The sequence below is a fragment of the Paraburkholderia phymatum genome (assembly GCF_040965635.1).
Lineage (GTDB): Bacteria > Pseudomonadota > Gammaproteobacteria > Burkholderiales > Burkholderiaceae > Paraburkholderia > Paraburkholderia phymatum_B.
The window spans coordinates 56407-517779 of the sequence record NZ_JBFRCH010000002.1; the positions used below are offsets into that span (position 1 = coordinate 56407).

The following is a 461373-nucleotide window of genomic DNA, read 5'->3' on the forward strand; positions in this document are numbered from 1 at the left end:
TGCCGAACAGCAGCGCGCGCAGATTTTCGATGTCGGTGGTCGCGTTGCTGCCGCTGTAGATCGAATACACGGCCGTATCCTGCCCTGCGACGAGCCGCGCGACGCCCATCACGCCGACCATCGCCGCGAGCGTCACGATGAACGGCTGCATGCGTCCACGCGTGATCATGAAGCCGTTGAGCGCGCCGATAGCGAGTCCCGCGAGCGGCACCATCCACAGCACGGTAAGCAGCGACACCTTCTGCGGCAACTGATGCCACGCGTAGCCGCACGCGAGCAGCGCGACGAGCGCAGCGACGCCCGCGCGAACGGCGCGATGCCGCTCGCCACGCGATCCGCCAGCATGAGCGCCTGCATGAGCACCGACACGCGCGCCGCCCGCATGCAATCCCGCACGCATGCGCCGCACGAACATGCCGCCCGCCATATAGACGACGGCGAATACGCTGGCGGCATCGAGTGCGAGCGACGTCCACGAAGCCGCGTTGCTGCCGGGCGTCGTGAGCAGGATCGCGGTGAGCACGCTGCCGAAGCCCATCACCGAGCCGACGGACAGATCGATACCCGCCGTGATGATCACGAGCGTCATGCCGACCGACATCACGCCGACGTTCGCCACCTGGCGAAACACATCGGAGAAATTCGCCGACGACAAAAAGATATTGCTGCCGTCCGCGGCATGCGGCGACGTCAGCGCGCCGAGCGCAAGCAGCACGATAAGCCCGAGGTAGTACTTCACGTTCGTCAGCCACGCGCGCAGACGCTGCTGCCGCGTGTCGGACACTGCGTTCATCGGATGTTCATTGGTCTTCAGCATGTTCGGGGCTCCATCGGCATCAGGGCGATGCCAGCTTCACGAGTTCATCGGCGGAAAACGCTTCGCGTTCGAGCACGCCTCGCGCGCGTCCTTCGCACAGCACGAGGATGCGGTCGCACATCAGCATCAGTTCGTCGATCTCCGAACTCGCGACCACCACCGTCAGTCCGCTGCGCGCCGCCTGCAGGATCTGGCTATAGATTTCGGCCTTCGCGGCCACGTCGACGCCGCGCGTCGGCTCGTCGAGCAGCAGAATCGCGGGCTGCGTCATCAGCCACTTGCCGATGATGAGCTTCTGCTGATTGCCGCCCGAGAGCGTCGCGACGGGCTCCGCCGCGCCGCCGTGCTTCACGTTCGACGCTTTCGCCTGCGCGGCCACGCGTCGCGCGACCGCGCGAGGCCGGTAGAACGGAAAGCCTTCGATATGCGCGAGACTCGGCAGCATGAAGTTCGCCTCGACGGACTGATCGACGATCAGCCCGTCCTTCTTGCGGTCTTCGGTGACGAACGCAACGCCCGCGTCGACGGCCTCCGCCGGCGTTCTGAACACACGCTTGCCGGGACCGATCTCGATTGCGCCCGACACGCGATACGGCGAAACGCCGTACAGCGTTTCGAGAATTTCCGTCTTGCCCGCGCCGAGCAGGCCCGACAAGCCGAACACCTCGCCGCGCCGCACTTCGAACGACACGCCGTCGACGACGGGCCGATGCTCGCCAGAGAGCGTGAGATCGCGCACGGCGACCATCGTGTCGGCGGCCGCGCGCACTTCGCCGGACTCGCGATGCGGCGCGACGAAGTTCTTGCCGATCATCATCGACACCAGTTGTTCCGCCGATTCGACGCGACTCATCGGCAGCGTCGCGATATGGCGGCCGTCGCGCAGCACGGTCACGCGATCGGCGAGATCGAACACTTCGTGCAACCGATGGCTGATCAGCACGATGCCCATACCGCGCTCCCGCAATGCGCGCACGAGTACCGCGAGCGCATGCGTTTCGGTGTCGGAGAGCGCGGAGGTCGGCTCGTCCATGATGAGCACGCGCGCGTCGGCGAGCAGTGCCTTCGCGATCTCGATCAACTGCTTTTCGCCGATCCGCAACGCGCCGACGAGCGCATCCGGCGACGGCCTGAATTGCAGTTGCGCGAGCACGTCGCGCGCTTTGGCCCTCATCGCGCGATGATCGGGAAAGCCGAAGCGCGTCGTGATTTCCTTGCCGAGAAAGAGGTTGTCGACGACGGAAAGGCTGTCCACCAGATTCAGTTCCTGGTGGATGATCGCGATCCCGGCATCCATCGCATCGGCGGTGGTTCTAAAATCGGTGCGCGTGCCGGCTACATCGATGGAACCAGCATCGGGCAGATACAGGCCGCCCAGTATCTTCATCAGGCTCGACTTGCCCGCGCCGTTCTCGCCGACGAGCGCATGCACTTCGCCCGGCATGATGTCGAAATCGACATCGGTGAGCGCGGGACTGCCGTTGAACGCGATCGAGATGCGCGTCGCGGCGACGAGCGGCGTCGCGCTCGCTGGAGCGCGCTGCTGCGCGACAGGTGGATCGAGACTGGTTGCCGTCGGCGTCATGAATTGCATCCGCTGCTTCTTCGTGGGTGGTGTGAAGTGGTATGAAGCACGCGCAACGTTCGTGGCAACCGTTGCGCGCGCTTCACGTCGACTCGTGTGCGCCGACTCAGCTCGCGACGAACTGCTTGGCGTTGTCGGCGAAGATGCCTTGGGTCGGCATGATCACCTTCTTCGGAATCTTTTCACCGCCGAGCATCTTCAGTGCCTGGCGGAGCGCTTCGCCGCCCGGCGTCGGATAGACGAACGTCGCCGTGAGAATGCCCTTTTCGACCCATACGGCGCCTTCGTTCGGCAGCCCGTCCGCGCCGACGAACTTGATCTTCTTTTCGACCCCCGCGTCCTTCGCGGCGAGATACGCGCCATACGCCATCGGATCGTTGTGCGCGAACACGAGATCGACCTGCGGATTCACGCGCAGCACCGTCTTCATGTAATCGTAGGCCTTGTCCTGCTTCCAGTCGCAGTCGACGCGCTGCCCGACGATCTTCAGCCCCGACTCCTTGCCGACGAACGACATCATGCCGTCGTGCCGGTCATGCGAAGCCTGCGTGCCGAAGCCGCCCCACACTTCGACGATGTTGCCTTTCGCCTTGCCCGCGCCACCCTGCGTCTTGACGATGAACTCGCCCACGCCCTTGCCGATCAGCACGTTGTCGCCGCCGACGAACTGCGTGTACTGGTCGCCGTTCACCTCGCGGTCGAGCACGAACACGGGAATGCCCGCCTTGAACGCCTTCTCGACGACGCCCGTGAGCCCCGCCGACTCCTTCGGCGAGATGAAGATCACGTCCATCTTCTGCGCGATGAAGTTCTCCATGTCGGCGTTCTGCTTGTCGGTGCGATCGTTCGCATCGGCAATGACGAGTTCGACGTTCGGATGCTTGGCGGCCTCGGCCTTCATGTCCTTGTTGAACTGGACGCGCCACGGCTCGACGGTCGTCACCTGCGAAAAGCCGAAGCGGTACTTCTTGCCCTGCGCGTGCACGTAGCCGGCTTTGATCATAAGCCCGGCGAAAGGCGCCGATACGAGCGCGCCAGTAATCAGGCGGCGATTGCGGTTCATCTTTGTGTCTCCTGTCGATCCAGAGTCGGCGCTTTCGCGCCTTGCTCCGGTCTCATGCAAGGTAGTTGCTGTCATTGCGCATTACGTGATGCGCGGTTTGTGCGTCTCCTTCTCCTGCTCCGCTGCTCTGCTGCTGTTACTGCTGCTGTTATTGTTCTGGTCTTCTCTACCGCGATTGAAACGTTTTAATTACTTCGGGTCTCCTCGAATTCCGACTGCTCGACGGGCACGGGCGCCGTGCTTTCGCGCACCAGCAACTCGGCCTTGAAGCTCAGATGCACGGGCGCATTGCGCTCGCCGTTCAGCAGCTTGAGCATCAGCTGCCAGATCGCGTGGCCGATCGCCTCCACCGGCTGACGGATCGAGCTCAGGTACGGACGCAGCACCGACATCCACGGCGCGTCGTCGAACGACAGCAGCGAGATGTCCTCGGGCAGGCGCAGATCGGCGTCGCGGATCGCGCGCAACGCGCCGAGCGTCGTCACGTTGCCGCCCGCGAAGAGCGCCGTCGGGCGCACGGCATTCGACAGCACTTCGAGCGTGGATGCGTGGATCTCCGCCGCCGTCATTCCGCATTCGACGACGCGTATATGAGCGTCGAGTCCGGCGCGCTTCATCGCGTCGATATAGCCGTCCGCGCGCTCGCGCGAGTTCACGAGCTCGAGCGTGTTGAGGAGAAACGCAATGCGCTTGTGGCCGAGCGCGATCAGATGCTCGGTGCCGTCGAACGACGCCGCGTGGCTGTCCGTCGTCACGGTATCGGCGGGAAAGGAGTCGTCGACACGGTCGGCCATCACGAGCGGCACGTTGCACTCGCGCACTTCTTCGATTGCGTGTTCGTAGCCGCGGCACGGAATGATGATCATGCCCGCCACCTGGCGCGACATCACGAAGCGGATGCGCTCCATTTCGCGCTCGGGGTCTTCGTCGGCGTGCGCCATGATCAGGCGGTAGCCGTGCTCGAGCGCGCGGTTTTCCAGCGCGCGCGCAATGTCGACGAAGAACTGATTGGTGAGGTCGGGCAGCACGAAGCCGATCGAACTGGGCCTGCCGCGCCGCAAGTCGGCGGCGATGCCGTTGCGGCGATAGCCGAGCCGGCGCGCCGCGTCCCACACGCGCTGCGCGCGCGCTTCGCTCACGCCCGGCGCGCCCGACAACACCTTCGACGCCGTGCCCACCGAGACCTCGGCGGCATTGGCCACGTCGCGCAGTGTCGGCAAAAGCCGCTCGGATACGCCCATGTTTCGTCAGCCCCTTTATCGATGTCCGGTTCGTCGAACGGTTTGGTCTTGTGTTCTCGTCATGCGCAGAGATTGAAACGTTTCAGAGGATATGCAATCGCATACATCAGCACAAGGCACTCACGGCCAGGGCTTTCCCGAAGCCCGATCGCACCCGCAACATTCGCGCATGGCTTGCTGCGTTGCATCGAGCCGACACATCGCGATACGTAATAAGAACTTCTCGTGAATGTCACGGGTTCGTCATGCGGCGATGGCGGAATGCGGGTACTGCAACTCGACGCGTGAGCCATGGACAACAACACGTCCGCGACTTCCCTCTTCCGCCAGACTGGCCCGAGCGTCGATCCCGTCGCTTTCGGCCCCCGCTCTCCCTCAGCCACGCTGCCGCCGATTCCGCATCTGCCGACGCCGCCGTCGCCCTCCGAAAGCCATCACGATGACGATCACGAAAACTCGCATCGCTATCGCACGATCTGGCTCTCCGACATTCACCTCGGTTCGGGCGGATGCCAGGCGACATATCTGCTCGATTTCTTGCGGCACAACGAATCGGAGTATCTGTACCTGGTCGGCGACATCATCGACGGCTGGCAACTGAAGAAAGGCTGGTACTGGCCGCAGGCGCACAACGACGTCGTGCAGAAGGTGCTGCGCAAGGCGCGCAAGGGCACGCAGGTGGTCTACATCCCCGGCAATCACGACGAAGGGGCGCGCCAGTTCTGCGATCTCGCGTTCGGCGACATCCACGTGCGCGGCGAAGCGTTTCACACGACGCTCACGGGCAAGCGGCTGTGGATCGTGCACGGCGACCTGTTCGACGGCGTGATCCAGCACGCGAAGTGGCTCGCGTATCTCGGCGACACGCTCTATACGCTGATCCTCGTGCTGAACCGCTGGTTCAACCGCATTCGCAGCAAGCTCGGCTTCCAGTACTGGTCGCTGTCGCAATACCTGAAGCATCAGGTGAAGAACGCCGTCAACTTCATCTCGTCGTTCGAGCGCGTGATGACGGACGAAGCGCGCCGCCGCGGCTGCGACGGCGTCGTCTGCGGACACATCCACAAGGCCGAGATCCGCGAGATCGACGGCGTGCTGTACTGCAACGACGGCGACTGGGTCGAGAGCCTGTCGGCGCTCGTCGAGACATACGAGGGCGAGCTGAAGGTTATCTACTGGACCGTGATCCGCTCGCCCCAAGCGAGCGCGTCGAAGGCCCGCGCGACGGCATGACCGCACACGAACACCACTACGAGAGGGCCAACTGCATGAAGATCATGATCGTCACCGATGCGTGGGAGCCGCAGGTCAACGGCGTCGTCCGCACGCTGAAGAACACGACGCGCGAGTTGACGGAGATCGGCCACAAGGTCGATCTGCTGACGCCGCTCGAGTTCAAGACGATTCCGTGCCCGACCTACCCCGAGATCCGCTTGTCGCTGCTGCCGAAGCTTCATCTGCGCAAGCGCATCGACGCATTCCAGCCGGACGCGTTGCACATCGCGACGGAAGGCCCGCTCGGACTCGCCGCGCGCGCCTATGCGATCGAGCACAAGCTGCCGTTCACGACCGCGTATCACACGCGCTTTCCCGAGTACGTGCAGGCGCGTTTCGGCATTCCGCTTGCGTGGACGTATCGCTTCCTGCACTGGTTCCATAAGCCGTCGCTGTCCGTGATGGCGCCGACGCCTGTCGTGAAGGCGGACCTCGAAAAATATGGCTTCACGAACGTGGTGCTGTGGACGCGCGGCGTCGATCTCGACATCTTCCACATGATGGACTCGAAGGTGCTGAACACCGCGCGGCCGATCTTTCTGTACGTGGGACGCGTCGCCGTCGAGAAGAACGTCGAAGCGTTCCTCAAGCTTGATCTGCCCGGCTCGAAATGGGTTGCGGGCGAAGGTCCGGCGCTCGCCGAACTGAAGTCGCGCTATCCGGCCGTCAACTATCTCGGCGTGCTGACGCAAGCCGAGCTTGCGAAGGTCTACGCGGCCGCCGATGTATTCGTGTTCCCGAGCCGCACCGACACGTTCGGCCTCGTGCTGCTCGAAGCGCTCGCGTGCGGCACGCCCGTCGCCGCTTATCCCGTGACGGGCCCCATCGACGTGCTCGGCGACGGCGGCGCAGGCGCGATGCACGAAGACTTGCGCGAAGCGTGTCTCGAAGCACTGAAGATCGACCGCAGCCGCGCGCGCGAATGGGCCGAGCGCTTCTCGTGGACGGCCGCCTCCGAGCAGTTCGCCGCGCATCTGAAGCCCTTGCCGCGCGCCGCCTATAGCGAGGAAAACGCCGCCGCATAACGCGTATCCGAAGCGCGTATCCGAAGCGCACTGTCCGACGCGCGAGCGCCCTCACTTCCCGCCACGCCCATGCAAACGAGACAATCGAACGCATTGCGCGCCCCGCAGGGATCGCTGCGCGACGCCGAAACCATCGCGTCTGAAGCCGGTCCGGCCGTCGAGCCGGACGGCGGACCTTTCGGCGATGTGCACGAACGGCATGACGACGGCGCGCCGCAGTCGCGCTATGCTGGACGCACTCAACCTGCTCCAGCACGCAAGCCATCTCCCATGCCATCCACGACGCACAAGCCGATACCGCGCAATTCGGCGCCATCCGAAGAGGACACGCTGATCGAGACTGACATCGATGCCGAAGCCGGTGCAGACGTCCACGCCGACGCCCGCGCCGAGCCGCATCACCCGCACGAGCCGCTCGGCCCCGACGATCCCCTCGCGCCGCTGCCGTTCAATCCGTACAAGGGCAATCGCGGCATCACGCGCGCATGGCACGCGATGAAGAACTCGTTCGCGGGCTTTCGTGTCGCGATCCGCGAGGAAAGCGCGTTTCGCCAGGAACTGACGCTCGCGGCCATTCTTGTGCCGTGCGGCATCGTCGTGCCCGTCGAGCCCGTGTCGCGCGTGCTGCTGCTCGGCTCCGTGTTCCTCGTGCTGATCGTCGAGCTGCTCAATTCGAGCCTCGAAGCGGCCATCGACCGCATCTCGCTCGAGCGCCACGAACTGTCGCGACGCGCGAAGGATCTCGGCAGCGCGGCCGTGATGGTCGCGCTCTTCATGTGCGTGATGACCTGGGCGCTGATCGTCGGGCCTCTCGTCATTCATTGGGTCGGCGGGTGGGTCGGCGCGTGGTTCGGCGGGTGATTCGGATTCGGACGCTAGCCGCCGCGCGCGAGCACCGAGCCCACGTGCCGAGTCTTCATGAGCCCATCATTGGCGCGGCATCCGCGCGATACAGAAGTGCGCGTTCTGGGTATAGAACGGTCGGTTTATAATCGTTCGACAGTCTCAAAAACAGCCAACCAGACCGGGCGGAGGAGCATGCCGTAGCAGGAGGCATCGCGGACGCCCGTAAACCAGGGCCGGACGATATGGAAGCCAAACCTCCCCGCCGCACGCGCGAACGGATTCTCGAACTATCGTTGAAGCTCTTCAACGAGATCGGCGAGCCGAACGTCACGACGACGACCATCGCCGAGGAAATGGAGATCAGTCCAGGCAACCTGTACTACCACTTCCGCAACAAGGACGACATCATCAACAGCATCTTCAGCCAGTTCGAGCAGGAGATCGAAAAGCGTCTGCGTTTTCCGGAAGACCATCGCGCGACGATCGACGAGATGTGGTCGTATCTTCGGTACATGGTCGACTTCACGTGGCGCTACCGCTTCCTGTATCGCGACCTGAACGATCTGCTCGCGCGCAACCGCACGCTGGAGACGCACTTCAAGCAGATCATCAGCCACAAGGTGCGCTTCGCGAGCCAGTTCTGCGAGCAGCTCGTCGCCGACGGCGAAATGGTCGCGACGCCCGACGAGATCAAGGTGATCGCGACCAACATCGGTGTGATCGCGACGTACTGGCTGTCGTATCAGTTCGTGATGAACCCGCGCAAGTACAACGAGCAGGAGGCGATCCGCGCCGAGCTGCATCAGGTGAGCGTGCAGATCGTGTCATTGATGGCGCCGTATCTGCGCGGCCGCTCGCGCGAGCTGTTCGACGATCTGGTGTCGGGCAAGCATCCGCAGCGCGAGTTCTACGACTATCTGCCGCCGCGAGAACGCAACGAATCGAAGGAAAGTTGAAGATGATGAAGGCAGTCTGTGTGTATTGCGGCTCGTCGGACGGAGCCAAACCGCTGTATCGCGACGCCGCGAAGGCGTTCGGCCGCGCACTCGTCGACGCGAACCTGTCGCTCGTCTACGGCGGCGGCAAGGTCGGCCTGATGGGCGTGATCGCCGATGAAGTGATGGCCGCGGGCGGCCGCGCAATCGGCGTGATCCCCGAACTGCTGGTCAACAAGGAAGTCGGCCACGACGGCCTGTCGGAACTGCACGTCGTGCACGACATGCATCAGCGCAAGAAGATGATGGCCGACCTGTCGGATGCGTTCGTCGCGCTGCCGGGCGGCGCGGGAACCCTCGAAGAGCTGTTCGAGGTCTACACGTGGGCGCAGCTCGGCTATCACCAGAAGGCCGTCGCCGTGCTGAACATCGACGGCTTCTACGATCCGCTGATCTCGCTGCTGGAGCACACGGTGCAGGAAGGCTTCATGCGTCAGACCTACTTCGACATCCTGCAAATCGACAACGACCCCGCCGCGCTGATCGCCAAGCTGCAGCGCTATCAGCCGCCCGCGCGCGACAAGTGGGCGGACCGGCGCGAGCGCGTGTGACGCGCGGCGTGCTCGCTCTGGTGAGCGGCAGTTTCGTCGCCGGCGGCACATATCAGACGCACATAAGGCACAGATGAGGCACACACGATGAAAGTGGTTCTGGTCACGGGTGCGAGCCGCGGCATCGGCCGCGCGACGGCGCGCCTGCTCGGCGCGCGCGGCTGGTCGGTCGGCATCAACTACGCGGCCAACGAAGCCGCCGCGAAAGAAGCGGCCGCCGAAGTCGGACGCGCGGGCGGCCACGCGCGCGTGATCGCGGGCGATGTCGCCGACGAAGCGCAGGTTGTCGCGATGTTCGATGCGCTCGAAAGCGCGTACGGCCGCGTCGACGCGCTCGTGAACAACGCGGGCATCGTCGCGCCTTCGATGCCGCTCGCCGACATGGATGCCGCGCGCCTGAAGCGCATGTTCGACGTCAACGTGTACGGCGCGTATCTGTGCGCGCGCGAAGCGGCGCGGCGCATGGCGAAGGATCGCGGCGGACATGGCGGCGCGATCGTCAACGTGTCGTCGGCGGCATCGCGGCTCGGGTCGCCGAACGAATACGTCGATTACGCGGGCTCGAAAGGCGCCGTCGATACGATGACGATCGGCCTCGCGAAGGAGCTCGGCCCGCAAGGCGTGCGCGTGAACGCCGTGCGCCCGGGCCTGATCGACACCGACATTCACGCAAGCGGCGGGCGCCCCGACCGCGCCGCCGTGCTCGGCACGCAAACGCCGCTGGGCCGTCCGGGCACGGCCGAAGAAGTCGCCGAGGCGATCGTCTGGCTGCTGAGCGATGCCGCATCGTATGTGAACGGCGCGCTGCTCGATGTGAGCGCGGGCCGCTGATTTCTGCTCTCTGAACCGCCGCCGCGGCGGCTTTCGCTTGCCCGGTGCGCAGACCGTCAGCCCGGCCCGAATGCGCCAGCGCCCGTGCGTTCGCGCGATGTCACAGCCGCCCCTTCCGTCGCGCCGGATGACGGCACGCATTGCGGCCCCGGCAACGACCATTCGGCAGCAAAAACACCTTTCCCTGCCGTCCCGGCTGTTCGGCATGCCGCAACGCCTCGCCGATCGCATCGAGCGCGAAAGTCGCCGACACCGGCGTCTGCAACACGCCGCGTTCAAGCAGATCGACGGCCTCGCCGATCAGTGCGTCGCGTTGAGCGAGCGACATGCGCGATAGCCGCTGCGTCAGCCAGAAGCCCTTGACCGTGATGCCGCCGAAAATCGCGTGCTCGCAGTCGATGCGCATCGGCTGCCCGGACAGCATCCCGTAATTGACGAGCGTGCCGCCGCGCGCAAGCAGCGCGGCGAGCCGCGCCACGCCGTCGCCGCCCACGGCATCGAGCGCGATCGAAAGCGGGGCGCCGTCCGTCGCGCGGCGCACGGCGTCGGCGAGCAGCGGGCCGTCTTCGACGGCAGCATCCCCGCCTGCCGCGAGCACCTCGGCAACGGCCTCGGGACGCCGCACGACGTTGAGCGTGCGCAAGCCGTCGTGCCGCGCAATCTGCATAACCGCGCGTCCGACGCTCGACAGCGGCGCCGTCTGCACGATCCAGTCGCCGCGTGCAAGGGACGCCGCGCGCCGCACCAGTTCGAGCGCCGTGCACCCGCTCACTTTCAGCGCCGCGAGCTGCAGCACGTCGAGATGCGCGGGCACCTTGTGGAGCATCGCGGCGGGCAAACGTCTGCGCTGACACCAGTTGTCGTTGCCGACGACGATCACGCGATCGCCGACGGCCAGCGTCTTCACCGACGCGCCGCACGCCGTCACGTGTCCCACGCCTTCGAGGCCGGGCGTCGCGGGCAGCGTCGGCAGTTCGCCGTAGCGCCCCGCAAGCCGCGCGAGGTCAGCGGGCGTAATCGTGCACGCGTCGATGTCGACAAGCACTTCCCACGCCGACGGCGGACCGGGATCGGCCATCTCATGGCAGCGCGCGACCAGCGCGGGCGGACCGAACGTATCGAAACGGATCTGCTTCAAAAAAGCCCCTTCGCGGGTGGCGCGCTTGCCTTGAGTTGCGCGAGCAACGCGATCGTCCCGTCGACGTGCTCGCGCGTGTGCGCCGTGTTGAGGAAGAATCGCAGCCGCGCGGCGTTGCGCGGCACCACGGGGAAGATCATCGGAAACGCGAACACACCGTTGTCGAAAAGGCGCGCCGCGAGCCACAACGCCGTCTCCGACTCCGCGATCATCACGGGCACGACGGCTGAAGCATGGCTCGTTCCGATATCGAGGCCCGCCGCCTGGGCGCGCTCGCGGAAGTAGTCGGCGATCGCGACCACGTTGCGCGCGCGCTCGGGCTCGGCGCGCATGATGCGCAACGCCTCGAGCGCAGCCGCCGCGTTGGCCGGGTTTGGCGAGGCGATGTAGAGACCGATGCCCGGCGCGTAGTGCTTGAGCATCGTCACCAGCTCGCTGCGCCCCGCCACATAGCCGCCGATCGTCGCGAACGACTTCGACAGCGTCGAGAAGTGAATGTCGATATCCGCGCCGTTCAGGCCGAAATGGTCGACGACGCCGAGGCCTCGCGGACCGATCACGCCCATCGAATGCGCCTCGTCGACCATCAGCAGCGCCTTGTGGCGCCGCTTGATGTCGATGAGCCGCGGCACGTCGGGGATGTCGCCGTCCATGCTGAACACACCTTCCGTGAGAATCAGCACGCGCTCGTACTGGCCGCGATGCTCGCTCAGCAAACGATCGAGCGCGTCGCAGTCGTTGTGGGCAAACGCAAAGCGCCGCGCGCCGCTGATCTTCGCGCCCGTCAGCATGCTGTTGTGCACCAGCTCGTCATACAGAATCAGGTCCTGCTTGCGCGCGAGATAACCGATCGCGCCCGCATTCGTGCCCCAGCCGCTCACGCCCATCACCGCGGCTTCGACGCCGAGCACATCGGCAAGCTCACGCTCGAACTCGCCGAAAAGCGGTATCTCGCCGACGATGATGCGCCCCGACCCTGTCGACGTGCCGTAGTCGTCTATGGCTCTTTTCGCGGCCTCTTTCACGCGCGGATCGCCTGCAAGATCCAGATAGTTGTACGACGAAAAATTGATCATGCGCCGCCCGTCGATCTCGACTTCGGCGCTCGTCACGCCCACGTGCTCGCGGAACATGTTCCATTCGAAGCCCTGGTTGTCGTAGTACCAGCGCGTGTTCGCGTACTCGCGCATCTCGGGAAAGTACGCGAAGTCGTAATGTTCCGGCTTGATGGTTACGCGCCTGTCCACGGCGGGCGGCGCGTGCGCATCGGCGTCCGCGCGCGGTGCTCCCGTCTTGCCGAGCAGCCGCGCGCGCAGCCGCTCGATATGCGATCCCGTCGTCATCGCTGTGTCTCCCCAATGTGTGGCGTGTTGCCGATCGTGTTGCGAAGCCGCCCGCTCATGCCGACTTCTCCGTCAGCGCGGGCGCGGCTTCCTCCGCATCGCCCCAGCCGAGCGACACAAGCGTCTTGTCGACGATCGCGCGGATCGTCAGGTCGTCGAGAATCTCGAGCACCGATACGCTGATGCCCAGATCGCGGTCGAGCACCAGCTGGATCTCGGTGGCCATCAGCGAATCGACGCCGAGGTCGAGAATCGGCCGGTCGATCGGAATGCCTTCCACGGACGTTTCCAGTTCGTCGGCGATCAGCGACGCGACCAGTCCCGCGAGCACCGTGAAGCGCTCGGAGCCGGGCAGCGCGGCAAGCTCCGCCTTCAGCACATCGCGCGCGCCGGCATCGCGGTTCGTGTCGGCAGCGATCAGGTCCGCGAAGCGCGGCGACTGGCTACCCAGCGTTTCATAGCGGCCCCAGTCGGCCCAGTTCGTGATCAGCGTCACGCCGAGTTGCTGCACGCCGCGCCGCATCGCGCGCTCGAGCCAGCCGAGCGCCTCTGCCGATTCCATCCCGCGCAGCCCCATGTAGCGCATGAACGCTTCGAGCTTTTCGTCGCGCGTGATGACGCCCACGTCGGCGATCGCCCCCCAGTTGATGCTGGTCGCGGGCAGGCCGAGCGCATGTCGATGCCATGCAAGCCCGTCGAGGTAGCCGTTCGCGCTCGCATAGCTAGCCTGGCGGCTGTTGCCGACCAGATTCGCAATCGACGAGAACAGCACGAAGTGATCGAGCTGCATGCCGCGCGTGTGCTCGTGAAGCAGGCGCGCGCTTGCGGCCTTGTTGCGCATCACGGCGACGAGGTTCTGCGGATTCAGTTCGACGATGGGCTCGTCGACGATGACGGCGGCCGAGTGGAACACGCCGCGCAGCGGCTTCCCGGCGCGCGCAATGACGCCGAACAGATCGCGCATCTGCGCTGCGTCGGACACGTCGCACGGCACGCAGAGCACCTGCACGCCGCGCGCCGCGAGGCCGTCGACGAAGGCGCGGCGCTCCGCCGTATCCGCGCCGCTGCGCGACGCGAGCACGAGATGACGCGTGCCATGATCGACGAGCCAACGCGCTGTTTTCTGGCCGAAGCCGCCGAGTCCGCCCGTCACCAGATACGTCGCGTCGGGATCGAACGCGACGGTTTCGTGTACCTGCGCGGGCAATGGCGTCACCGCATCGTCGAAGCGCACGATCAGCGAAACCTCGCTGTCGGGCATCGCGAGCTTGCGGGTCGCGAGATCGGCGAGCGACACCGACAGGCTGTCGGCTCTCGCAAGCTCGCCGCGTTCGGCGCGCGCGACGGCACGTTGCAATGCCGATGCAAATCGCCCGGCGCGCTGTGTCAGGACGGTCAGATCCGCGCGCACGACCGACGACGAAGCGCGCGGCATCGTCACGGGACGGGCGCGTGCGGCCGTGTCGATCAGCACGCCGCCCGCCGCGAGCGCGCGCCAGCCAATGCGCTCGGCCCAGTCGCACAGCGGCGCGGCGATCGCATCGAAGCCACGGCCTTGCGTGCGTTCGACGCACGCGCGCTCGATCGCGTCGTGCGTCGCGGCGAGCACGCCTTCCTGCGCAGCCGCCGGGTCAGCCGCGACCAGCGTCACGTCGACGCCCTGTGCGCGCAGCGCCGCCGCCACTGCGAGACCCGTATCGTCGGCGAGCACGAGCGCACACGAATGCGCGCCGAGATCGGCCTGTTCGACGACACGCATCGCCACGGCTGCACGGCTGGCGGCAACCAGCACCGATGCGGGCGTCGCATGATCCGGCAACGGCGTCAGATGGAACGCGGCGCGCGGACCGCGGATGTGCGTCGCGAAATCGGCGGGCGCGAGTCCGTACACGCGTTGCCCCTCGCGCAGATCCGTCACGTTCGAACCGATGCCGCTCACTGTCGCCACCACGTCGACGAAATCGTCGTCGAAGCGCTCGCCCGTCGACGCGCGCAGCGCGCGGCTCGTCAGGGCCACCGCTTCGATCTTCAACTCCAGGCCGTCATCCGCAAGCGGCTCGTGCGCCACTTCGATCAGCTTCACGCTGCCCGCGCCCCCGTCGTCCTCCTGGCGCTCGCCCAGCGCGCGCACGAGCAGCTTGCGGCCGCCCTCGGGCGCGACGGTCTCGACGAGCGGCTGCGTGAGCCACGGATTCGCCGTCAGCCGGCTGAACAGGCGCCGCCCGCGGCGGATCGCGACTTCGTCTTCGGGCGCATCGCACAGCAATTCGAGGATCGCGGCATCGATATCGTCGGCGCTCGCTGCCGGCGGCAGATCGATGCTCGAAAAACGCATGCCTTCGATCTCATTGAACGCAACGCGCGCAAAGCCGTTGAGCGCTGTCTGCGCCGGTTCGACGTGCGCCCCCTGTTGCGTCGTATCGAAGGCCGCGCGCGTGACCACGTAAGCGCGCGGACGCTGCGGCGCCGGCGACGCGGCCAGATGCTTCGTGACGGCATGCATCAGCAGCAGCGCGGCCGTCGCCGTTGGATCGTCGCTCTCGCTGCGCGCTTGCAGACCGTGCAGGAAAACGGCGCCGTCGAACGGGCCCGCTTCGTCGAGCGCGGCGCCGATCGCGGCGCTCGCGTCGGCACGCAGCGCGCGCTGGCCGTTGCGCACCTCGACGTACGCCGCAACGTTCAGACGCGCGCACATCGGCACGCCGAACGCTTCGAAGCCGGCCGCGATCGTGTCAGCGGTTTGCCTCGCGGCATCGTCCTCGACGATCAGCCAGTGGCCGAGCCGCTTCGGCTCCGGCAGGCGCGCGCCGTCCGACCACTCGTAGCGCAGCATCTGCAGCTTCACGGGGTCACCCCATGCATCCGTGCGTTCGAGCTTCGCCGACGACGCCGTCACGCGCATCCCTCGAATCACGGCCAGCACGCGGCCACTGTCGTCGGCGATCGTGAGATCGGCGTCGACGTGCCGCGGCGTCGCGTTCACGCGTACCGCTTCGCACCAGTACGCCATCGGCAGCGACGGCGCGAGCACGCGCATCTCGCTGAAGCCTGTCGGCAGCCAGGTGGAGTCGCTGTCGTCCAGGATACCGACTAGCGCCTGGAAGCACGCATCGAGCATCGACGGATGCGCGCGGTAGCCGTCGCGCGGCAGGTGCGCCGGACATTCGATGCGCACGAGCACATGGCCGCCGGACGCCGCCTTGTGCAGCGAGCGGATCGACTGGAACGCGGGACCGTATTGCAGCCCCATGCGCGCGAGTTCGCGATAGAACGCTTGCGCATCGACAGGACGGTCGAGCGAAGCCTTTAGCGCCTCGATATCGACACGCATGGCATCGGCGGCCTTCAATGCCCCGGCCGTGCCCGTCAGATGCAGCGTGCCCTCGCCGATCCTGCCCCCTTCGATGCTGCGGATCGCGACGCCACGCGTGCCGCGCTCGTATGCGCACACATAATCGATCGCGCGATCGCCCGCCATGACGAGCGGCGCGTGAATCGCGACGTCGGAGACCGTCCAGCCCGGCGCGTCGGGATGCAGCGTGGCAGCCGCTTCGAGCAGCGTCTCGATGTAGCCGGCAGCCGGCATGATGGGCGCGCCCGATACGACGTGGTCCTTCAGCCACGCAAGGTTGTGATGCTCGAGATCGTTGGTCCAGACGTCGTGCGCGGGATAGTGCTCGTTGCCGAGCAGCGGCCGGTCGGTCGGGCCGATGCGCTGATACGCGGCGCGGTCGGATTCGAGCCACAGGCGCTCGCGCTGCCACGGATAATTCGGCAGCGCGGCGAAACGACCGTTGCCGTTGAGCGGTGTCCAGTCGATCGTGGCTCCGCTCGCGAAGATCTGCGCGACGGCGCGGTGCACGCGCGCGCATTCGGGCTCGTGGCTGGTTTCTTTACGGCGCAGCGTTTCGACGAGGCGGATTTCGTTCGCGCGCACCTTCGCGCAATCCCGCAGCGCCGACGACAGCACCGGGTGTGGTCCCACTTCGACGAACGTGACGAAGCCTTCGTCGAGCAAGGTCTGCACAGCCTGCATGAACGAGACGGGCTCGCGCACGTTCCTCGCCCAATAGTCGGCGCCGAACGCCGGGCCTTCGAAGCGCTTGCCGGTGACGGTCGACACGACGGGAATCGACGGCTCGCGCGCGACGATCGACTGAAGCCGCTGCGTCAGCTCGCCGAGAATCGGCTCCATCAGATAGCTGTGATACGGCACCTCGACGTTGAGCACGCGATTGAAGATTTCGCGCTGCGAAAGGTCGGCCGCGAACTGCCTGATCGCGGCCGTTTCGCCCGCCAGCGTGATCGTGTTCGGTCCATTGACGGCGGCGATTTCGATGCGGCCTTCGTATTGCTTCAGCGCGTCCGTCAGTGCCTGCGGCCCGACGCCCACGGCGAGCATGCCGCCCGTGCCCGCCGTGCGCGCCTGCAGGCGGCTGCGCTCGTAAGCGACGCGCAGCGCGTCTTCGAGACTGAGCGCGCCACTCACGGCGGCCGCCGTCACTTCGCCGACGCTGTGGCCCACCACTGCGCCCGGCGTCACGCCCGCCGCGCGCAGCATCGCGACGATGCCCCACTGCACGAGGAAGTTGGCGGGCTGCGCATACACGGTGCGCGTGATTTGCGATTCGCGCTCGTCCTTCAGCATTTCGGCGAGAACCGAGAAGCCGGCGATACGCTGGAAGATGCCGTCCGCCTCGTCGACGGCCGCGCGATACACGGCGTCTTCGCGATAGAGCTGCTGGCCCATCGCCCACCATTGCGGGCCCATGCCCGTGAACACCCACACGGGCAGCGCCTTCCCTTGAGGCGCCTGCTGGCCCGTCACGACGCACTCGCTCTTTTCGCCCTGCGCGAGCGCGTCGAGCGCGGCGACGAGCGTCGCGCGGTCGGCGCCCAGCACGACGGCGCGTTCGCTGAGATGCGCGCGGCGCAGCGCGGCGGAGTACAGCAGGTCGTCGAGCTTCGCCTCCGGCTGCGCGAGCAGCGCGCGATAGCGCCGAGCCAGCGCCTTGAGCGCTTCCGGGTCACGCGCAGAGAGCGGCAGCATCGACGGAAAGCCCGCAGGCCGATGAGTCGCGTCAGCGCGCTCGTGCGCGTTGCGCGCTCCGTCGAAGTTCGACGCCGAGCGCAGCACCACATGCGCATTCGTGCCGCCATAGCCGAACGAATTGACCGCGACGAGGAACGGCTCGCCGTCCAGCTCATCGTCCTGTGTGAGCCTGATCGGCGCATCGGCGAGGCGCACGCCGAGCTTCTCGAAGTCGATGCCCGGATGCGGCGTCTGCAGATTGCCGAGCGGGAACGCCTCGCGATACATCAGCGTCAGCACGGCCTTGATGATGCCCGCGATGCCCGCGCCCGCTTCCAGGTGCCCGATGTTGCTCTTGATCGACCCGAGCACGACGCGCGCATCGCCCTCGCGGCCCGTGCCGTACACGGAGCCGATCGACTCGGCCTCGATCGGGTCGCCCACCGCCGTCCCCGTGCCGTGACATTCGACATAGCGAACCTTCGACACGTCGATCGCAAAGCGCTCGCACACGTCGCGAATCAGCGCGCTCTGCGCGTCGGCGCTCGGCATCGAGATGCCCGGCGTGCGGCCATCGGAATTGACGCCCGCGCCCGCGACGGTCGCGAGTATCGTGTCGCCGTCGGCAAGCGCGCGCTCCAGTGTCTTCAGCACGACGATACCGCCGCCTTCGCCGCGACCATAACCGTCGCCGCGCGCATCGAACGACTTGCACTGACCGTCGCGCGACAGGAACTGCCCCTTGCACATGCCGATCGGGTACTCGGGACGCGTCATCACGTTGGCGCCGCCGACCACGGCCATCTCGCAGTCGCCGTTCCAGATATCGCGGCACGCGTAGCTGAACGCAACCAGCGACGACGAGCACGCCGTGTCGATCGACAGGCTCGGCCCGCGCAGATCGAATGCATGCGAAAGCCGGTTGGACAGCATCGTCATCATCATGCCCGCCGCCGTATTCGCGTTGTGGCGCGCGCGGTTGGCCGGCTGCATCAGCGTGATCATGTGGTCCAGCATGAAGCCGCCGACATACACGCCGACCTTCTTGCCCGCATGCGCGGTCAGATCGAGGCCCGCGTTCTCGAACGCCTCCCAGATCAGTTCGAGCAACAGGCGTTGCATCGGATCGAGATTTTCGACGACGCGCGGCGGCAGATCGAAGAAGCCCGCGTCGATTGCGCGAATGTCCTGCTTCAGGAAGTTGGCCTTGTCGACATAGGCCTTGCCCTTTGCGCTTTCGTCGGCGGCGTAATAGCGTGCCGCGTCCCAGCGGTCGGCGGGCACCGGGCCGGCCGTCACCGTGCGCTGGCGGAGCGCCGCCAGCAACGCGTCAAGGTCGTCGAGCCCTGCCGGGAAACGGCATGCCATGCCTACTATCGCGATATCGCGCATGATCGTTTTTCCTGTCTTGTAGTCAAGTTCTGTTCGTTATGTCGGGATGCCGCACGCACCGGCCGCGCGCGGCGCGTGATGCGGCGCGTTCTTTTCCCTACCCCGGGTTGCGTGTGTTCACCTGCGCTTTCGCTTGCAACTTTGGCTTGCAACTTCGATTGCGCGTCCCGTTCATGGCGTATCGGGAACGCGCATCGCCACCGCGCACGCGTTCATTCGTAGAACGTCGCGACCATCTGCACGCTGCGCGATTCGGGCATCGCGCCGTAGCGGTTCCACGATGGCCCGCCCTGACGCTGCAACTGCAACGCGACGTCGAAGCGGTCGTAGTGGCGCCGCAGTTCCAGCCAGGCCTGACGGCCGCCGCCCTGGTCGGCCTGCACGAACGCGGACAGATCGAGCCGGCGAACGCCGACGTTGCGCCAGATCGCCATCACGAATGCGCCGTGACGCGTCGGCAGATCCTGCGAGGCGACGCCCGTTTGCACGGCGCCGCCCCAGGCGCGCGGATCGCTCGACTGCAATAAGCGCCATTGCGAAGGCGTCGCGCCCGCGCCGTTGCTCTGCAACTCGGCCGTTATCGACAGATCGAGCGGCGTAGTCCACGTCGCGCCGATAGCCGAGCTTGTGCGAAACGCGCGATCGTCGACGCCCGTCGAACGTCCGATCAGCGACGCGCGGCGCCCGCCCGTCCATTCCGCGTATGCGACGACGGAACTCGCCGGTACGACGCTCAGGTTCAGGCCCACCTGCGGCGATTGCCCCTGCTCGCCGTACATGAGCAGTTGCGGCTGCACCGACGCCGACACGCGCTGGCTGCCGACGAAGAGCCATCGGTTCACGCCGTTCGTGCGCTTCAGATCGGACGAGGCAAACGGGTTGCCGGGCGCGCTGTAGCTCGCGAGCCGCGGAGAAAACAGGAACTGCGCCGAGCCGCCGTCCCACAGATGCTGCGCGCGCACGCCGACCGTGCCGAGGCGGTTCGTGCGGCGGCTTTCCGGGTCCGGCGATACGTCGAGGTTGACGGCGCCCGCCTTGAAGAAATCGGTCGGGTTGTAGCCGACGGCCGCGCCGAGGCGCTCGTTGATGCGTCCCGCGTCGACGCCCGTGAGCGGCGTCACGCTCCATGACGCGAATGCTTCGCGGATCGTGCTTTCGCTCCTGTGCGGCGCCGCCGACGACGACAGCGGATCGAAGCGATCGAAACGCGCCGAAAAGTTCACGCTCACCGAAGGCACGATGGCCTGCTGATACAGCAGATCGACCGAAAGCTGATTGCGCAGCGACGACGGCGCATCGCGATAGCCGCTCTCGCGCACGGCGTCCTGCACGAAGAACTTCCACGGATGCGCGGCAGGCGACGGCGCAGAGGCAGCCGGCACGGCGTCGGCGAGATTCAGCGCGGCGTCGTCGGCGGCCGCCGATGCCTTCGCTGCGTCTGCCGCATCTACCGTGTCGGAGGGCGTGGCCGGCAAGGCCGGTGCCTCGTCCGCCGAGTCATTCGGCACCGCCGCCTCGCCGTCTTCTCCCGCCGCTGCCGCCGAGGCCGCATCGGGCAACCACGAGACGGATGCGACGAGCGACGCGAGCGCAATCGACGTCAGCGCGCGTGAGCCGGTCCGGCTCATTGCGGCTTGAAGCGCGGCAGATAATCGCGCTGCAACCACGCATCGGGAATCTCATGCCATGCGTAGTTCGAGAAACGCAGCACCGTCACCCAGCCGGAATCGAGCCCGTCGATGATGACGATCTCGGTCGGTCGCTCGGCGCCAAGCTGCGGCGCGTAGCTGCGGTAGAACGCCGTCTTCAGCAGCCGGCCGCTTTCCGAATAGAACTTCGCCTTCACGGGCCGGCTGGATTGCGCATCGAGCCACATGTCGATGCGCCTGTACGTCAGCCCCAGAACGTTGCCCGTCAGCGAAAGCCAGTTGCAGCGGCGCGTCTGCCGGTCGCCGTCCATCACGTCTTCCGTGCCCTTGAGCGTCGCCGTGTAGTCGTGCGCGAAATTGGTCGTGACGACGTCGCCGTTCGATTCCTGGCCGAGCAGCCGCTGATCGGGCGAAATGCGCACGCTTGCCTGGCTCGCGGGATCGTAGAACCACAGGTCATTGCCGTTCTTCAGCATCAGCTTGCCGGCGTCGCGCGCGGGCGCCTCGAAGCGGACCAGCGTGCGGTACGTGCCGCCGCCGTCGTCGGGTTTCGACCAGATCGACAGCACGTTTGAGTCCACCTGCTTGCCGGCGCGATATTCGGTCAGCGCGGCATTCAGCACGAAGGGGCTGGACGGCGAACGGATCGCGTCGCTTGCCGCGAGCATCCGCTGCGCATCCGGCGCGGCCTGGGCAAATGCCCCCGAAATCAGGACACCGGACAACAATCCGGCAAAAAACAGACGACGCACGAACCGACTCCCGACAGAAGAGAACAAGGACAACTCAGACATGGCGCAGCGCATCGACGATCGACAGCCGCGCCGCGCGCCGCGCGGGCCACCATGCGGACAGCACCGCCACGCACGCGAGGGTCGCGAACGTCAGCGCGATCGGCCGCCATTCGCCCCAGACGCGCACGGTCAGCGCGATCGAGTCGACGCGCGCGGGCGGTGTCCACGTGAGGCCACTGCGATTGATCAGGGCAGCGAGCAGCAGCGCGACGGCGACGCCCGCTGCCGTGCCGAACACGCCGAGCAGCAGCCCTTCGCAGACGAAGAGTCGCTGAATGTCGCTGCGGCGACTGCCCATTGCGCGCAGCGTGCCGATTTCGACGGTGCGCTCGACGACCACCGTGCTCATCGTGTTCGTGATGACGAACAGGACGATTGCGCTGATCAGCATGAACACGAAGCCGAAGATCACGTCGAACATCGAGTTCGTCTGCCCGTAGAACGGATTGAGCGTGGCGAAGTCGAGCACTTCCATCGGCTGATCGGGAAACTGCGCGGCCAGCAACTGTTCGATGCGGCGCTGCGCGGCGGGCAACTGGCCGGTGTGCTTCAGCTGCACTTCGATTGCCGTCACGCGCGGCTCGTCCGCGCCGTAGACGAGGCGCTGCGCGCCCGCCAGATGCAGCGCGAGATAGATGTCGTCCAGTTCCTTCACGCCCTGCTGCTCAGCCTTGACGACCGTAAAGCCGCCGACGTTCGGCGCGCCGTGCACGCTCGTCGCGAGCATGTCGATGCGGGCGGCTGACGGTGCCCTGGTAGCGCTCGACGCTTCTGCCGCCGCGAGCGCGAGCACGTCGGCGGGCGCGGCGTCCGTCTCGCGCTGCTTGCGATCGTCGCGCAGCGCCTGCGGCATCGCGCAATCCTTCACGTGCAGCGGCGTGCAGAGTTGCAGCACGCGCGCGAGCCCTTCGCCGATGACGGCGGCATCGTCCGCCGTGCCTTGCAGCGGCGACGCTTCACGATCGAGCGGGAACCCGTAGTCGTTCCACGCCTCCAAGCGCGTCTGATCGGCGGGAACCGTGCCTTCCGCGTACACGGTGCGCGACACGCCCGCGTCGAAGTTGCCCGCGACGCCGCCCAGCTGCAGCGTCGGCGTGACGACGACCGTCATCGGGTGCAGCAGCGGGTCGTTGCGCAACACCTCGATCACCTTCGCGTAGTCGCGTATGCCGTAGGCCGTCGGGTTGCCGACGCCGTACGCGAAATAGCCGCGCCGCTGCACCTGCAAATGGCCGCTGTGCCGGACGATGTCGGTCTGCATGCCAAGCGTGATGTCCTTGCTGAAGCCGCCGAACAGCAGAATCGCGCACACGCCGACGACGATCGCGAGCAACGTCGTCACCGAGCGGCGGCGGTTGCGCTGCAGATTGCGCAGCGCGAGGGTCAGTGCCTGCTTCATACGGCGACGCCCCCCATTGCACGCAGCCCGCGTTCGTGATGCACGATGCGGCCATCGCGGATCTGCACGAGTTCGTCGGCGGCCGCCTGGACCTGCGGATCGTGCGACGACACCACGAACGACACGCGGCGTTGCCGCTGCATCTGGCGCATCAGATCGACGATCGCCGCGCCTGTGTGGCTGTCGAGATTCGCGGTCGGTTCGTCGGCGAGCACGAGCGTCGGCTCGACGGCGAGCGCGCGCGCAATCGCGACACGCTGACGCTCGCCGCCCGACAACTGCCCTGGCCGCCGCCGCGCCTTGTCCGCGAGCCCGACGGCGTCCAGCAGCGCCGCGACGCGCCGCGTCCGCTCGCGCGCCGGCAAACGCGCCATCAGCAATGGATATTCGACGTTTTCATGCGCGGACAGCACGGGCAGCAGATTGAAGTTCTGGAACACATAGCCGATCTGGCGTGCGCGGAAGTCGGACAGCGCATCGTCGGAGAGTGCGCTCGTGTCCAGCCCGTCGATCACGACGCGGCCGCTGTCGGGCCGGTCGATGCAACCCATCATATTGAGCAGCGTGGTCTTGCCGCTGCCCGACGGACCGCTCAGCACGGTGAGCGCATTCGATGCGATCCGGACGGAGACATCGACAAGCCCGACGACTTGTACGCTGTCGAGTCGATAGGACTTGCAGAGCCGTTCAATCTGTATCGCGGTGGTCTTTATTGCGGACAATTTTGGAATCCAAATTCTTTAGGCGGCGAACGATACAAATCTTCGTTGCCACCTCATATACGAATAGTCCTAAATCTTAGTTTTTCATTTGTAATCCGAAATAATCCTACAACGTCTTATTCGAAGATCGGCGAGACTAGCGGCTTTGCAAACAGTCGCAACGGCGCGAAGCGAGTCGTCATGGAGAAATTCATCGTGCAAAACACTGGGTCTGGCCAACGGATTCGCGGCGCGGACGGACGCCGCCGGCAGCACGTGAAGCGATGGCTGGCGAATGCCGCGCTCGCCGCGATTGCGTCGTGCGCTGTCCATCCCGCGCTGGCGCAAGCCGCCGATACCCGAACGGCCGACTCTGCGCCCGCGCTCGTGGGCAAGCTCGCCGTCGATCAGCAGGTGCGCTGGCTGCGTCAAACTGCGCAAACGGGGGCGCTCGCAAAGCTCGACGACGCGCAACTGGTTACGCTCTTCGAAGCGCTCGATCCGCAGACGGTGCCGCGCTATGTGAAGGAAGGACCGAACGGCTATCCATCGTATGAGTTCACGATGCGTCGTCAGGAGCGCATCAAGGGCGAACGGACGACGCGGCCCGATCACATGCTAGTGAGGATGACGCGCGAACCGCTGCGCATCTACATGACGTGGCTGCCCGATGGCCCGCACGCGGGACAGGAAGCGATCTACGACGAGACGAAGCGCGGCGACGCGATGTATGGGCATCTCGGCGGAATGTTGAACATCATGCCCATCTGGACGTCGCTCGACGGCTCGCTTGCGCGAGCGCAGTCGAATCATTCCGTGCGAGATCTCGGCACTGAGTTCGTCGCGACGCAGTTCGTCAGTGAAGCGGCAAGATACGCGGATGCTGGCGCCCTGCGGCCGCGGCGCGTCGAGGTGCGAACGATTGACAGTGTGCGCGTGATCGCGCTCACCTATGAGGTCAAAAACGGCATGTCAGGGTTCTACGCGAAGAAGAAGACGCTCGGGCTCGATCTGCGCTGGCCTTACTTTCGCACGGTCGAGGCGTATGACGACGACGGGCAGTTGTTCGAGAAGATCGTGCTGGAAAGCGTGACGCCGAAGACGTTCGATGCGTCCACTTTCGATCCGAAGAATCCCGCATACCGGTTCTGAGCGGCGTTACCGGCCGCTGGCCGGCCGTCTGCCCGTAACGCTCAGAACGACGACCCCGGCTCGCGCAGGAACGCGATTTCTTCATCGGTGGAAGGACGGCCGAGCAACGCATTGCGATGCGGAAATCGCCCGAAGCGCTCGACGATCTTCGCATGCCGCATGGCCGAGCGCGAATACGATGGGTCCAGCCCTTGCGTTTCGAGCAGCGCGTACAGGCGCATGCCTTCGCGCTGGCCTTCCAGCGTTTCATCGTGCTCGAACGGGATATACGCGAACGCGCGGTGATAGACGGTCGGCAGCAACAGGTCGCTGCCCTCTTCGACCATCCGGCGCGCGATGCCGACCGCCTGCGCATCGCCGTCATACATGCGCGCCGTATGCCGATGACAGTTGCGCGTGAACTGATCGAGCACGATCACGAGTGCAAGCGCACCGAGCGGCGTAGCGAGCCACGCGTCGAGTTCATGCGCGAGCACCGCTTCGATCAACGCGCCGAAGCGCTCGCGCAGCATCGCATCGAATGCGTCGCTGCGCTTGAACCAGCACTTGCGGTCGGTACCGTATTCGTCCGAGCCGGGCGCGCCGAACCAGCAGTCGAGCACATCGCGCGCACGCGCATCGAGCGACGCGTAGTCGCCTTGCGTCGAATAAACGGCTGCGTCGAATCGTGTGCTCATGCGAGCTCCAGCACCAGCCGCCGCGTGCGCGCGCTCTTCTTTTCCAGCTTCGCGACGCGCAGCGCGCCGATTTCCTGCGTATTGCGCACATGCGTGCCGCCGCACGGCTGCAGATCGACACCTTCGATGCGCAACAGCCGCACGCGTCCCAACCCCATTGGCGGCTTCACGCTCATCGTGCGCACGAGTTCGGGGCGCGCGGCCATTTCGTCGTCGGTGATCCATTGCGTCGCGACGGCATGTGCGCCGCCCACCAGCTCGGCGAGCCGCGCTTCGACCTGCTCGCGCCCGATCGGCTCGACGGTCGCGAAGTCGAGGCGCGCGTAGGCGGACGTGATGCTGCAACCGTCGACGGGATACGGCAGGACCGCGCACATCAGATGACTCGCCGTGTGCAGGCGCATGTGCCGATAGCGGCGCTCCCAGTCGATCTGCGCCGTCACCCGCTGCCCGACGGCAAGCTGCGCGAGCAGCGCGTCCTGGCCGGGTGCGGGAACGTGGACGGCATCGTCGGGCGTCGCGTCTTCGAATGCCGCCTTGCGCGTATCGGCGATCTCGATGCGCGTGCCGTCGGCGAGCGTCAGTACGCCCGCATCGCCCGCCTGGCCGCCGCCGAGCGGATAGAACACGGTCTGGTCGAGATGGATGCCCTGTTCGTCGATCGCGGTAATGGACGCGTCGCAGTGAGTCAGATAGGCGTCGTCGCGAAAGAGTGCGCGAGTCGTCATCGAGTGTCTCCTGATTCCTTGTTCGTGTCGGACATTATGCCGGGATCGCAAATGTCCGCCGCGTTCACATCGAGGCGCGCGCGGCGGAACTGTACCGGGCGTTTCGACGCGACGCTTTCACGAAGCGCGACACGTCAGCCGGGATGATTGCGCATCCAGTCGGCCGTATCGAAGAACGAATGCAGAAGACGCTCGCGCAGCGGCTCGGGCAGGCCGACGTCTTCCATCGCCCACGCCATGCAGCGCAGCCACTGGTCGCGCTCGCTCGATGCGATCTGGAACGGCAGATGCCGCGCGCGCAGACGCGGATGGCCGAAGCGGCTGATGTAGTGATCGGGTCCGCCGAGCCAGCCGCACAGAAACCAGAAGAGCTTGTCGCGCGAGCCTTCGAGCGTCGGCGGATGCAGCTTGCGAATGCCCGCGAAACCGGCTTCGAGGTCCATCAGGTCGTAAAAGCGGTCGACGAGTTCGCGCACGCGCGCTTCGCCGCCCACGAGTTCGAAGGCCGTCGGCTGCGACGGTGCTTCGTCAATCGAATCAGTCATACGAGCAACTACACATTCAAGAGGAACATAAAGGCATCGCGCATTCGCGTCGATGCATCAAGGGACGCGCGATCTCACGCGTCGCGCAGCGATTGCAGCGCGGGCCGCATCAGCACATGACGCAAGCTGATCCAGCCGCCGATGGCCGCGCACGCGACGCCCGCCGCGATGCCCGTCGGCAGCAGCCACGGATTGAATTCGATCGTGAAATCGAACACGCGCGTCGCGAGAATGAAACCGATCAGCTGCGAGCCGAGCGCGGCCATCAGGCCCGACAGCGCGCCGACCACGACGAACTCCGCGATCTGCACCGCTCGCACCTGCCGGTGCGACGCGCCGAGCGCGCGCAGGAGCGCCGATTCTCGCATACGCTCGTCGCGCGTGCCCGCCAGCGCCGCGTACAACACCAGCACGCCGGCGATCAGCGTGAACGCGAACAGAAACTGCACTGCGCCGATCACCTGGCCGATCACGCGCTGCACCTGCGCGAGGATCGGCGCCGTGTCGATCGCGGTGAGATTCGGATATTGACCGATCAGCCCGTCGATCACCCTGTGCTGCTCGGGCGGAACATGGAAGCTCGTGATGAACGTCGCGGGATAGTCCTTCAACGCGGCGGGCGGCATCACGACGAAAAAGTTGACCTTGAACGAACCCCAGTCGAGCTTGCGAACGCTCGTCACGGGCGCCTCGATTTGCAGGCCCGTCACGTCGAAGCGCATCGTGTCGCCGACCTTCACGTTGAGCAGCTTCGCGAGTCCCTGCTCGATCGAGATCTGCGGCTTCGACGCATTGCCGTACCACTCGCCCGACACGATCCGGTTGTCGTCGGGCAGTTGCGTCGTGTACGACAGATTGAACTCGCGATCGACGAGACGCCGCGCGTCCTCGCTCTTGTAGTCGTTCGGGTTGACGGGCTTGTCGTCGATCGCGACCAGCCGGCCGCGTACCATCGGCGCCAGCTCGATGCCCGCAAAGCCGTGCGCGCCCAGATACTGCGTGACGGCATTGCGCTGGTCGGGCTGGATATCGATGATGAACTCGTTCGGCGCGTCGGGCGGCGTCGAGCGGTGCCAGCCTTCGATCAGGTCGTTGCGCGTCATCGCGATCAGCAGCAGGCACATCAGGCCGATCGCGAGCGCCGTGATCTGCAGCGCGCTCGCGTTCGCGCGCCGCTCCAGCGACGCGAGCGCATAGCGCCAGCCGATGCCGATATGAAAGCGCTCACTGCGCACGATTCGCGACAGGCTCCACAACGCGACGCGCGCGATCAACGCGAACACCAGGAGCCCGCCCGCGAAGCCGCCCGCGACGATGCCGCCGAGCTTCAGCTCCCCCGCCGCGAGAATCAGCAAGCCCGCGAACAGCGCAATGCCGAGCGCGTACGCGGCCCACGCGGTGCGCCCTTCTTCGCCCCACTCGCGGCGCAGCACGCGCACGGGCGGCACATGCGTGAGCGGCAGAAGCGGCGGCAGCGCAAAGCCGATCAGCAGCACGAGACCGGCCGCGATGCCTTCGAGCGCGGGCCAGATGGTCGGATACGGCAGCGTCACGTCGATCAGGCTGCCGAGCCACCAGAAAAGCGCGAGATGCCCGCCAAAGCCGAGCACGACGCCCGCCATGCCGCCGAGCAAGCCGAGCCCGGCGAATTCGAACACGAACAGCGCGCGCAAGGTCCGCTGGCTCGCGCCGAGGCAGCGCATCGCCGCGCAGCTGTCGAGATGCCGGCGCATGTAGCGATGCGCGGCCATCGCAATCGCGACGGCGGCGAGCAGCGCCGTCAGCAGCGACACGAGCGTGAGAAAGTGGCTCGCGCGATCGAGCGTCTCGCGCACCTGCGGCTGGCCGTCCTGCAGCGACTCCAGCGCGACGCCGCGCATCTTGCCGTTGTCGACGCGCTCATGCGCCCACGTCGCAAACGACGCAACGGGCTTGTCGCCGCCCGCCACCAGCAGCCGGTACGTGACGCGGCTGCCGTAGCCGAGCAGTCCCGTCGACGCGAGATCGTCGGCGCGCATCATCAGGCGCGGCGAAAAATTGACGAACGCGAAGCCGCGGTCCAGTTCGCGCGTGATCAGCGCGCCGATCGTGAAGTCGCGCCCGCCTACTTTGACCTTGTCGCCGATATGTGCCTTCAGCGCGTCCAGCAGTTGCTGATCGACCCATACGTCGCCGGGCGGCGGAATGCCGCGCACTTCGCGATCGGGCGCGCCGGGCGCGAGCGCGATCCGCAACGCGCCGCGCAGCGGATAGCCCGGCGACACGGCCTTCACCGCCGCGAGCCGCGAGACGGGCTGCGCGGCCGTCGAGTTGACCATGCTGGGGAAGATCGCCGTCGTCGCCGTTTCGAGACCGAGCGTTTTGGCCTGCTGCGCGAATTGCGCATCGACGGGATGATCGGCTCGCACGACGAAATCGGCGGCGATCATGCGCCGCGCGTCGCGCTCGAGACCTTGATGCAGACGGTCCGCGAGAAAGCCGACGCTCGACAGCGCCGCGACGGCCAGCACCAGCGCGAACAGCAGCATCGTCAGCTCGCCCGCGCGCCAGTCGCGCGCCGTCATGCGCACCGACTGATGCAGCAGATGACCCAGCGACAGCCGGTGCGCGGATGCGGGCCGCTTGGGGTGTTCAGGCGGAAGCTCGGGGGGAGCCTGGGTGGTGACGCGTTCGGCTTCGCTCAATCGTGTCGGCTCCTCGCGAGTCGCGACACCATGTGCGTCGCCATGCCGCGAAAGCCGCCCTGCACGCCGCGCCACAGACGCGGCAGCGCCCAGCTCGCGAGCACCAGAAAGCCCACGAGCAGCACGAGGAACAGCACGGGAACGAACAGCGCGAGCAACAGGCCGCCGAACACGAGCCCGTCCTCGGCCGCCGACGTGACGACGTTGGACACCGGCTCCGGCGACAGATTGATCAGCGCGCGCGTGCCCGCCTTCGTCAGATGCGACGCGCCCGCGAGCGTGCCGCCCGCCAGCGCGGCGATCGTCATCAGCAACGGATCGGCGTGGCCGAGCGCGCCGACGGCCAGCACGGCGCCCGCCGGAATGCGGATGAACGTGTGGATCGCGTCCCACAGCGAGTCGAACGCGGGAATCTTGTCGGCGAGAAATTCAGCGAGGGTCAATATAGCGGCGGCGCCGATTACCCACGGCGACTGGAGCACGGACAGCGTATCGGGAAGATGGATGATGCCGGCGCGTCCGAAGACGCCCGCGATCAGCACGGTCAGGTACAGGCGCAAGCCGCTGCCCCACGACAGGCCCGCCGCAAGCGAAAGAGGTTCAAGCATGGCCGCCTCCGAGGCGCGCGTCGCGTGCCGTCAGTTCCGACAGCCTGCGCTCGGGATCGGGAAGCCAGGAGGCTCCGCCGTGCCGAAGCCGCCGGATCCGCGCATCAAGGCCGCGCGGAGCAATTTCAGGATGATTTCCGTCTCATTATAGCCACGTCAATTCGCCGGCCGCTTGGGCTACGCAGACGTTTGTGGCATGTTTGCGGCATTTTTTTGAACGGGTGCCGAGGCCGGGCGGACGACAGTCGGGCGACAGGCCGATGATCGGCCGCCGCGCCGAACGACGGGCGCGCTCAGTGGCCCGACGACAGCTTGAGTCCGATCAGCCCGACGACGATCAACACCGCGCTGCCGATGCGCGCGGCCGTGACGGCCTCGCCCATCATCACGATGCCGAAAATGAACGCGCCCACGGCGCCGATGCCCGTCCAGACGGCGTATGCGGTGCCGAGCGGCAACTGGCGCATGGCCATCGCGAGCAGCGCGAAGCTGCCGAGCGCGGTCACGACAGTGAACACCGACGGCCAGAGACGGGTGAAACCTTCGGATGACTTGAGACCGGCCGCCCACGCGACTTCCAGCAGACCGGCGATAAAGAGAAGAATCCAGGACATGAGACGAACTCCCAGTGTGAGTGGGGCCGTCCCCGTTGAGAGCGGATGCAGCAAGGTCGTCCTTGCCGGGCGCAATTATATCAAGACAGCCGCCATTTCGCCGTTTGCCATACGCCGGCGGATATAACGACAAAGCCGCCTCAGACGACGCCGACGAGCCGGTAGCCGACGCCCGTCTCCGTCACGATGTGCTCGGGCTGCGCGGGATCGCGTTCGAGTTTCCGCCGCAGATGCGCCATGTAGATGCGCAGATAGTGATGGCTTTCGACATGCGACGGCCCCCACACGTCGCGCAGCAGTTGCCGGTGCGTGAGCACGCGACCCGCGTGGCGCACGAGCGTCGCGAGCAGCCGGTATTCGAGCGGGGTCAGGTGCACGGGCTCGCCGTCGCGCGAGACCCGGCGGAGCGCGAGATCGACGATCACGCTGCCGAAATGCACTTGCGGCGTTTCGTTCGCGCCCTGGTTGCGCCGGCGCAGATGGGCGCGAATCCGCGCGAGCAGTTCGGAGACGCCGAACGGCTTGGTCAGATAGTCGTCGGCGCCCGCGTCGAGCGCGGCCACCTTCTCGCTTTCCTGGGCGCGCGCCGACAGCACGATCACGGGCAATTCGCTCCAGCCGCGCAGTTCGCGGATCACGTCGAGGCCGTCAGTGTCGGGCAGGCCGAGGTCGACGATCACGAGATCGGGCTTGCGCGTGGCCGCCTCGATCAGCCCCTGCTTGCCCGTCGGCGCGTCGTGCACGACGATGCCCTCGCCTTCCAGCGACGCGCGCACGAATCGGCGAATCTGCTGCTCGTCCTCGATCAGTACGACGGTGATGCTCAGGTCACTCATGAATGGGTATGCGGATGCGTGTCGGCTTATTGTCGATTAGGAGGTTCCGGCGCTTTTTTGCGTGTCGGGCGCTGGCGTTGCACCGGGCGTTGCATCGAGCATCGAATCGGCGGCATCGTCCGGCTCTGGAAGCGCGGATGCGGCATCGTCGGGCCCGGGCGGCGGCGTCTCGACGGGCAGCGTGAACCAGAAGCGCGCGCCCTCGATGTGTCCATCGGCGGCGACGCGATTGGCCGCGCCGATTCTACCCCCATGCGCCTCGGCGATCGCGCGGCAGATCGCGAGCCCGAGGCCGATGCCTGGCTTCGCCGATTCCTTCTCGCCGCGCGTGAATTTCTCGAAGATACGCGTTTCCATGCCGTGAGGCAGACCGGGGCCCATATCGTCGACGCTCACGCGCACGAACGGCTCGCCGTTCTCGTCGATGCGCTGCGCGCCGATCACGAGCGGCGTATCGGGCGGCACATACTTCGCCGCGTTCTCGAACAGGTTCGCGAAGAGGCGCTCCATCAGCACGGCGTCGAGTTGCAGCAGCGGCAGATCGGCGGGCAGCGCGACCTGCACGGGATGCCGCGCGAGCGTGCGCTTGCAGTCGCGCAGCGCCGAGCCGACCGTCTCTTCGAGCAGCGACCATTGCCGGTTCAGCTTCAGGCTGCCCGCCTGCAGACGCGCCATGTCGAGCAGGTTCGTGACGATGCCCGTCATGCGCAGCGCTTCTTCGTGGATCGCGTCGACAAGCTCGCCTTGCGCCGCATTCGCGCCATCGGCGTGCGCGTCGCGCTGCGCGGCGAGCATCGACGAAAAGCCGACGATGGCCGTGAGCGGCGTGCGCAGATCGTGCGAAATCGCCGAGAGCAGCGAGTTGCGCAGCCGCTCGGACTCCATGCTGACGAGCGCATCGCGCGCGATATCGACGTAATGCACGCGCTCCAGCGCGAGCGCGATCTGCGCGGCGAACGCGTCGAGCATGCGCTGCTGCTCGGGCACGTCGAGTTCGCGCTCGTCCTGCGTCGCGACGGCGAGCACGCCGCGCGTGCGCATCGGCGCGCGCAGCGGCAGATAGAGCGCCTTTGCGGCAGGCAGCGTATCGGTGCCGTGGCCCGCCGGCTTCTGCTGGTCGTAGACCCACTGGCCCACGTCGACATCGAGCGACGCGGCATCGAGCATGATGTTCACGTCGGGATCGTCGATCTTCTGCTTCACCTGATCGGCGCTATCGGGCAAGAGCACTGCGACGCGCGCGCGGAACACCTCGCTCACGTGCCGGCTGCCGATGCCGACGATCTGCTCCGTCGTCAGCGCGGCCGCCAGTTCGCGCGCCATCGCGTACATCGCGCTCGTGCGCTGCTCGCGTCGGCGCGCGACGCTCGCTTCGCGCCGCAACGTCGACGTCAGATGGCCGATCACGAGCGAGGTCAGCAGCATGCCGAAGAACGTCAGCAGGTATTGCGTGTCGCTGACGGAGAACGACATGCGCGGCGGCACGAAGAAGAAATCGAACGCCGCGACGGAGAGAAACGACAGCATCACGCCCGGTCCGCGGCCGAGCTTCACTGCCGCGAAGATCACGCCGAGCAGATACAGCATCACGAGGTTCGCGAGATCGATGCGATCGATCAGCTGGCTCGCGACCAGCGTCACGCCCGCGCAGATCGCGAGCGCCCATGCGTAGCTGCGCGGCGGCGAATGGCGGTCGCGCGCGACGCTCAACGCTTCGCGCCATGCGCGCACTTCTTCGTCGGCGCGGCGGTCGCGCCTTGGTCCCTGAATTGCTCCCTGTGCCGGTCCAGTTTCATCACTGCTCGCGCGGATCAGCGTGAGGTCGAGATCGCTTGCGCGTTCCGCGAGGCGCTCGCCGAACGGCCGGCGCAGCCAGCGCGCGAAGCCCGTCGCCGCCGAGCCGCCCGCGACCAGCTTCGACACGTTGCGCACGCGCGCATAGCCGATCAGCGTCGAGACGGCGTCCGCGCCCGCAAGCGTCGCCGTTTCCGCGCCGAGTTCGGCGGCGAGCTTGAGCGCGTCGAGCGTGCGCTTGCGGTGCGCATCCGGGAGACGTTGAAGCTTCGGCGTCTCCACATAGACGGCGATCCAGTCGGCCTTGAGACTCGCCGCGAGACGCGCCGCCGCGCGCACCAGCAGCGGCGCTTCGGGGCCGGGCCCGACGCACACCAGCAGACGTTCGCGCGCCTGCCAGATGCGCTGGATCGAACGGTCCGCGCGATACTCGCGCATCTGCGCATCGACGCGATCCGCCGTGCGCCGCAGCGCCAGTTCACGCAGCGCGATCAGATTGCCCTTGCGAAAGAAATTGCGCACGGCGCGCTCGGCCTGCTGCGGCATGTAGACCTTGCCGTCGCGCATGCGGTCGAGCAGTTCTTCGGCGGGCAAGTCGACGAGCGTCACTTCGTCCGCGCGATCGAACACGCGGTCGGGCACCGTCTCCCACACGCGGATGCCTGTGATCTGACCGACCACGTCGTTGAGGCTTTCGAGGTGCTGGACGTTGACCGTCGTATAGACGTCGATGCCCGCGTCGAGCAGTTCGTACACGTCCTGCCAGCGCTTCGCGTGGCGCGCGCCCTGCACGCCTGGCGTGGCCCGATTCGAATGCGCGAGCTCGTCGACGAGGATCAGTTGCGGCTTGCGTTCGAGCGCGGCATCGAGATCGAACTCGGCTAGCAGCGTGTTGCGATATTCGATGCGGGCGAGCGGCAGGACTTCGAGGCCTTCGAGCAGCGCCGCTGTTTCGCTGCGGCCATGCGTCTCCGCGATGCCGACGACGACATCGACGCCCTCTTCCTTGCGGCGGCGCGCGGCGAGCAGCATTGCATAGGTCTTGCCGACGCCCGCCGACGCGCCGAAGAAAATCTTCAGCTTGCCGCGTTGGCGTTTTTCTTCTTCGCGCTGGAGTTTGTCGAGGAGTTCGTCGGGGTCGGGGCGGGGCATGGTGTATCGGTTTGCACTTGCGTGCGGGTATGGTGGCATGTTTTTTTGTCTGCGACGCGGTGGTTTTTTTAGCGTGCCGCTGGCATCCGCGATTGCGCCTCGCGGCGCGGGCGTTGCCCCTGTGCGGGGCGGCACTTACTTTCTTTGCCGCCGCAAAGAAAGTAAGCAAAGAAAGCGGGCTCACACCGCCAGTCCTTGACGTTTACCCACGGGCTCTCAAGTCCCTATCCTTCAGCCGGCAGCGTATTGGCCTATGTTCGTTGCCAACGTACTACTAAGCGCATCACCGGCATCTACACCCGAATTCCGGCCCGCGACATCGAATATCCCCGGCCCCTTTTGCGAAACTGTGTGTAGGCATTAGCACCACACAGGACACCCTCGCCACGCGAGGCGGCGACAAGTGCGAGCGGCGCCCTGTACGATACAGCAACCTCATTCACTACCGACATGCGGCGCTGAAACATTCGATGCCTTTGGCTGTGCCGCACGTGCATGAAGCGGGTGAGGCGTTTAACCAGAGCGTTGGCGACGAACATAAGTTAGTACACTGCTGTGTGAAGGATGGGGACGTTGAGAGCCCGTGGGTAAAGGTCAAGCACTGGCGGTGTGAGCGGCTTTCTTTTGCCTACTTTTCTTTGCCGCTGCAAAGAAAAGTAGGTGCCGCCCCGCACAGGGGCAACGCCCGCGCCGCGAGGCGCAATCGCGGATGCCAGCGAAGGGCAAGGCAAACCAACGCATACGCGGATGCCAGCGACAAAGGCAAAAACACCACAGCAAAAGCCGTCGCAAACACAAACCGCATCGCGGATGCCGGCGGCAAGCCAAAAAACCCAGTCAGCCGTGCTGCGCCTCATCAAGCGCAAGGTTCAACTCCAGCACATTCACCCGCGCCTCACCGAACAAACCAAACTGCCGACCGCGCGTATAGCGGTCAACAAGCGCCGCAACATCGTTCGCGTTCATCCTGCGCGCCGCCGCCACGCGCTCGACCTGGTATGCGGCCGCCGCAGGCGAAATCTCGGGATCAAGACCGCTGCCCGACGACGTCACCAGATCGACGGGAACCGCCGTGTTCGTGGGCATGTGGCCCGCCGCCTTCAATGCATCGAGACGCCCTTTGACTTCATCGGCGAGCGCCGGGTTGATCGGGCCGAAGTTCGAGCCGCTCGAACCTTGCGCGTTGTACGGCATCGGCGTCGTCGCCGACAGGCGGCCCCAGAAGTACTGCCGCGCATCGAACTGCTGGCCGATCAGCCGCGAGCCGACCATCTTGCCGTCGTGCTCGATCAGGCTGCCGTTGGCCTTGTCGTGAAAGACGGCCTGGCCGAACGCCGTTATCACGGCGGGATACGCGAGACCCGTGAGCGCCGTCAGTACGGCGAAGATCACGAGCAGCGGGCGGAAAAGCGATTTCATGATTCAGATTCCTTTTATCTCTCTGTCGTCGCGCGCATCAGACCCAGCCGAACGCGGCCAGCACCATGTCGATCAGCTTGATTCCGAAGAACGGCACGACGATGCCGCCCAGGCCGTAGATCAGCAGATTGCGGCGCAACAGGATCGCCGCGCCGAGCGGCCGGTACTTCACGCCTTTGAGCGCGAGCGGAATCAGCAACACGATGATCAGCGCGTTGAAGATCACGGCCGACATGATCGCCGACGTCGGCGTCGCCAGATGCATCACGTTCAGTGCGTTGAGCGCCGGGTACGTCGTCGCGAATGCCGCGGGAATGATCGCGAAGTACTTCGCGACGTCGTTCGCAATCGAGAACGTCGTCAGCGAGCCACGCGTCATCAGCATCTGCTTGCCGATCTCGACGATCTCGATCAGCTTCGTCGGATTCGAATCGAGGTCGACCATGTTGCCCGCTTCCTTCGCGGCCTGCGTGCCCGTGTTCATCGCCACGGCCACATCGGCCTGCGCGAGCGCGGGGGCATCGTTGGTGCCGTCGCCCGTCATCGCGACGAGCCGGCCTTCGCCCTGATGCGCGCGGATCGTCGCGAGCTTGGCCTCCGGCGTCGCTTCCGCGAGGAAATCGTCGACACCCGCTTCCGCTGCGATCGCAGCAGCCGTCAGCCGGTTGTCGCCCGTCACCATCACGGTCTTGATGCCCATCTTGCGCAACTCGGCGAAGCGCTCCTTGATGCCGCCCTTCACGACGTCCTTCAGCTCGATCACACCGAGCACGCACGCCGCCCCTTCGCCCTTCTCTGCCACCACGAGCGGTGTGCTGCCGCGACGCGCGACCTCAGACACCGCGTTCGACACATCGGCGGGGAAATGGCCGCCGTGCGCTTCGACGTAATGCTTCACGGCGTCCGCTGCGCCCTTGCGGATTTCGCGGCCAGGCAGATCGACGCCGCTCATGCGCGTCTGCGCGCTGAACGCGAGAAAGATGGGATGCAGCATCGCCATGTCGCGCTGGCGAATATTGAAGCCCTGCTTCGCAAGCACGACGATGCTGCGGCCTTCCGGCGTTTCGTCGGAGAGCGACGACAGTTGCGCGGCATCGGCGAGCACCTCTTCCGCCACGGCCGATGCGGGAATGAAGGCCGACGCCTGGCGGTTGCCGAGCGTGATCGTACCCGTCTTGTCGAGCAGCAGCACGTCGACGTCACCTGCGGCTTCGACGGCGCGGCCCGACGTCGCGATCACGTTCGCCTGCATCATGCGGCTCATGCCCGCCACGCCGATCGCGGACAACAGGCCGCCGATCGTCGTCGGAATCAGGCACACGAGCAGCGCGACGAGCGCCGTGATCGTTACGACATGCCCTGCCGAATTCGCCAAATGAGCCGCTTCGACGGAGAACATCGAGAACGGCAAGAGCGTTGCGGTCGCGAGCAAGAGAACGATGGTCAGCGCGACGAGCAGAATGGTCAGCGCGATTTCATTCGGCGTCTTTTGACGCTTCGCGCCTTCGACCATCGCGATCATGCGATCGAGAAACGCTTCGCCCGGATTGGCCGTCACGCGCACGACGATCCAGTCCGACAGCACGCGCGTGCCGCCCGTCACCGACGAAAAGTCGCCGCCCGACTCGCGGATCACGGGCGCGGATTCGCCCGTGATCGCCGATTCGTCGACGGACGCGACGCCTTCGATCACTTCGCCGTCAGCGGGAATCGTGTCGCCCGTCTCGACGAGCACGACATCGCCGCGGCGCAGATCGGAGGCCGTCATGATGCGGATCGGCGACTTCGGATGCGGCTCGTTGAGCTTCTTCGCCATCACGTCTTTCTTCGCGCTGCGCAGCGATGCCGCCTGCGCTTTCGAGCGCCCTTCGGCGAGCGCTTCGGCGAAGTTCGCGAACAGCACCGTGAACCACAGCCACAGCGACACCGCGAGAATGAAGCCCGCGGGCGCTTCGGCCTGGCCCACCAGCGCGGCGATCCAGAGGATCGTCGTCAGGATGCTGCCGACGTACACGCAGAACATCACCGGATTGCGGAACTGCGTGTGCGGTTTGAGTTTCTTGAATGAGTCCACGATCGCCGGGCGCACGAGCGCTGGATCGAACATGGACCGCGTGGCGGAATGGTCAGTCATTTGTTCCTCTAATTGCTTCGCCTGTTTTGTGCGGCATTCGTGTGGCACATGCAGTCCTCAATGGCCCGCGATCATCATCAGATGTTCGACGCCGGGGCCGAGCGCGAGCGCGGGCACGTACGTCAGCGCGCCGACCAGCAGCACCGTGCCGAGCAGCAGCACGACGAAGAGCGGACCGTGCGTCGGCAGCGTGCCGCCCGTCACCGCGATGCGCTTCTTCGCGGCGAGCGAGCCTGCGATCGCAAGCACCGGAATGATCGTGCCGAATCGGCCGAACCACATCGCAATCGCGGTGAGCCAGTTGTAGAACGGCGTACTCACAGTGAGGCCCGCGAATGCGCTGCCGTTGTTGTTGGCTGCCGAGCTGAACGCATAGAGGATTTCGGAGAAGCCATGCGCGCCAGGATTCGCGATGCCTGCCTTGCCCGCATCGGTGAGCACGGCAATCGACGTCGCGACGAGCACCAGCAGCGGCGTCAGCAGCACGACGATCGACACCATCTTCATCTCGTACGCTTCGATCTTCTTGCCGACGTATTCAGGCGTGCGGCCGATCATCAATCCCGCGACGAACACCGCGAGCATCGCGAACACGAGCATCCCGTACAGACCCGAGCCCACGCCGCCGAAGATCACTTCGCCGAGCTGCATCAGGAGCATCGGCACGAGGCCGCCGAGCGGCGTCAGCGAATCGTGCGTGTTGGCCACGGCGCCGCACGAAGCCGCCGTCGTCGCGACCGTGAAGATGCCCGATTGCGCGATGCCGAAACGCGTTTCCTTGCCTTCCATGTTGCCGCCCGGTTGCAGCGCGCTCGCGGACTGATCGACGTGCAGCGTCGTGAAGAGGGGATTGCCGCTCTGCTCCGCGCCGATCTCGCCCGCGATGCACACGGCGAACGCGATCGTCATCACGGCGAGCACGGCGACGCCCTGCTTGCCGTCGCCGATCATGCGGCCGAACGCGAGACACAGCGCAGCAGGAATGATCAGGATCGAGAAGATCTCGACGAAGTTCGAGAACGGCGTAGGGTTCTCGTACGGATGCGCGGAGTTGCCGTTGAAGAAGCCGCCGCCGTTCGTGCCGAGCATCTTGATCGCTTCCTGTGTGGCGACGGGGCCCATCGCAATGGTCTGCGACTTGACGGGCGTATCGACCATCACCGGGTTGCCCTTCGCGTCCTTCACCACGTTGCCTTGCGCGTCCGTCTTCGGCGCCTGATACGTGGTCGTTTGCAGCGTCGGCACTTCCTGATAGGACTCGAAGTTCTGGATCACGCCCTGGCTCATCAGCAGCGTCGCGACGATGGCCGCCATCGGCAGCAGCACGTAGAGCGTCACGCGCGTGATGTCGACCCAGAAGTTGCCGATGGTCTGAGCGGTGTGTCGCGCGAAGCCGCGCACCAGCGCGATCACGACGACGATGCCCGTCGCCGCCGACAGGAAGTTCTGCACGGTGAGACCGAGCATCTGCGTCAGATAGCCGACCGTCTGCTCCGGCGAATAGTCCTGCCAGTTCGTGTTGGTGACGAAGCTGACGGCCGTATTGAACGCGCCGTCGACGGTCATCGCGCCGAACTGCTGCGGGTTGCCGGGCAGCCAGCCCTGCACGCGCAGCAGCACGTACAGGAACACGAGACCGAATACGTTGAACGCGATCGTGGCGATCGCGTACTGCTTCCAGCCCATTTCATGCGCGGGATCGACGCCCGCGATGCGATACAGCAGACGCTCGAGCGGTCCGCCCAGTTTGACGACGCGCGACGTGCCGTCCATCACGCGCGTCAGATAGCGCGAGACAGGCACGACCGCCGCAAGCAGCACGATGATGAAGATCGCCGGTTGCAGGACATCGTTGAAGTTCATTCGATGTCCTCCGCGCGCAGCAGCGCATAGACGAGATAAACGAAGAGCAGCGCGCTCGCCGCTCCCGATAGCCAGAGGACCCAGATCATGAGCGCGCTCCCTGACCGCGGCTATAGCGTGTGAGCCGCTCGCATCCGGCGATCAATCCAAAGGTCAGCGCAGCAAATAGCGCGATGCCCCCGACGTACAGCACATCCATTTCATGTTCTCCAAATGTTGGACGATGGATGCACGCAACGTTATGCCGATCGGCATAAAGGGCTGGTCAAAGGTTTGTTGGTGGATATAAAAAAGGCGTAAACGAAAATCGCGCGGCAGATTGCGGACGCGGGGGCCGACTTTGGTCAGCGGCGTCGATCTTTACAAAAGACGACGACAGTCGGACGCGTGCCATGTGCGTACGATGTTTTGCTCCTCTAGCGATGCCCGTGAGCACAGTGCGTCTTATGTGCGGCTGTGCCGGAATGTCGCGAGTGCGGAGCGCCTTGCCGTTGCCGGAAAAGGGCAAATGGAAAATCGGATCAAACTGGCTAATTGCCCGTTGACGCCGTATGTCTGACGCGCTTTCTTCCTTCTCGTCGCTATGAAGGAGCGACAACGGAAACCACACGCTGTATTGCCATACAAGGACGCCGAAGCGCGGGCATTGCTCATGTGCCCGGCGAACGTGTCATCACCCGGATAAACGAAAAAAGGCCGCTTCACGGATGGTGAAGCGGCCTTCTTTTCGAGCGCGCAGCGGTTATGGCAGCAAAACCGTCGACCCCGTCGTCCTGCGCGCTTCCAGATCCGCATGCGCCTTGCCCACATCGGCGAGCGCGCAGCGCTGGTTGATGCTCGTCTTGACCTTGCCCGACGCAATCACGTCGAACAGCTCGCCTGCCATCGTGTCGTAATCGCTGCGCTTGCCGATGTACGTGAAGAGCGTGGGCCGCGTGAAGAACAGCGAGCCGCGCCCCGCGAATTCCGACGAATCGATCGGCGGCAGCGGGCCCGACGCATTGCCGAAGCTCACGAACATGCCGAGCGGCGCGAGGCAATCGAGCGAGGCCGTAAACGTATCCTTGCCGATCGAGTCGTACACGACAGGCACGCCCGCGCCGTTCGTGATCTCGCGCACGCGCTTCGTGAAGTTCTCGCGCGTATAGACGATGGGATGATCGCAGCCGTGGGCCTTCGCGATGTCAGCCTTCTCGTCGGAACCAACCGTGCCGATCACCGTCGCGCCCAGCGCCTTCGCCCACTGGCACACGAGCAGGCCGACGCCGCCCGCAGCGGCCTGGATCAGGATCGTGTCGCCTGCCTTCACCGGGTACGTGCGGCGCAACAGGTATTGCGCCGTCAGCCCTTGCAGCATCACCGATGCCGCGTCTTCGTAACCGATTGCATCCGGCAGCATCACGACCTGCGCGGCGGACAGCACGCGCTCCTGCGCATACGCGCCCGGCGGCCGCGCGACATACGCGACGCGATCGCCCGCCTTCAGGTCCGTCACGCCCGCGCCGACGGCGACCACCTCGCCCGCCGCCTCCATGCCGAGCCCGCCCGGCAACGGCAACGGATACAGGCCCGTGCGGAAATACACGTCGATATAGTTGAGGCCGACCGCATGCTGCCTGATGCGGATTTCGCCGTTGCCCGGCTCGCCCACCTCGACGTCGACCCACTTCATCACTTCGGGGCCGCCCGTCTTGTCGAATCGAATTGCCTTGACCATCTTCTCTCCAGATTCGTTCGTGATGCCTGCCTTGAATGAACGCGGACGACGCCGTCAGACCTGCTGCGAAAAACGCAGAGTCAGATCGTCGAGGATCATCCGCGCGGTCGAGATGTTCGTCGCGCACGGCACGTTGTGCACGTCGCACGCGCGCACGAGCGCGTTGATGTCCGGTTCGTGCGGCTGCGGCGTCATCGGGTCGCGCAGAAAGATCACCACGTCGACCCGTCCTTCGGCGAGTTGTGCGCCGATCTGCAGATCGCCGCCGTTCGGCCCGGAGAGCATCCGCTCCACCTTCAGACCATGCGCATCGGCGATGCGCGAGCCCGTCGTGCCCGTAGCGATCAGCTCGCAGCGCGCGAGCGTGTCGACGTATTCGCCCGCCAGCCTGACGATGTCGTCCTTCTTGTGATCGTGCGCGATCAGCGCGACGCGTGTTGTCATGTCGTTGCTCCTCTTGCGTTGTCGTTATGGTCGTTATCGTGGTTGTTGTCGTTGCGTTTGCGATCGCTCGCGCGGCTCGCTCAGAACGTGCCGGGATAAGCGCCGCCATCGAGCAGCCAGTTCTGTCCCGTGATGTAGCCCGCGTGAACGCTGCACAGGAACGCGCACGCGCGGCCGAATTCGTCGGGCGTGCCGAAGCGGCGCGCGGGAATCGTCGCCATGCGCTGCTCGCGTGCTTCGTCGACGGAAATGTTCTGTGATTTCGCCGACGCCTCGAACGTCACGGCGATGCGGTCCGTATCGAACAGGCCCGGCAGCAGGTTGTTGATCGTCACGCCGTGCGGCGCGACCTTGCGCGCGACGCCTGCGACGAAACCCGTCAGGCCCGAACGCGCGCCGTTCGACAGGCCGAGCACGTCGATGGGCGCCTTCACCGACGAGCTCGTGATGTTGACGACGCGGCCAAAGCCGCGCGAGATCATGCCGTCTATGGTCGCGCGGATCAACTCGATCGGCGTGAGCATGTTGCCTTCGAGTGCGCGAATCCAGTCGTCGTGAGTGAAGTTGCGGAAGTCGCCGGGCGGCGGACCGCCCGCGTTGTTGACGAGGATGTCCGGCTGCGGGCACGCGGCAAGCGCCGCGGCGCGGCCTTCGGGCGTGGTGATGTCGCACGCCACGGCCTTCACGTCGACGCCCGTCTTCGCGCGGATATCGGCCGCCGTCGCTTCGAGCGTTTGCGCAGTGCGCGCGACGATCGTCACGTTCACACCCTCCGCCGCCAGCGCCTCGGCGCAGCCGCGTCCCAGTCCCTTGCTCGCTGCGCAAACCAGCGCGCTCTTTCCTGCGATTCCCAGATCCATGTGCTTTTTCCTTTTGTCATGCGCGCGACGCGTGTGGACGCGTCGCGCTCGCGGTCGGTCAACTGTCCCCCGATTCTAGAAGAATCGACGCAGCGCTGCCGGGCGTCGCTTCCGTCCTGCTTCCATCCTGCTTCGATTCCTTTCCACAATCTCCAGTCTCTTTGCGCCACCCTTCCGGTAAACTCGCAGCCATGGCGCGCGTCCGCCGCCCCCGTCGCCCTCCATCGTCCTCCGTCGGTCGATACGGGGCCGCGAAATCGGGGCCGCGAAACGCCGCGCCGCTCCAACGACCGCACAGCCCATTTACCGCCGCGAGGCGCCACGTCATGACTCAGGACAGCCGTTTTCCCAATCTCTTCATCCTCGATCACCCGCTGATCCAGCACAAGCTGTCGCACATGCGCGACCGCGACACGTCCACACGGACGTTCCGCGAACTGCTGCGCGAGATCACGCTGCTGATGGGTTATGAAATCACCCGCAACCTGCCGATGACGACCCGCCGCGTGAGCACGCCGCTCGTCGACATCGACGCGCCCGTGATCGCCGGCAAGAAGCTCGCGATCGTGCCCGTGCTGCGCGCGGGCGTCGGCATGTCGGACGGGCTGCTCGAGCTGATTCCGTCGGCGCGCGTCGGCCATATCGGCGTGTATCGCGACGAAGCTCACCGTCCCGTCGAGTATCTGGTGCGCTTGCCCGATCTCGAAGACCGCATCTTCATCCTGTGCGATCCGATGGTCGCGACGGGCTACTCGGCCGTGCACGCAATCGACGTGCTGAAGCGCCGCGGCGTCGCGGGCGAGAGCATCTCGTTCCTCGCGCTCGTCGCCGCGCCGGAAGGCGTCGAGGTGTTCCAGAACGCGCACCCGGACGTGAAGCTGTACGTCGCGTCGCTCGATTCGCACCTGAACGAGCATGCGTACATCATTCCCGGTCTCGGCGACGCGGGCGACCGGCTGTTCGGCACAAAGAACTGACGAAAGACACTGACATAGCGGCTGAGAACGGCCACTGACGAAAGTGGCTGAAGAAATCGGCTGAAAGCGCGCCGACAGACAGCGCCTCCCGGGGTGGCACGGCAACGACAGTCTCGTGCCGCCCCGCGCGAATCCGCTTACCGCCCCTTCAGAGGCGGGCCCCCGGCATGATAAAATCGCACTCTGTCCACTGAACGGGCAGCTCACCCTGCTGGCATCGCTTTGCGGCATTCCCACCCCGGTTTGCGCCTTCACCGGCTACTGTACTGACGACGCCAACTGCGGCGCTTTGGCCGCTTCCGTCGATCCCGCGACGCTTTCACGGCGCCATTCCGGCGCGTTCCAGGGTGCGACGGGACTGACATCGAGGCGCGAGCGCGAATCCGCACCGCCGCCCGAAATCGCAACGACTATTGCACTATGCGTGCGCCCCGCTGGCGCGCGCGACGGAGAAACGTATGGCGGGTCATTCGAAATGGGCCAACATCAAGCATAAGAAAGCAGCGGCCGATGCCAAGAAAGGCAAGATCTGGACGCGGCTCATCAAGGAAATCCAGGTCGCGGCCCGCATGGGCGGCGGCGACATCGACTCGAACCCGCGTCTGCGGCTCGCCGTCGACAAGGCATACGACGCCAACATGCCGAAGGACAACGTCAACCGCGCGATCCAGCGCGGCGTGGGCGGCGTCGATGGCGCGAGCTACGAGGAAATCCGCTACGAAGGCTACGGCATCGGCGGCGCGGCCATCATCGTCGACACGATGACGGACAACCGCACCCGCACCGTCGCGGAAGTGCGCCACGCGTTCTCGAAGTTCGGCGGCAACATGGGCACGGACGGCTCGGTATCGTTCATGTTCGATCACGTCGGCCAGTTCCTGTTCGCGCCCGGCACGCCCGAAGACAAGCTGATGGAAGCCGCGCTTGAAGCGGGCGCCGACGACGTCGTCACGAACGACGACGGCAGCATCGAAGTGATCTGCCCGCCGAACGATTTCCCGAAGGTCAAGACCGCGCTCGAAGCCGCCGGCTTCAAGGCGGAACTCGCGGAAGTGACGATGAAGGCGCAGACGGAAGTCGAGTTCACGGGCGACGACGCCGTCAAGATGCAAAAACTGCTCGACGCGCTGGAAAATCTGGACGACGTGCAGGAAGTCTATACAAACGCGGCAATCGCCGACGAGTGAGGCCGACGGTGAGCGCGCCGCCCCCATCCGGGCCGTTGCGGCGCTCCCCGCTCCACTCGCGTTGCACGGGTGCGACACGGCGCGCGCACCGGCCGCACGGCATCCAGGCGATTTCCGCCACATTGCCCCGCTCCGTTGCCTGCATCACAGGCGTGGCGTTCGCGTTGTGCGAAGGTAGAGGCAGATATCCACGGCTCGCGCCGCCGCGCGGGCCGTTCATGGTTTTAAGTATTCGGGGAATCACATGAAGTTACTCGTCGTCGGTTCCGGCGGTCGCGAACATGCGCTCGCATGGAAGCTCGCGCAGTCGCCGCGCGTCCAGCTCGTCTACGTCGCGCCCGGCAACGGCGGCACCGCGCAGGACGACCGTCTGCGCAATGTCGGCATCACCGACCCGAACGCGCTCGCCGACTTCGTCGAGCAAGAGCAGATCGCGTTCACGCTGGTCGGTCCGGAGCAGCCGCTCGCGGCGGGCATCGTCAACATCTTCCGCGCGCGCGGCCTGAAGATCTTCGGCCCGACGCGCGAGGCCGCGCAGCTCGAAAGCTCGAAGGACTTCGCGAAGGCGTTCATGAAGCGCCATGCGATTCCGACGGCCGAATACGAAACCTTCTCGGACGTCGCAGCCGCGCACGCATACATCGACGCCAAGGGCGCGCCCATCGTCATCAAGGCCGACGGCCTCGCGGCCGGCAAGGGCGTGGTCGTCGCGCAGACGCTGGAAGAAGCGCACGCTGCCGTCGACATGATGCTGTCGGACAACAAGCTCGGCGATGCGGGCGCGCGCGTCGTGATCGAAGAGTTCCTCGCCGGCGAGGAAGCGAGCTTCATCGTGATGGTCGACGGCAAGCACGTGCTGCCGCTCGCGTCGAGCCAGGATCACAAGCGCCTGCTCGACGGCGATCAGGGCCCGAACACGGGCGGCATGGGCGCCTACTCGCCCGCCCCCATCGTCACGCCGCAAATGCACGCACGCGTGATGCGAGAGATCATCCTGCCGACCGTGCGCGGCATGGAGCAGGAAGGCATCCGCTTCACGGGCTTCCTGTACGCCGGCCTGATGATCGACGCGCAAGGCAACCCGAAGACGCTCGAATTCAACTGCCGGATGGGCGACCCGGAAACGCAGCCGATCATGGCGCGCCTGAAGGGCGACTTCTCGAAGGTCGTCGAAGCCGCGATCGCGGGCACGCTCGATACGGTGGAACTCGAATGGGATCGCCGCACCGCGCTGGGCGTCGTGCTGGCCGCGCACAACTATCCGGACGCGCCGCGCAAGGGCGATTTCATCAGCGGCATTCCGCCCGAAACCGCCGACGCCGTCACGTTCCACGCTGGCACGACGCTCGCGGACGGCAAGCTGACGACGTCGGGCGGGCGCGTGCTGTGCGTCGTGGGTCTCGCGGATTCGGTGCGCAGCGCGCAGTCGGTCACGTACGAAGCGATCAACCACATCTCGTTCGACGGTATGCAATATCGCCGCGATATCGGTTATCGCGCGGCCAGCCGCAAGCACAGCTGAGCATGCCTGTCCGGCGGGCACGCGCTTCAACCGGCGCGGCAGTCCGCCCTGCACGGCTCTGCGGGGCCGTTCGATCCTGATTGGCTTCGGGCCGGTTCTGGCCGGTTCTAGCCGGTCTGGCCGCTTCTGGCCCTTTCCGGGTCGTCCGTCCGCGCCGGCGCTACACTTGAAGATGGCAGCGGCATCTGTAAGCGACAACGGGCTGTGCCCGACCCGCCCCGGCGACTGCCGGGGCGCCCGCCGCTGACGGCCTCTGAAGGCCTGATGAAGGCCCAATGCAGTCCTGGTGCAGTCCCCTTGAATCTCGACCGCGCCAACGTTTCGACGTGCCGCGCCCCAACCATATGACCGATTCGATTCACGACGCCAACGATGCCCACGCCGTTCGGGCCTGGATGCAAGGTTTGCAGACGAAGATCGCCGACACGCTCGGCGCATTCGACGGCACGCCGCTCGCCACCGACAGCTGGCAGCGCGCGCCCGGCGACAAGCTGCGCGGCGGCGGATGCACGCGAATCCTCGAAGGCGGCCAGTTCTTCGAGCGGGCGGGCATCGGCTTTTCGGACGTGCAAGGCGACGCGCTGCCGGGCTCGGCCAGCGCGCTGCGTCCGCAGCTGACGGGACGCGGCTTCGAAGCGATGGGCGTCTCGATGGTGCTTCATCCGCGCAACCCGTACTGCCCGACGGTGCACATGAACGTTCGGCTGCTGGTTGCGACCAAGGCCGGCGAAGCGCCCGTGTTCTGGTTCGGCGGCGGCATGGACCTCACGCCCTATTACGGCTTCGAGGAAGACGCACGGCATTTTCACCGCGTGTGCCGCGACGCGCTGCAGCCGTACGGCGACGACCTGTACCCGCGCTTCAAGCGCTGGTGCGACGACTACTTCTTCCTGAAGCATCGCAACGAGCCGCGCGGCATCGGCGGGATTTTCTTCGACGACTACGCGGAGCCCGGCTTCGAGCAGTCGTTCGCAATGGTGAAGAGCGTCGGCGACGCGTTTCTGAACGCGTATATGCCCATCATCGAAAAACGCCGCGACATCGCATATGGCGAAGCCGAGCGCGATTTTCAGGCCTACCGGCGCGGCCGCTACGTCGAATTCAACCTCGTGTTCGATCGTGGCACGCTGTTCGGGCTGCAAAGCGGCGGCCGCACCGAGTCGATCCTGATGTCGATGCCGCCCGTCGTGAACTGGCGCTACAACTGGCAGCCCGAGCCGGGCACGCCGGAAGCGCGCCTGTACAGCGACTTTCTCGTGGCCCGCGAGTGGGTCTGACGGGCGCCGCCTCGTTACCCGTACGTCACCCGCTCCAACCGACAGGCAAAGGAACCGCAACTGAATCCGACCGCTCAACACGCCACCTCGCGAGGGGCGCTGCGCCGCCGCATCGGGATACTCGGCGGCACGTTCGATCCGATCCACGACGCCCATCTCGCGCTCGCGCGACGTTTCGCCGATGTGCTGAAGCTGACCGACCTCGTGCTGATGCCCGCTGGGCAGCCTTGGCAGAAAGCGGACGTGTCGGCGGCCGAACATCGGCTCGCGATGACGCGCGCCGCGGCTTCGTCGCTGACGCTGCCGGGCGTCTCCATCAGCGTCGCAACGGATGAAATCCAGCACGACGGCCCCACGTATACGGTCGATACGCTGCAGCGCTGGCGGGAACGCGAAGGCGCCGGTGCGTCGATCGCGCTGCTGGTCGGCGCGGATCAACTGGTGCGGCTCGATACGTGGCACGACTGGCAGCGCCTGTTCGACTATGCGCATATCGCAGCCGCGACGCGCCCCGGCTTCGACGTGACGGCCGTGCCGCCCGCCGTCGCCGCGACGATCGCGCAGCGCGCCGCCAGCGCGGACGTTCTGCAGACGACGCCGTCCGGTCATCTGCTGATCGACACGTCGCTGGCCTTCGATGTGTCGGCGACCGACATCCGCGAGCACCTGCGCGCATCGCTCGAAAACCACGCGGACGGCGCCGCAGGCGCCACGAACGGCACCGCACTGTCCGCGCAGAGTCATGTCCCCGCCGCGGTGTGGGACTATATTGTTCAACATCATCTGTACCACCGGTAAACCATGGATATACGCAAGCTGCAACGCGCGATCGTCGACGGACTCGAAGACGTGAAGGCGCAAGACATTCGGGTGTTCAACACCAGCCACCTGACAGAACTGTTCGACCGCGTGATCGTCGCGAGCGGCACGTCGAACCGGCAAACCAAGGCCCTCGCCTCCAGCGTGCGCGAGAAAGTGAAGGAAGCGGGCGGAGACATCGTCAGCACCGAAGGCGAAGACATCGGCGAATGGGTGCTGGTCGATTGCGGCGATGCCGTCGTGCACATCCTGCAACCGGCGCTGCGCCAGTACTACAACCTCGAAGAGATCTGGGGCGACAAGCCGGTGCGCGTGAAGCTGTCCGCGCCGAATCCGTTCGGCGGCGCCCGTCCGTCCGAACCGATCGACGATGAAGACGAAGAAGAAGCACCCGTCGCGCGCCCCGCACGCAAGGCGTCCGCACGCCGCCGCTCGTGAGCGCGGCGCCGGTGCCGTTCGAGCCGTGGACCACGCTCCCGTCCACGCACTCATCTGATCGGGCGCAATCCCGACGATGAAACTGCATATCCTCGCTGTCGGCCACAAGATGCCCGACTGGATCGCGACGGGCTTCGACGAGTACGCGAAGCGCATGCCGCCTGAGCTGCGCATCGAACTGCGTGAGATCAAGCCCGAGCAACGCTCGTCGGGACGCTCCGCCGAGAGCGTGATGGCTGCCGAGCGGCAGAAGATCGAAGCCGCGCTGCCGAAGAACGCGCGCATCGTCGCGCTCGACGAACGCGGCAAGGACTGGACCACGATGCAGCTCGCGAACGCGCTGCCCGCATGGCAGCAGGACGGACGCGACGTCGCGTTTCTGATCGGCGGCGCCGACGGGCTCGACCCGGAACTGAAGGCGCGCGCCGACATGATGCTGCGCGTGTCGAGCCTCACGCTGCCGCACGCGATGGTCCGCGTGCTGCTTGCCGAACAGTTGTATCGCGCGTGGACCATCACGCAGAATCATCCGTATCATCGGGCCTGAACCTCGGGTCTGAACATGTCGGCCATCTTCCGGCCGCGCATCATCGGGCGCAACCTGGCCGAACGGCCAGGTGCGCGGCGCCCGCGTCGTCTGTTACGCTCACCACCTGTCGTCCGCTCGGCATTGCCGTAGCCGCCCCCTTCTCTTTCCGTTGAATACCGATCCATGTCCACTCCGTCCGCTGCTGCCTGGCCGTTCGTCTACCTCGCGTCGCAAAGCCCGCGCCGTCACGAATTGCTGACCCAACTCGGCGTGCGCTTCGAACTGCTGCTGCCGCGTCCCGATGAAGATGCAGAAGCGCTCGAAGTCGAACTGCCCGACGAGCGCGCGCACGACTATGTGATGCGCGTGTGCATCGCGAAGGCGCAGGCGGCGCGCGCGCGGCTGGTGGCAGGAGGCCATGCGAATGCGCCCGTCCTCGTTGCCGATACAACCGTCACGATCGACGATGCGATTCTCGGCAAGCCCGTCGATGCCGACGACGCCGTCGCGATGCTCACGCGTCTTGCCGGCCGCGATCATGAGGTGCTGACATCCGTTGCCGTCGTCGACGCGCAGGGCGAATTGCTGACGCCCGCGCTGTCGGTTTCGCGCGTGCGATTTGCTGCGGTGCAAAGCGATGCGCTGCGGCGCTATGCGGCCAGCGGCGAGCCGCTCGGCAAAGCAGGCGCGTATGGCATTCAGGGACGCGCGGCGGAGTTCATCGAGCATATCGACGGGTCCTATTCAGGTATCATGGGTTTGCCATTGTTTGAAACCGCTGCCCTTCTGCGCGCGGCCCGCATCAACTTCTAACAACACCATGAACGAAGAAATCCTGATTAACGTCACGCCACAGGAGACGCGCGTCGCGTTGGTCCAGCAGGGTGCAGTGCAGGAGCTTCATGTCGAACGCACGCTGTCGCGCGGGCGGGTCGGCAACGTCTATCTCGGCAAGGTCGTGCGCGTGCTGCCGGGCATGCAGTCGGCGTTTATCGATATCGGTCTGGAGCGTGCTGCCTTCCTGCACGTCGCCGATATCTGGCATCCGCGGCTCGCGGGCGAAACGCAGCAACCGGTGCCGCATCAGCCGATCGAGAAGATCGTCTTCGAAGGGCAGACGCTGATGGTCCAGGTCGTCAAGGACCCGATCGGCACGAAGGGCGCGCGGCTTTCCACGCAGGTGAGCATCGCGGGGCGCACGCTCGTCTATCTGCCGCAGGAGCCGCATATCGGCATCTCGCAGAAGATCGAGAGCGAAGCCGAGCGCGAGGCCGTGCGTGCGCGGCTCACGTCGGTGCTGCCCGTCGACGAGAAAGGCGGCTACATCGTGCGCACCATCGCCGAAGACGCGACGAGCGAAGAGCTGGCCGCCGACGTCGCGTATCTGCGCAAGACGTGGGCGACGATACTCTCGCAAGCGCAGCGCATGCCGGCCACGAGCCTGCTCTATCAGGACCTGAATCTCGCGCAGCGCGTGCTGCGCGACTTCGTCAACGACGAGACCACGCGCATTCAGGTGGACTCGCGCGAGACGTATCAGATGCTCGCGGAGTTCGCGGCCGAGTTCACGCCGGCCGTGTCGTCGAAGCTGCACCACTACACGGGCGAGCGCCCGCTTTTCGATCTCTACAACATCGAGACGGAAATCCAGCGCGCGCTGTCGCGACGCGTCGATCTGAAGTCGGGCGGCTATCTCGTGATCGACCAGACGGAAGCGATGACAACCATCGACGTCAACACGGGCGGCTACGTCGGCGCGCGCAATTTCGACGACACCATCTTCAAGACCAACCTCGAAGCGGCGCATACGATCGCGCGTCAACTACGGCTGCGCAACCTGGGCGGCGTGATCATCATCGACTTCATCGATATGGAAAACGTCGAGCATCGCGACCAGGTGCTCAACGAACTGAAGAAGGCGCTCGCGCGCGACCGCACGCGTGTGACGGTCAACGGGTTCTCGCAGCTCGGGCTCGTCGAGATGACGAGAAAGCGCACGCGCGAATCGCTCGCGCACGTTCTGTGCGAACCTTGTCCTGTCTGCCAGGGCAAGGGCCAGGTGAAGACCGCGCGCACCGTCTGTTACGACGTGCTGCGCGAAATCCTGCGCGAGTCGCGACAGTTCAATCCGCGGGAGTTTCGCGTGGTGGCGTCGCAGCAGGTCATCGATCTGTTCCTCGAGGAAGAATCCCAGCATCTGGCGATGCTGATCGATTTCATCGGCAAGCCGGTGTCGTTGCAGGTCGAGTCGAATTTGAGCCAGGAGCAATACGACATCGTGCTGATGTAATCGCATCGCCCTTCCGTGGCACAGCAATTGCGGTGACGCACTACACACCACGCGCGGGAGGCGATACGCACACAGAACGACTCGAATACACCGACGACCCGGAGCCCTTGCCAGAAGTCCGCTACGACAGGCTTTGCGGGGCACCGCCCGGCAACACCCCGACGCTGCCGAAACGCTCGGCAGCCGGCAATTTCGCGTTCGGCATCGCCTGGCTGTTCGGCCTCGAAGCGCTCTTCTCCGACGATGAAACCCGCTCCGCCGATCGGCGTCGCATCGACGGACGATATTGAATTTCAATGGATTCCGTGCAGGCGTTACAAAGATTGATCGGGGACGGCGTCGAGGGAAGCGTGAACAGGGATCGGCCGCTCTGTTCTAACAAATCAACTAGACTTCCCGTATGCAGTTGCAATAGACGGAGGCTTCCATGGCTGAATCAATGGTAAGCATCGTGGTCGGCATCGTCGTGCTGGCCGTCATCGCGACGCTGCTATCGCATCAGTGGCGGCGCGATCACCCTCCGCGCGACAGGATGTTGGGCCGCTTCGACGGACATCGCTGGTGGGAACGCATGCGGCATCGGCACTGATCCCGCTGTCGCTGAACATCATGCCGCGCCATTCGCGCTGAACCATTCGACATCACCGCGCCGCGCACCGCGGCGCATGACACGCGGCGCAGCGTCAGTCTCGCCCGTTACCCACAGGCCGATCGACGCGCCCGCCCTGCACGGAGGCAATCATGTCCGACGACGCCGTAATCCTGCGTTGGCAGACGGTCGAATACGAAGGCTTTGAGATTCACGCCGCGCCGTCCCCGAAGGATGGCAGCGAACGCTACACGTACATCGGCTACGTGTGCCACCCCGGCGCGGACCCAAAATTGCCCGGCCACACGGTGCCGTTTCACGCGGATGGCGAAGAGTCGTTCAAGACGCTCGACGATGCGATGTATGAGGCTGTGCACGTCGGCAAGAGCATCGTCGAAGGGACGCATCCGGATCTTTCGGTGTTGTCGCTGGTGACGAGCGGCGTGTGAGCGCCTTGCCAACGAGGCACACGTAACCGGAGGGAGCGCGATGACTGCGTGCTACGCATAGGCGCATACGCGCATGTGTGCATTCGCTCAGCGCGACGCGATCGCAGCGTCAGCTGATCATCGCGTCGACTTTCACTTCATCCCGCGAAGCCGCCGCACGAGTTGCAGCATGCGTCGGCTTGCGTTTTCCGGCGCGAACGAAGCCACTTTCCTGTTGGCGTTTTCGATCTGCACCCGGCGCGCGGCGCCGTCAGTCAGCAGGCGTTCGATCGCCGACGCCATCGCTCCGACATCGCCTGGCGGCACGAGCAGGCCCGCGTTGCCGCCGTCTAAAAGATCGCGCGGCCCCGTCGGACAATCGGCGGAAATGACGGGCGTGCCGATCGCCATCGCTTCGCCCAGCACCATCGGGCACCCTTCGTAGCGGCTGCTCAGGACCAGCATCTCCGCGTGTCGTATGTACGGGAACGGATTCGCGCGAAACCCAAGGAACTGCACGCGAGCGCCAATGCCCAGTTCGGCCGCGAGCTGCTCCAGCTTCGCGCGGTCGCGGCCTTCGCCGATCAGCACGAGATCGATCGGCGTCGTAGCGCGGCGGCAGACTTCGGCGAACGCGCGCAGCAGCGTCGAGTTATCCTTTTGCCCTTCATCGAGCCTCGCCACCGACACGATGTACGGATTCGCCGGATAGTCGACGCTCGCTGTCGCGTCGCGCCGGATTCGCGCGATGTCGATCACGTTGGGCAGCTCGACGAGGTTCAGCCGGTCGCTGCCGAAGAGCGACTCGGCTTCACGCGCCATGGCCGGCGTGATCATGGCGACGGCGGCATAGCGCCGGTACTGGTTCATCCGTCGCGCGAGAAAGCGCGCGCCGCGGTTGCCGATGCGAGTCGCGAGACTGAAGTGGCTCACGCCGACCACGGGCACTTCGCAGCGGCCGGCCAGATGGCGCAGCGAAAAGTCGTAGTCGCAGACGATGTCGAAGCTTCGCGCGATACGCGTGAAGCGGCGTGCGGCCAGCGGCCTGACGACGCCATACGTCAGCAGCTTGTGATAGAGCTTCTTCGCGCCCTTCAGCTTGCGCTTGCGCGCGATCAGATGCGTGCCGTGCATCCAGCCCGGCTCCGCGAGCACATAGACGGGGACATCGGCGGGAATCGAATGAGATTGCCAGAACGCGAGATCGTCGGTCGGATACGCAACCGAGACGGCCGGCGCGAAATGCCGTCGGTCCAACGCATTGAGCCACGCGAGCAACGACGTTTCCGTACCGCCTTTGCCGAAGTCGTTGATGTGGAACAGGATGCGCAACGGCGCGCCGTCGGCTTCCCGCCCTTGCGCGTGGAGGGCCGCAACGGGTTGGTGGGATTCACGGCGCAGCGTCATGGCATCACCTTGCGTGTCTCGCGGCTGTGCTCGCCGATTCCCAGCAGCAGACCGGAGAAAGACCAGAAAGCGAGAATCGTCGTTTGCCACATGAAGTCATCCGTCACGTTCTTCGCGAGCATGCCTGCGACGAGCGCAATGCCCGCTGCGCTGACGAGCGGCTCGACATGGCGCAGGCTCCAGAAGCGCGCGACGAGCGCGAGCAGCAGCACGGACTGCAGCGCGACGCCGATGAACCCCGTCTGGAGCCACGTGTTGATGAACAGATTGTGCGCATGCGTGAGCGCCAGGGGCTCGACCGCGAGCAGGCTCGCGGGCATCTGCTCCTTATAGGCGATGCCAGGCAGCGGCTTGCCGAAGCCGATACCCGTCCACGTGTGCTCCGCGCCCACGCGCTCGTAGAACGCCCACAGCTTGGGACGCGTATCGTTCGACACCGTGTCGCCGATGCCCACCAGCGCGGGCGGCAGGTAGATCTGATGTCCGCCGATGTGGAAGTCGCCTTGCGCCGGACGCGGCGCCGCGTCGCCGTAGCGCAGCCGCGCGCTGAGTTCGAGGCTTCCGAGCGCCGCGGCGGCCACGAGGAGGCACACCACGCCCGCGATCAACATCCGCTTGCGGTAGAACGGATACAGCGCGATCAGCAGGGTGATCGCCGCGGCCGGCCAGAAGAAGCGGTTGAGCGTGGCGAGCCCGACGAACAGGCAGAGGATGAGCCCTGTCATCCCGACTGTCCGCCAGCGCGCGCGCAGCATCACGCCGGAGAAGAGCGGCATCGCGAAGACGGCCAGCGTGCTCGTATGGCCGACGCGGTTGTAGTAGTGGAGCAGGAACGTATCGGCCGTGGGCGGTTGCAGGTGACCCCAGTTGACGATGCTCGTGAAAGCCAGCAACGCGGCGGCAATCCACGTGACGGCGACGAAGGACGTCGGCCGCTGTGTGCGGCTGCCGACGACCCAGAAGCCGAAAAAGGCGACGAACGGATAGAGAATCTCGTCGAACCACTGATGCAGGCTGACGGGCTGCGCGCGCGACCACGCGACGGCGGCCAGCGCCCATGCGGCCCACGCGCAGATCGGCAGGACGAGTGGCCAGCGGCGCAGCGCCGTCGCATCCGATGCGCACGCGGCGCACAGCGTACCGATGGCCAGCAGCGCGAGCCCGTTATAGACGATCGCGGTCATGTGTCCGAACATGACCGCAAACAGGATGATCGGGCAGGCAACCCAAAGCACGCGCTCTCCGCGCGCCGCCAAGTTTTTCATGAGACTCCCAGTGCATCGCTCAACGCCCGGCAGACGGAATCGACCGTCAGGCGGCCCATGCACGCAGCGTGATCGCCGCGCCAGTCGACGCAAGTCTCGGCGTTGCGGTCGCAACGGCGGACCCACGGCACCTCGCGGCGAAAAATAAACGGCTCGTTACGGCACGGCATATCGGCGATCGTGACGGGCACGAACCGCACGTCGCTCCAGTATTGGCCGGCGCCGTGAATCAGTGCATTGCCGGGACCGAAGAGCGCAATCGTCGGCACGCCGACGAGGCGCCCGAGATGCGCGACGCCCGTGTCGGGACACACCACCGCACGCGCGCCGGCAAACAGATGCCATAGCTCGCCGAGCCCGAGGCGCCCCGCCAGATTCGGATGCCCGGGATCGGGATCGATGCGACGAATCAGATCGGTTTCGCCGGGGCCGCCACTCCATACGGGCAAGTATCCGAGGCGGGCAACGTATTGCGCGACTTCGCGCCAACGCGCGTCCGGCCAGCGCTTGACGGCCGTGCTCGCGCCCGGATGCAGCACGACGTACGGCCGTTGCGTCAGCCGTTCGTCCAACGCGGCTGAAGCGGCGGGCGCGGGCCAATCCTGCGTCCGGTAGTGACGCGGCGGCTCGCCTTCTATCAGCTCCGTCGCGAGATCGGCCCAGGCGGCCGGCTTCGACGGATACGGAATGTGCTCGTCGACGGGCCAGTTCTTCCATGCGGGCACATCGGCTGCATGCGCAACGATCCAGCGGCAGCCCGCGCCGAGCGCAAGCCAGCTGTGCCGGTTGTCGCCGGCGACGATGCCCAGATCGTACGGGCCCGAGCGCAACACGCCCCGCACCGTCGACAGATCGCGCGGATCGAACGGCAACGCCGTGACGTCGAACGGCCGCGCGGCATACAGCGGCACGATCGGCTTAGGGCACGCGAGCACGATGTCAGCCTGCGGATACTGCGTGCGCAGCTTCGCCAGCAACGGTGTGAGCAGCAGCGTATCGCCGAGCAGCAGATGGTGGGCAATCAGAATGCGCGCGGGTGCGGCGGGCCTGCGGCGCAATGGCTTGAGCGCGAGTCGCGGAATAGCGCGCGCAAAGATTCGGATACGTCCGGACAGTCGACTCATTGGGTGATCGCCGCGTTGGCCCTCTCCAGCGATTCCCGTCCGCTGCTCACCTTGGTGGCAGCAGGCCGCTCTTTTCTCATACAAAACATTTTCCGACGGTGTCATCTCTGATGCCCGCTGATACGTGAGCGCAACGCCTATCGCAAAAAAAGCGCGCAATGACTTCCGTTGCCCGTCACCCGAAATACGCGATCGTTCGACGAATAATCTGCATCAGAAGCGCCTGATTTTACCATGTGGCCCCCCAATGACAGTCCCGCAAACGGCTAACGGGTGCGGCTCACGCGCTGCGCCAGCTTCAAAAGCGTCGCGACGTGGGCCGCCACGCTCGTGTCGTAGAGCACGGAGCCGGCGGGAACGCGCGGGCCAGCAGCAGCATGCGCTTGCGCCGACGACGTCTTCACCGCGCGCTCGATCGCCGCCCGCAATGCGGCCACGTCGCCGTGCGCGAAAACGAACCTGGCCTGCTCGGCAATCGCCGAACAGCAGCCGATCGTCGACGGGAAGATCACGGGCGTGCCGCACATCACCGACTCGACGCCCACCAGTCCGAAAGGCTCGTATTCCGATGCGAGGATCGTGAAGTCCGCGGCACGGTAGCAGTCTTCGATTTCACGCACGTAGCCGATATGGCGGATGCGCTCTGCCGGCTTGTCGAGCGGCCGGCCCGCGACGGCGACGACCACACGCGGATCGATGTCGCGCAGCGCGGCTGCGATCAGCGGCAAGCCCTTGCGCCGATGGCTGCTCGACGGAAACAGCAGCACGATTTCATCGTCGGCGAAGCCGTAACGCTTGCGCAGCGCGGAGCGCGTCGCGGCGTCGACAGGCGTGAAGCGCGCTCCGTCGACGGGCGGATAGAGGACTTCAATCTTCGCTTCGTCGACGCCGTACAGTTCGATCAGCTCATCGCGCATCAGATCGGAATGCGCGACGATCACCGCCGAGCGTTCGTACTGGCGCTTTTCGAGTTCGATCTGCCGCCCGTCGGAACGCTTCGCCGGGCGGCGCGTCGCACGCAGAAAGCCGATGTGCGTGCCGCCGCAGATCGCGATATCCGACGAATCGACGCGGTTGCAGCCGATCAGCACGTCGACGCGCGCGGCGCGGCGCGCCCTGCGCAGACGGGCCGAAAACCACACATCGCGCCATTTGCCCGGCAGGAGCGACACGGCGATTCGATGGCGCTCGACGAGGCCGCTCTCCGGCACCGTCATGTCGAAGCGCCGCGCGAAGAACGCAGGCTCGATGCCGACGCCGGCGAATCCACGCACGAGGTCCATCGCATAGCGCTCGAGGCCGCCGCTGTACTTGAGCGCGTTGGCGGAGATTCCGATTTTTAGCATTGAAGGGGCTTTGCCGGAGCGTCGATCGAACGGGCATGAACGCCGCGCGTGCGGTGTGAAGTCGGCACGGCGGCAGCGGGCGCGGGCGGGACGATCCGCGCCGCGCGATCAGCGATGCGCGTGCGCATCCGCTCACGCCGCATGCTGCTGAAACTGGATCCGATGCAGATGCGCGTAGAGCCCGTTTTGCGCGAGCAGTTCGCGATGACTGCCGCGCTCGACGATGCGCCCCGCGTCGAGCACGAGAATGCGGTCCGCGCGTTCGATGGTCGACAGGCGGTGCGCGATCACGAGCGTCGTGCGGCCCTTCATCAGCGTTTCGAGCGCGGCCTGCACATGGCGCTCGGATTCGGAATCGAGCGCCGAGGTGGCTTCGTCGAGAATCAGGATGGGCGCGTCCTTGTACACGGCGCGCGCGATCGCAAGCCGCTGGCGCTGGCCGCCCGACAGCATCATGCCGTTGTCGCCGATCAGCGTGTCGATGCCGTTCGGCATCGCGGCCACCGTGTCCCACAGATTGGCCGCGTGCAACGCCGCTTTCACGCGCTCGGCGTCGGCCGTCTGGCCATACGCGACGTTGTTCGCGATCGTGTCGTTGAAGAGCACGACGTCCTGGCTCACCATCGCGATCTGGCCGCGCAGTTCGTGAAGGCCGTACTCGGGCAGCGCGACGCCGTCGACGAGAATCGCGCCGCCGCTCGGATCGAAGAAGCGCGGCAGCAGGTTCACGAGCGTCGTCTTGCCGCTGCCCGACGGACCGGCCAGCGCGACCATCTCGCCCGGCGCGACCTTGAACGACACGCTGTCGAGCGTCTGCCGCTGCATCGGGCCGCTCGCGCCGTACATGAACGACACGTCGCGGAATTCGACCTCGCCGTTCGAGCGCTCCAGCTTGCGCCCGCCGCCCGCCGGCTCCGACGGCTCGTCGATCAGCCCGAAGATCAGCTCGGCCGCCGTCATGCCGCGTTGCAGCGGCTGGTTCACGTCCATCAGGTGCTTGAGGGGCGAAATGATCAGCAGCATCGACGTGACGAACGCGACGAAGCCGCCAACCGTCGTCTGATCGTGCGACGACTGCACGACGGCAATCGTGATCACGACCGCGAGCGCGATCGATGCGAGAAACTGCGTGAGCGGCTGCGCGAGACCTCCCGACACCGTCATGCGCATCGAGTAGCCGCGCAGGCGCTTGCTCATCTGCGTGAAGCGGTCGATTTCGTACTGCTCGCCGTTGTGGACCTTGACGACCTTGTAGCCGCCCACCGTCTCCTCGACGATGTATGACAGCTCGTTCGTGAGCGTCTGATGCTCGCGGTTGAGCCGTCGCAGACGCCGGTTGATCTTGCCCACGAGCCAGCCGATGCCCGGCAGCAGCACGGCGACGATCAGCGTCAGACGCCAGTTCAGATAGAACAGATAGCCGAGCAGGAACACGACCGTCAGCGAATCGCGCACGAGCGTGACCATCACGCCCGTCAGCACGTTCAGGATCTGGTTGACTTCGAAGACGATCGCGTTGATCACCGTGCTCGCCGTCTCGCGCTGGAAGAACGCGACGCTGCCGTGGATCATGCGGTTGAACATCGTGAGCCGCAGATCGAGCAGAATCCGGTTCGACACATACGACAGCAGATAGCCCGACGCGTACTGCGCGACCCCGCGCACGAGCGCGAGGCCGATCACGGCGAGCGGCACGTACCATTTCGCGCTGTCGCTGCTGTGCGTGCCGAAGCCATGGTCGAGCAACGGCTTGAGCAGCGCGGGAATGCCGGCCTCTGTGGCGGCAACGGCGCCCATCGTCACGATTGCAGCGATGACGGTCCAGATGAGCGGCTTCACATACGGCCACAGACGGCGCAGCACGACGACTGTCGACGACACTTCACCCGAGCCGATGGGCTTGCTTAACGTTGGCTTGGCGCTCAAGAGATCCTCTGGAAATGCGGACGCGCTTCGCGGCGTCCCGCAGCGTCCATCAACCGCCCCTCGGGCGGATTTGCAAATGCGACATTGTAAACCGTCCGGGTTGCTATCCCGGGTCGGCCGAATGTCCGGTAAAAGTCCGCATTGGCGGATTGGCCCGGCGGACGGTTTCGCGACTCGTCGTGCTTGAGGCGGGTCTTTTCGGGCACGCGGCCGGTGCCGTGCGCCGTGCTGTGTATACTTGCGCAACTTTCGCCGGGCTCCGGCGGCGCTTACCAGCAGACCGCGTGCGCCGTGCGCCCTCCCTCCCGCTTTCGACTCGCATGACACAACCCACGCTCGGCGTCGCCATCATCACGAAGAATGCCGCGCGCAGGCTCGACGAATGCCTGCGGGCCGTCGCGTTCGCCGACGAGATCGTCGTCGTCGACAGCGGCAGCACCGACGGCACCGTCGAGATCGCCCGCGCGCATCGCGCCCGCGTGCTCACGCACGCCGACTGGCCGGGTTTCGGCCCGCAGAAGAACCGCGCCGTCGACGCGCTCGACACGACGTGGGTCCTGTCGATCGACGCCGACGAAATCGTGACACCCGAACTGGCCGTCTCTATCGCAAGCGCACTCGCCGCGCCCGCCGCCGATGTCTACACGGTCGACCGGCTGTCGGCGTTTTGCGGCCACTGGGTGCGCCACAGCGGCTGGTATCCGGACTGGATTCCGCGCCTCTTCAAACGCGGCGCCGCGCGCTTCTCCGATGATCTCGTGCACGAGCGGCTCGTCTTCGAGACGCCCGCGAAGCGCCTCGAAGGCAAGCTGATGCATCACTCGTACGAAGACTTCGAGACGGTGTTGCGCAAGCTCGACGCGTATTCGACGCTGGGCGCGCAACAGCGTCATGCAGACGGCCAGCGCGGCAGCTTCGGCAAGGCCGTCGCGAGAGGCGCGTGGGCGTTCGTGCGCACATACCTGCTGCGGCGCGGGTTTCTCGATGGGCGCGCGGGCTTCATGATCGCAATGTTCAATGCGGAAACCGTGTACTACCGGTTCGTGAAGCTCGCGCAGTTGGGGCGCAAGGACGCTTCGGGCACGTGAACGAAACCGAGGCCCGCTCGCGCGAGCCTCTCTCTTGCTCGATCACCCGACCGATCTGTCAATCAGTCAGTACACGATCTCGATCGCACTGCCCGAAAACTCGTTGCGCAACGCGGCCAGCAATTCGTCCGTCGGCTTCACGCGCCACGCATCGCCGAGCCGCACCTCGCCTTCGGCGTTGTCGCTGCGATAGACGATCTGCACGGCAAGACCGTTAGGCATCGGCGCGGTCGGGCGCTGCCCACGGCCCATGTCAGCGCCTTGACCATTCTGCCCATATTGACCGCCACGGCCGCTGCGGCTGGGCGCGGCAGCGGGCGCCGCGCTTTCGGCATCTTCCGGCTTCGCGCAATGCGCTTCGAGCACACGCCGCAGCGCGTGGGCGTCCGCGTTGCCGTTCATCCGCACCTTCACCGCCTGCGCATAGCGCGTGCGCGCGCGGCCCAGATCCATCGGCGTATCGACGGTGAAGCGGATGCCGCCCGTGAACGCGTCGTTGCGCGCCTGGCCCTGCACGACGAGCAGTTCGTCTTCCTTGAAGAGTTGCTTGTGCGCCTCGAACTGCTCGTTGAAGACGGTCACTTCGCACTGGCCCGTGCCGTCGTCGAGCAGCGCGATCAGCATCTTGCCGCGCTGGGTCATCTGCGTGCGCAGCGAAACAATCACGCCTGCTACCAGCTTGTCGCGCCCTTCCTTCAGCTCGCCGATCTTCTGCCGCACGAAGCGGCGCACTTCGTCCTTGTACGCGTCGAACAGATGGCCCGACAGATAGAAGCCGAGCGCCGTCTTTTCTTCCTGCAGGCGGCGCTTGTCCGGCCACACCGGCTCGTCGACGAGTTCATGGCCTTGCGACGGCGCATCGCCCATGTCGAACAGACCTGCCTGCATCGCGTTGGCGCTCGCCTGATCAGCGGCTTCCATCGCGAGCGACACCGACGCGAGCAGTTGCGCGCGGTTCGCGTGCAGCGAATCGAACGCGCCCGCGCGAATCAGCGCTTCGATCGTGCGGCGGTTGACGATGCGGCGATCGATGCGGTTGCAGAAATCGAAGAGATCGACGAACGGCCCGTCTTCCCGCGCGCGCAGGATTTCTTCGATTGCGTTCTGGCCGCTGCCCTTGATCGCGCCCAGGCCATAGCGGATCGTGCGCGAGCGCTTGCCGTCGCTTTCAGCGACCGGCTCGAAGCGATACGCGGACAGATTGATGTCCGGCGGCAACACAGCCATCTTGTTCGCGAGGCAGTCTTCGAACAGGATCTTGACCTTGTCCGTGTCGTCCATCGCGAGCGACATGTTGGCCGCCATGAATTCGGCGGGATGGTGCGCCTTGAGCCACGCGGTGTAGTACGCGAGCAGCGCATAGGCGGCCGCGTGCGACTTGTTGAAGCCGTAGCCCGCGAACTTCTCCATCAGGTCGAAGATCTCGTCGGACTTCTCGCGCGTGAGGCCGTTCTTCGCGGCGCCCTCGGCGAAGATCTCGCGATGCTTCGCCATTTCCTCGGGCTTCTTCTTGCCCATCGCGCGGCGCAGCAGGTCGGCGCCGCCCAGCGAATAGCCGCCGATGATCTGCGCCATCTGCATCACCTGCTCCTGATAGACCATGATGCCGTAGGTCTCTTTCAGAACAGGCTCGACGCGCGGGTCCGGATACTCGACCGTTTCGCGACCGTGCTTGCGCGCGCAAAAGCTCGGGATCAGGTCCATCGGACCCGGACGGTACAACGCGACCAGCGCGATGATGTCCTCGAAGCGGTCGGGCTGCGCGTCCTTCAACATGCCCTGCATGCCGCGGCTTTCCAGCTGGAACACGGCGACGGTGTTCGCTTTCTTGAGGATCGAGAACGAGGCCGGGTCGTCGAGCGGCACTTGCGAGAGCGACCAGTTCTCCTTCGACGGATCGAGGCGGCGGATATAGCGCTCGGCCCAGTCGAGAATGGTCAGCGTGGTCAGGCCCAGAAAGTCGAACTTCACGAGGCCGACGGCTTCGACATCGTCCTTGTCGTACTGGCTCACGACGCCGCTTTCGTCGCCCTGCGTATAGAGCGGGCAGAAGTCGGTCAGCTTGCCGGGCGCGATCAGCACGCCGCCCGCGTGCATGCCGACGTTACGCGTCAGGCCTTCCACGCGCTGCGCGAGCTCGAGCAGCTGGTGCACTTCGTCTTCGTTGTCGAAGCGCTCCTGCAGCAGCGGCTCTTCCTTCATCGCGTCGGCGATGGTCACATGCTTGCCAGGCTTGAACGGAATCAGCTTCGCGACGCCGTCCGTGAACATGTAGCCGAGATCGAGCACCCGGCCGATGTCGCGCACGGCCGCCTTCGCGGCCATCGTGCCGAACGTCGCAATCTGCGATACGGCATCGGCGCCGTACTTCTCCTTCACGTACTGGATCACGCGGTCGCGGCCGTGCTGGCAGAAGTCGATGTCGAAGTCGGGCATCGACACCCGCTCCGGATTCAGAAAACGTTCAAACAGCAGGTTATAGCGCAGCGGATCGAGGTCGGTGATGCCGAGCGCGTACGCGACGAGCGAGCCCGCGCCCGAGCCCCGGCCCGGCCCGACGGGCACGCCATTATTCTTCGCCCAGTTGATGAAGTCCGCGACGATCAGGAAGTAGCCCGGGAAGCCCATCTTGATGATCGTGCCGCATTCGAAATCGAGACGCGCGTAGTACGTTTCGCGCTGCGCGTCGCGTTCGGCCTGATCGGGGTACAGCTGCTCGAGGCGCTTCTCCAGCCCCTCCTTCGACAGCTGCACGAGGTAGTCGTCGAGCGACATGCCGTCGGGCGTCGGAAAGAGCGGCAGCTTCGGCTTGCCAAGCTCGAGCGTGAGGTTGCAGCGCTTCGCGATTTCGACGGCGTTCGCGAGCGCGGACGGGATGTCCGCGAACATTGCGGCCATCTCGTCTTGCGTGCGGAAATACTGGTCCGTCGTAAAGCGCTTCTGGCGACGCGGATTCGCGAGAATGTCGCCCTCGGAAATGCACACGCGCGCTTCGTGCGCGGTGAAGTCGTCGGCCGTCATGTACTGCAGCGGATGCGTCGCGACGACAGGCAGCTTCAGCGAAGCGGCCAGAGCGACCGCCTGCTGCACATATGTCTCGACGCCGGGCTGCCCGCTGCGTTGCAGTTCGATATAGAACGCGTTCGGAAAGACTTTCGCCCAACGCGTGGCATTGCGCTTTGCGGCTTCCTCGTTCCCCGCCGCGAGCGCAATGCCCACGTCGCCGTGCTGCGCGCCCGACAGCGCAAGCAGTCCCTCGGCGAGGCCGCTTTCGAGCCACGCTGCGTCGACTTCCGCTCGTCCGCGACACTGGTTCGTGAGCCACGCCTTCGACAGCAGTTCGCACAGGTTCAGATAGCCGGTCTTGTTCTTGACCAGCAGCAGAAGACGCGAAGGCTTGTCGCGGTCGTCGGAATTCGTGATCCAGACATCGCAGCCCGCAATGGGTTTGACCCCTTTGTCGCGGGCTTCCTTGTAAAAGCGGACGAGACCGAATGCGTTGCCGAGATCGGTCAGCGCGAGCGCGCCCTGACCGTCTTTGGCAGCGGCGGCGACGACATCGTCGAGGCGCACGATGCCATCGGCAATCGAGAATTCGGAGTGAACGCGGAGATGGACGAAGCGGGGATCTGACATGGGCGACATTGTAACCCCCCCTCCCGAAAATTTTCGGCAAAACGGCCCTGAACCAGCCCATTGGCCATCCGGCCAGGCGCGCTCGCGCGTGGGGCTTTTACGGCGGCGATCCGCGCGCATAGGGGTCGGCCATTCGGCCTGTTCGTGCGCAAGTCAATATGCCGTCCGGCAGATTGCGAAGCGATCCGCAGGATGAGGGATAATACGGGCTCGCACCCATTCCCTGCCGTACACGTGCTGCGCCCGCCATCGATGCGCGCCGGGGCACGGCGCTTTATCGCTGGACCAGCATGAATATTCTGAATCTCTCGGCCTACCAGTTCTCGACGCTCGACAAGACAGTCGAATGGCGGCCGCTCGTCACCGCTCGCTGCAACGAACTCGGCTTGCGCGGCACGATCCTGCTCGCGCCGGAAGGCATCAACCTGTTTATCGCCGGTGAAATCCCGCAAGTGCGCGAATTCATCGACTATATCCGTCGCGATCCTCTCTTCGAAGGCAAATTCGCCGAACTTCAGTTCAAGGAAAGCCTGTCGGAAAAACAGCCGTTCCGCCGGATGCTCGTCAAGCTCAAGCGCGAAATCATCACGATGAAGAAGCCGGCCATCAAGCCGGAACTGAGTCGCGCGCCCGCCGTCGATGCACGCACGCTCAAGATGTGGCTCGACCGCGGTCACGACGACGCCGGCCGCCCCGTCGTGATGCTCGACACGCGCAACGCGTTCGAAGTCGACGTCGGCACGTTCGACCATGCGCTCGATTACCGCATCACGAAGTTCAGCCAGTTTCCCGACGTGATCGAGCAGAACCGCGCGGACCTCGAAGGCAAGACGGTCGTGTCGTTCTGCACGGGCGGCATTCGCTGCGAGAAGGCAGCGATCCACATGAAGGATGTCGGCATCGAAAACGTCTACCAGCTGGAAGGCGGCATTCTGAAGTACTTCGAGGAAGTAGGCGGCGCGCACTACAACGGCGAGTGCTTCGTGTTCGACTATCGCACTTCCCTCGATCCGAATCTGCAGCCGACGGCCACCGTGCAGTGCTTCGGCTGCCGCGCCGTCGTCGCGCCGGAAGACCAGAAGTCGCCGTTCTACGTGCCGGGCAAGACCTGCGCTGCCTGTCATCCGCAAGCGCAACACGCCAGCGCGGCGCGCGCCGCGTAACCCGCACGCGCACGCGCACGCTGTGATGGTTCGATGCTGACGTTCGCGGCATGACAGCCTATCGCGGACGTTTCGCCCCCTCGCCGACCGGCCCGCTGCATTTCGGTTCGCTGGTCAGCGCGCTCGCAAGCTGGCTCGATGCGCGCGCGCATCGCGGTACGTGGCTCGTGCGGATCGAAGACATCGACGGTCCGCGCACCGTCCCCGGCGCGGCAGAAGATATTCTCGAAACCCTTGCGCGCTTCGGCATGGTGGCCGACGAGCCGCCCGTCAGGCAAAGCCGGCGCATGCCGCTTTATCAGCGGGAATTCGAACGCGTGCAATCGACAGGGCTCGTTTATCCGTGCGGCTGCACGCGCAAGGAGATCGCCGATTCGCTCGTGCATGCGCATGCGCGCCATACGACGCTCGCCTATCCCGGCACTTGCCGCAACGGCCTGAACGGCAAGCCCGCCCGCGCATGGCGATTGCGCGTTCCCGACGGCGATGCCGCCATCGTGTCATTCGACGACCGCTGGCAAGGCCCGCAGACGCAAAATCTCGCGACGGAAGTCGGCGATTTCGTCTTGCGCCGGGCCGACGATCAGTGGGCGTATCAACTGGCTGTCGTCGTCGACGATGCGGATCAGCGCATCACGCATGTCGTGCGTGGCGCGGATCTGCTCGACTCGACGGCTCGTCAGATTTATCTGCAACAGTGCTTGGGCGTGCCGACGCCCTCTTATCTTCACGTGCCCGTCGTCACGAATACCGACGGTGAAAAGCTCAGCAAGCAGACGGGCGCGCTCGCGCTCGACGCAAGCCGGCCGCTCGTCGCGCTCAACGACGCGGCGTTGCATCTGGGGCTGGCGCTGAGCGGGACGGCTGCGTTGTCGCGACAAGCGTTTTACGCTGAAGCGATCGAGGCGTGGTCGAAGCGAGTGAAACGCTGAAGCATCCAGCGCGGCGCGATGAAAAGAAATAAAAACGGCGCCAGCAATGGCGCCGTTTTCAGCTAGTCTCGCCACTCAGCATGCCGCCGCCGGCGTTCAAGCGATATCAAGTTGAGGAAGTGGTCTTGCGCGGCATCCCGAAGCCACCGAGCAGCGCAGCGAGCGGCTGCTTCGAAGCGGGCTTCTGCGGCGCGGCGGGCGCCTCTTCGCGCTTGGCGGAAGCCGACACGGCCGAAGGCGACGGCTCGTACGGCTTCAAGAAGAAATCGTCGATGGGCTGCTGACGATGATGCGCCCCATGCGACGGACGCTCGTGCGCGCCCGTCGTGCGACGACGGCTGCCGCGGTCGTCGCGGTCGCGCCGCGAGCCGCGCTCGTCGTGATGGTGACGCACGGGAGTGTCGACGGCGAGACGCTGCACTTCCAGCGGACGCTTGATCAGCTTCTCGATGTCGGCGAGCTGCTTGCGCTCGTTCGGGCTGAACAGCGACAGCGCATCGCCCGATGCGCCCGCGCGGCCCGTCCGGCCGATCCGGTGCACGTAGTCTTCGGCGTTGAACGGCAGATCGAAGTTGATCACGGCAGGCAGTTCCGCGATGTCGAGACCGCGCGCCGCCACATCCGTCGCCACCAGCGCTTCGATTTCGCCGCGCTTGAACGCGTCGAGCGCCTGCATCCGTTCGCTTTGCGTGCGGTCGCCGTGAATCGCCGTCGCCACCACGCCGTCGCGCTCCAGCTGGCGCGCGAGGCGGCTCGCGCCGATCTTGCTGTTGCAGAACACGATCACCTGCTTGAGGCTGCGCTCACGGATCAACTGCACGACGGCGCCCGTCTTGTCGCCCTCGGCCACTTCGAAGACGATCTGCGTGACGTTGGTCGCCGTCGAGTTGCTGCGCGCGACTTCGATCGTCTGCGGGTTGCGCAGATAAGTGGACGCGAGCTTCTTGATTTCGGGCGAAAAAGTCGCCGAGAAGAGCAGCGTCTGACGCTCGCTCGGCAGCAGGTTCAGGATGCGCTGCAGGTCGGGCAGGAAGCCCATGTCGAGCATGCGGTCGGCCTCGTCGAGCACGAGCATCTGCACCTGGCCGAGGTTGGCCGTCTTCTGCTGCACGTGGTCGAGCAGGCGTCCCGGCGTCGCGATCAGGATTTCGACGCCGCGCCGCAGTTCCGCCGATTGCGGGTTCATGTCGACGCCGCCGAACACGACGGCACTGCGCAGCGCCGTGTGCTTCGCGTACGACTGCACGTTCGCGGCGACCTGGTCGGCGAGTTCGCGCGTCGGCGTGAGGATCAGCGCGCGGACCGGGTGGCGCGCGGGCGACGCGCTCGTGTTCGCGAGCGGCAGCAGGCGCTGGATGATCGGCAGCGAGAAGCCCGCCGTCTTGCCCGTGCCCGTCTGCGCGGCGCCCATCACGTCCCGGCCGCCCAGCACGACGGGGATTGCCTTGGCCTGGATCGGCGTCGGCGTCGTGTATCCCTGTTCCGCGATGGCTTTGAGGATGTCGGCGTGGAGACCGAACTGGTCGAAGGTCACGGTGCTGGGCGTGGTTGCTGTGTCGGACATGGTGGCTTTCGCTAAAAATGCGCTTGGGCGGAACCGCTTGCGCGTTGCCAAAGGCGGGCGCCCGGGCGTCCGCTCAAACTCTCTTGCAGCTACTTCTGCAGCGGCCGGGGCCGCGGAGGGCATCAGGATGAAGGCGGAGCCACGGCGTCCCGCACAAGCTCCGCTCTGGTATCACCAGGTATCGGCAGGCATGCGGCCGGCTCCGGCCGGCGGAAACATCCGCCGGAAAGGGCGGTATTGTAGCACTTCGGCTTCCGGCCTGTTCTTCTACGACACCGGCCTGCAGCGCCCGGGGACGGCCGCGCTGCCGTCCGGCGCGGACACACCCGTCGCAAGCGAAGCGGCGCGGACCGTGTCCGACGCGGGCAGCGTAGACGGCGAACGAGTCAACCCGGTGACAGCCGCCTGACATGCGCATGACGCGGCGCGCGCCGCCCACATCGGCCAGCGCCCGCCCCTGCTCACCCAATCTCACCACGTCTCGCGCATCACCATCAGGCGCGGCTCCGTCATGTCCTCGATCGCGTAGCGGATGCCCTCGCGTCCGAGCCCCGAGTCCTTGACGCCGCCATACGGCATGTTGTCGACGCGAAACGACGGCACATCGTTGATGACCACGCCGCCTACTTCCAGTTCGTCCCACGCCTGATGCGCGTGCGCGAGCGAATCGGTGAAGACGCCCGCCTGCAATCCGAAGTCGCTGTCGTTGACGGTCGCGAGCGCGCTTTTGAAATCCTCGAACTTTTCGAGGATCGCGACAGGCCCGAACGCCTCCTTCCGGTACAGATCGGTATCGCGTCCGACGTTTTCGAGCAGCGTCGCCTCGAACATCGCGCCGTCCACTTTGCCGCCCGCGACGATATTCGCGCCCGCCTTCACCGCGCCGTCCATCCAGCCCGCTAGCCGGCGCGATTCCGATTCGGAAATCATCGGTCCGACGAAGGTCTTTTCGTCCTTCGGATCGCCCATCTTCAGCGACTTCGTCTTCGCGATCAGCTTCTCGCGCAGCGCGTCGTAGAGCGACGCGTGCGCGAGGATCCGCTGCACGCCGATGCAGCTTTGCCCCGACTGATAGAACGCACCGAACGCGAGCCGGTCGACGACGTAATCGAGCTTGTCGCGCTGATCGCCATCGACGATCGCGGCCGCATTGCCGCCCAGTTCCAGGATCACGTTCTTCTTGCCTGCCTTCGCTTTCAGATCCCAGCCGACGACGGGCGAGCCCGTGAACGACAGCAGCTTGAAGCGCTCGTCGGTGGTAAAGAGATCGGCGCCGTCGCGATGCGCGGGCAGGATCGAGAACGCGCCCTTCGGCAGATCGGTTTCCGCGAGCACTTCGCCGATGATCAGTGCGCCGATCGGCGTGCGGCTCGCCGGCTTCAGCACGAACGGCACGCCGGCGGCCAGAGCGGGCGCGACCTTGTGCGCGGCCAGGTTCAGCGGAAAGTTGAACGGCGAGATGAACGAGCACGGCCCGATGGGCACGCGCTTCACATAGGCGTGATAACCCTTCGCGCGCTGCGAGATTTCGAGGTTGACGATCTCGCCGTCGATGCGCACCGATTCTTCCGCCGCGACCTTGAACGTATCGATCAGGCGCGTGACCTCGCCGCGCGAATCGTTGATCGGCTTGCCTGCTTCGATGCACAGCGCCATCGCCAGTTCGTCGAAGCGCTCGCGAAAGCGCTTCACGCAATGTTCGAGCACGGCCTGGCGCTTGAACGGCGCAAACGCGCGCAGCTCGGGCATTGCGGCGACGGCGAGGCCGATGGCCCTGTCGATCGCGGCCGCATCGGCGAGCGCGACGCGCGTCGCGACTTCGCCGCTGAACTTGTCGGTGACTTCGAGATCGGTGTTCGCGGCTACCGCTACATTCGCGAGGTAATACGGATAACTCTTCTGCAACATGACACGTTCTCCTTGATCCGATCAAAGGAGCGCAGCAACGGCCGTTCCACATGCGCCGCGCCGCGCGCCGGGGAAATGCGGCGACGTGTCAAAGCTGCGCCGACAGCCGCTTGATCTCGCGATTGAGCACGCGCTCGTTGTCCGAGTAATCGATGGGAACGTCGATCACATGCACGCCGGGCGTCGCGAAGCACTGCCGCACGAGCGGCGCGAATTCGGCCGCCGACGCGATCCGGTGACCTTGCGCGCCATAGCTCTTCGCGTAATCGACGAAATCCGGGTTCTTGAGCGTCATCCCGTAGTCGGGGAAATTCATGTTCTCCTGCTTCCAGCGAATCATGCCGAACGCGTCGTCGCGCAGGATCAGCACGACGAGGTCGAGCTTCAGGCGCACGGCCGTCTCGAGTTCCTGCGAGTTCATCATGAAGCCGCCGTCGCCGCACACGGCCATCACCTTGCGCTCGGGCAGCACGATCTTCGTCGCGATCGCCGAGGGCAGCCCCGCGCCCATCGACGCGAGCGCGTTGTCGAGCAGCAGCGAGTTCGGCTCGTGCGCGCGGTAGTAGCGCGCGAACCAGATCTTGTACATGCCGTTGTCGAGACAGATGACGCCGTCGACGGGCATTGTCTCGTACACGTCGTTGACGATGCGCACCGGGTACATCGGGAAGCGGTCGTCGTGCTGGCCCTTCACGAGATGCGCTTCGAAATGCTCCTTGATCTCCTTGAAGCGCGCGAAGTCCCAATGCTCGCCCTTGCCCTGCAACGCCTCCTTCATTTGCCACACGGCATTGGCGATATCACCGACCACTTCGATCTGCGGAAAATACACGGGGTCCACTTCCGCGCCGAGGAAGTTGACGTGAATCACCGTCTTCTCGCCCGCATCGGCGCCGCGCATGAAGAACGGCGGCTTTTCGATCACGTCGTGGCCGACGTTGATGATGCAGTCCGCGTGATCGATCGCCCGGTGCACGAAGTCGCCGTCCGACAGCGTCGCGTTGCCGAGCCACAGCGGATGCGATTCGTCGATCACGCCCTTGCCCATCTGTGTCGTGAAGAACGGGATGCCGATCTGGTCGACGAATTCGCGCAGCATCTTGCGCGTGGTCTTGCGGTTGCCGCCCGCGCCGATCATCAGGATCGGATGCTTCGCGTCCGCGATGGCCTTCACCGCACGCTCGACGGCCTTCTCTTCGGCGACGGGCCGGCGGCTGTAGCTCTTCGGAATCGGCTTGCCGTCGCCCTCTTCGTGCGCGACGTCCTCGGGCAGTTCGAGATGCGCGGCGCCCGGGCGCTCTTCCTCGGCCTGGCGGAACGCCTCGCGCACCGACGCGGGAATATTGCCGATCGACACGATCTGCCGCGTGTACTTGGTGAGCGGCTCCATCATCCGCACGACATCGACGATCTGGAAGTGGCCCTGCTTGCTCGACTTGATCGGCTTCTGGCCCGTGACCATCAGCATCGGCATGCCGCCGAGCTGCGCGTACGCCGCCGCCGTCACGAAGTTGGTTGCGCCCGGGCCGAGCGTCGCCAGGCAGACGCCCGTGCGGCCCGTCAGGCGGCCATAGGTCGCGGCCATGAAGCCCGCCGCCTGTTCGTGGCGGGTGAGGACGAGCTTGATCCGGGAGCGGCGCAGCGATTCGAGGAGATCGAGATTTTCTTCGCCGGGAATGCCGAACACGTACTCGACGCCTTCCGCTTCCAGCGATTTGACGAACAGATCCGATGCTTTCATGGGGGTCTCGCTTGACGAACGAACGCAGACCACGCCACCTTCGCGGCGCGCGGACAAGGATGATCGAAAACGATGACAGCCGCGCAACGGCATCAGAAAGAGGCGCGGCTTGTGCGTGGCAGACAGCTTACTCCCGGTGGGGAAATCGTGTCGGCGTGCGTGCACGATGCGTGAGCGATGCCGGGACCATGGCCGCGAGCGACGTGCAAGCGCACGCGGAACGCGAGAGAAAATGGAACGAGGTCGGGCCCGGCCGGGCGCAACCGCGCCGAGCGGCGTCAGTGGGGCATCAGCGAGACATCAGCAGAACATCAGCGCACGATCGTCACGCAATCGGACAGCATCGGCGGCGCATTCTCTCCGAGCATCGCGTCGTACAGCGTGGCCTGCGGGCCTTTCGTCCACCACGTATAGCTCGCCGCCTGATACTTCGCGCCCGATCCCGACAGCACGTTGACGAACAACATCTGCTTGCCCTTGACGGGCAGGATCGCGAAGCTCTGTCCGTTGCTCGTGTTCAGATAGGTGACATGCAGAATGCGGCCCGTCGCACAGGTGTATTTCTGTGTCACGCGATGCGTGCTCCTGATGTCCGGCAGCGGCATCAAGTCCGCAGCGCGGGCCGCGCCCGACACGGCGGCGACCGTCAGCACGCCCGTCAACGCATACTGCCTCATGCTCATCGAAAGCCTCGTTTCTGGATGACATACCGACGCCGCTGTTCCCGCTGTTGCGGCCATCATTGCGCGGCCGGCCGCCGGCGAGCGCGTCTCAAGGATCGATCACATCGGCGCATGCGTCCGCCGGCGCGGCGGCCGCGTGGCCGACCACGGGCACGATCTTCAGCCCCGCCGACGCAATCCTGCATGGCGCGGCAGCAAGACCGCAGCCGCTCAACGACGCCATCAACGCGACTGCCGATGCGAGCGGCGCGGCACGCCGCATGAGTCCGCCGCGTTGCACACCACCTGCCCGTTTCGCTTTCACGTGCTGCTCCTCACCCTGCGCCGCATCTACGTACCGACTACTTGACCGACACCGGCTTCACGGCCGCCGCGGCCTGCTTCGCGCGCTGACGCGCTTCGCCGACGTCGCGCCCCGTCGCGAGCGCCACGCCCATGCGGCGCTTGACGAAGCTCTCCGGCTTGCCGAACAGGCGCAGATCCGCATCCGGCACGGCGAGCGCCTGCGCGATGCCTTCGAACGCGATGCCCGCTTCGTCGAGCCCGCCGTAGATCACGGCCGATGCGCCCGGCGCGCGCAGCGACGTATCGACGGGCAAGCCGAGGATCGCGCGTGCGTGCAGTTCGAACTCTGACAGACGCTGCGACGCGAGCGTCACGAGCCCCGTATCGTGCGGGCGCGGACTCACTTCCGAAAACCATACGTCATCGCCGCGTACGAAAAGTTCCACGCCGAACAGGCCTCTGCCGCCGAGCGCCGCCGTCACCTTGTGGGCGACTTCGCGCGAGCGCTCGAGCGCGAGCGGGCTCATCGGCTGCGGCTGCCACGATTCGACGTAATCGCCCGCCACCTGCACGTGGCCGATGGGATCGCAGTAGTACGTCGAGGTCTGCTGCGTGGCGGGGTCGATTGCGCGCACGGTCAGTTGCGTGATCTCGTACTCGAAGTCGATAAAGCCCTCAACGATTACGCGCCCATAATTCACGCGCCCGCCTGCCATTGCGTACTGCCATGCCGCTTCGACATCGGCGTCGCTCCTGAGCACCGACTGCCCCTTGCCCGACGACGACATCACCGGCTTCACGACGCACGGATAGCCGACCTTCGCGATGCCCGCCTTCAGTTCTTCCAGCGAATCGGCGAACGCATAGGGCGAAGTCGGCAGGCCGAGTTCCTCGGCGGCGAGGCGGCGGATGCCTTCGCGATTCATTGTCAGCTGCGTCGCGCGCGCCGTCGGGATGACTTCGGCGATACCGTCGGTTTCGATCGCGGCGAGCGCGTCGGTGGCGATGGCCTCGATTTCCGGCACGATCAGATGCGGGCGCTCCTGTTCGACGAGCGCGCGCAAAGCCTTCGCGTCAGTCATGTCGATCACGTGCGCGCGGTGCGCGACCTGATGGCCCGGCGCGTTCGGGTAACGATCGACCGCGATCACTTCGACGCCGAGCCGTTGCAGCGCGATGATCACTTCCTTGCCCAGTTCACCCGCGCCGAGCAGCATGACACGCGTGGCGGAGGTCGAAAGCGGTGTGCCGATGCGTTGGCCGATCTGCATGGAAACTCCAGAGAATTTTTACGAACTGCGAGTGGAATGAACGACTGCGGCGATGTTAACATGCGCGGCCCCTGCGCCTGCGCGCCGCGCATGCCGATAAACCGTCCGCAGGCCGCGCTTCGAGCCGGCGTTTTGCAACGGTTGTACGCCGATACATCGTGCATGGGTGCCGCATCCGCGCCGCCGGGCATTTCGCCTTGGCGCGCCTATGCATTTCGCCTTTGCGCGCCTATGCATTTCGCCGCGCGTTTGCGCTCGCATGCGGCAAGCGTAGTGCGATACCCTTACGCCTTCGCCAGTTTAGAGAGGAACGACGACATGCTGCCCACGTCCGCCACGCCACGCGACGCAAGCTCGAACGCAACATCCGGCGCATCGTCGAATGCACCGGGCGCTGCATCGTGGGCATCGTTCCGACGCCGCGCGGGCAACGCGACGACCGCGCGGGCCCTGCTTGCCGCCGTGTCGATGGCCGCGCTGCTCGCCGCCTGCGCGATGCCGAGGCATCCCGACGCGGAAGCCGCTCCGCCCGATCCGTTCAATCCCGCGGCGACGCAACTGCTCGACAACACCGACTGGCAATTGAGCGGCTGGAAGGTATCCGGCGGCAGCACGCGCGAGGTGCCGGGCAGCGCGGGCGGCGAACCGGTCACGCTCGTGCTGTCGACGGAAAGCGGCCAGCGCCGCGCGAGCGGCTTCTCGGGCTGCAACCGCTATACGGGCACCTACATGCTGAAGGACGGCAAGCTCAGCTTCGGCCCGCTCGCAGGCACGCGTATGGCGTGCGCGACGCCGGGCGGCAAGATCGAAGCCGCGTATCTCGATGCGCTCATGCATGTCGAACACTCGGGCGTCGACATGCGCAAGCCGCAGCAACTGCAACTGATCCTCGACAACGGCGACACGCTCGTGTTCGCGCGGCGCGGCCAATGACGGCGCGGCCGGCGAGCGTCCGCTGCGCGCGATGCGCGTCGAGGCGCCCGCTCGCGCGTCGCTGCGGCATCACGCGCCGATGCCCGCGCGCCGCACGCGACACCGGCCTTCGAAGCACAATGCTTCGTCCGATAAACTCGATGGGTTGCGCGAACGCGCGCCCGTCATTCGTTGATGTCTAGCATGCAAACGGTAGTTTTCGGCTGGTTCGGCGCTTCCGCCGTCTGGTTTCTTCCCCTGATATGGCGCCTCGTGAAGTCCGCGTTGCCGGGCGGCGCGGGGCTGCGCGGTCCGGGCACGATCAGGCTGTGGCTCGGATTTGTTTGCGTGCTGGTCGCGAGCTGCACGCTGGAGGCATCGCTGATCGACGCGCAGGGGCTCGATGCGTTCGGTCACGCGCTGGCGGCAGGGCTCACGCGCCCGATGGGACGCGTCGCGACGCCCGCAGTGATGCTCGGTTTGCTCGGGCTCGCGCTGCCGTGGCTGATCGGATTCAGATGGTCGTCGTTCGTCGCGTGGGCGAACGACGCGTTCGGGCTCGGCCTGTCGAAGCGCGCGCGCGACGACGAGCCGCGCAGCCATCACCGCGCCGCCGCCGATACGGCTCCTACGCATAGCAGCGCGCCGATCAACACGATGGCGCCGAGGAACAACGGACGCTATGCGCGGCCGACCGTATGGCGGCCGCCCTCGACGACGCGAGGCGCGGGTGCTGCAAGCGCGGGTACGTCGCAAGAGGCGATGGGGATGCCTTCTTCGGGCGCGTCGGCGGGATTGTCGTATGGCGCGGCGGCCGCGGGCATTGCGCGCGGGACGAGCGCGGCCGCGAGCGGGATGGTGAGCGGGACTGCGAGCGGGACGGTGAGCGGAATGACGGGCGGCGTTGCGGGAAGCCGCGCGGCCGGCCGTCAGCCGAGCCGCCCGACGCCGTGGACGCCTGCCGAGCCCACGGCACCCGCCGGCTGGCTCGGCCCCGACGCGCAGCGCCCGCATTCGCGCGAGAGCATCCCGACCTCGATGGAAAGCGCGCGCGTCGCGGCCACGCCGCCGACCGTGTTCGGCAGCACGGCGGCGCTGCAATCGTCGAAAGCGGCGGCGGCCCAGGCGGCCGCGCGCGGCGTGTCGGTGAATCCCGCCGTGTCGCCGGCACGCGCGGCGTCTTTGCGCGCGGCCACGCTCGCGCAGAACAGCCGGCTGCAGAGCCGTCAATCGATTTCGACCGGGCCCTCTTCATCGTCCCAGACGACGCGTCCTGCAAGCCCTCCGGGTCTGCCGGCCGCGCGCCGTGACATGTCGCAGTTCCGCGCGCCCGGCTATACGCGGGCGAATCCGGCGGCTCAGCCTGCCGCGCCCACGACGAGCGTGCAGGAAACGTTGCGCAGCATCGAGGAAAACGCCGCGCGCTGGACGACGCTCGCAGGCGCGAGTCTGGCGAGGCGCTCGACAGGCGACGCAACGCGGATCGCCGAGATGCGGCCTTCGGCAACCGCCGCCGATCAGGCTGACGGCGTGCAGACGCCGCCCGTTGCCGCCCCAGTGGCGTTCGTGGCTCCCGTTCCACAGACGGGCACGAGTGCGGCGGCTAGTGCCACGGGCAGCGGCGTGGCCGCTAACGCCGCTGCCGTCACCGTCGTCGATCAGGCCGTGTCGGCACTCGAAGCGGCCGTCGGCGCCCGTCATGCCGGCGATGCGTCAACGGTCGCACCACAGACCGACGCCGCCGATGCGATTGCGCCCGTGCAGCCGTCTGCTGCCGCGAATGCCGCGAGAGCTACGGCCATCGTGCAAGGTTCCGCTTCCGAAGATGAGCCGCGAGCGAGCGCAGCGAATGCCGCAGCCGAAGCGGCAAGTTTGACCGCTCACAAAGCCGGGACGCTGGACGCGTCCCCTTCCCTATCGGCTGACGCAAGCGATTCGACGGCTGGACAAAGCCCGGACGCCGCGCGCGCTGCTGAGCCTGTCGCGCATCCGGCAGTGGCTGCGGCGCCTTTGGAAGAAACGAACGAAGACGCCGCGACGCGCATCGAGGCGCCGCGCGCGCCGACGACTTCAAACGTCGTCGCCGACACCCAACAGCCGCACATTGCGACGCACGAATCGGCGCCACCCAGCGATGACGCGATTTCGAGTGTCGAGCCCCAACCGCACGTCAGCGCCGCGCACGTCACGGCGCAAAGTCAAACGGCAGAGCCAGCCATCGAACAGGCTTGCACGACACCACCATCGTCGACGGCGAACGAAATCCCGCCAGCCCACGTCGATCACGAGCCAGCGGATACGGCACGTGCAGCCGTATCATCGACAGCAATGGCGACGCCCTCCGCCGAATCGACGCCGACGACCGGCGACGAAGCGGAACCGAACCAACCCCACCCGCAAAGCGATCATCCGGCTGCGGTTCATGCACACACGGCCGACGAAGAAACAGAATCCGCGGAAATAGCCCGGCAGCAACCCGATCACGCGCAGGCGCACGAAGCCGCCGTCTCCAGGCTCGCGCCATGGGACGCGATCACGCAATCCGTGACGCTGCTGCGGGCCGCTTCCAGTCATGACCGCGCGCCCGTATCGAATGCGTCGGCGTACGACGACCCTATCGCGCCGCTGCATCCGACCGGTCCGCTTACCATCGCCGGCACCCCGCCCGACGTCGAACCGGCTGATTTTGCGAACGAGGAGCCCCAAGCGCACGCGGCATCGAATATCGTCCGCTTCCCCGTCGCGGCACCCGTCGCGCCGACGCAAGCGCCTGACCAGCACGCAGCCGGCAGCCTCGCACACCCGGCGCCCCTGCACGACGCAGAGCCGGCACCAACCCGCGCGCCCGAAGCCGAAGACGCACCACAAGCTCCCGCGCCCCGCCCTGCCGTGCGCGGCCACGGCGGTCCCGCGTTCGAATTCCACGCGCCCTCGGCCTCGCACATCGAACTGCCGAGCCTCGATCTGCTTGCGCCGGCGTCGGCCGACGCAGAGCCCGTCAGCGAAGAAAAGCTCGCCGAAACGAGCGCGCTGATCGAGCAGCGCCTGCAGGAATTCAAGGTGCCCGTGACCGTCGTCGGCGCATCGGCGGGCCCCGTCATCACGCGCTTCGAAGTCGACCCGGCGCTCGGCGTGCGCGGCAGCCAGATCGTCGGGCTGATGAAGGACCTGTCGCGTGGCCTCGGCCTGACGTCGATTCGCGTCGTCGAGACGATTCCCGGCAAGACCTGCATGGGTCTCGAACTGCCGAACGCAAAGCGGCAGACGATCCGTCTCTCCGAAATCCTGCAAGCCGACGTCTATCAGAAGTCCGCGTCGAATCTGACGCTCGCGATGGGCAAGGACATCACGGGGCACCCCGTCGTCACCGATCTCGCGAAGGCCCCGCACATGCTGGTCGCGGGCACGACGGGCTCGGGCAAGTCGGTCGCGATCAACGCGATGATCGTCTCGCTGCTGTACAAGGCGACGCCCGAGGATGTGCGCCTCATCATGATCGACCCGAAGATGCTGGAGCTTTCCGTGTACGAAGGCATCCCGCATCTGCTCGCGCCCGTCGTCACCGACATGAAGCTCGCGGCGAACGCGCTCAACTGGTGTGTCGGCGAAATGGAGAAGCGCTACCGGCTAATGTCGGCCGTCGGCGTGCGCAATCTGCAGGGCTTCAACCAGAAGATCCGCGACGCCGAGGCGAAAGAGAAGAAGATCGGCAACCCGTTCTCGCTGACGCCCGACGCGCCCGAGCCGCTGTCGCCGTTGCCGCTGATCGTCGTCGTGATCGACGAGCTGGCCGACCTGATGATGGTTGCGGGCAAGAAGATCGAGGAGCTGATCGCGCGTCTCGCGCAGAAGGCGCGCGCGGCGGGCATCCATCTGATTCTCGCGACGCAGCGCCCTTCCGTCGACGTGATCACGGGCCTCATCAAGGCCAACATTCCGACGCGCGTTGCGTTCCAGGTATCGTCGAAGATCGACTCGCGTACGATTCTCGACCAGATGGGCGCCGAATCGCTGCTGGGCCAGGGCGACATGCTGTTCCTGCCGCCCGGCACCGGCTACCCGCAGCGCGTGCATGGCGCGTTCGTCGCCGACGAGGAAGTGCATCGCATCGTCGAGCATCTGAAGCAGTTCGGCGAACCGGAATACGTCGAGGGCATTCTCGACGGCCCCGCGACGGAAGGCGGCGGCGCGGGTCAGGACCTGTTCGGCGAGACGCCGGATGCGGAAGCCGATCCGCTCTACGACGAAGCCGTCGCGTTCGTCGTGCGCACGCGCCGCGCGTCGATTTCGGCGGTGCAGCGGCAGTTGCGCATCGGCTATAACCGCGCGGCGCGTCTCGTCGAGCAGATGGAGACGGCGGGCCTCGTGTCGACGATGGGCATCAACGGCAGCCGCGAAGTGCTCGCGCCGGGGCCCGCCGAGTAAGCGGCCCGCAGGCGACGGCTGCTTCGCGAGCCACGGCTGCGTCAGAACTCGTAGCGGCTCCAGAAGAACGCGACATCGCCCTTGCTGACGCCTGGAATGCGCGGGATGAACGTGCCCATCACCGATGCCTTCCGATAGCGGATCGAGCCCACGGGCAACACCAGCGGCACGGGCAGGTAATTCGCGACGTCTTCACGCGCCGTGAAGCCCGCGAAGTAGCCGCCGCCCAGCGACAGCCCGCCCGCCACAGGCTTCGTGTACCACTGTCTCGCCCAGCCGCCGATCGGCTGCGGGTTCTCGTGCGAATCGAGAAACACGAACGCGAACAGGATGTCTTCGTTGCCGTTTTCGTCGGTGAAGTGCTTGCCCGCGCCGCCGCCCCACGACTGCGAATTGAGCGACTTGCGCTCCTCTTCCGTATAGCCGTTGATGTGCCAGCCGTATCCCGTCACGTAGAGATCCCACGTGCCCTGTTGCGCGACGCGCTCGATGCGTCGGCAGGCGCCCGCGAGCCATTGCGTCGAATAGCTGCAGCTCGCGTCCGCGAACGCGCTGAAGAAACCGCTGCACGCGCCGCACATCGCGCCCGCTGCGACGAGCGCGGCGCTTGTCCCCTTCCTCGTCCTCGTCTTTGTCCTCGGCCTCGGTCTTGTGCTGGTTGACGTCGTTCGCATCGCGCGTTCCGTTCTTGTTCGCGTCCGCCGGCAGCACGACCGATGACAACCGGCGACATGCCGGCGGACTCGTCCGGATCGCTCAGGTCACGGCAGTCAGGACGGCAACACCCACTTGAAGTCGACGGGCGATCCGAGATCGATCCGCTTCGGATTCGCGTCCAGCAAGCCGCTTTGCTGATCGCGGCGGAACACGTAGGCCGTGTCGCTGTTCTGGTTACCCACGATCAGCCACTGCCCGGTCGGGTCGATCGAGAACTCGCGCGGCGCCTTGCCGAGAGTCGACTGACGGCCTGCCTCGCGGATATGGCCATTAGCAGGATCGACGGCATAGATGACGATTTCGTTCGCGTCGCCCCGGTTGCTGGCGTAAAGAAAGCGCCCGTCCGGCGAAAGATGGATCGCAGCCGCCGCCACCTGCCCGTTGAAGCCGGGTCTGGTCATCGGCACGGCTTGCAGCTGCGTGAGCTTGCCATCGTCGTAACGGAACACAGTGACGGTTGCGCTCAGCTCGCTCGTCAGATACGCGTATTTGCCGTCCGCGCCGAACACCAGATGCCGCGGACCGGAGCCGGCCTTCACGTCGGTATAGCGCTTCTCGGTGGGGCCGAACAGGCCGCGGCTGCCGTCGGGCGTGTAGCGGTACGAATAGAGCTTGTCGGTGCCGAGATCCTGCGCGAACAGATACTTGCCGTCGGGCGAGAACACGGTCGAATGCACATGCGCGTTGTCCTGGCGCCCCTTCACGGGACCGCCGCCCTCGTGATGCACGGTCAGCACGGATGCGCCGACCTGGCCGTCCGCCTGCAGCGGAAAGACGGCGAAGCTGCCGCCGGGGTTCGCGGCGACGGAGTAATTGGCCGTCGTCAGATATTTGCCGTCGGGCGAGATGCTCAGATAGCACGGATCGTTGCCATCCGACGATACGCGGTTCAGAAAGGTCAGCTGTCCGCTCTTCGCATCGAAGGCGAACGCGCTGATGCCGCCGCGCTGCGTCGCGGGACCGTTGTCGCCCGGCTGCTCATTGACGGAATAGACATGGCGGCCATCGCGCGTCGCGACCACATACGACGGATTGTCTGCCTTGATCGACGATACCTGGGTTGCGTCGCCCGACTTCGTATCGAAGCGGTAGACGTAGATGCCTTCGCTTTTCGGCCCGGTGTAGGTGCCGACGATCAGATCGTAGACGCCGTCGGCGGGCGCGGCGGCCGTGCCTTGCGCGAAGGCCCGCGTACCAGCAAGCGAGGAAAACGAGGCAAGCGAGGCAATCGATACCATGAGTGTCAATCCTCTTATCATCGAACGTAGTGCGGGACGGGAGCGAGAGCCGGCCGAACGAGGGCAAACCCGGCAATTGAAAGACTGTGGCACGGCACACGCTACTCCTCGTGTACGACGCTGCATGACGACCTCCTGGCGAGACGGGTTATTCGGATTGTGCGTGTCGCTGGTCTGCCGCGCGGCTCGATCGAAGCGTGCCGTTATCGTGACGGTTGCATGGCGACGGCGGCCGTCGCGCTGCGCGCCCTCGTGGCGGGGGCTGGTCGTCGATGTCGTGGTTGGGGCAAGTATAGAAGCGCTGCTCGCGATCGCACAGTCACGCGGGCCCGCGCAGGTTGTCGCTCACAGCAGTCAAGTCCAACAAAGGAGTCGCCATGAATATCCATGTCACCCTTGGCCCGCTCGTCGCGCTGATCGCCGGCATTCTGATCCTGATCGTGCCGCGTCTGCTCAACTACATCGTTGCGCTGTATCTGATCATCATCGGCTTGATCGGGCTGTTCGGCGTCGGCGGCACCATGCACTTCTGACGCGCGCGTGCAGACGCCCATGCGCAGCGATTCGCTCCGATGGCGAGCATGCGTGAAGCCGAACGCAAGCGGCGCTGCAAGCGCGCGGCGTGGAAAGGATCGCAGCGCACATGCAGATACAGCGCGCATCGACATGGCGTGTCGACGCACGGACCGCCTGTTGCACGGTCCGGATGCCCGTCGCATGTCATTCGCCGCAGCGCAGCGGCGCGATCACCGAACGGTGAGCGCCAGCGTGCTTCAACCGTTCGAAAGTTGGTCGAGACGCCAGCGTCCCTGCAATGACAGCCCACCGACGGCATAATGACCGTCGGCTTCGCTATGGCGCTTGAAGCAGGCGCGTTCGATCAGAAATGCCGCGGCCGTTTCCATGCCGTTGCGCGTAAGGCCGAGCGTGCGGAAGTCGAGTGGCAGAAGCGAATCGTCAGGCAGTTGACTCGCGGCGGAGAGAATCGTGATGCAGTCGGATTTCGACGGGTTCAGCATGGCTTTGTTTCCTCGAAATCGGCACTGTGCTGCATGGTGCAACACCAGGCGCCGGTGGGCTGCGATTCATCAGAACTCACGTTCGAATCGATTGTAAGCACCGAGAACGCGGATTGCCAATACTCGAAATGCTCGCTGGTGTACGAACCAAAACGCATCGCGCGAGTCAGGTAACAACGACGCTCGCGCACCGTCTCAGGCTGTGCGCGGGCGTATTTATTACACGCTGACCGACCGCTATAGACCGTTTTATCATGCCCGCACGTATCGAAGACTATGCACTCATCGGCGACGGCCACACGGCCGCGCTCGTTTCCCGCGATGGCTCCGTCGACTGGCTTTGCTGGCCGCGTTTCGATTCCGGCGCCTGCTTCGCCGCCCTGCTCGGCACCGAGGACAACGGCCGCTGGCTGATCGCGCCGGCGGCGGACACGGATGCCGCCGATGCCGCCCACGACCACACGCATGTTGCCGCGCAACGGCATGAAGAAAAATCGGACTGCGCGAAACGGGACGCGAACGCAGAGCAGACGCCGAACGAAAAGCCCGTCCCGAGACAAGCCGGAAAGCCTTCCGCGCAAGCAGCGGGAAGCGAAAGCGGCAAAGCTCGCGCGAAGGCAGCGGCAGCTCGCACGAACGCAGCGGCGCGGAGCACACACGACGAGCAGAAGGGCGACGACAGCACGCCGCGCCAGCCCGGCTACGTGCGCTCGACGCGCCGCCGCTATCGCGGCGAAACGCTGATTCTCGAAACCGACTTCGAGACGCCGGAAGGCGCCGTCACGCTGATCGACTTCATGCCGCCCGGCAACGGCTGGTCGGAGATGATCCGCATCGTCGTCGGCAAGCGCGGCACCGTGAAGATGCGCATGGAGCTGGTGCTGCGCTTCGACTACGGCTTTTCGATTCCATGGGTCAGCCGCCTCACGCACGACAACGGCATCAAGGCGATCGCCGGCCCTGACACCGTCGCGCTGCGCACGCCCGTCGATCTGCGCGGCGAGAACATGAAGACGGTCGCCGAGTTCACGGTCTCCGAAGGCGAGCGCGTGCCGTTCTCGCTCACGTATTCGGCGTCGCATCTGCGCGTTCCGCCCGCGCGCGATCCGCACACGGCGCTCGCCCGCACCGAGAACTACTGGCTCGAATGGTCCGCGCGCGGCACCGTCGAAGGCAAATACGCGTCCGCGATCCGCCGCTCGCTGCTTACGCTGAAGGCGCTCGCGTACGAGCCGACGGGCGGCATCGTCGCCGCGCCCACGACGTCGCTGCCCGAGCGGATGGGCGGCTCGCGCAACTGGGACTACCGCTACTGCTGGCTGCGCGACGCGACCATCACGCTGCTCGCGATGATGCGCGGCGGCTACTACGACGAAGCGCGCGCATGGCGCTCGTGGCTCGGCCGCGTGATGGCGGGCTCGCCGGAGCAGTTGCAGATCATGTACGGCCTTGGAGGCGAACGCCGCCTGCCGGAGTTCGAACTCGACTGGCTGCCGGGATATGAGGGCTCGAAGCCCGTGCGCGTCGGCAACAACGCCGTCGGCCAGTTGCAGCTCGACGTGTATGGCGAAGTGATGAACGCGCTGCATCTGGCGCGTGTCGGCGGCTTGCAGGCCGACGAGACGGCGTGGAACGTGCAGTGCGCGATGCTCAAGCACCTCGAAACGATCTGGGAAGAGCCCGACGAGGGCATCTGGGAAACGCGCGGCGGCCGTCGGCAATTCACGTTCTCGAAGGTGATGGCGTGGGTCGCGTTCGACCGCGCGGTCAAATCGGCGGAAGCGTTCGACCTGCCCGCGCCGCTCGAGCACTGGCGCGAGATGCGCGCGCACATTCACGCGGATGTCTGCGCGAAAAGCTGGAACCCGAAGCTCAACGCGTTCACGCAGACCTACGGCGGCGACGAACTCGACGCGAGCGTGCTGCTGATGCCGCTGCTCGGCTTTCTGCCGCCGTCGGACCCGCGCGTCGCGCGCACTGTCGACGCGATCGAAAAGCATCTGCTGCACGACGGCTTCGTGCTGCGCTACCGCACGACGGAAGTCGACGACGGCCTGCCGCCCGGCGAGGGGACGTTTCTCGCGTGCAGCTTCTGGATGGTCGACAACCTGGCGCTGCAGGGGCGCGTCGAGCAAGCGCGCGAGATGTACGAGCGGCTGCTCGCGCTGGCCAACGATGTCGGGCTGCTCGCGGAGGAATACGATCCCGTATCCGCGCGGCTTGTCGGTAATTTTCCACAGGGGTTTTCCCATGTGGCCCTCGTTCATACCGGGCTGAACCTGATGAAGCACGAGCAAGGCATGGCAAGCGCGGCGGGCCAGCCGCCCCACGACGGACAAGGCCGGGAACCGCCGGCTGGCATGCCAGATGCTGGTACTGAATCGTCACCAGTCGTCTAAAGAAAACACACGCTTTGACGATGACGTGGATATGACATCAGGTTCGTGCGCCAACGAACTGTTGTTGCATTGCACAAATCGTATGCCTTCTATATCATCGAGCGAAGTAGACGGCCGATAATCGTCGCCATTCACCACTAACAAATTCCACACGTAACCAAAAACGGCCCGCCTCGTCGCCGCGCTTCAAAACACGCTGCCGTGCGCGAACCGCTTAATGCCGGAGCCCCCATGCTCTATCAATTTCACGAATTCCAGCGGGCGCTCCTGAGCCCGCTTACCGCCTGGGCTCAGGCTGCTTCGAAATCGTTTGCGAATCCGGCCAGTCCGTTCGCCTATGTGCCAGGCGCGACCCGCCTGTCCGCTGGCTACGAGTTGCTGTACCGTCTCGGCAAGGATTACGAAAAGCCCGAGTTCAACCTGCATCAGATCGTCAAGGACGGCCGCAACATTCCCATCGTCGAACAGACGATCGTCGAAAAGCCCTTCTGCCGCCTGCTGCGCTTCAAGCGCTATTCCGACGACAGCGACGCCGTCACGCAACTGAAGGAAGAGCCCGTCGTGCTGGTGTGCGCGCCGCTGTCGGGCCACCATTCGACGCTGCTGCGCGACACCGTGCGCACGTTGCTGCAGGACCACAAGGTGTACATCACGGACTGGATCGACGCGCGCATGGTGCCGCTCGAAGACGGCTCGTTCAATCTGGACGATTACATCGCGTATATCCAGGAATTCATCCGCTACATCGGCGCGAAGAACCTGCATGTGATCTCCGTGTGCCAGCCGACGGTGCCCGTGCTTGCCGCCATCTCGCTGATGGCGAGCCGCGGCGAAGACACGCCGCGCACGATGACAATGATGGGTGGCCCGATTGATGCTCGCAAGAGCCCCACGTCCGTCAATTCGCTCGCGACCCAACATTCGTACGAATGGTTCGAGAACAACGTGATCTATAACGTGCCTTCGAACTATCCGGGCTTCGGCCGCAAGGTGTACCCTGGCTTTTTGCAGCACACCGGCTTTGTCGCGATGAATCCGGAACGTCATGCGGCGTCGCATTGGGACTTCTATCAGAGCCTTCTGCGCGGCGACGAAGAAGATGCCGAAGCACACCGCACTTTTTATGACGAATACAACGCGGTGCTCGATATGGCCGCCGAGTACTATCTGCAGACGATCAGGGTCGTGTTCCAGGAATTCCGTCTTGCCGAGGGCACATGGGTCGTGGACGGGGAACCCGTGCGTCCGCAGGACATCAGGAAGACGGCTCTCTTCACGATCGAAGGAGAGCTCGACGACATCTCCGGCGACGGCCAGACGCGCGCCGCGCACGATCTGTGCACAGGCATTCCCGAGAAGAACCGCCGCCACTTCACGGCGGAAAAGTGCGGACACTATGGCATTTTCTCGGGTCGCCGCTGGCGCACGATCATCTATCCGCAGCTGCGCGACTTCATCCTCGAGCACAGCGCGAGGAGCATGCGCAAGACGGAAGAGCGCATCGAAGCCTGACACGCGACGGTTCGCCTGCATTCTGCCGACTGGCAGGATGCAGGCAGATAGCAAAACGGCCTCTCGCGAGGCCGTTTTTTCGTTGAGAAGGAGCTTTAACGCCGCATCAGATACGCGAGCAGGATCTCGGTATTCATCTGCATGACTTCGCTGCGCTCGCCGGCGGCACTGAAGTCGCGGCCGAGCGTCGCTTCGAGCGTGAAGCGGTTCGACACGATGTAATAGCCCATGCCCGATAGCGTCACGTAAAAGCGCAGCGGATCGACGTTGGTGCGAAAGAGCCCCGCGCGCTGTCCGCGTTCAAGAATCGAGCCTAGCGTGGCGACGATCGGCGAGATCATTTCACGGATGCGCGTGGACTTCTGCATATAACGCGCCTCGTGCAGATTCTCGTTGTTCACGAGTCGCAGCAGTTCGGGATGATCGCGATAGTAGTCCCACACGAAATGCGCGAGACGCGTCACGGCTTCGACAGGCGCAATGCCTGCGAGGTCCAATGTGCGCTCTGCTTCCGTGAGCGCGCTGAATGCGTGCTCGAGGACTGCCGTGAATAGCTGCTCCTTGCTACCGAAGTAGTAATAGAGCATGCGTTCATTGGTCTCCGCGCGGCGGGCAATCTGATCGACGCGCGCGCCGAACAACCCACCATTCGCAAACTCTTCGGCCGCCGCGAGCAGAATGCGGCGACGGGTGCCTTCAGGATCTCTTTTGATTTTCGGCTGATTCATGGTGGCATGTGCTTTGTGAGCCGCGTTATCCGGATCGCCCGCCGTCCTCTCGCATGGCCTTGCAACGGCGGCACTGCGCGGGCTGGTTGGTGGAAACACCCTCCTGCGGTCATACTAAAAAGCGTTTTGATTATGGCACATGCTTCAGTAATAACAACTGGGGAAATCGGCGATAATGTGCTTTTGACCGATTGCCGATTGCACTCGCCTCGACGCTCTCATTATTGAGAACACCATTGAGAACATTGACGCGGTTTGCGCACGATATATGCTCACGCATTGTCTGAATTCGAGCGCGCGTTTCTGAGCTGGATGCGTCTGCACCGTTGAAGTCGCACCCATCGGCGCATGTGCGTGAGAGCAATGCGAGCAATCGGCGACAGCAAGCCCCACGAAGTCCCCACGTCTTGATCGTGACACATTCCCAAACACTCGCAGATCGAATCGAAGATCTGCTGCCGCAGACGCAGTGCACGAAGTGCAGCTATCCGGACTGCCGCGCTTACGCCGAAGCGATCGCGGACGGCAAAGCGAACTACAATCAGTGCCCGCCAGGCGGCGCCGAAGGCGTCGCGCGGCTTGCCGCATTGCTCGGCAAGCCGGTGATCCCCATCAATCCCGAGAACGGGGTCGAGCGAGCGCGCCCTGTCGCGTTCATCGACGAGAACCTGTGCATCGGCTGCACGCTGTGCATGCAGGCGTGTCCCGTCGATGCCATCGTCGGCGCGCCGAAGCAGATGCACACGATAGTCGCCGAACTGTGCACGGGCTGCGACCTGTGCGTGCTGCCCTGCCCCGTCGATTGCATCGCGATGATCCCCGTCACGGGCGACAAGACGGGCTGGGACGCATGGACGCAGCACCAGGCCGACGCTGCCCGCGCGCGCCACGACCGTCGCCAGGCGCGCCTCGCCGCCGAACGCGACGCGGCTGAAGCGCGCGCTGCGGCACGGCGCGCGTCGAGTGCAGCGGCTACTGCCGAATCGCCAGCGCCGACCGTTGGCTCGCGCCCAACAGAAGCGCCAGCGGCAACGACGGAAGACGCCGCCGCGCCAACACCCGCACGCGCCCCCGCGGACGACGCCGAAGCGAAAAAACGCGCGATCATCCAGGCCGCGCTCGAACGCGCGCGAAAGAAAAAGGAAGAAAACGCAGCGCAAGGCCTGGGGCCGCAGAACACGACGAATGTGAGCGCTGAAACACAGGCGCAGATCGATGAGGCTGAAGCGCGTCGTCGTCGGCTTGGCATTGCGCAGGACAACTCCAAATCAGTATCCAAGCCAGACAGCGATCAACCTAAAAAGCCCTGACCTCGCCGAATGAATGCGAACAAACGACGCGCGATCTACGAGACGCTTCAGAGCCTGAATCCTCATCCGACGACGGAACTCGAATACTCGACGCCATTCGAGTTGCTGATTGCCGTGATGTTGTCCGCGCAAGCAACGGACGTATCGGTGAACAAGGCGATGCGCCGGATGTTTCCCGTCGCGAATACGCCGCAGAAGGTGCTCGACCTCGGCGAGGAAGGTGTCGCCGATTACATCAAGACGATCGGCCTGTACCGCACGAAAGCGAAGAACGTGATCGCGACGTGCCGCATGCTGCTCGATCAGTACGGCGGCGAAGTGCCGGAGGACCGCGGAGCGCTGGAGAGTCTGCCGGGCGTCGGCCGCAAGACGGCGAACGTCATTCTGAACACGGCCTTCGGCCATGCGACGATCGCCGTCGATACGCACATCTTTCGGGTTGCCAATCGAACGGGGCTTGCGCCCGGCAAGGACGTGCGCGCCGTCGAACTGGCGCTGGAAAAGTTCACGCCCGCCGAGTTCAGGCACGACGCGCATCATTGGCTGATTCTGCACGGGCGCTATGTGTGCAAGGCACGCCGGCCGGAATGCTGGCACTGCGTGATCGAGCCGCTGTGCGAGTTCAAGCAGAAGACGCCGCCGCCCGATCTTTGAGCTTTCGCATTTCGGCGCGAGCGTATTTCGCTGCAACCGCCTCGCCCCGCCTCCCCGAGCCGCCCGCCAGCGTGCAGCACGGTCGCGGCGTAAAATATGGGTTCGCGTGCGCGGTCCGTCGTCTACGGCCTGCAACGTGCCGCGCCACATCCGGCTCCACTCGCTCTTACCGCCCGAAGTCCCATCGATGTTCAATCCCAGCCGCGACGAAGTCCGCCGTTTTTTCACCGACACCTGGCGCAAGCAGCGCGCGGGTGAAATCCTGACGCCGCTCGAAGCAATCGCCGCCGACTGGATCGTCGAACACCCCGAATATCACGCCGATCTCGCCGACCCCGACGCCGCATCGGCACAGGACTATTCGCCCGAGCGCGGACAGACCAATCCGTTCCTGCATCTGTCGATGCATCTCGCCATCAGCGAGCAGTTGTCGATCGATCAGCCGCCCGGCATCCGCGCCGCGCACGACCGCCTTGCCGCGCGCCTCGGCTCGACGCACGACGCGCAGCACGCGATCATGGAATGCCTCGGCGAAACGATCTGGGAAGCGCAGCGCACCAGCACGCCGCCCGATACGGACGCCTATCTGCAGCGTATCGAGCGTCGCGCGTCGCGCGATTGAACGACTGACGCGCACACGTCGCATCCGTCGCGCGCGACGTCCGTCGCACCAAAACAAACACCCCGCGCATGCGGGGTGTTTGTCTTGAACCGTCAGCAGATGGCGTGCCGATTACTTCTTCTGCACGAGATCGCCATTCAGCGATTCGATGTAGGCCGCGAGATCCTTCATGTCGTTCTGCGACAGGCTTTGCACCTGCGCCTGCATGATCGCGTTGTTGCGGCCGAGATGCGGATTGCCGTTGCCCATCTGATACTGGCGCAGCGCCCAGTAGATGTAGTCGGCATGCTGGCCCGCGAGCTTCGGATATTCGGGGCTCACCGGCTTGTTCAGGTTCGGGCCGTGGCAGGCTGCGCAGTTGTGGCTCTCCGCGAGCACCTTGCCGTTGCCGGCATCCGCCGCGTGCGCAGCATTCGAAGCGACGACGAAACCGGCCAGCGCGAGCGTCGCGCATGCCGCCTTGACCACCGTATGAAGTGCGTGGGGGTGCTTCTTCATGAATTCTCCTGTGTCGACGGGGCGCTTTGGCGCTTGCTTCCGTCCCTTGCAATCTGATTGCGATCCGCGAATTTGACGAGCCGATGAGCCGCCTTGATCGGGACGACGATCACTTGTCGGGATTGTTCTTCGAAGAGGAAGTCTGCGACGCGTAGTACGCGGCGATGTCGGCGATGTCCTGATCCGACAGCGACGTCGCGACTGCGTGCATCGTTTCGAAATGGCGATCGCCCTTCTTGTACGCGTGCAGCGCGTTTTCGAGGTAGGTCTGATTCTGGCCGCCCAGCATCGGCACCCGGTACACCTCGGGGTACGCCGTACGATAGTCAGGAATACCGTGACAGCCGATACACATTGCGACCTTGCCCTGACCCGCCTTGGCATTGCCGACGATATCCGCTGCCTGCACAGTTGACGCTAAGCCCGCGAGCACCGACATCGCTGCGATCACGACATGTTTGCCGACGAATTTGTTCATAGCTCTTCTAACCTGGCTTGAGGGGAAACGGGCGCCCGAAAAGGCAACGGCCTGCGCCGTTTTACTTGTCGGGTTGCCACGCAGGCCAAAAAAATCGGCCCAATTGTACCGCGACGCCGCGCCGGGCGTCCACCGGACGGGAGCCCGCGCCCTTTGCCGCGAAAGCACCGCAGCGAACGGCGCGCAACGCACGCCTCAGGCGCTTTACCGCATTTGAAGCAGGCCCGGGCGCGGCACATTGCCGCAGGCCGAATGGGCGGCCCGCGTAGGCTGCGCGGACAGGTTCAAGCGCGAATCCGCCTGCGCCCTCGATCACAGATCTGCCGCTTTTTCGGGCATTGCGCCGAACTACATGACACCGCACACGACACCCTACGCCACATCGCCCGAGCGTCCGGGCACGCGTTCCGCGCGCCGTGCGACGCGGCTGACACCATACGGGAGCGCGATTCAGCTCAACAGGGCTTCTGACTTATACTGGAATTTTTCCCGAACGGGCGTCCAGTCATGCGTTTCGAAGGCTCATCGCAATACGTCGCCACCGACGATCTCAAGCTCGCGGTCAATGCCGCGATGACGCTCAAGCGCCCGCTGCTCATCAAGGGCGAGCCGGGCACGGGCAAGACCATGCTCGCGGAGGAAGTCGCGGCGGCCCTCGACATGCCGCTTCTGCAGTGGCACATCAAGTCCACGACGAAGGCGCAACAGGGCCTGTACGAATACGACGCGGTCTCGCGTCTGCGCGATTCGCAGCTCGGCGACGAGCGCGTGAAGGACATCGGCAACTACATCGTCAAGGGCGTGCTGTGGCAAGCGTTCGAGTCGGAGCAGCAGGCGGTGTTGCTGATCGACGAAATCGACAAGGCCGACATCGAGTTTCCGAACGACCTGTTGCGCGAGCTCGACCGCATGGAGTTCTACGTGTACGAGACGCGCGAGCTCGTGAAGGCGAAGCACCGTCCGCTCGTCATCATCACGTCGAACAACGAGAAGGAGCTGCCCGACGCATTTCTGCGCCGCTGCTTCTTCCACTACATCAAATTCCCTGATCCCGCGACGATGCAGCAGATCGTCGAAGTCCACTATCCCGGCATCAAGCAGGACCTGCTGCGCGCCGCGATGGAAAGCTTCTTCGAGCTGCGCAACGTATCGGGCCTTAAGAAGAAACCGTCCACCTCCGAACTGCTCGACTGGCTGAAGCTGCTGCTCGCAGAAGACATTCCGCCCGAAGCGCTGCGCTCGCAGGACCAGAAGCAGATCGTGCCGCCGCTGCACGGCGCACTGCTGAAGAACGAGCAGGATGTGAGCCTCTTCGAGCGGCTCGTGTTCATGAACCGCAACAACCGCTGATAGCAGGCATCCACGCGGAAAGCCCCGGAGACGACGGCATGCTGATCGACTTTTTCTACACGCTGCGCGCCGCGAAGCTGCCCGTCTCCGTGAAGGAGTACCTGACGCTGCTCGAAGCGCTGAAGGAAAGCGTGATCCAGCCGTCGCTGGACGAGTTCTACTACCTCGCGCGCATGACGCTCGTGAAGGACGAGCAGTACTTCGACAAGTTCGATCAGGCGTTCGGCGCGTACTTCAACGGCGTCGCGCAGAAGTCCGATCTGGCGTTAGACGTTCCTCTCGACTGGCTGAAGAAGAAGCTGCAACGCGAACTGAGCGCCGAAGAAAAGACGCAGATCGAAAAGATGGGCGGCCTCGACAAGCTGATGGAGCGCCTGAAGGAACTGTTCGACGAACAGAAAGGCCGTCACGAAGGCGGCAGCAAATGGATCGGCACGGGCGGCACGTCGCCGTTCGGCAACGGCGGCTACAACCCGGAAGGCATTCGGATCGGCGGCGAGTCGTCGGGCAACCGGACGGCCGTCAAGGTGTGGGACCAGCGCGCGTACCGCGATTACGACGATCAGGTCGAGATCGGCACGCGTAACATCAAGGTCGCGCTGCGCCGCCTGCGGCGCTTCGCGCGCGAAGGCGCCGCCGAAGAGCTCGACTTGCCCGACACGATCCGCAGCACGGCCGCGAACGCCGGCTGGCTCGACCTGAAGATGGTCCCCGAGCGGCACAACAACGTGAAGGTGTTGATGCTGCTCGACGTCGGCGGGTCGATGGACGATCACATCAAGCGCACGGAAGAACTGTTCTCGGCCGCGAAGGCCGAGTTCAAGCACCTCGAGTTCTACTACTTCCACAACTGCGTCTACGACTTCCTGTGGAAGAACAACCGCCGCCGGCACGTTGAGCGGCTCGCGACGTGGGACATGCTGCACAAGTTCACACCCGACTACAAGCTGATCTTCGTCGGCGACGCGACGATGAGCCCGTACGAAGTGCTGCAGCCGGGCGGCTCGGTCGAGTACAACAACGCAGAAGCGGGCGCCGTGTGGCTGCGCCGGATCGCCGATCATTTCCCCCATCACGCGTGGCTCAATCCCGAGCCCGAAGGCTTGTGGGAATATCGGCAATCGGTTTCGGTGATCCGCGAAGTGCTCGGCCACCGGATGTACCCGCTCACGCTCGCCGGGCTCGAAACCGCAATGCGTGTGCTGAGCAAGTAAGCTCCACCGATCTTCGACGCCCGGGCGCGGGGCCATGCCGGCGGACGCACCGCGCCCGTTCGCTCGTCGTTGCCACGCCGCGCGGCGGCGGCGCCGCAACAACGCCCCCATCAATGCACCACTTATAACGCACCACCATAACGCACGATAAGAGACACGCAGGATGACCACCCCTTCTTCCCCCGATTTCTCCGCGCGCGCACCGCTCAAGCCGTTCACCGACACGTCGCTGTCGGCGCTGGTCGCCGGCTTCGTCGCGATGATGACGGGCTACACGAGTTCGCTCGTGCTGATGTTCCAGGCAGGCCGCGCCGCGCATCTGACGGATGCGCAGATTTCGTCGTGGATCTGGGCGCTGTCGATGGGCATGGCGCTGTGCACGATCGGACTGTCGCTGCGCTTTCGCGCGCCCATCGTGATCGCGTGGTCGACGCCGGGTGCGGCGCTGCTCGTGTCGTCGCTGCCGCACGTCGCGTATCCCGAAGCGATCGGCGCATTCATTGTCTGCGCACTGCTGCTGACGCTCGTGAGCCTCACGGGCTGGTTCGATACGTTGATGAAAAAGATTCCGGCGGGCATCGCGGCGGCACTGCTGGCGGGCATCCTGTTCGAGATCGGCATCGAGATTTTTCGCGCCGCGCAATTCCAGACCGCGCTCGTGCTCGCGATGTTCTTCACCTACCTCGCGGTCAAGCGTTTTGCGCCGCGCTATGCGATCCCCGCGACGCTCGTGGTCGGCACGGCCGTTGCAGGCGCGCTCGGTCTGCTCGACTTCAGCGCTTTCCGCGTGGCGTTCGCCGTGCCCGTGCTGACCGTGCCCGCGTTCTCGCTGTCGGCCGTCGTCAGCATCGGTATTCCGCTCTTCGTCCTGGCGATGGCTTCGCAGAACGTGCCCGGCATCGCCGTGCTGCGCGCCGATGGCTACCAGACGCCGTCCGCGCCGCTGATCGCGACGACGGGCGTCGCGTCGCTGCTGCTCGCGCCGTTCGGCTCGCACGGCGTGAATCTCGCCGCGATCACGGCCGCGATCTGCACGGGCAGCGAAGCGCACGAAGATCGCTCGAAGCGCTATATGGCCGCCGTCTGGTGCGGCCTGTTCTATCTGATCGCGGGGATCTTCGGTGCGACGATTGCAGCCCTCTTCGGCTCGCTGCCGAAGGCGCTCGTGGTGTCGGTCGCGGCGCTTGCGCTGTTCGGCTCGATCATGAGCGGGCTCACGAACGCGATGCACGACGCAAGGCAACGTGAAGCCGCGCTCGTCACGTTCATGGTGACGGCCTCGGGGCTCACGCTGCTGTCGATCGGTTCGGCGTTCTGGGGGCTCGTCGCGGGCCTGCTCACGCAATTCGTGCTGAACGCGCGGCGCGCATGACAGCGCACGTCCGATGCGCGGGCACGAAAGGCCGCGTAGTCAGGCACAGGCACTCCAAAGGCGGAAAGGGCCTGGTGGCATGGCGCGAACGGACGGAGGAGCGTACCTGTCAAACCAGCATCACTCAATCCGCCATAGAATAGAAGTATCAGGCGGCGTTCCACGGTAACATTTCCGGCTTGCAACGTGGACACTGCCGATGACGCGCTCATGCGTGGCCGTTTGCGTGCTGACGGCGGCCTCGCGCGGCGTCATCATTTCCCTGGACCATGGCGCGCGTGCGCCGCGAAGCGAAGGCTCGACATGACTACTGCACTCGATCAACTCAAGCAATACACCAAGGTCGTCGCGGATACCGGCGACTTCCAGCAACTCGCGCAATACAAGCCGCAGGACGCGACGACGAATCCGTCGCTGGTCCTGAAGGCCGTGCAGAAGGACGAATACAAGCCGCTGCTCGAAAAGACGGTACGCGACCACGCGTCGAAGCCCGTCAGCGCAATCATCGACCACCTGTTGATCGCCTTCGGCACCGAAATCCTGAAGATCGTCCCGGGCCGCGTATCGACGGAAGTCGACGCACGCCTGTCGTTCGACACGAAAGCATCGATCGACAAGGCGCACGAACTCATCAAGCTGTACGAGGCGCAAGGCATCGGCCGCGAGCGCGTGCTGATCAAGCTCGCGTCCACGTGGGAAGGCATCCGCGCGGCCGAGGTGCTACAGAAGGAAGGCGTCAAGTGCAACATGACGCTGCTCTTCTCGCTGCCGCAAGCCGTCGCGTGCGCGGAAGCGGGCGCGCAGCTGATCTCACCGTTCGTCGGCCGCATCTACGACTGGTACAAGAAGAGCGCCGGCAGCAACTGGGACGAAGCGCGCGACGGCGGCGCGAACGATCCGGGCGTGCAGTCGGTGCGCCGCATCTATGCGTACTACAAGAAGTTCGGCTACCCGACGGAAGTGATGGGCGCGAGCTTCCGCACGACGAGCCAGATCACCGAACTGGCGGGCTGCGATCTGCTGACGATCAGCCCCGATCTGCTGCAAAAGCTGCACGACAGCACCGACAAGCTCGAGCGCAAGCTGTCGCCGGAAGCCAGCAAGAACGCCGAGATCGCGCGCGTGCCGACGGACGAGCCGTCGTTCCGCTTCCTCGTCAACGAAGATGCGATGGCGACCGAAAAGCTCTCGGAAGGCATCCGCGTGTTCGCAGCGGACGCGATCAAGCTCGAAAAGGCGATCGACGCGCTGCGCTGATCGGCTCCGTATTTCTTCCCTGCGCAAAAGCGCGCGGCCCGGAAGGCTGCGCGCTTTGCTTTCTGCGCCGGCTTTCTTGCGAGTTGCTCTCACGCCGTCAGCGCGCTACGCGCGTTGCTTGCGTCGACACAGTTTCACATCCGACGCTCCCACGACGACTACAATCGTTGACACGAATGCGCCGCTGCGCGTTCGCATGGAACGACATGTCAACTGAGTGGAGACATCGATGCAAGTCCAACCCTATCTGTTTTTCAATGGCCGCTGTGAAGAAGCGCTGAAGTTCTACGGCGAGAAGCTCGGCGCGCAGGTGCTGTTCCAGATGCGTTTCAAGGATGCGCCGCCCAGCCCCGAGCAGCCGATCCGCCCGGGCACGGAAGAAAAGATCATGCACTCGACGATCAAGATCGGTTCGACGGAACTGATGGCATCGGATGGCAATTGCGACGAAACGCCCGTTACGCACTCGGGCTACAGCCTGTCAATCACCGTCGACGATCCGTCGCAAGGCGAAAAGACGTTCAAGGCGATTTCGGAAGGCGGCAACGTCGTGATGCCGTGGCAGGCGACGTTCTGGAGCAGCGGCTTCGGGATGGCCATCGACAAGTTCGGCGTAATGTGGATGGTCACGAACCCGCACGAAGGCGACAAGCACCCGAGCTAACCCCAACGCCGAATATCGAGCCGGTAAGCGGATCAACGCGCGGCGTGCTCGCGATCTTCGCCTTCGATATTCCAGTTCGGCTCGGCAGCAGCCAGCAACGCGCGCATGCGCTCGACCTGTTCCGCGAAGCGCTGCGCAAGCCAATATGGCCCCTGCAATTCAGGGGCCATTTCTTTGTGCGAAGCCTGCACGCTCGTCATCGTTTCGGCGCTTTGTAGCGTCGCATCGGCAGGCGGGCAAGCCAGCGTCTCCGCCGAAACCTCCTCGGGCATCCCGAACTGCGTCGCGCCCGCGAAGCGCAACGCACGCGCGCTCGCAAGCAGCGTCATGCGCACCGCGTTCGTCTCCTCGCCGCACTCGTGCGCAAACGCTTCGCGTATTTCCGCCTGCGCGAGCGTGCCCGTCGACAGCATCTCCAGCGCGCTCAGCATCGAGCGATGCAGACGCTGGATATCGTCGAGCCGCGCGATCGGCAAATCGATTTCCTTTGCAACCGACGGCATCAGCGAGCGCAGTTGCACGAGCCGCTTGCCCATGCGGATGAACGCGGCCACCTGATCGTCGCCGCCGATGGGCACGCCCGTCATCAGCCGCGTGTAGAGGCGCGCACACTCGCGCAGATTGTCGGCGAGCAGGTAGCGCCACGAATAAGTCGCGTGCAGCGGCAGCGCGAACGAAAACGCGAGCGCGATCACGATGCCGATCAGCACGTTCAGCGTGCGCCACAGGCCCGTGTCGATCATGTTGTCGCCGTGGCCCGCGACGATGCACATCGTGATCGCCGTCAGCAGCGCGACGTAACCGGCCGTGCCGATCGCGAACCACGCGCAGACGGCAGCAATCACGGACATCAGCACATAGGTGAGCGGTAGCGAATCGAACAGGTTCTGCTGAAGGATCAGCGCAAGCCCGAGCGCCGCGCCGAGCAGCGTGCCCGCCGCGCGCTCCGCCGCCTTCTTGCGGATATTGCCGTGATGCTGCAGTCCGCCGATCACCACCAGCAGCGTCACCGACGCCCAGATGCCATGCGGAATGTCGATGCCCGTCGTCGCGAGAATCGACACGATCATCGCAAGTCCGACGCGCAGGCTATGAAAGAACTTCGCGTGCCGATAACGATAGTACGGAGACGTGATCGCGTGCGCGATCCGTCCGATGCGCGTGCGGCGCGGCGCGAGGCGCGCGGTGACGGCGTCGTTCGAGACGGGCGGCTTGTCGCTGCGCTTGCGTGACGGATTCGAATGCGGGTCGGCGAAAGCCATCGGTTATCTCACGTTGGGTCGAAGCCACCGGATGAGCATAAACGATGTGAGCGGCGTCGGCAGGAGACCGCCAGGCCGCGCCGCGCCAACGAAAAAGCCCGCAGCATCGGCTGCGGGCTTCGTGTGATGCGGACCGCGAAAACGGCGCGATCAGCTTTCGACCGGGTGGTCCAGATAATCTTCCGGACGCGTGCGGTCTTCAGCGTGCTTCATGCCCGCTGCGCGCACGGCAATGCTGACGACGATCGACACCACGAGGTTGACGACCAGCGACCAGACAGCCGCGTAACCCGGAATCGCCAGACCGCCGATGTGAATCGTGTAGATCGAGCCCGCGAGCTTCAGCGAGATCGCCATCCACGTGCCGACGGCAATGCCCGCCGCCCAGCCGAGCAGCAGGCCGCGATAGTCGAGTACACGCGTATAGAGGCCGAGCACGATCGCGGGCAGCGTCTGGATGATCCAGATGCCGCCGAGCAGTTGCAACTGGATCGCGTACGTCAGCGGCAGGCCGAGAATGAACGCGACGGCGCCCACCTTCACGATCAGCGACACCAGCTTCGCGATGTTCGTTTCCTGCTCGTGCGTCATGTTGCGGTTGACGAACTCCTTGTGGATGTTGCGCGTGTACAGGTTCGCCGCCGCAATCGACATGATCGCGGCGGGCACCAGCGCGCCGATGCCGATCGCCGCGAACGCGACGCCGACGAACCACGACGGGAAGAAGTGCAGGAACAGCGCCGGCACCGCGAAGTTCGGACCGAAGGCCTTGAAGTATGGCGCGAACTCCGGCATGTCCTTCACGCCCGCTGCGAGCGCCATGAAGCCGAGCAGCGCGAGCAGGCCGAGCACGAGCGAGTACGCAGGCAGCATCGCCATGTTGCGGCGGATCGTATTGCCCGACGACGACGACAGAATCGCCGTCACCGAATGCGGATACAGGAACAGCGCGAGCGCCGATCCCACGGCCAGTGTCGCGTATGCGCTATAGCCGTTGAGGCTCGCCACGTCCGGCGCCTTCAGCAGCAGCTTGGCGGGCGGCACCGCGCCGAAGATGTGGCCGAAGCCGCCGAGTTGCGGCGGAATCACGATGATCGCGGCGCCGATCGTGATGTAGATCAGCACGTCCTTGACGACGGCGATCATCGCCGGCGCGCGCAGGCCCGACGTGTACGTGTAGGCCGCGAGGATCGCGAAGGCGATGATCAGCGGCAGATCGCCGACGAAGCCCGTCGTGTCGAAGCCGAGCGCGCCGATCACCACTTCGATGCCGACCAGTTGCAGCGCGATGTACGGCATCGTCGCGACGATGCCCGTCACGGCGACGACGAGCGCGAGCATGCGGCTGCCGTAGCGTGCGTTGACGAAGTCGGCCGACGTGACATAGCCATGACGCTTCGCGATGCTCCACAGCTTCGGGAACACGACGAACGCGAACGGATAGATCAGGATCGTATAGGGCAGCGCGAAGAAACCCGTCGCGCCCGCGCCGAACACGAGCGCCGGCACGGCGATGAACGTGTAGGCGGTGTAAAGGTCGCCGCCCAGCAGGAACCACGTGACGATCGTGCCGAAGCGCCGGCCGCCGAGGCCCCACTCTTCCAGATGCGCGAGATCGCCGCGCCGCCAGTGGGCCGCAACGAAGCCGAGAATCGTCACGCCAATGAAGAACAGAACGAAGACGAAGGTTGCGATTGCATTCATCGTGCATCTCCCTTCGAGCGGGTCTTCGTCTTGAAGTACACCAGCGCGGTGATCACGGCGCTGATCAGCACCCACAGCAGCTGATACCAGTAGAAGAACGGGAAGTCGAACAGTTGCGGTTCGACCTTGTTGTATGACGGCACCCAGATCATCGCGATCCAGGGCAGCAGCAACAGCCAGAGCCAGTGCTTGCTGGCCTTGTTGGCGGCGGCGTCGTGAGCCATGACGTCTCCTCTTTCCTTTTATTGAATTGTGGCCCGTGTTTGACGGGCAGATGGACCCGGCTGCGGATAACAGCCCAGGCTCCCCGAAAGCATCGAAAGAGTATCGGAGTGGCGAACGACCGGTCAAGCAGGGCTGACCCTAAACGCAACGGTGTTGTCAATAGGAGAATCGTCGGGAGTGTGGGACGGGAGACTAAAGCGGAGACTTTTGCCCCTTCGTTGGACGGGCTGCATCATGCCCCGAGGATTCGAGCGGGTTTGGGCCAAAGCCGCATTGCATAGCCGCTTTGATTTCGCCGTGCCGTCGATGGCACGGCGGTTGCGCGCGCTGGCGTTGCACCAGCGCGGGGCCTACGCCGTTCGTTATGGCGTCGCTTCTTGCGTTCCTTGTTGCGTTCCCTTTCGCGTTCGAATGCCGGAGCGCGTCAGACCGCGAACGTGCCGTTCTGCCCCGTCGACTCCTGCAAGCCCTTGACCCACTTGCGCGCCGGCAACGCGAGCTGCGCTTCGAGCAGCTTCGCGCGCGCCTGCAACTGCGTGTACGGCACGTCGATAGCGGGCCCCGAGAACGCGATCGCGATGCGATTGCCGTCGTGCACTTCCGGCAACGCGACGACGCGTCCGTCGAAGGCTTCGTTCAGCCGCTTCATGTTGCGCACGAAGCTCGGATGGTCGCCGAACAGGTTGATGGTGGCCACACCCGCTTGCGCGAGGCACGCGCGCGCGGCGCGATAGAACGCGACGCTGTCGAGCACGGGACCGCGCGCCGTCGCATCGTACAGATCGATCTGCAATGCGCCGACCGTGCCGTGATTCGCGCGGTCGTTGACGAACTCCCATGCGTCCGTCTCGCGCACGCTGAGACGCGCGTCGTCGGCGGGCAGGCCGAACATCGTGCGCGCCGCGATCACGACAGCGGGATTCAGTTCGACGGCTTCGACCTGCGCGCGCTTCAGGAAGCGGTGCGCGAACTTCGTCAGCGAGCCGGTGCCGAGGCCGAGCTGCACGATGCGCTTCGGCGTTTCGAGGAACAGCAGCCAGGCCATCATCTGCTGTGCGTATTCGAGTTCGATGTGATCCGGCTTCGACAGACGCATCGCACCCTGCACCCATTCCGTGCCGAAGTGCAGATAGCGCACGCCGCCCTCTTCCGAGAACGTGACGGGCGCAAAACGCGGCTTGCGCGGCGCTTCGATCATCGATGCCTTCGCGACATCGGCGAAGTCGTCTTCGTCACGCGCGGCACGCGTTTTCGCGCGCGAGATTCTTTGCTTCGAGACTGCGGATTCTTTGTTGCGGAAAGCACGCGCCTCGGCCGAAGCGCGCTTGATCAGTTTCGTCATGTAAGGATGTCGCGCCACAGGCGCAATTTTTGGTCGAACGAGAGCATAGCATTCGCGGGACTCGACGACGGCAGCACGAGGGTTTCGTAGCCGACCGCGGCGATCACGGTCGCAAAGCGGCCCGCCGTCTTGCCGTTGAAGCAGACTTTCGCGAGCTTCGGCGCGTACTCGCGCAGCGATGCGAAGTCGTTCGGCGTCGCGTTGCGGATCGCCGCATCGAGACTGCCCTCGCGCGTGCACGCGGCAAGCACGTCCCACACGCCGACGCCATGCTTCAACACGTGCTCGAGACGCGTGGGGTAATCGAGCCCGGTCAGCGGTTCGCCGATCACCGCGCCAAGCAAGCGCCAGAACTGATTGCGCGGATTCGCGTAGTACTGCGTCGCCGCGAGCGACGCCTCACCGGGAAAGCTGCCGAGTATCAGCGTATGCGTGCTCTCGGCGACGACGGGAGGAAAGCCGCGCAGCATCAGCGTGCCTCTTCGCGCTTGTCGAAGCCCTTGTCGATGCGCTTGTCGACGCGTTTTGCGTTGGCGTCGGCGCGCGACGCCGTGTGATCCAGCGCCTGGCCATGATCGCGCGGCACGGGCTGTGCGATCTGCCCGAGCGCGCGCCCGTCGACACGCATCAGAAGATTCGCCCACAGCGCAGGAAGCATGCATTCGGTGACCATCAGCGGCGCGCCATAGCGCTCGAACACCGAGCGCCGCGCGACGAGCGCATGCGCACGCGCGTCGCCCGTTTCTTTCGACGCGAGTCGATGCAGCGGATGCCTCGCCGTCACGCGCCGGCTCACCAGTGATGAGCGCGATACGCTGCTGTCGCTATACAGCAGCTCCGCGAGCGGCCGCGTGCGCAGACGCCGCATCGCCTGCCAGACCCCCATGCTCGCCGTGAGCGGCACGATGCTGTGCGCGGCGACAAACGGCGTGCCGTCCACCGATAACGCCACTTCGCGCACCCACACGGGCGTGCGCGGCGCGATGCCGAGCGCGGCGTACTCGTCTTCATAGGGCAGATCGACGGCTTCGCGCGTCACGCGCACGGCCACCGCGCCGAGCGTGCGCAAATGCGCGGTCAGCGAACCACCGCGCGTGAGCCAGTCTTTTTGATCGGTCGAAAAACCTGGAAGGGGCGCGACGCGCCAATGGGCGTCGGCAGCATCGAAACGAATAGACATGGGCCGCATTATAGGGTGGCCAGAAAAAGCGGGCCTTCAAGACGCCATGTCCGCATGAATTCACCGACCGTTCCGCGACGCGGTTCGGACCGTTCACCACTTCAAGCACCCGCCGAACGCCGAAGATAAACGCCGAGCGCCGCGCACTTGCCCGGCCCTTTATCCACAACCCAGGGAGCTTCAATTGACCGCTCAGGACAAAACCACGTCGGACCGCGTCGCGCATCTCGCCGCGATCGTTCTCAAGCGTTCCGCCGCATCGAAGATCGAAAAGGAACTCGCCGCCTCCGCCCTCGCGCAGCATCACACGGCAAAACACACGAGCGCGGCCATCGGCAAGGTCGCCGCGCATGTGCTCGGCGACGCGCATGCCTGCGCCGAATCGAAAGAACTCGCGGGGTCGGTGCTCGCTCAGGTGCGCAAGCTCAATGGCGGATCGCCACAGCGCTAACAGTCCATCGCCACACGAACGCGGTACAAAAAAATGCGCTGCCGAAGCAGCGCATTTCCCCTTTTCGCCCTTTATCGAGCCGCGCGCATCAGCGCGCCAGCAACAGCGCATTCGTGCGCTTCACGAAGCTCGCCGGGTCTTCGAGCGAACCGCCTTCGGCCAGCAACGCCTGATCGAACAGCAGATGGCACCAGTCGTCGAAATTCGCGTTGTCGGCGGTGAGGTTCTTCACGAGCGCATGTTCCGGATTCACTTCGAGAATCGGATGGAACTCCGGCGCGTTCTGACCCGCGGCCTTCAGCATGCGCTGCAGGTAGCCGCTCATCTCGCCTTCGTCGGCGACGAGGCACGACGGCGAATCGGTCAGGCGGAACGTCAGACGCACGTCCTTCGCCTTGTCCTTGAGCGTCTCTTTCATGCGCTCGACGAGCGGCTTCAGCTCTTCGCCGACCTTCTCCTGCGCCTGCTTTTCTTCGTCGTTCAGCTGGCCGAGATCGAGGTCGCCGCGCGCGACGCTTTGCAGCGGCTTGCCGTCGAACTCCTGGAGGAACGACAGCATCCATTCGTCGACGCGCTCCGTCAGCAGCAGCACTTCGACACCCTTCTTGCGGAACACTTCGAGATGCGGGCTGTTCTTCGCGGCCTGATAGGTATCCGCCGTCACGTAGTAGATCTTCGTCTGCTCGGGCTTCATGCGCGCGACGTAGTCCGTCAGCGACACGTTCTGCTCGGACGAGTCGTTATGCGTCGACGCAAAGCGCGCGAGCTTCGCGATGCGCTCCTTGTTCGAGAAGTCCTCGCCGATGCCTTCCTTCAGCACCTGGCCGAATTCCTTCCAGAACGTCGCGTACTGTTCCTTGCCGGCGGCTTCTTCCGAATTGGCCAGCTCTTCGAGCATCGACAACGCGCGCTTGGTCACGCCTTCGCGAATCGCCTTCACGTCGCGGCTTTCCTGCAGCAGTTCGCGCGACACGTTCAGCGGCAAATCGCTCGAATCGACGACGCCCTTCACGAAGCGCAGATACGAGGGCAGCAGTTGCTCGGCGTCGTCCATGATGAAGACGCGCTTCACGTACAGCTTCAGGCCGCCGCGATGATCGCGGTTCCACAGATCGAACGGCGCATGCGCTGGCACATACAGCAGCTGCGTGTACTCGCTGCGGCCTTCGACGCGGTTATGCGTCCACGTCAGCGGGTCCTGGTGATCGTGCGACAGGTGTTGATAGAACTGCTTGTACTGCTCGTCGCTGATGTCGTTCTTCGCGCGCGTCCACAGCGCGCTCGCCTGGTTGACGGTCTCGTCCTCGTCTTTCGCGACCATCTCGCTCTTCTCGGCGTCCCACTCCTCCTTCTGCATCAGGATGGGCAGCGCGACATGATCCGAGTACTTCTGGATGATCGACTTCAGCTTCCACGTGGACAGCAGTTCGTCTTCGTCGGCGCGCAGATGCAGCGTGATCGTCGTGCCGCGTTGCGCGCGCTCGACCGCTTCGACCGAGAAATCGCCCTCGCCCGAGCTCACCCAGCGCACGCCTTCCGAGGCCGGCAGGCCGGCGCGGCGCGTCTCCACCGTGATCTTGTCCGCAACGATGAAGCCGGAGTAGAAACCCACGCCGAACTGGCCGATCAGCGCCGCATCCTTCTGCTGGTCGCCCGACAGCTTGCCGAAGAACTCCTTCGTGCCCGAGCGCGCGATCGTGCCGAGGTGCGAGATCGTTTCGTCGCGGCTCATGCCGATGCCGTTGTCGTCGATGCTGACGGTGCGCGCCGCCTTGTCGAACGACACGCGGATGCGCAGGTTCGGATCGCTCTCATACAGCGCGTTGTTCGCGATCGCTTCGAAGCGCAGCTTGTCCGCCGCGTCCGATGCGTTCGAGATCAATTCGCGCAGGAAGATTTCCTTGTTGCTGTACAGCGAGTGAATCATCAAGTGCAGAAGCTGTTTCACTTCTGCCTGGAAGCTCATGGTTTCTTGTGCCATGGTCGTTTTCCCTTTCTGTTGCAGGTTGATTCGAAGCAGACGTTGCCCGTGCCGGCGTCGCGCGACACGGACGTTGCGCACTCAGATGGGGTCGCGCGCCGCCGATTCAAGAGGCTTCATGAAGCGCGGCGTGCGACGCTGTCCAGATAGCGGCACAAAAACGCCGGCAGCGCCGGATCGCCGCAATTCGCGACGTTGAAGCGCATCCACGTGGTCGGCGACTGCTGCGGCGAGAAGAGGCTTCCCGGTGTCAGCAAGAAGCCTTCCTCGTGGCCGGCGGCCGCAAGCGCATCGGCGTCGACGCCCGTATCCGCCCACACGAACATGCCCGCCGCCGGTGTCTGAAACATGCGCAGCCCCGTTTTTTCGAGCATCCGCACGGACTTGTCGCGCACGCCGTCGAGCCGCGCGCGCAGCCGCTCGACGTGCCTTCGATAGTGCCCTTCCGTCAGGATCTTGTACAAAACGCGCTCGTTCAATTCGGGCGTCGTCATGCCGACCAGCATTTTCTGATCCGTGACGGCCTTTGCCACATCCAGCGACGACGCCATGAAGCCAACCCGCAGATTCGCCGCGAGCGTCTTCGAAAAGCTGCCGAGATAGATCACGCGCCGCAGCTGGTCGAGGCTCGCTAGACGCGTCGCCGCAAAGCCCGGCGGGCACAGGTCGCCGTAGATGTCGTCCTCGACGACGATGAAGTCGTACTGCTCCGCGAGCCGCAAAATGCGGAAGGCCTGCGCCGCCGTCAGCGACGTGCCCGTCGGATTTTGCAGCACCGAGTTGATCACGAGCATTTTCGGGCGCCAGGTCTGCACGAGCGCCTCCAGCGCGTCGAGATCGGGGCCGTCCGGCGTGTACGGCATGCCGACGAGGCGCGCGCCCTGCGACGCGAAGCGCCCGAACATCTGGAACCAAGCCGGATCGCCGACGATCACGCTATCGCCCGGCTGCACGTAGAGCCGCGCGATCAGGTCGATCGCCTGCGTGATGCCGGACACGAGCACGATCTGTTCCGGCGACGCACCGATCTCCAGCTCTTCGAGCCGCGTCTGCAATTGCTGGCGCAGCGGCAGGAAGCCTTGCGGCGTACCGAAACCGAGCATCTGCGCGCCGCTTTGCCGGCCGAGCGTGCGCAGCGCGCCCGTGATCAGCTCGCCGTCGAGCCAGCGCGACGGCAGATAGCCGAGGCCAGGCCCGCGCTCGGGACGCGTCGACGTGTGCAGCATGTTGCGCAGCAGCCAGACGACGTCGATCGTGCTGGGTGCGGGCGCCGCATCGGGCGCGGCATTGGACGAAAGACGGCGCTCGACGGGCGCGGGCCCCGCAAGACGCTCGCGCACGTAGAAGCCGGAGCCGCGGCGCGAATCCAGATAGCCCTGCGCGACGAGCCGCTCGTACGCCTCGACGACCGTGAAGCGCGACACGCCCTTGTCGAGCGCGAGCTTGCGGATCGACGGCATGCGCATGCCGGGACGGAACACGCGCTCTTCGATGCGTCGGCGCGCCCACTGGACGAGCTGATCGACGAGCGTGAGCGCCGACGCGTCGTGAGGTGCGGGAATCAGATCGAGCGGGACGGACATGGCGGACTCCAGCTATGCGCTGCAACGGCAACGTCGGAAAGGGCATAGGAAACGGGCACGATGGCCGGCGTGGCGGCACGAACGAAGCTGCCGCCGCTGAACGGCATGCACGGTCGTACGGATGGCGATGTGACCCGGCAACTGTACCGAACAGTATCGAGCCGATTGTACCGTTACTGTGCCGGTCACTGCCGGTACATTTGATTCGACGCTGCTGCTGTTTTCCCATTGCCCGATTCACCCGACGGCGGCGCAAAGCCCGCCGATACTGGCCTTGCCGCACTGCGCATGGTCCGGCCGCGCCGAACGGTTATTCTTACGGATTAACCCTGGTGGCCCGGCACCTGGCAGACAGTTGGCTGCCGTAGCGGCTTCCAGCCGACCGACCGTCCCCTTGCAGCCATGACCGAACACACGCTACGACTCGATCATCTCGTTGTTTCCGCCCGCACGCTCGACGAAGGCACGGAATACGTCGCCGATACGCTCGGCATCGCGCCATCGGGCGGCGGCGCGCATCCGTCGATGCGTACGCACAACCGGCTGCTCAATCTGTGGGGCGGCGCGTATCTGGAAGTCATCGCGATCGATCCCGACGCGCAGGAAACCGCGAATGCGCGGCCACGCCTGTTCGCACTCGACGATCCCGCGACGCACGCGCGGCTCGCGAACGGTCCGTATCTGTCGCACTGGGCCGCGCGCGTCGAGCGGCCAAAGAATCTCGCGCTGTGGCAACAGCAGTATCCGCAGCGCATTCCGACCGTCGTGCCGATGACACGCGGCGATTTCACGTGGAGCCTCACCGTCGCCGACGACGGCGCATTTCCCGCATGGCAAGGCGCGGGCGATGGCATCGTGCCGTCGCTGATTCAATGGGACACGCCGCGCCATCCGTCGACGGTGCTGCCGGAAACGGGCTTGCTGCTCAAGTCGCTGAAGGGCTGGCATCCGCGAGCGGATCTCGTCGCGCAGCAACTGCAGTGGCTCGGCGCGGAGAATCTGATCGCGCTCGAAAGCACGGACGGCGCGCCCTCGCTCGCCGCCGAAATCGAAACCCCGAGCAGCCTGCGCACGCTCAAATAACCACACGCATGGAGAGACGGAAACAATGAAGCGCGAAACTCAAGGCATGCTGCTCGGCCTGATCGGCGTGGTGATCTTCAGCCTGACGCTGCCGATGACCCGCATCGTCGTCGCCGAATTCAGCCCGCTGCTGAACGGCCTGGGGCGCGCGCTCGCCGCTTCCGTTCCCGCCGCCGTGCTGCTCGCGATCCGCCGCGAAAAGCTGCCGACCTGGCCGCAGCTCAAGGCCCTTGCCGTCGTGTCGCTCGGCGTGATCATCGCGTTTCCCGTGTTCTCGGCGTGGGCGATGAAGAGCGTGCCCGCGTCGCATGGCGCCGTCGTCAACGGGTTGCAGCCGCTGTGCGTCGCGATCTACGCGGCGTGGCTGTCGCACGAGCGGCCGTCGAAGGCGTTCTGGGCGAGCGCCGTCGCGGGCAGCGCGATCGTCGTCGCGTTCGCGTTGCAGGCGGGCGGCGGCGCATTCCAGGCGGGCGACCTGCTGATGCTCGTCGCCGTCGGCATCGGCGCGCTCGGCTACGCGGAAGGCGCGCGGCTCGCGCGGCAGATGGGCGGCTGGCAGGTCATCTGCTGGGCGCTCGTCGTGTCCGCGCCGTTCCTGCTGATTCCCGTTGCGTGGCTCGGCTGGGAGCAGCACGTCACGCATCCCGGCCCCGTCGCGCTGAAGACGTGGCTCGCATTCGGCTACGTGACGCTGTTCTCGCAGTTCATCGGTTTCTTCGCGTGGTACGCGGGCCTCGCGATGGGCGGCATCGCGCGAGTGGGCCAGGTTCAGCTGATGCAGATCTTCTTCACGATGGCCTTTTCGGCGCTCTTCTTCGGCGAGGATGTTGCGCCCATCACGTGGATCTTCGCCGCCGCCGTGATCGCCACCGTGATGCTCGGCCGCAAGACTGCCGTGCACACGGCCGCGCGGCCCGTTCGCGCCGCCTGACGAGTTCGCGCGATAATCCTTTTTTTGACCGACCACCTGTTCAAGCCATACCGACGAGGAGACCCATGAATCAAAGCGACCTCAATGCCCCGACCTGGCAATTGTCCGAACGCGCTCGCAAGCTGACCAGCTCGGCGATCCGCGAAATCCTGAAGGTCACCGAGCGGCCCGAGGTCATTTCGTTCGCGGGCGGTCTGCCCTCGCCGGCCACCTTCCCGGCCGAGGAAATGCGCGCGGCCTCCGACCGCATCCTGCGCGACTCGCCCGCCGCCGCGCTTCAGTACAGCGCGACGGAAGGCTACATGCCGCTGCGCGAATGGGTCGCGCAACGCTACTCGGTGAACGGCGCGCAAATCCGTCCGACGCAGGTGCTGATCACGACAGGCTCACAACAGGCGCTCGATCTGCTCGGCAAGGTGCTGGTGTGCCCGGAGAGCCCCGTGCTCGTCGAAACGCCGACGTACCTCGGCGCGCTGCAATCGTTCTCGATGTACGAGCCGCGCTACGTTCAGGTGCCGACCGACGCTAACGGCCTGATCCCCGAAGGCCTCACGCCCGAACTGACGAAGGGCGCGCGCCTTCTGTACGCGCAGCCGAACTTCCAGAATCCGACAGGACGCCGCCTGCCCGTCGAGCGACGCCGCGCGCTCGCGGAGTTTGCGAAGTCGGCGCCCTTCCCCGTCATCGAAGACGATCCGTACGGCGCGCTCGACTACAAGGGCGAGCCGCTGCCGACGATGCTGTCGATGGCGCCCGATCACGTCGTGCATCTCGGTTCGTTCTCGAAAGTGCTCGCGCCGGGCCTGCGCATCGGCTACATCATTGCGCCCGAAGAACTGCACTTCAAGCTCGTGCAGGCCAAGCAGGCCACCGACCTGCACACGCCCAGCTTTACGCAGCGCATCGTGCATGAAGTCGTGAAGGACGGCTTCCTCGATACGCACGTGCCGAAGATCCGCGCGCTGTATCGCGACCAGTGCGAGGCGATGCTCGGTTCGCTCGAACGCTACATGCCGGAAGGCGTTGCGTGGAACCGTCCGGAAGGCGGCATGTTCGTCTGGGTGTCGCTGCCCAGGCATATCGACACGATGAAGCTGCTCGAAGAAGCCGTCGCGCAAAACGTCGCGTTCGTGCCGGGCGGTCCGTTCTTCGCGAACGAGGCGCAGCACAACACGTTGCGCCTGTCGTTCGTGACCGTGCCGCCCGCGAAGATCGACGAAGGCATTGCGCGTCTCGCTGAACTGATTCGCGCGCGCGTGTAAGCGCATCGCGAACCACTCTTTCCATTCACCGACGAGGACACGTCATGGCTCAATCGAATGTGTATGACAAGCTGAAGGAACTGGGCATCGAACTGCCCGTAGCAGGCGCGCCCGCCGCCGCTTACGTGATGAGCGCGCAAAGCGGCAACACCGTGTATCTGTCCGGACACATCGCGAAGAAGGACGGCAAGGTCTGGGCGGGCAAGCTCGGCGACACGCTGAAGACCGAAGAAGGCAAGGCCGCTGCGCGCTCGATCGCGATCGATCTGCTCGCGACGCTGCACGCGCATGTCGGCGACCTGAACCGCGTAACGCGCATCGTCAAGCTGATGAGCCTCGTCAACTCGACGCTTGATTTCACCGAGCAGCACATCGTGACGAATGGCGCATCGGAACTGATCGCCGATGTGTTCGGCGAGCGCGGCAAGCATGCACGCTCGGCATTCGGCGTCGCGCAGATTCCGCTCGGCGCGTGTGTCGAGATCGAGCTGATCGCCGAGGTGCAATAAGCGGCGCGTACTGCATGTATAGGCGCTCGTTGCGAGCGCCTTCATCGCCCGTTCGACGCCGACACGCCGTCGATGACGTGAACGCGTCATCGGCGGCGTGTTCTTTTGTGCCTTCACCGTCGCGCGGGCTGGATGCAGTTGACGTTGTGCCCTCACAACATGGAACGGTGCACGTGGCTGCACAAGCAATCAGGCAAAGCACCGAACAGGAAACAGACAATGCAAGAGAAAACCGTTCGCTTCAAGCAGGTCGATGTGTTCACGTCGGTGCCGTTCAAAGGCAATCCGCTCGCCGTGGTTTTCGATGCGGACGGACTCGACGCCGAACAGATGCAGGCAATCGCGCGCTGGACGAATCTGTCGGAAACGACCTTCCTGTTAAAGCCGACCGACCCGTCGGCCGATTATCGCGTGCGCATCTTCACGACCCGCGGCGAGTTGCCGTTCGCCGGCCATCCGACGCTCGGCACCGCGCATGCGTGGCGCGAGGCCGGCAATCAACCGAAGCAGCCGGGACGTATCGTCCAGCAATGCGCAGCGGGCCTGATCGAATTGACGGAAGAGGATAGCCGACGCAACGTGTGGGCTTTCGCCGCCCCGCCCGCACGCGTGACGCCGCTCGCTGAAAGCGAATACGCGGCGCTCGCTCGAGCACTGCGCAGCGATGCAATCGATTACACGGCGCAGCCCTGCGGCATCGACAACGGCCCGCAATGGCTCGTCGTCCGTATGAATTCTGCCCGTGCGTGTCTCGCGCTCGAGCCGGATGCCGCGCTGTTCGAGCATGTCGCGAAGACGGTCGGTGCGCATGGCATCGCGGCCTACGGCCCGCACGATCCGAACGGTCCCGCGACCTTCGAGCTGCGCTGCCTGATGATGGGCGGCGGCCTCGGCATCGGGGAAGACCCCGTGACGGGTAGCGCAAACGCTGCGCTGGCAGGATTGCTCACGCAGCAGAACCGCCGGCCCGGCGCGCAATACACGGTGCGCCAAGGCACGGTGCTCGGCCGTGCAGGCAACGTCTACGTCCGCTACGACGATGCCGCTGGCAAGACGTGGATTGGCGGCGCATCCGTGACGATCGTCGACGGCACCTTCAGGCTGCCATAAACGCCGCAAGCGTTCGCGTTGTTGGCGGAACCGACATTCGCGCGTCACCTGGATGTTCTAAGCGTTGCCCGAACCCGCCGGTACAAAAGACCCATTCCACGCATTCGAGGCCATTCATGCAGGCTGCATGAATGGCCTCGTTGCCATAATGGCTGTTGCCGATCCATTCACGCGATTCCTGACACCCCGGACATTTTCGACTCAATCTTTCAAACGCCCGCCTGGCGCGCCTGTCAGACCAGCGGTGGCTACGCGCGCATGATTCGTTCGCATGCCCGCAGAGCCCAGCGTATACCCGATGCGCGAAACCTTTCTTAATTATTGGTCATTCAGTAATATCAAAATCGTAACCGATGACCAACGGGTGGTCTGGCTCGCCACCACGCCCCTGCTTCCCGCAGCAGTTGCGGCATATCAACCATTCGATGCAGCCGGTTTTAACATTCGCGCAGTCGTTCGCAACGCAAGCACCGAAACGCAAGCACAGCCGCAACGCACAGGGTCACGGTCTATCCGATGAATCAGTTCCGCCCATCTTCCGCGCGCGACGTCAGGCACCGTCTCGATCCGGCCGGTACGCGCCGACGCGCGCTGCTCGCGATTCCCGCGCTCGGCGTGCTGGTGCTCGTGCTGCTGTGGACGGTGATCTTCGCGCGTCTGTCGGTTGAGAGGGAAACGACTTATCGCGAGGCGATGGCGTCGGCCGCTATTTTGTCGGCTGCGCTCGAACAGCACACGGTGAAGGCCATTCACCAGATCGATCAGATTACGCGCTTCGTCAAATACGAATTCGAAAAATCGCCGGGCCGTTTCGATCTCACGAGCACGGTCGAAAAAGGCGTCGTTCAAAGCGAAACGCTCGTGCAGGTGTCGCTGATCGACGAGCGCGGCAAGCTCATCGCGAACACATCGGAAACCAATCCGAAGCCGATCGATCTGTCCGACCGCGAGCACTTCAAGGTTCACGAGCACGAGAACGACGATCAGCTCTTCATCAGCAAGCCCGTGCTCGGCCGCGTATCGGGCCACTGGACCTTGCAGATGACGCGCCGCCTGAATCATCCCGACGGCACGTTCGCGGGTGTCGTGGTCGTATCGGAAGACCCGAGCTATTTCACGACCGACTTCTACAACAACGCGGCCATCGGTCGAGAAGGCGTGATCGCCGTGATCTCCGACAGCGGTGCCGTGCTCGCGCGCCGCACGGGCAACACCGAAAGCTCGCCGGGCGTGTTCACGGCGACGGGCGTCTATCCGACTTCGGAACACGTGTCGGGCACCTATGTCGATTCGATCGACAACGTTACGCGCATCGTGTCGTACCGGCATATCGACGGCTATCCGCTCGGCGTGCTTGTCGGTCTGTCGCAGGCCGAAGAGTTCGCCGACTACAACCACACGCGCAACGTCTACCTGCTAATGGCGAGCTTCATCTCGCTCGCGATGCTCGGCTTCTTCGCGGTTGCCACGGGTCTGATCGGCAAGCTGCTCGGACGCGAGCGCGAGATGACGCATCTCGTCGAGTTCGATCTGCTCACGGGCCTGCGCAACCGCTACTCGACGCTGCAAAGCCTGCGTCACGACGTAGCGCAGACGATGAACGTCGGGCGCCTGGCGATCCTCTTCATCGACCTCGACAACTTCAAGACCGTGAACGACACGCTCGGCCACAACGCCGGCGACATCGTGCTGCAAATGACAGCCGCGCGTCTCGCCGATGCCGTCGCCGATGCGGGCGCCCTCTCACGCATCGGCGGCGACGAGTTCGTCGTCGTGCTCAAGGGCGACGATGTCGAGAAGCGCTCGGTGATGCTCGCGGAAGTGATCTCAGACGTGTTCGCGAAACCGTTCGAAGTGCGCGGCAGTTCGTTCGTACTGCATGCGAGCATCGGCATCGCGCTCTACTCGGTGGCGAACGAAAGCGAAATCGATCTGCTGAAGAAGGCCGACCTCGCGATGTACAGCGCGAAGGACGCGGGCAAGAACTGCTACCAGTTCTACTCGCCGCATCTGTCGCATCGCGCGGACCATCTGATGAAGTGGGAACAGCAGTTGCGCGTCGCGCTCGCCGACCAGCAGCTGTTCCTCGCGTATCAGCCGAAGATCGATCTGTCGCGCCGCTGCATCACCGGCTTCGAGGCACTCGTGCGCTGGAACCATCCGCAGCACGGCCTGATTCCCGCGAACGAGTTCATCCCTGTCGCGGAATCGACGGGCCTCATCGTGCCCATCGGCGATTTCGTGATCCGCACCGCGTGCGCGCAGCTCGCGCAGTGGCAGCAGCAAGGCTATGACACGCTGTCGCTGGCCGTGAACATTTCGGCCGTGCAGTTCTGGCGCGGCGACCTGTACGAAACGATTTCGCAGGCCATCGAGGAATCAGGCATCAGCGCGCGCCGCCTCGAACTCGAAATCACCGAGACGGCGATGATGGAGTATCCCGATCTCGTCTCCGAAAAGATCTTCGCGTTGAAGCGGCTCGGTGTACGCATCGCGCTCGACGACTTCGGCACCGGCTATTCGTCGCTGTCGTATTTGAACCGCTTCTCAGTCGACACGCTGAAGGTCGACCGCTCGTTCGTGCAGGCCATACCCGGCGACCGCAGTGTCTGCGTGATGGTGTCGGCGATCGTCAATCTCGCGCGTTCGCTCGGGCTGACGGTGGTGGTCGAAGGCACGGAGACGGAAGAGCAGATCGCGTGGCTCGCGGCACTCGGACATATCGAGGCGCAGGGCTTTCTGTTTTCGCGGCCCGTGCCCGTCGAGGGCATCCCAGCGCTGCTCGAACGCTTCGGCGTGTGCGGCACGCACGGCGTGCGGGTCGCGCACAGCAACGACGCGGACAGCACCAGCGACGCTTCGAGCACCAGCGACGAGTCGGCCTGAGGAACGGCGCCGCATCGATGCGGCTTCGTTCCCGTCAGTCCATCCGGCGTCATACAGGCAGGACATACAGGCGGGACATCAACGGTATCGGCGCGTATCGACGGTTTCGCTCGAACGCGCATCAGGTCGGCGCGCCGTCGCGGCCATCGACGACGCGCGCCGCACAAGAAACCCAACCCGACAGGTGTTCGCATGCGGCCAGCCCGGCACATGTCGGCGCTACACGCGCCAGCCACAGACGAAGCTGCACGATGCGACGAGCGCGAGCCGCTCTGGACGCTCTTTCGCGTCGTGTTCGGATTGTCCGCGCTATCTTGGGGCGGACTCGCGCTGATGGCGCAGTTGGAGAATCACTACGTCGAGCGCGAAGAACGCCTCACGCACCTCGCGTTCTCCGACATCGTTGCACTCGCGTGGATGGTGCCGGGGCCCGTCGGCTGCAATGTCGCGGTCCAGCTCGGTCATGTGCTGCGCGGACGCGCGGGCGCATGGGTCGCGGGCGTCGCGAGTGTTCTGCCCTTCTTCATGCTGATGACGGCATTCGCGATCTTCTACCGCACGCCGATCGTGCGCGAAGTCGCCTCGCAAACGTTGCTCGATCACTTTAGCGTCGTGCTTGCGACGTTGATCGCCGTGACATGGTACAAGCAGACGCGCGCGCTCGTGCGCGGACGGCTCGAATGGACGGCGGCCGTGCTCGGGTGCATCGCGCTCGTCGGCGCGCATACGCCCGCCGCGTACATCTGCCTGCTGGGCGTGGCGTTCATGTCGGGGTGGCTGCACAGCGACGCGCGCGGCGAGCGCCTCGCGACGACGCTCAGCACGGGCGACTGGCGTCTTCTGATCGGCCTGGCTGTGCTGCTGCTGACGTTCGCGCTGCCCTTGCCGCATCGCTACGAAGTCGCGCTGTTATGGCCGCGTCTCGCGGGCGCGGGACTGACGCTGTTCGGCGGCGGCTTCTCCGCGCTGCCCGTGCTGAAGACGCTGCTGGTCACACCCGCCGTCGGCATTACCGACAACGACTTCACGCTGGCGTTCTCGCTGTCGCCGCTGTCGCCGGGACCGCTCCTGAACGTGGTGCCGTTCTTCGGCTATCTGGTCGAAGGATGGCATGGCGCGCTGATCGCGACGATTGCGCTGTTCGTGCCGTCGGGTTGTCTCGTCGTGCTCGCGCAGCGCCATCTGCATCGACTGAAGACGAACGCGCGCTTCGAGCATGGGATGCGCGTGCTGCGCGCGGTGACGACGGCATTTCTCGCCGTCGCCGTGCTGCGCATCGTGCGCCATGTGCCGCCCGAGCCGTCTTATCTCGTGACGGCGCTGTTCTCGGGCCTGTGCTTCGCGAAACTGAAACTGCCCGTGTATGCGGTGTATGGGACGGTCGCCGTCGCATGCGGCGTGTGGCTGTATATCGGGCACGTGGCCTGACGCGGCGCCTCATCGATGCCGATGCCGATGCCGATGCCGATGCCGACGCCGATGCAAGAAGCGCCGCCCATGTGCCGTTGCATAGGCGGCGCTTTGGCCGGAAAGGTCGAGCGCTACGACCGCACGGAAGCGATCATCAGAACCCGCGCGACAGCACCGCCACGCCGATCGTCACGATGCCGAGCACCAGATTCACGATGACGAGACGCCGCACGGTTGCCACCGCGCGCGCGCCGTCGGGCCACTTCTGCGCCTGCACGGCGCGACGGATGCGCGGAAACACAGCGAAGCGGATATGCCCGAAGATCAGCATCATGATGATGCCGAGGCCGGCCATCGCGTGCAGTTGCCAGGTGGCGTGACCGCCGCCGAACTGCATCAGCAGAAAACCGCCCGACAGCAGAATGACCAGCACGGACACGCCCACCCAGTTGAAGAAGCGGCCGAACACCGACTCCCACAGCGGCAGACGCAATTGCGGCGAGAGATCTTCGAGCGCCGGACGCAAGCAGAAATGCGCGAACACCATGCCGCCGATCCACACGGCGACGCCCAGCAGATGCAGAAAGAGCGCGACTTCGATCGCCTTGTTCATATTTGTTTTCCTTTCCCGATGATGGCGCGCTGCCGTTATGTCCCGGTCGATAACGTGTCGGCTCCGACATGAGCCAACGACCGCGTTCGACCCGCGACGTCATGCGCAGTTCATTCTCTGCGCTGATTTCTTTTGTATTGCGCCGTGAGAGACCCCGCTCACGGATTTCGTCGCGGCGCGTTCGCAAAGCACACTACTTGCGATGACGCGCGCCGCAGCGAAAAGTACTACGGCCAGGGGAACATGCCGTGCGCGGCGAATGAAGGCTACCCATTCCGCGCGCTCACGCTAACACGGTTTATTCGCCCAGCACCGGACGCAGCGACGTCACCTTCAGCTTCGTATCCGGCGCGCGTCCCTTGCGGGAGCGCTTGCCGACATGCGGCGCGAGCGCCTTGCCCGACAGTTGCTCCTCGGAAGGCTTGTTGCGGTACGTGCCTTGCAGCACGAGGCCCGCATCGTTGATCGCGAGCGCCTGCGTCAGCGCTTCGTTCGGATCGAGCGCCATCAGCGTCACGCCGCGTCCGCCGCCCGACAGCGTCTTCATCTCGTCGAGACCGAACACGAGCAGACGCCCGCCGCCCGACAGACACGCGACCCGCGTCGCGCCGGGCAGCATCGGCATCGGCACGAGCGGCGTCGCGCCCGCGTCGATCGTCATGAACGCCTTGCCCGCCTTCACGCGGCTCACCATGTCGCCGACCTTCGCGATAAAGCCGAAGCCGTTCGACGACGCCAGCAGCAGCGCCTGGTCCGCCGATGCCGCGAAGTAATGCATCAGGTGCGTGCCCGATTCGAGCTCGATCAGCGACGTGACGGGAACGCCGTCGCCGCGTCCGCCCGGCAGCTGCGACACGGCCACCGAGTACACGCGGCCCTTGCTGCCCCATGCGATCAGCGTATCGGGCGTGCGGCACTGGAACGCGGCATAGAGACCGTCGCCCGCCTTGAACGTGAAGCCGGCGGGATCGAGCCCATGGCCCTTCAATGCGCGCACCCAGCCCTTCTGCGACACGACGACCGTCACCGGCTCGTCGACGACGCGCGCTTCGAACGTCGCGCGTTTTTCCTGCTGGATCAGCGTGCGCCGGTCGTCGCCGTATTGCTTCGCGTCCGCTTCGATTTCCTTGATGAGCAGGCGCTTCATCGCCGGCTCGCTGCCGAGCAGTTCTTCGAGCTTCGCCTTTTCGTCACGCAACTCTGACAGTTCCTTCTCGATCTTGATCTTCTCCAGGCGCGCCAACTGACGCAGCCGGATTTCAAGGATGTCTTCGGCCTGGCGATCGGACAGACCGAACGCTTCGATCAGCGCCGCCTTCGGTTCTTCGGATTCACGAATGATGCGGATGACTTCGTCGATGTTCAAAAAGACGATCATCCGGCCTTCGAGGATGTGAATCCGGTCGTTGACCTTGCCCAGACGATGCTGCGAACGGCGCGTGACCGTCGTGAAGCGGAAGCCGATCCACTCGTGCAGCATCTCGCCAATGCCCTTCTGACGCGGACGGCCATCCGCGCCGACCATCACGAGATTCAGCGTCGCGTTCGATTCGAGGCTCGTATGCGCAAGCAGCGTGTTGACGAACTCCGTCTGATCGATCGTGCGCGACTTCGGCTCGAACACTAGACGCACGGGCGCATCCTTACCCGACTCGTCGCGTACGGCATCGAGCAGGCCAAGAAGCGTCTGTTTCGTCTGCAACTGTTCGGGTGTCAGCGACTTCTTGCCGAGCTTGATCTTCGGATTGGTCTGCTCCTCGATCTCTTCGAGCACCTTCTGGCCAGACGTGTTCGGCGGCAGTTCGGTGATGACGAGTTGCCATTGGCCGCGCGCAAGATCTTCGATCTTCCAGCGCGCGCGGACCTTAAGACTGCCGCGACCCGTCTCATACGCCTGAGAGATTTCAGCTTCGCTCGAAATGATCTGGCCGCCGCCCGGGAAGTCCGGCCCCGGCACGTGCTGCATCAGCTCGGCGTGCGTGATCTTCGGATGGCGGATCATCGCGACGGCAGCCGCCGCGACCTCGCGCAGATTGTGCGACGGAATTTCCGTTGCGAGACCGACGGCGATGCCCGACGCGCCGTTCAGCAACACGAACGGCAAACGCGCGGGCAACAGCTTCGGCTCTTCGAACGAGCCGTCGTAGTTCGGCATGAAATCGACGGTGCCCTGGTCGATTTCATCGAGCAGCAGCTTTGCGATCGGCGTCAGACGCGCTTCCGTGTAACGCATCGCCGCCGCGCCGTCGCCGTCGCGCGAGCCGAAGTTGCCCTGGCCGTCGATCAGCGGATAGCGCATCGAGAAGTCCTGCGCGAGACGCACGAGCGCGTCGTACGCCGACTGGTCGCCGTGCGGATGATACTTGCCCAGTACGTCGCCGACCACGCGCGCCGACTTGACGGGCTTCGCGTTGTCGCCGAGACCCATCTCGTTCATCGCATACAGGATGCGGCGCTGAACGGGCTTCTGGCCATCGCTGACGTCGGGCAGCGCGCGGCCCTTCACCACGCTCACCGCGTAGTCGAGATACGCGCGTTCCGCGTAGTTGCCAAGCGTCAGGACATCGCCCTCGGGCGCTGCCGGCTCGGCAAAAAGATCGGGAGTGTTGTCGTCCATCTAGATTCCGTGTCCTTGTTCGGCGCGTGAGCTTCGTGATTCGGGTTCCGATTTCGTGTTCAGAACGCACGAAGCGCAGCGCTCAGATATCCGCTTCGACCTGGTTGCCCTTCTCTTCGAGCCAGCTGCGGCGCGACGCCGCTTCGCCCTTGCCCATCAGCATCGTCATGCGCGCGACGGTCGCGTCGAAGTCGAGTTCGCCGAGCGCGACGGGCGACAGGCGCCGCGTGTCCGGGTTCATCGTCGTGTCCCACAACTGCTCGGCGCTCATTTCGCCGAGGCCCTTGAAGCGGCTGATCGTCCATTGCGACTCGCGCAGGCCGTCCTTGCGCAGCTTGTCGAGAATCGCTTCGAGTTCGCCTTCGTCGAGCGCATACAGCTTCTGCGCCGGCTTCTTGCCGCGCGCGGGCGCGTCGACGCGAAACAGCGGCGGACGCGCGACATGCACGTGCCCGCGCTCGATCAGCTGAGGGAAATGCTTGAAGAACAATGTGAGCAGCAGCACCTGAATGTGCGAACCGTCGACGTCCGCATCGGACAAGATGCAGATCTTGCCGTAGCGCAGATTGGACAGATCGACGGTGTCGTCCGGGTTGTGCGGATCGACACCGATCGCCACGGAAATGTCGTGCACTTCGTTGTTGGCGAACAGACGATCGCGCTCGGTTTCCCAGGTATTCAGCACCTTGCCGCGCAACGGCAGAATGGCCTGATATTCCTTGTCTCGGCCCATCTTCGCGGAGCCGCCTGCCGAATCTCCCTCGACGAGGAACAGCTCGTTGCGTCCGATTTCCGTCGATTCGCAATCCGTCAGCTTGCCAGGCAGCACGGCGACGCCCGAACTCTTGCGCTTCTCGACCTTCTGGCCCGCGCGCGTGCGCGCCTGCGCCTGCTTGATGACGAGATCGGCGAGCTTCTTGCCGTGTTCGACGTGCTGGTTCAGCCACAGTTCGAGCGCGGGACGCGCGAACGACGACACCAGCTTGACGGCGTCGCGGCTATTCAGGCGCTCCTTGATTTGCCCCTGGAACTGCGGGTCGAGCACCTTGGCAGAGAGCACGAACGAGACGCGCGCGAACACGTCTTCCGCGAGCAGCTTCACGCCCTTCGGCTGCAGGTTGTGCAACTCGACAAAGCTCTTCACGGCCTGGAAGAGGCCGTCGCGCAGACCCGCTTCGTGCGTGCCGCCCGCCGGCGTCGGAATCAGATTGACGTAGGACTCGCGCGTGAGCGCGCCCTCTTCGCTCCACGCGACGACCCACGCCGCGCCCTCGCCTTCCGCGAACGTCTCTTCGTTCGAGCGCGAGCTTTCCGCGTAGCGCTCGCCTTCGAAGAGGGGGATCAGCAGGTCGCTGCCCGCCATGCCTTCCATCAGATAGCCGCGCAGGCCGTCTTCGTATTTCCAGCTTTGGCGCTCGCCCGTTTTCTCGTTGACGAGGATGACCTCGACGCCCGGCAGCAGCACGGCTTTCGAGCGCAGCAGGCGTTGCAGTTCGCCGAGCGGCAAGTTAGGCGAATCGAAGTATTTCGGATCGGCCCACGCGGTCACGCGCGTGCCGGACTTCTTGTCGGTCTTGGCCGCGGCGCGCACTTGCAGCGGCTTGACAACATCGCCGTGCGAGAAAGTGAGCTCGGCGATCTTGCCGTCGCGCCACACGGTGACGTCGAGGCGCGTGGACAGCGCGTTCGTCACCGAGACGCCGACGCCGTGCAGACCGCCCGAGAACGTATAGGCGCCGCCTGCGGCCTTGTCGAACTTGCCGCCGGCGTGCAGGCGCGTGAAAACGATCTCGACGACGGGGACGCCTTCTTCCGGATGCAGGCCGAACGGAATGCCGCGGCCGTCGTCCTCGACGGACACGGAATGGTCGGCATGCAGCGTGACGGTGATCTGACGGCCGTAGCCGCCGAGTGCTTCGTCGGACGCGTTGTCGATGACTTCCTGAATGATGTGCAGCGGGTTTTCGGTGCGCGTGTACATGCCGGGCCGCTGCTTGACCGGCTCCAGGCCCTTGAGCACCTTGATCGATGCTTCGCTATACGCGGCGTTAGGCTTTTTCGTTGACATGGCTCGTTCGGGTCCGTCGGTTCATCGTTGTCCACATGTCTTGTGGACATGTGCGTGGACAATGCGTTGAGTTTTCAAAAAAAGCGAAACGAAACAACGGAGTGTGTGTGCTGCGCGACTTGCGTGCAGCAGCACGGTTGGTGTGCCTTTCTGCTTGCCGCGATTTTCCATCGTGCCCGATTGCGGACGATATGCTGGAACGACCGTGGGAAGCAGGTTCGCGGGTATTTTACTGATTTCGATGCGCGGGGCAATTTAGACGGAAGGTGTAGGACGGTTGGCGGGAATCTGTAGCCAGCGATTCGCAATCTCGAGGTGATCGGCGAAGCCGCGCATAACATCGAACTCAATCATCCGGATTTTTCTCACGGGTATTTCCCGGTTGATCCGGAAGTAGTCTGGCAAACGATCACTCGTAGTCTTCCCGCTTTAAAAGAGACGATCGCGGAAATTCGCGAGCAGACGCCGTAACGTCTGCTCCACGCGCACGCCTCTACTTCCCCTTGCTCTCCAGCTCATCCCATCTTTCGATCGCAACCAGCAACTCGTCTTCGATCGCGGCATAGCGCTCCGTCAGCCGCGCGCCTTCCTGCGCATCCTTCACGAAGATCGAGCCATCCTCGATCTGCGCGGCGATCGTCTTCTGTTCCGCTTCGAGTGCGGCGATCCGGTCGGGCAGCGCTTCCAGCTCGCGTTGCTCCTTGAACGAAAGCTTCACCGTGCGCTGCGCGTTGCGGCCCGCCGCGCTTTCCTTCGGCGCGGCTTCTTTCGGCGGCTCTTTGGGCGTGCCCTGCTGCGCGATCTGCTCGGAACGCTCGCTCTGGATCTGCCAGTCGGTGAAGCCGCCGACGTATTCGCGCCACTTGCCCTCGCCTTCCGACGCGATCACCGACGTCACGACGTTGTCCAGAAACGCGCGATCGTGACTGACCAGCAGTACCGTGCCTTCATAGTCGGTCAGCAGTTCTTCGAGCAGTTCCAGCGTAGGAATGTCGAGGTCGTTGGTCGGCTCGTCCAGCACCAGCACGTTCGCGGGACGCGCGAAAAGACGCGCGAGCAGCAACCGGTTGCGCTCGCCGCCCGACAGCGACTTCACGGGCGAACGCGCGCGCTCCGGTGCGAACAGGAAGTCGCCGAGATAGCTCATCACGTGCTTTTTCTGGCCGTTGATCTCGACCCAGTCGCTACCCGGGCTGATCGTATCGGCGAGACTCTTTTCGGGGTCGAGTTGCGCGCGCATCTGGTCGAAGTACGCCACCTGAAGGTTCGTGCCGACGCGCACCTTCCCTTCTTCCGGCTGCAGCTCGCCGAGAATAAGCTTGAGCAGCGTCGTCTTGCCCGCACCGTTCGGACCGACAAAGCCGATCTTGTCGCCGCGCATGACCGTCGTCGAGAAGCGCTCGACCACCGTGCGCGCGCCGTAGCGCTTCGTCACGTCCGTGAGTTCGGCGACGATCTTGCCGGACTTCTCGCCTTGCCCGACGTCGAGCTTCACGTTGCCCTGCACATTGCGGCGTTCCGCCTGATCCTTGCGCATCTGCACGAGCCGTGCGATGCGGCCGACGCTGCGCGTGCGCCGCGCTTCGACGCCCTTGCGAATCCACACTTCTTCCTGGGCAAGCAGCTTGTCGAACTTCTCGTTCTCGACCCGCTCGACTTCGAGCTGCTGCGCCTTGCGCGTCTGATACGCGGAGAAATTGCCCGGATACGACAGCAGACGCCCACGATCCAGTTCGACGATGCGCGTCGCGACGCGATCGAGAAATGCGCGATCGTGCGTGATGAACAGCAGGCCCGCGCGCTGCGCGATCAGCAGTTCTTCGAGCCAGCGAATGCCGTCGAAGTCCAGGTGATTGGTGGGCTCGTCGAGCAGCAGCACGTCCGGCTGCACGACGAGCGCGCGGGCCAGCGCGACGCGCTTTTGCATGCCGCCCGACAGCGCGCCCACGCGCGCGTCGCCGTCGAGCCCGATCTGCGCAAGCGTCGTCGCGACACGCGTGCGCCAGTTCCATGCATCCGTCGCATCCAGCGACGATTGCAATGCGTTCATCCGCGCGAGCAGCGCGTCGTGCCGCGCACCTTCCGGCGTTTCCGCCAGTTCGTGCGCGACCGTGTTGTATTCGTCGAGCAGCGTACTCGCGTGCGTGAGGCCCGCCGCGACCGTGTCGAACACCGACACATCGGCGTCGAACTCCGGTTCCTGCGGCACGTAGACGGTCACGAGATCTTGCTGGCGCGTGATCAGGCCGTCGTCCGGCTTGGCAAGTTCGGCGACGATCTTCAGCAGCGACGACTTGCCCGCGCCGTTACGGCCGATCAGCCCGACGCGCTCGCCGGCTTCGAGTGAGAAATCCGCGTGATCGAGCAGCGCGACGTGGCCGAACGCCAGTTGCGCGCCCGTAATGGTGTAAAGCGACATGGAAAATGAAGAAACCAGCGATGAGTCGGAAGCGCTCATTGTACCGGTCGATGGCGCGGACACTGGCGCGATACGGCCCGGCACGATGGCATAGGACGAATCGCATGGGCGTCGGCTGCGGCGATGCAAGGACCACGAAGCCCGCGTCTCGCCGAAAGGCGCGGAAAGGCGCGAAAGCAGCGGCCGATGGCAAGCGTCAGCCCCAGGCGCGTCGCAAATGCGAGCGCTGCATTCGCGCCGACGCTTACTTCACGTGAATCGTGATCGTCTTGCTCATGTCCGGACCGTACGAACGATGCGCGCCGTCGCCGAAATCGAGCGTCAGCGTATGCTCGCCCGGCGGCAGCGTGATTTCCGTTTCCGTCTGACCCTTGCCGAAATGGAGCGACTTGTCGTTGGCGGGAATGACCTCGCCCTTCGGCAGCGGCTGGCCGTCGACGATCAGATGGTGGTGCCCCGTGCCCTCCGTCGTCGTGCCGGCGGGCGCGACCTTCATGCCGTCGACGGCAAACTTCACGTGGACGGGATTGCTCACGGTCGCGCCGTCCTTCGGCTCGACGAAGGAGACGCTTGCGGCATGCGCCACGCCCGACACGACCAGCATGCCCGCGCACGCTGCGCCGGCCAGGCATCTGTTGTTCAGCATCGTTTTCCCTCCTTGTTGAAAGTGACCCGAGAGGCGCAAGGCACACCGACGGGCGTCCGCCGCGCAAAGCGCCACCGCAATCGAAGCATAGTCATTCGCACCGCGCCGCACGCGGGCCGGATAGTCGGCCGCTCGCGCCTTCGCATTGATTTAGAACGATAAACGGAGCGGGAAGCTCAAGCCTTCCAGGGAATTCCGGTAATATTGCGGGTCGCCGCCGGCTGCCCAATAAAGGGGCAGAGCTATGCGGATATTGCGTTGAATCGATGAAGAGTGTGTGTCGTGAGTGAAGTGATCGAATACAAGAGCTGGGTCTGCCTGATTTGCGGCTGGATCTACAACGAGGAAGAAGGTTTGCCCGAAGAAGGCATCGCCGCCGGTACGCGCTTTGCCGACATCCCGGATGACTGGCGCTGCCCGCTGTGCGACGTCGGCAAGGCGGAATTCGCCGTCGTCGAGTTCTGAGCAGATCGACGGGCGCTGGCGTGGCGGCGAGGTGGCGCTGATCGGCTGATGCCCCCGCCAGTCTCCGAACCGTTCCGCCGTGCGTTATACTCTGCGCTCGTCGGCGGCTCCTCCCCGTAGTTCAATGGATAGAACGAGTGCCTCCTAAGCGCTAGATACAGGTTCGATTCCTGTCGGGGGGACCAGACACCAGTTCGGTGACGGAAGGCGCCCAATAAAAAACCCGCAACGGCTCACGCCGTGCGGGTTTTTTATTGGCTGCAATGCCGGCGTCGCATCGGACGCCGAGACTTCCACAGCGATGCTTCGTCTAGCGTCGGCGCGAGATCCGAACCGGCGCCAGTTGCCGTTGGTCCCGACGATCGAAGAATCGGCTGAGCGCGAACAGCGACGCAGCCGCAAGCGGCCAGAGCACAAAAAAGGTAACGAGCATGATCGGCTCCAAAGCGAAATATCCGGCTTGAGTCTACCGGCTCGCCGCGCAGAGAGAATTACCGGAATTGCCAAAACACCGTTGCCTTTTTGATAGCAAAAGGGGCGCTACGCCGCAGACGACGGCGTGGCGCGGATCGTGCGGCGGTTTCGCGGACTGCACGCGTCGGGTCGGCGTCGACCGTCCGTGACAAAATCACGCACTTTGCGCAACGCGCGAGGACTACGAAGGACACTATCCATGGACATCAACAAGCAAGTCGCCGCCCTCACCGCTTCCGAACTGCAAACGGCGGGAGCAAGCCAGGCGACGGCCATCGCCGTCAGCGTGCTGCTGCGCCATCTGAGTTCGCCCGAGCTGTCGAAGCTGCTGAACTCGGCGTTCGAGAATCATCAGGCGGTGATGCTGCAAACGCCGTGGCCGGAACAGATGCTGCAATCGTTCGAAGCGACACGACGATTCCTCGAAGGCGCCGCCGCCAAGCCGCCCGCCAATCCGACGAATCCGGCCAATCCCGACGAGCCGGCCTGACACACCGTCCAGCGGCGCGCTGCCCGTTCGCGCCGCTGAGACGCGCCGCGGCCGTCCTCAAGAGCACCGAACCCGCCACGCAGCCACCCGAGCCCCCGGGCACGAGGCGGTAAGAAAATGCCACGCACGCCAGCCAGCACCTAAGTCCCGCCAGCCCAGCCCCGAATCCCCCGCGCCGCCAACCAGTGTGCGCTCTCCCACCTAACCCGCTGTTTGTCCGAGGACGAGCGGGCGGCATCCTCTTATCATTTCGTCACTCCTCCGAGACGTCAGGTTGACGAGATGCCCTACCCATACAACCTCGCTGTCGCCGCTGGCCTGATGATCGTCGTGCTCACGTGCAGCCTCGCGCTGATGCTGACATAAGTCGGCCAGGCGGGACAGGCGAACGCCGTCCACATCGGCGCGCCGGCTGGACCGAAAAAAATACTTTCACGGAACCCTAAAGTTTTCCCGGCCCCTGCCGTAGTGCGGGCATGGACAACTTCCTCACTTCGTCGGCGGGATCGTTCAAATCGACTCTGATCGATCAGGACATCGCGCACATAGCCCGCGTCATGCGGCCTTCAATGCACGGCGACCTGGGTGGGGCAATTCTCCCAGCCGCCTACTGGCGCAAGCGGCTCTTCGAGCTGCTCGAAGCCGAGCATCTGACCAACTCACAACTTTGCGCGATCGACGACTTGCTGTTGCAACTCGACGACCTCTGCGCAAAGGAGCTGGCGCCGCTGCCGGCGGCGACCGCGCGGCCCGCGGCGTCGCGCGACTCGAACCGGCATCGCGTGCGCCGCCGGCGCTGAGCGCGCGAGTACGACGACGAGTGTGACCACAAGCGGCTGGCAGCCCAGCCGCAGGGCGAACGCGCTTCGCGCATTTGACATTGGTTGACCCGCCACGCGCGTCCATCCACGATGCTGCTCGCGGCAGCGCGAACACCCGGCGGCACGACGACAGCGCGAGCTGGCGCGCCGCCGGGGCTGCCCCTTCCCATGTCGCCGCCGTCAAGACATCCAGGCGTCAAAACATTCAAGCTGGGTATTTTCTCCGCCGATCGCACAGCGACCGCAAATTGGGGACATTAATCGGTCATAATGTCCGCAAAAATACCCAGCAAGGACTCCTGTGACCCAGGCTTCGCCGCTCGACCTGCTGAAGCAGGCGCGCACCCGCTTCACACAAAAAGAAATCGCCGCGCATGTCGGCAAGGACATCAAGACGGTGCGCCGCTGGGAAAAAGGCGAAACGCCTTGTCCCGCGATGCTCGAACCGTCGCTGCGCGCGCTGCTGTATTCGACGGCCGGGCGAGGCGCCTCGCCACCAACTGGCGATCATTCGGGCCTGCGCTTCATCGATCTGTTCGCGGGCATCGGCGGAATCCGCATGGGCTTCGAGACACACGGCGCACAGTGCGTGTTCACGAGCGAATGGAACGATTTCTCGCAGAAGACGTATCGCGAGAATTTCCGCGACGAACCCGCGGGACATGAAGGCGCAGAACAACACGCGCTGATCGGCGACATCGTCACCTTTCCCGCCGAAGACGTCCCCGCACACGACATCCTGCTCGGCGGCTTTCCATGCCAGCCGTTTTCGATCGCGGGCGTCAGCAAGAAGAACGCGCTCGGCCGCCCGCACGGCTTCGAGTGCGCGACGCAGGGCACGCTCTTTTTCGACGTCGCGCGCATCATCGCCGCGCGCCGCCCCGCTGCGTTTCTGCTGGAAAACGTGAAGAACCTTCTGTCGCACGACAAGGGCCGCACCTTCGACGTGATCCTGCAAACGCTGCGCGACGAACTCGGCTACGAAGTGCACTACCGCGTGATCGACGGTGCGCATTTCACGCCGCAGCATCGCGAGCGGATCATCATCGTCGGCTTTCGCGGCAAGACATCGTTCACGTGGGATGATCTGCGGCTGCCCGAAGAAGGGCCGCGTCTCGCGTCGATCCTGCACCGGACGGATGGCACGGAACCCGTCCTGCCGTGGGATGCCGAGCGTTTCTTCGATCACGCCGCCCGCCAGGTTCAGCCGAAGTACACGCTGACGCCCAAGCTCTGGACCTACCTGAAGAGCTACGCGGACAAGCATCGCGCAGCGGGCAACGGCTTCGGCTACGGGATGGCGTATCCGCAAAGCGTAACGCGCACGCTGTCGGCGCGGTATCACAAGGACGGCTCGGAGATTCTCGTCTATCAGGGCGAGCGGCAGCGCCCGCGCCGCCTGACGCCGCGCGAGTGCGCGCGCCTGATGGGCTTTCCCGACACATACCGCATTCCCGTCAGCGACACGCAGGCGTACCGCCAGTTCGGCAACAGCGTCGTGGTGCCCGTGATGCGCGAAGTCGCGCGGATCATGCTGCCGCATGTGCTGGCGCTCACGCGTGAGGCGCACGCGGACGGCGCGGTGGAGCTGGCCGCCTGATGATCGATATCGTCGACGCCGCCACGCGCAGCCGGATGATGTCCGGCATTCGCGGACGCAACACGAAGCCCGAGGTTCTGATCCGCAGCCTGCTGCATCGGCGCGGCTTCCGCTTCCGCCTCGACGCGCGCGATCTGCCCGGCCGTCCCGACATCGTGCTGCCGCGCTACCGCGCGGTGATCTTCGTGCATGGCTGCTTCTGGCACGGTCACGATTGTCATCTCTTCAAATGGCCGTCGACGCGCCCGGACTTCTGGCGCGAAAAAATCGGCCGCAACCGCGCCAACGATGCGAAGGCCCAGGCCGCGCTTCTCGATGGCGGCTGGCGCGTCGCGACGGTGTGGGAATGCGCGTTGCGCGGAGCGAACCGGGATATCGACGGCGTTCTGCAACGTCTGATCGACTGGCTGCACGGCGACACGCCGCTGCACGAAGAACGCGCCTGACGCACCGCTTGCCGCAGCGTTTGCCGTGCCATTTGCCGCAGCGTCTGCCGCATCGCCTGTAGGGCCAGCCGCTGCGCCCGCTCCGGCGAACATTGCAAGGCGCCGGTGCTACACTCGATTGGCTCGCTGAAGTCTCTCCAGCGGTCTCTCAGCGGCTTCCGTCCATCCTGGAACCACCCCTGGAACCACCCTTGAAGGAGGCACACGATGGCTGATTTCCGAGTCTGGTCGGACGACTTCCCCGCCAACGGCTTCATGCCGAAAGCGCAAGAAATGAACGACAAGTCGTTCGGCGTCGCCGGCGACGGCGAGAACGTCTCTCCGGCATTGCAATGGGAGTCGCCGCCCGCCGACACCGAGAGCTTCGCGCTCACCGTCTACGATCCCGATGCGCCCACGGGCAGCGGCTTCTGGCACTGGGTCGTCGTCAACATTCCCGTCGACACGCGCTCGCTGCCGCGCAATGCGGGCAAGGCCGACGGCAGCCTGCTGCCGCAAGGCGCGGTGCAGTTCCGCAACGATTACGGCACCGTCGGCTTCGGCGGCGCAGCGCCGCCGCGCGGCGACAAGCCGCATCGCTACATCTACCGCGTTCATGCGCTGAAGGTGGCGAACCTGCCCCTTTCCGCCGATACGACGAACGCGGTTGCGCGCTTCATGACGCACCTGAACGAGATCGATTCGGCCACGTACACGGGCCTGTACGAACTGAAGTGACGATGCGCGCGGGCAAGACAAAAGCGTCGCCGTGCTTTGCCTCGCCCGCGCTTTCGCTGTGCAGCCCGCATGATCCGGCGTGAAAGCCGTGCGCAACGCGTGCTTCATGCAGGGTCGGCGCGGCCGTGCATCATCCCGTCGACAACCGGAACCGCAATCCCGGACTCTGCCGACGGTCATACGCGGCCGCCCGCCGTTCATCACAACAACACAATGCAAGCATCTTCTTCGAGGGACAACGGCAACACTTCCGGCTCGCCCGTGTCCGCTGCCGGGTCGCCCGCGCCGGACGCCGAACCCGGCTTGCCGGTGCCGCAACGCTACTGGGCGATTCTCGTCGTCGCGCTCGGCATCACGCTTGCCGTGCTCGACAGCGCGATCGCCAACGTCGCGCTGCCGACCATCGCGCGCAATCTGCATGCGAGCGCCGCGAGTTCGATCTGGATCGTCAACGCGTATCAGTTGTCGGTGACGATCTCGCTGCTGCCGCTGTCGTCGCTGGGCGATCGGATCGGCTACCGGCGCGTTTATCTGAGCGGGATGGTGCTGTTCACGGTGGCATCGCTCGGCTGCGCGCTGTCCGGCTCGCTGCCGATGCTCGCGCTCGCCCGCGTGATCCAGGGCTTCGGCGCGGCGGGCATCATGAGCGTGAACACGGCGCTCGTGCGGATGATCTATCCGCCCGCGCGCCTTGGGCGCGGCATCGCGATCAACGCGATGGTCGTGGCGATCGCGTCCGCGGTCGGGCCGACGGTGGCGTCGGGCGTGCTCTCTGTCGCGCCCTGGCCGTGGCTGTTCGCGATCAACGTGCCGATCGGCATTGCGGCGCTCGCGGTGGGCCTGCGCGCGCTGCCGCGCAACGAACACCATCCGTCGCCGTACGACTATCCGAGCGCGATCATGAACGCGTTCGTGTTCGGCCTGCTGATCTTCGCCGTCGACGGGCTCGGCCACGGCGAACGGTATCGCTTCGTCGCCATTGAGCTGATCGTCGCGGTCGTGATCGGCTACTTCTTCGTGCGGCGGCAATTGACGCAGCCCGCGCCGCTTCTGCCCGTCGATCTGCTGAAGATTCCGATCTTCGGGCTGTCGGTCGGCACGTCGGTGTGCTCTTTCTGCGCGCAGATGCTGGCGTTCGTGTCGCTGCCCTTCCTGTTGCAGAACCATCTCGGCATGTCGCAAGTGGAAACCGGCTTGCTGATGACGCCGTGGCCGCTCGTGATCGTCGGTGCGGCGCCGCTGTCGGGCGTATTGTCGGACCGGATTTCGGCGGGCTGGCTGGGCGGCGCCGGACTCGCGACGCTCACCGTCGGCCTGCTGCTGCTCGCGACGCTCGGCGCGCACCCGACACCCGTCGATATCGTGTGGCGCATGGCGCTGTGCGGCGCGGGCTTCGGCATCTTCCAGTCGCCCAACAACCGGACGATGCTGTCGGCCGCGCCGCGCCATCGCAGCGGCGGCGCGAGCGGCATGCTCGGCACGGCGCGCCTGACGGGGCAAACGCTCGGCTCGGCGCTCGTCGCGCTCGTGTTCGGCGTCGCGCCGGAGCATGGTCCCGTCATCTCGCTCTATCTGGCGGCGGGCTTTTCGGCGGTGGCGTCCGTCGTCAGCACGATGCGCGTGACCCAGCATGGCGCGGCGACGGCAGCGCGATAGTTTCAGCGTGTCAGTCGCAGCGCGCCCGCATCGCGCCCTTTTCTCCCGCCGGGCCGCCTCATCCAGCCGTTCGCGCCCGAGCGGCTTCCGTCCCTGCACTTTGCGCCTATTCTTGTAGTCGAAGGTTATGACCCGCCGCCGCCGTTCGTCGCGACGGCCGGCGGGGCTTTCGTTCTGGCCTTTGAACGCGATAGGGGGCGCCATGTCACTCATCGTCGCTGGACGTTTCACCACTTTCCCCGCCGCCGAAGACGCCGCGCAGAAGCTCTTCGACAACGGATTCCTCGGGGAAGACGTCACGCTGTTCTTCGTCAATCCGCGCGGCCAGCACGCGCGCCATCCGCTCGACGAACACGCGGGCGCGCCACCAACGATCACGAGCGCTCTGCCGCCGACGCTGCATCTCCATCACCACGCGGTGACGATCGGCGCGGTCGCGGGGGCCGTAATCGGCGTCGCGGTGTTCGCGGCGTTCGCGGCGTCGATGCCCGTCGTCGTGATCGCGGCGGGTACGGGCGCGTATCTGGGCGCGCTCGTCGGCAGGATGGTGCAAGCGCGTAGCCGTCCGCCCGAGCATCACGACGTCGTGCATCACGAGTTGCGCAATTCGGGTGTGCTCGTCGCCGTGCACGTGTGCCCGGAGAATCAGATGGAAGCCGCGCGCATCCTGCGTGAAGCAGGCGGCGCGGACATCGAGCGCGCAACGGGCCGCTGGCAGCGCGGCAAATGGGCGGATTTCGATCCGCGTCAGACGCCCGTGCCGCTGACCGACCTGAACCAGCAGCAGGCCTGAGCGAGGCTGGCAGGAAACGAAAACGGCAGCCGTTGCAGGCTGCCGCTTTGGCGTGCGCGCGTCGCAGGCGCACATGCCTCGGACGCGCACGCGCGTGACGCTCGTATGGCGTGGGATCTCACGTCATGCCGTGACGTCGGCGCGCTTGACCGCCTTCTCCGTCACCGATGAAGCCGTCGCGACGTGCCGCAAGTCCGCGAGGAACGTATCGCGCCACACCGACAGGTTGTTCTCGCGCAGCGGCGCCATCATGTCCGCGTGACGAGCCTGGCGCTCGGCGAGCGGCATCGACAGCGCGCGCTCCAGCGCCTCGGCCATCTGCGACAGATCGAACGGATTGACGACCAGCGCGCCCGGCAACTGCTCGGCCGCGCCCGCGAACTGCGACAGCACCAGCACGCCGGGATCGGCGGGGTCCTGCGACGCGACATACTCCTTCGCGACGAGGTTCATCCCGTCGCGCAGCGGCGTCACGTAGCCGACCTGCGACTGGCGGAACAGCGCCATCAGCAGATTGCGTTCGTACTTGCGGTTCAGGTACTGGATCGGCGTCCAGTCGAGCTGCGCGAAACGGCCGTTGATGCGCCCCGCCTCGCCCTCCAGATTCTGACGAATGCGCTGATACGTCTGCACGTCGGAGCGCGTCGGCGGCGCGACCTGCACGAGCGACACGCGGCCATGCCAGCCAGGCGCATTCAACAACAGACGCTCGAACGCCTGGAAACGCTCGACGAGTCCCTTCGAATAGTCGAGCCGGTCGACGCTCATGATCAGCTTGCGGCCGCGCATCGCGTCGCGCAGGCTGCGGACCTGCTTGCGGTCGCCGTACTGTTCGGCGGCTTTCGCGATCGCGTCGGGATAGATGCCGATCGGATAGGCGGCGACTTTCAGGAAACGGCCATACGCGTGGACCATGTTCTCGTCGCTGAGCGTGCCGTGGTTGCCGCGCTCGATGTAATCGACGAACGATTGCCGGTCCGCGTCCGTCTGAAACCCGACCACGTCATAGCTGCACATGCTCTTCACGAGCTCTTCGTTTGGCGGCACCGTGCGCATCACTTCGGGCACGGGAAACGGAATATGCAGGAAAAAGCCGATCGGGTTCTTCACGCCGAGATCGCGCAGGCACCGTGCAAACGGCAGCAGGTGATAGTCGTGGACCCAGATGATGTCGTCGGGCCTCACCAGTTCCTTCAACTGCTGTGCGAGCGACGCGTTGACGCGCAAGTAGCCTGCATACTCCTGGCGGTCATAACGCGACAGATCATTGCGATAGTGAAAAGTCGGCCACAGCGTCGCATTCGAAAAGCCGCGGTAGTACTGGTCGTAGTCGCGCTTGGTCAGCCCCACCGTCGCATAGGTCACGTTGCCCTGCTTTTCGATGACGGGCGGCGACGGCTCGGCGGCGATCTCGCCGCTCCATCCGAACCACACACCTCCCGTTTCCTTCAGGGCATCCAGTACCCCGATCGCCAGACCGCCCGCTGCGGGGCGTCCTTCCTGAGTCGGCGCGACGCGGTTTGAAACTACGATCAATCTGCTCATTGCGGCTCCACCTCATTCAGTTGACTTACATGCGGTGATACACCGAGTTATGGCACGCAAATCTCATGCCGTATTGGGCAAAATTATGGAATAAAGATGTATGTAAATGTGACAGACAAGCAAAAACACGCTGCGCACACGATAATGGGCAGCAAATTATTCGCCTGTCGAATTAACCGGGACCGGCCGGAAAAGGCGGCTCAGGCGTCCTGCTCGGAGCCCAGATCGCGCTGGTAATCCAGCCCTTCCTGGCGCGTGCCGCCCTGGTTGTGTTCCCCGTCGGGCGGAGCATCAGGCGCGGCGCGGTTCTCGTGCGCCGGGTCAGATGTCGCGGGTTGATTGCCCGTGCCGCCGGCTGGCCGCTGATCGCGCTTCGAATGGCGCGCGGAGCGCCGCAATGCGGGATGTCTCATGATGGACGCCTCCAGGGAAGGCTACTGCCCGAACGGGGGGTCGATCGGGCCGCATCACCTTAGTCTAGGTTGATGAACGTAATTTGCCGGTAAAAAGTTCGCCGGTTTTGTAACAGGTACTCTCTCGGGCCCGGCAATTGCACGCGCGGCGCGTGCCTCCGAGCGGCGTCGACGGCGGCATGGGTTTTTATCGCCAGCCGCCATGTAGCGCGCCGCCGGGATGCGTATGCGGCGTCTGCGAAGGTTGCGACGGCGGATCGCCGATAGGCGGCGCGTCGGGTTCGACGGGCTCGCGCGTCGGATCCGGCACCGTATCCGGCTGGTCCGGCTCCGGCGGCTGGCCGGGCTCCGGCGTGTCCGGCTCGGGCACGTCGGGCGTATCAGGCGTGGTGGGGTCGGGGCGATGCGCGTGCAGATCGTGGACGGCGTCGTAATCCGGCATGTTGGACTCCCTGATTTCGTTGACCGTCGTCTCGCCTGTGCGATGCAACCGGTCGAACTGATCCAGCAAAGCCTGTGCCGTTCTGACGCCGTCCGACGTGGCCGCGACGACGATCGGCGTGACTGCCCTGACGTGAATGCCCTGACGTCAGATGCCGCTCAGGCGTCCGCCTTGCCGAGCGCCTGAGGTTCGTCGTTGACGTCGTCGCCATCGGCGCGGCCGGCGTCATTGCCGTACTCGACGAGCCGGTTGTACAGCGTCTTCAGGCTGATGCCGAGAATCTCGGCGGCGCGCGTCTTCACGCCGCTGCACTGCTCGAGCGTGGCGAGAATCAGCTGACGGTCGGCTTCCGCCAGCGACGTGCCGAACGGAATCGTGATCGCCGTGCCCGCCGTCGGCTTCGACAGCGAGATCTGCAGCGGCACGGTCGCCGTGCTGTCCGAATCGGCGCTCGACATGATGTGCGCGCGCTGCACGTAATTCTTCAGCTCGCGCACGTTGCCCGGCCACGGATACGACATCAGCATCTCGCGCACGGCGGGCGGGAAATGCTTCTTCGTGCCGTGCTGCTCGTTGAGGTCGTCGAGGAACGATTGCGCGAGCAGTTCGACGTCCTTGCCGCGCTCGCGCAGCGGCGGCAGGCTGATCGGAAACACGTTGAGCCGGTGATACAAGTCGAGCCGCAGCTTGCCTTCCAGCACCGCCTGCTCGGGATCACGGTTGGTCGCGGCGATCAGGCGCACATCCGTTTCGATTTCCTTCGTCGTGCCGACCCGCATGAACATGCCCGTCTCCAGCACGCGCAGCAGCTTCACCTGCAATTCGATCGGCATTTCGGTGATTTCGTCGAGGAACAGCGTGCCGCCGTTCGCGCGTTCGAAATAGCCCTTGTGCTGCCGGTCCGCGCCCGTGAACGCGCCGCGCTCGTGGCCGAACATCTCCGATTCGATCAGGTTCGGCGAGATCGCGCCGCAATTCACCGCGAGAAACGCATGCTTGCGGCGCAGGCTCAGCTGATGGAGCGTCTGCGCGGCCACTTCCTTGCCCGTGCCCGATTCGCCGACGAGCATCACGGAGGCCGCCGTCGGCGCGACGCGGCTGATCTGGTCGTACACCTGCTGCATGACGGATGAGTTGCCGAGCATCAGGCCGAAGCGGCCCATGCGGCGCAGCTCGCCGCGCAGCGTGCCGATCTCGGCCTTCAGATCGCCGGCGCGCGGCAGGCGGCTCAGAATCGACTTCACGCGCTGCATGTTGATCGGCTTCACCAGATAGTCGGCGGCGCCCATCTTCAGCGCGCTCACGGCCGATTCGACAGTCGCGTGACCCGTGATCACGACGAACTCGACGCCCGAGCGCGGATCGAGATCCTCGAACAGATCGACGCCCGTGCCGTCGGGCAGCTTCAGATCGGTGAACACGACATCGGGCATCTGCCGCACGAGCTGGATGCGCGCCTCGCGCAGATCGCTCGCCGTGGCCGTCGTCAGCCCGTCTTCCGCGATGATCGCCGCAAGCGCATCGCGGGTACCGGGATCGTCATCGACAATCAATACATGTGGCATCGCGTGTGGATAGCTCGAAAGTACTGGTAGTGAACACGCGCAGCGTGCGTTCGCCAGAAAGTTGCGACGACGAAAACGCCCGCGCGCTGCGATTTCAGGTCTAAGCCTGCATCGCGACGCCGGACGCTCGAATCGGAAAAACTTTCCGACTTAACGCATCTGCGCAACAATTTCCGTAAAATTTGCCGTCAACCGCATATATTGTTGTGGTTTTTGATCATTATACGGCTTATGCCGAAAAATATCGGCCATTGGCCAGCAGGCGCGCGCCGCATGCACGACTCGTCGCGGCCGTGGCGACGGCAGTTGGATCATCCGCGCGGAAACGGCCATGCGTCGCCGCTCGCGCCGTGGTCCGCGCCGTTGCCGCCGCGCAGATGCGAGGCGGGCGCCATTTGCGCGCCGGACGGCTGCTCGGGATCCGTCACCGAGCCGCCCTCGCCTTCCCAGCGCGTCAGATCGCGCGCCAGCGGCGGCTGCACGCCGCGTCGCCGTTGCATCCAGCGCCAGGTCAGTACGCTGCCCACTGCGAACAGAGCGCCGAATATGCCGATTGTGGGTCGTGCCATCTTGAACTCCTTATCGTCGTGAATGTGGGACTGGGGCGTCGTCACCGCGCCCGACAGCGTCCATGAACGCCGATCACCGCGACGCGAGCAAACCGAGTGCGAAGCCGACGCCCGCCGCGATGCCGAGCGACTGCCACGGGTTCTGGCGAACGTAGCGCTCGGTCTGAACCGTCGCGCTACGGTAGCGCCGGTGCGCCGACGTCTGCGCATCGCCGAGCGCCGCCTGCAACGTATCGACGTGCGTGCGCAGCCGCTCGCGCAAGGAATCGAGGCCCTCGCCCGGAACGGTCGCCGCAAGCCGCAGCATTTCTTCCGAGTCGGTCAACAGCACCCTGAGATCTTCGACAATTTTCTGCCTGCCCAATGCGAGCTGCTCGGTTGTTTCTGTCATTGCAATCTCCTTTTCGGCGCGGGACCGGTATGTCTCATCGGCCGACGCCGGATTCCGGCGAGGCCAGCGCCGCGTCGTGGAGGCGCCTCTTTGCGCTCGCCGCCACGCATGGCGCGCGCCGCCGGTTCGACCTTCGTCGCGCGTTCATCCGCCCTTTCCGGTGTCATGCAACGGATGTACCCGGCCACCTCCATGCGATTCAAGCTTGCCCCCCGAGTTCCGCCTCGCCGCCGATTTCAAGATACGCGCAAGACGCGCGCAAAACAGACAAACTTGCCGGGAGATCGCGCAACAGATGCAACTTTTTCCGGCATCTCTCGTCGATCGTCCGTCAAAGTTTGCATATTTTCAGCGAATGCGAAATTCGCACGCGCCTTGCCGGATATGGCGCGCCAATGGTTAAATTGCCTTTTATGAGATAGTGGACCCCACTTACGGGGCAGTCTACGCACCCGATACTGGCCTGCGCCATTCAGACACTCACCCGAAATTGCACAGGACACCCTTGGCTATGTCGTCAACCGATCTGGACTCGCCCGCTGCGGAAGCCGGTGGCAGCGCTCCCGCGCCACAGGGCAGGCAACGCGCGGTCGAAGGCGTCCCCGGACTGAAGTCGTATGGCGTGCTGTACGGCTCGTCGCCGGTGATGCTGGATCTCTACGAGCAGATCGACCGTGTGGCCGCGACGGATGCGACCGCGCTCATCATCGGCGAGTCGGGCACCGGCAAGGAACTGATCGCCCGCACGATCCACGAGCACAGCGCGCGCAAGGAAGGCGCGTTCGTCGCCGTCAATTGCGGCGCGATACCCGACGAACTGATCGAAGCGGAACTGTTCGGCCACGAGAAGGGCAGCTTCACGGGCGCGGTGCAAGGCCGCGTCGGCTACTTCGAACACGCGAACGGCGGCACGCTGTTCCTCGACGAAGTGACGGAAATGGCGCCCGTGCGCCAGGTCAAGCTGTTGCGCGCGCTGGAAACGGGCACGTTCTATCGAGTCGGCGGCACCGAGCTGATTCGCGGCGACGTGCGCGTGATCGCCGCGACCAATCGCGACCCCGCCGTTGCCGTGAAGGAAAACGGCCTGCGCGAGGACCTGATGTACCGGCTCGCCGTGTTTCCGCTGCGTGCGCCGCCACTGCGCGAACGCGAAGGCGACCGTGAACTGCTCGCGCTGCATTTCCTCGATGAACTCAATCGCCAGGAAGGCGCGAACAAGGTCTTCAGCAAGCGGTCGATGGAAACGCTGCGCACATGGTCATGGCCGGGCAACGTGCGCGAGCTGAAGAACGCCGTGTACCGCGCGTTCATTCTCGCCGAGAAGGCCGTCGAGTTGCCGCATCCGCATCTGATGTCGCGCGTGAAGAAGCCCGTCACGCTCGGCGATTCGATGAGCGTGTGGATCGGCACGCCGCTCGCCGATGCGCAGAAGCAGATCATCCTCGGCACGCTCAAGTACTGCGGCGGCGACAAGCGGCGCGCGGCCAAGGCGCTCGGCGTGAGTCTCAAGACGCTGTACAACCGGCTCAGCGCATACGGCGACGAAGATTCGAATCCCGACGAATCGTGACACGCGACGCTGCACGTGATGCGCCGCGTGCCGCGCCACAGTCGTGCGCTTCGTTGCACGCTCATCTATTGCGTTTAGCGCGGCATCGCTTGCCGCTCGTTCACAGGCAATTCCTCACACGCGCCGCGACGCACGCGACGCGCATCTTTGCGCATTGGCGGCAACACTGCGCGATCCGTCCAGGCATGCGGACTGCTAGCAACTTCAAGCAGAAAGACAGCGGCCCCGCAGCATCTTTTGCAATTGCTTGCACTTTCCCTATGCCAATTACAAAAGGCATCCTGCACAATGCCGCTGCGTAAAAATCAGACGCAGTCTGTCCTTCGCGCCGGCGCGGTCCGCGCATCGAAGGCACGAGCAGGAGCCATGACCAAGAAATGCAAAAAGCCATGCACCGCCAAGCGCACACGGCGCGGCCCGCGACGATGCGGCGTTCAATCTTTCCGGGCGCCACGCTGATTGCCACGCTGGCCGTCGCCGTCACGACGGCACTGAGCGGCTGCAGCTCGCTCTACTCTGAAGGCGCGACGGCGGGCGCCGGTATCGCCGGCGCGGCCATCGCCGGCAAAGTCACCAACAACGCAGCCGTCGCGACGGGCATCGGCCTTGGCGCCGTCGCTGCGGCGCGGGCGGGCGTCCAGTACTCCGAGCGCGTCATCCACCGCAATACTCAGGACAGCATCGCAATCGCCGCGGGCCCGCTCGCGGTGGGCGCTGTCGCGCCGTGGAGCATCACGCATTCGGTGCCGCTCGAAGACGACGAGCACGGCCGCGTGACCGTGAGCCGCGCGATCAGCATGGGCGAGCTCGACTGCAAGGAGATCGTCTTCTCCGTCGACAAGACGGCGACGAAGAACGTGCCCGCATCGAGCGCGTTCTATGTCGCGTCGATCTGCCGCGACGGCAATGCGTGGAAGTGGGCATCGGCCGAACCCGCGACCGAACGCTGGGGCTCGCTGCAATGAGCGCGCGCCGGGCACACAAGCGGGCACTGCATCGGCTGCGCGCGAATCGCGCATCCGCGCGGCTTGCGCTCGCCGGCGCGTTGTGCGTCGGCGCGTTGACGCTCATGAGCGGCTGCAGCTCGACCTCCGTCGGCGCGGCGGCGGGCGCGGGCGCAGGCGCGGCGACGGGGCTCGTCACGGCGAATCCCGCCGTGGGCATCGGCGTCGGCATCGCGGTGCAGGCCGCCACCGACGAAGCCGTCGCGCGGTATATGCGCGTCATGCATTCGGATCAGCAGAATGTGATCGCGGCGCTCGCGGGTGCGATGCCTGTCGGCGAAACGCGCGACTGGAGCGTCAAGCACGCGCTGCCCATCGAGAACGGCCACGGCCAGGTGCGCGTGACGCGCGCGTTCGCTTCGTCGCTCGCGATCTGCAAGGAGTTCGTGTTCTCCGTCGTCGATGGCGACAAGCCCGACTCGAAGATCTACTGGTACACGGCTGCCGCATGCCAGCAGGACGACAAATACTGGAAGTGGGCATCGGCGGAACCGGCTGTCGAGCGGTGGGGCAATCTGCAGTAACCAGGGCATTGATTCGTCCCGCCACACGATACGATGCAGATGCGTCGCATACGAAAAAAGGGGAGCCGCACGGCTCCCCTTCTGCATTTGCGCGCCCGAATCGATCGGGCGGGTCCGCAGGATCAGGACTCGACGTCCTCGAGACTGAAGATTTCCGTCTGGTCGTTGTACGAGAAGATCTCCGCATAACGGCCCCAGTTGATGACGGCATCGAGCGTCTCTTCGGCCGCGCTGTCCGACAGGAAGTCTTCCAGCTCCTGCTCGAAGCGCACGCGCGGCGCGCGATGTCCCGGACGCTCGTTCAGCACCTTCTTGATCCGCGCCGCGAGCGGCACGTGACGCAGCAGATGCTCGGCGAACATCATCTTGCGCTCCTGCGTGCCGAACTCGGCGAACACGCGCGCGGGCGGCGTCAGGAAAATGTCGCCTTCGCGCACGTCGGCGAAGCCCAGGTGTTGCAGCACTTCGGCGACGGGGAACAGGTCGTCCACTTCCAGATGCAGCGAGCGCGCGATTTCCGGCATGTCCGCGCGACCGTGGTACGGCGCGGCCGCCAGCATTTCGATCAGACCCGCCATCAGGTTGGTCGACACGTGCGGCAGCCAGCTATGCAGCTCCAGCCCCTTCTTCGTCGTTTCGTCTTTCTGACGCGCGGTCATCTTCGCGTAGATGTCGTCGACGAGGCGGCGGAACGCCGGGTCCAGACGATTGCGCGGATGCTTGAACGGCACCTTGATCTCGGCGATCACGCGGCCAGGATTCGACGACAGCACGAGAATGCGGTCGCACATGAACACCGCTTCTTCGATGTTGTGCGTGACGATCAGCACCGACTTGATCGGCATGCGGCCCTGCGTCCACAGATCGAGCAGGTCGGTACGCAGCGTTTCGGCCGTCAGCACGTCGAGCGCGGAGAACGGCTCGTCCATCAACAGCAGCGTCGGATCGACGACCAGCGCGCGCGCAAAGCCGACACGCTGGCGCATGCCGCCCGACAGCTCGCGCGGATACGCGTTCTCGAAGCCGTCGAGACCGATCAGATCGATTGCGGCCAGCGCGCGCTCGCGGCGTTCGCGCGCACCGACGCCGAGCGCTTCGAGACCCGCCTCCACGTTCTGAAGCACGGTGAGCCACGGAAACAGCGCGAACGTCTGGAACACCATCGCGACACCTTCGGCGGGACCCTTGAGCGGCTTGCCCATATAGGTCACTTCGCCGTCCGTCGGCTCGATCAGCCCGGCGATGATGCGCAAGAGCGTCGACTTGCCCGAGCCCGAACGTCCGAGCAGACCGACGATCTCGCCTTCGCGCAGCGACAGATTGGCGTCGTCGAGGACGAGCAGCTCGCCCTGCGTCTTGTTGAACCCGCGGCACACGTCCTTGACGCGCAGAATTTCTTCGCCGAGACGCGGCGGCATCGGCGGCGTCTGGATCGGCGTGGCGGTAACGGCTTTAGGGTTTTGCATCGCGTTTTGCCTTCAATGAATCTCAATCGAGCCGCAGACGGCTTTCGGCATAGGCATACAGCGGACGCCACAACACACGATTGAACAGGGACACGAACAGGGACATCACCGCGATGCCCAGAATGATCTTCGGATATTCGCCGGCTGCCGTGTACTGCGCGATATACGCGCCGAGCCCATGCGCTGCGACCTTCGTATCGCCCCACTGCACGGCCTCCGCAACGATGCTCGCGTTCCACGCGCCACCCGACGCCGTGATCGCACCCGTCACGTAGTACGGGAACACGCCCGGCAGCATCGCCTGGCGCCACCACTGCCAGCCGCGGATGCGGAAATTCTTCGCGGCTTCCTTGTAGTCGTTCGGATAGGCGCTCGCGCCAGCAATCACGTTGAACAGGATATACCACTGCGTGCCGAGCACGATCAGCGGCGACAGCCAGATGTCCGGATTCAGATGGAACCTGACGATCATGATCACGAACACCGGGAACAGCAGGTTCGCCGGGAACGCCGCGAGGAACTGCGCGAGCGGCTGGATCTTTTCGGCGAGCGACGGACGCAGCCCGATCAGCACGCCGAGGGGCAGCCACACCACTGAGGCGAGCGCGATCAGCAGCGTCACGCGCAACAGCGTGAAGAGGCCGAGCAGGAAAACATGGCCGACCTCGTCGAGCGTCACGCCCGTGCGCACATACTCGACGACGCGATATACGACATACAGCGTGGCCACGACGACGATCACGGCCCACACGATGTCGCCGATCTTCGACGACTTCTCGCTCGCCGGCTTCGCGAACTTCACATGACGGACGCTCGACCAGCGGATCGGAATGCGCGCGGCCCTCGCGAACATCCAGCCGATGGGCACGAGCAGACGATGAATCAGCCGCGTGCGGCGGATCAGGTCGAGCAGCCACGACTCGGGCGCGTCGCCGGAACTCGTGGTCTCCATGCGGAACTTGTCGGTCCACGCAACCAGCGGACGGAACAGGAACTGATCGTATGCGAGGATCACGACCGTCATCGTGAGGATCACCCAGCCGATCGCGTGCAGGTTGCGCTCGGAAATCGCCTGCGCCAGATACGAACCGACGCCCGGCAACGTGATCGTGTGATTCCCGACCGTGATCGCTTCGGATGCGACGACGAAGAACCAGCCGCCCGACATCGACATCATCATGTTCCAGATGAGGCCCGGCATCGAGAACGGCACTTCGAGCTTCCAGAAGCGCTGCCACGACGTCAGATGGAAGCCCTTCGACACTTCGTCGAGATCGCGCGGCACCGTGCGCAGCGACTGGTAGAAGCTGAAGGTCATATTCCACGCCTGGCTCGTGAAGATCGCGAAGATCGCGGCCAGCTCGGCGCCCAGCACGCGCGACGGAAAGAGCGCGAGGAAGAACGTCACCGTGAACGAGATGTAGCCGAGCACGGGCACCGACTGCAGGATGTCGAGAATCGGCACCAGCACCTGGCCCGCGCGGCGGCTCTTCGCGGCGAGCGTCCCGTAGACCAGCGTGAAGACGAGCGACGCGACCATCGCGGCGAGCATGCGCAGCGTCGTGCGCAGCGCGTATTCGGGCAGGTTCGACGGATCGAGCGAAATCGGCTTCGCCTCGAGCGTCGAGATGGGCGCCATCGTTTGATGGAACCCGATGGCCGCCATCGCGATCAAGCAAATGATCAACGGAAACGCAATGAAGTCCCAGCGGTTGGGCAGTACCCGCCACGCCGATGCGTTGGCGGTACGGTTCAGGGTGAAGCCGAACACATCCATCAGGCGGCCCTCCCGTTGCGCGCGAACGCGAGCTTGCCGCAGGCCATGATGGCTACGCCCGCGGGGCGCGCGGCGCGACGGTCCGAGTTTCGATCCGGAAAGCGGAAATCAGGCATGACAAAACGCTAATGCGCGGTAGATCGTTGGCGTTGGATACGCATTGGCCGGCAACGAAGACGTTGCGCGGCGCCCCATGCCGCCCTGCGCACACGGCTGGCGCAACCGGTTGCGCGGGCCGTCGCCGGCAGAACGGCGAGCTTTCCTCGTTTTGGACGGCACGACACTACTACAACCTGTGTGACAGAAACAACCGTTGACATTCAAATGTCACGCTGAATGGTTCTCGGAATGCATCTGTAAGCAGCGAGCCGCGCGGCGCCGCGCGCCCATGCTCGCTGACCGTCGCGCGCGAGCCACATCGGAATCGCGTCGCGCTATTCAGAAAGTCCCATCAGAAGCCGTTAAAGACCACACGGGACTTTCAAGCGAGCAAATCCTGACTGGCGCCTTGCCGCACGGCGGTTAAAATCTGACGGCGGCGTATCCAGCAGGCTGCCAGCAATGAGGACGGCGGACCGGCGCATCTATCCTGGGTCCGTGCGGCGCACGGCGAAGATCGACAGGAACGGCCCAGCGCCGGCGCGTTGCAACGAAAGGCTTTGTTGCATGAATCAGTCAGACGGATCAGAGGGTCGATGAAAAGGACAATCTTGCGCCAGGCATCGGGACCGGCCAGTTTCATACTGGTCGTGATCGCATGCTGGTTCGCATCCGGCCTGGTCGCGGACCGGATGGTACAGCAAGAACTGGATGCCGCCTTGCGCCAGCAGCGGCAGATGTCCGGCTCGATCGTCTACAACATGGCCGAAGTGATCGCGAGCGACCTCGCGATGTCGCGGGCCATACCCGCCACCATGGCCGAACTCGGCGTGATCCAGCAGGCGCTGACGCATTCGCAGAATTATGCCGCCTCGGGGGTCGACGGGGAACCCGCTCATCGGGAGGAACTGCTGAAATCGCCCGAGCTGGCGGGCATCGACGGTTTTCTGCGCGACGCCCAGGGCTTTTCCGGCCTCGACATCATCTGGCTCGTCAACGCAAACGGACTATGCGTCGCCGCGAGCAACGCGCAGAACGCGCAGTCGTTCGTCGGGCTCGACATGCGCACGCGCAGCTATCTGACCAACGCGCTGCTCGGCGCATTCGGTGAAGCGTACGGCGTGGGCCGCATGAGCGGCGAGCCGGGCATCTTCATCTCCGCACCCGTCTACGACGACGGCCTGCTGGTCGGCGCGATCGTCGCGAAGGTCGGCATCGCGCGGCTGCGTCACTGGGTCGCGCACGCGGGCACCTTCGTCACCGACGACAACGGCGTGATCATCATGGCGCACAACGCCGCCCTCGAAGGGCAGGCGATGCCGAACTCGCGCGTCACGCAGATGCGCGAGGCCGAGCGCATGAGCACCTATCACCGCGACCACTTCCAGCCCATCCAGATCCGGGCCGTCAAGGGTCAGGTGCGCCGCGATGCGCCGTGGGTGCCGGCCGAGATCGCCGAGCAGCTGTTCGACATGCCCGGCCAGCCGATCCCGACGCTCTACCAGTCGCGCGCAGGATTGAACTCGGGGCTCTCCGCGCATCTCGTCGACCCCCTCGCCGCGTGGCCCGAGCTGATGCGCAATCACAAGCGCGATCACTTGCTTGTGTTCCTCACGCTCGCGGGCACGGTCGCGCTGGCCTGGGTGATCACCGTGTCGTACCTGCGCGAGCGGCGCCACCACCGCGCGACGCGCGTGCTCGCCGAGCAGTTGCAGTCGGCCAATACGCTGCTGTCCGCCGAGGCCCGCCACGACGCGCTGACGGGCGCGCTGTCGCGGCGCTATTTCCTCGATCTGTTGCGTCATGAGATCGACCGCGCACATGCGGCCGGCGAGCCGCTCTGCATGGCGATCGCCGACCTCGATCACTTCAAGCAGATCAACGACCGCTTCGGCCACGCGGCGGGCGACCGCGCACTCGAACACTTCGTCGATACGTGCCGCAGCGAACTGCGCGGCAGCGACGCGATCGGGCGGCTGGGCGGCGAGGAGTTCGGCATTCTGCTGCCCGCGACGGCGCTCGGCGCGGGGCTCGAAGTGGTCGAGCGCCTGCGCGTGAGGCTCAAGTCGATGCCGTCGACGAAGCTGCCTCCATCGGTGAGCTTGAGCGTGAGCATCGGCATCACGGAGCTGTCGCCGGAGGACTTGCCGGAGCGCATCGTCAGCCGCGCCGACCAGGCGCTCTATACGGCGAAACAGGGTGGCCGCGATCGCAGCGAAGCCGTTCCGCCCGACGACACCGCGCCGCCGACACGCGCGTCCGCCAGCGTCTGGTGATCATCTGAAATACGCGGCCAGTCACACCCACGCCGTTCGCGGGCCATGCAGCCCGCATCGCCGTGTCGAAGCCGCCGGGCAAGCGAAGCGCAAGCAGGTATCATCGACTTTCGAACGAAGGTTGTGATCACCGCTGTCCGCTACCCCGGAGGTTCGCATGAAGGGAAATCTGGTCATCGTCTGCCGCGATCAGGACGCTGACGCTTTCGATCATCTGCTTGCAGAGTACGGCGCATTTCAGACGCGCCTGTCGTCGACCGCGTGGTATCTGAAACTGGAAGTAGCGCCGGAAGTGATCCAGGAGGAGATCCTGGCGCGTCTTGGCAAGTACACGACGCACTACATCTTCGAGGCGGACACGGTCACGTGGAATACCGTCGACAGCGAAGCGGCCGCCGCACTCAACTCGCTCTTCACCGAATAGGCGGAAATCTCTCGCCTCGCGTGCAGCATGCGTGAAAGGGAATGACGGGCGTCACAGCCCGTCGATACCCATCGATTTCCATCGATCTTCCTGACGCTGAACAGCGGATCACCAGGCGCTTTCCGACGCCGCCGCCGCGCGCAACTCCGATTCCAGCGGGAACGTCATCTGCACGCGAAGCCCTCGCCCGCCGTTGGTTGCGGCGTCATTGTTGCCGATCTGCCATTCGCCGCCCGCGCGCCGCACGAGCCGCTCGACGATCGCAAGCCCGAGGCCGCTATGGCCATTGCCGCCGCGCGCGGGATCGAGCCGCACGAACGGACGGCTTGCGTTGATCAGATCCTGCGCGGCGATGCCGTCGCCGTTGTCGCTGATGGCCAGCGTGAAGCCGCGCGGCGTGCGCGCCGTGGAAACGACAACGGGCGGCGCACCATACGCATGCGCGTTGTCGAGCAGATTCGACAGGATGCGGTCGAGCGTCGCAGCGGGCAGCCTGAAACCGGGACCGGCGCGCAAATCCGTCTGCACCGTCGGCACGCCCGACGAAACCGCGCGATAGCTGCGCACCACGCGCTCGCACTGCGCGTCCACTTCGACGGGCTCGCTGCGGTCCGCGCCGTCGTGCGCGAACACCAGAAACTGCTCGACGATATGCGTCATCGAATCGACGTCGCGCACGACGCCATCGCGCATCTTCGGTTCGTCCATCATTTCGGCGCGCAGCCGCAGACGCGCAAGCGGCGTCTTCAGATCGTGCGCGACACCCGCGAGCATCACCGCGCGGTCGTGCTCCGTGCGCTCGACTTCCTGGACCATCTGATTGAAGCCGTGCGTCAGCTGACGCAGCTCGCGCGGCCCGCGTTCGCGCACCGGCGGCACGGGCAGGCCGCGCCCGAAACGCGCGACGGCCTGCGCGAGCGAGCGCAGCGGCTGCTGCAATTGCCACGCCGCGAAGAGCGCCGCCAACACGCCGGCGGAGAAAATGATGCCGAGCCACAGCACCATCCGATCGAGCGGCCGCGGCGGCCGCAGCGGCTGCACGGGCACGACGATCCAGCTCGCGTCGCTCGCCGAGCGCACCCATAACGTGGGCGGCTTGCCTGGTGCGCCGATGCGCACTTGCGTCGAAGTCGGCATGCGGTCGCGCACGTCGTCGAGGAAGCGGTTGAGCGGCATGGGCAGGTTCGGCGCATCGGGCGGCACGTCGTTGCTGGTGGGATCGACGAGACGCACGCGCGACGGCAGCGGCTGGTCGGGCTCGCGCCTCACGTGATCGCGGACGGCATCGACGAGGAACACCGCTTCTTCGACGGCATAGCGCGTCTGCAACTGGTTGCGCTCGAAACGCACCAGCAGATACCACGCGAAATGCGACAGCAGCAGCACGCAGACGACCAGCAGCGCCAGCCTTCCGAACAGCGAATCAATTGGACGACGCATGTTGCTCGCCATCGGGGACGAACACATAACCGCGCCCGCGCACGGTCTGGATGAAGCGCGGCACGGACGGATCGGTTTCGAGGATGCGGCGCAGGCGCCACACCTGCACGTCGATGCCACGGTCGGTGCCGTCGTATTCCGGACCGTGCAGCAGTTCGAGCAGGCGCTCGCGCGTGAGCGTGCGCATCGGGTGATTGACGAAGATCTTCAGCAGCGCGAATTCGCTGCCGGACAGCGTGAGCGGCTTGCCTTCCTGATGGAGCGTGCGCGACTGGAAATCGAGCGTGAAGCGGCCGAACGAAAACGGCTCGCGCTGCTCGGGCGCGGCCGCCGACGGCTGCGTCTTGCGGCGTCGCAACACCGCCTGCACGCGCGCGAGCAACTCGCGCGGATTGAACGGCTTGCCGAGGTAATCGTCCGCGCCGAGTTCCAGGCCGACGATACGGTCCACGTCGTCGGCGCGCGCCGTGAGCATGATGACGGGGATATCGTCGCCTGACGCGCGCAGCTTGCGCAGCGCCGTCAGCCCGTCGACGCCCGGCATCATCAGATCGAGCACGATCAGGTCGGGACGTTCGCGCTCGATGCGGCGTTCCAGAGAACTGGCGTCATGCAGCACCGAAACCTCGATGCCTTGCCGGGCCAGGTAATCGCGCAGCAGGTCGCGCAGTTCGACGTCGTCATCGACGACAAGAATTTGAGTAGCCATGGCTTGAAGTGTAACGCGCACCCCGACGGCTATTCGACCCAACTGACCCCCTAAAGGGTTACGGGGTGTTACCGCGAAAGGCACACGTAATGTCGCGTAACTTCCGCAAGGATACGCGTAACACGCGCCTCGCTCGATCCCTCTACGCTGTGCCTTACCGAATGCACGCCCGTCCACCTTCGAGACAGGCGGCATCGTCGGCTAGTCATCAAGGAGCACTGTAATGTCCAAAAAAACATCACGCTTTCTCGCCGTTGCCGCAGCATCGCTCGCACTGAGTCTCGGGTCCGCGTTCGCCGCGCAGCCTGAGGGTGGCCCCGGTGGTCCCGGCGGCATGGGCCCTGGCGGTCCCGGCTGGCATCACGGCCACTTCATGAAGGAGCTGAACCAGTTGCACGGGCAGCTCAAGCTGAACGCGGATCAGGAAAAGCAATGGCAGGCCGCGCTCGACACGATGAAGCAAAGCCATGAAGCGGAGCGCGCGAACCACGAGCAGATGCGCCAGCAGTTCAAGCAGATGCAGCAGCAGCCGATCCTCGACCTGAACGCGATGCACGCCGCGCATCAGCAGATCGAGCAGAAAGACGCGCAACTGCGCGAACAGACGTCGACCGCGTGGCTCAACTTTTATAACGGCCTGAACGATCAGCAGAAGACCACCGTGAGCACCGCGCTCAAGCAGCACTTCGCGAAGATGGAGCAGCGTCACGAGAAGATGCGCGAGCGTTGGGAAAAGCATCGCGGCGACGCAGCGGCTTCGGCCGTAAAGCCGTAAGCGTCGACTGGTCGTGATGCGTCGCGCAGGGGGCGCGGTTGGCGACCCTTGCGTCGCGCGGAGCATCGCGTGCTGCACGTAAAAGGAAAACGCCACGGGAATGATGTTCCCGTGGCGGTTCTCATGGATCGTCGCGTGAACGCCGGAACGTGCGGGCAACGGCCCCGACAGCCGGCGGCTTAACGCAACTGCCCCAGATCGAACAGCAGCACCTCGGCGCCCTCGCCGTTCTCGAGCGTGACCGCCGACACATCGGTGATCATCGCGGCGTCGCCCGCCTTCAGCGCTTCGCCGTTCACGGTCAAAGCGCCTCGCGCGATGTGCACATATGCGTCTCGTCCCGCCGCGAGCGCGTACTCAGCGCGCTCCGCGCCGTCGAAAAGACCCGCGTGGATCGACGCATCCGCGTGAATCGTCACCGAGCCGTCGCGCCCATCCGGCGACACGACGACGCGCAGACGGCCGCGCTTGTCCGCATCGCTGAAGCGCTTTTCCTCGTAGCCGGGCTGATCGCCCGCGCGCTTCGGGATGATCCAGATCTGCAGCAGATGCAGCAGGTCGTCCTGCGACGCGTTGAACTCGCTGTGCATCACGCCCGTGCCGGCGCTCATGCGCTGCACGTCGCCGGGGCGGATCGTCGAGCCGTTGCCCATGCTGTCGCGATGCGACAGCGCGCCGTCTAGCACATACGTGACGATTTCCATGTCGCGATGCCCGTGCGTGCCGAAGCCCTGCCCGCCCGCGATGCGATCCTCGTTGATCACGCGCAGCGGCCCGAAGTGCATGTGCTCGGGATCGTAGTAATCGGCAAACGAGAAGCTGTGCTTCGAGTCCAGCCAGCCGTGGTTGGCGTGGCCCCGTTCGTCGGAGCGGCGAATCGTGATCATGTGATTCTCCCGTGAAAATTGGCAATGACGGGAATGTATGGGCGACGCGAGCCCGGAACAACCGCCGCCACTGCACCGGATCGTTCCGCAAATGATGGCAATGGCGGCGGCCGTGCAATGCGCGCCGCATCGGCCGCGACGGCATCCGCTGGTGAGCCGCGATGTCGCGCCGCTCACGCATGTCTCTGGCAGCAAAGGGCTTTTTTCCGCGCGGCTGCTGCACGACTGCTACTGGCACCGCGCCCGGGTTCGGGTAAAATACCGCGCTTTTTGGAAAGGGTCGACGCGCGTGCCGCGTCCGGACGGATTGCCGCTCAAAACGCGCGCCGCCGGACAGCAAGGGGAGCACGCCTCAAGGCCCCCTGGGTGGGCAGAGAGGCCACCGTGCAGCAAGCCGCTTGGGCCAGCGAATCGGCGGCAAAACCGGTCAATTCGCCTTTAACCCGGGCAGTGGAATTTTGTCCGCCTAGAATGGCGACGGCCGGCCGTGAGCCGGCGCTCGCCGGCGCGGGACGGCACCGCGGCGATCGGGAAGTCAGGAGAAACATGAAGAAGCTCGCACTGTGCGTAGCGCTCGCAGTCATGGCCACGGGGGCTATGGCAAAAGAATGGAAAACCGTGCGCATCGGGGTCGACGCCAGTTATCCGCCGTTCGAATCGATGGCGCCGAATGGCCAGATGGTCGGTTTCGACGTCGATCTGACGAAGGCGCTGTGCGCGAAGATGAACGTCAAATGCGTGTGGATTCCGCAGGATTTCGACGGCATCATCCCCGCGCTGAAGGGCAAGAAGTTCGACATGATCGTGTCGTCGCTGACCGTCACCGACAAGCGCCGCGAGCAGATCGACTTCTCCGACAAGCTGTTCGACGCGCCCGCGCGCATGATCGCGAAGGCGGGCTCGCCGCTTCTGCCGACGGCTGAATCGCTGAAGGGCAAGCATGTCGGCGTCGAACAGGGCACGACACAGGAAGCGTACGCGAAGGCGTACTGGGAGCCCAAGGGCGTGACGATCGTGCCGTACCAGAACCAGGATCAGGTGTACGCCGATCTCGCGACGGGGCGTCTCGACGCCTCGCTGCAGGACGAGCTGCAGGCCGACGCCGGCTTTCTGAAGACGCCGCGCGGCAAGGGCTTCGCGTGGGCTGGCCCGGAAGTGAAGGACCCGAAGACGATCGGCGAAGGCACGGCCATCGGCGTGCGCAAGGAAGACGGCGAGCTGAAGGCGAAGCTCAACAAGGCGCTCGCCGACATCCATCAGGACGGCACGTTCAAGCGGCTCGAGAAGCAGTACTTCGACGTCGACATTTATCAGAGCCGCTAGGCTTCGATGGGCGAGCCGCCTGCGCCGGCGTCGCGCAGCAAAGGCTCGGGACAGGCCCGGATGGGCCCGTCGCCGGGCTTCGTAATACAGTCGGACGCAAAGCAGCAAACAGGCAGTAACAAACAAGCTGGAAAACGCGCTGCCGGCCGGCAACGGCCAGGCAGTCATGATTCGCACAGCGGCATGCTGTGCGCCGCACGGGAGACATTGAAGGCGATACGGCATCGGCCTTCGCGCGACCCGCCGCAGCGCACGCGTTCCGCGTCTTTCGCGGCGCGCGGGAGCGTCGTCAAGGACTCACTATGCTCTTTCAAGGCTACGGCCCGCTCATCTTTGCCGGCACGGTGCAGACCGTCAAGCTGGCGATCCTGTCGCTTGCGCTGGCGTTCCTGCTCGGTCTGCTCGGCGCGGCAGCGAAGCTGTCGAAGAACCGACTGTCGTATGGCATCGGCACACTCTACACGACACTCGTGCGCGGCGTCCCCGATCTCGTGCTGATGCTGCTGCTCTTCTACAGCATTCAGATCTGGCTGAACAATCTAACCGACATGCTCGGTTGGGATCAGATCGACATCGATCCGTTCGTCGCCGGCGTCGCCGTGCTCGGCTTCATCTACGGCGCGTATTTCACCGAGACCTTCCGCGGCGCGTTTCTCGCGGTGCCGCGCGGCCAGCTCGAAGCGGGCGCCGCGTACGGCATGACGGCCTGGCAGGTGTTCGCACGGATCATGTTCCCGCAGATGATGCGCTTCGCTCTGCCCGGCATAGGCAACAACTGGCAGGTGATGGTCAAGGCGACGGCGCTCGTGTCGATCATCGGTCTCGCGGATGTCGTCAAGGCTTCACAGGATGCCGGCAAGGGCACGCTACATTTCTTCTTCTTCACGCTGATGGCCGGCGCGATCTATCTGGTGATCACGACGGTATCGAACTTCGTGCTGATGTACCTCGAAAAACGCTACTCGACTGGCGTGCGCAAGGCGGAACTATGATCGAGCTGATCCAGGAATACTGGCGCAATTATCTTTTCACCGACGGCTACCGCTTCACGGGCGTCGTCATCACGCTGTGGCTGCTCGTCGTGTCGATCGGCCTGGGCTTCTGTCTGTCGATACCGCTCGCCGTCGCGCGCGTGTCGAAGAAGAAATGGCTCGCGGGCGCGGTGTGGCTGTATACGTATATCTTTCGCGGCACGCCGTTGTACGTGCAACTGCTGCTCTGCTATACGGGCCTCTACAGCCTCGAAATCATTCGCTCGAACGCGCTGACCAACGCGTTCTTTCGCGACGGCATGCATTGCACGCTGCTCGCCTTCACGCTGAACACCTGCGCGTACACGACGGAGATTTTCGCGGGCGCGATCAAGGCGACGCCGTATGGCGAAATCGAAGCCGCGCGCGCCTATGGCATGTCGCAGTTCACGCTGTATCGCCGCGTGATCCTGCCGTCGGCGCTGCGTCGCGCGCTGCCGTACTACAGCAACGAAGTGATCCTGATGCTGCACGCGACCACCGTCGCCTTCACCGCGACCGTGCCGGACATCCTGAAGATCGCGCGCGACGTCAACTCAGCGACCTACCGTTCGTTCGACGCTTTCGGCATCGCCGCCCTGCTCTATCTGATCGTCTCTTTCGCGCTCGTCTGGCTCTTCCGCCGCGCCGAGCGCCGCTGGCTCGCTTATCTGCGCCCTCAAGGCAAGTAACGACGGCGAATAAGCAAGTCAAGGAACCCGATGAACACCCAAGCCACACAGCAAATGCTTTTCGTCGACAACCTGCACAAGCAGTACGGCGACAATGAAGTTCTCAAGGGCGTCACGCTGCGCGCGAACCGCGGCGATGTGATCAGCGTGATCGGTTCGTCCGGCTCGGGAAAGAGCACGATGCTCCGCTGCATCAACTTCCTCGAGCAGCCGAACTCCGGGCGCATCGTCGTCGACGGCCAGGAGATCCGCACGCAGAAGGATAAGCAAGGCGCGCTGCGCGTGTCGGACCAGAAGCAGTTGCAGCGGATGCGCACGAAACTTTCGATGGTGTTCCAGCACTTCAACCTGTGGACGCACATGACGGTGCTCGAAAACGTCATCGAAGCGCCGCTGCACGTGCTGGGCATGTCGCGCAAGGATGCCGAGGAACGCGCCCGCACGTATCTCGAGAAAGTGGGCCTCGCGCCGCGCGTCGAGAAGCAGTATCCGTCGCATCTGTCGGGCGGCCAGCAGCAGCGCGTGGCGATCGCCCGCGCGCTGACGATGAACCCCGACGTGATGCTGTTCGACGAGCCCACTTCCGCGCTCGACCCCGAGCTGGTCGGCGAAGTGCTGAAGGTCATGCAGACGCTCGCGGAGGAAGGCCGCACGATGATCGTCGTCACGCACGAGATGGCGTTCGCGCGCAACGTGTCGAATCACGTGATGTTCCTGCATCAGGGGCGCGTCGAAGAGGAAGGCCATCCCGACGAAGTGTTCAGGAACACGAAGAGTGAGCGCCTCAAGCAGTTCCTGTCCGGCAGCCTGAAATAATCGCGGAATGTAGTTTATGTAGTATTACAGGGCGCTTACCGGCGCCCTTTTTATTGCGCCCTCGCGACGCTTCCCTATCCCTCCTGCGCCGCTCAAAGCTTCGGCATCCCAACATCTGCGCCGCCAACAGTCCGGAGCCCGTCTACTCCGGACGATTTATCGCGTCAATAGTGGCAATCCTTGACACACCTCCTTAACGACCGTGCTTCCCTTGTCGGACAAGGCCTGGAGCCCGATTCGACGCCCTTCGCACGCCACTTGTCTCACAGTGGTATTGCAATTTAGAGACATCTTTACCGAGCATCGCTAATTTATTCGCCAACCGAGGGGTATTTTGCTAAATTAGTAACGAAAGTAGCAAAACAAAGTTCAAGAAAAGTAGTTTCACTTCAAAACGAACATACAGGAGATACCGGTCGCGAGAGAGATCGGCGTGACGATCAGACAGCCTCGAAGCTGCATCGACAAAACAACCGATCACCCGCCCATCTCCCTGAAAGGGATTCCTGCTCGGCGCCGCTGGCGTCCGGGCACCACTCGCAGTACTGGCTTTACTTTTTGACAGGGTATGGAGGAGAAGATGAAGAAAGCTTTGGCTGCCGCAGCGCTGCTGACTTTCGGCGTTGCAGCACACGCACAGAGCAGCGTGACGCTGTACGGGCGTCTGGACGCTGGCCTGGAGTACATGTCGGGTGTGCCGACGAACCCTAACGCAGCGGGTGCCGCGCAGAGCAGCACGCACCGCTTCCGCGCAGAAAGCGGCGACTGGGGTACGAGCCTGTGGGGCTTGAAGGGCGCTGAAGATTTGGGCGGCGGCACCAAGGCCGTGTTCCAGTTGGAAGGCTCGTTCAACACGATGACGGGCGCAGGCCCCGGCGGCGGCGGTCTCTTCAATCGTTGGGCGACGGTCGGCTTCGCGAACGGCCAATACGGTACGTTCACGATGGGCCGCATGCTGTTCATCTCGAACGGCGTGTGGGACTTCGATCCGTTTGGTCAGTCGAACTGGTCGTCGGCATCGCTGGTGCGTGGCCGCAACTGGCCGCAATCGAGCAACAACGTTGCTTACCAGTCGCCGAAGATCGCAGGCTTTGACTTCTACGGCCAGTACGCGCTGTCGAACGCGACGAACTGGAACGGTAACGGCACGACGCCGCAAGGCCGCGAAGCCGGTGCGCAGATCACCTACACCTCTTCGCTGTTCCAGGTTCGCGGTCTCTATGACGAAATCCGCAACCCGGGCAACGGCCTGCTGTACGGCCCGCAAACGGGTCTGATCAACACGGCTAACGTAGCAGGCGGCGTGTTCTCGGCATCGCGCGAATACTCGGCCCTCGTGAACGTGTTCCTCGGCCAGTTCAAGGTTCAGGCTGCGTACCAGGCTATCCGCACGTCGGGTGCAACAGGCGTCCTGCCGGGCCAGCCGACCACGCTCGACCACGAATGGGGCGGCGTTACGTGGCAAGCAACGCCGGCAGCGGCACTGATCGCAGCCGTCTACCACGTGAACGGCAACAACGGTGCGGGCAATGCGACGATCTACACGATCGGCGGCTCGTACAACCTGTCGAAGCGCACGCTGCTGGACATCCAGATTGCAACGGTCCAGAACAGCAAAGCGGCTAACTACGGCCTGAACGCAAACAACGCGGGTACGGCAGTCGCAACCGACAACCCGCTGCCGGGTCACAGCCAGTCGGGCGTGTATGCAGGTATCCAGCACTCGTTCTAATCGAACGGTGCAGACAAAAGAGCTTTAACGGAAACAGTTTTCACGCTGCTGCGAGAGGCGCGTATCGGTGCGATGTCCGAAAGGGTGTCGCACCTTTTTTTATTTGCGCAGACGGCGAAGTTCAAAGCCGAAGTTCAAAGCCCCAATTCAAGGCACTCTGCTCGTGCATCGAAGCACCGGCGCAGTGCAACGCCGGCGCGTGGTCCAACGCGATGCGCGACGCCACCGATGCGTGACACGCGCGATACGGCTTACACGGCCGCTTCGTTCTCCTCACCCGTGCGAATGCGGATCACGCGCTCGACATCCGCGACAAAGATCTTGCCGTCGCCGATCTTGCCCGTGCGCGCCGCGCCGATGATCGCATCGATCACCTGATCGGTCTGGTTGTTCGCGACCACGACTTCGATCTTCACTTTCGGCAGAAAATCGACCACATATTCAGCGCCGCGATAGAGCTCGGTGTGTCCTTTCTGACGGCCGAAGCCTTTGACCTCGGTGACGGTCAGCCCCGTCAGGCCGACTTCGGCGAGCGCTTCGCGGACTTCGTCGAGCTTGAACGGTTTGATGATGGCGGTGATGCGTTTCATGGCAGGCCTCGTCTCGGTTCGAAAAAGGAAGGTTCAGATGCGTAGATTCTACGCCGCGCCGCACACGTTGCCAGCATGGGCACGCCGCCGCGCGCGCTGCGGCGTGCACGCGACGGCTGATAAGGACGGTCTTCAGGCGGCTTTATCCGGAACCGTTGCGAGATCATCGGTCCAGACTGTTGCCTCCGAGTCGCTCGGCGCGCGCCAGTCGCCGCGTGGCGACAGCGATCCGCCCGAGCCCACCTTCGGCGCGTTCGGCACGCAGCTCCGCTTGAACTGGCTCGTCTTGAAGAAGCGCCACAAAAAGATGCCGAGATTGCGCTTGATCGCGGCGAGGTCGTACTCGTTGCGCGCGACGTGCGCGCCTTCCGGCCAGCCGCCCTTGTCCTTGTCGCGCCATGCGTGCAGCGCGAGGTACGCCACCTTCGAAGGCGCGAAGCCATAGCGCAGGATGTAATACAGGTTGAAGTCCTGCAACTCGTAGGGCCCGATGAAGGACTCGGTCTTCTGCTCGATGGCGCCCGCCGCCTTGCCGGGCACCAGTTCCGGGCTGATCTCGGTGGCGAGAATGTTGAGCAGCGTGCCGGAGCCGCTCTTGCCGATCGCGCCCGTCTCCGCGACCCATCGCACGAGGTGCGTGATCAGCGTCTTCGGCACGCTGGCGTTCACGCTGTAGTGCGACATGTGATCGCCGACGCCATACGTGCACCAGCCGAGTGCCAGTTCGCTCAGATCGCCCGTGCCGATCACGATGCCGTTGTGGAAATTGGCGAGGCGGAACAGGTGGTTCGTGCGCTCGCCCGCCTGCACGTTCTCGAACGTGATGTCGTACTTCGCCTCGCCCGCCGAATACGGATGGCCGAGGTCCTTCAGCATCTGCTCGCAGCTTGGCCGGATGTCGATTTCCATCGACGTGCAGCCGATCACCTCCATCAGCTCGCGCGCCTGCTTCAGCGTGCGGTCGCTGGTCGCGAAGCCCGGCATCGTCACGCCGATGATGTTCGTGCGCGGCAGCTTCAGACGATCCATTGCCTTCGCGCAGACGAGCAGCGCATGCGTCGAATCGAGCCCGCCCGACACGCCGATCACGACCTTCTGGATATTCGACGCCGACAGCCGCTGCACGAGCGCCTGCACCTGGATGTTGTAGACCTCGTTGCAGCGTTCGTCGCGGCGGCGCGTATCGGCGGGAACGTACGGGAAGCGCTCGACCTTGCGCTCGATCGGCAATGCGCGCGACGTATCGTGATCGATCGCGAAGCGCACGATCCGGAACTTCGCCACCTCTTCCTTGTGACGCTGCACCGACATGCCGAAGGTCGTCTGCCGCATGCGTTCGTGCGAGAGGCGCTCGAGATCGACGTCCGCGAAGATCAGGTGCGAGTCGTCGAGAAAGCGCTCGGACTCGGCGAGCACCTCGCCGTTTTCGAAGATCAACGCCTGGCCGTCCCACGCCATGTCGGTCGACGATTCGCCGCGGCCCGCCGACGTGTACAGATACGCCGCGAGACAGCGCGCCGACTGCTGGCCGACGAGCTGATGCCGGTAGCCCGACTTGCCGACCACGATGTTCGACGCCGACAGATTCACGAGCACCGTCGCGCCCGCGAGCGCCGCGAACGACGACGGCGGAACGGGCACCCACACGTCCTCGCAGATCTCGACGTGAAAGCGGAAGTCGGGCACGTCCGTCAGCTCGAACAGCAGCGACGCGCCGAACGGCACGCGCTGGCCGAGCAGCTCGATCTCTCGCGCGACGGCGCTGTCGGCGGGCGTGTACTGGCGCGCTTCGTAGAACTCGCCGTAGTTCGGCAGATAGCTCTTCGGCACCGCGCCGAGCACGGCGCCGCGCGCGACGACCACCGCGCAGTTGAACAGGCTGTGGTCGACCTGAAGCGGCATGCCGACGATCAGCGCGGCGGATAGCTTCTTCGATGCGTCGACGATCTTTGCCAGCGCTGTCTTGCACGCATCGAGCAGCGCGCCCTGATGAAAGAGATCGTCGCAGGTATAGGCGGGCAAGCCGAGCTCGGGAAACGCGACGAGCGCCGCGCCCTTCGCGGCGGCTTCGCGCGCGAGCTTGAGCGTCTCGTCGGCGTTGAAGGCGGGGTCGGCCACCCGGCAGCGCGGCACGCCGACCGCGACGCGCGCAAACCGATGCGAATACAGGTTAAAGAAATTGCCTTTCATGTCAGAGATTCCTTCGGGCGCGTGTGTCGGCGAATCGAACGGATCGGACCGATCGGGCGACAGGCGGTCACGCGCGAAACGGCGGCTATCGAACAGCGTAGATGATAAGCGGTAAGCGCATTCCAGGTCTCGGTCGCGTGCGCGCAAGCCTTCGCGGAATCGCCGCGCCCGTCTCGGAGACCACGCCGCGCACTTCGCGCACGCATTTGCATTAACATGGCCGTTCGTCGCGCCGCGCTGGCGTAGCGCCTTGTCACGAGTCGTCGTTGCATCGAGGTTGCATCGAGGCGAACCGGCACCACGCGCGCGCAGCATCCGCTTATCGGCGTCACCCCGTCCTGTCGGGCCGCGAGCCTACGCGAGCGCGCCAACAGTATCGCCAACGGTCGAACAGATTGAACCAGGAACGTTTTGATTACCGCGCGGGCATCCTCGCTTCGCCGCTCGAAGTGGATGCCGCCGAGTGGAACGCACTGCTCAGCCAGCAGGCGCAACCGACGCCTTTCTTGCGCCACGAATTCCTGAGCGCGCTGCACGCGACGCAATGCGCCGTCGCCGATACGGGCTGGGCGCCGCAGTTCGTCACGCTGACCGATCCGCGCACGGGCAAGCTGGCCGCGGCCGCGCCCGTCTATGCGAAAGGCCACTCGTACGGCGAGTATGTGTTCGACTGGGCATGGGCCGACGCGTACAAGCGCAACGGCCTGCCCTACTATCCGAAGCTGCTGTGCGCGGTGCCGTTCACGCCCGTGCAGGGCACGCGCCTGATCGCCGCCGACGAGCACGCGCTGCGCCATCTCGCCGCCACGCTGGTCGCGTTCGCCGAGCAGGCCGACGTGTCGTCGCTGCATGTGCTTTTTCCCACCGAAACGGAAGCGCAGGTGCTGACGGACCTCGGCATGATGCAGCGCGAGGGCGTGCAGTTCCACTGGATCAACGAAGACTACCGCGATTTCGACGAGTTCCTGTCGTCGCTCGAACAGAAGAAGCGCAAGAACATCCGCGCCGAACGCCGCAAGGTGCGCGACGCGGGCATCACGTTTCGCCGCGTGCTCGGCGAAGACATTACAGACGTCGAATGGCGCTTCTTCAGCAAGTGCTATCGGCAGACGTACCGCGAGCACTTTTCGAGTCCGTATCTGAATCTCGACTTCTTCCGGATGATCGGCGCGTCGATGCCCGAAAATCTGATGCTGGTAATCGCCGAATACGAGGGCAAGCCGATTGCGAGTTCGCTCGTCGTCTATCAGCGCGACGGCGCGAACGCGGGCGGCACGCTCTACGGACGCTACTGGGGCGCGCTCGAACACGTGCCCTGCCTGCACTTCGAGACCGCGTACTATCAGCCGCTCGAATTCTGCATCGAGCAGAAGCTCGGCGTGTTCGAAGGCGGCGCACAGGGCGAGCACAAGATGGCGCGCGGCTTCATGCCGACCGTCACGCGCTCGGCGCACTGGCTCGCGCATCCGGCGTTCTCGGATGCCGTCGCGCGGTTTCTCGACAGCGAGAAGAATCACATCCACGCGTACGTCGACGAACTGCGCGAACACAACCCGTTCAAGGACTAGGCGCGCGCAATGCCGTGGTTTCTGTATCTGATCGAATGCTCGGACGGCAGCGTCTACACGGGCATCGCCACCGACGTCGCGGCGCGCTTCGACAAGCACTGCAACGGCACGGGCGCGCGCTATACGCGCTCGCGCAAGCCCATGCGCCTGCTCGCGTCGTTCGAACTCGCCGACCGGTCGAGCGCCTTGCGGGCCGAGTACCGCGTCAAGCAGCTCGCGCCCGCGCAGAAGCGGGAGCTGGCGTCAGGCGCGCGGACGCTCGAATCCGTGCTGCCCGCGCTGAGCGAAGCAGAGGCGCAGGACCCCGAGGAAGCCTGATCCGTACTCGTGATCCGCGCCGCGCCGTTGTCCGCGCAGCAACAGTGTTTTCAACAATCGCACCTCGACGCACCACTTGCCCGACAGCATACTTCCCCACACCGAATCCACATCGACGCAGTGCGTTTACCTGGCAGGAACCTCAAGGGGAAAGCAAATGGACGAGCGTAAGCGTGACAGCATGATTGCGTATCTGCGCCGCCGCATGGCGCAGGTCGGCATCAAGATCACCGATCTCGCGGCTGCACTCGCCGAAGAGCGCACGCGCCAGAAATCGGCGCGTTTTCGCAGCGCTTCCGGCGATACGTGGGACGGTAAAGGGAATCTGCCGCAGTGGCTGAGCCAGGCCGTCAGCGCCGGTCAGTCGATGGAGCACTTCGCTGTCGAGAAGCGCGCCACGCGGTCCAAACGGGCGGCACACCCGACCGTCGACTGGCGCCAGGACCCGTTCGCCGGCACGCGGCTCGCGACAGTGCGCCCGCAATAAGGGCGCGGCGGCGCTGCCCCAAAAACAAAACGCTCCCGAAGGAGCGTTTTGCCGGCAGACTTTCAGCGTTCCGATTACTTCTTGTAGTTCGCGACGCCTTCGCTGATTTCCTTGTGGGCGGCATCGACGCCCGCCCAGCCTTCGACCTTCACCCACTTGCCCTTCTCGAGCGCCTTGTATTGCTCGAAGAAGTGCTTGATCTGATCCTTCAGGTATTGCGGCACGTCGTCGATCGACTTCAGGTCCGCCGTCATCGGGCAGATCTTGTCGTGCGGCACGGCGATCAGCTTCGCGTCGACGCCCGATTCGTCCGTCATCTGCAACATGCCGAGCGCGCGTGCGCGCACCACGGAACCCGCCAGCAGCGGGAACGGCGTGATCACCAGCACGTCGACAGGGTCGCCGTCGCCCGACAGCGTCTGCGGAATGAAGCCATAGTTCGCGGGATAACGCATGCCCGTGCCGATGAAGCGATCGACGACGAGCATGCCCAGTTCCTTGTCGGCCTCGTACTTCACCGGATCGCTTTGCGCCGGAATTTCGATGATGACGTTGAAGTCTTGCGGGAGGTCTTTACCAGGGGGGACGTGATTGAAGCTCATGGCGCTCTCTGATCAGGATGAAATGTGAAAGATGGCGCGCGGCGCGCGCTGCGTTCGCGATACGGAACGCGGCGCCGCAACCCGGACACTGCGGAATGCGCCATTATAGCCAATCGGTCAATGACACCCTCGGAGCGATCGGCGCGATAATCGCCGTACGTCTGGTGGCTTCCGTTAGCTGGGGTGTCCCCTGTGCCGGCATCCTTTGCCGGCGTCCGTCTCTAGTCGCCGCGCATCGCGCAGGTTGCCAGTCCTTATCGACGGTTCCGTTGCGCCCGTCATGTGCGGGCGGCGCAATCGCCGTCCGCTGTCCGTTTTTTTTCGTTGATCGTCCTCTGTCGCCTCAGGCAAGGAGCATGCGTGGAAGAAGCGAAGCACTTCATCGGCGGCGAATGGGCCGCGTCATCGGGCGGAGAAGCGATCCCCGTCGTCGATCCCTCCGACGGCCAGCCGTTCGCGACGCTCGCGCGCGGCACGGCCGCCGACATCGATACCGCCGTCGAATCCGCGCGCCGCGCGTACGACGGCGCTTGGGGCGCCGCCAGCGCAGCCGAGCGCGGCCGTCTGCTGTACCGGCTGTCGATGCTCGTCGCCGCCTGTCACGAAGAACTGGCGCAGATCGAGGCGCGCGACACGGGCAAGCCGCTCAAGCAGGCGCGCGGCGACGCGGCCGCGCTCGCGCGCTACTTCGAGTTCTATGCGGGCGCCGCCGACAAGCTGCACGGCGAAACGCTGCCCTACCAGAACGGGTACACCGTCTTCACGATCCGCGAGCCGCACGGCGTCACGGGCCATATCGTGCCGTGGAACTATCCGATGCAGATCTTCGGGCGCAGCGTGGGCGCGGCGCTTGCTGCGGGGAACGCGTGCGTCGTGAAGCCCGCAGAGGACGCGTGCCTCTCAGTGCTGCGCGTCGCCGAACTCGCGGCCGAAGCAGGCCTGCCGGCGGGCGCGCTCAACGTCGTCACGGGCTACGGACACGAAGCAGGCGCGGCACTCGCGCGCCATCCCGGCATCGACCACATTTCGTTCACCGGCTCGCCCGAAACGGGCAAGCTCGTCACGCAGATGGCCGCCGAAAACCACGTGCCCGTCACGCTTGAGCTGGGCGGCAAGTCGCCGCAAATCGTCTTCGCGGATGCCGACCTCGACGCCGCGCTGCCCACGCTCGTCAACGCAATCGTGCAGAACGCCGGGCAGACCTGCTCGGCGGGCAGCCGCGTGCTGATCGAGCGTAGCATCTACGAGCCGCTGCTCGAACGGCTCGCGACGGCGTTCAGCGAGCTGCGCGTCGGCCCGGCGCACGCGGATCTCGACTGCGGTCCGCTGATCAACGCGAAGCAACAGCGCCGCGTATGGGACTTCCTGTCGGACGCGCAGCACGACGGCATCCCGATGGCGGCGCACGGCGAAGTGATCGCGGAAGCGCCGGAAGACGGCTTCTATCAGGCGCCAACCTTGCTGCGCGATGTGCCTCCCACGCACCGGCTCGCGCGCGAAGAAGTGTTCGGCCCGGTGCTCGCCGCCCTGCCGTTCGCCGACGAAAGCGAAGCGCTCGCGCTGGCCAACGGCACGCAGTACGGGCTTGTCGCGGGCATCTGGACGCGCGACGGCGCACGCCAGCTGCGCATCGCAAGACGCGTGCGCTCGGGGCAGGTGTTCATCAACAACTATGGCGCGGGCGGCGGCGTCGAGCTGCCGTTCGGCGGCGTCAAGCATTCGGGCCATGGCCGCGAGAAAGGCTTCGAAGCGCTGTATGGCTTCACGGTGCTGAAGACCGTCGCGATCAGGCACGGCTGACACATAACCCCAAACGATTCGCACAACGACAGCAACCATCTTTCATGGAACGGGGGCAAGGGCCTCAGCCCTGACTCCCATCGACAGAGGAGACATCATGCGGCTGACCGGCAAAACGGCCATCGTCACAGGCGGCGGCTCGGGCTTTGGAGAAGGCATCGCGAAGACTTATGCGCGCGAAGGCGCGAACGTCGTCGTCAACGATCTGAACGGCCCGGCGGCCGAGCGCGTCGCGAGCGAGATCGCGCTGGCGGGCGGCAAGGCAATTGCCGTCGCGGGCGACGTCACGCGCGCGGACGACTGGAGCGCGTTGCGCGCCGCCGCCATCGAAGACTTCGGCAGCGTGCAGATCGTCGTCAACAACGCGGGCACCACGCATCGGAACAAGCCGGTGCTCGACGTGACGGAAGCTGAGTTCGACCGCGTGTACGCCGTCAACGTGAAGAGCATCTACTGGAGCGTGCGCGAATTCGTCCCGTACTTCCGCGAGCAAGGCGGCGGCGTGTTCGTCAATATCGCGTCGACGGCGGGCGTGCGGCCGCGCCCCGGGCTCGTCTGGTACAACGGCAGCAAGGGCGCCGTGATCGTCGCGAGCAAGGCGCTTGCCGTCGAGCTCGGGCCGGACCGCATTCGCGTGAACTGCGTGAATCCGGTGATCGGCGAGACGGGACTGCTGACGGAGTTCATGGGCGTCGAAGACACGCCGGAGAACCGGCAGAAGTTCCTGGCGGGGATTCCGCTCGGCCGCTTCTCGACGCCGCAGGACATCGCGAATGCGGCGCTTTATCTCGCGTCGGACGAAGCGGAGTTCATCACGGGCGTGTGTCTCGAAGTGGACGGCGGACGCTGCGTGTAGCGGCACGTGCGGTGTGCGTGGGCGCCGGTCGTTCCTGCCATGTGCCGGCGCGGCTGCGCGTGCGCCGCACTGCATGATGCGCGCTAGCCATTAAAAAGTCAGTGTATTCCCCGACGTCAAGCGTCTTTTCAGCGCGCGTTGAACGTTTAGAATCGCGAACGGCGGTACGTCATTTCCACAATAACGAGCTTCACATAGGACCAGCATAAGGCGCGAAAGCGCTAACGATGGTCGATAGGAGACACGCGTGTCCAGTCCTGCGAATCCGCTTCACCGTCCCGGCGCAGACGCGCCGCCTTCCACTTTCGAAGAGGCGACCTATAGGAAAGTCGCCTGGCGTCTGACGCCGCTTCTGATGCTCAGCTATGTCGTCGCGTATCTGGATCGCGTGAACGTCGGCTTCGCGAAACTCGGCATGAGCACCGACCTGGGCCTTTCCGACGCTGTCTACGGCTTCGGCGCGGGCATCTTCTTCATCGGCTATTTCATCTTCGAAGTGCCGAGCAACATCATCCTGCATCGCGTCGGCGCGCGGGTGTGGATCGCGCGGATCATGGTGTCGTGGGGCATCATCTCGATGCTGACGATGTTCGTCACCACGCCCACCATGTTCTATGCGATGCGCTTTTTGCTCGGTCTGGCGGAAGCGGGCTTCTTCCCCGGCATCATCCTGTATCTGACCTACTGGTATCCGGCGCACCGGCGCGGCCGCATGACGACCTGGTTCATGACGGCCATCGCGATTTCGGGCGTCGTCGGCGGGCCGATCTCGGGCTACATCCTGAAGGCGTTCAATGGTGCGAACGGCTGGCATGGCTGGCAGTGGCTGTTCCTGCTCGAAGGCATACCGTCGGTGATCGTCGGCATTCTGGTGTTCGTCGTGCTCGACGACCGCATCTCGAAGGCGAAGTGGCTGACGGACCAGGAGCGCGAACTGCTCGAGCGCAATATCGCTGTCGAAGAGGCAACGAAAGAGGATCACTCGATCGGCAAGGTGATGATGAGCCCGCGCGTGCTGCTGATGAGCCTGATCTACTTCTCGTTCGTGATGGGCCTGTACGGCGTGAGCTTCTGGCTGCCGACCATCATCAAGTCGACGGGCGTCACCGATGCGTTCATGATCGGCCTGCTTTCGGCGATTCCGTTCGCCGCCGCCGTGATCGCGATGGTGCTCGTCGCGCGCAGCGCCGACCGCACGCGCGAGCGCCGCTGGCACGTCGCGCTGCCGGGATTCGCGGGCGCGCTCGGCCTCGTGCTGTCCGTCGTGTGGGCGCACGACACGACGCTCGCGATGGCCGCGCTCACGCTCGCGACGATGGGCATCATCACGACGCTGCCGCTCTTCTGGAGCTTGCCGACTTCCTTCCTCGCGGGCACGGGCGCGGCGGCCGGCATCGCGATGATCAATTCGATCGGCAATCTCGCGGGCTTCCTGAGCCCGTACGCAGTGGGCTGGCTCAAGCAGATCACCTCCACCACCGACTCGGGCATGTACATGCTCGCCGCGTTCATGATTCTCGGCGGACTGCTCGCGATCAGCGTGCCGGCGAGGCTCGTGAACAAGTAGGCGCGCACCGCCCTCACAGCTTCAAGCAAGAAAAAACCCTCGGTGACCTGACCGTCACCGAGGGTTTTTTATCTGCGTTATCTGCAGCCCGAGCCGTTCAGCGCATCAGACGATATTCATCGCCAGCGCGCTCTCCCGATAGTGCTCGCTCGCCTTCGACGCATCGCCCAGTTGCTCGTGCAGACGCGCGAGCGCACGGTGCGAGCGGATCTTGAGCGTCTCGTTGTCGGCTTGCTTCAGCGCCTGTTCGAGGAACGATTGCGCCTTCCCCCACAGCTGCTGATGCAGGCACAGACGGCCCAGCGTGAACAGCAGGTCGGCATCGTCGGGGCGCTCCTTGCGCCAGCCTTCTGCCTTCTGGATCAGCGGCAGCGCGTCGCCGCCCGTCGTATCCGGATAGCGGCGCAACAGGCGCGCGTCCCAGTTTTGCGCGAGCGCGTCCTCGACGATCTTGCGCGCCTCCTGCGGACGGTTTAGCGCGACCAGCAGATCGGCCGCGAGATCGGCGAGGCGCGGCGAATGGCGCTCCGTCGGCGTCAGCGAATGCCACAGTTCGAGCAGCGCATCGGCATTGTGCCGGCGATCGCGCAACAGGTTTTCCGCCGCCAGCTGACGCAGACGCACGGCCACGGCGGGATGAATCGCCTCGCGCTTTTCGAGCGTCTTCACGAGCTTCAGCACTTCGCCCCAGTTCTTCAACTGCTGCTGCGCGCGCAACGCGATCTGCTGTGCGTGAATGCGGCGGCCGCCCTGCGACTGCATTTCGGTGAGCGCGTGCAGCGCGCCATCGGCGTCGCGGCCATCGGCGCGCATGTCGGCCGTCGCCATCAGACGCGCATCCTGCCAGTCGGCCGCATCGATCTGCGCGAGATATTCGTCGCGGCGCGCGTACTCGTGCATCCGGTGCGCGGCGTTCGCCGCGATCAGGCCCGCCGCGCCCTTGTTGTCGGGATTCGCGAGCGAATCGCGCGCGGCCTTTTCGGCGCGCGAGAAACGCCCCGCATACAGATTCGCGATTGCGTCGCGCAACGCCGAATGCGCCTTCGCGACACGCTGACGCGCGCGGTACGCGGCCACACGCCGCGGCATGCCCCAGATATTGCGCACGATGCGAAGCAGCACATACATCACGATGAACGTGACGATCAGGCCGACGACAAACAGATTCAACGAAATATCGACGCGATATGGCGGATAGACGAGCAACACCTGGCCGGTGTCGAAGCGCCCGACGAGCGCGAGCACGACGGCGATCGCGAACAGGAAAGCGAGCCAGAGAAGTCCACGCAGCGCCATGATTAACCCCGGTTCCGGTATTGATGCACGGCCTGCAGGCTCGTATTCAGGTTCGGCACTTCGACGGCCCCCGAGCCCTGGTCGACCTCCTTCACGAGATCGCGCGCGGTCTGCACTTTCTTCGACGATGCATCGAAGTAGCGCGCGAGCGCCTCATCCGCGGCGTTGAGATCGGACTTGAGCGTGGTCTGGTTGCGTGCGAGCAGCGCCAGTCGCGCCGACAGCAGACGCAGCTTCAGGTTCTCCCGCAGGAAGTAGCCCTGATCCGGCGACACGAGCATCGTATCGGCGTGATCGAGGCGGCGCACCTGCACGAGACTGGTCAGTTGCTGGCCGACGCCCGTCACGAACTGGTTCCACCATACTTTCCACTTCGGCTCGCCGGTGGCGGCCGCGACGCGGTCGACGTCCTTCGGCTCGGCCGCATGCGGCGTCGCGTGCGCGATGGGCGCCTCGCCGGAAAGCGGCAGCTGGTCGACCTGGTCGATCGCGTTGTCGAGCTTGATCGCGAGGCCCGTCAGATCGGTCGAAGGCGCGGACTTCAGCTTGTCGATGTCCTGCGCGATCGCCTTGCGCACGGCCAGCACCTGCGCGCCATCCGAGGCGGCGAGGCGCGTGTCGGCACTTTGCAGCGCGAAGAGCGCGAGCTGCGTATTGCCCGTCAGCTGCAACTGCTCGCTGGCACTCGACAGCATCTGGCCGACTTCGGCCATCGTCCAGTCGTCGCGGTTGCGCGCGAGATCCGCGTATTGCTGCTGCAGCGCCTGTTGCGAGTTCTGCGCATCGGCGAGCTTGCCTTCGAGCTGCGCGATCTGCACGTTGGCGGCCTGCACGGTCGCGACGGCCTGCTCCGTCTTCACGCGCAGCTCGGCCGTCGATGCGTCATTGGCCTGCTGCCGATGCGACAACTGCTGGTCGAGCTTGATCACCCTGCGGTTCAGCGCAAGGCCGCCCGACACCGCCACGATGAGCACCAGCGCGATGACGACCCAGAGCAGCCCCGTGCCCTTGCCGCGTTTCGGTTGCTGCATTTCATAAGGCGTAAAGGGCTGATTCGGCGGCAGCGTGGTGGCGGGCCGCGGCGCGGAGTTGGGCGTGGGATTCGTGGATGCGTTGGTATCAGTCATGCGTTCTTGTGCCGGGTTGGACTGGACCGGTTGAACTTCGGAAGGAACAGCGAGGGACAACAGCGTGCGCGCGATACGTTCATCGCCCGCACCGGACACCGTAATGCTATCAAAACCCAATCCCCGCGCGGTTTCCGCGATGCGCGGATGGGGCGCGACGAACATCGCGCGTTTCAGTTGCGCCTGCTCGCTGACGGTCAGATGGTCGTGTGCGAGTTCGCCGAGATTGCGCACGCCTTCGGAACTCGTGACCAGCCACGCGTGCGGCGTCTTCGATTCGCCCGATAGCAGCGCATGGATGCGCGACCACGCGCCGATCGACGGCTCGGGCACGAGCCGCCGGTAAGCCGCGACGGTCTCGACTTCGGCGCCCGCTTCGCGCAAACGGTCGGCGAGCCACTCGCGGCCGCCGTCGCCGCGCACGATCAGCACGCGCTTGCCTTCGAAGGCGTTCTCGCCGAGCGACGCTTCGAGCGCCGCGTACAGCGCTTCCGAGTCGAATCGCGCGCCGTCGTTGTCGTCGGCGCTGGCACTAGGGCTGACCACCGTGTATGCGGGCGCTTCGACGCCGTGCTTCGCGAGCGCCGCGACGCTGCCCGGACCGACGACGCCGACGGGCAGCGCATGCGGCCAGATCGCGTCATGGCGCGCGAACGCGTAATCGACGGCGTTCGGCGACACGAACACGACGAGCGCGTATCGGTCGAGCGACGCGAGCGCCGCGCGCAGCGGGCCTTCGTCGTCGGCGGGCGCGATTTCGATCAGCGGAAATTCGACGGTCGCGACACCCGCGTCGTGCAGCACTTTGGCGAGCGCATCGGACTGTCCCGCCGGCCTCGTCAGCACGACGCTCAGGTGCGCGCCCGTCGTGCGCGACGGGCCGGCGCCGTCCGTCGACGGGGAATCAGCGGATGTCGGGTTCGAACCGGCCGCCATCACGGGGCATTCGCCGGACCAGCCGTCGGCCCGCTCGCCGTGCTGAGCGCGCGGACGATGTCCATCGCGCCTTGCGCTTCGAGCTGGCTCGCGACTTCGCGGCCGAGTTCGAGCGCGGCGCCCGTGGTCGGCGCGGGCGCCGACGCCTGTGCGGAGAGCACGCGCTTCCCGTCCGGCGTCGCGACGATGCCGCGCAGATGCAGCGCGCCGTCGCGCCACGTCGCGTAGGCCGCGAGCGGCACTTCGCAGCTGCCGCCGAGCGCGCGCGACACCATGCGCTCCGCTTCGATGGCGGCGGCCGTGTGCTCGTGATGCAGCGGCGCGAGCCACGCAGCGAGGTCCGCGCGGTCCGCGCGAATCTCGATGCCGAGCGCGCCCTGGCCCGCGGCGGGCAGACTGTCGGCGGGATCGAGCAGCGAACGGATGCGCCCGGCGAGACCGAGACGCTTCAGCCCAGCGGCGGCGAGAATGATGGCCGCGTAGTCGCCGCGATCGAGCTTGGCGAGGCGCGTATCGAGATTGCCGCGCAATGGCTTCACGACGAGTTCCGGATAGCGCGTACGGAGCATCGCTTCGCGGCGCAGGCTCGACGTGCCGACCACGCTGCCGGGCGGCAGCGCGGCGAGCGTGTCGTACTGGTTCGAGACGAAAGCATCGCGCGGGTCTTCGCGCTCCATGATGGTGGACAGCGCGAAGCCTTCGGGCAGTTCCATCGGCACGTCTTTCAGCGAATGAACGGCGAGATCGGCGCGGCCGTCGGCGAGCGCGTTCTCCAGCTCCTTCACGAACAGCCCCTTGCCGCCAACCTTCGACAGCGTGCGATCGAGAATCTGATCGCCGCGTGTCGTCATTCCGAGGATTTTTACGTCACAAGATGGATATAATTTGTGCAGCGCACACCGCACGTGCTCGGCCTGCCACATCGCCAGGCGGCTTTCCCGCGACGCGATGACGAGCGTAGTGGGCGGCGTGAGCGCAAGCGTCTCGGAATTCATTGTTTGAGTCATTGAACGACGGGATGTGATAACAAACAATGTTAGCACGCGCTTCGGCAACCTCTCGCTGGCCGCACGGCCAAGCCGAAGCAGTTCGACGGAGGAGACTGGTCCGCGCACGGTGTCGGCGCGGACTACCCGATGAGCCGTATCGATTCGTGACTTGCGTGGCCGCCAGAAGCCCGAGCACGGTCGTTCGAGCGTCGATGCGCCGCATGCGCGATCATCCAATGCGGCGCAGCACGCGCAACCGGCCCTTCCTCCATCGCGCGCCGCATCGTTGACAGGCTTTAGCGCAGTTCCCCGCAGTAACCGAAGTTGCAGTCCACATTCTTTAGACCCTGGCTTTCCTGAGGAAACATCGTGACGTCTTCCGGATCGGCGCGCCCTGCCCGCCGCAACACTGCCTCGCCCGACGCCGCAAACACCGCGTCGGCCGCTTCCGCCGTCAAGGCTGTCAAGGCCACCAAGGCCCTGAAAGCAACACAGGCCCTCGAATCCGGCAAAACCGGCAAATCCACGAAGACCAAAGCGGCCAAAGCGGCCGCCGACAGCCTGTCGAAACGAAGCAGGAACAACAGCGCCAGCAAGCGGGAGGCCGCGCCGTTAAAAGACAACGCCCGCACGCGCGAGGACAAGGACCAGCCGCTCTTCGAGGACATCCGCTATCTGGGGCGGCTGCTCGGCGACGTGGTGCGCGAGCAGGAAGGCGACGAGGTGTTCGACGTGGTCGAGACGATTCGCCAGCACGCGGTGCGGTTTCGCCGCGAGGACGACAGCGTCGCCGCGCAGACGCTCGAAAAGAAACTGCGCGCGCTGTCGCCCGAACAGACTGTGAGCGTGGTGCGCGCGTTCAGCTATTTCTCGCATCTCGCGAACATCGCCGAAGACCGCCATCGCAACCGCCGGCACCGCATTCACGATCTGGCCGGCTCGACGTCGCAGCCGGGCACGGTCGCGCACGCGCTCGACCGTCTCGTCGAAGCGAACGCGGCCGCGACGCCCGTTTTGCAGCAGTTCTTCAACGACGCGCTGATCGTCCCCGTGCTGACGGCGCACCCGACGGAAGTGCAGCGCAAGAGCATCCTCGACGCGCAGCACGACATCGCGCGGCTGCTCGCCGAACGCGACCAGCCGTTGACGGCGCGCGAGAGCCTGCAAAACGACTCGCTGCTGCGCGCGCGCGTGACGTCGCTGTGGCAGACGCGCATGCTGCGCGATTCGCGCCTGACCGTCGCCGATGAAATCGAGAACGCGCTGTCGTATTACCGCGCGACGTTCCTCGAAGAGATTCCTGCGCTCTACGCCGATATCGAAGAAGCACTGGTCGAGCACGGCCTCGACGCGCGCCTGCCGTCCTTCTTCCAGATGGGCAGCTGGATCGGCGGCGATCGCGACGGCAATCCGAACGTCACGGGCGAGACACTCGAAAACGCGATCACGCGCCAGGCTGCGGTGATCTTCGAGCACTACCTGGAGCAGGTGCACAAGCTCGGTGCGGAGCTGTCGGTGTCGAACCTGCTGGCGGGCGCAAGCGAAAGCGTGAAGGCACTCGCGGACGCCTCGCCCGACCACTCGCCGCACCGCACCGACGAGCCGTACCGGCGCGCGCTGATCGGCATCTACACGCGTCTTGCGGCGAGCGCGCGCGTGCGACTCGGCGAAGGCGTCGTGCCCGTGCGCAGCGCGGGCCCCGGCGTGCCGAAGATTCGCGCGATCCCGTATGGCGACTCGTCCGAGTTCGTGCGCGATCTGCACGTGCTGATCGAGTCGCTCGCCGAGCATCACGGCGCGTCGCTCGCGACGCCGCGCCTGTCGCCGTTGACGCGCGCGGCCGAAGTGTTCGGCTTCCATCTCGCGAGCATCGATCTGCGCCAAAGCTCCGACATTCACGAAGCGGTGATCGCCGAGCTGCTGCGCCGCGCGGGTGTCGAAAGCGATTACGCGGCGCTGCCCGAAGCGGACAAGCTGCGCGTGCTGCTCGCGGAACTGTCGCAGCCGCGCCTGTTGCGCTCGCCGTATGTCGAATACTCGGATCTCGTGAAGAGCGAACTGGGCGTGCTCGAACAGGCGCGCGTGACGCGCGAGAAGTTCGGCGCGCGCGCGGTGCGCAACTACATCATTTCGCACACGGAGACGGTGAGCGATCTCGTCGAAGTGATGTTGCTGCAGAAGGAAGCGGGACTGCTGCAAGGCTCGCTCGGCAACCCCGTCGATCCGGCGCGCGCCGGCCTGATGGTGATCCCGCTCTTCGAGACGATTCCCGACCTGCGCAACGCTTCGCACATCATGCGCGACCTGCTCGCGCTGCCGGGCATCGATGCCATCATCGAGAACCAGGGTAAAGAGCAGGAAGTGATGCTCGGCTATTCGGACAGCAACAAGGACGGCGGCTTCCTCACGTCGAACTGGGAGCTGTATCGCGCGGAACTCGCGCTCGTGTCGCTCTTCAACGAGCGCAACATCACGATGCGTCTGTTCCATGGTCGTGGCGGCACGGTCGGACGCGGCGGCGGCCCGACGTATCAGGCGATCCTGTCGCAGCCGCCGGGCACCGTCGACGGCCAGATCCGCTTGACGGAACAGGGCGAAGTGATCGCGAGCAAGTTCGGCAACCCCGAGATCGGCCGGCGCAATCTGGAAACGGTTGTCGCCGCGACGCTCGAAGCCTCGCTGCTGCCGCACGGCAATGCGCCCGCGCAACTGCCCGACTTCGAGGAGACGATGCAGACCCTCTCCGACGCGGCGATGGCGTCGTACCGTGCGCTCGTCTATGAAACGCCGGGCTTCACCGATTATTTCTTCTCGTCGACGCCGATCTCGGAGATCGCCGAGCTGAACATCGGCAGCCGGCCGGCGTCGCGCAAGCTGCAGGACCCGAAGCAACGCAAGATCGAGGATCTGCGCGCGATTCCGTGGGGCTTTTCATGGGGCCAGTGCCGGTTGCTGCTGACGGGCTGGTATGGCTTCGGCAGCGCCGTGGCGGGATGGCTCGACGCGTCGGACTCGAATGTGGAGCGTGAGCGCCGGTTGAACCTGCTGCGCAAGATGCACAAGACGTGGCCGTTCTTCTCTACCCTGCTGTCCAACATGGACATGGTGCTCGCGAAGACGGACCTCGCTGTGGCGTCGCGCTATGCCGCGCTCGTCACCGACAAGAAGCTGCGCAAGCATGTGTTCGAGCGCATCGTCGCCGAGTGGGAGCGGACGTCGAGTGCGCTCTCCGAGATCACGGGCAGGAAGGAACGGCTTTCCGATAATCCGTTGCTCGCGCGCTCGATCAAGAACCGGTTCCCTTATCTCGATCCGCTGAATCACCTGCAGGTGGAACTGTTGAAGCGGCACCGCGGCGGGGATACGAACCTGCGCGTTCGGCGCGGGATTCATTTGACGATCAACGGAATTGCGGCTGGGTTGAGAAATACTGGTTAATTGCTTTTTTTGCCCTTCGGGCGGCGGGTCTTTTTTGATTCGCCGCTTTTTTCTTTTTTGTCTGCGACGGCGTCTTTTGTGGTTCGCCTTGCCCCGCGCGGGCATCCGCGTTAGCGCCTCGCATCGCGGATGCCGGCAGCAAGCCATAAAAAACAAAACAAACCGCATACGCGGATGCCCGCGATAAGGGCAAACCACCAGCCGCAGACATAAACCTCAATGCCCCTCGATCATCAACGCATCGAGCTTGAACGACCCATCGTCCTGCACATCGAAATATTCTCGAACTTCATCTGGCGCTGAAGCCCAGATAGAACGGATCGCAATGACACGCGCCTCAGGCGTCCTCATCCGCGCAACCCACGAAGCGAACTCGATCGGCAGGCGCCACCGCTCGCGCACGACCACGGAAAACCCAGTCGCGGCGAAAAACGCGAGCCATTCGTCAACGCGATAGTTGCGGATATGCGAAGCGTCGCGCAAAACTTCGACTGCCTGAAGATGCGTATCGAGCAACGGATGATCGCTCCCTGCGATGTCGATGAACAGCACACGTCCGCCTCGCTTCAACACCCGCCGAACTTCGGCAAGCGCCAGCGGCACGTCGTGCCAGTGATGCGCGCTCATCCGGCTGATCACCCAGTCGAACGAAGCATCGGCGAACGGCAGCTTCTCCGCCGCGCCCTGCGAGGTCCGGATGTTCGACAGCCCGCGCTCCTGCGCGGCGGCCTCGACGGTGGCCAGCATCTGCGGCGCGATGTCGTACGCGACGACGGACCCGGCATGCGGCGCGACGGCAAAACTCGCGTGCCCCGCCCCACAACCCATGTCGAGCACGGCAGCGCCCGGCGTCTCGGCGACGGCCGCCGCCAGCGCCTGCAAGTCCGCGCCCGTCGCGTGCACCTGGCTCGTCAGATACGCGGCCGCTGTCGAGCCGAACGCGTCGGCCACCTGATCGTGATGCTTCATCGTGTGCTCCTGTCGACGGGAGTTGGCGCTTTAGCGCCTTACTTCCGTCCCATACAGAGTAGTCGACGGAAGTTGGCGCTTTAGCACCCTACTTCCGTCCCATGCAAAGTAGTCGACGGGAGTTGGCGTTTCAGCGCCTTGCTCCCGTCCCATGCAAACAATTACGGCCTTTCAGGGTTATCTGTGAACCTCGTGTTCGAGTCCTCCGAACGGGCCCGCGTGTTCGCATGCTCCGTTCCAGTCGCTACAATAGAGCCCGTCCTGTACCGGTACAAGTCAAGCAATTATTCTGGTATCGCAATTACCAGCCACCGCAGTCTGCAACATGACCACGCCCTCATCCGCTGATTCCGCCCCGCCCCTCGATGCATCGCCCGCCCGCGCGCTCGGCGAGTTCATCCGCGCACATCGCGAGCGCGTGTCGCCGCAAGCCGTCGGCCTGCCGCCCGGCCCGCGCCGCCGCACGCCCGGCCTGCGTCGCGAGGAAGTCGCCCAGCTGTGCGGCGTGAGCCCTACTTGGTACACGTGGATCGAACAGGGAAGGCCCGTGTCCGCGTCGGCCGATGCGCTGGCGCGCATCGCCGTCGCGTTGCAGTTGTCGCGCGCCGAGCGCGTGTATCTGTTCGAACTGGCCGCCCAGCGCGACCCCGCCGAGCCCGACCCGGCCGCCGCCGATACCCCCGCGATGCTGCTCAAGACCGTCCAGCTCGTGAACGCGCCGGCCTACGTGCTCGACCGCCAGTTCACGGCGCTCGCGTGGAACACGCCCGCGGCCGATCTGTTCGTCGGCTGGCTCGACGGCGAACACGACCGCAACCTGCTGCGCTACACGTTCCTGTCGCCGGTTGCGCGCAGCCTGATCGTCGACTGGGAAATCCGCGCGCGGCGCCTCGCCGCCGAATATCGCGCCGACTCGATCCGCCATCAAAACGACGCGCCCACGCGCTCGCTGATCGATTCGCTGTCGGCGGCAAGCGATGCGTTCGCGCGCTTCTGGGCGTCGCAGGACGTCAACGAGCGCGAAGGCGGCCAGCGCCGGTTCAACCATCCGCGCGACGGCCATGTCGTCTACAACCAGATCACGTTCAAGCCCGCGCATCGCGAAGACCTGAAGCTCGTCGTGCTCGTGCGAGAAGAATGATATCCGCGTCGTCCACGCTATCCGCCTGATCCGCTCGTCGCGCCGCGCCGCAAGGTTCGCCGCGCGGCGGGTGTTAAAATCGATTTCTTCCCGAGGCGGCGCAGCGATGCCGCGCCGTCCGCGTCTTCACCTCGCACACTGCCCATCACCATGACGTCCCAACTGCATAAAAAAGGCGAAGCCTGGTCGGCTCGCTTCTCCGAGCCGATGTCGGAACTCGTCAAGCGCTATACGTCGTCGGTTTTCTTCGACAAGCGTCTCGCGTTCGTCGACATCGAAGGCTCGCTCGCGCACGCGTCGATGCTGGCCGCGCAAAAGATCATCAGCGCCGACGACCTCGCGGCGATCCAGCGCGGCATGGCGCAGATCAAGGGTGAAATCGAGCGCGGCGAGTTCGAATGGCAACTCGATCTCGAAGACGTGCACCTGAACATCGAAGCGCGCCTCACAGCGTTGATCGGCGATGCGGGCAAGCGTCTGCACACGGGCCGCTCGCGCAACGACCAGGTCGCGACCGATATTCGCCTGTGGCTGCGCGGCGAAATCGACCGCATCGGCGATCTGCTGAAGGATCTGCGCGTCGCGCTGCTGGACCTCGCGGACAAGAACGCCGCCACGATCATGCCGGGCTTCACGCACTTGCAGGTCGCGCAGCCCGTCACGTTCGGCCATCACCTGCTCGCCTACGTCGAGATGTTCTCGCGCGACGCCGAGCGCATGTGCGGCTGCCGCGCGCGCGTGAACCGTCTGCCGCTCGGCGCAGCGGCGCTCGCGGGCACCAGCTATCCGATCGACCGTCATGCCGTCGCGAAGACGCTCGGCTTCGACGGGATCTGCGCGAACTCGCTCGACGCCGTGTCCGACCGTGACTTCGCGATCGAATTCACGGCCGCGTCGGCGCTCGTGATGACGCACGTGTCGCGCTTCTCGGAAGAGCTCGTGCTGTGGATGAGCCCGCGCGTCGGCTTCATCGATATCGCCGACCGCTTCTGCACCGGCTCGTCGATCATGCCGCAGAAGAAGAACCCCGATGTGCCCGAGCTCGCGCGCGGCAAGACGGGGCGCGTGAACGGCCATCTGATGGCGCTGCTCACGTTGATGAAAGGCCAGCCGCTCGCGTACAACAAGGACAACCAGGAAGACAAGGAGCCGCTGTTCGATACCGTCGATACCGTCGCCGATACCTTGCGCATCTTCGCCGAGATGGTCGCGGGCATCACGGTCAAGCCCGACGCGATGCGCTCGGCTGCGCTGCAAGGCTTTTCGACGGCAACCGATCTCGCCGACTATCTCGTCAAGCGCGGCCTGCCGTTCCGCGACGCGCACGAAGCGGTGGCTCACGCGGTCCGCGTCTGCGATCAGCGCGGCTGCGATCTCGCCGATCTTTCGCTCGATGAGATGAAGGCCGAGCTGCCGAACGTCGCGTCGCTGCTCGGCGACGATGTGTTCGGTTATCTGACGCTGGAGGGCTCGGTGGCGAGCCGCAATCATCCTGGCGGCACTTCGCCGGATCAGGTGCGTGCGGCGATTGCGGCTGCGCGGGCGGCGATGATCTGATCGCAGCTTTTGTTTGCTCTATGCTGTGCGCCAAAAGGCGGATTCTCTTGCGAGGATTCGCCTTTTTCGTTTCTCATGACCGCGCGCCACGCAGAGCAAAGGCCGGCACCATTCAATACCATCACGATGCAATTGCTCGCACGGGACTCCCATCGTCATGATCATCCGCCCGCAACTTCACTGGTTCCGCATGCTGCTCGCGTGGCGCGGCTCCGTCCTGCCCGAACTGCTGCCGCGCCTCGGTCTCATTCTGCTGATCTCAATCGTCGCGCTTGCCGTGCACGTGCATGTGTTGAAAATCGCCGTGAACGTCAGCACCACGCCGTTCTCGCTGATCGGCATTGCGCTCGCGATCTTTCTCGGCTTTCGGAACAGCGCGAGCTATGACCGCTACTGGGAAGCGCGCAAGCTCTGGGGACAACTGCTCAACGAAACGCGCTCGCTGACGCGTCAGGCGCTGACGCTGCCGTCCGCACAGATTTCCGTCAACGACACGCAGGAATTCGTGCAGGTGCTGGGCGCGTTCGCGCATGCGCTGCGTCATCAACTGAGAGGCACCGATCCGTCGCAGGATCTGTCGGCGAGGCTCGACAAAACGCTCTTCGAACGCGTCATGATGTCGCGCTACCGGCCAGCGACGATCATGCTCTGGCTCGGCGAATGGGTGCAGCGTCAGGCGCGCGACGGCAAGCTCGACGCGTGGACGGTTCACGCGATCGACCGCAACCTCAACGGACTATCGGATGTGATCGGCGGCTGCGAGCGGATCGTGTCGACGCCGCTGCCGTTCGCGTATTCGGTGATGATCCACCGCACCGTGTATTTCTTCTGCGCGGCGCTGCCGTTCGGACTCGTGGAGAGCGTCGGCGCATTTACGCCGATCTTCTCGGTGTTCGTCGCGTACACGTTCATGGCGCTCGACGCGATCGCATCGCAGATCGAAGAGCCCTTCGGCACCGACGACAACGACCTCGCACTCGACGCGCTCTCCGCCACTATCGAAGACGCCGCCCGCGATCTGCTCGCGCAGCCTTCGCTGCACAAGACGGGGTTGAAGGACGACTATCTGCTCACGTAACGCGCGAGCATGCGTCCATGAGACGCGCGCCGGCCAAACCCGGCGCGCGTTCGTCATGACAGGATCAGTCCGTGCCGTACTTCGGCGAGCGCGGACCATACAATAGACCGTTCGGGCCGTCGCTCGACAGCAGCTTGCGGCTCGTCAGTCCTGCCACATCATGCGATTCGTCCGCCAGCGAATGCGCGACCTGCTTGACGGTCGCCTGCACCATTGCGCCGATCAGGCCACCCGCATTCACACTGAAGTTGTTGCCCAGTTCCTTGCCCGTCGCGCTTGCCGTGCCTTGCCAGAGCGTGTCGCCCGAGCGCAGGTCGACGAGCTTCGCGCCGGCCGTCACGGCCGTCGTGCTGTCGACGATCATGAACTTCGAACCGTACTGCGTGATCGTCGCGTACAGCGCCGCATCGGCGCCGAAGATGCTGCGCAGCTTGTCGGGCGAGACATTCTGGATGTCGTTCGGCGTGGTCAGGCCGTTGTGCCTGAACGTCTCTTCCATCTCGACCACGGGCACCACGTAGTAGCCGCCCTCGGCGAGCGGCATCGTCATCTGCGACAGCATGCCGTACGTGGCGCTCACATCCGATGTGTTGTTGACGGGGGGCAGCACGAGAATCGTCCTCGGCTTGCTGTTGCGGAATGCGGTGTAGTCCGCCTGACGGGGCGCGTGGGTGACGCATGCCGTCAACGTGAACAGCACCGACAGCGCGGCGACCAGCCTGAATGAAAAGAAGCGCTTCATGGTCATTGGAATTTGCTCAACAGAAAGTCCATGTAGGTCGACGACTCGGGAAACGACTGCTTCTCGGCAAGCAGCTCCTGCTTCGCTTCCTGACTCTTTCCGATGCTCGCGTACAGCATCCCGAGACGCGCATGAAAGCCCGGCGGAACCGATGCGCCCTTCGCGAGAATCTGCTGACGTGCTTTTTCGAGTGCATCGATCTGCTCGAGCGGACTCTTTTGCGCCTTGAAGTACTCGTAGACTTGCGGCTGATAGCCGTCCCATTGATAGAGCGCAGGGGTGTTCGTCGTGCTCGCGCACGCGGACAGCAGCGCGCACACTGCCGCAGCCGGCAGCGCAAAGCCGGTCCGTCAATTGAATCGCTTCGACATGTTTTTGTTGATCGTGATGGATGGTGTTACTTCGCAGCCCGTAGCGCGCCCGCGTCGACCTGTTCGACGAGGTGATTGACGGCTTCCTTGATCGCGAGATCGAGAACCTTGCCGTTGAGCGTCGAGTCGTACGACGCCGTACCGCCAAAGCCGATGATCTCGCGGTTCGACAGGCTGTATTCGCCCGCGCCCTCGCTGGACGTGATCACTTCCGACGTCGTCGTATCGACGATGTTCAGGCTGACCTTCGCGTAGGCGACCTGACTCTTGCCACGCCCCGGAATGCCGAACAGTTGCTGATCGCCGACTTCCTTTCGACCGAACTCGGTCACGTCGCCGGTGATCACATAGTTGGCGCCCTTGAGCTGCTGCGTCTTGTTGGCGATCTGCGCTTCCTGTCTGATTTCGCTCAGGTTGTCGCGCTCGAGCACCGAGAAGCGGCGGCTCTGCTGCAACGCTGTGACAAGAAGGGTCTTCGCCTGACTGCCGACGCGGTCGACGCCGTCGGAGAAGATGCCGCGCATATAGCTCGAGCGGTTGTCGAACTTGCCGACGGCGACAGGCACCGGCTTGCCGGCGTGCGGCACGTTTGCACTGCTGACCTCGGGCGTCGGCAGCGAGCGCGACGCCTCGGTCGCGCATCCGCCGAGTGCCGCGGCGGCCAATACTGCGACGAGCAATGCGCAAGGTGTGAATGGCTTCAACATGTTGGTCCCGTTCAAAGAATGACTCGCGCTTCGAGCGGCCTTCCGGATCGGGCGGCAGTGTGCCGCGCTTTCGTTGGTCGCTCTGATAGCGCGACGAAAGATACCGGCACTTGCACGTGCAACTTTAAAAAAATGTCATTCGACGCATGAAGGGATTTGCGCGTCGTCACGATGCGCGCACGTCACGCGAAGCGGCGTGGCATGCGCAAACGTCCGCAGGCGCAACGCAACTGCGCCTGCCGGACGAACAACCTGGAGACTGGAAGGAATGCGACGCTGACGACAGCGCGGCTCAATCGTTGCCGGCCGTATCGCCCATGCGCTTCAGCAGCGCAACGCGCGCGCCGATGATGTCGATTTGCGTGCGCGCGTCCATCAGCGGAACGGTCGCGTCGCGATACGCGGTCCACGCGCGTTGCGCGCGCGTCAATGTCGGGCGTGCATGCGCGGGCAGCTTCGCATGCAGACGCCGGTAATAGCGGTTCAGATCGAACATCGCGTGCTCGCATTGCGCATCGAACGAACAGGCGCGCGGGCGCGTCTTCGGGTCCTGCTTGCCCGCATTCGCCGCCACGGTGCGCAGCGCGAGCGCGCGGTCGCGCACGGGCTGCAACTGCATGTCCGCGCCGGCGATCTGATACGAGGTGCCCTGCGTCGTGGCGAGCACGGCGGCGAGCAGCTTGCCGTCGGCGTCGCGCCACGCCTGCCAGCGGCGCTGGCTCTCTTGCCACTTCTTGCGCTGTGCGTCGGGCACCTTCGCGAGCACCTGCTGCAACGACTGGTCCATCGACGCCTGCCACGCGAGCCGCGCCGTATCCGTGCAATGCACCTGCCCCGCCGCCGACGACATGTCCGCGCGCGCGAGACACATGCGCATCGATGCGTCGATGGGGTCGGCCGCTGCCGCTTCCGCGCGCGCCGCGGCGGGCGCGAACGTCAGCGCGGCGTGCGGCGCGAGCACGCCCAGCAGCGCCGCGCACGCAGCCGCGCGCGCACGACGCCGAAGTCCGAAGCGCGGAGGCTGCTTCATGATCACGAGTCGCGCACGCAGTCGACGAAGTACTCGATGCGCCCGTTGATCGTCTCGCCCACGAGGCCGTGGATATCCGTATGGAAGCCCGGGAAGCGCTCGTTGAATTCGCGCGCGAAACGCAGATAGCTGACGATGGTCTTGTTGAAGCGCTCGCCCGGAATCAGCAGCGGAATGCCCGGCGGATACGGCGTCAACAGGATCGACGTGACACGGCCTTCGAGTTCGTCGATAGGAACACGGTCGATCTCGCGGTGCGCAAGCTTCGCGAACGCATCGGACGGCTTCATCGCGGGCTCCATGCTCGACAGGTACATCTCGGTCGTCAGGCGCGCGATGTTGTTCGCGCGATAGACGCTGTGGATCTGCTCGCACAGATCGCGCAAGCCGATGCGCTCGTACGCCGGATGCTGCGCGACGAACTCGGGCAGCACGCGCCACAGCGGCTGGTTGTTGTCGTAGTCGTCCTTGAACTGCTGAAGCTCCGTGACCATCGAGTTCCAGCGGCCCTTCGTGATGCCGATCGTGAACATGATGAAGAACGAGTACAGCCCCGTCTTCTCGACGATGATGCCGTGCTCGGCGAGGTACTTCGTGACGATCGCGGCGGGAATGCCCGTCTCGCCGAATTCGCCGTCCACGTCGAGACCCGGCGTGATGATCGTCGCCTTGATCGGGTCGAGCATGTTGAAGCCGTCCGCGAGCGCGCCGAAGCCGTGCCAGCGGTCGTTCGGGCGCAGCATCCAGTCGTCGCGCGAGCCGATGCCTTCTTCCGCGAGCTCTTCCGGGCCCCAGACCTTGAAGAACCAGTCGTCGCCGTATTCGGCATCGACCTTGCGCATCGCGCGGCGGAAGTCGAGCGCTTCGGCGATCGATTCCTCGACCAGCGCCGTGCCGCCCGGCGGCTCCATCATCGCCGCGGCCACGTCGCACGACGCGATGATCGCGTACTGCGGGCTCGTCGACGTATGCATCAGATACGCCTCATTGAAGCGATGGCGGTCGAACGTGCTGTTCTCGGAGTCCTGCACGACGATCTGCGAGGCCTGCGAGATGCCCGCGAGCAGCTTGTGCGTCGAGTGCGTCGCGAACACGAGCGCGCCCGTGCGCGGACGGCCCGCGCCGATCGCATGCATGTCCTGATAGAAGTCGTGGAACTCGGCGTGCGGCAGCCACGCTTCGTCGAAGTGCAGCGTGTCGAGCATGTCGCCGAGCAGGTCCTTGATCATCTCGACGTTGTAGATCACGCCGTCATACGTGCTCTGCGTGATCGTCAGGATGCGCGGCTTGAGGTTCGGGTTCTTCGCGAGCGCTTCGCGTGCGAACGGATTCGCTTCGATCTTCTTGCGGATGTTTTCCGGCTTGAACTCGTCGCGCGGAATCGGACCGATGATGCCGAAGTGATTGCGCGTCGGCGTAAGAAACACGGGGATCGCGCCCGTCATCGTGATCGCGTGCAGGATCGACTTGTGGCAGTTGCGGTCGACAAGCACGATGTCGCCGGGCGCGACAGTGGCGTGCCAGACGATCTTGTTCGAAGTGGACGTGCCGTTGGTCACGAAGAACAGATGGTCCGCGCTGAAGATGCGCGCCGCGTTCCGCTCGGAAGCGGCGACGGGCCCCGTGTGATCGAGCAGCTGGCCGAGTTCGTCGACGGCATTGCAGACGTCCGCGCGCAGCATGTTCTCGCCGAAGAACTGATGGAACATCTGGCCCAGCGGATTCTTCAAGAACGCGACGCCGCCCGAGTGGCCCGGGCAGTGCCACGAGTATGAGCCTTCGTCCGCATACTGCACCAGCTCCTTGAAGAATGGCGGCGCGAGCGAATCCAGATACACCTTCGCCTCGCGGATGATGTGGCGCGCGACGAACTCCGGCGTGTCCTCGAACATGTGGATGAAGCCGTGCAGCTCGCGCAGGATGTCGTTCGGCAGGTGGCGCGACGTGCGCGTCTCGCCGTACAGGAAGATCGGGATGTCCGCGTTGCGGCGGCGCACGGCGGCGACGAACGCGCGCAAGTCGATGATCGCAGGCGCCAGTTCGGGCACCTCGTCGTCGCCGTTCTCGACGTACGGCAGCAGCTCGTCGTCGTCGATCGACAGGATGAAGCACGACGCGCGGCTCGACTGCTGCGCGAACGAGGTCAGATCGCCATAGCTCGTGAGACCCAGCACTTCCGCGCCTTCTTTCTCGATGGCCTCGGCAAGCGCCCGGATGCCGGAACCGGAGATGTTCTCGGAGCGGAAATCTTCGTCGATGATGACGACGGGAAAACGAAACTTCATGGGCGATTCTCCAAATAGAACGACCGCTGCTTAGTGATGCGCAGCGGCCACCCGGATAGCTGGTGATTCAATGCGCGTTATCGTTACGTCTTCGGCAACGTCACGCCATGCTGACCTTGGTACTTGCCGCCGCGATCCGCGTAGGATACGTCGCAAATCTCGTCGCTTTCGAAGAACAGTACCTGCGCAACGCCTTCGTTCGCATAGATTTTCGCAGGCAATGGTGTCGTATTTGAGAATTCGAGCGTGACGTGCCCTTCCCATTCCGGTTCGAACGGCGTCACGTTGACGATGATGCCGCAACGCGCGTACGTCGACTTGCCGAGGCACACCGTCAACACGCTGCGCGGAATGCGGAAATATTCGACCGTGCGGGCGAGCGCGAACGAGTTGGGCGGGATGATGCAGACATCGCCCTTGAAGTCGACAAACGACTTCTCGTCGAAGTTCTTCGGATCGACGATCGTCGAATTGATGTTCGTGAAGATCTTGAATTCGTCGGCACAGCGAATGTCGTAGCCGTAGCTCGACGTGCCATAGCTGACGATCTTGCGACCGTCTTCCGTCGCGCGCACCTGATTCGGCGCGAACGGCTCGATCATCTTGTGCTCTTCGGCCATGCGCCGGATCCACTTGTCGGATTTGATGCTCATAGGTGAACGCTGCTGACGGGTTGTGTTGGGCCGGCAGACGCTTGCGCGCCGCTCAAGGAGCGCGCGCCGCCGGACGAAAGGCGCTTATTTTACGCGATCACGGCACGCGTGCCCGATGCGGCGTGTCTCGCGTCCGCCCATGCGCTGCGCACCGTGCTTTCGCCGGAAAAACGGCCGTGGACGATGCCCGATCGGATAGCTGGGAAATACGGACGGGGAACGATGGATTTGCGCGCTGCGCAAACGATTGGCAAATGCGGCGCAACGACGGGCGATGCGCGACCCTGTCTGGTGAACGACAGGGTGACAGGAAGTTACGGGCGGATCAGCCCGCATGCGATGGCGGGGCCGGCGCCGTGTTGCGGATAAGCATAGGGATCGGACGCGTCGCGATGCAGCAGCACGGCGCGCTGCATCACCGAACGCACGCCGTCGAGCGATACGTCCGGCGCGACGATGAAGCCCGCCGCCACGCCCGCCGCATCCGCGTGAATATTGCCGAGATCGCCTTCGACGCGCGCGCCGATCTTCAGGCGCTCCGCCGCCGGTGCGAATATGGCGCCCGCGCCCGAGCCGTCGGCGGAATTGCAGTCGCCGCGTTCGTGGACCTGCAGCGCGTGATCGCTGTTCGGCGGCAGCCCCGTCAGGTTGTAGGTCACCTGCACGCCGTCCGAGTGCTCGATGAACGTGACCATGCCGCGCGCGTTGTTGCCGAGCGTCGGCACCAACTGCGCGTCTGCGCGTTTCTCCTGCGGCCTAAGGAAGCTGCACCCCGATAACAGGACACAGGTCGCAGCCAGGACGATGCTGGTCTTGATCGCCTCGCCGCCGATTCGTTTTCTCATGCGATCCTCTTGTCGAGCGCCGGCCGTCCCCGCGACCGCGTTGCCGGACCTGATGAAGCCGACATGATACCGCGAGCGGGCCCGCATTCAGACCCCTTTCAACCCGCCTTCTGAAGACTTGTTTCGCCGACTGGCCTGGCCGGCACGGCCGGATCGCGCCGCGCTCCGCGAACCGCCGCCCGTTGCGCGACGTCCCCTATCGCGCGACGGACGGCGCGGTGCGCGTTACGTGTTCTGCACGACGATGGTCGGGAACTTCGAGCTCATGTCGCGCGCACGCTCGGCGATATGAATCGCGACCTTGCGGGCAATCGTCCGATAGATTTCGGCGACGCGGCCATCCGGGTCCGCGACCACCGTCGGATGCCCCGAATCGGCCTGCTCGCGGATCGCGATGTCGAGCGGCAGGCTGCCGAGCACGTCGACGCCGTACTCCTTCGACATCCGCTCGGCGCCGCCCGAGCCGAAGATATGTTCTTCGTGGCCGCAGTTCGAGCAGATATGCAGGCCCATGTTCTCGACGATGCCGAGAATCGGAATGCCGACCTTCTCGAACATTTTCAAGCCTTTCTTCGCGTCGAGCAGCGCGATGTCCTGCGGCGTCGTGACGATCACGGCGCCTGTCACGGGCACGCGCTGCGACAACGTCAGCTGAATGTCGCCCGTGCCCGGCGGCATGTCGACGATCAGATAGTCGAGATCCTTCCAGTTGGTCTGCCGCAGCAGCTGCTCGAGCGCGGACGTGGCCATCGGGCCGCGCCATACCATCGGGTTGTCCTGCTCGATCAGAAAGCCGATCGAATTAGCCTGCACGCCGTGGCCCGCCAGCGGGTTCATCGACTGGCCGTCGGGCGACTCGGGACGGCCTTCGATGCCGAGCATCATCGGCAGCGACGGGCCGTAGATGTCGGCATCGAGAATGCCCACCGATGCGCCTTCGCTCGCGAGCGCCAGCGCCAGATTGACGGCCGTCGTGCTCTTGCCGACGCCGCCCTTGCCGGAAGCGACGGCCACGATGTTCTTGACGTTGGGCAACAATTTCACGCCGCGCTGCACGGTATGCGCGGCGATGTCCTGCGACACCTGCACGCGCGCTTCGGCGACGCCGGGAACGCCGCGCAGCGCATCGGCGACTAGCGCGCGGATCGTGTCGAACTGGCGCCTGGCCGGATAGCCGAGTACCACGTCGACGCTGACCATGGCACCATCGACGGCGACGTTCTTGAAACTTTTGGCCGCGGCGAAAGGTCGCTGCGTGTTGGGGTCGGTGATGGCTGCGAGGGCCGCGTCTATCAAAGCCCGATCAATGCTCATTGAGTCTCCGTGGGAACGCTCGGCGCGACGCGCGATCGAAGGATGCGCGACACGCCGGAAATATTGAAAGAAATTGTTAGCCGGCATTGCCTAAAACCTGTCTCATTGGCACGCTTGCCGCGCAAGTTTTCTATAGGGCCGAATCGTCGCTGACTCAGTCGTCATTGTAGTAGCTGGCGTCGGGGCTTGCCGGAAGACCCTTTCCGGCTATCAGCGCGATCGCGTGCCTTGGATCTGTGTGTCGACCGTCTTACTCAAGAGGACTCAAGAATGAACGCAAAAATCATGACACGCCTGTCGGCATTGGCTGTCGTCGGCGCGCTGCTCGGCGGCTGTGCAACCCAGCAGGGCACCAACACAGCCGTCGGCACAGGCGTCGGCGCGGGCACGGGCGCGGCTCTCGGCGCAATCTTCGGCGGCGGCAAGGGCGCGGCGATCGGCGCGGGCGTCGGCGCGGCGGTCGGCGGCGTCACCGGCTACAACTGGCAGAACATCAAGAACAAGCTGTCGGGCGCGACGAAGGGCACGGGCACGCAGATCAGCGAGCAGCCGGACGGCTCGCTCAAGCTGAACATCCCGAGCTCGGTCACGTTCGATACGAACAGCTACGCGATCAGGCCGTCGTTCGCGCCTGTCCTCACGCAGGTCGCGCAAACACTGAACCAGAATCCGGAAGTGGTTGCGCAAGTCGTGGGCCACACCGACAGCACGGGTCAGGCCGCCTATAACCAGACGCTCTCCGTCAATCGCGCGCAAAGCGTGACGAACACGCTGGCGCAAGACGGCGTCGCGCCGCAGCGCCTGTCGGCTACGGGCATGGGCGCGAACCAGCCGATCGCCGACAACAACACGGAAGCGGGCCGCGCGCAAAACCGCCGCGTCGAAATCTATCTGCGCGCCATGGCGCAGCACGCGCAATAAGGACTGTGGGGAAAGGACGGGCCTCTGCCTCGCAGAGCCCCGTTCAGACAAGCTCGAGCGGGAACGGGAAGGCAACCCGCGTAGCGCCTGGCCGAAGCGCCCCGAAGAGCCTCGCAGCGGACCACACAAGCGAATCGAAAAAATTTTCGAACTCTTCTGAAATTCCGCGGTCTGTCTTTATGGTACGTGTGCGGCGACGCCGCCGCGTCACCATTCTCCTCTTGTCGTTGTTGCTCCGGGGCCATAGCCCCGGTTTTTTTGCCTGCTCCCCTCCGTTCTACAAACACGCCGCGCACCGCCAGCGGGTGCATCGCGACCCTATTTGCAGGCGCTCAGCTGCGTGATGTATTCGATGTGAACGCAACGCGACATCTCTTTGCGCAGACGATCGGGCGCGACACGCATTGCCGCCACGTCCCCGCGGAATGGCAGCGGAATGGCCGCTGAATGCCCGCCCTCACCAGCGCGCTGCCTCCATGAGTCCACGCTGGTAAAATCGACTGTTCGGGCCGGTTCTACGCGCGACGACAATCCGCGAAGCCGCGTTCGACAACCCGAGCTGCATGAGCGGACGCCCCGCCCGTGCGGTCCTGGGCGCAGCGCCGTCCGCGTTGACGTTGTGACGGCCGCCCGTACCTTCCGCCAGTCCATAGAACCCACATGTCAGCAACCGACGCCACCGCGGTTCAATCCGCGGACCTCACCGCCGCCGGCGCGCCCAAGAGCCGCCGCCAGATCCTCGTCACGTCTGCCCTGCCGTACGCGAACGGGCAAATCCATATCGGCCACCTGGTCGAATATATCCAGACGGACATCTGGGTCCGCGCGCTGCGAATGCATGGGCATGAGGTCTACTACGTCGGCGCCGACGACACGCACGGCACCCCGATCATGCTGAAGGCGGAGCAGGAAGGCATCACGCCCAAGCAGCTGATCGACCGCGTGTGGCAGGAGCACAAGCGCGACTTCGACAACTTCGGCATTTCGTTCGACAACTACTACTCGACCGATTCCGAAGAGAACCGCGTGCTGTCCGAGTCGATCTACACGGCGCTGCAGGCGGCCGGCCTGATCGAGGCGCGCAACATCGAACAGGCATACGACCCCGTCAAGGAAATGTTCCTGCCGGACCGCTTCATCAAGGGCGAATGCCCGAAGTGCCACGCGAAGGACCAGTACGGCGACAACTGTGAAGTGTGCGGCTCGACGTACCAGCCGACCGAGCTGATCAACCCGTACTCGGTCGTGTCGGGCGCGACGCCGATCAAGAAGACGTCGACGCACTACTTCTTCAAACTGTCCGACCCGCGCTGCGAGTCGTTCCTGCGCGGCTGGGTCGGCGGCCTCGCGCAGCCGGAAGCGACCAACAAGATGCGCGAATGGCTCGGCGACGCGGGCGAAGCGAAACTCGCCGACTGGGACATCTCGCGCGATGCGCCCTACTTCGGCTTCGAGATTCCGGGCGCGCCCGGCAAGTACTTCTACGTGTGGCTGGACGCGCCCGTCGGCTACTACGCGAGCTTCCGCAATCTCGCGCAAAAGCGCGGCGTCGATTTCGACGCGTGGGTGAAGCAGGGCTCGACAGCCGAGCAGTATCACTTCATCGGCAAGGACATCCTGTACTTCCACACGCTGTTCTGGCCCGCGATGCTCGAATTCTCCGGCCATCGCACGCCGACCAACGTGTTCGCGCACGGCTTCCTGACCGTCGACGGCGCGAAGATGTCGAAGTCGCGCGGCACGTTCATCACGGCCAACAGCGTGATCGAAACGGGTATGAACCCCGAATGGCTGCGCTACTACTTCGCGGCCAAGCTGAACAGCTCGATGGAAGACATCGACCTGAACCTCGAAGACTTCCAGGCGCGCGTGAACAGCGACCTCGTCGGCAAGTACGTGAACATCGCGAGCCGCGCCGCCGGCTTCCTGATCAAGCGCTTCGACGGCCGCGTGCAGGACAGCGCGATGCAGCATCCGCTGCTCGAGTCGCTGCGCGCCGCGATTCCGCAGATTGCCGCCTACTACGAGGCGCGTGACTACGGCCGCGCGCTTCGCCTGACGATGGAGCTCGCGGATTCCGTGAACGCGTACGTCGACACGGCCAAGCCTTGGGATCAGGCGAAAGACCCGGCGAACGCCGTCGCGCTGCACGAGACGTGCAGCGTGTCGCTCGAGGCGTTCCGCCTGCTGTCGCTGGCGCTCAAGCCGGTGCTGCCCAAGGTCGTCGAAGCGGCCGAGGCGTTCCTCGGCGTCGAGCCGCTGACATGGATGGATGCGGACAAGCCGTTGAGTTCCGCGCGCGCGATCAACGCCTACAAGCACCTGATGACCCGCGTCGATCCGAAGCAGATCGAGGCGCTGCTCGCCGCGAACCGCGGCTCGCTGCAGCCGGCCGCCGGCGCGGCAACGGAAGCCGACAAGGCGCAGGCGCAGGCCAAAGCCAAGGCGCACGCGAAAGCGACAGCGGCCGCCCACAGCGACGCGCAGGCGAAGCCCGACGACAGCGGCATCATCACGATCGACGACTTCGCGAAGGTCGATCTGCGCATTGCGAAGATCGTCGATTGCCGCGCGGTCGAAGGGTCCGACAAGCTGCTGCAACTGACGCTCGACGTCGGCGAGGAAAAGACGCGCAATGTGTTCTCGGGCATCAAGTCGGCGTATCAGCCCGAGCAGCTGGTCGGCAAGCTGACGGTGATGGTCGCGAACCTCGCGCCGCGCAAGATGAAGTTCGGCTTGTCCGAAGGCATGGTGCTCGCGGCATCGGCCGCCGACGAGAAGGCCGAGCCGGGCATCTACGTGCTCGAACCGGACAGCGGCGCGAAGCCCGGCATGCGCGTCAAGTAACGCGAAAATAGCGCGAGCGCATCGCGCTTTCGGCGCGATCAGACGCCACTACGAAAGCACGTCTTCGGACGTGCTTTTTTTTTTCGTCGTTGGCTCCATGATCTGCGACGGGCCCACGCAAAACCAGACGGAACAGCTTCCGCAGCCAAATCCTTTCTCAAAATAAGAGTGTTCCTACATTCAGCCGGATCGAATTCTTCGAAAATCGCGATCGGCTTGTCAGACGGCCGGCAGCCGGCGCTTCATCTGACTACACGCGCTTCAGAGCGGGCGTATCGACGACGACACACCCGCTCGTCATCCCGAATCGACCACCGACATGAGCACTGAATTCTCCCTCGACCAGTTCGAAGCCCTCGTTGCTTCCCGTGACTACGACGCCGCGCACGAAGTGCTGATCGTGTTGATCAACACACTCATCTCGAACCGCAGCCGCCTGCCGGGCGTCGACCTGGCGTTCTCCGATCCGATGCTGCCGGCGAGCAAGGAAGCCGCCGCAACGCTGCAACGCATCGCCGACGCTCTCACCACCCTCCTCGCCGATCCGCGATTCCGCCTGAACGACAAGCAGTTCAACCAGCTTTTCTCGAGCCGTCACTGGATCAACATGCTGTTCGTCGCGTCGGCGTACGGCAGCACGGATCACATCCTGCGCGCGCTGCTCGAACACGCGGCTTCATCAGATGACGCCGACAGCGCGAAAGCGCTGGTCAGAAAGCAGATCGTCCTGTACACGGTCGAATCGCAGTACGAAATCGATCTTGCCGATCTCGCGAAGAGCGAGCAGGCGCTCGCGACGGGCCTCGGCATGTCGATCGTCGGTTCGGCCGTCGTGATCTCGCCGGCAGCGCACGCAAAGCGCGAGCGCCTGATCGAATCGCTGCCCGGCGCGCTCGAAACCATCGCCGACCTCGACGATTTGCCGGGCGCGGCCGTCTGCGGCGCGTACATGCATTGCAGCTACTCCGACTTGCCGGCCCGTCATGCGATGAAGCGCGGCATCAGCCAGCTCGTGCGCAGGAAACTCGGCTCGCTCGGACTGCTCGCCCACGAGGCGGAAGTCGCGCCCGCCCCCGCGTCGGAAGAACAGGCCGAGGGCAAGCCGCTGATGATCGTCGTGCTCGAATGGTTCAACGGCGGCCATTCGATCTATCGCACGCATTCGCGCACGATGCTCGCGGCGCGCGAGCGCTTCGAAGTCGTCGCATTCGGCGAGGCGCAGCATGTGGACGAAGCAGGCCGCGCCGTGTTCGATCGCTTCATTCCGTTCGAGCATCCGGAGTATGTCGGCGAGATCGTCAGGCAAGTGCAGAACTTCGCGCGCGACAATCCACCTGCCGTGCTGTACATGCCGAGCGTCGGCATGTTCCCGCACACGATCTTCATGACGAATGTGCGCGTCGCGCCGCTACAGATCGCGGCGCTCGGCCACCCGGCGACGATGCACGCGTCGTGCATCGACTATGTGAGCGTCGAGGAAGATTTCGTCGGCGATCCCGCGTGCTTCAGTGAAAAGCTGATGCGCCTGCCGAAAGACGGCCAGCCGTATGTGCCGTCGAAACTGCTCACCGACATCGCGCCTGGCATTCCCGAGCGCGGCGAGTTCGTCGACATCGCCGTGACCGCGAGCGCGATGAAGCTCAATCCGCGCTTTCTCGGCGCGTGTCGGCGAATCATCGAAACGGCCGGCATTCCCGTGCGCTTCCATTTCATGACATCGTGGGCCGAAGGTCTCGATATCGCCTACGTGCGCCGGCTGGTACAGGCGGCGCTGCCGCGTGAAAACGTGCTGGTGTACGGCGGAATGAGCTACCCGGCCTATCTCAAGATCATCAATACGATGGATATGTTCGTGAGCCCGTTTCCGTTCGGCAATACGAACGGCATCGTCGACGCGCTCACGCTCGGTCTGCCCGGCGTCAATCTGTGCGGCGCGGAAGTCTTCGAGCATATCGACAGCGGGCTTTTCGGACGCGCGGGCATGCCCGCCTGGCTGACCACGCATTCGATCGACGAGTACGTGCGCGCCGCCGTGCGGCTCGCCACGCAGCACGCCGAGCGCGAGATGCTGCGGCGCCGGTTGATCGACGAAAAGGCCGTCGAGCGCATCTTCGAGGGACGGCCCGAGGCGTTCGGCCGGATCGTGCAGGCGCTGGTGAATGCGCAACGGCAGGCAGACCCGCGCTAGCGCATCGCCGTCAATTTCCCACTTCGCAGCCAGCAGGCCGGCCGCTCGCGCAGCGCGCCGGCCTTTTTTGATCATCATCGCAGCCTGTCGAAGCGCCGCGTGTACTGCAAATCCATCCCTTGGAACGTGCCGCCGTACGCGGCCACCGACCAGTAGCGCGTCAGGTTCACGGTCGCCTTGATCGCGTTGCTCGCCGACTGCAGGCCCTGCTCATAGCCGATCACGAGCCACTCGCTCATCGCCTTCGACACCATCACGACCTGCGGATCGGTCAGTCCCACTTCGCTTCGTCCGACCGAGAATTCGTCGAGCCCGAACTCCTGTGCGATGCGCTTGCCGCTGGCACTGCCGAGCAGCGCGAGTGCCGTCGTCATCGTGCTCTGCTGGCCGACGTTGTTGCCCTGGTCGGTGCCGTGTCCGAATAGAAGCCACGAGAGCTTTTCGTTGTCCGGCACGCTCGGCTCCGACACCAGCTTCGCGACGGGCGACTGGATCGTGCCCGTCACCTGCACGCCCGCCTCGACCTGCTGGTTGCGGCGCATCGCGAGAATGTTGATGCCTGGATTCGCGACCGGTCCGTTGAACGTGAAGAAGCCGTTTTCGATGCCGAGCTTGCGGCCGAACGCCGTATAGGTCGAACCTTCCGTCACGCGCACGTTGCCGACCGCGCGCAGCGGCATGTTCGGCGCGCTCAACGCGGTGATCGTGCCGCGCAAGCCGACGTCCGCGCCCTGGCCGCGGAAGCGGAATTTCTGGCCGAGATCGATATCGATGTTCGCGCGCGGCGCAAACGCGCCGACCGGCTTGTTCGAATTGCCGGATGCCTGCGGTTTGCCGCCTGCAACCGATCCATCCGCGCGCACGACCACGACATCGTCGCCGAGACGCGGCTCGCCCTTCTCGGGCATGTCGAACAACGCATGATCGATGACGAACTTGCCGTTGATCGCGAGTCCGCCCTGTGCGCCGGCGTTTGCCACGCTCGCGCTGCCCGACATCGTCAGTTGCCGGTCCGGCGCGGCGAACAGTTCGAGCTTGTCCGCGATGATGTTCGCGGTCAGATCGGGCTCGGCGTTGTCGAGCCGCACGCGACCCGTCGCGCGCAGCGTGCCCGATGCGCCGTGAAACTCGACCTGCTGGAAATCGACGAGGTTTTCGGAGAGCGCGATGTGGACCACGCCCTCCTTCAACTGCACGCCCTGGTCGACGAGCGTCGCCGACAGTCCGTCGCCGATCAGCGAGCCCGACAGATTCGGCTTCGCGACGGTGCCGCCGAGCGCGAGCTTCAGCGCCAGATGGCCGTCAAGCAGATAGCTCGGCCCGAACAGGCCGCCCGTCGTTTTCAGCGACGGCACGTTCGCATTGATGCTGCCCGTGAGCGGCCCTTCCTGGTTGAGCGCCAGCACGCCGTCGCGCGGCACGAGCGTCGTACGCGCCGACGCGTCGATCACGCCGATGCGGTTTGCCTGCGCATGCACGGTCGCGTTCAGCTGATTGGCGCCGCTGAAGTCCGCGCGCGCGGCGATGTCCGAAATGCCGACGGGCGCGTAGCCGCGCCCCACTTCGAGCGTAATGTCGCCGCCGCGCCGCTTCAGCTCGATATGCCCCGTCGCCGTTTCGGCGAGCGCGAAGTCCCAGTTGCCGTCGAAGACGAGATCGGTCTTGAGCGTCGACGGCGCGCCCGTGAACTCCTGGCGCAATTCGAGCATCCGCGCGACCGACACGCCCGTCAGCGTGCCCGCCGACCGGATGCGGCCGTGATCGAGCGCGAGCGACTTGAGATCGAGCACCGCGCCTTCGAGCGTCAGCCGCGTTGCGCCGAGCGTCACGCGTTGACCGCCCGCGCTGACGGTGAGCGGCGATTCCATGTTCAGCGCAGGCGTGCCCTTGTTCGACAGGCGCGTGACGGTGCCGTCCCAGTGCGTGCCGTCGCGCGCGTCGGTGAGCTTGCCGTTCGCGGCCAGCGCCAGGTCGAGCGGCCGGCCCTGCAGCGTGCCCTTCGCGGCGGCGTCGAGCGTATGTTTCGCGCGCGTGCCGTTCAGGCGCGCGGTGAGCGTGTTCAGCTCGACGCCCGCCGTGCTGACATCGCGCGCGTCGGTCGTAAAGACCATGGCGCCGTTCGCGCCGTCGCGCAATTCGACATGCCCTTCAGCGTGCCCGACCTTGTTCGACGCGAGCACGACGTTTTCCGCCTTGTAGTCGAGCGCGACGTTCGGATGCTCGAACGTGCCCGTCACGTCGCCCTGCGCCGCGACGAGACCCGCGAGCCCGAAGCCGAGGCGTTCGAGATCGGGGGCATCGACGTGAAAGCGCAGACGGTCGCCGCGCGCGCCGAAGCTGCCTTGCAGATCGACCTGATTGCCCGCGACGGAAAGATTCGCGCGGCTCGGCAGGATGCGCGAGCCGGCCAGTTGCACGGTGCCGCTGCCCGTCATCGGCAGGCCGTTGTAGACGCTTTCGCCGAGGCGGAACTCGGCTTTCGTCGTGAAAACGGGGCCCAGCACGCCCGCCGCCGACAGCGTGCCGTTCACGCGCGCCTCGATCTTGCGCGACGCGGGAGCTTTTGCCGGTGAATTCGCCGCTGTTATCGTGGGCGCCTTCGTGGGTGCTTTAGGCGCGCCTGTCGTGGCATTCCGGCCCTTGCCCGCCTTGCCCTTTCCTGCGGCGCCCTTGCCAGCGGGCGCCGCGCGCGACGGCGTTTGCGTGGTCAGCGTCAGCGGATCGAAATCGGTCAGCGTCGCCTTGAGGTTGTACGTCGAGTGCTCGTCGCGCTTGATCGCGCCGTTCAGGTCGATGCGGCCTTTGCCGGACGTGATGCGCACGTCGTTGAAGCTCGTGCGCGCCGGGTCCAGCGTGATCTTGCCTTGCGCGCGCAATGCCGACTTCGGATCGTTCAGATCGAGCGTGACGCTTTGTATATCGTCGTTCAGCCGGATCGAGACGGGCCCGGCGAACTGCGTCGGGCGCACGCTCGCCTGCAACGCGTTCAGGTCCAGCTTCGCGACCTGCAGATCGAACTGCCCGCGCTTGCCCGTCAGCGTGCCGCCGCCCGTCACGGTCGCGTCCTTCACGAGCCGCACGTTGAGGTTGGAGAGGTGCTGCGCCTGCGCGTCGAGCCGCACGTCGACATGCGCGTCGATCAGCGGCAGCAGGTGCTGGTCGATTGAGCCCGGCTTCGCGTTTACGATCGACACCGCGCCCCGCACGGCGAAAGCGCGTGCGCCGCCGGCGGCGTCGGGCTGCGATGCCGGCGCAGGGGCGCTGACTGCGCTTGCCGGATGGGCAGCACTGGTGACGCTGGCCGGGCTCGCTGCCTTGGCCGGACTTGCGGCAGCCACCGAACTCGCCGCACCCACGCTACTGGCACCGCTCGCCGACTCATGCCCGGCCGCATCGCGCTGCATGGGCTGCAATTCGGCGCGCACGGCGAGATCGGCGAGCGGCGCGCCGGGCGCGAAAGCCTGCGGATTCACGTGATCGAAAGTCAGCGTCGCGCGCTGCAACGGCACGTCGGCGAACGGCGTCGCCTCGACGCGCGCATGGCCCGCCAGCTTCATCCCCGTCGCGTCGAGTTCGGCGACCAGCGTTTCGAGCGTGCCCGACAGCTGCGCGCGCACCTGCACCGGCTCGTCGTTGACCTTGCCGGAATAACCGGCATCGCCCGTCAGCGGAAACGGCCGCACGCCGTCGAGCTTCGCCGCCGCCGTCACTGCGCCGAACGGCGTGTCGAGCCGGTCGACGGACGCCTCGTGATGCCGGCCGTCGCTGCGCCCGTGGAATTGCAGCCGCGCGTATTCGGACGTCGATCCGCCTTCGTGCAGGATCAACCTGTCGACGCTCAGATCGCGCACCGTCAGTTGCAGCGGCAGACGCAAGTCTTTGGGCAGGCTCATCCGCTCGGACTTCGAAGTGGACGGCGCGATGCGCGCGTCGACGGTGCCCACGTGCAGATAGTCGACGGCGAAGCGCCAGGGCTTGTCGGACAGCGCCCATCGTCCGTCGATGCGGTCGATGCGGATATCGGTGCCGCCGCCGTCGAGGCTGCGCCAGCGCACGTCGCGCAGGTGCAGGCCCGTCGCGATCGCGCCGCCGTCGAGCTTGCCTTCGAGCTGCCCGTGCAGCAGCTTCACGGCCGCCTGCCACGCGTAAGCGGTGCCGCGCTCGCTGACGAACACGCCATACAGCGCGCCGCCGATCAGCGCGACGAGCACGACGGGCACGGTGACCGCCCACACGATCGCCTTCCACAGCCGCCGGCCGTGACGCGGCTTTTTCCCGGACGGCGGCGTGCCGGACCCATCCGGGCCGCGAGGCGAGCCGCCGCCCGGCGGTTCGCCGCCCGGCGGCTCGCCGGCTTGCGGGTTCTCTGATGGATTCGCGTATGGGTCCGTCGTCATGCTTGGGAGTGGCTATCGGGTTCGGCGTGGGTTCAGTGGGAAATCAGAAAGCGATGCCGAGCGTCAGATAAGGCCGCACGCTCTTGTTGCGAATGCCATAGGCGAGGTCGACGTTCACCGGGCCGACGGGGCTGCGCCAGCGCGCGCCCACGCCGACGCCCGGATAGAAGACCTTTTCGCCCCAGGTGTCGGTGGCCGTGCCGATGTCGAAGAAGACGGCCGCGCCCCAGTCGCGGTTGAACCAGTGCTGATACTCGGACGAGCCCGTCATCAGGTACTTGGTCGGCAGAATCGAGCCGCCGACGTTGTTACCGATACTCTGATATCCGTAGCCGCGCACCGAATTCGAGCCGCCCGCGCGAAACAGCAGCGACGCCGGCACGCCGCTCGATGGACCGCTCGTGAACACGCCGCCCAGCTCCGCGCGGAACACGATCAGGTCGCGCGCGCCGACGGGCACGTACTGCTGGCCGCGCGCGTAGCCGCGAATGAAGGTCTGGTCGGTCAGGAAACCCTTCACCGCAAAGCCCGCCTCGACGTGCAGCAGGTTGCCCGAGCGCGGGAACAGCGGATCGTCGGTATTGCGGCGCGTCCACGACCAGGCGGGCACGAGCGCGCGGCTCGTCGTCGGCGCCTGGGTGTTCTGGTCCAGCCGGTCCTGGTAGTACAGGATCGAATACGCGTAGTCGATGTACTGCGACGTGCGCGTGCGCTGCACGCCCGCGCGCATGCTGTAGATGCGCGTATCGGACACGTCCGTGCTGGTGTACGACGCGAGCGCGCTATTGGTCCAGCCACGGCGTCCCGGCGGCATTGAAAGCTTCAACTCGCCGTATTGCTGGATCTGGTCGAGCCGGCCAGCGACGGAAAACGGCCACGCCGCGCCGAACGTGTCGAGATACGAATACGCACCCTGAATGTGCGCGCCCGTATCCGTCGAATAGCCGACGGCGCCGCGCACGCTGTTGTACGGATACTCGCTGACCTTCACATGCACGGGCGTTTCGAGCGGCTTTTCCGTATCGTTGCCGACGTCGATCGCGACGCTCGCGTAGTACGGGGTGTTCTGCAACTGGCGCTGCAGTTCCGTCACGCGCTGCACGTCGTAGACTTCGCCCGGCGAAATCGGATTGACGTTCTCGACGATACGCTCCGGATAGCGTCGCGGTCCCGACACGTCGAGCTTGCCCATCGTGAACGTCGGGCCGCTGTCGAAGGTGACGGACAGTTTCGCTTCGTGGGTGCGCGGGTCGACGCGCGCCTCGGAACGCGCGATCTTCGCGCCCAGATAGCGGCGCGCCTGAAGCGCCTTCAGCGCCGCCTCCTTCGCGTCGTCCCAGTCCGACTGCGTGAACGGGTCGCCTTCGTGCAGCGAGAACGCGAAGCGCGTCGCGTTTTCCTGCGAGGGATCTTCCGTCAGCACCGGGCCGCGAAACGATAGCGAAATCGACGAGATCGTCGTGCGCGGGCCGGGATCGACGGAAACGCGCACTTCTTTCTTGTCGTCCACCGTGCGCACGTCGGTTCGCACGACGGGCGTGAAATAGCCTTGCGTCGACGCGAGATCGCGCGCCTGCTGCGGCGTCGCGGTCACGAGGAAATCGAACTGTTCGGCGGAGATGTCGTCGCGTTTCGCGAAGCGGGAAATGTCGAGATGCTCTTCGAGCAGCTTGCGCAGCGAGCGCGGCTCCGCCTCGACGTCGACCTTGAACGACGGCTTGGCGCGCGCGGCATGGGCATGCGAAGCCGTCATCAGCAACAGCACGCAGAGCCCGCACGACAGGCACGCGCGCAGCAGCACCGCCGCATACGATGCGCGGTGCATCGCGGGACGGTCTTGCACCAGGATTTCGTTGCGGCGTTTGCATGACCGCTCGATGGCCCACCCCGCCAAACACGACCTCCGGCTCATTTTGACGATTTGTTGAAGAATGCCGACACCCGGCCAGTCAAGCAAGGCACAAGGGAAACCCCCGCTATTTGACCACATCGGCGCTCGCGGCAATTTATCGAACGCGTCGCGCCAGCCCGTGCCAACGCACCCTGGCGCATGCACGGCGCATGTCATGGGTGCCCGCCTTGGACGCCACCGGCCGCACGCGGTTCCGCTGACTTTTCGCTTGGCCTGCCCGGGCTTGCGGTAAAATCCTGTCCTGCACCGGCGGCCCCGCCTCCCAGGCCATCTTTCGGGCGCCGTCACCTTCATTCACGGACGTCGAGCCATGTATCAATCGGATATCACGCAGTTCCTGAATCAACTGAAGCAACAAAAGCCCTCTCTGGAAGAAGAGCAGCGTCGCGGCCGCGCGCTCCTGTGGGACAAGCAGCCGATCGACCTCGACGAACGCGCGTCCAATCAGGCTGCGCGCGTGAAGCAAACGCCGTACGTCTACTACCAGAACTTCTAAGTGACCACCGCCGACGAGGCCCGCGCCGCAACGGAAAAATCCGACGCAGCGCTCGCCACGCCCGCTACCGACTCGACGCCCGACACCGTCGACGGCATTGCTTTCGCTCGCCTGTATGGCGAGCCGCTCTTCAAGCTGCCGCAGGACCTGTACATCCCGCCGGATGCGCTCGAAGTCTTTCTCGAGACCTTCGAAGGCCCGCTGGATCTGTTGCTGTACCTGATCCGCAAGCAGAATTTCAACGTGCTGGATATTCCGATGGCCGAAGTGACGGCCCAATATCTCGGCTATGTCGAACAGCTGCGCAAGACCAATCTCGAACTCGCGTCCGAATATCTGCTGATGGCGGCAATGCTGATCGAGATCAAGTCGCGCATGCTGCTGCCTGTGAAGAAGGCGGACACGGGCGAGGAAGCCGAAGATCCGCGCGCCGAACTGGTGCGCCGCCTGCTCGAATACGAGCAGATGAAGCTCGCGGCGCAGCGCCTCGATCAGTTGCCGCAACTCGGGCGCGACTTCCTGCGCGCCGAGGTGTACATCGAGCAGAGCATCACGCCGCGCTTCCCGGACGTGAACACGGACGACCTGCGCGCCGCGTGGGCCGACGTGATCAAGCGGGCGAAGCTCGTCCAGCATCACAAGATTTCGCGCGAGGAATTGTCCGTGCGCGAGCACATGAGCGTGATCCTGCGCAAGCTGCAGAACGCGCGCTTCATGGAGTTTTCGGAGTTGTTCGACACGACGCGCGGCGTACCCGTCGTCGTCGTGAACTTTATCGCGATGCTCGAGTTGTCGCGTGAATCGCTGATCGAGATCACGCAGGCCGAGCCGTTCGCGCCGATTTACGTTCGGCTGGCTTACCTGCCGGCCTGACAGACTGGTTGTGTCGGCGGGGGAACGATCGTTGCGCCATACTCCCGTCGTAGCCGTCCGCGAATTCGCAGCAGGGCCTTCCGGGCGCTCCACCCGACGCGCACCCGGCAGCGGCTCCGGCCCCCAAACCGGGCGTTTACCCCCCGTCTCGATCGGTGCAGCACAACAGCAAATCCACTACAATCCCGCGCTTTGAAGGCTTCAAAGCAGGCCCGGCCGGCTCTGCGTGGATATTACGAAAGCGCGCGACATTTCGCGCAAACGAGACAACCGCGAGCCATCCAGCCGTCCGTTAGCGGCCCGAATGGCTCACAACACCGCCCGACCATGAAAGTCATCAGCTCGATCCAGGAATTGCGCGACCAGTTGCGCGGCCAGAACCGCACCGCCTTTGTGCCGACGATGGGCAACCTGCACGAAGGCCATCTGTCGCTGATGCGCCTCGCGCGGCAGCACGGCGACCCGGTCGTGGCGAGCATCTTCGTGAACCGTCTGCAGTTCGGCCCGAACGAAGACTTCGACAAGTACCCGCGCACGCTCGAAGCGGACATCGAAAAGCTGCAAAAGGAAAACGTCTACGTGCTGTTCGCGCCGACGGAACGGGACATGTATCCGCAGCCGCAGGAATACCGCGTTCATCCGCCGCACGACTTGGGCGATATCCTCGAAGGCGAGTTCCGGCCCGGCTTCTTCACGGGCGTCTGCACGGTCGTGATGAAGCTGATGTCGTGCGTGCAGCCGCGCGTCGCCGTGTTCGGCAAGAAGGACTATCAGCAACTGATGATCGTGCGCGCGATGACCGAGCAGTTCGCGCTGCCCACCGACATCATCGCTGCCGAAACGGTGCGAGACACCGACGGCCTCGCGCTCAGCTCGCGCAACCGCTATCTGAGCGAAGCCGAACGCGCCGAAGCGCCGATGCTCGCGGTCACGCTCGGCCGCGTGCGCGAAGCCGTGCTGTCGGGCAGCCGCGATTTCGCGAAGCTGGAGCAGGAAGCGATGACGTCGCTCGCCTCGCGCGGGTGGAAGCCGGACTACATCGCGATCCGCAAGCGTTCGAACCTGATCGCGCCTGCCGCGCACGAACTGGAGGCGCCGCTCGTCGTGCTCGCTGCCGCGAAGCTCGGCGTGACGCGCCTGATCGACAACCTCGAGATCTGAACTCTATCGTGGCGCCGATTCGCGCCCGGACCAGGTCCAACGCGGACCAACGCTGCCAAAGCAGTAGCAACGCCAAAGGATTAGCCATGCAACGCAACATGCTGAAGTCGAAGATTCACCGCGCGGTGGTCACGCACTGCGAGCTGCACTACGAAGGCTCGTGCGCGATCGACGAAAACCTGCTGGAAGCGGCGAACATCGTCGAGAACGAGCGCATCGACATATGGAATATCAACAACGGCGAGCGCTTTTCGACGTATGCGATCAAGGGCGAGCGCGGCAGCGGCATGATTTCGCTGAACGGCTCGGCGGCACGGCGCGCGCAGCTGGGCGATCTCGTGATCATCGCGGCGTTCGCGAACGTCGACGAAGAAGAGCTGAAGACCGGCTGGAAGCCGAATCTCGTGTTCGTCGACGAAAACAATGTGATCAAGGGCAGCCGCGATCACGTGCCGACGCAAAGCTGGACCTGATCCCCACGGTTGCTTGCAACAAAGGCTGAAGCGGCTCTCAGAACGAAGAGCCGCCTTCAGCCTTTCTTCCCGCTCCCCTTCCCGCCCGAGCCTTTCCCGTTGAGCCACGCGGTGATCGACTCCCACTGCTCCAGGTCTTTCTCGACGCGGCTTTTCGCGACGTCCCACAGCGTCAGGCCGTGCGCCGCCAGTTGCACGTAGTTCTGCGTGTCGCGCAGGTAGCCGAGCACGGGCAGTTCCAGTCCCTCGACAAAGCGATGCAGCTGGTCCGCCGATTTTGTGCGCGCATCCACGCGCATGCCGACCACGCCGATCTCGATCGCGCCTTTGCGCACCGCCTTTTCCTTCGCGAGCCGTTCGAGAAATTCCTTCGTCGCGAGAATATCGAAGATGGACGGCTGCAGCGGCACGATCACCTTGTCCGCGAGCGACAGCGCCACATTCAGTCGGTTGCCGTGCAGCCCGGCGGGCGTGTCGACGACGGCCTGCTCGAGACCCTTGGGCGGCTTGGCAGGCGCGTCCGGATCGACGTGCCACGTTTCGATGGCCGGCAGCGCTTCCGGGCGCAGATCGAGCCACGCGTGCGCGGACTGCTGCCGGTCGAGATCGGCGAGCGCGACCCATTGGCCCTCAGCCGCGAAATAGCCAGCCAGATTGGTCGACAGTGTGCTCTTGCCCACACCGCCCTTTGGATTCGCCACCACGATCACCGTCATGAATTCTCCCGGGAAGATGGCTGGCGCTGCCAGCCGGTTTGCCGCTCGATTTCCGGCCCGCCCGCGCGCTCCGCGGCCCGTTGATAGCGCATGGGCGTTTGGCACGGCGTGGGCCGATCATTCCAGCCGTTGATAATATCGGCAAAACCTGTCGCGTCGAAGTCCCTACGCGCCCGAGGGACGCTTCCCTCCCTTTTTTTCGAGAGTACCAGGATTATGAGCAAACTGCGCAGCGATTACACGATCGAGCGGCTTCACGAACGCCAGAAGGGTTCATTGCCAGGCTTGCTGGGCGTGCGCGTGATCGACCTCGCCGAAAGCACGTTGACGGCCGAGCTGACCGTGCGCAGCGAGCTTCTCGCGCCGAACGGCTTCCTGCACGCGGCGACCGTGATCGGTCTCGCCGATACCGCGTGCGGCTACGCGTGCCTCGCGCATCTGCCCGACAATGCGCGCAATTTCACGACGATCGAACTGAAGAGCAATTTCCTCGGGACGTCAACGGAAGGGACGATCCGCGCAGTCGCGAAAGGCGTGCATCTGGGGCGCAGCACCCAGGTTTGGGATGCGATGGTGACTGATCCGAGCGGCAAGACGATGGCTCTGTTCCGGTGCACGCAGATGGTGCTGTACTGACGGTGCTGTACTAACCACCGCAAGCCACAAACGACAAAAACGGCACGAGGCTCACGCCCTCGTGCCGTTTTTTTCGTTGGGAAGCCGGCAGCGCGCCAGCCCTCCCGCCGAATCAAGCGGGCTTGCGCGCCTGCCCCAGCGACTCCGCCTTCGCGCCGCCGACAGCAAAAAGGCCATTGCCGAGCAGCGACTGCACGACGAGCGTGACAGCCCAGAACGCCGGATACTCCCAGCCGCCGTGCGGCGACGCGAAGCCCCAGCCGTTCGGCAGATGGACGGACAGCGCGCCGAGCATGAACGGCAGCAGCACGAGCGCAACCCAGCGAACCTGCACGCCGAGCAGCAACGCGATTCCGCCAAACAGTTCGACAAATGTCGTCACGTAGGCGAGCCAGCCCGGAAAGCCAATCGACACGAAGAATTGCGCCGCGCCCGGCAGCGTGAAAACGAAGATTTTCTGCAGGCTGTGCGCCAGATACAGCACGCCCAGCGCGACGCGCAGGATCGTGGCGGCGAGATCGGCCTTGTTGCTCGCGGTCAGGTTCATGTCGGTTCCTTCGATGAGGGTTTGACGGCGCGGACTGCGCTGTCGATGGAACGGACTTTATTCGAACCGATGCATCTGAAAAACCGTCTTCCCGGCTTAGATTAATTCGCATCGAGAACGAATCAACCAACAGCCGCCCACAGGCGCTTCAGGTCGAGGTATTCGGCGAGCGTGTCGGCGAGCCGCTCCAGCGACGCCTCGCGCAGCGCCGGATAGTCGACGGGCTCGGCGTCCGCGAGCCCTGCCCACGCGAGCAGCGACGCACACGCGGCGGGCGTGTCGAAGAGACCGTGCACGTAAGTCGCGAGAATCTGGCCGTCGGCGGAGCGGGCGCCGTCGGGACGGGAGCGGCCGTCCGCGTCGTCGAGCAGCAGCGCGGGCGCGTCGAGCGCGGGGCCTTGCGTCTCGCCCATGTGGATTTCGTAGCCGGCGATGTCGGCGGCATCGAAAGCGAGGCGCCCCGTCACGTTCTTGAGCGTCTTGTCGCGCGTGAGCGTCGTTGAAAAGTCGAGCCAGCCGAGTCCGGCGACCGTCGCGGACGGCCCTTCGACGCCATGCGGGTCCGCGACTGCGCGCCCGAGCATCTGCATACCGCCGCAAACGCCGATCACGCGCCCGCCATAGCGCAGATGACGCTGCAACACGTCGTCCCAGCCCTGCGCGCGCAGAAACGCCAGGTCGCCCTGCACGTTCTTCGAGCCCGGCAGGATGATCAGATCGGCGGGCGGCGGCGCGCTGCCCGCGCGCACGTAGTGAAAGTCGACTTGCGGATGCGCGCGCAGCGCATCGAAATCCGTGTGATTGCTGATGTGCGGCAGCGCGGGCACGACGACGCGCAAGGTCCGCGCGGCGTCGCCTGCGTGCGTGGCGCGCAGCTCGCGCGGCAGCATGTCCTCGGCATCGAGCGTGAGACCGTGCAGATACGGCACGACGCCGAGCACGGGCTTGCCCGTCTTCGCTTCTAGCCATTCGAGCCCCGGCTTCAGCAGGCCGACGTCGCCGCGAAAGCGGTTAATGACGAAGCCGCGCACGCGCGCCTGCTCGCTTTCAGAGAGACAGGCGAGCGTGCCCGTCAGATGCGCGAACACGCCGCCGCGATCGATGTCGGCGACGAGCACGACGGGGCAATCGACGGCTTCCGCGAAGCCCATGTTCGCGATGTCGCGCTCGCGCAGATTGATTTCAGCGGGACTACCCGCGCCTTCGACGAAGATCGTGTCGTACGACGCCTTCAGCCGCGCATACGATTCGAGCACCGCGTCGAACGCGACGGGCTTGTAGTCGTGATACGCGCGCGCATCGAGATTCATGCGCGCCTTGCCGTGGATGATCACCTGCGCGCCGCGGTCGCTCGTCGGCTTGAGCAGCACGGGGTTCAGATCGGTGTGCGCGTCGATGCCCGCGGCCACGGCCTGCAACGCCTGCGCGCGGCCGATCTCGCCGCCGTCGACGGTCACCGCGCTATTGAGCGCCATGTTCTGCGGCTTGAACGGCGCGACCCGCGCGCCCGCGCGCCGCGCGAGACGGCACAGGCCGGCGACGAGCGTGCTCTTGCCCGCGTCGGATGTCGTGCCCTGAATCATCAGCGTGCCGCGGGGCACGTTCAAGGGCACATCGACGGGCACGTCGGGCGAGTCAGGCGACGCGGAAGAAAAAGCGGACACGGTGGCCATGCGCGCAGTCGGAGGAGGGGAAGTCCGCATTATCCCATCGCACTTGCGAGCGCGCGCTTTCGTCACGGCACATGCGGACACTGTCGGTACAATCACGCGATGATTTCCCGCGACCTCACCTTCGTCCTCGGCGGCGCGCGCTCGGGCAAGAGCCTGCACGCCGAACGGCTCGCGACCGCGAGCGCGCTGCCCGTCACCTATGTCGCGACCGCGCGGATCGGCGACGACGAGTTCGCCGAGCGCGTCGCGCGCCATCGCGAGCGGCGGCCTGCGCATTGGGCGCTGCTCGAAGCGCCGCTCGACTTGCCGCAAGCACTCGCGTCCATCGATCAGCCGGGGCAGTGCGTGCTGGTCGACTGTCTGACGCTGTGGCTCGCGAATCTGCTGTGCCCCGCCGATGGTTCGCCGCCCGTCGCCGATTACCTTGCGCGCTTCGCGATGCTCGAAGAAACGCTCGCGCAGGCAAGCGCGAAGATCATCGTCGTCAGCAACGAGATCGGGCTTGGCGTGGTGCCGCTCGGCGAGGCGACGCGTCTTTACGTCGACGAACTGGGACGGCTCAATCAGCGCATTGCCGCGATCGGCACGCAGGTCACGATGATGGTCGCGGGCCTCCCTTTGCATCTGAAAACGGCGGACGGCTCATGATGCTGCTGTCATTGCCTCTCGTCGCGACACTGGCGACGGCATCCGTGGCCATCGACCGATGGTTCGGCGAACCGGGCCGCGCGCATCCGCTCGTCGGCTTCGGCAAGCTCGCGGCAAGACTCGAAGCCGCGCTCAACACGGGACGGCGCGGCCGGCTGCTCGGCATTCTCGCGTGGCTGCTGGCCGTCGTGCCGCCCGTTCTCGTCGCGACGTGGCTCGTGCTGGCGCTGCCGTTCGTGTTGGCGTGCGCGCTGCACGTCGCGCTGCTTTACTTCGCGCTCGGTGCACGCAGCCTGCACGATCACATCGCGCCCATCGGCCGCGCGCTCGCGAGCCGCGATCTCGCGCAGGCGCGCGTGCTGACGTCGCGCATCGTCTCGCGCGAAACGTCGCACGCGGACGAAGGCGCACTGTCGCGCGCAGCCGTTGAATCGGCGCTGGAAAACGGCAACGATGCGATCTTCGGCGCGCTTTTCTGGTTCGCGATTTTCGGCGGACCGGGCGCGCTCGCGTTTCGTCTCGCGAACACGCTCGATGCGATGTGGGGCTATAGGACGCCGCGCTATCTGCGCTTCGGCTGGGCGGCCGCGCGTTTCGACGATGTGCTGAACTGGCTGCCCGCGCGCCTCACCGCATTCAGTTACGCGTTGCTCGGCGACACGCGCACCGCGCTGCAATGCTGGCGCGAACAGGCGCCGCGCTGGGACAGTCCGAACGCGGGGCCCGTGATGGCCTCCGGCGCTGGCAGCCTCAACGTGCTGCTGGGCGGCGCGGCCGTGTATCACGGCGTGATAGAACAGCGTCCCTTGCTCGGCGCGGGCCACACGGCGAGCGCGCGGCACGTCGAGGCCGCGCTGATGCTGGTCGAGCGGACCGTCATTCTGTGGCTCGCGGTATTCGTCGCGCTCGCGCTGCTGAGCGTGCCGTTTCAGGGCTAGACGATGACGCAATCCGTTCAGCACGGCGGCAACCTGCACGAAGCGGCACGCCGTTACGCGATCCCCTATGACGCCTGGCTCGATCTGTCGACGGGCATCAATCCGCATGGCTACCCGGTGCCGCCCGTTCCCGCCGATGCATGGCGGCGTCTGCCCGACAGCGGCGACGGCTTCGCGGAACGCGCGGCGCGCTACTACGGCGCGCCCGACGCAACGCATGTACTGCCCGTCGCGGGAAGCCAGGCGGCGATCCGCATGCTGCCGCTCGTGCTCAAGCGCAGCACTGTCGGCATCGCGCCTTTGACGTACGGCGAATACGCACCCGCATTCGCGCGCGCGGGGCATCAAGTAACGACGCTCGACGTCGCGCGTTCGGCGTTGCCCGATGACATCACGCATGCCGTCGTCGCGAATCCGAACAATCCGACAGCCGAACAGCTGAGCGCTTCACTCTTGTTGCATTGGCATGAAGCGTTACGCAAGCGCGGCGGCACGCTGATCGTCGATGAAGCGTTTGCCGATTCGATGCCTGCACAATCGCTTGCTGCTTGCACCGATCGCGAAGGACTTGTCGTGCTTCGCTCTCCGGGCAAGTTCTTCGGTCTTGCCGGCGTGCGCGCGGGTTTCGTGCTCGGCTGCCCTCGTTTGCTCGGATCGCTCGACGAAGCATTGGGCGCGTGGACCGTCAGCGGTCCAGCGCGTCATGCCGTGAGCGCCGCGTTCGCCGATACGGCGTGGCAGCACGCGATGCGTGAACGGCTCGCGCAAGACAGCGCGCGTCTCGTTGCGCTTCTCGACGCACACGGGTTCGACGTGCACGCGACGCCGCTCTTCGCATGGATCGCCGACCCGCGCTCAGAACGGTTGCATCGCGCGCTCGCGCAACAAGGCGTATGGACACGGTTCTTTCCTGATCCCGCGAGCGTGCGCTTTGGATTGCCCGCAACGCAAGCGCAATGGCTGCGCTTCGAAGAGAGCCTTCGGACGAGCATGGCAGCGGTATAAAAACGATTCCATCAAAACGATGCAACCAGTCCGCCGATTTCGCGCCCTGAGCGCCGCATTCGCGCTCGCTTCAATGCTGCTATATGCACACGCGAACGCAAGCGCACCGATCACCGTCACCGACGACACCAGCACGCCCGTCACACTCGCGCAACCCGCGCAACGCGTGATCAGCCTCGCGCCGCATGTGACTGAAATGATCTACGCAGCGGGCGGCGGCGCGAAGCTCGTCGGCGCGGTGAGCTATAGCGACTACCCGCCCGAAGCAAAACAGCTGCCGCGCGTCGGCGACAACAAGTCGCTCGACCTCGAACGCATCGTTGCATTGAAGCCCGATCTGATCGTCGTGTGGCGGCATGGCAATGCGCAGCGTCAGATCGATCGCTTGCGCGAGCTGCATATCCCGCTCTATTTCAGCGAGCCGCATCATCTCGACGATATCGCCGTCACGCTGACGAAGCTCGGCCAGTTGCTCGGCACATCGCAAGCCGCCGATGCGGCAGCGCGAGCCTGGCGCGACGACATTGCCGGCCTGCGCGCACGCTACTCGACGCAACCTGGTGTCAGCGTGTTCTATCAGGTATGGGATGAGCCGCTGATGACGCTCAACGGCGAGCACATGATCAGCGACGTGATCGCGCTATGCGGCGGCCGCAATGTATTCGCGAAGCTGGAACCGCTGGTGCCGACGGTCTCGACGGAAGCCGTGCTGGCCGCGAATCCGGAAGTCATCCTCACGGCCGCGCCGGGCGCGACGAAACCCGATCGGCCGCTGCCTTCGCTCGACAGATGGAAGGCATGGCCGGGCATGACGGCCGTCGCGCGCAACAACCTCTTTGCAATCGACGGCGATCTGATCAACCGCCCAGCCCCGCGTCTCGCGCAAGGCGCGGCGCAACTGTGCAAGGACCTCGATATCGCACGCTCGCGCCGGCCGAATCGTTGAAGCGGAACCTGGCGCAGAACGTCAGGCGTTCCAGCGCACCATCGACCAGTCGTGCGTGACGTCGTCGCGGCGCAACCAGACGCAGCCCGACATGTCGAGCGACCATTTCAGGCAGCGCTCGACGGGCAAGCCGAGCACCGTCGCCGCGATCACGCGCATCACGCCCGCATGCGTGACGACATAGGCAGGCGATAGTTCGCGCGTCTGCTGGAGCGCGTCGAACCATGTGCGCACGCGGCTTACGAACTGATCGACGCTTTCGCCGCCGTGCGCACGCGCGCCTTCGAAGTCGTTTGCCCATGCGTCGATCAACGCGCGATCGATATCGTTCCAGCGCTGTAGCTCCCACGTGCCGAAGTCCATTTCCTTCAGGCTGTCGTCGCAGCTATATGCACAGCCGAAGTTCGCGGCGAGCGCAGCCGCCACCGATGCGCAGCGCGTAAGCGGACTCGACAGCAGCACGCGCGGCGCGGGCACCTGCAACGTCGCGAGACGCACGGCCAGCGCGGCCGCCGATGCGTCCGGCGCATCGGCGAGCGCCACGTCGCTCTGGCCATAGCAGATGCCTTCTTCGACGTCGACAGCCGGGTGACGGATCAGAACGATATCCATGCGAGCCCTATCAGATAGATGGCCAGTTCGAACACCTGCTGGGCGAAGCCCAGGCAGTCACCTGTATATCCGCCGATGCGCCGGACGAAATAGCGGCCCAATGCAATACGCAACACGACCAGCACGAGCAGCGTGATGCAACCGGCCCGCCATTGCGGCCAGAAGAGCCACGGCATACCCAGTACGATAGCGCAGCCAAACGCATTGCGGGACATGCGCTGCGCAACGGGCTTGGCCTTGCCTTCCGCACGCACGTAATCGAGCGTGACGAGATAGCTGATCGCGCATGCGCGGCTCGCCGCATGCGCCGCGATCATCAGCCACGCTGCGCGCAGCGGCGGCAATGACGCGAGCGCTTGCCACTTCAGCGCGAGCGCGATCATCAGCGCAATCGCGCCGAACGCGCCGATGCGCGAGTCGTGCATGATGCGCAGCGTATCTTCACGCGTATAAGCGCCGCCGAACGCATCGACGCAATCGGCCAGTCCATCTTCGTGGAATGCGCCTGTGACGAGCAGCGTCGTCGCCATCGAAAGCAGCACGGCCACGCCCGCCGGAAAGATGCGCAGTGCAGCCATGTACACGACCGCGCCCGCCGCGCCGACCAATGCGCCGACGAGCGGAAAGTAGCGCGCCGCTGCGTTCAGATAATGCGGCTCATAGCCGACCCAGCGCGGCACGGGCACGCGGGTGAAGTAGCCGAGCGCCGTGAAGAAATAGCGCAATTCATTCATCGCTGGTCGTCGCTCGCGGTTCGCTGTTCACAGTTCACCCTTCACCCTTCACGGTTCATTCAGACGCCCCTGTTCATGCGCGCGCGTGGCATCACGCGTCGCGTTGCGCAACGCCCGCCGATTCGAAGCTCGCCATCTCGTTGATGAACGCGACGGCCGCGCGCAGCAGCGGCATCGCCAGCGCCGCGCCCGTGCCTTCGCCGAGACGCAAATCGAGCGCAAGCAGCGGCGCGGCGCCGAAGTGACCGAGCATGCGACGGTGCCCCGCCTCGTTCGACGCATGCGCGAACACGCAGTAGTCGCGCACGGCGGGCGCGAATGCCTCGGCGACCAGCAGCGCCGACGACGCGATGAAACCGTCGACGACGATCGTCATGCGCGCTTGCGCCGCCGCGAGATACGCGCCCGCCATCATCGCGATCTCGAAGCCGCCGAACGTCGCGAGCACATCGAGCGGATCATCGGGCGCCGGGTGATACGCGAGCGCCGCCGCCAGCACGTTGCGCTTCCTCGCGAGGCCGGCGTCGTCGAGGCCTGTGCCGCGCCCGACGCACTCGTCGATGGCGATGCCGCACAACCGGCTCATCAAACATGCAGCCGACGATGTGTTCGCGATGCCCATTTCGCCGAAGCCGATCACGTTGGTGCCGAGCGCCGCGTGATGACGCACGCGCTCCGCGCCCGCGCGCATCGCGGCGAGCGCTTCGTCGCGCGTCATCGCCCGTTCTTGCGCGAAGTTGCGTGTGCCCTTGCCAATGGGTATGTCGACGAGTCTTTCATGCGGCTCGAAGTCGTACGCGACGCCCGCGTTCACCACTTCCAACTCGAGGCCTGCGACGCGGCTGAACGCGTTGATCGCCGCGCCGCCCGCCAGAAAGTTCAGCACCATCTGCGCCGTCACGGCTTGCGGATAAGGACTCACGCCCGCGTTCGCGATGCCGTGGTCGCCGGCGAACACGATCATCGCGGGACGCACGATCGCAGGCTGGGTCGTGCGCTGGATCATGCCCATCTGCAACGCGAGCGCTTCGAGTTGGCCGAGGCTACCGGGCGGCTTGGTCTTTAGATCGATGATGCGTTGCAGTCCGGCGCGCAGCGTCTGTTCGAGCGGCTCGACAACGGGCAAGGCTGACAAAGCGTGCAGTGAGGGCGAAGTGGTCATGTTCGTATCTGCGTTAGGTGTCTGCATAAGGTGTCTGCATAAGCGCGGTTCATGCAGGGTCGGTGCGAGCCGATGGACGCGTTGCCGGAATCAGCGCTTCATCGTCGCCGTCGCGGATCAGCACGAGCGGATAGCCGAATGCGCGGCTCGCGAGCGATGGTGTCAGCACGTCGCGTACGGGTCCCGCATGCGCGACGCCATTGCCGTCGAGCAGCAGCGCATGCGTTGCGAAACGCCGCGCGAGATTCAGATCGTGGCACGAGAACATCACTGTACGTCCGGCGCCGCGCGTCCATGCGTTCAACGCTTCGAGGCAATCGATCTGATGATGCAGATCCAGATGCGCGAGCGGCTCGTCGAGCAGCAGCAACGGCGTGTCCTGGCACAGAACGGCCGCGAGCGCGACGCGCTGGCGCTCGCCGCCCGACAGCGACAGCACATCGCGCGAAGCAAAATCGGCGAGTCCGAGCGTATCGAGCGCCGCATGTGCAGCCGCGTGATCTTCGTCGCGCTCCCAGCCCCAGCCGGCCAGATGCGGAAAGCGGTTCAGCAGCACGATATCGAGCACGCTCGCGCTGAAGGCATCGTGCGACGCTTGCGGCATCACCGCGCGACGCTGCGCGAGCCGCGCAAGCGGCCATTCGTTCACGCGCATGCCGTCGAATTCGACATGACCTTTCGCCGGATGCAGCAGGCCGGCGAGCGTCGAGATCAAGGTGGTCTTACCCGCGCCGTTCGGCCCGGCGATGCACCAGACCTCGCCGGGATGGAACGTATGCGTGAAATCGTCGAGCAGCGTGCGCGAGCCTGCGCGCAACGTCAGCCGGTCGGCGTGCAACGTGAATTCGATCGCGGCGCGTGCGTTCATGCGCGCCTCCGACGCAGCAGCATCCACAGAAAGACGGGCACGCCCGTCAATGCCGTGATCACGCCGACGGGCAACTGCGCGGGCGCGATCACGATGCGCGCGATCAGGTCGGCGCCCATCACTGCGACGCCGCCGCCGAGCGCGGCCGCGGGCAACAGCATCCGCTGATCGTTGCCGAATGCGAGACGCAGCATATGCGGCACGACGAGCCCGACGAAGCCGATCGTGCCGCCCGTCGTCACGGCCGCCGCGGCCGCCAGCGATGCGACGAGATACACGCGCAGCCGCGCGCGCATCACGGGCACGCCGAGCGCCTGCGCCGCTGCGTCGCCACGCAGCAGCACATTGAGTTGCGGCGCGGCGGGCACGATTGCGATCAACGCGACACACAACGCGGCAAGCGCGAGCCATGGCATGCCGCCGCCGTTCAGGTCGCCGGTTAGCCAGAACAGCATGCCGCGCAAACGATTGTCGGGCGCAACGGTCAGCAGCAACGTGATGATGGCGCCCCACCCCGCTGCGATCACGGCGCCCGTCAGCAGAAGACGCGGCGACGCGTCCTGCGGTTCGCCGCGCCACAATGCGCCGCGCGCGAGGCCGAGCACGAGCAGGATCGATGCGAACGCGCCCGCGAACGCAGATACATCGACGATCCACCATGCGCAGCCCGCAATCATCGCGACCAGCGCGAAGCTCGCCGCGCCGCCCGACACACCGAGCACATACGGCTCGGCGAGCGGATTGCGCAACAGCACCTGTAGCAACGCGCCCGCGAGCGCGAGCAGCGCGCCGCATCCGAAGCCCGCGAGCGCGCGCGGCAGGCGCAGCGTGCGAACGATCTCGACAGCGAGATCGCCCGCTGCGTCATGCGACGGCAGCAACGCTGCGAACACACGCGGCGGCGCGACGCTCACGCTGCCCAATGCGAGCGACGCGACGAACACGACGATCGCAGCAACGCCGAGCGCGGCCCAGATCGCGAGCGCGCGCTTCGCGCTCATGCTTCGCGCGACATGAAGGGGCTGAGGTTGCACGGCGCCGTTCATCGCGCGTTACTGCTGCTGCCAGCCAAGCGTGATGTACGCGCCGCGCCGCGGCGTGTTGTACGTGTAGGCGAGTTCATAGTCCTTGTCGAAGAGATTCTGTATCTGCGCAGCGACATACCATGCCTTCGTGATGCGATAGCGCGCGGACAGATTCACGATGCCATAACCGGCGAGCGGCGTGCCGCCATCGACGCGCTCGCCACTCAGAATCCATTCTCCGCCCACGCGCCAGCTGCCGATATTGCGGTTCGCGGCAAACGAAGCGAAGTGACGCGCGCGCCGGTTCAGATCGGTATGCGTGTCTTCGTCGACGGGATTCTGGAACGTCACGGCCGCGCGCACATCCGTCCTGCCGACATGTCCCGCCCACGATCCTTCGATGCCCTGCACCTTCGCATGGCCGACATTCTCTGCAACGTAGATGCCGGGCGTCGTCTGCACGTAGTCGATCAGGTTCGTATAGCGCGTCTCGAACGCGGTGAGCTTCATCAGGCCCAGCGCATCCGACGCGTACTGCAAGGCCGCCTCTATGGAATGACTGCGCTCCGGCTGGATCAGCGGATTGCCGCTGAACGGGTAGTACAAGTCGTTGAAGCTCGGCGCGCGAAACGCATCGGACCAGCTTGCAGTCGCCTTCCAGTGCTCGTCGAAGTCGTAGCCATAGCCCAGATAGTAACTGTTGGCCCCGCCGAAATCCGAGTACTGGTCGCGCCGCACATTCGCCTGAATCTGGTTGTTGCCCAGGCGCCCCGAGTAGCCCGCGAACACCGAGTTCACGTGGCGATCGGGCGCCGTGTACTGGTTCGAGTCGAGCGTCTGGTCCAGATGCTCATAGCCGATCCGCAGGTTGTGATCGCGCGCAAACGTAAAATCGTTCTGCCACGTGTACTGACGGTTGTCCGAATCGTAGCGGTACAGATAGTCGCCGTTGAGGGCCGTGTTGCTGCGATCGTTGCCCGTCGCGGCGATGAAGTGCGTCGTCCACCAATCGGTGAGTTTGCCGTTCGCGAACGCGGACGCCGTCTGCACCTTGCTGTGCAGATTGTTCAGATCGGTGGGCAGGCCGAACGGATTGTCGAAGCTGTCGTTGCCGTTCGACTGGAAATAGCGCAGGCCCACGTCCCATCGCTCGTCGAACCTGTGACGCAGCGACGCGCTCACGCTCTCGTTGAAGTAGCCGTTTGCGTTCGGATTGACGGGCGCGAGCGCGGGATCGATCGACGAGAAGCCATCCGTCTTCGCGCGCGCAAGCGTGACGCTGAAGGTGGTCTTGCCGTCCTTGTCGAGCGCGCCGTCCACGCCCGCCGCCTGCCGCTGTGTGTGATAGCTGCCGTACTCGACCTCGAAGTGAAAGCGCGGCGGATGATTGCCGCCGTCCTTCGTGAACACCTGCACGACGCCGCCGATCGCGCCCGAGCCATACAACGCCGACACATTGCCGTTGACCACTTCGACATGATCGATCTGGTCGAGCGGGATCTGTTCGAGCTGCGCGCTGCCCTGGCTCACCGAATCGACGCGCACGCCGTCGATCAGCACGAGCGATTGCGTCGCCGACGCGCCGCGCAGAAAGAGACTCGACGTCGAGCCGGGACCGCCGTTGCGCACGATCTGCGCGCCGGGCGCGAGCTGAAGCAGCCCGGGCAGATCGCGCGCGGTCGTATCGGCGATGTCCTGCGCGTCGAACAGCGTGGTCTGCGGAATGGCATCGGCGAGACGTTGGGCGCCGCGCTCCGCAGTGACCACGATGGGCGAGAGCGTCGGCGCATCGGGGCCTGCGTCCGTCGAGATGGTCGCGGCAGAGGGCTTTGCGGAAGGCATTCCGGCGCCGCTTTCCGATCGATCCGTCGTCGTGGCGGAGGGGTCCGCGTGATGAACTGCAATCTGCGCTTGGGGCTGCGTTTTGGGCTGCGTTTGCGGCTGTGCCTCAGTCTGCGCGCAAGCGGCGGACGGCGCATATGAAAGTGCGTATGCAAGGACGGCAAGCGCGGCGTACGGCGCGCGCGCAACGCGCGGGAACAGCGGGGTGAGCATCGAAAGAATCCTGTGGGCCTATGCGCGGCCCGCTCCTCGTGGGCCGATGCCTGTCCAAGGGGCGACGCGCCCCTTGCCTCTGGCCGGTATCCGGGCTGACGACTTGCCGACCCGCCTTCCCGCGCGCAAGCGCGCAGTGGCTTCTCGCACGGCGTTCGAACACACAGAGGGTTCGACGCGTGCATGGGTCGACCTGCACGAACTGCGGTCGTTGTACCGTTGCGAGGACAGCGCAGGTTGGCTCGCCCGGAGAGGACTTCGCTCCCTGCTTCCCGTTTAACTGCGCGCGGCGCGATACCGCGCGCGGGCACCAGAGCGCCGCAAGTGTAGAAGTGGTGAGCAAACGCGTCAAGAAACGCGGCACGTCGTACGAATGCCCAAAGGGGGCTGTTAAAAAAGCCCCTTTTTAAGGGGTAAAAATGCGTTAAATGCGGATGGACACCTGGATAATGCAGCTTTAACGCGTTACTGTTACGTCTCGAAACGAGACAAATGTCCGAGCGTGCGACATTCCGCGCTAGAATGCCATGTCTTTAGAGGACGCAGCACATGCTCACCGAACTCGAAACACTGTCACAGAACATCGGCCGGCTGATCGAGATCAGCCAGCGCTATAACGAGGCGCGCATCGCGCTAGAAGAAAAGCTCGCGCAAGCGCGTGCCGAATGCGAATCCACCCGCGCAGAACTCGAACAGGCCCGTGAAGAACGCAACGCACTGCAGGCGGAGCGCGATGCGCTGTCCGCGAAGATCGACGACGCCCAGGTGCGTCTGAACGCGATCCTCGAGAAGCTGCCGCGCGCGCGCGGTCACAACGAGCCCGACAATCAACTCGATCTCCTCGCGCCCGAACAGCAGGCGCAGGCCAATCACGACGCGAACAACGACGAGACTCGCCAGGGAGAAAATGCATGAGCACGAAGCAGATCGAAGTGTCGATTCTCGGCCAGTCCTATCGTCTCGCCTGCTCGCCGGAAACGGAGACGGCGCTGCTCGAAGCGGTGGCGCGCGTCGACGCCGAGATGACGAAGATCCGTGCCAACAGCAACGTGCGCGGCCAGGACCGTATCGCCGTGATGGCGGCACTGTCGCTGGCATCGGAACTGCTTAGGCTGCAAGCCAGCGTACGTCACGGAGAATCGTTTCCCGCCGAGGAAATCCGGCGTACAATGCACCAGATGAACGAGCAGTTGGGCACGGTTATTCAACAGTACAACGTGCAGTAAATGAATCGTGATGGGCTTGATTGATCGGCAATCAGGCCCATGTTGTAGAGCAAACGTTTTTCAGCTTCCCTGCCTGGTTCGCCAAGGTCATATATTCCTTGAACCAATGCTATGTGCACGGTTGCGGAAATTTGTAGCACGGGCGTGCGCGTCACTCAGTCTGATGTACCCGAAGTGCTGCTAACTGCGACCAATTCTGAACCTCAGGTTCAGGATGCCGGCCTAGCGGCTATGGCGGGGACCCAATGAACGGCATCGGACTTTGTCCGGTGCCGTTTTTCTTTGCGCGCTTGCCTGTGCGAGAACCGATCGGCAAACCCTTCCCTCTTCTTCACGTTCAATCGACTCATGCGCTACTGGCTGATGAAGTCCGAACCGGACGAAGCAAGCATCGACGATCTCGCTAACGCGCCTCAGCGCACGCTGCCATGGACGGGCGTCCGCAACTATCAGGCACGCAATTTCATGCGCGACATCATGAAGATCGGCGACGGCGTGCTCTTCTATCACTCGAGCTGCCCGGAGCCCGGCATTGCGGGCATCGCCGAAGTGTCGTCGACGCCTTATCCCGATCCGACCCAGTTCGATCCGAAGAGCGACTACTACGACGCGAAATCGACGCAGGAAACGCCGCGCTGGACGCTCGTCGACGTCGTGTTCAAGAAGAAAATCAGGCTGATCCCGCTTGCCGAATTGCGCGAGCATCCCGAACTCGCCGACATGCGCGTGCTCGCGAAGGGCAACCGTCTGTCGATCACGCCCGTCACCGAAGCCGAGTGGGCGTTCATCACGAAGCAGCTCGCGAAGCAAGCCGCATAAGGCCCAAAGGACATGAGGCCGACGGGTCTGCGTTCGCGCGGCATCGGTCGCACACTCGCATTCGAAGCGACGCTCGAATGAACTCGGGGAACCAGTTGGCCTTTTCAAACGCCTAATCGCCCGCAAACGCCATGCCACGCGCGAGCGTCGAAAGACCGATCGACGTGAGCCGCGTCGTCGATGCATGCGCGCACAACCTGCTCAACGAAGGAGTCGAACAATGACGAAAAAATCCGCGCTCGTGTGGGCGCTCGCGGGCGCATGCGCGGCGCCTGTTGCACTTGCGCTCGCGCCCGCCGCCGCAAACGCGCAAACCGTTGTGCAGCAGTATCAGCCCGCGGGTGTCCTGTCGCTGAACGCGCAGGCAAGCGCCGAAGTGCCGCAGGACGTCGTCGATATCACGCTGTTCTACGAACAGGAAGCGAGCGATCCGTCGTCGTTGACGGGCACGCTGAACCAGCACGCCGACCAGGCGCTGCAAAAAGCCAAGGGCGTCGCGGGCGTGACGGCGCGCACGGGGGCGTTCTCGATCTATCCGTCGACGGACCGCGACGGGCGCATCTCCGCATGGCGCGGCCGCACGGAGATCGTGCTCGAATCGCACGACTTCGCGGCGGCGTCGAAGCTCGCGGGGCAACTGTCGTCGATCATGCAGGTCGGCAACGTGCAGTTCTCGCTGTCGCCGGAATCGCAGCGCGCCGCCGAGCAAAAGCTGACGGGTCAGGCAATCGCGTCGTTCAGGCAGCAGGCCACGGCCGCCGCGCAGGCGTTCGGCTACAGCGGCTATTCGATCCGCGAAGTGAACGTCGGCCACGGCGGCGTGCCGCCGCGCCCTGTGATGATGATGAGCATGCGCTCCGATGGCAACAGCGCGAAGGCCGCCGCGCCCGTGCCCGTCGAAGGCGGCACGTCGACGGTAACGGTCAACGTGTCGGGATCGGTGCAGATGAAGTAACTCGCACCACCGTCAGTTGCCAACTGGTACGAGCAAAGGAAAACGCCACGGCATGCCGTGGCGTTTCGTTTTTCATATCCGCTAGAGCCAGAACGTCCGCGACGTGACGTGACGCTCAGCTCGCGTTGACGGTTTGCGCAGCCTCGCGGCCGTTGCGCCGATACGCCCACACCAGCATCAGGATGCCCACGATGATCATCGGCAGCGACAGCCATTGGCCCATCGACAGACCGAGCGCGAGCAAGCCGAGGAAGTCGTCTGGCTCGCGCGCGAACTCGATCGTGAAGCGCGCGAGACCATAGCCGATCAGAAACACCGCCGACGCCGCGCCCACGGGACGTGGCTTGCGCGTGAAGAACCACAGCACGAGGAACAGCACGACGCCTTCGAGCGCGATCTCATATAGCTGCGACGGATGGCGCGGCAGCATGTGATATTGCGCGAACACATCGGCGAGATGCCATTGCGCGGCCTGTGCCGGATGCGCGGCGATCCAGCCCGCGTCTTCGTTCGCGGCGCCCGGGAACAGCATCGCCCACGGTGCATCCGGCGACGTCACGCGGCCCCACAGTTCGCCGTTGATGAAGTTGCCGAGACGCCCCGCCGCGAGACCCGTCGGCACCATCGGCGCGACGAAGTCCGTCACCTGCAGCCACGTGCGCTTGCGTTGCCACGCGAACAGCACCATCGCGAGCGTCACGCCGAGAAAGCCGCCGTGAAAAGACATGCCGCCTTCCCAGACCTTGAAGATATCGAGGGGATGCGCGAAGTACCAGCTTGCCTTGTAGAACAGCACATAGCCGAGACGTCCGCCGAGGATCGTGCCGAGCACGCCGTAGAACAGCATGTCGTCGATATCCTTCGGAGTCCAGCCTTGCGCGGCGACATGCGGCAGACGCAGCCGCAGGCGGCCCACGACGATCGCCATGACGAAGGCGACCAGATACATCAGGCCGTACCAGCGGACAGCCAGCGGCCCCAGATGGATGGCGATGGGGTCGAAATTCGGGTGGATATGCATCGTATCGTTATAGGGGTTCGTCGTTATTCAAGCGCATTGGACGCGCGTGGAGATAAAGGGTTCGCAGTGCGTTCGCGATGTCAGCCGCTAGCGCATCGGCACGTGCCGGCCGCTAGCCGGCGAGTACATCGGCATGCGCGCGCACGATGTCGATGAAACCGGCCAGCACGGGGCTCACCTCAGCCGTGCGCCACACGAGCCCCGTGACGACGGCAGGCACCGATTCGCGCAGCGGACGATACACCACGCCCGTGCGCCGCAGGTTACGCAACGATTGCGGCACCAGTGCGACGCCCATCCCCGCCGACACGAGGCTTACGATCGTCTGCATCTGGATTGCTTCCTGGCCGATGCGTGGCGTGAGACCGGCCGCGCCGTAGCAATCCATAATGATGTCATAAAAGCCTGGCGCAAGACGCCTTGGGAAAACGACGAGCGGCGCGTCGCCCGCTTGCGCGAGGCTCAGCGGCCGGTCGCGCCATTCAGCGGCACTCTGTGCGTCGCCCTCGATGCGCGCCGCCATCTCCGTCGACATCGCGATCACGAGCGGCTCGCGCGCGAGTGGCAGCCACGACAGCTGCGCCGCGTAGCGCGGCGGCAGCGGCCCGATCACGAGACCCGCGTCGATGCGCGCCGCCGCCAGTTCGTCGATCTGCACATCGCTCGTCGCTTCGAGCAGTTCGAGCCGCACGCGCGGATGCCGCGCGCCGAACTCGCGCAAGAGCGGAGGCAAGAGCCCGTAGTCGGCCGTCGACACGAACGCCAGCGACAGCACGCCCGCCTCGCCGCGCGCGAGACTCTGCGCGAGCGGCCGCAGCCCTTCCGCGGCCGCGAGCAAGCGCCTAACCTCGCGCAGCAAGTCCGCGCCAACTTGCGTCAGCTCGACGGAGCGCTTCGTGCGCGCGAACAGCTCGACGCCCAGCGTATCCTCGAGCGCGCGGATGGCCTGCGACAGCGGCGGCTGCGTCATCGACAGCCTCGCGGCCGCGCGCCCGAAGTGCTTTTCTTCGGCGACGGTCACGAAATAGCGCAACTGGCGGAGATCGGGAATCGCGGGCAGGCTCATTGATACATTTTACGACCTAATCGGCGCTGAATAATATATTGGACATTCGTTTTCAGAAACTGCATTCTTGCGCGACGCGCCCGACCTAGACTTAAGAACCCGCGCCCGCCCGGCGATTTGCCATTTGCCATTTGCCATTTGCCATTTGCCATTTGCCATTTGCCATTTGCCATTTGCCATTTGCCATTTGCCATTTGCCATTTGCCATTTGCCGCGGGGCCGCGAGCAAGCCAACGGGCGCACGGATCAAAACAACTGGATGGAGCTCCCCATGCCGTACAACCGTCGTTCGAAGAACATCACGCAAGGCGTCGCGCGTTCGCCGAACCGTTCGATGTATTACGCACTCGGCTATCAGAAGGACGACTTCGACAAGCCGATGATCGGCGTCGCCAACGGCCACTCGACGATCACGCCGTGCAACGCCGGCCTGCAACGCCTCACGGATGCCGCCGTCGAAGCCGTCAGGCGCTCCGACGCGAACCCGCAGACCTTTGGCACGCCGACCATTTCGGACGGCATGTCGATGGGCACGGAAGGCATGAAGTACTCGCTCGTGTCACGCGAAGTGATCGCCGACTGTATCGAGACCTGCGTGCAGGGCCAGTGGATGGACGGCGTGGTCGTGATCGGCGGCTGCGACAAGAACATGCCGGGCGGCATGATCGGCCTCGCCCGGATGAACGTCCCCGGCATCTACGTATATGGCGGGACGATCAAGCCGGGCAACTGGAAGGGCACCGACCTCACCATCGTGTCGTCGTTCGAAGCCGTCGGCGAATTCACGGCGGGCCGCATGTCGCAGGACGATTTCGAAGGGGTCGAAAAGAACGCTTGCCCGACCACGGGCTCGTGCGGCGGCATGTACACGGCCAACACGATGAGCTCGTCGTTCGAGGCGCTCGGCATGTCGCTGCTGTACTCGTCGACAATGGCGAACCCGGATCAGGAGAAAGTGGATTCGGCGGCCGAATCGGCGCGCGTGCTCGTCGAAGCCGTCAAGAAGGACCTCAAGCCGCGCGACATCATCACGAAGAAATCGATTGAAAACGCCGTCGCGCTGATCATGGCGACGGGCGGCTCGACCAACGCCGTGCTGCACTACCTCGCAATTGCGCACGCCGCGGAAGTCGAGTGGACGATCGAGGACTTCGAACGCATGCGCAAGAAAGTGCCCGTGATCTGCGACCTGAAGCCGTCGGGCAAGTACGTCGCAACCGATCTGCACAAGGCAGGCGGCATCCCGCAAGTGCTGAAGCTCCTGCTCGACGCGGGCCTGCTGCACGGCGACTGCATGACGATCACAGGCAAGACGATCGCCGAAGAACTGAAGGACGTGCCGGCCAAGCCGCGCGCGGACCAGAACGTGATCTACCCGATCGACAAGGCGCTCTACAGCGAAGGCCACCTCGCGATCCTGAAGGGCAACCTCGCGGAAGACGGCGCCGTCGCGAAGATCACCGGCCTGAAGAACCCCGTCATCACGGGCCCGGCGCGCGTGTTCGACGACGAGCAGAGCGCGATGGAAGCGATCCTCGCCGACAAGATCAAGGCCGGCGACGTCGTCGTGCTGCGCTATCTCGGCCCGCAAGGCGGTCCGGGCATGCCAGAAATGCTCGCGCCGACTTCCGCGATCATCGGCAAGGGTCTGGGTGAATCCGTCGGCCTCGTCACCGATGGCCGCTTCTCGGGCGGCACGTGGGGCATGGTCGTGGGTCACGTCGCGCCGGAAGCGTTTGTCGGCGGCACGATTGCGCTCGTGCAGGAAGGCGACTCGATTACGATCGACGCGCACAAGCTGCTGCTGCAACTGAACGTCGACGATGCGGAACTCGCTCGCCGCCGCGCAGCATGGAAGCAGCCCGCGCCGCGCTACACGCGTGGCGTGCTGGCCAAGTTCGCGGCGCTCGCGAAGCCGGCGAACAAGGGCGCCGTCACGGGCTGACGCGCCAGCGCCGATCGCGTCACTGACGCCGCAAGCGCTGCCTTCGCTGACGCAACGCAGCGACGCCGGATCGCCGTGAACGAACTCAGCGCGATGTTTCGATGAACGAAGGGGCACACGGATCGCCGTGTGCCCCTTTGCTTTTATAATGCGTCCACCACAGGCCGGGCCCAGTCGCCGGCGGAGACCATAATGAAATCGAAGTCGTATGCGGCAGTCTTGCTGGCAGGCGCTTTGACCCTCGCCGGCGCGGCGCGCGCGGAATCGGCCACAGGCCTCGCGCTCGCGCAGAAGGAGAACTGCATGAGTTGCCATTCGGTGACGCGGCCGTTCATGGGACCGGCGCTGCACGATGTCGCCGCCCGGTACGCGTCGCGCAGCGATGCCTCGCATTACCTCGCACGCAAGATCCTCGAAGGCAGCGCGGGCGTCTGGGGCGCCGTGCCGATGCCCGCGAACACGCAGGTCACGCCCGACGAAGCGGCGTCGCTTGCAAGCTGGATCATGACGCTCAAATAACGCACGGGCGCCGGGTACGGCCTTGCGGATCGCGCGCCGTCGCGTCGAAGGCGCGCGGCTTAAAGCTCCAAATGCCGCTTACTTGCCGTCCGCGCTGTTGCCGAGTTCTTCGCGGATCGCTTCGCGCACCCACCTCAGCATTTCCGTTTCGAGCGCGAGCGCCACTTCGCGCGTGATCTGGTTGACGAGCCACGTCGTGTGATCCTGGAACGCGTCGCGGCAGCGCGCTTCGATCAGGTTGCGCCCCTCGCCTTTCAGATAGGTCGCGAAGCGTGCGCGCAAGCGTTCGGCGAGCACGTCCGCGTCGTATTCGGGCGTGTCGGCGGATTCGTGGATGCGCTCGGTCGGCGCGTGCGCTGCACCGAGGTCAGGCGGCGCGACATAGCGTTCAGCCGCCGATCCCGATGTGAACTCCGCTTCGCCCGGCACGAACTGCGCGGGCTCGCGCGCGGGCGCAAGCGCTTCTTCGTGCGCGGCTTGCGGCGCATGCGCCGTCATTCCTTCGAGTTCGGGATGCATCGCCGGCTCGCCCGGCAGATCATCCAGCGCAGGCTCGTAGACGGAATCGAGCACGGGCACATCGTCGTCTTCTTGCGCGGACGGCTCGTGAGGCGTTTCATGTGCCGCTTCATGCGGTTCTCGATGAGCGTCGTCGCCATGCGCCGCTTCGTGCCGCCGCGCATGCGAAGTATCGTGGCCATGCCCATGCCGCTTCGAGCGCTTCGTCTTCGCATGGGGATCGTGGCCCGTGACCATCACATCGGTCAGAACGGGAATATCTTGATCGGAAGAGTCGGAAGATTGGGACACGAAAGCCTCCCTTTAAAGATCGGACGATGCGGTTCCGCGCGAATCGGACAAGACCGCGCATCGAGCGGACATGAACCGTCAGACGCCCTGCTTGTAGTTGTTTAGAGCATAGCCGCGATCGCGATAGAAGCGGTAGCGCTCCCGGCCCGCGGCCAGTTCGTCGGGCTCGTTGCCGACGATTTCCAGCAGGCGTTCGAAGCGCGCGAACTGCGGCGGCACCGTCGCGCTCAGGTTCAACAGTATCTGATGATGGGGTACGTCGTCGAGCGACGACGTCAGCACGACGGGCGTTTGCGCCGCGAGCGGACTCGCCGCCATGCAGTGCGGCACGAAGTCGAGCGGAGAGAAAGTCCAGAGCTGCTCGTCGAAGGCGCGCAGCCGTGGCGGCTCGGCCAGCACGATCAGCGGCTGGCCGGCCTGATACGCCTTGCGCACGAGACGGCACGCATAGAGCAGCGAATCGCCGACGTTCGAATGAAAGTCGATGCGGGTCATCGGCGAGCCTGCTTCATTGCTTCGTGCGCGCGGGGACTGCGATGCGTCATTGTGCGGCGCGGTCGATCAGGAACTGCGACAGCAACGGCACGGGACGGCCCGTTGCGCCCTTCGCCGCGCCGCTCTTCCATGCGGTGCCCGCGATGTCGAGGTGGGCCCACGGATAGGCGTCCGTGAAGCGCGACAGGAAGCACGCCGCCGTCACGCTGCCCGCCGGACGTCCGCCGATGTTGGCGATGTCCGCGAAATTCGACTTCAACTGTTCCTGATACTCGTCGTCGAGGGGCAGACGCCATGCCGGGTCGCCCGCTTCCTTCGACGCGTCGAGCAGTTCGCCCGCCAGCACGTCGTCCTTCGAGAAGAGGCCGCTGTTGTGATGGCCGAGCGCGATGATGCACGCGCCCGTCAGCGTCGCGATGTCGATCACGGCGGCCGGCTTGAAACGCTCCGCATAGGTGAGCGCGTCGCACAGGATCAGACGCCCTTCAGCGTCCGTGTTCAGCACTTCAATCGTCAGCCCCTTCATGCTGGTGACGATGTCGCCCGGCTTCGTCGCGTTGCCTGCGGGCATGTTCTCGCAGGTCGGAATGATGCCGACGACGTTCAGCTTCAGGCCCATTTCGGCGACGGCGCGCAGCGTGCCGAGCACCGAGCCCGCGCCGCACATGTCGTACTTCATCTCGTCCATGCTGTCGCCGGGTTTCAGCGAGATGCCGCCCGTGTCGAACGTGATGCCCTTGCCGACCAGCACGACGGGCGCGGCCTTCGCGGAGCCGCCCTGATACTGGAGGACGATGAATTGCGCCGGCTCGATGGAGCCTTTCGTGACCGACAGGAACGAGCCCATCTTCAGCGCTTCAAGCTGCTTCTGGGCAAGCACCTCGACCTTCAGCTTCCAGTCTTTCGCGAGCTTCTTCGCGGCGTTCGCCAGATAGGTCGGCGTGCAGACGTTGCCCGGCAGGTTGCCGAGGTCCTTCGTCAGGTCCATGCCGTTCGCGAGCGCGACGCCCTGCTTTGCGGCGACCTTCGCGAGCTTTTCATCGGCGCCGTCGACGCTGAACACGATGCGCTTCAACGCGCGTGCGCCGTTGTCCGGCTTGCTCTTCATCTGCGTGAACTTGTAGGTCAGCTCGCGCAGCGCGACGATCGCGGCGCGCACGGCCCAGTCCGACGAGCGCTCCTTGACGGGCGCCTGGGCCAGCGTGAACGTGACCTGCGCGACCTTGGTGCCGAGGATTGCGCGCCATGCCGCGCGCACGGCGTCACCGTAGGCTTTCTGCGTGAAGGCATCCTGCTTGCCGAGGCCGACCAGCAGCACGCGCGACGCGCCGATGCCCTGCACTTCATGCAGGAACACCGTGCTGCCGATCTTGCCGTCCATGTCGCCGGCCTTGACGATGCGCGTGAGCAGCCCCTTGGTGGCCGCGTCGATTTCCAGCGCTGCGCCCGACAGCGTCTGCGACTCGAACACGCCGATCACGACGCAATCCGATTTCCCGGTAAGGAATCCGTTGGTCGAGCCTTTGCTCCAATCACAGGCTTTTATGCTAAAGTCCATCGCGCTTGTCCTCGGATAAAATCTGGGCTTAGGATGAAAGCCGCAATTATCCGCTATTTTTCCCGCGGCGGCTGCACGGAAGGCGTGATGGGGCCCAACCCCGCCGTCCACCGGGGCGCGCCCTCTCCTCATCAACCATGATTTTTGAACGCTCCCTCCAGCGCGAACTGGCGTACACGGCTGGTGCCGTGTTCATGGTCCTGCTCACGCTGGTTCTGACGACGATGATGATCCGCATCGTCGGCTTCGCGGCATCGGGTGAAATCGATCCGCGCGACGTGCTCGTGCTGATCGGCCTCACGGTCATCGGCTATCTCGCGATCATGCTGGTCGCGACGCTGTTCGTGTCGATCCTGTTCGTGCTCACGCGCTGGTACAAGGATTCCGAAATGGTCGTGTGGCTCGCGTCGGGCGTGAGCCTCACGCGCTTCATCAAGCCGGTCGGACTGTTCGCGACGCCCATCATCATTCTGATTGCGTTCTTCGTGTTCGTCGGCTGGCCGTGGTCGAACCAGCAGAGCAAGCTGATCCGCGCGCGCTTCCAGCAGCGCGACGAAGTCTCGCTGCTCGCGCCGGGCCAGTTCCGCGAATCGGCTACGAGCCACCGTGTGTTCTTCATCGAGAAGATGTCGCCCGACCAGGGTCACGTCGAGAACGTGTTCGTCACGAGCACGGAGAACGGCAAGTTGAACGTGGTCGTATCGAAGAACGGCCACACGGAAACGCAAAAGAACGGCGACCGCTTCGTCGTGCTCGAAAACGGCCGCCGCTACGACGGCGAGCCGGGCCATCCCGACTTCCGCATCATGGAGTTCGAGCGATACGGCGTGAAGATCCAGAGCCAGCCAGTCGTCAGCACGCCGACCACGACGGGCACGCCCACACTCGATCTGTTCCGCGACCCGACGCGCCAGAATCTCGCCGAATTCGCATGGCGCGCGGGATTGCCGCTGATCGCGATCAACCTGATGCTGCTCGCCATTCCGCTTGCACACCAGAACCCGCGCCGCAGCCGCACGATCAATCTCGTGATGGCCGTGCTGATCTATCTGACGTATTCGAATCTGCTGAACGTCGTGCAATCGTGGATCGAGCAGGGCAAGATGTCGTTTGGCGTCGGCCTCGTGGGCCTGCATATCGTCGTCGCGCTGGTCGTCGCGTTCATCTTCTGGCTGCGGGTGCGCAACCGGCCGTTGTTCACGCGGGCGATGTTCAGCCGGGTTGCAAACACACCGGCGCAGGGAGCGTGACCGATGCGCATCTATGAAAAGTACTTCGCGCGGCAGGTCTACCTCACGTTCATCTTCATCCTGTTCGCGTTCTCCGGTCTGTTCTTCTTCTTCGACCTGATCAACGAACTGAACTCGGTCGGCCACGGCAACTACAAGTTCCAGTACGCGGTGCTGCGCGTCGCGTTGCAGACGCCGTCGCGCTTCTACGAAATCATTCCCGTCGCCGCGCTGATCAGCGCGATCTATGTGTTCGCGCAAATGGCGGCGAATTCCGAATACACGATTTTCCGCGTGTCGGGTCTCGCGACGAACCGGGCGCTGCGCTCGCTGCTGAAGATCGGCATTCCGCTCGTGATCCTCACATACATCATCGGCGAAGTGGTCGGCCCGTACACTGACCAGTTGTCGGAGCGCGTGCGCCTGGAGGCATTGGGCTCGTCGGTGTCGAGCAACTTCCAGTCGGGCGTCTGGGTGAAGGACACGCTGACGTCGCGCGCCGACGGCGAACAGGTGACGCGCTTCGTCAACGTCGGCCAGTTGCAGCCCGATGCGACGATCACGAACGTGCGCATCTACGAGTTCGATTCGAAGTTCCGGCTGTCGAACGTGCGCATCGCGAAGTCGGGCAAGTATCAGCCGCCTGGACATTGGGCGCTGACGGACGTCACCGATACGCAACTGATCGACGTCGCGCCCGACGCGGGCAAGCCCGCCGATGCGTTGAATCCTGTCTATCGCGCGAAGCAGGTGACGCTGCCCGAATACTCGTTGCGCTCGGAACTGACACCGCAGATTCTGTCGGTGCTGCTGGTCGCACCGGAGCGGATGTCGATGTTCAATCTGTTCCGCTACATCCAGCATCTGACCGAGAACCACCAGGACACGCAACGATACGAGATCGCGTTGTGGCGCAAGCTGCTGTATCCGTTCGCGGTGTTCGTGATGCTGGTGCTGTCGTTGCCCTTTGCCTACTTGCACACGCGTGCAGGCGTAGTGGGCATGAAGGTATTCGGCGGGATCATGCTGGGGATGAGCTTTCAGCTCTTCAACACGCTGTTCTCGCACATCGGTAATCTGAACACCTGGCCGGCGCCTTTGACGGCTGCGACGCCGGCGCTGTTGTACCTCGTGCTTGGGCTCGTTGGGCTCAAGTGGGTCGATCGGCACTAGCTGCTTTTTTACGGACGCTCCGGCTATGGGATCGCATGGCATTGTGCTGTTTGCGCATGGCGCGAGAGACGCCCGCTGGGCCGAGCCGTTCGAGCGTCTTGCTAACCGCTTGCGCGAGTTGCGCGGCGCCGATGCAGGGCCCGTTTCGCTCGCATTCCTCGAATTGATGACGCCGGATCTGCCGTCCGCCGTCGCCGATCAGGCGTCTGTGGGGGCGTCTGTCGTGACCGTCGTGCCAGTCTTCTTCGGCCAGGGCGGGCATATCCGGCGCGACCTGCCTCTTATCCTCGATCAGTGCCGCGCGGCCAATCCCAATGTCGAGATCCGCTGCTCCGTTGCCGTTGGCGAGGATGCCGATGTGATCGAGGCTATCGCCGGTTATTGCCTGCGGCAGGCTTCTTCCTGACTGGCTTTACGCCACGGACAAGAAGCACGCTTCACTTCATCACGTCGAACACGATCCGCGCAGCCTCATCGACGACCTCGTCCTGGGGCTGCGTTTCCTTCGGCGTTACGCCAGTGCAATAGACGGCGACGACGAAAGCCGCCGCAGGCGAATACACAACGGCGACATCATTGGCCGTGCCGTAATCGCCGCTCCCCGTCTTGTCGGCCACGGGCCAGCCCGTAGAACGGACGGCCGCCCGGATGCGTCTATCGCCCGTCGTATTGCCCAGCAGCCACGTCTTCAACTTTTCGCGCTGCGGCGGTTCGAGCACATCGTTCGACAGCAAAATCTTCTGCATATCGTGCATCATTGCGCGCGGCGTCGTGGTATCGCGCATGTCGCCTGGCACGGCATCATTCAGCTCCGGCTCCCGTCGCACGAGATCGAACCACGTGTCACCGATCGAGCGTGCAAACTCGTTCAACACTTCCGGCCCGCCCAGCGCGTTCAACAGCAGGTTGGCCGCTGTGTTGTCGCTGTACTGGAGCGCTGCGGCGCAGATGTCGCCCATCGACATGCCCTCGCTGACGTGCCGCTTCGTCACCGGCGAATTCGCGACGAGATCCGTCTCGCCATAACGCATGTGCGTATCGAGTAGAGCGCGCTCGGCGATGCTGCGCTTCAGGATCGCGGCGACGGCCAGCAGCTTGAACGTGCTGCACATCGGAAAGCGCTCCGACTCGCGATAGCCGACGTACGACCCATCGGCCGTATTGAGCGCGGCGACGCCGAGGCGTCCGCCGCTCCTCGCTTCCAGTTGCTCGAAGCGCTCATGCGCGGCCAGGTTGATCGCGACTGACGAAGCGGGCTGCGCGCGCACGCCGATCACAGGGCCGGCCGCAAACGCAATCAGCAACGCACGACGCAACGAAGAATGGGACATGAGGCAGTGGTGAATGCAGAGCGAAAGCGAATGTTATCGCAACGCACGTGCCTGCCCTCACGTGTCGGCTCGGCTGTCCGATAACGACGAACGCAAAGCGACGAATCCAAAGCGACGAACCCAAAGACAATCGGCCGCATTCGCTCGCGCGAATGCGGCCGAAAATTGAAACCAGCAGAAGCTGTCGCGCTACGCGACCCGCAGCACGGGCTCGCCTGACGCGGCAGAAGACGAATCGTCCGCGTGCGGCTCGCTCTTCAGCACGCGCTCGGCGAACGCATCGCCGATCATCAGCAGCGAAGGCTGCGCGGGATCGAGCCACAGTTGCGCATCGCCTGCCGCGAGTCCTTCGAGCGTCAGCGTCAACGTCCGCTCGCGCGGCGTCGAGCAGGCCTCGACGATCGCCACGGGCGTCGAGCCCGCGCGGCCCGCATCGATCAACTGTTGCGCGATCTCGGGCGCGCTGTCGCGGCCCATGTAGAAAACCAGCGAATCGGCGTTCACCTGCTCGCGAATCTCGGCGGAATCCGCCGCGCGGCTGTGCGTCGCCAGCGCGACGCTGCGCGCTACGCCACGCAGCGTCAGCGAACGGCGCAGCGATGCCGCGCTCGCCAGCGCCGCCGTGATGCCCGGCACGACTTCGTATTCGATGCCCGCTGCTTCGAGCGCGCGCATCTCTTCATCGGCGCGGCCGAAGAGCATCGGATCGCCGCCCTTCAAGCGCACGACGACGTCATGCTCGCGCGCCGCATCGACGATCTGCTTGTTGATGAAGTGCTGCGCCGTCGAGCGCTTGCCGCAGCGCTTGCCCACCGCGATCTTGCGTGCTTTCGGCGCGTAGTCGAGCATCGCCGGCTCGACGAGCGCATCGTGCAGCACGACATCGGCAACGGCCAGCAGCCGCGCGCCGCGAACCGTGATCAGGTCCGCCGCGCCAGGCCCCGCGCCGATCAGATAAACCTTGCCCATTTGCTGCTCCGTTCCGCTTCGTTGCCTGCTATGTTGCCCCGCTTCGTTCGGTCACGCAGAGACGGAACGAATCATGCCGGCCGCCACCGTATGATGCGTCGCTTCGTCGATCAGCACGAACGCGCCCGTGCCCGGATGCGTGTCGTACTCGTCGGCGACGATCGGCTTTTGCAGCGTCAGCGACACGCGGCCGATGTCGTTCATCGTCAGCTCGTGGCGGTCCGTCGCGTGCGACAGCGTATGCACATCCAGCACCTGCTTGATGCCGCCGACGCGCGCGAACACCGTGTTCGTCGTCTGCTTCAGCAGATACTTGCGCGCCGTCGACAGCGGCGCGTCGTCGAACCAGCACAGGTCCGCCTCGAGCTTCTTCGCCGGCTGAACCGTCGCGGACGCGTGCACGAACGTATCGCCGCGCGACACGTCGACGTCTTGCGTGAGGCGGATCGTCACCGTCTGGCCCGCGAACGCGCGGTCCACTTGCGCCGTGCCGCCCGGCACGGGCGCGATGATTTCAGCCACAGTTGCCTGGCGGTTCGCCGGCAACACGACGATCGAATCGCCGAGCTTCACTTCGCCCGATTCGACGCGGCCCATGTAGCCGCGGAAGTCGTCGGCCTGGCTGCCGTCCTGGCGCGCGACCCATTGCACCGGGAAACGCAGTGCGTCGTGCGTCGCCGTATCAACGGGCAGCGCTTCGAGCACGTCGAGCAGCGGCTCACCCGCGTACCACGGCATGCGCTCGCTCGCCGTCACGATGTTGTCGCCCTTCAGCGCCGACACGGGCACGAAGCGCACGTCGGAGAGGCCGAGCTGGCGCGCGAGCACGACATACGCGTCGCGGATCTCGTTGAAACGCGATTCGCTGTAGTCGACGAGGTCCATCTTGTTGATCGCGACGATCACGTGCTGAAGCCCCAGCAGCTTGACGATCGCGCTGTGGCGCTTGGTCTGCGGCAACAGTTGCGCGACGCCGTTCTCGAACGTGACGCGCGTCGCGTCGACGAGAATGATCGCGGCATGCGCCGTCGATGCGCCCGTCACCATGTTGCGCGTGTACTGCTCGTGGCCCGGCGTGTCGGCGATGATGAACTTGCGCTTCGCGGTCGCGAAGTAGCGATACGCGACGTCGATCGTGATGCCCTGCTCGCGCTCGGCTTCGAGGCCGTCCGTCAGCAGCGACAGATCGATTTCGTCGCCGACGGTGCGCTTGTTCTTCGCGCGCGACAGCGCGGACAGCTGATCCGACAGCACAGCCTTGCTGTCGTAAAGCAGGCGCCCGATCAGCGTGCTCTTGCCGTCGTCGACGCTGCCTGCCGTGATGAAACGAAGCACGCCGAGGTCTTCAGGTTGGTGAATGCTCATGGTTGTGTCGCCCTCGTGTGCTTAGAAATAACCTTGCTTCTTGCGCTGTTCCATCGCGGCTTCCGACGTCTGGTCGTCCATGCGCGTCGCGCCGCGTTCCGTGATCTCCGTCACGGCCGTTTCGGCGATGATCTTTTCCACATCGTCCGCATCGCTTTCGACGGGGCACGTGCAGCTGATGTCGCCCACCGTGCGGAAGCGCACCAGCGCTTCTTCGCTCGACTCGCCTTCGCGGATCGGCGTGAGCGGCGTCACGGGCACGAGCAGGCCGTTGCGGCGCACGATCTCGCGCTTGTGCGCGTAATAGATGGACGGCAGTTCGAGGTTCTCGCGGGCAATGTATTGCCACACGTCCAGCTCCGTCCAGTTCGAGATCGGGAACACGCGCAGGTGCTCGCCCTGATGCAAGCGCGCGTTATACAGGCTCCACAGCTCGGGGCGCTGCGCCTTCGGGTCCCATTGGCCGAACTCGTCGCGGAACGAGAAGATGCGCTCTTTCGCGCGCGCCTTTTCTTCGTCGCGGCGCGCGCCGCCGATCATCGCCGTATAGCCGTATTGCTCGATGGTTTCGAGCAGCGTGACGGCTTGCGCGGCGTTACGCGAATCCGTTTCGCGGCGCAGGCGCACGGTACCGCGCTTGATCGAATCTTCGACGTGGCCGACCACGAGTTCCGCGCCGATCTCTTTCGCGCGGCGGTCGCGGAAGTCGATCACTTCGTCGTAGTTGTGCCCCGTGTCGATGTGCACGAGCGGGAACGGCAGTTGCGTCTTGCGGTTCGCGCCGAGGCCGAACGCCTTCAACGCGAGCGCCAGCACGACGACGGAATCCTTGCCGCCCGAGAACAGCAGTGCAGGCTTGCTGCATTCGGCGACCAGTTCGCGCAGGATGTGAATCGACTCTGCTTCGAGCCAGTCGAGGTGATCCATCCGGTTCGCCGTGACGGGCAGCGGTGCGTTGACAGTGGAATCGAGCGTCGTGCTCATTTTCTGGTCCTTCATTGGTTCGTGTCGCATGTTCGGGTGCTCACCAGATGCGTGCGGCACGTAGGGATTCAATCGAAAACCGGCAATCGGCGGCGCACGGCGTTTGGACATCTTCCGCCGGCGCCTGCGCAGCTCACATCACATCAGGCCGAGGCGTTCTCCGAGACGACCGTGACAGGGATCGTCGTGATGTGCAGCCCGCATTCCTTCGTATCGCGCGACTCCCACCACCAGCGCCCTGCCCGGCTGTCTTCGCCGGGACGCACGGCCCGCGTACATGGCTCGCAGCCGATGCTCGGATAGCCGCGCGCATGCAGCGGGTTCACGGGCACGTCGAAGGCCTTCAGGTAGGCCCACACATCGGCTTCCGTCCAGTCTGCGAGCGGGTTGTACTTGGCGATGTTGCGCGCGCCGTCGTGCTCTTCCTCGTGCAGCTCCGCGCGCGTGACCGACTGCTCGCGGCGCTGACCCGTCACCCATGCGCCGACCTCGGCCAGGGCGCGATTGAGCGGCTCGACCTTGCGGATCTCGCAGCAGCGCTTGCGCAGATCGATGCTCTCGTAGAACGCGTTTACACCGTGCTGCGCGACATAATCGTCGACGGCGGCCGCTTGCGGATGGAACTGCTCGATGTCGTAGCCGTAGCGCTCGCGCACGCGGTCGATCATGCCGAGTGTTTCCGCATGCAGCCGGCCCGTGTTCAGCGAGAAGATGCCGATCTTCACGCCGCGCGACAGGATCGCGTGCGTGAGCAGCATGTCTTCCGCCGCGAGACTACTCGCGAGCTTGACCTTCTCGTGGCGCAGCGCGATCGAATCGAGCAGCGCATCGAGACGTTCGATCTTCGCCTCGAGCTCGGGCGTGAGGTCCGTTGCGCTCGTCATACGGTGGCCTTTTGCGTAGCAGCCGCTTCGCGACGGCGAAAGAGCGGCGAAGGATCGTCGAATGCGCCTTGATACTGGACGGTGAATTCGGTGAACGCCTTCAGCGCGTCGTGGATATCTTTGTCCGCGCGCAGCGCATACGCGTTGAAGCCGCAGCGCTCGTAAAAGCGCAACTGGTCGCGCAGCACGTCGCCGATCGCGCGAATCTCGCCTTTGTAGCCATGGCGCTCGCGCAACAGACGCGCAATGCTGTAGCCGCGCCCGTCGCGGAACACCGGGAAGTCGACGGCGATCAGGCCAATCTTGTCGAAGTCGCCAACGATGTCGGCGGGCTCGCTGTCGGGCGCGAGCCACACGCCGATCTGGTCAGCGCTGCGCGAAGCCGTCAGTTCGTCACGCGCGCTCTGCCACAACGCGAAAGGAACGATCACCTTGCCGGCGGGCAATGCGCTCACTGCGGGCAGCGTCCCGTCCTCGGCTGCGCGGACAACCGTGAAGTCGTCGTTGACGATCGTGCGGTCCTTGATAATCGATGCCATCTGCTAGTCCTCGTTACGCGTGAGCCGGTTGACGCGATGCATACACGCGTTCCTTGAAGGGTGCGATCCCGATGCGGTTGTAGGTGTCGATGAAGCGTTCGCCGTCGATGCGGCTCTCGACGAACGTGTCGATCACCTTCGACACCACGTCCGGCATTTCTTCCGCCGAGAACGACGGGCCGATCACGCGGCCGAGCTTCGCGCCGTCTTGCCCCATGCCCTGCTCGCCGCCGAGCGACACCTGGTACCACTCCGAGCCGTCCTTGTCGACGCCCAGCACGCCGATGTTGCCGACGTGATGGTGGCCGCACGAGTTCATGCAGCCCGAGATATTCAGCGACACGTCGCCGAGGTCGTACACGAAGTCGAGGTCGTCAAAGCGCTCCTGGATCGCTTGCGCAATCGGAATCGACTTCGCGTTTGCGAGCGAGCAGAAGTCGCCACCCGGGCACGCGATGATGTCGGTCAAGAGGCCGATGTTCGGCGTCGCGAAGCCTTGCGCCTTCGCCTTTTCCCACAGCGCGTACAGGTCGCGTTTCTTCACGTCGGCGAGAATCAGGTTCTGCTCGTGCGACACGCGGATCTTGCCGAACGAGTATTCGTCGGCCCAGTCGGCGACGGCTTCCATCTGCTTGTCGGTGGCATCGCCGGGCGCAACGCCCGTCTTCTTCAGCGACATCGTGACGGACGCATAGCCCGACACGCGATGCGGACGCACATTGCGCTCGACCCAGCGCGCAAACGCACGGCTTTCGAGCAGATGCTTTTCGAACGACGTGTCCGTGTCCGGCAGCTTCTCGTAGACGGGCGGCTGGAAGTATTGCGACACGCGGTCGAGTTCGGCTTGCGTGAGCGTCGACGGACCGTCCTTCAGGTGCTGCCACTCTTCTTCGACCTGCTGCGAGAATTTCGCCGCCGACAGCGACTTCACCAGAATCTTGATGCGCGCCTTGAACAGGTTGTCGCGGCGGCCGTAGCGGTTATACACGCGCAGCACGGCTTCGCAATACGTGAGCAGATGCTGCCAGGGCAGGTCTTCCTTGATGATCGCGCCGATGATCGGCGTGCGGCCGAGACCGCCACCCGCGAGGATGCTCGCGACGACTTCACCCGCGGCGTTCTTCTTCAGATAGACGCCCAGGTCGTGAATCTGCACGGCCGCGCGATCTTCCTTCGAGCCCGACACGGCGATCTTGAACTTGCGCGGCAGCCACGCAAATTCCGGGTGGAACGTCGACCACTGGCGCAGAATTTCGGCCCACGGACGCGGATCGATGATTTCGTCAGACGCGACGCCCGCGAACTGGTCGGCCGTGATGTTGCGGATGCAGTTGCCCGACGTCTGGATCGCGTGCATCTGCACGGACGCGAGCTTGCGCAGGATTTCCGGCGTCTCTTCGAGCTTGATCCAGTTGTACTGGATGTTCGTGCGCGTCGAGAAGTGGCCGTAGCCGCGATCGTGCTCGCGCGCGATGGTCGCGAGCATGCGCAGCTGGTCGCTGCGCAGATTGCCGTACGGAATCGCGATACGGTGCATGTACGCGTGGCGCTGCATGTAGAGGCCGTTTTGCAGGCGCAGCGGACGGAACTCTTCTTCGCTCAATTCGCCCGACAGACGGCGACGAACCTGATCGGCGTACTGCGCGACGCGTTCATCGACGATGGTCTGGTCGTACTGATCGTATTGGTACATTCGGGGACCCCAGGGTTTGTGTTCGTCTCGCACAACACGGCGTTCCGGTTACGCCGCGCCTCGTATTCGTCATGCCAGTCAGCTTTGAGCCTCGCGGCCGTGGGCCGTTTAGATGCATCGCTCATTTGCTAATGACAAATACAGATATCCATATTGGAAAAACTGGACAAATCGTAATAAACTCGCCTTATATTTCAAACGACTAAAAAATTCTTTTGATATGCGGCGAGGTTATATATGAACCTGCATCAGTTCCGCTTCGTACGGGAGGCCGTCCGGCAGAACTTCAACCTGACGGAAGCAGCCAAGGCGCTGTATACGAGCCAGCCTGGCGTGTCGAAGGCGATCATCGAGCTGGAAGATGAACTGGGCGTCGAAATCTTCACCCGGCACGGCAAGCGCGTGCGCTCGCTGACGGAACCGGGGCGGATCATTCTGGCCTCCGTCGAGCGCATTCTGCAGGAGGTCGAGAGCCTGAAGCGAGTCGGTAAGGATTACGCGGCGCAGGACCAGGGCAATCTCGTGATCGCCGCGACGCACACCCAGGCGCGCTACTCGCTGCCCGCCGCGATCGCCGAATTCAAGAGGCGCTTTCCGAAGGTGCACCTGTCGATCCTGCAAGGCAGCCCGACGCAGGTCGCGGAAATGGTGATCCACGATCAGGCGGATGTCGCGATCGCGACGGAAGCCGTGTCCAGCTACAAGGAGCTGGTGTCGCTGCCGTGCTTCTCGTGGCATCACGTGGCCGTGATGCCCGCCGATCATCCCCTCCTCGAACGCAAGCAGCTTTCGCTCGACGACCTGACGCAGTTTCCGCTGATCACCTACGACAACGCGTTCGCGGGCCGCACGAAGATCAACGACGCGTTCCGCCTGCGCGGCCTGCATCCCGACATCGTGCTCGAAGCGATCGACGCGGACGTGATCAAGACTTACGTCGAACTGGGGCTGGGCGTCGGCATCATGGCCGATATCGCGTTCAACGCCGAGCGCGACCGTCATTTGCGCGCGTTGCCCGTCGGCCATCTGTTCGGCAGCAACGTGACGCGCGTCGCGCTCAAGCAGGGTGCGTATCTGCGCAGCTATGTGTACACGCTCGTCGAGCTGCTGTCGCCGAACCTGAACCGCAAGCTGATCGAGCAGGCGCTCAAGGGCGATCACGAAACGTACGAGCTTTGATGTTTGTTCCCCATAACGACTGACACGACTGACGACTGCCACACCTGTCTGCAACGGAGACCCTTTCGCATGACGCCGCAAAACAACAAGCTGAAAAACACCTTGCGCCATCTGACACGCGCCGCCGCGCTCGGCGCGTTGCTCTTCGCCGCCGCCGCGCACGCGGACGTCAAGGTCGGCATCGATCTGTCGAGCACGGGGCCTGCCGCCGCCATCGGCATCACGAGCAAGAACGCGATGCTGATGTGGCCGAAGACGATTGCCGGCCAGCCGGCGCAGTACATCGTGCTCGACGATGGCTCCGATCCGGGCGCGGCCGTGCGCAATATCCGCAAGCTGATCAACGAGGACCACGTCGATGTGATCGTGGGGCCGAACGTCACGCCCGCCGCGATGGCCGCGCTCGATCCCGTCGCCGGGAGCCAGACGCCGATGATCACGCTGATCGGCTCGGCGAGCGTCGTCGAGCCGCAGGAAGGCAAGAAGGTCTGGGCGTTCAAGATGGCGCAGACGGACGGCGCGATGGCCGACGTGATGACGCGCTACATGTCGAATCACAACGTGAAGACGGTCGGCTTCATTGGCTTTGCGGACAGCTATGGCGACAGCTGGCTCAACGAGTTCACGAAGTTCGCGGCGCTGCGCCATATCCAGGTCGTCGCGACCGAGCGCTTCAACCGCACCGATGCGAGCGTCACGGGCCAGGTGCTGAAGCTGATGGCCGCGAAGCCCGACGCCGTTCTGATCGCGGGCGCGGGCACGCCGACGGTGCTGCCGCAGCGCACGCTCGTCGAGCGCGGCTACAAGGGCGCGATCTATCAGACGCACGGCATCGCGACGCCGGAGTTCATCAAGCTCGGCGGCAAGGATGTCGAGGGCACGCTCTTTCCGACGCAGCCTGTCGTCGTCGCGCGCTCGCTGCCCGCCGATCATCCGGCGAAGAAGGCCGCGCTCGCGTTCGTCAGCGCATACGAAGCGCAGTATGGCCCGAACACGGTCACGCAGTTCGCGGGCGACGCGGCGGGTGTCTATCCGCGCTTGCAGGATGCCGTCGCGCGCGCGTTGAAAACGGCGCAGCCGGGCACACCGGAATTTCGCGTCGCGCTGCGCACGGAGCTCGAACACGCGCATGAGCTGGTGGTGCCGAACGGAGTCGTGAACACGAGCGCGAAAGATCACGTCGGCCTCGATCAGCGGGCGAGCGTGATGGGGATCGTCAAGGGTGGGAAGTTTATGTATTTGAGCCAGTGACGTGAGCCAATGAGCCTTGAAGTGCCCGCGCTCGATGCAGCGGCCATCGCTCGAAGCGACCCAGCCGCTGCCGCATAAGCGCTAACCGCTACGCCAAAAACGCCACCGCCTCATCCATCACGCTGCGCCAATCGCCCATCAACGACTGGCGCAGCGGCTTCAGATTCGCCATCCACGGCGACGCATCGCCTTGCACGCCCCAGCGCCATTCGCTTGCCAGATTGAGCGGCACGATGGTCGTCTTGCCGAGCATCGCGCTCAGATTCGCGACGCCCGAATCGACGGCGACGACGGCGTCCAGTTGCTCGATGCACGCGGCCGTCTCCGCGAACCTTGCGATGCCCGGCCCGTACACGCTGATGTTCGCCGACGGCATGCCCGCGAAGCTCTGCGCGGCGGGATGATGCAGGCTCACGAAGTGCCGCTTCGCCGCGACGGACGGATGCGTGACGAGATGTTCGACTTCCGTCAGCGGCAAGCTGCGCCGGATCGCCGAACAGCGCATCACCGCACCGACTTCATGTGCGTGCCGCTGATTGCAGTCCCAGAAGATGCCGATCAGCGACTTGCCCGGATGCGCAGCACGCATCCCACGCGCCCATTCGGAGGCGGCGGCGCGCTCCGCGTCGGGCGCGCGCAGATACGCGGGGAAAAACGGCGACGGCAGCGGCGTCTGCCGCGCGGCCAGCAACGGCAAATGAAGCAGCGTCGCGTGCAGATCGGGCGCGAACTTGCGCACCTCGGTAGCCAGCGCCTCAGGCATGCCCTCCTGCTGATGAAGCGGACGCGGCGCGCCCACGACGACGCATTCCCGCAACGAAGCCTGCAACAGCGCATGCAGCGGCGGATCGCAGGTGATCATCAGTTGCGCGCCCGCAGCCTGCCATTGCGGCACGTTGGCGAACAGCAGGAACTGGTCGCCGTAACCCATCTGATGCGTGATCAGCACGCGCTTGCCGCGCAGATCCTGTTCGCCCGACCACGAAGGAATGTCGGCGGGCCGGTAGTTGCCGGTGTCGCTGTGATTGCGCGCGAGCCACGGCTCGAAGCCCACCGGACGCCCCGTGCGCAGCAGCGCTTCGCCGTACAGATGCTCCGCTTGCCGCGCGAACCATTCGCCTTCTGCGGCGGCCGTGCGCCACGCGTGCTCCAGCATCGGAATGCCGCGCTCGACGTCGCCCGACATCACGAGGCTCTGCCCGAGGCTCATCTCGTAGTAAGCGGGTCTCCACGCGAGCGCCGCATGGTTGCGCCAGGTCGCGACGGCATCGAAATGCCGCCCCATCAGCGTCAACGCATACGCGCGCCAGTTGACGAAATGCACGTCGCGCGGCTCGATCGCGAGCGCGCGGTCGGCGTACGGCAGCAGTTCGTCGTCGCGCCTGGCTTCGATCAGCGCGATACAGACGGCGCGCAGCTTTTCGATATCGTCGGGGGCATGGGCGAGCGCATCGAGCGCATCGTGAAGGTTCGACATGGCGTGGGTCGCTTTCTTCGTTTGTTCGGCAGGACTGACGTATCGGCGGCACCGCCGACGGCGGGCGAGTATACATCGTAGAATCGGTTTGCAATCTCAAAACTTCACAGCATCGTCCGATCATGCGCACGACCCGAGCCATCCATGCCGTCGAACGGCTGAAGACCCGCAGCGGCAACCCGCGTTTCGCGGCCATCAGCCTGTCTGGCGGGCTCTTCTATCTCGTCGACAAATCGGGCGGCACGGATCAGAAAGTCTCCGATCCGCTGCCGCTCGACGAGTTCGTGAAGTTCGTCGACGCATACGGTCCCAAGAAACCGCGCAAGGTCAGCAAGCTCGATCTCGCCTTCGAAGAGCAGATCAAGCGCAGCAAGAGCTGAACATCAGCCGCCGTTCCGCACGTCCTGCCACAGCAGCTTCGCGTGGCTGTCGAACACGGCATCGATGAAGCGCAGGCCCGCGACGCCATCGTCGACGGTCGTCAGCAGACGGCTTTCCTCGGGTAGCGGCAAGCCCGCGTCGATCGCTTCGATCTGCAGCGCGGCATCCTTGTACAGTTGCGCGAACGCTTCCAGATAGCCTTCGGGATGGCCGGGCGGCACGCGCGTCGCATGCCGCGCGATCGCGCTGTCGACGCGTCCGCGCGTGAGCTTTTGCATCGCGCCGCCCAGCGGCGTGAACAGCAGCTCGTTCGGGTTCTCCTGATCGAACGCGAGATGGGCCTTCGTGCCGTACACGCGCAGACGCAGCGCGTTTTCCGCGCCGCTCGCAACCTGGCTTGCCCACAGCATGCCGCGCGCGCCGTTCTCGTAGCGCAGCAGCGCCTCGATATGATCGTCGACCTGGCGGCCTTCGACGAACGTATGCAGTTCCGCGACGATCTGCTTCGGCAGCATGCCCGTCGCGAACGCCGCGAGGTGATACGCATGCGTGCCGATGTCGCCGAGACAGCCCGCGCGACCCGCCTGCTTCGGGTCGGTGCGCCAGACGGCCTGGCGGTTCTCGCCCGTAAGCTCGACCGGCTTCGCGAGCCAGTCTTGCGCGTATTCGACCTGAACGACACGCACCTCGCCGATCTCGCCCGCGTCGACGAGTTCGCGCGCGTGGCGCACCATCGGATAGCCGGAGTACGTGTGCGTCAGCGCGAAGAGGCGGTTCTTCTCGCGCGCCAGTTGCGCGAGCGCTTCGCCTTCTTCGAGCGTCATCGCAAGCGGCTTGTCGCAGATCACGTGGATGCCCGCATTCAAAAACGCCGTCGCGACGGGCGCATGCAGATGGTTCGGCGTGACGATCGCGACGGCGTCGATTCCGTCGTCGCGCGCGGCTTCGAAGCGCGCCATCTCTTGCCAGCTCGCGTAGCTGCGCGCGATGCCGGCTTCGTCGGCGCTTGCCTGCGCGCGCTGCGGGTCCGACGAAAGCGCGCCCGCCACCAGTTCGAAGCGGTCGTCGATGCGCGCGGCGATCCGATGCACCGCGCCGATGAACGCGCCCTGTCCGCCGCCGACCATGCCCAGCCTGAGTCTTCGTGCCATCGTCTTGCGCTCCTGTTCGATGCGGGACTATTGCGGAACCATCTCGGGTTTAAAGGCCCAGCACGCGCTTCAGTTGCGCGGCGTCCGCGCCGCTGCCCGCGAAGTCGTCGAATGCATGCTCTGCCACGCGGATGATGTGCCGCTTGATGAACTCCGCGCCTTCGCGCGCGCCGTCTTCGGGATGCTTCAATGCGCACTCCCATTCGAGCACCGCCCAGCCGGGAAAATCGTATTGCGCCATCTTCGAGAAGATCGCGCCGAAGTCGATCTGCCCGTCGCCGAGCGAACGGAAACGCCCCGCGCGCTCGACCCAGCCGCTATAGCCGCCGTACACGCCTTGCCGTCCGTTCGGGCGAAACTCCGCGTCCTTCACGTGAAAGGCCTTGATGCGCTCGTGATAGATATCGATGAACGCAAGATAGTCGAGCTGCTGCAACACGAAGTGGCTCGGATCGAACAGGATATTCGCGCGCCCGTGATCGCTCACAGCCGCGAGAAAGCGTTCGAACGTCACGCCGTCGTGCAGGTCCTCGCCCGGATGCAGTTCGTAGCAGACGTCGACGCCCGCTTCATCGAACGCATCGAGAATCGGCGTCCAGCGGCGCGCGAGTTCGTCGAACGCGGCTTCGACAAGACCAACGGGACGCTGCGGCCACGGATAGACATACGGCCACGCGAGCGCGCCCGAAAACGACACATGCGACGTGAGCCCGAGACGCTGCGATGCCTTCGCGGCCCACTTCATCTGCTGGATCGCCCACTCGGTGCGCGCAGCCGGATTGCCGCGCACATGCGGCGCGGCAAAGCCGTCGAACAGCGCGTCATACGCCGGATGCACCGCGACGAGCTGGCCTTGCAGATGCGTCGACAATTCGGTGATCGAGACGCCCGCATCGGTGACGATGCCAAGCAGGTCGTCGCAATACGCCTGGCTCGACGCCGCCTGTTCGAGATCGACGAGGCGCGGATCGGCGGGCACCTGGATGCCCTTGTAGCCCAGATTCGCGGCCCAATCCGCGAGATGCGCAAGCGTGTCGAACGGCGCCTTGTCACCCATGAACTGCGCGAGAAAGATCGCCGGCCCTTTGATCGTTTTCATCGTGCTGCTCCCTTCGGTGGATTGAAAAGGCGCCGCCCTTCGCATCGGATCACGAAGTGCAGCGCCCCGCTCAGGCATGCAGCGATCAGAACGGCGAATCAGGGAAGTAGAAGTCCTTCGCGTTTTCCTTCGTGATCAGCACCGACGGGATGATCGTCGTCGGCGGCAGCTTGTCGCCTTTGAGGCGCGCTTCCGCCGTCAGCTTGATCGCGTCGTAGATGAACTTCGGCGAATACGACACGTCGGCCTTGATGAGCGGCGCGCCGTCGATCACGTTCTTGACCATGCCCTTCGAGCCCGCGCCGCCGAACACGATCTTGATGTCGCTGCGCTTGGCCTGATCGATCGCCTTCAGCACGCCGACTGCCATGTCGTCGTCGGCGGCCCAGACCGCGTCGATATGCTTGAAGCGCGTCAGGTAGTCCTGCATCACCTTGAACGCGTCGTCGCGATTCCAGTTCGCGTACTTCGCATCGAGAATCTTGATGTTCGGATAGTTCTTCAGCACGCCCGTGAAGGCCGTCCAGCGTTCGTTGTCGAGCGTCGTCGGAATGCCGCGCAGCGCGACGACGTCGCCCTTGCCGTCGAGCGCCTTCGCCAGATACTCGGCGGGAATCTTGCCGAATGCGGTGTTGTCGCCTGCCACATACGCATCCTGCGCGCTCGTGTCGGTGAGGCCACGATCGACGACCGTCACATAGACGCCTTTCTTCTTCACCTGCGCGACGGGCTGAGTGAGCGAAGCCGATTCATACGGGAAGATCACGAGCGCGTTGATCTTGTTCACCGTCACGAGATCCTGCAACTGGTTCGCCTGCTCGGGCGCATTCGCCGCAGTCTTCACGATCACCTTCAGGTCGGGATGCGCTTTCTCCAGATCGGCCTTCGCCTTGTTCGCCCACCAGACAATGCCGCCCGTGAAGCCGTGATCGGCCGTTGGTATCGCGACGCCCAGCGTGACCTTGTCGTCGGCGCGCGCGGCGCCTGTGAGCCCCAATATCCCTAGTGCCAGCACCCCGGCGCCAACCGCTCGAATGATCTGCTTCATGGCTGTGTCTCCTTTGACTTTCCTTTGACTGGTTTCTTCGTCGATGAACCGCTCCTGCGCTGCTCTCCTCTGCCGCTTGCGTTGCATTGCTGCCTGAAACTTCGCCACCCTGCTACCGCCGCCCTCGCTGAAGGAACGCGACGACGATGATCACGACGCCCTGCACGGCCGCGTTCAGATACACGCTGATGATGCTCGTGAGATTGAGGATGTTCGCGATGACGGACAGCAGGATCGCGCCGATCACCGTGCCCGCGATGCGCCCTTCACCGCCCTTGAGCGCCGTGCCGCCGACCACCACCGCGGCGATCGCTTCGAGTTCCCACAGAAGGCCCGTCGTCGGCGTCGCGGAGCCCAGGCGCGGCACGTAAAGCACCGTCGCCACGCCGACACAGATGCCGAGCAGCACATACGTGACGATCTTCACGGTATCGACGCGAATCGCCGCGTAGCGCGCGACCTGCTCGTTCGAGCCGATCGCCTGCACGTGACGCCCGAACGCGGTGCGATTGAGGATCAGCGCGCCGCCCGCCGCGACGACGAGAAACACCCAGATCGGCACGGGCACGCCGAAGAGGCTCGCGTAATAGACGGGGCCGTACAGATCGGAGAGATTGTTGTCGAGCGTGAGCGCGCCGCCGTCGGCGAGCCAGGTGAGCACCGCGCGAAAGATGCCGAGCGTGCCGAGCGTCACGATGAACGGCTCGATCCGCCCTTTCGTGATGAGCAGTCCATGCGCGCAGCCGAACGCGCCGCCCAGCACGAACGCGCAGAGAATGCCGATGATCACGATGGTCAGCGGCGCGAACGCATGGCCGCCGGGCGACAAGGCGAGCGCGTTCATCAGCCAGATCATGCTGCCCGCGATCAGCGCGGCCATCGAGCCGACGGACAGATCGATGCCGCCCGAAATGATCACGAACGTCATGCCCACCGCGATGATGCCGATGAACGACGTGCGCGTGAGCACGTTCATCATGTTGTCGACGGTGGCGAAATCGCGATTGAGCAGCGTGCCCGCGATGCACAGCACGATCAGGCCGGCGAGCGGCCCAAGACCATGCAGACGATGCGCGATGCGCATCGCGCGCCCGGTAGGCGCGGTGTCAGTGTGTGCCGGTCGCATGAGCGATCAACTCCTCTTCGGTCAGATGGTCGAGACCGAGCGTCGCTTGCAGGCGGCCCGCGCGCATCACGGCGACGCGATGGCACAGCCCGATCAGCTCGATCAGTTCGGATGAAATGACGATCACGGCGCGCCCTTCGGCGGCGAGCCGGTGAATCAGGAAATAGATGTCGCGTTTCGCGCCGATGTCGACGCCGCGCGTCGGCTCGTCGAGCACGATCACATCGGGATTGGGCTGCAGGAACTTGGCGAGCGCGAGCTTCTGCTGATTGCCGCCCGACAGCATGCGCGCGCGGCTCGACAAATCGCCCGTGCGAATGCCGAACTCGCGCACGGCCCGCGTCAGCGCATCGCGTCCCGCTTTCAGGTCGAGCAGCGGATGCGCGAAGTGCTCGAGCGTCATCAGCGTCACGTTGTCCTGCAGGCTGAGGTTCACATGCAGGCCCTTGCCCTTGCGGTCTTCGCTCAGATACGTGAGGCCGCGGCGCATCGCATCGCGCGGGCTGTGCAGATCGGCCCTGCGTCCCGCGATTTCGATCGCGCCCGCCGTGCGCTTGCGCAAGCCGATGATCGCCTCGAACGCTTCCGTGCGGCCCGCGCCGACCAGCCCCGCGAAGCCGAACACTTCGCCCGCGCGCACTTCGAAGCTCAGATCGTCGACCCAGTCGGGCACGCTCAGCTTCTCCACTTTCAGCGCGATGGGCGCGTCGGCGGGAGGCGGCGTCTTCGCCGGGAACATGTCGGACAGCTCGCGCCCGACCATCAGGTTCGCCATCTGCTGACGCCCGAGCAATGACGTCTCGCTGCGCGCGACGAAGCGGCCGTCGCGCATCACGATCACTTCGTCGGTGATGTGCTCGACCTCGTCGAGCTTGTGCGAGATGTAGACGATCGTCACGCCATCGGCCTTCAGCTTCGTCATCAGCGCGAACAGGCGCTCGGTTTCGGAAGGCGTGAGCGTCGCCGTGGGCTCGTCCATGATCAAAAGGCGCGCGCGCCGCGACAACGCCTTCGCGATCTCCACCATCTGCTTTTCCGCGACGATCAGATCTCGCACCTTCGTATCCGGATGCTGGTGCAAGCCGACCTGCTCCAGATAGCGCTTCGCCTCGTTGCGCATCGCCGTATCGTCGACGAACAGGCCCTTGCGCTTCTCGTGGCCGAGATACATGTTCTGCGCGATCGTCAGATGCTCGGCGAGATTGAACTCCTGGTGAATCAGCACGATGCCCGCCGCTTCCGCATCGCGCGAGCCCCCGAAGCGCTGCGCGTGGCCGTCGACCAGCACGGTGCCCTCCGTCGCCGTCTCGTAGCCCGCGAGTATCTTCATCAGCGTCGACTTGCCCGCGCCGTTCTCGCCGAGCAGTCCGTAGATGCGGCCCGGCGCGATGTCGAAGCTCACGCCGTGCAGCACGCGCACGGGGCCGAAGTCTTTGCGGATGTCGTCGAAACGGACGGCGAGACTCATCGCGGCGGCCCTCTCATGCGCTCTTTCTGACCACGAGCCGATGCGGCAGCAGCACGCCCGGCACGTTTTCGGTCGGATTCGCGAGCCTGCGCAGCAGCAGACGCGCGGCCGTTTCGCCCAGTTCGCGCATCGGCTGCGCGATCGTCGTAAGGGGCGGCTCGATTTGCGCGGCAAGCGAGATATCGTCGAAGCCCACGACGGCCACATCGTCCGGCACGCGCCTGCCGACACTGCGCAATCCGGCAATGACGCCGATCGCGAGCGTGTCCGACACGGCGAACACGGCTGTCGGCGCATCGGCGTGCGTCATCAGGCGCGCGGCTGCCTGCGCGCCCGCTTCGTAGTCGAGGCTGTTCACGTTCACGCGCCAACGTTCGTCGGGCACGATGCCCGCGTCGCGCAATGCGTCGAGATAGCCGCGCTGACGCTGCTGCGCGTACAGGTAGTGATCGTCGGAATTGATCAGCGCGATGCGCCGGTGGCCGCGCGCGAGCAAGTGGCGCACGGCGTCGCCCGCCGCGCGGTAGTTGTCGATGCCGACATACGGCACGCCCACTGACGAATCGAACTCGCAGCACGCGACCCACGGCAGCGCGTTCGACTCTTCGGCGAGCGCCTGCTGCACCGTCGCGGGATCGAGGCAGATCGCGCCGTCCGCGCGTCGCCGGCGCAGCAGATCGAAGTAGCTGCGCTCACGGCCCGGGTCGGCGCCCGTGTCGCACAACAGCATGAAATAGCCGTGCTGGCGGGCGACGGAATCGATGCCGCGAATCACCTCCGCATAGAACGGATTGCCGACGTCGGGCACCATCGTCAGCAGCAGGCGGCTTTCGGCCGTGCGCAGATTGCGCGCCAGTTCGTTCACCCGGTAGCCGCTCGTCGCGACGGCGGCCAGCACCTTGTCGCGCGTGGCCGGGCACACGTTCGCGTGGCCGTTGAGCACCCGCGAAACCGTCGCCACGGAAACACCCGCCTGCTCCGCGACACCCGCGATCGACAGGCCCTCCGCTGCGCCACGCGAACCGCTGCGCGCATCGGGCTCGGCCGCGCCGTGCGTCGGCGATTGCGGGTCAGGCCGGGACGGTTTGTCCACGGGTTTGTCCACCATCTGGCTCCGAAAATGTAATCGATTACATTCTTGGTCGACGGGACGGCGAATCGCAAGTCCCATCGCGTAGGGATTTACACGGAGGCCAGACGGCTCCAGGAGAACGCGCGTCTTGCAGCGCACGTGCCCGTTACCGGGCGGCAACGGCGCGCGGTTTGGTACAATTTCGCAGTTAACGAACAGAACAGCGGAACAGCGGGAGGGGCTCACCGATATATCCCGCTGTCGTCGCCCTGCCCGCATCCAAACCCACACCGCCGAATTGATCATGAACATCGAACAAGCGCGTTTCAACATGATTGAACAGCAGATCCGTCCCTGGGAAGTTCTCGACCAGGACGTGCTGAATCTGCTGTCGATCGTCAAACGTGAGAACTTCGTGCCCGCCGCCTATCGCGAGCTGGCGTTCGTCGATTTCGAAATTCCGCTGCCCGCCGGCCAGCACATGCTCGCGCCGCGCGTCGAGGCACGCGTGTTGCAGGAACTGGCGGTGAAGAAGCATGAAACCGTGCTGGAAATCGGCGCGGGCTCGGGCTACATGGCCGCGCTTCTCGCGCACCGTGCACAGCATGTGCTGACCGTCGATATCGAGCCGGAGCTGACCGGGCTCGCGAAGACGAACCTCGCCGCCAACGGCGTGCTGAACGCCGAAGTCGCGACGGGCGACGCTTCGCGCGGCTGGAACGCCGCCGCGCCGTACGACGTGATCTGCGTGTCGGGCGGCCTGCCCGTGCTGCCGCAGGAAGTGCTGGAGCAGCTGAAGGTCGGCGGACGTCTCGCTGCCTTCGTCGGCACGGCGCCTGTGATGAAGGCGCAGATCATCACGCGCGTCGACGAAAAGCAGTTCCGTATCGCCGACGTGTTCGAAACCTACGTCGAGCCGCTGCAGAACGCGGTGCGCGCACCGCGCTTCCGGTTCTGAGCATCGGCACGACACCGACACCGTAGCGAGATTTGAAGATGCAAAACCTGACCGCTCCCGCTCTCGCCGACTGGCTCGCCGACAAGTCGCGCCCTGCGCCTGTGCTGCTGGACGTGCGCGAGCCATGGGAAATCGAAACGGCGAAAATCGCCGGCAGCCTGTCGATTCCGATGCGCGAAATCCCCGCGCGCAGCGAAGAACTGGACGACGATGTGCAGATCGTCTGCGTGTGCCATCACGGCGCGCGCAGCGCGCAAGTCGCGATGTTCCTCGAATCGCGCGGCTATAAGGACGTGTTCAATCTGCAAGGCGGCATCGACGCGTGGTCGCGCCAGGTCGACCCTTCCGTTCCCACGTATTGAGCTGAGATCGCTTGTCGTTGATGTAGTCGAAACGCGCCGGAATTCTCCGGCGCTTTTTTTATTTGTCGCTTCGGCCCTGTCGGTTCACGGTCCGGCCATTTCCCTTTGACGATTCGGAAGCGTCGTACACCGTCCTGATCATCGATCGGTCAACATGCCTCGTTTCCTTTTCGAAAGCAGAGGCCTGAATGAACCTGGTCGGGATCGCGTCGGCGGCAACGTTGCTGTTGCCCGTCGTTTGTCATGCGACGCTCGGCGCTGCGCCATCGACGGACGCGCATCAGACGTCGAGCCGCTTGCGCGCAACGCCGCTGTCCGCCTCGCCCATCGCTTCGGCCTGGTCCGTCCAGGAATCGCAAACGGCCGACGGCGTCACGGTCCGCGAATACGCTTCGCCCGCGAACGGCGTGCGGCCAATGCCGCCCGTCTGCAACAGGTCAGAACGACTTACGGGGCGCGCCGCTTACGGTCTGGCTCACGGGTTACCTATTATGGGGAGCCCGTATGGTCACCGCCTGTTACCGACCGGAGGCGCTGCGCGATAACCAGAAAAAATGGGAAAAAGCTGTTGACAGCAAGAAGTTCTCCTTCATACGGAAGCATCCCACCGTCGGCGCCATATTAGTAGCACTGCTGGGCTTCGGACTGCGAACGCTTCATGGCGCAGATATCGACGTGGGCGTGGGCTTGGAGGCTGACGGCAGTGAGGGCGAGCGGCCTGCCAGTACCGCGAGCTGCTACGCGGCGCATTGTAAGACTGATCCTGAGCTAATATTTGACCTCCGTAAATTGAATCCGGCAGCAGTTGCATGCCTAATACACAAACACCGAGGAAACAACTTGGACGCCGATGACAGCGCCAATGGCCGCTCAGTGGCTATCTACTGGGACTTCGAGAATCTCCATGCCGGGCTCGTCGAAGGCAAGTATGGGGAAGGTGCCTATGCTAAACAGGACAATCGTTTCAAGCCGCAAGAGCCGCTCGTTGATGTCCAAGCTTTGGTAGAGCTCGGCTCATCCTTTGGGCCGGTCGCGATCAACCGGGCATACGGCAACTGGCAGTTCTTCGGCCGATACCGAGATGCGCTGCTGCAAAGTGCCGTAGAACTCATTCAGCTCTTCCCTCCCGGCGCCTCCGCCAAGAACGGTGCCGACATCAAATTGTGCTTAGACGCTACGGAGGACATCAGCCGCTTCAACCATATTGGCACTGTCATCATCATCGGCGGCGACAGCGATTTTATGCCAGTAGCCCAAAAGATCAAGGCCGCCGGTCGCACCCTCATCGGCATCGGCAATCGCAAGAACACCAACAAGCACTGGGCAAAGAGCTGCCACGAGTTCCGGTATTACGACAGCCTGATAGAGGCGGTCTCCGCAGAAGAAGCGAAACCGGCTGTGGTGGAGGATGCCGACCCGGTACCGCGAGATCCTGCAGCAGACATACTCCGGCGCGCGATTCGCTTGCTGGCAGAGTCAAAGGGAGACGCTTGGGTTCACAAAGCTAACGTTTTGCCTATGGTCAAACGCCTGGATCCAACCTTTGATCCCAAGGACCATGGCTACACGAGCTTCAGTGAGATGATCAAGGCATTAGATGCTGTCGTCGAGATCAAAAAAGGAGAGAGGGATCACCTTTTTCGACTGCGATAGCCGTCATGCACCACCTGCTGATGCCCGCCCAACCGCCATCGTCAACGCCCGCAATCGGGTCGTCGGCTTGACGTGGATGGACTGCGTGACAGTTAAACACGAGCCCCCTTCCGTGGGGTGGCGCGTGACCACCGGCGGCAGACGACATCACCGCATTCGTCGTGGTGCGTGCAGACCGGTTAGCGTCGAGGAAAAAGCAGCAATGAAAATGGTTGGCCCCGCTTTCTCAGAATGACCGCAGTTCGGTGTCAATCAGCCGTTTCAACGGCCGAACGCCAGCACGGTCGAAAGACCGTTCGTGGCCGAACGCGGCCGACCTGCAAGGCATCCACGAGAATCTTCTACGGCAGCAATGCTGACTCCCGCGGCCGACAGCGGCCACAGCCGCCCGTCCGCCGCTGTTCAGGACGCCGTGAATCCAAACGGCCCTAGCCGGATCCTATTGCCAAAGAACCGCGACATCGCTCGAGCCTCTATCGCCGAATCCCAAAAGACCGATAGTGGGAAAACATGCAATTGCCAAATCAATGGGACGAAACGTACAGCGACGATCGCGGCCCCGCCTCCGGCACCGCAACGACGCAGGAACAGTCGCGGGAAGCGCTTGCGATGCGACGTTTTCGGTGTTGTCCCGCATTCGTGTAGACGCCGCACCCGTAACCGCTTTCGAGGCAGCCTTGGACCGTTACTGGCTTGCGCCGTGCGGCAGATTGGCATGGCCGACGAAAGCCGGAGCGGAGGCCGAGGCGCCCGGGGCCGTAACCGCAGGTGCCGGGGCCGGGGCGGTCGCAGCGGTCGCAGCAGGCGCCGAGGCAACCGCGGTGACGGGGGCTACGCTCGCGGCGGGGCTCGATGCCGTGGCGCTGGTGTCCGACGCGGCGGGCGCGGCAGCTTCATCGTCGCTCTTGCTGCATGCGGCGAGCGCCATAGCCGCCATCAGGGAGGCGAGGAGGAGGGACTTCTTCACGGGTACGTCCATGGTGTTTATAGCAGGGAGCCAAGCATCATAACGACTATTGGCCAACCAGGCCGCACCGAATACATTCCGTTGCATTTGCTAACAGATCGTGTCTTGCGCCGATCTGTCTGGATTCCAGTCTTGAGCCAATTCTGGAACAAGAATGCCCTCCAGAAACGGAGGGCATCGAAGGTGGTTGTCAGTCTTGCCACAGCCGAAATGCTCCTCGATTGCGCTTGCGGATCACCTGACTTATCTGATAGGCGACGTGCCGATTGGCGCAGCGTCGTCTCTGTCGTGCCCGTGCTGCTGCCATTGCAACCCTTCCTGGCGCGCGCTCGCTCCATTGCCGGCACGCCACCCGTGCCCGCGCCGCCGCCGCGGTCAGTCGCCCGTGCCGCCAAGGTTACCTTTTACGCCTGGTACCACCATCGAACGGCCGAAGTGATGCCCGCACCGATCACCGTTGCTATGCAACGCAGTTCGCTGGCATGGTGGAACAAACACATCTGATTCCTGTGCGCCCCCACGCAACATTTTTTCTTCCCAATGCTCCGGAAATCTGCTCTATGAGAAGAGAGAGGGTGTGAGGGATACAGATTTAGCTGGATCAGCGTACGCCCGTAACCGACCCACAAGGAACACTCACTCTTGCGGAAAGCGGACACACAGATGTTTTCGGCGCACCTCGATCGCCACCAGTTTCGATCTGTTCAGTCCGCTGACTCGAAACGCAAGGGCAACGTGGCTATCGGTGCATGTAGCGTCGCACATCGAATAAACGCCAGCCGCGAAAAAAGACAAAAATGAGCACTAGCGCTGTGGGGATGACGAAAGGGTATGCAGGAAAATGATAGTGACCGGCCGAGTCAACCTCCGGCAGCACGCCATGCATTGGGGCGGCGACGCCATACCATATGGCTATCCGAAAAGCACCCAGCAAAGACTGCCACGGATGGCGAATGGTCCATGGGAAATCGCGAAACAACACCCAAGCTGCGGCGGCCAATCCACACAGCGGATATGAAATTATTATCGCGCCGGCAATCTTGGTAATGCACCACCAGGTGTGTTTTGAGTTACGGCTGCTCATGCAAAACCATCCGATCTCGGCGGAAGTATATCGAGCGAATATATATGGACCGACGGGCTGCTTGTGTGCGGCGCCGAACAAGTCATGCAATAGTACGACACAGATTGGCCGATACTATGAATGTCCGAAACTGGCCGAGATGGAATGGACACCGCCCTCCCTTCCCTGGTCGCCACGAGGCCGATACGCGGCGATCTGAAGGGTCGACTTTTGCGAAGGCTTCGTAAGCCGCGCGTTTTCACGCGGTCTCGGCCGCTAACGCCCAGTCGGGATCGCTCCACTTCGTTGGCCAGCATGACGGATTGCGATTCAGCATTTTCGGCACGAACATGTACATGCTGTGCATGTCGAATCTCCACCGCACGCGCGACGTCAAAGAGTTCATCGAGTTTATGCTGGACCAGGCACAAAAGGCGGGGCGCGGTCCGCCGACAAGTGCGCCCCATTAAGCTTAAAGGTCCACGTCTTTTGTCTCCGGCCCGATGAGCGCGCCGACACACGCAATCGCACCGCCAATACACAACAACGCGACGGGGGCGTAGCGCAGCGGCATCACCGAACCGAGCCAGTTCATATAGAACGCGTAGAACGATGGCAATATCACCGACAGGCTATAGCCGACGCCAAAACCTGTCGCTCGGACGCCCGTTGCAAATCGCTCGTTGATATATGTGACGATCACGGCCCACGCCGAACTCACCGTAATCGCAAGACCACATACGATCAGCGCGACAACGGGCAGTGCAACTCCAGTCGCCCCGATGAGTACATACAGCAGTAAGGCTCCCAGCGTGGCCGAGAGAGCGCTTACAAGGGAAAGCATCGTGCGGCGGCCAATCCGTTGCCCCAACATGCCTGCTCCCACATAACTGAAACAGAGCACTGCATAGGACAGCATGAGCGTCGTTGTCATCTGAAGCGCCGTAAGGTGCAGCGTCTTCAACAGAATGCCCGTGGGAAGGAACAGACCGACGATGTTTTGTGTAAGCCAGAATCCCGTCATCATCAGCAGGACCTGAACAAGATTGCGAAGCGCTGCGCCGCTAACGAGCCGGCTGGTTGACGTCGCTTGCGGCTTTCCGGCCGATTTCCCGACCCAGACTTCCGATTCGGCAACCTTGTGCACATAGTAAAGTGCCAGAAGCGCCGCCATGAATGCGCCGATCATGAACGGAATGCGCCAACCCCATTGTGCATAGGCAGACTGCGGACCGCCTACCGGAAAGAGCGCGAACATGACCATCGCGATCAGATTGATTGCAACATAGGCCGCCGGAAAGCCAGCGAGAATCAGACCGCCCACGAGGCCTCGCTGCTCCTTCTTCGAATATTCGATGGCAAGCGGCAATGCGCCGGTATATCCGCCACCAAGGAAAATGCCGTCGATGAAACGTAGAATCACCAGAATCCAGTACGACGCGATCCCGATGGACTCATAGCCCGGTATCAGCGCGATCAGGAAGGTTGCGACACCGAACCCGCTGACGGACAGAATCGAGGCCGCGCGACGTCCGACGCGGTCGGCGATGCGGCCGAACAGCAGTGCGCCGAGAGGACGTCCCAGCAGCGTGGTGATGAATACCAGCGACTCGAGTATCGCCTGATGCCCGCTGGACACGTGCGTCGGCAAAAAGAACGACTGAATCGGCGCAAGGATGATCACCGGAAGATAGATATCGAACATATCGATGAATTCCGAGAACACCGCGCCCTTGATGGCGTTTTTTCGTTTCTCGTCAATCGTCTCTTCTCGCGCTATTTGCCCGAATTCGTTGACGCGTACAGATTCCATTACAGTCTCCAGTTTTGTACTGCCTACACGTATTGCTTGACCAAACGGACGGCGCTCGCCGTGACGGTCCCATCGGGCCGCCCGGCGTGCGCCGTAGCACGGTCAATTTGAGTGCGCCTATTTCCTGACAAGCGGGCAGACGCTTTCTGCAAGCGGTTCGAAGGCTTCATCCTTCGGAATCACGGAGCGGATCTTGAGCAAGTCCCACTCGCCTTTCGATTCAGATGGCTTCTTGGCTTCCGCGAGATACATGTCGTGCACCATCAGGCCATTTGCCTCGATACGCCCATCCTTCGCGAAAAAATCGTTGATGGGCGTCGCACGCATTTTTTCCATCACCTTGTCGCTGTCGGCTGTTCCCGACGACCGGACCGCGCTCAGGTAATGCATCGTCGCTGAGTACATGCCGGCCTGGACCATCGTCGGCATCTTGCCTGTGACCGCGTAGAACTTTTTTGCAAACGCCCGCGTCTGGTCGTCGTGATCCCAATAGAACGCGGTGGTGAATTGCAGCCCCTGTGCCGTCTTCAGCCCCATTCCCTTCAGGTCGCTGTCGAAAATCAGCAATGGCGCGACCACAACGTTGTTGCGCGACAGGCCAAATTCCGCCGCCTGTTTGACTGCATTCTGCGTATCTCGCCCCGCGTCGGCCAGACCGACTACCTGAGCCTTTGAAGCCTGTGCCTGCATCAGATATGAAGCGAAGTCAGATGCAGACAATGGATGCTTCACAGAACCCACTACGTCGCCGCCCATTGTCTGCACGACCCGGGTTGCCTGGCTCTGCAGTGAGTTGCCGAATGCGTAGTCGGCCGTGACAAAGAACCAGCGCTTGTAGCCTGCCTGCAGGAGTGCGCGTGCCGTTCCATTTGCAAGGGCATAGGTGTCGTATACGTAGTGAACGCCATAAGGTGAGCATTGCTTGCCCGTGAGTTCTGTCGTGGCCGAGCCTGCAAAGATTGTGATCTTCCGTTTCTCGACGCCGAGCTTCTGCAACGCGAGTGCCGACGCGGAATCAGTGGACTCGAGCACGGCCTGAACATCGTCCTGGTCGTACCAGTAGCGCACCTTCGTAGCAGTGACATCGACCTTGTTCTGATAATCCGCCGACATTATTTCTATCGGGCGTCCCAGCACCGTACCGCCGAAGTCCTGCGCAGCGAGCTTGACGGCCGCCACTCCACCCGCACCGCCAATCCCCGAGTACACGCCGCTCATGTCGACAATCACGCCGATCCTGAACGGCTCTGCATGCCCCTTGTCGGCTGCTTCGCAGGTGCCGGCTATGACTGTTAGCGAACATGCCGCTACCAGCTGTGCGCATATCCAACGATTCAATCCCGATGACGATTTCATGATGTGTGTCTCCTGAAGTTACTGAATTATTATTTTGTATATCTAAGTAATTACAATACCTGGATGCTCTCGTAAGCAGTGTATTCCTCCGTTAGAAGTGGAGAATCACACGCCCCGCCACGGCACGCGTATCGACAGCCTCCAGGCCGTTTGCCGCCTTATCGGCGGGCAACCGTAGCGCGATGCGCGGACGGATCAATCCCTTTTCGAAAAGCTCATGCAACTTCTGTTGTGCCAGGCCCACCCGCTTCGGCTGCCGGTCGCGATAGTCGCTCCACTGCAAACCAGATACCTCAATGTTCTTCACCAGCAGATAATTCGCCTTGATCTGAGAGATCTGGCCACCTGCAAAACCGATCACGACCGCCCTTCCGCACCACCCTAACGCTCTGATGGCGGCACCGAACACATCGCCGCCTAGCGTGTCCAGCACGATATCGACCCCGTGACCCTGCGTTACTTCGAACACCTGCTCACGCAGAGCTTCCCGGAGGTCCGGCATCGACAGATCGACAATATGCGACGCACCATCCGCACGCGCCTGCTCAGCCTGCTGTGGACGATTCACCGCAGCGATCGCTTTCCCGCCAAATGCCCGCACAAGCTGCAACGCCGCAGCACCGACGCCGCCGCTCGCTCCCGTCACAAGCACTGTCTCGCCAGCGGCGAACCGGGCGCGTTCCATCAACGCAAAGAAGGCGGTCTGGAATGGCAACCCCATCGCCGCGGCATCATCGAAAGGAATCGCACCCGGCAAGATCTCGCACCTGTCTTCCGGCACGAGAACGCGAGACGCGTAGGCCCCATATTCCATATGAGCGACGACGCGGTCGCCCGGCCTGATATGATGGACGGAAGGTCCGACTGTTACCACCACACCCGCTGCATCCTTTCCCGGCGTAAATGGCAATTGCGGCAAGTTCTGGTACTTCCCCCGGATCACAAGCAGGTCCGGATAGTTGATCGCGGAAGCGCGGACATCGATGAGAACGCTATTGTCTTTGACCTCAGGATCCGGAAGATCAGCAACTTCGACTTCGCCGGGTTCTCCAAATTTGCGTACTAGAACGGCCTTCATAGGTCACCGCCTTTTTTCTCATATGTCTGGAATGACGCTGCGTCCGCGCCGAGCCGTGGTGCATCGAGTGTTTCCTGCCGGGAGCGGAACTGTCTGTCGACGGGCACCGGCAGCGCCGGGATCGTGGCTCCATCGGCAAGTCGCACCGTCCTGTCGAACACGCCGCGTTGCGTGAAGTGCGTATCCGCAACTGCCTCTGCGAGGTCGACGACACGAGCCACACATGTGTCGGTTTCAGCAAATTTGTTCAGCCAGTAGGCAGCCGTTCTTTGCCGGATCGTCAAAGCAATACGATCTCTAACCTCGCCCCCCTCGCCATCGACTTCGGCTAGTTCGGGAACGCCCAGGGCATGTGTGAAATTGCGCCAGAACTTGTCCTCAAGTGGCGCGGCGGCCAGATATTGCTCGTCGGCCGTGACGTAAATCTGATAGCGCGCGGTTCCGCCCGTCACGAGCTCGGCCCCGGGGCGCGGCCATCCGTTGCCGGTGAACCCTTGCCCCAGTCCCCAATAAACAAAGGTGAAAAGATTGTCCGACATCGATATGTCGAGATAACGCCCTTGGCCATCGAGATCGCGCTGTCGCAATGCCAGCATGATGTTGAGCACGGCCGGATACGCTCCGCCCGCAATGTCGGCGACAAGCGCGGGAGGCAGAACTGGCGCTCCGTCACGGCCACGACTCAACCCCAGCAGCCCTGTCTCGGCCATGTAGTTGAGGTCATGCGCGGCACGGTTGGCCTTTGGACCGGACTGGCCATAACCGGTGATGGAGCAGTAGATCAACTTCGGATTGATCCGCGCGAGTTCGCTAAAGCCCAGCCCCAGGCGCTCCATTACGCCCGGCCGGAATTGCTCGACGAGGACATCCGCTTCGGCAAGCAACGGCAGTATTGATGCGCGACCCTCATCGGATTTCAGATCGACCGCGATCGATCGTTTGGCCCGATTGAGCAAGCCGAAATTTACGCTATCGTCGCCGGCCTTCGGCGTGTACGAACGCATGTCATCGCCGCCTGACGGCTTCTCAACCTTGATCACGTCCGCGCCCGCCTCGGCAAGCAGCAGTGTGCACAGCGGACCCGGCAGGAGCGTGCTGAAGTCGATAACCTTGACACCGGTTAAGGGCTGCTGGCTCATCTTTCGCCGCCTTTCGCACATTGATGCGCAACGTGAGCGCGGCGCGCTGGCATATAGGCAGCATCTCCAAGCACCTCGTATAGCCGCATCGAAACTTCGTAGTGGTGGCGCAAGCCTGTCCGGTGCAACAGGGCAATCGGACCTTCCGGATACCCGAGGCCGAGCCGCAACGTCATGTCGAGGTCGTCGGCAGTGGCCAGTTTCTCGTCGAGACGGCGCAATGCCGCGTTGTAGTACGGCCGGATCAGCCGGTCGACGATACGCCCGGGAAAATCGCCGCAAACGGCCACGCGAAACCCTGCCGCTTCGAACGCGGCCCGCGCGAGCGAGAGCGCTTGCGGATCGGTTGCCGGTTGACGCACGACTTCAATCAGGTTGCTCGGCTGCGCGTCTCCCAGTCGAAAGCGCGCGAACCCAACAACGTTGGAACCTTCGTTGCCGGCATTTTCGCCCGTGTGGGACCCGAGACATTCGCTGCCCAGTTCGATCGCGACAAACGGCGCATCCCTCGCCACCTGCGCGGCTTCGCGGAACGCTTCTCCTGCCTTGTCCCCGATGAAGACCAGCGACGGCCCCTGTGCTGCTGCTTCGAGAAAAGGATGGCTAGACGGAAACGAGCGGCTCTCGCCCGATTTCAGTACTTTGTAGGTCATGGTCATGCTCCGAACATTTTCGTATCGCCGTACGTATGGAAACCCTTGCCCGTCTTCTTGCCGAGCCAGCCCGCCGCAATCATCCGGCGCACAAGTGGAGGACACGCTGCGCGCGGCTCATTGGTCAGGTCGTACATCGCCGCACATAGCAGCTTTTGTGTGTCCATCCCGATAAGATCGAGCAGTTCCAGCGGCCCCATTGGGTACCCCAATGCCGTCTTGATGGCGACATCGATGTCCGCAGCTTCCGCGACGCCCTGTTCGACAAGGCGAATTGCGTCGTTGTTAAAGGGAATCAGGAAGTAATTCAGGATGAATCCCGGCGTGTCCTGCGTTCGAACGGGCTTCTGGCCCAGCGCCTGCGCAAAGCGCCACGCTTCTTCAAACGTTGCGTCGCTCGTCGTCAACCCGGCCGACATCTCGATCAGCTTCATCAACTGCGCGGGAAGACAGAAGTGCATGCCGACGAACCGGTCAGGCCGTCCCGACCCGCCCGCAATTTCAGTAATCGAGATAGTCGAGGTATTCGAGGCAAAGAGCGCATGGGGCGGGCACACCGCATCCAGCTGTTTGAAAAGCTCATGCTTCACCCGCAGGTCTTCGAATACCGCCTCGATAACGATGTCGCAATCGTGCAGGTCGGCGAGATCTGTCGTGCCATGCCAGCGGGACATGATTTCGGAAATCGAGTCGGCGGGAAGCTTGCCCCGTTGAGCTGACTTGTCCAGAAACGCCTTTGTCTGCGTGCGCGCATTACCGAGCGCGTCTTCGCGCGTGTCGTACACCTTCGTCACGAAGCCCGCTCTTGCAGCGACGATCGCAATGCCCGCGCCCATCGTGCCGGCTCCGGCAATGCCTACGGTCTTGATTGATGTCATCCCAGTCTCCTATTTCTGAATGAAGCTTCGACCGATGAGTTGCCGATGGACCTGATTGGTGCCCTCCCAGATCTGCGTGATCTTGGCATCGCGCATCAGCCGCTCAACCCGGTAGTCTGCGCAGTATCCATAGCCCCCGAACAACTGCACTGCATCGGTCGTAATACGCATCGCGGCATCGGACGCGCGCATCTTCAGTATCGATGCCTCGATCCCGAAATCGGATGCGCCGCTGTCGACCATTCCCGCGACCCGCCATAACAGCGACTCGCACAGCACCAGTTCTGCAGCCATATCGGCCAGCATGAACTGAATGCCCTGGAAATCGATGATCCTGCGGCCCGACTGCTTTCGCTCGTTGATGTATGCCGTCGCGTCTTCGAACGCAGCACGCGCGACACCGAGGGCATGGGCAGCCACGCTTGGCCGGGACCGGTTCAGCGAGCCGAACAGAATCCGCAAGCCGTCGCCTGGCTTGCCAAGAAGATTCGCACGCGGGACCCGGCAGTTTTCGAACGACAACGAAGCCGTGCTCGAAGCGCGTGTCCCCATCTTGTGCTCCGTGCCCGTCACAGTCAGACCCGGTGTTCCCTTCTCGAGCACGAGAACAGAGATGGCGTCCTTGCCATTGTCAATTTCGGACCACTTGCCGAATAGCAGATACAGATCCGCCACGTCCCCATTCGTAATAAATACCTTGTTGCCGTTGATGACAATATCGTCACCGTCCGGCGTGAATGTGGTTCGCATGCCTATCGCGTCGGACCCTGCACCGTTTTCAGTAATGGCCAGTGATGCAAGTCCGCCCTCCGCGATGCGTGGCAAAAGGCGCTTCTTTTGTGCGTCGGTTCCGTACTCGATGACGGGCTTGATAGCGTGGAAATTCGTTGCCCAGATGATCCCCGTCGATGCGCACGCTTTCGATATCTCGCGCACGCATGCGACGTAACAGGTGAATGAAAGCGGCGCGCCGCCATATTCCTCGGGGATGAACATCGCGTTCAGGCCGAGTTCGTTGATGGCGCGCACGTTGTCCCACGGGAACGCCGATGTGCGGTCGTAGTCGGCCGCACGCGGCGCAATCTGCTCGCGTGCGAGCGAGCGCACGCTTTCGACGATCATCTTTTCTTCGTCGTTGAGCGTGATGCCTACATCAAGTCTTTCAAGAACGTTCATGTTGGAGTTGCCCTGGTCGTTAGTGCCTGGAGCGTCAGAGCGCCATACCCTGCCCGCCGTCGAGATATAGCGTCTCGCCTGTCATGAACCTGCCGGAGAGCGTAAAGAGGAGGCGCACCAGTTGCGCGACGTCCTCGGCTACGCCCGGTCCTCCTGTCGGAATACGTTTCGCGAGGAACTGACTGAGCGGTCCGCTCGCGAGCGAATCCCGGTTAAGGTCCGTGGCGATGTAGCCAGGTGCGACGTTGTGAACTCGAATGCCCTCGCTCGCCCATTCCACGGCGACGCATCGCGTGATGGCGCCCACCGCTGCCTTCGACGCGCAATAAGCCGCATTGCGCTTCACGCCGAGCTTGTCGAAGAACGAGCCGATATTGACGATAGTCGCTTCACCGGTCTCGCGAAGGTGCGGATACGCTGCCTGGCTTGCGATGAGTACAGAGGTGGCGTTCGCGGTCATCACCGCTTCGAATTCCGAGACCGGCAGCGAATCCGACGGTCCCTCCCTGTGCAAACCGGCGTTGTTCACGAGCCCGACGAGCGGTCGATCCGCGCGCCGGACTACATCATCGACCGCCGCTTTCACCGAAGCCTGGTCGGTTACGTCGCATGCTGCGGCGATGAAACGGGCATGGATCTCCGCACTGGTGATGTCGCGCGCCGGTAAATCGCCCGAGCGCGAAAGGCAACCCACGGTGAAGCCTTCGCGCGCGAGGGTTTCGGCAATCGCCGCACCAATGCCCCTGCTCGCTCCAGTTACGATGATGCAACCTTCGTTCATTTCACTCATCCCTGAAAATTGCATTTCGCTTCTCGACGAATGCGTGCATGCCTTCCGTGGCATCGGCGGTCTGGAAGGCAAGTGTGGAGAGATCCGCCTCAATCTTCAGCCCTTCTTCAAGACTCGTCTCGCTCGCGCGCTGTATGGCTTCCCGCGCGAAGACGGAAGCGCAACGGCTGTATCCTGTGAACTGCCCGGCGAATTCGCGGCCGAGCGCGACGGGATCCCGTTCTTCCACGATCCGGTTCACGAGGCCAATGCGTTCAGCCTCCGCAGCATCGATGGTCTTGCCCGACAGCACCATCTCCAGTGCGCGTGCCTCTCCCACGAGACGCGGAAGCCGCTGCGTGCCGCCATAGCCGGGAATAAGCCCGAGCTTGATTTCAGGCAAGCCCATCTTCGCGTTCGGCGTGGCAATGCGAAACGTGCATGCCATCGCCAGTTCAAGACCGCCGCCGAACGCATAGCCGTGAATGACCGCAATCGACGGCATCGCTAGCCTGCCAAGCTTCGAGAACGTCGCCTGCCCGAGAAGTGCGCCTTCGCGCTGGGCCATGAGGCCTCGCCCCATCAGTTCCTTGATGTCCGCGCCCGCGCAAAACGCCTTGTCACCGCTTCCCGTGACGACAAGCGCCCGTGCACCTGACCGTCCCGCTTCGTCGAAGGCTGCCGACAGTTCCCTGAGCACCGCGAAGCTCAATGCATTGAGTGCTTCCGGACGGTTCAGTCGCACGGATGCGAGCCCGTCGCTAATATCGAGAGTGACCGACACTTCAACCTCCTGCCATGGCCTTGGCGCGATACCGGACAGGCTTCGGGGACAAGACTCCAGACTTCACCCATTCGATCAGTTCGCGCTTCAGAATCTTGCCGCTCGCGGTGAGCGGGAACGCATCGAGCAACACGAAGTACTCCGGCATGTCGTACTTCGACAGCCCCGCTTCCGCCAGATGCTCCAGCACGGCTTCGGCGCTCAACGGCACCGCCTCGGACTTTGCCACGACCGCGAGACACACCTTCTCGCCAAGGCGCTCGTCGAAGACAGGAAACGCCGCCGCCCGCTCGATACCTGCATGACGAATCGCGAGTTCTTCGATGCCCGCAGGAAAGATGTTGTGACCGCCCCGAATAATCAAATCTTTCTTGCGCCCGACTATTTGCAGGCAACCATCTTCCGTCAGAACACCGAGGTCGCTGCTCATGAACCAGCCGTCACGGTTGAACGACGACTCGGTTGCCGTCTGGTGGTTGAAATAGCCAAGCATCAGCACCGCGCCGCGCCCGCCGATTTCGCCGACTTCTCCGGGGTCAACCTCGACGTCGATGTCGTCCTGTTTGAAGAGCCTGATTTCGTATCCCTGGCACGGACGCCCGCAAGTCGACACAATCGTATCGGCCGAATCGGTCGGCCTCGTATAGTTGTGCGATCCGTTCTCCGTCATTCCATAGACGTTCTGGGGCGTCACGCCGAGGCTCATGAATTGTTGGGCGATATCACGCGGTATCGCCGCACCCGCCATGTAGAAGGTCTTCACGCGGCCAAGGGTCGTCTGGCCGCGTCGGCGCACTTCGCCCAAGACGTCCATCGCATGGGTCGGCACGCCCATCACGTAGTCGGCGCCTGTCTCCAGTATCCAGTCGAGACCTGCCATGCCTCTTTGCGGATCGGTCATGACCAGTTCGAGTCCCTTCACCAGCGTCTGCTCGACCGCAACCGTCGCAATATGGTGGCTCATAGGACTCAGCGTCAGCAGCCTCGTGTCCTGCGTATGCCCCCAGTCTGCCGCGAGTGCGCGACCGTTCGCGAGCAGTGTGTTGTCACTGTGCATGACGCCTTTGGGTGCCCCTGTCGTGCCTGATGTGAACGCGAGGTACACGATCTTGTCAGCGTCGAGATCGGGAGCCAGAAGTACCACTGGAGGCACGCGATCGGGAAACGGCAAGGCGGTGGCCTCCTCGGATTCCGACTGACGGTCGAAAATCATGGAAAGGCCCGGAATAGCCTTTGCGCGCTCGAAAATTGACTGCTCCCGCGCGTTCGCGCCATAGCCGCGCTCGCCAAACAGCGCCTTGCACTGGATGCGCTCAAGCAGAACCGCAATCTCCTCAACCGTATAGTTCTGGTGGAGCGACGGGGCGCAGACATAGCCGTTGCGCGAGCATGCGAGAAAAATGATCACGGTTTCCAGCACATTTGGAAGCCAGATTCCCACGCGATCACCCGGTCTCATTCCGCCCCGGTGCAGGGCTTCGGCAACGCTATCTACCCACTCTACAACCTCGCGCCACGTGAGTCTCCGGGTTGCGTCGCGCAACGCAAAGGCACCTGGCCGCTCGCGGGAGTGAAGGCGCGCGAGGCTATAGAGCGTATCCTGCTGCCACGCACCGGTGAGGTAGTACTCCCTCGCCTTCTGCGGGTTGTGAAGCGTCAGAATGTTTTGCATGACGTGCGTCCGATAGTCATTGAGCAGGCACGCATCAGTGGCCGAACTTGCTGGGATCGGGCTCACGCCGTTCGGCGAAAGCGGCGGCGAGTTCAGCGTGTTCATCAGTCTCGAGATAGCCACGCAGCAGCAGATCGTGGGACATTCTCGACAGTCCGCTCACACCACCGTGTCGCGCGTTGAAGGCGCCCTTGATGGACGCCAGGGCAAATGCCCCGCGCTGGGCGATCTCCAGAGCGTACGCTCGTGTTGCGTCTTTCAACTCGTTATCAGGCACGACCTTGTTGATCAGGCCCATTTCAAGGGCTTCACGCGCGCTGATTTTCGGATTGCGATACCAGATATCCTTTGCGCGCTTCTTGCCCACCAGATCTTCCAGATACCACGTGCCATACCCGGCATCGAAGCTGCCGACCATCGGTCCAACCTGACGGAACACGGCGCTTTCCTTGGCAATAGTCACATCGCATACGACCTGCAGCACATTGCCGCCACCGACAGCGTAGCCATTCACCGACGCAATCACGGGCTTCTGCAGGCGATCGATACTTTCGTACATTTCAAGCGTGGGCAGCACGCCGGCGTACAGCAACGAATCCTCCATGCCGTCTTTCCGGCCACCTGTGCAGAAGAACCTGTCGCCGGCACCCGTGATTACAATCACGCGTGTTCGAGTCTCACGACGGATCTCGTTGATGCAATCGCGAATCTCATGACACATCTTCTCAGTGAACATGTTCCCATCGTCGGGACGGTTCAGCGTAATGGTGCCGATCGGTCCGTCTTCCTGATACAGAATTTCTTCGAACTGCATGTCTCTCTCCTGTGGAATGGGTTTAGATAATCTCGCGCTCGCGGAGCCCGGCTATACATATGTCCGACATGCCGAGCCTTTCGCGCAATACACGCTCCGTGTCAGCGCCTAGTGACGGCGGGGCACGCCGATGCGTCTCGCTATTGCCATCGAAGCGTATGCCGAGGCCAACTTGCGGCACCTTGCCCGCCGCGCTTTCTGCGGCATAGAACAGGCGCTCTTCGAGCAGGTGACCATCCTGAACAAGCTGGTCAACCCGATTGATCGGACCTGCGGGAATGCGATGCTCATTGAAGAGACCGAGCCAGTACTCGCGGGTACGGGTGGCAAGCAGTGCCGCGATGGTGCGAACGATGCGTGCGCGTTCCTTGCGACGGCTGGCGTTGCTGTCGAACGCTTCCGATTGGCCAAATTCGGGCTGACCAACCGCTGCCCAGAACCGATGCCATATCGCGTCGTTACCAAGGCCCAGTGTGATCGGCTCGTCAGCCGTGTCGAACACCTGATAAATCGCGATCACCGAATCGCGACCACCGGAACGCGTAACCTGCTCGCCCGAACCGAGATAGGGAACAATGCGTGGTGCCATGAACCGGACCATGCTCGCCAGCATCGAGACATCGATACCCTTGCCGAGACCCGTTCTCTGGCGTTCGAACAGCGCAGCGACCGTTGCTAGCGCGACATCCTGTCCTGCAAGCAGGTCCGCTGCGGGCGTGCCAACCTTCTGCGGACCGCAGTCCTTCTCGCCCGTCAGGTCCATCACTCCGGAATAGCCTTCTGCGATGAGGTCGTAGCACGGCAGGTTGGCCCTCGGCCCATTCGAACCAAAGCCCGTCAGTGCAACGTGGATCAACGAAGGAAACTTCGTTCGGAGCGTCGCGAAATCGAGGCCGAGTTTTCGCTGCACATGCTGGACCATGTTGACGACGAGCACGTCGCTCGATGCCAGAAGGTCATCAAGAATGCTCCGGCCTTCGGGCTGGCTAACGTCAAGGGTGACGCTCTCCTTGTTGCGGTTCATGCTGAGATACCAGAGCGACTCGCCATGCAGAAACGGAGGACCCCATGCGCGCGTATCGTCTCCAGCGCGAAGACGTTCAATCTTGGTCACATCGGCACCGAGGTCCGCGAGAAGCTGGGTGCCGTAAGGCCCCGCAATTGAAGTAGTCAGATCCAGCACCCGTACCCCCTTCAGGAGTTCAAGTCCCGAGGCCGTCTTTACGATGGGTAATGTATCGATCGGTGTCATCGTCGTCTCATTTGGCGTTTGGCAGCTCTACTGCGACTTCCGTGCCAGTCGTGAGCGAAACCTACGCAAAGGCCCACCCGACAAGGCTTCCCGCCATCAATGGCTGCCCTTCCCTCTATAACCTGAGGCGAAATCGTGTCTTCTGCAAATACACATTGCGACAGGGCCTGTGTTTTTCGACTACACTTTTATCGAGCGAATACACAAAATGGAGGAGACATGGACCAGCCCTCTACGGGCGTGCTGGTGCTCGATAACGCCGGTCAGGTGCGGTTCGCAGCGGGACTCGGCAGCGATACGTCGGTGATTGATGCCATTACCGCGCTCTGGCGACGCCGGTCTGTGACACCGTTGAAGCGTCTCGTCGCGCTCGATTCGTCAGAACAGCCGTTGACTGTCGCAACGGTCAGCACGGCACAAGGGGCGTGCTTTCTGCTCTTCCAGGCCGCGCAAGGTGACGAGCTCACCGAATTCATTGCGAGTGTCGATTTCTCCGACGACATCCTGCGCCATTTCGTCACGAACCCTTTTGAAGCCGTCACGGTCGTCGACAAGGAAGGGACGCTGCGCTACATCAGCCCTATCCACGAGAAATTCTTCGGCTTGCGTCATGGCGAAGGTGCGGGTCGACCCGTAACGGAAGTCATCGAAAACACCCGGCTCCAGGAAGTCGTCAGGACGGGGAAAGGCGAGATCGGCCAGGTGCAGGAAATGAATGGCGTGACGCGCGTCGTTACCCGTACGCCAATCTTCGACCGCAGCCGCAAGTGCGTTGGCGCCATCGGGCAGGTCATGTTCAAGGGCCCCGAATCAATCGAGCGACTAAGCTCCGAGTTGGCGCGCGTGCGTCAGGAACTCGCCTTCTACAAGCGGGAGTTGTCGGGTATCCGCAATCGCGCGTATGGTCTCGATCAGATAGTAGGGAACAGCGATGTAGTGCGCCGTTTGAAGGAGGACATCATTCGCGTAGCGCCGCTGGACGTACCTGTTTTGCTGGTCGGGGAAAGCGGTACAGGTAAGGAACTCGTCGCTCACGCGATTCATCTGCTGAGCAGTCGCAATGACAAGCCTCTCGTCCTGGTGAATGCAGCCGCGATGCCCGCGAATCTCGTGGAAAGCGAACTGTTCGGATATGAGGGCGGTGCGTTCACTGGCGCTGACAAGAAAGGACGCAAAGGGAAATTCGAGCTTGCCGACACTGGCAGTCTGTTTCTCGACGAGATTGGCGACATGCCGCTCGAAATGCAGGTCAAATTACTGCGGGTCTTGCAAGATGGCACCTTCGAGCGCGTTGGCGGCGACCGTGCAAAGCACTCCGACTTTCGCCTGATATCCGCCAGTAACCGCAATTTCGATTCGATGATCAAAGAGAAGATATTCCGTCTCGATTTGTTCTATCGCATCAGCGCCGTCACGCTGCGCCTGCCGCCTTTGAGGGAGCGTCTGGACGACATCCCCTTGCTTGCAGAAAAGTTTCTCACGGACTTTGCAAGGCGTCACGGCGTCCCCAAAAAATCGGTCAGCCCGGAAGTTGTGCGTCATCTTCAGGCGCGTGCATGGCCAGGGAACGTTAGACAACTACAGCATGCGATCGAACGGGCAACAATCTTCAGCGATGGAGAATGGCTTTCCGTCGAAAGCTTCGAAGGTGTCGCAACAGACAGCACTTCTGTTTTGTCTGTCGAACACACCGCGACGACAACTGCACCACTGGCAAACGGTGACGTACGATCAGCGAAAGAAAAGGTTGAATCGGACCTCATTCTGGAAGCCATGGAAAGGCACAAGGGAAACAAAAAACGCGTCGCCGAGGTCCTGGGGATGTCGCGCTCCTATCTCTACAAGCGTCTGAAAGAACTGAACATGGCGTAGGTTCTGTTTCCCAGGTGTCCAACGCTCACATCGGAAGCTAAGGCTGTCAGGCCGCGTCGCGAATCATGTCGCGCACCCAAGCGCTACGGATAGCAGCGGACGTGCCGAGATAACTGCCTGGTTATCGTGGGAATCACCCACTCTACGATGGGTCGTCGGACCGGTGTCGAGCCGTCGCACTTTCAAGGGCAGGTATACAGAGCCGAACGAGCATTCCATATCGTCCTTCGAGGGCAAATGATCGGCCGGTGCGGACACTCACCGAGTCGCACCGGTACCCTTCGATGCATGACCGCGTGCGCGACGACAGCCGCTCCGGTATTGACGACCATGCAGACCGCAATATCCGTGTCTCAAGTTTTGACAAGCAAGTGCCGTTAATCAGTCGCAATCGAATGGGTTGCCCACCGTCATAACCGTTCGGCGCCGTCGTCTCTCGATCCGAAACGACTGAATTTGAGAGTAGGCCGCTGTATCGCGGACGATGTTCGAATACCGAGCGGACTTTCGCAAACAAGAAAATAACGCTACTCCAGAATGATTAAAAAACTGTCCATTTCGGTGATGTGTTTGGCCATGTTGGCGGGCTGCGCAGTGTCGCCAACGATGTCACTAACGAAGCAGGAACAACACGAGCTCGGCGAGGTGAGCGGCACCCTGTTCATCCCGCAAAACAGTCTTATGGTGACGGTCACGCCGACGAACCCGGGGGCGACCGGGCTGCTCGGCGCTTTGATTGCAGCAGGTATCGATTCGGCCAGACGCGCGAACGCCGAATCGAATGCAGCGCCGATGTTCGAGCAGCTCCGGGACTACGATTTTCGTGTGGTTATGAAACAGGCGTCCAATGAGGCGGTTGCGAAGCTTCCCGACATCAAGTTCAGTGCTCCGCTTGACGTAGACACCGTCAGCTCGAGCTCGCAAAAGCGGATCGTTTTCGATAAATCGACGGCGAGCGCGGTCCTGTTTGTCGAGGTTGCCTATCAGTTGCAGTCAGGAAACCTTTATGCTTCGGCCAACGCAGTCATGTTTCCAAAATCCGACAAGCTGATGCAATTCCGCAAGAAGCCAAGCGAGGCAGATCCGCTTGACGCGGGGAATGCGATATATCGGCAGACGTTCAGGTTCAGCAAGCAGAATGTTGCCGCGGCCGACATCAAGAGCGACTTGACAGAAGCAGCGCAGAGCCTCGCATCACAGCTTGCTGCCGACCTCAATCATCCTCTTTAAGTCGGCCAGCCAGATGATGGACTGACTTCTCCCTGTTATCAATGAGTGATGCGCGTTTGTGTCACGCACGCTCATCGACGGACGGGGAGTTGCCGATCTTCCGGAATTCGCGGTCGCAGATCTGCGCTGGCGAGCGAAGGTCCCAGAAGGCCGTAACGCGACGGGCATTTCTAACCGGTGAAGGTCCGCTATCCGAGTGCATTTGACGTTCCAACGTCCGTCTGAGAGCGCTCATACAATCGGCGGGAACTGGCCGACTGCCGTCTGGCGAATTCCGTCCCGATCGATTCGAAGCAGGTCTCGTCCGCGTCAGGGGAAAGCAGACGCTACTGATGCCTCTCCAGGAGGTATTTGTGCACGAACGCTATCGCCATGCTCCCCTCGCCGACGGCAGATGCAACCCGTTTGATTGGGCTCAACCTCACACCACAGGCAAATATTCCTGGGACACTCGATTCGAGCAGGTAAGGATCCCGAGTGCGCGACCAGCGTCCAGCCTTGACGACATCGTCGCCCCTCGGTTGCCACATTGTGGAATGCATCGGGGGCACGCGCCTTCGGCGAACGCGGCGTGCGACTGGTGACGACCGCGACGGTCTACAGCATCGTGCGAGTTGCCTCGATCTGAGGACGCTTGGTGGATAAAATAGGATGTCCGCATGGGGAGATCATCATGCCAATAGTGCTAGTCCAGCAGTTTCATAAGGTCGAAGACAAGTTCCAGAAAGTGGGGGAGCCGAACGAGCTCGATGTGACCGACGACGAGCGGGATCAGCTCGAGCGCGCAGCGGATGTCGTGTATCTGGGAAGCCTCGACGGCTATTTCGCGCTTGCCGCCGGGGAGGAGTAACCCGGCGACACTCGGGGCGCTGGCGCGCCCCGCACCGTAGACAGGGCCGACGCCCCGCGTAAAACGCGCCATTCGTCCGGGGAAGCCATCATGCCGAAAGAGTGCTAGTCCAGCAGTTCTATCAGAACAATGGCGAACTTTTCGTGGAGCTAGGCGGGCCGCGGGAGGTCAACATGACTGATGCCGAACTCCACCTGCTTGAAAGCGCTCAGGAGATCATCTTCCTGGACGACCATGGCCGGGTATTTCGCCCTTGCCCCCGAAGGCGAGTAGCCCACAGGAGATCGGCGATGGTGACCTTTCTGATGACGATCATTGCGGCCGGTGTAGGCGCATATCTCTGCACCTATCTGCGCGAAAAAGGTAAGAATCTCGCAAACAAGGTCTCAAGAACGGCAACTATTGGCCGACTGCGTCCCCCGACCGGGCAGGATGATCGTCTCGGGCGCGCGCATCATGCAAAAGACATAAAGCGACCCATTCTTGCCCTTCGATTCCGCGGCGCATCAACGGCAGCTGTCAGACCCAAAGAAGCCATAACCCGTTCAATATCGGCTGGCAGATGTTCAGCCCATCAGATCCTGTCTGTCCGGGGCAATGTGCAAACGTTTGTTTTTCCCCGGTGACTTCAGACTCCGCCCGATACGCCGTTATTCATCACGTAAGGAGTTCATCTGCTGTATCGCATGCAAGGAGACATCGGGAGGATGCATTGGGACCCATCGTCGTTTACCAAAGCCGCGGAAAGCTCGCCACCTTGCTACTCGGCTCATTTCTCTTAGTTGTCTTGTGTGCACTGTTGCTGGCACGAAATCCGGCCTCGATGAGTGTCAGATCGACGATAGCAGTAGCTATAGCCATCCCGTTTTTCGGCACTTGCGGTTTGTTCGTGCTATCCCGGCTGCTGCGGAGAAAGCCCGCAATTATCATTAACAATGATGGACTCACCGATCAGGCGTCGGCTGCGTCGGTCGGATTAATTCGATGGTCCGACATTACAGAAGCGAGGATTATCATTCTGACCTTCCGCAGTTCGCGACAAAAGTATCTGGGTGTCTCGCTACGTAATCCGAACGACTATCTGGCAAAGTGCGGCCCGCTGGCTCGGGCAATATTGCGGAAAAACGCAAGCCTTAGTGGATATGTTGTGAATATCCCACAGGCGGCTGTGTCTGTGGGACTCGAAGTAGTCGTGGCACATATGGAGTTCTATCTACAGCAGCGCGGGGGCAGCTAGGGCCATTCCGAATTAGGCGACCCTCCGGGCCAAGTATCAAATCGCCTGGCCGCCTGTCAGTTGTCCGCAACCGTCGACTCGCCGGGTGGCATCGGCCAATGACCGGCCGCTGTCTGCCGTCAAACTGACATCCCCTGTACACCTACCAGACACGCCCAATGCTGGGCGTCGGCACGGCAGCGTGGCTGGACGCCTATGCGCAGCTGTACGGCCGGGCTGAGCGAAGCCTGTTCGCCGCGCTTCAGGCAGGCGACACGGACATGAATACGCTCAAGCGCGAATTTATCGTGCGCTTTGGGCTGACCGCCCGACAGTTCAACGCGGTGCGCATCGGCCTGCAGGGCAAGGTCGACAGCATCGTCGCGCACAGAAAGGAGCGCGCAGCATCCCTGACGCAGCGGATCAAACGTGCCGCCACCGTGATCGCCCGGCTCGAAAAGCAGGCGCCAGGCAGTACGAAGCTGCACCAGAAGCGGCGACGTCTGGGGATTCTCGAGTCGAAGATCGCCCAGATCCAGGCGGACCAGGAGGCTGGTCGCGTGCGGCTGTGCTTTGGCTCGCGCCGGCTCTTCCGTGCGCAGTTCTCGCTCGCGCAAAACGGGTATGCAAGCCATGCCGAATGGCGGGAGGAGTGGCGCGCGCGGGCGCGATAGCCAGTTCTTCGTGATTGGTAGCAGGGATGAAACGGCGGGCAACCAGTCGTGCCAGGCCAGCGTCGAAGACAATGGTTCGCTCACGCTAAAGCTGCGCCTCCCGGATGTGCTCGCTGCTGAAAGCCGTTACGTCACGATTCCTGGTGTGCGGTTCGCCTATGGCCATGAGGACGTCGTGAAGGCGATCCTGTCGAGCCAGCGCATCCAGACGACATCAAGGGACGGCAGGCCTGTGTGGAAGCGCACCGGCACCGCGATCAGTTACCGCTTCCTGCGCGACGGTAAGGGATGGCGCGTGTTCGCGAGCGTCGATGTTGCGCCACCGGACCGAGCGAGCCATCGCCTGTGCGGTGCAATCGGCGTGGACATCAATGCAGATCATCTCGCCGTGGCTGAAGTTGATTCATCGGGAAACCTCATGCGCAGCTGGCGCATCGATCTCGTCACGTATGGCAAGCGCACGGAGCAGAACCGGGCACGGATCGGCGACGCATGTGTTGCGATTGCGGAACTCGCCCGCGCGGCCGGCAAGCCTGTCGTGCATGAGGCACTGGACTTCGCAACGAAGAAGGCGGAGCTCGAGGCGACCGACGCGCGCTACGCACGCATGCTTTCGTCGCTCGCGTATGGCCAGATCATGGCGGGCCTGGACAGTGCATGCTTCCGCCGCGGCGTCGAGACGATCGAGGTCAACCCGGCGTGGACGTCAGTGATTGGGGGGTCAACTACGCGAAGCGGCACGGGATATCGATACACATGGGCGCCGCATGTGCGGTTGCCCGAAGAGGTCTGGGATTTTCTGAACGCCCGGCAGCGCGCAGCGGCATTGTGCGCGCGCAGGAGGGGCCACGTCACCTTTGCGCTACCCGTGAGGAATCGTGCAAAGCATGTGTGGTCGCACTGGGCCGGCGTGAGGAAGAGGCTGAGAGCGGCGCATGCAGCGCATGTCCGGTCGGAGGGGGTGCGTTCATGCGCCGATCCGCACCACTGGCCCCGGCAACGCGGCCAGTGGTGCCATCCTGACATCCGGGGCGAGATTCCCTGGCGCGAATCCGTCATCAGCACTGCTCGGGTGACGTCCTGATCATGTTTGCGCATGCTTGTGCAGCTTTGATCAGGTCTTCAGGAGCGGCTTGCCGTTCTTCTTCTCTATACGGCATTGAGCGGAATGCAGGGCGACCTGAGATCAGGCTGAAATCAGGCTCAATCCACTTCCTTCAAAACCTCCGCCACGGTGCGGAACAGTTCGTCGATCTGCGCCTCATCGATGATGAGCGGCGGCGACAACGCCAGAATGTCGCCCGTGTAGCGCGTCAGCACGCCCTTCTGGAAGCAGCGCACGAACACGTCATATGCGCGCGCGCCGGGCGCGCCGTCACGCGGTTGCAGTTCCACGCCGCCGACGAGTCCCAGATTCCGCACGTCGATCACATGCCGCTCGCCCTTCAGCCTGTGAATCGCCGCTTCGAAGAGAGGCGCCATCTTCGCCGCACGCTCGAACAGCCCTTCGCGCTCGTACAGTTCGATCGTTGCGCATGCAGCGGCCGCCGCGATCGGATGCCCCGAGTACGTATAGCCGTGGAAAAGCTCGATGCCCGCGGGTGCGCCGTTGACGATCGCATCGTGAATCCGCGCGCTCGCGGCCACGGCGCCCATCGGCGCGGCGGCGTTGTTCGTGCCCTTGGCCATCGTCAGCAGATCGGGCGTCACGTTGAAAAACTGCGCGGCGAACGGCGCGCCGAGTCGCCCCCAGCCTGTGATCACTTCGTCAAAGATCAGCAGGATGCCGTACTTATCGCAGATCTCGCGCAGACGCTGCAGATAGCCTTGCGGCGGAATCAGCACGCCCGTCGATCCCGCCACCGGCTCGACGATCACGGCCGCGATCGTCGATGCGTCGTGCAGCGTGACGAGCCGCTCCAGTTCGTCGGCAAGATGCGCGCCCCACGCGGGCTGTCCTTTCGAGAACGCCGCTTCCTTGATGTTGAGCGTATGCGGCAGATGATCGACGGCGGGCAGCAGCGCGCCTGAATACGCCTTGCGATTCGGCGAGATGCCGCCGACGGAAATGCCGCCGAAGCCGACGCCGTGATAGCCGCGCTCGCGTCCGATCAGCAGCGTGCGCTGTCCTTCGCCACGCGCGCGGTGATACGCGAGCGCGATCTTCAATGCAGTATCGACGGCCTCCGATCCGGAGTTCGTGAAGAAGATGTGCTTCAGGTCGCCGGGCGTGTGCTTCGCGATTTTGGTCGCGGCTTCGAATGCCTTCGGGTGGCCCATCTGGAACGTCGGCGCGAAGTCCATCTCGGCGGCCTGCGCCTGCACGGCGGCGACGATCTCGTCGCGGCAATGTCCCGCGTTCACGCACCACAGCCCCGCCGTGCCATCGAGGATGCGCCGGCCATCGTACGACGTGTAGTACATCCCCTTCGCACTCGACAGCAGCCTCGGCGCGCTCTTGAACTGCCGGTTCGCGGTGAACGGCATCCAGAACGCCGACATGTCGGGCGCATTGGCGGGCGTGGCAGACGTAGGGGCCGTGGCCGAAGGTGTAGCGCGTTCGGTCATCTGCTGTCTCCTCTCAAATGAGGTCAGTTGGGTTTCCAGTTTAGGCACGCGCCCGGCCGTGCACAACCGGGCAGCGTCTTCGCACCGGCCCGCCGATATGACGAATCACCACTCGCGCTCCGTTGCAGCGCGACGCGCACCTCGACGAGGCGAAACACCTTGCGTTGCACCGCTTTCGCGCTCAAAGCGCATCGCGCCACGCGATGTCGCGTCGTCAGCGAGCCGCATTGCAGCACGCTCAGCGTCCGTTGAAGAGCAATGCGGCAAGTTGGCATATGCCTTGCAGTATCCCGCCCTGCACGATTCTGTACAGATGGCTCTGCACACATAACGCAAACAGGGATCGGACACGCATACCCGTCCGCCACTCACCACCATTCATGGCAAGGGGAAGCATATGAAACGTCGCAGTCTGCTGAAGCTCGGCTCGATGTCGGGCGCGCTCGCGCTCGCGGGCAAGGTACCTTTCGCGCGTGCGCAGTCGTCGGGCAGCGGCCTGATCAAGGTGGGCATCCTGCACTCCCTGTCGGGCACGATGGCGATCTCGGAGACGTCGCTGAAAGACACCGCGCTGATGACGATCGCCGAGATCAACGCAAGCGGCGGCGTGATGGGCCGCAAGATCGAGCCCGTCGTCGTCGATCCCGCGTCGAACTGGCCGCTCTTTGCCGAAAAGGCCCGTCAACTGCTGACGCAGGACAAGGTCGCCTGCGTGTTCGGCTGCTGGACGTCGGTGTCGCGCAAGTCGGTGCTGCCCGTGTTCGAGGAACTGAACGGCCTGCTGTTCTACCCCGTGCAATACGAAGGCGAAGAGATGTCGCGCAATGTGTTCTATACGGGTGCCGCGCCGAATCAACAGGCGATTCCCGCCACCGAATATCTGATGAGCGCAGAAGGCGGCGGTGCCAAACGCTTCTTTCTGCTCGGCACCGACTATGTGTATCCGCGCACGACCAACAAGATCCTGCGCGCCTTCCTCAAGTCGAAGGGCGTTCAGGAGACCGACATCCAGGAGGTCTACACGCCCTTCGGTCACAGCGACTATCAGACGATCGTCGCGAGCATCAAGACGTTCGCGCAGGGCGGCAAGACGTGCGTGATCTCGACCGTCAACGGTGACTCGAACGTGCCGTTCTACAAGGAACTCGGCAACCAGGGGCTGAAGGCGACCGACGTGCCCGTCGTCGCGTTCTCCGTCGGTGAAGAGGAACTGCGCGGCATCGATACGAAGCCGCTCGTCGGCAACCTTGCCGCATGGAACTACTTCATGTCGGTGAAAGGCCCGACCAATTCGAAGTTCAAGGAGCAATGGGCCGGATGGGTCAAGTCGCAAAACCTGCCGGGCGGTTCGAAGCGCGTGACGAACGATCCGATGGAAGCGACCTATGTCGGCATCCACATGTGGAAGCAGGCCGTCGAAAAGGCGAAGAGCACCGATGTCGACAAGGTGCGCGTCGCGATGATCGGCCAGAAGTTCGCGGCGCCGTCGGGCTTCATGCTCGAAATGGACGGCAATCATCATCTGCACAAGCCGGTGATGATCGGCGAAGTGCGCGCGGATGGCCAGTTCAACGTCGTGTGGAAAACGAAGACGGCCGTTCGCGCGCAGCCGTGGAGCCCGTATATTGCGGGCAACCAAGGCAAGCCGGATGTCGTCACGTCGATTCCCGAGTTCCTGCGCCGCCGTTCGCGCGTCGCGTGACGCGGCATGCCGGTGCGTTCAGCCTTCACGAACGCATCGGCGCACACGGCATCCGACTTTCGATGCACGTATCGAAGCAAACCCACGGCGCAATCGCGCGATACCTCGCTTGCCGCTTTTCGCATGCGACGGCATTGCGCGTCGGATCGCTGGCCTGATTGCTGGCCTGATTGCTGGCTTCATTCTCAAGACCATCATGGGGCATTCACTTTCCACGCTCGCTGCTCGCCGCGCTGATTGGCTGCGCAACGCCCGCAAGCGCATGAGCCTGCTTGGCGCGTCATGCGCGCTGGGCGCAGCGCTCGTCGCGTTCGCGCCGGCGAGCGCCCATGCGTTGACGGCCGCCGACGTCGCGCCGCTGGCCGGCGACGATTTCGACGCGAAGTCCGCCGCGATCGACAAGCTGATCGCGAATCACGACGCGCCTTCGCTCGCGCTGCTCAAGGCGCTCGCCGAAGACAGCGTGCTCGCGACCGATTCCGGCGAAGTGCTGATTCGAGACGGCGATACCGCACGCGACGCCGTCACCGGCAAGACCGTCGCCGCAGACGACGCGCAATCGATCGCGCTGAACAATCTGTTGCGCTCGAAAGTATCGGGCGCTCTGTCGGGTCTGCAACTCGATTCGACCGATCCCGCGAAGCGCGCCGCCGCGATTGCCGCGCTTCTGCAAAATCCCGATCCGTCGATGAAGCCGCAGATCGACGCGGCGCGCGCGAAAGAAACGGACGCAAAGCTGAAACAGCGCCTCGACACGCTATGGGCGATGACGGCGCTGCACGACAGCGATGCCGCGAAGCGTCTCGAAGCGGTGAAGCTCGTCGCCGCGCGGCACGATCTGGACATGTACGAACTGCTGCGTCCGCTCGTAGCGAAGAAGCCGGACGGCACCTTCGCCGAGAGCGACGCGCGCGTGCGCGAAGCGGCGCGGCAAGGCATCGATGCACTCAATTCGATCCAGCGACGCAGCGAGATAGCGGGGACGCTGTTCGCGGGTCTGTCGCTCGGCAGCGTGCTGCTGCTCGCGGCGCTCGGCCTTGCGATCACGTATGGCTTGATCGGTGTGATCAACATGGCGCATGGCGAGTTCCTGATGATCGGCGCTTATGCGACATACGTCGTGCAGAATCTCGTGCAACGCTATGCGCCGGGCGCGTTCAACTGGTATCCGCTGATCGCCGTGCCCGCTTCGTTCGTGGTCGCCGCGCTCGTCGGCATCGTGCTCGAACGGCTCGTGCTGAAGCATCTGTACGGCCGTCCGCTCGAAACGCTGCTGACCACCTTCGGCATCAGCCTGATTCTCATCCAGGCGACGCGCGTGCTGTTCGGCGCGCAGAACGTGCAGGTGCAAAATCCGTCGTGGATGAGCGGCGGCGTCACGGTGATGCAGAGCCTGATCCTGCCGTACAACCGCCTCGCGATCCTCGCGTTCTCGCTGATCGTCGTCGCGATTGCATGGGCCGTGCTGACGAAGACGCGCCTCGGTCTCTTCGTGCGCGCCGCCACGCAGAACCGCCGGATGGCCGCGTGCGTCGGCGTGAAGACCGCGTATGTCGATTCGTGCGCGTTCGCGTTCGGCGCGGGCATTGCGGGACTCGGCGGCTGCGCGCTGTCGCAGATTGGCAATGTCGGCCCGGACCTCGGGCAGAGCTACATCATCGATTCGTTCATGGCCGTCGTGCTGGGCGGCGTCGGCCAGCTGGCGGGCACGGTGATCGGCGGCTTCGGGCTCGGACTCGTGAGCAAGGCGATCGAGCCGTTCTGGGGCGCGGTGCTCGCGAAGATTGCGGTGCTCGTGCTGATCGTGCTGTTCATCCAGAAGCGTCCGCAGGGCATGTTCGCCCTGAAGGGCCGCAGCGCGGAGGCATGACATGACATCCGCGACTTCATCCGCTGCCACTTCCGTCGATTCGCGCAGCGGCGCTCACGCGAACGAACGCGGACGTCTGTCCGGCTTCGCGCTCGGCTTGCCGCCGCGCCCTGCTCTTCTGTCGCGACGCGCGTGGCAACTGCTGATCGCGTTGATCGTCGCGATCGGCCTCGGCGTGCCGTTCAGCGCGCTGGTGCTGCCCGAGACGAGCGCATTCCATCTGTCTGCGTATGCGATGACGCTCGTCGGCAAGCTGATGTGCTATGCGATCGCCGCGCTCGCGCTCGATCTCGTGTGGGGCTACTGCGGCATCCTGAGCCTGGGGCACGGGCTCTTCTTCGCGCTTGGCGGCTACGCGATGGGGATGTACCTGATGCGAGCGATCGGCCGCGACGGCAAGTACGGCAGCGATCTGCCCGACTTCATGGTGTTCCTCGACTGGCACCGGCTGCCGTGGTACTGGGAAGGTACGCAGCATCTGTGGTACGCGCTGCTGCTGGTCGTGCTGGTGCCCGCCGTGCTCGCGTGGGTGTTCGGCTTCTTCACGTTCCGCTCGCGCGTGAAGGGCGTCTATCTGTCGATCATCACCCAGGCGATGACGTTCGCCGCGATGCTGCTGTTCTATCGCAACGAAACGGGCTTCGGCGGCAACAACGGCTTCACCGATTTCAAGCGCATCGCGGGCTTTCCGATCACGCATCCCGGCACGCGCACGGCCCTCTTCCTGCTGACGTTCGCGGTGCTGGTGCTGTCGTTCATCGGCGCGCGGGCGATCGTCACGTCGAAGCTCGGACGTGTCGTGACGGCCGTGCGCGACGGCGAAACGCGGCTGATGTTTCTCGGCTACAGCCCGCTCGCGTACAAGCTGTTCGTGTGGACGGTGTCGGCCGTGCTGTGCGGCATCGCGGGCGCGCTGTACGTGCCTCAGGTCGGCATCATCAATCCCGGCGAGATGTCGCCGGGCAATTCGATCGAAATGGCGATCTGGGTCGCCGTCGGCGGACGCGGCACGCTGATTGGCCCGATCGTCGGCGCGTTCGCGGTGAATGGCGCGAAGAGCTTTTTCACGGCTTGGTTCGCGGAGTACTGGCTGTTCTTTCTCGGTCTGATTTTCGTGCTGGTGCCGTTGCTGCTGCCGAACGGGATCATGGGACTGGTCGAACTCGCGACACGCAGGAGAAATCGCCGATGAACGAAAACCCGATGGTGCCCGACCTGTCGCTGCCCGAAGAGCACGATGGCCGCGCGTTATCTGGCGTCGCTTCGATGAGCCGCGCGGTGACGCCCGGCGAGATCGACGTATCGCACGGCGCGATTCTCTATCTGGAAGACGTGACTGTTTCGTTCGACGGCTTCAGGGCATTGAACGAACTGTCGCTGTCGATCGACGTCGGCGAATTGCGCTGCATCATCGGCCCGAACGGCGCGGGCAAGACGACGATGATGGACGTCGTCACGGGGAAGACTGCGCCCGATTCGGGCAAGGTCTTTCTGGGCCAGACGATCGACCTCACGCGCATGAACGAGCCGTCGATTGCGCGCGCGGGAATTGGGCGGAAGTTTCAGAAGCCGACTGTGTTCGAGCAGCATCCCGTGTGGGAGAACCTCGAACTGGCGATGAAGACCGACAAGCGCTGGCTCGCATCGCTGCGGGCGCGGCTGGATCGGAGTGCCCAGGTGCGCATCGAGGAGACGTTGTCGCTGATTCGTCTGGAAGGTGAAGCGTTGCGGCCCGCGGGCGAGCTGTCGCATGGGCAGAAGCAGCGTCTGGAGATCGGCATGCTGTTGATGCAGCAGCCAGCGCTGTTGCTGCTCGACGAGCCTGCGGCGGGAATGACAGATGACGAGACGATGGAACTGGCTGCGCTACTCAATCATTTGCGCGGGACGTGTTCGATGATGGTCGTCGAGCATGACATGGAGTTTGTTGCTGCGTTGGCCGGTGAAACCGGCAAGGTTACGGTCATGGCCGAGGGACGTGTCCTCGCGGATGGGACGCTTGATGAGGTCAAGCGGGATGCGGGTGTGGTTGAGAGTTATTTGGGGCGTTAATTGTCCGCGACGCCGTTTTTGCCTTTGCGATGGCATCCGCGCCTCGCGGGGTGGATGCCGGCAGCAAGCCATAAAAACCAAAACAAAGGCCATCGCAGAGACAAACAAGACGCCGTCACAGACACACCCCTCACGCCTATGGCAAAAAGGACCCAAATGCTCGAAGTAAATAACCTGAACCAGTACTACGGCGGCAGCCACATCCTGAGAGACGTAAAGCTCACCGTACCCGACGGCAAGCTCACCGTCCTGCTGGGACGAAACGGCGTCGGCAAGACCACGCTGTTGCGATGCCTGATGGGCGTAGTCCCAACAAAAACGGGAGAAATCACGTGGCGCGGCGCGCCAATCACGAAGCTTGCCCCACACGCGCGCGTCGCGCAAGGGCTCGCCTACGTCCCGCAAGGCAGAGACATCTTCCCGCGACTGACCGTCGAGGAAAATCTGCTGGTCGGCGCAGCCAGCAGAAAAGCCCCAAAGAAAATTCCGGACAGAATCTATAGCCTCTTCCCCGTCCTCAAAGACATGAGAGCACGACGAGGCGGCGACCTGTCCGGCGGCCAGCAACAACAACTGGCCATCGGCCGGGCGTTGATGAGCGAACCGCAACTGCTGATCCTCGATGAACCGACGGAAGGCATTCAACCATCGATCATCCAGGACATCGGAAGAACATTGCGTCAACTCGTCGAGGAAATGAGCCTGACAGTACTGCTCGTCGAGCAGTACTACGACTTCACAAAAGCGATCGCCGACCGCTACTGGGTGATGAGCCGAGGCGAAATCGTCGCGGGCGGCGAAGGCGTCGACATGGATCGCGACGGCGTGCGCAGCCTGATCGCGGTATAACGGCAAAGACTGCTTAGCTGCTATCCTCGCCGCATGTCGCTGCACGAACACCACGCCACGCTCGCCACCATCGAGGATCCCGCGCACGCCCAATGGCGCGCGCGGCTCGAACTCGGCTTCGTCCGACATGGCAGCCGCACGACGCTCGCCCATCGTCTGCACGAAGGGCCGCTGCGGCTGCAACGTCCGCTCTATCCCGAAGGATCGTCCATCTGTCACGCGGTGATCGTGCATCCTCCCGGCGGCATCGCGGGCGGCGACCGGCTCGATATCCGCGTAGACCTCGACGCCGACACTCACGCCGTGCTCACGACGCCCGGCGCAACGAAGTGGTACAAGTCCAACGGACGCGCCGCGCATCAGCACATCGCGATGCACGTCGGCGCGAATTCAAAGCTCGACTGGCTGCCGCAGAACAACATCGTTTTCGATCACGCGAACGCTTCGCTCGACTTCTCGCTGACGCTCGACGAAGGCGCGACCGCGCTCGGCTGGGACGCGACGCAACTCGGCAGGCAAGCGGCAGGCGAGACCTGGTCGGCGGGACATGTGCGCGCGGTATCGCGCATCGTCGGGCCTGATGGTGAACTGCTGTGGTTCGAGCGCTCAAGGCTCGCCGCCAGCGACCCGTTGCGCGATGCGCCGCAAGGGCTCGCGCGTTTTCCCGCGTTCGGCACGCTGTGGGCGATCAGCCCGCAATGCGACGACGCGCTCGCCGAATCGCTCACCGCCCAGCTGCCCTTCGACGACTCGATCCGCGCGGCCGCTTCATGCGTGCGCCCCGGCGTAATGATCGTGCGGGGCATCGCGAGATCGATGGAAACGCTCCAGCAAGCGTTGATTCAATGCTGGACGCGGTTGCGTCCCGTCGTCCATCGCGTCGATGCCGTGCCGCTGCGTCTCTGGACGACCTGAGCGAATCTCTCCCGCGCACCATCTTCGGGCGTCGATATGCTCCCATGTGGTGCAGGCCCATGCGCGAAACGCGGCAAACCGGGCGACATCCGCATGGAGCCCCGCATGGCATGGCCCTTGCTGCTACTGGCGCCGCGCGATGCCGCATATCCACGTACGCGCACAAGCACGCAAGCCTGCTAAACGAGTCCGCTAAAAACCACACGCAAGAGAGCCTCGCCATCATGATCCGAACGACTGCCCATCGCCCGCGCCGCGCGTGGCTCTCCGCCCTGCTGCTCTCGCCGCTGCTCGCGCTCGCCGCGCCCGTCGCTCACGCCGACGCGCTCGCCAACATCACGAAGGCCGGCGTCCTGAAGGTCGCGGTGCCCGAGGACTATCCGCCGTTCGGCTCGGTCGGCCCCGATCTGAAGCCGCAAGGCTATGACATCGACACTGCCGCGCTGCTCGCGAAATCGATGAACGTGAAGCTCGAACTGGTGCCCGTCAACAGCGCGAACCGCATTGCGTATCTGCAGACAAACAAGGTCGATCTCGTCATCTCGTCGCTAGGCAAGACGCCCGAGCGCGAGAAGGTGATCGGTTTTTCGACGGCCTATGCGCCTTACTATCAGGGCGTGTTCGGTCCCGCCGACATCAAGGTGAATGGCCCCGCCGATCTGACGGGCAAAACGGTCGGCGCGACGCGCGGCGCACTCGAAGAGATCGCGCTCACGCAGATGGCGCCGAACGCGACGATCAAGCGCTTCGAAGACAACAACGCAACCATCTCCGCGTTCCTGTCAGGCCAGGTCCAGCTGATCGCGGCAGGCAACATCGTCGCCTCGGCGATTCTCGCGAAGAACCCGCCGCGCCGCCCGGAGCCAAAGTTCGTGATCAAGAATTCGCCGTGCTTCGTGGGCCTCAACAAGAATGAGCCACGCCTTCAGCAAAAAGTCGATGCGGCGATCACGCAAGCGAAGCACGACGGCACGCTCGATGCGATGTCGAAGAAGTGGTTCGGCACGGCGTTGCCCGCCGATCTGTAAGCGCGACGTCGGTTGATGCTGGTATCGTCAAGCGGCCCGGGCGAAATGAAGCGATACAACGAGACACGACGAATGCGATGAAGCTGACCCCACGCGAAAGAGACAAACTCCTGATCTTCACGGCCGCATTGCTCGCGGAGCGGCGACGCGCACGCGGCCTCAAGCTCAACTATCCGGAGACCGTCGCGTTCATCACGGCCGCGCTGATGGAAGCCGCGCGCGACGGCAAGACGGTCGCCGAAGTGATGCACTACGGCACCACGCTGCTCACGCGCGACGACGTGATGGAAGGCGTGCCCGAGATGATCCCCGACATCCAGGTCGAAGCCACCTTCCCCGACGGCACGAAGCTCGTGACCGTCCATCACCCGATTGCCTGAAGAGGCACGCTCATGATCCCAGGCGAACTGATTACCGACGACGGCGAGCACGAACTCAACGCGGGCCGCGCGACCATCACGCTCACGGTGTCGAACACAGGCGACCGCCCCGTGCAGGTCGGCTCGCACTATCACTCCTACGAGGTGAACGCGGCGCTGTCGTTCGATCGCGAAGCGGCGCGCGGTTTTCGTCTGAACATCGCAGCGGGCACGGCCGTGCGCTTCGAGCCGGGCCAGGAGCGCACCGTCGAACTCGTCGCGCTGGCGGGCGATCGCGTCGTCTATGGCTTCAACGGCAAGGTGATGGGCAAGCTTTGATCTCTTGCCCGCGTCCCGCTTTTGCAAGAGCCACTTCCGGAACCTCATGACATGACACTACGCATTGGCCGCCGCGCATACGCGGAAATGTTCGGCCCCACGACGGGCGACCGCGTGCGCCTCGCGGATACGGACCTGCTGATCGAAGTCGAACGCGACTACACGATCTACGGCGAAGAAGTGAAATTCGGCGGCGGCAAGGTGATTCGCGACGGCATGGGCCAGTCGCAGCGCGTCGCGGCCGACGTCGTCGATACCGTCGTTACGAATGCGCTGATTCTCGATCACTGGGGCATCGTCAAGGCCGACATCGGCATCAAGGACGGCCGCATCGCGGCCATCGGCAAGGCGGGCAATCCTGACATTCAACCGGGCGTGACGATCGCGATCGGCGCGGCGACGGAAGTGATCGCGAGCGAAGGGATGATCGTGACGGCGGGCGGCGTCGATACGCACATTCATTTCATCAGCCCACAGCAGATCGATGAAGCGCTCGCGAGCGGCGTGACGACGATGCTCGGCGGCGGAACGGGCCCCGCGACGGGCACGAACGCGACGACCTGCACGCCGGGTCCGTGGCACATCGAGCGTATGCTGCAGGCCGCCGACGGCTATCCGATGAATCTCGGCTTTCTCGGCAAGGGCAACGTGAGCACGCCTGCGCCCGCGCTCGAACAGATTGCGGCGGGCGCGATCGGCCTGAAGCTGCACGAGGACTGGGGCACGACGCCCGCCGCGATCGACAATTGCCTGTCGGTTGCCGACGACACCGACACGCAGGTCGCGATCCACACGGACACGCTGAACGAAGCGGGCTTCGTCGAAGCGACGGTCGCCGCGTTCAAGGGCCGCACGATCCACACGTATCACACGGAAGGCGCGGGCGGCGGTCACGCGCCCGACATCATCAAGGTCTGCGGCGAGGCGAACGTGCTGCCGTCGTCGACGAATCCGACCCGCCCGTACACCGTCAACACGCTCGACGAGCATCTCGACATGCTGATGGTCTGCCATCACCTCGATCCGTCGATTGCGGAAGACATCGCGTTCGCCGAATCGCGCATCCGCCGCGAGACGATTGCAGCGGAGGACATTCTTCACGATCTCGGCGCGCTGTCGATGCTGTCGTCGGATTCGCAGGCGATGGGGCGCGTCGGCGAAGTGATCATCCGCACGTGGCAGACCGCGCACAAGATGAAGGTGGAGCGCGGCACGCTGCCCGAGGACAACGCGCGCAACGACAACTTCCGCGCGAAGCGCTATGTCGCGAAGTACACGATCAACCCGGCGCTCACACATGGCATCGCGCACGAGGTCGGTTCGATCGAGCCGGGCAAGTGGGCCGACATCGTCCTGTGGGAGCCGGCGTTCTTCGGCATCAAGCCCGCGCTGATCCTGAAGGGCGGCATGATCGCGATGGCGCAGATGGGCGACCCCAACGCATCGATTCCGACGCCGCAGCCCGTGCACTATCGCGAGATGTTCGGCACGCGCGGCGGCGCATTGGCGCGCACGTCGCTGACGTTCGTGTCGCAGATGGCGCTCGATGCCGACATCGCCGGGCGCTATGGTCTCGGCAAGCGTATCGTTGCAGTGAGGAACTGCCGCAACGTGACGAAGGCGCACATGATCCACAACGCGTGGCAGCCGTCGATCAGCGTCGATCCCGAGACGTATCAGGTGATCGCCGACGGACAGTTGCTGACCTGCGAGCCGGCAAAGGTCCTGCCGATGGCGCAACGCTATTTCCTGTTCTGATATGCGTACGTTAGACAAACTGCTGGGCGCCCATATCAAGCTCGCGCCCGTCCTGATCAAGCGCGCGCCGACACTGACGCTCGCGTTCGATGCGCGCTGCAAGAGCCGTCTTGCCGCCACGCTCGACAACGGCGAAGAGGTCGCGCTGGTGCTGCCGCGCGGCACGGTGCTGCGCGATGGCGATGTGCTCGTCGCCGACGATGGCGCGCTCGTGCGCGTCGTCGCAGCGCCTGAATCGGTGCTGGTCGTGCGTGCGCCCGATGCGCTGACGCTCACGCGCGCCGCGTATCACCTTGGCAACCGGCATACGCCCGTCGAAGTGGGCGCGGATCATCTGAAGCTCGAATACGATCCCGTGCTCGCCGACATGCTGAAGCGTCTGGGTGCATCCGTCGATCATGTCGAGATGCCATTCCAGCCTGAAACGGGCGCGTATGGCGGTGGCCATCGGCACGGACATGACGAGACATTCGCCGAAGACTATGCGCTCGCGCAGCAGGTATATGGCGAGCATCATGGTCATGCGCATGCACACTCGCATTCGCACGATCACGGTCATGACCATGATCACGGCGATTGCGGTTCGTCGTCGTGCGATCACGATCATGGCCATCGTCATGCGCATCGCTGAACTGACCGCGCTGTTGCATCTCGCGTCGCCGGCGCTACCGATCGGCGCGTTCAGCTATTCGCAAGGGCTCGAAGCCGCGATCGAAGCGCAACTGGTCACGGACGCTGACAGCGCACGCGCGTGGATCGAAAGCGGCCTTTCGAACGTGCTCGCGCACGGCGAGCTGCCGTTTCTCGCGCATCAGATCGAACGCTGGCGCGCGCACGATGCTGTTGCTTTGAAAACAGCCGATCACGAATTCCTCGCGAGCCGCGAGTCGATGGAGCTGCGTCGCGAGACGGAACAGATGGGCTGGTCGCTGCGGCAGTTGTGCGCGTCGCTCGAATGGGGCGACAAGGAACGTCGCGCGACGCTCGCGTCGATCGCGCCGATTGCGCAACCGACGGCATTCGCGTTCGCCGCCTTCGCGCACGATGCCGCCACGGATGCCGCGCTCGCTGCCTATGCGTTCAGCTGGGTCGAGAACCAGACGGCGGCGGCGCTGAAGGCCGTGCCGCTAGGGCAACTCGCGGGACAGCGCATCATCGTCGCGTTGCGCGAGCCGATCGACGCTGCCGTCAGCAAGGCGCTCGCCACTTCGCCCGACGATATCAACACGTTCGCGCCGCAACTCGGCATTCTGTCGGCGCGTCACGAGTCGCAGTATTCGCGGCTTTTCCGCTCATAGCCTTTCGCTTTCGCTCAATCGAATCATGAACGCTGCTTATCACACGCATCGCACGAAGAAACTGCCGCCGCTGCGCGTTGGCGTGGGCGGCCCTGTCGGTTCGGGCAAGACGACGCTCCTTGAAATGCTGTGCAAGGCGATGCGCGACAAGTACGACCTCGTCGCGATCACGAACGACATCTACACGAAGGAAGATCAGCGTCTGCTGACGGTGGCGGGTGCGCTGCCCGCCGAGCGCATCATGGGCGTGGAGACGGGCGGCTGTCCGCACACGGCCATCCGCGAGGACGCGTCGATCAATCTCGAAGCCGTCGACCGCATGCTCACGCGCTTTCCCGATGCGGACATCGTGTTCATCGAATCGGGCGGCGACAATCTGGCCGCGACGTTCAGCCCCGAACTGTCGGACCTGACGATTTACGTGATCGACGTCGCGGGCGGCGAGAAGATCCCGCGCAAGGGTGGGCCGGGCATCACGAAGTCGGACCTGCTCGTGATCAACAAGACGGACCTCGCGCCGATGGTCGGTGCGAATCTCGACGTGATGGCGTCGGATGCGAAGAAGATGCGCGGCGCGCGGCCGTTCGTGATGTGCAATCTGAAGGCGCTCGAGGGGTTGGATCAGGTGATTGCGTTTGTTGAGAAGGAGGGGTTGTTGGGCGTTTGAGTTTTTGTGTCTGCGACGCTCTGCGCAGCGCAGACAGAAAATTGTAAGCGCGCGGGATTCGACCTGCGCTACATCGCAGACCGGGCCCGCGTCCTCGGGCATGCGGGATGCTCATTATCGGACGCAGTTCCGAACCCGCTTGGGGGCTGATCTGAACTGCCAGCCGGCACGGACAGCGCCGAACTGCTTTGAAGGCCAGGCGCTTATCAGGACGCCTGGCCATTTTGTCATTCATCGTGACCGTCGAAACAGCTATCCACTACTTCCTTCTTGCCGCGCCAGATCTGACGTGCGGGTGCTGCAAAAATTTGCTCATGTAAGGGGTAAGACCTATCATGGGTTTCGGTAGACCAACGCTGGTTTCCCTCATAGCGCGCTTCCTACCCGTGGTGGGTCGCCTGCGAATGCAGGTCCTTCAATGAGTCGACTCGTCGTTCAGTCGAAAGCGGGAGGACGAGATGGTGCGCCTCACAAGAAGTTCGACCGATCAAATCCAGCGTCTGCTGGGCCTCGCAATATTGCTGGTGTCCTTGATCTTCGATGTAGCGCTTGCGACTACTCCAGTGAAATCGGAGGCGCAGGTCGTGTCTGGTCCAGGTCCGACGATATCATGCAAACCTCCTTCTATTACTCGACCGCAGCCAACGCTTCCTAAAGGCTTTACCGAACAGATTCTCTTCAGCGGCTGCCTCAACCAGCCGACCGCGCTGAGCTTCAGTGCAGACATGACGCTCGCGTTCGTTGCTGAAAAGGGTGGCAAGGTCTGGAAATGCGATCTGTCGGCGTCAACGTGCACGCAACTGGCCGACCTCAGCAGTGAAGTCTGCAACGACGCGGACCGAGGGCTTCTCGGGCTTGCGGTCGACCCGCTGAACGTACAAAACGTCTACGTGCTTTATACGACGCCTTCCCCGGGGGTGGTCTGTAGCGGAAACGTTGTTGCTGTTACAGGCGGGCAGCTGTCCCGCTTGTCGTCGGCAAATGGGACGGTGACCGAGACCAAGCTCATTCCGTCCAGTACGGCGTCCAGTCAGCCCTGGTGCTTTTACTACACGTCTCATAGCATCGGCGGGTTGGCTTTTGGCTCTGACAATACAACGTTGTATGTCAGCGCGGGCGATGGCGCGAGTTTCAACACGGTCGACTACGGTCAACTGGATACCGCTTGCGGTGACGGCATGAACCTCCCGCAGGGTGCGTTTCGCAGTCAGCAACTCAATGCACAACCCTACAAAGATGGAGTGATTCTCGCCGTCACGAATTTGAGCGCTCCCACTCCGGGCATAGCAGTCGTGTCAACAGGGTTGCGCAATCCTTTCCGGTTTGCGGTCAATCCTGTCAACCACGATTTGTACATTGGCAATGTAGGCTGGAACGCGTGGGAGTCGATCGATCATCTGAGCAATGCCGGGCAAAACTTTGGCTGGCCGTGCTTCGAAGGATGGGACCCGGCAACGGGCGCGGCAGCACCACAGCCGGACTATCAGAACCCGGCGAACACGGGGAACGTAAGCTACTGTGCGGGCATGAGCGCGTCTGCACCGTTTTTCGCGTATGCGCATGGAAGTTATGTCACTCCAGCCGACAGCAAGGCGAAGACGTGTGGCGGCAGGCCGTCGGGCGGCGGTCCGGATCAGAACGGCAGTGTCATATCGGCCATCGGGTTCACGGATAACAGCAGCACGACCTATCCGGCCATCTATAAAAACGCGCTGTACTTCGGCGATTACCTGCGCAAATGCATCTGGATGATTCAGATGCCGCCGCCGAGCAATACGTCCCTGCCACAGCCACAGGCATTTGCCAAAGGCCTTCAGGGCGGAGCGGTGGACTTGAAGGCCGGTCCGAACGGCGATCTGTTTTACGTGGACCTGGTCACGAGCACCATTCGCCGAATCACGCATCAGTAGTTCGCGGGTACCGGGAAAACTTAGATGGAGCAAGTATCCATACACTTGGAAGGACGTGCACACGAAGCCGGCGCGGAAATCGATTGACAGGCATCGAACATCGCGCCGGCAACCCGTATAAGTGGTCTTGCAAATGAGCCGCGCCGCGCATGCCAGGCGGTATTTCGTTCGGCTAATTCGCGAACAAAACCTGTGTAGCTGACGCCCAGATCGCACGGATCAGGTCCTTCATGTCCGTCCTCTCGAAAACTCGCCCACTGCCGTTCTCAGAGTAACCGGGCGAACGCTTCCAAGCCGATTGTCGGCGCAGATCACCACCAAGATTTTCATTTCGTTGCGCTGGGGCGCCTAATGATCCGATGCGTTTCGAAAGTCAACGGATCAATTTATACCTTACAATTGTAATAACAGGGTATAAAGTTTGACGCATCCGCTCCTATACCCTACTATGAAATAATAAGGTATAAGGAGGGAGCGCCGATATGGCCAACTTCCATAACGAAGCACTGCAAACTCTGTATTCCTCGGTCACCGAACGGGCCAGTGCACAACCGCTTATTCCGTTGCATTCTCCCGGTTCGGCAGCTCAAAAAACCGTCGATGGAAAAACCTACACGTACTGGAGGGTGTATCTCGCTTCGGGAAAGCACAGGGAAACCTCACTGGGCCGTACTGGCGAACCGGCTACCGACGCGGCACTTGAGGCGAAAATGCTTGAGAGCGCGGACATGCGCTCGCTCGCCGCTGACGCCCAGATTTTGCGTAAGGCAGGCTTCGCTGCTGCCGGCAATTCAGCAGCACTAACCATCGCAACGCTCTTTAATGCCGGCATCTTCAGCCACGGCGGGGTGCTTGTCGGCTCTCACGCGTTTGGCGCACTCCTGAACGGTCTCGGCATTCGTCTGCCCGCGAACTACAGGACCGAGGCCATCGACATCGGAAGCACGGGCTCTATCGCGGTGGCGATCCCGGAAGACCGCAGCTTTCTCGACATCCTGTGTGACATCGGCATTCCCTTTCCTGAGGTGCCGGAACTGGATTCACGAAAGCCATCACCCTCGTTCAAGGCGCGAGGACAGCCCCTAAACGTCGACTTGCTCGTGCCGGGTACCGAGGCATATGAGACGAAAGCCCTGCCCCAGTTGCGCGCACACGCGACTGGGCTCCCGTACTTCGGGTATCTGGTCTCGAATCCAGCGCGCGGCTTCATCCTCGGGAAGGAACATGTCGTCCCGGTAATGCTGCCGGACCCCGCGAGGTTTGCTCTCCACAAGCTTGTCGTGAGCACACTTCGCGACCCGTCGCGCGCCCTTAAGGCGGAGAAGGATCAACGGCAAGCCGCAACGCTGATTGATGCATTGACGGAGCGGTTTCCAGACTGGTTGACGATTGCTGCCAATGAACTGGAGAAGGCCGCACGTACACGAGTTAGGGCGGCGGCGGCCCAAACCCTAACTCTTGTACCCAACTTGTCAGAGCGTGCTCGGGACTTTCTGGCTGATTTGAGCGCAGAGACGTAGAACTGAAGAGGGCTCGTCAATACGCCCGTGCCATTGCGCCGATTGGCACGCCGAACTGTGCACCGGACGGTTCGTCTGCGGGATTCGATTTTGCCCCGGGGCGATATCGCGGTGTGGTGCGCGCGCGTCAATGCGGCGAACATTGACCAGGTTGACCACCCGCGCCGAAGGCCGCCCGCTGCGATAGCCATCACTCCGGCAACAACGTAGTCAACACATTAACCGTCCGCGCAGTCGCGCCTCGATGGCGCGCAGCAAACGCCGACGCAGCCCCGCCCATCGCCACGCGGCGCGCCTTGTCTTCGAACAGTTCGCGCAATACGCGAGCAAGATCGGCCGGATCCTTGACCTGCACGCACGCGCCTGCGGCCACTGCATCAGCCGTCGCCTGCGTGAAGTTGAACACGTGCGGCCCGATCAGCACGGGCACGCCGACGCCGCAAGCCTCGATCAGATTCTGCCCGCCCAGCGGCAACAGGCTGCCGCCGATGAACGCCACGTCCGACGCCGCGTAGTAAGCGCCCAGCTCGCCCATCGAATCGCCGAGCAGCACCTTCACGTCGCGCGGCAAGTTTTTCGCGGCGCCCTGGCCCGCAGCCACCGCGCCTGCGGGCGCCCATTCCGAACGGCGCTCGCAACGCAAGCCTTTCTTCTCGACGAGCGCCGCCACTTCGTTGAAGCGCTGCGGATGACGCGGCACGAGTATCAGCAGCGCATCGTCGATACCGAGCGCGTCGAGCGCCTGCAACACCAGTTCCTCTTCGCCCTCGCGCGTGCTCGCCGCGACCCACACGGGACGCGCGCCGATGGCCGCGCGCCACGCATGCCCACGCGCGGCGAGTTCGGGTGGCGTGTTCATGTCGAACTTCAGATTGCCGAGCACGGACACGTTGCGCGCGCCCAAGGCGGAAAGCCGCGTCGCATCCGACGGACTCTGCGCGAGCACGCGCGCGAAACCGCCGAACACGCCGCGCGTCGCGTTGCCGAACTTCGCCGCGCGCCGGTACGAGCGCTCCGACATTCGCGCGTTCGTCAGCACGAGCGGCACGTCCGCGCGACGGCATTCGTCGATCAGCGTCGGCCACACTTCCGTTTCCATCACGAGACCGACAGAGGGCCGCCACGCCTTCAGAAAACGCCGCACGGCATGCGGCATGTCATACGGCAGATAGCAGCGCAGCACGCGGTCGCCGAAGATCTGCACGCCCGTCTCGCGGCCGCTCGGCGTCATGTGCGTGAGCAGGATGCGCGCATCGGGTCGCGCCTTGATGAGCGCGTCGATCAGCGGCTGCGCCGCGCGCGTCTCGCCCACCGACACGGCATGCACCCAGATCAACGGCGTGTCGTCCTCGGGCACGCGGCCGCGCGCATAGCCGAAGCGCTCGCCGATATGCACGCGATAGCCGCGCTCCTTGCGCGACCGGATGAAGAGCCGCAACACCGCCAGCGGCGCGATCAGCCACCACAGCGCGTTATAGACGACCCTCAGCATCGTGCTTCCACGCGCGGCATGACGGCCCGCATGAACGTGGCCGCGCACGAAGCGCCCGGCATCGGGTGAACGGGAGCAGGCGCGCCGTTCAAACCAGTGCCCTGCCCTTCAGGCGTTCGAGAATGCCGAGCGGCGCGCACTCCGGCTGCGCCATCGACTTGACGGGCAAGAAGAAGGTCTGCTCCATCATGAACTGCCCGGACATTACCGCGTGTGAAGTCTGGTCCGAGAAGCACACCCACACACTGCCGGGCGGAAACGGCATCGTCTCTTGCGGCGACGACTTCTGATAGTCGAGATCGGCCTTCATCCCGTCGTGCAGGTTCAGCATCAGATGGTCGTACTCGCTGCGCGGCGACTTCGTCACGTGCACGAGATTCATCAGCCACGCGGAGCCCGGCATCTGCGGCCTGATGCGCGGCAGGAAGCGCTTCGCCATGTCCTCGAAGGGCTCGCCCACGCGCCACACGCGCGGCGTGCCGTTCGGATTGACGTTCGTGAACACGCGCAGGATGCGCTCGCCATAGTTGGGACGCGACGGGAACGCATCGACGTGCAGACGGCTGTCGTCCTTGCGCCACGACGTCTGACGCGTCTCCACCTGATGCAGACGCAGGCTCGTCGGCGCGACGCGCAGCTTGCCGATGTATTCGGGAAAGAGTCCGTCGACGAGCATTCGCGCATTCGACTGATAGCGCGCAATCAGCGCGCGCACGGCCGACTGCGTGACGGCGTCGCCGAGCACGCCATGCAGCGCGCCGCCGTTCGGTTCGAGGCTGATGTTCTTGCGCTTCGGATCGGCAAGCGCGGGATCGAGCAACGCGCGCTCGCCGCCGTCGATCGCAAAAGCGAGGTTCGGGAAATACAGCACTTTGCCACGCTCGACGCCGGCGAGCAGCATCTCGCGCGGCACGGACAGGTTCTTGCCGTGCCAGTCGGCGCTTGCTACTTCGATGATCTGGGATTCGTTCATGATCGCCTTTTCAAAGCGGATGGAACCGGGCGGGCGCAACGACTGGCCACGGGTGCCGCGCCGTGTACCCATGCCCTTCCTGCTGCGCATCGCGGCATCCGGCTGCGACACGGAACGCACGCATGGGATACACGCATGGGACGCATGCACGGAGCGCCTGATGCGCCCACGGATACGGCACGCGGCCACCAGGCATCGCCGCGCCGCATCAGAGCAGGCCGAACCCGGCCAGCGCGGATTTCACCTGCTGCAGCGTCGGCGGGTGGCCCGCCGTGCCGAGATTCACGACGTTCGGCGACCAATAGCCGCCCGTACGCCATGAAGTGGCGAAATTGTACAACTCGACCGTCGGCCGCTTCAGCGCGGCTGCGATGTGAACGAGACCTGTATCAACCCCGACCGTCGCCGCGGCGCCCTCGATCAGACCGACCACGGCCGGCAGCGACAGTTTCGGCGGCACGATCGCGGCCGCGCCGAATTCCTTCGCGAGACGCTCGCTCGTCGCGCGCTCGTCGTCGCTGCCCCACGGCAATACGATCGAGGCGCCGCGCCGCACCAGCGACTGCCCGAGCTCGATCCACGCGGCATCGGGCCATTGCTTGTCGGCGCGCGACGTCGCATGGACGAACACCACATACGGCACGGGCAGATTCAGTTGCGCTTCGGAGAGCGCGAGCGCCGCGCGGCGCGTGTCGAGGCCGAAGTCGATCTCGTCGGTGGGCTGCGGCGCGGGGTCGCCGAGCGCCGCGGCCACCAGTTGACGCGTGCGTTCGACGACATGCGTGCGCGGCTCGATCGGTACGCGCCGGTCGTAGAAAAAGCGCACGGGCCACTCGAAGCCCGCGCCGTCCGTGCGATTGCCCAGGCCGACGAGCGGCCCGCGCGCCATCTTCGCGATCCACGCGGTCTTGATGAGCCCCTGGCAATCGATCACGAGATCGTACTTTTCGGCGGCGAGCGCGCGGCGGAATGCGCCGATCTCGCGCCAGTTGTCGACGGAGAGAATGCGCTTGCGCCAGCGCCGCAGCGATACCGGGATCGCGCGCCGCACGCCGTGCACCAGTTCCACCAGCTTGACGAAGCTCTCTTCGACGAGCCAGTCGATCTGCGCGTCAGGATGGCGGCGGCGAATGTCGGCGATGACGGGCATGTTGTGAACGACGTCGCCCAGCGACGACACTCTCACGATCAGTATCTTTTGCGCGCTCAAGAAGGGGAGAACGCCGGCTGATCCGGCGTCAGGATGCATGGAAAGGACGCAATTTTAGCGCGCCCGGCGCAAACAACATGAAAAAACGCGGCGCGGTAAACATACCTTGCGCCGCGTCCGGTTCTGCCGCTCTGTCCGACTGCAGGCCGACTACGAGCGGGTACGGCACGTAGCCGCACCCGGCATCCAGAGAGGATCAGAACGGCAGTTTCGCGTCCGCTTTCTCCGCCAGGATCACGCGGCGAAAATCTTCCTGAATGCGCTTGAGCGCCGCATCGTTGTCGGCCTCGAAGCGCATCACGACGACGGGCGTCGTGTTCGACGAACGCGCGAGGCCAAAGCCGTCCGGATACTCGACACGCAGACCGTCTATCGTCACGACCTGATCGGCGTCCGGGAATTTCGCACTCTTCTGCAGACGCGCGATCAGTTCGAAATTTTCGCCTTCCTGCAGCTTCAGTTGCAGTTCCGGCGTCGAGTGCGAGTTCGGCAGGCTGTTGAGCAGCTTGCTCGGGTCCTGCACGCGCGCGAGGATTTCCAGCAGACGCGCGCCCGTGTACAGGCCGTCGTCGAAGCCGTACCAGCGGTCCTTGAAGAACACGTGGCCGCTCATCTCACCCGCAAGCGGCGCGCCCGTTTCACGCAGCTTCGCCTTGACGAGCGAGTGGCCCGTCTTCCACATCAACGGCTCGCCACCCTTGTCCTTCACCCACTTCGCGAGATTGCGCGTGCACTTCACGTCGTAGATGATCTGCGCGCCCTTGTTGCGCGAGAGCACTTCTTCGGCGAAGAGCATCAGCTGGCGGTCCGGATAGATGATCTGGCCGTCCTTCGTGACGACGCCCAGGCGATCGCCGTCGCCGTCGAATGCGAAGCCGATTTCGGCGTCCGTTTCCTTCAGCGCGCGGATCACGTCCTGGAGATTTTCCGGGTGTGCCGGGTCGGGATGGTGATTCGGGAAGTTGCCGTCGATATCCGTGAACAGCTCGACCAGTTCACAACCGAGCGCCTTGAAGAGGCGCGGCGCGAGACCGCCCGCGACGCCGTTGCCCGTATCGACGACGATCTTCAGCGGCCGCGCGAGCTTGATGTCGCTGACGATGCGCTCGACGTACGCATCGGCGATGTCGTAGTCCTGATAGCTGCCGCTGCCGCTCTCGAAGCGGTTCTCGGTGATGCGCTTGTAGAGCGCCTGAATCTGGTCGCCGTAGATGGCCGCGCCGCGCAGCACCATCTTGAAGCCGTTGTAATCAGGCGGATTGTGGCTGCCCGTCACGACGATGCAGGAATCGACGTGGCGTTCGCCACCCGCGAGCTTGAGCGGAACGCTGGCCGCGAAGTAGCCGACGGGCGTGGGCACCATGCCGACGTTCACCACATCGACACCTGCCGCACGCAGGCCATCGGACAGTGCCTGGATCAGCTCGGGTCCGGAGAGACGGCCATCGCGCGCGACTACAACGGCGTCGCCGCCCTGCGCGCGCACTTCGCTACCGAAGGCGCGACCAATCGAACGGGCGGCCTCGGCGTCGAGCGTCTTGCCGATCACTCCGCGGATGTCATATGCCTTGAATATGGATTGCGAGATCATGGATTGGCTCACTTACGTGCAATGGAAATATGTTCGACACGGCGTGGTCATCGCGCTGTGCCTTGCCGGAAGCGGTCCGGATAAAACTTATAATGCGCTTTTCAGCGACGCCTTATTGCTCCATTCTAATGCCTGGATGCCCCGCGCTCACCAGGTTGCCGCATCGCATGATCGGCTGGTCACGCCAAAATACCGACAATTCGCACCACTCGTGCCCGCAGACGGACGCCATGACGGATGCTGGCGCTTAAACGTTTCGCGGATTCCGACGTCACGCGCGCTGCCGTAAACCTCTTTTCAGTCCGGTCTGCACGCGCCAAGCAGGCGTCACCGCCTGTTGGCCTGTTTGGTGATCCGCTTCTGTGTGTTTGGGCACGGACAAATCACGTGCATCCTGCCAGCCAAAGACATCCGTCATCCGACCTTGGACTCCCTGGAAGCCGATGTCCTTCGGTAGGAGGTTCGCGTGCCTCGCGCGCAATTCGTCAAGGAGCCCGTCAAAGCGCGACCCACCGTGTGCGATGTCGCGTGGCAGCGATGGCCCCGGCAAGACCTGATCGATGCGGCGCGATAAGACGCGAAACGTCGAACTACCCGCCATCGTAATTAGCGCATGGCGGTTGGTCTGTCGCTCTGGGGACGGTCGGGGGACGGTTGAATAACGGTTACGCAATCGCCTGGACGACATTCACGCCGCGCCCGAAGAAAGCGCTTGACGTGCCCCATGCGATTGACATTTAATCAGCGCACCGTTCGCTCACGTCACGAGCATCGACCTATCCAGCCTCTTCTTGGGGGTTTGGGGGCGGTTTCGCCCAAAAAAGTGAAATGCTGCTCGAGGCAGTCGGCATTCACTCTTGCGCGGTTCTCTTCAAGACTTCATTTTTGCCGTGCCTGCCTTCCGTTGGGATCGCTCAACCGGAATGGGCATTTGCACGCACCGCTGTTAGACGCAGCCCCAACCGCAAAGAAGACAGAGCAGGTTGTCACGGGCCGGCACTATGGAGCGATTTCGAGGGCGGCGTAATGGCGCCAATCCGCTTGCGGCGTAAAGGCAAGTCGGGTCAGCAACGCGTCGAGAGGGACTAAACCGATTCAACATGTGAAAAGAGACATGTTTTTGGGTAGCTTTCCGAGGCACCGATGCGTGAATGCCTGATTTAGTTTGCAACTGCAAAACACTGTGCTAACGTAGCCATTGTTGTCGCGTCTCTGACGCATCGAAAGAACGCCTCGGGCACGGCTCCCGTAGTCCGTCTGGCGAAAACATCTTCCTGGCTGCCACTCGCAGCACACCACCATGAAACGCACGCGGCTTAATCTGCGCGTGCCTCCTGCTTGCGCTCGCAACGAGCGCGGATCCGTCACGCACGTTCTCTTCATCGACTCGAGGGTCGTGCGTCATTTCGCGCGGAATGCACTTTTTCGCGCGTGCGAGCAGCACGCATCACTTCTCCCTGTGAAATGAGGCCTATCCGAAGGCATGCGTTGCTTCCCGGTGCGACCGGGATCATCCGCATGCCTCGATTGTCCGCTTGCGGACAGTAGGCTTCCGTTGCGTCTTGAAACGATCGACCTCATCGATCGCTTCGGTCTGCGACGCGCCGCTCAGGGCGCACATCAATCCTTTCACACGCCATCAAGCGCGATACCGGTGTGACGTGCTCACCCGAGAATCCGCCCGTCTCGTGCTCGCCCTCACGCGAGCCGTCATTGCCCACGTGCTGCATGCACGCGAATACGGTTGAACATCGAACGCGCCGCCATGCGACGCGCGGTTTTCAATCCGCTCCGGGCTCTCTCTTCCAAGTGCGCAGACCTTCCACCGGTGCCATCCGGGGACCCTCAGCTAAACCGCCTCTGCCCATCTCCTTGTACTCCCGCATGCCAGCAGATCAACGTCGCACCCTCGTTGAACCTGCCCGTTTCACTCACGTGTCCTCTTTGGACACACCGTCATCGCAACCGATGGCAACAGGGTGACCTCATTCGCGCTCTCCGCCCGCGCATGAGGTCAGGTACAGGCGGAATAACCAGCCACAGGAAAGGAGTGCTATGGGTCGAAGATCAAGAGGCGTTAACCATGCCGCACAGATGAGCCGCGAAGCCGGCGGAAGCAAAGACTCGCAGAAACACCGTCGCTTGCACTGGAGCGAGTTTTCGCGTTTCGCGGCCCGCATTGGTCACACGCTGGAAACAGTCAACGAAGCGGAAGACTGGATGCTCGAGTTTTTTGTCTGGTTCCTGGTCGCCGGGGCGATGAAGCCTGGCACGCTCGCAAACTATCGAGCGTCGCTTTCAGTGATACAGGATACGGCCGGGCAGGATATGTCCGGCTCAACCCGCAGCCGGGCCCTCAAGCTTGAGCGACGGGACCGGCATGGCAAGCATCGTGCTCGCACGCCGCAGGAGTTCAGCGAACTGCTCGCGGCGGCACAAAAGCTCGATGACGGTGTCGTGCACGTGATTCGCCTGATGCGTTGGCTGGGACTTCGCATGCGCGAAGCACTCATGTGCGGCAAGTCGCTGGAAACCTGGCGAGATCTGATCCTGCAGGGAAATCGGCGCCTGCCCATCGAACGCGGCGCCAAGAACGGACGTCCGCGTCGTACGGAGGTGCTTGTGGATCACGTTGAGGAAACGTTCAGCGCAATCAACGCAGCGCTGGCGTTCTGCCGCAGTCGCGACTTTGAACTGATCACCGGCTGCAACGATGACCTCAAAAGCGCAAAGGCCCGCCTGAAGTCTCGCTTTGACCAATTGCCGATGCGCAAAGAGCTCGGAAGTCACAGCCTGAGATTTACCTATGCGGTCGATTTTGCCAATTCCGCACTCGATCGCGGAATCCCGCCCGTCGAAGTACTGACCGAACTATCGGACCGTCTTGGCCACGGTCCGTCACGCGGGAAGATGATCCTCGACGTTTACTGTTGGCAGATCCGGCACCGGTTTCCCGAAAAGATCCAGTTACCCAGCGATTTCGTACCTTTGAAGAAAACAGACGAAAGAAACCGCTCATTGCCTGCAATGGCCAGCGCGGACGACCGGGTGGAGCTGGGAAATGGTGCCGAACATAGGCGTCGGCGGCCGGCGCGCCGACGCCGCGCCCAGTCTCACCGTGATCGCAATTTTCAATAATTAGCATTACAAATCGACAAACCGCCCACCACGATTCATCTTTCTGAAGGAGGTAAAAAAGAAGTGTTGGAATCCAGACTCTCAGAGGAAGCTCGCACTGCGCTATCCCGGTACAGCAACGGCAAAGCAGTCCAGACACTGCTGCCTTTATGGCTCCAGTTCGAAGCCTTTTTGCAATCGCGCGGCACGTTGCCATCTTCCATCCCTGACATCGCGGAAGATTCGCTTCGCGCGTACGCGACGTTTCTCGATTACGGGGATCGGCATGTCGATGATGCCTTGGTCGCCCTGAGCGCCGTTCTTCTCGTGTGCCTGCACGCGGGCTATAACGCCAGGATCTTGCGCTCCATCGTAATCCCGCGCATTCGTCGCCCCGTCCAGAATCGCCAATGGGATGCATTCCGCGCTCGAACGTACCAACGGCTCGAATACTCTCAATTCGCCCGAAGTCGCAGGCGCCGGGCCGAGGACGAAGCCCGCGCCGGCGATCCGGCTCGCATCGAAGACTCCCTCACGTAAGAATCAACGCGCCCGACAAGCTAAATAGCTTAACTAACTAACACCTTTTTCAGGAACGACAATGACTCATCTGATTGTGGCTCACTTTCAAAGCTCGAACAGCGCAGCGCAAGCATCGGCGGCGCAAATCCTTCACGCACAGACGGGAGGTTTGCTTCTGAAACCGGGCACGCTTGATGGACACGGTGAACACGTGAACAACAACCAGCGTCTGACTGAAAGCGAAAACGCGCTTCAGGATCATTACTGCACCATGATGACTTCCCCACGCGGAGGCATCATCGACGTCTCGACCGAGCATCGGAACGCCATGATTGCGTTTATCCAGTTAAGGCGTCACGTTCTTACTGAACTGAAAACGATCATTGTCTCGGTGTCCCCGGATACTGCGTCACAGCAGGCTGCCGTAGAAATGCTCACCGCGATTTTCGCGGCGGGCGTGGCTCCGGCCGGCATCCGGATTCTCGCTACCGACGTTCCGGCCGACGCTCGCGTTGACGATGTCTGCCCATCAGTCGTCGAATACGCCCGTGAAGCCCAAATCACGGTAACGTCTGATGCTGTGCTGCCCGTGTCAACATCTTTCGCGAAGGCTCAACAATTCAAGATGCCGATCGCCGCTGTCTTGAACCGCGCGGTCGATTTCGAAACGGAATTGATCTCGGCGCGGGTCAATGGTGCGCCCGAGAAAATCATGCACGCGCTCGCTCATAAGGTAATCGCCCAGCGCGATCTGCTGGGCACTGCGGATACGTTCAAACGCGTCGCCGGCACGCTCGGACTACCGTGCATTTCGCAGGATCAGTGGCGTGCCGAATGCGCGCCAACTACGAACCGTAAGCGCGCGAGGACGGTGGCCCCCGATTAAAGGGCTTTTGATACGCTTCCGGGTAACGAAGCCAATGCAAGGCGGATCAACGGCCCACCCCGTTGATCCGCACGGTTACCCGCCCTTCGGTCCCCGACGCCGTCACTTTTTCACCCAAAGGGTTATCCTTTGCCGTCGTCGCAGGGACGTTGAGACCGGCTGTCTAGGTAAATTAATGACTTGATCACGAATCCGGTCATCCGGCAAGGAGCACCGGACCGAATTCACTAGACTAACCGGATTGGTGACACGAATCAGTTGGACTGCCCCGGTGTTAAGTCCTGTCCGAACGCGAGCGGCAGTACGCGGCCCAATAGTTGCCGTTCGCACAACACACGAAGCCGTCACTCCAAGGACCGGTTCACATCGAAACTGTTCGAAATCTGAAATCGGCGCGAATGCCTCTGGGGCGGCTTCGCACCGGAGAACAACCACAACGCCCTACGCCGGCGGTTTCGTTCTTCGACCCGAGCCGGTCGCTCGGCTTGGCATCGCTTAAAGGACAGTTCTGAAGCTAAACCGCCCAACCGCCTGAACAAGGAAACAGCTGTCCCTTCTTTCCTCGGCACGCCTCGCCATTGAACAGATGCGGGCTGGGAGAAGAGGGCGGTCAAGCTCCATCGAACGCTTCGAAAAAGAACGTCAGGAACAGGAGGAGCACGCCCGACCAGTCAAACAGCGTGCCAAAGAGGTTTGACGTGCCGAATCCCGCGCCAGCCATCACAGCCGACAGACAGAACGAGAGAGCGGCCATAGGTTGCAAGCGCCTACCGTGTTCGGACTTAGCGAGGATGCCATAATATCGCTCTCGTCTATGTGCGCTCCCCCACTAACGTTTTCCGCCATGTCCTCGCTCACCGAGACTCAGGCGTCGCCGGCGTGACGATCTGCTCGAGCATCGCCTTGGTCGCGGCATAGTCAAGCACCGGCCACAGCATGACAGCTTTGTCATCGATGTGGGGACGCGAGAGAGCGCAAGGCGACCGCGACGTCCTCCAGCGTAACCGTCCTTGAGCCGTCACGCAGATAGCGAAGAGCAGCAAGATCAAGGATTCGTTTCAATACGGCGTCCGTATCCGAGAGAAAACGGTCCTGCAATGCGTTGGCTACACAGTCAGCGGTGTGGCGGGAGATTGGGAAGGCGTCGCCCGACATCGTTCTGAGTTTCGTACGGACATAAGAAGCGATCCAGGTGTCCCGTCCGTCGGCGCATCCCACCACGCACGCGCGGCAATTGAAGCCACGCGCCGCTCGCCCGAGCCCTTTCTCCTGGGATGCGCCAATCGTGTGTTTCCGGGCACATTGCTGTTCGCGTGGTTCGTGCGCAAGCGTCTCCACACTGCATTGGCATGCGGCGCACATGGGACGCTGGCCACTCTGGCACGCCGGTACTTCGTCACTCGTCATCTCAGCTCTCCTGTTAATGAGGTCAGCGATCGCCTCATTCCAGAGGACGTTCGCCAAACCAGTCTCCACCCGAAATTGCAAAGTCAAGTCGCGCCAGTGGACATCGTCACGGGGTCCATGGAGGTTCAAGTCAAAAGACTGCGAGCGTGACGCCCAGACAAGACGGACTACGCACAGACGATCGCCAGTGGCCTACGGGCGGCGAGTTAAGAGACAAAGATGCGCGTCGGGAACCCGCATCGCACTGAAGCCCGACGTTTGCCTCCTCTCCTCCCCAATCGCAGTAACGGCACGGCGATCGTTCCGTTCGCGGATGATGCGCCGCCGCTCAACGGCTCCTTTCCGAACGCACGCTATCCAGGACCCAGCGCGCTGTCACGGGCGCCAAACACGCCCGTCGCAATCACGAGCACGGCAGTGAGCGAGGGAACGCCGCCGACCTTCCCGGCGATCGCCGTAAGCGAGCCGGCCACTCGACCGCAGAGGAGCGATAGCGTGCCGCGCTTGAGCTTGTCCCACTGCCGCCACAGCGGCAAAGCAAGTGCAACCGTTGCGGGTCCGAGCAGGAGGTGGATGAACTGCGCGCCACCAGAAAAGGTGCGATAAGCGTATTGGTGATTTTCAGCGCGGCGACGACGATCGCCGCAGCCATCACCACCGGGTTAATAATCGGATTGTGCTTCGCGCGCGCAAATGCCCAGCGCGATCAGATACGCCACGATCACGACCGTGAGGCCGAAAAGCGGCGAGGCGGCAACGCAGACCCGGATCGCGTCCAGTTTCGCGCACTGCAGGTGCGTATTCGTCACGCGCCCTCCCCGGTGGTTTCGTGGCGGCACTCACGCCGCAACAGTGCACGCGTGACGAGCGCTGTAACGGCGATGTCGAGCGTCGTACTCGCGACGAGGTTCGCAATCACGGCGAACGCCGCGCCGCGTGTGGCCTGCGCGGGAACCATGATGCCTACGCCTGCAGGAATAAAAAGCAGCGAGCGGTGATGCAGTGTCCAAGCGCAGCGGGTTCGACCGATTCGGGCGTACTGGTCCGGTACATCGCGCGAGCGCGAATAGCAGCAGCATGCCGGTCCCTGAACCGGGAACGGGCAGCGAGAACTTATAATTGCGCTTTTCAGCGACGCCTTACCAGCGCCATTCCAATGCTTGAACGCCCCGCGCTCACCAAGTTGCCGCATCGTAAGATCGGCTGGGCACGCCAAAATACCGACAAGTTGCACCACGCGTGCCAGCAGACGGCAAACGGACACCATGCGGATGCTGGCGCTTAAGCGTTTCACGAATCCCGACGTCACGCGCGCGGCCGCAAACCTTGTCTGGCTTGGCCTCGAGCGCCTGACGCAGATCGGCGTCGCGATCGCGATCAGCGGCGTGCTCGCGCGCTATTTCGGTCCTGACGTGTTCGGCAAGTGGCAATACGCCAATACGCTTTTGCTCGTCCTGTCGCCGATTACATGGGTCTGCGGCGCGGAGATTCTCGTGCCGACCATCGTCCATCGTCCGGCTGAACAGCACGGCACCGTGCTCGGCAGCGCGTTCGCGTTGCGGCTGTTGGTGTCGGCCGTGGTGCTCCTGCTGACGTGGGCCGGAATTGCCGCGGGCTTCACCGATCCGCTCGTCGGCGCGATGCTGGCCGGGCTCGCCGTCACCATGCTGTTTCGCGAGCCGCTCGTCGGCGTGATCAACGCATGGCTGCAGAGCATGACCTACAGCAAGCCGCAGCTAATCACCAGCATGACGACGGCCATCGCAAAGGCGATGCTCGTGTGGCTGCTTGTGCGCGCGGCCGCCGCGCCCGCGCGCTTCGGCTGGCTGTGGGCGCTCGAATCGGCGGTCATCGGCATCGTGCTAATCGTCTATTACATGCGACGCGACGTGGGCAAACCTGGCGGCACGCTCGGCTGGCATCTGGACCGCGCGCTTTTTAGGCACTTCGCGACGGCGGGCGCCGTGTTCTGGCTCGGGCTCATCTGCATGTACCTGTTCCTGAAGCTCGACCGGCTGATGCTCGAACGCGCAATCTCGTTCGCCGATCTCGGCCGCTACTCGGCAGCGCAGCAACTGAACGAGAACTGGATCACGCTCGCGCTGATGCTCGCGCAGACGCTCGCGCCCGCGTTCGTCTACCGCATCCAGAATATCGCGCAACTGCGCCGCAATATGTGGCGCCTCACGGCGATGACGGCCGCACTGATGATCGCAGGCGCGTGCGTGCTCGATCTGCTTGCGGGCTTCATCATCCGCCGCGTGTTCGGGCCGAACTTCGACGAGGCCATCGATATCTTCCGTTGGGCCGTATGGCTGTCCGTGCCAGCGGGCATCGAGGCGATCGGCAACCTGGTCGTGCTGAAATATCAGGCGAAGTTCGTGTTGCTGTCGAAATGGCTGCTCGCGCTTGCCATCGCGTGCGTCGTCAATCTGATTGCGATTGCCAGCATGGGCGCATATGGCGCACTGATCGGTCTTGCGGCCGGGTACCTGGCCGCGGCGTCCGTCAACTTCTACTACATCCGTTTCAAACTGCGTCCATGACGTCTTCTTTATTCACGCCGCCGAGGGCCCCGACCTCGCTCGACGACGTCGCCGTGCTGATGCCCGCCTTCAACGGCCAGGTCGACGTCGAACGCACGCTGGCTTCGTTCAGCGAGGACGCGCGCATCCACGTGCTGATCGTCGACGATGGCAGCACGCCGCCCATCGTCGCGCCTGCGTTGCCGAACATGTCGATCGACGTGCTGCGCATGCCGAAAAACGGCGGCATCGAGCGTGCGTTGCAGGCGGGCATCGAAGCGCTCGCGGTGCGTGGCTTTCGCTACGCCGCACGCATCGATGCCGGCGATCTGAGCGCGCCGCGGCGTCTTGCGAAACAGCGTGCGTATCTCGAAGCGAATCCACAGGTGGCAGGACTCGGCATGTGGACGCAGGTCGTCTCGCGCGACGGCACGCCACTCTTCGTGCTGACGCCGCCCGCCGAGCCGCGCGCCATTCGACGCGTGCGCTTTCTGCGCGCGTGCTTCGTGCATCCGTCGATGATGCTGCGCGTCGATGCTGTGCTCGCTGTCGGCAACTATCGCGAGGCGTACAAGGCGGCGGAAGACCTTGATCTGTTCCTGCGTCTGATGGAGCGCTACGACTGCGCGAATCTGCCGGAAGTCGGCCTTTACTACGAGCTGAACGAAGGCGGCATCAGCGCGACGAAACGGCGCCGCCAGATCGTATCGACGCTGCATTTGCAGATGCGTTACTTCAGCGTGCTCAATCCGTGCGACTGGCTGGGCGTCGCGAAGACGCTACTGCATTTCGTAACGCCGTACCAGACGCTTCAACGCGTGAAGAAGCGTCTGTATGCGCCGCGCGCGAGCCTCTGAAGTGACCGTCTCTTACCCGGCTCTTTTCCTGTCCCGCATCGCAAGTATGAAGCAATCGATCGAATCCGCCCGCGCGCTGCGCATCTGTCTCGTGTGCAATACTGCGTTCGCGATCTACACGTACCGGCAAGGGTTGATACGCATGCTCATCGAACGCGGCGTCGAAGTGACGGTGATCGCGCCGCGCGACCGTACGTTCGATCTGCTCAAAGAGATGGGCTGCCGCTGCATCGAGTTGCATGTCGCATCGAAAGGCACCAATCCGCGCGACGATCTGCGCACGATGTGGACGCTGTACAGGCTCTATCGGTCGAATCGTCCGCATATCGTGTTTCATTACACGATCAAGCCGAATATCTACGGCACAATTGCCGCGAAACTGGCAGGCGTCGACTCAGTTGCAGTGACAACTGGCTTGGGCTATGTTTTTATCCAGCAGAGCGGTGCCGCGCAAATCGCAAAGTTTCTATACCGCTTTGCGTTTCGCTTTCCGCGCGAAGTATGGTTTTTGAACAAGGACGATCAGGCCGCTTTTCTCGATCAGAAACTGCTCGTGCATCCCGAGCGAGCACGTCTGCTGCATGGCGAAGGCGTCGACCTCGACCAGTTTTCTTTCACGCCGTTGTCTAATGTGCGCGAGACATTTTCTTTTGTATTAATCGGGCGGCTGTTGTGGGATAAAGGCGTAGGCGAATATGCCGAGGCCGCGCGTCGATTGCGCGCGACTTATCCGCATGCACGCTTTCAGTTGCTCGGCCCGGTGGGCGTCGACAATCCGAGCGCGATCACGCGGGCCGAAGTGGACGCGTGGGTGCGTGAAGGCGTGATCGAGTATCTGGGCGAAGCGCACGACGTGCGTCCGCTGATCGAAGCCGCCGGCTGCGTCGTGTTGCCCTCGTATCGCGAAGGCGTGCCGCGCACGCTGATGGAAGCATCGGCGATGGGCCGGCCCGTCATCGCGACCGACGTGCCCGGTTGCCGCGAATGCGTCGCCGACGGCGTCAACGGCCTGCTGTGCGAAGTACGCAATGTCGACAGCCTCGCGACGAAGCTCGCGCAGATGCTCGACATGAGCGACGACGAACGGCGCGCGATGGGCGCGCGCGGCCGCGAGAAAGTGACGAAGGAGTTCGACGAACGCGGTATCGTCGAGCGGTACAAGGATGTCATTCGGCAATTGACGGGCGTATCACTTTAAGGGAGTTCAGCATGACCACGAAGGGCACAATTCTGGTGACGGGTGGTGCAGGCTTTATCGGCTCGCATACGTGCGTGGAATTGCTCAATAGCGGTTACGAAGTGGTCGTGATCGACAATCTGGTGAACAGCAAGCGCGGATCGATCGCGCGCGTCGAGAAGATCACCGGCAAGAAGATCGCTTTCCATGAAACAGACGTGCGCGACGAAGCCACGCTCAACACGATCTTCGACCAACACCCCATCACGGGCGCGATTCACTTTGCGGCGCTGAAGGCCGTCGGCGAATCGGTCGCAAAGCCGCTCGAGTATTACCGCAACAACATGAACGGCCTGCTTGTGCTGCTCGACGTGATGCGCGCACGCAATGTGAAGCAGTTCGTGTTCAGCTCATCGGCGACTGTGTACGGCGTGCCGGAAAGCTCGCCGATCGACGAAACGTTCCCGCTGTCGGCGACCAACCCGTATGGCCAGAGCAAGCTGATCGCCGAACAGATCCTGCGCGACCTCGAAGTGTCCGACCCGTCGTGGCGCATCGCGACGCTGCGCTACTTCAACCCGGTCGGCGCGCACGAGAGCGGACTGATCGGCGAGGATCCCAGCGGCATTCCGAACAACCTGATGCCGTATGTCGCGCAGGTGGCTGTCGGCAAGCTCGACAAGCTACGCGTGTTCGGCGGCGACTACGATACGCCGGACGGCACGGGCGTGCGCGACTATATTCACGTCGTCGATCTGGCGCGCGGGCATACCGCGGCGCTCGATGCGCTCGTCAAACGCGATGCGAGCTTTGTCGTGAATCTCGGCACGGGCCAGGGCTACAGCGTGCTCGAAGTCGTGAATGCCTTCGAGAAGGCATCGGGCAAGCCGGTGCCGTATGAGATCGTCGCACGCCGTCCGGGCGACGTCGCGCAGTGCTTCGCGAATCCGGCGAAGGCGCTCGAAGTGATCGGCTGGAGCGCGCAATTCGGCATCGAGCGTATGTGCGCCGATCATTGGCGCTGGCAGGTGCAGAATCCGCGCGGGTTCGAGTAAGCGTGTTCACACGCAGACCGCACGCATGAACGGATCGCTCCGCTGCGATCCGTTCCGCTTCCTTCCACTTTCTCACGCTTCTTTCCGCTTGCTGTTCTGTGCACCGACGCACAGAAATTCCCTCCCCCTGCTGCTTCAATTACCGGACATGACGGGCGCTGCAGCACCCGCTTTGTCCCGGCGTCTCCGGAGGGAAAATGAACGTCATCGCAGAAGCATCCGTCAAGGACACTACCGGGCACGCGACACAGCCCGCTTGCATCGTCCAGCCCGTCGTGCTGGCAGGAGGTTCGGGCACGCGTCTGTGGCCGCTGTCGCGCGAGCAATGCCCGAAACAGCTGATCGGCCTGACAAGCGACGAATCGCTGCTCGAAGCGACGTTGCGCAGAACGGAAGGGCTGCGCGTGCCGACGCCTAGACTTCCGACCCAACATATCGCGAGAACGCAGCGGGCACTCGTCGTCTGCAGCGAAGAACTGCGGCTGCCGACGAAGGAACGGCTCGAGCGCTGCGCGTGCGAATCGCGTGTCGTGCTCGAACCCGCGCCGCGCAACACAGCGCCCGCGCTGACGATCGCCGCGCTTGCTGCGCTCGCGGACGCGCCGCAAGGCGAAGACCCCGTTCTCGTCGTGATGCCCGCCGATCATCTGATCGTCGATGACGCCGCGTTCGCCGCCACGTTGCAGCAAGCCGTCCAGCATGCGCTGCACGATGCGATCGTCACGCTGGGCGTGCCGCCCGAGCGCGCGGAAACGGGCTATGGCTACATCAAGACGGGCCTGCCCGCCGACGCGCACGGCGCGCGGACCATCGAGCGCTTCGTCGAAAAGCCCGCGCAGGAAACGGCCGAGTGCTATGTCGCGTCCGGCGAGTACTGGTGGAACAGCGGCATCTTCGTGATGCGCGCGTCGGTATGGCTCGCGGCCATCGCATCGTGCCGGCCCGACATCGCGGCCGCATGCCGCGCGGCGTATGACAACGCATGCACGGAGCGCGACGGCGCCTTGATGATCAACCGCGCCGCGTTCACCGCATGCCCGAGCGACTCGATCGACTACGCGGTGATGGAACGCATCGGCGACGATCCGAAGCTGACGGGCATCATCGTGCCGCTGACGGCGGGCTGGTCCGATGTCGGCGCATGGGACGCCGTCTGGAACATCAGCGCGAAGGATGCGGCAGGCAACGTCGCGCGCGGCCGCGTGCTGCTGGAGAGCGCGAGCGACACGTATGCGCACTCCGAAGGGCGCCTCGTCGCGTGCGTCGGCGTGACGGGGGTCGTGGTCGTCGAGACGGCCGATGCCGTGCTCGTCGCCGCGAAAGATCGCGTGCAGGACGTCAAGGCGATCGTGAACCGCCTGAATGCCGCGAAGGACACGGAAGCGAAGGTGCACCGCAAAGTCGAGCGGCCGTGGGGCTGCTACGACTCGATCGATCGCGGCGAACGCTTTCAGGTGAAGCGGATCGTCGTGAAGCCTGGCGGGCGGCTATCGTTGCAAATGCATCATCATCGCGCGGAGCACTGGGTCGTCGTGCGCGGCACGGCGCGCGTGACGCGCGGCGACGAATCGTTCCTGCTGAGTGAGAACCAGTCGACCTATATTCCGCTCGGCGTGCGCCACCGGCTGGAGAATCCGGGCAAGACGCCGCTCGAGATCATCGAGGTGCAGTCGGGCGGTTATCTGGGTGAAGACGATATCGTGCGATTAGATGATCAGTATGGGCGCACGGGCACGTAAGGCCCCTAAGCGGCCGGCCGATTCGATGCGGAACGCGGCGACCGCCTCGCGCAGCACGACAGCCTGTGCTTCGAGCGTCTTCGCAACCGCTGCCGCGCAGGTATGCGCCGAGGCCGCCCCATAGAAGTCCTCCGTTCTCGCCAGGTACTCGTACGCCCTTGGCATTATCCCTGGCGCGTTCGCATTTCGTACGCAACATCGCAGACGCGCTCACCGGCCATCTATATTTTGCCTTTTGTCGGGCGAGTCGTCGGGAGCGGTGCGCCTGCGCTTACTTCCGCACGTCGAGGAGACAATTTGGCGCGCGAATTGCGTTGCTAGCTCCGGCGAGCGAAAGGCATGTTTCGGTACACCGAGTAGCGTAAGCACCCGACGTAGCGGATCCGTGGACCCAACGTCGAAGATCTGTACGGTGCGTGCCTTCAATCAGTTGGTGGCGCTCGGCGAGACTGAACAGACGCAGGATCTGTTCAGGGGTCGGACGTTTGCACCGGCGCTGCTCGGGATACAGCGGAAGTTCGTCGATACCCTCGCGCTTCATCGCACGACGCAGCTCCCGTTCAATGAGCGCCTGAACCAGCAGGGCGAGAAAGTACAGCGTGACGAACGCTTCGATCCCGCCCTCGTCCTTTAGGAACACGGGCGCGATCTCGTGCATCGTCTTGACCTGCTCGAAGCGCTTTTCGAGCATCGGCTGCCCCTCGTGGACCTCAAGCGTCTGGGCCAGTGCCAGGTTGCGATCGTTCGTCACCAAAGGGTACATCCCATGCTCTTGTGATCGTAGGCGATCGTCTCTTCGTCGATCGTCCACTCCAGGTCGAAGCGGCGCCGGGTGATCTTGCGGTAAGCGGTATCGGCTTCCGGACGCCCTGCTTCGTCTGCTTGTGCCCATGCTCCTCGCGCACGGTACGACGAACCTTCGGATAGCGCCCGACGCACAGCCTATCGAGAATCGTCCTGATCTGCAGACCAATTTCGGCGGCGCCGCGAATCTAGTTCTCGCGCCCACTGTACGCGTCCGAAAGACGCGAAGGACTGGATATGGTAGGCATATATGGTGCGATCGCGGGCACTAAGGATAAGAGATGAAGATGCGCGCGGTTACATGATCAACGCGCGAACCGTACACACCGGATGTTTGCAGGCAAAGAGATGCGAATATATCGACCCGACGTGGAAATCTCTCGAAATATGGCGAAATTGAAGCCGGGACACATGCGGTTGGAGTCCGACCTGTTTTAGCTAAGGGAATCTGGCCAACAGTGAATCCAGCAGCAGTTAGGATGGCTTTTGCCTCATCAAGAGGGGTGTCGGATCTAACATATTTGCCAAGCGTAGCTGAGATATCGTAGCCATCGTTATTGGCCACTCCTGCGGACTCAGTGAGAAGGTGATAATTCAGATCGATATCCTTTCTCAGACTTTTACCTTGCGATGTAGTCGACTGAACTATATTCCCCGATCCTTCATCTGCTTTTGCACACGAAATCGCCACCGCTATCAAGGCACTCATTGCCACGGCCATGCTTTTCTTCACGGGCGTCGCAACTATCCGTTGACAAAAGGTAATGAGTAGACGTTGTAGATACAAGGAGAACACTCCCCTGACGTAGTTCTGCGCGCTTCGACGACCTCGATGTCATTCCGTTTAGGTACGAAGCCTACGATTTGAATCGAAGCCTGAATGTGTGCGATCGCACAATCCGTGCAGCAGGTTATTAATTGCAAGGGCTGCGCCGATCTTCATGACCGATCTAGCGACGCGACCCTTTCGTAGTTCAATGAATACCGTTTGCTGAGTGGAGCCGTCGTTTGGATGACCGAGCGACGATGAGAGCAAACGACTCTCATCGCCGAGACTGCTCCATCCATGCATGCGGTATTCACCGTCGCTGCGCTGCCAGCGTTGATCGCCGCGATCACAATCTTGGGATGACGCCCCGCCGGAATGAACGCTCCGCCCTGTCCGAGCCACAATGGACCCTTTGTCTCGCAAGGCTCAGCCTGGCTTGGGTACGCGCTCTCGCAGCGAGTCGGCAGAGCTATATCCGCAAGAGTGCCCGATTCAATTCGGTATGTGACCCGCTCAGTTCGTCGCCATGCGAACCGCGTCATCTGTTAAAGATGATCAGCCATTGGTCAGCAATTGCAACGAGAGTAACAGTCCTCAAGAATTGAAGACTTCGCGTGCAAGGCCTGGTTACAGTGGCTCCGCTTGCTGCATGATGCGGCGAGGAAGTAACAGGCCGCGCCAATGCGGCCGGTACCAACAATGTCTTTAGGGAGAAAACGATGAATACGATTCATACGATGCTGCTCGGTGCCGCGCTGACAGCGTTCGCTACCTCGGCCGCCTTTGCGCAGACCGCGCAGACGGGCACACAGGGTTCAGCCGGCCTTGGCGTGAATGTGCAGACGCCCGTTCTCGGCTCCGGTGCCGGTGCGCAGGCAGGCGCCGGCGCGAACGCCGCGAGTTCGGGTGCAGGTGCGGGTAGCCTCGTCGGCGGCGCGACGAAAGCGGTGGGCTCGGCGGCCGAAGCGACGAAGGGCACCGCAAAGTCGACAGTCCATTCGGCGAAGCGGCAAGTGACGCACGTCGCAGGCGCGGCGAAGACCCACGCGGAAGGCTCAATGTCGACGGCGGGCGACCTCGGCGGCGGTGCAAAGACGAGGGCCGGCGAAGCGCTCGACGGCACGGCGGCGGCGCAGGGCGGCGCGTCGGTCGGCGTTAAGGACTCGACCTCTGCCCAAGGCTCTGCAATGTAAGCAGTAGCTCTGCCGGCGCGTCGCTCGGCTCGAATGAGTCGTCACGCCGGCGCCTGCAGGACAACCGCCCGGTGCGCTTCGATGCGGACCGGGCGGTTTCATATATGGAGCCGGCACGCTCTCACGCGTGGACGAGGCGGGGTGTTGGCAAGGTCGCGGTTCAACTTTCGCCGACTGTCGATTCGGCTTCATGGCTCGACTCGAGCCGCCATAGCGCGCAACCAGACCGTGCAGTACCCGGAAGTCGCCAATGAACGGCCGGGAGAAGGAGCGTTGCCCCGTAGGGGACCATCGCCATTTTTGCCAAAACTTGATGAGGAGCGTCGTCGTCGCCTTTGCTGCAAGCCATTCTTAACTTTGGCCGCTCTTACGCCAGTATTATCGCGAGCACACTGCGCCGCGCGCCGGCGTCGGTTCTACTTCGACGCGTTGACCATTGACCTGAATGTCTCGCAGTCGCGGCTCAACGAGCTGAAACGTCCCCTTCGCCAAGGCATCACGAAGCGCAGCGCAGTCCGGTGCGATCGAAAACTTGCCCACGAGTTGCCACCCTCCATCGCTGGCCTGGTCAAACACAAATCCAATACTTCCGCTGTTCGGGAAGAGCACCACGTTCGACTTGTGACTGCCGGTCAGATCGACGAGGTAAGCGTCACATTTCACCGACGTAATGTTCAGGCAGCCTGGAAGCATCCAGTTTTGCGTGACCCGCTTCCAGTCTGTCGAGAGAAATGACGCCGGAACCGGCTGCCCTGAAGTGCGCGACACAATGTTGAGTGCGAGCGTCGCGGCATCCGGGCGGGCCGCGCCCAAAAGGCCTCGACCTGGCTGACGTGCAGCCTGCGCGCTCAGTTCGCGAACGGTCGCGGCATTAGGTGCCTTAGTCTCTCCCTGCAGGCGCGCGAGTGCCTGCAGGCCGTATCTCGCGGATCTGTACCGCAAGAAGTTGTAATCGAATTTATCGGGCTCAACCCTCCCCGTGAGGAGACGGTCTACCTGGCTGTCCGCCGACAGACGTGCGGGGTCAGCCAGCGGCGTGAATACAGCAACCAGGACAGCGACTGATACCCACGCCGCGACCACGTTGACAGGCGCGATCTTCGCGAGGGTGTCAGCGCGCGCGAGCGCCGCCCACGCATAACCGATGGCATAGAAGTAAGCCACGAACGTTCCGGCACAGGCCAAAATGCGGTGCGGCGTGAACCCATACTGCTTAATGCGCAGGGCGAGCGCGTAAGTCGCAAGTATCACCAGCATGGGGAGCATCAGGCATGAAATCCTCATACAGACACGCAGCACTCGTGGTGCCCTTTCCGACCCTGGCCCACTTTTAAAGACGGCGTTCACAAAGACTACTTTCAGCGCCGCGACGCCGAGCAGGATCCACGCAGCAGACCGCGTGGCCCATAGCATTCCGAGTCCGGTGAGCGGCAGAGATACGAGGAATCCACCAACGATGACAACCAGGACCAGGAGCAGCCACGAGAGTAGCGACAGCACAAGCGTGCGCGAGCCCCGGATGATGTCTGACCTCACATCGGTGATGTGCAGGGCCGACGCAAAGGCCATCGCGCTCACGGGAATGTTGAACCATGATTCGCGCAGGAGTTGCTGGAGGAAACTCAGCTTCAGCAACAGGAAGAGCGCTGCCCCTAGCCAGAGCACAAGAAAGAGCGCACATACGAACAACCCGGACAACCAGATCTGGAGCCCGAGTTTCCAGCTGAATTCGAAGTATGACTCGTAGGGGGCGAACCACGACCTTGCCGCTTCGCCGGCGAGAACGAGGCAATAAGCGATGAATACGATCACGCCGCTGTAGAAGGTCACGGCCATTGACGGCAACGGGACTCCGGCGCGACCGAATGGTTGCATTCCGAGAATTTCAGCGCCTGCCGATCGCCACGCGTCGTGACACCCAAGCATTGCCACGACCGCGGCGAGCACGGCGGCCCACATCGCGAGTCGAGCTCCCCTCATTCGTTGCAGCCCCACGATGAACGCCGGCGGGATGAATAGGGTAACAAAAAGCAGCGGAAAGAATAGAACCGGAATAGTTGCGATGCCGCTGCGATTATGCGCAGCGTTCATGAGCAGATACAGTACTAATCCTTGGAAAATGCCCGCGAGGAGCCGCGGCGCGAAGAGATCTCGATCTGGAGCAGCCTGCGGTGTCCCCTGCTGACTATTTTGCATCTTCCACCCCGCTTTCCCGAATATGTTCTCTTTTACGTTCGCGCCTGCCCGCCGCCCGCAACCGATTCTGTTGTAGTGCCGACCGAGGTCCCGGCATGTCACAGGGAGGCCCCGCTTCCCGCCGCGTCGCGCGCAAACGCCGTGCTCGAGTTCAAAGCCATTATATGCGACCGATTCAGGCCACAGTGTCCGAGCGTCGACCGGCACATGCGTCAATTGTCGAGGATCTGGATGTCGCGATCGACTGACCGCTGCTGACCCGGTTGCCGCCAGTCGAGACGTTAGGGTGGGTCGCAAAACGCAGGTATCAGAGTCGAACGGTTGCACGGTACGGTCACTCACGGACAAGCAGTCGGCCGTTGTCTGCCGTTTACCAATCCGCGCCGAGACATTCGCTCAATGGCGCAGATCGGCCGTTCTCCACAAGGCAAAGCTAAACTCCCGCCAGGAATGCCGAGCATCGCGTCAAATTAAGTCCCGCAAATAGACAGGATCCCGACGATCCATTTCCCGAAGAACAGTCTTGTGATGTAATCTCAACTTTACTTGTGTCTGGATGCCGAGGCTCGTCAGCCGGGTCATGCCTTTGAATACCGAATAGAGACTACTGTAATCGTCCGTCCATGGTTCGAGGCCGTTTCGTAACTCGATCTGATTCGCTTTCCCCTGAAGTTGTTATGACTTCGCGTAAATTTACCTGGTTGATCAGAAACCAGTACCCAAACTGATGGCAGCTCATCCTTCGCGTCATCTCAGCGCGCTTCTTTCAGAGCTCACCATTTGCGCCTCTTTTCTAATTGACGACAGAAATGGCACTGGTTTTCCCAGACCGGCGCGATGGCCGCTACACCCGCACCCGCGCCGGTTGCAAACTGCAACGGCTTGTCGATAGAGCATTCAGTAGAGTCCCGGCAGGGCGCGATATCGAACGTTCATTCTGTACGCACGATAAAGCGCGTCATCGCTCAGGAGCCGTTCCTCCCGTGCGATTCTGCACGCCTGCAAGGCAAACTGGCTTCCAAATACCAACAGGTTCTGTATGCCGAAGTTTGAAAGGAGGAAGCCGATGTCTTCGACGAAATAGCCGAGATACATCGGATGTCTTACGAAACGATACGCACCCGTCGAAACGACCCCGCGGTTCGCAGGCAATATGCCGAACGAGCGCCGCAGCGAAGCCTTCGCAAATAGCTGCCAGCTGATACCGGCAACCTGAAACGCCGCACCCACCACCTCCGGCACGATCTGGAAACCCGGCCTGAGTTGGACGGCGAGAAAGTAGTACGTAGCGCCCATCGAACAGATGTATGCGAACGGGGTCAAGTCCCGTCGGACAGGGACACGTGCGAACAGCGACAGGCCCACGGTAAAGCATTGCGTGACAACCAGTAACAATAACGTGACGCGCCCAGGATCGGCAAGCCAGTGGAGAATCGCCGCATAGCTGAAAATACCCATCATTACAGCTGCGCATACCCGTGCTGTCACCTCGAACAGCACATCCACGGTCCTTACCGAAACCGGGGGGACAATAAGTTCTGAACATGCCGCGGATTGCGATTCCGAGCTACAGCCTTCATCGACGATAATGCCCATGCCTCTTACCCCGCAATGTTCAGTGTTTCCGTTAGATCTCTGCCGGCAGTCCGAAAAGGTCTTTCTATCCGTTGCCATCAAAGACGTCAAAATTGCGATTGACCGGTTCGAAACAGGTCTTTCCCGTTTGCCCGGGCACAAACTGGTTATACGGCACAGCATGACGCCCGGCATGAACCGGTACGACGAAATTCAAGCGTTCGGTAGGAGCACGTTTCACGAAGCCTCTCCAGCCGTCGCTGCAACGGCAATTGCACCGGCGCGCCTCGTCCCTCGACGATGATTCCGCATTGTCATACGGCGCTGAATGGCCGTACTTCGCGGGTCACGTCATCTGCTCGCCATCCTTGCTCGCCCGAAATGACGCGACGATCACGCCAAGGCTGGCTCCTAACCATATCCCTGTACCCAAGGCTGGTAAGAATTCCGCAGTTTCCCCCGTCGACAGTTGAACACCTGATTATTTGAATCATTGGATCGCCGAGATGTGCAAAAACCCGACCTCCATCCGGTGATGAAACGTCGCGACAGAACAACCAGTCGTCGCGACGTTACGCTAACCGGTTGGTTACGTCCGCCATATGGTCGTCAATTATTCTTAGCATTACAGATAAATAATTTTTGATGCTTTCCATTTGTTCACTACCGAGCGTGTCATCAAACTCTGCCAGATCACGGTTAACCGCCTCGAAACAGGCGCTAATCGTTGCACGACTGCCTGGAATGAAACGCAGCAGGATGCGCCGCCCATCGGTCGGATCGGGCTCACGGGCTATTAGCCCTGCTTTTTCGAGGCTCTTTAGGGATGTCGTGATACTACCTGGCGATAATCCCGTAAGCTTCGACAGCCGACCTGGCGTGACGGGTTGCACCTCGTCGAAATAGGCGACTTCGAGGCATTCCAGGTCCGTAACGCTCAGTCCCAGACGCGCAGCCACGAACTGGTTGAAAGCCGCCAGCTTGACGCCCAGCATAAATCGCAGTTTGACGATCTCCGCGCTTCGTTCCGCATGTGGCATGGCGTCTCTCCAACCATCACTGCAATGGCACTGCGTCACCTGCCTGGCCAGCCATCGTCGGCAGCAGCACACGAAGGATCTGAATAATCGCCGGACCCAGCAATATCAGCATCAGCGTCGGAAATATGCAGAATATCAGCGGAAACAGCAATTTGACCGCGATCTTCCCAGCCGCCTCTTCCGCCTTCAGGCGTCGCTTGAGCCGCAGGTTGTCCGAGTGCACGCGCAACGAGTCGCCCATGCTGGTGCCGAAGCGCTCGGCCTGAATCAGCATGGAGACCAGCACGTCGATTTCCTCGACGCCTGTGCGCATTGCCAGGTTCTTGAGCGCCGTTTCCTTGCTCAAGCCCGCTCTCAGTTCGAGCAAGAGAAGCTGGAGTTCATCGCTCAGCGTCCGGCTCTTGACGTCCATTTCATCGGCCACTTTCATGAGCGCCGCATCCAGCCCGAGACCCGCTTCCACGCAGACCGTGAGCAGATCCAGCGCGTCTGGAAAGTCCTCGAAGATGGTCTGCTGGCGCTGGTGCACCCGGCGCGCGAGCGCCATATTGGGCAGGTAGTAGCCGATTGCCGCAAGCACGAGAAGCAACAGTAGAAGCAGATGGTTTTTTTCGTTCGAGAGATACGGGCCGGCCACTACAAGGCAGATAAGCGGCAGGCCAATCACGAGGACTGTTTTGGCAGCAAAGTAGATCCCGGGAGCGGACTCGTTGCGCCAGCCGGCATGCATGAATTTCAAGCGCAGTGCCGAATGCTCCCAACCTTCTTTGGGGATAGAAAGTTTCGCAATCGGCTTCGAAGCTTCCGCAATCTTTCTTACCCATAGAGCCTCCTCCCCATCCGCTGCTTCAGGCGAACTCTGCTCATTGCCGGTGAGCTTGCTGAGGCGGCGGTGGATCGAGTTTGGCATCAGCAGTGCCATCACGCCAAAGGAGAAAAGGGCGACGATTGCGAATACGGCGGTTAGCAATATGAGTTGTTCTGTTTTCATGGCGGGCATGGGATCGACCCATCCTCAGAGAATGGAAATGGCAGACTTTCCTTAAACATGGATACGGATGACTTTGCGCATCCAGATCACGCCGAACACCATCATGACGAGCGCCACGCCAACCAGCTCGATGCCGGTCGGGTCGGTCCACAGAATCCGAAGGAAGCCCGGATTCATGATGGAGATTACGAACGCCACCACAAACGGCAAGGCGCCCAGAACCCACGCCGACAGCCTTCCTTCGGCCGACAGCACCCTGACCTTGCCGAGCAGCGCCAGCCGTGCCCGGATGATCTGGCTGATGTTGCCGAGTATTTCAGCCAGGTTGCCGCCGCTCTCACGCTGGATCAGCACTGCGATCACGAAATAGCGCAGGTCGCTGATCGGTATGCGGTTAGCAAGGCCGCCCAGTGCGTCGTTGAGCGATACGCCAAAATTGATCTGACCGAACGTCGTGCGAAACTCGCTGCCGATCGGCTCGGGCATTTCATCGCCCACCATGCCGAGTGCCGTCGAGAACGAATGTCCGGCCCGAAGCGACCGGCCGATCATGTCGGCTGCCTCGGGCAGCTGTTGCTCGATCTGCTTCATCCGCTTCGCCTTCGCGCGGTTGACCCTGAATGGCGCGATCATGCCGGCAATCAGGATTGCGGCGAGAAGCGGCAGCTGCGGCACATAGATCGCGCTGCCTGCGATCCAGACCACGAGTGGCGGCAACACGGTGTAGGTGAGCAGCTTCCCCATCGACCAGTCCAACCCGGACTGAACCAGCCAGCGGTCCATCGTCTGAATGCGCGGCATCCGCAGTAGCAACTTGGTCAACAATGGCGATGTGCTCAGTTCGCGCTGCTTGAGAATCGACACCGCCTTTTCATTGCCGTGTCCGCTGGCGGACATCATCCGGATGCGGTTTTCCAGACGCTTCGCCTCACTGCTGTGCCGGCTCTGCCACCAAAGGTAGCCGGCTTCGATCAACAGGATGATCGTGAAGAAAACCAGAATGACGAATCCATAGAATAGATAGTTCATTTCCAGATACCTCGCGGGCGCATAGTCGTGGCCGCCGCTGTTGTTGTTTCCCCGCCGCGTTCGTCATGCGGGGCTCATACCGGGTAATGCTTCGACGGGTCGTACAGCGCATCGGGCACGGCCACGCCAAAGGCCTGGAGTCGGTCGGAAAATTTCGGCCGGACGCCCGTCGCGCAGAAATGCCCGCACACCTTCCCGTCCTTGTCGACTCCGGAGCGCTTGAACGTGAAGATCTCCTGCATGTTGATAACGTCGCCTTCCATCCCGGTAATTTCCGAGATGCTGGTGATTTTGCGGCGTCCATCCGTCAGACGAGCAGCCTGGACGATGACACCGATCGCCGAACTGATCTGGTGGCGAGCGGACTTCTGCGGCAGATTCAGCCCCGCCATGCCGATCATGTTCTCAAGGCGCGTCAGCGCATCGCGCGGCGTGTTGGCGTGTATTGTGGCAAGCGATCCTTCGTGCCCTGTGTTCATCGCCTGCAGCATGTCCAGCGCCTCCGCGCCGCGCACTTCGCCGAGGATGATCCGGTCTGGCCGCATCCGCAGTGCATTGCGCACCAGCGAGCGCTGCGTGATCTCGCCCTTGCCCTCGATGTTGGGCGGACGCGTCTCGAGCCGCAGCACGTGCACCTGGCGCAACTGAAGCTCGGCCGCGTCTTCGATCGTGACGATCCGCTCATCGGACGGAATGAAGCCCGACAGCAGGTTGAGCATCGTCGTCTTGCCGCTGCCCGTGCCGCCCGAAATCAGCACGTTCACCTTGGCGGCGGACAGCGCTTCAAGCACCTGCATCATGGGCGGCGTGACACTTTGATACTCGATCAGGTCTTTCACGCTCAGGGGATTGACTGCGAACCGGCGAATGGACATCAAGGGTCCGTCAATGGCGGATGGCGGAATAATTGCGTTCATACGCGAGCCGTCAGGTAGGCGTGCATCGACCATCGGGTTCGACTCATCGACGCGGCGGCCCACACGCGACACGATCTTCTCGATCACTTTCATCAGATGCGCATCATCGTAGAACGTCACGTCCGTCAGCTCCAGCTTGCCGCGCCGTTCGACATAAATCTGCTTGTATGTATTGACAAGAATGTCGGAGACGGTCGGGTCGGCCAGTAACGCTTCGAGCGGGCCGAAGCCGAGCATTTCGTCGCGCACGTCGCGCACGAGATGCCGCCGCTCGACCTCGTTGATCGGTACGTTGTCTTCTTCAACGATGCGCTCGACGAGCTGTGCCAGTTCATGCTGGATCTGCTCGGTTGAAAGACGCTGAAGCTTTTCCAGCTCGACGCGATCTATGATGGCCTGGTGAACGTTCCTCTTGAGCTCCTGATACGCGCGGCCAGCCATCCGGTTGCGGTTTAGGTTGTCATCCTTGGCCGATGCGCCGCCCAGGTCGGAGAATTGTTCGCGCAGCGTCAACACGTTTTCCATTTTTTCTCTCCTCTATCTCATGCCCGGCTCAGCGCCGGCCTGCCGAAGAATTTCTGCAGGATGCCACCCCGCTCCGTCTCGGGTTGTGGCGGCGACAGCGAGCGCACCAGTTCACAGAGGCCTTTGGCCACACCGCTCGATCTGGCGAGCCGCAGGATCGGCACGCCCTGATTGATCGACGCCGACACCGAAGCGCCATCTTCCGGAATCACGCTGGCCACCCGCAGGCCCAATGCCTTTTCCAGCTCCGCCAACCCTACCGGCCCTTTCTTTTCATAGCGATTGACTAGCACACGCACCTTGTCACCGCGATAGCCGAGCGAGCGGAAGATATCGAGCAGACGCCGGCCGCCGCGTAGATACGGCAGGCTCTGTTGCAGCACCGGGAAAATGCAGTCGCTCTGGTCGAGCGCAGCGATGGACACGTTACTAATGCTCTGGCCGATGTCGAATATGACGAGATCGTACCGATGCCTCACCAGATTCAGGATGCGCTGCAGATGCTCGGGCTTGATTTCTTTCGCCTTGGCTGGATCGGGCGCACCCGCCAGCACATCGAAACCGTCGCTGACATGGGTCAGGCACGCATCGAGAAACGCGGAATCGAGTCGCTCAATCTGAGCACTCACATCGGCCAGCGTCGCGGGCGGTGTAACTTCCGAAACCAGAAAAGCCGCTTCGCCGAATTGCTGGTTGAGATCGATCAGCAGCGCGCGCTTACCCGCTGTCGACGCTGCAAACGCCACATTTGCCGCAAGAAACGACGTGCCGCTTCCGCCCTTGCAGGAAATGAATGAAATTACCCTGCCTTCACGTCGCGTGCCGTTCGACTTCATGGCAATGCGTTCGACGGCATGCCGCAGATCCTGAGAATCGGCCGGCCACGGCTGGACGTCCCGCACCCCCGCGCGCATGGCACGAATAAGCAGCTCCGCGGACGGCGACGGCGTCAGCAACATGCAGGTCAAATCGGCATGCTTCGTCGCAATAGCCGACAGCGCGTCGAAGTCCTGTTGTGTCAGTTGCGTGCCGTCAAACATTAGCAGGTCGACGCCATCGAGCGCTTCCCTGTTCGTGCAGAGATCAAGCAATCCTGCCGACCAGGTCCTGACACGATGATGGGCGTCTCCCGCCTCGACAATCCGCGCAATTGCGCCGGCATGCGCTGGATCGGGTGAGATTATGAGAATTTCGATCATTTGATTCTTCCTGGCAACGGACGATGACTTAGCTACAGGTGGGATTAGTCCCGCCCACGCTGTTCAGGCTTTCTCTTGGCAACCTCGTCGAGAATGGCGGCATGGTCAGGTTGAATGGCACAAAGGGTACGACCGTATTGACCGCAACGTTGGCAATGGCAACTGTGACTGAAGTGCATGACGTGGCGTCACAGCCCGCTGGCGCATACGTCACGGTTACGTTGGCCGGCTGCAGAATCGGCAGCAGCTTCTGCATGTCCCTGATCACCGGGTTGTTCACGTTCTGGCTGCTGTTGATGTCGCACACCACGGCCACTCGCGCGCCCCACCGCGTGGCTTCTACTGCCGTGTTCCAGTAGAACAGAACGCGTCCCATCTCCATGATGCCGATCAGCAGCGTGAAGAACACCGACGCGACGAGCGCGAACTCTAGCGCCGCCACGCCTTTTTGACGTCGTGCGCGCGGCAAATGGTGGATTGAGAGCCTGTTCATAGCACCTGCCTCATGACGCAGCTGATATCGCCGAAGACCAGACCGCCGAGATTGAAAAAGCCGGTGATCTGCGTATACGGGTATCCCGAAACCTTCACCTGCACGAGATTGAGCGTCTCGGCGGCGGGGGTGGTCTGCACGTTCTTGTATTGCCCGCTGCAGCCGGTAGTATTCACCTGGTCGCATATGACGACCTGGTTCGTCGTTAGGCCCGGAACGAGCACGCTGCCTGAACAGTCCGGCGTGCCATACACAACGAGACACTTCGCCTGCGCCATCGGATAGTCGGTGGTATCCGTCGGGTCGTAGGCCGACAACAGGCGCGTCGCGTCGCGCACTGACTTCACCATGGTGTTGTACTGATAGAACGCGTTGCCGAACTCGGCGATGCCGAGCAGCAGCGTGATCAGCGGCACCGCCAGCAACGCGAACTCGACGGCCACCGCGCCCTGCATCTTGCGGATCGACCTTGTGTGCTTGCGCATGACGATCCTCCTATTGAACCAGCACCGGCACCATCGGCCCGATGCCGGCAGTCGTGCTGCCAGGAATGCCTTGAGTGGCGCAGGGCGTCGACGGGTCGGTCGCATCGCCGCGATACTCCAGGTAGATAACGCCGTTCAGGATGCCGTTGATGTTCTTCTCCATCGGATGGAGCATCAGAATGCAGGCCCAGGAAATGATCGGCGCCTGCTGGCTGCTCTGCAACGCTGAGCAATCGACTATCGGAGTCAGTGCCAGTCTGCGGTCGGCACCATTCACGTAGTCGCTTTGCGATTGCGTCGTTCCTTGCACGCTCAGGCCTCCCTGGTACGGCGTGTGATTCGTCCGCCGGTTGTCGCGGAAGTCAGGGAATGCATTGCCATTCGGAATAAGGCTGCCGATGTTCGTCGTCGGCCAGTACGAGTAGCCGGTGAAATCAGATACCCCGGACGGATTCGGCGGGCCGTTATACGGGTTCTGATAGATGCCGAAGCGGGTATTCCACGCGCCGTCGAGGCTCTGGACGTTACCGGGCTTGCCGACCTGGGTGCCGATTGTCGGGAGCGTGCATTGCCCGGAACCCGTCAGCATGGCTTTCATGTCGGGCACATTATTCGCGCCCGGGTACGCGACCCACATGAAGCTGCCCGTAATCTGCCCGTCCGAGCCTACCTTGCTCGGAATCCAGTCGCCCGGGTTGTACGGGCTGCCCGCAGGGGGCTTGCAGACGGCGACCGGCAGCGCGCAGGTCGTCTGCGACTGCGTGGTCGACGCCACCGCCGTCGCCGCGACGGCCGACGTGCCGAGCGTGTTGCTGACCAGCTGCATGAACCAGTTGGTGATGCCCGTGCGGCTCACCGTGCATCGCACATAGCCGATGCTCGGCACGTCGGCGGGCGTGAACTGGTCCTTCGTGAGGTAGGGACCCGTGAACTGCTTGCTAAACGTCACGTTGCTGTTGGTCGAAACGGCAACGTTCTCGCTCTGCAGTAGCACATGGTTGCTCGCCCCAACTGTCATGCCAGCCGCTTCGGGCGCCGCGAGCGACACGGCCTTCGTCAAGTCGCGGGCCGCTGCCAGAGCACACGCGTCAGCGGCGTTGGACAGTTCAGTTTTCGCGACATACAGCTTGCCAAGATCGAGCGCGAGACCGGCGAACGCGACAAGCACCGCAAGCGTGAGTGCAACGATGATCGCCACGACGCCGCGCTCGCCACGACGAGCGGCACCGTATGTACCCCTATGACTGACGCGTCGCATGAAGATCTCCCGTGCAAGTTCTGTTACTGGCCACCGCCCGCGTTCCCACTGCCGACGCCGATGACGAACGCGTTCGGCGAGGGCGTCGGCGCGCGGAAGGACTTGTCGTAGCTGTCCATCGCCGAGGCGGCGGACGTGCCATCGATGCCCGGTGCCGAAGGTGCGTGTTGAGCTGCATGCGGATCAATGATCTGAGCCTGGGTGACGGCTTTGAGCGCCTCGCCCATGTGCTTGTCCCAGATCGGCGTGCTGGACATGCAGCCGTTCAGCGCGGCGCAGAGGGGCAAGACGATCGCTGCGCGGCGCACGAGATTGACGAGTTCGAGTTTCATGAGAGTCCCCTTTGCATCACATCAACGATCCAGCGCATGGCCTGAGCCACTTGCCGCACTTGCATTCGCAACTTCCCGATGGCCATCGCGTGCGGCGATCCTGCTCGCGGCTGCCTCGATGCGCGCGATGCGAGCGGCCTCCTGATCCGTCGCCTGCATTTGTTGCCGTGCGGGCGCCGACTTGTCCGGCGACGGACCGTCCTTGCCACGCGTGAGAGGCTGCGCGGGCAGAGCCGCGACCTGCACCTCGTGCTGCGGCACGGCCATCACCGTGGGCGCGGCGGGCGCCTGAGGCGCGGGAGCCTGCGGTGCGGGCGGCTGCGTCGGCTGCACGTCCTGCGGCGCGCCGACTGGCGCTACCGTCGTCCTGCCGTGGCGGCCTTCCATGTTGCCCGTCGCATACACGTCTGCTTCATTCGTTTGCGAGAAGGTGTCCGTCGGCAGCGGAAGATTCGCGGTTTGCAACGGCTTCACGAGGTGCGGCGTCACGATGAACACAAGTTCCGTCAGGTCCTGCTGGAACGACGTGCTGCGCATCAACGCGCCGAGAACGGGCACTTCGCCCAGACCGGGAATGGCTTTTAGCGCGCCCGTCACGTTGTTGCTCAGCAGTCCGCCGATCGCAAACGACTCGCCGTCGTGCATCTGCACGACCGTCGACGCGCGACGCGTATTAATCAGCGGCAGGATGGAAACACCCGTCAAGCCCGAAGCCGAGACCGCCACACCCGTGGGTGACAGTTCGGATACTTCAGGTGCCACCTTCAGGCTGATCCGCCCACCAGACAGCACGGTCGGCGTGAACTTGAGCCCGACGCCGAACTCTTCTTCCTGCAGCGTGATGCTCGATACGCCGTTGCCGCTGCTCTGGGGAATGGGAATGAAGATCTTGCCGCCCGAGAGAAACGTGGCTTCCTGACCGCTGATCGTCACGAGATTCGGTTCCGCAAGAATCTTGATCAGGTTGTCGGTCTTCTGCGCATCGATGGCAAGATTGAATGGGCGGTTGTTGGCCTTGCTGACGGCGAGCGCGCTGGTCACGCCGGCAAGCAGGTTGCTCACGAGCGCCCCCGTCCACGAGCCGAAGCCGCCTTGGATGTTCAGGGCCGATCCTAGCTGGTTCATCAGCGTCTTCGACACCTCCGCTACCTTGACTTCCAGCATCACCTGCTGCGGCGAGTCGACGGCCATCATGTTGATTACCGCGGCCGCCTTGCTGGTGCTCGAACTTTGCTGGCTCGTGCTCGACGTACCATTGCCGGCACTCGACGAGGCCGCCTGCTGTTGCTGCGTGGGCTGCGAGTCCGCGAAGGCCTGCGCGATCTGCATCGCCTGTTGCGCGGCGGGCGCGCTCGACACGTGGCCGCCCAGCACCAGGTTGCCGGCCGCCGTCGACACGCGGATGCCCCGCTCTTCGGGCAACAGCTGTCCGAGTGCCTGCTGCAACCCATTGGCGTCGATATTGACGATCACGTTGATCATCTGGCACCCGCCGCTCTTACCCTGCACGATCATGTTGGTCGTGCCGACCGTCATGCCGACGACATAGAGCGTGCGCGGCGACACCAGCGCGGCCTGCGCGATCGTCGGATTGCCGAGCGTGCGGTTGCGCGCGGGCTCCATAAGGGGCACGAGAACCGATTTGCCGACGGGCACGTTGACCGTCGTTTCATCGCGAATTTCTCCCGCGCAGCTCGGGCCGCGCAGAGGCAAAGGTCCGTTTGCCATACCAGCGGCGCCTGCAACCCCAGCGGGACCGCCCATCGCGAGCGTCATCGGCGCCGCACCGCGGCCCGCCGGCAACGGCGGAGTCGCGCCGCGCTTCGCCATCATCGGAAATTCGAACACCTCTTGTGCCTGGACAGTCTGCGCACCGACCAGTCCAAAGCAAACCATCGCAGCGATCGCCTTGCTACCCAGTGAGCAGCGTTGTTTGGCGCTGCAGGATGAGAATTCTGGTTTCGTTTTCATTTCGTCATGCCCCCGTTACCGATATCTGCAAGTCGAGACTTGCGTTTCTGCATTGTTGTTGCCAGCCACGGCGACCAGGTCCGAACGGCCGCAACCGGTCTAGAAACATTCGACACTGCCCAGTACGCCCGACAGCACGCCGATGCAGTCACGCGGCGCAGCCCGGTGTGCCGCGTAATGCGCCCGTACGGGGCGTACGGGTGCCGAGGCCGGCACCGGAGCGGAAGCACCGAGCAGCGTGAACTTGGTTGCGCCTTCCGTCGGAAGCGTTGCGGTATCGACCTGGTTACGCAACACCAGCGAAAGCGTGCCGACACTGCGTGCCAGATCGAGCTTTTCGGCCTGTTCCGGCGTGACTTCGAGCGTGACGGCGTTGACCACCTTGGGCTTGGTCTCGTCGCGGCCGACTTCCTGAGCGACCGCCAGCACGAGAATCTTTTCGAGCACGATCTTCGAGATGCTTTCGTCCTTCGAAGTCTTGTCGTTGCCCTTGTCCTGCTGCGTGCTGACGATGATGTCGACGTAGTTGCCCGGCAGCGCGAAGCCCGCGACACCGATCACATCGTTGACGCGCACGGTGATGGCTCGGCGCCCCTCCGCGATCACAGCCGAAAGACCGCCCATGGTGCCAACCGGGCTCAGCTTGCCTTCGAGGATCGGCTCGCCCCGCAGCACGCTGTTTTTCATCACGCGCCCGTCGAGCGTCTGCCCATCGGTGAACGCACCGGGAGGCACGCTGCCCGATGGCCAGTCGACCATTTTGATGAATTCGGGATTCAGCCGTTGTCCGAGGTTGATGTCGACGGCCGCAACGGCAACCTTGGCCGTCATGCCCGTCGACCTGTCCATCAGCCAGCGCGACGCCATAGCTACGGCGCCCAGCCCGGCAACTGCGGCGACCAGCAACATCACCAACGCACGTATGTTCTTCATGACAACTCTCCCTGATGCCTGACCTGTTTCCTGACTAGAATTTCCGGCCGTTTAACCGGTCCATTAACCGGCCGCTGATTTTTTTGTGCTTCGCTCAGCGGCGCCTTGCTGTTGCGGCGGCGGCGGCGTGTCGTGCTCGCCGATCACCGCGAAATAGCTGTTCCAGGCGCGCATCAGATTCAGCGCGTCCACGACGGCGGGCTGATCCTGGTACTTCGCATTGGCGAGTACGATGCGCAGCAGGTCGCCCGGATAACAGGCGAGCAAAGGCCGGCCCGAGGTCATGTGCAGGTGATGCACGAGGTATTCGAAGGCGTCTTCGTCCGAGGCCACGCGCAACTCTTCGCAGCGGCGCTCGTACACGGCCCGATACTCGGTGACGTCGAGCGCGCCGACATACAGCTTGCAGCCGAGACGCCGAAAGAAGGCCTCATCGCCCAGATCGGCCGGCGAAAAGTTGCTCGAAAACGCCACCCAGACGTCGAACGGCAGCGAGAAGCGCAGGCCCGTGTGCAAGGTGAGCATGTCGCGGCCGCGGTCGAACGGCACGATCCAGCGGTTAAGCAGTTCGGCCGGCTCGACACGCTGACGGCCCAGATCGTCGACCACGTAGAGGCCGCCGTTGGCCTTCACGTGCGGCGGAGCCTGATAGAAACCGCTGGACGCGTCGTAACGCAACTCGAGCATGTCGAGCGTGAGCTCGCCGCCCGACAGCACCGTGGGCCGCCGGCAGATCTGCCAGCGCGCATCGGCGGGCGCACCCGGCACGCCGTCGCGCGCAGTGAGTTCGACGGGCTCGTGGATCAGCGGGTCGAAAATCTGGATCACTTCGTTTTCGACGGCAATCGCATAGGGCACCGCAACGCGGCCCGGCAGCAGATGGCCCAATCGTTCGGCAAGCGAAGTTTTTCCGCTTCCCGGCGGCCCGAAGAAAATCACCGGCTTGCCGCTATTGACCGCGCCGCCGATGTCGTCGAGCAGCGAGGTTCTGACTGTCAGCCCTGCGAAGGCCGCGCGCACCTGAGCGGACGTCACGTGCATGCTGCGCACGGATTGGCGTTTGAGCGCCGCTTCATAGGCGGCGAGCGACACGGGCGCCGGACCGACGTAACGGCAACGGTTCATGAATTCGGATGCACGGTGACGGCCACCTTCCGTCAGTTGCAATTCGACATCGAGGTCGCTGGCGCCGCGCCGGACGATTTCGAGAATCCGCTCCCGGACGCCGAACGAAACAACGCTGTCGAGCACGCTGGCGCCGAGCTTGAGCCGCTGCACGAGCTGGGATAGCGTCACTTTACCCATCACGAATGCGGACTTGGCAACGAGCTCGAGCAGGAAGGTCTGGTCGAGGCCGGTGTCCGCGATGGTCCGCGGCGCGCGCGCCAGCAGGCTCGTTCCGGCCGGGTCCGCATCTGACCGTGCGCGGCTTGCGTCACGCAGACGCGTCACGTCGGCCGACGCTTGCGGCGCCGTTGGCTGTTCGTCTTTCACTTGTACCCCCGAATTGGTCCCGCGCATGGCGCGAAATCTTCTCTGTCGCTACCTGTTCTGCTGTCTTACTTTCTCTTGCCCCTCGTCGTGGGCGCTCTTTCTGATCCGGCTGCGCATCAAACGATGCTCTGCCCCGAGTGCAGGACCATGATGCCAAGCGTGCCCAAGGCAATAGCCACGCCATACGGCAGCGACCCGACGGAAGGCAATGCGGCGTCCTTTCCTGTTTCAGACAGCCTGCCGCTCAGCCCTCTCCCCGAAAGCACGATGGCCAGCATGTTGGTGCCGGTCGACTTCAACGCGCGCTTGAAGATCACTACCGCCAGCGCCCAGACGCCGCCGATCACGCAGGTCACCAGCACGATCTCCAGCGCCGGCTCCGGTCCGACGAACGCGCCCACGGCCGCCATCAGTTTCACGTCCCCCGCACCCATGCCGCGCAACAGGTAGAGCGGAAAGAACAGGCCGCCTCCGGTGAGCAGACCCAGGAACCAGCTGTGGATGCCCTCCCCTGTTCCGTGCAGACCCCACTGCACGGCGAGCGCCACAGCCAGGCCCGTAACCACCAGCACGTTCGGAATGCGCCGCTCATGCAAATCCGAACCTGCAGCCGTTGCCACCAAACCCAGCAGACACGCGCCGACTGGAAATTCGAAAGCATTCATTGCGTTCCCCCGTTTCCATTTCGGCATTGGTTAAGAAAGAGCAGCCCTGAATCATGCAGGGACTGCTCTTTGAATCAACTACTACTGCTGTGACTTCTCGATGACCAAATCGAGCGACGATTACGCCGGATTGGCCGCGAGCAACTTGGCGGCGACGTAGTCGAACGTGGAGCTAAGTTGAGTTCCCAGACCTGTGGCAGCCACAATGATGCCGCATGCAACCAGTGAAGCCAGGAGACCATATTCGATTGCCGTCACACCATCTTCCTCACGTGCAAAGGCAAGGATCAGATCGAGAGTTTTTTGCATCTTGATGCTCCTAGATCGAGCGGCGCTTACGCCGGATTGGCCGCGAGCAACTTGCCGCTGATGTAGTTGAACGTAGAGCTGATTTGAGTTCCCAGACCCGTGGCAGCTACAATGATGCCGCACGCAACCAGTGAAGCCAGGAGACCATATTCGATTGCCGTCACGCCATCTTCTTCACGTGCAAAGGCAAGGATCAGGTCGAGAGTTTTTTTCATTTGATGCTCCTAGAAAGAAGTTGTTTTACTCAGGTACACTAAACATGCCCGCTGCGGGTCCGGGCATTGGTGAAGGCTGCCAACTGCACAGCCGGTTTTGGCCTGGCTGACCGGTTCGGTGCTGGAGCACGTCGCCTCGACAATGCACCCCAGCCCTCCCCTTCCCAATGCCACTTTCTTCAAGAACTGCGATGCCGGTCCAGACTGGCATCGCGGTTCCTTGAACTTCGCCACCATCGGCAAACAGAAACCGGAAGTGCCGAAGCTTTCCGGCGCCGCAGAACCAAACTCCCCCGCCAGCTGTCCTGTGGCAACCTGAAATCGAGACGCTGTTATTGTCGGAACCATGCGCGTCGTCGGTGCGGGACATATAGCCAGAACAGTGCCACCTTTGCTGAAAGGCTTGCTGGGATTAGTTCATTTGGCCAAATGAAAGACCTCTTGATTAGTCCGCGACAGTGAATGTTTCACAACTGAAAAACTGCTAAATCGGGACGTTCGAGGGCCGTGCGGATGCTAATGTGAGGAGGCGTACAGAAAAAGTCTGAGAAGAATTCAGGGGAATTGGGCACGATGACTCGTCTCACCGTATTGCAAGGCTCTACAAGAGATCACCCCGGTATCGCCAGCACAGGTTCGTCCCAACAAAATTCGCGTACAGGGAAGATCATGATGCTGCCCGCACGTCACAATTTGTTACATACGAGAAACACGGATTTACTTGTAAAGGTTCGCCAAAAATAGCGCTCCGGATAACGGCCGGAAAAAAAATGCGCACCTCTGTCTATGAGAGCGCTTCCACATGGCCGATTTGGCTCGCTTTAGGCTGATGAATACCCTTATTTTTTGGGTTCGCCGGGCCGCTTGTGCGTCTATGTCACATTTTGTTACAGCGCTGATACGCAAGCGGTAGTGATTGCTCGTTGAGGGGCGCCACCCGGACGGAAGACACGAATCTGCGCGCAACTTCTTTCTGGCCGTCCCTATCGACTGCCAGGCCCCACCGGCGCGATGGATACCGGCTGGTGTCTCGGTTTATTTTTTTGAGTGGTCGAACTGATAGGCCGGCATTTGATGACGCAACACCAGACCCCGTCATGGCTTGATGCTGATTCTCGGCTTCCAGGCACGTCCCCTCGGGACGGCGAAGACCTCAACATGGCGGGGCTCTCTAGCCAGATAAAGGGAGATAGGCCACGGTCGTGCTGCTCTCGAAACGTCATTCGGCTTTTCGCCGTAGATCGTCGCGCTGGGCGTGCCGCCCGAGCGCGCAGAAACGGGCTATGGCTACATCAAGACGGGCGTGCCCGCCGACGCACACGGCGCGCGGACCATCGCGCGCTTCGTCGAAAAGCCCGTGCAGGAAACGGCCGAGTGCTACGTCGCGTCCGGCGAATACTGGTGGAACAGCGGCATCTTCGTGATGCGCGCATCGGTGTGGCTTGCGGCCATCGCATCGTGCCGGCCCGACATCGCGGCCGCCTGTCGCGCGGCGTACGACAAAGCAAGCAACGATCGCGACGGCGCGCTGCTGATCCACCGCGCCGCGCTATCGCATGTCCGAGCGATTCGATCGACTACGCGGTGATGGAACGTATCGGCGACGATCCGAAGCTGACGGGCATCGTCGTGCCGCTGACGGCGGGCTGGTCCGACATCGGCGCATGGGACGCCGTCTGGAACATCAGCGCGAAGGATGCGGCAGGCAACGTCGCGCGCGGCCGCGTGCTGCTGGAGAGCGCGAGCGACACGTATGCGCACTCCGAAGGGCGCCTCGTCGCGTGCGTCGGCGTGACGGGGGTCGTGGTCGTCGAGACGGCCGATGCCGTGCTCGTCGCCGCGAAAGATCGCGTGCAGGACGTCAAGGCGATCGTGAACCGCCTGAATGCCGCGAAGGACACGGAAGCGAAGGTGCACCGCAAAGTCGAGCGGCCGTGGGGCTGCTACGACTCGATCGATCGCGGCGAACGCTTTCAGGTGAAGCGGATCGTCGTGAAGCCTGGCGGGCGGCTATCGTTGCAAATGCATCATCATCGCGCGGAGCACTGGGTCGTCGTGCGCGGCACGGCGCGCGTGACGCGCGGCGACGAATCGTTCCTGCTGAGTGAGAACCAGTCGACCTATATTCCGCTCGGCGTGCGCCACCGGCTGGAGAATCCGGGCAAGACGCCGCTCGAGATCATCGAGGTGCAGTCGGGCGGTTATCTGGGTGAAGACGATATCGTGCGATTCGACGACGATCAGTACGGGCGCACCGGAGTCTAGCGGCAGGCCTGTCTGGTGAAATGCGGCGCAGGCACGCGCCAAGCGCTACTCCAACGCCGCACCCTGTCAACCGAGAAATGAGATTGCCACACGCGCAGGTGCGGCTTCAAGACGGGCCGACCAAAAACCGTTCCGCGCAGGAATTAGCGTGGTACGCGCGGGTGCCGACGTGCACGATCGGCTTTGCGTCCCAGATTGCTCATGTGCATACCATATGCACAAATCGCAGCCGTCAGAACCAACGCAACAACACCGAAACCCATCGTCGTTCTCCGTTTCGAGAATTCAAGGTCAGGATAGGCTCAATTCTGCTTGAAATAAACCTTCCCGGAAAGCCCACCTTGAGCATCGATCCCTCGCCTGCAGCATCCCGTTGACCGTGGCCACCATGCTGGACGAGAACCCATGTGCTTCAAGCCGATGCCGGAATCGCATAATCGTGCTCTCGCAAAAACGGCCCCCCGGTATCAGGGAGCCGCTTTTTATGCTGCGCTTCGTTTACTTCATGATCGCCAGACAGACCGCCACCACGATGGCGAACACCTTCCACAGACGCCACAGTTCGCTGGACCAGATCGCGCCTGCCGCGCCTGTGAGAAGCAATACAACGCACAGGTCGTTGTTCACATGCATGCTCGCGAGCATGGCGGCGAACCACCACAGCGCGAGCGATACGACAAAGATAATTGCCCTGCGCGCGAAGAAAGGCAGCGCCATGAACTTCACGTAGAACAACGTCAGCCAGTCCGCAGCACGCATTTACGCCTCCGGCTTGCTGTTCTTGAAATATTCGATGACATCGAAGCTGTACCAGCCTGCGACGCTAGACGCGGCAAGCGACGCGAGAAAGAGCCGCGAGATCTCGATCAGTTCCAGCATATTCCACCGCGGCAGTGAAGGCTCCCATGCATCGCGCCTCGCGCCATGAACACCAGAGCCAGACCTATCGTCGCTTCTCTGTAGCGAAGTCAAGTCCCCATCCGAAAGAGACCATGCTAGTGCTGATATGTGTTGCCCAGTTTTCTGGGCTCAAACAAAAATGCATGAGGTATTGTCGAATTTCTTAACCAACAGCCCCTCCGCATGAGGCGGTCAAGCGAGTCGCTGCATTCGGACGTCACTCGTTGGGCCAATCCAAAAGCGCAGCGTGAAACAGGTCAGCTATTTCGGAGGGGACGACCTCGCAAGACCTGGAAGACTTGTCCGAACGTCTGAGGCTTTAGGCAACGCCAGCAGCGGCCTCCACGCGAAACACCGCCACCGCCTCGCGCAGTACTATCGCCTGCGCTTCGAGTGATTTCGCGGCGGCCGCCGCCTGCTGCACAAGCGCCGTATTCTGCTGCGTCACTTCGTCGATCTGACCGATCGCCTTGTTGATCTGCTCGATGCCGTCGCTCTGCTCGTGCGCGGCGCCTTCGATCTCCGTCATGATGCCCGTCACGCGCTCGACGGAGGCCATCGCTTCCTGCATCGTCTTGCGCGCATCGGCGACAAGCGACGCGCCCTGCTCGACCTGCGCCGTCGAATCGCCGATCAGATCGCGAATCTCCTTCGCCGCGGCCGCCGAGCGCTGCGCGAGCGCGCGCACTTCCGATGCCACGACGGCAAAGCCGCGCCCCTGCTCGCCCGCGCGCGCCGCCTCGACGGCCGCGTTCAGCGCGAGGATGTTGGTCTGAAACGCGATGCCCTCGATGATGCCAATGATCTCGCCGACCTTGCGCGACGACTCGGTGATGCCGTCCATCGTTTCCGTCACGCGCGTGACCACATCGCTGCCGCGCACGACCGTCTCCAGCGCGCCTTGCGCGAGACGATTCGCCAGCTTCGCGTTGTCGGTGTTCTGCTTGACGGTCGCCGACAGCTCTTCCATGCTCGCCGCCGTCTGCTGCAAAGCGGCCGCCTGCTGTTCGGTGCGGCTCGACAGATCGGCGTTGCCGGCGGCGATTTCGTTCGCGCCCAGCGTGATCGACTGCGTGCTGCCGCGCACTTTCGACACGGTTCCAACGAACCCGTCACGCATCTGCGCGAGCGCCTGCAGCAACTGGCCCATCTCGTTGCGCGAGCGCACCTTGACCGTCGAGGTCAGGTCGCCCTCCGCCATGCTGCGAAAGTGCCGGATCGTCTGGTTCACGGGCTTGACGACAGCTGCGGAAAGACCGGTGCGCGCCAGCGCGCCCACCACGACAGCGACCACGCCGATCGCGATGAAAATACCCGTTGAGATCCTGAAGCGCTCGCTCAACTGGTCGGCCTGGCGCTGCCGGTTGTCGGCCTGCGCGCGCTTGAGCGCATCGATCGCCTTCGCGTAGATGCCGTAGTAGTGGTCGCCCGTTTCGCCTTGGATCGTGCGGAACGTATTGAAGTCGTTGTCGACGAGCGCCTTGTGCTCCGGCTCGATCGCCTGGTTGACGAGTGCGGTGCGCGCGTCCGCGACCGTCTGTGCGAGCTTGCGCTCTTCGTCACTGCCGAACGGGCCGGCCATGTAGACCCGAAACTCGTCGTTCGACGATTCGAGCACCTTGCGCGCGGCCGCGAGCAGACCGTCCGTGTCCTTGCCGACGCTAAAGAGCGTCTCGTAGCTGCCGAGCGACAGGCGCACCTGCAACAGCTTCTCCGAACTCGACGCGAGGGTGTTCATCGCGGCCGAAGTCTGTTGCACGTTCTGCAGACCGTCGTTGCTAAATTTCAGCGCGCCCCAACCGACGCCGATCACCGTCAAAAGAAACGCTGCGAATACGCAGATGACGAGCGTCAGTCCTTGTCGGATCGTGAGGTTGTTGAGCATGAGAGTCCGTGACGTGCAATAGGCCGGCCGGGATAGCGGCCCCAACGATGGCTAACGGCAACGGCTTGCGTGCTCTGGATAGGGAAAATCCATGACGCAGGATTTGGGATGGCGCGCGTGCTCGAGCCTGCGTGACGCGCGCGGACTGCCTAGTGCCTAGTGCAAAGGGCGAGTCTTTACCCGGACGGACTGCGCGTCTGTCCGATTGATACGCCAAAGGATGGAGAAGCTGATGCCGCTGATCGTCGGGTAGCCATCAGCGTGGCAGTTATCGGACAATGGATCGCAAGCGATTGTCATCGTCTGCCTGTCGTTGAACGTAATCTTGACGATTGGACTTTCGAGAGCGCCCTTCTGGATGGGCTCAAGTTCATACAAACACGGGATGGATTTTGGAGGGAACCCCGTTCTGTCACCCTTTATTAGAAGCGTTGCGGATTTCGAAGGGGAACTGTCAAAGTGAAGCTCGACGGTATCGCCGTTGTCGGCGACGCCCGTCATCGAAAACTGAGCGGTTGATTGAGCTGCAATGGATGATAGCGGCGAAGCGAGCAACACCACGGTCAGGCACGCAAGGAGTCTGAGTCGCATCTTCGAAGAACGAACTTGGCAAATGCGGCGCATTATCGTCGAAAACAACGCCATGTGCCGGTGCGATTGACAGCTCACGCGCGGACTCGCGCAAATCCGCGGCATCTGCCCAAGCGCTTTGTCCACCAATAGTTTCTTCGCACCCGGTGAAGTAGGTTATAGACGATCTGCGCCCGGTGCGTCGACCGAATTGCATGAGATCGTCGGCATCTCCGCTCATGGTGATGCGCCGAAGTGCCCGTCAACCCGTCCGGGCGGCCTGCGTTTCATTTGTATAATCCTCCGTTTGCTTTCCGGCCCTCCACTTTCATGCTCAGTTTCGCGCTCGGCTTCATCGTTTCACTACTGGTCACGCTCGTGATCGTGCGTTACGCGCATCTGCATGAAACGTTCGCGGACACCGATCTGGGCGGCGTGCAGAAATTCCACGCGCGGCCCGTGCCGCGCATCGGCGGGACGGGGATTCTGGTGGGGCTAGTCGCATCGGCGATCCAGCTGCATGGCGCGTACCCGGGCGTGTCGGCGGGCATCTTGGGCGTTGTCGCGTGCGGGATGCCGGCGTTCGCTTCGGGCCTCGTCGAAGATCTGACGAAGAAGGTCTCGCCGCTCGCGCGCCTGATCTGCACGATGGTCGCGGCGGCGCTTGCGTACTTCGTACTCGGGATCGCCGTCACGCGCATCAGCGTGCCGCCGCTCGATTTTCTGCTTTCGTATGCGGCGATTTCGTGCGTCGTGACCGTGCTGGCCGTTGCCGCGCTGGCGAATGCGATCAATATCATCGACGGTTTCAACGGACTCGCGTCGATGGTTGCTTTCATGATGTTCGCATCGCTCGCCTATGTCGCGTTCCAGGTGCACGACCCGATCGTGCTGTCGGCGTCCTTGATCATGATGGGCGCGGTGATGGGCTTTTTTATCTGGAATTTTCCGGCAGGGCTGATCTTTCTCGGTGACGGCGGCGCCTATTTCATCGGCTTCATGCTCGGCGAGCTGTCGATCATGCTCGTGATGCGCAACCGCGACGTGTCAGCGTGGTATCCCGTGCTGCTCTTTATGTATCCGATCTTCGAGACCTGCTTTTCGATTTATCGGAAGAAGTTCATTCGCGGGATCTCGCCGGGGATTCCCGATGGCGTGCATCTGCATATGCTCGTTTATAAGCGGTTGATGCGGTGGGCTGTCGGCGCGCGCACGGCGCGCGAACTGACGCGGCGCAACTCGCTGACGTCGCCGTATTTGTGGCTGCTTTGTCTGATTGCTGTTATTCCCGCCACATTGTTCTGGCGGCATACGCTGCATCTGTTCTGTTTTGTGGTCGTGTTTGCGGCGACTTACGTCTGGCTTTATGTGAGTATCGTCAGGTTCAAGGCGCCGCGTTGGCTGGTCATCCGCAAGCACCGATGAAACGCTGAGCAAAAGGAACTCCAAAGCGCGTCCTATGAAAGCGGGCCACCAGCCACCAAGGGCATGCGGCGAATAGTATAGACCGCGCCATGATGTGGTTCACAAGTCATCGCGGGACGCGGTCGCGTTGCCAAAACGTCCAGCAGCTCCTCCGTGCTCATGACGCGAACACTGTCCTCGGGCAAACTCAAAAAGACCGTGCCGTACAGGTCTCCTGGTCGCGAAGCGTAGATCGGTGCGCCCGGTAGCTATCTCTACCGCAGCACTATGAGCCGACAGGAGGATCTGTAGGGACGTTCTCTTTTCCATGCCTGTATAACGGCAGGGATGGGAAGAAATTAACCGTGCCCGTCGGCGACTCCGAAGGATGCGCGTTCACAGCGGTTATCCGTAGCAGTGAGTGTGGGCATACACTGAATATGAAATTTTTCAATCCGGATTCCTTGCTAAGTATTTAGGCATCCTATTTATAACCCATGCGCCCGAGACGACGAGCCCGATCAGTGATCCTGTGAGGACTGCTGGCGCGGGCAAAACCGTCCTTAATAGCACAGTCCTCAATCGTCCGGCTCGTGCGCTATTTCCGAGAGATCGTCTCCCCCACACTCGACAAGGACTTCGGGGAAATCCTGCTAATCAGTACCTCCAGTCCATTTGCAGTTCTCAAAATCGGAGTGCCCATGCACGACGATGAGAGCACCGGGGACGGAATCATGCCTGCCTGTTAATACAGCACATCCCTCAGATCCATTACAGCAATTTTCATTATGCGTCGCATTCTCACAGCCCACGATGTTCTCGCTAGAACCGGTTGTGGTCGCGTCTTGAAGCACAGCGGTAGATTTCTGATCTGTTGGCACAATATCGGGTCGCACCAATATGTCATGGCGTGAGCAATTGCACCGACTACTTGTATGTCGTGAACGCTTTGCTGACATCTCGGCTCCAAATGGGCTTAAGCAATCCTTAGGTAAACAGTGGGTTGGAATTAGAGGGAATTTCAGCCTCATTTCCGCAATTTGACGGGCCTGCCTCTCTCCTATGATGACTGTGCGAAGGGTTCTGGAAACTGTAACTGCAAGACGTGCCATGCAAACGTTTGCGACGAGTTCGCAATCTGCACTCGAAATGCTCGCGTGGCGGACAGCCCAGACATTCGACAACGATGCTGAAGAGCACGGCGTCGCGCGAAGGATGCGACCCCGCTATTTTGGTATCCATATATGTTTTCCCACACGGAGTCCTCCATGCTGCAATTCTTCAAGTCTCTGTCGCGCGACGAACGCGGCGTTAGCGCACTCGAATACTCAGTGCTCGCAGGCATCGTTGTCATCGCGGTCGTGGCGGCCGGCGCCGTCTTCAGCGGCCCCGGCGGTCTGCCAACGCTGTTCTCGAACATGATCACGAAAGTGACGAACGCCCAGAACGGCTAATCGCGGCCTCCAGTCTGTGCCGCAGCAGGGAAAACCCGGCTTCCCACAAGGGAGCCGGGCGCCTTGCTCGCACAGCAGGACATCACGGAAAAGCACTCGATGCAGTACGCCGCAAAATCCGCAGCCTGTCTCGTGTTGGCATCGCTGGCTCTCAGCGACATGCGCTCCCGCCGTTTGCCCACGCGCGCCGTATTGCTGGTCGCCTGTCTCTACGGTGTCGACGCCGAGGGAGTCAGTCTCCTTTCGCTCGCAGCGCACGTCGCCACTGCGATGATCGCCTTCCTGGTCTTTGCACTGTTATTTCGGTTCGGCTGGATGGGGGGCGGCGACGTCAAGCTTGCTGCTGCCGTCTTTCTATGGACGGGGCCCGCTTATGCATGGCCGGTCTTCTTCATCGTGTCCTGCTGCGGACTGTTTTTAGGCATCGCGGCGCTCGCAATTCACCCGTACCGCCATCGTAAAACAGCGGACTCGCCGCAGTCCACGCAGCACGTGATACCGCGTGGCGTGCCCTACGGTGTCGCGCTCGCTGTCGGTGGCATTGCCGCCATCTGGCTGCCGGTACTGAACCGCCTTTAATCATCCGGCCGTCTCACACCATGCCCCGCATCCTGAAGCTAGCCATCCTAATGCTATCCGCGGCAATTGGCGCAGTAGTGTTCCGCGCGCTCTTCGTGGCCGCGTCGCAACCGGGCCCCGCGCGCCCGCCCGTCATGGACCGCGTGCGCGTGGCTGCGGCTGATCTGCCCGAGGGCATGCTGCTACGCGACAGCGATCTGACGTGGAAGGAAATGCCGCACAAGCAGGTTCCACAAGGGGCGCTCGTCAAAGGTGAAAAGGATGATGCACTCGTACCGGATCTCAAGGGTGACGTGCTGCGTCATGCGGTAAAAGCTGGCGCGCCGCTTGGCAGGGCTGATGTCATTGCCCCCGACGCTCCCGGCTTTCTTGCTGCCGCATTACTGCCGGGCATGCGTGCAATCTCGGTTGCAATCGACGACGTCTCCGGCAATGCAGGACTGATCCAACCCGGCGATTACGTGGACGTGCTGCTCACGCGTCAGCTCGACGGGTCCGGCGGCGAGCACCAGAACGACCCGCGCTCTGTGGAAAGCGAGACCGTGGTGAACCGCGTCCGCGTACTCGCGGTCGGCTCCGTCTTCCAGCGACCGAAAGCGGATACCACGGACGCAAATACGCGGGCACGAACGGTCACGTTCGAAGTAACGCCGCATACCGCGCAGGTGGTGGCCGTGGCAAGCCACCTCGGTTCGCTCTCGCTCGCGCTCCGTAGCTTCGCAACAAGCGATCGCAATCCGCCCGCTACCGGCGTCGAAACGCTGCCTCAAACGCCGCCAGTGTGGGCCGGCGATGTCTCCCGCGCGCTGTTGCCCGTGCGAGTAGCGGCGCGCGGTAAAGGGGAGCCTGTGCCGACGGTTCCACATCCCGTGATCGTCTACCGCGGATCCAAAGTGTCGGACGCGGCGGGGGACATACGTCCCATCGGCAGCACCGGCGTCCCTGGCTTGCCGCCGTTGCCACCGTCCGCGCCCGCGACGGTGGCGGAACAGAGCCCGCTGCGCGAGCAGCGCAACGCACAACCCTGATCCTTCGGCTCGCGAAGCGAGGCGTCGGAGTCTGACTGGAAGAAGTCATGTTGCATCGTGTCTATTCGGCAGTGAGGGCCGGTCTGATCGCGGGATTCGCACTGGCGATGGCAGCGGCCCACAGCGCGCACGCTGAAAGCGCCAACGCGACGCTGGCCGTCGCGGCCGGCGCGGGCGAAATGCTGCGCCTGCCGGAAGCAGCCGTCGCTGTATTCGTCGCCGACCCTGACGTCGCGGACGTGCACGTGCCTACTCCGCAGACCGTCTTCGTGCTCGGAAAGAAGGCCGGTACTACAACCTTGTTCGCGCTTGGTGCGAACAATCGCACGATCGTGCGCGAGACCGTCGTAGTGAGCGCCGATACGGATTCGATCCAGCGCATGCTCGACGCCCGCTTCCCCCACTTGCACCTGAGCGTGACGGGGGCGCCAGGTTCGCTGATGGTGGCGGGACGCGTGGCGGACGCGGCGGCCGCCGACGCCGTCATGCAGTCCCTCACCCCATATCTGCACGACAAGGAGAGGCTCGTCAACCGGCTCACGCTGTCGCGGCCCATCCAGGTCCACCTGCGCGTGCGCATCACAGAAGTCGACCGCAGCGTGACGCAGCAATTGGGCATCAACTGGAACGCACTCGGCCAGAGCGGGAACTTCGTCGGCGGCCTCATTAATGGCCGGGCCGCAGCGGCCACGACGCTTTTGCCGACCGGCGCTTTTTCCATCCTTGGCGGATACAACGTGGGCAAATGGGCGATCGACGGCGTACTCGATGCGCTCGACCAGGAAGGCCTCATCACGATGCTCGCGGAACCGAACCTCACTGCGATATCGGGTGAAACTGCGAGCTTTCTCGCTGGCGGCGAATTTCCAATTCCGGTTGCGCAAAGCCAGAACAATTCGATTACGGTCGAATTCAAGGCTTATGGCGTTTCTCTCGACTTCACTCCCACGGTGCTGGCCGACAACCGCATCAGCCTGAAGGTGCGCCCCGAAGTGAGCGAAATCGATCCCGCCAACAGCGTGACGATCGACTCTATCAAGGTGCCGGCGCTGACGGTGCGCCGCGTTGAAACGACAGTCGAACTGTCGAGCGGACAAAGCTTCGCTATCGGCGGACTGCTGCAAAGCAAGACAAGCGACGTGCTCGCCGAGTTGCCGGGTCTTGGCAGGCTTCCAATACTCGGCAAGCTCTTCTCGTCGAAGAATTACCTGAACAACAAGTCCGAGGTAGTCGTCATCGTGACGCCGTATGTCGTGCAACCGGCCGACCCGGGGCGCCTGCGCCAGCCGATCGACTCCCTGGTGCGGCCGAGCAGCGACATCGAGTATGTACTGCAGAGCAAGCTCGGGCTCGACCCGCTGTCGGGCACTGTGCCCCGGCTTGTCGGCGCCGCAGGATTCATCTACTGACGGGACTGCCAGGAGAACATGCGATGCTTTTTCGTCTGACGACCTTCCTCTCCCTTGTCGCGCCGCCGCTTGCATTGAGTGCATGCATGTCGGCCACTCCGCCCATCGGGTTGCCCGATGCCTCGGTGATCGGCTTCGACGGGTACAAAGCGCTTGCACCAGACTGCGCCACGCTCGCCCAGCCGTCGCATCTGATCGATGCGGGCTTCGGGCGCCCAGGGGTGGCGTTCGGTTGTGCAACCTATACCAATCTCGCCGTGATGCTGGCCCGGCCCGCCGACCTCGTCGAACCGTTGCCCTATGCGGGGGCCGACGCGACAACGGCTGCAAGCGCGGTACGCCGCTTCGATGAAGGACGCGTGAAGCCGCCCAACGCCACCTCGACCACGATGCAACTGACACACTGACTGGCTCCCACGTCCATGAGCGCACTCAACCTGTTCCGTCCCACGATCACCGCTTCTGAGCCGGTGGACTTGCTTGCGGTCTTCTTAGACGCAACCAGCATCGATGCCATGAAGAGCCTGATCATCGATCAGGCCATCGCGAACGCCCATGCCCAGACTGGCACGATCGACGACGCGATCCATCTGCTGCGTACTCTCGTCCGTCCGCCGCGGCAACTGCTCGTCGATGTGTCCGGCTCGGAGATGCCGCTGTCTGACCTCGCGCGGCTCGCCGACGCGTGCGCTCCGTCAGTTTCGGTCGTGGTGATCGGCGAGCGCAACGATGTCGGCCTTTATCGCAGTCTGCTTGAAGTCGGAGTGCAGGACTATGTCGTCAAGCCGATCACGGTCGAATTCCTGCGGCGCGCCCTCTCCGCCCGCGATCCGTCGGCGCCGGCGCGCACAGGCAAGGTCATCGGCTTTGTCGGTGCTCGAGGCGGCGTGGGCGCGACAACTATCGCCGTTTCCCTTGCACGTCATCTCTCTGCAGAAACGCTCAGACAGGTTGTGTATGTCGATCTCGACCTGCACGGCGGTGCCGCCGGTGCGATGCTTGGGCTACGGACCGGCACCGGCCTGACCGAACTGTTGCAGGATCCGGGCGCCATCGATTCGCCAGCGCTCGATCGTGCCTTGATCGCGGCCGATGACCGACTTTTTGTGCTCGCCTCCGAGCTCGCGTACGAGGCCGAAATCGCCCTGCGCCCTGGCGCACTCGCCAACCTCGTCAATGCGCTCAAGCGGCGCTTTCACTACGTGCTGCTCGACCTGCCCCGGCGCAACGGGCGCAGCCTTAAGGAAATCCTCGATGTCTCGCAGAATGCCTGTATCGTCGCCGACCGTTCTGTGTACGCAGCCCGCGAGTGCGCCCGGCTTATCCGTTTCGCAGAGGAACACAAGGGCGAACCGGAGATCTCCGTGCTGCTGAACAACCCACTCGAGCCGGTTGCTGATCGCGTCCATCCGCAGGATTTCAGGCGCGCGCTTGGGCGCGCCGTGGTGCATGAATTGCCCTACGAGCCGAAGTCACTTGCCCGCGCAGAAAACCTGGGCGAACCGATCGGCGCTCGCACGGGGCGCGAGGGGTTTGCGGCCGCCATCGAGCGCCTCGCCAACTGCCTGACTGGACGAGAGTCCGCAGCATCGCTTCCATGGCACACGAGGCTTCTTAAGCTGCGGAGGACTGGCTGATGTTCGGCGTAAAGAAACACGCGCCGCAAGCGCTGCCGCTCACCGATGCCGGGGCAGTCGAGCCCGCAGCACCGGTGGGCGCGCCGCAACGAACGCCCGCTGAAGGTCACGAGGCGCTCATCCGCTCGGAGAATTTCCGCAAGATCCGCACGGTGGTGTTTGCATCGATGAACATGTCCGCGGCGTTGATGAAGACGCGCGAGCAGGTGAGCGCCGCGATCGAGGAAATAGCCACTGATGTGGTGGCGCGCGAGCAGCTAAACGTGACGGCGGCCGAGCAGGCGCTGATCGTTGGAGAAATCGTGAACGACATGTTCGGTGTTGGCCCGATTGAGCCGCTGCTCGCCGACGATGCCGTCACCGACATTCTCGTCAACGGTCCGGATCAGGTCTATGCGGAAAGGCGTGGCCGGCTTGAGCTGACCGCGCTCAAGTTCCGTGACAACGCACATGTGATCAACGTCGCGCAACGGATCGCGGCAGCCGTAGGACGGCGCGTCGATGAAAGCAGCCCGATGGTCGACGCGCGGCTTGCCGACGGCAGTCGCGTCAACGTGGTATTGCCGCCCATCGCGTTGCGGGGTGCGTCAATCTCGATCCGCAAGTTTGCACGGCGCAATATCACGCTCGCGCGCATGGCCCAGCAGGGCAACGTCTCGCAGGAGATGGTGCGGATGCTGAAGGTGGCCAGCTCTTGCCGCCTCAACATCATCATCTCGGGCGGAACTGGCTCGGGCAAGACTACGCTGCTCAACGCCCTGTCGCATCACATCGACGAGCACGAACGCGTCGTAACGATAGAGGACGCGGCGGAGTTGCAATTGCAGCAGCCGCACGTGGTGAGTCTCGAGACACGGCCTGAAAACAGCGAGGGACTGGGTGCGGTGACCCAGCGCGATCTCGTGCGCAACGCGCTGCGAATGCGGCCCGATCGCATCATACTCGGTGAAACCCGCGGCCCGGAAGCGTTCGACGTTCTGCAGGCGATGAACACGGGACACGACGGTTCGATGACCACGATTCACGCCAACACGCCGCGCGATGCGATCACACGGCTCGAAAGCATGGTGATGATGGCCAACGGGAACCTGCCACTCACCGCGATACGGCGTCAGATCGCCAGTGCAGTCCACCTGATCCTGCAAGTCGAACGCATGCGCGATGGCGTGCGCCGCGTCACGCGCGTAACGGAAGTGGCCGGGATGGAGGGTGACGTGATCATTACGCAAGATCTGTTTGCGTTCCGCTACGATGCCAGCGCCTATCAGGAAGACGTGAAAGGCACGTTCGAGTCGTCGTCGTTGCGGCCCGTGTTTGCGACACGCGCCGCCTACTACGGACTTGAGCAGGCGCTGATGGAGGCGATGCGTCCATGACTCCCGCAGACGTGGTCGCTGTTGGCGCGTTCTTCGCGATCGTGGTCGCGGGACTGATCATGTCGTCGCTGCGAGATCTGCTACGCCGCCAGCCGCGACGGCGCATTCAGGAACGCATGAGGCAAGTTGACCGCCTGCGCGCTGCACGTCAGGCAACCGTACCGGTAGATGCAGGCGGCGCGCTCTTCGAGCGAACAAAAGACTATAGCGCCGTACGGCGCTGGTTCCAGCAGCGCGTTCAGCGCATCAGGACCGTGAGCGGCGCGAACGGCATGCGCATCGTGTACGCAGGCGCACTCGTGGGCGGCATTGCCGCTTTCGTCATCGTATGGTTTGCACCGCTGCCATGGTGGACGCATCCGTTGGTCTATGCCGCACTTCCGTTGGGCATGACAAGGCTCACGTACCGGTTTCTGATTGCACGCTTTCGTGCAGAGTTTCTGCTGGTGTTTCCGGATACGCTCGACCTTATCATCCGCGCTGTGCGTGCCGGCGTCCCGGCCGTACAGGCGATCAGCACGGCCGGGCAGGAAGCCGATGAACCCGTTCGCTCGACCTTCCGTACGATGGGCGACAGCCTGCGACTCGGCGCAGATCTGAACGAGGTACTCGACAAGGCTGTCGCACGCGTGCAGATCGCCGACTTTTCCTTCTTTGCGGTGTGCCTGCTCCTGCAGCGCGAGACGGGAGGCAATCTCGGAGACACGCTCGAGAACCTCTCGACCATCATCCGCACCCGCCGGGACATCCGCCTGAAGACACGCGCGTTGACTGCCGAGGGGCGCATCGCAAGCAAGATCATCGCCTCGGTGCCTTTCGCGATCACGGGCTTCCTGTATGTGATCAACCGGCCGTACGTGGACCTGCTCTTCCATACTCGCGCGGGCCACAAGATGCTGATGCTCGCCGCCGTGCTGCTCGTCGTCGGTCTTTCGTTGATCCAGAAGATCTCAAAGCTGGATACTTCGCGATGAACCCTATCGATTCGCCTGTCGCCCGCGATCTCGCGCTAGTGCTGCTGCTGTGCGGCGGACTCCTGCTCACGTTGGTGTGGCCGCGCGGCACACGGCGGCGTATTGCCCATCGCACGCGCCGCACCGTGCTGCGTGCAAAGCCGCAGCAGCTTTCGCGGAAGGAGGAGCAGGTCGCCGACCTGTGGCAACGCCTTCTGAAAAACTTTGCATCGCTTGGCGAGCGCGTGCCCGTAGGCGGCCAGGCGCAGCGTAACAAGCTGCGCGAGCAGCTAGTGCGAGCTGGATTTCGCGAGCGGCGTGCCATATCGATGATGATCGGGCTAAAGCTCCTCGTAGGTGCGCTCTTTGCGCTCGCTGCGATCGGCGTCGGGTCCTACGTGCCGCGGATCGGCGAGTACTTCGTGTTCCGCGTGCTGATGATGGGGGCGGCATTTATCGCTGGCATGATCCTGCCGGAGATTGCGCTCGACTTTCTGGGCGGCCGCCGGCAACGGATCATTTCATCGTATCTGCCCGACGCACTTGATCTGCTCGTGATTTGCACGAACGCGGGCAACAGCCTCACGGTCGGCGTGAAGCGGGTCGCGCGCGAACTGCGCACAATCTGTCCGCCGCTCGCCGACGAGTTCACGGTGACAGGCGATGAGTTGCAGATCGGCAGTGACAGCGCGGTCGCGTTGCGCCATCTCGCCGAGCGCATCGGTCTGCCGTCCGTGCGCGCGCTTGTAGCGACGCTGATCCAGTCACAGCAGTACGGCACACCGATCACGCAGTCGCTGCGCATGCTGTCGCGCGCCGAACGGACCGCGCAGATGATGGCGCTGGAAGAAAAGGCCGCAAAACTCGCGACCAAAATGACAATGCCAATGATGTTCTTCATCCTGCCAACCGTCGGCCTGATCGCTGCCGGTCCTGCTGTAATTCGCCTGATAGCGGTGTTCAAATGAAACATCTTCCAGCGTTGCTGCGCTCCCTTGCTCTCGCGTTGCCGCTCGCCAGCGCCTTGCTGGCCGGATGCGCGAGCGGCGGCAGCTTCAACCCGCGTCCGATCTCGTCGGCAACCACCAACGGGACAACCGATCTGCATTTGGCCAAGAGCGCACTTCGGGCGGGCGATATCGAACTCGCCGGTACGCTGTTCGAGAAAGCGCTCGCGGCCAATCCGAACTCGGCGGAAGCTCAATTGGGCCTTGGCGACGCGATGTATCTGAGCGGCGACCTCGAACGCGCCCGGACCCTCTATCAGCACGCCGCACAGCAAATGCCCGACAAGGCTGCGGCGCAACTCGGCCTTGCGCGCGTCGCCTTGAAGCAGCGCCGTCTCGACGATGCGGCGGCGCTATACCGGGGACTTGTCACAGCCCAGCCTGACGATCCCGTGGTGTGCGAGGGCCTGGGGACCGTGCTCGACCTCCAAGGACGTCACGCGGAAGCGCAGGCCATCTACCGCAGGTCGCTCGCGGCCCATCCGGATGTACAGGGGTTGCGAATCAACCTCGGATTGTCCCTGATCCTCGAGAACAAGCCGCGCGAGGCCGCGAACACGCTGCTCGATGTTGCGGGCTTGCCGAATGCACCGCTGCAGGCGCGACAGAACCTCGCGCTCGCGTACGGTTTGCTTGGCAATGCGGAAGCCGCGAAACAGATCCTGCTGGTCGACCTGCCGCCGTCTTCGGCGGACGACAATCTCCGCTTCTATCAGTCGCTGCGCGACAGATTTGCCGGAAGCGCTTCTCACGCGAGCGGCGCGAATGCCAAGGCGGTAGCGGCAAGCGGGCCGGCCTCCGTCCGTGACGTATCCCGATGAGCCGCACCACGTCCCGCCCCTATCCGCCGCGGGGCACACCGGTTGCCCGTCGCGCATCGAGCGGCCGCGAACGCGGTTCGATCGCGCTCGAGTTTGTGCTGGTGTTTCCGTTCCTGATGCTTGTGTTGTTCGGCATCGTCGACGTGAGCCTGCTGCTGTGTGACAAGGCGGTTATTACCAACGCAAGCCGGGAGGCCGCGCGCGCCGGCGTGGTCGTGCGGATTCCCCAGTTCACGGTCAGTCAGATCAGCAATGTCGCGTTGAACTATGCACAGCGTAATCTCGTTACGGGCGGTACAGCCACGCCGCCGACCGTCACCGTGGATCAGTCGAATGGCACATCTCCCGGGAGCCCGTTGCAAGTCACCGTGACCTATCAGTATCGCGGGCTCGTGCTCGGTTCAGCTTTTGCTTCGCTGACTGGCCCGGTCACGCTGTCAGCCACCACCGTAATGAACTACGAGTGAGAGTGGCCCATGTACCATCCCGCACACCGCCGACGAACCACGACAACCCGTGAGATGAAACGGCAGCGCGGATCGATCGCCCTGTTCTTTCTGCTGTTTCTTGTCGTGTTGCTGAGTTTCGGCGCATTCGCAGTCGACCTCGCACGCGTTAGCGTCGCGCGCAACGAACTCCAGAATGCGGCAGACGCCGCCGCGCTTTCTGGCGCCTCGGCGCTGATGTCAGGGGGCAACAGCGGTCCTGCCTGGCAGCAGGCACAAACCGCAGCAGGCAGTGGAGTGGCGCTGAATCGCTCTGACGGACATACGCTCACGACGGCCACAGTTCTGTCCGGCTACTGGAACCTGGCCGGCAGTCCCGCTGGCCTGCAGCCGACGACGATTACGCCCGGCACGGACGATGTGCCCGCTGTGCAGGTGATGGTGACGCGCGCCGCAAACGTGAACGGCGGTGCGATCGACCTGTTGCTTGGATGGGTACTCAAGCTCCTTAGCACACCGGGCAGTGCGACGGCAGTCGCGGTCGCGTCGGCGCCTGGCACGGTCGGCGCGGGCGGCCTGTTTCCAGTGGTGTTGAACCGGTGTCTGTTTGATCAGTACTGGAACGCACAGACGAATCAACCGTTGATTGACCCGAATTCGGGCCAGCCCTACGAACTGAACATCCTGAATGGTCAAATGGATGGGGGTTCATGCTACGCAGGGCAATGGACGTCGTTTCTCACCAACGCGGACAATGTGCCGACCATCCGCGCGCTCGTCGCAAATGGCAACCCATCCCCGTTAAGTATCGGCGATAGCATCTGGATCGAGCCCGGCGCGAAAACCACCCTGTACGACTCAGTGCCGTCGAACGTGACGGTCGTCATGCCTGTCGCAACGCAGATCAACATCAAATCGTACGTGCCGATCGTGGCTTTCGCCGCGTTCCACATAGATCAGGCAGTTGGCGGCGACCAGAAGTATATTCAAGGACATTTCGTTGGCGGCTACCGAATTCCTGCACCGGCCACCGGTGTTGGACCTGACTACGGCGCTTATATTGCCCCGCGGCTCGCCGGGTAAGGTGTCGAAGCGTTCGGCAACATTGGCTGTACAGCGAGACAGTTCGTCAGTTCATGGCGGATTCGGGACCTTTTCAGGATCGGTTGCTTAACAGGCTGTTGAAAAGCGCCTCGTCATGAAGACCGAAGCAATGTTCAGGAGTGTTTCGCGTGCGATTTTCAGCTGAAATCCAGCTGCGCCAGTCAGTTTATGCAGGCAACGCGCCTGAGCGGCGGTGCTATGCGCCTCGGTCCGTGCGCCACGGCGGCTCATTGCACCGCTCCCGTAAGCACAGCGTCCATTATTCGCGCCATGCGCGTGAGGTTGCTCGCCACCATCGTGAGCTTGAAGTGCTGGTCGACCCGCTTGATGCCGCGATACACGGTCTGCCGGATCCGGCCGACCGTCTTGCCCCAGCCGAAATGCTCCTCGATACGCTTGCGGATGACCTGGCTCATTTGGTATCCCGCGTGCCGCGATGTGCGGTGATCGATCGCGCTGCCACCCGGGCGGGCGTCATTGCGTGCGACATGCGGGGTCACGTTTCGCGCCCGGCAATCGTTTACGAAATCATGCGTGTCGTACGCCTTGTCGGCACCGATTGTCTTGGCGTGAGTGCCCGGCACGCAGTCAAGCAGTCGCAGCGCACTGGCACGCTCGGCAAAGCCATCTGCATGGCTGACCACGGCGCCGACCACCAGCCCCGAGCGGTTCTCCATCAGAATATGCCCCTGGTAACAGAGGATCGCCGGACTCTGCCTGCTCTTCTTGAACAGGCGTGCATCCGAATCAGTGCTCGACTCATGCGTGTCATTGCTGCGCCGCTCGCCCTTCCAGTCGGCCTCGGCGTTGCGCCCACCGCCGGCCGGCGGATCGTCCGAACCGTCCTTGCGGCGAAAACTCTTGTGACTCGCCCAAGCCTGGATGAGCGTGCCGTCCACCGAGAAATGCTCCCGGGACAGCAGTCCCTGCCTGTCGGCGAGAGTCATGACTTCGGTAAAGAACGACTCCACGACCTCATGCTCGAGCAGCCGGTCACGGTTCTTCGAGAAGACGGAGTGGTTCCATACCGTGTCCTCGATGGCCAGTCCGACGAACCAGCGAAACAGCAGGTTGTACTGCATCTGCTCCATCAGCATGCGCTCGCTTCGCACCGAGTAGAACACCTGCAACAGCAGCGCACGCACCAGCTTCTCCGGTGCAATCGAGGCCCGACCGCTGTCCGCATAGATAACGCTGAACAGTCCGTTGAGTCGCTTCAGCGCCTGATTGACCAGCAAGCGGATGGGGCGCAAGGGATGGTCGGCTGGAACGAAGTCCTCAAGCTTGACCGTCGTGAAGAGGGTTTCCTGCATCTCATCCATTCCGCGCATCGAATTCACTGCCGAAGATCATGAACATGATATCCATAACGCGTGGCCCCGGAACCCCGTTTACACGGGATCGAAGTTCAACAGCCTGTTAAAGAGGTAACCGTTCGATCCATGCGAAATCTGACGATAATGATGTGAGAAGCCGCTTGTAGCGCGCCTGTGCGGCCCCGCAACTTTCCGCCACTTGATCGATATGCAATCCGTTGATAACCCCACAACGGCGTCATGACATGCGCCGACGAGCGCGGTCTGCCTTGCGACCGTTGCGGTCCATGACCAGACCAAGTGCAGATAAGGCCAGAGCCACGCCAAGCGCAAAAAAACTGAAGCCCATGTGATCCTCCGTTTTGTGGATACGTGCGTGGTCGAAACGGCCAACGTGCTGGTGGCGCTCTTTCGGTGCGGTCGTGAAGGGCGCTCAGAAAAAGCGGCGCCCGAAAATGCGGGCCTCTATACGGATGAAAACCGGCAAATCAGTTCAGTTCAACGATCAGCGCGCGATACGCCGGTGCCGCCGTTGCCGTCGTGCTTGTGACCGCGACTGCTCATGTAAGCACCGTAGCCCAGAATCGGCGCTGAGAGAAACAGTACGAACAAACCGAGATTCATGGTCAATCGCCGTTCATGGAATTCATGCCTTGAAGAAAGGGTACCACAACGACGAGGACGCCCACGGCCTCGTTCAGGAGCTTGCTCCGTGCCGGGGCGGCCCCTGCCCACCGGGACGACAATTAGCGGAAGGCAAAGTCTCCCAGACTGCCTGCCTTCCCCCAAATCTTCCGTCGGCTCTTACCCCAGTCGGCGCGGCGCCATTGCATCTGGGCGGCGATCGTTGAAGGACAACGTTTTTTGCCAACGACCGACTCATACGCCTTCGGCGCTCGCTACTGCCAGCGTCGTTGCAGGCCTTTCGCATGTCTCGCCAGCGCTCCCGTCAGACCTGGCGCTATCAAAGCAACTCTGTCGATCAGGGAGCGCGACCGGTTATGATTTTTTCGTTTTGCTACTTTCGTCGAGCAAGTGGGCGTGGACGCGCTGCGTTTGTTGCATCAATCAACCGTCGCCCGAGATCACCTGATGGCATGAAGAACGATCACTGACTAAAGAGGTTCGTTATCCCGATTTACTCCGACACTCCCAGAGTCAGGGTGAAGATAGGATCTACCCGCCGGTTCGAATGTCCGGTCGTTCAGCTCACATCTCCGCCAGCATCTTTCGCAGCAGCGCCAGCCGTCGGAGCTGCGGCGGGACCAAATAAAATCTCTGTTCAATCTCTGCAATCCGGCTAAGCCAGTAAGACACGCCGAGACTAAGCTTCGAATCGAGGACGTCTGTATTGCAGAGATGGCGTACTACCGTTTCAAGGTGTTGTAATTCGGCGTCGGCTAGTGCCGCCCGTGATTTAGGCGCTTGGCGCACTGGGATCGCTGATGATCTGGGCTTCATCGCATGCCCCATGAACGGCCAAGGACGTCCAGCACCGGGTTGCAAAAACCCGTTCGTTGGAAAGAGACACACGAGGGCAATGACGCCAGCGCGACGAATGCGATGTCCGGTTTTCTTTTGACCACATGGCGGTGAAGCCGCATTACACATTGCATGGCACGTTGAAGTAACTTTCGTTAATTCATCATGCCCACGCCACGCCAAAGTCAAGGGAGCGGCGCCGGGCAGAGCGGCGCATGCATGGCACGACGTTCGACACAGTCAGGTGCTCACTGCGGCACGAGCTGTGCCGACGGCACAGGTGAGGCCGCTGTCAGCGCGAACGCTATCTGCAGGTCCGGAGGATAACGAAGAACCGGCTTCCCGTTTGCCTGAGAAAGGGCGGACGGGTGCGCGGGATGAGCGCAGACCGTCTTGCCGGTCGTATTGGCCGGCAACATGAGAAAGGTTGTAGCGCGTCTGCCGTAATTACGCCGTTCAACAGCAACAGGTCGAACGGGCAGAGCTGGCAAGTAATTTAGCGGCGGGTGCAGAGTGATCGCTCATTGAAGTGGACGCCGCTCATGTAGCTGGAGGCGCTCTGCCGGGAGGCAACGCCGCGGCACAACCGGGCTCGCCCTAGCCGCCGGAGCGACGACGCTGCGATGGCTCGACGAGTTGAAATAGCGTGGAATGCTTCTCTATTTCCTGATCCGCGGCGATTTTCCTGACGACCTTGTTAAGCGCGGTTTCCATTTCGCGACGATAACGGAGCAGAAAATCTGGATGATCGCACTCGATGATGAGTCGCCCTGCTCCTCTACCCTTTTTGACGCGTAGGCGTGAGAATGGCCCCAGCGGGACGTTCTCCCCATTTAGCTCACGCAGGACTTGCCCGGCCGTATACTTGTCCGCGATGTAGCGGATCTTGTTCGCACGCGCATCTAGCTCCCTGGTGTCAACCCTTCTTTCGATTGCAAGCAGTTTGCGTCCCACCGCGAACGTCAGCTGGCTTTCCCAGAAAAGCGATCTGACGCCAGGCGGTAGCTGTCCGATAGCGACGGCATCGCTTATCTTCCTTCGGGAAATGCGTAGCGCGCGGGAGCAGGCGCTGTAACTCGTCCATTCCCCGTCGACGATTCCACGATGGAATCGATCGGACAAAGCCATGGGTAACTCCTGTGACCGGGGAATGGGTCTGTCCTCCTCCCTGCCAGCCGACGCTGCCGCTTTCCTTGCTTCAGACATCCGGCCTTTTACCAGCGCGAGCACCGCCTTCGCGGGCAGCTGGATGCCGGCAGTAACATGCTGCCGGATTCGCTCATGTACCGTCTCAAGACCATCGCGCGCCATGACTTCGCGTATGACGCGCACGGTATGACTGCTGACCTCGGTGCGATCCGCGAAGATCGAGAGCAGTTCCTCTGGCAGTGAGCTCATTCGCAGCGCCATCGACAGCTCCGACTGGCTCACGTTGAGCGCGCGCGCCGCGGCAGCCTGCGTGGTCCATTCCCCGCTCTCGAGTCCTCGTTGATATAAATAGGTAACCAGGAAGCAACGGCGCAGGGCATTCCCCCGACGCGGTTCACTACGGCTTATGTGTTTTTTCACTTCTCCCCCATTGCGGTCGGCCAGTTCAGCGACGTAGCATTAAAATACGCGAAATGTCTGCAAGATGACGGTGCTATGAGGTGCAAAAAACAGCGTCTTTCGGCGAGACGCTGCTCAGCACCCAGCGAGCCCTCCGCCGTCGCGGGCTGCCAAAGCGACGTCGCAACGGCCCATTGATCGCGAAGGGCGATCAGTCGTACACGACCGTTGCCGGATCAGGTGTCTATTTTTTTGGGCATATTGGCCCAAGTGCCTGGTTTCACGAAGGAAACGACCTGATTTGCGAAAAACCATTGACTGCGCAGGCGGCCCGTTTTCGCAAAACTGCGCCGTCAAGCGAAGGCCGAGAAGACGTCAAAGACCGGAGCCAGATCACGGTACTGATTTTTTGGGCATATTGCCCCAAGCGCCTGATCTTACGAAGGAAGCGGCTTAATTTGCGAAAAACCACCGACCTCACAGCGGCCCGGTATTCGCATAACTGCGCCATACAAACGGCCCCTGAGCATCCAAAGGCATAATGCGGACTTCGGGCACCGTTGCGTTCCAACAGCGGGCAGAGCTGCGATTTACTTGCCGCTGACTTGCGAGAACCGCTGCGGATGTCGTAACAGCCTGCAAAAAGGTCGTGTATCAATGCGTGAGATTGCCGGGCAAGCGTCGCCGGCGCAAAGAGCCCGAAAAGCCACGCCGCGAGCGCCGTGGTCGGTATGATTATCCCACCCTTCGGTTCTGCGTCCAGCACTGCCGCAAGCGTCGCCTAGAACCAGTCTGGTAGCCCAACGGATCAAACAAGCGGTGACCGCTCCCGTCTTTTCGAAGCTACAGATTGGTCATTCGCCGGTCTTGGACAGAGAAAGTGGCCGACGACCGTCATGCGTAGAAAGCACTCGCCTTGACCGAACATCCAAGTCACTTGATGCCAAGATGTTTTTCTTCCGCACGATCTGTGAGCAGATAACCACACGCGCTAACAGAATGCCAGCGCCTGCTAAAGACGCACCGCCGGGCGTCGTCGAAGCGGCGCATATTGCGGAGACGCCCACGATTCTGCATCGGCTGCAACTCAGGGGCCTGGTGATTGCATGATCCAAGCTCGAGAACTTCTACCCTTTCCCAAGCTGGCGCGAACGTGCGTCACGTCTTCAGTACGCGCATGCATCCGATGAGCAATCGCTCCTGCATTACCTCGATATCGACGAAACGGGCTCCGCTGCGACGATAGTGTTCCCGCTTCACTCGAAAGAAATAATGCAATTCGCTTAACTTGAGAAATGAGGTTGATATATCCAGTCCAAACTCGCATGTTTCATTGTCGGACACTGCGATGCTCTCTATTGGGCAGTCGACGTCATCAAGGATGGCCCCGAGATAGTGAACGACCGGCGCGGTGTATCGAAGCGGGCACGGATGGAGTTCGGTCATCGCTCCAGCGGTACTGACCTGCAGCTTATCCTTATCAATGCTCCTATCCACCTTTCCCGCCCAGTCGATCTGACTGATCACGAATACTCCGATGGTGGTAACGGCTAAACAGTCGACGTGGACCGCAGGGCCGGCCAGACCGATCGACGTCAACACTGTCAGGCCCTCAAACAGGCGGTATTTCGACCCAAGCGTGGGACCCAGGACAGCATGCAGCTTCTGCGAAAAATCGATATATCTCAGGCGACGCTCCGCAGCTGTGGGGTCGTTTACTATTCCATCTGCATATCCGAGGATTGCGTGGGCGGGTATGAAGAAGTTTATGCGGATTCGTCCGCTTGTCGAGTAATGTTTAGTCATCTTGAGCTTTCCTGTCGTCCCATTGTCAACCTGGTTTGGCACACTGAGGTCCGGTCCCGGTCGTGCCAGCAATGATGATCGTAGCGCTGCCTAAGGACTAGCGGCATCCGGAATGGTGACGCTTTTGATAGATCTTTTAACCTGAGCTGTGCTGGCGACGATGTGCCTCGCTTCCTGTCTCGTATATTTCGATAGGTGGCTCAACGCTGGCTTCCCATCGCGCTCTGTCTCCCGGTCGCCCGTTTCTGCTGAGGCTTCATACTGCACGTAGTCCATACCTCGAACACGGACGGGCAGGCAGTTCTCGGGACTGCCGCGACCAGGACTGGTAAGCCATTCGTATCGCAGAGGCCATGAAGAGGCCAAGGATTCGACCAGTCCTTACACGGGTTTTTACGAAACAGAACCCGTTCGCCGCTTGCCGGCGAGCAAGAGCGAGATGCAGCCCCGTGGACATCGTCATGCTCGCTCAATGAACCCTGCTGCAAGGACAAACGGCGACTTTCCGAGTATCAGAAAAAAGAGCACAGCGTTTCCTGACACCCGACGTTTGGACGAGCCGGCTCACGGTCTTAACCCGAAAAGCTCCACAAAATCGCATAGCTTTACCTCGAGCACAGCGCTAAATCTGTAGCTGGTTCAAACTCCGGGCTTTTCGATCGGGCCTCGAGCCGTTCTGTCTTGCCGGCGTTTACAGCGCTGGAACAACTTCCAATCGCCGGAGCACCTTCTTCGCAAAAAGTAAGCTTTCGTCATTCCGCGTTTGTCTGCAAACATTTTCGCGCCGCAGCTCGATCTTGCGCGTGATGCGGTACGACGTCGAAAGCATCAGGCTCACGCAAACGATGTGCCGGGCGATGATTGTCACTGGCCTGACACCCGGGGGGTCGGGATTCCTGAAATCAAGGTGAAGCCGAAACGTCCAAGGTCATCCGCGCGAGCGAAGATGTGCTGTGGACGGTCGATACCACCCGCGATGAAATGGATAACGAACTACCTCGGCATGCTATGAACAGCCGCATCGCGCTTGACTGGTCGCGTCTCGCGAGAAGACCAGTGCTGCAACCGGAAGTACTGGCACAACGTAAACAAGCATAAGCATGGCGAGGGCCACGAAATGGAGCCCGGCAAGCGTTTCGGGTAGTCGTTCATAGTCCCGCGCGAGGCGGCGGAAGCGGTTGAGCCAGCTAAAAGCTGCGCTCGACCACCCACCACCGGGGCAGCAAATACAAAACCCTTCTTCGCATCCTGCAGTTTGATCACCTGCAGGTCAATGCCTTCTTTGCCTGCGGCCTGCGCGGCTTCTTATCCCTGGTCCGTGAATGCACCTTGGCCGTTTCTCCAGTAATTTCCTGCACCTGACGCGCAAGTTCTGCCACCTGCGCGCGCTCCTGTTCATTGGCCGGTGTCACGTGCATGGCCAGCAAATGTCCCAGCGTGTCTACGGCAATATGGACCTTGCTGCAGCGTTCGCGCTTATACGTGCGCGAAACCGAAGGCTACCGTGCTGCGGACTTCACAACCCTCGCATCCGGATACGAGCCTTTTGGACTGCTCGGCGTCGAGTTTCGTGATGTGCGGCGCGCCCGTCATCTTCCCGTTGGCGAGCGGCTGCCGCCCGGCGATTGATGAGCAGGCGAAGTTCGTTTTTGGATACGGCGACGTGGCTGCGTTGCGGGCGGCGATCGAGCGTGAAAACGTTAGCGGTCAATGCGCTTGCCACCGCCGGGCTTTACGACACGAGCGCGGCGGCCCACGTCGCGATGCTTCTGAGGCTCGCGCGATGCGTGAGCCGCGTCAATTCGCCGTTTGCGCGACCGGAATTAGAAGGCAACATGGTAAAATCAGCCGCTTCTGATTCAGATTACTGTCGCGAACGCCAACTCGGCGATCTCTCAATGAGTCGACCGTCCGGGCGAATCCGACCGCCGATACGCCGTGCCGCGACGAGCCGTTTATTTTTCGCCGCGAGGTGTCGTGGGTCCGCCGTTGCGACCGCAACGCCGAGACTTACATCGACTGGCACGGCGATCACGCCGCCTACATGGGCCGCCTGACAGTCGATTCCGTCTGCCGGACGTTGAGCGATGCCCTGGGAGTCTCATGAAAAACTTGGCGGCGCGCGGAGACCGCGTGCTTTGGGTTGCCTGCCCGATCATCCTGTTTGCGGTCATGTTCGGACACATGACCGCGATCGTCTATAACGGGCTCGCGCTGCTGGCCGTCGGTACGCTGTGCGCCGCATGCGCATCGGATGCGACGGCGCTGCGCCGCTGGCCACTCGTCCTGCCGATCTGCGCGTGGGCCGCATGGGCGCTGGCCGCCGTCGCGTGGTCGCGCGCGCAGCCCGTCAGCCTGCATCAGTGGTTCGACGAGATTCTCTATCCGTTCGTCGCCTTTTTCGGCTTCTGGGTCGTCGGCAGCCGCACACAGCGGCCGACGTCCTTCGTCGCCGTCACGTGGATTGCCGCCGCGTTGCTGGCTTTCACGAGCATCGTCAACTGGGGTCACCTGCAACCGCCCACGGCCGATACGTTCCTGCTCCACTACTACAACCGCGTCGGCCATACGAGCACGCTGGCCGTCTTCGCGATGCCGCTCTTCTCCGGCGTGATGCTGCGCGCGCGCTGGCGGACAGTCGGGATGACAGGGCTCATCCTCTGCCTGTTCGTCGGGCTCGCCACGCTCAACCGCTTCTTCTGGCCGGCCGCGGCGATCACCCTGCTGATCGCGCTGTCTCCGTTCTACCGCAAGCGGATGTTGATCGCGGGCGTGGTGTGCCTCCTCGTGGCCGCCGCGGCGCTCGGAAGCCTCGAACTCAGCGCGCGGCTGCGCTACGGCGACGCGGCGCCGCGTCCGGCGCAAGGCGATTTCCACATCGGCGGACATCAGATCTACCTGCCGCCCGCGCTGGTGGGCATCGGCGACACGGTGTCGAACGATACGCGTCCCAAGCTGTGGGCGTTCTACGAGCGCGTGGGCGCGGAGCACACGTGGACGGGTATCGGCTTCGGCAAGCCGCTGCCCGGCATCGCCTATAAGGAACAGATGCCCGCGAGCCTGCTCGCAGTCGAGCCCCTGGCGCTCACGCATGCGCATAATCTGTTCATCAACACGTGGCTGCAGACAGGGATCATCGGCCTCGCGCTGCAATCCGTGCTGCTGCTCGCGCTCGTCGCGCGCTTCTGGAGCCTGCGCCATGTCGAGCCGCTCGTCAGCGCAGCGGGCATTGCGCTCGTCGCGGGCATGCTCACAAAGAACCTGACGGACGACTTCATGTGGCAAACGACGATCCTCGCTTTCTGGTCTTTCAGCGGCCTGCTGCTGGGAATCGGCGAGCAGCTCACACTGGACAACGTCGCTACGGGACTGCCGGCGAGTAATCAGTGAATTACTGGTCAATATACATCGTGCATCTGGACGCGTAACGATACATTTGGCAATGTAAACTAATATAATCGGCACTTCGAACCGTTTCCCTCCACAGCCCGGTAGCGTCACCGCTATTGTTAGCACTGCTCGCAACCAGAATATTCCTTGGTCGAACCAGCTCCGAATCAGATGCGCCATGGCAAACCGGCTCGCTGCGTAGTGACTGACGAGCGCGTCGCCTCCTGCCCCAGGGGTGCGTCAATGTCGGGGATCGATCGAATGGGAGAATCCATGATGCAGCATGTGGGATGGGGCGCGTGCTCGAGCCTGCCGCGGCTGAGTGCACAGCCTGTACGGAACGGCCAATCGCGCATACCGCGCGCCCATCGATCCCGTCGCGACCGGCTGAAGGTGTTGGGTACCGTCGCCGCAGTCGCGGCGCTTTCGACGGTCGGGCATAGCAACGGAAGCGTGCCCAACCTATGCAAGCCAGGATTCTGAAAACGCAACAGCTTGCAGCCGATCAGCGCTCGCGCGCAGTCCAACGTTGATCGATGCGCCATCCAATAACAGCCAGCACCAGATACCAGCATGCCACCATCGTCCATTGTGCTACGACGGGCAGTTTCAATGCGAGCAGCGCAACGGTGGACCCGACGAGCATTAACCAGTAATAAATCAGCGCAACACGAACATGCGTCGCCCCCATCTGCACCAGCCGCTGATAGTAGTGCTGACGATGCGCTTCCCAGACCTTCTCTCTGCGGGACAGGCGACGCAGCAGCGTAGTCGTTGAATCTGCAATGAACGGAGCGAAAGCGAGTGCGGGAAACCAGAGCGGCCACGCGCCGTGTTGCCAACCCCAGTAGCCCAGTGCACCGGCCAGAAAACCCAGTGGAATCGAGCCCACATCACCGAGAAAAATGCGCGCGGGCTCGAAGTTCAACAGCAGAAAACCGATCGCCGCGCCGGCGATCGCCATCGCGCAGACGGCAAGCCCCGGCTGCGCTCCCGCCGCCGCGAGCGCGTAAGTCCCGAATCCGAACACGGCCATACCGCCGGCCAAACCGTTGGAGCCATCCATGAAGTTGTAGAGGTTCACCAGCCACACAATCGCAATGCAAGCCAGCACACCCAGCCACCAAGGGAGATCAACGGCCGTCCCGATGACCACGGCGGCCGTGACCACGGTATGCGCGAAAAAACGCACACGCGCCGGCAAGCCGCGCCGGTCGTCAATCTGCGAAACGACGGCGAGTATGGCCGCTCCCAGCAGCGCGACGCGAAGCGACGGCGCCGCTAATGCCCCGATGATGAGCGCGCTCGGCAAGATACCCCATCCGCCGACGCGCGGCACTGGTCGGTGATGGAGCGAACGTTGGTTGGGGATGTCTACCGCGATGTCCCATGCCCAGCCGGTTTTAAGCAGCGTCACAAGAATCGCAAAGGAGATGACGGCTGCTATCAGCAGAACTGCTGCGAGCGGTGCACTGGAAAATGGCGTCATTGCGTCTGGCCTGCATTGAAAGCACGCGCCGTTTCTGCGAGCCCTTGCGCGACGGTCCACGGCGGCGTCCAGTCAAGTTCGGCGCGCATACGAACGCCACCAACGCGCAACGGACTCGTGAGACGATCGACTTGCGCCACCTTGCCCGTCACGCGCCCCACGCCGCGCAACAGGCCGACGGGCACAGGGATCAGTCTGGCTGGTCGGTCAAGCGCGACGCCGATCGCGCGAGCCATGCCGGCAACCGTCAGGTCCTCGTCATCGGTGACGTGGTAAACGCCGTGAACGGGACGCGACGACGTCGCAAGCGCTCGCAGCGCATCGGCGAGATTGTCGACATACACCATGCTGCGACGCGCCTCGACCCTGCCTATCGGCAGAGGGATACCACGTGCGATCGCGCGCATCAGGCCCAGGAAATTCGCACGCACGCCGGGGCCGTAGACGAGTGGTGGCCGCACGATGGCCACTTCCAGCCCGTGTGTCTGCCCGAACGCCAGCAGCGCCTGCTCGGCTTCGAACTTCGAAATGCCGTAGGGGTCCGTCGGTGCCGGCTGGTCGTCTTCGCGCCAGGGGCGTCCCGGCTCTCCCTCGCCGAGCGCCTTGACGCTGCTGACGAACAGAAAGCGTCGCGCGCCTGCCTGAAGGGCCGCCGATGCGGCATCCAGCGTTCCTTTGACATTGACAGCGCGATATTCGGCAAGCGGATCAGTCGCAGCGTCCTGCATCACGTGCACGCGCGCCGCGAGATGCACGAACGCATCGATGGGTCCAATCGCAGGGTTTCCGCGCGCAACGCTTGCGAAATGGTCATCGGGGATCACGCGTTCGACCACGCCTTCTTCCATGCACGACGGGCGGCGCACGAGCGCGGTCACGCCATGCCCGGCATTCTTCAAGATCCGGCATAACGCGCGCCCAACGAAACCATTTGCGCCGCTAACAGCGATCTGCATGACTCTCTTCCTCTCTGGCCAACCTGCCGATCTCATACCGATCTGCGTCAAATTGCATGCGCCGACGGAATTCATCTATGCGGCAATCGATCGATACACGTCGTACGTTCGGCGTACCGTCGTGTCCCACGTGAGCTGAGACGCGCGCGCCAATCCCTTCGCGATCAAAGTAGCGCGCAGCGCTTCATCGTTCAGGAGGCGCTCGAGTCCTGCCTCGATGTTCTCAATCGAGCACGGATCGACTTCGAGCGCGGCGCCCGCAGCGACTTCCGGCAACGAAGTCGTATTCGAGGTCAGCACGGCAACGCCGCTCGCCATCGCCTCGGCAACGGGCAAGCCAAAACCTTCGAACAGCGATGGATAGGCGAACACTGCAGCCGACGCGTACAGCTTCAGCAGCGTTTCCCGCGGCACGTACCCCGGCAAGATGGCCTGCTTCGCCTGCGCCAGCCGCTCGATATCGCGCAGCAGCGCGGTATTCATCCAGCCGTCGGCGCCGATCAGCACAAGCGGAAAGGCGTCCCGCATATCGGTGGGCAACTTCGAGAAGGCGCTCACGAGTCGCGGAAGATTTTTGCGCGGCTGCAGCGTGCACACCGACAGGATGAATCCCCGGTACCGCAGCCCCAGGTCGGTCAGCACCGGCTGGCACTCCTCTTCGCGATGCGGCTGAAAACAGGGCTCGACGCCGAGAGGAATCGCCACGACCTTGTCTTCAGGCAGACCATACACCTCGATCGTGTCACGTCGCGTGTATTCACTCACCGCAATGACCTTACGCACCTGCTTCAGCGTGTCGGGCAGGTTTCTGTCCAGATAGTCGACGGCGGCTTGCGGATGGAACTTCGGAAAATGATGATGGGACAGGTCGTGGATCGTCACGACGCTTGGGCCCGCATACGGTGACGCGACGAAGTTCGTCTCGTGATAGATGAAGCCGCGGCGTGCGTACTCGGCGCGCAAGCTCGCCGACTTGATCCGCCGCCACACTGTGCGGCCGTGATAGACGCCCGGCAAGCTGCGGGCTGCGCGCAGCAGACTCGCCTTCAATCCCTCACTGAATTGCGCGCCGGCTTCCAGCGCGTCATGTCCGGAAATCAGGTCCGTCACACCGCTGCGGTCGTAGTAGTTGGAGCCTATCCATCCGCCCATTTCTTCGACATCGTCCCGATCGAAGAGGCCCTCAAGAAGGTGCTGTGTGTAATAGCCGACGCCGCTTCGCGGAGGTCTCAGGGAATTCAGGTCGTAAAGCAGTTTCATTCGAATTGAGAGGGGGCCAGTGAACGCAAACCCGTCGCGCATGACGCAACGCTGCTCACCAGACGAAATTTCGGGAAAAACCAAACGACCATCGGCCGCACTTCAGCTGCCTGCCACACGTGCCTCGTTGATCGACGTGACACTCCGCAGTACCGGCGCGGTCGTTGGCTGATATTCCGCCACCCAGCGGCGCAAGTCGCGCCTGACTTCGTCGTCGCCAGGGACACGATGCTGCATGAGCCATGGCAACAACTCGTCCAACAGGTTATCTGGGACTTCCCGTGCCTTCGCGATCCGAAGTTTCGGGTGCGGTGTACGCGTGGTGGTCTCGTCATCGGCGAGAAGCTCTTCGTAGAGTTTCTCGCCAGGCCGCAGTCCAGTGAACACGATCCTGATCTGTTCTTCGGTAAAACCGTAGATACGGATCAGATCGCGCGCCAGATCGACGATGCGCACAGGCTGGCCCATATCCAGAATAAAGATCTCGCCGCCCTGGCCCATGCTGGATGCCTGCAACACGAGTTGTGAGGCTTCAGGAATCGTCATGAAAAAGCGCGTGATCTCGGGATGGGTGACGGTTACGGGTCCACCCTTGGCGATCTGCTGCTGAAACTTGGGTATGACGCTGCCCGCGCTACCCAGCACATTACCGAAGCGGACCGTTTCAAACTCGGTGCGCTGCGTGGTTTGCTGCAGCGCTTGACACGTCATTTCCGCGAGCCGCTTGCTCGCGCCCATGACGTTGGTCGGATTCACAGCCTTGTCGGTCGAGATCAGCACGAAATGACGTATATCGTGACGAATGGCGGCGCGTGCAACGCGATAGGTCCCCAGCACGTTGTTGCGCACGGCCTGCCACGAATTCAGTTCCTCCATCAGCGGAACGTGCTTGTAGGCGGCCGCGTGAAAGAGGATATGCGGAGTATAGCGGGACAGCACCTGATCGAGCAGCAACGAGTCTTTGGCATCGCCGACGATGGGAACGACCGAGACGCCCGGAAAACGGTCACACAATTCCTCCGTCAAACGGTACATGGCGAACTCGGAGATATCGAACGCGATGAGTTGTGCGGGTTCGAACCGCAGGATTTGCCGACAAAGCTCCGAACCGATCGACCCGCCCGCCCCCGTCACCATGACAGTCCGCGCGCGCAGCAGCGCTTCCACATGTGGCGTGTCGATCCGGACAGGCTCGCGTCCAAGCAGATCTTCGAGATTGATCTGGCGCACGCGAGACATGAACGCCTGGCCTTCAGAGACCGTCGTCAGCGCTGGCAGCACCATTGCGCGTACACCGGCGCGCACGCATAGCGTGGCTACACGACGCTGCGCATCGACCGTGGCAGACGGCATGGCGATGATGACGTGCTCGACGCGCAGCTCGGTCGCCCAATGCTCCAGGTCCGACGTCGCGCCAAGCACCTTGTAGCCGTAGATTTCGCGGCCCTGCTTCGAGCGATCGTCGTCCAGAAGTCCCACCAGCCGCCATTCGCCTGACCTGGACAACTCCCGGGCAATGCTCGCCCCAGCCGTCCCGGCACCAAGCACGATGACCGGTTTGCCTTGTCCAACAAGGCCGCCGTATCGGTAGAACTCCTTGGTCGCACGATAAAGCGCGCGCGAGCCGCCCATCGCCAGAAATAGCAGCAGCGGCGAAACCACGAGCACCGAACGCGGAATGATGGGCACCGGCTGGAACATCACGGCGCACGTCATGACGAGCAACGCGCCGGAAGCGACTGCCTTCGAAATCCGCATCAGGTCGGGCAGACTTGCGAAGACCCACATGCCGCGGTAAAGACCGAATACGCGAAACATCGCCGCGTACACGACGACAACCCACAAAAGCGCACGCAGGCCGCCATGCAGAAAATCATGCGGCACGCTGCCATTGAAGCGAATCGCGTAAGCCACGAGCCATGCGACTGTTACGGCGCAGATATCGAATCCGAACGCACAAAACGACAGCCACTTGGACTTGAATCGAAGCATTCCCGTTAAATCCCAGGTTGTTCAGAACGGTTGGATGAGATGAGGTCGCCCTTGCCGCTTCGTATGGAACACCTGCGAGTTCACCTTCTACCAGCTTCTCTCCGGGCCCAATCTCTTTTTATCGATAGATGCCGTACGCCGATCAGGGAGACTTTATCTCTAAGGACGCCATTATGCCGCACCGCCACAAGCAATTGCCATGCGTGCCAGCACGAATCCCTACCATTACACCGGCCGGCAAAAGCAGAGCCGATGCCAGACACCGCGCCTCACACGCGCACTGTCCAAGGCTGCCGCGGGGCAATTTGACAAGAGTCCGGGCATTAGCGTTGCAATTTTACAACGATATCGCATCCGACGCCGGTTCGCGACCCATAATCGCACGCTGCGCTGCAACAGCGGTAACCAAATGTAGATAACGAGGCGACCGTCCTTGCCGTTTCCGCTAGAATCCGGTACGCATAGCCATCAAGATGCTCCAGAGCAATTCAATGAACATAATCCCTGTCATTATCTGCGGCGGCGCGGGCACGCGTCTGTGGCCGGTATCTCGCGAAGCATTTCCCAAGCCGCTCCTGAAACTGGCAGATGGGCAAAGCCTCCTCCAGAAAACGTTCCTGCGAGCATTGAACGTCAGCAAGTCGGATGAGGTCGTGATTGTTACAAATCGTGACACTTATTTCCTGACGAAGGACGAATGCGTCGAAGTCGAATCCAGCGTGTCCCGGCTGGGTTTCGTGCTGGAACCGATGGCCCGCAACACGGCGGCGGCGATTGGGGTGGCGGCGGAAGTCGTACGCGAGCAGCACGGCCCGGATGCCATTATGCTGGTCATGCCTGCTGACCATCTGATCGAAGACGAAGATGCGTTCGGCGCGGCAGTGCAGCATGCAGCACGCTCTGCTCAGGAAGGACGGCTGGTGACATTCGGTATTCGCCCAACCACGCCGGAAACGGGCTTTGGTTACATCGAATACGATCAGGCGCCTATCGAGGGTGCCGAGGCCGTTCACAAGGTGATGCGGTTCGTTGAAAAGCCGGACCTGAATGTCGCGCGCGAGCTGGTCGCGGACGGACGCCATCTGTGGAATGCCGGCATGTTCTGCTTCACCGCCGAAACCCTGTTGGCCGAACTGGAGCGCCATGCGCCCGGCGTTGCAGGCCCTGCAGCCGATGCGGTGCGCACGTCCAAGCGCAGCATGTCGGACGACGGTTACGCAATCGAACTGGACGCTGCGCAATTTCGCAATGCCGAAGACATCTCCATCGATTATGCCGTCATGGAGCGCTCGGACAATGTCAATGTCGTACCCTGCCAGATGGGCTGGAGCGACATCGGCTCGTGGCAGTCGATCAGCGATCTGACACCGGCAGACAACCGTGGCAACCGCATTCATGGGGAAGCGGAACTGCATGACGTCGATGGCTGCTTCGTGCGCAGCGACGAGCGTGTCATTGGCATGGTCGGCGTTCGCGATCTGCTCGTCGTGGATACTGCCGATGCACTGCTGATTGCCGCTCGCGACCGTGCGCAGGACGTCAAGCAGATCGTCGCGAAGCTCAAGGAGGCCAATCACGATGCATACCGGTTGCATCGGACGGTGCATCGCCCGTGGGGGACCTACACCGTGCTCGAAGAAGGCGTGCGCTTCAAGATGAAGCGGATCGTCGTGAAGCCGGGTGCGTCACTCTCGCTTCAGATGCATCATCATCGCAGCGAACACTGGATCGTGGTCAGCGGCTGCGCAGATATCGTCAATGGCGACAAGCTGATTTCGCTGCAACCAAACGAGTCGACTTACATTCCGGCGGGACATAAGCATCGCCTCATCAATCCGGGCGTGATGGACCTCGTGCTGATCGAAGTTCAGTGCGGGGAATATCTCGGCGAGGACGACATCGTCCGGTTCGAGGACGTCTACGGTCGCGCGCCTGCGGCCTGAGCCTTCTTGCGCGGGAAGCGCGTAGCGCTTCCCGCCCGCCTTCTTCTGCGCTTCATTTGCAGTCGCTTGCGCAGTCAGTCGTTGCCGCCAGCAAACGACCTCTATCCAGTTTGGCTCATGCGCGTCCTACATTTTTATAAAACATATAAACCTGACTCGATGGGGGGAATCGAAGAGCTGATCAGCCAGATCTGCTCTGGCGCGGCCAAACGTGGCGTGTCGAGCGATGTGCTGACGGTGAGCAACGATACTTCGACGGTCGATTTCGGGGACCACAAGCACTATCGCGCGAAGCTGGACGTGGAGATTGCCTCGTCGGCATTCTCGATGGAGGCGTTCCGGCGATTCAGTTCGCTGGCGCGGCATGCGGACCTGATCCATTACCACTTTCCCTGGCCTTTCGCGGACGTCGTACACTTTGCGACGCGAGTACGGAAGCCATCGATCGTCACGTATCACTCCGACATCGTAAGACAGAAACTCTTGTTGCAGGTCTACCGACCTCTGCGTGATCGATTCCTATCGAGCGTCGACCGGATCGTTGCGACGTCGCCCAATTACCTTGCGACGAGCGACGTGCTACAGCGCTATAGGGATAAGGTCGAAGTCGTTCCGATCGGGCTTGATCCGACCTCCTACCCAGCGCCCTCTCCGGAAAAGTTGAAGGCTTGGCGAGATAGAATCGGGCCGAAGTTTTTTCTCTTTGTCGGCAACCTTCGTTACTACAAAGGTCTGCATATTCTGCTTGATGCGCTCCAGGGCACGGCCTTCAAAACGGTGATTGTCGGCGCGGGTCCGATGGAAGCCGAGTTGCGGGAGCAGGCTGCGCGGTTGAAGCTCAGCCATGTCGAGTTCGTCGGTCCAGTGGGTGATGAGGACAAGTTCGCCCTGCTTACGCTCTGCCACGCGTTGACGTTTCCGTCCCATTTACGGTCCGAGGCGTTTGGGATCTCGCTGCTGGAAGGCGCAATGTTCGGCAAGCCGCTGATTACCGCTGAGATCGGGACGGGGACTTCGTATATCAATGTCGATGGCGAAACGGGGTTTATCGTTCCACCGAATGATGTGCCGGCGCTTAGGGAAGCAATGCGCACTGTCTGGGCTGATGACAAACTCAGCGAGCGTCTCGGTTATGCCGGTCGCCAACGTTTCGAACGGCTCTTTACAGCCGACCACATGGTCGAGAGCTATGTCTCGCTATATCGAAGCCTTGTGACCCGAAAAGAAGCCTGAAAAACATAGTTTACCCGATTCGCTCTCAGGACGTGAACTTCATTGCATCACGAATTAACCGTCGAGATCGACTTGTCATCGCGGACAGATTTTTGGCGCACGATATACAGCGGTCGTCCTTTCTGCTCCTCATAGATTCGGCCAACATAAATGGCGAGCACGCCAACCGCAAGCAATATTGCCCCACTAAATGCAGCCTGCGAAATAATCACGGTCGTGAACCCGCTTAAGGAGCGACCCATGACATATCGCACCAATGTTTCTACGCATAAAAGCAAACTCACGGCGGACATAATCAGGCCGACTACAGCAATAAAAGTGAGCGGTAGCGACGAGAACGACAACAGGTTACTGATAGAGTATCTAATCAGTCCAATTGTCGACCATGTCGACTCACCTGCGGCGCGAGGCTGAACGTCGAACAGAATGTTGGCCTGCCGAAAACCCACCCACGCGACGAGCCCCCTGAAGAAGCGCGCGCGCTCAGGACATTGTTTGATGGCGTCGGCGACTTGCCGATCGATGAGTTTGTAGTCGCTCGCGCCTTTAAAATCGACGCCGGTCGCCTGAGAAAAAAGCCGGTAAAACAGCTTCGACGCCAACCTGTAAACCGCGCTTTCTTCACCGCGGTCGCGCTTTTTCGCGTTAACCACGTCTGCGCCCTCCCGCCACGCCTGAACCATCGAAGACATGAGCGACGGCGGATGCTGAAGGTCTGCATCGATGAACAGCACCGCGTCGCCCGACGCGTGCTCGAGTCCTGCCTCGAGCGCGGCCTCCTTGCCGAAATTTCGCGAGAAATTAATAGGCCGAAGTTGCGGAAACTGAGCCTCGAGTTTCAGCAGCGTCTCCGCCGTGGCATCTTTCGACCCATCATTAACGATGATAATCTCAAGATCGTCACAAAGCGGCATTGCTTCGTTCACAAGTGTCTCAACCGCATTCCGAAGATTGGGCGCCTCGTTATAAGCGGGTACGACGATCGAAAGAAAACCGCGTGATTGTTGATTCATGGAAGTGGATTCGCTTTTTTGCCAACGTGACCAAACAGTGCGCGCATCGCGACGAAATTGATGCACACCATCACGACTTCCGTGCAAAGCTTGCCGATCAACAACCGGCCGCCACACAACCAAAGCATTAGTTCAATAACGAATGGCGAAACCGTGATACCGAAAACCGTTACCCCGAGGTATCCGATCATCTGAAACGTGGACGAACGCTTTTGCGCAACAGCGGGATCACTGTGCGCAAACGAAAAATACTTATGCCCAAGAAATCCGCTGGCCGCCCCTACAGTGCGGCTGAAGACCTGTGCAAGAGCGGGATTGAAACCGCCGAGGCGAACCAAAGCCATGAAACAAGCGAAATCGACTAGGAACGATGCCCCACCGACGCCGATATAACGGACGAATGTCCAGAATATCCCGTTGTTTCGCACTAGCGACATCAACTTCATCTGTCCCCTTTTTCGCTCTCGTTCCGTTCGAAGCGGAGATTGTAAAGCATACGGTGCGTCACGACCGCCCTTAACGAGATTTGCCACGCTCAACCGCGGCATGTACAGTGACGGACCAACAGTGGGGACGGCCAGAAAGCCACCCAGTTTTGCAGTTACACGCGAATCCATAAAGCGTCGAGCCAAAAGCAAAATCCATTAAACGTATGCGCATTCAGAAATCTGCAGGCCAGAAGCCGGCTTCGAGCTCTCTTTGGATACCATGCCTGATCGGCGCCCTCTTTTTCTGGGGGTATACCGGCGGCGGCATTCTGGACCCAGAAAATATCAACTGGCTTTTGGCCTCGAATGGTGATCCCGTTCAACATTATGTCGGATGGAATTTCTTCCGAAACGAACCGTTTTTTCAGTGGCCGTTCGGAAAGAATCTTGCTTATGGCGAGCAGCTAGGCAGCTCAATCGTATTTACCGATTCGATTCCGTTGCTCGCATTTATTTTCCGGCCTTTTTCGGCCGTATTGCCGTCGACGTTCCAGTATTTTGGCATCTGGATATTACTGTGTTTTATTTTGCAGGCCGTATTTGCATGGCTGCTGCTTTCCCGCTCTATCAACGAAAGGCTGTTACTGATAGTTAGCACCTGCTTCTTCGTTTTTTCTCCGCCGATGATATGGCGCCTTTCGGGTCACGAAGCCCTGATGGGTCATTGGCTGATCCTGGCGGCGCTCTGCATTTACCTCGCGGATCGCAGGAAGCTTTTCTTGTGGCCTTTGTTGCTATCCGTCGCTGCGCTCATCCATGCCTATTTGTGTGCAATGTGCGCGGCGATCTGGCTAGCGGACGTGATTCGCCGTCGTTACTTCAAGACTGCCACAGCCCGGCAACTCACCCTGGAATTCGCCGTTACGATCGCATGCCTCGTATTCGTGATGCTATTCGCGGGTTATTTCGTTTCGAAAAGCGTGAGCGCTGGAGGATTCGGCGAATTCCGAATGAATCTGCTCTCGTTCGTCGAGCCGGGACCGATCTGGTCGACTTTCTATTCGACGCAGTACAACGGGGGGGATTACGAGGGATTTGCTTTTCTCGGCGTAGGCATGCTGATTCTGGTTGCGTTGACACTCGTGACCATGTACCGCAACCGTGATTCCGTTCCCTGGAACAGGTATCTATGCTTGCCTTTGGCCATTCTTTCTGGCGTTCTTATCCTATACGCACTCTCGGACCGTATTTCGTTTGGGCCGTATGACCTGTTCAACTATCGGCTCCCCAAATTTCTGCAGAAAGTCACCGACACCTTCCGGGTGTCCGGCCGCTTCGTCTGGCCTGTCTTCTACCTGCTAGAACTGTCGGTCTTCTCTATTTTTCTGCGGAACGTTCCGAGGAAACCGGCAACCATCATTCTTGCCGTGCTGCTCGTGATTCAAGGCGTCGATCTGGTCAAAGCGAATCAGATTCTCAGACAGCGCTGGTACGGCGGATATCAATGGCCTCTCAGTTCAGCATTCTGGTTGGACGCATCCAAGACATACAAGCGGCTCGCGTTCGTGATCCCGACAGAAGACACGCCCAACTCCGGCGTCATGCTCACGTACGCATCGAACAGCCATATGAGCGTAAACGGTGGCAGCATCGCGCGAGTCTCCTCTTTCGAACTCAACAAGGTACAGGAAGAACTTCGACAGGAAGTTGCGACGAACCACTACCGCGACGATACGCTGTACGTCTTTACTCGAGGCGAGTTGTGGAATGAAGCGACGGACAAGTTCCACGATGGGTTCATTGGAATCGTCGACGGCTATCGCGTTCTTGCGCCGCACTGGAAGGGATGCACGAGCACCTGTGGGGCCGTGCAAGTCACCGCAAGACAATCCCTCAATGTCTCGCGCACGATCGATTTCAGTCAGAATGGATCGACCGACTGGATGTCGATGCAGACCTGGTCAGGAGCGGAACCAACGGGGCGCTGGACCGACGGTAAGCAAGCTGCCCTTCGCATTTATCTAGGTAAGGTCCACGCCAATCATGTCCGCCTGCTCATCGACCTCCACGCGTTCGTTACACCTGCCCATCCCCAACAAAGAGCCGTAGTCAGAGTGAATGGAGAACCGTACGCAACGTGGACCTTCAATAATGCCGAGGACGTGCAGAAAGAGGTTATCGTGGATGCAAGCTTGCTCGCCAAATCCAATGACGAAGTCCGGCTTTCGTTCGAGCTTCCTGATGCCACGTCGCCGGAATCGCTTGGGATGAAGGGCGATAATCGGACGTTGGGATTGTTTGTTAAACGGATTACAGTATCCGGTAATTAATTAAGGCGGACGGCCACCTGCATGTGGCCCTCGCGGTTGTAGCGCCTTTCTCACTGTTGACTTCCACCGAATACTGACCCACTGTTTTCATCTAATTTGATCACCCCCAGACAGCGTAGTGCATCTATTCCGATGTGGACAACAACGGGAAACTCAATCTTCAATCAGGTTCGAGGCGGAATGGACAGCCGGCTTTAAAACTTGTTGACAGTCTCAGCGGTGACTTTGTCGCGCTTGCTTGAATGACGTGTCGCGTGAAGGACGATTTTACTCATCAGATAAGTCAAGGGCAGCATGCAAGCAGTTACGAACAACGGTGCATACGTGGAATTCAAATGCAAACCTTTCACCAGAACGCCCAGTAGAACGGCCGATGTTGCGTACTGGACAGCATAGACGATCGGATACGACACCGCCCCTCTCCATGACAAAGGCACTTTGAACACGAAAGTCGCGTTAAACCAGTACGCGAAAACAATGCCGCAGCAATATGCAACGAAGTAAGCGATCTGATAGTGAACGAACCGACTCAGACCTAAATAAATTAGATACGTAAACGCAGTATTCGAAAGACCACCCATTATAAAGCGCGACCATCTCTGCGCCTTTTGCTTAAGCGAAATCGACATCAGTGCTGAGTCCGTGAATTCACAATATCGACGAACTCGGCGTAACTCGCGACGTAGTCGCTTGCGTCGTAATAGTCGGAAGTGAAGACAAGCAAAACTGCATCGCTCGAATATTTATATTGGGTGCCCCATGTCAATGGCGGCAAATGAAGCCCAACGTCCGGTGAGTTGAGCGTAATTTCACGCCGTAAAACGCCGTCGTCCACGACCGCAGTGCAGCCGCCTTTGACGCAGATGAGGAACTGATGGCATTTCAGATGGGCATGCTCGCCGCGTTTGGCTTCACCCGGTACGTTGAATACCAGAAAGTAGCGTTTCGGCAGAAATGGAACGTCTCTTGCGAACTCGCCGACAGATAGTTCGCCACGAGGGTCACTGAACCGCTTGAATTTATGCAACGTTGCGTCACCAACGCCAACGCGTGTTACCGGCCCCTCTACGATCGACAAAGCTGACGCAGCGTGCGATGTCGCCGGCGCCACGGATTCGTTGTTGTCGACATAGCCCGTTATACGAGCGGGCGACCCCATGACGATCGCAAAGGGTGGAACCGATTTGGTAACGACTGCGCCTGCGCCGACCATGGCACCCATGCCGATGGTGATTCCAGGCAGCAGCACTGCGCCCCCGCCTATCGATGCACCCTTCTCAATTCGAGTTTGAGCAAACCTCTCGGGATAAACCTTTGAACGTGGAAACTTGTCGTTGGTAAAGGTGACGTTGGGCCCGATGAATACATCGTCAGCGACGTGAATGCCGTCCCAGAGATAAACGCCCGACTTGACCGTTACCCGATCGCCAATGACCACGTCGTTTTCGACGAGGCAATGCGAGCAAAGATTGACATCACGACCGATCTTCGCGTTCGGAAGCACGACCACGTATTGCCAGATCCGGCTCCCGGCGCCAATGGCTGAAGACTTGACGTCGGCCGTCTCATGAATGAATGTAGAATCAGCCATGTAAAACTACTCCGTCAGTTTGCAATTTAAGTGACACAACAGCCAACGGACGCCGCTTACTGTTTTCGTACGCGCGCCAGGCGTAGGTCCCAACCAGGCCGAGGCCCAGCAAGTTGAGTGCGCCAAGCATAAGAACTACCAGCATGGTTGCCGCGTAGCCGGGGACGGTAATGGCCCCTGCAATACGCGCCCCAAGGATCGACAGCCCCAGGAGAGTCGAAATGAACGAGCCGGCTGCGCCGATTCTTATCAAGAGGCGAATGGGAAGATCGGTGAACGCAAACATGCTGTCCATCATGTAGTCGATCTTCTTTCTGAGCGTCCACCCGGATACGCCTTCTTGGCGTTGCAGCCGTTGGTATCCGCACAATTTGCGCCGGAATCCGAGCCAGAAAATAAGCGCAATCAGCGACGAACGTGATTCCTCGAGTTGCAGCAACTGGTCCCGGAATGCGCGATTGCAGCCAAATACGTCCACGCCGCCCACCGGCATGTCGTGGACGACCATCCGGCGGTAAAGACTCCAGAAAATGGTCGAAGCGAGGCGCGACGAGAGCGGATCTTTCCGACTGTCGCGCGTCCCGATGACGACGTCGCATTCGTCGCCTGCAAGTGAGCTGAAGAACTCGATCAAGAGTTCTGGCGGCTCCTGCAAGTCTGCCGCCATGACGCCGAAGTATTCGCCGCGTGCGGCCGCAAGCCCAGAGCGTATTGCAGGGAATGAGCCGAAATTCCTCGAGTGCACGAGGATCTGCACCGGAAAACTCAAATTCCGGGAAGCATTGCGCAGCAATTCGAACGAACGATCGGGGCTGCCGTCGACCACGAACACCGCTTCCATCTGCCCATTGAGTTGACGGCTGATTCCACTCAGCGCCTCGACCAGACGAGGAATGGAACCCTCGTTCTTGTATACTGGGATGACGACGGAGAACTTCATACGCGCCAGCCGTTGACCACCGCAACGACGCGAGCAACCTCGTCATCGGTCATTTCCGGATAACAAGGCAGTGTCAGGATTTCTTTCGCCAGTTGTTCGGTGCTCGGCAGTTGCACGTCCGAGTACCGGTCTTCGAACACCGGTTGCCGGTAGTCAGGAATGGGGTAATGAATATCCGAGCCAATGCCTTCGGCACGCAGATGCTCACGCAACGCATCCCTGTGCGCGCTGCGGATCACGAACAGGTGAGCCACATATTCGGTGCCGCGATTTTGCGGAAGCACGATATCGGGGTGGTGGATATGCGAGCTGTAGTACGTCGCAATTTCGCGGCGGCGCGCATTGGCTTCGTCGAGTCGCGGCAGGAATACCGACAAGATAGCGGCCTGCATCTCGTCAAGGCGGCTATTGCGTCCGCCGGCGGTTTTGACCGTGTACTTGGATGCCCATCCATACTGGCGCAACGCCAGGACCCGCTCAGCCAGAACGTCGCTATTGGTGACAACGGCCCCGCCGTCACCCAGCGCACCGAGGTTCTTCGTGGGATAAAAGCTGAAACTTGCGATGTCACCAAACGTACCGACGCGCTTTCCGTCGATTGCCGCGCCGTGCGCCTGCGCGCAATCCTCGAGCAGCGAAACCTTGGAGTCGGCGCACAACCCGGCGATCTGCGCAATTTCCGGCACCGCGAGACCGTAGAGATGGGTGACGACGACAGATTTCACGCCGGCCTCGATCGCCGCCCGGACACCTGCCAGTGTCGCGACGTGGGTATTTACGTCCACGTCCATGAAATACGGTTCGGCGCCGATCGCCAACACGGCGGTCGTCGTGTAAGCGCCCGCATTCGCAACAGTAGCAACACGGTCGCCCTTTTCTATTCCGAGCGCTTTTAAGCCGATTTCGATCGCGTCCGTGCCGTTCGCAACGCTCACGCAATGACGGGCATTCAGATAGGCCGCGAACTGCTGTTCAAATGTCTTTACTTCCGGCCCCAGGACCAACCAACCGCTGGAAATGACGCGATCAACGGCTGCCTTAATTTGCGGCTGATAAGCGGCAATCCTGCTCGATAGATTATTCAGTTGTTGCATCAAGGAGTTCCACCGGAAAGGTTCAGGGCGCACCCGCGAGAAAGCGGACGAAAACGGGGATTTTATCGCGATCCAGGAGTGAAATGCGTCGCACTAGTCACTAAGCGTGCATTATTCGTTGCGACACCAATATCGCTCATGTCCCGGAACTGCCAGATCGCTAGTCCTGGCTGGTTACCCGATGCTCGACGAGGCCAGAATGCCGGATACAACGGACTGCATTGCCGCTTGCTGTCTCGAACGGACCATCGAGCTGTAGAGCCAGTGTGCAACCTATGCAGCGGGAAGTACTCTCAGCGAGCTCAGCCACATGGAGGCAGCACCGGAAAAAAGCAGGTATATACCGAAGCAAATGCATAACCAGCCCGCATTGCGTAAGGATTTTATGGTACAAAGCGCCCAAAGTGCGACAGGTAAAAATAGCGTGACTAGCGGAAATGCATATCGATTCTCGACTGCCGAAGGCGCATACACAGCTAACCAACTCGCGACGTAAGCAAACGACACGATACAGAAAGCCCGAAACAGGTCGCGCTGTTCACCCTTCTCAAACGCGAGAGCCGCTCTATAGATTCGCGTCCATCCAGCGAGCCCCCAGAACACCACGCCCTGAGACACCAAAAATGAAAGCCATCGCCATGAATGTGCATTCAGATGAACGTACGTGAACAGATAATCGAAATCTACTGCACCAAAGATATGAGCGAGCAGCGTGACTGCACCGGCGAGAGGATGGCTGAAATACCACGCAATGGTTCCCGTTGCCGAGCTTGCCCACGGACTCATGTAGGGCATCGCGCTACCTTGGCCGAGATCGTTCACGGCCGTTCCATACTTCAAGTATTGCTGCCCGAAGAAAAGCTGGCGCCCCTGAAGGTCGTAGACGGGCAAAAAGCTGTTCACATGGAATACGACACGATTGAAAATCACTTGAGGGGCTACCGCAATCGCAAATCCCAATGCAGCGACTATCAACCAGATGATGAACTGACCCCGCCGCATCTTGCATAGCGAAAAGGAATAGAGGACCAGCGCAACTGCCTCAAAAAGCAGGAAGTGAATATTTCCGGGCCTCACCATCACGGCAAAGCCAGTCAGAAGTCCAATCAGAAATAATCTCAACCATACAGATACCGGACTTGATTTGCCTGCAAGCAAATACAATCGTGTAAATATCGCTACAATTGCGATTTGTAAAATTAATGAAAAACCATCACTCAGTGCAATACCTAAGGCGGGAAATACTAATATATTTCCAAATAATCCCAGTAAAACGTACTGCCCTATCGGTTTAGACCATTCCTTATAGACGATTCTGGAAAAATACCAAGAGACAAGCAAATAAAGGCACGTCTGTGCGAGGAAAATGGAGAAGGAAAAGCTTAGGCCAACTGCTTTACCAATGCGGAGGACCAATGCCAGAAAGAGAGGATAACCATACGGTCTGAGGTCTGAGAACTCCGTTTTTCCAATACCTGAATCAGCAAATTGATTTGCCATAGAGGCGTACGAACCAGCGTCACAGCAGGGAGGATGCGCCAACTGATATCGGTAGCATAAGAATGTAAAAGCCAACGAAAAGGCCGTCAGACATGAAAGCAGATACCCTCTCTTTTTCAGCACTGTGCGGCCCCGATGATCAAGCTTTATGGAAGCCCGAAGTATAAGGTCGACACCGAGATTTCGCCATCAGCCGCTGAATCACGGGCAATGATCCGCTTCTTGCCGGCACAAACGTCTGATAACCGTCACACGGTCGTGGTAAACCGAAAAAAACGATGTTACGATTTTTGTAGGGGCTCTGTCCGACAGATGTATGTGTGCGGGGCTTGCGCTCTATTCTGATCGCTCGTCGTAGCCGGTCCCGTCGCTCGAGCGTACGCGCAAAGCCGAGCGTCGAGACACTTTCAGCCTCGACCTCAGCCCGAGGGAGAACGGCACGGCAGTTGAGTTTGATAGAATTGCCGGCCATTTGATGAGCCAATATCAGGCCGAGTAGCAGACAACTTTCAATATGCAAGCTCTCTTTGCACGCCGAAAGCACACTCAGAACACTGTGAATACTCAAGACGATCTTCCACTTAACTGGCCCCTTCGACGGAAGGGGATATTTTTGACGCAATGGTTCAGCAGGAAATCGTTCGTTGCCTGGGGGTCTCTCCCCGCCCTGTTTACGGTCTTCGTGATCTGGTACCCCTTCGGATTGTCTCTTGGCGCGATGCTGGAAGAGTGGGATATTCTGTATCTCATTCAAAAACACCCGGATTTCTGGAACTCATTTCCCGGCCATCTCCTCTCTGATAAATTTGCGGCGCGTCCCATGCAAACGCTTCCGCACTATATTGCGCACTTGATTAGCGCCAATTCATTCGAAGGATTCCACCTCATTCTGATGGTAGCGGTTCTGATGCGGATAATGAGCGCTGCAGCGATCGGCCATTATCTCTTCCGCAATCGGGCTTATGCAGCAGCCTTCGGCGTGATGGCGTTTGTCTTTCCAGCCGATACACAGCAATTCGAGTTTCGTACGTTTCACATAACTGTGGCAGTGGGGATGATGGTCTGTTCCGCCGCATGCACGATCAGAGCGTTTGAGGCACCCTCCGCAGGCAACAGATGGCTCTCGCTCGTCGTCGGTTCTGTTTTGGCATGTATGGCCGTGATGATCTACGAGCCTGCGCTCACGCTCTATGCGATCGCACCGGCCGTAATGCTCGCTCGCGAGGGATTCCGACCGTTCTTCGCACAGATCAGGTTGAATAAGCCGCTCTCTATAGCATGGATCGTCGCTCCATTGATCAATGCCGCGTACCTCTTCTACGCAATCGTCATTTATCAGAGTTCATATCAGGTAAATGCTTCTGGACAGGGTATGGGACACTCGGTTATCCATAACCTGCACTACCTGATCGGCTCGGCGGCATATCGTGTTTTTTTCGACACTTGGGTTTCCATGTTCTGGATTCTCGGGCAGATCGCTCATCCTGGGTATATCGCGCTCATCTCGGCGGCTTGTATCATCGGCATGCTGTTGCTTACCGATACCCAAACGAGGGCTGTCTCGTTTGCGCTCGTGGCGAGGTATTGGGTCACGGGGCTATTACTAATTGTTGCAGCCTACCTGCCCTACATGGTCGCCGAAACGCACATGCGAATAACGCAACGCACATTCATGGCGGGTGCGCCCGGCGCCAGCCTGGTGTTGATCGCGATGATCGCATGGCTTTTTCAGCGGCGACCATTCGTCGGAACAGTCGCGGCGGCAGTCTTTGTGATGCTCGGAATCGTCGCCCAGCTTTATCAGTTCGACAAATACACGCGAGATTATGTGAGTGTGGTTCGCCCCTACACTTCTGAGCTTGCCGATCGGATCGACCTGAGCAAAAAGGTTCACCTGGTGTTCGACAGGACGGGCTTTGGCGGTCACCTGAATGGCATCTATTCAACTAAGGTTCAAACCAGCCCAACTGTACGTCTGCGGCAAAACGCCGGCATTTCGGTCATGTGTCTGGATAGTCAGCAGTTGTCCTCGGCAGACCCATTTGCAGCTTGCACGCTTTCCGACGGAAAGTGGACAGTCCGCGACGCCGGTCAGCCGCCGACATCATACCCTGCGGCAGAGACACAGGTGATTACAATGGGGCCTGGTTTTGACAATACGTACCGCTCCGTTGGATCAGCGTGGCGAGATCAGGGCAGTTTCAAAATTTCGCGATCGATGTTTAAAACTGATGACCCACACGCTTATCATTGCGAGGCTGATTCGATGTGGGGTTATTCAGGATACTGTCGGGGAGAGGGTTGGACGGATGGAATTTTCGACCACTCGAGATTCGTCCATCAAAATTGGTTCTCGGCTTATCGGACGGACCCGACGCTCATTTTCCAGTTGACCCCTGTCGCACGCCCCTATGAACTGCGACTCGATCTCTTCGGGCTAATGGATGACTCCATGACGGTCACGATGCATGTAACGGTCAATGATTCTGCCGTTAGCATGCGCAAGATCGGACCTCTGACATACGTTGGGACTGTGCCAACGTCGTCACTAGAGACCGGTCAGAACGTCATCGCGTTTGATGGCGCGCTTCCGCCAGGTCGCTCCCTCGGGCTATCGCTGGTCGGCGCCTCGCTGACTCCGAACTAAGTACGAAAGGCACGGCCCCACACAAGGGCCCTTTCCTCGGCGTTGCCACCCACGTCAGAGGGAGCACGGGCGCTCGATTGAACCCTTATTCGCTGGCGCCGATGACGCGTGGATCCGGTAGTTATTACTGGGGCATCTGAAACGACAGTTTCCGGGCGTGCGAGTCGGTCGAATGATGAGCTTTCGTTCGCCGATATACGAAATGGTACGATACTGGTTTTTGGGGACAATCGTGCCGGACCACGGAACGATCAGACACGAAACGAAAGGCGGACGAAAGGCGCGGAACCCTGCTAACGCACATGCTCAAGAAAGGATGAATCGGCGCCTCCCTGCTGCCGCACGTGAACCTGTCGTTGCCGGCTCAGTCCTGCGTACAACCAAGCGATCACTACTCCCCGCAGGATTAGCTGTATCGCCGCGGGCTTGCCCGAATGCGAAAGCTCCGCAATAGCGTAGCGACACTCCATTAACCAGAAGACCGCCAAGCATACCGCTTATCGCGTGGAACATGTGAAGACTCCTACCGGACATTACGTGGCGCCTGATGTCCGCTATATGGGACTCGGGCAGGGTGCACCTCATGCGCTGGGGCGACCAGATCGTCGTTCTTGACAAACTTGCACTAATTTTTGGATACGTACGTTGAAACACCCATCAGCAATCGCCCTTGCCGACATTACCGCGGCCGTGCGTCGGATGCCGCTGGTTGGCCTACTGGGCTGGCAAGACGTCCGGCAACGCTACCGACGCTCTGCGTTGGGACCATTGTGGCTAACAATCAGCATGGGGGTCATGATCGGAACGATCGGCATTGTTTTCGGTTCGATCTTCAAGACGCCTCTACGCCAGTTCTTGCCGTTCCTGTCCGCGGGCATTATTTTCTGGGGCTTCATTTCGACGGTTCTGACGGAAAGTTGCGCCGGGTTTATCGCGGCCGAAGGGATCATCAAACAGCTACCCATACCGCTCTTTGTGCATGTCTTGCGCATGATGTGGCGAAACGTCCTCATCCTTGGTCACAATTTTGTCATTTTTCCGCTTGTGCTTCTGGCCGTGGCAGCCCCTCCGCACTGGTCGATTTTCGTCGCCATACCGGGCTTTCTCCTTCTTCTTGTCAACCTTTGCTGGCTTGGTCTTTTACTGGCGCTCGTCTGCGCACGCTTTCGCGATTTGGCCCAGATCGTCACCAGTGCGTTGCAGGTCGTTTTCTATCTGACCCCCATCGTCTGGATACCTAAAACCTTGCCGTCGGCTTCTGCAGTCTACCTACTGAATCTTAATCCGGTTTATCACTTGATCGAGATCGTTCGCGCACCGCTGTTGGGCGATCTGCCAACGATGCTGAACTGGACATACTCAGGGGGCATGGCGATTATCGGCTGGGTTGTTGCTCTTTTGGTCTACGGCCGCTACAAGCGCCGCATCGCATACTGGCTGTAATCGGGCACCATGGCATCGATAGAATTTGAAAATGTGAACGTCGATTTTGCCATCTATAACGCAAATGGCAGATCGTTAAAGAAGCGCCTCATGCAGGTCGCGACAGGCGGACAGATTGGGGCCGACGGTGACGGTCGTGTGATCGTTCGGGCACTCCAGAATCTCTCGTTCCGACTGTCCGACGGCGATCGCGTTGGACTGCTCGGACATAATGGGGCCGGCAAAAGTACCCTGTTAAGGCTGCTTAGCGGCGTTTATGAGCCGTCATCCGGGGTTGCTCGGATAAGCGGCGAAATCGGCTCTCTGATCGATATCTCCCTAGGCATCGACCCAGAAGCCAGCGGACGAGAAAACATCTACATACGTGGTGCATTGCTTGGCGTGCCGCGTGCGGAAATGAACAAACAGATCGATGAAATCATTTCCTTCTCGGAACTCGGCGACTTCATCGACATGCCCCTGCGGACATATTCATCCGGGATGCACCTGCGGCTCGCCTTCGCGGTCGCAACCATCGTGCGTCCGGAGATTCTTTTGATGGACGAATGGCTGGCCGTCGGCGATGAAGGCTTTAAACATCGAGCGGAAGAGAGAATGAATGAAATGGTAAAAGCCACGAATATTCTCGTGCTTGCCTCCCACTCTCGCGATCTGGTCCTGCATACGTGCAACCGGGTTATCTGGCTTGAACACGGAAAGGTCCGCATGGATGGCGACCCTGTTGCGGTCACAGACGCATACTTCGGGCGGGAGACAACCGCACATGACTGAACCACAAACCCAATCTGCGATGGCATTCAAGATCCGCTTGAAGGAAATTTTGCGCAACATTGCTAAGAAGCTTTACGGCTATTCTCGTCCATTCGTCCGTCCTGTAGCCTTTCGAACCAGAACGTTTTTTACGGCAGGCCTGAGAGACGAACTGAACCGGATGCAGCACGAATTGACGCATCAAATCCATCACGGGAACGGATCGAACGATGCACGCGTACTCGCGGCGGGCCTGCATCAGGCGATTCAGGCTTCCCGGCAGACAATCCTGGAAGAACTTGCATTCGAAAATGCCCAGTTGAAAACGACCCTACGGGACACGGTTGCTCGACTGGATCGGGTCGAACAGTATGCCCTGCTGTCTGCACGGCGTGCGGCCGTTCACTGCGAACCCGGTACGGTACTCGTAAGGACACCAACAGGTTTCGTTCTTTGCCCGGATTCGGACCATGCGTTGCTGGCCGCGCTGCTCGAAAACGGTGAACTGGAACCAGGCACTCGCCGTCTGATCGAACGATTCCTGGAGCCCGGCGATGTCTTTGTCGATGTGGGCGCAAATATCGGCCTGATCTCACTGGCCGCTGCGCGTGCGATGCAGGGAAACGGGAAAATTTTCGCCTTCGAACCGTTCCCTAGCACCCGCGCAATGATGGAACGCTCGCTCTGGATCAACGGACTGAGCCACATCGCACACGTCCGGGAAGCAGCAGTTTCGAACCAAAACGGTCGCTCAACCCTTTTTTTGGGACGAACTAGCGGGCATCATTCCATTTTTGCGCTCGATGAAGCAGGTACGGCTTCCGCACATCAGGTAGAGGTCGAACTGGTCACGCTCGACTCGACGTTGCCGCGGGACCAGCCGATCACCTTGATCAAGATCGACGTAGAAGGTGCCGAGCTCGAAGTCGTCGAAGGCGCAACATCGACTCTGCAGCGCAACGAAGACGTTGCGCTGATCGCGGAATTCGGCCCTTCGCATTTGCGACGAACGGCGCGCGGTGTCGACGAGTGGCTCGGCGCATTCGAGAAACTGGGGTATTGTTTCCGCCGGATAAATGCGGAAACGGGCGCACTTGAAAACGTTACACAAGACGAACTGCTCGCCGCCGAGAGCACGAATCTCTTTTTTGCCAGACCATCGGCTCCGGCATGGAAAAAGCTTGGGATAGACTTATGACAGACGAGATTATCGTAGTCGGCGCAGGCGGCCATGCAAAAGTCTGTATCGAGATCTTGCATGAAATGGGCGAGACAGTCGCATATTGCGTCGGCGACGCCAACGCGAGCGATCAATGCGTGGGCGTGCCGGTCCTGAAAGGTGATGAAAATCTGGTGGACCTTCACGCGCGCGGTTACCGACGTGTTTTTGTGGCGATCGGTTCAAACCGGTTGCGTAATCGCCTCGCTGCATACGCGACCGAGCTTGGATTTACTTTGACAAATGCGGTACATCCGAAGGCTATCATCTCGCAGACAGTGAAGTTTGGCGAAGGGGTTGCTGTCATGGCTGGCGCAGTCATCAACGCAGAATCTGTTATCGATTCGCTGGCAATTGTGAATACGGGCGCTACGATCGACCACGACTGCGATATAGGCAGGGCTGTTCATATCGCGCCGCAATGTGCGCTTGCTGGAAACGTCACGATTGGAGCGTTTTCGATTCTCGGCGTAGGCGCCAAAGTCATTCCAGAAAAAACCATTGGTGAACAAGTCACAGTTGGCGCAGGCGGTGTAGTGATTAATGATATCAGCGCAAGCCAGACAGTCGTTGGCGTGCCCGCCCGCAGACTTGAGAAATAAACAGTCTGCATCGTCGGTGCGTATCGGCATAATCAATAGACGCGTTGGAACATCTACTCATCAAATAAGACTTTGTGCCGGATCTGTTGCCTCGCTCCGGTTGTGATAAATGTACGGTCGCAGGCGATGAGCCCGATCCCATGAATAAGGTCATGTAATGAAAAGAATTTCGGTAGCTCAACCTACTCTTAACGGCAACGAGCGCAAGTACGTACTGGACTGCATCGACAGCACCTGGATTTCCTCGGCCGGCAAATACATAACGGCCTTCGAGGAAGCGTTTGCGCGCTTTTGCGGCGTCAAGCATGCGATCGCTACCAACAATGGTACGACTGCATTGCATCTTGCCTTGGTGGCACTCGGCCTGCAAGCGGGTGACGAGGTCATCATCCCTACCGTAACTTACATTGCAACGGCGAACGCAGTTCGATACTGTGGAGCGACACCCGTCCTGGTCGATGTGCAGGCGGAAACGATGAACATCGATCCGGCCGAAATCGAACGAAAAATCACACCACGCACCAAGGGCATTATCCCTGTGCATCTGTACGGCCATCCCGCCGCAATGGACGCCATCAACGAAATCGCACGCAAGCACGAGCTCTGGGTCGTCGAAGATGCTGCAGAAGCACATGGTGCCGAAGTCCACGGACGTAAGGTCGGAACGCTCGGTACCTGTGCCACCTTCAGCTTTTTCGGCAACAAGATCGTCACCACGGGCGAAGGGGGCATGGTCACGACGGACGACGACAAGCTCGCTGAGAGTCTTCGCCTGTTCCGCGGCCAGGGCATGGATCTGAAGCGTCGCTACTGGTTCCCCGTCATCGGCTATAACTATCGGATGACGAATATCGAGGCTGCCATCGGTCTGGCTCAGCTGGAAAACGTCGAGCCTGCTCTCGCGTTTCGTAGCCAATTGGCCGACTGGTACAACGAAGAGTTGTCAAGCCTGAAAGACGAATTGGTGTTGCCGACGCAAGACAACGGAACCAAACACGTATACTGGATGTACACCGTATTTCTTAAAGCAGGTGACTCGCGGCGCCGGGACTCTTTGATGAGAGTCATGGACGAGGAAGGCATCGAAACCCGCCCTGTCTTTTATCCGATGCACGTACTCCCTCCATATGCGGAAGCGACGAGTTATCCCGTTGCCGATACTTGGGCACAGCGCGGCATTAATTTGCCGACGCACCAAGGTCTTACGCGCGAGGATGTTACCCGTATAGCCGCAGTGCTCCGACAAGCTCTCCGAAAATAATGAAGATCGCACTGGTGTCGACGTTCGTGCCGTTCGTTAAGGGCGGCGCGCGCAATATCGTCGAATGGCTTGAGTATGTCCTCCGCAATGAAGGGCATCAGGTAGAGGTTATCTACCTGCCCGAAGTCGATTCGCCCGCCACGCTGTATCAGCAAATGGCGGCATTCCGATGGATCGATCTGTCGGCCGCCGACAGGGTCATCTGCTTCCGGCCGCAAGCTCATCTGATCCAGCATCATCATAAGATTCTTTGGTTTATCCATCACGTGCGTGCGTTCTACGATCTTTGGGACAACGATCTTTATAGGGGTTGTCCCAACGACGAAAACCACAGGGGATTTAGAAAGGCGTTGCACGAGACCGATACGGCGGCTATATCCGAGGCGAAGCGCGTTTTCACAAATTCAAAGGTGGTTTCGGCGAGACTGAAGCGTTTCAACAACGTGGACAGCGAAGTTTTGTATCCTCCCGTCTTCCAGTCAGAGCGCTTCTTCTGCCGGCATTATAACGACGAGATCGTTTACGTTTGCCGCGTCGAGCACCACAAACGTCAGCATCTGCTGATTAATGCAATCGCATTGACAAAGACAAATGTGCGTTTGCGCATTTGTGGCTCAAGCTTCGATTCCGGTTATCCGAACGAACTGCGCAGGCAGATCGCAGCGCTGGGTGTAGAGCACAAGGTCAGGCTCGACGATCGATGGATTAGCGAAGAAGAAAAGGTAGACATCCTAGCCGATTGTCTTGCCGTTGCGTACTTGCCCGAGGATGAAGATTCCTATGGTTATCCGAGCGTCGAAGGAAGTCACGCGTCGAAAGCAATCATCACCACGTCCGATTCGGGCGGGGTGTTAGAACTCGTAGTCGATGGTGTGAACGGTTTCATCGCTGAACCAAATCCGCAAGCGTTGGCCAGTACCATGGACAAGCTTTTTAGCGATCGACAGATGGCAAGGACAATGGGCGAAAGCGCGCGTAACAGACTCGATGAAATCAAGATTTCGTGGTCTCATGTCCTAGAGAGACTTCTCGCATGAAAGTGTTGATTGTCAATAACATGGCGCCGTTTGTATGGGGCGGAGCCGAAGAGCTCGCAGTGAATTTGCAGCGAAATCTTGTCATAAATGGACACGACGCCGAGGTCCTGCGAATCCCATTTCAGTGGGAGCCAGCAACACGCATACCGTCGCAGATGTTAATGGTTAGGGCGTTTGAACTTTCGAATGTCGATCACGTTATCGCGTTGAAATTTCCGGCATTTTATATTCGCCACTCCAAAAAGACCCTGTGGCTGCTGCATCAGTATCGCCAAGCCTACGATCTCTTTGATGTAGGCCAGACGAACCTCCCACCGGGCGAGGTGGGAGAAGAATTGAAAGCGCTCATTAGGAACGCCGATAATCAGACATTTGCAGAGAGCCGTCATATCTTCACGAATTCTGAAGTAACGCGTCAGCGCCTCAAGAAATACAATGGTTTCGATGCTGAAGTATTGTTGCCCCCTATCAACAACCCCGAGCTTTTCTTGAATAACGAGAGTCGAGGGTATATCTTCGCGGGCGGACGCGTTAACAGCATGAAGCGACAACATCTGCTGGTCGAGGCAATGCGCCTCACCAGTCAGCAGGTGAAGCTGGTCGTCGCTGGTCCACCGGATAGTCCGGCAGATGCACAACTGCTTGAGCGTACCGTCCACGAATGCGGTCTCTCCGACAAAGTCACGCTAGACCTTCGCTTTTTGCCCAGAGAAAAGTACGCTGAGTACCTAAATCACGCGGCGGCAGTTGCCTATTTGCCCTTTGACGAAGACTCTCTTGGTTACGTCGCAATGGAAGCGGCAACCGCTAAAAAAGCCCTGATTACGACGACAGACAGCGGCGGCATCCTCGGCTTGGTTAAAAATCAGCAATCCGGATGGGTTACGGAGCCTACGCCATCGGCTCTCGCTGAAGTGCTTAACGAAGCTATCGCGAAGCCATCGGTCGCGCGAAAGTACGGAGTCGGCGCGTTCGACATCTGGACGGGCTTTGGCATTACCTGGCCCGCGACTGTAGAGAGACTTCTGCGATGAACATCCTTTTTTTCACCCCGGTCAACGAAGCATCAGCGATTGCGCGAGTATCGTGCCTGCTGACGCGGGAACTCATCGCATCGGGGCATCACATAACCGTGGTGTCTACGGAGAAGATGACGTATGGTCCGGCTCGCGACTTTGGCGCGGAGATCGTGTCCTGGTCGGACGAGTCGCGGATCATTCACGAGTCGTCAAAAGCGCAGTTAGTCATTTACCAGATCGGCGACAACTACAACTTCCATCGGGGCGCAATCGAGTGGCTCCCCCGGTTGCAGGGCATTGTCTGCCTGCATGATTTTTATGTCGCCAATCTCTTTAATGCATGGGGTTCGGAGCACCCGGACGAAGCAAAGGCTTTGCTTCGATACTGGTACGGTGAGGCAATCGCCACCAGTTTCTTCGAGATGGCGAGAAGGTCCGATTTCATAGAGCAGACGGCCGATAAGGCGCCTCTGACAGAATGGATCGCTTCATATGCGCTTGCAGTCGTAAGCCATAGTCATTGGGGGATGCCTCGTGTAAAGGCTTCCTGCGCAGGCCCCGTTAAAGTCGTGCCGTTACCCTATAACACGACGGTCGACGTACAGCCGGCGGGATACGAGAGACACGAGAACCACTTGGCGTTACTCACAGTCGGACATATCAACGCAAATAAGCGTGTTGCGAGCGTTATTCGTGCGATCGGCAGCAGTCCGTCGTTGAGGCGCAAAGTGACCTATCGCCTTGTCGGACCAATCTCGCCGGATGCCGTATTGGAACTATCTGACCTCGCGAACGCGCTCCGGGTCAAATTGCTGATCTCGGGTGCCGTCGATGACGAAACCTTGGCACAAGCGTTTGCGGAGTCCGACGTGGTAAGTTGTTTGCGATGGCCTAGTCTTGAAGCAGCGTCGGCTTCCGCTATCGAAGCCATGCTTTGGGGTAAACCTATCGTCGTCACAGACACCGGCTTCTACAAGGATATTCCTGACAATCTCGTCGCGAAAATTCCGCCATCAAACGAGATTGCCGAAATTCGCGCCGCACTTGAGCGATTCGACAAATCGCCATCCGAACGCTCGATGATGGGCGAACGTGCGCGGCAGTGGGCCACCGAAACATATTCCTCAAAAAACTACGCTCAGAGCCTCGTTGATCTGGCGGGGAGTCTGCATGAAGATCGTCCTATTGCCGTTGCGCGGGCGTACTTCAGGAAGGTTCTTGCTGACTGGGGAAGCAATCCTGATCGGCACTGGTGCGACCATTCACTTGGCATGCCAACGTACACCGGATAACAATTCTTTTGTCTTTTTTCACGAGTCCACGTAGCGATCGCGCGTGGTCCTAGGTAATTGTTTTGTGTGGCCGGCTCGGACGGCGGTAGCCACATCCGTGAGTTACATATGGAAGTCTCTTCCAGGAACCACATGGGACCAATTTTCACCCAATAGGACGGCTTTAATCCGATCCGCACTCTCCGCCCACGTCAGCCACGGCATTCCAGCAGAAGACGGGACCTGCCCCGCCGCATTCGCTGCGAGCCACGCCTGTACCGCATCGGCCAGTGCCTCAGCGGACGCGCCGTCGAAGTAGTAGGCGTACTCACCCGCCACTTCCCGAAAGACCGGCAACTCGCGCGTGATAATCGGCAAGCCCTTCTGCGCCGCCTCGATCAACGGCAAACCGAATCCCTCTCCATTCGACGCAGTCAGCAGCACGGTCGACGCCTGGTATATCTGCGCCAGGAACTCGTCGCTCGCCCCCTGTAGCCAGAACAGGTGTCGATTCATTTCAGGATGCTGTTCAAGCTTCTTCGCGAATTCATCAAGTCCCCAGCCGGCTTTGCCAACGATGACGAGATTGACATCGAGCCCATCTGACCAAAGCTTCTCGAACGCCGCGATTGCCTGAACGTGCCCTTTCCGTGGCTCAACCGTGCCCACCATCAGCACCGTAGGCTTCGACCGAAGTTTTCGCAGCGTCTCGGGAGCGTCTGCTGGGATGCCTTTGGAAGGTTGGCTGCTGTCGATATCCGCCCCAAGATGAAAATAACCAAGCTTCAATTCCCGCTGACGATCAGCCGGATTCGTATCGAGCCAGACGCGCAAGTCGTCGGCAACAGCGCGAGAAATCCCGATCAAGCCGTCAGAAACGTGCGAGAGAGTCTTGAGCCACGGTGGGAAACATAGCGCGATCACTTCGGGGAACCAGTCCGGGTGCATTACCGGAAGCAGGTCATACACGACAAAGTGAATCTTCACGCCGCGTCGGCGTTGGCGCACGAACCATTGCTCCACGAGCGGAACCCAATCGGCCACCAGATCGAGACCCAGGAAAATATCGCCTTGCTGCGTATCGAGCCATTCGTCGGCTTCGTCAACGGGCGCGTCACCGGTATGAAGCGTGCGCCAGAACGCGTTCGCATAGCGGTATTCCTTCGCGCTACGATCGAGCCTCACTGGCCGCACTTGCCAACCGGCAGGCGGCGACTTCAACAAGTGGAGCAAGATCGACCGCGTAACACGCTGGATGCCCGATTTCGCATCGTGCTCACACAGAACCGATACATCGACAAACAATTGCGGCACCCGTCCAACTCGCTGATTCGCAGCAATCGCGTGCGCGCTCGACAGAAAATCGGCTTCGGTAACTGGCAAGTTGATGTTCCCGAGCGCATCCAGCAACTGTCCGTAGTGACTCTGTGCTTCGTCTGCCCGCTTTTCCGCGACAGCGGATCCGTGCGCTGCATGTGCTTTTTCAAAAGCCTCGAGCGCGCGCTTGCCAGTCGCGTCCCAAGAAAATTCGGAGGCTCGCTCGATTGCGTTACTGCGCAACAAATCCCAAAACGCACGTTCATCGAGCGCCCGTTTCATCATCGTCGTCATCTCCGGGAGATTCAGCGGATCGAAGAGCGCATCTTTCCGCTGGATGACTTCCGGAATACTCGTAGTACCAGAACCGATGACAGCCGCACCACATGCCATCGCTTCAAGCGCAGGCAGGCCAAAGCCTTCGTGCAACGAAGGAAACACGAACAAGTGACACAGGTTATAAAGGGCGATGAGATCCTTGTCGGATACATAGCCGGCCAGCACGAGGTCGTCGCGCGAAAGGCCGTTCGACTTTGCCAGCTCATACAGCTTCGCCGAATTCGATTCGGTAGCCTGGCAGACCATGAACAGCTGATACCGCTTTCGCAACTCGGCGGGCAGACGCGAATACGCTACGATCAGACCGTCAAGGTTCTTGCGCGGCTCGACGATACCCGTCGTCATGACAAACGGACGTCTGATGTTGAACTTCCTGAGAACTGCCGCTCGCTCGGATTCAGAAAACTCTATTGGTCTGAATGCGTCGGATACAGCCGAAGAAATATTGGTGATCTTCTCGCGCGGAATCCTCAGTTCGCTCGCTGCTTCTTCGCCGCAATAGGCGGAAATACCCAGTAGAACGTCAGCACGCTTAAGCCCGGCAATCTTGCCCATATAGTGCTGCTTGAATCCCCCGTCAACAAGATACTTGTCTGGATTCAGATAGGGAATCAGATCGTACAGCGTCACTGCCGTCAGCACTTCCGGGTACAAAGCCTTGATCGACGTAACCGAATTGTCGACATAGCCCTCGAACAGGCTGCTGACGTGAACGAGATCAGGCTCCAGTTCGGCAATCGCATGTTCGCGAATCATCTCCGCGGCACGGGTACGCCAGTCATCGACGCCTCGATACAGATTCAGCGGGGGCAATGAAAATACCGCGATGCGTTCTACCGGCATCAAATCGGAGAATGCATGTCGAATACTTTCGACAGTATCCGGAAAGAGGTCGTTGAGAACGATCCATGCTTCGTGGCCGCGAGCATTGCGCACGATGGCTTTCGCGAGAGCCATGCTATACCGTCCGATTCCGCGCAACCTGCTGACGGACTGGCAACCCTGTAAATCCAAAACAATACGCATGGTGGTTCTAGCGATTACGCTTATTTACGGTTTGCGCTCTTAGACCGCATCAGATCGTGATAGACCGCTCGTCCTCGCGCCGTAAGCTGATTAACGGACGTGACTGTCGCCAAGGACGTCGCGGCACCGAGCGCCGCTTCTGCGCCGACGATACGAATCAGTTGCGAACGCAATTTTGGGTAACGGCGCAGGGTGTCCGCAACGCTTTGTTTGACGGCTGGCTGATTTCTGAGGAAGGCCGCCATGCGGGCAAGACCTGGCCGGGCGAACCGTTTGAATGCTTTTCTCATGGAGACGACCTTCTCGTCGCGCTCGCTGCGCGAAGTTTTCTCGAGTCAACGTAGGTATTGGTTCCGCGCGGCGGTCGATCATGCGTCGACGCGAAGCGCCGCATCGGATTTCCGCCGAATCCAAGGCATATCATTTCATGCCTTCCTTTTGCCGATCGTTCAGCCGGTGACCATCCATTGGATGGTCGACCGCAAATCGATCGCCTCGATCCCTGGTACGAGTGCATGCAATCTCTCCGGGCAGCCGATTAGTGTCTTCACTTCGTTCTCGCGAACGAATGCAGGATTGACCTGCACCTCGAGTTTCTGCCCCGAAGCTTCGCTGACCATCTCGAGCACCTGCTCGAGCGTGTACGGCTTACCACTGCAAATATTGACCACCTGGGACTCCGCATCCGATTCAAGGAGCGCACGGTATAGCTTTGCTACCGTCCGTACATCAGAAAAGTCCCGCGCTACGTCGAGGTTGCCGAGTTCGATAACCGGGCGCCGGTTGACAAAATGCCAAACGATCTTGGGAATCAGAAAGCGAGCAGCCTGTCCCCGTCCCGTATAGTTGAAAGGTCGCACGACGACAATCGGCAAACGATCGAACCATGTCTTAACAAGGTTCTCCATCGCCAGCTTGCTCGCACCGTAGTGGTTAACAGGCTCTGGCATGATGCTCTCGCTGATCACGCCTCCCGCATTGCCATACACGTTTGCGCTGCTTACCACCAGAATCTTGTCCGGCCGATGGCCGACATCCGCGCACGCCTGCAGCAGGTTCAACGTGCCTAATACGTTGACCTGGTACATATCGAGCGGCACTTCGTGCGCCACGAAACTGATTGCGGCCAGATGGACGATGAAGTGAGGGCGAACCGTTTCGATCGCACGCCGGCAGTCTGCCAGCGAAGTGATGTCAAGCCGGAACTCCCCATCCTTCGGCAAACCGCCGACACACGTTCCCGTGACCTGATAGCCCGCAGCGACCAGATCATCACGAATGTACCCACCCGTAAATCCGTGGGCACCCGTAATCAAGACGCGGCGCATCGGCACCTCAGAACGAGAAGCCAATCTTGTTCCGGTTCAGATCCGACTCAACCATAAACTTGCACAGCTCTTCGAGGGTCGTCTTGGGCGTCCAGCCGAGTTTTTCCTTCGCCTTGGTTGCATCGCCGATCAACAGATCGACTTCCGCAGGACGGTGGAACTTCGGATTCACGCGCACGAGCACCTTACCGTTAGATGCGTCCAGCCCCTCTTCCCGCTCTCCCTTGCCGCGCCATTCGATGCCTTTCCCGACGGCGCGAAACGCCATAGAAACGAAATCGCGGACGGTTTCCGTACGGTTCGTTGCTAGTACGAATGTATCCGGTTCGTCGGCCTGCAGCATGCGGTACATGCCTTCAACGTATTCCTTGGCGAAACCCCAGTCGCGCTTGGCGTCGAGATTGCCGAGTTCCAGCACATCGAGCTTGCCGAGGGAGATCTTCGCGACCGAGTCCGTGATCTTGCGCGTCACGAATTCCCGGCCACGCAGCGGTGATTCGTGATTGAACAGAATGCCGCTGGAGCCGAAGATGTTGTAAGACTCGCGGTAGTTGACCGTGATCCAGTGCGCGTACAGCTTCGCAACGCCATACGGGCTGCGCGGATAGAACGGCGTGTCTTCCTTTTGTGGAATTGCCTGTACCTTACCGAACATTTCGGAGGTCGAAGCCTGGTAGAAGCGAATCGAACGATCAATGATGCGGATAGCCTCGAGCACGTTCAACGCGCCGACGCCTGTGATTTCAGCTGTAGTAGCCGGCTGTTCGAACGACACGCCCACGAAACTCTGGGCTGCGAGGTTATACACCTCCCGCGGCTTTGCCATCTCAAGCAGGCGAATGGTTGCCCCGAGGTCAGTCAGATCGTGCTCGACCAGATGAAGATTCGGGTGAGCCAGTACACCCACCTCCTGGAGACGCCAGAAATTGACCGAGCTCGTACGCCGGTATGTTCCGTAGACCTCGTAGCCGCGCCCGAGCAGCAATTGGGTAAGATACGCACCGTCTTGTCCGGTGATGCCAGTCACTACTGCGCTCGTCAATTCCTTCTCCTTGAGAAAACCCGTTACGCGACTGTGGCGTTCCGAGCAAACAATTCCAGTACAAAACGAATTATAACTGACGGGCTGATGGCATTTGCCGGCCAGAAGATAGGCGACAAGAGCGCGCCGTGATTACGCGGACTTCGTTCACCGGAGGGAGATCCCGACTTTCGGGTCACGCGAGAAACCGCATGGAAGAGCGCAAAACTGTTCCAGCCAGCCGCGCGGCGCAGGTAGCGCGCAGCGCCCCGAGGCGATATCTGCGATCGATGGCGGAGGGATCCTGCGTTGAGGCCCAGGTCCTCCATCCGGCTTGCGTTGCTAGTCGCCCGAGGTAGCGGCACGCATCGCCGACAGGCAACGGAGCAGCTCGTCGTCCCAATGCGGCGCCCGTATCCCGAACGTTTCAGCCAGTTTTACGCCCGATAGCCGCGAGTTATGCGGCCGACGGGCAGGCGTCGGATATTCGCTTGCTCCAATCGCTTTCACCTTCGGTCGTGACGTCAGCCCGGCGTGCTCAAAAATCGCCTCGGCAAATCCTGCCCAGCTAGTCGCGCCAGCGGCCGTCAGGTGATAAATGCCGCTGCGCCCTGACCAGTCCGTCGACGTAGCGGCCAATCCGCCGGGCATCACTTCGAGCATGCGAGCCGTCAGCTCTGCGATGGTCCGGGCCCATGTTGGTGCGCCGAACTGATCGGCGACAATTGAAAGTTCCGGCTTCTGCTCCGCGAGACGCAGCATGGTCAGCAGGAAATTCTTGCCGTACGCCCCATACACCCAGCTGGTGCGCAGCACGACCCACGCGCCGGCAGCCTGCTCGATCGCGCATTCGCCGGCGAGCTTCGTCGCACCGTAAACGTTCAGCGGATTCGGATGATCGGTCTCGACGTAAGCACCATCTTTCGTGCCATCAAACACGTAGTCCGTCGAGTAATGAACCAGCAGCGCGCCAATCTTCCGAGCTTCTTCAGCCAGCACACCGGGCGCTTCGCCGTTGATCCTCATTGCCGCTGGTTCGTCACTTTCGGCTTTATCTACGGCAGTGTATGCGGCGGCGTTCAGAATAACGGTGGGGCGCACCTTCTCGACCACGCGCTGAATCTGAGCCAGGTCGGAAAGATCAAGCTCATTGCGCCCGACGCCCACTACACGACAAACGAGATTCAGGCGCCCAAGAAGCTCCGCGCCGACTTGCCCGGCGACGCCCGTAACGAGAACGAGAGGTTCGCGACGATCGATCATGTGTAAAAGCTACCGACTAGCTGCCCGCGCTGGAAACGCCTGCAACGAAGGCATGATTGTAAGGATCGCCTGTTACGCGTCCAGCTAGACTAACAAAAACGATACAAACGCCCGTCATGCCACAATATGAAAAATGCTAAAGCGTCGCGGTCCGGCCGTCAGTTCAATCGTAGGCTTCGGCATCCGCAAAGTGCTTCCCCGAAGCGTCCTTGGGCGCCAGAAGGGGTTCATCGCTGATTGGCCAGTCGATCGCGAGATCCGGGTCGTTCCACTTGACGCAGCGTTCATGTTCTGCGAACCAGTAGTCCGTGGTCTTGTACAGAAATTCGGCCGTATCGGACAGCACGACGAAACCGTGCGCGAACCCGGGGGGAATCCAAAGCTGACGCTTGTTGTTAGCGCTCAGAATCTCCCCCGTCCATTTGCCAAACGTCGGCGATGATCTGCGCATGTCGACGCTGACGTCGAATACTTCACCCGTGACCACGCGCACAAGCTTGCCCTGTGCGTGTTGAATCTGATAATGCAGGCCACGCAATACGTTCCTGGTTGAACGTGAGTGGTTATCCTGCACGAACGTCACCGGCTCTCCTATCGCCTCGGCAAACGCCTGCTGATTGAAGCTTTCGAAGAAAAATCCTCGATCGTCACCAAACACTTTCGGTTCGATGATTTTGACATCTGGCAGCGAGGTGGCTACGACGGAGAGTTTCATGCGAAAGGCTCCTCCAGCAGCTTGAGAAGATATTTGCCGTATGCGTTTTTCGTCAGCGGCTCGGCAAGCCGGGCGACGTCATCCGCGGTGATCCACGCATTGCGGTACGCAATTTCTTCCGGACAGGCCACCACGAGGCCTTGACGCTTCTGCAATGTGGCGATGAACGTCGCCGCGTCGATCAATGAGTCGTGCGTCCCAGTATCGAGCCAGGCATAGCCACGCCCCATGATCTCGACTCGCAGCTTGCCCGCGTTCAGATAACAAGTGTTGACATCGGTGATCTCAAGTTCGCCACGCGCCGACGGTTTGATGCTCGCCGCGATGTCGCAGACATCGTTATCGTAAAAGTACAACCCCGTCACAGCGTAGTTTGACCTCGGATGTGCGGGTTTTTCTTCGATCGAGAGCGCGCGGAACTTTCCATCGAATTCGATGACGCCATATCGTTCGGGATCGTTGACATGGTAGGCAAATACGGTCGCGCCGTCGACGTGGCCATCCGCATTGGCAAGTTGCCGTGGAAGCTCAGCGCCGTAGAAAATGTTATCGCCAAGGACCAGCGCGCACACATCGTTGCCGATGAACTGCCGCCCGATCAAAAAGGCCTGCGCGAGACCATCGGGAGACGGCTGCACCGCATACTCGATGTGCATGCCCCAACGGCTGCCATCGCCGAGCATTGCCTGGAAGCGCGGCGTATCGTCGGGCGTCGAGATGATGAGTACGTCGCGCACCCCGGACAGCATCAGCGTCGACAACGGATAGTAGATCATCGGCTTGTCGTACACGGGCAGCAGTTGCTTCGATACCGCGTGCGTGATGGGATAAAGGCGGGTCCCGGAGCCGCCCGCCAGAATGATTCCCTTACGTGCCATGTCGTACCCTCAGTTCGACCTTGCATAGTGCGTATCGAGCCACTCGCGATAGCTGCCGCTCGTGACGCCATCGACCCATGCCGCGTTATTCAAGTACCAGGCGATCGTTTTGCGGATGCCGGTTTCGAAGGTCTCGGCCGGTCGCCAGCCCAGTTCGCGTTCGATCAGCGATGCATCGATCGCATAGCGCCGGTCATGTCCTGGCCGATCCTTGACGAATTCGATCTGATCGGCATAACGCCCGCCCGACGACGCCGGGCGCAATTCGTCGAGCACGGCGCACAGCGTACGCACGACGTCGATGTTCGTTTTCTCGTTCCATCCGCCGATATTGTAGGTACGTCCCACGATCCCCTTCTCCAGCACGGCCCGGATCGCGGCGCAGTGATCCATGACGTACAGCCAGTCGCGCACGTTCTTGCCGTCACCATATACGGGTAGCTTTTCGCCCTTGATCGCCCGCGTGATTGATAGCGGGATCAGTTTTTCGGGGAACTGATAAGGGCCGTAGTTGTTGGAGCAGTTCGTCGTGAGCGTCGGCAGGCCATAGGTATGGTGGTATGCACGAACGAAGTGATCTGAGGCAGCCTTGCTTGCCGAATAAGGGCTATTGGGCGCATAGGGCGTCCGCTCATTGAACGGAGCATCGTCCGGTTCGAGTGAGCCAAAGACCTCGTCGGTGGAAACGTGCAAAAACCGGAACGCAGCTTGCTCGCCTGCGTCGAGCTCGTTCCAATAGGCCCGCGCAACTTCGAGCAAGGTAAAAGTGCCGACGACATTCGTTTGCACGAATTCGCCCGGCCCGCGGATGGAACGATCAACGTGGCTCTCTGCTGCAAAATGGACTACGGCGCGCGGCCGATGCGTAGCGAACAACTTTTCGAGCGCAGCGGCATCGCAAATGTCGATACGCGCAAACACGTGGCGCGCATCAGCGGACAACGGGACCAGTGTGCTGGCGTTGCCCGCGTAAGTTAACTTGTCGACATTGAGGACCGGCTCGCTGCCATTGCGAAGCCAGTCCAGCACAAAGTTTGCACCGATGAAGCCGGCGCCCCCCGTAACCAGAATCATGTTTTCCTCTCAGTTGCACCAGCAGCGACCGGCGGTACGGGCATACCCCACCCGGTAACGCGTTATTATGGCACGCTGTCATGCGCTCGCTGCCGGCCCGCAGTGACGCCGTGACGCCATTGTGAGGACGCCGCGGCAACACTTCTGCTAGCAACCGCACAATATTTCCGACAATCGGACACACTGGAATATCGACACGATGACAGCATTCCTGAAGCCCCCTGCACTCGCTTTTGGCGATCTGCAAGGTTGCCGCACGCAGTTTCAGCAGCTTCTCGCCAAAGCGGCGCCGCCTGCCGACGCTCCGCTGTGGTTCGCTGGGGACCTGATCAATCGTGGCGGCGAATCGCTTGCAACACTGCGCGACATCATCGAGATGGGCGAACGCGCCGTTCCCGTGCTCGGCAATCACGACCTGCACCTTCTCGCCGTGTACGCGGGCATCCGCAGGTCCAAAAAAGGGGACACGATCGACGAAATTCTGGCTGCGCCCGATGCGGATGACCTGATCGACTGGGTTCGCCACCGGCCGCTCGCTCACTACGAAAACGACATGCTGCTCGTGCACGCAGGCGTGCTGCCGCAGTGGGATGCCGATCTGACGATGGAACTCGCCGACGACCTGCAACGCGCGTTATGCGCACCGAGCTGGAAAGAGACGCTCGCGGGGCTGTACGGCAACGAGCCGAACCAGTGGACGCCGGGCCTCAAGGGCCTCGACCGGCTGCGCATCACCTGCACCGCGCTCACGCGCATGCGCTTTTGCAATGCCGATGGCGTAATGGATTTTTCGTCGAGCGGCGGCATCGACTCTGCGCCGAAGGGCTTCATGCCATGGTTCGACGTGCCCGGGCGCAAGACGGAGAACATCACGATCGTCTGCGGACACTGGGCCGCGCTCGGCCTGATGATGCGCGACAACCTGATCGGACTGGATTCGGGTTGCGTATGGGGCGAACAACTGACGGCCGTCCGGCTGACGCAGTCGCCCGCCGAACGCACGATCACACAGGTGGAATGCGACGGCTGCCGTGCCGTCATCGATTGATCGGCACCTGACCGGTTACGCGTGGCGCGTCAGATCGACGTCCGAACCGCCTTCCAGCGGTTCCGTCGCGCTGCTCGCGCGAGCATTGATGAATTCCTGCGTCCGGTCAACGATTTGACCGGAGCGGCGAGCCTCAGGATCTTGCAACGCGCTGAGCGCCGCTTGCACGGAAGCGTGCGCTTCGGCCGCCAGCAAGCGCCGGTCGGCACCCGGCGCGAGCGGCGCGCCGACATACACATGCGCGGTCAGCGGGCCGCTGCGCAACAACGCATCGAGCGATTCGCCAAGCGACATCTCGCCGATATACGCAGGCGCCGTCGATTGCCGGCCCCGCGCATCTTCGTACATCAGGCAAAGAGGCTGCACGGGGCGTGACGCCGATACGGGCGCCTGGAACATGTTCGCGTGAAACGGCAGCAGTCGAGTGCCGTCGGACGTCGTGCCTTCCGGAAACACGCACATCAGCTCGCCCGCGTTCAGCCGGTCCGCGAGTTCGTGCATGATGCGCTTCGCGTCGCTGCGTTTCTCACGCTGAATGAACACGGTGCCGAGTTGCTGCGCGCACCAGCCGACGATGGGCCAATTGCGGATTTCCGCCTTCGACACGAACGGCGTCGGCCGCCACGCGTTGATCACGTAGATGTCGATCCACGAGATGTGATTCGCGACGACCAGCACGCCTTCATCGAACCTCACACCATCGTTGTGCACGACGAGGCGCATGCCGCACAACTGCAGCATGCGCACCGACCAGGCGCGATTCAGTTCCAGACGCTGCTGCACAGTCGCACGAGGAAAACGCGTCCAGACGGTCCACATGCCGCACAGCAGATGCACGACCAGCCGAACCTTGCGAAATGCGAGCTTCATGGTTGGAGTCTTCCGCTTACCTTCCGATTCTTTTGAGCTTCTCTTCGGCTTTTCTGCCGACGCCCGGCCTTGTCAACGCTGCTCGAACGCAACCTGCCCCCCGACAACCGTCGCACGCACGCGCGCGGGCAGCTCGTAGCCGAGGAACGGGGTGTTGTGCCCCTGGCTCTTCAGCGCGCGAGGCTCGACGCGCCAATGCGCATCGCGGTCGAACACGCACAGGTCGGCGGTTGCGCCCGCTTCGATGCGGCCAGCGGGCAGCTTCAGCACGTCGGCAGGCGCGGCCGTGACGCGGTTTAGCGCCTTTGCGAGCGAAACGCCCGCCTCGTCCGCCCACTTGACCGTCAGCGACAGCAGCAATTCGAGCCCCGTCGCGCCCGGCGTCGCCTCGGCAAACGGCAGCAGCTTTTCGTCGTCGTCGACGGGTGTGTGGTCCGAACAGATCGCATCGATCGTGCCGTCGAGCAGGCCCGCGCGAATCGCCTCGCGGTCTCGTTGCGAGCGCAGCGGCGGATCGAGCCGGAATTGCGAATCGAAATAGCCGATGTCGATGTCGATCAGATGCACGTGATTGATCGTGACGTCGCAGGTGACGGGCAGGCCTTCCGCCTTCGCCGCGCGCATGAGCGCGACGCCCGCGCCCGAGGACACGTGTGACAGATGCACGCGCGCGCCCGTCACGCGGACGAGTTCGAAGATCGTGTGCAGAGCGATCGTTTCAGCCGATACGGGCACGCCCGACAGACCAAGGCGCGACGCGAGCGGCCCGCTCGCCGCGACGCCGCCTTTCGCGAGATACGCATCCTGCGGCCGCAGCCACGCGGTATAGCCGTAGGTGTTCGCGTACTGCAGCGCGCGCAGCAGCACCTGCGTATCGACGATCGGCGTATCGGCTTGCGAGAAGCCGACGCAGCCCGCTTCCGTCAGCTCGACCATCTCGGTGATCACCTGCCCCTTCAGGCCGACCGTCAGCGCGCCCAGCGGATACACATGCGCGCGGTTCAGATTGCGCGCGCGGAACTTCAGCATTTCGACGAGGCCCGGCTCGTCGAGCACGGGATCGGTGTCGGGCGGACACACGAGGGTCGTCACGCCGCCCGCGAGCGCCGCGGCCATTTCCGATTCGAGCGTCGCCTTGTGCTCGTAGCCGGGTTCGCGCAGCCGTGCCGACAGATCGACGAAACCGGGTGCCACATAAAGGCCCTTCGCGTCGATCGTCTTTGCCGCGTTGAAATCGGCAGGCGCGCTGCCGAGCGCGACGATCTTGCCCGCCGCGATGAATACGTCCTGTCGCTGCTCGGTGCCCGCGACGGGATCGATCAGCATGCCGCCTTGAATATGGATCTTCATGCGCTTCGTTACCTGCCTGTGCCTGATGTGGTTGTGTGAGCCGTCCGCGGATCAGTCGTTGTTGCCCGCGACGATGCCCATCACCGCCATGCGCACCGCGATGCCGAACGTCACCTGATTGAGGATCACCGATTGCGGCCCGTCCGCGACCTGCGAATCGATTTCGACGCCGCGATTCATCGGGCCGGGGTGCATCACGATCGCATCGGGCTTTGCGAGCGCAAGACGCTCGGGCGTCAGCCCCCAGCTCTTGAAGTACTCCTGCGCCGAAGGCAACAGCGCGCCGCTCATCCGCTCGTTCTGCAGACGCAGCATGATGATGACGTCGACGTCCTTTAGGCCTTCGTCGAGGTTGTGGAATACGCGCACGCCCATCTGCTCGAGACCGCCCGGCAGCAGCGTGCGCGGACCGATCGCGCGCACTTCCGGCACGCCGAGCGTGGTGAGCGCGTGAATGTCGGAGCGCGCGACGCGCGAATGCAGAATGTCGCCGACGATCGCCACGCGCAGATTCGTGAAGTCGCGCTTGTAGTGGCGGATCGTGTACATGTCGAGCAGACCCTGCGTGGGATGCGCGTGCCGGCCGTCACCGGCGTTGATCACGTGCACGTGCGGCGCGCAGTGCTCGGCGATCAGATACGGCGCGCCGCTCGACGCGTGACGCACGACGAACATGTCGGCATGCATCGCCGACAGGTTGTTGATCGTGTCGAGCAGCGACTCGCCCTTGCTCGTCGACGAAGCGTTGATGTTCAGATTGATCACGTCCGCCGACAGCCGCTTCGCGGCGATCTCGAACGTGGTGCGCGTGCGCGTCGAGTTTTCGAAGAATAGGTTGAACACCGACTTGCCGCGCAACAGCGGCACCTTCTTCACCTCGCGGTCGGTCACGCTGACGAACTGCTCGGCCGTATCGAGAATATGGCTGACGATCGCGCGCGGCAGGCCTTCGATCGTCAGCAGATGCTTCAGCTCGCCGTTCTTCGTGAGTTGCGGATTACCCTTCAGGAAACCGTAGCGAAAACGGTCCGCTGACGCTGCGTTATCAGTGGAACCTTGGGAAACCGGGGTGGGCGTGTTCATGGTGTTCCTGAATCAGACTTGGGACTGCGGGCGATGCTTTGTGGCGATGCTTTGTGGCGATGCTGCTGGGTCATGCTTCGCGGTGTCGCTTTTCGGATGCCCGCTGCGAGGGATGGATCGCTTTCGATCCGGGCTCGAATTGGTCGCATGCTACGTGCGCGATGCGCGCCACACTTTAGATACCGTCGCGCGGATGTTGCCAGTCGTACCGCACGCATGCGCGTTCAATCCGCGCGCGGCTCGGTGTGAAACGTAAAGCGTTCGCCATCGCGCGCGAGCACGAGCGTCGTATTCGCGGGCACTTCGACAGTGCCGCCGACGAAGCGCGCGGCGACCGGCAACTCGCGCCCGCCACGGTCGGCGAGCACGGCCAGTTCGACGGATGCAGGGCGCCCGTAGTCGTACAGTTCGTTCAATGCGGCGCGTACGGTCCGGCCCGTGTACAGCACGTCGTCGACGAGCACGATGCGGCGGTTGTCGACTTCGAACGGCAACGAAGTCGGGCTCGCCTGCGTGTGCAGACCTTTCTTCGCATAGTCGTCGCGATGCAGCGCGACGTTGACGACGCCGAACGTCGCGACGTTCAGGTCCTTGGCAAGCCGCTCGGCAAGCCATGCGCCGCCGCTGTAGATGCCGGCGAGCACTGCGCCGTCTGGACCGCCCAGCGTGTCGCCGTATGCGGCGCGAATCTGTTCGAGCACAGCGCGATAGAGCGCCTCGGCGTCAATGGAACTCATGAAAGTCCGTCCAGATATTGCTGAAGAATGACGCACGCGGCTTCGGCGTCGAGCATGCCGGCCTGTCTCGTCCCGCTGCGGATGCCCGCCTCCGCTTCGACGGACGAATAGCGCTCGTCGACCCACGAAACCGGGAGATTGAAGCGCCCGTTCAGCTGATTGCCGAAGCGTTTGGCAAGCTGGGTTCGCTCATGTGCTGTGCCGTCGGGATGCATCGGCAAGCCGACGACGAGCGCATCGGGCTTCCACTCGTCGATCAGTTTGCCAACGGCTTCGAAACGGTATTCGCGATTGCGGTTTTGCAGAACGACGAGGGGCCGCGCGCTGCGCGTCAGTGAATTGCCGACGGCCACGCCGATGCGTTTTTCGCCATAGTCGAACGCAAGCAGCGTCGCTTCACGTCCGGCTAAGTCGCTCATGCGTGACCCGCTTCGCCGGATAGCATCGACGACGAAATGCCGAGCAGTGCAAGCGCTGCCTCGAAGCGGTCTTCGGCAGGCACGTCGAAAACGATCCTCGGGTCGGCCTGAACGGTGAGCCAGCCGTTCTTCGAAATTTCCTCTTCGAGCTGGCCTGCGCCCCAGCCGGCATGGCCGAGCGTCAGCAGGAAGCGCTGCGGGCCCTTGCCGCTCGCGACGGCTTCCAGCACGTCTTTAGACGTGGTCATTTCGAGCCCGCCCGGCACCTGCATCGACGACGTGTACGTGCTTTCCGATGCGTCATGCAGCACGAAGCCGCGCTCTGTTTGCACTGGGCCGCCGAAGTACACGGGAACATGCAGCAGAGGTTCGATTTCGAGCTTGAGATCGATGCGATTGAAGAGCGCCTGAAGGTCGATATCGGTTGGCCTGTTAATAACGAGGCCAAGCGCGCCGCGCTCGCTGTGATCGCAAAGATAGACCACCGTTCCTGAAAACGTGGGGTCCGCCATGTTCGGCATGGCGATCAGGAACTGGTTGGTCAGATTGATGCGATCGTTACTCTTGGACATAGGTCGAATTTTAGCAAAGACGGTGCGCAACTGCGGGCTTCCGGCCCCCATACACGCAGGCCTGCCGGATCGCACCGCGCGCCGCGCTTGCAACCTGTGCGTAACCCGTGTGCATCGGTGCGCGGCCGGCGAAAACCGCAGTTCATGAAACTGCACTCTATCACGCGCTTCGCCCATGCCGGGCAAGAGGAACGTGCGCTATCGCGCGGCAGATGGCATAGGCCAATTGACCGTCCCTATCCAACCCGCGTGCGCCTTCGACTCGCTACGCGCCGCCCTGTTCGATCGCGTGCGTGAGCGACGAGAGAGCGGTCGTCGCGGACTGCGGCGCGACACCCGCCGCCACCTTGTGCAACATCGCGCGCAGCGCTTCGGCGGCGGCTTCGAGCGAAGGCGCGCCGGGCGCATCGACGGCGACATGGGCGCGAACCGCGGGCGTCGACACGCCTGCGTGCGCGCGACGACGCCACGCAAGCCCGAGCGCATCGGCGAGAAGCGCCACCTGGCCCAGTCCGAGCGCGGACGCCGCCGCGCCCAACCGGTACGCGGCATCGCCCGCCTGCAGCGCGGCGCTCGGGTCGGCCTTCTGTGGGTTGTCCGCGGCGCGCGCATGGTCGGTCAGCGCGGCGATCGCGCCATCGGCCGCCTGCAGGAAATCTTCGTAGGCGTTCGCATTGACCGTCAGCACGCCCAGCTCGCGCGTCGCCGCGACGTACGCGGCCAATGCCTCGGCCTGGTGCGCGCCCTGCTCCCACAGCGCCTCGGACGCCTGCGTGCCCGCGATATGCCAGTCCACCGTAAGGCCGTAGTCGCGCAGCAATTCGACGTGTTCGGTGTCTTCGGCGGCGGCGCCGAAAAGCGCGTAGTCGCGCCACAGAAGCGCGAGCGTCGCGCGCACGAGCGAGCGCGGCGCAAGGGGAATGCCCCGCGCTTCGTCCGCGAGCGCCAGATTGCAGCGCGCATAGAAATGCCGCGTCTCGGCGTCTTCGATGGAAAGACCGCGTGCGCGCAAAGCGCGGGCGCAGGCGGACGCGAGACGCCAGAAGTCGTACGGATCGGGACCCGCCAGTTCGGCAAGGCATGCGTCGAGATCGCCGAGCGCGGCGTTGACAGCACCCGCCACCGCGTTCGTGCTGACATTGCCCTTCGAGCGCAGCACGGGCAGCAGCGCCCGCTCGTAGCGCGCCCGCGCATGCGCGAGACGCGCGGCTGACTCCGAGCGCAGTGCGACAGGCGGAATCGGCCGTCCGGCCAGTGCGATGTCTTCGAATGTCACGCTGTAGCCGGGCGTGTGCTGCGCGATGTGCGTGCTGAGTGCCCGGTAGTGCGAGAACAGCGCAGGCGAACAGCTCAGTTCGCGCAGATTGCGCCGCTCGAGCGCCGCGTGAAACGCGCGCAACGCCGCGCCGAACGTGGCGCGCGCGGGGGCCTCGTCGGCGAGACCGCTGGCGGCCATCGGCGACACCAGCAGCAGCGCGTCGGTGAAACGTTGCGCGGCCAGCCAGCCCGCCTCGCGCAGCGCGCGCACTGCGACGAGCAGCTGCGCAGTCACGTCGCGACGCCCTTCGAAGGCGTCGAGGGCGTCGGCAATGGCCTGTTCCGCCGGACGGACGGCGCCGCCGCGTGGATTCGGTAAAGCATCAAGCGTATCGGGCGATGCGGGTCGATGAGTCATGGGCAAGCTGCAGGAACGCCGGCACGCCAAGCGGGCACCGGTATGGCGCCCGCCCGAACTGCCGCAGTGGCGAAAGTGAAGCAACCGCAGGGCCATCGGACGCCTGGCCGGAAACGGCGACCGCGCACTTTGCAGACGCAAGACACCAAGCTGGCAACGGCCACGCGAAACAGCAAGCGCAGGCATTGCCCACATCGGCAAGCGTGGGCAAACATCGACGCCGACGAAACGGGCACCTGCTAGACAAAGACCACAATCAGACGCAATAGCGAACTATAAAGCGCGATGAAGCCCCTGTGACGCGCTACGATACGACACCACGTGTGCGCGCGGATATCCAACCCGCGCGAAATCAATGCAACTCGTCCCTTCGCTTCACGCGACGGGCGAACGCCGCCCCGTCGCCGAACGATGGGTCGCTCAGATCTCGACCATCTCGAAGTCTTCCTTGCGCGCGCCGCACTCGGGGCAGGTCCAGTTGATGGGAACATCTTCCCAGCGCGTGCCCGGCGCGATTCCTTCCTCTGGCAGACCGGCTTCTTCATCGTAGATCCAGCCGCAGATCAGGCACATCCAGCTCTTATATTCCATTCTTGAGTCGCGTCGAAAAGTCCGGGAAAACGAGAGCCATGATGGTACCGTGTTGCCGCCGTTCTGTCATACCTACGCAAACCAGCTCAATTCTGAGCAAATCTGCCGCTGACTTCCTGCTTCACCGAGGCCGGTTTCGTCTTCGTCTTCCGACGAGGGCCAGCGCCTTCCTCTCCGCAGACTGACACCGTGGAACTCACGGCGTTGTTACACAAGTTCACGGCCGCGTTGGTATCACGATCGTGAGTCGTCCCGCACGCAGGACACGTCCATTCGCGTACGTGCAACGGCAACTTTTCCAGCTTGTGCTTGCACGCTGAGCATGTCTTGCTGCTCGCAAAAAACCGGTCAGCAACGACAATCTGGCCACCGCGCATGTCGGCCTTGTACTCCAGTTGCCGCCGGAATTCGAAGAAGCTCATGTCGGCAATGCTCCGCGCCAGATGTGGGTTCTTCATCATGCCGCGCACATTCAAGTCTTCCACGCCGATCGTGTGAAACCGGCGCGTGAGATGCGTCGTGAGCTTGTGCAAGGCGTCGGAACGGATACAGGCGATACGCGCATGCAATTTTGCGAGTTCCACCTTGGCCCGACCGCGCCTGGCCGAGCCTTTCTGCTTGCGCGACAAGCTGCGCGAGAGTCGGCGCAGGCGGCGCAACAGGGCCGTATGGGCCTTCGGGCCGCTCACTTTTTCTCCCGTCGAAACTGCCGCGAGTGCCGACACGCCCAGATCGACACCGCCCACGCCTTGGTTTTCGGCTTGGGGCAAATGCGAGCTATCAGGCACATCGACGGTGATGCTGACGAACCAGCGCTCAGCCACACGGGAGATCGTGGCCGACATGATCTTGCCGGTAAAGCGCAACGTCTCGCGCATGCGCACCCAGCCAAGACCCGGGATGCGAATGCGAGAACCGTCGATGCTGAACTTGTCGTTGGTGAGCGAGAAGCGGTCGTGAACGCCCTTTCTGCGGAATTTCGGATAGCGCGCGCGGCCCGCGAAGAAGTTCTGGAACGCAGCCCCAAGCTGAATGATCGCCATCTGCGGCGCGTTCTTCGTGACCTCCAGCATCCACGGAAACTGCTCACGCTTGAGCGCGTTCAGTTGTCGCCGAAGTGCCATCTGCGACGGCTTGGGCAGGGCGTTGTTGCCCTTCCAGTCCTCATACTGACGCTGCCACTGGGCTAGCGCCCAGTTGTAGGCAAAGCGTGCCGTGCCTGCCGCACGAGCGAAGTACGTGGCCTGTACGTTATTCGGGTCGAGTGCGATGCGGTGGGCGATCATCATGACTACGCGCTCTCCACCGCCGCCCGCACACCGTCAAGCAGCCTCTGGTTCATGCCCGAGCGCCCGCCGTACAGCCGCGCGCTGAACTCTGTGATGATTTCGAGCACGTCCCTAGCGCGGTCTTCCTCGAACGTTGTGTCTTCGCCCTGATTGAGGGTCACGACTTCGACGTGTTTCGCCTCGCAGATGGCGAACACCAGTTCCGCACCAAAGCGCAGCAGCCTGTCCTTGTGCGTGACGACCAGCCGTCCGATCTTGCCTTCGATAATCGCGTCGAGCAGGCGCTTGAGGCCTTTCTTGTGGTAATTCATGCCCGAGCCAAAATCGGCGATGAGCTCGAACGTCCAGCCCTGCCGGGCGCAAAAGAGTTCGAGCACCTGCTTTTGCTGCTCCAAGTCGTCTTTCTGGTCGTCGCTGGAAACGCGGGCGTAGGCGATGGTTTGACGGTTCGTGTCATCCTGCGCGCGGAACAGTTCCGGCTTGACCTTCGCCAAGTCGTAGCGGCGATGCATCGCCGTATGCTCCGCGACCAGTCTGCCCGACGCCTCCCATCGCCGCAGTGTCGTTATCGACACGCACAGCGCCGCCGCCGCTCCACCTGTGCTGACATATCTCTCCATTCTGCAGAGGATTGCATAGATATGGGTTCATATCAAGGGAACCGATCGCACGCAATTGCGTAACAGACGGGGCCGCAGCGGTCCGCAGCCGCGCATTGCCGCGTTATGTATGGCTTGGCGGGTCGACAGATGCGAAAAAATGCCCCGCACCCGCATAAGGCCGCATAATTGAGCCGTCTGCGGGCCCGTCGGCGCCTCGCGCGCCACGGCCCACGAACAACGCCCCGCTTATCGACTCATCAAAGACTTCATGGCCAGCGACACCCCTCCCATCGTTCTCACTTTCGGCCTCTCCGATCCGACGGGCGGCGCCGGGCTGCAAGCCGACCTGATGACGCTTGCCAGCATGGGCTGCCACGGCGTGTCCGTACTGACCGGCTACACGGTGCGCGATTCGGCAAATTGCGACGAAGTGACCGGGCTCGACCCGGAAGTCGTCGCCACGCAGGCGCGGATGCTGCTGGAAGACATGCCCATCGCAGCGTTCAAGGTCGGTGCGGCGACCCGCGCGGAAGTGGTCAGCGCAATCGCCGAAGTGGTCGCCGACTACGACGACATCCCGCTGATTCTCGCCCCCGATTTCACGCTCGACGACGAACACGTGCTCGCCGCCGACGAGTTGCGCGAGGCGATCGCCGATCTGCTCGCGCCGCAGACGACGCTGCTCGTCGCCGACACAGCCGCGCTGCTCGCGCTCGCCCAACCGGACGGCGACGCGGAAGCGCCGACGCTCGATGCGGCGATCTCGCATCTGCTGTCGCAAGGGTGCGAATACATTCTGTCGACGGAAACGGGCACGCATCGGCTCGTCAATACGCTATTCAGCGACGAAGGCCAGATACGGCAGGACATGTGGGATCGCGCTCAGCAGCGCATCATGGGCATCACCGATACGCTCGGCGCCGCGATCGCCGCGCTGCTGGCGAACGGCCAAGAGCCCGCCGAAGCCGTGCGCGAAGCGCAGGAGTATCTGTTCCAGGCGACGCAGGCCGCGTTTCGCCCGGGCATGGGTGCTTACTTGCCGGACCGTTTCTTCTGGGCACGCAGCAGCGATGAAGAGGTGCCTCTTGCCGGAGGCAAGGAGCCGCCGCCGGGCGAGGCGCGGCACTGAGCTGATCTGTCCTTTTCCGCTCTCCGCTCGCAATGTGGGGAGGGCGCGTCCACATTACGCGCGTCCACATCAACCCGATCGTCGAGCACGAATTGGCAACCGGATATTAGTTCCGCAATCAAGCATTACAGCGACGTTCAATCTGATGGATTGGAGTTGCGAACAGTAAAGTCGAACTCTGTCCTGGCCCGTTTTTGTTCACATGCAAACAGAAAACCCGCATCGCTGCGGGTTTTCTGTTTTTGGGAGGCACGCCTTGCGGCGCGCTTCCCGCATGTATTTCCGTTGCCGGAAATTACATGTCCATGCCCATGCCGCCCATGCCGCCGGGCATGCCGCCAGGCATCGGTGCATCTTCCTTCGGCAGTTCGCAGACGGCTGCGTCCGTCGTCAGCAGCAGGCCAGCAACGGAAGCTGCGTTTTGCAGCGCCGTGCGCGTCACCTTCGTCGGATCGACGACACCGGCTTCAACCAGATCGCCGTACTCGCCCGTTGCTGCGTTGTAGCCGTAGTTGCCCTTGCCGCCAGCCACTGCTGCCACCACGACGCTCGCTTCTTCACCGCCGTTCGTGACGATCTGGCGCAGCGGCTCTTCCATCGCGCGCAGCACGATCTTGATGCCTGCGTCCTGGTCAGCGTTGTCGCCCTTCACGCTGCTGATTGCGGCGCGAGCGCGGATCAGCGCGACGCCGCCACCAGCCACGATGCCTTCTTCCACAGCTGCGCGCGTTGCGTGCAGTGCGTCTTCGACACGTGCCTTCTTTTCCTTCATTTCGACTTCGGTCGCGGCACCAACCTTGATCACTGCAACGCCGCCAGCCAGCTTGGCCACGCGCTCCTGCAGCTTTTCACGGTCGTAGTCCGAGGTCGCTTCTTCGATCTGCGTGCGCACCTGCTTCACACGCGCTTCGATGCTCGCTGCTTCGCCAGCGCCGTCGATGATCGTCGTGTTTTCCTTGCCCACTTCGATGCGCTTCGCCTGGCCCAGCTCCTGCAGCGTTGCCTTTTCCAGCGACAGGCCGGTCTCTTCAGCGATGACCTGACCACCCGTCAGGATCGCGATGTCTTCCAGCATTGCCTTGCGACGATCGCCGAAGCCCGGAGCCTTCACAGCAACGGTCTTCAGGATGCCGCGGATGTTGTTGACGACCAGCGTAGCGAGCGCTTCGCCTTCGACGTCTTCAGCGATGATCAGCAGCGGACGGCCAGCCTTCGCGACCTGCTCCAGAACCGGCAGCAGATCACGGATGTTCGAGACCTTCTTGTCGTGCAGCAGCACGAACGGGTTTTCCAGAACGGCGACTTGCTTGTCCGGGTTGTTGATGAAGTACGGCGACAGGTAGCCGCGGTCGAACTGCATGCCTTCGACGACGTCCAGCTCGTCTTGCAGCGACTTGCCGTCTTCGACGGTGATGACACCTTCCTTGCCGACCTTGTCCATTGCTTCAGCGATGCGATCGCCGATCGACGTGTCGCTGTTCGCCGAGATCGCGCCGACCTGCGCGATTTCCTTGTTCGTCGTGCAGGGCTTGCTGATCTTGCGCAGCTCTTCGATTGCTGCAGCGACGGCCTTGTCGATGCCGCGCTTCAGGTCCATCGGGTTCATGCCCGATGCGACGTACTTCATGCCTTCGCGAACGATCGACTGGGCCAGAACCGTTGCCGTCGTCGTACCGTCACCGGCGTTGTCGCTGGTCTTGGAAGCCACTTCCTTGACCATTTGCGCGCCCATGTTCTGGAGCTTGTCTTTCAGCTCGATTTCCTTCGCGACCGACACGCCGTCCTTCGTAACCGTCGGGCCGCCGAAGCTGCGCTCGAGAACAACGTTACGGCCCTTCGGACCAAGCGTGACCTTCACTGCGTTGGCGAGAATGTTCACGCCTTCAACCATCTTGGCACGGGCGGAATCGCCGAACACGACGTCTTTAGCTGCCATCTTCTAACTCCTTGAATTCTTGAGAATGAACCGGAACAAGTACTTATTGGAACAAGTGCTTACTTGTTAACAACGGCCATGATGTCTTCTTCGCGCATCACCAGCAGTTCGTTGCCATCGACCTTGACGGTCTGGCCTGCGTACTTACCGAACAGGACGCGGTCGCCGACCTTCACGTCGAGCGCGATCGGGTTGCCCTTGTCGTCACGCTTGCCCGGGCCGATGGCCAGCACTTCGCCTTGATCGGGCTTTTCTGCTGCTGCGTCGGGGATCACGATGCCCGATGCGGTCTTGGTTTCCTGATCCAGACGCTTGACGATCACGCGATCATGCAAAGGACGAAGGTTCATGGATATATCCTCTCTTGGATTGGGACTGAAGTACGCTGAGGAAAGCCAGCTGGCTGAGCCAGCCGGCGAAGTTGTTAGCACTCTCGTGCAGTGAGTGCTAATTATATGGACGGGGAATTACATTTTCAAGAAGGGGCGCCGGAACTGTCGAGGTTCATCCAACTCTGGACCTTGTTCGCTTAAGTTTGAACTTCGAGCGTGCCTCAAAGACGAAAATATCTCGCAGATACAATAACTTACGATCGTGAACCGTCGTCATCTGACGCAGCAGCCTTAACGCACCGCCGTCGTATTTCATGCGCAATGACGCAGCCCGCACAACATCAGTAAAAACCCCTAGCGCCCGGCGCAGCGGGAGGCTTAGCCAACACTGAGCCCCGCCGCGAGGAGCATCGCGGCGCATGGGGCCGCCCTTCAAGTCGTCGGACCGGGCGACACCATTCACGCTGCAGTTGGCCCCGCTCGTGCCGGGCGTCAACACCGTCATCCGGCTCATGAACGTGCTGCGTGCCTTTTGCCGCTGGCGCACGCGCGCATCCTGACGCAGCCGTCCCCTGGCTCCGACAATCGTTTGCAGTTCATCAGGCAGTTTTCCGGTGGCCTTGCCCTTCCTATTGCCTTACCTTAAAGTAAGGAATATTGGAGGTGCCATCATGACAGCAGCAACTATCACTTCGAAGGGCCAGGTCACGATCCCCGTGGAAGTGCGCAATCAGCTTGGCTTGCAGTCCGGCGATCGGATCGAATTCAGCTTCAATGAGGCGACGGGACGGTATGAAGTTTATCCGGCCACGCGCTCGCTCACGTCGCTCAAGGGCATCGTGAAGAAGCCCGCTAAACCGGTGTCGGTCGAAGACATGAACCGGGCCGTCGCGGAACAGGGAGCATCCGCGCGATGATCGGACTGGATACGAACGTCCTCATCCGCTACTTCGCCCAGGACGATGCCGTGCAATCGAAGAAGGCGACGGCGCTGATGGAGTCCCTGTCGGCCGAGCGGTCGGGGTACGTTTCTCAGGTTGCGCTGGTCGAGGTGGTATGGGTGCTCGGGCGCTGCTATGGCGTCGAGCGCGAGCAGATGAAGGACATCATCGATTCGATGATCGGCGCCAAGGAACTGCTCGTTGAAGGTGCTGACACGGTGCGAAAGGCGCTTCGCGTCTTCTCAGCATCTGCGAAGGCAGATTTTGCGGATTGTCTGATCGAGCGGTCGGGGCACGTCGCAGGATGCGACTACACGGCCACTTTCGACGTGACGGCTTCGAAGGTCGCAGGGATGCGCTTGATTAAGTGACCGCGCACGCGTTGATACAGGAAACATCATGACGGGAAGCATCGCCGCGCGCCGCGAATCGTTTTTTGGAGACGACTTCACGGCCGGGCAGCAGGGCTCTACGTCGTTCTCGCGATCGCGAATATCGTCGTGGCCCATGCAGGGCAGTTTCATATGTGGCTTCAGGTAAAATGTTCGGACCACTCTAGACTCGTCGCGATCGTCGGTGTGCTCATGCTACTGACGGACCTCTGGCGCACCGAGCAGTGGCTCGTTCCTGAGGGTAACTTAGTCACACGGGAAGATCGTCGCCTACCGTCGATTCGCTCTCCCTCTCGCCGTGCCGAACTTCTTCCGTGAACGACCCCACAAGGACATTCGCGATTTCCGAAAGATGCTATGTGGGACTACCGGACCGAGATCCGTTCGCCTAAAACGGAATTTCCAACTCTGCGCTAAGGAGACGGAAATGTCGACGACCCAAGCAGTCCCACAAGACAAGCCATTCAAATCCATCGCACGACGATGTCATCAGAATTGATGGCACGTGGGGCCTTGACGCGCGCTGTCGATGAGCGCGCAGCGGGTCCAGGGGCTGCGCCACAGCCTGATATGATTTGGGCCGCAATTTGAAGCGAGAACCCTTGTGAATCACCCGCCCCGACATCTGTCTCCTCATTATCGTTCCGACATTGACGGACTACGTGCCGTAGCAGTTCTCTCCGTCGCGCTCGCACACGCCGGATTCTCGTCATTCGCGGGCGGATTCACGGGTGTCGACGTTTTCTTCACGATCTCTGGTTTCGTTGTCACGACTTCGATTCTTGGGGATCTGCGGACTGGTACATTTTCGTTTCCCGGCTTCTATGCCCGACGAGCAAAACGGCTAGCCCCGGCGCTTTTTCTTGTCCTTGCTGCGACGTTTGCGTTCAGCATTCTTTTTTCGTTTCCCGACGACTCGTTTCATCTGGCGAAGAACATTCTTGCGGTCGCCACGATGACCTCTAACATCTATCTGTCAAAGCAGACGGGTTATTTCGACGCAAAAGCTGCCGATCAGCCCTTGCTGCATACATGGTCCCTATCGGTTGAAGAGCAGTTCTACGTCGTTCTTCCGCTGCTGCTTTTCTGGCTGAACAGAACGGCAAGGCGCTGGATGCTACCCGCATTGGCGGTTCTTGCTGTTGCGTCATTCCTTTCGGCCTTGGCCGCTGCGCGCGTACCGACGGCTGGCTCGTATTACTTCGCGCAGTACCGCGCTTTTGAATTTCTGGTCGGAGTGCTGCTAGCGATACGCGAGAATCAGAAGGAGCCGCAAAAGTCACGACTCTTCGATGTAGTGTTTCTTGCCGGTCTCTTGATCATTTTGGCGGGAGTGCTCGGCGTCAGCACGACATCGCATTTTCCCGACATGGGCGCTATTGTTCCTTGCGGAGGGACGCTACTGGTCATCTATGCAGGCCGCCGTTCCTTGGCGCTTCATCGTTTGCTCGCAAACGAAGGTGCCGTCTTCATTGGCCGCGTTTCCTACCCGTTCTACCTTTGGCACTGGCCAGTCTATTTCGCTTTGCGCAGGCTTGAGCTCGATTCAACGACTGGCTATGCAGCCGCGATCACTGTGGCATTTGCACTTTCTGTTCTGACCTATGTGTACGTCGAGGGCGCAGTTCGGCGAACCAGCATGCCGACAAGACGAACCCTGGTGGGATTTCTCTTGCTGCCGCTGCTTGTTTCTGGAGCGCTCGCCGGTACGGGCAAACTGACAGGCGGATTCCTTTTCGCGTACCCGACGAAGATCCGCGAGGACGTACGCTGGTCAGGTGATGCGCTGTTTGACATGCCACGCGGGAAGAAGTGCTGGTCTCACGTCGAGATCACCGATGAGGCGACCTGCACGCTCGGCGATGTGGGCGCAAGCGACAAGGCCGTGCTTTGGGGTGATTCGCACGCTTATCATCTTGTCTATTTCTTCGACAGGCTTGGCAAGGCCGAGCGTATGGCGATACATGATGTAGCGTTGACCCTCTGTCCGCCCATCGAAAACGAACCGCCCAAGCCTGGCGACATGACGTATCTTGAGGACCATCTCAAGTGCGTTGATCACGACAAGGCCGTGATGGCGTACCTGATAGCAAGGCCAGAAATCAAGACCGTTTTTTTGGCTGCTGCATGGCAAAACTATCTTAACCAATCTACGGATTCGAACGCTGGTCCTAACGGACACGGATTCTTGCCCGGACAGCTTGAACGGGAACTGGCCAGTACGATCGTGAAGTTGTCGGCGGCCGGCAAGCACGTGGTCCTGATGAATGATGTGCCTATGATTCCCATGGGTCTCATCAACTGCGACTTCAACAACGATCTTCTATTCCCTGTCAGTCGCCACGTTTGTCAGTTCGATGCCTCGATTGCCCGGGAGCAGCACGAACCGATCCAGGCGATGCTGGAGCGGCTCCGGAACGCACATCCCCAGATCGACATCATGCATACGTATGACGTGCCTTGCACGGCGAGCGTCTGTTCGCTTAATTTCGACGGACTGCCGATCTACCGCTTCGACGACTATCATCACTTGAGCGCTGCGGGTAGCTCACTGCTATTCCCTAAATACATGGAACGGCACCCGCAGGAACTGAAGCAAGTCCTTTCCCGATAGCGTCACGGTGCTGATCTGGTGCGTTCGTCGCCGCAGTGTTTGGAAACGTTCTCTGTGAATTTTGTATCGCCTTGTCGCCTTGCGTAGCTCGCGAGGAGATCTGATTGCATAGCGAACACAAAGGTCCGCACATCGGTCACACGCCACCGAAGGCTTCGTCAGGATCGTTACTTTTTGCGGGAGCGATCGTTTGGCACCTTCGAAGGTACCGAGGCGAATTGTTGACGATCTGGGCGACCATGTCGATTGACCGTTCGTGGCCGACTCCTGCCCGATGCTGCTTCACACCATCGCCGTAGCTTCCATCTCGATCTTGAAGCCGAAGTGAAGCGGACCAACCGGCACGATCGCGCGGGCTGGTCGCGCATCTCCCGCCCAGTCTGCGTAGATCTGATTGAAGCTCGGCCAATGCTCGATATCGGCGAGAAAGACCCGAACCTGCACCAGTCGCGCGATGCTGCTGCCAGCACCTTCCAGCGCCATCGCGAGATTTGTTAGCACCTTTCGGCTTGCACCTCGAATGACGCGTCAGTCAGCTTTCGGCCCCACGCGTCGATTGGCAACCGGCCGGACACGAACACCAGCCCGTTTGCAATCGCCACGTGACTATAGTGGCCTCCCGGCGTCGAGAGTCCTGCCGGGTTTTCCATGCGCGGCAAGCGCGCGCCCGATTCGTTACCAGCCATGAAAGCGGCTCCATACAGGTAGTTTCGTCATCTTCAGATAGCGCGTGATACTCCGGGAACTGCGCACCCGTCGCACAGGCATGATTGGGCAGGATGCGCATATTCGTTCCAATCGGAAAAAGCGACGTCAGGCTCTTTCCCTGCGTTCCATGCACCTGCGAGAGAATGCCGTGCTCCTGATTCGCGCCGCTCAATATCCAGTCGTTCAAAGGCGTGCCATCGAGCGTACATGGCAGACCATATCCAAAATCTCGCGTCTGTGTCGATGTTCCGCGATCGCGGCTCATCGCCATACAGCCCGCGTCGAGGATCACCCGCTCACCGCCTCGCAAGGAAAACCCGCGTCGCGCAGCCGCTGCGCGGCGCGAACGCACCCTGAGCGTTCGCGCTCGGCAAGCGCGGATAGCGCATCAGGCGTCTGGACCCAGCATGCGTCGCCAAGCAGAGTGAAGACCAAAAATTACAGAACCCGACAATGATTACTGTATATTACGGACTTTTGCCTGCAAATTCAGTTACTTACTACTAGATTTCAGGGGGCGGATCGGCGCATGAATGTTTTGCATAGCGAATCTTCAACGGGATGGGGCGGCCAGGAGATTCGCACACTAAAAGAGATGGTTGCATTGCGGGAGCGGGGGCATACCGTCGAACTGGTGTGCCCGGCAAGAGCGGAGATCGGCCGGCGCGCGGCGGCAAACGGCTTTTCCGTGCATCACTCTTCCATGAAAACTGGCGGTGACATCGCGTCAATGATGGCGATCCGGTCGCTTGTGAATCGTCGAGCGTTCGATGTGGTCAACACGCACAGCGGTCACGACACCCTCGTTGCCGGGCTCGCGGCCCGGTCCGCCGGTGCGCCGCTTGTGGTCAGGACGCGGCATCTGGCGTTGCCGGTCACGTCGCTGGCGACGTATCGATGGATCCCGCACCGCGTGATCGCCGTCAGTTCGTACGTGCATCGGTATCTGGTCTCGGCCGGTGTGGATCATGACCGCATTGCGACCATTTATGACGGCGTTCCCGAGCCCGAGCAGCAAATCGAATCGACATTGCGCAGCGAACTCGGCCTTGGCGCCGACGCTGTGATCGGCTGCATGGTCGCGATGATGCGAGACCAGAAAGGCCACGACGATCTGATTGAAGCGGCGCGACCGCTGTTGACAAGCCGGCCCGAGTTGCACCTGGTCATGGCTGGCGACGGACCGAGCTTTGCGCGAATTCGAAGCCGTATCGAAGCGTTGGGGCTGAGTAGCCGGGTCCATTTGCTTGGTTTGCGTTCAGACGTGCCGAACGTACTGCGGGGCAGCGATTTTTTCGTGCTTCCGACTCATCAGGAAGCGCTCGGGCAGTCGTTCATCGAGGCCATGTCGCGCGGCTTGCCGGTGATTGGCACGCGCGTCGACGGCGTGCCGGAACTGATCGAGGATAACGTCAACGGGTTACTGGTTCCTTCGAAAGATCCTGTCTCGCTAAGGGCGGCGATCGTGCGGCTGCTCGACGATCGCGCGCTGCGCACGCGGCTTGGGGACCAGGCGCGCAGCATCATCGGGCGCTTTACGATCGCGCAGATGGCCGATCAAACGATCGCGTTTTACCGCCGGTGCCTCAGCGAACGAAACTACCATCGGAAACTGGCCGAACTGGAGCCGGCATCATGAAGGGCGTTGCGCGCGCGGTTCCGGTGCTGATGTATCACCACGTCAGTACGTCGCCCGGCATGATAACTGTTACGCCTGAGCATTTCGCCGAACATATTGCATGTATTGCGCAGCTTGGTTACCGGACGCTGAGTGCACGCCAGTTCGCGGACTACCTTGCGGGAACGCCGGTCCCACCGAAGTCGGTCGTCATTACATTCGACGACGGGTATCTCGACAACTGGGTGCATGCGCATCCAATTTTGCATCGGCATGGCTTCAATGCGCTTTGCTTCCTCGTAAGCGCGTGGCCGGGCGAGGGCGCGCCGCGGCCTAACGCGGCAGGCGGCGACATCACCTCGCTGCCGCGCCTGCTTGGTCACGAGGAGGGTGAATCAGCCATCGAGCAGGGCCGGGCCGACGATGTGATCCTGCGCTGGTCCGAAATCGAGGCAATGCGGCACACTGGTACGTTCGAGTTCCACAGCCATACGCACACGCATGCTCGCTGGGATCGGCTGACACGAGATCGTGACGAAAAACGGGAATGTCTGCGCGACGATCTCGCGAAAGCACGTGCGACGCTTCGTCAGCGGCTTGGCGACGTGTCGGACCATCTTTGCTGGCCGCAAGGCTATTACGACGACGACTACCGCGAGATCGCACTTGCCGCGGGCTTCCGGCACTTTTATACGTGCGACAGAGGCACCAATGTGGTCCAGCGGCAACCTCTCCCCACGGAAGCCGGGCAATCGATCAGGCGACTCGACGTGCGGGACAGGCCGGCTAACTGGCTTGCCAGTCGTCTCTGGGTCCATAGCCGTCCGGCGGTCAGCCGAGCTTACCTCGCCATCAAGCGCTGAAAGCCGACGTCCAACCGGGCCGTGTTGCGGCCACCGCAACGATGTCCAAACAGCAATGTAATCGAATGACCCGTCAAGGCCGACGCGGCCCACCGGCCGCGCGCTCTTGGAAGTCTGCGAAGAACTGTTTTTCCCACACCCCCTGCTCTTCTCCTGATTCTCGCCGCCGATTCAAAGCGCATAAAATCGCGAGCCAGCTAAATTTCTTACCAGATCTTCCGAAATAGGGAATGCGTGCGCCGAGGACCCTGCAGTACGCAGGTGCGCCGCAAATGACAATATCATCGGAAGGCCGAGAATGAAGATCAAACACAAGGGTATTTCCATCGCTGTGCTGGCGCTTGTGCTGGCGGCTTGTGGTGGTGGCGGCAGTTCCACGGGATCATCGTCCGCTGCGACGCAGACCACCACACCTCAAACTCCAACCCAGACGAACACGGACTGGACCTACCAAGGTTCAGCACCGACCGTGAACGGGGTGAACGGATTGGTCGCAGTCGTGCTCGTACCCGACACACTGACGGGAAATAGCCTCTCCGGAACGGCATTTACAGCGTCGAATGGCCCGTTGGCCAGCCAGGTACAGCAATCGAACTATGGCGGCGCATTCACGACGATCGCGTCCAGTTCTCTCGCCGTCTCGCTCACAAAGGGCAGCACGATCGCGGATATCAACGGCGCGGGCGGTTACGTCGCTATCGGCCGGTGGACACATGGGTCGGACTCGAGCGGTGGAAATTACACGGCCGATCAGGGTGCACACTACGCGGTTGGCACGCCCCTGACCCTGACACCCGGGATCGGTACCCTTTCGTGCACAAACCTGATGGATACCGCGCCGACGTCTGCGACGGGCAGCGTTGCGCCCGGCTCTCTTGTGTCCGCAACGGCAACACTGGATCTCGCAACGCTCAACCTCACGAACTTCAGCGCAACGGTCACGATCGGCGCGGACACGGCTGCGACGTTCACGAAGGCGAGCGCCTCGTCCAGCGGATCGGCAATGGGGGGCGGCGTCGCGCTGATGACACGACTGATGGGCAACGACAGCGCAAAGCCGCTGGTTGCTGTTGCCTACGGCGCGAAGCTGACCAACACCGGGGACATCAACGGCCTCGTTGTGCTTTCCTGCCAGTGACCTGCGTAAGGTGCCCTCTGTTGGCACCACTACGAGTTAAGGGTCCGGAGCGACAGCGCCGGACTCCTGGGTCGCTGTCGAGGGGAAGTCCGATAGGTCGGACGCGACAGCCGCTTCATTTTTTCGAGATTACGATCGTATTGCCGGTCGTCCTGAGGCTTGCGCCCGGCGGCGTACTGCTGCACGAAGCCAACAAGCTCACCCCGCGATAGCGGTGAAAGCCAATCACATTGCTCATGAAACTGGTGGCCATGTGGCATCGCGAACGGAAACTCTTCCAAGTTGCTGATTAAATCAGCTAACGCTAGCTAAATACGAGACATGTGCCTGGATTGGTGCGGCAACCGTCTACTCGCGGATGTGGTCTCTCCCTATGATGACGCCAAGGGTAATCGCCCGGGCATCACGGGAGAGAAACCGGTTCATGCTGCTGCAAGTACTTCAGTCCGTGACTTCGCGCACACTTCCGTTTTGGCGTCGCGAAACGACCATTGCAGGGTTCAACTTCAACCAGATTATCTCTGCGGCGTCGGAGATCATTTCCGAACTGAGCAACAGCGTACGCAAGCACAAAGACTCACATAGCCGCCGCGCCAAGATTGATAACCCGGGAGACGACGAATTGACTCCTGGAGCAATCAGCGAATCTTATTCGCGCGCGGATGAAGTGATGAACGACCGATTGAACAGGCCAGGATAACTGGTCCGATCCACTGAAATCATCCCTGAGAGTTACCATCGAGAAGCGCCACGCTCCCCAGCGAATCGCTCGGTGGCGTGCTCGTGCATCTGTACGCCTCGACGCGTGACGGTACTAGCAGGAGTCGTCAACCTGGACGATTTTGCGCTTCACGTGAGCGAGTACGTTGGCTTACCTACGAGTATTCGGCCCCAGAAATAAGTACAAGATCCTGAGCCAATTCCTATTGACTGGACTTAGAAATTCAGCGCCTTGTCCAGGGGCTGAAAAGTGATTTGGAATCCGAAATACACTTGAAATGAACAGACAGTCGCGAGGCCGCCGTGCTGCTTTCACGAAATTTTAGCGCAAGCAGCGCGACCGCCAACGAGGATCAGTTCCTCTTCTCTACGGCCCGCCCAGTTCCTTGTCAGAACGCGTATGCCTTGTCTTTCCAAATGGATCAATGTTCTGCTTACGACCGTGCCGGTTCGCTCGCAAGCCTCTTTCATGGAGCTATTGTGCGACCGCATGATCTCGCCCGAGGGATGGGTGACAAGAACGATCTCGGCCGGTGGCGGCACCCGGCGTGGACGACCGCGCATCTATGGCGTGCGGCTGAACACGCAGGCCATAGATGCGTTGCCCGCAGCCGCGCATCGCAAGTCCCGGAAACTCCACGTCCCTCAAGCGCGTCACAACCTGTCGGTGACAGGGTAACGCTGCTTCCGCGCGCAACGCATACGTTTCATCGCGATCCCAGTCTCGTTCGTCGTTTCTCAGCGGCCCGTCAGCCATGGCCGACGATGACGCCCGTGAGGGTTCAAATTGGAACAAAACCATGACATAAAACCGGCGCGCGTTTCAGGAATGCAACAATTCCGGCGCCGGATTTTTGCTACGTGTCTACGGTGCGCACAGAACGCGGGCGCGCTGACGCAGGCCGTAGGCGCTGCAGCAGCTTCGCGCGACTCACTGCTCTATGTTTCACGGCTGAAACCAAATCCTCTGCTTTTTCGTCAGCCGGCCGTCGCTAAGGTGTACGCCATGCGTCAAGCCCTGAGCCTGAATGCATGGTCCAATACTTGCTGCCAATTTTGCAAAAAAGCCGTCGAAAACGAAGTACAAAAACGAGCGTACATGGGGTTCATCATGCATAAGACCGGAGACCTTATCGCGGCGACTTCAGCGTTCATCGGATCGCTGGATCACACGAAGCGTTACGTACGTGCCGGTGTGCTGTAAATGCATTCCGCCACGCCAGGAGCCGCAGCCCGGGCGACGGGGCAACGCGCGACCCAAGGGTGGGACGAGCGGCCGACGTCCGGTATCGACGAAGATCGCTTGCCGCGCTGTCTTCTCGTGCTTAGCCGACAATTCGACCGGCCAACGGGTGCCGACGACCTCGTCGCCGGCATGCCGCTGATCGACAAGCGATTGACACCAGAGATGTTCATTCGGTCAGCGGCTCGTGTGGGCATCTCCGCCAGACCCGGCATGCGCGCTCCGGAGAGCATCTCCGATCTGGTCCTGCACGCCGCCCTGACCGAAAGCGTGCTCGTCTACGGCGTCGAACTGCATCAATGGGACCCCGCTGCACTTAGGCGCGGCATCGGGCACGTACCTCAGGATGTCGTGCTGTTCAACGGCAGAGTCAGGGACAACATCTTGCCCGGTGCGCCCAGCACGGATGACGCTGCCGTGCAGCGCGCCGTGCAGATTGCCGCGTGGCCCACTTCATCAACCGCTTGCCTGAAGGCTTCGAATTTTCCATGGCGCGCGCGGCGAAGCGCTGTCGGGTGGGGTCAGCGCCAGGCCATTGCCATTGCACGCATGGAACTGCTGTTGCCGCTGGTTCCGGGTGGACTGACCACGGCCCGGGCATCGTCAGCTGGAGTAGACACAATCAAATTTTCGACGGGGGTTTCACCGAATGACTGCTCTGCCAACGTTGTCACTGTCCGCCAGTGCCGGAATGTGGGCTGGGTTACTGCTTTACTTCGCCCCGACCTTTCTTGCACTGACACGTTCACACCACAGGATCAAGATCGTGGCGCTTATCAACCTTCTGGCTGGTTGGACCGGTTATGGCTGGTGGGTTGCGTACTCCCTGGCGTCAGGACCTGTGAGAGGCGCGGATGGATTGCGCGTGCGGTGCCGGTTTGGCTGGCACTTGCGTATGAACTCCGGTGGACCGAAGTGTGTCGAGGTGCGTTCAGCACCGTATCAAAGTGCCCTCGTATCAGCGGCAGATCAGCGAGGTTATTGACCAGGCATGGCGAGGACCGCTGCGATTTGCACCTCACCCGCGTGTGCCGCCGCAGCGACTCCTGAGCGCAAGTCGCTCGTTGCAACTCCTGTCATTGTGCGCAATTCGTGTGGACGGCCACATAGTTGCCGCCGGGAGCTTTCATCCCTTGCATTACACGATTGAACATAGCATTGAAACAAGACGCGAAAAGAAGTCTGAAAATCGGAGGGTACGATTATGCAGCGCTGGATTGCACGCTTGATTTCCCAACACGCCCCGACCCCTGAGAAGCTGGCAGGCCGGTCCCTGAGTGAGCTTCGGATGTGCCTGTTCCAGGCAGAGCAGCGCATTCTCGACGCTCAGTCGCACGCGGACTACTATCGGAGACGCATCGCCTTTTGCGAAGAGGTCGCCAGGATCGGCATCGAGAAGGTATCCGACCAGCGCAACAGGCAGCAAGAAGGCGCCATCAGGCCAAATCTGAAGCTCACTGCGTCCCAATAGATACCGGCGAAACCGCATCCAATGCGCTTTATGTACTGAGCCTTCCCCAGCACGCTTCCCGTGCTGCCCACAACTGATCGAGCGGAGCCGTTCGAAACCCGGTGGCCCGTCGGACAAACGGCGGTCAGCAGTATCGGTGCCGATAGCGGCCCTGGTTTGCTCCAGGCTTCCGCATGCGTCATCTATTGTCCCCGTGGAAAATCGGCTTACGACAACCAGAACTTCTGGAGGTGTCATGCTTTTTATTCACCATGGCACAGCAATTCAACCGTCAATCGCAAGAAGCGGCAACATGTTTGTCGCACGGGTTTCTATTCTTGCGGAAGACGGCGAGGTGACCTCACTTGGAGATCTTGGACTTTTCGTGAACCGGCAATCCGCGTTCGCGTTTGCCGTGCGGTGTGGCACTGCATTTGTGGACGATGAACCGCTGCCACGGGCTCCGTGGTCCTGTCAGCCCCAGTTAACGCGCGATTGAGCGCCGGAAGCGGCGTGGCATTCTTACGATCTTCCGCGGGTACGCGATCGTGGCCGAGTACTGGTTGCAATCGCAACCGCCTCGCGATCTCTCAGTTAGAGACCATTTCAAGTGCGACACGTGTCGCCATCCGCCGGACGTAAATCGGCAGCGTAGTGGATGGCAAAGCACGCCTCGCCACATTCAACGACCTGAAGATCCGGGATTGAAGCTGTGACCTGCTGTACGACCAGCAGTGGCCTGGACGTGCGCGACTCGTGACGGTCGGGTTCGAAGCTCCATCGACAACGTACCTTCCCTCTGGGCGACTCACCCTGGTGACCAGATGCTGAGCATCCGTGTTATCAGTTGCCGATAATGCCGATTTCTCGCCCGCTCGCACATTCATGCCATGCAAGCGGAGAGCGTTCGCCGCATCGGCGCGGGCGAGCGGCCGATGCATCGCCCGCTTGAGCATGCGCTCGCCTTCTTCTACGAAACGGACGACTGCGCCGATCGGCGCGCTGATGCGCTGTGACGAGCGCACCGTCCGGACCGGCCGTTGCAAGGCGAACGGTCTGTCTGCCCGCTCGTTGCACTCGCCGATTTTCGATTTCATAGCCAAGGACCGTTGCGCAGTATTTCCGGCCCTGACTCGCGCCGCAAATCGAACTGTTGTGTGCGCTCACGCGCATTTACCGCGCTCCATCCAAGAGTAAGGTGCCTTCTGGGAACCAACCAACTGAAACGGGTTCTGCGCATCCGATGCACCTTCCGGGGTTGAGCCGTGACCAATGCCATCCATGCAGTCCGTCAGTTTCAATCCTTCTCGGAATACATACGGGAAGGAAAGCAAAGGGCCGCCTCCAATCCTCGTATCGAGAAAGCCGTTCTCATGCCGATCGAGGCATCCAGCCACGTGGTCATTTCTCAGGACGGAAGCCGGCGCCTCGCGGCCGAGCAGCAAACCGAGCAGCAGCAATGGGATTGGGAAATCTAGCTAGCCCTCGTTCTGCACATCCCTTCGGTCGCACGAACGACCCGCATTCCCGCCGATCGCGTGAGCCGTTCAACTCACTGACTGTCCGCCGCATCAGGCGGCGAAGGCTGTCGCCAGCCCGAATCGCGGATCGCACGCGCCTGCGCATCGAGGCCATCGCCGGACACTGATGCGCGATCCATTGCGGTCCGATCCCGATGAGCCACGTCATTCGTGACCGTGCTGGGTGTGCTGTCCGCCGGTATGCCCGGTGGCAACGGCGGTAGTGTTGGCAATGCCGGCTGTGTCGGAAGCGCCGGCACGCTGCCCGTCACGGGCCGCGGCGGGTTGCGCGGCGCCGATACAACGGTGCTGCTGGCTGCAAGCGGCTTCCAGCCCGTCGACAGAATCGCGTGCTGAAGCAAGGCCTTGGCGTCCGTGCTGCTGCTATCGACGGTGAGCGCCTGCGATGCCTGCTTGAGTACGCAACTCCACACCCTGTCTCTCGCGCAGGCATTCGCGACGCCCAACGCAACGTCACGCTGGTTCTCGCGATCGCCGATGTCGCTTCGCATCTGCAATGCGTCGGCGTTGTGGGGCGCAACCGACAGCACCTCGGCAACCGCGGCCTTCGCTGCCGTCAGGTCGTTCCGCTCGAGATTCGCATGGGCGTCGCGCAGCGCGGCGTGTACGCCCCTGCCGTATTGCACGGCGCGCGGCGGCGCCGCTACGGCGAGCGCCGCCGTATTCGCCACGCGCTCACCTGCGACGATCGCAGCACTGCTGCTCCCCGGCCGCGCCACATCGGATGTAACGGCGCTGTCCGACGAGCTCATAGCCGTTACGGCCGCTTCGCTGTCGGTGACGCGGCCGCTATCGTCGTGATGACCGCCGCCAAGGCGCAGATACCCCGCATAGCCGACCGCCAGCACCAGCGCCATCGCCAGCACCAGCAAAAACACCAGCAGCGCGGCACCCCACGCGACGAACGAGCGCGCCGTGCTTTGCCAGAAAGACGGCGGCAATTCGGGCGGCGGGTCCGATATGTCGGGCCAGACGACGGCAGGCGAAGACCGTTCCTCTTGATCGCTGTCGGGCGAGGGCGCACGCGATGCGTCCCTTTCGACGGCCCTCAACGGCGCCTCCGCCCGACGGCGCGGCACGCTTGCAAGCGGATGACCGACGCCGCAGTGCGGACAGAACGCGACATGTTGATACAGCACGCCACCGCAACGTACGCACGGCGTCGGGAAAGGTTGAGCGAGTGTCGTTTCACCAGACATGCTTGAACCCCACGCTGTTGGTGGCGATGCCATTTCGACATGCTCAGGATCGAAGTTGAAGCAAACGACGGAGTCGGCGGAACTCACGATCCAGATCCGCTGGGTAGCGGTTGGCCCAGTCATTTCGTCATGGGCCGCGGTTTGTGCAATACGGCATTTTTCGCACGGCGCGACAGTCGCGTTTGTTACCTGTCGCACACAAGCATCCCGATTCCAGAAAGTGAACGATGACCAACCGGCTTTTTTGCACGCGCGTAGCAAGCGCCGCGAGGCCGCAAGAACGCCCATTCGTTACTACACTGAGCAATGTCGACAGCACCGCGCGCCGCATCGGCCGCCTGTCAGCGCGCGCACCTCCGGAGCTACGGCATGCGATCGTCTCCTGTAACCGCTCCCGTGCTTGATCGTCTCGCGCGGATTGCGCCGGGCCTTGTCGCCTTCGTCCGCTATCGCCGCGAAGACTTGCGCCATGATGTCGTGGCAGGTGTCTGCGTGGCGTCGGTTGCGCTGCCCGTCGGCGTCGCATACGCGGAGCTGGCCGGCTTCAACCCGGCCATCGGCCTGTATTCGTGCATCTGGCCGCTCGTCGCGTATGCGCTATTCGGGACCTCGCGCCAATTGATCGTCGGCCCGGATGCCGCGACGTGCGCGCTCGTCGCCGCGTCGATCGTGCCGCTTGCGGCCGTCGGCACGCCCGAATACCTGTCGATGTCGACGACGCTCGCATTTCTCGCGGGTCTCTTCTGCATCGCCGCGAGCTTCATCGGTCTCGGCGCCTGCGCCGACTTTCTGTCGCGCCCGATTCTCACCGGCTTCATGAACGGCATCGCGATTTCCATCGCCCTCGGACAGACGGGCAAGCTGCTCGGCTTCAAGATCGAATCGACGGGCGTCATTCGACCATTGATCGAAATCGTCACGAAGATCGGGCAAACGCATTTGCCGACGCTCGCCGTCGGACTGGGTGCATTCGCGTTGCTGCTGCTATTGCCGAGGTTCGCGCCACGCGTGCCCGCTGCGCTCGCCACGCTCGCAGCGGCCGCTTGCGTGACGGCCCTGCTCGCGCTCGACACGCACGGCGTACGCACGATCGGCGCCGTCCCTGCCGGACTGCCTTCGCTCGTCGTGCCGCGCATCCATTGGGACGCGCTTGATACGCTCGCCGTCGATGCTGCGGGCATCGCGCTGATCTCGTTCTGCAGCGCGACGCTGACGGCGCGCAGCTTCGCCGCAAAAAACGACTACGAGATCGATGACGACCGTGAAATGTCGGCGATCGGCGCGGCGAACATCGCGTCGGCGCTCTCGCATGGCTTCGCGATCAGCGGCGCCGACTCGCGCACGGCAATGAACGACATGATGGGGGGACGCACGCAACTGGCATCGATCGTTGCTGCCGCCGCGATCGCGTTCGTGCTGATCTTTCTCACCGGGCCACTGCGATTCGTGCCCGTTGCCGCGCTCGGCGCCGTGCTCGTGATGGCCGCCGTCTCGCTCGTCGACATCACTACGCTCAAGGGGCTATGGAGCGAAGCGCGCGGCGAGTTCGCCATCTGCCTGGCGGCGACCGTGGGCGTGGTTGCACTCGGCTCACTCAAAGGGATAGTGCTTGCCGTGGCGCTCGCGCTGTTCCGCTTCATCCGCCTCGTTGCGCGCCCTTCGCATGAAGTGCTCGGCACCGTCGATGGGATGAAGGGTTTTCACAGCACGGAACGCCATGCCGATGCGCGCCGCACGCCCGGGCTATGCCTCTTTCGCTTCAATTCGCCGATCGTGTTTTTCAACGCGCGATACTTCAAGCGGACGGCGCTCGACGTCGTCGCGCAGATGATGCCGCCGCCGCAATGGTTCGTGCTGGACGCGCTGGCCGTGACGGGCGTCGATGTCACCGGGCGTCACGCGATCGAAGAGCTGCGAGAGGAACTCTCGCAGCGCGGCGTGTCGCTCGTGCTCGCGGGACGCCGCACGCAACGGCTCGACTGGCTTCACAAGCACGGCATGGACGACGTGACGGCCGCGCAGTTGCACTTTCCGACGCTGCGTGCCGCCGTCCGCGCATTTCACGCGGCGCGGCAACGCGAATCGGGTGAACCTGTTTCAACGCCATCGATCCCGACTCCGCGCGACGCGCCGCTTCGCCCAACCGATCCAGCACCCGCCCCGCTCGATCAGGCCGTCACGCGGCGGCGCGACGACGGAATGCCGACCTGACGCTGCCGCTGATCGCTGATGCGCGAGGCAGGCGCGACCGATGAAACTCGCTTCGCGAAGAGTTAAGCGAAGAGTGAAGCGAAGACTATCAAGCTCCGCTATCCGCACTCACGCCCGCGCGAATCGGCTCGACGACAGCATGGCTCTCCTTCGGCAGCGCCCATTCGAGCCAGCGTACGCGATGCAGCACCACGAGGCCGAACGCAATCGCTGCGAGCACGCCGAACGTCGCAAAGCCCATCTGATAGCTGCCCGTGCTTTCCTTCGCAATGCCCATGATGACGGGCAGATAGAATCCGCCGATACCGCCCGCTGCGCCGATGATGCCCGACATCAAACCTGTCTTGCCCTTCCAGCGCTGCGGCACGAGCTGGAACGTCGCGCCGTTGCCGAGACCGAAGCACACATACGTCGCGATCAGCAGCACGATACCCGCCGACAGCGGCGGCATCCAAGCGGCGAACAGGAAGTCGCACAGCGAGATCGCCGCAAGCAGGATCACGAGCGCGCGCACGCCGGAGATGCGATCCGCGACGAGCCCGCCGACAGGCCGCACGAGCGCGCCGATACACGCGAGCAGCGACATGAAGAGACCTGCTTCGAGACGCGGCATCTGATAGAGCGAAATGAGCAGCGTCGTCACATACGACGACATGCCGACAAAGCCGCCGAACGTGATGCTATAGACGAGCATGACGATCCACGTATCGCCCTCGACGAGCACGCTCCGATAATGCTTCGGCAGCACGGCGATCGCGAGCAGCGCGCCGAGCACGGGCAACAGCAGCACGCCCGTCTTGCCTGCGCCGAACACGCCTGCGTGCACGGCGACGACGAGCGCGACAAGACCCGCGAGCGTCACGATGAAGCTGCGCATTGCCTGCGAGCCGCTGCCCGTCTTCACCCCGAGATCCCTTGCCCAGAAGAACAGCGCGACAGCGGCAAGACCCAGCAGCGGCAGCCCGGCGCCCGCGGCCTTGGCCCAGCCGAAGTGATCGGCGAGTGACGGGAACATGAAGCCGTCGAGCACCGCGCCGATGTTGCCTGCCGCCGCGAGGCCCAGCACGAGGCCCTGCACCTTCGGCGGATAATTGCTGCCTGCCATCGGCAATGCGACCGCGAAGCTCGCGCCGCCGACGCCGAGAAACACGCCGAGTATCAGCAGCAGCGTGTATGACGGCATGCCGGGCATCAGCAGCAGCACGATCGAAGGAATCGCCGACAGCGCGACGCCCATCAGCGCGACGCGTCGTCCATCGCAAGCCTGATAGAGATTGCCGAGCGTCACGCGCAGGATCGCCGCGCCGAGCACGGGCACCGCGACGAGAAAGCCCAGTTCGGCGGGCGACATCGCGATGTCCTTGTGAATGAACGGCGCGAGCGGCCCGAACATGACCCACACGGTGAAGCCGGTATCGAAGTACAGGAAGCACGCGAGCAGCGCGCGCCAGTTACCGCTTGCAAGCGAATTCAGCAGGTTTTTCATCGGTCTCTCTCATTGAACGAAAGCAGGACTGGTGCGTTGGTGGTGCAAATGAAAAAGGTCAGGCGCGTTCGGCAATCCGATTGCGCGCGGCAATGGGTGAAACAGCGATGGGTGAAACGTTGCGCGGCATATGGCGCGGCACGTCGCGTCGCGGCGAGGCTTCTTCGCTATCGCTGTCGACGACGCTGTAGATCAGCGCGTCCATCTCCTTGATGATGTCGGCGAGCACGGTCGTGATGACGGCGAACTCGCGGCCATACGAGCCCGCGCGCGCCGCCGAAATGCGCGCATTCAACGCGACGATGTTCGCCTGCATCGAAATGCCCGACAGCTGCTCCGCGATGGCCGACTGACGACGCCGCGCCGCTGCTTCGATGCCGCGCATCTCATGCTGGTACGCGAGCGTGATGTCCTGCAGCAGTTCGAGCAGCGGCGTCGCCTGCGCGACGAGGGCTTCGACGTGTGCTTGCGCTGCGTCGTCGCGTGCTTCCACGTTCGCGGCCGTTTGCTCCGTCAGCGCGATGAAGCGTCCGACGCGCTCGTCGGCCTTGCGCGTGCCGTGATAAAGCTGACGCAGCGCATCCGAGAACACGCCCGGCAGATGATCGTTGCCGTTCACGAGCACCGCGTGTGTCGTTGCGAACGTCGCGAGGCATTCGCGCGCGACTGCGAGCGCGGCCATGTCGCCATGCGACGCGAGCAATACGTGCAGCACGATGCGTTGCGAAAGCATCCGCTGACGGCCCGACAGATTGATCAGTTCGCCGATCGTCTGTCCCGATACCTCGATGCGTTGCGTGCTGGTGTACTCGTTCATCGTGCCGATTGTTTCAAATGGGCGCGTCGGACGCGCGTGTCAAATGAGCGCGTTTCAGAGCGCGTTTCATTCGCGCAAGAAAAAAGCGTCCCGAACCGCACGCATGTGCCGCCGACCGATGCGATCGAGCGATCCTCGCGTTGCGTTTCGGGACGCCGTTGCCCCTGTCGTCCGCCCGTCATGCGAGCGTCCGCAAAAAAATCCAGAAATCCTTGAAGCCGCCGTTGGCCCCGCGGCGGATAACGCAATAGGTATGCCATCGGCCTCTGTGAGGCCGTCGCTTCATGTCGAAACGGGCTTCCGGAAGCGCGTTCGAAGCGTGCGAGCATCGCGCAATCGCTTGCGGCACAAGGCTTGCGCGTTTTCTTTTATTTTTCTGACGCGACGCACGTCCTACCCGTTTCCGTCCACGTACGACAAAAGAAAAGCGCCCTTCGCAGGGCGCCTGCACGCGCCTCGACGAAGCGCGCGGATGCTGTGCCGTGGTGCAGCGCACCACAGCCGTGCGCGATGCGCTATCGCCGTTCGGACCCCGAGATCACGTCGATCCACACGGCCAGCACGAGAATGCCGCCCTTCACGATCATCTGCCAGTACGAGTCGACGTCGAGCATCGACATGCCGTTGTCGAGGCTCGCCATCACGAGCGCGCCGATCAGCGCGCCGTAGACGGTGCCGGAGCCGCCGCGCATCGACGTGCCGCCGATGAAGCACGCGGCGATCGCATCGAGCTCGCCCATCGATCCCGCCGAAGGCGACCCCGCCGCGAGACGCGCCGTGTTGATGAGCCCGCCGAACGCGCACATCAGGCCCATCAGCGCGAAGATCGCGAGCTTCACGCAGTTCGTGTTGACGCCGGACAGGCGCGTCGCTTCGAGATTCGAGCCGACCGCATAGATGCGCCGGCCGAACACCGTTTGCGTCGCGATGTACGTGAAGATGCCGAGCAGCGCAAGCAGCAGCAGCACGGGCACGGGAATGCCGCCGTAGCGGTTGAGCGTCGCGACGAACGCAAGCAGGATCAGCCCCGCCGCGACGATCTTCACGCCGTCCTGCCAGAGCGGCACGACGCTCAGGTTGTAGTGCTGGCGCTTCTGCCGCTGCCGCACCGTCAGCGCGGCGAGCAGCACGAATAGCACGACGGCGAGCGTGTCGCCGGCGATACGCGGCAGATAGCCTTGCCCGATGAACACGAAGTTGTCGGAGACGGGCGCGATCGTCGAACCGCCCGTGACGCCGAGCAGCACGCCGCGATACGCGAGCATGCCGCCCAGTCCGACGATGAACGACGGCACGCGCAGATACGTCGACCACCACCCGTTGAACAACCCGACGGCGATGCCGAGCACCATCACGACGGGCAGCGTCGCCGCGAGCGGCCAGTGATACGTGACGTCGAGAATCGCCGCGACGCCGCCCAGCAGGCCGAGCAGCGCACCGACGGACAGATCGATCTCCCCCGAGATGATGACGAACACCATCCCGCACGCGAGCATCCCCGTGATCGACATCTGCCGCAGCAGATTCGACAGGTTGCGCGGCGTGACGAACGCGCCATCGGTGAGAAACGAAAAGAAAATCCAGATGACGGCGACGGCCAGCAGCAGCGCGAGCAGCTTGTAACGCGCGAACAGCAGCTTGATGCGCTGCCCCGACGCGAGCGACGCGCCGTGTTTTGCGTGGCTATCGGTGGAAGTAAGATCAGGTGTCATGCGACGCTCGCCAGTTGAGTGGGGTCGTTGCGTTGGGGGGCATTGTTTCCGGTGTCGTTGCTTCCGGCGCCGATGGCGGCCGTGAGAATGTGTTCCTGCGTGAGGCCGTCGTTGGCGAAATCGCCGCGCAGTTCGCCCTCGCCGATCACGAGCACGCGATCGCTGACGCCAAGCACTTCCGGCAATTCCGACGACACCATGATGATCGACACGCCGCGCTTCGCGAGCGCGAACATCAGCTTATAGATTTCGTACTTCGCGCCGACATCGACGCCGCGTGTCGGCTCATCGAGAATCAGCACGGACGGATCGGTGAGCAGCATGCGCGTGAGCACCGCTTTCTGCTGGTTGCCGCCCGAGAGACTCGCGATCGACAGCATCGGATGCGCGGCGCGCACCGATAGCCGCTTCATCTCCGTGTTGATCGTGTCGAGCTCCGATGCCGTATCGATGCGTCCGCCCTTCGCGAAGCGTTGCAGCACCGCGAGCGTGATGTTGTGGCCCACGCCCAGTTGCGGCACGATGCCATGACGCTTGCGGTCCTCGGGCACCATCGCGATGCCGGCCGCGATCGCATCGGCGGGCGTGCGGATCTTGAGGCGCTTGCCGTTCATCCACACTTGCGCTTCGCTGATGCCCGCATACGCGCCGAAAATTGCCTGCATCAGTTCCGTGCGGCCCGCGCCGACGAGTCCCGCGACGCCGAGTATTTCCCCTTTGCGCAACGCAAACGACACGTCGTCAACGCGCTTGCGGTTCGTGTTCGTCACGTCGTAGCACGTGACGTTGCGCGCTTCGAATATCACGTCGCCGATATCGTGCGGCTCGCGTGGAAAGAGATTCGTGATCTCGCGCCCCACCATCATCGCGATGATGCGGTCGGTGTCGAGCTGCTTCATCGGCTGCGTGCCGACATGCTTGCCGTCGCGTATCACGGTGATCGTGTCGCACACGGCTTCCACTTCGTCGAGCTTGTGCGAGATGTACACGCACGCGACGCCGCGCTTCTTCAGGTCGCGCACGATGTCGAGCAGGATCTTCGTTTCCGCTGCCGTCAGCGAAGAAGAAGGCTCGTCGAGTATCAGCAATCTCGCCTGCTTGTTGAGCGCCTTGGCGATTTCGATCAGTTGCTGATGCCCGCCGCCGTAGTTCATCACCGGCTGCGCGACGTTGATGCCCGTGATGTTCAGCTCGCGCAGGAGCGAGTCCGCGCGCTGATACATTGCCGCGTAATTCATGCGGCCGCCGGGCAACGTGATTTCATTGCCGAGAAAGATGTTCTCCGCCACCGACAACTGCGGCACCAGCATCAGTTCCTGGTGAATGATGACGATGCCAGCGCGTTCGGTATCGCGGATGTTCTGCGCGACGAGCGGCTTGCCGTCCCAGACGATTTCGCCCGACCATTTGCCGTGCGGATAGACGCCCGACAGAATCTTCATCAGCGTCGATTTTCCTGCGCCGTTTTCACCGCACAGTCCGACGCATTCGCCGGGCGCGACGACGAGATTGATGCCGTCGAGCGCCTTCACTCCGGCAAACGACTTGGCGATGCCGCGCATCTCCAGTAGCGCTTGTGCCATGCGTAATGTCCTGGATGGATGAAAGATGCACGAGCGCTTTCCTGCTTTTGAAACAGGAAAGCGCCGCGCCCGCTATCAGTTGCCAGTCAGTTGCGCCTGCGTATAGAAGCCGTCCTTGATCACGACGTCGACATTGCTCTTCGTGAGGAGCGTCGGTTGCAGCAGAACGGTGTCGACCTGCTTCTTGCCGTTGTCGTACTTCGCGTTGAATGCGGGCTTCTCGCCCTTCGCGAGATCGACGGCGAGCTTGGCAGCTTCGCCTGCGATCAGCTTCAGCGGCTTGTAGACGGTCATCGTCTGCGTGCCGGCGATCACGCGCTTGACGGCCGCGAGGTCGGCATCCTGGCCGGACACAGGCACCTTGCCCGCCATCTTCTGCGCCGCGAGCGCCTGGATCGCGCCGCCTGCCGTACCGTCGTTCGACGCGACGATCGCATCGATCTTGTTGTTGTTCGCGGTCAGCGCATCTTCCGTGATGCGCAGCGCCGTTGCCGCGCTCCATTCAGGCACCCACTGCTGGCCGACGATCTTCACGTCGCCGCGATCGATCGCGGGCTTCAGCACCTTCATCTGCCCTTCGCGCAGCATCTTCGCGTTGTTGTCGGTCGGCGCGCCGCCCAGCAGGAAGTAGTTGCCCTTCGGCTGCGCGTTAAAGACGCCCTGCGCCTGCAGTTCGCCCACCTTTTCGTTGTCGAACGAGATATAGGCGTCGACGTCGGAATCGAGAATCAGGCGGTCATACGAGACGACCTTGATGCCTGCCTTGTGTGCTTCCGCGACGACATTGCCGAGTGTCTTCGAGTTGAACGGTACGATCACGATCACGTCGACGCCGCGCGAAATCAGGTTCTCGATCTGCGAGATCTGTCGCGCTTCGCTCGCGTCGGCGGATTGAACGGAGACTTTCGCCCCGAGCTTCGTTGCAGCCGCGACGAAATAGTCGCGATCGCGCGACCAGCGCTCGACGCGCAGATCGTCGATGCAGAAGCCGATCTCGGGCTTGTCCTTGCTCGCGTGCGCGAGCGGCGCCACCATCGTCAGACCCGCGGCCATCGCCGCGCAAACGAGGGAACTCAATACGGAACGACGCATTGCAGATTTCATGTCTCACTCCATTTAGGGTTGCGTGCGGTATCGAATGCGAGAACTCGAAAAACGCCGTCTTAACCTCAAGGGCGCGCCGCGAATACCTGTTCGCGAGCGTCGGTTGTTGTCGAAAGCCGTGTCCCATTTTTATTCGCACGACAGCGTGTGCCGTGCGCGCCGGCGGAGCAATTGCGAAATCTGCCGGCGCTGCTAACGATTTTTCGTGCGGCTTTAAAAGCCGAAGTGGAATGCCAGATGGAGTGGCTATTTGGCGTGCGAGTAGATCGCCTGATTGACGATGTTCTCCAGATGCTCCTGCTGTCCGCTGACATGGCGCGGCGCGATGTTCCGCTGCACGGCATCGCTCGCGAGCGACTCGAGCGTATAGCCGCCTGCGAGCACCTTGCGTCCGAACTCGCTGTCCCAGCCCGCGTAGCGCTGCTGCTTGAATGCGCCGAGGCGGTCGTTTTCGACAAGATGTGCCGCCCGCTCCAGCGCGATCGCGATCACATCGATTGCGCCGATATGGCCATGCAGCAGATCTTCGGGATCGATGCTCTGGCGACGCACTTTCGCGTCGAAGTTCATGCCGCCCGTCGTAAAGCCGCCATTGCGCAGAATCTCGTAGAACGCGAGCGTGAGTTCTTCGACACTATTTGGGAACTGGTCAGTATCCCAACCGTTTTGCGGATCGCCGCGATTCGCGTCGACGCTGCCGAAAGTCCCCAACGCGAATGCATTGGCGATTTCATGGTGGAACGAATGGCCCGCGAGCGTCGCATGATTCGCTTCGATGTTCACGCGGATTTCATTCTGCAAACCGAATTGCGTCAGGAAGCCGTGAACAGTGGCGACGTCATAGTCGTATTGATGCTTGGTCGGCTCTTGCGGTTTCGGCTCGATCAGCAGCGCGCCCTTGAAGCCGAGCTTGTGCTTGTGCTCGACGACCATGCTCATGAAGCGGCCCAACTGCTCGCGCTCGCGCTTGAGGTCGGTATTGAGGAGCGTGTCGTAGCCTTCGCGGCCACCCCACAGCACATAGTTCGCGCCGCCAAGACGATGCGTCGCTTCGAGCGCGTGAAAGACCTGCGCGGCGGCAAACGCGAACACATCCGGGTTCGGACTGGTCGCCGCACCGGCCGCATAACGCGGATTCGAAAAGAGATTCGCCGTGCCCCACAGCAGCTTGACACCCGTCTCCTGCTGCTTGCGCGCGAGCACGTCCGTCATCGCCTTGAAGTTGTTCACGTATGTGCTGATGCTGTCGCCTTCGGGCGCGACGTCGGTGTCATGAAACGTGTAGAACGGCGTGCCCAGCTTCGAAAACAGCTCGAATGCGTGGTCCGCTTTCATATGTGCCTTTTGGAGCGCGTCACCCGGACGATGCCACGGGCGCTCGAACGTCCCCGCTCCGAAGATATCCGTGCCCGGCCACACGAACGTATGCCAGTAACAGACGGCAAGGCGCAGGTGATCTTCCATGCGCTTGCCGAGCACCAGCTTGTCCTTGTCGTAATGGCGGTATGCGAACGGGTTGTCCGTCTGCGGGCCTTCGTAGCGCACAGCGGGCAAATGTTCGAAGTAAGACATGCGCGTCTCCTTGGGTATCGGCCCGGCATTGCATCGGGCCATGCATGATGTGACGCCATGCTGACGCTTGCCGCTTTGCGCGGCAATTGCGAAATTCGCCAGCGCGCTTGGTGATTCTTGCTGGCGCTTAAAATCCATTGGCGGGCAAGGGGAAGTGGCGCCTAGAATAAGCAGAACACTTAAATGTCAGCGGCGTTCAAAACCCCCGCCAAAGCAGCCGCAAACATAAAAAACGGAATTCCGGAGACAACGTGACATTCAACGCAATGCGCGCGCCGCGCTGCACCATGCGCCAGGAACCCCGATGACACGACAGCACGCCGCTCAACGCACGCACCGGATCGCATTGCTCTTCAATGCAAACAAGGTGTACGACCGCGAGATCATCACGGGGATCGGCAATTACCTGCTGTCGACGCGCGTCGCGTGGGACCTGTTCCTCGAAGAAGATTTCCGCGCGCGACTGAACGGCATCGAGTGCTTCGAAGGCGATGGCTTTATCGCGGACTTCGACGATCCCGCCGTCTGCGAGGCATTGGCGAATTCCCGTTTGCCCGTCGTCGCCGTGGGCGGATCGTATGAGGACGCGTCGAAGTATCCGCCTAACCTGCCGTACATCGCGACCGACAACATGCAGCTGGTGTCGCTCGCGTACAAGCATCTGATCGGCGCGGGGCTGCAACGCTTCGCGCTGTACAGCCTGCCCGAATCGCCGACGAACCGCTGGTCCCAGGAACGCGAGCTTGTGTTCAATGCGCTGCTGAAGGCGGACGGACTCGAATGCGACGTGCATCGCGGACTGCCGACGAGCGCGCCCGTCTGGCACCAGGCCAGCGTGCAGCTGACGGAGTGGCTGCAAAGCCTGCCGAAGCCCGTCGGCATCATCGCAGTGACGGATGCGCGCGCGCGTCAGGTGTTGCAGGCGTGTCTGATCAGCGGCATTCCCGTGCCCGAGCAGGTGGCGATCATCGGCATCGACAACGATCCGCTGACGCGCTCGCTCACGCGCATTCCGTTGTCGTCGGTGATCCAGGGCACGGAGGAAATGGGCCGTACGGCCGCGCACCTGCTGCACCAGATGCTGGGCGGCGCGCGTTTTGCGGGACGCCGCATTCTCGTGCCGCCCGTCGGCATCAACGTATGCGAATCGACGAAGCATGAGCCGCTCGCAAGCCCCTACGTGATGCGCGCGCGTCACTACATCCGCCAGTACGCGTGCCAGGGCATCAAGACGGATCAGGTGGCCGACTATGTGGGCGTGTCGCGCTCGTCGCTCGAAGATTACTTCCGGCGCGAACTCGGCTGCACCGTGCATCAGGAAATCCTCAAGCACAAGCTCGATGTCGCGAAGCAATTGCTCGCGCAGCAGGACATGTCGAGCGCCGAAGTCGCAATACGCTGCGGCTTCACTTCGCTGCAATACATGTATGCCGTGTTTCGCCGCGAACTCGACTGCACGCCGCGCGAGTATCAGGAGCGCATGCAGGCCGCGCAGCAGGCGCCGTCAGCGTCATCGTCGCAAATGCCTTAATCTGGTCTCACACTCTGGTTCTACCTTCGCCTCACCTTCGGGTCTCACGAGCGACCGACATGAATTACGCCGACATGCAAATCACCGACACCTCCACATCATCCAGCGTGCAGATCGAGCGCTGGGGCACGTTGCCCGGTCTCGGCGACATTCGTCTGTTCACGCTGCGCAACGCGCACGGCATGCGCGCGACGATCAGCGACTTCGGCGCGACGCTCGTCTCGTGGCATGCGCCCGACCGCGCGGGCCGCGTCGCCGACGTGCTGCTCGGCCACGACACGCCCGCCGAATATCTGGCGAGCCGCTGGTTTTTCGGCTCGACGATCGGCCGCTGGGCGAACCGCATCGCGCACGCGCGCTTTACGCTCGACGGCGTCACGTATCAACTGGACCGCAACGAAGGAGACAATCTGCTGCACGGCGGCGCAAGCGGCTTTCACAAGGCGCTATGGACGGCGCGCGAATTGGACGGCGCGCTCGTGCTCTCGCATGAATCGCCGGAAGGCGACGCGGGCTTTCCGGGCGCCGTGTCGGCCACGGTCCGCTATGCGCTCGACGACGACGGCGCGCTGACCATCGACTACGATGCGACAGCCGATGCACCCACGCCCATCAGCCTCACGAATCACGCGTACTTCTATCTGTCCGGCGATGCGCTCGCCGATGCTTCAGACATCCGCGGCCATGTGATTTCGATCGATGCGGACGCATTCTTCGCCGTCGACGAAGCGATGATCCCGACCGAACGAAAGGACGTGGCGGGCAGCGTGTTCGACTTTCGCGCGGGCGCGCCCATCGGCGCGCGGCTCGACTGGCCCGATGCGCAGCTTGCGCGCGCGGGGGGCTTCGATCATTGCTACGTGCTGTGCGACGATGCGGCCGCATTGCGCAAGGCCGCCGTGCTCTACGATCCCGTGAGCGGCCGCGAACTCACCGTATCGACGAACGCGCAGGGCATGCAGTTCTACACGGGCAATTTTCTCGCCGGCGCGAAGGGTCGCAACGGCAGGACGTACTGCAAGCACGCGGCGTTGTGCCTCGAAACAGGGGCGTTTCCGAACCAGATCAATATGCCGGACGCGCATGCCGTCGTGCTACGGCCCGGCGCGCACTACCGGCACACTACCGTCTACCGGCTCGGCGTGCGTTGAGCGCTGAAGCCATCGCACGCGGCTTGCCGTAATCCGTCGAAACATTGACGGTGTTGTAAATCGCGCCCGGCGATTGCGGCATGCACTACGCCGTGAAATCATAGGCACCCTTAGACGGTCGCTCATTCGATCGAGAATCCGATCGCACATCTGATCGTCGAATCTGATCGTCGGTTCGATCGTCAAGCCAGCCCACTGCAGCGCCCCATTCATGGGCAACGCGGCCAGCCAGCCATGCCATCGCGTCCTTGCGCTGATGGCCCATCCGTATGAAGCGCCAAACCCGTCGCAAGCCTCTCAGGCCACGGCGCGGTTTCGCTTGCGCAGCGGTTCAGATCCGTTGCGACCGCACGCTGTCTTGCCCCCTTGGAGCGACCTGTGAATACACCCGAAACCGTCGTCATCGATCCCGTCACGCGCGGCAATGGCGAGAGCAAGAGCCAACGCAACGGCACGCCGCCCACCGGCTCGCGCCGCGTCACGTTCATCAAATGGCTGCGCAAGGTGCACAGCTGGGTCGGTTTGTGGGGCGCCGCGCTCGGTCTGCTGATGGGCACGAGCGGCTTTCTGTTGAATCATCGCGGGGGGCCGCTGCGCGTATCGACGGGCGAGCCGCAAGTCGAGTCGCTTCAGGTTCAATTGCCGCAGCACGCGCCCGAATCGCCGCGCGATCTCGCCAAATGGCTCAAGCAGGAGCTGAAGGTGCCAGGCAAGCCCGGGCGCATGCAGAAGGAGCCGGCGCATCCCGTCGCGTGGGGCGATCGCAAGGCCATCCAGCCAGAGCGCTGGCAGGTCTCGTTTGCGACGCCGAACGAGAACACATCGGCGGAATACTGGGTCGGCAACGACTATGTGACCGTCAAGCGCAGCGCCAATACTCTCCTCGCGACGCTCACGAATCTGCACAAGGGCGTGGGCCTGAGCGTCGGCTGGGTGCTGCTGATCGACACCTTCGCAGGCGGCGTGATCCTGCTGTCGCTGACGGGCGTTCTGCTGTGGACGCAGTTGAACAAACGTAGAACGATAGGCGCCGTGCTGGTGCTCGGGTCGATCGTCGCGGCTATCGTGGCGGGGCTCGGCTAACGCTGCAATCGCCCTGCATTAACGCTGCATTCGCGCTGTGTTCGCGCTGTGTTCGCACTACGACGCGCGTTCCAATCACGAGGGCGATGCGTAGCCGCGTGGCCGCGCATCGCCCTTTTTTGCATCCGAACTTCGCGCCTGGAAGTCTGCGTTCAACGCTTCGCGCGCTTATCCGCGAAACACCGGCGCACCCATCGGCGCGCCCGTGTTGCCGCCATCGACGACGATCTCCGCCGCCGTCATCCCCGACGATGCATCCGACGCGAGGAACACGGCCGCCCGCGCGACTTCTTCAGCATCGGCGAGCCGGTTCATCGGAATCATCGGCTTCATTGCGGCTTCGGTGGCGTCGAGCGTCACGCCCTCGCGGTCGCCGCGTGTCCAGATCGGCGTGCGCGTCGCGCCCGGGATGACGGTGTTCACGCGAATCCCGCGCGTCACCAGTTCCGACGCGAGCACGCGGGCCATGCCGGAGATCGCGGCCTTCGAAGCCGAATAAGCCGCCGCGCCCGGACGCCCCATCTCGCGCATCACCGAGCCGTTCAGCACGATCGCGCCGCCCTCGCCCATCAGCGGCACGGCTGCCTGCACCGTCAGGAACACGGCCGTGACGTTGGTGCGCATGATCGATTCGAACTTTTCCGCCGTCGTGCCGCCGACGGGCGTCGCGCCGCTCACGCCCGCGTTCGCGAACACGATGTCGAGCTTGCCGAACTTCGCGCCGATCACCTTCATGACTTCATCGATGGCCTTCGGATCGTTCACGTCCGCGCGGATCGGCAGTGCGTTCGGGCCGAGTTCGGCGGCGGCTTCGTCGAGCTTCGCCTGGTCGCGCCCCGTGATCGCGACGCGCGCGCCCTGTGCGATCAGCAACCGCGCCGTCGCGAAACCGATGCCGCTGTTGCCGCCCGTGACGAGCGCCGCCTTGTTTTCGAATGACATTGCAATTCTCCAGAGTTGAGAGATCGAGGCGGACATCCGCCGGCAGCTGCTTTATAATTGCAACTGCAATCTTAAATTAATGATAGTGATCGCAATGAATGCGTGTCAAGCGCTTTTTCGCGCCGGCTTTTGCGTCGCTATCGTTGTGTGGACGGAACAGCCATGAAAGTAAGCAGGGAAAAGGCGGCGCAGAACCGCGCGGCCCTTGTCGAGACGGCCGCGCGGCTGATCCGCGAGCGGGGCATCGACGGCGTCGGCGTGGCCGAGATCGGCAAGGCGACGGGGCTCACGCACGGCGCGCTCTACGCGCACTTCAAGTCGAAGGAGGCGCTCGCGGCGGAAGCGCTCGCGTACGGCGTGCAGATCAGTCACGAGCGAATGACGACGCCGCGCAACGGCCATATGCCGACTCTCAGCGAGTTGCTCGACGGTTATTTGTCGGAGGAAAGGCGCGACGACATTGCCAACGGCTGCGCGATGGCGGCCTCGGCGAGCGAGATCGGCCGGCAGGACGAGACGATCAGCGCGCGCTACAGCGAAGGGATCGAGAACATGGTCGGCGTGTTCGAGAAACATCTGCGCGCGCGCAAGGCGAAGGGCAACGCGCGCGAAAAGGCGATTGCGATCACGACGGCGCTGATCGGCGGCATCGCCGCTTCGCGTGCGGTGCTGAAGGCGCGACCGGAACTTGCGAACGAGATTCTGCGCGCCGTGCGCCGCACGGTCGGCGAGATTGCGGGAGAAAAGGTCTGAGTGCGGTGTCGCGACGAACTGAAACAAAACCGCGACGCGCCCTGCACGACGACGTGCTCGCTGCCTTGAACTCCTGCATGCGATGGCCAATAGTTTAAAGCGAACCGCGTCGTGAGAAGTTTGCGAGGCAAGTCCCTTCGCATGAGCGCGGCGTCATCGACCAAGGAGCGCATCGTGCACAAGACCGCCGTTTCTCTTCATGTCGCCACAGCGCTCGCGCTAGCGTTGAGCGCGGGTCTATCACAGGCACAGGGGCTTTCTGCTTACGACGACGTGAACTCGCCGATCAACAACACGCGCCTGATGTCCACCGCGCCACTCGGCAGCGAATACCCGACGCATGGCAACCAGCAGGCGGGCGAACTCAATCTGAATCCGATTGATCCGCGCGCGCAACTCGTGAACGGTCTGCCGAACAATGCGCACTCGGGCGGTTATGGATCGCCGCTTGCAGGGGTGCATCCGGTTGCGCAACCGGGGCAGTGACGTATCGCGATCGCAGGACTATCCCTTGGTAGCGCCAAACGTAAGCCCCGCAACGAAGTGCTTCTGCATCGCGAAGAACATCGCGACGGAAGGCAGCGCAGCGAGAATCGAACCCGCCGACACGAGATTCCACGCCGTCGTCCATTGCCCTTTGAGCGCGGCGACGCCCACCGTGATCGGCGCGGCCTCGTCGCCTTGCGTCAGGCACAGCGCCCAGAAGTAGTCGTTCCAGACGAACGTGAAGACGAGAATCGCCAGCGCGGCGAGCGCGGGTCGAATCAACGGCAACACGATGCGAAAGAACACTGTCCATTCGCCCGCGCCTTCGATGCGCGCCGCCTCGACCAGTTCATACGGCAGCTGCTTGATGAAGTTGCGCAGAAAGAGCGCGCAAAAGCCCGTCTGAAACGACACATGAAAGAGGATCAACGCGTACAGCGTGTTGAAGAGACCGAGGCTCAGCGACAGGTCGCGCACGGGAATCATCAGTATCTGGATCGGCACGAAGTTGCCCGCCACGAACGTCGCGAAGAGCGTGGTGTTGCCGCGAAACCGGTAGATGGCCAGCGCGAAGCCCGCCATCGCCGCGAGCGCGATCGAACCGATCACTGAAGGCACCGTGATCAGCACGCTATTCCAGAAGTAATGCAGCATCGGCGATGTGGTGAGCGCTTCGCGGTAGTTGTCGAAGACAGCGATGTGCTTCGGCCAGCCCCAGTAATTGCCTTCGCTCAGTTCCTCCGTCGAGCGCACCGACGTGATGAGCACCGCGATCATCGGCAGCAGCCAGATCAAAAGCGCAATGGGCAATGACAGCTTGTACAGGCGCCGGTTGAGCGGTTTCCATTTCGCAACGGGCATCGGATACATGGTCTGCTCCTTACTGTTCATGGCGCAGCATGCGGCGCAGGTGATAGACGATGTACACGAGCATGATCGCGAACAGCACGACGGCAATCGACGCCGAATAACCATTGCGGTAGTACTTGATCGCCTGGTCGTACATGTAATACGCGAGCACCGTCGAACTTTCGAACGGGCCGCCGCCCGTCATCACCGAGATCAGATCGAAACTGCGCAGCGCGCCGATCACCGTCACGACGATCGCCATGAACGTGACGGGCCGCAATTGCGGCAGCACCACATGCCATAGCATCGACCAGCCCTTCGCGCCTTCCATGCGCGCCGCTTCGAGCTGCTCGCTGTTGAGCGTCGTGAGGCCCGTCAGATAGAGAATCATGCAGTACGCCGTTTGCGGCCACAGCGCGGCGAAGATGATGCCGAAGGTCGCGTAGCGCGCATCGCCGAGCACGGGCACGCCATGTCCGAGGATCATCGCGAGCAGGCCGAATGTCGGATCGTAGAACCACGAAAAGATCAGCCCGACGACAACGCCCGACAACACGAACGGCGCAAAGAACAGCGACTTCACGGTGCGTATGCCCGCCACCGCCTGGTTCAGATAGAGCGCGACGGCGAGCCCCATCGGCGGCGCGAGCAGGAACAGCACGAGCCAGATCAGGTTGTTCTTCAACGCGGTGTAGAACGTCGGCGCCTGAAACAGCTCGATGTAGTTCGCGAGTCCGACGAAGGCCTTGTCGGTCATGCCGTCCCAGTTGTAGAAGCTCAACCAGATCGACGACAGGATCGGCCAGACGACGTACACCGCGACCATCAGGCACGCGGGCGCGAGAAACAGAAACGCGGCCTTGCGCTGCCGACGCGCGGAGGGCGACGGACCGCGCCGCCTGCCCGCCGCTCTGGGCGCAGGCGCGGCCTGCGGCGAAGGCGGCGCGGCGTTGATGTCCTGACGTGTGACGGAGTGCGACACGACAATGCTCCTCTTCATGCGGGCGGGCTGCAGACTCGCTGCGTGCGCCGGGCGACATGCGCATGCAGTCGTCGCCCGGCGCATCCGCCTTACTTCTTGTAGATGCGCTTACGCGTCTGTTCGAGTTGCGCGAGAATCGCGTCGAGCTTCGACGGATCGGAGACGAACTGCTGCATGCCCTTCATCCCTTCGTCGGCCATTTCCTTCGTCATGTCGCGATCGTAGAACTGCGCGATGCCGCCCTTCGTGTTCGACAGAATCTGGAAGCCGATCTTCGAAATGGGATCTTCCGGTTCCGGCGACTTGCTGTTCGCCGACAGCGAGCCGAGACCCGCCGCGAGCTTCGCGCCCTGCTCCGGCGATTCGACGAACGCGAGGAACGTGTGCGCATCGGCCTTGTTCTTGGCCTTCGCCGGAATGTGCAGCGACTCGACGGGGCCGTCCTCGGCAGTCGGCACGTTGGAATCGATGATCGGGAACTGGAAATAGCTCATGTTCGGCTTCACGCTCGCCGGGAAACCGCCCGTGATGAATGTGCCCATCAGCATCATCGCCGCCTTGCCCTGGAAGAGGAACGGCTGCACCGCATCCAGATCGTAGGACAGCGAGTTGTCGATGAACTCGTGATCGTCGAGCATCTGCTTCCACGTCGTGTAGACCTTCTTCACGCGCGGATCGGTATAAGGCACTTCACCCGCCATCAGCTTCTGGTGGAACGCGTTGCCGTTCAGCCGCAGGTCCAGATAATCGAACCAGCCCGCGAGCGTCCATGCATCGCGGCCGCCCACTGCGAACGGCGTGACGCCCGCGGCCTTCAGCTTCTTGCACGCGTCCATCAACTGATCCCATGTCTTCGGCTCGGACGCGATGCCGGCCTTCTCGAACAGGTCCTTCCGATAGAACAGGCCCCACGAGTAATACACGGTCGGCGCCGCGTACTGCTTGCCGTTGTACGTCGACGATTCCTTCGTCGACGCATACATGCTGTCCCAGCCGTTCTTCTTCCAGTCGCCGCTCAGATCTTCGAACAGACCGCGCCGCGCGTAATAGGCCATCCGCTCGCCGTTGTGCCAGTTGACGACATCTGGCGCGACCGTCGACAGCCAGCCCGGCAACTGCACCTTGTACGCCTCTTCATCGACGAACGACACCTTCACGTCGATGTCGGGGTGCGCCTTCTTGAAGTCGTCGATCACCGATTGCCACACCGCGCGCTGGCTTGCGCCCTTGAACGCGATGTTCATCGTCATCGTGCCCGCCTGCGCGTCCGTGGTCGTCGCGGCGAACGACGACACGGCCGCCGCGACAGCGATGGCCATCGTCGCGAACGCCTTGCGAGGGTTGAATTGGCTTGTTGTCATCCTTTCGTCTCCTGTCATTTGCATGCTGGTTTTTACGTGCTGATCACTTGCCTACTCGGTCCGATAAACCGCTACGCCTCGCGGCTCGACTTCACGCGAGCCGATCACGAAGCGCGATGCATCGACGCCTTCGATCACGTGCTTTTCGTTTGCATAGTTGAAGACATACGTGACCTTGCCGCGCCGGCTGATGCGCACACTGTCTCCACACGGCGTCGGCGTGAGGCCGGCTTGCGTCGCGATGCGCGCGAACAGCGACTCGGTGAGACGGTCGTCGAACAGGCTCGCGAAATAATGAACGCGACCATGCTGCACATACGCGGGATGGCCGTCGCCGAAACGTGCATGCACGCCGAACGTGCGCTCATCGACGGCATCGATCAGATCGCGCCAGTGACGCGCATAGCCTTCGCGCTGCGCATCGCCCGTGCCGTCGAGCCGCACCGGTTCCGTCACGTTGGGCCGCATCGATTCGACGCGCCACACGCGGATCGGCAGCAGGGACGCGAGCGCGCCCGGCGGCAGGTTCGCGGGAATCTGCAGATCGGGTGTCTTCGAGCCCGTGCGCGGACCGAGCACGATCTGCGCACCCGATGCCGCGAGCCGCGCCGCAAAGTCGGCGGGCACGACGGGCAAAGGCGGCACGACGATCATCGCGTAGCCGTCGAGTGGCGCATCGGCGGAAACCACGTCGACATCGAAACCGAGCGAGCGCAACGCCGAGTAGTACTCAAAAGCAAAACGCGGATAGTGGAAATCCGCGCCCTGCGGATGAATCTCGAACAGCCACTTCGCTTCGTAGTCGTAGATCAGCGCGATCTTGCTGCGCACATCGGCGTTCGCATCCGTATCGGCCGACAGCACATGCGCGATCTCCTGCGCGACCTTCGCCGCTTCGCTGCCGCCGATATCGAGCCGATTGTCGGGCGTGTTCAGGCCCGCGTGCATCTGCTCCTGCGCGAACGGCGCCTGACGCCATCTGAAGTACGACACGCAGCCCGCACCGTGCGCGAACGCTTCCCAGCTCCACAGACGCACCATGCCCGGCAGCGGCGCGGGATTCCAGTGCGCCCAGTTGACGGGACCGGGCTGCTGCTCCATCACCCAGAACGGCAGCTTCGACATGCCGCGATACACGTCGTGATTGAACGACGCAAAATCGGGATGCCCCGTGCGCAGAAACTTCGCCTTGATCTCCGGCGCGTACCACTGCTCTTCGAGCGCGCCGAGCGGATAGCTGTCCCACGTCGCCACATCGAGATCGCGCGCGACCTTGTAGTGATCGAACTCGGTGAAGAGCTGCATGAAATTGTGCGCGACGGGCCGCCCCGGCGAATGCGCGCGAATGATCTCGACCTGCATGCGGTTGTAGCGCGCGACTTCATCGGAAGCGAAACGCCGGTAGTCGAGACGATGCGACGGATGAGCCTCCGTCACCGTCGCAACGGGCGCGTCGATTTCGTCGAAGCTGCGGTACTCCATGCTCCAGAACACGGTGCCCCACGCACGGTTCAACGCGTCGATGGTTTGATAGCGCTCCTTGAGCCACACGCGAAAACGCGCGACGGCAGCAGGCGAATAGCTGACCACCGTGTTGTGACAGCCGAACTCGTTATCCGTCTGCCAATAAGCGACAGCGGGATGCTTGCCATAACGCTCCGCAACAGCCGTGCAGATCTTGCGCGACGCCTCGAAATACGACGGCGACGAAAAATCATAGTGACGTCGCGAGCCGAACGCGCGCGGCCGGCCATCGGTGCCCACGGGCAGAATGTCGGGATGACGGTCGATCAACCACTTCGGCGGCGTGGCCGTCGGCGTGCACATGACCACCTGCAAGCCCGCATTGCCGAGCACGTCGACGGCACGATCGAGCCAGCCCCAATCGTATTCGCCCGGCGTGGGCTCGATACGGCTCCACGCGAACTCCGCGATTCGCACCTGTTCGATGCCGAGCGCCTTCATACGGCGCGCGTCGTCTTCCCACATCGATTCCGGCCAGTGCTCCGGGTAATAGCAGACTCCAAGGCGCATGCGCATGTCCCTTATGCGTAGTGTTCGACGGTGTTGAGCGCCTTCACGGCGAATCCGTCATCGGTGAAAAGATGGCAGGCGTTGGCGGGCGCCTCGAATACCGCGCGCTCGCCCTGCTCGATGCAGGCATTGCCGGGCACTTTCGCGATCAGCACATCGCCGCCCGCTTGTTCCAGATGCGCGTAGCTGTGCTCGCCCAGATGCTCGACGAGCGAAACGGTGCGCGTGAGCGTTGCCTCACGTCGTGATACATCGGCTGCGATGAGCCGGAGATGTTCGGGGCGCACGCCGAGCGTCACCGGCTGCGCGCCTTGCAGCGTGCTGCCGTCGACGAGAACGCGCACGGTTTCATTCGTGTGATCGAGCGTGACGTCGGCGCCTTGCGCGTCGATCGCCGTGACTCTTGCAGGCAGAAAATTCATGCGCGGCGAGCCGATGAAGCCCGCGACGAAACGGCTCCTGGGCCGGTGATACAACTCGAGCGGCGCGCCGATCTGCGCGATGCTGCCGTAGCGCTCAGTGTCCTTGCCCGTATGCAGCAACACGATCTTGTCGGCGAGCGTCATCGCTTCCGTCTGATCGTGCGTCACATAGACGACGCTCGCCGACGCGAATTGCCGATGCAGCCGCGCGATTTCGATGCGCGTCTGGCCGCGCAGCGTCGCGTCGAGATTCGAAAGCGGTTCGTCGAACAGAAACACGCCTGGCTCGCGCACGATCGCACGGCCAATCGCAACGCGTTGCCGCTGCCCGCCCGACAACGCACGCGGCTTGCGATCGAGCAACGCTTCCAGTTGCAGGATGCGCGCGGCCTCGCGAACCTTGCGGTCGATTTCGTCTTTCGGCTTCTTCGCGAGCTTCAGGCCGAAGGCCATGTTCTCGTACACGCTCATGTGAGGAAAGAGCGCATAGCTCTGAAACACCATCGCGACGCCGCGCTCGGCCGCAGGCACGTCGTTGACGATGCGTTCGCCAATCGACAGGTCGCCGTCCGTCACATCCTCGAGCCCTGCGATCATGCGCAGCAGCGTGGACTTGCCGCAGCCCGACGGACCGAGGAACACGCAAAACTCGTTCTCGCCGATCTCCAGATCGACGTCGCGGATCACGGGCGCGTTGTCTCCATACGCTTTCTGCACGCCCTTCAAGGAAATGCTCGCCATCGCTTCGACTCCGTGATTTAATCAGCGCGAAGCGGAGATTAAGCGCTTAATCTGAATGGCCGAAAAAACGCGATCGCATCGCGACCGCGGCTCTCTGGCCTTTCCGTTGACCCTTGCCGTGGGCCCGTCAACGCTGTCTCCGATCATCGTTCTGGTGTTTCGCGCATGGTGCCCCGCCTTCGTAGCCAATGCAAATGATGAACGCCTGTCCCATATATTGAAGACACGCAAACCATGTCTACTCTCAGCGAAGTCGCGCGGCACGCTGGCGTCACGTCGGCCACGGTCTCGAACGTGCTGCGCAATCGCGGACGCGTCGGCGAGCAGACGCGTCAGCGCGTGCTCGAAGCCGTCGAAGCGCTCAACTATCGTCCGCATCTTGCCGCACGCGCGCTCGCCGAAGGCCGCGCGCCCACGATCGCGCTGATGGTGTCGAGCATCGCGAATCCGTTCTATCCCGAGTTCGCGCTCGCTGTCGAACGCGAGGCGCGCAAGAGCGGCCACTTCGTCATCATCTGCAACACGAATGAGGACCCGCACGCGGGCCGTGCGTATCTCGACCAGATCGCAGGCACGCTCTCCGAAGGCGTGCTCGTGATGAACGCCAATCTCGACTTCGACGACCTGCACAAGACGCAGGCGCGCGGCGCGCCCGTGGTGCTGTGCATGTGGGAACGTCCCGACGATCCGCCGGGCTTGCCGTGCATCGCCGTCGACTTTCGTCTTGCGGGCCGGCTGGCAGCGAAGCATCTGGTCGAACTGGGTCATCGGCGCATCGGCGCGATTGTCGGCAGTAAGCCTTCGGGGATTCACGCGTCGCGTTACGAAGGCTTCAACGATGCGATGCGCGAAGCGGGCCTGAAGGTCCCCGCCAAAAACGTGCGTTACGCGCCCGATACGATTCAAGGCGGCTATACGGCCGCGCGCGATCTGCTGGAGCACGACGCGAACATGACAGCCATCTTCGCGACGAACGACCTGCCCGCGCTCGGTACCATTCATGCCGCCGCCGATCTCGGGCGCAACGTGCCGCGCGATCTGTCCGTGGTCGGCATCACCGACATCCAGCTCGCGCAGCAATCGCGCCCGCCGCTGACGACCGTCGCCGTGCCGACTGTCGAAGCCGCCGAACTTGCCGTGACGCTGCTGCGTGATCTGATCGAGCGGCCGGCGCGCAAGCATGGTGCGCATCAGAAGGCGCCGCGCATGTGCGTGACATCGGAGCCGCAACTGATCGTGCGCGGGTCGACGCAAAAGCGTTGATGTCGACCACGCATGACGAGCGGGCAAAGAGCAAAACTTACCGCGAAGCGGTGTTCTATATCGCTAGGCAGGCAATAAGCGGGCAACCGCTTCGCAGAAGCAGAAAAATTTTCAACCGCGCTTTCAGTGCTGCGTACGGCGCAGCATCGAAAGGTCATAGCCGAGCGCGCGCACGCGTTCGAACAGCGCGTGTTGCAGTTCCCCCGCGGGCTTCGCGTCACGCGTGAGTATCCATAGATACGCGCCGCTCGGCTCGCCGATGATCGACCATCGGTAGTCGTCGGCGTGATCGAGCACCCAGTAATCGCCGACGTAGAACGGTCCGAAGAAAGACACTTTCAGTTTGGTGTTGTCCGAGCCTGGCATCACGCGCGCCTTGCCTCTCGCAATGCGCCGCACGCCGTTCACGCCATCGCGGCCCGTGTTGATCACGCTGAGCGAGCCGTCATCGCGCTTCGCATAGTTGGCCGTGACGAAATCGCGGCCCCGTTCGAAGTGATTGTCGTAGCGCGCAAACTCGTACCAGTGCCCCGTGTAGCGGTCCAGATCGACGCCCTTTGCCGGCTCGGGCACGCGCGCATTGCCCTGTTTGCTTTTCAACCGGATTGCGTACGTGACGGCAATCCCTACCGTCGCGACTGCCACGACTGCAGCGGCGACGATCGCACCACGCGCAGAGAAACTGCTTTGCTCGATATTGTCGTTGACGCTTCGTTCGACACTCATCGGACATGAACCTCGACTCGATGTCAAAGCCGTTTAGACCTTACGTGAATGAAAAGTTTTCGCCATTACGGGACGAAGAAAGGACAAAGCGGTATCGGCGATACGACTGCGCACGACTCCGCACGACTGCGCATGACAGGCCAGCGACGCGAATCCGCGATAGCCGCTATGCTTGCTCCTTTGTTGATCTGTTGTTTCCCGTGCTGCTGCACATCACACCACCCCATCACTCATAGTTCCCTTCTCGCGGAGTCGATCATGCAATACCGCAAATTCGGCAACACCGGCCTGACTGTCTCGCGTTTGTGTCTCGGTACGATGACCTTCGGCTTGCAAACCGAAGAAGATGTATCGCGCGGCATTCTCGACAAGGCAACGGACGCCGGCGTGAATTTCATCGATACGGCCGATGTCTATCCGCTCGGAGGCACCGAAGGTGTCGTAGGCCGCACCGAGGAGATCATCGGGCGCTGGCTCAAGGGCAAGCGCGACCGCTTCATTGTCGCGACGAAAGCTGTCGGCAAGGTTGGCCCGTCGCCGTGGGACGAGGGTGCGTCGCGCAAGCATCTGCTCGATGCCATCGATGCATCGCTGCGCCGTCTCGGCACCGATTACGTCGATCTGTATCAGCTGCACTCCGATGACCGCGACACGCCGCTCGACGAAACGCTCGAAGCACTCGATGTGATCGTGCGTTCGGGCAAGGCGCGCTATATCGGTGTGTCGAACTATCTCGCGTACCGGCTCGCACGCATGCTCGGCCGCGCGGACGTGCTGCGCACCGCGCGCTTCGTGTCGGTGCAGCCGCGCTACAACCTGCTGTTCCGGCAGATCGAGCGCGAACTGCTGCCGCTAGCCGACGAAGAAGGTCTTGCCGTGATGCCGTATAACCCGCTCGCAGGCGGCCTGCTGACGGGCAAGCATCGTCACGACGCAAAGCCGGCGGACGGACGGTTCACCGAAACGGTCGGCAAGGCAGGCGCGATGTACTCGGAGCGCTACTGGCACGAGCGCGAGTTCAAGACGATCGACGCGCTGCGCGAGATCAACGCGAAAACGGGCGAGCCGATGACGAAGACAGCGATCGCGTGGGTGCTCGCGAACCCCGTCATCACATCGGCGATCATCGGCGCGAGCCGCGTCGATCAACTGAGCGATTCGCTCGCCGCTGCCGACTACACGCTCGACCCCGAACTCAAGACGCAGCTCGACGAGGCGACGGTCGAATACCGTTGGGGCGATGCGCCGCGCTAAGCAGCAAACAAGCAGCGAATAAGGAGCAAAAACGCCATGCAAGAGGCGTGCGTCTAGCGTTAGCGTCCGTAGCGCAGCACGGTGCTGCTCGCGGCCAGCACATGATTGTTGATGGCCGCGAGGAACTGATCGTGATTGAGACCTGGCTGTAGCGCGTCCTGCGTGAGATCGAGCGCATAGACCTGTAGCACGTAGTGATGCGGCACGTCGCCGACGGGCGGACACGGCCCGTAATAGCCGGGTTTCCCGGTGCGGTTGATGCCGCTCACGCTGCCCTCGGGCGCGGACGCGCCATGTGCCATCGACGTCATCGATGCGGGTATCCCGTACAGCACCCAATGGATCACGCCCAGGCCTTTCGCGCCGTCGGGATCGAACAGCGTCACCGCGAAACTGCGCGTGCCCGCCGGTACGTTGCGCCACTGCGCGGCGGGCGACTGGTTGCCGCCGCCGCAATTGTTCGCGCTTGCCGCGTGGCTCGAATCGACCGTTCCGCCGTCGGGCGTACCCGGCGACGTGACTTCGAAAGCGTCCGCCGCGAAGACCTGCATCGCGCCCGCCGACAGCGCGACACATAGTGCCGCGCATGCCAGCCGTGCATAAGGGTATGTTTTCATCGAACGGCTCCGTTGACCCCGGATGAACAAACCGCGGCCACGCATTCGCGGCCGCCAGAGAACAAACGGACTACCCTGCCCCATTATTCCGCGGCGTGACGTTCGGGGCATTTCAGGGCGTTCGTGCGGCGCGCTATTTAAGCGCGCCTGTCTTCCGGCTTGCTTCGGGCAGTTTGACCCGACTCGCGCACCGACTTCGGATGCCAGAGCCTCGCACCGCCTTCTATGCCCGCTTCGTTCGACACGATCGCGACATTCGGCGGCAACGCGAACGTGAGCCTCGACGCATTGCCGCCACCGATCCACAGTTTGTCGTAGTTGACGAGCGAAGCCAGAATGCCGATAACCTTTTCGACGCGCCGGTTCCAGCGCTTGTTGCCCGCCTTCTCGCGCGCCGCGTTGCCGATGTACTGGTCATAGGTGCGGCCCTTGCTGACGGGATGATGCGCAAGTTCGAGATGCGGCATCAACTCGCCGTCGCGAAAGAGCGCGGTGCCCGCGCCCGTTCCGAGTGTCAGCACGAACTCGATGCCGCGCCCTTCGATGGCAGCGAGGCCCTGCATTTCGGCATCATTGATCATGCGTACGGGCATGCCGCCGACACGCGCAACAAGCTCGTCCGCGAGCGGAAAACCGCGCCAGCTTTCGTCGCCGATATTCGGTGCGGTAAGAACGCGGTTGTCGCGCACGACGCCGGGAAAGCCGATCGACATCGACGCGGGATGATGTTCGTCGACGAGCGGCTGCACGAGTTTGGCGAGCGTATCGACGAGTTGCTCCGGCGCGCACGGATGCGGCGTCGGCACGCGCACGCGCTCGCTTTTCATGCTGCCGGCCGCATCGAGCACGGCTGCCTTCAGTCCCGAGCCGCCGACATCGATCGCCAGTATCCGTTCTTCAGCGCTTGCTGCTTCTTTCCTGCTCGTAGCCAAGTCGTTCCCCTTTCTCTGGTTCTTGTTCAATGCGGCTGATTCAGTGCGCCACTCAGCGTGCTATTTCGCCGAGCCGCTTTTCTCCAACGGCCGCCACGCGCGGCCATCGCGGGCTAGCATTTCATCCGCTTGCGCCGGTCCGCTGCTGCCCGCCGGATAGCCATGCACCTGCAACGCGGCGCCCTGAGGATGCAGCACACGGTCCACCGCACACCAGCTCGACTCGATGCTGTCCGCGCGCTGAAACAGCGTCTCGTCACCGCGCATGCAGTCGTACAGCAACGTTTCGTAGCCGACGTTCGCGCTTTCCTCGAAGTAGTCGTTGTAGTCGAACGCGGAGCGCGCCGCGCCGATCTGCATTGTCGGTCCGGGCACCTTCACGTTGAAGTCGAAGCTCGTGCCGTGCGCAGGATCGATGCGCAGCGTGAGCACGTTCGGCGTCAAAGCATCGACGGGCGTATCGCGGAACATCAGAAACGGCACGCGTTTCAGATGCACGGCGATTTCCGTGCGCTTCGCCATCATGCGCTTGCCCGTGCGCAGATAGAACGGCACGCCTGCCCAGCGCCAGTTGTCGATGAACACGCGCGCAGCCGCATATGTTTCCGTCTCGCTGTCGCGCGCGACATCCGGTTCGTCGCGATAGGCCGCCTTCGCATCGCCCTTTTCGTATTGCCCGAAGACGACATCGTTGGGCGTCAGGGGCTCGATTGCATCGAAGAGTTCCGCTTTCTTGTTGCGTACGGCTTCGGCATCGAATGATGTGGGCGGCTCAAGCGCGACCATCGCGAGCAACTGGAACAGGTGGTTCGGCACCATATCGCGAAACGCGCCCGTCTGCTCGTAGAACTTTCCGCGCCCTTCGACGCCGAGCGTTTCGGCCGCCGTGATCTGCACGTTGTCGATGTACTCGCGCCGCCATACCGGCTCGAACAGCGCATTCGCAAAGCGCACGGCAAGAATACTTTGCACCGTGTCCTTGCCGAGAAAGTGATCGATGCGATAGACCTGCTTTTCCTTTGCGAAATGCAGAATGTGCGTATTCAGATCGCGTGCGGACGCGAGGTCCGTGCCGAATGGCTTTTCGATCACGAGGCGCCGGAAGCCGCCATGGCCTTGCGGATCTTCCTTGAGCAAGCCGTGCTTGCCGAGTCGCTTGACAATCGGCTTGAAAAAATGCGCGCCAACCGCGAGATAGAAGATCGCATTGCCGTCGGGCGCGTTGTCGATGCGCTGCTTGAGCGCCTCATAAAGCGCGTCGTCTTCGAATTCGCCCGCCATGTACTCCATGCGCGACGAGAGCCACTGCCATGCCTTGTCGTCGATCTTGCCGGTATGAAACTCGCTCGCCTTGTCCGCGGCGAACTGTTGCAACGACTGGCTGAGATCATCGATCCACGCCTTCGTTTCGCGCTCGCCGTGATTGACGCCGAAGACGTTCATGCGATCGTCGAGCAGGCCGTCGACCGTCAGGTTGTAGAGCGAGGGCGTCAAGAGCCGTTTGGTGAGATCGCCGCCCGCGCCGAAGATGACCAGCGTGCACGGTGGTGCGGGCTGCTTGCCTGCAGGCCCCGACGAAGCGGGATGCGGCCCGGCGTCGAGCTTGCGGTTCACAGGTTGTTTGGCGGATGAAGCAGCCGTGTTTATCGCGTCATTGGACATGGCATTCTTCCCTGAATGAGCCAGATGAAGTGGCGATATCTGAAAGACACGCGGCCAGGCCGCGCGGTTCAATCAAAGCCAGTCGATGCGTGCAACAATGCAATCCAGGCGATACGTCAAGCACGCGTCAGCCGTGCGCAAGGCAGATGTAATGCACGCGCTATTTCACCGCAACGGGAGTCGGCGCGGCAGCGGCGGCCGATTGAGCAACCCCTGCCGCCGTGGGCACATTCCCCGAGCTGACGGCTTCGCGAGGCTGCAACAGCAACGCGACGAGACCCGTCCAGCCTGTCTGATGCGATGCGCCGACGCCGCGCCCGTTGTCGCCATGGAAGTACTCGTGAAAGAGCACGAGATCCTGCGAGCGCGGGTCCGCCTGTAGCAACGGATAGGCCGCCATCACGGGACGCTCGCCGTTCTCGTCCTTCAGAAAGAGCGTGGTCGTGCGCCGCGCGAGCGCATCGCCGATTTCAGCAAGCGACAGCTTGTTGCCCGAGCCCGTCGGATACTCGACGCGGAAGTCATCGCCGTAATAGCGATGAAATTCGTATAGCGATTCAATCAGCAGATAGTTGACGGGCATCCATACGGGCCCACGCCAGTTCGAATTGCCGCCGAATACGCGCGAATCCGATTCGGCGGGCAGGTACTTCACACAAAAGCTCTGACCGTTGTGCCGGTAGACGAACGGATTGTCGCGATGCACACGCGACAGCGCGCGCACGCCGTGATCGGACAGAAACTCCGCTTCGTCGAGCGCGCGCCTGAGCAGCGCCTTCATCCGGTGCCCGCGCAACAGTGAAAGCAGCAGGCTGTTGCCGCGTCCCGGCTCGTTCCAGCGCGATACCAGCCGCGCGAGATCGGGGCGGAAACGCAAGAACCACACGAGGCGATCGCGCAAGCCCGGCAGCGAGCCATGCAGGCGTTCTTCGAGTACATGCACGGCGAGCAGCGGAATCAGGCCGACGATCGAGCGCACGCGCATCGGTGTGCTGGAGCCGTCGGGCAAGCGCAGCTTGTCATAGAAGAACTCGTCCTCGCTGTCCCACAGGCCCGTTTCGCAATTGTCTTCGCAACTGACGGCCTGCGCGATATACAGAAAGTGCTCGAAGAACTTCACGCCGATATCGACGAACACATGGTTTGCAAACGCGAGTTCGAGCGCGATGCGCATCAGGTCCAGTGCATACGCAGCCATCCATGCGGTGCCGTCCGCCTGATCGATACGGCCGCCCGTCGGCAGCGGCGACGAGCGATCGAAGATGCCGACGTTATCGAGCCCGAGAAAGCCGCCCTGGAAAATATTGCGGCCATCGGCGTCCTTGCGGTTCACCCACCACGAGAAGTTGAGCAGCAGCTTGTGAAAGACGAGTTCGAGAAAATCGCGGTCGCCCTTGCCTGTCAGCGCGCGGTCGATTTCATAGACACGCCACGCAGCCCACGCATGCACGGGCGGATTCGCATCGCTGAAGGCCCATTCATACGCGGGGATTTGCCCGTTCGGATGCATGTAGCGGTCCTTCACGAGCAACAGCAATTGACGCTTCGCGAACGCGGGGTCGATCAATGCGAATGCCGCCGCATGAAACGCGAGATCCCATGACGCATACCACGGGTACTCCCACTTGTCCGGCATCGACACGATGTCGGCATTGCACAGATGCCGCCAGTCGCGGTTGCGGCCCTGCTTGCGCGACGCGGGCGGCACGGGCTGCGCGGGATCGCCGTCCATCCAGCGCTGCACGTCGAACTGGTAGTACTGCTTCGACCACAGCATGCCCGCCAATGCCTGACGCTGCACGAGCCGCTCGTCCTCGCCGTCGATGTCATGCTGCAACGCTGCGTAGAACGCGTCGGCTTCCGCGATGCGCTGTGCGAACAGCTCGTCGACGTCGAGCGGCTCGTCATCGACGGCGAACTCGGGCCGCCAGCGCAGATAGACGACGGTCGTGCCGTGCGGCGGCAGATTCAACGGCACATGCGCGGCCGCCTTCGTGCCCGCGTCGCGGCGAATCGCGTCGGCGCCGCCATGCACGAGGTATTCGTTGAAGCCGTCCTTGAATGGACCCGTCGCCGCCATGTCGAAATGGCGCCGGACGTTTGTATCGTTCTCGCAGAAAATCCATTCGAGCACGGTCGTATCGGGCGACCATGCCGTCACGACGATCGGCTCGTGACCCGGATGCGTGCCGAGCAGACGCGTGACGCCGTGCACCGTTTCCTTGACGAGCTTCGGCCGCTCGTCGACTTCCTTCCACGACCACTTGTTGCGCGCCCAGATCTGCGGCAGAAGATCGAGCGCTGCAGACTCGTCCGCGCGGTTCTCGACGGTGACGCGCATCACGACGTCTTCAGGCGTGTTCTTTGCGTATTCGACGGTCACATCGAAATAACGCAGATCGTCGAACACGCCCGTATCGAGCACTTCGTACTCGGGCATATCGCCGCCGCGCCGCGCGTTTTCCTCGACGAGATCCTGATACGGAAACGCGGCATGCGGGTATTTGTACAGCATGCGCATATAGGAATGCGTCGGCGTGCCGTCCAGATAGAAGTACAGCTCCTTCACGTCCTCGCCGTGATTGCCTTCCTGATTCGTGAGGCCGAAAAGACGCTCTTTCAGAATGGGATCGGCGCGATTCCACATTGCAATCGAAACGCACCAGTTCAACGTTTCGTCGCCGAATCCTGCAATGCCGTCTTCGCCCCAGCGATACGCGCGGCTGCGCGCATGATCGTGCGGGAAGTAGTCCCATGCGGTGCCGTTCGGGCTGTAGTCCTCGCGCACGGTGCCCCATTGACGCTCGCTGAGGTACGGACCCCAGCGCTGCCACCGCGCGCACTCGGCGGAATGCAGACGTATCCCCTCGACCGTGGACAGCAGATTCGCAGCGCGCAGCGCAGGCATGGCAGCGTCCTTCCTCTCGTGGTGACGGCAGGAGTCACATCGTAGCGCGGTTGGGGGGTTCGCGTGGCGCAACAGGCATATCGGCGCTGACGCGTTCCCCAAGCAACACCCCCACACGCAACCGTTCCCCAAGCGACCACGCCTGAAAGGGCGTGCCGCCCGGCGCATGGGGCGCGTCGCCGTCCGCGACTTCCGATATGTGATCGAGTCCCGCGCGGTCCAGATGCGCATCGAGCGGCGCGAGAAAGCGCGTTCGCGCCGCATCGCGGGTGGCGGCATCGGGACGTTGCGCGCGCAGCCATGCTTCGACGAACGGACCGAGCAGCCAGGGCCACACGGTCCCTTGATGATAGGCGCGATCGCGCTCGAGCGGCGTCCCCGCATAGCGCCCGCGATACGCGTGATCTTCCGGTGAGAGCGTGCGCAATCCGAGCGGCGTCAGCAGATGCGCTTCTACTTGCGCGACGACAGCACGCGCCGTCTCGCCTTCGACGAGCGCGAACGGCAGCCCGCCGGCGGCGAAGATCTGATTGGGCCGCACGGAACGATCGACGGCGCCGCGCACGTGATCGACATCGACGTTGTCGAACAGCGCGCCCGTTTGCGGATCGACGAAGCGCACGGCAAACGACTGCGCTGCGCGCATTGCAGGATCGCGCCAGCGCGCATCCCATTGCGCGGCGATACGCAACGCGTTGAACCACAACGCCTGCACTTCGACGGGCTTGCCGATGCGCGGCGTCACGACCCATTCGCCGACCTTCGCGTCCATCCATGTGAGCTGCACGCCGGGCACGCCCGCGCGCAACAGACCGTCGTCGTCGGCGCGTATGCCGTAGCGTGTGCCTCGTGTGTAGCCGGACAGGATCGTATCGACGGCTTCATGCAAGCGGTCTCGCGTTTCATGCGAAGCATGTCCCGTCGCCAGATAATCGTGCACGGCGATCGCGAACCAGAGCGATGCGTCGACCGAGTTGTACTCAGGCTCACCGCCGTAGTCGGGAAAGCGATTCGGACACATGCCCTCGGAAATCGTGCCCGCCCACGCAAGCAGGATCGATTCGGCCTCCGCATGGCGTCCCGTGGCGATGAGCAGGCCGCGCATCGCGATGAACGTATCGCGTCCCCAATCTGTGAACCACGGAAAGCCCGCGACGATCGTGTGGCCCGTCGAGCGCGCGACGACATAGGCATCGGCTGAACGTTGCAGACGCGATGAGAAACAAGCGCGACGCGATGCTTCCGCATTCGCAAGCGCATCGGCGTGAGCGCTTGCCGCTTGCATGTCGGGCGGCGCATGACCCGTGTCCGCGCCCAGCACCATGACGGCTGCATCGCTCAGCAGTTCGAAGCTGAAGACGCCGGGCGTCGCAAGATCTTCCGTGTAGTCGAGGCCGCGCTCGCGTTCACGCACATAGCAAAAGTTGCGATACCAGTCGGGCGCATGTCTGTACGCACCGTTCGTCAGCGCGCGAATCGCGGGCAGATCGCGATAGGGCTGCCACTGCACGCGCTCGCCATCGACGCGAGCGGTGAAATCGAACGCGCCGTTCTCGTGATGCAGCGCGTGATAGTCACGGCCCGACAACAACGGGCGCACGTGCAGCGTGATCGTGCGATCGCGCGGCGCATCCTCTTCGAACTCCGCCCGCCAGCGCAGCACCGTTTCACACGTCGCTTTCGCAACGAACGCTTCTGCGATCACGCCTGTTTGTGCGTCGATCCGGAAACGCCACGTCGGCCACGGCGTGGTATCGAATGCGATCAGGCTCGCGGCGATGTCGGGATAGAGAATGTCGGGCGCGTAGCGCTGCATCGTGAGCGGATAGCGCGCGCCGTTCGCTTCGATCCACGCTTCGATGCCATTGACGAGCACCACGCGCCCCGCAGGCGCGCGCGTCGCCGTCAGCAGCAGAGCATGGTATCGGCGCGTGCGCAACGTGCCCACCGTACCCGACGCAAAGCCGCCGAAGCCATCGGCCTCGAGCCATTCGTCTTCCAGACGTTCGATATCGAAGGGATGTTCGACGCGTGTCATCGCAGATCCGCTTTCCGCTAGCGTGGCCGATCAAGAGACTGACGACAGATTAGCGGCTCGCGCGGGAAAAGTCTCGCGCTGTGCCGTGTCACTTGCACGGGCCGACAGCGTGAAGATCACGCAGCCGGTTGCGCCGCCACGCTTCGCTGAACCGGCAGCACGGCCCACACTTCGAGCCCGCCGCCTTCTCGCGGATGAAACTCAAGCGTGCCGCCATGCAAGCGCGCGATGCGCTCGACGATCGCAAGCCCCAGCCCTGTGCCTCCCGCCTTGCCATGGGCGTTCTTGCCGCGCTGGAACGGCGCCTTCAGCCGTTCGAGTTCTTCCGCGCTCAGTCCCTTGCCACGGTCCCCGACAGCCACACGAATCGCATCCGCATCGGCCCATGTCCTGACGGCAAGGCCCGTCTGTCCGTATACGACCGCGTTCTGCATCAGGTTCATCACGAGCCGCATCATCGTGATGGGCCGGAACGCGTGTTCGGGAAGCGCGCCGAGCGACAGCTCGAACTCGTGCCCGAGTCCCGCGAAGTCGGCGGCAAGCTGGCTGATCAGCGCGTTCAGATCGCCGGGCTGCGGCGTCTCGCGCTCGCCGCTTCCCGCGTAGTCCATGAACTGTTGAAGGATTGTGTCGATCTGGTCTAGATACGATTCCGCCGCGCCCGCGAATGCTTCGTCGCCGCCCGTGTCGTTCGCCATCGCCATCGCGAGACGCAGCTTCGTGAGCGGCGTGCGGATATCGTGCGAAACGCCCGCGAGCATCAGCGCGCGCGTCGCCTCCGCCTGCTGCAACGCCTGCGTCATCTGATTGAACGCGCCGCTCACCTGCGCGATTTCGGTCGGCCCGTCGACGCGCAAAGGCGGCGGCGTTTCGCCCGCGCTCACGCGGCGCGCCGCATGCGCGAGTTCCTGCAACGGCCGGTTCAGATAGCTTTGCAGCGCGAAGCCCGTCAACGCCGCCAGCATGCCGAGCCCCAGCGACAGCAACACGGCCGTCAGCATGCCGCCGGCCTGCGCTTCTTCCGGCACCTGCAAGCCAATCCAGTACAGCTTGCCTGCGACGTGCATGCGTATCCACATACGCGGGCCGGCTTGTTGCCAACGCACTTCCGTGCCCGGCGGCAGATAGTGGCTCAGGCTTTCCAGAAACACCCGCAACTGATGAAGCCGGTAGAACGCGAGCAATCTGACGCGCGGCTCTGTCACCGCATCGGCGGGCGGTTCGTTGCGCGCGTCGAGCCGCGCGACGAGCGTGTCGCGCGCAATCTCGGGCGACGCGGCAAGCGCGTTGTCCAGTGTCTTGATGTACGTGCCGAATACGGCAGCGGCGCGCTCGGTGCGCGGGCTTTGCACATAGTGGATCAGCACGCTCAGCGCGCAGACCTGGCTGATCGCCACCAGCACGATCAGCAGCGCGATGTTGCGCGCGAGCACGCTGCGTGGCAGCACGCGCGACAGGACGCGCGCGCTCATGCTTCGACGTCGGCGACGAGCATATAGCCGACGCCCCATACGGTCTTGATGAAACGCGGCTTCGACGGATCGCTTTCGACCGCCTGCCGCAAGCGCAGAATCTGCACATCGATGCTGCGATCGAGCGCATCGTGGTCGCGCCCTCTGGCGCGCGCGATCAGGTTGTCGCGGCTCACTGCGCGGTTCGGCGATGCCGCGAGCGCCGTCAGCAGCAGCATCTGCGCGGAATGCAGTTCGACGGGCGCATCGAGCCGATAGAGACACTGCTTGCCGACATCGAGCCGGAAGTCCCCGAAGCGCAGCGTTTGCGTGGTGACGGTCGGGTCGCCTGCTGCGATCTTCTGGCGGCGCAACAGCGCATTGATGCGCGCCACCAGCTCGCGCGGCAGGAAGGGTTTCGCGAGGTAGTCGTCGGCGCCCGTCTCGAGCCCGATCACGCGATCGAGCGGATCGCCCTTTGCAGTAAGCATCAGGATCGGCATCGTATGCCCTTCCGCGCGCAGGCGCGCGCAGATCTGCAAGCCGTCTTCTTCGCCGATCATCAGGTCGAGCACGAGCAGATCGTAGGGCTCGCGCTGCAAGTAGCGTTCGAGCCGCGTGCTGTTCTCGACGGCGCGGACTTCGAAGCCATGTCCGCTCAGGAAGCGCTGCAGCATGTTGCGCAGTTCCGCTTCGTCGTCGAGCACGATGATGCGGGCGGGTCGGTCCATGCGATGGCTCCTTTCGCTACTTGCAACAGTTTAGCTTCGGGCCGACCCGTTTTCCCGTCAGTGCGATCCCGCGCGCTGCGCCATGAATTGCTCGATCTGTCCGAGCGTCACATAACCCTGTTTCTGCGTGTCGATCTCATTGAAATACTGCGCGACGCGTGGCATGCCCGTCTGCGCCTGGGCAAGCGTCAGCTTGCCGTCATGCGTCGTGTTGGCAACGGCAAAGCGCTGTTGCAACTCCTGCATCATGCGCTCCATGCGCGGCGATGCGGCCATCGGTTGCGGCGCCGCCTGCGCCGTCTGTGCCATCACGCCCGTCGATGCAATGCACAAAGCAAGCATGGCGATCCACTTCTTCATTTCCATCTCCATTCGTTTCATTCAACTTCTTCGCTCACGTGGTGTTGCGATTCGTCGTTGGCGAAGCGAATTCTTGCTGTCCCGGAAGCCGAAGGCAATTTCAAATTTATGTCGCCGCATTTCATGCGATTCATCGTGTGGGCCGTGCATTCACGCTTGTTTCCGATGCGCCGCTGCATCGCGCGCCGAGCGATTACGCAGCGAACACTTCAAGCATGAGCGTGCTTTTCCGGCGACATCGAATGAAACAAGTTATCGCTGCCCATTCGAGGATGCGTTGCGTATCGTCTGCACGTCGGCGGCGATGTGAGGACTTCGCATCGCATCCGCCGGCTGTCCGCTCGTCTGCCCGAGGAGTTTGATGTGAACATTCGCTCTGCTTATACGTCCGCGATTGCCGCGATGGGTATCGCCTGCTCGACCAGCGCCTTCGCCGGCACCGTGTTCGTCCATGCGGCCTATGTGCCCGCCGTTGTCTACGCGCCGCCGCGCACGCTCTATTACGTGCCGCCGCAACCGCCCTATGTCGTGCCCGTCGTGCCCACGGTGCCCACGGTGCCTTATGTCACGGTTGTGCCGCCGCCCGCGCCCGCGAAGCCTTTGCCCTATGCGACGGTGGCCGTGCCCGTGGTCGCGGCGCCTGCTTACGCCGTTGTGCCGGCAAGAAGCATCGTCTATGCGCAGCCGGTCGCCGTTGTGCCTGGCGTCGTCGTCATACGCTGATTGCATCGCCGCGCCGATTCACTTGATCTTTGCAAAGCCGAGGCCAACAATGAAAGCCTTCGACTAACGGGCATTAACCGGCATTCGGCGAGCTTCGCGGAGGGCGCTATGTCAGGGATCGAAAAGGACAAGGTCATCGCCGTGCTCAACCAGATTCTCGAATCCGAGCTGGCTGGCGTGGTCCGTTATACGCACTACTCTTTTCTCGTGTTCGGCTTTGGCCGCATCCCGATCGTGTCGTGGCTGCGCCAGCAGGCTGACGAATCGCTCGCGCATGCGCATCTGGCGGGCGAATGGATCACGACGCTCGGCGAGTATCCGTCGCTTGGCATTGGTCCATTGCTCGATTCGCATACGACCGATATCGCGTCCATTCTGCGCGAGTCGCTTGCAGCCGAAGACGTCGCGCTCCGCCTGTATCGCGATCTGCTTGCACTCGTGAAAGACCGCTCCGTTGCGCTCGAAGAATATGCGCGGCAAATGATCTCGGTCGAAGAGATGCATGCGGGCGAAGTCGACAAGATGCTGCGCAAGCCGGGCACGGTCGCGACATCGGGCGAGCGCGGCGCCGATACGCAATAGCTTCGGCGCCTGCATCGCGCATCGCGCACGCGTTGAACTTTCAATTTGCCGCACACGCCGATTCTCGATCGCTCACCGAATAATTCTTCTATCAAGGGCACGGCACGCATCGACACACGATGCATGCCGTGCCCTTTCTTTTATTGCATGCGCGCTCGATACATTTAACGTTTGCCGACATTAACGCGCGTCTAATCCCCTAAATGTTCTGCATGCATGGCGGCGTTTGCAACGACCCATGCTAGGCTATGCGCGGCATCAGGCTGTTGAATTCTGCTTCCGCTATTTCGTTCGTAGTCCGCGCGGTAAAACAAGGTGGATAGATGATCGAAGACGTCAACCGCAGTTTCAGTCGCAGTCGCAATCGATGGCACCGGCATCCGCGCGGTGTGTTTCGTCGCCGCCCAACATATGAGACCTTGGCGCGTGCCGCATCGATCACGGTCCTGATCGCTGGCGCGTTGTCCGGCTGCATGGTCGGCCCCGATTACCGCACGCCCGCCCCGCCCGCCACCGAAACCTACACGCCCACGCCGCTGCCCGATCGAACGGCGACGTCGCCGGGCGCATCGGGCGTCCCGCAACAGTTCGTGGCCGGCGAGGACATCCCCGCACAATGGTGGACGCTCTTTCATTGCGAGCCGCTCGACGCGCTGATCCGCGAAGCGCTCACCAACAGCCCCAACGTCGCCGCGGCGCAAGCGGCGCTCAGACAAGCCGGCGAAAATCTGCGCGCGCAAATGGGCACCACGCTGTATCCGTCCGTCGACGCGAAGGCCAATGCGACGCGCGAGAAATTCAACGGCGTCACGTTCGGCCAGCCGGGACTCACGGAGGTGCTGAATCTCTATAACGCATCGGTGAGCGTGTCGTACAACCTCGACGTATTCGGCGGC

The 461373-nt window shown here is 62.9% G+C and carries 400 protein-coding genes, 1 tRNA gene, 1 other RNA gene, 10 pseudogenes and 1 riboswitch (2 of these 413 cut by a window edge); of the genes and pseudogenes, 191 read left to right on the top strand and 221 right to left on the bottom strand.

The window, feature by feature from the left end; all coding sequences use genetic code 11:
- From AB4Y32_RS03690 to AB4Y32_RS03705, 4 genes are all read right to left on the bottom strand, one after another.
- Positions 1-817, bottom strand: the 5' portion of a protein-coding gene (locus AB4Y32_RS03690; protein ID WP_368720041.1) for an ABC transporter permease. It extends 536 nt beyond the left edge of the window; 817 of the gene's 1353 nt are visible here — the first part of the coding sequence; its start codon is at positions 815-817; its stop codon lies off the left edge, out of view.
- A gap of 19 nt (positions 818-836) precedes the next feature.
- Positions 837-2411, bottom strand: coding sequence for a sugar ABC transporter ATP-binding protein (locus AB4Y32_RS03695; protein ID WP_368720042.1), 1575 nt, complete (start codon positions 2409-2411; stop codon positions 837-839).
- 97 nt (positions 2412-2508) lie between these two features.
- The gene (locus tag AB4Y32_RS03700) at positions 2509-3465 is read right to left on the bottom strand and encodes a substrate-binding domain-containing protein (RefSeq protein WP_368720043.1); all 957 of its coding nucleotides are present in this window, start codon (positions 3463-3465) and stop codon (positions 2509-2511) included.
- Between the two features lie 185 nt (positions 3466-3650).
- The gene (locus AB4Y32_RS03705; protein WP_368720044.1) at positions 3651-4706 is read right to left on the bottom strand and encodes a LacI family DNA-binding transcriptional regulator; all 1056 of its coding nucleotides are present in this window, start codon (positions 4704-4706) and stop codon (positions 3651-3653) included.
- A 291-nt stretch (positions 4707-4997) separates the two neighbouring features.
- Here AB4Y32_RS03705 and AB4Y32_RS03710 point away from each other — a divergent pair, with 291 nt between their 5' ends.
- The 6 genes from AB4Y32_RS03710 (at position 4998) to AB4Y32_RS03735 (ending at position 10229) form a co-directional block, all read left to right on the top strand.
- On the top strand, positions 4998-5939 hold the full coding sequence (locus AB4Y32_RS03710) for a UDP-2,3-diacylglucosamine diphosphatase (protein WP_087733308.1): 942 nt from the start codon (positions 4998-5000) through the stop codon (positions 5937-5939).
- A gap of 35 nt (positions 5940-5974) precedes the next feature.
- Entirely contained in the window at positions 5975-7006 is a 1032-nt protein-coding gene (locus AB4Y32_RS03715; protein WP_368720533.1) for a glycosyltransferase family 4 protein, read from the top strand.
- Positions 7007-7075: 69 nt separating this feature from the next.
- Positions 7076-7867 carry a diacylglycerol kinase gene (locus tag AB4Y32_RS03720; protein ID WP_368720045.1) on the top strand — a complete coding sequence of 264 codons (792 nt, stop codon included), beginning with the start codon at positions 7076-7078 and terminating at the stop codon, positions 7865-7867.
- Positions 7868-8094: 227 nt separating this feature from the next.
- On the top strand, positions 8095-8808 hold the full coding sequence (locus AB4Y32_RS03725; protein ID WP_368720046.1) for a TetR/AcrR family transcriptional regulator: 714 nt from the start codon (positions 8095-8097) through the stop codon (positions 8806-8808).
- Positions 8809-8813: 5 nt separating this feature from the next.
- Positions 8814-9398, top strand: coding sequence for a TIGR00730 family Rossman fold protein (locus tag AB4Y32_RS03730; protein WP_368720534.1), 585 nt, complete (start codon positions 8814-8816; stop codon positions 9396-9398).
- Positions 9399-9485: 87 nt separating this feature from the next.
- A complete protein-coding gene (locus AB4Y32_RS03735) occupies positions 9486-10229 on the top strand; it encodes an SDR family oxidoreductase (RefSeq protein WP_368720047.1) in 744 nt (247 codons plus the stop codon).
- A gap of 100 nt (positions 10230-10329) precedes the next feature.
- On the opposite strand, the gene AB4Y32_RS03740 is transcribed toward AB4Y32_RS03735, so the two are convergent.
- The 7 genes from AB4Y32_RS03740 to AB4Y32_RS03770 all read right to left on the bottom strand — a co-directional run bounded on the left by AB4Y32_RS03740 (position 10330) and on the right by AB4Y32_RS03770 (position 23674).
- A complete protein-coding gene (locus tag AB4Y32_RS03740) occupies positions 10330-11367 on the bottom strand; it encodes a zinc-dependent alcohol dehydrogenase family protein (RefSeq protein ID WP_368720048.1) in 1038 nt (345 codons plus the stop codon).
- The gene (locus AB4Y32_RS03745; protein WP_368720049.1) at positions 11364-12710 is read right to left on the bottom strand and encodes an aminotransferase class I/II-fold pyridoxal phosphate-dependent enzyme; all 1347 of its coding nucleotides are present in this window, start codon (positions 12708-12710) and stop codon (positions 11364-11366) included. Before AB4Y32_RS03745 ends, AB4Y32_RS03740 begins: the two co-directional genes overlap by 4 nt.
- 55 nt (positions 12711-12765) lie before the next feature.
- Positions 12766-19134 (bottom strand): type I polyketide synthase, encoded by a 6369-nt coding sequence (locus AB4Y32_RS03750; RefSeq protein WP_368720050.1) that lies wholly within the window; start codon positions 19132-19134, stop codon positions 12766-12768.
- A 212-nt stretch (positions 19135-19346) separates the two neighbouring features.
- Positions 19347-20762 carry a hypothetical protein gene (locus AB4Y32_RS03755; protein WP_368720051.1) on the bottom strand — a complete coding sequence of 472 codons (1416 nt, stop codon included), beginning with the start codon at positions 20760-20762 and terminating at the stop codon, positions 19347-19349.
- Positions 20759-21535, bottom strand: coding sequence for an outer membrane lipoprotein-sorting protein (locus tag AB4Y32_RS03760; RefSeq protein WP_368720052.1), 777 nt, complete (start codon positions 21533-21535; stop codon positions 20759-20761). Before AB4Y32_RS03760 ends, AB4Y32_RS03755 begins: the two co-directional genes overlap by 4 nt.
- Before the next feature lie 34 nt (positions 21536-21569).
- On the bottom strand, positions 21570-22976 hold the full coding sequence (locus AB4Y32_RS03765; protein ID WP_368720053.1) for an ABC transporter permease: 1407 nt from the start codon (positions 22974-22976) through the stop codon (positions 21570-21572).
- Complete coding sequence (locus AB4Y32_RS03770) at positions 22973-23674, bottom strand: ABC transporter ATP-binding protein (RefSeq protein WP_439899748.1); 702 nt, start codon at positions 23672-23674, stop codon at positions 22973-22975. The genes AB4Y32_RS03765 and AB4Y32_RS03770 overlap by 4 nt, the downstream gene beginning before the upstream one ends.
- Before the next feature lie 204 nt (positions 23675-23878).
- Here AB4Y32_RS03770 and AB4Y32_RS03775 point away from each other — a divergent pair, with 204 nt between their 5' ends.
- A complete protein-coding gene (locus AB4Y32_RS03775; RefSeq protein ID WP_368720054.1) occupies positions 23879-24829 on the top strand; it encodes a DUF1571 domain-containing protein in 951 nt (316 codons plus the stop codon).
- A 41-nt stretch (positions 24830-24870) separates the two neighbouring features.
- On the opposite strand, the gene AB4Y32_RS03780 is transcribed toward AB4Y32_RS03775, so the two are convergent.
- The 16 genes from AB4Y32_RS03780 to AB4Y32_RS03855 all read right to left on the bottom strand — a co-directional run bounded on the left by AB4Y32_RS03780 (position 24871) and on the right by AB4Y32_RS03855 (position 42904).
- The gene (locus AB4Y32_RS03780) at positions 24871-25506 is read right to left on the bottom strand and encodes a DUF924 family protein (protein WP_368720055.1); all 636 of its coding nucleotides are present in this window, start codon (positions 25504-25506) and stop codon (positions 24871-24873) included.
- Positions 25503-26234, bottom strand: a complete 732-nt coding sequence (locus AB4Y32_RS03785) for an alanyl-tRNA editing protein (protein WP_368720056.1) — start codon at positions 26232-26234, stop codon at positions 25503-25505. Before AB4Y32_RS03785 ends, AB4Y32_RS03780 begins: the two co-directional genes overlap by 4 nt.
- Before the next feature lie 134 nt (positions 26235-26368).
- Positions 26369-26779: a group II truncated hemoglobin gene (locus AB4Y32_RS03790; protein WP_368720057.1), complete on the bottom strand. Its 411-nt coding sequence runs from the start codon at positions 26777-26779 to the stop codon at positions 26369-26371.
- 74 nt (positions 26780-26853) lie between these two features.
- Positions 26854-29343 carry an ABC transporter permease gene (locus AB4Y32_RS03795; RefSeq protein WP_368720536.1) on the bottom strand — a complete coding sequence of 830 codons (2490 nt, stop codon included), beginning with the start codon at positions 29341-29343 and terminating at the stop codon, positions 26854-26856.
- Between the two features lie 116 nt (positions 29344-29459).
- Entirely contained in the window at positions 29460-30071 is a 612-nt protein-coding gene (locus AB4Y32_RS03800; RefSeq protein ID WP_368720058.1) for a DUF4126 domain-containing protein, read from the bottom strand.
- Positions 30072-30364: 293 nt separating this feature from the next.
- Entirely contained in the window at positions 30365-30685 is a 321-nt protein-coding gene (gene sugE / locus AB4Y32_RS03805; protein WP_368720059.1) for a quaternary ammonium compound efflux SMR transporter SugE, read from the bottom strand.
- A gap of 140 nt (positions 30686-30825) precedes the next feature.
- Complete coding sequence (gene kdpE, locus AB4Y32_RS03810; protein WP_368720060.1) at positions 30826-31521, bottom strand: two-component system response regulator KdpE; 696 nt, start codon at positions 31519-31521, stop codon at positions 30826-30828.
- Positions 31522-31557: 36 nt separating this feature from the next.
- The gene (locus AB4Y32_RS03815; RefSeq protein WP_368720061.1) at positions 31558-34467 is read right to left on the bottom strand and encodes a DUF4118 domain-containing protein; all 2910 of its coding nucleotides are present in this window, start codon (positions 34465-34467) and stop codon (positions 31558-31560) included.
- 837 nt (positions 34468-35304) lie between these two features.
- A complete protein-coding gene (kdpC, locus tag AB4Y32_RS03820) occupies positions 35305-35886 on the bottom strand; it encodes a potassium-transporting ATPase subunit KdpC (RefSeq protein WP_368720062.1) in 582 nt (193 codons plus the stop codon).
- Between the two features lie 37 nt (positions 35887-35923).
- Complete coding sequence (gene kdpB, locus AB4Y32_RS03825) at positions 35924-38020, bottom strand: potassium-transporting ATPase subunit KdpB (protein WP_368720063.1); 2097 nt, start codon at positions 38018-38020, stop codon at positions 35924-35926.
- A gap of 57 nt (positions 38021-38077) precedes the next feature.
- On the bottom strand, positions 38078-39883 hold the full coding sequence (gene kdpA / locus AB4Y32_RS03830; protein WP_368720064.1) for a potassium-transporting ATPase subunit KdpA: 1806 nt from the start codon (positions 39881-39883) through the stop codon (positions 38078-38080).
- Complete coding sequence (gene kdpF, locus AB4Y32_RS03835; RefSeq protein WP_368720065.1) at positions 39880-39972, bottom strand: K(+)-transporting ATPase subunit F; 93 nt, start codon at positions 39970-39972, stop codon at positions 39880-39882. The genes kdpA and kdpF overlap by 4 nt, the downstream gene beginning before the upstream one ends.
- Complete coding sequence (locus tag AB4Y32_RS03840; RefSeq protein WP_087734543.1) at positions 39969-40082, bottom strand: potassium ABC transporter ATPase; 114 nt, start codon at positions 40080-40082, stop codon at positions 39969-39971. The genes kdpF and AB4Y32_RS03840 overlap by 4 nt, the downstream gene beginning before the upstream one ends.
- Before the next feature lie 543 nt (positions 40083-40625).
- Complete coding sequence (locus tag AB4Y32_RS03845) at positions 40626-41600, bottom strand: quinone oxidoreductase (RefSeq protein ID WP_368720066.1); 975 nt, start codon at positions 41598-41600, stop codon at positions 40626-40628.
- A gap of 54 nt (positions 41601-41654) precedes the next feature.
- Positions 41655-42044: a methylglyoxal synthase gene (locus AB4Y32_RS03850; RefSeq protein ID WP_152762372.1), complete on the bottom strand. Its 390-nt coding sequence runs from the start codon at positions 42042-42044 to the stop codon at positions 41655-41657.
- An 80-nt stretch (positions 42045-42124) separates the two neighbouring features.
- Positions 42125-42904 (bottom strand): SDR family oxidoreductase, encoded by a 780-nt coding sequence (locus AB4Y32_RS03855; protein ID WP_368720067.1) that lies wholly within the window; start codon positions 42902-42904, stop codon positions 42125-42127.
- A gap of 326 nt (positions 42905-43230) precedes the next feature.
- Between AB4Y32_RS03855 and upp the strand changes: the two genes are divergently transcribed.
- The 12 genes from upp (at position 43231) to AB4Y32_RS03915 (ending at position 52981) form a co-directional block, all read left to right on the top strand.
- On the top strand, positions 43231-43881 hold the full coding sequence (gene upp, locus AB4Y32_RS03860; RefSeq protein ID WP_368720068.1) for a uracil phosphoribosyltransferase: 651 nt from the start codon (positions 43231-43233) through the stop codon (positions 43879-43881).
- Between the two features lie 458 nt (positions 43882-44339).
- Complete coding sequence (locus tag AB4Y32_RS03865; protein ID WP_368720069.1) at positions 44340-45068, top strand: YebC/PmpR family DNA-binding transcriptional regulator; 729 nt, start codon at positions 44340-44342, stop codon at positions 45066-45068.
- Between the two features lie 244 nt (positions 45069-45312).
- Positions 45313-46590: a phosphoribosylamine--glycine ligase gene (gene purD, locus AB4Y32_RS03870; protein ID WP_368720070.1), complete on the top strand. Its 1278-nt coding sequence runs from the start codon at positions 45313-45315 to the stop codon at positions 46588-46590.
- A gap of 344 nt (positions 46591-46934) precedes the next feature.
- Positions 46935-47867: an oxygen-dependent coproporphyrinogen oxidase gene (gene hemF / locus AB4Y32_RS03875; protein WP_368720071.1), complete on the top strand. Its 933-nt coding sequence runs from the start codon at positions 46935-46937 to the stop codon at positions 47865-47867.
- A gap of 60 nt (positions 47868-47927) precedes the next feature.
- Positions 47928-48665 carry a nicotinate-nucleotide adenylyltransferase gene (locus tag AB4Y32_RS03880; RefSeq protein ID WP_368720537.1) on the top strand — a complete coding sequence of 246 codons (738 nt, stop codon included), beginning with the start codon at positions 47928-47930 and terminating at the stop codon, positions 48663-48665.
- 3 nt (positions 48666-48668) lie between these two features.
- On the top strand, positions 48669-49124 hold the full coding sequence (gene rsfS, locus AB4Y32_RS03885) for a ribosome silencing factor (RefSeq protein ID WP_342936359.1): 456 nt from the start codon (positions 48669-48671) through the stop codon (positions 49122-49124).
- A gap of 76 nt (positions 49125-49200) precedes the next feature.
- Entirely contained in the window at positions 49201-49671 is a 471-nt protein-coding gene (rlmH, locus tag AB4Y32_RS03890; RefSeq protein ID WP_087734532.1) for a 23S rRNA (pseudouridine(1915)-N(3))-methyltransferase RlmH, read from the top strand.
- A gap of 165 nt (positions 49672-49836) precedes the next feature.
- Entirely contained in the window at positions 49837-50466 is a 630-nt protein-coding gene (locus tag AB4Y32_RS03895) for a nucleoside triphosphate pyrophosphatase (protein WP_368720072.1), read from the top strand.
- 7 nt (positions 50467-50473) lie between these two features.
- Complete coding sequence (gene rng, locus AB4Y32_RS03900; protein WP_368720073.1) at positions 50474-51943, top strand: ribonuclease G; 1470 nt, start codon at positions 50474-50476, stop codon at positions 51941-51943.
- Positions 51944-51975: 32 nt separating this feature from the next.
- The gene (locus AB4Y32_RS03905; RefSeq protein WP_368720074.1) at positions 51976-52233 is read left to right on the top strand and encodes a hypothetical protein; all 258 of its coding nucleotides are present in this window, start codon (positions 51976-51978) and stop codon (positions 52231-52233) included.
- A 137-nt stretch (positions 52234-52370) separates the two neighbouring features.
- A complete protein-coding gene (locus AB4Y32_RS03910) occupies positions 52371-52532 on the top strand; it encodes a hypothetical protein (RefSeq protein WP_342943089.1) in 162 nt (53 codons plus the stop codon).
- Positions 52533-52684: 152 nt separating this feature from the next.
- Complete coding sequence (locus AB4Y32_RS03915; RefSeq protein WP_368720075.1) at positions 52685-52981, top strand: hypothetical protein; 297 nt, start codon at positions 52685-52687, stop codon at positions 52979-52981.
- Positions 52982-53113: 132 nt separating this feature from the next.
- Here AB4Y32_RS03915 and AB4Y32_RS03920 read toward each other — a convergent pair whose 3' ends face one another.
- The 5 genes from AB4Y32_RS03920 to msbA form a co-directional block, all read right to left on the bottom strand.
- Complete coding sequence (locus AB4Y32_RS03920) at positions 53114-54367, bottom strand: glycosyltransferase (RefSeq protein WP_368720076.1); 1254 nt, start codon at positions 54365-54367, stop codon at positions 53114-53116.
- Positions 54364-55632, bottom strand: a complete 1269-nt coding sequence (locus AB4Y32_RS03925; protein WP_368720077.1) for an O-antigen ligase family protein — start codon at positions 55630-55632, stop codon at positions 54364-54366. The genes AB4Y32_RS03920 and AB4Y32_RS03925 overlap by 4 nt, the downstream gene beginning before the upstream one ends.
- Complete coding sequence (locus AB4Y32_RS03930) at positions 55629-56756, bottom strand: glycosyltransferase family 9 protein (protein ID WP_368720078.1); 1128 nt, start codon at positions 56754-56756, stop codon at positions 55629-55631. Before AB4Y32_RS03930 ends, AB4Y32_RS03925 begins: the two co-directional genes overlap by 4 nt.
- A gap of 266 nt (positions 56757-57022) precedes the next feature.
- Entirely contained in the window at positions 57023-58102 is a 1080-nt protein-coding gene (locus AB4Y32_RS03935) for a glycosyltransferase family 4 protein (protein ID WP_368720079.1), read from the bottom strand.
- A 132-nt stretch (positions 58103-58234) separates the two neighbouring features.
- Entirely contained in the window at positions 58235-60028 is a 1794-nt protein-coding gene (gene msbA, locus AB4Y32_RS03940; RefSeq protein WP_368720080.1) for a lipid A export permease/ATP-binding protein MsbA, read from the bottom strand.
- A 320-nt stretch (positions 60029-60348) separates the two neighbouring features.
- On the opposite strand from msbA, the gene AB4Y32_RS03945 reads away from it, so the two are divergent.
- Positions 60349-61116: a glycosyltransferase family 2 protein gene (locus tag AB4Y32_RS03945; RefSeq protein ID WP_368720081.1), complete on the top strand. Its 768-nt coding sequence runs from the start codon at positions 60349-60351 to the stop codon at positions 61114-61116.
- 66 nt (positions 61117-61182) lie between these two features.
- Here AB4Y32_RS03945 and dnaE read toward each other — a convergent pair whose 3' ends face one another.
- Positions 61183-64761: a DNA polymerase III subunit alpha gene (gene dnaE, locus AB4Y32_RS03950; protein WP_368720082.1), complete on the bottom strand. Its 3579-nt coding sequence runs from the start codon at positions 64759-64761 to the stop codon at positions 61183-61185.
- 281 nt (positions 64762-65042) lie between these two features.
- Here dnaE and AB4Y32_RS03955 point away from each other — a divergent pair, with 281 nt between their 5' ends.
- Positions 65043-65915: a sulfurtransferase gene (locus tag AB4Y32_RS03955; RefSeq protein ID WP_368720083.1), complete on the top strand. Its 873-nt coding sequence runs from the start codon at positions 65043-65045 to the stop codon at positions 65913-65915.
- A 50-nt stretch (positions 65916-65965) separates the two neighbouring features.
- Complete coding sequence (gluQRS, locus tag AB4Y32_RS03960) at positions 65966-66847, top strand: tRNA glutamyl-Q(34) synthetase GluQRS (protein ID WP_368720084.1); 882 nt, start codon at positions 65966-65968, stop codon at positions 66845-66847.
- A gap of 106 nt (positions 66848-66953) precedes the next feature.
- On the opposite strand, the gene AB4Y32_RS03965 is transcribed toward gluQRS, so the two are convergent.
- The gene (locus AB4Y32_RS03965) at positions 66954-68411 is read right to left on the bottom strand and encodes a DEAD/DEAH box helicase (RefSeq protein ID WP_368720085.1); all 1458 of its coding nucleotides are present in this window, start codon (positions 68409-68411) and stop codon (positions 66954-66956) included.
- A gap of 127 nt (positions 68412-68538) precedes the next feature.
- Here AB4Y32_RS03965 and AB4Y32_RS03970 point away from each other — a divergent pair, with 127 nt between their 5' ends.
- On the top strand, positions 68539-68820 hold the full coding sequence (locus tag AB4Y32_RS03970) for a hypothetical protein (protein WP_368720086.1): 282 nt from the start codon (positions 68539-68541) through the stop codon (positions 68818-68820).
- A gap of 62 nt (positions 68821-68882) precedes the next feature.
- Here AB4Y32_RS03970 and AB4Y32_RS03975 read toward each other — a convergent pair whose 3' ends face one another.
- The 5 genes from AB4Y32_RS03975 to purT form a co-directional block, all read right to left on the bottom strand.
- Positions 68883-70319, bottom strand: a complete 1437-nt coding sequence (locus AB4Y32_RS03975) for an aldehyde dehydrogenase family protein (protein WP_368720087.1) — start codon at positions 70317-70319, stop codon at positions 68883-68885.
- A gap of 88 nt (positions 70320-70407) precedes the next feature.
- Entirely contained in the window at positions 70408-72060 is a 1653-nt protein-coding gene (locus AB4Y32_RS03980; RefSeq protein WP_368720088.1) for an acetolactate synthase large subunit, read from the bottom strand.
- 311 nt (positions 72061-72371) lie between these two features.
- On the bottom strand, positions 72372-72743 hold the full coding sequence (locus AB4Y32_RS03985) for an MliC family protein (RefSeq protein WP_439899722.1): 372 nt from the start codon (positions 72741-72743) through the stop codon (positions 72372-72374).
- 88 nt (positions 72744-72831) lie between these two features.
- Positions 72832-73005 (bottom strand): DUF6726 family protein, encoded by a 174-nt coding sequence (locus AB4Y32_RS03990; RefSeq protein WP_368720539.1) that lies wholly within the window; start codon positions 73003-73005, stop codon positions 72832-72834.
- 79 nt (positions 73006-73084) lie between these two features.
- Positions 73085-74299 carry a formate-dependent phosphoribosylglycinamide formyltransferase gene (gene purT / locus AB4Y32_RS03995; protein WP_368720089.1) on the bottom strand — a complete coding sequence of 405 codons (1215 nt, stop codon included), beginning with the start codon at positions 74297-74299 and terminating at the stop codon, positions 73085-73087.
- A gap of 318 nt (positions 74300-74617) precedes the next feature.
- On the opposite strand from purT, the gene AB4Y32_RS04000 reads away from it, so the two are divergent.
- Together AB4Y32_RS04000 and AB4Y32_RS04005 are read left to right on the top strand one after the other, a co-directional pair.
- Complete coding sequence (locus AB4Y32_RS04000) at positions 74618-75232, top strand: META domain-containing protein (protein ID WP_368720090.1); 615 nt, start codon at positions 74618-74620, stop codon at positions 75230-75232.
- A 183-nt stretch (positions 75233-75415) separates the two neighbouring features.
- Complete coding sequence (locus tag AB4Y32_RS04005) at positions 75416-79636, top strand: DNA translocase FtsK (protein WP_368720091.1); 4221 nt, start codon at positions 75416-75418, stop codon at positions 79634-79636.
- A 41-nt stretch (positions 79637-79677) separates the two neighbouring features.
- Here AB4Y32_RS04005 and AB4Y32_RS04010 read toward each other — a convergent pair whose 3' ends face one another.
- Positions 79678-80310: an antimicrobial peptide resistance and lipid A acylation PagP gene (locus AB4Y32_RS04010; RefSeq protein ID WP_368720092.1), complete on the bottom strand. Its 633-nt coding sequence runs from the start codon at positions 80308-80310 to the stop codon at positions 79678-79680.
- Positions 80311-80406: 96 nt separating this feature from the next.
- A complete protein-coding gene (locus AB4Y32_RS04015) occupies positions 80407-81717 on the bottom strand; it encodes a lactonase family protein (RefSeq protein WP_439899723.1) in 1311 nt (436 codons plus the stop codon).
- 251 nt (positions 81718-81968) lie between these two features.
- Between AB4Y32_RS04015 and AB4Y32_RS04020 the strand changes: the two genes are divergently transcribed.
- On the top strand, positions 81969-82124 hold the full coding sequence (locus AB4Y32_RS04020) for a DUF3096 domain-containing protein (protein WP_087734508.1): 156 nt from the start codon (positions 81969-81971) through the stop codon (positions 82122-82124).
- 240 nt (positions 82125-82364) lie between these two features.
- Here AB4Y32_RS04020 and AB4Y32_RS04025 read toward each other — a convergent pair whose 3' ends face one another.
- The gene (locus tag AB4Y32_RS04025) at positions 82365-82610 is read right to left on the bottom strand and encodes a hypothetical protein (RefSeq protein ID WP_087734507.1); all 246 of its coding nucleotides are present in this window, start codon (positions 82608-82610) and stop codon (positions 82365-82367) included.
- A gap of 254 nt (positions 82611-82864) precedes the next feature.
- On the opposite strand from AB4Y32_RS04025, the gene AB4Y32_RS04030 reads away from it, so the two are divergent.
- Positions 82865-85009, top strand: a complete 2145-nt coding sequence (locus AB4Y32_RS04030) for a glycoside hydrolase family 15 protein (RefSeq protein WP_368720094.1) — start codon at positions 82865-82867, stop codon at positions 85007-85009.
- A gap of 231 nt (positions 85010-85240) precedes the next feature.
- Positions 85241-86521: a polyhydroxyalkanoate depolymerase gene (locus AB4Y32_RS04035; protein WP_368720095.1), complete on the top strand. Its 1281-nt coding sequence runs from the start codon at positions 85241-85243 to the stop codon at positions 86519-86521.
- Between the two features lie 95 nt (positions 86522-86616).
- On the opposite strand, the gene AB4Y32_RS04040 is transcribed toward AB4Y32_RS04035, so the two are convergent.
- Positions 86617-87249: a TetR family transcriptional regulator gene (locus AB4Y32_RS04040; RefSeq protein WP_368720096.1), complete on the bottom strand. Its 633-nt coding sequence runs from the start codon at positions 87247-87249 to the stop codon at positions 86617-86619.
- Between the two features lie 413 nt (positions 87250-87662).
- On the opposite strand from AB4Y32_RS04040, the gene rsxB reads away from it, so the two are divergent.
- From rsxB to AB4Y32_RS04055, 3 genes are all read left to right on the top strand, one after another.
- Complete coding sequence (gene rsxB, locus AB4Y32_RS04045) at positions 87663-88559, top strand: electron transport complex subunit RsxB (protein WP_368720097.1); 897 nt, start codon at positions 87663-87665, stop codon at positions 88557-88559.
- 9 nt (positions 88560-88568) lie between these two features.
- The gene (gene nth / locus AB4Y32_RS04050; RefSeq protein ID WP_368720098.1) at positions 88569-89213 is read left to right on the top strand and encodes an endonuclease III; all 645 of its coding nucleotides are present in this window, start codon (positions 88569-88571) and stop codon (positions 89211-89213) included.
- A gap of 187 nt (positions 89214-89400) precedes the next feature.
- The gene (locus tag AB4Y32_RS04055; protein ID WP_368720099.1) at positions 89401-89835 is read left to right on the top strand and encodes a DUF1841 family protein; all 435 of its coding nucleotides are present in this window, start codon (positions 89401-89403) and stop codon (positions 89833-89835) included.
- A gap of 111 nt (positions 89836-89946) precedes the next feature.
- Here the strand turns inward: AB4Y32_RS04055 and AB4Y32_RS04060 are convergent, their stop codons facing one another.
- The gene (locus AB4Y32_RS04060) at positions 89947-90333 is read right to left on the bottom strand and encodes a c-type cytochrome (protein WP_087734499.1); all 387 of its coding nucleotides are present in this window, start codon (positions 90331-90333) and stop codon (positions 89947-89949) included.
- Positions 90334-90442: 109 nt separating this feature from the next.
- Positions 90443-90811 (bottom strand): c-type cytochrome, encoded by a 369-nt coding sequence (locus AB4Y32_RS04065; protein ID WP_087734498.1) that lies wholly within the window; start codon positions 90809-90811, stop codon positions 90443-90445.
- 507 nt (positions 90812-91318) lie between these two features.
- Here AB4Y32_RS04065 and AB4Y32_RS04070 point away from each other — a divergent pair.
- The 5 genes from AB4Y32_RS04070 to AB4Y32_RS04090 all read left to right on the top strand — a co-directional run bounded on the left by AB4Y32_RS04070 (position 91319) and on the right by AB4Y32_RS04090 (position 96668).
- Positions 91319-92161: an AAA family ATPase gene (locus tag AB4Y32_RS04070; protein WP_368720100.1), complete on the top strand. Its 843-nt coding sequence runs from the start codon at positions 91319-91321 to the stop codon at positions 92159-92161.
- Between the two features lie 38 nt (positions 92162-92199).
- Positions 92200-93375 (top strand): VWA domain-containing protein, encoded by a 1176-nt coding sequence (locus tag AB4Y32_RS04075; protein WP_368720101.1) that lies wholly within the window; start codon positions 92200-92202, stop codon positions 93373-93375.
- A 163-nt stretch (positions 93376-93538) separates the two neighbouring features.
- A complete protein-coding gene (locus tag AB4Y32_RS04080) occupies positions 93539-94747 on the top strand; it encodes a benzoate/H(+) symporter BenE family transporter (RefSeq protein ID WP_368720102.1) in 1209 nt (402 codons plus the stop codon).
- Positions 94748-95050: 303 nt separating this feature from the next.
- Positions 95051-96004 (top strand): transaldolase, encoded by a 954-nt coding sequence (tal, locus tag AB4Y32_RS04085; protein WP_368720103.1) that lies wholly within the window; start codon positions 95051-95053, stop codon positions 96002-96004.
- Positions 96005-96233: 229 nt separating this feature from the next.
- Positions 96234-96668, top strand: coding sequence for a VOC family protein (locus AB4Y32_RS04090; protein ID WP_368720104.1), 435 nt, complete (start codon positions 96234-96236; stop codon positions 96666-96668).
- A gap of 32 nt (positions 96669-96700) precedes the next feature.
- Here the strand turns inward: AB4Y32_RS04090 and AB4Y32_RS04095 are convergent, their stop codons facing one another.
- The 6 genes from AB4Y32_RS04095 to AB4Y32_RS04120 form a co-directional block, all read right to left on the bottom strand.
- Positions 96701-97930: an FUSC family protein gene (locus AB4Y32_RS04095; protein WP_368720105.1), complete on the bottom strand. Its 1230-nt coding sequence runs from the start codon at positions 97928-97930 to the stop codon at positions 96701-96703.
- Positions 97931-98080: 150 nt separating this feature from the next.
- Positions 98081-99634: a monocarboxylate uptake permease MctP gene (gene mctP / locus AB4Y32_RS04100; RefSeq protein ID WP_368720106.1), complete on the bottom strand. Its 1554-nt coding sequence runs from the start codon at positions 99632-99634 to the stop codon at positions 98081-98083.
- Positions 99631-99858 (bottom strand): DUF3311 domain-containing protein, encoded by a 228-nt coding sequence (locus AB4Y32_RS04105; RefSeq protein ID WP_368720107.1) that lies wholly within the window; start codon positions 99856-99858, stop codon positions 99631-99633. Before AB4Y32_RS04105 ends, mctP begins: the two co-directional genes overlap by 4 nt.
- Positions 99859-100283: 425 nt before the next feature.
- Complete coding sequence (locus tag AB4Y32_RS04110; protein ID WP_368720108.1) at positions 100284-101201, bottom strand: spermidine synthase; 918 nt, start codon at positions 101199-101201, stop codon at positions 100284-100286.
- On the bottom strand, positions 101198-101671 hold the full coding sequence (locus tag AB4Y32_RS04115; protein ID WP_368720109.1) for a DNA-deoxyinosine glycosylase: 474 nt from the start codon (positions 101669-101671) through the stop codon (positions 101198-101200). Before AB4Y32_RS04115 ends, AB4Y32_RS04110 begins: the two co-directional genes overlap by 4 nt.
- Positions 101671-102381, bottom strand: a complete 711-nt coding sequence (locus tag AB4Y32_RS04120) for a chorismate--pyruvate lyase family protein (RefSeq protein WP_368720110.1) — start codon at positions 102379-102381, stop codon at positions 101671-101673. The genes AB4Y32_RS04115 and AB4Y32_RS04120 overlap by 1 nt, the downstream gene beginning before the upstream one ends.
- 184 nt (positions 102382-102565) lie before the next feature.
- Here AB4Y32_RS04120 and AB4Y32_RS04125 point away from each other — a divergent pair, with 184 nt between their 5' ends.
- Positions 102566-102832 carry a hypothetical protein gene (locus tag AB4Y32_RS04125; RefSeq protein ID WP_368720111.1) on the top strand — a complete coding sequence of 89 codons (267 nt, stop codon included), beginning with the start codon at positions 102566-102568 and terminating at the stop codon, positions 102830-102832.
- A gap of 88 nt (positions 102833-102920) precedes the next feature.
- Here AB4Y32_RS04125 and htpG read toward each other — a convergent pair whose 3' ends face one another.
- Both htpG and AB4Y32_RS04135 read right to left on the bottom strand, forming a co-directional pair.
- Positions 102921-104813: a molecular chaperone HtpG gene (gene htpG / locus AB4Y32_RS04130; RefSeq protein ID WP_368720112.1), complete on the bottom strand. Its 1893-nt coding sequence runs from the start codon at positions 104811-104813 to the stop codon at positions 102921-102923.
- A gap of 116 nt (positions 104814-104929) precedes the next feature.
- Entirely contained in the window at positions 104930-106396 is a 1467-nt protein-coding gene (locus AB4Y32_RS04135) for a PLP-dependent aminotransferase family protein (RefSeq protein ID WP_368720113.1), read from the bottom strand.
- 402 nt (positions 106397-106798) lie between these two features.
- Here AB4Y32_RS04135 and AB4Y32_RS04140 point away from each other — a divergent pair, with 402 nt between their 5' ends.
- The 7 genes from AB4Y32_RS04140 to AB4Y32_RS04170 all read left to right on the top strand — a co-directional run bounded on the left by AB4Y32_RS04140 (position 106799) and on the right by AB4Y32_RS04170 (position 115605).
- Positions 106799-107479: a VOC family protein gene (locus tag AB4Y32_RS04140; protein WP_368720114.1), complete on the top strand. Its 681-nt coding sequence runs from the start codon at positions 106799-106801 to the stop codon at positions 107477-107479.
- 25 nt (positions 107480-107504) lie between these two features.
- Entirely contained in the window at positions 107505-108410 is a 906-nt protein-coding gene (locus AB4Y32_RS04145) for a DMT family transporter (RefSeq protein WP_368720115.1), read from the top strand.
- Positions 108411-108475: 65 nt separating this feature from the next.
- A complete protein-coding gene (locus AB4Y32_RS04150; RefSeq protein ID WP_368720116.1) occupies positions 108476-109672 on the top strand; it encodes a PLP-dependent aminotransferase family protein in 1197 nt (398 codons plus the stop codon).
- 44 nt (positions 109673-109716) lie between these two features.
- Positions 109717-110181, top strand: coding sequence for a RidA family protein (locus AB4Y32_RS04155; RefSeq protein WP_090864494.1), 465 nt, complete (start codon positions 109717-109719; stop codon positions 110179-110181).
- 219 nt (positions 110182-110400) lie between these two features.
- Positions 110401-111291, top strand: coding sequence for a PhzF family phenazine biosynthesis protein (locus AB4Y32_RS04160; protein WP_368720117.1), 891 nt, complete (start codon positions 110401-110403; stop codon positions 111289-111291).
- A gap of 516 nt (positions 111292-111807) precedes the next feature.
- Positions 111808-114177 (top strand): bifunctional diguanylate cyclase/phosphodiesterase, encoded by a 2370-nt coding sequence (locus AB4Y32_RS04165; protein ID WP_368720118.1) that lies wholly within the window; start codon positions 111808-111810, stop codon positions 114175-114177.
- Between the two features lie 192 nt (positions 114178-114369).
- Positions 114370-115605, top strand: coding sequence for a chromate transporter (locus AB4Y32_RS04170; RefSeq protein WP_368720119.1), 1236 nt, complete (start codon positions 114370-114372; stop codon positions 115603-115605).
- A 136-nt stretch (positions 115606-115741) separates the two neighbouring features.
- Here the strand turns inward: AB4Y32_RS04170 and AB4Y32_RS04175 are convergent, their stop codons facing one another.
- The 3 genes from AB4Y32_RS04175 to AB4Y32_RS04185 all read right to left on the bottom strand — a co-directional run bounded on the left by AB4Y32_RS04175 (position 115742) and on the right by AB4Y32_RS04185 (position 120885).
- A complete protein-coding gene (locus AB4Y32_RS04175; protein WP_087734477.1) occupies positions 115742-116200 on the bottom strand; it encodes a CopD family protein in 459 nt (152 codons plus the stop codon).
- A gap of 298 nt (positions 116201-116498) precedes the next feature.
- Positions 116499-118817: a DNA topoisomerase IV subunit A gene (gene parC, locus AB4Y32_RS04180; protein WP_368720120.1), complete on the bottom strand. Its 2319-nt coding sequence runs from the start codon at positions 118815-118817 to the stop codon at positions 116499-116501.
- An 82-nt stretch (positions 118818-118899) separates the two neighbouring features.
- On the bottom strand, positions 118900-120885 hold the full coding sequence (locus AB4Y32_RS04185; protein WP_368720121.1) for a DNA topoisomerase IV subunit B: 1986 nt from the start codon (positions 120883-120885) through the stop codon (positions 118900-118902).
- Between the two features lie 315 nt (positions 120886-121200).
- Between AB4Y32_RS04185 and AB4Y32_RS04190 the strand changes: the two genes are divergently transcribed.
- Entirely contained in the window at positions 121201-121356 is a 156-nt protein-coding gene (locus AB4Y32_RS04190; protein ID WP_368720122.1) for a DUF86 domain-containing protein, read from the top strand.
- Positions 121357-121378: 22 nt separating this feature from the next.
- Here the strand turns inward: AB4Y32_RS04190 and AB4Y32_RS04195 are convergent, their stop codons facing one another.
- The gene (locus AB4Y32_RS04195) at positions 121379-123304 is read right to left on the bottom strand and encodes an ATP-binding cassette domain-containing protein (protein ID WP_368720540.1); all 1926 of its coding nucleotides are present in this window, start codon (positions 123302-123304) and stop codon (positions 121379-121381) included.
- A 244-nt stretch (positions 123305-123548) separates the two neighbouring features.
- The gene (locus AB4Y32_RS04200) at positions 123549-123950 is read right to left on the bottom strand and encodes a DUF4399 domain-containing protein (RefSeq protein WP_368720123.1); all 402 of its coding nucleotides are present in this window, start codon (positions 123948-123950) and stop codon (positions 123549-123551) included.
- A gap of 273 nt (positions 123951-124223) precedes the next feature.
- Here AB4Y32_RS04200 and AB4Y32_RS04205 point away from each other — a divergent pair, with 273 nt between their 5' ends.
- The 9 genes from AB4Y32_RS04205 (at position 124224) to AB4Y32_RS04245 (ending at position 131412) form a co-directional block, all read left to right on the top strand.
- Positions 124224-124415, top strand: coding sequence for a rubredoxin (locus AB4Y32_RS04205; RefSeq protein WP_407670772.1), 192 nt, complete (start codon positions 124224-124226; stop codon positions 124413-124415).
- 110 nt (positions 124416-124525) lie between these two features.
- A tRNA-Arg gene (locus AB4Y32_RS04210) sits at positions 124526-124600 on the top strand.
- Between the two features lie 488 nt (positions 124601-125088).
- Positions 125089-125379 carry a hypothetical protein gene (locus AB4Y32_RS04215; RefSeq protein ID WP_368720124.1) on the top strand — a complete coding sequence of 97 codons (291 nt, stop codon included), beginning with the start codon at positions 125089-125091 and terminating at the stop codon, positions 125377-125379.
- 476 nt (positions 125380-125855) lie between these two features.
- A complete protein-coding gene (locus AB4Y32_RS04220) occupies positions 125856-126179 on the top strand; it encodes a hypothetical protein (protein WP_368720125.1) in 324 nt (107 codons plus the stop codon).
- A gap of 322 nt (positions 126180-126501) precedes the next feature.
- Positions 126502-127800 (top strand): DNA (cytosine-5-)-methyltransferase, encoded by a 1299-nt coding sequence (gene dcm, locus AB4Y32_RS04225; protein WP_368720126.1) that lies wholly within the window; start codon positions 126502-126504, stop codon positions 127798-127800.
- A complete protein-coding gene (locus AB4Y32_RS04230; RefSeq protein WP_368720127.1) occupies positions 127800-128246 on the top strand; it encodes a very short patch repair endonuclease in 447 nt (148 codons plus the stop codon). Before dcm ends, AB4Y32_RS04230 begins: the two co-directional genes overlap by 1 nt.
- Before the next feature lie 207 nt (positions 128247-128453).
- Complete coding sequence (locus tag AB4Y32_RS04235; RefSeq protein ID WP_368720128.1) at positions 128454-128963, top strand: YbhB/YbcL family Raf kinase inhibitor-like protein; 510 nt, start codon at positions 128454-128456, stop codon at positions 128961-128963.
- A gap of 213 nt (positions 128964-129176) precedes the next feature.
- Positions 129177-130619 carry an MFS transporter gene (locus AB4Y32_RS04240; protein WP_368720129.1) on the top strand — a complete coding sequence of 481 codons (1443 nt, stop codon included), beginning with the start codon at positions 129177-129179 and terminating at the stop codon, positions 130617-130619.
- Positions 130620-130821: 202 nt separating this feature from the next.
- Positions 130822-131412, top strand: coding sequence for a hypothetical protein (locus tag AB4Y32_RS04245; protein ID WP_368720130.1), 591 nt, complete (start codon positions 130822-130824; stop codon positions 131410-131412).
- A 123-nt stretch (positions 131413-131535) separates the two neighbouring features.
- Here AB4Y32_RS04245 and otsA read toward each other — a convergent pair whose 3' ends face one another.
- From otsA to AB4Y32_RS04275, 6 genes are all read right to left on the bottom strand, one after another.
- Positions 131536-132957, bottom strand: a complete 1422-nt coding sequence (otsA, locus tag AB4Y32_RS04250; RefSeq protein ID WP_368720131.1) for an alpha,alpha-trehalose-phosphate synthase (UDP-forming) — start codon at positions 132955-132957, stop codon at positions 131536-131538.
- Positions 132958-133157: 200 nt separating this feature from the next.
- Positions 133158-133370 carry a hypothetical protein gene (locus AB4Y32_RS04255; RefSeq protein ID WP_368720132.1) on the bottom strand — a complete coding sequence of 71 codons (213 nt, stop codon included), beginning with the start codon at positions 133368-133370 and terminating at the stop codon, positions 133158-133160.
- A 187-nt stretch (positions 133371-133557) separates the two neighbouring features.
- Positions 133558-133812 (bottom strand): hypothetical protein, encoded by a 255-nt coding sequence (locus AB4Y32_RS04260; protein WP_368720133.1) that lies wholly within the window; start codon positions 133810-133812, stop codon positions 133558-133560.
- A 158-nt stretch (positions 133813-133970) separates the two neighbouring features.
- A complete protein-coding gene (locus AB4Y32_RS04265; RefSeq protein WP_368720134.1) occupies positions 133971-135377 on the bottom strand; it encodes a sigma-54-dependent transcriptional regulator in 1407 nt (468 codons plus the stop codon).
- A gap of 311 nt (positions 135378-135688) precedes the next feature.
- Complete coding sequence (locus AB4Y32_RS04270; RefSeq protein ID WP_368720135.1) at positions 135689-135946, bottom strand: hypothetical protein; 258 nt, start codon at positions 135944-135946, stop codon at positions 135689-135691.
- Between the two features lie 73 nt (positions 135947-136019).
- On the bottom strand, positions 136020-136337 hold the full coding sequence (locus tag AB4Y32_RS04275) for a YqjD family protein (RefSeq protein WP_368720136.1): 318 nt from the start codon (positions 136335-136337) through the stop codon (positions 136020-136022).
- Positions 136338-136848: 511 nt separating this feature from the next.
- On the opposite strand from AB4Y32_RS04275, the gene AB4Y32_RS04280 reads away from it, so the two are divergent.
- The 3 genes from AB4Y32_RS04280 to AB4Y32_RS04290 all read left to right on the top strand — a co-directional run bounded on the left by AB4Y32_RS04280 (position 136849) and on the right by AB4Y32_RS04290 (position 139435).
- The gene (locus tag AB4Y32_RS04280) at positions 136849-137907 is read left to right on the top strand and encodes a sigma-54 interaction domain-containing protein (protein WP_368720137.1); all 1059 of its coding nucleotides are present in this window, start codon (positions 136849-136851) and stop codon (positions 137905-137907) included.
- Positions 137908-138284: 377 nt separating this feature from the next.
- On the top strand, positions 138285-138872 hold the full coding sequence (locus AB4Y32_RS04285) for a hypothetical protein (protein ID WP_439899725.1): 588 nt from the start codon (positions 138285-138287) through the stop codon (positions 138870-138872).
- Positions 138869-139435, top strand: coding sequence for a hypothetical protein (locus tag AB4Y32_RS04290; protein ID WP_368720138.1), 567 nt, complete (start codon positions 138869-138871; stop codon positions 139433-139435). The genes AB4Y32_RS04285 and AB4Y32_RS04290 overlap by 4 nt, the downstream gene beginning before the upstream one ends.
- A 122-nt stretch (positions 139436-139557) precedes the next feature.
- On the opposite strand, the gene AB4Y32_RS04295 is transcribed toward AB4Y32_RS04290, so the two are convergent.
- Together AB4Y32_RS04295 and AB4Y32_RS04300 are read right to left on the bottom strand one after the other, a co-directional pair.
- Positions 139558-140901, bottom strand: coding sequence for an ABC transporter ATP-binding protein (locus AB4Y32_RS04295; RefSeq protein ID WP_087734456.1), 1344 nt, complete (start codon positions 140899-140901; stop codon positions 139558-139560).
- Positions 140902-140923: 22 nt separating this feature from the next.
- The gene (locus AB4Y32_RS04300; RefSeq protein WP_368720139.1) at positions 140924-142678 is read right to left on the bottom strand and encodes an ABC transporter permease; all 1755 of its coding nucleotides are present in this window, start codon (positions 142676-142678) and stop codon (positions 140924-140926) included.
- A 695-nt stretch (positions 142679-143373) separates the two neighbouring features.
- On the opposite strand from AB4Y32_RS04300, the gene AB4Y32_RS04305 reads away from it, so the two are divergent.
- Together AB4Y32_RS04305 and AB4Y32_RS04310 are read left to right on the top strand one after the other, a co-directional pair.
- Entirely contained in the window at positions 143374-145053 is a 1680-nt protein-coding gene (locus AB4Y32_RS04305) for a diguanylate cyclase (RefSeq protein ID WP_368720140.1), read from the top strand.
- A 157-nt stretch (positions 145054-145210) separates the two neighbouring features.
- Entirely contained in the window at positions 145211-145477 is a 267-nt protein-coding gene (locus tag AB4Y32_RS04310; protein WP_087734453.1) for a double-stranded DNA-specific endonuclease, read from the top strand.
- A 108-nt stretch (positions 145478-145585) separates the two neighbouring features.
- On the opposite strand, the gene AB4Y32_RS04315 is transcribed toward AB4Y32_RS04310, so the two are convergent.
- Positions 145586-146917: an ATP-binding protein gene (locus AB4Y32_RS04315; RefSeq protein WP_368720141.1), complete on the bottom strand. Its 1332-nt coding sequence runs from the start codon at positions 146915-146917 to the stop codon at positions 145586-145588.
- Positions 146901-147626 carry a response regulator gene (locus AB4Y32_RS04320; RefSeq protein WP_087734452.1) on the bottom strand — a complete coding sequence of 242 codons (726 nt, stop codon included), beginning with the start codon at positions 147624-147626 and terminating at the stop codon, positions 146901-146903. Before AB4Y32_RS04320 ends, AB4Y32_RS04315 begins: the two co-directional genes overlap by 17 nt.
- Positions 147627-147849: 223 nt before the next feature.
- Between AB4Y32_RS04320 and AB4Y32_RS04325 the strand changes: the two genes are divergently transcribed.
- Positions 147850-148401 (top strand): periplasmic heavy metal sensor, encoded by a 552-nt coding sequence (locus tag AB4Y32_RS04325; RefSeq protein ID WP_368720142.1) that lies wholly within the window; start codon positions 147850-147852, stop codon positions 148399-148401.
- A gap of 179 nt (positions 148402-148580) precedes the next feature.
- On the opposite strand, the gene AB4Y32_RS04330 is transcribed toward AB4Y32_RS04325, so the two are convergent.
- Positions 148581-149288 carry a pirin family protein gene (locus AB4Y32_RS04330; RefSeq protein WP_368720143.1) on the bottom strand — a complete coding sequence of 236 codons (708 nt, stop codon included), beginning with the start codon at positions 149286-149288 and terminating at the stop codon, positions 148581-148583.
- Positions 149289-149834: 546 nt separating this feature from the next.
- On the opposite strand from AB4Y32_RS04330, the gene AB4Y32_RS04335 reads away from it, so the two are divergent.
- From AB4Y32_RS04335 to AB4Y32_RS04355, 5 genes are all read left to right on the top strand, one after another.
- Positions 149835-150611, top strand: a complete 777-nt coding sequence (locus tag AB4Y32_RS04335) for an ABC transporter substrate-binding protein (RefSeq protein ID WP_368720144.1) — start codon at positions 149835-149837, stop codon at positions 150609-150611.
- Between the two features lie 302 nt (positions 150612-150913).
- Complete coding sequence (locus AB4Y32_RS04340) at positions 150914-151603, top strand: ABC transporter permease (protein ID WP_368720145.1); 690 nt, start codon at positions 150914-150916, stop codon at positions 151601-151603.
- Positions 151600-152313: an ABC transporter permease gene (locus tag AB4Y32_RS04345; RefSeq protein WP_368720146.1), complete on the top strand. Its 714-nt coding sequence runs from the start codon at positions 151600-151602 to the stop codon at positions 152311-152313. Before AB4Y32_RS04340 ends, AB4Y32_RS04345 begins: the two co-directional genes overlap by 4 nt.
- 30 nt (positions 152314-152343) lie before the next feature.
- Positions 152344-153129, top strand: coding sequence for an ABC transporter ATP-binding protein (locus tag AB4Y32_RS04350; RefSeq protein WP_368720147.1), 786 nt, complete (start codon positions 152344-152346; stop codon positions 153127-153129).
- A 580-nt stretch (positions 153130-153709) separates the two neighbouring features.
- The gene (locus AB4Y32_RS04355; RefSeq protein WP_368720148.1) at positions 153710-154861 is read left to right on the top strand and encodes a porin; all 1152 of its coding nucleotides are present in this window, start codon (positions 153710-153712) and stop codon (positions 154859-154861) included.
- 251 nt (positions 154862-155112) lie between these two features.
- Here the strand turns inward: AB4Y32_RS04355 and AB4Y32_RS04360 are convergent, their stop codons facing one another.
- Positions 155113-155451: a P-II family nitrogen regulator gene (locus AB4Y32_RS04360; RefSeq protein ID WP_087734445.1), complete on the bottom strand. Its 339-nt coding sequence runs from the start codon at positions 155449-155451 to the stop codon at positions 155113-155115.
- A gap of 132 nt (positions 155452-155583) precedes the next feature.
- Complete coding sequence (locus tag AB4Y32_RS04365; RefSeq protein ID WP_368720149.1) at positions 155584-157641, bottom strand: NAD(+) synthase; 2058 nt, start codon at positions 157639-157641, stop codon at positions 155584-155586.
- A 395-nt stretch (positions 157642-158036) separates the two neighbouring features.
- Here AB4Y32_RS04365 and AB4Y32_RS04370 point away from each other — a divergent pair, with 395 nt between their 5' ends.
- From AB4Y32_RS04370 to AB4Y32_RS04380, 3 genes are all read left to right on the top strand, one after another.
- Entirely contained in the window at positions 158037-159209 is a 1173-nt protein-coding gene (locus AB4Y32_RS04370; RefSeq protein ID WP_368720150.1) for a GNAT family N-acetyltransferase, read from the top strand.
- A gap of 9 nt (positions 159210-159218) precedes the next feature.
- A complete protein-coding gene (locus tag AB4Y32_RS04375) occupies positions 159219-159527 on the top strand; it encodes a GIY-YIG nuclease family protein (RefSeq protein ID WP_368720151.1) in 309 nt (102 codons plus the stop codon).
- A 157-nt stretch (positions 159528-159684) separates the two neighbouring features.
- A complete protein-coding gene (locus AB4Y32_RS04380; protein WP_368720152.1) occupies positions 159685-160014 on the top strand; it encodes an H-NS family nucleoid-associated regulatory protein in 330 nt (109 codons plus the stop codon).
- A 74-nt stretch (positions 160015-160088) separates the two neighbouring features.
- Here the strand turns inward: AB4Y32_RS04380 and ppa are convergent, their stop codons facing one another.
- Positions 160089-160616 (bottom strand): inorganic diphosphatase, encoded by a 528-nt coding sequence (ppa, locus tag AB4Y32_RS04385; protein WP_087734441.1) that lies wholly within the window; start codon positions 160614-160616, stop codon positions 160089-160091.
- Between the two features lie 360 nt (positions 160617-160976).
- Here ppa and AB4Y32_RS04390 point away from each other — a divergent pair, with 360 nt between their 5' ends.
- The 3 genes from AB4Y32_RS04390 (at position 160977) to AB4Y32_RS04400 (ending at position 164839) form a co-directional block, all read left to right on the top strand.
- Positions 160977-162416, top strand: a complete 1440-nt coding sequence (locus tag AB4Y32_RS04390; protein ID WP_368720153.1) for an aldehyde dehydrogenase family protein — start codon at positions 160977-160979, stop codon at positions 162414-162416.
- A gap of 97 nt (positions 162417-162513) precedes the next feature.
- Positions 162514-163272, top strand: coding sequence for an SDR family oxidoreductase (locus tag AB4Y32_RS04395; RefSeq protein ID WP_368720154.1), 759 nt, complete (start codon positions 162514-162516; stop codon positions 163270-163272).
- Between the two features lie 247 nt (positions 163273-163519).
- Positions 163520-164839 carry an MFS transporter gene (locus tag AB4Y32_RS04400; RefSeq protein WP_368720155.1) on the top strand — a complete coding sequence of 440 codons (1320 nt, stop codon included), beginning with the start codon at positions 163520-163522 and terminating at the stop codon, positions 164837-164839.
- 105 nt (positions 164840-164944) lie between these two features.
- Here AB4Y32_RS04400 and AB4Y32_RS04405 read toward each other — a convergent pair whose 3' ends face one another.
- From AB4Y32_RS04405 to hemC, 3 genes are read right to left on the bottom strand one after another with little or no spacing between them, the layout of a single operon-like run.
- Positions 164945-166135: a heme biosynthesis protein HemY gene (locus AB4Y32_RS04405; RefSeq protein ID WP_368720156.1), complete on the bottom strand. Its 1191-nt coding sequence runs from the start codon at positions 166133-166135 to the stop codon at positions 164945-164947.
- A gap of 2 nt (positions 166136-166137) precedes the next feature.
- On the bottom strand, positions 166138-168198 hold the full coding sequence (hemDX, locus tag AB4Y32_RS04410) for a fused uroporphyrinogen-III synthase HemD/membrane protein HemX (protein ID WP_368720157.1): 2061 nt from the start codon (positions 168196-168198) through the stop codon (positions 166138-166140).
- Positions 168198-169193 carry a hydroxymethylbilane synthase gene (hemC, locus tag AB4Y32_RS04415; RefSeq protein WP_368720158.1) on the bottom strand — a complete coding sequence of 332 codons (996 nt, stop codon included), beginning with the start codon at positions 169191-169193 and terminating at the stop codon, positions 168198-168200. Before hemC ends, hemDX begins: the two co-directional genes overlap by 1 nt.
- 363 nt (positions 169194-169556) lie before the next feature.
- On the opposite strand from hemC, the gene ppc reads away from it, so the two are divergent.
- On the top strand, positions 169557-172625 hold the full coding sequence (gene ppc, locus AB4Y32_RS04420) for a phosphoenolpyruvate carboxylase (protein WP_368720159.1): 3069 nt from the start codon (positions 169557-169559) through the stop codon (positions 172623-172625).
- A 216-nt stretch (positions 172626-172841) separates the two neighbouring features.
- Here the strand turns inward: ppc and AB4Y32_RS04425 are convergent, their stop codons facing one another.
- Positions 172842-173594 (bottom strand): class I SAM-dependent methyltransferase, encoded by a 753-nt coding sequence (locus AB4Y32_RS04425; protein ID WP_368720160.1) that lies wholly within the window; start codon positions 173592-173594, stop codon positions 172842-172844.
- 325 nt (positions 173595-173919) lie between these two features.
- Here AB4Y32_RS04425 and AB4Y32_RS04430 point away from each other — a divergent pair, with 325 nt between their 5' ends.
- The 3 genes from AB4Y32_RS04430 to AB4Y32_RS04440 all read left to right on the top strand — a co-directional run bounded on the left by AB4Y32_RS04430 (position 173920) and on the right by AB4Y32_RS04440 (position 177370).
- Positions 173920-174735 carry a helix-turn-helix transcriptional regulator gene (locus tag AB4Y32_RS04430; RefSeq protein ID WP_368720161.1) on the top strand — a complete coding sequence of 272 codons (816 nt, stop codon included), beginning with the start codon at positions 173920-173922 and terminating at the stop codon, positions 174733-174735.
- Positions 174736-174885: 150 nt separating this feature from the next.
- On the top strand, positions 174886-176292 hold the full coding sequence (gene argH, locus AB4Y32_RS04435) for an argininosuccinate lyase (protein WP_368720162.1): 1407 nt from the start codon (positions 174886-174888) through the stop codon (positions 176290-176292).
- Positions 176293-176449: 157 nt separating this feature from the next.
- Positions 176450-177370 (top strand): bestrophin family protein, encoded by a 921-nt coding sequence (locus AB4Y32_RS04440; protein ID WP_368720163.1) that lies wholly within the window; start codon positions 176450-176452, stop codon positions 177368-177370.
- A gap of 64 nt (positions 177371-177434) precedes the next feature.
- Here the strand turns inward: AB4Y32_RS04440 and AB4Y32_RS04445 are convergent, their stop codons facing one another.
- The 8 genes from AB4Y32_RS04445 to apbC all read right to left on the bottom strand — a co-directional run bounded on the left by AB4Y32_RS04445 (position 177435) and on the right by apbC (position 185317).
- A complete protein-coding gene (locus AB4Y32_RS04445; protein WP_368720542.1) occupies positions 177435-178112 on the bottom strand; it encodes a DUF799 domain-containing protein in 678 nt (225 codons plus the stop codon).
- A gap of 2 nt (positions 178113-178114) precedes the next feature.
- The gene (locus AB4Y32_RS04450; protein ID WP_439899727.1) at positions 178115-178432 is read right to left on the bottom strand and encodes a DUF4810 domain-containing protein; all 318 of its coding nucleotides are present in this window, start codon (positions 178430-178432) and stop codon (positions 178115-178117) included.
- Between the two features lie 77 nt (positions 178433-178509).
- Positions 178510-179190 carry a CsgG/HfaB family protein gene (locus AB4Y32_RS04455; protein ID WP_368720164.1) on the bottom strand — a complete coding sequence of 227 codons (681 nt, stop codon included), beginning with the start codon at positions 179188-179190 and terminating at the stop codon, positions 178510-178512.
- Between the two features lie 292 nt (positions 179191-179482).
- Positions 179483-180223, bottom strand: coding sequence for a lysozyme inhibitor LprI family protein (locus AB4Y32_RS04460; protein WP_368720544.1), 741 nt, complete (start codon positions 180221-180223; stop codon positions 179483-179485).
- A complete protein-coding gene (locus tag AB4Y32_RS04465) occupies positions 180223-182505 on the bottom strand; it encodes an Orn/Lys/Arg decarboxylase N-terminal domain-containing protein (RefSeq protein WP_368720165.1) in 2283 nt (760 codons plus the stop codon). The genes AB4Y32_RS04460 and AB4Y32_RS04465 overlap by 1 nt, the downstream gene beginning before the upstream one ends.
- An 83-nt stretch (positions 182506-182588) precedes the next feature.
- Positions 182589-183158 carry a dCTP deaminase gene (gene dcd / locus AB4Y32_RS04470; RefSeq protein WP_087734426.1) on the bottom strand — a complete coding sequence of 190 codons (570 nt, stop codon included), beginning with the start codon at positions 183156-183158 and terminating at the stop codon, positions 182589-182591.
- A gap of 314 nt (positions 183159-183472) precedes the next feature.
- The gene (locus AB4Y32_RS04475) at positions 183473-184003 is read right to left on the bottom strand and encodes a superoxide dismutase family protein (RefSeq protein ID WP_342936463.1); all 531 of its coding nucleotides are present in this window, start codon (positions 184001-184003) and stop codon (positions 183473-183475) included.
- A 225-nt stretch (positions 184004-184228) separates the two neighbouring features.
- The gene (gene apbC, locus AB4Y32_RS04480; RefSeq protein WP_368720166.1) at positions 184229-185317 is read right to left on the bottom strand and encodes an iron-sulfur cluster carrier protein ApbC; all 1089 of its coding nucleotides are present in this window, start codon (positions 185315-185317) and stop codon (positions 184229-184231) included.
- 270 nt (positions 185318-185587) lie between these two features.
- Here apbC and AB4Y32_RS04485 point away from each other — a divergent pair, with 270 nt between their 5' ends.
- The 3 genes from AB4Y32_RS04485 to AB4Y32_RS04495 all read left to right on the top strand — a co-directional run bounded on the left by AB4Y32_RS04485 (position 185588) and on the right by AB4Y32_RS04495 (position 191273).
- Positions 185588-186238, top strand: a complete 651-nt coding sequence (locus AB4Y32_RS04485; protein ID WP_368720167.1) for an OmpA family protein — start codon at positions 185588-185590, stop codon at positions 186236-186238.
- 660 nt (positions 186239-186898) lie between these two features.
- Positions 186899-189085: a methionine--tRNA ligase gene (metG, locus tag AB4Y32_RS04490; RefSeq protein ID WP_368720168.1), complete on the top strand. Its 2187-nt coding sequence runs from the start codon at positions 186899-186901 to the stop codon at positions 189083-189085.
- Between the two features lie 319 nt (positions 189086-189404).
- Complete coding sequence (locus AB4Y32_RS04495) at positions 189405-191273, top strand: adhesin (protein ID WP_368720169.1); 1869 nt, start codon at positions 189405-189407, stop codon at positions 191271-191273.
- Between the two features lie 74 nt (positions 191274-191347).
- On the opposite strand, the gene AB4Y32_RS04500 is transcribed toward AB4Y32_RS04495, so the two are convergent.
- Together AB4Y32_RS04500 and AB4Y32_RS04505 are read right to left on the bottom strand one after the other, a co-directional pair.
- Positions 191348-195670: a translocation/assembly module TamB domain-containing protein gene (locus tag AB4Y32_RS04500; protein WP_368720170.1), complete on the bottom strand. Its 4323-nt coding sequence runs from the start codon at positions 195668-195670 to the stop codon at positions 191348-191350.
- Between the two features lie 43 nt (positions 195671-195713).
- Positions 195714-197564, bottom strand: coding sequence for an autotransporter assembly complex protein TamA (locus AB4Y32_RS04505; protein ID WP_439899728.1), 1851 nt, complete (start codon positions 197562-197564; stop codon positions 195714-195716).
- A 328-nt stretch (positions 197565-197892) separates the two neighbouring features.
- On the opposite strand from AB4Y32_RS04505, the gene AB4Y32_RS04510 reads away from it, so the two are divergent.
- From AB4Y32_RS04510 to panD, 4 genes are all read left to right on the top strand, one after another.
- On the top strand, positions 197893-198078 hold the full coding sequence (locus AB4Y32_RS04510) for a DUF3460 family protein (protein ID WP_368720171.1): 186 nt from the start codon (positions 197893-197895) through the stop codon (positions 198076-198078).
- Entirely contained in the window at positions 198079-198951 is an 873-nt protein-coding gene (locus AB4Y32_RS04515; RefSeq protein ID WP_090864586.1) for a segregation and condensation protein A, read from the top strand. It abuts the gene before it with no gap.
- A 327-nt stretch (positions 198952-199278) separates the two neighbouring features.
- Positions 199279-200112 carry a pantoate--beta-alanine ligase gene (panC, locus tag AB4Y32_RS04520; protein WP_368720172.1) on the top strand — a complete coding sequence of 278 codons (834 nt, stop codon included), beginning with the start codon at positions 199279-199281 and terminating at the stop codon, positions 200110-200112.
- Positions 200113-200198: 86 nt separating this feature from the next.
- Positions 200199-200585 carry an aspartate 1-decarboxylase gene (gene panD / locus AB4Y32_RS04525; protein WP_368720173.1) on the top strand — a complete coding sequence of 129 codons (387 nt, stop codon included), beginning with the start codon at positions 200199-200201 and terminating at the stop codon, positions 200583-200585.
- A gap of 56 nt (positions 200586-200641) precedes the next feature.
- On the opposite strand, the gene AB4Y32_RS04530 is transcribed toward panD, so the two are convergent.
- Complete coding sequence (locus AB4Y32_RS04530) at positions 200642-201301, bottom strand: ParA family protein (protein ID WP_368720174.1); 660 nt, start codon at positions 201299-201301, stop codon at positions 200642-200644.
- A gap of 216 nt (positions 201302-201517) precedes the next feature.
- Between AB4Y32_RS04530 and AB4Y32_RS04535 the strand changes: the two genes are divergently transcribed.
- Positions 201518-201937 (top strand): PaaI family thioesterase, encoded by a 420-nt coding sequence (locus AB4Y32_RS04535; protein ID WP_368720175.1) that lies wholly within the window; start codon positions 201518-201520, stop codon positions 201935-201937.
- Positions 201938-202049: 112 nt separating this feature from the next.
- Here AB4Y32_RS04535 and AB4Y32_RS04540 read toward each other — a convergent pair whose 3' ends face one another.
- A complete protein-coding gene (locus AB4Y32_RS04540; protein WP_152757923.1) occupies positions 202050-202484 on the bottom strand; it encodes a DoxX family protein in 435 nt (144 codons plus the stop codon).
- Between the two features lie 122 nt (positions 202485-202606).
- A complete protein-coding gene (locus AB4Y32_RS04545) occupies positions 202607-204157 on the bottom strand; it encodes a cobyric acid synthase (RefSeq protein WP_439899730.1) in 1551 nt (516 codons plus the stop codon).
- 99 nt (positions 204158-204256) lie between these two features.
- Between AB4Y32_RS04545 and cobU the strand changes: the two genes are divergently transcribed.
- From cobU to AB4Y32_RS04565, 4 genes are read left to right on the top strand one after another with little or no spacing between them, the layout of a single operon-like run.
- The gene (cobU, locus tag AB4Y32_RS04550; protein ID WP_368720177.1) at positions 204257-204805 is read left to right on the top strand and encodes a bifunctional adenosylcobinamide kinase/adenosylcobinamide-phosphate guanylyltransferase; all 549 of its coding nucleotides are present in this window, start codon (positions 204257-204259) and stop codon (positions 204803-204805) included.
- Positions 204802-205743 carry an adenosylcobinamide-phosphate synthase CbiB gene (gene cbiB / locus AB4Y32_RS04555; protein ID WP_368720178.1) on the top strand — a complete coding sequence of 314 codons (942 nt, stop codon included), beginning with the start codon at positions 204802-204804 and terminating at the stop codon, positions 205741-205743. Before cobU ends, cbiB begins: the two co-directional genes overlap by 4 nt.
- A 3-nt stretch (positions 205744-205746) precedes the next feature.
- Complete coding sequence (cobD, locus tag AB4Y32_RS04560) at positions 205747-206748, top strand: threonine-phosphate decarboxylase CobD (RefSeq protein ID WP_368720179.1); 1002 nt, start codon at positions 205747-205749, stop codon at positions 206746-206748.
- Positions 206749-206767: 19 nt separating this feature from the next.
- Positions 206768-207694 (top strand): cobalamin-binding protein, encoded by a 927-nt coding sequence (locus tag AB4Y32_RS04565; RefSeq protein ID WP_368720180.1) that lies wholly within the window; start codon positions 206768-206770, stop codon positions 207692-207694.
- Positions 207695-207715: 21 nt separating this feature from the next.
- On the opposite strand, the gene cobC is transcribed toward AB4Y32_RS04565, so the two are convergent.
- The 6 genes from cobC to AB4Y32_RS04595 all read right to left on the bottom strand — a co-directional run bounded on the left by cobC (position 207716) and on the right by AB4Y32_RS04595 (position 214150).
- Positions 207716-208306, bottom strand: coding sequence for an alpha-ribazole phosphatase (gene cobC / locus AB4Y32_RS04570; protein WP_368720181.1), 591 nt, complete (start codon positions 208304-208306; stop codon positions 207716-207718).
- On the bottom strand, positions 208291-209040 hold the full coding sequence (locus tag AB4Y32_RS04575; RefSeq protein WP_368720182.1) for an adenosylcobinamide-GDP ribazoletransferase: 750 nt from the start codon (positions 209038-209040) through the stop codon (positions 208291-208293). The genes cobC and AB4Y32_RS04575 overlap by 16 nt, the downstream gene beginning before the upstream one ends.
- Positions 209041-209131: 91 nt before the next feature.
- On the bottom strand, positions 209132-210202 hold the full coding sequence (gene cobT, locus AB4Y32_RS04580; RefSeq protein ID WP_368720183.1) for a nicotinate-nucleotide--dimethylbenzimidazole phosphoribosyltransferase: 1071 nt from the start codon (positions 210200-210202) through the stop codon (positions 209132-209134).
- 49 nt (positions 210203-210251) lie between these two features.
- Entirely contained in the window at positions 210252-211070 is an 819-nt protein-coding gene (locus AB4Y32_RS04585; RefSeq protein WP_368720184.1) for an ABC transporter ATP-binding protein, read from the bottom strand.
- Positions 211067-212116: a FecCD family ABC transporter permease gene (locus AB4Y32_RS04590; protein WP_368720185.1), complete on the bottom strand. Its 1050-nt coding sequence runs from the start codon at positions 212114-212116 to the stop codon at positions 211067-211069. Before AB4Y32_RS04590 ends, AB4Y32_RS04585 begins: the two co-directional genes overlap by 4 nt.
- Positions 212117-212122: 6 nt before the next feature.
- Positions 212123-214150 carry a TonB-dependent receptor domain-containing protein gene (locus AB4Y32_RS04595; RefSeq protein WP_368720186.1) on the bottom strand — a complete coding sequence of 676 codons (2028 nt, stop codon included), beginning with the start codon at positions 214148-214150 and terminating at the stop codon, positions 212123-212125.
- 64 nt (positions 214151-214214) lie between these two features.
- A riboswitch (cobalamin riboswitch) is annotated at positions 214215-214480 on the bottom strand.
- A 219-nt stretch (positions 214481-214699) separates the two neighbouring features.
- Here AB4Y32_RS04595 and AB4Y32_RS04600 point away from each other — a divergent pair.
- The 5 genes from AB4Y32_RS04600 to AB4Y32_RS04620 all read left to right on the top strand — a co-directional run bounded on the left by AB4Y32_RS04600 (position 214700) and on the right by AB4Y32_RS04620 (position 217150).
- On the top strand, positions 214700-215065 hold the full coding sequence (locus AB4Y32_RS04600; protein ID WP_368720187.1) for an ATPase: 366 nt from the start codon (positions 214700-214702) through the stop codon (positions 215063-215065).
- Positions 215062-215376 carry a cell division protein ZapA gene (locus AB4Y32_RS04605; protein WP_368720188.1) on the top strand — a complete coding sequence of 105 codons (315 nt, stop codon included), beginning with the start codon at positions 215062-215064 and terminating at the stop codon, positions 215374-215376. The genes AB4Y32_RS04600 and AB4Y32_RS04605 overlap by 4 nt, the downstream gene beginning before the upstream one ends.
- 63 nt (positions 215377-215439) lie before the next feature.
- A non-coding RNA gene (gene ssrS / locus AB4Y32_RS04610) (6S RNA) lies at positions 215440-215621 on the top strand.
- A 103-nt stretch (positions 215622-215724) separates the two neighbouring features.
- Positions 215725-216195 (top strand): EVE domain-containing protein, encoded by a 471-nt coding sequence (locus AB4Y32_RS04615; RefSeq protein ID WP_368720189.1) that lies wholly within the window; start codon positions 215725-215727, stop codon positions 216193-216195.
- 220 nt (positions 216196-216415) lie between these two features.
- On the top strand, positions 216416-217150 hold the full coding sequence (locus AB4Y32_RS04620; RefSeq protein WP_368720190.1) for an SIMPL domain-containing protein: 735 nt from the start codon (positions 216416-216418) through the stop codon (positions 217148-217150).
- 115 nt (positions 217151-217265) lie between these two features.
- Here AB4Y32_RS04620 and lgt read toward each other — a convergent pair whose 3' ends face one another.
- From lgt to AB4Y32_RS04635, 3 genes are all read right to left on the bottom strand, one after another.
- Positions 217266-218171, bottom strand: a complete 906-nt coding sequence (lgt, locus tag AB4Y32_RS04625; protein WP_368720191.1) for a prolipoprotein diacylglyceryl transferase — start codon at positions 218169-218171, stop codon at positions 217266-217268.
- A 112-nt stretch (positions 218172-218283) separates the two neighbouring features.
- Complete coding sequence (locus tag AB4Y32_RS04630) at positions 218284-219237, bottom strand: LysR family transcriptional regulator (RefSeq protein ID WP_368720192.1); 954 nt, start codon at positions 219235-219237, stop codon at positions 218284-218286.
- A complete protein-coding gene (locus AB4Y32_RS04635; RefSeq protein WP_368720193.1) occupies positions 219234-219431 on the bottom strand; it encodes a hypothetical protein in 198 nt (65 codons plus the stop codon). Before AB4Y32_RS04635 ends, AB4Y32_RS04630 begins: the two co-directional genes overlap by 4 nt.
- Positions 219432-219508: 77 nt before the next feature.
- Between AB4Y32_RS04635 and ilvD the strand changes: the two genes are divergently transcribed.
- Both ilvD and AB4Y32_RS04645 read left to right on the top strand, forming a co-directional pair.
- The gene (ilvD, locus tag AB4Y32_RS04640; RefSeq protein ID WP_368720194.1) at positions 219509-221182 is read left to right on the top strand and encodes a dihydroxy-acid dehydratase; all 1674 of its coding nucleotides are present in this window, start codon (positions 219509-219511) and stop codon (positions 221180-221182) included.
- Positions 221183-221374: 192 nt separating this feature from the next.
- A complete protein-coding gene (locus AB4Y32_RS04645; RefSeq protein WP_368720195.1) occupies positions 221375-221701 on the top strand; it encodes a c-type cytochrome in 327 nt (108 codons plus the stop codon).
- 78 nt (positions 221702-221779) lie between these two features.
- Here the strand turns inward: AB4Y32_RS04645 and AB4Y32_RS04650 are convergent, their stop codons facing one another.
- The 3 genes from AB4Y32_RS04650 to AB4Y32_RS04660 all read right to left on the bottom strand — a co-directional run bounded on the left by AB4Y32_RS04650 (position 221780) and on the right by AB4Y32_RS04660 (position 224564).
- Positions 221780-222511 carry a DUF2486 family protein gene (locus AB4Y32_RS04650; protein WP_368720196.1) on the bottom strand — a complete coding sequence of 244 codons (732 nt, stop codon included), beginning with the start codon at positions 222509-222511 and terminating at the stop codon, positions 221780-221782.
- A 78-nt stretch (positions 222512-222589) separates the two neighbouring features.
- Positions 222590-223006, bottom strand: a complete 417-nt coding sequence (locus AB4Y32_RS04655) for a DNA polymerase III subunit chi (RefSeq protein ID WP_368720197.1) — start codon at positions 223004-223006, stop codon at positions 222590-222592.
- A 46-nt stretch (positions 223007-223052) separates the two neighbouring features.
- The gene (locus AB4Y32_RS04660; protein ID WP_368720198.1) at positions 223053-224564 is read right to left on the bottom strand and encodes a leucyl aminopeptidase; all 1512 of its coding nucleotides are present in this window, start codon (positions 224562-224564) and stop codon (positions 223053-223055) included.
- A gap of 137 nt (positions 224565-224701) precedes the next feature.
- Here AB4Y32_RS04660 and lptF point away from each other — a divergent pair, with 137 nt between their 5' ends.
- The 3 genes from lptF to AB4Y32_RS04675 are packed head-to-tail and all read left to right on the top strand — an operon-like array spanning position 224702 to position 227372.
- Positions 224702-225814: an LPS export ABC transporter permease LptF gene (gene lptF / locus AB4Y32_RS04665; RefSeq protein ID WP_368720199.1), complete on the top strand. Its 1113-nt coding sequence runs from the start codon at positions 224702-224704 to the stop codon at positions 225812-225814.
- A gap of 3 nt (positions 225815-225817) precedes the next feature.
- Positions 225818-226966, top strand: a complete 1149-nt coding sequence (lptG, locus tag AB4Y32_RS04670) for an LPS export ABC transporter permease LptG (RefSeq protein ID WP_368720200.1) — start codon at positions 225818-225820, stop codon at positions 226964-226966.
- A gap of 25 nt (positions 226967-226991) precedes the next feature.
- Positions 226992-227372, top strand: coding sequence for a sirohydrochlorin chelatase (locus AB4Y32_RS04675; RefSeq protein WP_368720201.1), 381 nt, complete (start codon positions 226992-226994; stop codon positions 227370-227372).
- A gap of 31 nt (positions 227373-227403) precedes the next feature.
- Here AB4Y32_RS04675 and bla read toward each other — a convergent pair whose 3' ends face one another.
- The 7 genes from bla to AB4Y32_RS04710 all read right to left on the bottom strand — a co-directional run bounded on the left by bla (position 227404) and on the right by AB4Y32_RS04710 (position 234731).
- Positions 227404-228297, bottom strand: a complete 894-nt coding sequence (gene bla, locus AB4Y32_RS04680; RefSeq protein WP_368720202.1) for a class A beta-lactamase — start codon at positions 228295-228297, stop codon at positions 227404-227406.
- Between the two features lie 189 nt (positions 228298-228486).
- Positions 228487-229266, bottom strand: coding sequence for a uroporphyrinogen-III C-methyltransferase (cobA, locus tag AB4Y32_RS04685; RefSeq protein WP_368720203.1), 780 nt, complete (start codon positions 229264-229266; stop codon positions 228487-228489).
- A 51-nt stretch (positions 229267-229317) separates the two neighbouring features.
- Entirely contained in the window at positions 229318-230631 is a 1314-nt protein-coding gene (locus tag AB4Y32_RS04690) for a sulfate adenylyltransferase subunit 1 (RefSeq protein WP_368720204.1), read from the bottom strand.
- A gap of 21 nt (positions 230632-230652) precedes the next feature.
- Positions 230653-231615: a sulfate adenylyltransferase subunit CysD gene (gene cysD / locus AB4Y32_RS04695; protein WP_368720205.1), complete on the bottom strand. Its 963-nt coding sequence runs from the start codon at positions 231613-231615 to the stop codon at positions 230653-230655.
- Positions 231616-231758: 143 nt separating this feature from the next.
- A complete protein-coding gene (locus tag AB4Y32_RS04700; protein WP_368720206.1) occupies positions 231759-232499 on the bottom strand; it encodes a phosphoadenylyl-sulfate reductase in 741 nt (246 codons plus the stop codon).
- Positions 232496-233038, bottom strand: coding sequence for a DUF934 domain-containing protein (locus AB4Y32_RS04705; RefSeq protein ID WP_368720207.1), 543 nt, complete (start codon positions 233036-233038; stop codon positions 232496-232498). The genes AB4Y32_RS04700 and AB4Y32_RS04705 overlap by 4 nt, the downstream gene beginning before the upstream one ends.
- Before the next feature lie 13 nt (positions 233039-233051).
- Complete coding sequence (locus tag AB4Y32_RS04710) at positions 233052-234731, bottom strand: nitrite/sulfite reductase (protein WP_368720208.1); 1680 nt, start codon at positions 234729-234731, stop codon at positions 233052-233054.
- Between the two features lie 237 nt (positions 234732-234968).
- On the opposite strand from AB4Y32_RS04710, the gene AB4Y32_RS04715 reads away from it, so the two are divergent.
- On the top strand, positions 234969-235910 hold the full coding sequence (locus AB4Y32_RS04715; protein ID WP_368720209.1) for a CysB family HTH-type transcriptional regulator: 942 nt from the start codon (positions 234969-234971) through the stop codon (positions 235908-235910).
- Between the two features lie 69 nt (positions 235911-235979).
- Positions 235980-237161, top strand: coding sequence for an ABC transporter substrate-binding protein (locus AB4Y32_RS04720; protein ID WP_368720210.1), 1182 nt, complete (start codon positions 235980-235982; stop codon positions 237159-237161).
- Positions 237162-237249: 88 nt separating this feature from the next.
- On the opposite strand, the gene AB4Y32_RS04725 is transcribed toward AB4Y32_RS04720, so the two are convergent.
- Positions 237250-238638 carry a hypothetical protein gene (locus AB4Y32_RS04725; RefSeq protein ID WP_368720211.1) on the bottom strand — a complete coding sequence of 463 codons (1389 nt, stop codon included), beginning with the start codon at positions 238636-238638 and terminating at the stop codon, positions 237250-237252.
- 122 nt (positions 238639-238760) lie between these two features.
- Between AB4Y32_RS04725 and AB4Y32_RS04730 the strand changes: the two genes are divergently transcribed.
- A complete protein-coding gene (locus tag AB4Y32_RS04730; protein ID WP_087734382.1) occupies positions 238761-239018 on the top strand; it encodes a hypothetical protein in 258 nt (85 codons plus the stop codon).
- Positions 239019-239021: 3 nt separating this feature from the next.
- Here AB4Y32_RS04730 and AB4Y32_RS04735 read toward each other — a convergent pair whose 3' ends face one another.
- From AB4Y32_RS04735 to AB4Y32_RS04760, 6 genes are all read right to left on the bottom strand, one after another.
- The gene (locus tag AB4Y32_RS04735) at positions 239022-240170 is read right to left on the bottom strand and encodes a Gfo/Idh/MocA family protein (RefSeq protein WP_368720212.1); all 1149 of its coding nucleotides are present in this window, start codon (positions 240168-240170) and stop codon (positions 239022-239024) included.
- Positions 240171-240219: 49 nt separating this feature from the next.
- Positions 240220-241269 (bottom strand): sugar phosphate isomerase/epimerase family protein, encoded by a 1050-nt coding sequence (locus tag AB4Y32_RS04740; protein ID WP_368720213.1) that lies wholly within the window; start codon positions 241267-241269, stop codon positions 240220-240222.
- 85 nt (positions 241270-241354) lie between these two features.
- On the bottom strand, positions 241355-242317 hold the full coding sequence (locus AB4Y32_RS04745) for a substrate-binding domain-containing protein (RefSeq protein WP_368720214.1): 963 nt from the start codon (positions 242315-242317) through the stop codon (positions 241355-241357).
- Positions 242318-242429: 112 nt separating this feature from the next.
- Positions 242430-243443: an ABC transporter permease gene (locus tag AB4Y32_RS04750; RefSeq protein WP_368720215.1), complete on the bottom strand. Its 1014-nt coding sequence runs from the start codon at positions 243441-243443 to the stop codon at positions 242430-242432.
- The gene (locus tag AB4Y32_RS04755) at positions 243424-244911 is read right to left on the bottom strand and encodes a sugar ABC transporter ATP-binding protein (RefSeq protein ID WP_368720216.1); all 1488 of its coding nucleotides are present in this window, start codon (positions 244909-244911) and stop codon (positions 243424-243426) included. Before AB4Y32_RS04755 ends, AB4Y32_RS04750 begins: the two co-directional genes overlap by 20 nt.
- 13 nt (positions 244912-244924) lie before the next feature.
- On the bottom strand, positions 244925-245911 hold the full coding sequence (locus AB4Y32_RS04760) for a LacI family DNA-binding transcriptional regulator (RefSeq protein ID WP_368720546.1): 987 nt from the start codon (positions 245909-245911) through the stop codon (positions 244925-244927).
- 376 nt (positions 245912-246287) lie between these two features.
- On the opposite strand from AB4Y32_RS04760, the gene AB4Y32_RS04765 reads away from it, so the two are divergent.
- The 4 genes from AB4Y32_RS04765 (at position 246288) to AB4Y32_RS04780 (ending at position 248956) form a co-directional block, all read left to right on the top strand.
- Positions 246288-246941, top strand: a complete 654-nt coding sequence (locus AB4Y32_RS04765) for a protein-L-isoaspartate O-methyltransferase (protein ID WP_368720217.1) — start codon at positions 246288-246290, stop codon at positions 246939-246941.
- A gap of 38 nt (positions 246942-246979) precedes the next feature.
- A complete protein-coding gene (locus AB4Y32_RS04770) occupies positions 246980-247303 on the top strand; it encodes a rhodanese-like domain-containing protein (protein WP_368720218.1) in 324 nt (107 codons plus the stop codon).
- Positions 247304-247491: 188 nt separating this feature from the next.
- Positions 247492-247848: a DUF2844 domain-containing protein gene (locus tag AB4Y32_RS04775; RefSeq protein WP_368720219.1), complete on the top strand. Its 357-nt coding sequence runs from the start codon at positions 247492-247494 to the stop codon at positions 247846-247848.
- Positions 247808-248956 (top strand): NYN domain-containing protein, encoded by a 1149-nt coding sequence (locus tag AB4Y32_RS04780; RefSeq protein ID WP_368720220.1) that lies wholly within the window; start codon positions 247808-247810, stop codon positions 248954-248956. Before AB4Y32_RS04775 ends, AB4Y32_RS04780 begins: the two co-directional genes overlap by 41 nt.
- Positions 248957-249641: 685 nt before the next feature.
- Here AB4Y32_RS04780 and AB4Y32_RS04785 read toward each other — a convergent pair.
- A complete protein-coding gene (locus AB4Y32_RS04785) occupies positions 249642-249923 on the bottom strand; it encodes a hypothetical protein (protein ID WP_368720221.1) in 282 nt (93 codons plus the stop codon).
- 132 nt (positions 249924-250055) lie between these two features.
- Here AB4Y32_RS04785 and AB4Y32_RS04790 point away from each other — a divergent pair, with 132 nt between their 5' ends.
- Positions 250056-250427 carry a hypothetical protein gene (locus tag AB4Y32_RS04790; RefSeq protein WP_368720222.1) on the top strand — a complete coding sequence of 124 codons (372 nt, stop codon included), beginning with the start codon at positions 250056-250058 and terminating at the stop codon, positions 250425-250427.
- A gap of 235 nt (positions 250428-250662) precedes the next feature.
- Here AB4Y32_RS04790 and AB4Y32_RS04795 read toward each other — a convergent pair whose 3' ends face one another.
- The 13 genes from AB4Y32_RS04795 to AB4Y32_RS04860 all read right to left on the bottom strand — a co-directional run bounded on the left by AB4Y32_RS04795 (position 250663) and on the right by AB4Y32_RS04860 (position 264370).
- On the bottom strand, positions 250663-251007 hold the full coding sequence (locus AB4Y32_RS04795; RefSeq protein ID WP_368720223.1) for a hypothetical protein: 345 nt from the start codon (positions 251005-251007) through the stop codon (positions 250663-250665).
- A 451-nt stretch (positions 251008-251458) separates the two neighbouring features.
- A complete protein-coding gene (locus AB4Y32_RS04805) occupies positions 251459-252799 on the bottom strand; it encodes an MFS transporter (protein WP_368720224.1) in 1341 nt (446 codons plus the stop codon).
- A gap of 117 nt (positions 252800-252916) precedes the next feature.
- A complete protein-coding gene (locus AB4Y32_RS04810; RefSeq protein WP_368720225.1) occupies positions 252917-254155 on the bottom strand; it encodes an ABC transporter substrate-binding protein in 1239 nt (412 codons plus the stop codon).
- 91 nt (positions 254156-254246) lie between these two features.
- Positions 254247-255233, bottom strand: a complete 987-nt coding sequence (locus tag AB4Y32_RS04815) for an NADPH:quinone oxidoreductase family protein (protein ID WP_368720226.1) — start codon at positions 255231-255233, stop codon at positions 254247-254249.
- Positions 255230-256372: a CaiB/BaiF CoA transferase family protein gene (locus AB4Y32_RS04820; protein WP_368720227.1), complete on the bottom strand. Its 1143-nt coding sequence runs from the start codon at positions 256370-256372 to the stop codon at positions 255230-255232. Before AB4Y32_RS04820 ends, AB4Y32_RS04815 begins: the two co-directional genes overlap by 4 nt.
- Complete coding sequence (locus AB4Y32_RS04825) at positions 256369-257025, bottom strand: 3-hydroxyacyl-CoA dehydrogenase family protein (RefSeq protein WP_368720228.1); 657 nt, start codon at positions 257023-257025, stop codon at positions 256369-256371. The genes AB4Y32_RS04820 and AB4Y32_RS04825 overlap by 4 nt, the downstream gene beginning before the upstream one ends.
- Before the next feature lie 2 nt (positions 257026-257027).
- Entirely contained in the window at positions 257028-257903 is an 876-nt protein-coding gene (locus AB4Y32_RS04830; RefSeq protein WP_368720229.1) for a 3-hydroxyacyl-CoA dehydrogenase family protein, read from the bottom strand.
- A gap of 9 nt (positions 257904-257912) precedes the next feature.
- Complete coding sequence (locus AB4Y32_RS04835) at positions 257913-259079, bottom strand: acyl-CoA dehydrogenase family protein (RefSeq protein ID WP_368720230.1); 1167 nt, start codon at positions 259077-259079, stop codon at positions 257913-257915.
- A gap of 34 nt (positions 259080-259113) precedes the next feature.
- Positions 259114-259860 carry an SDR family NAD(P)-dependent oxidoreductase gene (locus AB4Y32_RS04840; RefSeq protein WP_368720231.1) on the bottom strand — a complete coding sequence of 249 codons (747 nt, stop codon included), beginning with the start codon at positions 259858-259860 and terminating at the stop codon, positions 259114-259116.
- A gap of 1 nt (position 259861) precedes the next feature.
- Positions 259862-260632, bottom strand: coding sequence for an enoyl-CoA hydratase/isomerase family protein (locus tag AB4Y32_RS04845; RefSeq protein ID WP_368720232.1), 771 nt, complete (start codon positions 260630-260632; stop codon positions 259862-259864).
- Between the two features lies 1 nt (position 260633).
- Positions 260634-262304 carry a class I adenylate-forming enzyme family protein gene (locus AB4Y32_RS04850; RefSeq protein ID WP_368720233.1) on the bottom strand — a complete coding sequence of 557 codons (1671 nt, stop codon included), beginning with the start codon at positions 262302-262304 and terminating at the stop codon, positions 260634-260636.
- 34 nt (positions 262305-262338) lie between these two features.
- Positions 262339-263118, bottom strand: coding sequence for an enoyl-CoA hydratase-related protein (locus AB4Y32_RS04855; protein ID WP_368720234.1), 780 nt, complete (start codon positions 263116-263118; stop codon positions 262339-262341).
- 22 nt (positions 263119-263140) lie between these two features.
- Positions 263141-264370 carry a CaiB/BaiF CoA transferase family protein gene (locus AB4Y32_RS04860; RefSeq protein WP_368720235.1) on the bottom strand — a complete coding sequence of 410 codons (1230 nt, stop codon included), beginning with the start codon at positions 264368-264370 and terminating at the stop codon, positions 263141-263143.
- Positions 264371-264589: 219 nt separating this feature from the next.
- Here AB4Y32_RS04860 and AB4Y32_RS04865 point away from each other — a divergent pair, with 219 nt between their 5' ends.
- On the top strand, positions 264590-266242 hold the full coding sequence (locus AB4Y32_RS04865; protein ID WP_368720236.1) for a sigma-54 interaction domain-containing protein: 1653 nt from the start codon (positions 264590-264592) through the stop codon (positions 266240-266242).
- Between the two features lie 537 nt (positions 266243-266779).
- Positions 266780-267472: a hypothetical protein gene (locus tag AB4Y32_RS04870; protein ID WP_368720237.1), complete on the top strand. Its 693-nt coding sequence runs from the start codon at positions 266780-266782 to the stop codon at positions 267470-267472.
- A 326-nt stretch (positions 267473-267798) separates the two neighbouring features.
- Here the strand turns inward: AB4Y32_RS04870 and AB4Y32_RS04875 are convergent.
- Positions 267799-267987: pseudogene (locus tag AB4Y32_RS04875) on the bottom strand (FAD-dependent oxidoreductase); the annotation flags it as partial.
- A 158-nt stretch (positions 267988-268145) separates the two neighbouring features.
- Here AB4Y32_RS04875 and AB4Y32_RS04880 point away from each other — a divergent pair.
- From AB4Y32_RS04880 to AB4Y32_RS04900, 5 genes are all read left to right on the top strand, one after another.
- Positions 268146-268322, top strand: a complete 177-nt coding sequence (locus AB4Y32_RS04880) for a hypothetical protein (RefSeq protein ID WP_368720238.1) — start codon at positions 268146-268148, stop codon at positions 268320-268322.
- A gap of 173 nt (positions 268323-268495) precedes the next feature.
- Positions 268496-268948 carry a hypothetical protein gene (locus tag AB4Y32_RS04885; RefSeq protein WP_368720239.1) on the top strand — a complete coding sequence of 151 codons (453 nt, stop codon included), beginning with the start codon at positions 268496-268498 and terminating at the stop codon, positions 268946-268948.
- Positions 268949-269034: 86 nt separating this feature from the next.
- Positions 269035-269559 (top strand): STM3941 family protein, encoded by a 525-nt coding sequence (locus AB4Y32_RS04890; protein ID WP_368720240.1) that lies wholly within the window; start codon positions 269035-269037, stop codon positions 269557-269559.
- Positions 269560-269717: 158 nt separating this feature from the next.
- Positions 269718-270212 (top strand): hypothetical protein, encoded by a 495-nt coding sequence (locus AB4Y32_RS04895; RefSeq protein ID WP_368720241.1) that lies wholly within the window; start codon positions 269718-269720, stop codon positions 270210-270212.
- A 10-nt stretch (positions 270213-270222) separates the two neighbouring features.
- Complete coding sequence (locus AB4Y32_RS04900) at positions 270223-271296, top strand: hypothetical protein (RefSeq protein ID WP_368720242.1); 1074 nt, start codon at positions 270223-270225, stop codon at positions 271294-271296.
- A 119-nt stretch (positions 271297-271415) separates the two neighbouring features.
- On the opposite strand, the gene AB4Y32_RS04905 is transcribed toward AB4Y32_RS04900, so the two are convergent.
- Positions 271416-272780 (bottom strand): aspartate aminotransferase family protein, encoded by a 1365-nt coding sequence (locus AB4Y32_RS04905; RefSeq protein ID WP_368720243.1) that lies wholly within the window; start codon positions 272778-272780, stop codon positions 271416-271418.
- 397 nt (positions 272781-273177) lie between these two features.
- Between AB4Y32_RS04905 and urtA the strand changes: the two genes are divergently transcribed.
- The 15 genes from urtA to AB4Y32_RS04980 all read left to right on the top strand — a co-directional run bounded on the left by urtA (position 273178) and on the right by AB4Y32_RS04980 (position 289047).
- Complete coding sequence (urtA, locus tag AB4Y32_RS04910; RefSeq protein WP_368720244.1) at positions 273178-274482, top strand: urea ABC transporter substrate-binding protein; 1305 nt, start codon at positions 273178-273180, stop codon at positions 274480-274482.
- 262 nt (positions 274483-274744) lie between these two features.
- Complete coding sequence (gene urtB, locus AB4Y32_RS04915; protein ID WP_439899750.1) at positions 274745-276352, top strand: urea ABC transporter permease subunit UrtB; 1608 nt, start codon at positions 274745-274747, stop codon at positions 276350-276352.
- A gap of 1 nt (position 276353) precedes the next feature.
- The gene (urtC, locus tag AB4Y32_RS04920) at positions 276354-277544 is read left to right on the top strand and encodes an urea ABC transporter permease subunit UrtC (protein WP_368720245.1); all 1191 of its coding nucleotides are present in this window, start codon (positions 276354-276356) and stop codon (positions 277542-277544) included.
- Positions 277541-278404 carry an urea ABC transporter ATP-binding protein UrtD gene (gene urtD, locus AB4Y32_RS04925; RefSeq protein ID WP_368720246.1) on the top strand — a complete coding sequence of 288 codons (864 nt, stop codon included), beginning with the start codon at positions 277541-277543 and terminating at the stop codon, positions 278402-278404. The genes urtC and urtD overlap by 4 nt, the downstream gene beginning before the upstream one ends.
- Positions 278405-278560: 156 nt before the next feature.
- Positions 278561-279253: an urea ABC transporter ATP-binding subunit UrtE gene (gene urtE, locus AB4Y32_RS04930; protein WP_368720548.1), complete on the top strand. Its 693-nt coding sequence runs from the start codon at positions 278561-278563 to the stop codon at positions 279251-279253.
- A 33-nt stretch (positions 279254-279286) separates the two neighbouring features.
- Positions 279287-280168, top strand: coding sequence for an urease accessory protein UreD (locus AB4Y32_RS04935; protein WP_368720247.1), 882 nt, complete (start codon positions 279287-279289; stop codon positions 280166-280168).
- A 224-nt stretch (positions 280169-280392) separates the two neighbouring features.
- Positions 280393-281196 carry a transporter substrate-binding domain-containing protein gene (locus AB4Y32_RS04940; protein WP_368720248.1) on the top strand — a complete coding sequence of 268 codons (804 nt, stop codon included), beginning with the start codon at positions 280393-280395 and terminating at the stop codon, positions 281194-281196.
- 77 nt (positions 281197-281273) lie between these two features.
- The gene (ureA, locus tag AB4Y32_RS04945) at positions 281274-281576 is read left to right on the top strand and encodes an urease subunit gamma (protein ID WP_090864636.1); all 303 of its coding nucleotides are present in this window, start codon (positions 281274-281276) and stop codon (positions 281574-281576) included.
- Between the two features lie 12 nt (positions 281577-281588).
- Positions 281589-281894: an urease subunit beta gene (locus AB4Y32_RS04950; protein WP_368720249.1), complete on the top strand. Its 306-nt coding sequence runs from the start codon at positions 281589-281591 to the stop codon at positions 281892-281894.
- Positions 281895-281945: 51 nt separating this feature from the next.
- A complete protein-coding gene (gene ureC, locus AB4Y32_RS04955) occupies positions 281946-283652 on the top strand; it encodes an urease subunit alpha (protein ID WP_368720250.1) in 1707 nt (568 codons plus the stop codon).
- 1 nt (position 283653) lies between these two features.
- Positions 283654-284283, top strand: a complete 630-nt coding sequence (ureE, locus tag AB4Y32_RS04960; protein ID WP_368720251.1) for an urease accessory protein UreE — start codon at positions 283654-283656, stop codon at positions 284281-284283.
- Positions 284270-284950, top strand: a complete 681-nt coding sequence (locus AB4Y32_RS04965; protein ID WP_368720549.1) for an urease accessory protein UreF — start codon at positions 284270-284272, stop codon at positions 284948-284950. The genes ureE and AB4Y32_RS04965 overlap by 14 nt, the downstream gene beginning before the upstream one ends.
- A gap of 25 nt (positions 284951-284975) precedes the next feature.
- Positions 284976-285617 (top strand): urease accessory protein UreG, encoded by a 642-nt coding sequence (gene ureG / locus AB4Y32_RS04970; protein ID WP_368720252.1) that lies wholly within the window; start codon positions 284976-284978, stop codon positions 285615-285617.
- A gap of 458 nt (positions 285618-286075) precedes the next feature.
- Entirely contained in the window at positions 286076-287527 is a 1452-nt protein-coding gene (locus tag AB4Y32_RS04975) for a sorbosone dehydrogenase family protein (protein ID WP_368720253.1), read from the top strand.
- Positions 287528-288009: 482 nt separating this feature from the next.
- Positions 288010-289047 carry a GSU2403 family nucleotidyltransferase fold protein gene (locus AB4Y32_RS04980; RefSeq protein WP_368720254.1) on the top strand — a complete coding sequence of 346 codons (1038 nt, stop codon included), beginning with the start codon at positions 288010-288012 and terminating at the stop codon, positions 289045-289047.
- Between the two features lie 190 nt (positions 289048-289237).
- On the opposite strand, the gene waaA is transcribed toward AB4Y32_RS04980, so the two are convergent.
- From waaA to AB4Y32_RS05000, 4 genes are all read right to left on the bottom strand, one after another.
- Positions 289238-290539: a lipid IV(A) 3-deoxy-D-manno-octulosonic acid transferase gene (gene waaA, locus AB4Y32_RS04985; protein ID WP_368720255.1), complete on the bottom strand. Its 1302-nt coding sequence runs from the start codon at positions 290537-290539 to the stop codon at positions 289238-289240.
- A gap of 88 nt (positions 290540-290627) precedes the next feature.
- The gene (locus AB4Y32_RS04990; RefSeq protein WP_368720256.1) at positions 290628-291512 is read right to left on the bottom strand and encodes a Kdo hydroxylase family protein; all 885 of its coding nucleotides are present in this window, start codon (positions 291510-291512) and stop codon (positions 290628-290630) included.
- Positions 291513-291720: 208 nt separating this feature from the next.
- A complete protein-coding gene (gene waaC / locus AB4Y32_RS04995) occupies positions 291721-292761 on the bottom strand; it encodes a lipopolysaccharide heptosyltransferase I (RefSeq protein ID WP_368720257.1) in 1041 nt (346 codons plus the stop codon).
- A gap of 157 nt (positions 292762-292918) precedes the next feature.
- Positions 292919-294313, bottom strand: a complete 1395-nt coding sequence (locus tag AB4Y32_RS05000; RefSeq protein WP_368720258.1) for a phosphomannomutase/phosphoglucomutase — start codon at positions 294311-294313, stop codon at positions 292919-292921.
- Here AB4Y32_RS05000 and AB4Y32_RS05005 point away from each other — a divergent pair.
- The 4 genes from AB4Y32_RS05005 to AB4Y32_RS05020 all read left to right on the top strand — a co-directional run bounded on the left by AB4Y32_RS05005 (position 294312) and on the right by AB4Y32_RS05020 (position 298838).
- Positions 294312-294602 (top strand): hypothetical protein, encoded by a 291-nt coding sequence (locus tag AB4Y32_RS05005; protein WP_368720259.1) that lies wholly within the window; start codon positions 294312-294314, stop codon positions 294600-294602. The genes AB4Y32_RS05000 and AB4Y32_RS05005 overlap by 2 nt on opposite strands.
- 1805 nt (positions 294603-296407) lie before the next feature.
- Entirely contained in the window at positions 296408-297451 is a 1044-nt protein-coding gene (locus tag AB4Y32_RS05010) for an integrase domain-containing protein (RefSeq protein ID WP_368720260.1), read from the top strand.
- A 63-nt stretch (positions 297452-297514) separates the two neighbouring features.
- Complete coding sequence (locus AB4Y32_RS05015) at positions 297515-297970, top strand: hypothetical protein (RefSeq protein ID WP_368720261.1); 456 nt, start codon at positions 297515-297517, stop codon at positions 297968-297970.
- Between the two features lie 61 nt (positions 297971-298031).
- On the top strand, positions 298032-298838 hold the full coding sequence (locus AB4Y32_RS05020; protein WP_368720262.1) for a hypothetical protein: 807 nt from the start codon (positions 298032-298034) through the stop codon (positions 298836-298838).
- 610 nt (positions 298839-299448) lie between these two features.
- Here the strand turns inward: AB4Y32_RS05020 and AB4Y32_RS05025 are convergent.
- The 3 genes and pseudogenes from AB4Y32_RS05025 to AB4Y32_RS05035 form a co-directional block, all read right to left on the bottom strand.
- Entirely contained in the window at positions 299449-299592 is a 144-nt protein-coding gene (locus tag AB4Y32_RS05025; protein WP_368720263.1) for a hypothetical protein, read from the bottom strand.
- 993 nt (positions 299593-300585) lie between these two features.
- Positions 300586-301039, bottom strand: a pseudogene (locus AB4Y32_RS05030) (LrgB family protein); the annotation flags it as partial.
- An 11-nt stretch (positions 301040-301050) separates the two neighbouring features.
- Positions 301051-301381, bottom strand: a pseudogene (locus AB4Y32_RS05035) (CidA/LrgA family protein); the annotation flags it as partial.
- A gap of 135 nt (positions 301382-301516) precedes the next feature.
- Between AB4Y32_RS05035 and AB4Y32_RS05040 the strand changes: the two are divergent.
- The 5 genes from AB4Y32_RS05040 (at position 301517) to AB4Y32_RS05060 (ending at position 307598) form a co-directional block, all read left to right on the top strand.
- On the top strand, positions 301517-302791 hold the full coding sequence (locus tag AB4Y32_RS05040) for a lipopolysaccharide biosynthesis protein (RefSeq protein WP_368720264.1): 1275 nt from the start codon (positions 301517-301519) through the stop codon (positions 302789-302791).
- Complete coding sequence (locus AB4Y32_RS05045) at positions 302788-303627, top strand: glycosyltransferase (RefSeq protein WP_368720265.1); 840 nt, start codon at positions 302788-302790, stop codon at positions 303625-303627. Before AB4Y32_RS05040 ends, AB4Y32_RS05045 begins: the two co-directional genes overlap by 4 nt.
- A 46-nt stretch (positions 303628-303673) precedes the next feature.
- Positions 303674-304825: a glycosyltransferase family 4 protein gene (locus AB4Y32_RS05050; protein WP_368720266.1), complete on the top strand. Its 1152-nt coding sequence runs from the start codon at positions 303674-303676 to the stop codon at positions 304823-304825.
- 11 nt (positions 304826-304836) lie between these two features.
- Positions 304837-305859, top strand: a complete 1023-nt coding sequence (gene galE, locus AB4Y32_RS05055) for a UDP-glucose 4-epimerase GalE (RefSeq protein ID WP_368720267.1) — start codon at positions 304837-304839, stop codon at positions 305857-305859.
- Between the two features lie 197 nt (positions 305860-306056).
- On the top strand, positions 306057-307598 hold the full coding sequence (locus tag AB4Y32_RS05060; protein WP_368720268.1) for a mannose-1-phosphate guanylyltransferase/mannose-6-phosphate isomerase: 1542 nt from the start codon (positions 306057-306059) through the stop codon (positions 307596-307598).
- A 271-nt stretch (positions 307599-307869) separates the two neighbouring features.
- On the opposite strand, the gene AB4Y32_RS05065 is transcribed toward AB4Y32_RS05060, so the two are convergent.
- The gene (locus AB4Y32_RS05065) at positions 307870-308352 is read right to left on the bottom strand and encodes a hypothetical protein (protein ID WP_368720269.1); all 483 of its coding nucleotides are present in this window, start codon (positions 308350-308352) and stop codon (positions 307870-307872) included.
- 318 nt (positions 308353-308670) lie between these two features.
- The gene (locus AB4Y32_RS05070) at positions 308671-309123 is read right to left on the bottom strand and encodes a hypothetical protein (protein WP_368720270.1); all 453 of its coding nucleotides are present in this window, start codon (positions 309121-309123) and stop codon (positions 308671-308673) included.
- A gap of 767 nt (positions 309124-309890) precedes the next feature.
- Between AB4Y32_RS05070 and AB4Y32_RS05075 the strand changes: the two genes are divergently transcribed.
- On the top strand, positions 309891-310364 hold the full coding sequence (locus AB4Y32_RS05075) for a hypothetical protein (RefSeq protein WP_368720271.1): 474 nt from the start codon (positions 309891-309893) through the stop codon (positions 310362-310364).
- 378 nt (positions 310365-310742) lie between these two features.
- On the opposite strand, the gene AB4Y32_RS05080 is transcribed toward AB4Y32_RS05075, so the two are convergent.
- The 17 genes from AB4Y32_RS05080 to AB4Y32_RS05160 all read right to left on the bottom strand — a co-directional run bounded on the left by AB4Y32_RS05080 (position 310743) and on the right by AB4Y32_RS05160 (position 327991).
- On the bottom strand, positions 310743-312560 hold the full coding sequence (locus tag AB4Y32_RS05080) for a DUF4153 domain-containing protein (RefSeq protein WP_368720272.1): 1818 nt from the start codon (positions 312558-312560) through the stop codon (positions 310743-310745).
- 897 nt (positions 312561-313457) lie between these two features.
- Positions 313458-314156, bottom strand: coding sequence for a methyltransferase family protein (locus AB4Y32_RS05085; protein ID WP_439899734.1), 699 nt, complete (start codon positions 314154-314156; stop codon positions 313458-313460).
- Between the two features lie 551 nt (positions 314157-314707).
- Positions 314708-315175 (bottom strand): MarR family winged helix-turn-helix transcriptional regulator, encoded by a 468-nt coding sequence (locus tag AB4Y32_RS05090; RefSeq protein WP_368720273.1) that lies wholly within the window; start codon positions 315173-315175, stop codon positions 314708-314710.
- Positions 315176-315191: 16 nt separating this feature from the next.
- Positions 315192-316175 carry a type II secretion system F family protein gene (locus AB4Y32_RS05095; protein WP_368720274.1) on the bottom strand — a complete coding sequence of 328 codons (984 nt, stop codon included), beginning with the start codon at positions 316173-316175 and terminating at the stop codon, positions 315192-315194.
- Positions 316176-316217: 42 nt separating this feature from the next.
- Positions 316218-317195, bottom strand: coding sequence for a type II secretion system F family protein (locus tag AB4Y32_RS05100; RefSeq protein WP_368720275.1), 978 nt, complete (start codon positions 317193-317195; stop codon positions 316218-316220).
- A 74-nt stretch (positions 317196-317269) separates the two neighbouring features.
- Positions 317270-318637: a CpaF family protein gene (locus AB4Y32_RS05105; RefSeq protein ID WP_368720276.1), complete on the bottom strand. Its 1368-nt coding sequence runs from the start codon at positions 318635-318637 to the stop codon at positions 317270-317272.
- 17 nt (positions 318638-318654) lie between these two features.
- Positions 318655-319836 (bottom strand): AAA family ATPase, encoded by a 1182-nt coding sequence (locus tag AB4Y32_RS05110; RefSeq protein ID WP_368720277.1) that lies wholly within the window; start codon positions 319834-319836, stop codon positions 318655-318657.
- Positions 319837-319864: 28 nt separating this feature from the next.
- A complete protein-coding gene (locus tag AB4Y32_RS05115) occupies positions 319865-320329 on the bottom strand; it encodes a TadE/TadG family type IV pilus assembly protein (RefSeq protein ID WP_368720278.1) in 465 nt (154 codons plus the stop codon).
- Positions 320326-320814 (bottom strand): TadE/TadG family type IV pilus assembly protein, encoded by a 489-nt coding sequence (locus tag AB4Y32_RS05120; protein ID WP_368720279.1) that lies wholly within the window; start codon positions 320812-320814, stop codon positions 320326-320328. The genes AB4Y32_RS05115 and AB4Y32_RS05120 overlap by 4 nt, the downstream gene beginning before the upstream one ends.
- A 10-nt stretch (positions 320815-320824) precedes the next feature.
- The gene (locus AB4Y32_RS05125; RefSeq protein WP_368720280.1) at positions 320825-322072 is read right to left on the bottom strand and encodes a TadE/TadG family type IV pilus assembly protein; all 1248 of its coding nucleotides are present in this window, start codon (positions 322070-322072) and stop codon (positions 320825-320827) included.
- Positions 322073-322095: 23 nt separating this feature from the next.
- Positions 322096-322404, bottom strand: coding sequence for a hypothetical protein (locus tag AB4Y32_RS05130; protein WP_368720281.1), 309 nt, complete (start codon positions 322402-322404; stop codon positions 322096-322098).
- A 21-nt stretch (positions 322405-322425) separates the two neighbouring features.
- On the bottom strand, positions 322426-324375 hold the full coding sequence (locus AB4Y32_RS05135) for a type II and III secretion system protein family protein (protein WP_368720282.1): 1950 nt from the start codon (positions 324373-324375) through the stop codon (positions 322426-322428).
- 99 nt (positions 324376-324474) lie between these two features.
- Positions 324475-325308, bottom strand: a complete 834-nt coding sequence (cpaB, locus tag AB4Y32_RS05140; protein WP_368720283.1) for a Flp pilus assembly protein CpaB — start codon at positions 325306-325308, stop codon at positions 324475-324477.
- A 63-nt stretch (positions 325309-325371) separates the two neighbouring features.
- A complete protein-coding gene (locus AB4Y32_RS05145; RefSeq protein WP_368720284.1) occupies positions 325372-326802 on the bottom strand; it encodes an ATP-binding protein in 1431 nt (476 codons plus the stop codon).
- Positions 326803-326918: 116 nt separating this feature from the next.
- Positions 326919-327467 carry a prepilin peptidase gene (locus tag AB4Y32_RS05150; protein ID WP_368720285.1) on the bottom strand — a complete coding sequence of 183 codons (549 nt, stop codon included), beginning with the start codon at positions 327465-327467 and terminating at the stop codon, positions 326919-326921.
- A 120-nt stretch (positions 327468-327587) separates the two neighbouring features.
- Positions 327588-327776 (bottom strand): Flp family type IVb pilin, encoded by a 189-nt coding sequence (locus AB4Y32_RS05155; protein WP_368720286.1) that lies wholly within the window; start codon positions 327774-327776, stop codon positions 327588-327590.
- Positions 327777-327802: 26 nt separating this feature from the next.
- A complete protein-coding gene (locus AB4Y32_RS05160) occupies positions 327803-327991 on the bottom strand; it encodes a Flp family type IVb pilin (RefSeq protein ID WP_368720287.1) in 189 nt (62 codons plus the stop codon).
- Positions 327992-329231: 1240 nt separating this feature from the next.
- On the opposite strand from AB4Y32_RS05160, the pseudogene AB4Y32_RS05165 reads away from it, so the two are divergent.
- Positions 329232-330256: pseudogene (locus AB4Y32_RS05165) on the top strand (mannose-1-phosphate guanylyltransferase/mannose-6-phosphate isomerase); the annotation flags it as partial.
- Between the two features lie 334 nt (positions 330257-330590).
- Here the strand turns inward: AB4Y32_RS05165 and AB4Y32_RS05170 are convergent.
- From AB4Y32_RS05170 to AB4Y32_RS05180, 3 genes and pseudogenes are all read right to left on the bottom strand, one after another.
- Positions 330591-330703: pseudogene (locus AB4Y32_RS05170) on the bottom strand (IS5/IS1182 family transposase); the annotation flags it as partial.
- A 51-nt stretch (positions 330704-330754) separates the two neighbouring features.
- Positions 330755-331015 (bottom strand): hypothetical protein, encoded by a 261-nt coding sequence (locus AB4Y32_RS05175; protein ID WP_368720288.1) that lies wholly within the window; start codon positions 331013-331015, stop codon positions 330755-330757.
- Positions 331016-331475: 460 nt separating this feature from the next.
- Positions 331476-333041, bottom strand: a complete 1566-nt coding sequence (locus AB4Y32_RS05180) for a methyl-accepting chemotaxis protein (protein ID WP_368720289.1) — start codon at positions 333039-333041, stop codon at positions 331476-331478.
- Positions 333042-333941: 900 nt separating this feature from the next.
- Between AB4Y32_RS05180 and AB4Y32_RS05185 the strand changes: the two genes are divergently transcribed.
- From AB4Y32_RS05185 to AB4Y32_RS05245, 13 genes are all read left to right on the top strand, one after another.
- Positions 333942-335036 (top strand): glycosyltransferase, encoded by a 1095-nt coding sequence (locus AB4Y32_RS05185; RefSeq protein ID WP_368720290.1) that lies wholly within the window; start codon positions 333942-333944, stop codon positions 335034-335036.
- 1247 nt (positions 335037-336283) lie between these two features.
- Entirely contained in the window at positions 336284-336469 is a 186-nt protein-coding gene (locus AB4Y32_RS05190) for a Flp family type IVb pilin (RefSeq protein ID WP_087733019.1), read from the top strand.
- A 99-nt stretch (positions 336470-336568) separates the two neighbouring features.
- A complete protein-coding gene (locus AB4Y32_RS05195; protein ID WP_368720551.1) occupies positions 336569-337048 on the top strand; it encodes a prepilin peptidase in 480 nt (159 codons plus the stop codon).
- Between the two features lie 20 nt (positions 337049-337068).
- Entirely contained in the window at positions 337069-338076 is a 1008-nt protein-coding gene (gene cpaB, locus AB4Y32_RS05200) for a Flp pilus assembly protein CpaB (RefSeq protein ID WP_368720291.1), read from the top strand.
- Between the two features lie 47 nt (positions 338077-338123).
- Entirely contained in the window at positions 338124-339485 is a 1362-nt protein-coding gene (locus tag AB4Y32_RS05205; RefSeq protein ID WP_439899736.1) for a type II and III secretion system protein family protein, read from the top strand.
- Between the two features lie 23 nt (positions 339486-339508).
- Entirely contained in the window at positions 339509-339892 is a 384-nt protein-coding gene (locus AB4Y32_RS05210) for a CpaD family pilus assembly lipoprotein (RefSeq protein WP_368720292.1), read from the top strand.
- 15 nt (positions 339893-339907) lie between these two features.
- Positions 339908-341122, top strand: a complete 1215-nt coding sequence (locus AB4Y32_RS05215; protein WP_368720293.1) for a CpaE family protein — start codon at positions 339908-339910, stop codon at positions 341120-341122.
- Positions 341122-342498, top strand: coding sequence for a CpaF family protein (locus AB4Y32_RS05220; protein WP_368720294.1), 1377 nt, complete (start codon positions 341122-341124; stop codon positions 342496-342498). Before AB4Y32_RS05215 ends, AB4Y32_RS05220 begins: the two co-directional genes overlap by 1 nt.
- Positions 342495-343472 carry a type II secretion system F family protein gene (locus AB4Y32_RS05225; protein WP_368720295.1) on the top strand — a complete coding sequence of 326 codons (978 nt, stop codon included), beginning with the start codon at positions 342495-342497 and terminating at the stop codon, positions 343470-343472. Before AB4Y32_RS05220 ends, AB4Y32_RS05225 begins: the two co-directional genes overlap by 4 nt.
- Positions 343469-344419 carry a type II secretion system F family protein gene (locus AB4Y32_RS05230; RefSeq protein WP_368720296.1) on the top strand — a complete coding sequence of 317 codons (951 nt, stop codon included), beginning with the start codon at positions 343469-343471 and terminating at the stop codon, positions 344417-344419. Before AB4Y32_RS05225 ends, AB4Y32_RS05230 begins: the two co-directional genes overlap by 4 nt.
- On the top strand, positions 344416-345279 hold the full coding sequence (locus AB4Y32_RS05235; protein ID WP_368720297.1) for a tetratricopeptide repeat protein: 864 nt from the start codon (positions 344416-344418) through the stop codon (positions 345277-345279). Before AB4Y32_RS05230 ends, AB4Y32_RS05235 begins: the two co-directional genes overlap by 4 nt.
- Positions 345276-345746, top strand: a complete 471-nt coding sequence (locus AB4Y32_RS05240; RefSeq protein WP_439899737.1) for a TadE/TadG family type IV pilus assembly protein — start codon at positions 345276-345278, stop codon at positions 345744-345746. Before AB4Y32_RS05235 ends, AB4Y32_RS05240 begins: the two co-directional genes overlap by 4 nt.
- 54 nt (positions 345747-345800) lie before the next feature.
- Positions 345801-346808 carry a pilus assembly protein TadG-related protein gene (locus AB4Y32_RS05245; RefSeq protein WP_368720298.1) on the top strand — a complete coding sequence of 336 codons (1008 nt, stop codon included), beginning with the start codon at positions 345801-345803 and terminating at the stop codon, positions 346806-346808.
- Between the two features lie 248 nt (positions 346809-347056).
- On the opposite strand, the gene AB4Y32_RS05250 is transcribed toward AB4Y32_RS05245, so the two are convergent.
- The 3 genes from AB4Y32_RS05250 to AB4Y32_RS05260 all read right to left on the bottom strand — a co-directional run bounded on the left by AB4Y32_RS05250 (position 347057) and on the right by AB4Y32_RS05260 (position 351196).
- Complete coding sequence (locus AB4Y32_RS05250; RefSeq protein ID WP_439899751.1) at positions 347057-348160, bottom strand: IS5 family transposase; 1104 nt, start codon at positions 348158-348160, stop codon at positions 347057-347059.
- A gap of 483 nt (positions 348161-348643) precedes the next feature.
- Positions 348644-348769 carry a hypothetical protein gene (locus AB4Y32_RS05255; protein ID WP_368720300.1) on the bottom strand — a complete coding sequence of 42 codons (126 nt, stop codon included), beginning with the start codon at positions 348767-348769 and terminating at the stop codon, positions 348644-348646.
- Between the two features lie 1455 nt (positions 348770-350224).
- Positions 350225-351196 carry a hypothetical protein gene (locus AB4Y32_RS05260; RefSeq protein ID WP_368720301.1) on the bottom strand — a complete coding sequence of 324 codons (972 nt, stop codon included), beginning with the start codon at positions 351194-351196 and terminating at the stop codon, positions 350225-350227.
- An 80-nt stretch (positions 351197-351276) separates the two neighbouring features.
- Here AB4Y32_RS05260 and AB4Y32_RS05265 point away from each other — a divergent pair, with 80 nt between their 5' ends.
- Positions 351277-351717: a hypothetical protein gene (locus AB4Y32_RS05265; RefSeq protein ID WP_368720302.1), complete on the top strand. Its 441-nt coding sequence runs from the start codon at positions 351277-351279 to the stop codon at positions 351715-351717.
- Positions 351718-352333: 616 nt separating this feature from the next.
- On the opposite strand, the gene AB4Y32_RS05270 is transcribed toward AB4Y32_RS05265, so the two are convergent.
- Positions 352334-352981: a hypothetical protein gene (locus AB4Y32_RS05270; protein WP_368720303.1), complete on the bottom strand. Its 648-nt coding sequence runs from the start codon at positions 352979-352981 to the stop codon at positions 352334-352336.
- A 1006-nt stretch (positions 352982-353987) separates the two neighbouring features.
- Positions 353988-354462: pseudogene (locus tag AB4Y32_RS05275) on the bottom strand (transposase); the annotation flags it as partial.
- Between the two features lie 622 nt (positions 354463-355084).
- Here AB4Y32_RS05275 and AB4Y32_RS05290 point away from each other — a divergent pair.
- A complete protein-coding gene (locus AB4Y32_RS05290; protein ID WP_368720304.1) occupies positions 355085-356371 on the top strand; it encodes an O-antigen ligase family protein in 1287 nt (428 codons plus the stop codon).
- Positions 356372-356876: 505 nt separating this feature from the next.
- On the opposite strand, the gene AB4Y32_RS05295 is transcribed toward AB4Y32_RS05290, so the two are convergent.
- The 4 genes from AB4Y32_RS05295 to AB4Y32_RS05310 all read right to left on the bottom strand — a co-directional run bounded on the left by AB4Y32_RS05295 (position 356877) and on the right by AB4Y32_RS05310 (position 362068).
- Positions 356877-357860: a glycosyltransferase family 4 protein gene (locus tag AB4Y32_RS05295; protein WP_368720305.1), complete on the bottom strand. Its 984-nt coding sequence runs from the start codon at positions 357858-357860 to the stop codon at positions 356877-356879.
- Positions 357857-358816 (bottom strand): NAD-dependent epimerase/dehydratase family protein, encoded by a 960-nt coding sequence (locus AB4Y32_RS05300; RefSeq protein ID WP_368720306.1) that lies wholly within the window; start codon positions 358814-358816, stop codon positions 357857-357859. The genes AB4Y32_RS05295 and AB4Y32_RS05300 overlap by 4 nt, the downstream gene beginning before the upstream one ends.
- A 75-nt stretch (positions 358817-358891) precedes the next feature.
- Positions 358892-360076: a glycosyltransferase family 4 protein gene (locus AB4Y32_RS05305; RefSeq protein WP_368720307.1), complete on the bottom strand. Its 1185-nt coding sequence runs from the start codon at positions 360074-360076 to the stop codon at positions 358892-358894.
- 102 nt (positions 360077-360178) lie between these two features.
- A complete protein-coding gene (locus AB4Y32_RS05310) occupies positions 360179-362068 on the bottom strand; it encodes a polysaccharide biosynthesis protein (RefSeq protein ID WP_368720308.1) in 1890 nt (629 codons plus the stop codon).
- 491 nt (positions 362069-362559) lie between these two features.
- Here AB4Y32_RS05310 and AB4Y32_RS05315 point away from each other — a divergent pair, with 491 nt between their 5' ends.
- Together AB4Y32_RS05315 and AB4Y32_RS05320 are read left to right on the top strand one after the other, a co-directional pair.
- On the top strand, positions 362560-364011 hold the full coding sequence (locus AB4Y32_RS05315; RefSeq protein ID WP_368720554.1) for a mannose-1-phosphate guanylyltransferase/mannose-6-phosphate isomerase: 1452 nt from the start codon (positions 362560-362562) through the stop codon (positions 364009-364011).
- 159 nt (positions 364012-364170) lie between these two features.
- Entirely contained in the window at positions 364171-365244 is a 1074-nt protein-coding gene (locus AB4Y32_RS05320) for a glycosyltransferase (RefSeq protein WP_368720309.1), read from the top strand.
- 47 nt (positions 365245-365291) lie between these two features.
- Here the strand turns inward: AB4Y32_RS05320 and AB4Y32_RS05325 are convergent, their stop codons facing one another.
- A complete protein-coding gene (locus tag AB4Y32_RS05325) occupies positions 365292-366257 on the bottom strand; it encodes a glycosyltransferase family 2 protein (RefSeq protein WP_368720310.1) in 966 nt (321 codons plus the stop codon).
- Positions 366254-366703, bottom strand: a complete 450-nt coding sequence (locus AB4Y32_RS05330) for a GtrA family protein (protein ID WP_368720311.1) — start codon at positions 366701-366703, stop codon at positions 366254-366256. Before AB4Y32_RS05330 ends, AB4Y32_RS05325 begins: the two co-directional genes overlap by 4 nt.
- Before the next feature lie 206 nt (positions 366704-366909).
- On the opposite strand from AB4Y32_RS05330, the gene AB4Y32_RS05335 reads away from it, so the two are divergent.
- Positions 366910-369015 carry a DUF6311 domain-containing protein gene (locus AB4Y32_RS05335; RefSeq protein ID WP_368720312.1) on the top strand — a complete coding sequence of 702 codons (2106 nt, stop codon included), beginning with the start codon at positions 366910-366912 and terminating at the stop codon, positions 369013-369015.
- 194 nt (positions 369016-369209) lie between these two features.
- On the opposite strand, the gene AB4Y32_RS05340 is transcribed toward AB4Y32_RS05335, so the two are convergent.
- From AB4Y32_RS05340 to AB4Y32_RS05360, 5 genes are all read right to left on the bottom strand, one after another.
- Positions 369210-369644: a GtrA family protein gene (locus AB4Y32_RS05340; protein ID WP_368720313.1), complete on the bottom strand. Its 435-nt coding sequence runs from the start codon at positions 369642-369644 to the stop codon at positions 369210-369212.
- Positions 369644-370606, bottom strand: a complete 963-nt coding sequence (locus AB4Y32_RS05345) for a WxcM-like domain-containing protein (RefSeq protein ID WP_368720314.1) — start codon at positions 370604-370606, stop codon at positions 369644-369646. The genes AB4Y32_RS05340 and AB4Y32_RS05345 overlap by 1 nt, the downstream gene beginning before the upstream one ends.
- Positions 370599-371546 carry a glycosyltransferase family 2 protein gene (locus tag AB4Y32_RS05350; protein ID WP_368720315.1) on the bottom strand — a complete coding sequence of 316 codons (948 nt, stop codon included), beginning with the start codon at positions 371544-371546 and terminating at the stop codon, positions 370599-370601. The genes AB4Y32_RS05345 and AB4Y32_RS05350 overlap by 8 nt, the downstream gene beginning before the upstream one ends.
- Positions 371543-372640, bottom strand: coding sequence for a DegT/DnrJ/EryC1/StrS family aminotransferase (locus AB4Y32_RS05355; protein WP_368720316.1), 1098 nt, complete (start codon positions 372638-372640; stop codon positions 371543-371545). The genes AB4Y32_RS05350 and AB4Y32_RS05355 overlap by 4 nt, the downstream gene beginning before the upstream one ends.
- 273 nt (positions 372641-372913) lie before the next feature.
- Positions 372914-374140, bottom strand: coding sequence for a hypothetical protein (locus AB4Y32_RS05360; protein WP_368720317.1), 1227 nt, complete (start codon positions 374138-374140; stop codon positions 372914-372916).
- Positions 374141-374753: 613 nt separating this feature from the next.
- Between AB4Y32_RS05360 and AB4Y32_RS05365 the strand changes: the two genes are divergently transcribed.
- From AB4Y32_RS05365 to AB4Y32_RS05405, 9 genes are all read left to right on the top strand, one after another.
- Complete coding sequence (locus tag AB4Y32_RS05365; RefSeq protein ID WP_368720318.1) at positions 374754-376787, top strand: hypothetical protein; 2034 nt, start codon at positions 374754-374756, stop codon at positions 376785-376787.
- A gap of 645 nt (positions 376788-377432) precedes the next feature.
- A complete protein-coding gene (locus tag AB4Y32_RS05370; protein ID WP_368720319.1) occupies positions 377433-378230 on the top strand; it encodes an ABC transporter permease in 798 nt (265 codons plus the stop codon).
- Between the two features lie 9 nt (positions 378231-378239).
- On the top strand, positions 378240-379001 hold the full coding sequence (locus AB4Y32_RS05375; RefSeq protein WP_368720320.1) for an ABC transporter ATP-binding protein: 762 nt from the start codon (positions 378240-378242) through the stop codon (positions 378999-379001).
- Positions 378994-380178, top strand: a complete 1185-nt coding sequence (locus AB4Y32_RS05380) for an FkbM family methyltransferase (RefSeq protein WP_368720321.1) — start codon at positions 378994-378996, stop codon at positions 380176-380178. The genes AB4Y32_RS05375 and AB4Y32_RS05380 overlap by 8 nt, the downstream gene beginning before the upstream one ends.
- Positions 380175-380801, top strand: coding sequence for an acetyltransferase (locus AB4Y32_RS05385; RefSeq protein WP_368720322.1), 627 nt, complete (start codon positions 380175-380177; stop codon positions 380799-380801). The genes AB4Y32_RS05380 and AB4Y32_RS05385 overlap by 4 nt, the downstream gene beginning before the upstream one ends.
- A 157-nt stretch (positions 380802-380958) precedes the next feature.
- Positions 380959-382062 (top strand): DegT/DnrJ/EryC1/StrS family aminotransferase, encoded by a 1104-nt coding sequence (locus AB4Y32_RS05390; protein ID WP_368720323.1) that lies wholly within the window; start codon positions 380959-380961, stop codon positions 382060-382062.
- Positions 382062-383099: a glycosyltransferase family 4 protein gene (locus AB4Y32_RS05395; RefSeq protein WP_368720324.1), complete on the top strand. Its 1038-nt coding sequence runs from the start codon at positions 382062-382064 to the stop codon at positions 383097-383099. Before AB4Y32_RS05390 ends, AB4Y32_RS05395 begins: the two co-directional genes overlap by 1 nt.
- A complete protein-coding gene (locus tag AB4Y32_RS05400; protein ID WP_368720325.1) occupies positions 383096-384133 on the top strand; it encodes a glycosyltransferase family 4 protein in 1038 nt (345 codons plus the stop codon). The genes AB4Y32_RS05395 and AB4Y32_RS05400 overlap by 4 nt, the downstream gene beginning before the upstream one ends.
- Positions 384130-385410 carry a glycosyltransferase family 4 protein gene (locus AB4Y32_RS05405; protein WP_368720326.1) on the top strand — a complete coding sequence of 427 codons (1281 nt, stop codon included), beginning with the start codon at positions 384130-384132 and terminating at the stop codon, positions 385408-385410. Before AB4Y32_RS05400 ends, AB4Y32_RS05405 begins: the two co-directional genes overlap by 4 nt.
- A 102-nt stretch (positions 385411-385512) precedes the next feature.
- Here AB4Y32_RS05405 and AB4Y32_RS05410 read toward each other — a convergent pair whose 3' ends face one another.
- From AB4Y32_RS05410 to rfbB, 8 genes are all read right to left on the bottom strand, one after another.
- Positions 385513-388071 carry a glycosyltransferase family 4 protein gene (locus AB4Y32_RS05410; protein WP_368720327.1) on the bottom strand — a complete coding sequence of 853 codons (2559 nt, stop codon included), beginning with the start codon at positions 388069-388071 and terminating at the stop codon, positions 385513-385515.
- 20 nt (positions 388072-388091) lie between these two features.
- Complete coding sequence (locus tag AB4Y32_RS05415; RefSeq protein ID WP_368720328.1) at positions 388092-388361, bottom strand: hypothetical protein; 270 nt, start codon at positions 388359-388361, stop codon at positions 388092-388094.
- A gap of 159 nt (positions 388362-388520) precedes the next feature.
- Positions 388521-389399, bottom strand: coding sequence for a GDP-mannose 4,6-dehydratase (locus AB4Y32_RS05420; protein ID WP_368720329.1), 879 nt, complete (start codon positions 389397-389399; stop codon positions 388521-388523).
- 7 nt (positions 389400-389406) lie between these two features.
- Positions 389407-390441 carry a GDP-mannose 4,6-dehydratase gene (gmd, locus tag AB4Y32_RS05425; protein WP_368720330.1) on the bottom strand — a complete coding sequence of 345 codons (1035 nt, stop codon included), beginning with the start codon at positions 390439-390441 and terminating at the stop codon, positions 389407-389409.
- A 321-nt stretch (positions 390442-390762) separates the two neighbouring features.
- The gene (gene rfbD, locus AB4Y32_RS05430; RefSeq protein WP_368720331.1) at positions 390763-391683 is read right to left on the bottom strand and encodes a dTDP-4-dehydrorhamnose reductase; all 921 of its coding nucleotides are present in this window, start codon (positions 391681-391683) and stop codon (positions 390763-390765) included.
- A 163-nt stretch (positions 391684-391846) separates the two neighbouring features.
- Positions 391847-392398 carry a dTDP-4-dehydrorhamnose 3,5-epimerase gene (rfbC, locus tag AB4Y32_RS05435; RefSeq protein WP_368720332.1) on the bottom strand — a complete coding sequence of 184 codons (552 nt, stop codon included), beginning with the start codon at positions 392396-392398 and terminating at the stop codon, positions 391847-391849.
- Positions 392395-393276: a glucose-1-phosphate thymidylyltransferase RfbA gene (gene rfbA, locus AB4Y32_RS05440; protein ID WP_368720333.1), complete on the bottom strand. Its 882-nt coding sequence runs from the start codon at positions 393274-393276 to the stop codon at positions 392395-392397. The genes rfbC and rfbA overlap by 4 nt, the downstream gene beginning before the upstream one ends.
- Positions 393277-393285: 9 nt before the next feature.
- Positions 393286-394350, bottom strand: coding sequence for a dTDP-glucose 4,6-dehydratase (rfbB, locus tag AB4Y32_RS05445; RefSeq protein ID WP_368720334.1), 1065 nt, complete (start codon positions 394348-394350; stop codon positions 393286-393288).
- 199 nt (positions 394351-394549) lie between these two features.
- Between rfbB and AB4Y32_RS05450 the strand changes: the two genes are divergently transcribed.
- A complete protein-coding gene (locus AB4Y32_RS05450; RefSeq protein ID WP_368720335.1) occupies positions 394550-395398 on the top strand; it encodes a symmetrical bis(5'-nucleosyl)-tetraphosphatase in 849 nt (282 codons plus the stop codon).
- A gap of 15 nt (positions 395399-395413) precedes the next feature.
- On the opposite strand, the gene AB4Y32_RS05455 is transcribed toward AB4Y32_RS05450, so the two are convergent.
- From AB4Y32_RS05455 to AB4Y32_RS05500, 10 genes are all read right to left on the bottom strand, one after another.
- Positions 395414-396268: a lysophospholipid acyltransferase family protein gene (locus AB4Y32_RS05455; RefSeq protein ID WP_368720336.1), complete on the bottom strand. Its 855-nt coding sequence runs from the start codon at positions 396266-396268 to the stop codon at positions 395414-395416.
- 72 nt (positions 396269-396340) lie between these two features.
- Positions 396341-397618, bottom strand: a complete 1278-nt coding sequence (locus tag AB4Y32_RS05460) for a dihydroorotase (protein WP_368720337.1) — start codon at positions 397616-397618, stop codon at positions 396341-396343.
- A gap of 51 nt (positions 397619-397669) precedes the next feature.
- Complete coding sequence (locus AB4Y32_RS05465; RefSeq protein ID WP_368720338.1) at positions 397670-398701, bottom strand: aspartate carbamoyltransferase catalytic subunit; 1032 nt, start codon at positions 398699-398701, stop codon at positions 397670-397672.
- 224 nt (positions 398702-398925) lie between these two features.
- On the bottom strand, positions 398926-399438 hold the full coding sequence (gene pyrR, locus AB4Y32_RS05470; protein WP_368720339.1) for a bifunctional pyr operon transcriptional regulator/uracil phosphoribosyltransferase PyrR: 513 nt from the start codon (positions 399436-399438) through the stop codon (positions 398926-398928).
- On the bottom strand, positions 399435-399857 hold the full coding sequence (gene ruvX, locus AB4Y32_RS05475) for a Holliday junction resolvase RuvX (protein ID WP_368720340.1): 423 nt from the start codon (positions 399855-399857) through the stop codon (positions 399435-399437). Before ruvX ends, pyrR begins: the two co-directional genes overlap by 4 nt.
- Complete coding sequence (locus tag AB4Y32_RS05480) at positions 399854-400429, bottom strand: YqgE/AlgH family protein (RefSeq protein ID WP_368720341.1); 576 nt, start codon at positions 400427-400429, stop codon at positions 399854-399856. The genes ruvX and AB4Y32_RS05480 overlap by 4 nt, the downstream gene beginning before the upstream one ends.
- Positions 400430-400694: 265 nt before the next feature.
- Positions 400695-402104 (bottom strand): hypothetical protein, encoded by a 1410-nt coding sequence (locus AB4Y32_RS05485; RefSeq protein ID WP_368720342.1) that lies wholly within the window; start codon positions 402102-402104, stop codon positions 400695-400697.
- A 420-nt stretch (positions 402105-402524) separates the two neighbouring features.
- Positions 402525-402695 (bottom strand): rubredoxin, encoded by a 171-nt coding sequence (locus AB4Y32_RS05490; RefSeq protein ID WP_109478916.1) that lies wholly within the window; start codon positions 402693-402695, stop codon positions 402525-402527.
- A gap of 86 nt (positions 402696-402781) precedes the next feature.
- On the bottom strand, positions 402782-403984 hold the full coding sequence (locus AB4Y32_RS05495) for an RNA-guided endonuclease InsQ/TnpB family protein (protein ID WP_368720343.1): 1203 nt from the start codon (positions 403982-403984) through the stop codon (positions 402782-402784).
- Positions 403985-403986: 2 nt separating this feature from the next.
- Positions 403987-404604 (bottom strand): IS607 family transposase, encoded by a 618-nt coding sequence (locus AB4Y32_RS05500; RefSeq protein ID WP_368720344.1) that lies wholly within the window; start codon positions 404602-404604, stop codon positions 403987-403989.
- 250 nt (positions 404605-404854) lie between these two features.
- On the opposite strand from AB4Y32_RS05500, the gene AB4Y32_RS05505 reads away from it, so the two are divergent.
- The gene (locus tag AB4Y32_RS05505; protein WP_368720345.1) at positions 404855-405715 is read left to right on the top strand and encodes a hydroxymethylpyrimidine/phosphomethylpyrimidine kinase; all 861 of its coding nucleotides are present in this window, start codon (positions 404855-404857) and stop codon (positions 405713-405715) included.
- A 295-nt stretch (positions 405716-406010) separates the two neighbouring features.
- Here the strand turns inward: AB4Y32_RS05505 and groL are convergent, their stop codons facing one another.
- Both groL and groES read right to left on the bottom strand, forming a co-directional pair.
- The gene (gene groL / locus AB4Y32_RS05510; RefSeq protein ID WP_368720346.1) at positions 406011-407651 is read right to left on the bottom strand and encodes a chaperonin GroEL; all 1641 of its coding nucleotides are present in this window, start codon (positions 407649-407651) and stop codon (positions 406011-406013) included.
- A 59-nt stretch (positions 407652-407710) separates the two neighbouring features.
- The gene (gene groES, locus AB4Y32_RS05515; protein ID WP_087738853.1) at positions 407711-408001 is read right to left on the bottom strand and encodes a co-chaperone GroES; all 291 of its coding nucleotides are present in this window, start codon (positions 407999-408001) and stop codon (positions 407711-407713) included.
- 401 nt (positions 408002-408402) lie between these two features.
- Between groES and AB4Y32_RS05520 the strand changes: the two genes are divergently transcribed.
- The 4 genes from AB4Y32_RS05520 (at position 408403) to AB4Y32_RS05535 (ending at position 411930) form a co-directional block, all read left to right on the top strand.
- Entirely contained in the window at positions 408403-408543 is a 141-nt protein-coding gene (locus AB4Y32_RS05520; protein ID WP_368720347.1) for a hypothetical protein, read from the top strand.
- A gap of 111 nt (positions 408544-408654) precedes the next feature.
- Positions 408655-408900 carry an AbrB/MazE/SpoVT family DNA-binding domain-containing protein gene (locus AB4Y32_RS05525; protein ID WP_368720348.1) on the top strand — a complete coding sequence of 82 codons (246 nt, stop codon included), beginning with the start codon at positions 408655-408657 and terminating at the stop codon, positions 408898-408900.
- Positions 408897-409295, top strand: coding sequence for a PIN domain-containing protein (locus AB4Y32_RS05530; protein WP_368720349.1), 399 nt, complete (start codon positions 408897-408899; stop codon positions 409293-409295). The genes AB4Y32_RS05525 and AB4Y32_RS05530 overlap by 4 nt, the downstream gene beginning before the upstream one ends.
- 625 nt (positions 409296-409920) lie before the next feature.
- On the top strand, positions 409921-411930 hold the full coding sequence (locus tag AB4Y32_RS05535) for an acyltransferase family protein (protein WP_368720350.1): 2010 nt from the start codon (positions 409921-409923) through the stop codon (positions 411928-411930).
- A 282-nt stretch (positions 411931-412212) separates the two neighbouring features.
- Here AB4Y32_RS05535 and AB4Y32_RS05540 read toward each other — a convergent pair.
- Positions 412213-412616 (bottom strand): annotated as a pseudogene (locus AB4Y32_RS05540) (RidA family protein).
- Positions 412606-413070, bottom strand: a pseudogene (locus AB4Y32_RS05545) (hypothetical protein); the annotation flags it as partial. The pseudogenes AB4Y32_RS05540 and AB4Y32_RS05545, both read right to left, overlap by 11 nt.
- Positions 413071-413167: 97 nt before the next feature.
- On the opposite strand from AB4Y32_RS05545, the gene AB4Y32_RS05550 reads away from it, so the two are divergent.
- The 8 genes and pseudogenes from AB4Y32_RS05550 to AB4Y32_RS05585 all read left to right on the top strand — a co-directional run bounded on the left by AB4Y32_RS05550 (position 413168) and on the right by AB4Y32_RS05585 (position 419691).
- Positions 413168-414277: a glycosyltransferase family 4 protein gene (locus tag AB4Y32_RS05550; RefSeq protein ID WP_368720351.1), complete on the top strand. Its 1110-nt coding sequence runs from the start codon at positions 413168-413170 to the stop codon at positions 414275-414277.
- The gene (locus tag AB4Y32_RS05555) at positions 414274-415119 is read left to right on the top strand and encodes a polysaccharide deacetylase family protein (RefSeq protein ID WP_368720352.1); all 846 of its coding nucleotides are present in this window, start codon (positions 414274-414276) and stop codon (positions 415117-415119) included. The genes AB4Y32_RS05550 and AB4Y32_RS05555 overlap by 4 nt, the downstream gene beginning before the upstream one ends.
- A gap of 298 nt (positions 415120-415417) precedes the next feature.
- Entirely contained in the window at positions 415418-416257 is an 840-nt protein-coding gene (locus AB4Y32_RS05560; protein ID WP_368720353.1) for a hypothetical protein, read from the top strand.
- 424 nt (positions 416258-416681) lie between these two features.
- On the top strand, positions 416682-416957 hold the full coding sequence (locus AB4Y32_RS05565; protein WP_368720354.1) for a hypothetical protein: 276 nt from the start codon (positions 416682-416684) through the stop codon (positions 416955-416957).
- A gap of 420 nt (positions 416958-417377) precedes the next feature.
- A pseudogene (locus tag AB4Y32_RS40680) lies at positions 417378-417524 on the top strand (IS701 family transposase); the annotation flags it as partial.
- 240 nt (positions 417525-417764) lie between these two features.
- A complete protein-coding gene (locus AB4Y32_RS05570) occupies positions 417765-418181 on the top strand; it encodes a hypothetical protein (RefSeq protein ID WP_368720355.1) in 417 nt (138 codons plus the stop codon).
- 730 nt (positions 418182-418911) lie between these two features.
- Positions 418912-419205 (top strand): superinfection immunity protein, encoded by a 294-nt coding sequence (locus AB4Y32_RS05580; RefSeq protein ID WP_368720555.1) that lies wholly within the window; start codon positions 418912-418914, stop codon positions 419203-419205.
- Positions 419206-419424: 219 nt separating this feature from the next.
- Positions 419425-419691: a hypothetical protein gene (locus AB4Y32_RS05585; RefSeq protein ID WP_368720356.1), complete on the top strand. Its 267-nt coding sequence runs from the start codon at positions 419425-419427 to the stop codon at positions 419689-419691.
- Between the two features lie 569 nt (positions 419692-420260).
- On the opposite strand, the gene AB4Y32_RS05595 is transcribed toward AB4Y32_RS05585, so the two are convergent.
- A complete protein-coding gene (locus AB4Y32_RS05595) occupies positions 420261-420767 on the bottom strand; it encodes a hypothetical protein (protein WP_368720358.1) in 507 nt (168 codons plus the stop codon).
- Between the two features lie 168 nt (positions 420768-420935).
- Between AB4Y32_RS05595 and AB4Y32_RS05600 the strand changes: the two genes are divergently transcribed.
- Positions 420936-421148 (top strand): hypothetical protein, encoded by a 213-nt coding sequence (locus tag AB4Y32_RS05600; protein WP_368720359.1) that lies wholly within the window; start codon positions 420936-420938, stop codon positions 421146-421148.
- A 74-nt stretch (positions 421149-421222) separates the two neighbouring features.
- Here AB4Y32_RS05600 and AB4Y32_RS05605 read toward each other — a convergent pair whose 3' ends face one another.
- Positions 421223-422410 carry a hypothetical protein gene (locus AB4Y32_RS05605; protein WP_368720360.1) on the bottom strand — a complete coding sequence of 396 codons (1188 nt, stop codon included), beginning with the start codon at positions 422408-422410 and terminating at the stop codon, positions 421223-421225.
- A 369-nt stretch (positions 422411-422779) separates the two neighbouring features.
- Between AB4Y32_RS05605 and AB4Y32_RS05610 the strand changes: the two genes are divergently transcribed.
- Positions 422780-424621, top strand: a complete 1842-nt coding sequence (locus tag AB4Y32_RS05610) for a SulP family inorganic anion transporter (protein ID WP_368720361.1) — start codon at positions 422780-422782, stop codon at positions 424619-424621.
- An 88-nt stretch (positions 424622-424709) separates the two neighbouring features.
- Here AB4Y32_RS05610 and AB4Y32_RS05615 read toward each other — a convergent pair whose 3' ends face one another.
- The 6 genes from AB4Y32_RS05615 to xylA form a co-directional block, all read right to left on the bottom strand.
- Positions 424710-426107 (bottom strand): MFS transporter, encoded by a 1398-nt coding sequence (locus tag AB4Y32_RS05615; protein ID WP_368720362.1) that lies wholly within the window; start codon positions 426105-426107, stop codon positions 424710-424712.
- A gap of 58 nt (positions 426108-426165) precedes the next feature.
- Complete coding sequence (locus AB4Y32_RS05620) at positions 426166-426924, bottom strand: type IV pili methyl-accepting chemotaxis transducer N-terminal domain-containing protein (RefSeq protein ID WP_368720363.1); 759 nt, start codon at positions 426922-426924, stop codon at positions 426166-426168.
- Between the two features lie 515 nt (positions 426925-427439).
- Positions 427440-428636 carry a sugar ABC transporter permease gene (locus tag AB4Y32_RS05625; protein WP_368720364.1) on the bottom strand — a complete coding sequence of 399 codons (1197 nt, stop codon included), beginning with the start codon at positions 428634-428636 and terminating at the stop codon, positions 427440-427442.
- The gene (gene xylG / locus AB4Y32_RS05630) at positions 428633-430219 is read right to left on the bottom strand and encodes a D-xylose ABC transporter ATP-binding protein (RefSeq protein WP_368720365.1); all 1587 of its coding nucleotides are present in this window, start codon (positions 430217-430219) and stop codon (positions 428633-428635) included. Before xylG ends, AB4Y32_RS05625 begins: the two co-directional genes overlap by 4 nt.
- A gap of 75 nt (positions 430220-430294) precedes the next feature.
- On the bottom strand, positions 430295-431323 hold the full coding sequence (xylF, locus tag AB4Y32_RS05635) for a D-xylose ABC transporter substrate-binding protein (RefSeq protein WP_368720366.1): 1029 nt from the start codon (positions 431321-431323) through the stop codon (positions 430295-430297).
- 246 nt (positions 431324-431569) lie between these two features.
- Complete coding sequence (gene xylA / locus AB4Y32_RS05640; RefSeq protein WP_368720367.1) at positions 431570-432895, bottom strand: xylose isomerase; 1326 nt, start codon at positions 432893-432895, stop codon at positions 431570-431572.
- A gap of 304 nt (positions 432896-433199) precedes the next feature.
- On the opposite strand from xylA, the gene AB4Y32_RS05645 reads away from it, so the two are divergent.
- From AB4Y32_RS05645 to AB4Y32_RS05655, 3 genes are all read left to right on the top strand, one after another.
- Entirely contained in the window at positions 433200-434426 is a 1227-nt protein-coding gene (locus AB4Y32_RS05645) for a XylR family transcriptional regulator (protein ID WP_368720368.1), read from the top strand.
- 59 nt (positions 434427-434485) lie between these two features.
- Positions 434486-435577 (top strand): aldose epimerase family protein, encoded by a 1092-nt coding sequence (locus AB4Y32_RS05650; protein ID WP_368720369.1) that lies wholly within the window; start codon positions 434486-434488, stop codon positions 435575-435577.
- A gap of 378 nt (positions 435578-435955) precedes the next feature.
- The gene (locus tag AB4Y32_RS05655; RefSeq protein WP_368720370.1) at positions 435956-436660 is read left to right on the top strand and encodes a PepSY-associated TM helix domain-containing protein; all 705 of its coding nucleotides are present in this window, start codon (positions 435956-435958) and stop codon (positions 436658-436660) included.
- 168 nt (positions 436661-436828) lie between these two features.
- Here the strand turns inward: AB4Y32_RS05655 and AB4Y32_RS05660 are convergent, their stop codons facing one another.
- Positions 436829-437602 carry an SDR family NAD(P)-dependent oxidoreductase gene (locus AB4Y32_RS05660; protein WP_368720371.1) on the bottom strand — a complete coding sequence of 258 codons (774 nt, stop codon included), beginning with the start codon at positions 437600-437602 and terminating at the stop codon, positions 436829-436831.
- 162 nt (positions 437603-437764) lie between these two features.
- On the opposite strand from AB4Y32_RS05660, the gene AB4Y32_RS05665 reads away from it, so the two are divergent.
- On the top strand, positions 437765-438355 hold the full coding sequence (locus AB4Y32_RS05665; RefSeq protein WP_368720372.1) for a TetR family transcriptional regulator: 591 nt from the start codon (positions 437765-437767) through the stop codon (positions 438353-438355).
- 174 nt (positions 438356-438529) lie between these two features.
- Positions 438530-438841: a hypothetical protein gene (locus AB4Y32_RS05670; RefSeq protein WP_368720373.1), complete on the top strand. Its 312-nt coding sequence runs from the start codon at positions 438530-438532 to the stop codon at positions 438839-438841.
- 18 nt (positions 438842-438859) lie between these two features.
- On the opposite strand, the gene AB4Y32_RS05675 is transcribed toward AB4Y32_RS05670, so the two are convergent.
- The 5 genes from AB4Y32_RS05675 to AB4Y32_RS05695 form a co-directional block, all read right to left on the bottom strand.
- Positions 438860-439711, bottom strand: coding sequence for a carbohydrate ABC transporter permease (locus tag AB4Y32_RS05675; protein WP_368720374.1), 852 nt, complete (start codon positions 439709-439711; stop codon positions 438860-438862).
- A gap of 10 nt (positions 439712-439721) precedes the next feature.
- Positions 439722-440672 (bottom strand): carbohydrate ABC transporter permease, encoded by a 951-nt coding sequence (locus tag AB4Y32_RS05680; RefSeq protein WP_368720556.1) that lies wholly within the window; start codon positions 440670-440672, stop codon positions 439722-439724.
- A gap of 89 nt (positions 440673-440761) precedes the next feature.
- Positions 440762-442033 carry an ABC transporter substrate-binding protein gene (locus tag AB4Y32_RS05685; RefSeq protein WP_368720375.1) on the bottom strand — a complete coding sequence of 424 codons (1272 nt, stop codon included), beginning with the start codon at positions 442031-442033 and terminating at the stop codon, positions 440762-440764.
- Positions 442034-442084: 51 nt separating this feature from the next.
- The gene (locus tag AB4Y32_RS05690) at positions 442085-444067 is read right to left on the bottom strand and encodes a beta-galactosidase (RefSeq protein WP_368720376.1); all 1983 of its coding nucleotides are present in this window, start codon (positions 444065-444067) and stop codon (positions 442085-442087) included.
- A gap of 11 nt (positions 444068-444078) precedes the next feature.
- Positions 444079-445230, bottom strand: coding sequence for an ABC transporter ATP-binding protein (locus tag AB4Y32_RS05695; RefSeq protein ID WP_368720377.1), 1152 nt, complete (start codon positions 445228-445230; stop codon positions 444079-444081).
- A 234-nt stretch (positions 445231-445464) separates the two neighbouring features.
- Here AB4Y32_RS05695 and AB4Y32_RS05700 point away from each other — a divergent pair, with 234 nt between their 5' ends.
- Positions 445465-446493 (top strand): LacI family DNA-binding transcriptional regulator, encoded by a 1029-nt coding sequence (locus tag AB4Y32_RS05700; protein WP_368720378.1) that lies wholly within the window; start codon positions 445465-445467, stop codon positions 446491-446493.
- A gap of 123 nt (positions 446494-446616) precedes the next feature.
- Here the strand turns inward: AB4Y32_RS05700 and AB4Y32_RS05705 are convergent, their stop codons facing one another.
- Positions 446617-447219, bottom strand: a complete 603-nt coding sequence (locus tag AB4Y32_RS05705) for a lipocalin family protein (RefSeq protein WP_368720379.1) — start codon at positions 447217-447219, stop codon at positions 446617-446619.
- A 258-nt stretch (positions 447220-447477) separates the two neighbouring features.
- Between AB4Y32_RS05705 and AB4Y32_RS05710 the strand changes: the two genes are divergently transcribed.
- Positions 447478-448473, top strand: coding sequence for an aldo/keto reductase (locus tag AB4Y32_RS05710; RefSeq protein ID WP_368720380.1), 996 nt, complete (start codon positions 447478-447480; stop codon positions 448471-448473).
- Between the two features lie 59 nt (positions 448474-448532).
- Here the strand turns inward: AB4Y32_RS05710 and AB4Y32_RS05715 are convergent, their stop codons facing one another.
- The 8 genes and pseudogenes from AB4Y32_RS05715 to AB4Y32_RS05750 all read right to left on the bottom strand — a co-directional run bounded on the left by AB4Y32_RS05715 (position 448533) and on the right by AB4Y32_RS05750 (position 459172).
- Positions 448533-449024, bottom strand: coding sequence for a YbhB/YbcL family Raf kinase inhibitor-like protein (locus AB4Y32_RS05715; RefSeq protein WP_368720557.1), 492 nt, complete (start codon positions 449022-449024; stop codon positions 448533-448535).
- Between the two features lie 199 nt (positions 449025-449223).
- Positions 449224-450022 (bottom strand): annotated as a pseudogene (locus tag AB4Y32_RS05720) (ROK family protein).
- Positions 450023-450082: 60 nt separating this feature from the next.
- Complete coding sequence (gene zwf / locus AB4Y32_RS05725) at positions 450083-451684, bottom strand: glucose-6-phosphate dehydrogenase (RefSeq protein ID WP_368720381.1); 1602 nt, start codon at positions 451682-451684, stop codon at positions 450083-450085.
- A 160-nt stretch (positions 451685-451844) separates the two neighbouring features.
- Positions 451845-454592 carry an MGH1-like glycoside hydrolase domain-containing protein gene (locus tag AB4Y32_RS05730; RefSeq protein ID WP_368720382.1) on the bottom strand — a complete coding sequence of 916 codons (2748 nt, stop codon included), beginning with the start codon at positions 454590-454592 and terminating at the stop codon, positions 451845-451847.
- A 34-nt stretch (positions 454593-454626) separates the two neighbouring features.
- Positions 454627-456630 (bottom strand): amylo-alpha-1,6-glucosidase, encoded by a 2004-nt coding sequence (locus AB4Y32_RS05735; protein WP_368720383.1) that lies wholly within the window; start codon positions 456628-456630, stop codon positions 454627-454629.
- A gap of 116 nt (positions 456631-456746) precedes the next feature.
- Positions 456747-458102, bottom strand: coding sequence for an ATP-binding protein (locus AB4Y32_RS05740; protein ID WP_368720384.1), 1356 nt, complete (start codon positions 458100-458102; stop codon positions 456747-456749).
- Positions 458099-458812 (bottom strand): response regulator, encoded by a 714-nt coding sequence (locus AB4Y32_RS05745; RefSeq protein WP_368720385.1) that lies wholly within the window; start codon positions 458810-458812, stop codon positions 458099-458101. Before AB4Y32_RS05745 ends, AB4Y32_RS05740 begins: the two co-directional genes overlap by 4 nt.
- A gap of 57 nt (positions 458813-458869) precedes the next feature.
- Positions 458870-459172 carry an EF-hand domain-containing protein gene (locus AB4Y32_RS05750; RefSeq protein WP_368720386.1) on the bottom strand — a complete coding sequence of 101 codons (303 nt, stop codon included), beginning with the start codon at positions 459170-459172 and terminating at the stop codon, positions 458870-458872.
- 363 nt (positions 459173-459535) lie between these two features.
- On the opposite strand from AB4Y32_RS05750, the gene AB4Y32_RS05755 reads away from it, so the two are divergent.
- The 3 genes from AB4Y32_RS05755 to AB4Y32_RS05765 all read left to right on the top strand — a co-directional run.
- On the top strand, positions 459536-459895 hold the full coding sequence (locus AB4Y32_RS05755; RefSeq protein WP_368720387.1) for a hypothetical protein: 360 nt from the start codon (positions 459536-459538) through the stop codon (positions 459893-459895).
- A gap of 108 nt (positions 459896-460003) precedes the next feature.
- Complete coding sequence (locus AB4Y32_RS05760) at positions 460004-460477, top strand: bacterioferritin (protein ID WP_368720388.1); 474 nt, start codon at positions 460004-460006, stop codon at positions 460475-460477.
- Between the two features lie 473 nt (positions 460478-460950).
- Positions 460951-461373 carry the start of an efflux transporter outer membrane subunit gene (locus tag AB4Y32_RS05765; protein WP_439899753.1) on the top strand. The gene runs 1035 nt beyond the window's last position, so the window shows 423 of its 1458 coding nt (coding positions 1-423); the start codon lies at positions 460951-460953; its stop codon lies off the right edge, out of view.

What these genes read in the sequence shown, in the direction of transcription:
- AB4Y32_RS04395 (WP_368720154.1), top strand. Translation starts at nt 162,514, where the DNA reads ATGCGGCTGACCGGCAAAACGGCCATCGTCACAGGCGGCGGCTCGGGC.
- AB4Y32_RS05010 (WP_368720260.1), top strand. Translation starts at nt 296,408, where the DNA reads ATGAGCCGCGAAGCCGGCGGAAGCAAAGACTCGCAGAAACACCGTCGC.
- AB4Y32_RS05155 (WP_368720286.1), bottom strand. Translation starts at nt 327,776, where the DNA reads ATGCAAAAAACTCTCGATCTGATCCTTGCCTTTGCACGTGAGGAAGAT.
- AB4Y32_RS05385 (WP_368720322.1), top strand. Translation starts at nt 380,175, where the DNA reads ATGACAGACGAGATTATCGTAGTCGGCGCAGGCGGCCATGCAAAAGTC.
- AB4Y32_RS03970 (WP_368720086.1), top strand. Translation starts at nt 68,539, where the DNA reads ATGAAGGCGGAGCCACGGCGTCCCGCACAAGCTCCGCTCTGGTATCAC.
- kdpC (WP_368720062.1), bottom strand. Translation starts at nt 35,886, where the DNA reads ATGAAATCGCTTTTCCGCCCGCTGCTCGTGATCTTCGCCGTACTGACG.
- AB4Y32_RS04535 (WP_368720175.1), top strand. Translation starts at nt 201,518, where the DNA reads ATGAGCAAACTGCGCAGCGATTACACGATCGAGCGGCTTCACGAACGC.
- AB4Y32_RS04175 (WP_087734477.1), bottom strand. Translation starts at nt 116,200, where the DNA reads ATGAACAAGGCGATCGAAGTCGCGCTCTTTCTGCATCTGCTGGGCGTC.
- AB4Y32_RS05585 (WP_368720356.1), top strand. Translation starts at nt 419,425, where the DNA reads ATGCAGCGCTGGATTGCACGCTTGATTTCCCAACACGCCCCGACCCCT.
- AB4Y32_RS05040 (WP_368720264.1), top strand. Translation starts at nt 301,517, where the DNA reads ATGCTGGCGCTTAAGCGTTTCACGAATCCCGACGTCACGCGCGCGGCC.
- AB4Y32_RS04015 (WP_439899723.1), bottom strand. Translation starts at nt 81,717, where the DNA reads ATGCAGCGTCGTACACGAGGAGTAGCGTGTGCCGTGCCACAGTCTTTC.
- AB4Y32_RS04805 (WP_368720224.1), bottom strand. Translation starts at nt 252,799, where the DNA reads ATGGAATCTGTACGCGTCAACGAATTCGGGCAAATAGCGCGAGAAGAG.
- AB4Y32_RS04220 (WP_368720125.1), top strand. Translation starts at nt 125,856, where the DNA reads ATGGACAACTTCCTCACTTCGTCGGCGGGATCGTTCAAATCGACTCTG.
- AB4Y32_RS05505 (WP_368720345.1), top strand. Translation starts at nt 404,855, where the DNA reads ATGGCCAGCGACACCCCTCCCATCGTTCTCACTTTCGGCCTCTCCGAT.
- lptG (WP_368720200.1), top strand. Translation starts at nt 225,818, where the DNA reads ATGCGCATCTATGAAAAGTACTTCGCGCGGCAGGTCTACCTCACGTTC.
- AB4Y32_RS04545 (WP_439899730.1), bottom strand. Translation starts at nt 204,157, where the DNA reads ATGGCCACCGTGTCCGCTTTTTCTTCCGCGTCGCCTGACTCGCCCGAC.
- AB4Y32_RS04465 (WP_368720165.1), bottom strand. Translation starts at nt 182,505, where the DNA reads ATGAAGTTTCGTTTTCCCGTCGTCATCATCGACGAAGATTTCCGCTCC.
- AB4Y32_RS05075 (WP_368720271.1), top strand. Translation starts at nt 309,891, where the DNA reads ATGAATACGATTCATACGATGCTGCTCGGTGCCGCGCTGACAGCGTTC.
- AB4Y32_RS04750 (WP_368720215.1), bottom strand. Translation starts at nt 243,443, where the DNA reads ATGCGACCGGCACACACTGACACCGCGCCTACCGGGCGCGCGATGCGC.
- rfbA (WP_368720333.1), bottom strand. Translation starts at nt 393,276, where the DNA reads ATGGCACGTAAGGGAATCATTCTGGCGGGCGGCTCCGGGACCCGCCTT.
- AB4Y32_RS04005 (WP_368720091.1), top strand. Translation starts at nt 75,416, where the DNA reads ATGCAAACGGTAGTTTTCGGCTGGTTCGGCGCTTCCGCCGTCTGGTTT.
- AB4Y32_RS04245 (WP_368720130.1), top strand. Translation starts at nt 130,822, where the DNA reads ATGTCACTCATCGTCGCTGGACGTTTCACCACTTTCCCCGCCGCCGAA.
- AB4Y32_RS05610 (WP_368720361.1), top strand. Translation starts at nt 422,780, where the DNA reads ATGCGATCGTCTCCTGTAACCGCTCCCGTGCTTGATCGTCTCGCGCGG.
- AB4Y32_RS05695 (WP_368720377.1), bottom strand. Translation starts at nt 445,230, where the DNA reads ATGGCGAGCATTTCCTTGAAGGGCGTGCAGAAAGCGTATGGAGACAAC.
- kdpF (WP_368720065.1), bottom strand. Translation starts at nt 39,972, where the DNA reads ATGATCTGGGTCCTCTGGCTATCGGGAGCGGCGAGCGCGCTGCTCTTC.
- AB4Y32_RS03845 (WP_368720066.1), bottom strand. Translation starts at nt 41,600, where the DNA reads ATGGTCAAGGCAATTCGATTCGACAAGACGGGCGGCCCCGAAGTGATG.
- AB4Y32_RS05645 (WP_368720368.1), top strand. Translation starts at nt 433,200, where the DNA reads ATGACACGACAGCACGCCGCTCAACGCACGCACCGGATCGCATTGCTC.
- AB4Y32_RS05395 (WP_368720324.1), top strand. Translation starts at nt 382,062, where the DNA reads ATGAAGATCGCACTGGTGTCGACGTTCGTGCCGTTCGTTAAGGGCGGC.
- AB4Y32_RS04160 (WP_368720117.1), top strand. Translation starts at nt 110,401, where the DNA reads ATGCAAGAGAAAACCGTTCGCTTCAAGCAGGTCGATGTGTTCACGTCG.
- gluQRS (WP_368720084.1), top strand. Translation starts at nt 65,966, where the DNA reads ATGACAGCCTATCGCGGACGTTTCGCCCCCTCGCCGACCGGCCCGCTG.
- AB4Y32_RS05005 (WP_368720259.1), top strand. Translation starts at nt 294,312, where the DNA reads ATGGATTGGCTCACTTACGTGCAATGGAAATATGTTCGACACGGCGTG.
- AB4Y32_RS04070 (WP_368720100.1), top strand. Translation starts at nt 91,319, where the DNA reads ATGCGTTTCGAAGGCTCATCGCAATACGTCGCCACCGACGATCTCAAG.
- AB4Y32_RS04605 (WP_368720188.1), top strand. Translation starts at nt 215,062, where the DNA reads ATGAGCACGAAGCAGATCGAAGTGTCGATTCTCGGCCAGTCCTATCGT.
- AB4Y32_RS03715 (WP_368720533.1), top strand. Translation starts at nt 5,975, where the DNA reads ATGAAGATCATGATCGTCACCGATGCGTGGGAGCCGCAGGTCAACGGC.
- AB4Y32_RS03990 (WP_368720539.1), bottom strand. Translation starts at nt 73,005, where the DNA reads ATGCGGCGTGCCGCGCCGCTCGCATCGGCAGTCGCGTTGATGGCGTCG.
- AB4Y32_RS03985 (WP_439899722.1), bottom strand. Translation starts at nt 72,743, where the DNA reads ATGAGCATGAGGCAGTATGCGTTGACGGGCGTGCTGACGGTCGCCGCC.
- AB4Y32_RS04765 (WP_368720217.1), top strand. Translation starts at nt 246,288, where the DNA reads ATGAACATCGAACAAGCGCGTTTCAACATGATTGAACAGCAGATCCGT.
- AB4Y32_RS04455 (WP_368720164.1), bottom strand. Translation starts at nt 179,190, where the DNA reads ATGTTGAAGCCATTCACACCTTGCGCATTGCTCGTCGCAGTATTGGCC.
- AB4Y32_RS05315 (WP_368720554.1), top strand. Translation starts at nt 362,560, where the DNA reads ATGAACATAATCCCTGTCATTATCTGCGGCGGCGCGGGCACGCGTCTG.
- AB4Y32_RS05305 (WP_368720307.1), bottom strand. Translation starts at nt 360,076, where the DNA reads ATGAAACTGCTTTACGACCTGAATTCCCTGAGACCTCCGCGAAGCGGC.
- AB4Y32_RS03850 (WP_152762372.1), bottom strand. Translation starts at nt 42,044, where the DNA reads ATGACAACACGCGTCGCGCTGATCGCGCACGATCACAAGAAGGACGAC.
- AB4Y32_RS04530 (WP_368720174.1), bottom strand. Translation starts at nt 201,301, where the DNA reads ATGACGGTGATCGTGGTGGCGAATCCAAAGGGCGGTGTGGGCAAGAGC.
- AB4Y32_RS04675 (WP_368720201.1), top strand. Translation starts at nt 226,992, where the DNA reads ATGGGATCGCATGGCATTGTGCTGTTTGCGCATGGCGCGAGAGACGCC.
- AB4Y32_RS05525 (WP_368720348.1), top strand. Translation starts at nt 408,655, where the DNA reads ATGACAGCAGCAACTATCACTTCGAAGGGCCAGGTCACGATCCCCGTG.
- AB4Y32_RS05180 (WP_368720289.1), bottom strand. Translation starts at nt 333,041, where the DNA reads ATGCTCAACAACCTCACGATCCGACAAGGACTGACGCTCGTCATCTGC.
- lptF (WP_368720199.1), top strand. Translation starts at nt 224,702, where the DNA reads ATGATTTTTGAACGCTCCCTCCAGCGCGAACTGGCGTACACGGCTGGT.
- AB4Y32_RS05500 (WP_368720344.1), bottom strand. Translation starts at nt 404,604, where the DNA reads ATGGAGAGATATGTCAGCACAGGTGGAGCGGCGGCGGCGCTGTGCGTG.
- AB4Y32_RS04140 (WP_368720114.1), top strand. Translation starts at nt 106,799, where the DNA reads ATGACCGAACACACGCTACGACTCGATCATCTCGTTGTTTCCGCCCGC.
- panD (WP_368720173.1), top strand. Translation starts at nt 200,199, where the DNA reads ATGCAACGCAACATGCTGAAGTCGAAGATTCACCGCGCGGTGGTCACG.
- htpG (WP_368720112.1), bottom strand. Translation starts at nt 104,813, where the DNA reads ATGGCACAAGAAACCATGAGCTTCCAGGCAGAAGTGAAACAGCTTCTG.
- AB4Y32_RS05130 (WP_368720281.1), bottom strand. Translation starts at nt 322,404, where the DNA reads ATGAAACTCGAACTCGTCAATCTCGTGCGCCGCGCAGCGATCGTCTTG.
- galE (WP_368720267.1), top strand. Translation starts at nt 304,837, where the DNA reads ATGACCACGAAGGGCACAATTCTGGTGACGGGTGGTGCAGGCTTTATC.
- AB4Y32_RS04110 (WP_368720108.1), bottom strand. Translation starts at nt 101,201, where the DNA reads ATGACGAAACTGATCAAGCGCGCTTCGGCCGAGGCGCGTGCTTTCCGC.
- AB4Y32_RS05240 (WP_439899737.1), top strand. Translation starts at nt 345,276, where the DNA reads ATGAGCCGCACCACGTCCCGCCCCTATCCGCCGCGGGGCACACCGGTT.
- AB4Y32_RS04360 (WP_087734445.1), bottom strand. Translation starts at nt 155,451, where the DNA reads ATGAAACGCATCACCGCCATCATCAAACCGTTCAAGCTCGACGAAGTC.
- cobD (WP_368720179.1), top strand. Translation starts at nt 205,747, where the DNA reads ATGACGCAATCCGTTCAGCACGGCGGCAACCTGCACGAAGCGGCACGC.
- AB4Y32_RS04275 (WP_368720136.1), bottom strand. Translation starts at nt 136,337, where the DNA reads ATGACAGAAACAACCGAGCAGCTCGCATTGGGCAGGCAGAAAATTGTC.
- AB4Y32_RS04445 (WP_368720542.1), bottom strand. Translation starts at nt 178,112, where the DNA reads ATGAAGCGCTTCTTTTCATTCAGGCTGGTCGCCGCGCTGTCGGTGCTG.
- AB4Y32_RS05205 (WP_439899736.1), top strand. Translation starts at nt 338,124, where the DNA reads ATGTTGCATCGTGTCTATTCGGCAGTGAGGGCCGGTCTGATCGCGGGA.
- AB4Y32_RS04835 (WP_368720230.1), bottom strand. Translation starts at nt 259,079, where the DNA reads ATGAACGTTCTTGAAAGACTTGATGTAGGCATCACGCTCAACGACGAA.
- AB4Y32_RS04170 (WP_368720119.1), top strand. Translation starts at nt 114,370, where the DNA reads ATGCGGCCAGCCCGGCACATGTCGGCGCTACACGCGCCAGCCACAGAC.
- AB4Y32_RS04355 (WP_368720148.1), top strand. Translation starts at nt 153,710, where the DNA reads ATGAAGAAAGCTTTGGCTGCCGCAGCGCTGCTGACTTTCGGCGTTGCA.
- AB4Y32_RS04150 (WP_368720116.1), top strand. Translation starts at nt 108,476, where the DNA reads ATGAATCAAAGCGACCTCAATGCCCCGACCTGGCAATTGTCCGAACGC.
- AB4Y32_RS05390 (WP_368720323.1), top strand. Translation starts at nt 380,959, where the DNA reads ATGAAAAGAATTTCGGTAGCTCAACCTACTCTTAACGGCAACGAGCGC.
- AB4Y32_RS05215 (WP_368720293.1), top strand. Translation starts at nt 339,908, where the DNA reads ATGAGCGCACTCAACCTGTTCCGTCCCACGATCACCGCTTCTGAGCCG.
- AB4Y32_RS05350 (WP_368720315.1), bottom strand. Translation starts at nt 371,546, where the DNA reads ATGAAGTTCTCCGTCGTCATCCCAGTATACAAGAACGAGGGTTCCATT.
- pyrR (WP_368720339.1), bottom strand. Translation starts at nt 399,438, where the DNA reads ATGAGTTCCATTGACGCCGAGGCGCTCTATCGCGCTGTGCTCGAACAG.
- AB4Y32_RS04770 (WP_368720218.1), top strand. Translation starts at nt 246,980, where the DNA reads ATGCAAAACCTGACCGCTCCCGCTCTCGCCGACTGGCTCGCCGACAAG.
- AB4Y32_RS04365 (WP_368720149.1), bottom strand. Translation starts at nt 157,641, where the DNA reads ATGAAAGGCAATTTCTTTAACCTGTATTCGCATCGGTTTGCGCGCGTC.
- AB4Y32_RS05760 (WP_368720388.1), top strand. Translation starts at nt 460,004, where the DNA reads ATGTCAGGGATCGAAAAGGACAAGGTCATCGCCGTGCTCAACCAGATT.
- AB4Y32_RS04865 (WP_368720236.1), top strand. Translation starts at nt 264,590, where the DNA reads ATGGACCAGCCCTCTACGGGCGTGCTGGTGCTCGATAACGCCGGTCAG.
- AB4Y32_RS05705 (WP_368720379.1), bottom strand. Translation starts at nt 447,219, where the DNA reads ATGAGTGTCGAACGAAGCGTCAACGACAATATCGAGCAAAGCAGTTTC.
- AB4Y32_RS05405 (WP_368720326.1), top strand. Translation starts at nt 384,130, where the DNA reads ATGAACATCCTTTTTTTCACCCCGGTCAACGAAGCATCAGCGATTGCG.
- AB4Y32_RS04615 (WP_368720189.1), top strand. Translation starts at nt 215,725, where the DNA reads ATGCGCTACTGGCTGATGAAGTCCGAACCGGACGAAGCAAGCATCGAC.
- cobU (WP_368720177.1), top strand. Translation starts at nt 204,257, where the DNA reads ATGATTTCCCGCGACCTCACCTTCGTCCTCGGCGGCGCGCGCTCGGGC.
- AB4Y32_RS05665 (WP_368720372.1), top strand. Translation starts at nt 437,765, where the DNA reads ATGAAAGTAAGCAGGGAAAAGGCGGCGCAGAACCGCGCGGCCCTTGTC.
- panC (WP_368720172.1), top strand. Translation starts at nt 199,279, where the DNA reads ATGAAAGTCATCAGCTCGATCCAGGAATTGCGCGACCAGTTGCGCGGC.
- zwf (WP_368720381.1), bottom strand. Translation starts at nt 451,684, where the DNA reads ATGTCCAATGACGCGATAAACACGGCTGCTTCATCCGCCAAACAACCT.
- AB4Y32_RS04950 (WP_368720249.1), top strand. Translation starts at nt 281,589, where the DNA reads ATGATCCCAGGCGAACTGATTACCGACGACGGCGAGCACGAACTCAAC.
- rlmH (WP_087734532.1), top strand. Translation starts at nt 49,201, where the DNA reads ATGAAACTGCATATCCTCGCTGTCGGCCACAAGATGCCCGACTGGATC.
- AB4Y32_RS04375 (WP_368720151.1), top strand. Translation starts at nt 159,219, where the DNA reads ATGCCGTGGTTTCTGTATCTGATCGAATGCTCGGACGGCAGCGTCTAC.
- AB4Y32_RS04775 (WP_368720219.1), top strand. Translation starts at nt 247,492, where the DNA reads ATGAACCTGGTCGGGATCGCGTCGGCGGCAACGTTGCTGTTGCCCGTC.
- AB4Y32_RS04500 (WP_368720170.1), bottom strand. Translation starts at nt 195,670, where the DNA reads ATGACGACGGACCCATACGCGAATCCATCAGAGAACCCGCAAGCCGGC.
- AB4Y32_RS05220 (WP_368720294.1), top strand. Translation starts at nt 341,122, where the DNA reads ATGTTCGGCGTAAAGAAACACGCGCCGCAAGCGCTGCCGCTCACCGAT.
- AB4Y32_RS03920 (WP_368720076.1), bottom strand. Translation starts at nt 54,367, where the DNA reads ATGACGCTGCGCCGTGAATCCCACCAACCCGTTGCGGCCCTCCACGCG.
- AB4Y32_RS05245 (WP_368720298.1), top strand. Translation starts at nt 345,801, where the DNA reads ATGAAACGGCAGCGCGGATCGATCGCCCTGTTCTTTCTGCTGTTTCTT.
- AB4Y32_RS03815 (WP_368720061.1), bottom strand. Translation starts at nt 34,467, where the DNA reads ATGCCCCGCCCCGACCCCGACGAACTCCTCGACAAACTCCAGCGCGAA.
- purT (WP_368720089.1), bottom strand. Translation starts at nt 74,299, where the DNA reads ATGCAGATCGGCCAACGCATCGGCACACCGCTTTCGACCTCCGCCACG.
- AB4Y32_RS03975 (WP_368720087.1), bottom strand. Translation starts at nt 70,319, where the DNA reads ATGTTGCAGAAGAGTTATCCGTATTACCTCGCGAATGTAGCGGTAGCC.
- AB4Y32_RS04215 (WP_368720124.1), top strand. Translation starts at nt 125,089, where the DNA reads ATGGACATCAACAAGCAAGTCGCCGCCCTCACCGCTTCCGAACTGCAA.
- hemC (WP_368720158.1), bottom strand. Translation starts at nt 169,193, where the DNA reads ATGAATTCCGAGACGCTTGCGCTCACGCCGCCCACTACGCTCGTCATC.
- AB4Y32_RS05375 (WP_368720320.1), top strand. Translation starts at nt 378,240, where the DNA reads ATGGCATCGATAGAATTTGAAAATGTGAACGTCGATTTTGCCATCTAT.
- AB4Y32_RS05160 (WP_368720287.1), bottom strand. Translation starts at nt 327,991, where the DNA reads ATGAAAAAAACTCTCGACCTGATCCTTGCCTTTGCACGTGAAGAAGAT.
- AB4Y32_RS05290 (WP_368720304.1), top strand. Translation starts at nt 355,085, where the DNA reads ATGAAAAACTTGGCGGCGCGCGGAGACCGCGTGCTTTGGGTTGCCTGC.
- metG (WP_368720168.1), top strand. Translation starts at nt 186,899, where the DNA reads ATGTCAGCAACCGACGCCACCGCGGTTCAATCCGCGGACCTCACCGCC.
- AB4Y32_RS05750 (WP_368720386.1), bottom strand. Translation starts at nt 459,172, where the DNA reads ATGAAGAAGTGGATCGCCATGCTTGCTTTGTGCATTGCATCGACGGGC.
- cysD (WP_368720205.1), bottom strand. Translation starts at nt 231,615, where the DNA reads ATGAGCACGACGCTCGATTCCACTGTCAACGCACCGCTGCCCGTCACG.
- AB4Y32_RS04380 (WP_368720152.1), top strand. Translation starts at nt 159,685, where the DNA reads ATGGACGAGCGTAAGCGTGACAGCATGATTGCGTATCTGCGCCGCCGC.
- urtD (WP_368720246.1), top strand. Translation starts at nt 277,541, where the DNA reads ATGAACGAAAACCCGATGGTGCCCGACCTGTCGCTGCCCGAAGAGCAC.
- AB4Y32_RS04165 (WP_368720118.1), top strand. Translation starts at nt 111,808, where the DNA reads ATGAATCAGTTCCGCCCATCTTCCGCGCGCGACGTCAGGCACCGTCTC.
- AB4Y32_RS04850 (WP_368720233.1), bottom strand. Translation starts at nt 262,304, where the DNA reads ATGCAAAACATTCTGACGCTTCACAACCCGCAGAAGGCGAGGGAGTAC.
- AB4Y32_RS04660 (WP_368720198.1), bottom strand. Translation starts at nt 224,564, where the DNA reads ATGGACTTTAGCATAAAAGCCTGTGATTGGAGCAAAGGCTCGACCAAC.
- AB4Y32_RS04780 (WP_368720220.1), top strand. Translation starts at nt 247,808, where the DNA reads ATGGTCACCGCCTGTTACCGACCGGAGGCGCTGCGCGATAACCAGAAA.
- AB4Y32_RS05105 (WP_368720276.1), bottom strand. Translation starts at nt 318,637, where the DNA reads ATGGAAAACGTGTTGACGCTGCGCGAACAATTCTCCGACCTGGGCGGC.
- AB4Y32_RS04825 (WP_368720228.1), bottom strand. Translation starts at nt 257,025, where the DNA reads ATGACCTACAAAGTACTGAAATCGGGCGAGAGCCGCTCGTTTCCGTCT.
- AB4Y32_RS05070 (WP_368720270.1), bottom strand. Translation starts at nt 309,123, where the DNA reads ATGGCCGTGGCAATGAGTGCCTTGATAGCGGTGGCGATTTCGTGTGCA.
- AB4Y32_RS04840 (WP_368720231.1), bottom strand. Translation starts at nt 259,860, where the DNA reads ATGAACGAAGGTTGCATCATCGTAACTGGAGCGAGCAGGGGCATTGGT.
- AB4Y32_RS05190 (WP_087733019.1), top strand. Translation starts at nt 336,284, where the DNA reads ATGCTGCAATTCTTCAAGTCTCTGTCGCGCGACGAACGCGGCGTTAGC.
- AB4Y32_RS04345 (WP_368720146.1), top strand. Translation starts at nt 151,600, where the DNA reads ATGATCGAGCTGATCCAGGAATACTGGCGCAATTATCTTTTCACCGAC.
- AB4Y32_RS04010 (WP_368720092.1), bottom strand. Translation starts at nt 80,310, where the DNA reads ATGCGAACGACGTCAACCAGCACAAGACCGAGGCCGAGGACAAAGACG.
- rfbC (WP_368720332.1), bottom strand. Translation starts at nt 392,398, where the DNA reads ATGAAACTCTCCGTCGTAGCCACCTCGCTGCCAGATGTCAAAATCATC.
- AB4Y32_RS05460 (WP_368720337.1), bottom strand. Translation starts at nt 397,618, where the DNA reads ATGAAGATCCATATTCAAGGCGGCATGCTGATCGATCCCGTCGCGGGC.
- rsfS (WP_342936359.1), top strand. Translation starts at nt 48,669, where the DNA reads ATGGATATACGCAAGCTGCAACGCGCGATCGTCGACGGACTCGAAGAC.
- waaC (WP_368720257.1), bottom strand. Translation starts at nt 292,761, where the DNA reads ATGCATCCTGACGCCGGATCAGCCGGCGTTCTCCCCTTCTTGAGCGCG.
- nth (WP_368720098.1), top strand. Translation starts at nt 88,569, where the DNA reads ATGAATGCGAACAAACGACGCGCGATCTACGAGACGCTTCAGAGCCTG.
- cbiB (WP_368720178.1), top strand. Translation starts at nt 204,802, where the DNA reads ATGATGCTGCTGTCATTGCCTCTCGTCGCGACACTGGCGACGGCATCC.
- rng (WP_368720073.1), top strand. Translation starts at nt 50,474, where the DNA reads ATGAACGAAGAAATCCTGATTAACGTCACGCCACAGGAGACGCGCGTC.
- AB4Y32_RS03720 (WP_368720045.1), top strand. Translation starts at nt 7,076, where the DNA reads ATGCAAACGAGACAATCGAACGCATTGCGCGCCCCGCAGGGATCGCTG.
- AB4Y32_RS04325 (WP_368720142.1), top strand. Translation starts at nt 147,850, where the DNA reads ATGTCCAAAAAAACATCACGCTTTCTCGCCGTTGCCGCAGCATCGCTC.
- AB4Y32_RS05150 (WP_368720285.1), bottom strand. Translation starts at nt 327,467, where the DNA reads ATGAATGCTTTCGAATTTCCAGTCGGCGCGTGTCTGCTGGGTTTGGTG.
- AB4Y32_RS04115 (WP_368720109.1), bottom strand. Translation starts at nt 101,671, where the DNA reads ATGCTGCGCGGCTTTCCTCCCGTCGTCGCCGAGAGCACGCATACGCTG.
- AB4Y32_RS04595 (WP_368720186.1), bottom strand. Translation starts at nt 214,150, where the DNA reads ATGCTCACCCCGCTGTTCCCGCGCGTTGCGCGCGCGCCGTACGCCGCG.
- AB4Y32_RS04430 (WP_368720161.1), top strand. Translation starts at nt 173,920, where the DNA reads ATGACCACGCCCTCATCCGCTGATTCCGCCCCGCCCCTCGATGCATCG.
- AB4Y32_RS03775 (WP_368720054.1), top strand. Translation starts at nt 23,879, where the DNA reads ATGGAGAAATTCATCGTGCAAAACACTGGGTCTGGCCAACGGATTCGC.
- AB4Y32_RS04265 (WP_368720134.1), bottom strand. Translation starts at nt 135,377, where the DNA reads ATGCCACATGTATTGATTGTCGATGACGATCCCGGTACCCGCGATGCG.
- AB4Y32_RS05325 (WP_368720310.1), bottom strand. Translation starts at nt 366,257, where the DNA reads ATGAATCAACAATCACGCGGTTTTCTTTCGATCGTCGTACCCGCTTAT.
- rfbD (WP_368720331.1), bottom strand. Translation starts at nt 391,683, where the DNA reads ATGATCGATCGTCGCGAACCTCTCGTTCTCGTTACGGGCGTCGCCGGG.
- AB4Y32_RS04905 (WP_368720243.1), bottom strand. Translation starts at nt 272,780, where the DNA reads ATGACCGAACGCGCTACACCTTCGGCCACGGCCCCTACGTCTGCCACG.
- AB4Y32_RS04145 (WP_368720115.1), top strand. Translation starts at nt 107,505, where the DNA reads ATGAAGCGCGAAACTCAAGGCATGCTGCTCGGCCTGATCGGCGTGGTG.
- AB4Y32_RS05710 (WP_368720380.1), top strand. Translation starts at nt 447,478, where the DNA reads ATGCAATACCGCAAATTCGGCAACACCGGCCTGACTGTCTCGCGTTTG.
- xylG (WP_368720365.1), bottom strand. Translation starts at nt 430,219, where the DNA reads ATGGCACAAGCGCTACTGGAGATGCGCGGCATCGCCAAGTCGTTTGCC.
- urtA (WP_368720244.1), top strand. Translation starts at nt 273,178, where the DNA reads ATGAAACGTCGCAGTCTGCTGAAGCTCGGCTCGATGTCGGGCGCGCTC.
- AB4Y32_RS04195 (WP_368720540.1), bottom strand. Translation starts at nt 123,304, where the DNA reads ATGTCGCTTTACACCATTACGGGCGCGCAACTGGCGTTCGGCCACGTC.
- ureE (WP_368720251.1), top strand. Translation starts at nt 283,654, where the DNA reads ATGCGTACGTTAGACAAACTGCTGGGCGCCCATATCAAGCTCGCGCCC.
- AB4Y32_RS05355 (WP_368720316.1), bottom strand. Translation starts at nt 372,640, where the DNA reads ATGCAACAACTGAATAATCTATCGAGCAGGATTGCCGCTTATCAGCCG.
- ureC (WP_368720250.1), top strand. Translation starts at nt 281,946, where the DNA reads ATGACACTACGCATTGGCCGCCGCGCATACGCGGAAATGTTCGGCCCC.
- AB4Y32_RS05740 (WP_368720384.1), bottom strand. Translation starts at nt 458,102, where the DNA reads ATGAGCGCGCGCGTCCTGTCGCGCGTGCTGCCACGCAGCGTGCTCGCG.
- AB4Y32_RS05225 (WP_368720295.1), top strand. Translation starts at nt 342,495, where the DNA reads ATGACTCCCGCAGACGTGGTCGCTGTTGGCGCGTTCTTCGCGATCGTG.
- xylA (WP_368720367.1), bottom strand. Translation starts at nt 432,895, where the DNA reads ATGTCTTACTTCGAACATTTGCCCGCTGTGCGCTACGAAGGCCCGCAG.
- AB4Y32_RS03730 (WP_368720534.1), top strand. Translation starts at nt 8,814, where the DNA reads ATGAAGGCAGTCTGTGTGTATTGCGGCTCGTCGGACGGAGCCAAACCG.
- AB4Y32_RS03855 (WP_368720067.1), bottom strand. Translation starts at nt 42,904, where the DNA reads ATGGATCTGGGAATCGCAGGAAAGAGCGCGCTGGTTTGCGCAGCGAGC.
- AB4Y32_RS04830 (WP_368720229.1), bottom strand. Translation starts at nt 257,903, where the DNA reads ATGACATCAATCAAGACCGTAGGCATTGCCGGAGCCGGCACGATGGGC.
- AB4Y32_RS05550 (WP_368720351.1), top strand. Translation starts at nt 413,168, where the DNA reads ATGAATGTTTTGCATAGCGAATCTTCAACGGGATGGGGCGGCCAGGAG.
- ureG (WP_368720252.1), top strand. Translation starts at nt 284,976, where the DNA reads ATGAACGCTGCTTATCACACGCATCGCACGAAGAAACTGCCGCCGCTG.
- urtB (WP_439899750.1), top strand. Translation starts at nt 274,745, where the DNA reads ATGAGCCTGCTTGGCGCGTCATGCGCGCTGGGCGCAGCGCTCGTCGCG.
- AB4Y32_RS05595 (WP_368720358.1), bottom strand. Translation starts at nt 420,767, where the DNA reads ATGAAATCGAAAATCGGCGAGTGCAACGAGCGGGCAGACAGACCGTTC.
- AB4Y32_RS04940 (WP_368720248.1), top strand. Translation starts at nt 280,393, where the DNA reads ATGATCCGAACGACTGCCCATCGCCCGCGCCGCGCGTGGCTCTCCGCC.
- AB4Y32_RS04260 (WP_368720133.1), bottom strand. Translation starts at nt 133,812, where the DNA reads ATGCCGGATTACGACGCCGTCCACGATCTGCACGCGCATCGCCCCGAC.
- tal (WP_368720103.1), top strand. Translation starts at nt 95,051, where the DNA reads ATGACTACTGCACTCGATCAACTCAAGCAATACACCAAGGTCGTCGCG.
- AB4Y32_RS05060 (WP_368720268.1), top strand. Translation starts at nt 306,057, where the DNA reads ATGAACGTCATCGCAGAAGCATCCGTCAAGGACACTACCGGGCACGCG.
- AB4Y32_RS05250 (WP_439899751.1), bottom strand. Translation starts at nt 348,160, where the DNA reads ATGCGCGGAATGGATGAGATGCAGGAAACCCTCTTCACGACGGTCAAG.
- hemDX (WP_368720157.1), bottom strand. Translation starts at nt 168,198, where the DNA reads ATGGCGGCCGGTTCGAACCCGACATCCGCTGATTCCCCGTCGACGGAC.
- AB4Y32_RS04965 (WP_368720549.1), top strand. Translation starts at nt 284,270, where the DNA reads ATGCGCATCGCTGAACTGACCGCGCTGTTGCATCTCGCGTCGCCGGCG.
- AB4Y32_RS04255 (WP_368720132.1), bottom strand. Translation starts at nt 133,370, where the DNA reads ATGAGACATCCCGCATTGCGGCGCTCCGCGCGCCATTCGAAGCGCGAT.
- AB4Y32_RS05715 (WP_368720557.1), bottom strand. Translation starts at nt 449,024, where the DNA reads ATGCAGGTCTTCGCGGCGGACGCTTTCGAAGTCACGTCGCCGGGTACG.
- AB4Y32_RS04230 (WP_368720127.1), top strand. Translation starts at nt 127,800, where the DNA reads ATGATCGATATCGTCGACGCCGCCACGCGCAGCCGGATGATGTCCGGC.
- AB4Y32_RS04485 (WP_368720167.1), top strand. Translation starts at nt 185,588, where the DNA reads ATGAACGCAAAAATCATGACACGCCTGTCGGCATTGGCTGTCGTCGGC.
- ppa (WP_087734441.1), bottom strand. Translation starts at nt 160,616, where the DNA reads ATGAGCTTCAATCACGTCCCCCCTGGTAAAGACCTCCCGCAAGACTTC.
- AB4Y32_RS05115 (WP_368720278.1), bottom strand. Translation starts at nt 320,329, where the DNA reads ATGAACAGGCTCTCAATCCACCATTTGCCGCGCGCACGACGTCAAAAA.
- AB4Y32_RS03895 (WP_368720072.1), top strand. Translation starts at nt 49,837, where the DNA reads ATGTCCACTCCGTCCGCTGCTGCCTGGCCGTTCGTCTACCTCGCGTCG.
- AB4Y32_RS03780 (WP_368720055.1), bottom strand. Translation starts at nt 25,506, where the DNA reads ATGAGCACACGATTCGACGCAGCCGTTTATTCGACGCAAGGCGACTAC.
- rfbB (WP_368720334.1), bottom strand. Translation starts at nt 394,350, where the DNA reads ATGATTCTGGTTACGGGGGGCGCCGGCTTCATCGGTGCAAACTTTGTG.
- AB4Y32_RS04740 (WP_368720213.1), bottom strand. Translation starts at nt 241,269, where the DNA reads ATGAAAACGATCAAAGGGCCGGCGATCTTTCTCGCGCAGTTCATGGGT.
- AB4Y32_RS04730 (WP_087734382.1), top strand. Translation starts at nt 238,761, where the DNA reads ATGCGCACGACCCGAGCCATCCATGCCGTCGAACGGCTGAAGACCCGC.
- cobA (WP_368720203.1), bottom strand. Translation starts at nt 229,266, where the DNA reads ATGGGCAAGGTTTATCTGATCGGCGCGGGGCCTGGCGCGGCGGACCTG.
- AB4Y32_RS04350 (WP_368720147.1), top strand. Translation starts at nt 152,344, where the DNA reads ATGAACACCCAAGCCACACAGCAAATGCTTTTCGTCGACAACCTGCAC.
- AB4Y32_RS05095 (WP_368720274.1), bottom strand. Translation starts at nt 316,175, where the DNA reads ATGCCCGCCATGAAAACAGAACAACTCATATTGCTAACCGCCGTATTC.
- AB4Y32_RS05360 (WP_368720317.1), bottom strand. Translation starts at nt 374,140, where the DNA reads ATGGCAAATCAATTTGCTGATTCAGGTATTGGAAAAACGGAGTTCTCA.
- AB4Y32_RS04860 (WP_368720235.1), bottom strand. Translation starts at nt 264,370, where the DNA reads ATGACACCGATCGATACATTACCCATCGTAAAGACGGCCTCGGGACTT.
- AB4Y32_RS04120 (WP_368720110.1), bottom strand. Translation starts at nt 102,381, where the DNA reads ATGTCTATTCGTTTCGATGCTGCCGACGCCCATTGGCGCGTCGCGCCC.
- AB4Y32_RS05520 (WP_368720347.1), top strand. Translation starts at nt 408,403, where the DNA reads ATGGGGCCGCCCTTCAAGTCGTCGGACCGGGCGACACCATTCACGCTG.
- AB4Y32_RS04700 (WP_368720206.1), bottom strand. Translation starts at nt 232,499, where the DNA reads ATGACGAGCGCAACGGACCTCACGCCCGAGCTCGAGGCGAAGATCGAA.
- AB4Y32_RS05110 (WP_368720277.1), bottom strand. Translation starts at nt 319,836, where the DNA reads ATGATCGAAATTCTCATAATCTCACCCGATCCAGCGCATGCCGGCGCA.
- otsA (WP_368720131.1), bottom strand. Translation starts at nt 132,957, where the DNA reads ATGAGCAGATTGATCGTAGTTTCAAACCGCGTCGCGCCGACTCAGGAA.
- AB4Y32_RS03695 (WP_368720042.1), bottom strand. Translation starts at nt 2,411, where the DNA reads ATGCAATTCATGACGCCGACGGCAACCAGTCTCGATCCACCTGTCGCG.
- AB4Y32_RS04295 (WP_087734456.1), bottom strand. Translation starts at nt 140,901, where the DNA reads ATGCAAAACCCTAAAGCCGTTACCGCCACGCCGATCCAGACGCCGCCG.
- AB4Y32_RS03795 (WP_368720536.1), bottom strand. Translation starts at nt 29,343, where the DNA reads ATGACGGCGCGCGACTGGCGCGCGGGCGAGCTGACGATGCTGCTGTTC.
- AB4Y32_RS04475 (WP_342936463.1), bottom strand. Translation starts at nt 184,003, where the DNA reads ATGAGAAAACGAATCGGCGGCGAGGCGATCAAGACCAGCATCGTCCTG.
- AB4Y32_RS05185 (WP_368720290.1), top strand. Translation starts at nt 333,942, where the DNA reads ATGCTCAGTTTCGCGCTCGGCTTCATCGTTTCACTACTGGTCACGCTC.
- AB4Y32_RS05175 (WP_368720288.1), bottom strand. Translation starts at nt 331,015, where the DNA reads ATGCGTGCTGCGGACTGGCTGACGTTGTTCTACGTGAAGTTCATGGCG.
- urtC (WP_368720245.1), top strand. Translation starts at nt 276,354, where the DNA reads ATGACATCCGCGACTTCATCCGCTGCCACTTCCGTCGATTCGCGCAGC.
- AB4Y32_RS03930 (WP_368720078.1), bottom strand. Translation starts at nt 56,756, where the DNA reads ATGAGTCGACTGTCCGGACGTATCCGAATCTTTGCGCGCGCTATTCCG.
- AB4Y32_RS04290 (WP_368720138.1), top strand. Translation starts at nt 138,869, where the DNA reads ATGAGCGCGCGCCGGGCACACAAGCGGGCACTGCATCGGCTGCGCGCG.
- AB4Y32_RS05025 (WP_368720263.1), bottom strand. Translation starts at nt 299,592, where the DNA reads ATGGCCGCTCTCTCGTTCTGTCTGTCGGCTGTGATGGCTGGCGCGGGA.
- AB4Y32_RS05380 (WP_368720321.1), top strand. Translation starts at nt 378,994, where the DNA reads ATGACTGAACCACAAACCCAATCTGCGATGGCATTCAAGATCCGCTTG.
- AB4Y32_RS03840 (WP_087734543.1), bottom strand. Translation starts at nt 40,082, where the DNA reads ATGGATGTGCTGTACGTCGGGGGCATCGCGCTATTTGCTGCGCTGACC.
- AB4Y32_RS05555 (WP_368720352.1), top strand. Translation starts at nt 414,274, where the DNA reads ATGAAGGGCGTTGCGCGCGCGGTTCCGGTGCTGATGTATCACCACGTC.
- AB4Y32_RS04690 (WP_368720204.1), bottom strand. Translation starts at nt 230,631, where the DNA reads ATGAGCATTCACCAACCTGAAGACCTCGGCGTGCTTCGTTTCATCACG.
- cobT (WP_368720183.1), bottom strand. Translation starts at nt 210,202, where the DNA reads ATGACCACTTCGCCCTCACTGCACGCTTTGTCAGCCTTGCCCGTTGTC.
- argH (WP_368720162.1), top strand. Translation starts at nt 174,886, where the DNA reads ATGACGTCCCAACTGCATAAAAAAGGCGAAGCCTGGTCGGCTCGCTTC.
- AB4Y32_RS03785 (WP_368720056.1), bottom strand. Translation starts at nt 26,234, where the DNA reads ATGACGACTCGCGCACTCTTTCGCGACGACGCCTATCTGACTCACTGC.
- AB4Y32_RS04155 (WP_090864494.1), top strand. Translation starts at nt 109,717, where the DNA reads ATGGCTCAATCGAATGTGTATGACAAGCTGAAGGAACTGGGCATCGAA.
- AB4Y32_RS04080 (WP_368720102.1), top strand. Translation starts at nt 93,539, where the DNA reads ATGACCACCCCTTCTTCCCCCGATTTCTCCGCGCGCGCACCGCTCAAG.
- AB4Y32_RS05660 (WP_368720371.1), bottom strand. Translation starts at nt 437,602, where the DNA reads ATGTCATTCGAAAACAAGGCGGCGCTCGTCACGGGCGGCAACAGCGGC.
- AB4Y32_RS05270 (WP_368720303.1), bottom strand. Translation starts at nt 352,981, where the DNA reads ATGACTAAACATTACTCGACAAGCGGACGAATCCGCATAAACTTCTTC.
- AB4Y32_RS05000 (WP_368720258.1), bottom strand. Translation starts at nt 294,313, where the DNA reads ATGATCTCGCAATCCATATTCAAGGCATATGACATCCGCGGAGTGATC.
- AB4Y32_RS03735 (WP_368720047.1), top strand. Translation starts at nt 9,486, where the DNA reads ATGAAAGTGGTTCTGGTCACGGGTGCGAGCCGCGGCATCGGCCGCGCG.
- waaA (WP_368720255.1), bottom strand. Translation starts at nt 290,539, where the DNA reads ATGCTGAGGGTCGTCTATAACGCGCTGTGGTGGCTGATCGCGCCGCTG.
- kdpA (WP_368720064.1), bottom strand. Translation starts at nt 39,883, where the DNA reads ATGAACTTCAACGATGTCCTGCAACCGGCGATCTTCATCATCGTGCTG.
- AB4Y32_RS05100 (WP_368720275.1), bottom strand. Translation starts at nt 317,195, where the DNA reads ATGAACTATCTATTCTATGGATTCGTCATTCTGGTTTTCTTCACGATC.
- AB4Y32_RS03945 (WP_368720081.1), top strand. Translation starts at nt 60,349, where the DNA reads ATGACACAACCCACGCTCGGCGTCGCCATCATCACGAAGAATGCCGCG.
- AB4Y32_RS05620 (WP_368720363.1), bottom strand. Translation starts at nt 426,924, where the DNA reads ATGAACGAGTACACCAGCACGCAACGCATCGAGGTATCGGGACAGACG.
- cpaB (WP_368720283.1), bottom strand. Translation starts at nt 325,308, where the DNA reads ATGAAGAACATACGTGCGTTGGTGATGTTGCTGGTCGCCGCAGTTGCC.
- apbC (WP_368720166.1), bottom strand. Translation starts at nt 185,317, where the DNA reads ATGAGCATTGATCGGGCTTTGATAGACGCGGCCCTCGCAGCCATCACC.
- AB4Y32_RS05735 (WP_368720383.1), bottom strand. Translation starts at nt 456,630, where the DNA reads ATGACACGCGTCGAACATCCCTTCGATATCGAACGTCTGGAAGACGAA.
- AB4Y32_RS03865 (WP_368720069.1), top strand. Translation starts at nt 44,340, where the DNA reads ATGGCGGGTCATTCGAAATGGGCCAACATCAAGCATAAGAAAGCAGCG.
- AB4Y32_RS04440 (WP_368720163.1), top strand. Translation starts at nt 176,450, where the DNA reads ATGATCATCCGCCCGCAACTTCACTGGTTCCGCATGCTGCTCGCGTGG.
- AB4Y32_RS04510 (WP_368720171.1), top strand. Translation starts at nt 197,893, where the DNA reads ATGTATCAATCGGATATCACGCAGTTCCTGAATCAACTGAAGCAACAA.
- AB4Y32_RS05235 (WP_368720297.1), top strand. Translation starts at nt 344,416, where the DNA reads ATGAAACATCTTCCAGCGTTGCTGCGCTCCCTTGCTCTCGCGTTGCCG.
- AB4Y32_RS03790 (WP_368720057.1), bottom strand. Translation starts at nt 26,779, where the DNA reads ATGACTGATTCGATTGACGAAGCACCGTCGCAGCCGACGGCCTTCGAA.
- AB4Y32_RS04065 (WP_087734498.1), bottom strand. Translation starts at nt 90,811, where the DNA reads ATGAACAAATTCGTCGGCAAACATGTCGTGATCGCAGCGATGTCGGTG.
- AB4Y32_RS04335 (WP_368720144.1), top strand. Translation starts at nt 149,835, where the DNA reads ATGAAGAAGCTCGCACTGTGCGTAGCGCTCGCAGTCATGGCCACGGGG.
- AB4Y32_RS03700 (WP_368720043.1), bottom strand. Translation starts at nt 3,465, where the DNA reads ATGAACCGCAATCGCCGCCTGATTACTGGCGCGCTCGTATCGGCGCCT.
- AB4Y32_RS04935 (WP_368720247.1), top strand. Translation starts at nt 279,287, where the DNA reads ATGTCGCTGCACGAACACCACGCCACGCTCGCCACCATCGAGGATCCC.
- AB4Y32_RS05320 (WP_368720309.1), top strand. Translation starts at nt 364,171, where the DNA reads ATGGGGGGAATCGAAGAGCTGATCAGCCAGATCTGCTCTGGCGCGGCC.
- AB4Y32_RS04735 (WP_368720212.1), bottom strand. Translation starts at nt 240,170, where the DNA reads ATGGCACGAAGACTCAGGCTGGGCATGGTCGGCGGCGGACAGGGCGCG.
- AB4Y32_RS05485 (WP_368720342.1), bottom strand. Translation starts at nt 402,104, where the DNA reads ATGACTCATCGACCCGCATCGCCCGATACGCTTGATGCTTTACCGAAT.
- AB4Y32_RS03915 (WP_368720075.1), top strand. Translation starts at nt 52,685, where the DNA reads ATGTCCGACGACGCCGTAATCCTGCGTTGGCAGACGGTCGAATACGAA.
- AB4Y32_RS03755 (WP_368720051.1), bottom strand. Translation starts at nt 20,762, where the DNA reads ATGAGCCGGACCGGCTCACGCGCGCTGACGTCGATTGCGCTCGCGTCG.
- AB4Y32_RS05020 (WP_368720262.1), top strand. Translation starts at nt 298,032, where the DNA reads ATGACTCATCTGATTGTGGCTCACTTTCAAAGCTCGAACAGCGCAGCG.
- AB4Y32_RS04795 (WP_368720223.1), bottom strand. Translation starts at nt 251,007, where the DNA reads ATGAGCAGCCGTAACTCAAAACACACCTGGTGGTGCATTACCAAGATT.
- sugE (WP_368720059.1), bottom strand. Translation starts at nt 30,685, where the DNA reads ATGTCCTGGATTCTTCTCTTTATCGCCGGTCTGCTGGAAGTCGCGTGG.
- AB4Y32_RS05120 (WP_368720279.1), bottom strand. Translation starts at nt 320,814, where the DNA reads ATGCGCAAGCACACAAGGTCGATCCGCAAGATGCAGGGCGCGGTGGCC.
- AB4Y32_RS04575 (WP_368720182.1), bottom strand. Translation starts at nt 209,040, where the DNA reads ATGAATGAATTGCGCTATTTCTTCACGGCGCTCGGCTACTTCACCCGC.
- ilvD (WP_368720194.1), top strand. Translation starts at nt 219,509, where the DNA reads ATGCCGTACAACCGTCGTTCGAAGAACATCACGCAAGGCGTCGCGCGT.
- AB4Y32_RS04590 (WP_368720185.1), bottom strand. Translation starts at nt 212,116, where the DNA reads ATGAACGGCGCCGTGCAACCTCAGCCCCTTCATGTCGCGCGAAGCATG.
- AB4Y32_RS03710 (WP_087733308.1), top strand. Translation starts at nt 4,998, where the DNA reads ATGGACAACAACACGTCCGCGACTTCCCTCTTCCGCCAGACTGGCCCG.
- mctP (WP_368720106.1), bottom strand. Translation starts at nt 99,634, where the DNA reads ATGAATGCAATCGCAACCTTCGTCTTCGTTCTGTTCTTCATTGGCGTG.
- AB4Y32_RS04990 (WP_368720256.1), bottom strand. Translation starts at nt 291,512, where the DNA reads ATGAACGAATCCCAGATCATCGAAGTAGCAAGCGCCGACTGGCACGGC.
- AB4Y32_RS05420 (WP_368720329.1), bottom strand. Translation starts at nt 389,399, where the DNA reads ATGCGCCGCGTCTTGATTACGGGTGCCCACGGATTTACGGGTGGGTAC.
- AB4Y32_RS05450 (WP_368720335.1), top strand. Translation starts at nt 394,550, where the DNA reads ATGACAGCATTCCTGAAGCCCCCTGCACTCGCTTTTGGCGATCTGCAA.
- AB4Y32_RS05080 (WP_368720272.1), bottom strand. Translation starts at nt 312,560, where the DNA reads ATGCAAAATAGTCAGCAGGGGACACCGCAGGCTGCTCCAGATCGAGAT.
- AB4Y32_RS05255 (WP_368720300.1), bottom strand. Translation starts at nt 348,769, where the DNA reads ATGAATCTCGGTTTGTTCGTACTGTTTCTCTCAGCGCCGATTCTGGGC.
- AB4Y32_RS04105 (WP_368720107.1), bottom strand. Translation starts at nt 99,858, where the DNA reads ATGGCTCACGACGCCGCCGCCAACAAGGCCAGCAAGCACTGGCTCTGG.
- AB4Y32_RS04710 (WP_368720208.1), bottom strand. Translation starts at nt 234,731, where the DNA reads ATGTACCAATACGATCAGTACGACCAGACCATCGTCGATGAACGCGTC.
- AB4Y32_RS03765 (WP_368720053.1), bottom strand. Translation starts at nt 22,976, where the DNA reads ATGAAGCAGGCACTGACCCTCGCGCTGCGCAATCTGCAGCGCAACCGC.
- AB4Y32_RS05085 (WP_439899734.1), bottom strand. Translation starts at nt 314,156, where the DNA reads ATGGGCATTATCGTCGATGAAGGCTGTAGCTCGGAATCGCAATCCGCG.
- AB4Y32_RS05745 (WP_368720385.1), bottom strand. Translation starts at nt 458,812, where the DNA reads ATGGACCGACCCGCCCGCATCATCGTGCTCGACGACGAAGCGGAACTG.
- kdpE (WP_368720060.1), bottom strand. Translation starts at nt 31,521, where the DNA reads ATGAGTGACCTGAGCATCACCGTCGTACTGATCGAGGACGAGCAGCAG.
- AB4Y32_RS03705 (WP_368720044.1), bottom strand. Translation starts at nt 4,706, where the DNA reads ATGGGCGTATCCGAGCGGCTTTTGCCGACACTGCGCGACGTGGCCAAT.
- xylF (WP_368720366.1), bottom strand. Translation starts at nt 431,323, where the DNA reads ATGAAATCTGCAATGCGTCGTTCCGTATTGAGTTCCCTCGTTTGCGCG.
- AB4Y32_RS05565 (WP_368720354.1), top strand. Translation starts at nt 416,682, where the DNA reads ATGCTGCTGCAAGTACTTCAGTCCGTGACTTCGCGCACACTTCCGTTT.
- AB4Y32_RS04585 (WP_368720184.1), bottom strand. Translation starts at nt 211,070, where the DNA reads ATGAACGCACGCGCCGCGATCGAATTCACGTTGCACGCCGACCGGCTG.
- dnaE (WP_368720082.1), bottom strand. Translation starts at nt 64,761, where the DNA reads ATGTCGCCCATGTCAGATCCCCGCTTCGTCCATCTCCGCGTTCACTCC.
- AB4Y32_RS03800 (WP_368720058.1), bottom strand. Translation starts at nt 30,071, where the DNA reads ATGCTTGAACCTCTTTCGCTTGCGGCGGGCCTGTCGTGGGGCAGCGGC.
- AB4Y32_RS05580 (WP_368720555.1), top strand. Translation starts at nt 418,912, where the DNA reads ATGTGGGCTGGGTTACTGCTTTACTTCGCCCCGACCTTTCTTGCACTG.
- AB4Y32_RS04855 (WP_368720234.1), bottom strand. Translation starts at nt 263,118, where the DNA reads ATGCAGTTCGAAGAAATTCTGTATCAGGAAGACGGACCGATCGGCACC.
- AB4Y32_RS05210 (WP_368720292.1), top strand. Translation starts at nt 339,509, where the DNA reads ATGCTTTTTCGTCTGACGACCTTCCTCTCCCTTGTCGCGCCGCCGCTT.
- AB4Y32_RS05330 (WP_368720311.1), bottom strand. Translation starts at nt 366,703, where the DNA reads ATGAAGTTGATGTCGCTAGTGCGAAACAACGGGATATTCTGGACATTC.
- AB4Y32_RS05300 (WP_368720306.1), bottom strand. Translation starts at nt 358,816, where the DNA reads ATGCAGATCGCTGTTAGCGGCGCAAATGGTTTCGTTGGGCGCGCGTTA.
- AB4Y32_RS05690 (WP_368720376.1), bottom strand. Translation starts at nt 444,067, where the DNA reads ATGCGCCTTGGAGTCTGCTATTACCCGGAGCACTGGCCGGAATCGATG.
- AB4Y32_RS04645 (WP_368720195.1), top strand. Translation starts at nt 221,375, where the DNA reads ATGAAATCGAAGTCGTATGCGGCAGTCTTGCTGGCAGGCGCTTTGACC.
- AB4Y32_RS04725 (WP_368720211.1), bottom strand. Translation starts at nt 238,638, where the DNA reads ATGTCGAACCTTCACGATGCGCTCGATGCGCTCGCCCATGCCCCCGAC.
- AB4Y32_RS05050 (WP_368720266.1), top strand. Translation starts at nt 303,674, where the DNA reads ATGAAGCAATCGATCGAATCCGCCCGCGCGCTGCGCATCTGTCTCGTG.
- AB4Y32_RS04185 (WP_368720121.1), bottom strand. Translation starts at nt 120,885, where the DNA reads ATGTCAACGAAAAAGCCTAACGCCGCGTATAGCGAAGCATCGATCAAG.
- AB4Y32_RS05195 (WP_368720551.1), top strand. Translation starts at nt 336,569, where the DNA reads ATGCAGTACGCCGCAAAATCCGCAGCCTGTCTCGTGTTGGCATCGCTG.
- AB4Y32_RS04035 (WP_368720095.1), top strand. Translation starts at nt 85,241, where the DNA reads ATGCTCTATCAATTTCACGAATTCCAGCGGGCGCTCCTGAGCCCGCTT.
- AB4Y32_RS04020 (WP_087734508.1), top strand. Translation starts at nt 81,969, where the DNA reads ATGAATATCCATGTCACCCTTGGCCCGCTCGTCGCGCTGATCGCCGGC.
- AB4Y32_RS05650 (WP_368720369.1), top strand. Translation starts at nt 434,486, where the DNA reads ATGAATTACGCCGACATGCAAATCACCGACACCTCCACATCATCCAGC.
- AB4Y32_RS03955 (WP_368720083.1), top strand. Translation starts at nt 65,043, where the DNA reads ATGAATATTCTGAATCTCTCGGCCTACCAGTTCTCGACGCTCGACAAG.
- dcd (WP_087734426.1), bottom strand. Translation starts at nt 183,158, where the DNA reads ATGAGCATCAAATCCGACAAGTGGATCCGGCGCATGGCCGAAGAGCAC.
- AB4Y32_RS04655 (WP_368720197.1), bottom strand. Translation starts at nt 223,006, where the DNA reads ATGACCCGCATCGACTTTCATTCGAACGTCGGCGATTCGCTGCTCTAT.
- AB4Y32_RS04810 (WP_368720225.1), bottom strand. Translation starts at nt 254,155, where the DNA reads ATGAAATCGTCATCGGGATTGAATCGTTGGATATGCGCACAGCTGGTA.
- AB4Y32_RS05530 (WP_368720349.1), top strand. Translation starts at nt 408,897, where the DNA reads ATGATCGGACTGGATACGAACGTCCTCATCCGCTACTTCGCCCAGGAC.
- AB4Y32_RS04755 (WP_368720216.1), bottom strand. Translation starts at nt 244,911, where the DNA reads ATGAGTCTCGCCGTCCGTTTCGACGACATCCGCAAAGACTTCGGCCCC.
- AB4Y32_RS04815 (WP_368720226.1), bottom strand. Translation starts at nt 255,233, where the DNA reads ATGAAGGCCGTTCTAGTACGCAAATTTGGAGAACCCGGCGAAGTCGAA.
- AB4Y32_RS04620 (WP_368720190.1), top strand. Translation starts at nt 216,416, where the DNA reads ATGACGAAAAAATCCGCGCTCGTGTGGGCGCTCGCGGGCGCATGCGCG.
- AB4Y32_RS04630 (WP_368720192.1), bottom strand. Translation starts at nt 219,237, where the DNA reads ATGAGCCTGCCCGCGATTCCCGATCTCCGCCAGTTGCGCTATTTCGTG.
- AB4Y32_RS04310 (WP_087734453.1), top strand. Translation starts at nt 145,211, where the DNA reads ATGAAGGGAAATCTGGTCATCGTCTGCCGCGATCAGGACGCTGACGCT.
- AB4Y32_RS05700 (WP_368720378.1), top strand. Translation starts at nt 445,465, where the DNA reads ATGTCTACTCTCAGCGAAGTCGCGCGGCACGCTGGCGTCACGTCGGCC.
- AB4Y32_RS05410 (WP_368720327.1), bottom strand. Translation starts at nt 388,071, where the DNA reads ATGCGTATTGTTTTGGATTTACAGGGTTGCCAGTCCGTCAGCAGGTTG.
- purD (WP_368720070.1), top strand. Translation starts at nt 45,313, where the DNA reads ATGAAGTTACTCGTCGTCGGTTCCGGCGGTCGCGAACATGCGCTCGCA.
- AB4Y32_RS04425 (WP_368720160.1), bottom strand. Translation starts at nt 173,594, where the DNA reads ATGAAGCATCACGATCAGGTGGCCGACGCGTTCGGCTCGACAGCGGCC.
- parC (WP_368720120.1), bottom strand. Translation starts at nt 118,817, where the DNA reads ATGGACGACAACACTCCCGATCTTTTTGCCGAGCCGGCAGCGCCCGAG.
- AB4Y32_RS04600 (WP_368720187.1), top strand. Translation starts at nt 214,700, where the DNA reads ATGCTCACCGAACTCGAAACACTGTCACAGAACATCGGCCGGCTGATC.
- AB4Y32_RS03750 (WP_368720050.1), bottom strand. Translation starts at nt 19,134, where the DNA reads ATGCGCGATATCGCGATAGTAGGCATGGCATGCCGTTTCCCGGCAGGG.
- AB4Y32_RS05230 (WP_368720296.1), top strand. Translation starts at nt 343,469, where the DNA reads ATGAACCCTATCGATTCGCCTGTCGCCCGCGATCTCGCGCTAGTGCTG.
- AB4Y32_RS05675 (WP_368720374.1), bottom strand. Translation starts at nt 439,711, where the DNA reads ATGTATCCGATGCCCGTTGCGAAATGGAAACCGCTCAACCGGCGCCTG.
- AB4Y32_RS04300 (WP_368720139.1), bottom strand. Translation starts at nt 142,678, where the DNA reads ATGGATGTGTTCGGCTTCACCCTGAACCGTACCGCCAACGCATCGGCG.
- AB4Y32_RS04040 (WP_368720096.1), bottom strand. Translation starts at nt 87,249, where the DNA reads ATGAATCAGCCGAAAATCAAAAGAGATCCTGAAGGCACCCGTCGCCGC.
- AB4Y32_RS03725 (WP_368720046.1), top strand. Translation starts at nt 8,095, where the DNA reads ATGGAAGCCAAACCTCCCCGCCGCACGCGCGAACGGATTCTCGAACTA.
- AB4Y32_RS05400 (WP_368720325.1), top strand. Translation starts at nt 383,096, where the DNA reads ATGAAAGTGTTGATTGTCAATAACATGGCGCCGTTTGTATGGGGCGGA.
- AB4Y32_RS04340 (WP_368720145.1), top strand. Translation starts at nt 150,914, where the DNA reads ATGCTCTTTCAAGGCTACGGCCCGCTCATCTTTGCCGGCACGGTGCAG.
- urtE (WP_368720548.1), top strand. Translation starts at nt 278,561, where the DNA reads ATGCTCGAAGTAAATAACCTGAACCAGTACTACGGCGGCAGCCACATC.
- AB4Y32_RS03980 (WP_368720088.1), bottom strand. Translation starts at nt 72,060, where the DNA reads ATGAAAGCATCGGATCTGTTCGTCAAATCGCTGGAAGCGGAAGGCGTC.
- AB4Y32_RS03935 (WP_368720079.1), bottom strand. Translation starts at nt 58,102, where the DNA reads ATGCTAAAAATCGGAATCTCCGCCAACGCGCTCAAGTACAGCGGCGGC.
- AB4Y32_RS04635 (WP_368720193.1), bottom strand. Translation starts at nt 219,431, where the DNA reads ATGGCAAATGGCAAATGGCAAATGGCAAATGGCAAATGGCAAATGGCA.
- AB4Y32_RS04330 (WP_368720143.1), bottom strand. Translation starts at nt 149,288, where the DNA reads ATGATCACGATTCGCCGCTCCGACGAACGGGGCCACGCCAACCACGGC.
- groL (WP_368720346.1), bottom strand. Translation starts at nt 407,651, where the DNA reads ATGGCAGCTAAAGACGTCGTGTTCGGCGATTCCGCCCGTGCCAAGATG.
- AB4Y32_RS05685 (WP_368720375.1), bottom strand. Translation starts at nt 442,033, where the DNA reads ATGACAACAAGCCAATTCAACCCTCGCAAGGCGTTCGCGACGATGGCC.
- AB4Y32_RS03965 (WP_368720085.1), bottom strand. Translation starts at nt 68,411, where the DNA reads ATGTCCGACACAGCAACCACGCCCAGCACCGTGACCTTCGACCAGTTC.
- AB4Y32_RS05495 (WP_368720343.1), bottom strand. Translation starts at nt 403,984, where the DNA reads ATGATGATCGCCCACCGCATCGCACTCGACCCGAATAACGTACAGGCC.
- AB4Y32_RS04870 (WP_368720237.1), top strand. Translation starts at nt 266,780, where the DNA reads ATGATTAAAAAACTGTCCATTTCGGTGATGTGTTTGGCCATGTTGGCG.
- lgt (WP_368720191.1), bottom strand. Translation starts at nt 218,171, where the DNA reads ATGCATATCCACCCGAATTTCGACCCCATCGCCATCCATCTGGGGCCG.
- AB4Y32_RS04745 (WP_368720214.1), bottom strand. Translation starts at nt 242,317, where the DNA reads ATGAAGCAGATCATTCGAGCGGTTGGCGCCGGGGTGCTGGCACTAGGG.
- AB4Y32_RS05335 (WP_368720312.1), top strand. Translation starts at nt 366,910, where the DNA reads ATGCGCATTCAGAAATCTGCAGGCCAGAAGCCGGCTTCGAGCTCTCTT.
- groES (WP_087738853.1), bottom strand. Translation starts at nt 408,001, where the DNA reads ATGAACCTTCGTCCTTTGCATGATCGCGTGATCGTCAAGCGTCTGGAT.
- ureA (WP_090864636.1), top strand. Translation starts at nt 281,274, where the DNA reads ATGAAGCTGACCCCACGCGAAAGAGACAAACTCCTGATCTTCACGGCC.
- hemF (WP_368720071.1), top strand. Translation starts at nt 46,935, where the DNA reads ATGACCGATTCGATTCACGACGCCAACGATGCCCACGCCGTTCGGGCC.
- AB4Y32_RS05310 (WP_368720308.1), bottom strand. Translation starts at nt 362,068, where the DNA reads ATGCTTCGATTCAAGTCCAAGTGGCTGTCGTTTTGTGCGTTCGGATTC.
- AB4Y32_RS05730 (WP_368720382.1), bottom strand. Translation starts at nt 454,592, where the DNA reads ATGCCTGCGCTGCGCGCTGCGAATCTGCTGTCCACGGTCGAGGGGATA.
- AB4Y32_RS04975 (WP_368720253.1), top strand. Translation starts at nt 286,076, where the DNA reads ATGGTGCGCCTCACAAGAAGTTCGACCGATCAAATCCAGCGTCTGCTG.
- AB4Y32_RS04270 (WP_368720135.1), bottom strand. Translation starts at nt 135,946, where the DNA reads ATGGCACGACCCACAATCGGCATATTCGGCGCTCTGTTCGCAGTGGGC.
- AB4Y32_RS05135 (WP_368720282.1), bottom strand. Translation starts at nt 324,375, where the DNA reads ATGAAAACGAAACCAGAATTCTCATCCTGCAGCGCCAAACAACGCTGC.
- AB4Y32_RS04235 (WP_368720128.1), top strand. Translation starts at nt 128,454, where the DNA reads ATGGCTGATTTCCGAGTCTGGTCGGACGACTTCCCCGCCAACGGCTTC.
- AB4Y32_RS05295 (WP_368720305.1), bottom strand. Translation starts at nt 357,860, where the DNA reads ATGACGCCATTTTCCAGTGCACCGCTCGCAGCAGTTCTGCTGATAGCA.
- AB4Y32_RS04060 (WP_087734499.1), bottom strand. Translation starts at nt 90,333, where the DNA reads ATGAAGAAGCACCCCCACGCACTTCATACGGTGGTCAAGGCGGCATGC.
- AB4Y32_RS04880 (WP_368720238.1), top strand. Translation starts at nt 268,146, where the DNA reads ATGCCAATAGTGCTAGTCCAGCAGTTTCATAAGGTCGAAGACAAGTTC.
- AB4Y32_RS04095 (WP_368720105.1), bottom strand. Translation starts at nt 97,930, where the DNA reads ATGGCTTTCGCCGACCCGCATTCGAATCCGTCACGCAAGCGCAGCGAC.
- AB4Y32_RS04885 (WP_368720239.1), top strand. Translation starts at nt 268,496, where the DNA reads ATGACTGATGCCGAACTCCACCTGCTTGAAAGCGCTCAGGAGATCATC.
- AB4Y32_RS05045 (WP_368720265.1), top strand. Translation starts at nt 302,788, where the DNA reads ATGACGTCTTCTTTATTCACGCCGCCGAGGGCCCCGACCTCGCTCGAC.
- AB4Y32_RS04030 (WP_368720094.1), top strand. Translation starts at nt 82,865, where the DNA reads ATGCCCGCACGTATCGAAGACTATGCACTCATCGGCGACGGCCACACG.
- AB4Y32_RS04240 (WP_368720129.1), top strand. Translation starts at nt 129,177, where the DNA reads ATGCAAGCATCTTCTTCGAGGGACAACGGCAACACTTCCGGCTCGCCC.
- AB4Y32_RS04025 (WP_087734507.1), bottom strand. Translation starts at nt 82,610, where the DNA reads ATGCTGAACCCGTCGAAATCCGACTGCATCACGATTCTCTCCGCCGCG.
- AB4Y32_RS05490 (WP_109478916.1), bottom strand. Translation starts at nt 402,695, where the DNA reads ATGGAATATAAGAGCTGGATGTGCCTGATCTGCGGCTGGATCTACGAT.
- AB4Y32_RS04285 (WP_439899725.1), top strand. Translation starts at nt 138,285, where the DNA reads ATGCAAAAAGCCATGCACCGCCAAGCGCACACGGCGCGGCCCGCGACG.
- AB4Y32_RS04565 (WP_368720180.1), top strand. Translation starts at nt 206,768, where the DNA reads ATGCAACCAGTCCGCCGATTTCGCGCCCTGAGCGCCGCATTCGCGCTC.
- AB4Y32_RS04090 (WP_368720104.1), top strand. Translation starts at nt 96,234, where the DNA reads ATGCAAGTCCAACCCTATCTGTTTTTCAATGGCCGCTGTGAAGAAGCG.
- AB4Y32_RS04320 (WP_087734452.1), bottom strand. Translation starts at nt 147,626, where the DNA reads ATGGCTACTCAAATTCTTGTCGTCGATGACGACGTCGAACTGCGCGAC.
- kdpB (WP_368720063.1), bottom strand. Translation starts at nt 38,020, where the DNA reads ATGACTGACCATTCCGCCACGCGGTCCATGTTCGATCCAGCGCTCGTG.
- AB4Y32_RS04000 (WP_368720090.1), top strand. Translation starts at nt 74,618, where the DNA reads ATGCTGCCCACGTCCGCCACGCCACGCGACGCAAGCTCGAACGCAACA.
- AB4Y32_RS05455 (WP_368720336.1), bottom strand. Translation starts at nt 396,268, where the DNA reads ATGAAGCTCGCATTTCGCAAGGTTCGGCTGGTCGTGCATCTGCTGTGC.
- AB4Y32_RS03925 (WP_368720077.1), bottom strand. Translation starts at nt 55,632, where the DNA reads ATGAAAAACTTGGCGGCGCGCGGAGAGCGCGTGCTTTGGGTTGCCTGC.
- AB4Y32_RS04135 (WP_368720113.1), bottom strand. Translation starts at nt 106,396, where the DNA reads ATGTCCGTCCCGCTCGATCTGATTCCCGCACCTCACGACGCGTCGGCG.
- AB4Y32_RS04075 (WP_368720101.1), top strand. Translation starts at nt 92,200, where the DNA reads ATGCTGATCGACTTTTTCTACACGCTGCGCGCCGCGAAGCTGCCCGTC.
- AB4Y32_RS04820 (WP_368720227.1), bottom strand. Translation starts at nt 256,372, where the DNA reads ATGAGCCAGCAGCCCTTAACCGGTGTCAAGGTTATCGACTTCAGCACG.
- AB4Y32_RS05340 (WP_368720313.1), bottom strand. Translation starts at nt 369,644, where the DNA reads ATGTCGATTTCGCTTAAGCAAAAGGCGCAGAGATGGTCGCGCTTTATA.
- AB4Y32_RS05415 (WP_368720328.1), bottom strand. Translation starts at nt 388,361, where the DNA reads ATGAGAAAAGCATTCAAACGGTTCGCCCGGCCAGGTCTTGCCCGCATG.
- bla (WP_368720202.1), bottom strand. Translation starts at nt 228,297, where the DNA reads ATGTCCCATTCTTCGTTGCGTCGTGCGTTGCTGATTGCGTTTGCGGCC.
- AB4Y32_RS03745 (WP_368720049.1), bottom strand. Translation starts at nt 12,710, where the DNA reads ATGACGACGGGATCGCATATCGAGCGGCTGCGCGCGCGGCTGCTCGGC.
- AB4Y32_RS05605 (WP_368720360.1), bottom strand. Translation starts at nt 422,410, where the DNA reads ATGTCTGGTGAAACGACACTCGCTCAACCTTTCCCGACGCCGTGCGTA.
- AB4Y32_RS04280 (WP_368720137.1), top strand. Translation starts at nt 136,849, where the DNA reads ATGTCGTCAACCGATCTGGACTCGCCCGCTGCGGAAGCCGGTGGCAGC.
- AB4Y32_RS04895 (WP_368720241.1), top strand. Translation starts at nt 269,718, where the DNA reads ATGCTGGGCGTCGGCACGGCAGCGTGGCTGGACGCCTATGCGCAGCTG.
- AB4Y32_RS04715 (WP_368720209.1), top strand. Translation starts at nt 234,969, where the DNA reads ATGAACCTGCATCAGTTCCGCTTCGTACGGGAGGCCGTCCGGCAGAAC.
- AB4Y32_RS04315 (WP_368720141.1), bottom strand. Translation starts at nt 146,917, where the DNA reads ATGCGTCGTCCAATTGATTCGCTGTTCGGAAGGCTGGCGCTGCTGGTC.
- AB4Y32_RS04705 (WP_368720207.1), bottom strand. Translation starts at nt 233,038, where the DNA reads ATGGCATCGATTATCAAGGACCGCACGATCGTCAACGACGACTTCACG.
- cpaB (WP_368720291.1), top strand. Translation starts at nt 337,069, where the DNA reads ATGCCCCGCATCCTGAAGCTAGCCATCCTAATGCTATCCGCGGCAATT.
- AB4Y32_RS04540 (WP_152757923.1), bottom strand. Translation starts at nt 202,484, where the DNA reads ATGAACCTGACCGCGAGCAACAAGGCCGATCTCGCCGCCACGATCCTG.
- AB4Y32_RS04720 (WP_368720210.1), top strand. Translation starts at nt 235,980, where the DNA reads ATGACGCCGCAAAACAACAAGCTGAAAAACACCTTGCGCCATCTGACA.
- AB4Y32_RS05125 (WP_368720280.1), bottom strand. Translation starts at nt 322,072, where the DNA reads ATGCGACGCGTCAGTCATAGGGGTACATACGGTGCCGCTCGTCGTGGC.
- AB4Y32_RS05615 (WP_368720362.1), bottom strand. Translation starts at nt 426,107, where the DNA reads ATGAAAAACCTGCTGAATTCGCTTGCAAGCGGTAACTGGCGCGCGCTG.
- AB4Y32_RS04305 (WP_368720140.1), top strand. Translation starts at nt 143,374, where the DNA reads ATGAAAAGGACAATCTTGCGCCAGGCATCGGGACCGGCCAGTTTCATA.
- upp (WP_368720068.1), top strand. Translation starts at nt 43,231, where the DNA reads ATGACTCAGGACAGCCGTTTTCCCAATCTCTTCATCCTCGATCACCCG.
- AB4Y32_RS04405 (WP_368720156.1), bottom strand. Translation starts at nt 166,135, where the DNA reads ATGGCGCTGCGTGGACTTCTCTGGCTCGCTTTCCTGTTCGCGATCGCC.
- cobC (WP_368720181.1), bottom strand. Translation starts at nt 208,306, where the DNA reads ATGGATATCGTTCTGATCCGTCACCCGGCTGTCGACGTCGAAGAAGGC.
- AB4Y32_RS04055 (WP_368720099.1), top strand. Translation starts at nt 89,401, where the DNA reads ATGTTCAATCCCAGCCGCGACGAAGTCCGCCGTTTTTTCACCGACACC.
- AB4Y32_RS05625 (WP_368720364.1), bottom strand. Translation starts at nt 428,636, where the DNA reads ATGACACCTGATCTTACTTCCACCGATAGCCACGCAAAACACGGCGCG.
- AB4Y32_RS04200 (WP_368720123.1), bottom strand. Translation starts at nt 123,950, where the DNA reads ATGCTGAACAACAGATGCCTGGCCGGCGCAGCGTGCGCGGGCATGCTG.
- ruvX (WP_368720340.1), bottom strand. Translation starts at nt 399,857, where the DNA reads ATGAGCGACTTAGCCGGACGTGAAGCGACGCTGCTTGCGTTCGACTAT.
- AB4Y32_RS04980 (WP_368720254.1), top strand. Translation starts at nt 288,010, where the DNA reads ATGGCCAACTTCCATAACGAAGCACTGCAAACTCTGTATTCCTCGGTC.
- AB4Y32_RS05480 (WP_368720341.1), bottom strand. Translation starts at nt 400,429, where the DNA reads ATGTCCAAGAGTAACGATCGCATCAATCTGACCAACCAGTTCCTGATC.
- AB4Y32_RS05465 (WP_368720338.1), bottom strand. Translation starts at nt 398,701, where the DNA reads ATGAACACGCCCACCCCGGTTTCCCAAGGTTCCACTGATAACGCAGCG.
- AB4Y32_RS03910 (WP_342943089.1), top strand. Translation starts at nt 52,371, where the DNA reads ATGGCTGAATCAATGGTAAGCATCGTGGTCGGCATCGTCGTGCTGGCC.
- AB4Y32_RS05560 (WP_368720353.1), top strand. Translation starts at nt 415,418, where the DNA reads ATGAAGATCAAACACAAGGGTATTTCCATCGCTGTGCTGGCGCTTGTG.
- AB4Y32_RS05090 (WP_368720273.1), bottom strand. Translation starts at nt 315,175, where the DNA reads ATGCCACATGCGGAACGAAGCGCGGAGATCGTCAAACTGCGATTTATG.
- AB4Y32_RS04495 (WP_368720169.1), top strand. Translation starts at nt 189,405, where the DNA reads ATGAGCACTGAATTCTCCCTCGACCAGTTCGAAGCCCTCGTTGCTTCC.
- AB4Y32_RS05345 (WP_368720314.1), bottom strand. Translation starts at nt 370,606, where the DNA reads ATGGCTGATTCTACATTCATTCATGAGACGGCCGACGTCAAGTCTTCA.